Raw genomic sequence first — 461,373 nt, 5'->3', positions numbered from 1 at the left:
CGCACCTCGGCGCCGCTGCGCATTACCCGCGGGCCGACTCTGCAAAGCCTCAACACCAAAGGCCTTTACCCGGCCGGTGAAGGTGCTGGCTATGCGGGCGGGATTCTCTCGGCTGGTGTGGACGGCATTCGGGTGGCCGAAGCGCTGGTACGCGACATGCTGGGTATCGAGGGCTGACCCCGGTCTGACTATCGTTATACATAAGCCTTGTGGGAGCATTCACGCCTGGCAATAAAAAACCCCGAGCATTGCGACTCGGGGTTTTGCTGTGCGGTGTTGCAGATCAGTGGGTAACGCGGCTGGTGCCATTGACGCTCATGATGCGCACGCGCTCGCCGACCCGGAAAATCTCGTTTTCCTGAACCTGCTGCACGTAGGCACGCATGCTGCCGTCATCCTCACGCACGGTGATTTCGACACCTTGCGTACGGGTCAGGCCTTCCTCGGTCGCCGAACCCAGCAGACCACCGGCCACTGCACCGATGACCGCTGCCACGATACTGCCGCGACCGCCACCGATAGCGCTGCCGCCCACACCACCAACAACTGCACCCGCCGCGCCGCCGATCGGGGTCTTGGTGCCCTCGATCTTGACCGGACGCAAGGATTCGATCGTCCCCATGCGAACTGTCTGTACGGTCCTGGCCTCGTCACGGGAATAGGAATCACCGGTCAGATTCGAGGTACAGCCGCCCAGCGTCAGAGCCATGGCAGTGAACGAAGCAACCAGAAGAGCAGACTTGCGCATAAAAGGAATCTCCAGAGGAATCAGTGGCCATTAGACTACCCGACAAAGGTGCTGTCACGGCCCCGAGCCTGCAAATTAAATTGATTCAGGCCTCATACAGCCACAGCCCGTATAACGCTCAGACGATTGACCAAACGAATAATTCAATCAGGGTGCAAGGCGCTCGCGTTTCCATCTGTCGTCTATCAAACGATAGTTCAAACGGTCGTGAAGTCGACTGGAGCGACCCTGCCAGAACTCGATCCGCTCGGGCAAAAGACGATAGCCACCCCAGTGCTCGGGGCAGTGTGGCTGGGTGTCTGCGAAGCGTTGTTCCGTCTGTCTGATCAGGCCTTCCAGTTCGTCGCGATCCGCGATCACGCGACTCTGTGGCGAGGCCCATGCACCCAGACGGCTGCCCAGAGGGCGCACCTGGTAATAAGCGTCGGATTCTTGCGCTGAGACTTTCTCCACCCGGCCCTCGATACGCACCTGGCGCTCGAGTGTCGGCCAGAAGAAGGTCATCGCGGCAAATGGACGTGCAGCGATCTGCTGGCCCTTGGCGCTTTCGTAGTTCGTGAAAAACGTGAAGCCCTGAGTGTCCAGGCCCTTGAGCAGCAAGACGCGGCAATGTGGACGTCCTTGCTCATCAACCGTCGCCAGTGTCATGGCGTTAGCCTCGACAGGCGGCTGCTCGGTGTTCACCGCGTCGGCAAACCATGCATGAAAGAGTGCAAAGGGCTCGTCCGGCGATTGCGCTTCGGTCAACCCGTCGCGCGTGTAATCACGGCGCATGTCGGCCAGGGTCTGAGTCATGGTTTCATTCCTGCGCAGATATCATGAACGTTAGCTAACTCTCGTTACGAGGCTCGGCGCTCGCCGTTATCACACATTCGTTTTTGATTCTGGCCGAAGGCCGTGGGAGCGAACTTGTTCGCGAAGACGGTGATTCAGACGATACGTTTCGCAGACTGTACCGGCCTTTTCGCGAACAAGTTCGCTCCCACGCCCTCCGGGCAGAAGCCTGAAAGCCTTATTTTTCAGGCTATTCAGGACTTGTGCACAACGCAAAGCGCGGAGCGTGGAGACGAAAGTCGTGAGGTAACCAGGCCTCAGTTACTGGCCTGGCTGTCATCTTTCTTGGCGGGCGCCTTGGCCTTGGTCGCTGCTGGTTTTTTAGCTGCTGCGGTGGTCTTGGCAGGCGCTGCCTTTTTGGCAGTGCTGGCCTTGGCCGGCGCTTTCTTGGCAGTGTCTTTCTTCGCCACGGCGGCTTTCTTGGCAGGCGCGGCAGCAGGTGCTGGCGCTACTGGCTTGACGTCCTGGGTGGCAACCATGACCGGAGCAACCGGCGGCAGCGCATAACGGGCCATCAGCGCGCGCATGGTGTCCTGCGGCGTCATGAGGATCTCGACCCGGCGGTTGAGCGCACGGCCCTGCAGGCTGTCGTTGGCGGCACGCGGCATCACCGCCCCCATGCCACGCTGGCTCAGGCGGTTACGCTCCAGGCCACTGAGACGGAAAATCGCGGCAACCGACTGGGCGCGCTCCTGGCTGATCTTCTGGTTGGCTTCGGTAGGACCCGAAGTGTCGGCATGACCGAGGATCAGCACGGCAGTTTTCTGATCGCCTTCGACCACCTTGGCCAGACGGGTGATCGGACCCAGCGTGTTCGGCAGCAGCATGGCCGGACGATCAGGGTTGAACGAGCTGTCGACTGGCGCAGTGATTGCCAGCAGGTCTTCGCGACGCTCCAGCTGGAACGGGCTGTCCTTGATTGCAGCGCGCAGACGCGGCTCGTACTCGTCCAGCCAGGCCTGGGTCACTTTCGGATCAGGCATCGGCAGCACTTTCGGCTCGTCCTTGGCGGAATCGTTGCCAAACGGCCACCACCACTTGGTGTCGGTCTCCGATTTGGCAACCATCGCCGGCGCAGCGGGCTTGGCTGCCGGCTTGTCGGCCACGGCATCAGGTTTGGCCTGCGCATTATCGTTCGAACCGAACGGCCAGTACCACGGCGCGCTGTTTTCAGCACCTGCCGCAGGTGCCGGCGTGGCAGCAGCCTTGGCAACCGGAGCGGGCGCCGGGCTCGATGCCGGGGCCTTGGCAGCGGTGCCTGCGTCAGCGGAGTCGCTGCCGGAACCGAACTGCCACCAATGGCCTCCGGTTGCAGCAGAGTCGGATTGTGGGGTTTGGGCACAGCCGGTCACGGCGATGCACAGGGCGAGAACGAGGCTTTTATTAGACGACATGGGTAACCCGCAACGGTTTTGATCAGACAGAAGGACGTAACTACGCCGGTATAACATGCATAAAGATGCAGTTGGAAAAAGAAACCGTCGTACGGTTCCTGTTACAGCCATTTAACTGACAGTCGGTATGAAACAAGCACTTATAGCCGATACTTACTGCAAACACTCACGCAGAACCCCGACCAGTTTCTGCGCACGTGGGTCCATCAGAATGTAGGGCCCCAAGGTGTTGGTAACGAAGCCAAAGGCAACCTCGTCATCAGGATCGGCGAACCCTACCGAGCCGCCCGCCCCCGGATGGCCAAAGGCTTTGGGCCCCAGGCCGTAGGTCGCGTTGGCAACGCCCGGCTGATCGAGCATGCAGCCCAGCCCCAGACGGGTCGAGGTCAGCAATGTCTTGTCCTGACCGAGGCTGTGTTCCCGGGTCAGCTCATTGAGCATGTCGGCTTCAAGCAGGCTGCCATCGAGCAGACCGTTATAGAAACCGGCGAGACTGCGTGCATTGCCGTGGCCGTTGGCCGCCGGTTGCTGCATGCGGCGCCACTCCGGCTTGTTGGTGCTGGTCATGATCGACGGCGGGTTAGTGAACGCCTTGGCAGTGATCGAAGCCGGCTCGCGCATCGTCGCCTGCAGCACGCGTTGGGCAGCGTCGTCACCAGCATTGCCTTTGCCGCGCGCGATGTGGGCCACGCGATGAAACTGGTCATCCTGCAGCCCGACATGAAAATCCAGCCCCAGCGGGCGGGCGATACGCGCAGCAATGGATTCCCCAGGGCCTCGACCATCGGCGCGGCGCAGCATCTCGCCCACCAGCCAGCCATAGGTGATCGCCGCATAACCATGCCCCTGACCCGGTGTCCACCAGGGTTCTTCGGCTGCCAGGGCGGCGGTCATGGTGTCCCACTGGTAAAGCGCTTCGGCAGGCAATGGCTCACGCAACGCGGGCAGCCCGGCCTGATGGCAGAGCAATTGGCGAAGCGTGATGGAGGCCTTGCCCGCAGCGGCGAATTCGGGCCAAAGCCTGGCCACGGGTTCGTCCAGCTTCAACTTGCCCTCTTCGACCAGTTGCAGAACCGCCACGCTGGTGAAGGTCTTGGTGCAGGAGAACAGGTTGAGAATAGTGTCGGTGTGCCACGCATCGGCACCGTCCTTGTCGGCAGTGCCTGCCCACAGATCGATGACGGTCTGGCCACCAACCTGAATGCACAAGGCGGCGCCGCGCTCCTGAGGGTCGTCAAAGAGCGCCGCAAAAGCTTCACGTACTGCTTCGAATTGAAGTTCGTAATGACCCTGGATCTGCAACGGCTGACTCCTGACTGACAACATGAGCCTGGCGACAGGCTAAACGGGCCGTATTGTTTCAGCGATCGAGCGGTTTGGGAACAGATGTGAAACGCTCTTCATCTTTGGCTCACGTTATTTCCCGACGGAACGGTGGCAGCGCATTGAGAATCGCCTTGCCATAGCGCTGGGTGACCACGCGGCGGTCCAGCAGCGTGATGGTGCCGCGGTCCTCTTCGGTACGCAGCAAGCGACCACAGGCCTGCACCAGACGCAACGAGGCGTCGGGCACGGCGATCTCCATGAACGGGTTACCGCCACGCGCTTCGATCCACTCGGCCAGCGCAGCCTCGACCGGGTCATCCGGCACTGCGAACGGGATCTTGGCGATGACCACGTGTTCGCAGTAGGCGCCGGGCAAATCCACACCCTCGGCGAAGCTGGCCAGCCCGAACAGTACGCTGGACTCGCCGCTGTCGACGCGTGCCTTGTGCTTGTTGAGGGTCTCCTGTTTGGACAGGTTGCCCTGAATGAACACCTGCTTGCGCCAGTCACGATCCAGGCCGTCGAAGACATCCTGCATCTGCTTGCGCGACGAATACAGCACCAGCGTGCCTCGCGAACCCTCCACCAGACCGGGCAGGTCGCGGATGATCGCGGCGGTATGCGCCACCGAGTCACGCGGGTCGGCCTTGAGGTCCGGTACACGAAGCACACCGGCATCGGCGTGATGGAACGGGCTTGGTACCACGGCGGTCACCGCCCCTTTGGGCAGCCCGGCACGCATGCGATAGCGGTCGAATTTGCCCAGCGCGGTAAGCGTCGCCGAGGTGACCAGCGCGCCGTAGGCGATGTTCCACAAGTTGCGGCGCAGCATTTCCGCCGCCAGGATCGGGCTGGCATTGACCTCGATATCGAACATTGCACCGCTGTCGGCCAGGGTCAGCCAGCGCGCCATTGGCGGGCTGTCTTCCGGGTCTTCGGCGGTGAAGGCGGTCCACAATTCCCAGTTGCCATGCGCGCGGGCCAGCAGGCTGCCAAACAGCGGATACCATTCTTCGGCCTGATGACTGGCGATGCCGATGTTGACCTCACCGTCCATGCCTTCCTTGAGCAGCTCGGTCAGGCGCGTGAACAGGTCGTCGAGGCGCGCGAAGCCCTTCTTGAGCTCGATGCCCATTTCGCGGATGTGCTCGGGAATCACGCCGCCGACAAAGCGGTGACGTGGACGCTCGCGGCCCTGCATGTCTTCACCGGCGCGGAAATCCGCCAGTTGCTCGCAGGCACCGAACATGAACTGCTGATGGCCCTTGATCTCGCGGGCCAGCTCCGGCACCTGCTCGATCAGCTTGCCCAGATCGCCAGGCAGCGGATGCTGGGCCAGCAGCTTGGCGAGGTTCTTGGCAGTCTGTTCCAGCCAGTCGGCGGTCGATTTCAATCGGGTGTAGTGGGCAAAGTGGCCGATGGCCTTGTCCGGCAGGTGATGACCTTCGTCGAATACGTACAAGGTGTCACGCGGGTCCGGCAGCACCGCACCGCCACCCAGTGCCAGGTCGGCCAGCACCATGTCGTGGTTGGTGACGATCACATCGACCTTGCCCATACCTTCACGCGCCTTATAGAAGGCGCACTGCTGAAAGTTGGGGCAGTGCCGGTTGGTGCACTGGCTGTGATCGGTGGTCAGACGCGCCCAGTCCTGATCGGCGAGTTCCTGCGGCCAGCTGTCGCGATCGCCGTCCCACTTGTTGCCCGCCAGCTTCTGCAACATGCTGGTGAAAAGCTTCTGACTGGCCTCATCGACTTCGATCTTGAAGCCTTCTTCCTCGAACAGCTGCGCGGTCGCGTTGGTCGCGTCACTTTCCTGCAGCAATGCGTCGAGCTTGGACAGGCACATGTAACGCCCGCGCCCCTTGGCCAGGGCGAAGGTAAAATTCAGTCCGCTGTTGCGCATCAGGTCCGGCAGGTCCTTGTAGACGATCTGCTCCTGCAAGGCGACGGTCGCGGTGGCGATCACCAGCCGCTTGCCTGCCGCCTTGGCGGTGGGAATCGAGGCGATGGCATAGGCCACGGTCTTGCCGGTACCCGTTCCGGCTTCGACGGCCACTACCGCTGGATCGCCCGAACGACGGCCCTCTTCATCGGTGTCAATGTCCCCCAGCACCTTGGCGACTTCAGCGATCATCAATCGCTGGCCATAGCGTGGCTTGAGGCTCTTGGCTTCGAGGAAACGCGAGTAAGCGCCCTGGATCTGGGTTTTGAGTTCGGTACTGATCATTGGCTTCGGTTCGGGGGCACGGCTAAAAAGGCTGGATAAATTTTCAGTAGTTCTGAGTGGGCGCTATCATAGCGCGCTAAATCCATCCGCGCAGAACGGAGTGTCCGATGACCGCTTTTTCTACTGTCTATACATTGCATCTGCTGGCTGCCCTGGTGTGGGTTGGCGGCATGTTTTTCGCCTGGATGGTGTTGCGCCCAGCAGTCATTGCAGCACTTGAAGGCCCTTCTCGCCTGAAAGTGTGGGTCCAGGTGTTTCCGCGCTTCTTCGCCTGGGTCTGGGCTGCGGTGGTACTGCTGCCGATAACCGGCATCGGCATGATTCAGCTCAACTTCACCGGCTTTGAAACCGCGCCGCGTTATGTGCAAATCATGATGGGCCTGTACGTCGTCATGGTTGCGCTGTTTTTGCGTATCCAGTCATTGCAACTGCCGGAGCTGCGTCGTGCCGTGGAAGCCGAGCAGTGGGCCGAGGGCGCGGCGGCATTGGGCAATATCCGCCGCCTGGTCGGCATCAACCTGATTATCGGTCTGGCCGTGGTCATGCTCGCCGCTGCTCGTCCGGGCCTTTGAGGCAAAACGGAACATCACGGGGCACTGGCGGTGACACCGCGCACAGCTTGCGGGCGTTTTCCTGCCCGATCGGTCATCTTCTGTGCCTGATATCCAAGGCATTCAACATCTTGAAACAGTTTGGCATGGGCTGTGCAAACGCTTGCGATCAGCAGTACGCGCCCACGAAAAGGAGCTTCAATGCCACAGCCGCCATTCACTCGACCTGCAACGCCCTCAAGATTCCTTATGCCACTGCTGTTCGCCGCCGCCGCGGCACTGCCCTGTACCAGCGTCCTGGCACAGCCCGCCGCGGCCGAAGACTCGGCGCAAGGCGAAGCACTCAGCCCGCCCGCCTCGCCCAAGGAAGGTAAAGGCGCGTATTTTTCAGACTGGCTCAATCAGGACCTGACGCTGATCGGCAGCAAGGACATCAGCTTCGGCCCCAAGCCCAACGATGACATCTATCTGGAGTACGAATACTTCGGCCGCAAAGGGCCGTTCGAGCTGTACGGCTATGTCGACGTACCGAAGATCCTCGGCATCGGCAATGATAATGACAAAGGTGTCTGGGACCATGGCTCGCCGCTGTTCATGGAACACGAGCCACGCGTCTCGATCGACTACCTTGCCGGGCGCAGTCTGGCCATCGGCCCATTCAAAGAATGGTACGTCGCCTTCGACTGGATCTATGACCACGGCAGCAATACGGCGAACCGGGCCAACACCTTGTACAGCGGCCTGGGCACTGACATCGATACCCACTCGCGGGTCAATCTGTCGGCCAACTTCTATGGCCGCTACCAGTGGGAGAACTACGGTGCCAGCAACGAATATTCGTGGGACGGCTATCGTGCCCAGCTCAAATACATCGTACCGATCAGCACCTTCGACAACGGCGCCTCGCTGACCTACATCGGCTTCACCAACTTCGATTTCGGCTCGGACCTCAAGAACGATCCGGCACGCACCGGCAACTCCACGGTCGCCACCAATGTGCTGCTTTACGCCTTCACGCACCTGCGCTTCACCCTGGTTGGCCGCTACTTCCACAATGGCGGCAACTGGCAGGACGGCAGCGAGCTGAACTTCGGCGATGGCAACTTCCGCGCGCGCTCTGATGGCTGGGGCTACTACGCAGGCGTGGGTTACCAATTCTGAACCTTATTATGACGACAGGAATTTTCATGAAACACACCACTCGCAACACACTGTGCGCCACGCTGGCGCTGCTCAGCCCTGCTGTCTGGGCGGCTACCGCGCCGGTGGCACCGGTCACGCCCAAGGTCATGCTGATCGCCATGTTTGCGCCCGAAGCACAGAACTGGATCGACCGGCTGCATCTGACCAAGGAAATCCAGGTGCCTGGCCTTGCCGCCGAGTACCCGGCCATCCGCTGCAATGACCAGGACGTCTGCCTGCTGGTCACCGGCATGGGCCAGACCAACGCTGCGGCATCGACCCTGGCACTGGCCCTGTCGCCGCAATTCGACCTGCGCAAGACTTACTTCATTGTCGCGGGCATTGCCGGCATCAACCCGCACCGCGGCACACTCGGCACCACTGCCTGGGCGCATTATCTGGTGGAGTTCGGCACGCAGTGGGAAATCGACTCCCGCGATGTGCCCAAGGAATGGCCGACCGGTTATCTGGGCATCAACACCAAGGGCCCGAACGAGAAGCCGCCGCTGGATTACAAGACAGAAGTCTTCGAGCTCAACCCCAAGCTGCAGGCCAAGGCGTTTGCCCTGTCGCACAAGGTGACACTCAGCGAAAGCAAGGAATCCGCGGCCTGGCGCGTCAAATACCCTTATGCGCCTGCCAACCAGCCACCGCAGGTCACGCAGTGCGACACGCTGGCAGGTAATACCTGGTTTTCCGGGACGCGTCTGAGCGAGCGTGCGGAAGTCTGGACCAAGCTGCTCACCGACGGTAAGGGCGAGTATTGCACCACCCAGCAAGAGGATAACTCCACCTACGAGGCTCTGTTGCGAGCGAGCAAGGCAGGCAAGGTCGATGTCAATCGCTTGGCTGTCGTCCGCGCGGGCTCCGACTTCGATCGTCCGTATCCGGGTTACAGCGAAGTGGACAACCTGCTCAAGTACGCCGATCAGGGTGCCTTCGTCCCGGCGCTGGAAAACCTCTACCGCACCGGCAACCCGCTGGTGCAGGCGATTGTCGGCGACTGGAAGAATTGGGAAAAAGGCGTACCGCAATAACGTGATGTGAAGCGATTCGCGACTATCCGGATCATGGCCTTGCGCCTGATCCGGACAGCTCGCAGATTACAGACGTTGCAGGATCAACGCGCCTGCCGGTCCCGGAGCACCTGGCAGACCGGGCTCACCCTGTCTGCCAGACTTGCCGCCTTCAGCGCGGTAGACAACACAGCCTTTCGACGCACCGCCCTTCCCTGCCTTGCCGCCTTCGCCACCTTTGCCCGCCGCGCCGCCTGCGACATTCACCTTGATGCGTTCGGCCGGATAGCTCTGTGGCAGTTCAAGACGAACCTGCGCGCCCGCAGCGCCATCGTGGCCATTGCCGCCGCTGTCGCCGTTATAACCACGCCCGGCCTGGCCCCAGGTACAGCCCGGGGCTTCGCCCGAGCCGCCATCCAGCCCGGCATAGCCTGGGCTGCCTGCGCCACCGCGGGCATCAATCGACAGTTCTTCGGCATCCAGGCTCTGCAGGCGCAGGGTCAGGTTGCGCCCTGGCCGTGCCGGCTTCTCGAAAGTACCCGGCGCACCCCGTGCGGTGATCTGGCTGCCGGTGCCGAACTCACCGTGCAGCACGACCATGTTGAACGACTGCACACCAGGGACGATGGCAATTCGCGCTTCGTGCCCCAGTACCAGCTCGCCAATCTTCACATCATCGATACCGGCCGGAATCAGCAGAGTGCCGTAGTCGGACACTTCAAGGCGCTCGACCTGCAGAACGCTGCTGTTGCCAGGCAGACGCATCAGCGAGTGTGGAGCGACGATAATTGCCTGAGCCATGGCCAGAGGGCTGAACAACGCCGCCAGCAGAACGAGCTTACGCATGAGTGTGCCCCCTGACCGAACGGCCGATGGATTGAACATGAAAGATGCCAAACAGGATGATTTTGCCCCGGTCGCGCCACGGATGCCGGCGACCGCGCAGGCTGCCGTTGAACAGAATCAGCTCCAGCAAATGAGTCAACAACAGCACCGCGCCGGCCATGTCGATCATCACGCCAAACGGGCTGGGCGCCTCAATCGCCGCGTTGACCAGCACCACCAGCCAAAAGCCCAGCATCAATATCTTCCCCAGCCCCCAAAACACCTTCATTGCCCGCCCACCCCTTGTCATGATCCGTTACGAAATTGCAGTCTTCGCATGCTTTTCGTCGCCGCACAGTAGACGTGCTGTACGCCGAATATGCCAGCGGTGTATTGAGAAAGATCCGGAATGATCTCGACGCTGGACAATTATTGTGTGCGGCAATGCTGCAATCAAGGTTAGCGGACACCAGAAAGCCCTGTCACAAGGGTGCAGGGCTTTTTACAGGACCTCTGGTGTGTATCGAGCCTGTCAGGCCTCGCTGGGAGTCTTGGCCTGGACGACTGGACGTACCACCGGCACCGGACGCTTGTACCACCAGACACCCACCAATACCGCAGCAACGCCAAGCCATTGAACCAACGTGAGCTGCTCATCGAAAAAGAAGAACCCGATCAGAATCGCCACCACCGGACGGGCCAGTGCCGAAACAGAGGCCAGTACTACATCGACGTGCCTGAGTGCATACGCCATCAGGCCATGGCCCAGAAGCTGGCTGATCAGCGCGAGCAACGCAATGACCACCCAGCCCTGCACGGTGTCCGGCAGAATCTTCGCACTGGTGAGCAAAGCGATGGGCAGTAACAGCACTGCACAGGTAAAGCTATTCCAGATAATGATCTTGCGAGACGTGAAGCAGTCGCGCAGCGACTTGATCAGGATCAGGTAGATCGCATAGAAAAGCGCGGAGTTCAGGGCCAGCAGGTCGCCAGTCACGCTCTGGCTGGAAAACGCCACGCTGGCACTGCCGTCAAACACCAGCAGACACGCCCCGCCGATACTCAGGGTCAGCGCCAACACTTGATAGACGCCGATTTTTTCTTTCATGAACAGATAGGACAGCAGCGCCACAAACACCGGGGACAGGTTCATCAGGACCGACGTGTTGGCCATGCTGGTCAGCTTGACCGCCCAGTGATTGGACAGCAGATCCACACACGACACCACGCCCGACAGCACCAGCAGCCAGAGCATCGCCCGCCGGCTGCGCGCCGTACCGACAGCCCCGGTCTCAGTGTTTTTACCTGCTGGCCAGGCGGCCAGCGCAGAGGCCATACCGCCCGCCATGAACATTCGCAGCATCAGGGTAGACGTGGCATCCACTTCACTGAGCTTGACGAACGCAATGGCGGAGGCCACACCGATGGTACTTATGATCAGTGCCAGAACAGGCAGAAACGCCTTATTACCCACCTTCATGACGGTCCCTCGAAGTTATAGGAGTTGAGTGGCGCAATGAATGCCGCCGAACTGCTTTTGATGCTCTGTAAAGGCGATCAAACGAACATGACAGTCAAGCTCAGCCAACTGATCAAGCAGGCGCACCGGTGCGTTTTGATCGATCCAGACATGATTGCCCAATGAAAATGCATTCGCGCACCATGCCGCCATCATTTCGTCGTCCAGCCGTATCAGGCCGATACCCGCAACCTGTGCTGCCTGGCGAAACGTCAGGTCCTTGTCAGTCAATTGCCAGCCCGATGACACGCGCCGATAAACGCTGACCAGGGAGCGGTCGGCTGCGTCCGCTCTTTTCGCGTCGATCAGCAGAGTGTCACGCAGCAGGCAGGCGTAGTGATCCAGGTGAAACTGTTCGGGATTACGCCATATGTCCTGCACCGCCAGCACAACCTCGCCCTTCAGCAAGCTTGAAGCCAGCAAGAACTCGAGCACTGGGGCCTCGGTACGAAAGCCGGTGTTGATCAAGGATATGTGTTCGTTTTCCAGATAATCACCGCCCTCGAGCACTTGATCGAGTTCGACAGGAACGTGACCATGGGCAGCGACCACCTGCTTCACCACGTCAACCTCGCGCGCCCTGTCCTGACGCTTCAGCCGCCCGAAAACCGGCTGCCCGCCGACGTTCATGAAGTGGTCCTGCGGAAACAGAAGCCCGTACAGCGGTTGAATACGGTAGCTCTCGTAGGTAGCGTCCGGACTGATCCGGCCCAACTCGTCATCGTAATGCAGCCGTAGCTCGGGCTGGTTGATGATGATCTCGGCCAACTCCTGCCGACTGCAGCGGAGCAATTGCTGGTGAGCAAGCTGCTGGCGCCCATGTTCGACATTGTCGGCAAAGCGCAACGCCCGCCTTGCCAAGCGCCGCATATCCTCGATGGCCACATGCGGACCGTCTTCGCTGAACAGCGCATCGGAGAGGAAAACGGTCGGGAAACCCGCTGCATTGAAAGAGCTGGCCAGAGCCATGACATCGGCATCTGCCTGCCGAAGCGAATACGGCTGCTGCGATTCCATGAATATCGACATGGAAACAGGCTGCACGACAGAGGGAAGCTGCAGGAGCACTTTCATTCAGGGTTCCAGAAATCAGGTTGCGCGAATCGACGTCTGCAAAATATTCATGCACTGCACAATGGCCTGCTCTATCGCAGCCTGGCTGTCGGCGGCGAAGTGCAATCTGGCGGGGATATCCTCGTAGCTGAACGCATTTGAATCGCCCTGGGACTGCACGCTGCTATAGGTCAGCAGCGGATGGGAGAGCTCCATCAGCGGATCGAAGGTGAACCCGCCGGGGAACGGATTGGGCATCATCAGAAAACCGGTGATTCGGGTGTCTACCGGAGCGATAGCCACTTCCAGCGCGGCGCGGGTCCAGAGCTCATATAGGTCGATCCCCTCGCTGCGCAACGCGACAAACGGAATCTCACCGCCACCGACTCGACCGCCGATCTCCAGAAATACGAGCTCGCCACGACGTTCGATGATCTCCAGGTGAATGGCCTGGTTGTGCAGGTTGAGGCGCAGGCAGACTTCTTCGGTGAACGCACGCGCTCGCGCGATGAATGCCCGGTCATCGACCGTGACCGAGCCGAGCGGCAGGCCATTGCGAAAGTCCAGGCAGGTGTTCAGGTACTTCGACACCTTGAAGTACGGCATGCTGTCAGCCGCCAGTATCGCGTCGACATGATAGATATCGCCTTCTATGTACTCTTCGACTTCGTAGCCATTGAAATCCGGCAGGTCGGGTATATCTTCCAGGCGCTCGATCTTCACCACGCCGTCCGAGGCTGCGCCAACCTGGGGCTTGAGGATGACCGGAAAGCCGTGCTCATGACAGAAGGCTTCGACGCCGCCACGCGACGCTACATTCCGATACTGAGGATAACGAACCGAAGAACCGGTCAATGCTTCCTTCATGCTCGCCTTGTTACGGCACAGCAGGTTATCGGCGACCTTGGCACCGGGTATGTTGAATTCGGTACGCACCAGCGCAGCGGCGTCCAGATCGTATTCCGAAAAGGCGATCACGAAATCGACAGGCTGACGACGATGAATGGCCCGCGCTTCCTGAAGTATCAGATCGGCGTCCAGTGCGCTGACTTCGACTACGTTGGCGCTGACCTGCGGATCAATCAGCCGCGAATGCCCTGCCAGTGATATGTAGGAGACATCGACCTGCGAGTGATCGATGTAGTTGCGGTAGTCCGAAAGCTCGTCGTCATAGCGGTTGATGATCAGGACATGCTTCATACGATTCCAACCTCTGTGTGTACCCGCCCGACTAGGCTTCTTACAAGCGCCTCGTCGGTACCGCCGAACATGACGTAGCCGATTCTTGAGGTCCAGTCCTGATCCGAGCCAAGAGCGTCGCCGGATCGGTAATAGACCTGATGCGAAAGGTAATAAGGACTGTCGAAAATGTCGGAGAGCCCTTGCAGCTCGGTAAATTCGCTCTTATCGCCTCGGGGGATGAAAGCGATGGCACTGACGCCGTTCGCACGTGGCACGGCCCGACTGTCGATGTCCAGGTACTCACACAGTGTCTCTTTGGCAAGGTCAATGCCGCTGGCACGCCTGATCAACTCGACGATATTGTCGCCTGGAAGACGGGCCGCCAGTTCAACCGCTACCGGCTGACCTTGTGGCGTTACACGCAACTCCAGGTGGAACGGCCCGACGTTCAGCTTTATGGCCTCAAGCACCGCCAGCGAATAGTCGGTCAGTACCCTGCGAAATCCTTCTTCATAGCCTTGGCCCACGATGTGACCGACTTCGACAAAGTACGGCTCCGAGCCGAGCAGTTTCTCCGTGATGGACGCAAGGGTGACGCTGCCATCGCTGCGCACGATGCCTTCGACACTGTATTCAGTGCCGGGAATGTACGCTTCGACAATCAGCTGGCCACTGGCAGTAAAGCCGATGTCGTCGGGCAGTGATTGACGAAATGTCTCCACTGCTTCGATCAACTCTTGATGGTTGTAGAGCTTGCGCACACCGATACTGCCCGCCATATCGATCGGCTTGACCACCGCCGGAAAGCTGAAGCCCTCCGGCACAGCTACCGGCGCGTGGGCATCCAGAAGGAAAAAGCCGATCGTGCTCAGCCCCGCCTCAGTCAGCCGGCTGCGGAAATTGAATTTGTTGCGCACTTTCTCTACTGCACCGTCGTGCAGATGCGTTGTGCCTGATGCTGCCCCCAGGCGCGCGGCCATGGGCACGGCGTACTCCACACCGGGAAGAACGGCGCGGACGTCTCCCAACTCATTGATTTTCTTCAGCTGTGCCTCAAAATCACCGGTGTCGATTTTGATGACCTGACGTACCTTGGCCCGCAACTCAGCGTTGAGCTCCTGCTCGCCACCGTCACAGGAAAACACATAGACACCGACGCCCAGTTGCTGCGCCGCATTGATATAGTTAATACCGGATGAAACAGGATCAATGACAACGATGGACATGGCTCAGTCTCCGACTATCCAAAACTTTCAAGTTCACACAAGGGAAGGTTCTTTAACTTGCCGATCACCCCATCCGACCCGACGCCGATGGTGAGCGTGTCGTGCATCAAGTGTTCGCCAATGGCGAAGTCAGGGTGGGTCCATTCGGAAAAAGGAAAGTTGGTCACGTGAACGTCGCATTCAACCGTCTTGCGGAACATCTCTATACACCCTGCGTGATAATCGCTGAGGCCTGAACGATTGACGGCGTAAATGGCAACTTCACTAATACCGTACTTCGCTACCAGTTCCTGCGCACGACTCAATGCCGCGCCCATTCCACTACCACCACTCACGACATTCAAACGACTCAGGGACTGTTCATAGACCGGCAAGGCAGGGCTTGCAATTGAATATTCCAGCGGTTCGCCCACTGGCCACTGCAACAATAACCCCGAGAACAGGCCACCCTCACGCAATTTCACATGGCAGGTCAGGCTGTCGTAATCCTTGCCACCCAAGGTCACCACAGAATAACTGCGCACCGCTGAACCCTCGGGATATTTCAAACTGATGACCGACTTGGCGTTATAAAAAACCTTTTTGACCTCAAGCACGACTTCCATTATTTGCCCGGACAGCATCCGTTTGCTTTTCAGCCTGGCCTTATGAAAGGTGCTGATCGCAACACGGATATCAATATCCGTTTCAGCACGACTGACGCATGGCAGGAAGGCTTCATTCAAGGCAACGACTTTTCCCTGTTCCAGAACGCGCCCCGAAACAAGTGTGCACTTGCACACTCTGCACACCCCTTTGAGACACCCCCTTACCAACGCTTCATGAGGAAGGGCATCGGTAAGGGGTTGCTGACTCTCGGCGGTGTAAGTCTGGTCTCCAATACGCACACTGTAGATTGCCATTACACCAACCCTGAGTAAGGTGTATTAAAGCGTTGCTGCACGCAGGGCCTGGAAGTACTCACCGACCATCGGTATGAATGCCTTGATATGAACGACAGCCTTTTGCAGATCCTTCTCGTCCTTGATAACCGACGCCAGCATGTTGTTCATCATGCCGCTGTGGTCCTCGGCTTCGTCGAAAGCCACGTGAGAAGCCGCTCCGCTGACCGCTGGCTGGCCCATGCTGGCACTGGCCTTCTGGGTGATGAACGAGCTGTATTTGTCGCCGTAGTATTCGAGGAACCAGTCCCAGGTGATCGAGGACAAAGGACCGAACTTGCTCACGCAAAAGTTCAGGTAACCCATGAGTTTCCAGGTTTCCGGGAAGGCGAACTGCGCCTGAACGTCGGAGGGAGAATAGCCGTACGTGATGAGGTCCTGACCGAACATTTCGTCGTGACCGAACTCATCATACAAATAGTAAGACAATTGTTTGGCGGCGGAAATGTTGTCGACTGCCGCAACCTGTACAGCACGTGCGTCCAGTTCGTTGTTCATGTGAATGCGGATCACGCACTCCAGAATATGACGCTTGTAGTAAGACTCATTGAACCAGTCGCCTTTATGGAACTCGCCCATGACGGTGTCTTTTTTGAATTCTGCTTCCAGGCAGGTATCAACAGTGCTTTCAAGCGTCTTTAGCATCTCAGCGGTGGATATCATCGGTTGCTTCTCTCCATGTTAATCATTAATGGCTTAATGATATTTAATATTCAGCGCCCTGCTGAATCGTGTTATCCGTATCACAACAAAACAAATGACCGACGGCCAGAACCGCGAGCGAAAGCTGATCGATAGGTCAAACAACGATTGCGTAAAATAAAAAATGACGTCAAACAAGTGACCTTGCCTATTGCCAGAGGCGGCAGCTAAACAGCCGGTGTTTTTTAACAGCCGTCACTGACACGCACCCAATGGCCCGGGCAATATCATCGCTTTACGTATTCAAGGCGCACAGAAAGACGGTCCATAATAATGAACGTTGTACGTCTAATAGCCCATGGCCAGAATATTCTGCGTGTCCGCTGGACACACAGCACATACCACGCCTTTATCAAGGCATCGCAGAGAATACAAGTGAGTTACATAGTAGGTGTTTATACGTCGCGTCCATGCAGCCACTCTTGGGATCCAATTTGTGTTGCGGATCCTAATGCGTCTGAAAACAGCTTGCAAGTAACTTTATAATCTAAGTATCTGCCAAATGACTTAATAACCCGGTCGCTGCACCTGAAAGCCCGTGAACGACGCTTTCCAGACCTCGCCGGGCAGGCTAGTCTTGTCAGCTAACCAGAGGACTTTCAATGACCGTCGGCTACTCGAACCGTACGCCCCAACAAGCGCTGGCTGCCCTTCTCGATCGCTATGCGCCGCAGCGCCTGCTGTTGATCGGCGCTCAGGAGTTTCCGGCGTTGCAAGCCTTTCAGGAGGCCCACCCGCAGACCGAGGTCGCGCTGGCCGAACCCGGTGCGCTGCCTGCTCATCTGGCCGCGCAACGTTTCGATCTGGCGCTGGTGGTCGATTGTCTCGAACACATCCCCAAGCGCACCGGCCTGGAATTGTTGGGTGGCATCCGCAACCTCAACGCCAGCCGCATCGCGGTGCTCGCCGACTTGCAGGCCTGCGGTTGGCAGGAGACGGATTTTTTCTCGCTGGCGCTACAGTCCAGCGAACGCTTCGCCCGCGACGAGCAGGTGCTGAACCTGTTTACGTACGACTTGCGTGAGTACAAACAGGTGCCCGACTGGCTGAACGCGAAGTACTGGGCCAACCCGGAGAATTTTGGAAAGTATTGGTGGTGACCTATGAGTAGTGCCATTTGCCCCTGCGGCAGCGGCGATCTGTTGCTGGCCTGCTGCGGTCGCTATCACGCAGGTCAGCCTGCGCCAGGCGCGGAAAAGCTGATGCGCTCGCGTTATAGCGCCTATGTGCTGGGGCTGACTGACTATCTGGTCCAGACCACTCTGCCGGTGCAGCAAGGCGGGCTGGACCGTGAGGCTATCGCTCAGTGGAGTGCGCAGAGCACTTGGTTGGGGCTGGAGGTAGAAAGCTCGGAGGTGTTCGGCGGCAAGCCGGAGCATGCGTTCGTGACGTTTACCGCTCGCTGGCATGATGGCAATGGTGAGCACAGTCATAAGGAGCGTTCGTCGTTCGTGCAGAATCAGGGGCGCTGGTATTTTATCGATTCAACCGTGCCGTTGAAGGCTGGGCGTAATGATGCGTGTCCGTGTGGCAGTGAGCAGAAGTTCAAGAAATGCTGCTCGGCTTATGTGGACTGAGTCGCGGCTCTTTGCTTGAACGTCGAGAACTCCGCGGTTGACTATCGTTCCCATGCTCCGCGTGGGAATGCAGTTCGTGACGCTCTGCGTCACACGGCTGTTCTGTGATGTCAGGTAGATTGAGGTTCGACTCAGGTCACCTTTTCGCCCCTCGGCGAGTCACTTTGACGGGGCCAAAGTGAGCAAAGTCCCAGCTCCGTTTCCGGCCCGACTTCGTCGGGTTCCTTCGCCCTGGCACTGATCCGGGGGTCGCCGCAACGGACCATCCATGGTCCGGTGCGGCTAGCATGGCGTCCTGCCAGGCTACCCCCGGATCAGCGCCAGGACTCAGCCGTCACTTACGTCGCATTCTGCGTCGCCTGTGCCATCGTGGTTGAAAAGCGCTTTTGCGGCAGTGGCTGCGGTTTTGACTATCGTTCCTCACACCACTCCGCGTGGGAATTCAGTTCGTGACGCTCTGCGTCACACGGCGGTCTGCGTTATCAGGTGGATTGGGCTCGCCTTAAAACTCCAATTGTGCCGAGAACGCGACGGTGCGTGGGTCGCCCAGGTAGCTGCTGTTGAGCCAGTATTCCTTGTTGGTCAGGTTGCTGACGTTGACGCGCAGGGTCAGGTCGCTTTCTGCAAGACGCAGGCGGTAGCGGGCTCCGGCGTCGAAGGTGGTGAAGGACGGCAGGTCGTTTTCGTTGCTTTGATCGGTGTATTGCTTGCCGGTGTAGAACGCCCCGCCGGTCATGGCCAGGCCTCGTATAGGGTTGATGTCGTATTCGGCATAAACCTTGGCCAGTTGCTTGGCGACGTTGGTCGGTACGTTACCTTCATCAGCTGCGACGCCGGTTTTCTTGATTTTCGGGTCGAGCAAGGTAAAGCCGCCAACTACGGTCAGTTCCGGGATGACCTTGCCGGTGACGCTGAATTCCAGGCCGTTGTTCTCCTGACGTCCGTCCACAACGTAGATGTTGGAGGCAGTGGTGTAACCGTTGGGCTTCTCGATGTTGAACAGCGCCAGGGTCAACAGGGTTTCACCCAGCGTCGCCTTGGCACCGATTTCGTATTGCTCACTGATTTCAGGCGCAAACGCCTGGCCGGCATTGGCGGTCCCGCTAGGCGCGACGCCGCCCGATTGCAGGCCTTCTATATACGTGGCGTAGGTGGTCAGCCACGGCAGCGGTTTATAGACCAGCGAGATGTTCGGCGAAGTCTTGCTCTCGTTGTAGGTGGTCTCGGTTTCGGCGGAACCGAACGCCTTGGCGTAGACGAACTCGTTGGCGTAGGTTTTGATCTGCGTGTTGGTCACACCCAGGATCGCCGACCACTGCTCGTTGAAGGTGATGACGTCACCGATCAGGACATTGTTGCTTTCCGAGCTGTTGGCCAGGCGCTGGTCGCCATGCCCGATGGAGTACGCAGGCTTGCCAACCTGAGGCGTCTGGTCCAGCGGTATTGTGCCCACCGGCGAGGTGTATTGCGGGCCCGGCTGATCGGGCGTGTACGGAATGTGATCCTCGTACTGCTTCTGGCGCGAGGTATTGCCCTGATAGCCCACGGTGACCTTGTGACCGATGAAGCCGGTATCGAACGCCGCATCGAGAAACAGCGAGCCGGTCTTTTCTTCGGTTTCAATCGGGGCGAAGGCATACAGCGGCTGCGAGTAAAGGCCCGCGCTGTAGACCGTCGGCCCGGTGTAGGTGTTCTCCGAGGTGTACTGCTGGGCCGCGAAGGCCGCGCGCAAGGTGAAGGTGTCGTTCAAACGCCACTTGGCGCGCACACCGGCCTTGTCGGACTCGTAATCGGAAAACGACCACTTCTGGCTGTAGAGCCTGTCGTTGTCCAGCGATGCCGCGCTGGGGCGCAGGGACTGGTCGCCGAAATACCAGTAACTGGTCAGGCCGCGAATTTCGGTCTTCTTGTGCGAGGCGTCGAACTGTACCAGCAGGTCGTCGGACACGTTCCAGTCCAGTGCCAGGGAAATCATCTCGCGACGACGCTTGTTCAGATCGACGGCCGTTTCACCATCCTGAGTCAGCACATTAAGGCGATAGGCGAACTTGCCCTCGCTGTCGATCGGCCCGCCGAAGTCACCATGCAGGTAGTAATTCTCACCCCCGGCATTGCCCAGGGTGACGCTGTTGTAGCGTTGATAGGTCGGGCGCTTGAGCACGTAGTTGACCAGCCCGCCCGGCGAGGCTGGACCATACAGGAAGCCGGTCAGACCGGTGATGACTTCCAGTTGCTCCATCTCTTCCATGTAGTTGCTGCCGTCGGCACCGTTGGTGAACCGCAGGCCATCATTGGCGATGTTCAGGCTGCCCGCGCTGCTGAAACCACGAATATTGACGGCACTGGCGTAACCGGCGCTGGTCGGCGAGTACATCTGGGTGAACGGGTTGTGCTTGATGACATCGTCCAGCGAGGTCGCCTGGATGTTTTTTAGCAATGCCTGAGGCGTGACGCTGATGGAATAAGGCGTATCCTGCAGCCGCATGCCACCCAGCGCGCCGACGCTGCTGACGTTCTCGCTGCGATAACCTGCTGCCTCCGAACCTTCGAGGGGCGTGCTGTTGGCGTTGATGTTCACGTCCGACAGGTTCAAGGCGTTCTGTTCCATGGCCATCAGCGTGTACGTCCCGGCACTGCTCTGCACCAGTTGCAGGCCGCTGCCACGCAGGGCCTCGCGCAAGGCCGTCGCCGCGTCGAAATTGCCTTTCACCGCCGAGCTGGTTTTGCCAGCGACCAGCGCCGGGTCAAGACTCAGTGCCAGACCACCCTGGCTGGATATCTGATTCAGCGTGGTCGCCATCGGGCCTGCGGGTAGATCGTAGGCAACCAGGCTGGCCTGCTGCGCCGCCATCGACAGCGGGCTGGTCATAGGCGTGCACAGGGCGATCGCCACGGCCAACAGACTGGGACGCAGAAGGGTGTCTAACGAACGGGACATCGGGCAACTCCTGATGGAATACTTCTCAATGCCTGTTAGCCGGACGAGCGCTCGAAAGTAACAGGGCTGATTGAAAATAATTCCGTTTCAGGATTCAGCAGACTCGCAGCGCGTCACTCCGGGATGATCTTCAGGTGCGACGTATCGGGCGCCTCCTGCGACTCGAGTTTTTCGACCTGTCCCATGTCGCTGCCCACCGGGGCCAGGCTCAAATGCGAGAGATCCAGCAGCGGCGCAACAGGCTGAGGCTTGTCGGGCAGCAACTCGACGCCCGCTTCTGCGACCGAGTAATCCGGCGCATCGACGTCCACAAAAGCCGCCATATAGGCGTCGCGCGGTTTGATCTGCAAACGCCCGGGACTGACCGGGGTCTTGCGCAACCAGTTCGGTGCGTCGGGCGGCGGCGCCAGTTCGACCTCTTCCATGGGCAATGGTGTATTCATTTCCAGCACACGCACCAGAGCACCCGCGCGCTCGAGGGTGGCGCGATATTTCTCTGCCGTTGCTGCGTCGAGATTGTTTTTCAGAACCAGTCGGCGTCCCGAGAACAGGAGGTCCAGACGTTCGGCATCTGCATTGAACAGCTTGCCAAGGTTAGCCCTTACCTTCTCGGGTTGTGCTCCGGCGACCAGTTCGGCACTGAAGACAATTTCGTAGAGATTCATGGAAGAAGACACCGATATGCACGTCAGTAAAAGTATGGCGAAGCGTCAGACAGCGCAATAAGCGCGTTGCCGTTGAACGTCGAGTTGGTAGACTCAGGCGTCAAAGGGAGCACATCCATGTTTTTTCAGGCGCACATTACAAGAATCATAAGCCTTGCGTTGATCCTGTCCGGGCTCAGCGGATGCTCGCTCCTGAGTTTTGACCGCACTCAGGAACCGGAAGTGCATTTGCTGAAGGTCCAGGTGGTCAAGGCGAGGCTGACACAGCAGGATTTCAAGCTGTACTTCGAAGTCGATAACCCCAACGAAGACAGCTTGCTGGTACGTGGCCTGAAGTACAAGATCACCCTCAATGACATGGTCCTTGTCGATGACACGTTCAGCGACTGGTTTGTCGTCGACGGTAATAGCCGCAAAACCTTTGTTGTGCCGATTCGCACCAACCTCTGGCGCTACGCACGGTACATCGCTCAACTGCTGAAAAAGCCTGATGAGCCGGTTCATTATCAGCTGGACGGCAAGCTCAAGACCGGCATCGTGTTCAGGCACAACGTGCGCATCGGCACTTCAGGCGACGTGCTGCCGGAAGACCTGATCCAGCGCCGTTAATCATTCAGCCTATCCGCCCAGCTTGCCCTTGATCAGCTCAAGAAGAAACTTCCAGATGTCCGCGGCCCACAATGCCCGGTTGACGGCACTGATCAGCGCACCGCCGAACGATCCCAGCAGAAACCCAACCCCCGTAGTGTTGCGCGGATCTGCCACGCCAAGGTAATCACTGGCGATGCCGGTGAGGAATACTGCACAGGCCACGCCGGTCACCAGAAAAACCAGCCAGGCACGCCAGTCGAGCAGACCTGCCTTATGCCACCAGCCAGAAATGATCGCACCCACCAGACCGGCTACCAGCCACTCGCCTCGGTCTGCCAAACCATTCAAGATATCCATCGCTTCTGACTCCGTTCAAGAAATACAGCCGTTCACGAACACAGAAAATTCACGCACTGGGGGGGGCGTGCCGCAGATTGCTGCGGCGCAGGCACCGTTAGAAAACCGGAAAAATTAAGCATGCTTAAAAACACAAGCAAACGTATGCCACCAACCCGCCGCGCCACCGGGCGAGCATCAGAGGCTTGAGGTCAGTTGTCGATGTAGCGCTGCCAGCCAATCCTTACCGAACCGTCTGGCTGACGGTCAATCTCGATGCCTTCGGTTTCTTCGATTTCCTGCAGCACCACGTTCCAGCTGTCCTCGGGCTCATCATCACGACGGGCGACGATGACCCACTGGGTCTTTTGAACATTCGGCGCGGAGACCAGCCGTTGAATGCGCTTGCCGATCTGTTCGTAGGAAGACCTGCCTGTCGATCCAGCATCATTGCCAGCCATGATAGCCTCCGAGGTATAACTGTATATAAATACAGTATTCCAGCTGTATGAACCTCGCAAGCATTTCGTAGGACGTTTCCTGCCGAGCATCTTTGGCGAAAAAGCCTGCAAGCCTTGTCACGCGAGGCTTACAGCCTGCCAGTCATCCTCACCGCTACGCCGATAATGCGACAGTCGGCACCGCATTCGATCATTTTGTACGCCGGGTTCAGGGGCTTCAGATAGCGTGTGCCACCGTCCTCGACCAGCTTCTTGAACGTCGCCTCGTTGCTGGCGGGTAGCTTGGCGATCACCAGCTTGCCGGGCTGCACATCAGCCTCCGTGTCCACCAGAATCATCATTCCTTCCGGCACACTGACGCCGGTGGGCGCGGTCATCGAATCGCCCTTGACCTCCAGCCAGAACGCCGGCCCCTTAGAGTCGTAGTCGGAGATTTCATAGCGGTCGGAAAAGCCGTCGGGATAAGGCTGAACCGCCTCTTCCCAGGAGCCCGCCGACACCCAGCTGATCACCGGATAGCGGAAGGACATTTTCGGCTGATCGATCAGCGCAACGTTGGCGTCGAAGGCAGGCGCCTGTTCCGGCCCCTCGCCAATCGCCAGCCATTCGGCACGAAAGCCCGTGGCCCTGGCCAGTGCGTAAAGATTTTCCGGCCGCAGGCTTTTGCTTTCCCCACTGATCCATTGGGTAACGGCAGAGTTGGCCACGCCGCACTGGGCGGCAATCTCACCTTTCTTCAGGCCGCTGGCGGCGATTGCCCTGGCGATACGTTCCTGTCGGGTCATGAATCGGCTCCGCACATGGCAATAAAGAATACTGAAAAATGCTCAACTGATACTAAGCATACTTAAAAAATGGCGCTGTGCGAATCCCAATATGCCGATACTGCTTGGCCGTGATTTGCGGGATAATGCGCGCCAGATTTAATTGCGGAGTAAAACCGATGAACCAGCAAGCCCATGTGCATGGCCCCGATTGCAACCATGACCACGATCACCACGACCACCAGCACGGCCATGTACACGGTCCAGACTGCGGTCACGCTCACCAGGAACCGGTGCGCAATACCCTTAAAGATGTCGGTCGTAACGATCCTTGCCCGTGCGGCAGCGACAAGAAATTCAAGAAATGCCACGGCGCGTAAGGCGCGGAGCATTATGGACGACGGCCTGCATTGCAGGCCGTTTTCATTTGTAGGCGGCAGGTGAGCAATGTAAAACATGGGGTTTCGGTCACCCACATGGAGCGCTCAATGATCGACCTGCATTACTGGACCACGCCCAACGGGCACAAAATCACGCTGTTTCTGGAAGAGGCAGGTCTGCCCTACACGATCTTTCCGGTGAACATCGGCAAAGACGAGCAATTCAAAGCCGAATTCTTGAAAATCGCCCCCAACAACCGCATCCCGGCCATTGTCGATCACCAGCCTGCTGACGGCGGCGCACCGCTGAACCTGTTTGAGTCGGGCGCCATTCTGCTGTACCTCGCCGAGAAGACCGGGCAATTCATCCCGCAGGATCTACGTGGTCGCCAGGAAGTGTCGCAATGGCTGTTCTGGCAAATGGGCGGGCTCGGTCCGATGGCCGGTCAGAATCATCACTTCAATCGTTTCGCCAAGGAAAAGATCCCCTACGCGATCGAGCGCTACGTCAAAGAAACTGCACGACTGTATGACGTACTGAACAAGCGTCTGGCCGATCGCCAGTTTGTGGCGGGTGACGAGTACAGCATCGCCGACATGGCGATCTACCCATGGATCGTGCCGCACACCTATCAACAGCAGAATCTGGACGACTTCCCGCACCTCAAGCGCTGGTTCGACAGCATCGCCGGTCGCGAAGCGACACAACGCGCGTATGCGCTGGTCGAGAAGATCAACCCGTCGAAGCCTTGAGTCCCCTTGGACTCAAATGGCGACTCTTGTGCCTGCGCTGAGCAATGGCACAAGAGCCGTCTGGTCACTTCTGCAAAATCCTGAAATAAACTCGCCCTTCCCGCTTGCGCGCTGGCGGGCTGCTCTCTAACGTAGCGGCTTTTGTACGTTACCCCTCCAGGAGCTTGCCCATGGCCTCGCCAGCCCTTCGTCATTTTCTACCCCGATTCGGCGCTGCCGCCGCTGCGGCGAGCTTCCTGAGCCTTGCCGGCTGCCAATTGGGCGGCGGCGATCCCGAGACCGTGCTGCCTGTTTCCGGGACATTCCCGCTCAAAGGGCTGGCGCAAAATGTTTCGGTGCGCCGCAACACGATGGGCATGCCGCTGATAGAAAGCAGCAGCTACCACGATGCGCTGTTCACGCTCGGCTACGTTCATGCCGGTGATCGAATCGGTCAGATGCTCGGCATGCGTCTGCTAGCACAGGGCCGCTTGTCGGAAATGGCCGGCGCGGATGCGCTGGACGTCGACCGCCTGATGCGCTCGGTCAACCTCAAGCAGAACGCCAGCGACCTGTACAACGCAGCGTCGCCACGCTTGAAACGTTTCTTCGATGTCTATGCACGCGGTGTGAACGCCTACCTGTTCCGTTATCGCGACAAGCTGCCTGCCGAGATCGCCAGTTCGGGCTACAAGCCGGAATACTGGAAGCCGGAAGACTCGGCGCTGATCTTCAGCCTGCTCAATTTCAGCCTGTCGGTAAACCTGCAGGAAGAGCTGTCGGCGCTGGTTCTGGCGCAGAAAGTCAGCGCGGACAAACTCGCCTGGCTGTTGCCGACCTACCCTGACGAAGAATTACCATTTGCCGAAGCCGACAAGCTCAAGGGCCTGAACCTCAACAATCAGGTCACCGGCCTGAGCGATCTGAACAGGATCGCCCTGCAGCTCTCGGACCTGAACATGCTCGGCGTTGCGGCCTCCAGCAACTGGGCCATCGCGCCACAACGCAGCCGCAACGGCAAGAGTCTGCTGGCCAGTGACATGCAGCTGCCTGCCGGGCTCAATTCTGCCTGGAGCTTCGTGCAGATCCGCGCACCGAAATACCAGGTGTCCGGCGTCACCATCGCCGGTATGCCGCTGGTGCTCAGCGGTTTCAACGGCAAGCTGGCGTGGAGCATGAGCAACGTCAAGGGCGACAACCAAGACCTGTTTCTGGAGAAGATCAAGCGCGAAGGCAACCGCGTCTCTTATATGGCTGACGGCAAATGGCTGCCAGCGGCGGCGCATCAAGAAACCTTTCTGGTCAAGGGCGGCAGCTCGCTGCGTGAAACCGTGTATGAAACTCGCCACGGCGCGCTGCTCAACGCCTCTGCAACCCCGCCCGGCAACGGTTTGAGCCTGGCGCTGCAAGTCCCGAACTTCAAGGACGACAAGAGCCTGGATGCGTTCTTCGATCTGTCCCGTGCGCCCAACGTCGAGAAAGCCTTCGATACCAGCCGCGAGATTCGGGCGATCACCCTGAATATGATCTTTGCCGACGCCTCGAACATTGGCTGGCAGGTCACCGGCCGCTTCCCGAACCGGCGTGAAGGCCAGGGTCTACTGCCTTCGCCGGGTTGGGAGGGCAAGTACGACTGGGACGGTTTTGCCGACTCAATGCTCCACCCTTATGATCAGGACCCGCGCCAAGGCTGGCTCGCAGCGGCCAACCAGCGCACGATACCGAAAGGCTACGGCATGCAGCTCTCCAACTCGTGGGGCTACCCGGAGCGTGCCGAGCGGATTGCCGAACTGGCCAACGGTGGCAAGCAGGACCTGCGCAGCACCATCGCCATGCAATACGACCAGACCACGACGTTCGCCGCCAAGCTCAAGACCATGTTCCAGGCGCCAGGCATGAGCAAGCCGCTCAAACAGGCCATCGATGCCCTGCCCGAAGCCGATCGCAACAAGGCCCGCGAAGCGTTCACGCGCCTGATGGCGTTCGATGGCAAGCTCAGTGCTACCTCGGCCGATGCGGCGCTGTACGAGCTGTTTCTGCAGGAAAGCGCCAAGCAGATTTTCCTTGATGAATTGGGTCCGGAAACCAGCCCTGCCTGGCAGGCACTGGTGGCCAATGCCAGCTCATCCTACTCACCACAGGCCGACCATCTACTGGGCCGAGATGACAGTCCGTATTGGGATGACGTTAAAACCCCGCAGAAGGAAGACAAACCGGCCATCCTCGCGCGCAGTCTGGCGGCTGCCATCACCAGTGGCGACAGCCTGTTGGGCAGCGATCACAAGGCCTGGCAATGGGGCAAACTGCACCGTGACAACTGGGTCTCGACCAGCCCGCTGGCCAAGCAGTTGGGTGGCGGCGAGTTCAACCGTAGCGCCACACCAGCGGGTGGTGATCACACGACGCTGAACGTGTCCGGCTTCGAGTGGGGCAAGGGCTTCGACGCCCGCATGGCCCCCGGTCTGCGCATGATTGTCGACTTCAGCCTGGTCGAACCGATGACCGGCCTGATCAGCACCGGCCAATCCGACAACCCGGCCAGCCCGTATTACGCCAACAGCATCGAGCCGTGGCAGAAAGGCCAGTATCAGTCGATTCCGGTGCAACAACAGAACTACGAAAAGGGCTACGGCAAGCAACGCCTGACGCTGACACCGGGCAAGTAAGCGCCGAAAACCGGACGCAGCGGTTTTTCTTTGTCAGGTAGATTGGGGTTCGGCTTGAGTCATCAATGTCCGGAAGAAACACCATCGTGCATAAAAGCGCTTTTCTGTCGCGATGGCACTGACGACGCAGAGTGCGACGTAAGTGACGGCTGAGTCCTGGCGCTGATCCGGGGGTAGCCTGGCAGGACGCCAGGCTAGCCGCACCGGGCCATGGATGGCCCGTTGCGGCGCCCCCCGGATCAGTGACAGGGCGAAGGAACCCGACGAAGTCGGGCCGGAAACGGAGCCAGGGGGTTTGGTTACTTTGGCCCCATCAAAGTAACTCGCCGAGGGGCGAAAAGGTGACTTGAGCCGAACCTCAATCCACCTGACATCGCAGAACCCCTGTGTGACGCGGAGCGTCACGAACTGCATTCCCACGCGCATGGGAACGATAGTCAGAGGCAAAAAGGTGACCTTGAGTCGAGCCCTGATTCACCTGCTGTCGCACCTCACGCTCCGCAGCGCTCACGCAAACTCCCCGAACTTCCAGATCCTTCCCGGCTCATAGCTAACAAGCCCATCCATACGGTTGCCCCATGGATCTTGTCGTTGCTCGCCCCGAAGGTTTGTACTGCCCACCTGGTGATTTCTATATCGATCCATGGCGTCCTGTCGAACGCGCCGTCATCACCCATGCGCATGGCGACCATGCCCGTACCGGCAATGAGCATTACCTGTCAGCCGCCAGTGGCGAAGGCATTCTGCGTTCGCGCCTTGGGCAGGACATCAACCTGCAGACCCTGGAATACGGCGAAACCATCACCCATCACGGCGTGAAGCTGAGCCTGCATCCGGCCGGGCATGTGCTGGGGTCGGCGCAGGTGCGACTGGAGTACCAAGGCGAGGTCTGGGTAGCTTCCGGCGACTACAAAGTCGAGCCGGACGGGACTTGTGCGGCCTTCGAGCCGGTGCGCTGCCATACTTTTATCACCGAATCGACCTTCGGCCTGCCGATCTATCGCTGGGCGCCGCAGGCGCAGATCTTCGAAGGCATCAACCAGTGGTGGCGTGCCAATGCAGCCCAGGGCAAGGCCAGCGTGTTGTTCGCTTACTCGTTCGGCAAAGCCCAGCGCATTTTGCACGGCATCGACGCGCAGATCGGACCGATTCTGGTCCACGGTGCCGTCGAGCCGCTGAACCGCGTGTATCGTGAAGGCGGTATCTATATTCCGGAAACCCAATACGCCGGCGATTTCAAAAAGACCGACCCCGCGCTGCGTCAGGCGTTGATTCTGGCTCCGCCTTCGGCAGGTGGCAGCAGCTGGATGAAGCGCTTCGGCGAATACAGCGATGCGTTTGCCAGCGGCTGGATGATGCTGCGCGGCACACGACGCCGGCGCGGTGTGGATCGCGGTTTTGTGCTGTCCGATCACGCCGACTGGCCAGGCTTGCTATGGGCTGTTGAACAGACCGGCGCCGAACGCGTCATGGTGACCCACGGTTCGGTCGGCATACTGGTGCGCTACCTGCGAGAACTGGGCCTGGATGCACAGGGCTTCAGCACCGAATACGGCGATGAGGAAGACAGCAACCCGGCAGCCGGCGAACCCGAGGCGGCAGGCACGGGTGAGGCTCAGTCATGAAAGCCTTCGCTGAACTCTACGCACAGCTGGACGCGACCACGTCAAGCAACGCCAAACTCGCCGCAATGCGCGACTACTTCGAAAAGGCGGCAGCAGAGGACGCAGCCTGGGCAGTGTACTTTCTGTCAGGCGGACGCCCACGACAGTTGGTGCCTACCCGTGTACTGCGCGAACAGGCAATGACCCTGGCAAGTCTGCCGGAATGGCTGTTCGAAGAGAGCTATCAGGCAGTCGGTGACCTGGCGGAAACCCTGTCGCTGTTGCTGCCCCAGGCCGACCACAGTAATGACGAAGGCCTGGCCACCTGGATGGAAGACAAGCTGTTGCCATTGCGCGGTCTGCCGCCTGAAGAACTCGCCGAGCGGCTGCCGCTGTTCTGGTCGCAGCTGGACCGCAGCAGTCTGATGGTCTGCATCAAGCTGATCACCGGCAGCTTCCGCGTCGGCGTGTCCAAGCTGCTGGTCACCCGTGCGTTGGCGGCGTTGGCGGACATCGACAGCAAACGTGTCGCACAACGATTGGTGGGCTACACCGACCTGTCGCACCGGCCCAGCGCCGAACGCTATTTGAAGCTGATCGCGCCTGAATCCGAAGACGAGCACGCCCAACGCGGCGGCCAGCCCTACCCGTTTTTTCTCGCCCACTCGCTGCAACAGCCCGCCGATCAGTTCGAGGCGTTGCTCGGTCCGGCGCAGAACTGGCAGGTGGAATGGAAGTGGGACGGTATTCGCGCGCAACTGGTCAAACGTGACGGGCGCTTGTGGATCTGGTCGCGCGGCGAGGAGCTGGTAACCGACCGTTTTCCGGAGTTGCACAGACTGGTGCAGTGCCTGCCGGACGGTACGGTGATCGACGGCGAAATCGTGGTCTGGAAAGCCCCCGATGCGAACCCCGATGCCGATGCGGAGTTTGCCTTGAACAGCGATGCTCCTGTGGCTGCGCCTTCGGTTCAGCCGTTCGCCCTGCTGCAACAGCGCATAGGCCGAAAGACGCTGGGCAAAAAGATTCTTGCCGACGTTCCGGTCGTGGTGCTGGCCTATGACCTGCTGGAGTGGCAAGGCGATGACTGGCGCAGTCGCCCGCAACATGAGCGCCGCTCGCAACTGGAAGCTCTGATCGAAACCTGCCAGAGCGAGGTGCTGATGCCCTCCCCGGTGCTCACCGGCAAGGATTGGCTCGACCTGGCCACCCAGCGCGAAGCCTCGCGCAGCCTGGGCGTCGAGGGCATGATGCTCAAGGCTCGCGACTCGCTGTACGGCGTCGGTCGCACCAAGGACATGGGGGTGTGGTGGAAATGGAAAATCGACCCGTTCAGCGTCGACGCCGTGCTGATTTACGCGCAACGCGGTCACGGACGACGCGCCAGTCTGTACAGCGACTACACCTTTGCGGTGTGGGACGGCCCGCCCGAAGCCAGTGAGCGCACGTTGGTGCCATTCGCCAAGGCCTACTCGGGGCTGACCGATGAAGAAATGCGCAAGGTCGACGCCATCGTTCGCAAGACAACGGTGGAGAAATTCGGGCCGGTCAGCAGCGTCACTCCGACGCTGGTGTTCGAACTGGGCTTTGAAGGTATCGCCCTGTCCAAGCGTCACAAGAGCGGCATCGCGGTGCGTTTCCCGCGGATGCTGCGCTGGCGGCAGGACAAGCCGGTCGCCGAAGCCGACAGTCTGGCGACGCTGCAAGACCTGCTGAACTAGAGCACCAAAAGGGCGCATGGCAAATACCGTGCACCTTTTTGAAACACCAACAGGCAAATCATCCTGATCGTTTGTAGGAAACTTCCTGATTCGTTACCAATCTTCCGCTCTGTCTCACCTGACAAAGCTCCCTGCGTAGTACCGGGCGATGAACACCAACCCTGTAAGCGCGCATGGGCGGCCAATTGCCAGCCGTTTATACGAAATAGCGACAACGCCTTACATTTCAAACGCACGTTCGTTCCTCTGGTTCGGAAATTGCTACCCAATGCCTATCTGGCACTTGCCGGTAGCACGCTTCGCGTATTCCCAACGCCCCATTTAAGGTTTTAAGGACTGAACAATGAAAAAAGCATGGCTGACTCTTTCTGCACTGGCTCTGTGCATCGCCGCCGGTAACACCATGGCCAAGGAATACAAGGAACTGCGCTTTGGCGTCGATCCATCCTACGCACCGTTCGAATCAAAAGCGGCCGATGGCAGCCTGGTCGGCTTCGATATCGATCTGGGCAATGCGATCTGCAAAGAGCTGAAAGTCACCTGCAAATGGGTCGAAAGCGACTTCGACGGCATGATCCCCGGCCTCAAGGCACGCAAATTCGACGGCGTCATTTCCTCGATGACCGTGACCCCTGCTCGCGAAAAAGTCATCGACTTCTCCAACGAACTGTTCTCCGGCCCGACCTCGCTGGTGTTCAAGAAAGGTGCAGGCTTTACCGCCGACCCGGCCAGCCTGAAAGGCAAGACCGTGGGCTATGAGCAAGGCACCATCCAGGAAGCCTACGCCAAGGCCGTACTGGACAAGGCAGGTATTTCCACCAAGGCCTATGCCAACCAGGACCAGGTTTACTCCGACCTGACCTCCGGTCGTCTCGACGCCTCGATCCAGGACATGCTGCAGGCCGAACTGGGCTTCCTGAAATCGCCGGCCGGTGCTGACTACGAAGTCAGCAAGCCTATCGACAGCGAACTGCTGCCAGCCAAAACCGCCATCGGCATTGCCCAGGGCAACAAGGAACTCAAGGCGCTGCTGGATAAAGGCATCAAGGCGATGCACGACGACGGCACCTACGCTGAAATCCAGAAAAAACACTTTGGCGACCTGAACCTCTACAGCGGTAAATAACACCCCGACGCCCATCGATTTCGGCGATCATTCGTCGCCCGATCGGTGGGCGTTTTTGTTGGTAACAAGGCCTATCCATGCTCGATGCACTCATGCAAAACCTGGGACTCTCGGCATTCAGCCTGAAGGGCTTTGGCCCGCTGTTGCTGGAAGGCACCTGGATGACCGTCAAACTGGCTGTGCTGTCGCTTGCTCTGAGCATTTTGCTCGGACTGATCGGGGCCAGCGCCAAACTGTCGAGTTCCGCGCTACTGCGCGTGCCGGCGCAAATTTACACGACACTGATCCGTGGTGTTCCGGACCTGGTGTTGATGCTGCTGATTTTCTACAGCTTGCAAACCTGGCTCACCATGCTGACCGACGCGATGGAATGGGAATACATCGAGATCAACCCGTTCGGCGCAGGCGTTATCACGCTGGGCTTCATCTATGGTGCGTACTTCACAGAGACGTTTCGCGGCGCGATTCTGTCCGTGCCTCGCGGTCAGGTGGAGGCAGCGACGGCCTATGGACTGAAACGCGGTCAGCGCTTTCGTTACGTCGTGTTCCCGCAGATGATGCGTTACGCGCTGCCGGGGATTGGTAACAACTGGCAGGTGCTGCTCAAGGCGACTGCGCTGGTATCGATCATCGGTCTGGCTGATCTGGTCAAGGCGTCACAGGATGCGGGCAAGAGCACCTATCAGCTGTTCTACTTTCTGGTGCTGGCGGCACTGATTTACCTGCTGATCACCAGCGCCTCGAACTTCGCCCTGCGTTGGGCTGAGCGGTATTACGCCGCAGGCAGCCGGGAGGCACAGCGATGATCGAACTGCTGCAGGAATACTGGAAACCCTTCCTTTATACGGATGGCGTCAACGTGACCGGCCTGGCGATGACCATGTGGCTGCTCAGCGCCTCCATCGTCATCGGCTTCTGCGTGTCGATCCCGCTGTCGATTGCGCGGGTGTCGGGAAAACGCTGGGTGCGCTGGCCGGTGCAGTTCTACACCTACCTGTTTCGCGGTACGCCTCTCTATATACAGCTGCTGATCTGCTACACCGGCATTTACAGCCTTGCCGCGGTGCGTGAACAGCCGATGCTCGATGCGTTCTTTCGCGATGCGATGAACTGCACGATCCTGGCCTTCACCCTGAACACCTGCGCCTACACCACGGAGATCTTTGCCGGGGCGATCCGCAGCATGGCCCACGGCGAAGTCGAAGCGGCCAAGGCCTACGGCCTGACCGGCTGGAAGCTTTATGCCTACGTGATCATGCCGTCGGTGCTGCGCCGTTCACTGCCGTATTACAGCAACGAAGTGATCCTGATGCTGCACTCGACCACTGTGGCCTTTACCGCCACGGTGCCGGACATCCTGAAAGTGGCGCGGGATGCCAACTCCGCCACTTTCATGACCTTCCAGTCCTTCGGTATCGCCGCCGTCATGTACCTGACCGTGACGTTCATTCTGGTCGGGCTGTTCCGCCTTGCCGAACGCCGCTGGCTGGCCTTTCTCGGCCCGGCCCATTAATCAGGACTGAACATGCGCCATCACCCCCATGACTTGCTGTCGCCAGTGCCCGGCACTGGCCGGCAAATCCACAGCTTTCATTACGGGCCGCAAAACGGCGCCGGCAAAGTCTATATTCAGGCGTCGCTGCATGCCGACGAGCTACCGGGCATGCTGGTGGCCTGGTACCTGAAGCAGCGTCTGGCCGAACTGGAAAACGCCGGGCGACTGCTGGGCGAAATCGTTGTGGTGCCCGTCGCCAACCCGATCGGTCTGGAACAGGTGCTGATGGACACCCCGCTGGGCCGCTACGAGCTGGAAAGCGGCCAGAACTTCAATCGCGGGTTCAGCGACCTCTGCACTCAGGTCGGTGATGACATCGAAGCCCGACTGACTAACGACGCAGAGCACAACTGCGCGCTGGTAAGGGACAGCCTGCTGGCGGCGCTGAATGCCGTACCGGCGACCACACAGCTGCATTCGTTGCGCCTGACCCTGCAGCGCCTGGCCTGCGATGCCGACATGGTGCTGGACCTGCACTGTGATTTCGAGTCGGTCGAGCACCTGTACACCACGCCCGAAGCCTGGCCGAAAGTCGAACCGTTATCACGCTACCTGGGGGCGCAAGCCAGCCTGCTGGCGACCGACTCAGGCGGGCAGTCGTTCGATGAGTGCTTCACGCTGGTCTGGTGGCAATTGCAGCAACGCTTTGGCGAGCGCTTTCCGATTCCCATGGGCAGCTTTTCGGTGACCCTGGAGCTGCGCGGGCAAGGCGATGTCAACCATGCGCTGGCCAGCCGCGACTGCCAGGCGATCATTCATTACCTGATCGATGCCGGCATGATTGACGGCGATCTGCAGCCGCTGCCCGAACTGCTCTACCCCGCTACGCCACTGGCAGCGGTCGAACCGGTGGCTACGCCGGTCGGCGGCCTGCTGGTGTTCTGCGCGATGCCCGGCGAACACGTCGAGGCCGGCCAACTGATTGCCGAGGTCATCGATCCGATCAGCGACACCGTGACCTGCATCCATGCCCTCAACGCAGGCCTGCTGTATGCGCGTTCCCTGCGCCGCATGGCGACTGCCGGCATGGTCATTGCGCACATCGCCGGCACCCATGCCTATCGCAGCGGCTATCTACTTTCTCCTTGAGGACCTGTCATGTACAAACTGACCATCGATGGCCTGCACAAAAGCTATGGCGACAATCACGTGCTCAAAGGCGTATCGCTCAAGGCCAGCAGCGGTGACGTCATCTGTCTGATCGGCGCCAGTGGCTCCGGCAAGAGCACCTTTTTGCGCTGCATCAACTTTCTCGAACAGCCCAGTGACGGGGCGATGAGCCTGGATGGCAAGCAAGTACGCATGGTCAGCGACAAGGACGGTATGCGCGTTGCCGACCCGGATGAGCTGCAGCGTATCCGTACGCGGCTGGCGATGGTGTTTCAGCACTTCAACCTGTGGGCGCACATGACCGTGCTGGAAAACATCACCATGGCGCCGCGCCGGGTCCTGGGCGTGCCCAAGGCCGAAGCCGAAGCTCGCGCGCGCAAATACCTGGAAAAGGTCGGCCTGCCTGAGCGTGTCGCCGATCAGTACCCCGCGTTTCTTTCCGGTGGCCAGCAACAGCGCGTGGCCATCGCCCGTGCGCTGGCGATGGAGCCGGAAATCATGCTCTTCGACGAACCGACATCCGCGCTGGACCCGGAGCTGGTCGGTGAAGTGCTGAAGGTCATTCAGGGCCTGGCTGAAGAAGGCCGGACGATGATTCTGGTCACCCACGAAATGGGTTTCGCGCGCAAGGTGGCGAGCCAGGTGGTGTTCCTGCACCAGGGCCAGATCGAAGAATCCGGCCACCCGGACGAAGTCCTCAACAACCCGAAAAGCGAGCGTTTGCAGCAGTTCTTGAGCGGCAATCTGAAGTAGCACGGATTGCTGCGTACACACGTCTCGATCCCCCTCAAATCTCGTTCCCACGCTCAAGCGTGGAAGACGCTCTACGTCATCAAGAGGACGCAGAGCGTCCAGAACGGCATGCCGACGCGGAGCATCGGCACGATAGTCATGGTGGTATCCCTGGTATCGGCACGATAGGCAATCCAGGAACGATCAGCCACATAACCATTTAAAACTATTACCCTTTCTCTGCTGTCTCTGACTTAACGCCACTCAGAGCACACTCAAACGGATGAGCAGACCCACCGATTTCGCTCGACGATGGTTTCTCGCCCGAGGCTGGAAGCCCTTTGCGTTCCAGAAAGAGGTCTGGGCGGCGGTGAAGAATGGCGAGTCCGGTTTGCTGCATGCCAGCACCGGCTCGGGCAAGACCTACGCCGTATGGTTCGCCGCGCTCAACCGCTTCGCCAAAGCCAATACGCTCACCGCTGACAACAAACCCCGCAAACGCAAACCGCCTGCCGAACCGCTGAGTGTCCTGTGGATCACGCCCATGCGCGCCCTGGCCGCCGATACCGCCCGCGCCCTTGAGGCGCCACTGGCCGAACTGGACATCCCGTGGTCGGTCGGCTTGCGCACTGGCGATACCAGCGGCAGCGAACGCGCCCGGCAGAGTCGGCGGCTGCCCTCTGCCTTGATCACCACCCCTGAAAGCCTGACGCTGCTGCTGACCCGTGCCGACGCTCAGGTCGCCTTGTCGACACTGAAGATGGTGGTGGTGGACGAATGGCACGAGCTGATCGGCAACAAGCGCGGCGTGCAGTTGCAACTGGCCCTTGCCCGCCTGAGGCGCTGGAATCCGCAACTGATCGTGTGGGGCATTTCCGCGACGCTGGGTAATCAGCAACACGCGCAGCAGGTACTGATCGGCGACGGCGGCGTGACCGTGCAAGGCAAGATCGTCAAGGACTTGCAGGTCGATACGCTGTTGCCGCCGTCCATCGAACGCTTCCCGTGGGCCGGGCACATGGGCCTGCGCATGTTGCCGCAGGTCGTGGCCGAGGTGGAAAGCAGCGCGAGCTGTCTGGTGTTCACCAACACCCGGGCGCAGTCGGAAATCTGGTATCAGGCGTTACTGGAAGCCCGCCCCGACTGGGCCGGGCTGATTGCCCTGCACCATGGGTCGCTGGCCCGAGAGGTCCGCGACTGGGTCGAGCGCGCGTTGAAGGAAGGCGCACTCAAGGCCGTGGTATGTACCTCCAGCCTGGACCTGGGCGTGGACTTTCTGCCGGTCGAGCGCGTGTTGCAAATCGGCTCGCCCAAAGGTGTCGCACGCCTGATGCAGCGCGCCGGGCGCTCGGGCCACGCACCGGGTCGCCCTTCGCGCGTGACATTGGTGCCGACCCACAGCCTGGAGCTGGTCGAAGCCGCTGCCGCCCACGACGCCGTCGAAGCACGGATGATCGAACCCCGCGAATCACCGCACCAACCGCTGGACGTGCTGGTCCAGCACCTGGTCAGCATCGCCCTGGGCGGTGGCTTCCGTCCCGATGAGCTGCTGGCCGAAGTACGCAGCGCCTGGGCTTACCACGACCTCAGCGACGGGCAATGGCAATGGGCGCTGGCGTTTGTCCGCAACGGCGGCCACTCGCTGACCGCCTACCCTGATTACCGCCGTGCCGAACCCGACGAGGACGGCGTCTGGCGTGTCCCCGATGCGCGTCTTGCCAGACGCCACCGCATGAGCGTGGGGACCATCGTCAGCGAGGCCACCGTCAACCTGAAATACTGGAAAAAAGGCGGCGGTGGTGGCTCGCTGGGCAGCGTCGAAGAAGGCTTCATCGCCAGACTCAAACCCGGTGATGGCTTTCTGTTCGGCGGACGCTTGCTGGAGCTGGTTCGAGTGGAAAACATGACGGCCTACGTCAAGCGCGCGACCGGCAAGAAAGCCGCCGTACCACGCTGGAATGGTGGTCGAATGCCCCTGTCCAGCGAACTGGCGGATGCCGTGGTGGAGAAGTTCGATGCCGCTGCGCGGGGCGAATTCAACAGCCCGGAAATGCTCGCCATCAAACCCCTGCTGGAAGTGCAGCAGCAGTGGTCAGGGCTGCCACGACGCGACACATTGCTGGCCGAAACACTCAGGTCCCGGGAAGGCTGGCACCTGTTCCTCTACCCGTTCGCCGGCCGCCACGTGCATCTGGGGCTGGGCAGCCTGCTGGCCTGGCGCCTGAGCCGGCATCAGCCGCTGACCTTTTCCATCGCCGTCAACGACTACGGGCTGGAGCTGCTCAGCGCCAGCGAGATCGACTGGGCGCAGACATTGCAGGCTGAACTGTTCAGCGAAACGGATCTGTTAGCCGATATTATCGCCAGCCTGAACGCTGGCGAACTGGCCCTGCGGCGCTTTAGGGAAATCGCGCGCATCTCCGGACTGGTGTTTTCCGGCTACCCTGGCGCGGCCAAGAGCAATCGTCAGCTGCAGGCATCCAGCGGGCTGTTCTTCGAGGTGTTCAAGCAATACGACGCTGACAACATGCTGCTGACCCAGGCCGAACAGGAAGTCCTGCGTCAGGAACTGGACCTGCAACGTCTGGAACTGACGTTGCGCCAGATCAACAGCCGCACGCTGGACCTGCACGCAATAAAACGCGCGACCCCGCTGGCCTTTCCGTTGCTGGTCGAACGCTTTCGCGAAAGCCTCAGTTCGGAGAAACTTGCCGACCGCATCGCGCGCATGGTCCGCGACCTGGAGAAAGCCGCTGGCCCGGAGCCTGAACAATGACCCCATATCTGGCTGTCACACTGGCAGGAGAAGAGCTGTGGCTGCTGGCCGACAAGGCCATTTACTACCCCGCCGAACGATCCTTGCTGATTGCCGATGCGCACTTTGGCAAGGCGGCCGCCTATCGCAAGCTCGGCCAACCGGTGCCACACGGCACTACACAGGCGAATCTGCGCCGCCTGGACAGCCTTTTGAATGCCTATCCCTGCGATCATCTGATTTTTCTGGGCGATTTCCTGCACGCGCCGGAATCTCACGCGGTCAGCACGCTGGCGACGCTGCAACAATGGCGGGCAGAGCGTTCGACACTACGCATCACACTGATCCGCGGCAACCATGACAAACGAGCCGGCGATCCGCCCGCCTCTCTGGGCATTGATGTGGTCCCCGAGCCCTTGGCACTCGGGCCATTTGCCCTGCAGCACGAGCCCGATCCGCACCCTGACCTGCACGTACTGGCCGGGCACGTTCACCCGGTGTATCGACTACACGGGCGCGGCCGGCAAAGCTTGCGGCTGGCGTGCTTTTACCTCGGCCGGCAAGTCAGTCTGCTGCCAGCCTTCGGCGAGTTCACGGGCGGTTTTCAGATTCGCCCCGCACCGGACAGTACGATCTACGTGACCGGCGGTGATGCCGTGTGGCGAGTGGCGTAGCGTCGCCGGTCGCCACATACAAAACTGCCCGCTGCTCACGAGAACAGCAGGCAGTTTTCTGATAATCAGGCCACAGGTGCAGGTGGCGGCTCGTCAGGAACAGTAGGCCCGCCTGGCTCGGTTGGCTGAAACGGAGTATCGCGGCCTGGATCACCCGGGATCCCGCCACCGACCATGTTCAGCTCCGGGCTGAGATCGGAATGAGCCATCAACGACCAGGCGAGCAACCCGATCTCGTTAAGCGGAGATTGAACCTGTTCAGAGATTTTGAAAGTAGTCTTCATAGGGCACTCCAGATCAAAGGCTTTCGCACGTAATGAATTATGCGAAAGCATGTGAACAGATAGAGTGCGTAATAGAGTATTAATTCAATTCCACTAGTCAGCTGGAGCGCAAATCAGGTACGCGGCAGGGTGACGCCACGCTGCCCCTGGTACTTGCCACCCCGATCCTTATAGGACACTTCACACTCCTCATCGGACTCAAGGAACAGCATCTGCGCCACGCCTTCGTTGGCGTAGATCTTGGCCGGCAGTGTGGTGGTGTTGGAAAACTCCAGCGTTACATGGCCTTCCCACTCAGGCTCGAGCGGCGTGACATTGACGATGATGCCGCAGCGCGCGTAGGTGCTCTTGCCCAGGCAGATGGTCAGAACGTTACGCGGAATGCGGAAATATTCGACGGTGCGCGCCAGTGCAAACGAGTTGGGCGGGATGATGCACACGTCGCTCTTGATATCGACGAAGCTTTTTTCATCGAAGTTTTTCGGATCGACTGTGGCCGAATTGATGTTGGTGAAGACCTTGAATTCGTCGGCGCAACGCACGTCGTAGCCATAACTGGACACCCCGAAAGAGATCACCCGATCAGCGCCTTCGCCACGTACCTGGCGCTCTACGAAGGGCTCGATCATCCCGTGTTCCTGCGCCATGCGGCGAATCCACTTGTCCGATTTGATGCTCATGGCGGTGTCCTGAATAGCGAGGTGAAAAAGATATCCGGCATCTTACCGGGCTGAGGCCGAGGGTTCAAAGGCAACAGATCGCGAGTTCGCGTGACCGGCCGGGCTGTTTCGCTGCGAATGGAAATAATCATCAACAGACCATTGGCACGTTCGGAAAAAAGGGTTAAGGTGGCGTCACTGTGTTGCTTGTGTCACTGAGAATCTCTACACGATGTTGAATTTCGATCCAACCATCTCCATGAATTTTCCAGCTCTTTGCACTCAGTCTCGGCCAGGGCTCTTCCTACGCCGCAGTTAACTTTGTCCAAGGAGATATACTATGTCCAATCGCCAAACTGGTACCGTTAAGTGGTTCAACGATGAAAAAGGCTTCGGCTTCATCACTCCACAATCCGGTGATGACCTGTTCGTGCACTTCAAAGCTATCCAATCCGACGGCTTCAAAAGCCTGAAAGAAGGCCAACAGGTTTCTTTCATCGCTACCCGCGGTCAGAAAGGCATGCAAGCTGAAGAAGTTCAAGTTATCTAACTTGTACTGATTCGCTTAAAAACCCCGCCCTCAAAAGCGGGGTTTTTTATTGCCCGCTTTTTGACCTCTCGCTGGCTGAACACCCGCTGCACGCCTGACCAGAACGAGAGAAGCACAGCACCTCCCCCGCCCGATCATCACCATCCAATCAGTCGTCGCTTACCGAAATCGTCGGCATGGCTGGACTTGCAGCTTCCTGCAACACGATCCGCGCACCGACGTGACGTGCCAGCTCCTGATACACCATCGCAATCTGACTCTCCGGCTCGGCAATCGCCGTAGGCTTGCCGCCATCTGCCTGCTCGCGAATCAGCATCGACAGCGGCAGTGACGCCAGCAGCTCGACATCATACTGCGTCGCCAGCTTCGCGCCGCCACCTTCACCGAACAGATGCTCGGCATGGCCGCAGCTGGAGCAGATGTGCACCGCCATGTTTTCCACCACGCCCAGTACCGGAATGTTGACCTTGCGGAACATCTCGACACCCTTTTTCGCATCCAGCAAAGCCAGATCCTGTGGCGTGGTGACAATCACGGCCCCCGCCACCGGGACTTTCTGCGCGAGCGTCAACTGGATATCACCGGTGCCGGGCGGCATGTCGATGACCAGATAGTCCAAGTCATTCCAGGCAGTCTGCGTGACCAATTGCAGCAAAGCCCCCGACACCATCGGTCCGCGCCAGACCATCGGTGTGTTGTCGTCGGTCAAAAAAGCCATCGACATCACCTCGATGCCATGCGCCTCGACCGGCACGAACCACTTCTGGTCCTTGATCTTCGGCCGCGTGCCTTCGGGAATACCGAACATCACCCCTTGGCTCGGCCCATAGATATCGGCATCGAGGATACCGACGCGAGCGCCTTCGCGAGACAGCGCCAAGGCCAGATTGGCGGCGGTCGTGGACTTGCCGACACCGCCCTTGCCGGACGCGACGGCGACAATGTTTTTCACATTGGCAAGCCCCGGAATCTGGCTCTGGGCCTTGTGCGCGCTGATTACGCTGCTGATGGCGACGGTGGCCGAACTGACGCCGTCCAGATTCTCGATGGCGGTTTTCAGCACGTGCGCCCAGCCGTTCTTGAACAGGTCGGCGGCATAGCCCAATTCGAGTTGCACGCTGACCTGTGCCCCCTGAATATCGATGGACCGGACGCAACCGGCAGTGACCGGATCCTGATTCAGATAGGGGTCGGTGTACTGGCGAAGAATCGTCTCCACCGCTGCGCGATTGACTGCGCTCATGGGCTTACTCCGTAAAAAGACTGACTGGAACAGCCGACTATCGTACCTGTTCTGCCAGCAGCCCACATGATTTCACTAAACCGCGCCCAACCATTCAGGAGCATTCCCACAACCGCACGGGTGAAAAAAATCGTTCAGACCTTTATAGTGGCCGGTCTCCGTTTCACTTCAAGTAGCCGAGCCCCATGTCCGAGCCACGCAAGATTCTCGTTACCAGCGCCCTGCCCTATGCCAATGGTTCCATTCACCTTGGCCACATGCTCGAGTACATCCAGACCGACATGTGGGTGCGTTTTCAGAAGCACCGCGGCAATCAATGCATCTATGTCTGCGCGGACGACGCCCATGGCTCGGCAATCATGCTGCGCGCCGAAAAGGAAGGCATTACGCCAGAGCAACTGATCGCCAACGTCAAGGCCGAACACAGCGCCGACTTTGCCGACTTCCTGGTGGACTTCGATAATTTCCACTCGACGCACTCTGACGAGAACCGCGAACTGTCGAGCATGATCTACAAGCGTCTGCGCGATGCGGGTCATATCGCGACGCGCTCGGTTACCCAGTACTTCGACCCGGAAAAGAAAATGTTCCTGGCCGACCGCTTCATCAAGGGCACCTGCCCGAAATGCGCGGCCGAGGATCAGTACGGCGACAACTGTGAAAAGTGCGGCGCCACCTATGCCCCGACGGATCTGAAAGACCCCAAGTCGGCGATTTCCGGTGCCACGCCGGTGCTCAAGGACTCGAAGCACTTCTTCTTCGACCTTCCCGCATTCGACGCCATGCTCAAGAGCTGGACGCGCAGCGGCACCCTGCAGGACGCCGTTGCCAACAAGATCGCCGAATGGCTGGACAGTGGCCTGCAGCAGTGGGACATCTCCCGCGATGCGCCCTATTTCGGCTTTGAAATTCCCGACGAGCCAGGCAAATACTTCTACGTGTGGCTTGATGCGCCGATCGGCTACATGGCCAGCTTCAAGAACCTGTGTGCGCGTCGTCCAGACCTGGACTTCAATGCGTACTGGGGAAAGGGCGCGACCACCGAGCTCTATCACTTCATCGGCAAGGACATCGTCAACTTCCACGCTCTGTTCTGGCCTGCCATGCTGGAAGGCGCTGACTTGCGCACGCCGACCGGCATCAACGTCCACGGCTACCTGACCGTCAATGGCCAGAAAATGTCGAAATCGCGTGGCACCTTTATCAAGGCGCGCACCTACCTCGACCACCTGCCGCCCGAGTACCTGCGCTATTACTACGCATCCAAGCTGGGCCGTGGCGTCGACGACCTCGATCTGAACCTCGAAGACTTCGTGCAAAAGGTCAACTCCGACCTGATCGGCAAGGTTGTCAACATTGCCAGCCGTTGCGCCGGGTTCATTCACAAGGGCAACGCCGGTGTGATGGTCGAAGCCAATGCCGCGCCCGAACTGACCGACGCGTTCCTGGCGGCTGCACCCAGCATTGCCGACGCCTACGAAGCCCGCGACTTCGCCCGCGCCATGCGCGAGACCATGGCCCTGGCGGACCGCGCCAATGCCTACATCGCGGAAAAAGCGCCATGGGCGCTGGCCAAACAGGAAGGCAGGCAGGATGAAGTCCAGGCCGTCTGTGCGCTGGGCATCAACCTGTTCCGCCAACTGGTGATTTTCCTCAAGCCGGTCCTGCCCAATCTGGCCGCCGATGCAGAAAAATTCCTCAACGTCGAACCACTGACCTGGGAAGACCACAAGATCTTGCTGACCAATCATCAGCTCAACCCTTTCTCGGCGCTGATGACCCGTATCGACCCGGTCAAGGTCGAGGCCATGGCCACTGCCTCCAAGGAAGACCTGACCGCTACCGACTCGTCGGCGGACACCGCGCCTGCCGGTAATGGCGAACTCGCCAAAGACCCGCTGTCGGCGGAAATCGACTTTGACGCCTTTGCCGCCATCGACCTGCGCGTCGCGCTGATTCTCAAGGCCGAACACGTGGAGGGTGCCGACAAGCTGCTGCGCCTGACTCTGGACATCGGCGACGAGCAGCGCAATGTCTTTTCCGGCATCAAGAGCGCATACCCGAACCCGTCCGAACTCGAAGGCCGTCTGACCATGATGATCGCCAACCTCAAGCCGCGAAAAATGCGTTTCGGCATTTCGCAGGGCATGGTGATGGCGGCAGGCCCCGGCGGTGAGGAGATCTATCTGCTCAGCCCCGACAGCGGTGCCAAGCCAGGCCAGCGCATCAAGTAAAAAACGCAAGGCCCGGTATCTTGCCATCAGGCAGATACCGGGCCTTTACGCATTCGCAAGCTCCCTGATCTGTCCGATAATGCTGCTCTCCGGATAGACAGAACACCTGTTGGTCACCTGGCAAGACCATGACTGAATTGATTCGCCTGCTTCCCGACGTGGACCTCATCCGCAGTATCGACGCCCTTCTGCCGCAGACTCAGTGCGGCAAGTGCGGCCATCCCGGCTGCAAGCCCTACGCCGAAGGCATCGCTGGCGGCGAAGCCATCAACAAGTGCCCCCCGGGCGGCGACGAAACGATAGCCCAGCTGGCCGAACTGCTGTCTGTTCCGGCCCTGACACTGGATATGCAACGCGGCACTGCACCTGCACAGGTTGCCTTCATTCGCGAAGCAGAGTGCATCGGTTGTACCAAATGCATTCAGGCCTGCCCCGTGGATGCCATTCTCGGCGCATCCAGGCTGATGCACACCGTGATTATCGATGAGTGCACAGGCTGTGATCTGTGCGTTGCGCCGTGCCCGGTGGATTGTATTGAAATGCATCCGCTGCCACTGGCAACGGTCACGCCCATCGTCGGCGGTCTGGCCCCTACCCCTGAGCTGCAGGAGGCGCGGCAGCGCAAGCGTAGTCATGCCCGAATGCGTTTCGAGGCACGAAATGCACGCCTGCACCGGGAGCAGCAAAAGCGGCTGGCAGAGCGCCTTGCGCGGTCGCAGCGCGTTGAATCCGCTCGGGACGTGTTGCCTCGATCCGCCGTTGCACTCGCCCGGAACGACAAGCCTGCCGGACCGGATGAGGCCTTGAAAAAAGCCCGAATTGCGCTGGCCATGAGCCGCGCGCAACTCAACAAGTCGCTCAAGGCGTTTGGTCACCCCCCCATTGCGGAGCAGGCCGCCAGGCTTGTGGAATTGCAGCGCGAATACGAAGCTGCCGAGCAGACACTTGCAGCACTTCTGCCACCCCCCGCACAGGCTAATTCCGAGGAAAAGCTCCGCCCATGAATGCCGCAAAACGCCAGGAAATCTTTCGCAGGCTGCATGAGGACAATCCGGACCCAAAAACCGAATTGGCTTACACCACGCCTTTTGAACTGTTGATAGCCGTCATCCTTTCCGCCCAGGCCACCGACGTAAGCGTCAACAAGGCGACTGCCAGGCTTTACCCGGTAGCCAACACACCACAGGCCATTTACGAACTGGGTGTAGAGGGGCTCTCCGAGTACATCAAGACAATCGGCCTCTACAACAGCAAAGCCAAAAACGTGATTGAAACCTGCCGCATGCTGGTGGAGCTGCACAACGGTGAAGTACCGCAAACCCGGGAAGCACTCGAGGCGCTGCCGGGCGTCGGGCGCAAAACCGCCAACGTGGTGCTCAACACCGCTTTCCGCCAGATCGCGATGGCGGTAGATACGCATATCTTCCGCGTCAGCAACCGCACAGGCATCGCGCCAGGGAAAAATGTAGTGGAGGTGGAAAGGCAACTGATGAAATTTGTGCCGAAAAACTACCTGCTCGACGCTCATCACTGGCTGATTCTGCACGGGCGCTACGTTTGCCAGGCCCGTAAACCGCGGTGCGGCAGTTGCCGTATAGAAGATCTGTGCGATTACAAGGCAAAAACATCCGACGATTGAGCCATACAGATCATTGCTGCCTTGCCGATTGAAAAAATCTTTTTTACCCACCTTTGGATTGTCGATATAAGAAGCGCCAGAGAGCACAAGCCCTGGAGTCGACTTCATGAGCACTGACAACGAACAACTGGACGTAGACGACGACCTCGTCTCCGTCGACACGGACGACACAGAACCAGTGACTGTCGAGCCGGCGAAGACCAACCTGAGCAAGCGACGCACCATCGACAACCTGCTTGAAGAGCGGCGTTTGCAGAAGCAGTTGGCTGATTACGACTTCGATTTCTAGACAGCCCTGAAATCGCACTGACTTGCTCGATCAGGGCATTTGAAGCCTCTCCAGAAGAGGCTTCAATACGTGATCAATACGGAAAATGAATGTTCGATAGCCGACCTGCACGACCGGGTATCAGCCACGCCCCCTTTTAAACAGTGCCTTATTCATACCAGCCCGTTACGCTGCGCGAGCTCGATCAGATCGACCAGAGAATGTGCGTTGAGCTTGAGCAACAAACGCGTTTTATAGGTGCTGACGGTCTTGTTGCTCAAAAACATGCCGTCTGCAATTTCCTTGTTGGTCTTGCCTCGGGCCAACTGCTGCAAAACCATCATCTCCCTGCCGGAAAGTCGGTCAACCATGTCCGACTCACTCGCGTTGCCCATACTGGAGCGAACAGTGTGCAACGCCTGGTTGGGAAAGTAGCTGTACCCTGACAGTACCGCCTTGATGGCACTTAGAAGCTCGGTCAGATCCTGCTGCTTGCAGACATAGCCGGCGGCCCCGGCCTGCATGCAGCGCATGGAGAAGTGGCCCGGCGCCTGAGAGGTGAGGATCAGAACCTTGAATGGCAACGTCATGGCTGACAGACGGGCGATTACCTCCAGTCCGTCGAGCTTGGGGATACCGATATCAAGAATGACGATATCCGGGAGGTGCTCACGCGCCAGTTGCAGCGCATCCACACCGTTGTCAGTCTCCGCGATGACCTCATAGCCATGACGCTCCATCAGCATGCGTACAGCAAGGCGAATGACGGGATGATCATCCACGATCAGCACTTTATTCATGGGCAGTCCATTTTTCGCTATTCGAATTTTCAGAGCCAGCACAATAACTTAGTCGTTTACTGCTTTGCATGGCGCTCACCCTTGTGGACTGACAGCCAAAGACCATTCCTACAATTACAGCAGAAACTTCCTACAATACTTGGCAGGAACGTACATTTTTTATTAATTCTCACAGAGCCTTCCTTTTCGGAACCTGGTGAATATTGTTGCTGATCGCCGCAGCACAAGCATCGCAGCATCAGTAGATAAATGCGTACAACAGGCGGCCGCCGAACGCTTACATTCAAAAATGTGACCCTGTTGCACCTGTTAACCGTATTGCCAGAGCATTCCTGCATCAGTGTCACGAACCGACTCGATACATGGCTTATCGCCAGCTACTTAAACCAATTCCTTTTAGCTGAATCATTTAAAAAACAGGTCGATCCCCGCCCCCGGTAGCGCCCGACTGCTGTCACAGCCCATGGCCATCAGTCTGCCGCCCGGAAAGCGACACCTGCACATAACGCCCCTCTAGCAGGGCGACTGAAAGTCTCTGCATGCGGATGCCCTGCCCTGTACACACAGGTCCAAAGACCACTGGATACATCCCACACGCTACATACGTAAACAAGGTTTAAAAATTACACATTATTTACAGAATTTCGTACAAATATTTATTTAAGGAAAACCCTCACAGAATGGCAAGAAAAATCCTACAAACAAACACACAACCTCAAAGTGCCACACCTCTACAAACCTATCATTGACATGGCTATATCTAACAAGGCCCATCCTTTCAGTGTCGCAAAATCTTACATACACCATAGCATAACCCTACATCATTCAAGACCATAATTAGCTCTTTCGACAAGTAGCAAATACCATTTTTTATTTCAAAGCCAGACACGTTCTTTCGAATAGGAAATGGACTACACGATTAGCAGACGCAACTTTACAACTCGTAAGACATTATAAAAATCACTCAATCAATTCATGCACTCAACCATTTTCCTCTTGCAAAATTTATTACCAGTCGTTACTTTTTTAACAGCAACTTTTATTAATTACTGCCTTTGAATACGCGCAGCTATATGACTTCCTGCTGCTGCGTACTGCACTTGCGCACTCCCTCAACGGTGCGTTCAAGCAGGCTTCATATAGTGCGCGGCCGGATGAAATAGCGCACTGGGTATCTAGCCGATCCGGCATCGCTGCTTTCTGGAAACGCTCAGGGCTCCTGGCAACTCTTTCGAGTAGGCCCTGTGTATAACCATGTTCAAAAGGGATGTACCATGAACACTAAATACGCTCGTACGCGGTCATCAATGCCCACCGCGTCTGATCTCACTACCGCAGTGGAAGCCTTTATTGCCCGTGGTGGTGTTATTGCAGTCATTCCAGAAGGAGAGACCGCTGAATTAGCCGCCCCGTCATCACCGCGTACAAAACGTGCGGCAGAACAGAGGCTTGAAGTCGCTGGTAAAGTGCAGCAACTGAGGTATCTGGCGGGCAAGGGGGCCGGTTTTACCGCGCTACAGTATTCATTGCGGATGAATAAAAGGGATGTTCGCCGACTGGCCACAGAACATGGCGTGACCATCAACCTCAGCCAGCCCTTGATCGTCCCACGCAGCGAGGCCCTTGATGACGTTACGGACATCGATGACGTCGTTGCAGGTCACGCCATGCACTACTCGGCATTGGGCTATACCGCGTCCGAGATTGCCCGGATACTCGATCTTAGCCTTCGCCAGGTACTCAGCATCGGCAAGGCATACCGGTTTGAATTCCGGCCACGACAGGAGAGCGACTGACTCTGAATAATTACGCAAAAAAACAAACAGTGTGCGATACGTTTCAGCTGGCCGACGGAAAACGCTGTTATTCCCTGCCCTGAACTTCTACAGCTACTGTAGGAAAACACCAAAACAAATACGCATTTTACCAGTGATCACTGTAAGAAGATTTTCAAAGACTAAATACTTGATGCTTCTGGCGAAGGCTGCACGCTGAAATGCATGGTAAAACAGGCATTGCTCTCCAGGTGTACGGCTACCTTGCATAGCACATATACCCTGCCTATCAACCACGATGACTTCACTGCCTCGACGTCTTTTTACATGACGCCTGGAAAGAATGACCCTGTCGATAGTATTTGAAGTGCAGCCCTGAATGGGCTGCACTTGTCGAACAACTTGCGGTATCAGAACAGCTTGCGGCCCTTGTTGGCTGCAATCCGCATGCGCAATGCGTTGAGCTTGATGAAGCCCGCTGCATCGGCCTGATCGTAGGCACCTGCGTCATCTTCGAACGTGGCAATGTTGGCGTCGAACAGCGAATCATCCGACTTGCGACCGGTGACGATCACATTGCCCTTGTACAACTTCAGGCGCACAACGCCGTTCACGTGAGCCTGGGACGCGTCGATCATCTGCTGCAGCATCAGACGCTCAGGGCTCCACCAGTAACCTGTGTAGATCAGGCTGGCATATTTGGCCATGAGTTCGTCCTTGAGGTGGGCGACTTCGCGGTCCAGAGTGATCGATTCGATGGCGCGGTGAGCGCGCAGCATGATGGTGCCACCCGGCGTCTCGTAGCAGCCACGGGACTTCATGCCCACATAACGGTTTTCAACGATATCCAGACGGCCGATACCGTTTTCGCCGCCGATGCGGTTCAGGGTCGCCAGCACAGTGGCCGGGGTCATTTCGACGCCATCCAGCGCAACGATGTCGCCATTGCGATAGGTCAGCTCAAGGTAAGTCGCAACGTTTGGCGCGTCCTCAGGGGATTTGGTCCAGCGCCACATGTCTTCTTCGTGCTCGGTCCAGGTGTCTTCCAGCACGCCGCCTTCATAGGAGATGTGCAGCAGGTTGGCGTCCATGGAGTACGGGGATTTCTTCTTGCCGTGACGCTCGATCGGAATGTTGTGCTTCTCGGCGTAGTCCATCAGTTTTTCACGCGACAGCAGATCCCATTCGCGCCACGGAGCGATGACCTTGACGCCTGGCTTGAGCGCGTAGGCACCCAGCTCGAAACGCACCTGGTCGTTACCCTTGCCGGTTGCGCCGTGGGAAATGGCGTCAGCGCCGGTTTCGTTGGCGATCTCGATCAGACGCTTGGCGATCAACGGACGGGCGATGGAGGTGCCCAGCAGGTACTCGCCTTCATAGACGGTGTTGGCACGGAACATCGGGAAGACGAAATCGCGCACGAACTCTTCGCGCAGGTCATCGATGTAGATTTCTTTCACGCCCATGGCCTGCGCCTTGGCGCGTGCCGGCTCGACTTCTTCACCCTGACCCAGGTCAGCGGTAAAGGTCACCACTTCGCAGTTGTACGTATCTTGCAGCCACTTGAGGATTACCGAAGTATCCAGACCACCGGAATACGCGAGAACTACCTTGTTTACGTCCGCCATGCCATCACTCCACCGGGTTGTACGGAAAACCGCTGATTCTACCGTTCAAACCGGCAAATTTACAGGGGCGCGACAGCTTGTGACGACAAGGCGACGTCTGACAGATCTTTTTTACAGGCTTTAAGAAGTGTGCGCTGCGCTGGCAGACGCAACCGGCACCGGGCGCTCATCGGGCGCAACACGCTCAAGGTGCACGTTCACACGACGGTTGCGCGCACGGTTGGCTTCATTGGTGTTGGGCGCCAGCGGGTAGCGCTCGCCATGAAAGCGCAGGGTGATTTGCTGCTCGGGTATACCTTGCGCCTTGAAGTAATCCATGACCGCCAGCGCGCGACGGCGGGACAGGTCACGGTTGGTCAGACGATTTCCGCTGTTATCCGAATGACCGTCCAGTTCGATACGATTCACGGTCGGGTCGGCCTTCAAATAGGCGACCATGTTGTCCAGACGCGCCTTGGCGCGGGCATCCAGCTCGATACCGCCACCCGGGAAACCCACCTCAGCCTGTTTGATCTGATCGAAGTTCATCGGCAGCAGCTTGGCAGTGCATGCCTGGTAATCGCTGAATGCCTTGCTGAACTTGACCGGCAGCAGACGCACTTCCATCTGGCCGCCGTCCCGGGTGTAGTGGCGAATGAGCGGACTGCGCCCGTCCATCAGACCGCTGATCAGACGTCCGGCCTGGGCCTGAGAGGTATTGAAGGGAATATCGCCATTGCTGACGCGCACAGACCCCAGATTGATATCGCCGCGGCCCGCTTGCCACGGTGCAGCAGCGGCCAGCAGCGTCGCAGTGCCGTTACCGAGCATGTTGTATGAAGCCTTGAGGCGAAACGTCGCCTGCTCGCCCGCGCGGCGCACGAACTCACCGGCACCGAAGTCGGTGATCGGTTGAGTCAGGCGGCATTCGAACTGATCGCCTTCGACCTTCCACTCGATGCTCTCCAGACGCGTCTGGAAACTGATAGCCATCGCCGGGAGGCTGGCAAACATGCTGAGCAGGGCTAAATATCGCTGGCGCACGGGAGGCTCCACTGGAAATGAACGCGAAACAGAAAATTACCGACTGACAAGGGAGCTATCGGTAACTTCATGCAAAACTTGATAGCGGATGCCTGAGAGAGTCTTTTCCGGTAGCATTCCCAGCGAGTTTGACCCGCCTGGAATCCCCAATGTCTGACCGCCTGACCCTCCTGCGTCCCGACGACTGGCATATTCACCTCCGTGACGGAGCTGTCTTGCCTCATACCGTTGCTGACGTAGCGCGAACTTTTGGCCGCGCAATCATCATGCCCAACCTCGTGCCTCCGGTACGCAACGCGCAGCAAGCCGATGCCTATCGCCAGCGCATTCTGGCTGCACGCCCGGCCAGCAGCCGCTTCGAGCCGTTGATGGTGCTGTACCTCACCGACCAGACCACGCCCGACGACATCCGCACCGCCAAGGCCAGTGGCTTCGTGTACGCGGCCAAGCTGTATCCGGCCGGCGCGACCACCAACTCCGATTCCGGTGTCACCAGCATCGACAAGATCTTCCCTGCCCTCGAAGCCATGGCCGAAGTCGGCATGCTGCTGCTGGTGCACGGGGAAGTGACACGTGGCGAAATCGACGTATTCGATCGCGAGAAGGTCTTCATCGATGAGCACCTGCGTCGTGTAGTCGAGCGCTTCCCGACCCTGAAAGTGGTGTTCGAACACATCACCACCGGTGAAGCGGTGCAGTTCGTCAATGAAGCTTCCGCCAATGTCGCGGCGACCATCACCGCGCATCACCTGCTCTACAACCGTAATCACATGCTGGTCGGCGGGATTCGTCCGCACTTCTATTGCCTGCCGATCCTCAAGCGCAATACGCATCAGACGGCCCTGCTCGACGCGGCCACCAGCGGCAGCGGCAAGTTCTTCCTGGGCACCGACTCTGCGCCGCATGCCCAGCATGCCAAGGAAAACGCGTGCGGTTGCGCCGGGTGCTACACCGCCTACGCAGCCATCGAACTGTATGCAGAAGCTTTCGAGCAGCGTAACGCTCTGGACAAGCTGGAAGGCTTCGCCAGCCTTCACGGTCCGGCGTTCTACGGCTTGCCCGCCAATCAGGACACCATCACGCTGGTGCGTGACGAGTGGACCGCCCCTGCCAGCCTGCCGTTCGGCGAGTTGACTGTTATCCCGCTGCGCGCTGGTGAAACACTGCGCTGGCGTCTGGAGGAACACGCGTGAGTGAAGATAATTTTGACGACGAACACGAAGGCCACGGCGGTGGCGGCGGTTCCCGTCACCCGATGGCGGCGCGCTTTCGCGGCTACCTGCCAGTGGTCGTCGACGTAGAAACCGGCGGTTTCAATTCAGCCACCGATGCCTTGCTGGAAATCGCTGCGGTGACTATCGGCATGGATGAAAAAGGCTTCGTGTTCCCGGAACACACCTATTTCTTCCGCGTAGAACCGTTCGAAGGTGCCAATATCGAAGCGGCGGCGCTGGAGTTCACCGGCATCAAGCTCGATCACCCGCTGCGCATGGCAGTCAGCGAAGAAACCGCGATGAACGACATCTTTCGCGGCGTGCGCAAGGCCCTCAAGGCCAATGGCTGCAAACGCGCGGTGCTGGTCGGGCACAACGCCAGCTTCGACCTCGGCTTCGTCAATGCCGCCGTCGCGCGGATGGACATGAAGCGCAACCCGTTTCACCCGTTCTCCAGCTTCGACACCGCCACCCTCGCCGGCCTGGCTTATGGTCAGACGGTGCTGGCAAAAGCCTGTCAGGCTGCCGGCATCGACTTCGACGGGCGCGAGGCACACTCGGCCCGTTACGACACCGAGAAGACGGCAGAGCTGTTCTGCGGCATCGTCAATCGCTGGAAAGAAATGGGCGGTTGGGAAGATTTCGACGACTGAGGACGTTACGTCTGTGAATGGACCGGCCTTGTGCCGGTTTTTTCATGTCTGCAGCGGGATGAACCTGAGGGCATACTCATGACGCGTTTCCTGCGAAAGCAACCGCTCATCGCTCGACCTGAATACAACCCAAAACAGTTTTGACAAGCATTCTCATTAACATTAAGCTCCTCGGCACCAAGCAATAAACCAGCGACGGTCCATAGCTTATGTATGTTTGCCTCTGCCAAGGTGTCACCGACGGTCAAATCCGGGATGCAATTCTGGAAGGCTGCTGCAGTTATCGTGAAGTCCGTGAAACACTCGGCGTTGCGAGTAAATGTGGGAAATGCGCCTGCCTGGCAAAGGAAGTGGTGCGTGATACGCTGACCGAGCTGCAAACCAGCCATGCATTGCTGGCCTATCCGGCAAAATTTTCAGCTGCCTGAACCCCCTCTTTTAAAGAACCGGACACCACGTCCGGTTTTTTTATGCCTGTAATTCAAGCGCTTAGCGTCAAGATGCGGAACTCAAACATTCTTATTCCTATTTAATTTCACTTATTATTCAACAACTTAGGTTTGACAGGCGTTTAAGCGCAGCTCACACTCGGCACTTATATACACAAGCCACCGGCAGGACCTCGAACATGAAAGGCGACATTACCGTCATCCAGCATCTCAACAAGATCCTCGGGAACGAGCTGGTCGCTATCAATCAGTATTTCCTGCATGCGCGCATGTACGAAGACTGGGGTCTGAAAAAGCTGGGTGGCCACGAATATAAAGAGTCCATCCATGCGATGAAGTACGCTGACAAGCTGATCAAGCGCACATTGTTTCTGGAAGGGCTGCCCAACCTGCAGGACCTGGGCAAGATTCTCATCGGTGAGCACACCAAGGAAATGCTGGAGTGCGACCTGAAGATCGAGCAAAAAGGTCTGGCCGATCTGAAAGCCGCGATCGCTCACTTTGAGACAGTCGGTGACTTCGGCAGCCGTGAGCTGCTGGAAGACATCCTTGAGCCTAAGGAAGAGCAAATCGACTGGCTGGAGACTCAGCTGGGGCTGATCGTCAAAGTCGGTATCGAGAACTACCTGCAGTCGCAGATGGGTGACTGATTCCCCCATCGCGCCGCAATGAAAAAGCCCGCCTCAATCGAGAGCGGGCTTTTTCTTGTGCGTAAAACCATGCTGGAGCGTAGGAAGCGATAATCGCGACTATCGTGCGACGCTCTGCGCGAGGCTTTACTCGGCCTTGGCGGCGGATGCTTCCTTGACCAACGTCTGCAACGAACCGTCAGCCATCATCTCGGTGATGATGTCGCTACCACCGACCAGCTCACCGGCAACCCACAGTTGCGGGAAAGTCGGCCAGTTAGCGTACTTTGGCAGGTTGGCGCGGATTTCAGGGTTTTGCAGAATGTCGACGTAGGCAAACTTTTCGCCACACGCCATCAATGCCTGGGAAGCCTTGGCCGAAAAGCCGCATTGCGGAGCGTTCGGAGCGCCTTTCATGTAAAGCAGAATGGTGTTGTTGGCAATCTGCTCTTTGATCGTTTCGATGATATCCATGGAGCACCTCGGCTGAAATATCCGACTCAGTTGTCGGCACGGTGGCGCATTGTAACGAAATCCCGAGCATGACGCTCTGTCTTGAGGCTTAACACGCCACGACGTGCACCGGTACGCCGTTCAACGCCGCGTTGCCGGACAGCGCGTCGAGTTGCCGTTCGTCGGTCAGGTCATTGGCACTGACGCCGGGCAGGCTCTGCGCGATCGCCATTTTTACTCCTGCACGTGAATGCCCCCAACCGTGCGGCAGGCTGACCACCCCCGGCATCATGTCCAGACTGCCCAGCACCTGAACCTCGATCATCCCGACCCGGGAGCTGACCCGGACCTGCTGGCCGTCACTCAGACCACGGCACGCGAGATCGTCAGGATGCATCAACAGTTGATGCCGGGGTTTGCCCTTCACCAGCCGATGGTAGTTGTGCATCCATGAGTTGTTACTGCGCACATGCCGGCGGCCAATCAGCAGTAACTCACCGGCCTGGGGAGCAGACTCGGCTGCAAAGCGCGCCAGGTCGGCCATGATCACCTCAGGCGCGGCCTGGATGCGGCCATTGGCGGTCTTCAGACGCTGTGCAAGATTAGCCTTCAAAGCCCCCAGATCAAGACCGTGCGGATGACTGTCCAGGGTTTCCAGTGACAGCTTATGGGGTGATGCGTCGCCATAGAAGCCTGCACGCAGCCCGCGATCGATCATCTGCGCAGGCGGCAAAGTGGGTTTCAGCGCCCGCTCGGCCTTGGCGGCAAAGGCGCTGGCCAGCCCAACGAAGATCTCCCAGTCGTGCAGCGCACCTTCGGGCTTGTCGAAAATAGCCCGATTGAAGCGCGTGACGTTGCGCACAGCCAAGGTGTTGAAGGTGGTGTCGTAGTGATCATTTTCCAGTGCCGAGGTGGACGGCAGGATCAAGTCGGCGTGGCAAGTGGTCTCGTTGATGTAAAGATCGATGCTGAGCATGAACTCAAGCCCTTCGAGCGCCTGCTCCAGCTGACGGCCGTTGGGCGTCGACAGAACCGGATTACCCGCAACGGTCACCAACGCGCGAACCTGCCCCTCCCCCTCCACGAGCATTTCCTCGGCCAGCGCCGAGACCGGCAACTCCCCGCCATACTCCGGCAGGCCGGACACCCTGCTTTGCCACAGATTGAAATGACCGCCGGATGTCGAGCTGACGAGGTCGACGGCGGGCTCTGTACAGAGTGCGCCACCCACACGGTCCAGGTTGCCAGTCACCAGATTGATCAGTTGTGCCAGCCAATGGCACAGCGTGCCGAAGGTCTGAGTCGACACGCCCATTCGCCCATAACACACCGCCTTGTCAGCGGCCGCGAAATCCCGTGCCAGTTGCCGGATCTGCCCGGCAGCGATACCGCAGCGCGGGCTCATGGCCTCGGCAGTAAAACCGGCAATGGCGTGGCGAACCCGCTCCAGGCCGTCGACGGGCAAATGGCTCTCGCGGGTCAGCCCCTCCTCGAACAGCGTATTGAGCAGCCCGAACAGCAACGCCGCATCACCGCCCGGGCGTACGAACAGATGCTGGTCAGCGATGGCAGCCGTCTCACTGCGCCGCGGGTCGATGACCACCAGTTTGCCGCCGCGCTGCTGGATTGCTTTCAGACGTTTTTCAACATCCGGTACCGTCATGATGCTGCCATTGGACGCCAACGGGTTGCCGCCGAGAATCAGCATGAAGTCGGTGTGATCAATATCCGGAATCGGCAACAGCATGCCGTGGCCATACATCAGGAAACTGGTGAGGTGATGCGGCAACTGATCGACCGACGTCGCCGAAAAACGATTGCGGGTCTTGAGCAGGCCGAGAAAGTAATTGCTGTGCGTCATCAACCCGTAGTTATGCACGCTGGGGTTGCCCTGATAGACCGCCACCGCGTTTTGCCCATGGCGCTGCTGAATGGCGTAAAGCCGCTCCGCCACCAGATCGAAGGCCTGCTGCCAGGCAATCGGCTGCCATTGATCACCGCTGCGCAGCATCGGCTGCCGCAAGCGATCAGGGTCGTTCTGGATGTCCTGCAGCGCAACCGCCTTGGGGCAGATATGACCGCGGCTGAACGTGTCCAGCGGGTCGCCCTTGATCGAGGTAATACGCGGCGCAGAATCCGCCTCCACGACGGTCTCGATCACAAGACCGCAAATGGCCTCGCACAGGTGGCAGGCTCGGTAGTGTTCAGTCCGGGTCATCACAGCCTCAGATCTTGTCATGGCAATCCGGTTGATTGCCGAACACTCACTATGCTGCCTTGCCATGCCCCGCGCCACTGATGTTCGGCCCGTGAATCGAGGGGCATCAGGCGCGCGGATGAGTTGGCCGAATCAACCGCCGATAGGCGTCACGACCTTGCGCTGTTGCTGGATTTCAGCCACGGTTTCGACCTGTTCCTGCGCCAGGTGGACGCCGGTCAGATCGCCGATCAAGCGCCAGTGCTCGTCGAGGCCTGAGCTGATGGTGGCCATGCGATCAATCATGCGCCGCCCCGCGGTACGCGTGACTTCGTCCTCGCTGCGCAGCAGTTCGAAAGACATCGAGGTCATCGAGGCTGTCAGATGGGTAAGCGTGCGGGCGGTGAGCCCGAGCAACTCCGTTAATTGATGCTCTTTTGAGTCCATTCCCCCACCCCTTGATCAGTAATGTATCGGCAACGATTTATAACCCACGCCCGAGATTAAAGAAACGGTCCCTGTTTCAAGCCCGTGAGGCGCATCCCATCAGGCGACGGCCGCGCAAACGTGGACTGTTACAGGATTGGTACTAATTGCCAAGCGCTATTTGGGCAGTGTACAAATGCTGCCTTCGGAAAACGTGCAGATGGCTGTCAACCTTCACAGCGTAGCCAGTTTTGCCCCGTCAACACAGAATAACGGCGCCCCTTCTATACGGGACGCCAGTAGTAACCATGTTTCAGAAAAACGCATGCTATTGGTAAGACGCGACATTTTTTTATACTATCGCGCCTTTCTTATTCGTCGCCCCGTGCGGCTTCCGCCGCAGGTCTCGCCCGTTTTATCGATAAAAACCGGCTTTGATAACCTGCGGTCTGTTGCAGAAAAGGTAGTTAATCATGAACGCCAGGCACTTTCTCTCGATGATGGATTACACCCCGGATGAACTCTTGGGCTTGATCCGTCGTGGCGTAGAGCTTAAAGACCTGCGAAATCGCGGTGTACTTTTTGAACCGCTGAAGAACCGGGTATTGGGGATGATTTTCGAGAAATCCTCGACACGTACCCGTCTTTCTTTTGAAGCAGGGATGATTCAGCTCGGTGGCCAGGCCATCTTTTTGTCGCATCGAGACACCCAGTTGGGCCGCGGCGAGCCGATTGCCGACAGCGCGAAAGTGATGTCGCGCATGCTGGATGCAGTCATGATCCGTACTTATGCGCACAGCAATCTGACCGAATTCGCGGCCAATTCACGCGTGCCGGTCATCAACGGTCTGTCCGATGATCTGCACCCGTGCCAGTTGCTCGCCGACATGCAGACTTTCCTGGAGCATCACGGCTCGATCCAGGGCAAGACCGTTGCCTGGATAGGCGATGGCAACAACATGTGCAACAGCTATATAGAAGCGGCGATTCAATTCGACTTCCAGTTGCGTGTGGCCTGCCCTGCCGGCTACGAGCCAAACGCCGAGTTCCTGGCATTGGCTGGCGAGCGTGTCACCGTGGTCCGCGATCCGAAAGCCGCAGTTGAGGGCGCCCATCTGGTCAGCACCGACGTGTGGACCTCTATGGGTCAGGAAGAGGAAACCGCTCGGCGCAAGAAATTGTTCGCGCCGTTTCAGGTCACGCGCGCCCTGCTCGACCTGGCTGACAAGGACGTGCTGTTCATGCACTGCCTGCCAGCTCATCGCGGCGAAGAAATCAGTGTCGACCTGCTGGATGATGCACGCTCGGTCGCCTGGGATCAGGCCGAAAATCGCTTGCACGCGCAGAAAGCGCTGCTGGAGTTTCTCGTCGCGCCGTCCTGCCAGCCCGCATGAACCCGTTGCTGCTGAACCTGCGCAACCTCGCTTGCGGCTACCAGAACCAGCTCGTGGTGCAGGATTTGAACCTGCACCTCAACGCGGGTGATATAGGCTGCCTGCTGGGCTCGTCGGGCTGCGGCAAGACCACCACACTGCGCGCCATTGCCGGTTTCGAACCGATCCATGCGGGCGAGATCACTCTGGCGGGAGAAGTGATCTCCCGTCCGGGCTGGACCCTGCCGCCGGAGAAACGCCGCATCGGCATGGTGTTTCAGGATTACGCGCTGTTCCCGCACTTAAGCGTCGCCGAGAACATCGCATTCGGCATTCGCAACCACCCGCGCCTGGATCAGGTGATCGCCGAGTTGCTTGAACTGGTCAACCTCGGCGCGCTGGGCAAGCGCTATCCTCACGAGCTGTCCGGTGGGCAGCAACAGCGAGTGGCGCTGGCCAGAGCCTTGGCACCCGAGCCACATCTGCTGCTGCTCGACGAGCCGTTCTCCAATCTGGACGGCGAGTTGCGTCGGCGCCTGAGCCATGAGGTGCGCGATATTCTCAAGGCGCGTGGCACCAGCGCGATTCTGGTGACTCATGATCAGGAAGAGGCTTTTGCCGTCAGCGATCACGTAGGCGTATTCAAGGAGGGACGCCTGGAACAGTGGGACACGCCTTACAATCTCTACCACGAGCCGCGCACGCCATTCGTTGCCAGCTTCATCGGCCAAGGCTATTTCATTCGCGGGCAGATGATGGACCCGCAATCGGTGCATACCGAACTCGGCGTATTGCTCGGCAACCGGGCATACCCGGGCGTCATTGGCGCCGCTGTGGATGTCTTGTTACGCCCTGACGATATCGTCTACGCGCCGCACAGCGACCTGAAAGCACGGGTCATCGGCCGAACGTTTCAGGGCGCCTCGACCCTGTACCGCCTGCAACTGTCGACCGGCAGTCAACTGGAAGCCATTTTCCCCAGCCACGCCGACCACGGCCAGGGTGAGGAAGTCGGTATTCGTGTGGCAGCAGAGCATCTGGTGCTGTTCCCGGCACCCGGCAGCGTGGCCGTGCATACGCTCAATAGCTGAGGCGCGAATCATTCCCTGCCGATCTGGGCAAACCTGGCCTGGGTATGTTCAGCCAGCACTGCTGGCGAAAGCTCGACCTCAAGCCCCCTCCTCCCGGCACTGACATAAATGCTGTCAAAGCGCTGGGCAGTTTCGTCGATAAAGGTGCGCAGACGCTTTTTCTGGCCCAAGGGACTGATGCCACCCAACAGGTAACCCGTCGAACGTTGCGCCGCCGCAGGGTCAGCCATTTCGGTTTTTTTCGCCCCGGCAGCCTGCGCCAGCGCCTTTAGATCAAGTGTTCCGACGACTGGCACGACGGCGACCAGTAACTCGCCTTTTTCGGTACTGGCGAGCAGCGTCTTGAAAACCTGTGCAGGCTCCAGACCCAGCTTTTCCGCTGCCTCCAGCCCATATGACGGCGCTTTCGGATCATGTTCATAACTGTGAATGCGATGTTCGGCGCGGTTTTTTTTCAGCAAATCCAGTGCGGGTGTCATGCAACGCTCCAAAAGGTTCCGAATGCCCATCACTTTAAGCGAAGTAAAGTGAACATGCCTTGATTCACGCCACCTGCGACACTGATGGCCTTTTGGCAACAGCCTGAATTCCCCGGTATAAAGCGGTCTTGCCGGGTCCTTGCGGGGTGCTGGCGATTTACTGACCGTTCGGTTCCGACCTTTGACAGCGGTGTTTCTTGCCTATATTTTTTCGTTTACGAATATTATCGAAAGCGATTTTTCGGTATAACTCGCAACGGCGATCAGAAATGGGGTTTTTTCTGAGACGCACGAATAACGAGCACCCACGCCTGTCTCAGGGTGCCGAGACAAAAACAAAAAATGAGGTATCCATGTCCATCGCACTAAAACAACCGACGCTCACCGGGCAATGTGTGGCTGAATTTCTTGGCACCGCCCTGATGATTTTTTTCGGCACAGGATGTGTTGCAGCGCTCAAGGTCGCGGGCGCCACTTTCGGTCTTTGGGAAATCTGCATCATCTGGGGTATGGCCGTCAGCATGGGGATCTACCTCAGCGCCGGCATTTCAGGTGCGCATCTCAACCCGGCCGTCAGCATCGCGCTGAGTCTGTTCGCCGGTTTTGAAAAACGTAAATTGCCCTTTTATATCTCCGCGCAAATCGCAGGCGCGTTCTGCGGAGCGGGTTTGGTGTACCTGCTGTACATCAGCCTTTTTTTCGACTTCGAACATGCTCACCACATCATTCGCGGCAGCGAGCAGAGTCTTGAACTGGCGTCGGTGTTCTCGACATATCCAAATCCGGCCATTTCAGTCGGTCAGGCCTTCCTGGTCGAAGTGGTCATCACTACCATTCTGATGGGTGTGATCATGGCCTTGGGCGATGACAGCAATGGTTTGCCGCGCGGCCCGCTGGCACCCTTGCTGATCGGCCTGCTGGTAGCCGTGATCGGTAGTTCGATGGGCCCGCTGACCGGTTTCGCCATGAACCCGGCGCGCGACTTCGGTCCGAAGCTGATGACGTTCTTCGCTGGCTGGGGTGAAATGGCCTTCACCGGCGGTCGCGACATTCCTTATTTCCTGGTTCCGATTTTTGCGCCCATTCTGGGTGCCTGCCTTGGTGCTGCTGGCTACCGCGCGCTGATCGCGCGTCATCTGCCAAGTGCCGCTCCTGTTGAACATGAAAAAGAGGCTCCTGTGGTTCGCGGCAAAGTTCAGGTTTCATCTTGAATGTCACTCAATTTGAATCTCACACAACTGAATCCCACCCAATAATGCAAGGCAATCGAAATGACTGACACACAGAACAAGAACTACATCATTGCTCTTGACCAGGGCACCACCAGCTCGCGCGCCATCATCTTCGACCGCGACGCCAACGTGGTGAGCACTGCCCAAAGCGAATTCGTCCAGCATTACCCGCAGGCAGGCTGGGTCGAACATGACCCTATGGAAATCTTCGCCACCCAGACTGCCTGCATGACCAAGGCACTGGCGCAGGCCGATCTGCACCACAACCAGATTGCCGCCATCGGCATCACCAACCAGCGTGAAACCACGGTCATCTGGGAGCGCGACACCGGCCGCCCTATCTACAACGCCATCGTCTGGCAGTGCCGCCGCAGCACCGAGATCTGCCAGCAGCTCAAGCGTGACGGCCTTGAGGAGTACATCAAGGACACCACGGGTCTGGTGATTGACCCGTACTTCTCCGGCTCCAAGGTCAAGTGGATCCTGGACAACGTTGAAGGCAGCCGCGAGCGCGCACGCAAAGGCGAGCTGATGTTCGGCACCATCGATACCTGGCTGATCTGGAAATTCACCGGCGGCAAGGTTCACGTCACCGACTACACCAACGCCTCGCGGACCATGCTGTTCAACATCCATACGCTGGAATGGGATCAGCGCATGCTCGACGTGCTGGACATCCCGCGCGAGATGCTCCCTGAGGTCAAAGCCTCCTCCGAAGTTTACGGCCACAGCAAGAGCGGCATCCCGATCGCCGGTATTGCCGGCGACCAGCAGGCAGCGTTGTTCGGCCAGATGTGTGTCGAACCCGGCCAGGCCAAGAACACCTATGGCACTGGCTGCTTCCTGCTGATGAACACCGGCAAGAAAGCCGTGAAATCGGCGCACGGCATGCTCACCACTATCGGCTGTGGCCCGCGTGGTGAAGTGGCCTATGCGCTGGAAGGCGCGGTCTTCAACGGTGGTTCGACCGTGCAATGGCTGCGCGACGAACTCAAGCTCATCAACGACGCGCTGGACACCGAATACTTCGCCGGCAAGGTCAAGGACAGCAACGGCGTATACCTGGTGCCGGCGTTCACGGGTCTGGGCGCACCTTATTGGGACCCCTACGCACGAGGCGCATTGTTCGGTCTGACCCGTGGCGTGAAAGTCGATCACATCATTCGTGCAGCGCTGGAATCCATCGCCTATCAAACCCGCGACGTGCTCGATGCCATGCAGCAGGACTCCGGCGAACGCCTCAAGTCGCTGCGTGTGGACGGTGGTGCAGTGGCCAACAACTTCCTGATGCAGTTCCAGGCAGACATCCTCGGCACCCACGTCGAGCGTCCGCAGATGCGTGAAACCACGGCACTGGGTGCAGCCTTCCTGGCCGGTCTGGCAATTGGTTTCTGGAGCAGCCTGGACGAGTTGCGTAACAAGGCCGTGATCGAGCGTGTGTTCGAGCCATCGTGTGAAGAAGCGCATCGCGAAAAACTTTACGCAGGCTGGCAGAAAGCAGTCGCGCGTACTCGTGACTGGGAACCGCACGAAAACGAAGAGTGACAGTGCTGTTGTAAGGAGGGGAGCAGGATTCCGGCTGACAGGTTGCACTTTCCTGCGGCATGATGGGCGCCATTTGTAGAGGGCGCCCAAGGAAAAACAATGAACCTGCCTCCCCGCCAACAACAGATCCTCGAACTGGTCCGTGACCGTGGTTATGTCAGCATCGAGGAGATGGCGACGCTGTTCGTCGTGACCCCACAAACCATTCGCCGTGATATCAATCAATTGGCGGAAATGAACCTGTTGCGCCGCTACCACGGCGGCGCAGCCTATGACTCGAGCATCGAAAATACCGCCTACGCCATGCGTGCGGACCAGATGCGCGACGAAAAACAACGGATCGCCGAGGCCATCGCCGCGCAGATCCCGGACAACGCCTCGTTGTTCATCAATATCGGTACCACCACCGAATCCATCGCACGTGCGTTGCTCAACCACAACAACCTGAAGATCATCACCAATAACCTGCATGTGGCGTCGATCCTCAGCACCAAGGATGATTTCGAGGTGCTGATAGCAGGCGGCAATGTGCGGCGTGACGGCGGCGTTGTGGGCCAGGGCAGCATCGACTTTATCACCCAGTTCAAAGTGGACTTTGCCCTGGTGGGTATCAGTGGCATCGACGAAGACGGCAGCCTGCTGGACTTCGATTACCAGGAAGTGCGGGTGTCCCAGGCGATCATCGCCAACGCTCGCAAAGTGCTGCTGGCGGCTGATTCCAGCAAGTTCGGACGCAACGCCATGGTCCGCCTGGGGCCGATCACCCTCATCGATTGCCTGGTCACCGACCAGCCCCCCGTCCCTGCCCTTCAGCAGTTGCTGAATCAGCACAAGATTCGTCTGGAAGTGGTGTGATTGTCAGGCGCGGGCGGTGTTCGCGCGGCGGTCCGCAGTGCTCGTGAAGACGGTGCATCGAGCGCCCTATTTTCTGGCGTCTGTACCGGCCTCTTCGCGAGCAAGCTCGCTCCCACAAGACTTGTGTATGTATGGCGCAGCACGCATCTGTGACGCGGAGCGGCACACAAGGCATTGCCACGCTGGAGCGTGAGGAACGATAGATGTCCTGAAGAACACTCTCGTGCCCATGCTCCGCGTGGGTATGCCGTTCTGGACGCTCTGCGTCCCCTCCTGCTTCAGCGATGTGGCGCAAATCTGTGCGTCAGAGCAATTCAGTGCAGGCTGTGCATCCATCCTCCCGGCAAAAAATCCCGCCCTACAATGTTCATATTTGTTCTTTTACTGACTCCATCATCAGTATTTTCAATCGATACGTGCTAGCAAGGGTCATTTTATTGAGCTATTATTTTCGAAAGTGAACATTAATGTTCAGATTCGCCTTTCGAGCACTGCTCACGAATTGTCCAGGAGGCCACCAATGCCCCACACCAATGTGCCAACCCCGCCCCTCTCAGAGGTCTACGACATTGCCGTTATTGGCGGTGGCATCAACGGTGTCGGTATCGCAGCGGATGCCTCCGGTCGCGGCCTTTCGGTTTTTCTGTGCGAAAAGGACGACCTGGCCAGCCACACGTCCTCGGCCAGCAGCAAGCTGATTCATGGCGGCCTGCGCTATCTGGAGCACTACGAGTTCCGCCTGGTGCGTGAAGCCTTGGCAGAACGTGAAGTGCTGCTTGCCAAAGCACCGCACATCGTCAAGCCAATGCGCTTTGTGCTGCCTCATCGCCCGCACCTGCGTCCGGCCTGGATGATTCGTGCCGGGATGTTCCTTTATGACAACCTCGGCAAGCGCGAAAAACTGCCAGCATCCCGAACCATCCATTTCGGTGCAGACAGCTCGCTCAACTCGAGCATCACCCGCGGTTTCGAATATTCCGACTGCTGGGTCGATGACGCGCGTCTGGTCGTGCTCAACGCCATGTCCGCTCGTGAAAACGGTGCGCACATTCATACTCAAACCCGTTGTGTCAGCGCCCGTCGTATCAAGGGCCTGTGGCATCTGCATCTGGAGCGCAGCGACGGCAGCCTGTTTTCGATCCATGCCAAGGCATTGGTCAATGCGGCAGGCCCATGGGTGGCCAAGTTCATACGTGAAGACCTGAAACTCGACTCGGCTTACGGCATCCGCCTGATTCAAGGCAGCCACCTGATCGTGCCGAAACTGTACGAAGGTGAGCACGCGTTTATTCTGCAGAACGAAGACAAGCGCATCGTGTTCACGATTCCGTACCTGGAGCACTTCACCATCGTCGGCACCACCGACCGTGAGTATCAGGGTGATCCGAACAAGGTGGATATCACCGAAGGCGAGATGGATTACGTGCTGAAAGTGGCCAACGACCACTTCAAGAAACAGTTGAGTCGCGCAGACGTGCTCCACACGTTCTCGGGCGTGCGCCCGTTGTGCAATGACGAGTCCGATAATCCGTCCGCCATTACCCGTGATTACACACTTTCCTTGTCAGGCGGCGCTGACGAAGCGCCAATTCTGTCGGTGTTTGGCGGCAAGCTGACCACCTACCGCAAACTGGCCGAGTCGGCGATGGCGCAGTTGGCACCGTTCTTCAAACAGATGAAACCGAGCTGGACGGCCAAGGCTGCCCTGCCGGGTGGCGAGGACATGACCACCGCCGAAGCGCTGGCAACAGAAATGACTCGTCGCTGCAGCTGGCTGCCAGACCCTATTGCCAAGCGCTGGTCGATTACCTACGGCAGCCGCAGCTGGCGCTTGCTGGAGGGCGCGCAAAGCCTGGAAGACCTTGGTCAGCATTTGGGTGCAGGCCTGTATACCCGCGAAGTCGATTACCTGTGCGACCAGGAATGGGCCACCAGTATCGAAGACATCCTGTGGCGCCGCACCAAGCTCGGCCTGTTCACGACGCCTGAGGAACAGGCCGCCGTGAGCAGCTACCTGGAAACAGTCGTGCGCAATAAAGCCTCTTTCGAAGCGGCCTGATAATCCGCCCGCAACCTGTTCACCCATTGCGAGGTGAACAGGCTTCTCTCCTTGCTCCCCTCCTCCCGCATAACCCATTCCATTCGGTTTCCCGAACAGTCTACCCCGCCTTATTCGGTTTCCCGGACGCCTTGGTCCGCGGCACCACAGCCAACTTTAAAAAACCTTTTAAATTCAGTTGCTTGAATTACTAAAACTGCTTGGCACGACTCATGCTCTACATTCTGAACCGAGCGTTTCGACGAGGGCGTGTGTCTGGATGTGGACGCCGTTGAAGCATTCGCCAAGAAGCGGGCCGAATCTGATTACGGCCCCATCAATAAAAATGAAATCAAGGACTCAACCATGCGCATCGTTCCCCACCTGTTGGGCGCAGCCATCGCTGCCGCTCTGATCAGCACGCCGGTTTTCGCCGCCGAACTCACTGGCACCCTGAAGAAGATCAAGGAATCCGGCACCATCACGCTGGGCCATCGTGACGCCTCTATCCCGTTTTCCTACATCGCTGATGCCTCTGGCGTGCCGATGGGCTACTCCCACGATATCCAGCTGAAAATTGTCGAAGCCATCAAGAAAGACCTGGACATGCCTGACCTCAAGGTCAAGTACAACCTGGTGACTTCGCAGACCCGTATCCCGCTGGTTCAGAACGGCACCGTCGATGTGGAATGTGGCTCGACCACCAACAATATCGAGCGTCAGCAGCAGGTTGATTTCTCCATCGGCATCTTTGAGGTCGGCACGCGTCTGCTGTCGAAAAAGGATTCCAGCTACAAGGACTTCGATGACCTGAAAGGCAAGAACGTCGTGACCACGGCTGGCACCACTTCCGAGCGCATCCTCAAGGCGATGAACGCTGACAAGCAGATGGGCATGAACGTGATCTCCGCCAAAGACCACGGTGAATCCTTCCAGATGCTCGAGTCCGGCCGTGCAGTCGCCTTCATGATGGACGACGCGCTGCTGGCAGGCGAAATGGCCAAGGCCAAGAAGCCGGACGACTGGGCAGTGACCGGCACGGCACAATCCTACGAAATATACGGCTGCATGGTCCGCAAGGGCGATGCCCCGTTCAAGAAGGCAGTGGATGACGCGATTGTTGCCACCTTCAAATCCGGCGAAATCAACAACATCTACAGCAAATGGTTCATGTCTCCTGTCCCTCCGAAAGGTCTGAACCTGAATTTCCAGATGAGCGACGAGTTCAAGAAGCTCATCGGTAACCCGACCGACAAAGCTGCTGACGATAAAGCGGCTGACGACAAAGCTAACGACAAGAAAGCCTGAGTAGCCGGTCAGCCAGCCTGAACTGATCGCATCCCGAGCAGGCAAAAACTGTTCGGGACCGGCCCCTCACTCTCGGCATCCGACAGTGCGTGCATCTCGATATAAATAGAAAAAGAGGGGGAGACCCTGATGAATTACAACTGGGACTGGGGCGTATTCTTCAAGTCTACCGGCGTCGGCAGCGAGACCTATCTGGACTGGTTCATCTCCGGTCTGGGCTGGACCATCGCCATTGCTGTCATTGCCTGGATCATTGCCCTGATACTGGGTTCGGTGCTGGGCGTCATGCGCACCGTGCCAAACCGTCTGGTGTCGGGCATCGCCACGGTATACGTGGAAATCTTCCGTAACGTGCCACTGCTGGTGCAGCTGTTCATCTGGTACTTCCTGGTGCCCGACCTGCTGCCGGAAAACCTGCAGGAGTGGTACAAGCAAGACCTGAACCCGACCACCTCCGCGTTCCTCAGCGTCGTGGTCTGCCTTGGCCTGTTCACCGCTGCACGGGTCTGCGAACAGGTGCGTACCGGCATTGAAGCACTGCCGAAGGGCCAGGAATCGGCCGCCCGCGCCATGGGCTTCAAGCTGCCACAGATCTACTGGAACGTGCTGTTGCCGCAGGCTTACCGGATCATTATTCCGCCGCTCACCTCCGAATTCCTGAACGTGTTCAAGAACTCATCGGTAGCGTCACTGATCGGCCTGATGGAGCTGCTCGCACAGACCAAACAAACCGCCGAGTTCTCCGCCAACCTGTTCGAGGCCTTCACCCTCGCGACGCTCATCTACTTCACGCTGAACATGAGCCTGATGCTGCTGATGCGTGCGATCGAGAAGAAAGTCGCCGTACCGGGACTCATCTCACTGGGGGGCAAATAAATGGACTTCACTGGAATCGTTCCGGCCATTCCCGGCCTGTGGAACGGCATGGTCATGACCCTCAAGCTGATGGCGATGGGTGTCGTCGGCGGCCTGGTGCTTGGCACGCTGCTGGCGCTGATGCGCCTGTCATCGAACAAGCTGCTGGCCAATGTGGCCGGTGCCTACGTGAACTACTTTCGTTCGATCCCGCTGCTACTGGTGATCACCTGGTTCTATCTGGCCGTGCCGTTCGTGCTGCGCTGGATTACCGGTGAAGACACGCCCATCGGCGCGTTCGCCTCCTGCGTCGTGGCCTTCATGATGTTCGAAGCCGCGTACTTCTGCGAAATCGTCCGTGCCGGCGTGCAGTCGATCTCCAAAGGACAAATGGGCGCCGCGCAGGCGCTGGGCATGAACTACTCGCAGATGATGCGACTGATCATCCTGCCCCAGGCGTTTCGCAAGATGACCCCACTGCTGCTGCAACAGAGCATCATTCTGTTTCAGGACACCTCTCTGGTGTACACCGTCGGCCTCGTCGATTTTCTTAACGCATCGCGCTCCAGTGGCGACATCATCGGGCGCGCCAACGAGTTCCTGATCATTGCCGGTCTGGTGTATTTCACGATCAGCTTTGCCGCCTCGCTGCTGGTGAAGCGTCTGCAAAAAAGGTTTGCCGTATGATTTCCATCAAAAACGTCAACAAGTGGTATGGGGACTTCCAGGTACTGACCGATTGCAGCACCGAGGTCAGCAAGGGCGAAGTAGTTGTGGTGTGCGGCCCGTCCGGCTCCGGCAAGTCGACCCTGATCAAATGCGTGAACGCACTGGAACCGTTTCAGAAAGGCGATATCGTCGTCGACGGCACATCAATCTCCGATTCGAAGACCAACCTGCCCAAGCTGCGCTCGCGGGTCGGCATGGTGTTTCAGCACTTCGAACTGTTCCCGCACCTGAGCATTGTCGAAAACCTGACCATCGCGCAGATCAAGGTGCTGGGCCGCAGCAAGGCCGAAGCCACCGAGAAGGGTCTGAAGCTGCTTGAGCGCGTCGGTCTTTCCGAGCATGCGCACAAGCATCCCGGGCAGCTTTCCGGTGGGCAGCAACAGCGTGTCGCCATCGCGCGCGCGCTGGCGATGGACCCGGTGGTCATGCTGTTCGACGAGCCCACTTCCGCACTCGACCCGGAAATGGTCAATGAAGTGCTCGATGTGATGGTGCAACTGGCCCAGGAAGGCATGACCATGATGTGCGTGACCCACGAGATGGGTTTCGCCCGCAAAGTCGCCAACCGGGTGATTTTCATGGACAAGGGACAGATCGTCGAAGACTGCGCCAAGGAAGAGTTTTTCGGTGACGTCAGCGCACGCTCGGAACGCGCCCAGCAATTCCTCGCCAAGATCCTTCAGCACTAGGCAATAGCTTGACGGCTGTCCGCCTATCAGCGGGCAGCTGTTCGGTCCAGGACGACTGTGATGAAATGCGACCCCACTCTTTATCGCGCCGCGCCGCCATCACTCGCCGTGAAACCCCGCCTGATCCGTCAACTGTTTCTGCCACCGCTGATCCTCATGCTGATGATCGGGCTGGGCTATATCGCCTATCTGGTCAGTGAACATAGCGGCATCAAGAGCCTGCGCGAAACCGGCGAGCGCCAGCTCGAGCTGCACGCGCGCACGGTGGAGAGCGAAATCAGCAAATACACCTACCTGCCCAGCGTGCTGGAGCTGGAATCCAGCGTGTCGCAGTTGCTGAACGAACCGGGACCCGAGCTTCAGCAGCAGGTCAACCGCTACCTCGAAGGGCTGAATCGACGCAGCCGCAGCCGTGCCATTTACGTGATGGACACCACCGGACGCGTGCTGGCCACCAGCAACTGGCGTGATCCCGACAGTTATCAGGGTGAAGACCTGTCTTTCCGTGCCTACTTTCAGGACGCCGTGCGCGGCTTGCCCGGGCGCTTTTACGGCATCGGCACCACCACAGGTGAGTCGGGCTATTACCTGGCCCATGGGCTGGAAGACAAAGGCCGCATCATCGGCGTTGCGGTGATCAAGGTACGCCTCGAAGCACTTGAAGAACGCTGGCAGCGAGCACGGCTGGAGGCGTTTGTCAGCGACGAGAATGGCATCATCATCCTCTCCAGCGATCCGGCCCGGCGTCTGAAATCAGTGCGTCCGCTCACGGCTGAGGTCAAGGAGCGTCTGGCTCGCAGCCTGCAATATTACTGGTGGCCGCTCAACGAGCTGGTGCCACTGGAGCGGGAAACCTTGTCTGAGGGCGTCGAAACACTGGTTTTTCCCGCCAATATCAGTGTCGACCGCGAACACAAAAAGGTCAGTTATCTGGCCCAGAGCCGCCCGCTGAGTGACACCGCCTGGCACCTGACACTGCTTACCCCGCTGGAAGATCTGCGCCGTGAAGCAGCCAATCAGGGCATGCTGGTGGCCGTGGCTTGCGCGCTGGTGACCTTTCTGCTGATCGCCTGGAACGAGCGGCGCAAGGTGATCTCGACCCGGCTTGCTGCCAGGGAAGCGCTGCAGGCTGCCAACAACGAGCTGGAACGCAAGATCGCCGAACGCACCGAACACCTGCGGGCCAGCAACGAACGCCTCAAGGCGCAGATTCGTGAGCGAAGGCAGGCTGAAGACACTTTGCGCAGAGCCCAGGACGAGCTGGTACAGGCCGGAAAGCTGGCAGCCATCGGCCAGATGTCGACCAGCATCGCGCATGAGCTGAACCAGCCTCTGGCCGCACTGCGCACCTTGTCCGGCAACACTGTGCGCTTTCTGGAACGAGGCGCGCTGGACACCGCGAGTACCAACCTGCGTACCATCAATGATCTGGTCGACCGCATGGGCCGCATCACCGCCAGCCTGCGCGCATTCGCCAGACGCGGCGACGATCAGGGCCAGGCGCAACTGAGCAAGGCTGTCGATGCGGCGGCGCAGTTGCTGGGCGTGCGTCTGGAGCAGTCCGGCCTGATAGTGCATCGCGACTTCGTCGACGCCACGCTGACCATCGACCAGACCCGCCTGGAACAGATTCTGGTCAACCTGATCGGCAACGCACTGGACGCCATGTTCGACCTGCCGCAACCGGAATTATGGCTCACCGGGTCGGTTGTCGACGGCCGATACCGTCTGCGGGTACGTGATAACGGGCACGGCGTCGACGCCGAGGCGCGCAAGCATCTGTTTGAACCTTTCTTCACCACCAAACCGGGCGAACAAGGCCTGGGGCTGGGCCTGACGCTGTCGGCGAGCCTTGCCGCCGCAGCCGGGGGCAGCCTGAGCGCAGAGCATCCGCAGGACGGCGGTACGACGTTTGTCCTGAGCCTGCCGTTCATCCCCGATGCCCGCCACCCGGACAGCCCGACATGAGACGACATCCATGAGCATAAACAGCGACCTGACCGTCCTGATCGTCGAAGACGATCCGCATGTATTGCTCGGCTGCCAGCAGGCCCTCGCGCTGGAAGACATCGCCAGCGAGGGCGTTTCCAACGCTGAAGAGGCCTTGAAGCGCATCGGTGACAACTTCGCCGGTATCGTCATCAGTGACATTCGCTTGCCGGGCATCGACGGGCTGGAGTTGCTGAGCCGTCTCAAGGCACGTGACAGCAGCCTGCCGGTGGTGCTGATCACTGGCCATGGCGACATCACCATGGCCGTCAACGCAATGCGCGATGGCGCCTACGACTTCATGGAGAAACCCTTTTCTCCCGAGCGCTTGGTAGACGTCACCCGGCGCGCACTGGAACAACGCGGGCTGGCCCGTGAAGTGTGGGCGTTGCGCAAGCAGCTGGCCGAGCGCGATTCGCTGGAAGGCCGGATCATCGGCCGCTCCCCGGCCATGCAAAACCTGCGTGCGTTGATTGCCAACGTCGCCGACACCTCCGCCAACGTATTGATAGAAGGCGAAACCGGCACGGGCAAGGAGCTGGTCGCGCGCTGCCTGCACGATTTCAGTCGGCGCAAGGACAGCCAGTTCGTGGCGCTCAACTGTGGCGGGCTGGCGGAAAGCCTTTTCGAGTCGGAAATCTTCGGCCACGAAGCCAACGCCTTTACCGGCGCGGGCAAGCGGCGCATCGGCAAGATCGAACACGCGCACAACGGCACGCTGTTTCTCGATGAAGTGGAAAGCATGCCGGTCAATCTGCAGATCAAGCTGTTGCGCGTCCTGCAGGAGCGAACCCTCGAACGGCTGGGTTCCAACCAGAGCGTCGCCGTGGATTGCCGGGTCATTGCGGCGACCAAGTCCGACTTGAATGCCTTGGGCAAGACCAATCAGTTCCGCAGCGACCTGTATTACCGCCTGAACGTCGTCACGCTCGAACTGCCACCCTTGCGTGAGCGCCGCGAAGACATTCTGCAGTTGTTTGAACACTTCCTGCAGTTGTCGTCGTTACGCTTCGACCGCGAACCGCCCGTGCTGGATCGGCAAACCAGCTCGAACCTGATGAGCCACGACTGGCCGGGCAATGTACGCGAACTGCGCAACGTGGCCGAACGCTTTGCCTTGGGCCTGCCAGCATTCAAGCAGTCAGGCACGGTCAGTGAAAACCAGAGTCTTGGGTTTGCCGAAGCAGTCGAAGCCTTCGAGCGCTCATTGCTCGGCGACGCCTTGCAACGCAGCGGCGGCAACCTCAGCCAGGCCAGCCAGGAACTGGGCATGGCCAAGACCACGCTGTTTGACAAGGTCAAGAAATACGGGCTTTGAGCACTGCGCCCGATCTTGAGGGTGCGGTGTAGCGCTGATCTGTGACGCAGACAACGCTGGAGCGCGAGGAACGATAGGCGTCCGCAAGACACCTATCGTGCGAATGCTCCGCGTGCTATCCCGCACAGACAGTACGTTACTTCGATTCACCGACAATCTGGCGGATTGCGCTGACGAATACCTCGACCGGCTGACCGCCCGAGACGGCGTACTGGTCGTTGAAGACCATGGTCGGCACGGAGGTGATACCGCGAGACGTCCAGAGCTGCTCTGCCTCGCGAACCTCAGTGGTGTACTCGTCGCCATCCAGAATCGCCTGAGCACGCAGACGATCCAGGCCGACCTTCTGCGCCACATCTGCCAGAGTCTGGTGACTGGACGGGTCTTTCAGGTCGCTGAAATACGCCTCGAACAGCGCCTGCTTCAACGCATGCTGCTTGCCTTGCTGCTCGGCCCAGTGCAGCAGGCGATGGGCATCGAACGTGTTGTAGATACGCCGCTCGCCGCTGGCAAAGGTGAAGCCGAGTTCAGCACCGCGTTCACGAATGGTCTGGTGAATACCTTCGATCTGTTCCGGCGTGGAGCCGTACTTTTCGGCGATGTGTTCTTTGATGTCCTGCCCTTCGGCAGGCATGTTCGGGTTCAGCTCGAAAGGCTGAAAGTGAATGTGCGCTTGCACCTCATCACCCAATGCCTCCAGCGCCTGATCCAGCGCGCGCAGACCAATGACGCACCAGGGGCAGGAAACATCGGAGATGAAGTCGATCTTCAATGCAGTTGTCATGTCGGCCCTTTTCGGTACAGAGTGTGTAAAAACGTCACGAGCGAAGGCAAGACAAGGCAAAAACAGGCGAAAAAGCGGAGTTTAGGTGTTCTAAATGAGCATTTTTCGCCTGTTTTTAACGCAGTATTGCCAAGCGTAGTAGTTTTTACACAGTTTGGAAGCAAAGGTCACACGATACACCTCTGTCCATGCCTGACAACCGGGCCGGCTTACAACTGAGCCAGGTTGCGACCGTCTTCATGCTGGGCTTTCAGATATGGCAGCACTGCACCGAGCAACGGGGCCTTGAAGGCCTCCTGAAAACGGTGCGCCAGCCCCGGAATCAGGCGCAGCTGGCTGCCCTGAATGTGCGCGGCCACATGCACACCGTGCATGACCGGCAACAGCGGGTCAGCCGTGCCGTGAACCACCAGTACCGGCAGACGCAGACGGTTCAGCAGTTCCACGCGGCTGGGCTCGGCCAGAATCGCCATGATCTGGCGTTTCACGCCCTCAGGATTGAACGCCCGGTCATAGGAAACAGCCGCCTGATGCAGCAGCTGCTGGCGATCGTCCTTGACCTGCGGGCTGCCCAGCGCCGCTAGCAAATCGGCCTGCTGCTCGATCGCCACTTCCCGATTGGGCGCGCCGCGACGCGCCAACAGTTGCATGAGCGCGGTACTGGGCATAGGCAAACCCTGCGCACCGGAACTGGTCATGATCAGCGTCAGGCTTTCGACCCGCGACGGCGCCAGATCAGCCAGATGCTGAGCGATCATGCCGCCCATGCTCGCGCCCAATACGTGGAACTGACGAATCTGCAACGCATCCATCAGACCCAGCGCATCGTCGGCCATATCAGTCAACGAATAAGGTGCCGAGACAGGCAGTCCAAGTTTGTAACGCAGCACTTCGAACGTCAGATTGGCATCCGCTGGCTGTTGCACCCACGACGACAGACCCACATCGCGATTGTCGTAGCGAATCACCCGATAACCCTGCTGACATAACGCGACCACGACCTCATCCGGCCAGTGAATCAACTGCCCACCCAGCCCCATCACCAACAACAAGGCAGGGTCGGACTCGCTACCAATACTCTGGTAGGCAATCCGCACGTCCTTGAGGTCAGCCATCTGTACAGGAACATCGGTATCACAACGATCGGCCGCAAAAGACGGCAAGCCGCACAGAAGCGCGGCCAGAAAAATTAAAACCCGCATGAAAAACACCAAAAAACAGAACCCCAGTAGGCCGCGAGTCTGATGATGTTTTTCCAAGCGCGCTGCCACACTTGCGTGACAGTTTGATGAATGGCGCTGAGCGGTCGTTAATCGGGGTTTGCGTTAGGCAGCGACCTGATCCGCCACCATCAGGTTTTCCCCAAAACGGGCGCGCGCTTCGAGCAACGATTCCTGATGCCAGTTCGAATGCGTATCGCACTCGCCCAGGGACAGAACCTTGTAAACCGGCAGACGATCAAACACCGGAGCCAGCAGCTCCGGTTCGGTCACGCTGTCCAGATGCAACCCTGCAACCGGCAGCAAGGCCGCGACACCCAGGTTGGGCCGCAGGTCACCGTGATAGAGGCCGATAAGCTTCTTCAACGGCGAATACTGGAGAATGTGATAGGCACGCTCGAAGGCGTTGCTCCATGCCAGCGGCAGGTCGAGCGCCAGAATCGGTTCGTCGATCTGAATCCACTCGACACCGCGCGCTGCCAGCCGCCCGAAAATCTCGCCATACACCGGCAGCAGATGCTCCAGCAGGTCGAGGCGATCTACATCGTCACCCTGAACGTCACTTAGCCAGAGCAGTGTCAGAGGACCGATCAACGCGGTTTTGCGGCCTTGCTCGCCTGCTTCACCGACGCTCGCCAGCAGCGGCGCCCAATCGGGCTGAAAACGCTGGTCGCGCTTCAGGTGTGGTACCTGCTGCGGATAACGCGCCATCAACCAAGTGCGCAGTTCGGCACCCGTGGTCGTACTCCCCTGATCCTGTTTCCAGAAAGCCTGCAGAGCGTGCTGCAATTCACGGTCCGCGCCAATGTGAAAATAGTCAGGGTGTTGAGTCAGGGCCACGATGCGTCCTCCATAAAAGATGGGGTTATTGTCGACAGCTGACACAACATGAGACAAACTCATTTTTTTCGTGTTGATCACAAATACTGCTCATGGAGCACTGACCGTGCTTGAAATACGCCACCTCAAAACCCTGCATGCCCTGCGCGAGGCCGACAGCCTTGTGGAGGCAGCCGAGCGCCTGCATTTGACGCAGTCGGCACTGTCCCATCAGTTCAAGGAGCTGGAAGAGCGCATGGGTATGCCGCTGTTTGTGCGCAAGACCAAACCGGTGCGCTTTACCAGCGCAGGTTTGCGCCTGCTGCAACTGGCCGACTCCATGCTGCCGCAACTGCGCAGTGCCGAGCGCGACATCGCCCGACTGGCGGGTGGTACGGCGGGAAGGCTGCACATGGCAATTGAGTGCCACAGCTGTTTTCAGTGGCTGATGCCGACCATCGACCAGTTCCGCGATGCCTGGCCCGAGGTCGAACTCGACTTGTCTTCCGGCTTCTCGTTCGCGCCCTTGCCAGCCCTGGCGCGCGGCGATCTGGACCTGGTGGTGACCTCAGATCCGCTGGAATTGCCCGGCATCACCTATGTGCCGCTGTTTACCTATGAAGCGATGCTGGCAGTGGCCAATCAACATGCGCTGGCAACCAGGCCGTATGTCGTTCCGGAAGACTTGCTGGCTGAAACGCTGATCACTTACCCGGTGGAACGCGACCGGCTGGACATCTTCACGCGCTTTCTGGAACCCGCCGACATCGAACCGGCACAGGTACGAACATCGGAACTGACGGTGATGATGATGCAACTGGTCGCCAGCGGGCGCGGGGTCTGCGGCATGCCACACTGGGCGCTGCATGAATACAGCTCACGCGGCTATGTGAAGGCCAAGCGGCTGGGCGAGAAAGGACTGTTCGCGACGCTCTACGCCGGTATCCGCGCCGACATGCTTGACGCACCGTACATGCGCGATTTCCTGCTGACCGCCAAGGACACCTCGTTTTCGACGCTCGACGGGGTAAGTGTGGTTCGCTGACATAGGGTTTGTTGACAGTGCCGTCCTGCACCGCGATGCAGGACGACTGCGCCGTTCAGCTACGCGCTGCCTGCCGCTTCAGATACAGCGGCAGAATCAGATCGCGGGTCAACGGCGCCAGCTGCAAACCCGCATGACTGTCCGCGTCAACCCACAGCACTTCTTCAATCTCGGCGGCAGGCACTGCCTGAGCGTCGGTCCTGACCTCATACAACTGGCAGTTGACTGCGAAACCGGGCTCGTTGGCGGCGGGTGCCGTGAACTCACCGAGAAATACCGCCTGCGCCGGATCGACGATCAGCCCGAGCTCTTCTTCGAGTTCTCTGGCCAGCGCCTGCGGTGCCGGTTCACCGGGCTCGATCTTGCCGCCCGGCTGCATGAAGGCCTGAGTACCGCGCTTGCGCACCAGCAGAGTCCGGCCGTCCGCGCCGATCAGCAGCGCCGCCGCGATGCGGATGATCTTCATGCGAAGATCTCCGTTTTCAGCAGCCGCGCCTGATCAGCCCGCTCCAGCGCCAGAACGATCAGGCGATGGATCAGTTCGGCATACGACAGACCGCTGGCCTGCCAGAGCTTGGGGTACATGCTGATCGAGGTGAAGCCCGGCAGCGTGTTGACTTCGTTGATGATGATGTCGCGCCCTTCGGTGACGAAGAAATCGACCCGCGAGAGCCCTGCACAGCCCAGCACCTTGTACGCTTGCAACGCGACCTCACGCACCTGATCGCTCAGGTCGGCGGGCAGCTCGGCGGGGATGGCGATGCGTGCCTGATCGCCATTCAGGTACTTGGTGTCGTAGGCATAGAATTCATCGTTGGCAATCACTTCGCCGCAGACACTGACCTGCACATCGACGTTACCCAGTACGGCGCACTCCACTTCCCGGCCGACGATGCCCTGCTCGATCAGCAGCTTGTGATCGAACTCGAAACCCAGCGCCAGTGCCGCCGCGAAACCAGCCTCGTCAGACACCTTGCTCACGCCCACCGATGAACCCTGGTTGGCCGGCTTGATGAACATCGGCAGCCCCAATTGGTCGGCAGCCTCCGTGAAAGAAAGACTCTCTCCACGCGACAGGACCCTGAACGGCGCGACGGTAATGCCCGCATCGCGCAGCAGGCGCTTGGTCACGTCCTTGTCCATGCAAACTGCAGAGGACAGCACATCGGCGCCGACAAAGGGCACGGCCAGCATGCGCAGCAGACCCTGCAACGCACCGTCTTCACCAAACGCGCCATGGATCAGCGGGAATACTACATCGATGGCTGCCAGTGGCTGGCCTGACTCGACTTCGACAAACTGCCCGCCGACGCTGCCCGGCAGCAAGGACAACGGCTTGCCTGATGCGCTCAGTTTGATCCGTGCGGGATCAGTGGCATTGAGCAGGTAATCGGCCTCGTCGAAATGCAGCCAGCGGCCCAGCTTGTCGACGCCAATCAGGGTCAGCGCATAGCGTTCACGATCAATCGCATTGATCACGTTGCGTGCCGACTGCAACGAAACCTCATGCTCGCTGGATTGCCCACCGAAAACGATGGCGACTGACTTTTTCAAAGCGGTTACTCCTGTTTTTCAGGCCGCGAAGATAAAAGCAATGTCGGCTGTTAGTCCAGTAGATGATTAGCCGCAGGCCTGAAATTCAGACAAAAAAAACCCGGTCGTGGGCAATCCATGCGAAATGCCCACGACCGGGAGGTCAGACCGCTCATTGAGCGGCTGCGGTTTCTTTCTTGCCAGCCGAGCCAAAGGCGGCGAAACGCTTGTTGAAACCCGCGATCCGGCCTTCGGTGGTGGTTTTGCGCTGCTGCCCGGTGTACATCGGGTGCGAAGCACTGGAAACATCGAGCGCAACATAAGGATAGGTAGTGCCGTCGGTGTGCTGTTGCGTGCGGTCTGTGTCTACGGTGGAGCCGATCAGAAAGTAAGCATCGGCAGCAGTGTCGTGGAACAGCACGGTGCGGTATTGAGGATGGATATCGGGTTTCATCGTGATCTCTCCGGTGAGTTGAGTGGAATAGTTATACAGTAACATAACCGAAGATGAGAATGATTGCTATTGATTGCCATCATTGGTGAGGTTGATCGAACACGCACACGGCGCCGATGTCGGCGTGAAGCCGCCGAGCCACGTGGGCCAGAGACATTCTGTAATAGCGCGCCTTTGCAATTGCCCTCGATTAGCGGCACCCTGCCGCGCCGCCGAACGTCACTGGTCGCTGGCCTGGAACCTGAGCCTCTGTGGCCTATCTTTACTCATTAGCACTTTCAAGAGTCCACCGTTATGAATAACGGACGCGATCATCGAATCGACTTCTTTCGCGGCCTGGCGCTGATCTTCATCTTCTGGGATCACGTGCCGGACAATCCCCTGGCGCAACTGACCGTACGCAACTTCGGCTTCAGCGACGCAGCGGAAATCTTCGTTTTCTTCGCCGGTTACGCATCCATACTGGCCTACGGGCGCATCGCCCGACGTGACGGCATGCTGGTGGCTGGCGTGCGTATCCTGCGCCGGACCTGGGTGCTGTATGTGGTGCATATCTTTCTGCTGACCCTGCTGATGGGCATCGTCTTCGTCGCCAACAATCACGTCGAGACGCGCGACATGGTCCAGCAGATGGGCCTTGAATACTTCGTCGGCAACCCGCAACAGGCATTGGCCGATGAACTGCTGCTGCGCTTCAAGCCGAACCTGACCGACCCGTTGCCGCTGTATATCGTGCTGTTGCTGACCTTGCCGCTGACCTTGCCATTGATGTTGCGCAAACTCGAAGTGGCGGTGGGCCTGTCGATTGCCCTGTACCTAATGGTGCCGCTATTCGGCTGGAACCTGCGCGCCTACGAAGGCGGCGGTGTCTGGTACTTCAACCCGGTCGCCTGGCAGTTGCTGTTCGTGCTCGGCGGTGCGTGCGCGTTGCGCAGCGAAACAGCTACAACAGCTGAGCGCCCTCCGTTGCGCCAACAGCCCTTGTTCATGGTGGCTGCCGTCTACGTGCTGGTCGCAGGCATCCTGACCTTCAGCGAAAAATGGCCCGGCCTGCACGCCGCGCTGGTCTCCAGCCTGCACCTTGAAAGCCTTTACCCGATCAGCAAGACCGACCTTGCGCCCGTCCGGCTACTGCACTTCCTGGCCCTGGTCTACGTCGTCGCCCGACTGCTGCCAGCCTCAAGTACCTGGCTGGAAAACTGGCCTGCGCGCCAGACCTCCCGCATGGGGCGTTATTCACTGGAAGTCTTCTGCCTGGGCGTCCTGCTCGCGCCACTGGCAGACATGGCCAATGCACTGGCAGGCGATACATGGCCTATGCAAGTGACCACGGCGATTGTCGGGTTGGGGTTGATGATGCTGATGGCCAATGGGTTGGAGTTGAATAAACGCCTGGGAACATCGCCACACCTATTGCCAACTTGAGAACAGCGTCACGTTTGCATGCCCTCTCGGAGATTTCCTACTGGTTTGTCAGGCCAAGTTTTTCAGGAACCGGCCGCTATTCGGTATGAGACCAAAGAGAGGGCAACGCTTTGAACATTAATGGAGTTTCAAATCCGGTAAACACCCCGCAACAGATGGGGTTGGTAACCGGTGCTAAACATGTTGATCCGACAGAAGACGTCAGCCTTCAAGAGGCCATTGCATCTGAAGTCAAAACGACAGAAAAAAATGTATTTTACGAATATCAGAAAGAGCCGTGGTTGTTGGAACCGATCAACGAACACATCACAAACAGGCTTGACTACGTAGCTCACAAAAAGAGACTCGACGTACTGGAACTTGCGCTGGTAAATGTGACCTATGATAGCTTTCGAAAAGAACTGCAAGAAACCCACCCCGACATTGCACGTAAAAACTTCGGCTTCACACTGACCGAAAGTGCATCCATCAAGATAATTGACTACGATAACAGCCTGACTGAAAACGACACATCAGTTCTTACCCACGCCATCAACGGGTTCAGAGAATTCAAAGAACAACTCCAACATCACGCAAAGACCATCATGACCCTGGTAGACCACGACCATGAAACATTTGGCGGCCGATATAAACTGGATATCAGCAATTTTCAGGACGTGATCGACTATGGCAAAATCATGAACACCAGCGTACAAAAAATGCAGGACGAATGGATACAGCAAGTCCAGAGTAATGCTGAGAAACGAGATTTTTCGTATATTTCGTTGGCGGTATGAAACATCAGCCTGGCGAGACAAATGATTCGCCAGGCTGAGTTAGACGTTAACCGCGAGGAGCAACAGTTCGCAGCCAGGGTTAGTATACCCACTTGGAATTCTTATCACTCCCGGTTCGTCGAGCAGTTCATAGCTTTTTAAAACAGGATAGGAACCCAATCTGACAGTGTAGGGAAGCCTGCCACCTACCAGTGAGTTTCTTGGCTTGACCCTGATGATCACCTCAGCCCCAAGGGCCAGATCTTTAAAAACCTTGGCCTCAAGTGTCTGAGCAACCCACTCACCATTTTCGTAATACTCGGTCTTCCACTCGTTAGTGACCGGATCACCGACAGGGGTATATGGACACGATCATTTACCAGATCGAGCGCAATGCGCCGAAGCGTGAAGAGGAGCGCAAACCGTTGGTTGATCTTCACGTCTGATCAAGCCAGCGCCACAGCAGTTCATGTGTGACTGCATTGGGATTAGTGCATGACGCTCATCCCCACTGCGCGCCATCCTCCCTCGAAAACCTCCAGACAATTCCCTCCCACAATCCCATCCAGCGTCTAAGCTTGGGTCAGGTGCTTTGACAGGATGACCGGACAATCGACTATGGGCGCATTTCGGCATTCCGATAGCAAGCAAGAGACGCTATCCGCTGATCGTGAGGATGATCCTCGTACGCCCAAATATCCTCGTCGCAAGCGATACGGATGGCGGGTGTTCTGGGTCGTGGTGGTGTTGGCCGGGGTTGCCTTGGGCGCGGCGGTGGCTGTGGAGAGCAGAACCTCCAGGCTTCAGGCGCGGGAATTCAGCCGCTTTGCCGCGAGCCTGGGTTATTCAATGCAGCCTGGGCCGAGTCATGACGTGGTATATCCCGGTGACGGGCCGTTCGACAGACGCCTGGGCTATTCATCCATGGATGAATTCCTGTCGCGCCTGCTCAAGCGCGATTATGTGATTACGCGCCAGACCCGGTTTTCCCCGGAACTGCTGCGTTACGTCCGGCATGGTTTTTTCGTGCCTTACGAGGAAAAGACCCAGGCCGGGCTGTCGATCACCGATTGCCGCAGCGAGCCGCTGTACGAGTTCAGATACCCACAGCAGTTTTACCCGACCTTTGCTGCCATTCCGCCGATGCTGGTGAACAGCCTGCTGTTTATCGAAAACCGCGACCTGCTCGATCCGCAGCAGCCCATGGCCAACCCTGCGGTGGACTGGCCACGTTTTGTCAAAGCCGCCTGGTCGCAACTGGCGAAGATGTTTGCCCTCCCCGGCCAGTCGGCTGGGGGCAGCACGCTGGCTACTCAGCTGGAAAAATACCGTCATTCCCCAGACGGGCTGACGCTGTCGGGTTCGGAAAAGCTGCGGCAGATGATTTCCGCCAGCGTTCGCGCCTATCAGCCGGGGATCGAGACACTCGCCGTGCGCCAGCGAGTGGTGCGTGACTACCTGAACAGCGTGCCGCTGTCTGCGGTGCCGGGGCATGGCGAGGTGCATGGTCTGGCTGAAGGACTGAGGGTATGGTTCGGCGCAGACTTCGGCAAAACCAACGAGATACTGGCGTCGAATCCAGGCAATAAACAGGCGCTGGCCGACAAGGCGCTGGCGCTGCGTGAAGTGCTCTCACTGGTGATCGCCCAGCGTCGTCCGTCGCACTATCTTGCCAAGGGCCGCTCTGAACTCGCCGAGTTGACCGACAGCCACATCCGCCTGCTGGCCCAGGCCAACGTCATCGACCGACCGCTGGCCGAGGCGGCGCTGGCAGCCCAGGTCACCTACCGCGACTGGGCGCAGCAACCGACCCTGCAGCCCATCGAAACCAACAAGGGCATCAGTGTCGCGCGCACTCGCCTGTCGAATTTGCTCAACCGCCCGCTTTACGACCTCGACCGTCTCGACCTGTCCGCCACCAGCACCCTGCATGGCGAATTGCAGCGCAGCGTCAGCCAGTACCTGCGTGACCTGGCCAACCCTGAGTTTGCGGCAAAGACCGGTTTGATGGGCGAGCGCCTGTTGACCCCGGCCAGCACAACGCAGGTGCGCTACAGCTTCACGCTGTTTGAACGCGGCGTGGATGGCTCGCGGGTCAGGGTCCAGACCGACAGCACCGATCAGCCTTTCGACATCAACGAAGGCAGCAAGCTGGAGCTGGGCTCGACGGCGAAGATGCGCGTGCTGACGACGTATCTGGAGATCATCGCCGAGCTGCATGGGCGCTATGCGGGCTTGAGCCCTGCGCAATTGCGCAAAGTCCCGGTCGAGGAACCGGATCGGCTGACCCGCTGGGCGGTGGATTATCTGCTGATCAACAAGGACCGTGACCTGGCGAAGATGCTTTCGGCCGCACTCGACCGCACCTATTCGGCCAGCCCCGCAGAAGCGTTCTTCACCGGTGGCGGCATGCACCGTTTCAATAATTTCCGGCGCGAGGACAACGCGCGGATTCCAACCCTGCGCGAGTCGCTGCGTGAGTCGATCAACCTGCCGTTCATTCGCCTGATGCGCGATGTCGTGCGCTACAGCACCTATCAGGCGCCCAACAATAGCGCCGAGCTGCTCAAGGATGATGACAACCCGCGCCGTCAGGAATACCTGGCGCAGTTTGCCGACCGCGAAGGCACGGTATTCCTGCTGCGCTTCTGGAAACGCTACAAGGAAAAGACCACGCAGGAGCGGCTCGACACCTTCCTCGACGGCATTCACCCGACGGCTATTCGCCTGGCTGCGGTACACCGTTATCTGCTGCCTGGCGCTGATCAGGGCACCTTCAATGCGTTTATCCGCGCCCACCTGGACGAGCCCAGGGCAAGCTCGAAACTCACCGACAAACGTCTTGCCGATCTGTACCAGAGTTACGGTCCGGGCAGTTATGACCTGCCCGATCAAGGCTACATCGCCCGCGTCCATCCGCTGGAACTGTGGCTGGTGGGCTACCTGCTCAAGCACCCGGAAGCACAGTTCAAGGACGCAGTGGCCGCCAGTCGTTTCGAGCGTCAGGAAGTCTATGGCTGGCTGTTCAAGAGTCGCCACAAAGGCGCTCGCGACAGCCGGGTGCGGACCATGATGGAGGTCGAAGCGTTTCTGGACATCGAGCAACGCTGGCAGCGTGTGGGTTATCCGTTCGACCACCTGGTGCCTTCGCTGGCGACGGCTATCGGCAGTTCGGGAGACCGTCCGGCCGCGCTTGCCGAGCTGATCGGCATCATCCAGAACGATGGGATCCGCCTGCCTGCGGTGCGCATCGACAGTCTGCATTTTGCCGCCGATACGCCTTATGACACCCAACTGAGCATCAACCCGGAGCTGGGCAAGCGTGTGTTGCCATCGGAAGTCGCAGCGGCAATGCGCGAGGCCTTGTCGCAAGTGGTGGACGGCGGCACGGCCAAACGCGTGCAAGGCACATTCAAGATGCAGGACGGCAGTGTGCTGGCAATGGGTGGCAAGACCGGCACCGGGGATAACAGGATCGAAAGCGTCGGTGCGGGCGGGCGCATTCTCAGCTCAAGGGCGATAAACCGCACGGCGACTTTTGTGTTTTATATCGGCGACAACCACTTTGGCGCACTGACGGCGTTCGTGCCGGGACGCGCTGCCGAAGGCTTTCGTTTTACCTCGGCGTTGCCGGTGCAGGTGCTCAAAGGCATGGCGCCGATTCTGACGCCGTACCTGGAAAACCACGGACAAGCGATGTGCAACGCCCCGCTTGCCGATGCGCCCAAGGGTGTCTGATCGGCAATGACCGCTCGTCTGCCCGCTCTGTGATTACAATAAGATATATCTTAAGGTATATCTAACTTGTAACCAGAGAGCAAAAACATGCGTGAAGATAAACACCCACCCCATCACCGTCCGCCGCATCTTCGTGAAGCAGGTGAAGATCGCGACGGTTTTGAAAAACGCCCAGGCCGCGAACGCGGTGGGCGTGGCCCACGGGTTTTCGCCCCTGGCGATCTGAAATTGCTGTTGCTGGCGTTGATCGCCGAACAGCCTGCCCACGGCTACGACCTGATCCGCAAGATCGAAGGTCTGTTCGAGGGTGCGTACTGCCCCAGCCCCGGCGTGATCTACCCCACCCTGACGTTCCTTGAAGAAAGCGAAATGGTGGTCGGCGATGCACAGGCCGGCAAGAAGCTCTACACCGTCACCGATGCAGGTCGCCAATCCCTGGAAGATCAGGCCGTGGCACTGGAAGGTGTGCGCATGCGCATTGATGTCAGCAAGCGCTCACTGCGCGGCCATGATCGTCCGCCGGAAATCCATGAAGCGGTGCATAACCTGCGCCACGCGCTGCAGATGCACCATGGCCGCTGGAGTCCGGAAGAGATTCTGCGCGTCAGCGAACTGCTCAACAGCACAGCCAAGGCTGTCGTCGATGGGCCTCAACCTGCATCGGAGGAGTCGGTATGAATTCGCCACAGTCAATCCATCGCGTCATGCATGAAATCAAGCGACGCAAGCTGCAGGTGGTGCGGGTCACGGAACTGACCCCCCTGATGCGCCGCATTACCTTGCAGGGGCCGGAGCTGGCGGGTTTCATCAGCCTGGGCACCGACGACCACGTCAAACTGTTCTTCCCGCAAACGGCAGAAGAACAGGCCGCCTTGGAAAACCTCAACCCTGCCGGCGACAAGGACACGCCGCGCCCGCCGATGCGCGATTACACGCCGCGTCGCTACGACGAAAAAACCGGGGAACTGGATATCGATTTCGTTCTGCACGGCGAAGGCCCGGCGGCCACCTGGGCCGCTCAGGCAGCGCCTGGGCAATTTCTGCACATCGCAGGGCCGAAGGGTTCGATGGTGGTGCCGGACATGTTCGACAGCTACCTGCTGATCGGCGACGAAACAGCCATTCCCGCCATCGCCCGACGCCTTGAATCGCTGCCCGCCAATCGTGCTGCGCTGGTGGTGGTCGAAGTGGCCAACCCGCAGGAACAGCAGGTGTTCGACAGCGCTGCGCAGGTCGACGTGATCTGGATCGTACGCGGCGAACAGAATCTGCTGGACGTCACGCGGCGCCTGGAGATGCCCGAGGGCAAGCTGTACGCCTGGGTCGCGACTGAATCCGCGCTGTCACGCAAGCTACGTCGTGTGCTGCTCGACGAGTTCGGCCTGGAAGAAGACTTCGTCAAGGCCGCCGGTTACTGGAAGCTGGACAGCACTGCAGAATAAGCAGGACCGGGCTACTCACCGCGAACGACGAGACGCCCGTTTATCGACTCCCAGCAGCACCAATGCGATCAGCACGAAACCCAGCAGCACGCCCAGCGCGTTGATGAATGCCTTCGGAAAACCGAGCGTGCCGACATCGATGAACGGGTACAGGTAATCACCGAACATGTGGCCACGCAGCAGGACATAGGCGAAGTAGACAAGCGGATAGATCGCCCAGAGCGGTATATGGCTCAGACGCAGCGTGCCCCTGGGCACGTACAACCACCAATAAAGCACGAACGCCAGCGGCATTATGTCGTGCAGCAGTTCATCGGCCACCCACTGCCAGCCTTCCGGGTGCCACAAGTGGCGCAACAGGATGTTGTAGGCGATGCCCACCAGCGCAATGCTCACCGCAATGCCGCCACACACGACTGGATGGCGGAAGAACCGGTGGCCTGCCGACTGCTGTGTCGTCAGCGCGCAACTCAGCGCGACCGCTACAAGCATGTTGGTCAGTACAGTGAAGAAACTTGAGAACCGCACCAGCCCGCCCAGCAGACTGGCGTGATCGGCATAACGGCCAATCAGGATCAGGTAAAGCTGAATCACCAGTCCCGACCAGCCGAGGCAAGCGGCAACAAGGGCGTAATAGCGCTGTCCCTGCGCAGGTTGTGGATGTTCGCTGAGCATCAATCGGTATCCTTGAGTGCCGGCCTCCATGCCGAGCTATTCTGGCGAGTCTGTTACCAGCCCTTGCTGCGATGCAATTTCACATACAGCGCTTCGACCTTTTCCCGCGCCCAAGGGGTCTTGCGCAGGAAGGTCAGACTGGACTTGATGCTCGGATCGCTTTTGAAGCAGCGAATATCGACGCGCTCGGCAAGGCCGGACCATTCGTAATGTTCGACCAGCGCCCTGAGGATCTGCTCCAGCGTGACGCCGTGCAATGGGTCGGAGTTGGGTGTTGTCATGATGAGCCTTGCAACGGATGAAGAGGAGACGAACCTGAACGGATCTCTGGAGTAAGCAGGTACTTCCCGAAAGTCTGCCATTGTAAGCCCCACGCCTTGATAAAACACCGTCGACCTGCAGCACTGTTGCCGGCCTCGCAATGATCCATGTCAGGTTTTTCGCTTTTAGAAAAATTGTTAGCGCCCTATCATTGCCGGGTTAAGGATTGAAGATTCCCCCTTCTGCAGATGTTCCTTCGGACAAAAGCCTATGCACGAATTCGGGCGGTGATGGTCTACGACTCAATGACCGCGCCGACCAAACGTGCAACCGCGCTCTGCCTGACGGTTTAATTCCACCGTCGGCGATTCGTCTCAACAAGCAGCTTCAAGGAATGGCGCCAAGGCAGGCGATGCTTAAAACAAGATGTCAATTACTTACTTCTCGCGGAGATTCGCATTATGAGCACTGACGGTGCTTCAAATAGAAATCGCCTGTTACCGACCCTGCTCGGGCTGGTGATCCTGTTGATGGGGCTGGCCTTGCTGGTCGGTGGTGCCCGACTGCTGCAACTGGATGGCTCGCTGTATTACCTGCTGGCCGGTATCGGCTTCGCCGTGACTGGCGTGCTGCTGATCACGGGTCGTGCGGCTGCACTGGGCCTTTATGCACTGCTGCTGTTCGCGAGCACCGTGTGGTCGTTGTGGGAAGTCGGCCTTGATTGGTGGCAATTGGTGCCACGCCTGGCGCTGTGGTTCGCACTGGGTATCGTGTTGCTGCTGCCATGGTTCCGCAAGCCGCTGCTGCGCAACGGTCCGGCACGCATGGGCACCGGTGCATTGAGCATCGCTGTGGTGCTGGCCGGACTGACCGCACTGGCCAGCCAGTTCACTAACCCGGGCCGTATCGAAGGCCAGCTGGACCGCGAGACGGCTGGCACGACCAACACCGCACCGGCCATGCCTGACGGCGACTGGCAGTCCTACGGCCGCACCGCCTTCGGTGACCGCTACTCACCACTGGCACAGATCACGCCGGAAAACGTCAACAAGCTGGAGCCGGCCTGGACCTATCGCACCGGTGACATTCCGGGGCCGAACGACCCGGGTGAAACCACTGCCGAGAACACCCCGCTCAAGGTCAACGGCATGCTCTACGTGTGCACGCCGCACAGTCAGGTGATCGCGCTCGACCCGGATTCGGGCAAGGAAATCTGGCGCTTCGATCCGAAGCTCAGCACTCAGAACGCTGCCAACTTCAAGGGTTGGGCGCACATGACCTGCCGTGGCGTCACCTATCATGACGACGCTGCCTACGCCGCCAGTGCCCCGGCGCAAAGCCCGACGGTCCCTGCGGCTGACGGCACGGCCACTGCCAGTGCTGCCTGCCCGCGCAGAATCTTCCTGCCGACTGCCGACACCCGTCTGATTGCGCTGAACGCCGACACCGGCAAGATGTGCGAAGACTTCGGCAACAAGGGTTCGGTTGACCTGACCGCCAACATGGGCACCTTCGCTCCGGGCGGCTACTACTCGACGTCGCCACCCGCGGTCACCAAGGACCTGGTGATTATCGGTGGTCACGTTACTGACAACGTCTCCATGGACGAGCCTTCCGGCGTGATCCGCGCATACGACGTGCACACCGGCCGTCTGGTGTGGAACTGGGACAGCGGCAATCCGGAAGAGACTGCGCCGATTGCCGAAGGCAAGATCTACACGCGCAACTCGCCGAACATGTGGTCCATGTTCAGCGTCGATGAAAAGCTCGGCTTGATCTACCTGCCGATGGGCAACCAGACGCCGGACCAATGGGGCGGCGACCGTACGCCAGAGTCCGAGAAGTACAGCGCGGGCCTGGTTGCACTGGACATCGCGACCGGCCGCGTACGCTGGGACTACCAGTTCACTCACCATGACCTGTGGGACATGGACGTCGGTGGTCAGCCGACGCTGCTGGACATGAAAACCGCTGACGGCATCAAACCCGCTGTGCTGGCATCGACCAAGCAGGGCAGCATTTACGTGCTGGATCGCAGCACCGGCAAACCGATCGTGCCGATCAATGAAGTACCGGTTCCGCAAGGTGCTGTCGCTGGCGATCACACCTCGCCAACCCAGCCCAAGTCCGACCTGAACTTCATGCCGCCGCCGCTCAAGGAGCGCGACATGTGGGGCGTGACGCCGTTTGACCAGATGATGTGCCGGATCGACTTCAAGTCGCTGCGCTACGATGGTCCGTTCACGCCACCTTCGCTGCAAGGTTCGATCGTTTATCCGGGTAACTTCGGTGTGTTCGACTGGGGCGGTATTTCCGTCGACCCGGTGCGTCAGATCGCCTTCGTCAATCCTAACTACATGGCTTTCCGTTCGAAGCTGGTACCGTCTGCCGAAGTTGAAGGCGGCCCGGGTCGCAAGAGCGAAACCGAAGGCGTACAGCCGAACAAGGGCGCGCCTTATGGTGTGATCCTGGAAGCACTGCTGTCGCCGATGGGCCTGCCTTGCCAGGCGCCAGCATGGGGTTACGTGGCGGCGGTCGACCTGACCACGCAAAAAACCATCTGGATGCACAAGAACGGTACCGTGCGCGACAGCTCGCCGATCCCGCTCCCGCTGACCATGGGCGTTCCAAGCCTCGGCGGTCCTATCACCACCGCCAGCGGCCTGGCGTTCATGAGCGCTACGCTTGACCAGTACCTGCGTGCTTACGATGTGCGTAACGGCAAGCAGTTGTGGGAAGCCCGCCTGCCAGCAGGTGCGCAAACCACCCCGATGACCTACACCGGCAAGGACGGTCAGCAATACGTGCTGGTCGTCGCGGGCGGTCACGGCTCACTGGGCACCAAACAGGGTGACTACGTGGTGGCGTTCAAACTGCCGAAGTAATGCGTTGCTGAGGTCAATGAAAAGCGGCTACCGAGAGGTAGCCGCTTTTTTTTGTCGCCACTGAAGCCGGATCCCGGTTGATCTAGCTACCAGGCAGGGCTGCGGATCTGTGAGCGCTGCCAGACGATTATCGTTCCTTACGCTCCAGCGTGGGAATGCCGTTCTGGACGCTCTGCGTCCTCTCTTGAGGGCTTCTATCAGTGCGAATGACTAGCGCGCTTTGGCGCTGCTTTTGTCACTGGCGCGCAGGATGTCGTTCCAGCGGCGGACCAGGTAGTTGTGCTCGTTCATGACCGAGTTCCACACGGCAATATGGCCCATGCGTTCTTCGTAAGCGCCGCCGTCACGGACTTCCCCGGCGTCGATCAGCGGCAAGCCGTCGCTGCCGAGCAGTTGTTCGCGGGCAGGCAGGCCGGCGTACCAGTAATCCCATTCGGCAGCGCTGAGGTGATCACGGCTGCGTGCCGGATTACCGATGTAATAGCCCTGCCGCGCCATCACTGCGCCGGGCCAGCCCGACAGCCACCAGTTCAGGTACGCATAGGCCGCATCCAGCACCGGCCCCTTGGCGTGGCGTGACAGGGAAAGCCCGCCAAACCAGCCGCGATAGCCCTCTTTGGGCACCGCGACGCGATACTTCACACCGGCACGGTGCAGCCTGACCAGGGTCGGTGACCAGAGGCTCTGAATGTCGATGTCAGGGCTGAGCATCAGTTCGGCGGCTTCTTCGTCGCCTGACCAGAACGCAGCAAAATGCCCTTGCTGCTGTTTGCGCACCAGCACATCAGCGAGCCGATCGATCTCTTCGATGCTCATGTTGCCGATGTCCTTGAAGCTCGCCAGCCCTGCCCCCTGCACCGCCAGCGCGGCATCCAGTGCGCCGATGGCCGCGTCACTCTGCAAGGCGATGCGCCCGCCCCAGACAGGGTCGAGTAACCATCCCCAGCTTTCGTCCGCCGAGCTCAAGCCCTCCGGCAAGCGCTCGGGGCGATAGGCGAAGCTGTCGGCGTTATGGGTCAGCGGCAGCATGCTGATGCGCTCGGTCACCGCGCTGCCCAGGCTGCCATCGTGCTGCACGAACAAACGCTCGCTCGGCACACTGCCGCTGCCTGGTTGGTCGGTAGGCCGCAGCCGGCCCTGCTTGGGCAAGTCGTTGATTTCGTGCCACAGCGCAATGCGCCGCGTGTCGATGGGTTGAATCGCCCGGGCTGGCCAGACGAAATCAACGTTATGAAACCACTGGTCGTAGAGGTCGTAGCTGTCTGGTTGCATGACCGCGATACGTTGCGCGGTTTGCACGTCATGAATCTGGTAGACCAGTTTGATCCCCAGTTCCTGCTCGGCCCGCTCACGCAAAGACTCCAGCAGGGTCACGGAGGTGCCCAGTACGCGCAAGGTGATGGTCATGCTGCAGACTCGTTGAGCGGCGGCGCGAAACTGCTGGAGAAGACTTCGAACGAACGACGCAGCAGATCGGGATCGAGACCGCGCAGGATGAACACCAGCCGCGAGGTACGATCCTCGCCCGGCCAGGCGGCAAGGTGCACCGGCGCATGCAAGCAATGCTGCACACCATGAATCACGATGGGAGCCTGATTGTCGTTCACGTTGAGCAGCCCTTTGACGCGGAGGATTCGTTCGCCGTGGCATCTTAACAGCATCGACAGCCACACCCCGAAGCCGACCCAGTCCAGAGGCCGCTCGAACGTCAGGCAACAGACCTGCGCATCACCATGCCGTGCGGAGGTCGACAGCACCCGATGCAGTTGCCAGCGGGTCACTTCAGCGGCCGGTTCTTCGCTGCGCATACCCTCGCCCAGCAGCAACTGATCGCCGCTGTGGACATCCGCCGTATCCAGCAGTGGCGCAGAAAAATTCAGCGCTTGCAGATGCTCGCGCAGGCCATCCAGCACCGACTCGTCGACCAGATCGGTCTTGCTCAACAGCAGCCGGTCCGCCGCCGCGACCTGCGCCAGCCACTCCGGATGCAGACGCTCCTGCAGCGTCGCGTGACAGGCATCCACCAGCGTGACGATCAGACCGATATGAAAACGCCCACGAAGTTGCGGGTCATTGCTCAGCGTGGTGAGAATCGGTGCCGGATCGGCCAGGCCGGTGGTCTCCAGAATGACCCGCCGAAACGCAGGAATTTCACCTCGATTACGCCGCTCCAGAAGGCCGAGCAGCGCGTCTTTCAATTCACCGCGGACGGTGCAACAGACACAACCGCTGGGCAGCAGCACGGTATCCGGTGCGACCTCTTCAACCAGCAGATGATCGATACCCACGTCGCCGAATTCATTGATCAGCAGTGCGGTGTCGCCCATGTTTTCATCGGCCAGCAGGCGTTTGAGCAGCGTGGTCTTGCCGCTGCCGAGGAAGCCGGTAATCACGTTCAGGGCAATACTCATGATGACCTCTGCAGATGATCGAGCAGACCTGAATCAAGAGGGTCCAGCGGCCGGCCGATCAGCAACTCGGCTTTCTGCCAGAGCTGCTCCAGCCCGGTCGCAAGCTCCTGCTTGCCGGTGGCTCCGAGCAGGAGGTAGGAAACGCCTTGAAAATCTTCGACCTTCAGACGAAACGGCGCGACCACCTTGTTGATTGCAGCAATACGCCGCAAGCGCTCACGCCGCCGGGGCAGTTCTGCAGCCAGCGGATCGCTCCAGTGCACGTCTTCACCCAACAGCCCGCACAATCCACACATCAGGCGTTCTCCAGCTGTTTGCTCATGGCATGACGTCGCCGGAATTGGGGCCCAGTGTCTGACCGACGAACAGGTTGCCGCCCGGCTCGCTGGCCAGTAGCACCGCCACCGGGGCGACCTCCTCGGCCAGACCGAAGCGACCCAGCGGCAACTCGGCGGCCTTGGCGGTTTTCCAGGCGCTGCTGATCCCGGCGACCAGTGGGGTTTCGATAGGACCGGGCGCAATGGCGTTGACCAGTACGTTGTCCTTGGCGACTTCCAGCGCTAGGGACTTGCTGAAACCGATCACCCCGGCCTTGGCGGCGGCGTAATGGGTCAGTTCGGCACCGCCCTTGATACCCAGTTGCGAAGCGACATTGATGATGCGCCCCCAGCGCTGGGCAATCATGTGCGGCAATGCCCGCTGACTGGCCACGAACACGCTGGTCAGGTCAATGCGCAGCATGTCGTTCCACATGTCGAGGGTCAGGTCGACGCAACGCGCCTGGGTCAGCATGCCCGCGTTGTTGACCAGAATGTCGATGCCACCGAACTGCTCGACACAGGCATCGACGCTGGCTTGCGCGCCGTCGACGCTGCCGACATCGGCCACGCACTCCTGAACCTGGGCGCCCAGCTGGCGGCACTCTGCAGCGATCTTCGCCAGGCTGTCGGCGTCTCGGTCGCCCAGCACCAGACGCGCGCCTTCAGCCGCATAGGCGCGGGCGATGGCTGCGCCAATGCCACTGCCTGCTCCGGTGATTACTGCCCGCTTTTGTTTGAGTTGCTGCATGGGTCGGATTCCTTGGTTGATTTGGGGATCACGGCGTATTGCTCGCGAATGCTCAGTCACTGGCACGCACCTGTACTGAACGCTTCGCGAGCAGGCTCGCTCCCGATCCGAATCGATCTACTCGGGCCAGCGCACGGTCAGGCCGCCGTCGATCACGATGCTTTGTCCGGTCAGGTAACTGGCTTCATCGCTGCACAGAAAACGCACCAGCGCAGCGACTTCATCCGCTCGGCCGACCCGGCCCAGCGGGATGGCTTTGGCCGCCTGCGCCAGACCTTCGGGCCCCAGCGAGTTCTTGCTGTCCAGCGATTGCGGCGTCTCGATCAGGCCGGGAATCACCGCGTTGCAACGGATGCCCTTCGGGGCGAGCTCCACCGCCAGTGACCGACACAGCCCTGGTACGCCGGCCTTGGCCGCTGCGTAATGGGAATGGTCCTGCCAGCCATACACACCGCCGGCAATCGAGGAAATCGCCACCAGCGCGCCGCCCTCGCCCATATGCCGGACGGCGGCGCGGAAGGTGCGCATAACGCCGGTCAGGTCCACGTCGAGCATCTCGTTCCAGCGCTCGTCGGTCATTTCCAGCAACGGCGCACGGCGCAACAATCCGGCATTGGCGACCGCGTAGTCGATGCGGCCGAACAACTTGACCGCCTGCGCGGCCAGGTCATCGACCGACTCGGTGAAGGTCACGTCCAGTGGCAGCATCAGGCATTCGCCGCCCGCCTCCGCCACCAGCCTGCGGGTTTCGTCCGGATCATGCGGGTCAGCCGGATAGAACCCGCCTGCCACCGCCACACCCTGGCGGGCAAAAGCCACTGCCAGGGCCTGACCGATGCCGCTGGCGGCACCGGTTATCACTGCAACTTTACGCGTCATGTGCTGCTCCTCATTTCACCGTTTCAGGTCGCACGTGTTTAGCGGCAAACATCAGCGCACCCGACAGGAAGCAAGGCACTGCGCCGAAGTACAACGCCGAGGTCTGCCAGTCGCCGCCTGCGCTCAGTACCGATGTGGCACCGAAGCCTGCGACCACAGCACCGAGCGGGCCCATGGCATGGATGATTGCGCCGCCCGTGGCACGAATGCTGGTCGGGAAGCTTTCGCTGATGAAGAACAATGCCGCCGAGTAAGGGCCGATCAGGAAGAACAGCCCCAGGCTGTACAAGCCGACCACTGTCACCATGTTGCTTGGCCCGTACAGCATGCCGGCAAACGCCAGGCCGCCGAGCATCCAGCCAAGGCCGATGACATTGCGGCGACCGATCCGGTCACCCATCCAGCCGTGACACAGGTAGCCGCAATAGCCCACCAGGTTGGACAGCACCAGAATGATCAGCGAGTTCTCGAACGAGATGTGGTGGACGCTGACGATCACCGTCGTACCCAGCACGCTGAACACCTGAATGGCCGCCCAGTTGAGCAGGATCGCAGCACCGATCACCAGGGTCGCGCGGCGCGAGGAACCGCGAAAGGCAGCGCCGATACCGGCCTTGCTGTGTTCTTCGTAATCCACCGCGTACGTCTGCGCCACGGCCTTCGCCTGGCTGAGGTCGCCCTTCTTGCGCAACTGGGTGATGCGTTGATGGATCTGAAACTGCGGGCTCTCCTTGAGCTTGCGCGCCAGGATCGCGATGACGATGGCCGGGATGGCCGCAAACACAAAGCAACCCTGCCAGCCGATAACCGGCAACAGCACCGCCGTCAGACCAGCCGCGATCAGCGCACCAACCGGCCAGCCGCCCTGCACCAGGCTATAGATGAAGCCACGGCGCTTGGTCAGTCGCGGGTCGTCGGATGCAGCGTAGATTTCGCTCAGATAGGTCGCGTTGACCGTTTCCTCTGCATAACCCAGACCGCCCAGCGAACGAATGAGGATCAGGGGCGACTTGCCCCACGCTCCGCCGATGGCCGTGAGCGCCGAGCAGATCGCCGAGCCACTCACGGTGAAAATGATACCCACGCGCCGTCCCAGGCGATCTACCAGCGGGCCGATGGCCAGAGCCACCACCGCGGTGCCGACCGCGACCCAGGTCGCGATTTCGGCCTGTTCGACCTCACTCCAGCTGAAATGCCGACCGATTTCCGGTAACAGCGTGCCAAACAGAATGAAGTCATATACCGCAAACACCCACGCGAAAAACGCAATCCATGTGGCGAACCGTACTTGCTCCGGAGTCAGTTGCTCAGGTTTCCAGCCGGTCAGGTCGAGCTTATTGTAAATGGACATGAGTGACGCCTCGGACAGGGCAATGAATCAGCGGGTACGGGGGTTGCGACGCACGAAGTCGTCGGCAATCTCGTCGAAAGTGACGAACTTGACGCCAGCATGGCTTTGAATGTGCTCGATCAAGCGCTCCAGCATCAGTAGCACTTGCGGGCGACCAGACACGTCCGGGTGAATGGTCATGGTGAATACAGCGTGTTCGTGTTCGCGATAGACCCAGTCGAACTGGTCGCGCCACATTTCTTCCAGGTGCCGAGGGTTGACGAAACCGTGGCTGTTCGGCGCCTTCTTGATGAACATCATTGGCGGCAGATCGTCCAGATACCAGTTGGCCGGGATTTCCACCAGATCGGTTTCTTCGCCACGCACCAGAGGCTTCATCCAGGTATCCGGGTGCTGGCTGTAATCGATTTTGGTCCACTTGTCGCCCACCCGAACGTAGTAAGGGTGGAAGTCGTTGTGCATGAGGCTGTGGTCGTACTTGATGCCTTTCTTGAGCAGCAGCTCGTTGGTGACGTTGCTGAACTCCCACCATGGCGCGACATAGCCGGTCGGACGTTTGCCGGTCATTTGGGTGATCAGGTCGATGGACTTGTCGAGCACGATCTCCTCTTGCTCCGGGGTCATGGCAATCGGGTTTTCATGGCTGTAACCATGCACACCGATTTCATGCCCAGCATCTGCCACAGCCTTCATCTGCTCGGGAAAGGTCTCCATGGAGTGCCCCGGGATGAACCAGGTGGTGCGCAGACCGTAACGCTCGAACAACTTGAGCAGACGCGGCGCGCCGACTTCACCGGCGAACAGGCCGCGGGAAATGTCGTCCGGCGAATCCTCGCCACCATAGGAGCCCAGCCAGCCGGCAACGGCATCCACATCCACACCAAACGCACACAGAATTTCTTTGGCCATCGTTGTTCTCCCACGGGTTAATCAGATCGGCTTCGCGCTGTACGGCACGCGGGCCGGTTGGCACTGCAAAACGTGTTCAAGGGGCTGCGATCAGTGACTCCACAGCCAGCGCCGCACGCAGCAGCCGTGCGTCTTCGCCTGCCGGTGCACTGAGCAACAGCCCGGTGGGCAAGCCCGAGGCATCGCGGCCGCTGGGCAGTGACACGCCGGGCATGTTCAGCAGGCTGCCGGGCATGGTCAGGCGCAGCGTGGCGAGGTTGGTTTGAACGAACAGATCGTCGTCCGTCAGCAGCGGTGCGAGCGGCGGCGCCACATGGGCCACGGTCGGGGTAATCAGCAGCGCGCCGTCCAGTTCGAGGGTCAACTGCTCCTGCAAGCGCTCGCGCGCGGCATACAGATTGACCAGCAGGCTGGCCGGCATGGAACGGGCTGCCTCCAGGCGCTTGCGAACTCTGGGGTCAAGCTGGCTGGCGGCGTCGCTGTCGAGCAACGCCTGATGCAGCGCAAACGCTTCGGCGGCACCAAGCCAGCCCTGTTGCTGGATCAACAGCAAGGTGGCCTGAAATGCCTGGCATGGCTTGACCTCGATCAGCGCACCACATGCACGCAGGGCTTCGACGGCACGCAACAGGTTGTCGCGAACGGCCGGCGTGACGCGCCCGTCTTCCAGCACCGCCTGATCGAGCAGAAAACGTTGACCGGCCAGGCTGCGTGGTATCAACGATGAAGGTTTGCTGCGCGCACAGAGCAGATCGTCGATCACCAGAGCGTCACGCACGCTGCGGGTCAGTGGCCCGACGCTGTCCAGCGTCAGCGCCAGCGGGAAAACGCCATCGCGGCTATAGCGGCGGCTGGTGCTGCGAAACCCCACCAGACCGTTGAGCGCTGCCGGCACACGAATAGAACCGGCGGTATCGGTGCCCATGGCGATCGGTACGGTTCCGTTGGCCACGGCGACTGCCGAACCCGAAGACGAACCGCCAGGAATACGTGGCGAGCTGTCGCTGCTGGGGTTGATCGGCGTGCCGAAATGCGGATTCAGACCCAGCCCTGAATAAGCGAATTCACTGAGGTTGGTCTTGCCCAGACTGACCATCCCGGACCGTGCCAGCAGCCCGACAGTCGGCGCATCCAGCAGCGCCGGCGAAAGGCTGGTGCGCACCGCAGCACCAGCGGTTGTGACGCTGCCTGCCACGTCGAAGAGATCTTTCCAGGCGATAGGCACGCCGTCGAAGGGGCTCAATGGCTGCCCTTGTTGCCAGCGGGCGGCAGACGCTTCGGCTTCCCGGCGTGCCCGTTCGATACTCATGGAAATGAACACATGATCGGCGGTTTCTGCCTGTTGCAGAGCCTTGTCCAGAGCCCGCACAGGGTCGCAGCACCCCTGAGCAAAATCCTCGGCCAGTGCGCAGGCATCACGGGTAACGCTGTGACTCCCGGTATCGGTCATGGACATCACACCCTTAAAAATGTACTTATTAATAAAATGTACATTTAATAAAGGCAGGTTCCATGCCAATCTGCACGTCGCGACGCCCTGACCCGACCGGGCTGATAGCCCTTTCGCGCTGGAACCGCCGTGCTAGAAACCTTTTTGCAAAGGCATCAATCAGTTGCGACAACGCTTCGCCAGCGCACAAAATCGTCATAAAGAAATAATGTATCTTTTATAAAAGGTACATTTCGGTGCAAAAAAGTAACGGTGGCCCCATGAGCGAGCATAAGGACGTGTGCCAAGGTGACAACAACGCTTCTGTGCGAGAATCGTCCGTCAACCGCCAGAAGTGTATGAAACCGATGTCAGAAGAGGACCCGCGCACCGCGTCGCGCTACGCCATGATCCGCGAGGTGTTGCGTAACGCTATCGTCTCGGGCGCGGCCGTCAACGGACTGGTGCTGCTTGAAGCACCGCTGGCAGAACTGTTCGGCACCAGCCGGGTGCCGGTGCGCAAGGCGCTCAACCTGTTGCATGAAGAAGGCTTGATCAGCCGCTTCGACGGCCGGGGCTATCTGGTCAATCCTGACGCGCAGGAAGTCGAACCGCTGCGCCTGAGCCTGAGCCACAAGCAGTTCGGGCTGGACAGCAGTGAAGAACTGGTCGACACCCGCCCGCTCGGCGAACGCATTCATGATGAGATCGGTGCGGCACTGTCAGCCTGTATCGCGTTTGGTCACTACCGGCTGGATGAACAAAGCGCCGCGCAGCATTACGGAGTAAGCCGCGCAGTGGTTCGTGAGGCGCTGATGCGTCTGCGCGATCGCGGCCTGGTGGAAAAAGAGCCTTACTCGCAATGGCTGGCGGGGCCGCTGACGGCCCGGGAAATCACCGAAGACTACGAATTGCGCGCCTGCCTCGAGCCCGAAGCCTTGCGCCAGACGGCGCCACAGCTGAGCCGCGAAACCCTCGAAGCGATGCTGACTAGAGTCATCGAGGCGCAAAACGCCGAACAGTGCAGCCTTGAGGAAATCGAGCGCCTTGAAGATGATCTGCATCAGCAATGCCTGGGCGGCCTGCAAAACCGCAAGATCGCCATGCTGATCAGCCAGGCGCAAAGCCCGATGATCATCAACCGGATTTTCTACCGCCTGTTGAGCATTGGCGCCGATGAAGCGATGCTGGCCGAACACCGGCTGATCATCGAATTGCTGCTGCACGGCGCCTTCGACGCCGCCGCCCTGAACCTCAAGGAACACCTGCTACGCGCCCGGCAGCGCATGCTGCAACGCCTGAAAGTCCTGTCGGTATTGCCGGAGCAGGAAGTGCCGGGGTATCTGACTCGGTTGAGTTGAGGCGGGCTGGATCACTCTCGTTGCCACGCTATATAAAAGAGTCAACTCGCACTCGGTGTGAAACCCGGTTTCTGTAGGAGCGGACTTGTCCGCGAAAGGGCCTGTACATTCACAACATTTCTGCTGCCCAAACGCCCTCTTCGCGAACAAGTTCGCTCCTACACAACCGTCCGATTTCGTAGCGCCCGGCAGCGCATGCCACGCTATAAACGAGTCAACTCGCGCTCGGTGTGAAACCCGGTTTCTGTAGGAGCGGACTTGTCCGCGAAAGGGCCTGTACATTCACAACATTTTTGCTGCCCAAACGCCCTCTTCGCGAACAAGTTCGCGCCTGCACAAGCGTCCGATTTCGTAGCGCCCGGCAGCGCATGCCACGCTATAAACGAGTCAACTCGCACTCGATGTGAAACCCGGTTTCCGTAGGAGCGGGCTTGTCCGCGAAAGGGCCTGTACATTCACAACATTTCTGCTGCCCAAACGCCCTCTTCGCGAACAAGTTCGCGCCTGCACAAGCGTCCGATTTCGTAGCGCCCGGCAGCGCCGCCACGCTATAAACGAGTCAACTCGCACTCGGTGTGAAACCCGCTTTCTGTAGGAGCGGATTTGTCCGCGAAAGGGCCTGTACATTCACAACATTTCTGCTGCTCAAACGCCCTCTTCGCGAACAAGTTCGCGCCTGCACAAGCGTCCGATTTCGTAGCGCCCGGCAGCGCATGCCACGCTATAAACGAGTCAACTCGCACTCGGTGTGAAACCCGGTTTCTGTAGGAGCGGACTTGTCCGCGAAAGGGCCTGTACATTCACAACATTTCTGCTGCCCAAACGCCCTCTTCGCGAACAAGTTCGCACCTACACGAGCGTCCGATTTCGTAGCGCCCGGCAGCGCATGCCACGCTATAAACGAGTCAACTCGCAATCGGTGTGAAACCCGGTTTCTGTAGGAGCGGACTTGTCCGCGAAAGGGCCTGTACATTTACAACATTTCTGCTGCCCAAACGCCCTCTTCGCGAACAAGTTCGCGCCTGCACGAGCGTTCTATTTCTTAAGATCCAGGCTACGACTTACTTGCCGATCACTTCGCCACGCATCGGTGCCAGGCGGGCGATGAGGCGGTTTTGTACGGGGACCGGGACCTTTTCGGTGTCCATCGAGGCGATGAGGTCTTCGACCAGCGCGTTGAAATCGCTGCGGGTCAGGTTCTGCCCCTTGTGCGCCTCGGCCATGCTGTCGCCGCTATAGCGGCACGGGCCGCCGGACTCGACGCAGAGTTGTTCGACCAGCTTGTCGCGCAGACGCACGATGTCCACTTTCTTGAAGTGCTCGACGATCCGCTGATCCTTGGCCACGTTTATCAGCATGCCTTCGACGATGCGCTGGATACCGGCACGCTGGCCCAGGTCGTGGTAGAGGCTGTCATCCTTGGGTGGCTGTTGCTGCTGCGCGCAACCGGCCAGCAGCGTCAGCATCATGGTTATCAGCAAGCGCCTCATCAAAAACTCCCCTGCACAGACAGATAGGTGCCGTTCTGGTTGTCCAGGGTGGCGATTTCACCCAGGCGGGCGTAAGCCAGGACCACGGACACGTGCTTGTTGGGGAAATAGCCGAGAAACACATCGGCCCAGTCACTTTCGCCGGCAAACGAAAGATTGTCCGGCTTCTCGCGATATTCGACGCCCAGCGCCCAGCGCGGATTGAACAGCACGGCTACCGAACCCTCCTTGAGCAGGCTGCGGCTGTCGCGCCGATCGCCGCCGAACCCCAACAGTCCGGTTTCGTTGGCGCGGCTGTAACGCACGCCGCCGTTGACCACGACGTTGTAGCCGAACGCCGCGCCCATGAACAACCGACTGGCCGTCAGGTAGCCCTCGACATCAGAGTCACGCCGGGCGCCGACCAGGCTGGGAATCAGGAAATCGTTCTGATGCTTGTACTGCACCCCCAGAGAAACCTGCGGCAGGCTTTCGTAGATCAAGTCGCCGAACAGCCGCACTTTGACGCCGAATACGTCCTGACTGAGGTTATCGTCCGGCAGGCTGAGCCTGTGCTGCAGGTTGCTGATATCGAAACGCTGATGGGCGTAGGACAACTCCACGCGATTGCCATAGGCGAACGCCAGGCCTGCCACATCGAGGTTGTAGTCCGGCAGATTCACGTGCGTGGCGAAGGCGGTAGCGCCCCACTCGCCTTGCTCGCTGTACCCGGTGATCACCGCCCACGGGGTTATGCCGCCGCCGGCGCTGCCTTCAATGCTGGTCGCGCCGCCCGTGGCGATCAACCGGCCGTTGTCGCCCAGGGCGGACGTCGGAGTAGCGCCCGCCATGCCCACCAGCAAAGACCCCAACAGCAGCGATGTTTTGTGCAACATGGATTAATTCACCATAAGACCGGGTGAGGCCTGATACGTAGCAATCCATGCCTCGAACGCCGACGCGGTCAGCGGTCGACTGATCAGGTAACCCTGGGCCGTATCGCAGTGCCAACGCCGGAGCAGGTCCAGGCTGTGTTGATACTCGACACCTTCTGCCACCACCTTCAGTCCGAGGTTGTGGCTCATTTCAATGGTCGATCGCACGATCACTGCGTCTTCACTGGTTTCATCCAGGTTGCGCACGAAAGACTGATCGATTTTCAGCTCTTGTACGGGCAGACGTTTCAAGTGGGCCAATGACGAGTAACCGGTACCGAAATCGTCGATCGACAGGCTGATGCCGCAATCGCGCAGGCGATGCAGGACGATCAGTGCCTTTTCCGGTTCGCTCATGACGGCGCTTTCGGTGATCTCGAATAACAGTTGTTCGGCAGGTACGGCGTATTGCTTGAGCAGTTTCACGACATAGCCGACCAGATCATCACCCAGCAGGTCATCAGCGGAAATGTTTACCGATACCTGCAGGACCAGACCGCGCTTGCGCCATTCGGCCAGCTGGCGCATCGCCTCTTCGATCACCCAGTTGGTCAGCAGGTAAATGCTCCCGGTGCGCTCGGCGAGGACGATGAATTCAGCGGGCGAGACACTGCCGAACTGCGGATGAGCCCAGCGCAATAGCGCTTCGGCCTGACGCACATAGCCCTGGCGGATATCCAGCTTGGGCTGGTAATGCAGCATCAATTCGCCATTCTGCGCGGCCTTGCGCAGGTCACGAATGAGCGTGATCTGTCGCTGGTGAGCCAGGTCGCGGCCATCCTGATAGATCTGCAGGCGACCGGGGAGGAACGCGGCGTCCTTGCGGGCAATTACCGCACGGTTGAGCAATTCCTGGGCGGAGTCACCGTGCTCCGGGTACACCGTGATACCAATGCAGCATTCAAGCTCCAGCTCATGATTGTCGATACGCTGCGGCTCACTCAGCAGCCGCTGCACAGCGTCAGCCATGCCCACCGCGCCAGCGCTGGCCGTGTTGTCCAGCAGCAGCAGAAACTCATTGGCTCCCAGACGCGCCACGGTATCGCCTGCGCGCAGATTACCTTGCAGGCGCTGGCCCACCTGTCGCAACAACTGGTCCACGCCTTCGGCGCTCACGCTTTCGCTGACCGTAGCGAGGTTCTCGACACTCAGAGATAGCAGGGCAACTGCACGATCTGCGGCAATCGAACTGCCCAGACGCTCCATCACCAGCGCCCGGTTGGGCAGCCCGGTCAGGTTGTCGTGCAGGGCGTTGTGGGCCAATTGCCCCTCACGCACCGCAATGCCTTGCTGCATGGTGTTGATCGCGTCGGCGAGCATGCCCAGTTCATCACTGCGGACCAAGGTGACCGGGGTTTTATAGTCGCCATCACCAATACGCTTGGCCGCCGTGGCCAGGACCTGAACCGGCAGCGAGACGCTTCGCGCCAGCGCCAGGGTGCCGATCAGCGAAGCCACCAGGGCGGCCATGGAAATCCAGAAGATCTTTTGATTCAGTGGCGCGAATGCCTGATAGGCCTTGTCCAGAGGGCTCTGCAACAGCGCGATGACCTGCCCGTCGCCGCCATTGTTGGTGTTGGCGAGCATCAGCGTCTGGCTGAGAAAGTTAAGGTTCGATTGCTCGGTGAGCAGCATCTGGCCTTCCGAGGAACTGCGCATCAGCTCGATCAGGCCCGCGTGCAGGGCCTCCGGCTGGGTACTGATCAGATCACCGTTCTTGCCGTCTTCTACAGTGAGAAAAGACACTTCCAAGCCGCTGAGCGAACGCAGCTCTTCGGCAATATCGCTGTCGATGGTAAAGCCCATGACCACGCGGCCTATCGGCAACGGTGCGAGAACGGTGCTCTCCACCAGCAAATGCGGGTCTCCGCCGCCGGGCACAATGAGCACTGACTGACCGGCACGTTTGGCGTTGCGCAGGGCCTGGTCATAGACAAACCTGGAACCCTCGGGAACTTTCTGTACGGTGCTGGCAATCACTGTGCCATCCATGCCCAACAGGAACATGTCGCTGGCATTGATGCGTTTGCCATGGTTGAGCAACACCGAGCGAATGGTCGAGGAGTCGGCACTGGCCACCGCGTCGCGAAAGCCGAAATCGGCTGCAACCAATTGCACGGTGTCACGCAGACGTTTGCCGCGCAGATCGATCAGCCGTTCGAACACACGACTGCCCACCTCCAGTTGCGCCTGAGCCTGAGTGCGTACCGCCTCCTCTGTTGCAACCTTGACGGCGATGTAGACCGCACTCACGACAATCAGCAACAGGACAATCAGCACCCCGGCGATGCGCGCCTGAAAGCTGGCTTTAAATTTCATTAATGCGTGGCCTTATGGAAAGCGTCACCGAAGCCGCCAGATGCGGGCTTGCCGGGTTTGTCCTCAGCTTGCATTTCAACCGCGAGGTTAAAACGCTGGGAGAGCCCGGCGGCAGGCACCTCGAACTCGCCGCCCGATACCGGCTGCATGTCCGCGATCTGCGGGTGCCAGAGGGTGGCGTTGTAGTGCCCGGCGGGCATCTGATCGAGCTTGAGCTGGCCGTTGCTGTCGGTCACGCCGAACCATGGCTCGTCGGTGACGTAGATGTAACCGACCATCCAGTCGTGGATGTTGCAGCCCAGCACCACCACGCCGGGTTTGTCGAACAACAGCGGATCCGAGGGCGTGCCCTCGTAAAGTCGCAACTCGAAGCGCTTGGCCGGAGAAAAGGAGTAGACCTGGTGGCGAATGTTGTCGCTGTTGGGAAACTTGACCTGAGTGCCGGTGTGGATGGCCAGTACATGTGGCGCGAATTCCTGATCACGCTGGTCCATTGATGCCTTCAACGCAACGGGTGACGGATCGGGCGGCCCTTTGAGGGTGACCACCGCATCCGCAAGAGGCTTGCCCTCCTTGTCCATCACCTGCGCGGTAAAGGTGGCAGCCGATGCGCTCGCAGCCGAGGCTACGCACAGTCCGGCCAGTAATGCCGATATAAATACGTTGGTCATACCTGATTCAACCCATAACGGCAGCGCCGTAAATGAAATAAGCCCGCTCTTTTCTACCCTGACAGGCCCCACCACTCATAAATAGCGGTTTTCCAATCGCTTTACAGACTATCGACCAAGACTATTGAAACCTGAGAGCCACCGCCCCATCTAAGAGCCATGTTCAACTTCTCAGGTGCCCCATGAACGACCAGCAGACAGACTCGCCAGATTTGCCCAACGACGCAGACGAGCACGATGTGTCTCTGAGTTCCGACAGCACCTCGCTTGCCTTGCCCGGCCAGAACCTGCCCGACAAGGTTTACATCATTCCGATCCACAACCGTCCGTTCTTTCCGGCGCAGGTCCTGCCTGTCATCGTCAATGAAGAGCCGTGGGCCGAAACGCTGGAGCTGGTCAGCAAGTCCGAGCATCATTCGCTGGCGCTGTTTTTCATGGACACTCCGCAGGAAGATCCACGCCACTTCAAGACTGACGCACTCCCCGAGTATGGCACTCTGGTCAAGGTTCACCACGCCAGTCGCGAAAATGGTCGTTTACAGTTCGTCGCGCAGGGCCTCAGCCGTGTGCGCATCCGTACCTGGCTCAAGCATCATCGCCCGCCGTATCTGGTAGAAGTCGAATACCCGCAGCAGCCCAATGAGCCGACCGATGAAGTGAAGGCCTACGGCATGGCCCTGATCAACGCGATCAAGGAACTGCTGCCGCTCAACCCGCTGTACAGCGAAGAGCTGAAGAATTATCTCAACCGTTTCAGCCCCAATGACCCCTCGCCGCTCACCGATTTTGCCGCTGCCCTGACCTCCGCCACCGGCGTCGAATTGCAGGAAGTACTCGACTGTGTGCCGATGCTCAGGCGCATGGAGAAGGTCCTGCCGATGCTGCGCAAGGAAGTCGAGGTTGCACGCCTGCAGAAGGAAATCTCTGCCGAGGTGAACCGCAAGATCGGCGAGCATCAGCGGCAGTTCTTCCTCAAGGAACAGCTCAAGGTCATTCAGCAGGAACTGGGCCTGAGCAAGGACGATCGCAGCGCCGACATCGAACAGTTCGAGCAGCGTCTGGAAGGCAAGACCCTGCCGCCACAGGCGCGCAAGAAGTTCGACGAAGAAATCGGCAAGCTCAAGGTGCTGGAAACCGGCTCGCCCGAATACGCTGTGACTCGCAATTACCTGGATTGGACCAGCTCGCTGCCGTGGGGCATCTACGGTGCCGACAAGCTGGACCTCAAGCACGCGCGCAAGGTGCTCGATCAGCACCATGCCGGGCTTGACGACATCAAGGCGCGGATTCTGGAATTCCTCGCCGTCGGTGCCTACAAGGGTGAAATCAGCGGTTCGATCGTGCTGCTGGTCGGCCCGCCAGGCGTGGGCAAGACCAGCGTCGGACGCTCGATTGCCGAATCGCTGGGGCGGCCGTTCTATCGCCTGAGCGTGGGCGGCATGCGCGACGAGGCCGAAATCAAGGGCCACCGCCGCACCTACATCGGTGCGCAACCGGGCAAGCTGGTGCAGGCGCTGAAAGACGTTGAAGTCATGAACCCGGTCATCATGCTCGATGAAATCGACAAGATGGGCCAGAGCTATCAGGGCGACCCGGCATCCGCGCTGCTGGAAACCCTGGACCCGGAACAGAACGTCGAGTTTCTCGATCACTACCTGGACCTGCGTCTGGACCTCTCCAAGGTCCTGTTCGTGTGCACGGCCAACACGCTGGACTCGATCCCCGGCCCGCTGCTTGACCGGATGGAAGTGATCCGCCTGTCCGGCTACATCACCGAAGAGAAACTGGCGATTGCCAAGCGGCATTTGTGGCCCAAGCAGTTGGCGAAAGCCGGCGTTGCGAAAAACAAGCTGAGCATCAGTGACAGCGCACTGCGCGCCGTCATCGAAGGCTACGCTCGCGAAGCCGGTGTGCGGCATCTGGAGAAGCAACTTGGCAAACTGGTGCGCAAGGCGGTGGTCAAACTGCTGGATGCGCCCGATTCGGTGATCAAGATCGGACCGAAAGACCTCGAAGCGTCGTTGGGCATGCCGGTGTTCCGCAGCGAGCAGGTGCTGTCCGGCACTGGCGTGATCACCGGTCTGGCCTGGACCAGCATGGGCGGCGCCACCCTGCCGATCGAGGCGACGCGCATTCATACCCTTAATCGCGGCTTCAAGCTGACCGGCCAATTGGGCGATGTGATGAAGGAGTCGGCCGAAATTGCCTACAGCTACGTCAGCGCCAATCTGTCGAAATTTGGTGGTGACGCGAAGTTCTTCGATGAGGCGTTCGTGCACGTACACGTCCCCGAAGGTGCCACCCCGAAAGACGGCCCGAGTGCGGGTGTGACCATGGCCAGCGCCTTGCTGTCCCTGGCCCGCAACCAGCCGCCGAAAAAAGGCGTCGCCATGACCGGCGAACTGACCCTGACCGGGCACGTCCTGCCTATCGGCGGCGTTCGCGAAAAAGTCATTGCCGCGCGGCGCCAGAAAATCCACGAACTGATCCTGCCGGAGCCTAACCGTGGCAACTTCGAAGAGCTGCCGGACTATCTGAAGGAAGGCATTACCGTGCACTTCGCCAAACGCTTTGCGGACGTGGTGAAGGTGTTGTTCTAGAGCTTGATACTGCGCATGCCCCCACGCTGAATGGGCACAAGAGGTGTTCTATCGGGCGCCTCTCGTGCCGCACGCTCGAGCGTGGGGATGCAGTTCTGGACGCTCTGCGTCCGATCCAGAGCGCGACTGTCCTACTCCCCCACAAAACTCCGATCAGTTATCCTTGCGCCTCGTCTCGCAATACCGGAATTTGCCATGACCCCTGCCCGTTTCATTGCCCCGCTGAGCCTTGCGCTGCTGACGGCGTGCGCTCAGACGCCGAAAAACATTGTGTCCATCGACACGCAAAGCGACTGCCCGCTGACTCTCACGCCCGGACAGACGCTGATCCTGACCCTGCCCAGCAACCCGACCACCGGCTTTCGCTGGCTGACCCAGAACCCGGCCCAGAATATCCTGCGCAGCCTGGGGCCTGAGGTGTATGCCAACGCCGAGAGCAAGGAAATGGTCGGCAACGGCGGGCAATCGGTCTGGCGCTTCAAGGCCACCGATGCCGGGACCGGCCGGCTGATGATGGTTTATCAGCAACCCTGGGCACCCGAAGTCGCCCCGGAGCAGACCTTCGAGTGCGCCATCAGCGTGAAATGAGGCGTTGCGCACGGCTTGTCCGACTGCACGTACTGCATCATGCATCCCGGCGGCAAGTTGGCTAGAATGCCCGCTTTTCAAAGCCTTCGCCGGAACCGCCGTGAGCAAAGAAACCGACCGCATTTTCGCCCAGCCGCTGACCCAGGTGCCTGACTTCGCCTTCAACGAAGACGTGGTGCGGGTATTCCCGGACATGATCAAACGCTCGGTGCCCGGCTATCCGACGATTGTCGAAAACCTCGGTGTGCTGGCCGCGCAATTTGCACAGCCAAACACCGTGCTCTATGACCTGGGCAGCTCTCTGGGCGCCGTCACTCAGGCGCTGCGCCGCCATGTACGCGGCGAGGGTTGTGAGGTCATCGCGATAGACAACTCCAGTGCCATGGTCGAGCGTTGCCGTGAATACCTTAACGCGCAGGACTCCATGTTTCAGGAGTTGCTGCCGGTGCAGGTCCTCGAAGGCGATATTCTCGCGCTGACGTTCAAACCCGCCTCGGTGGTGGCGCTGAACTTCACCCTGCAATTCATCGCTCCCGAACAACGCCTGGCATTGCTCGGGCGCATTCGTGACGCACTGGTGCCCGGCGGCGCGCTGATCCTCTCGGAAAAGCTGCGCTTCGACGATCAGCAGGAACATGCGCTGTTGACGGACCTGCACATCGCCTTCAAACGCGCCAACGGCTACAGCGAACTGGAAATTGCCCAGAAGCGCAGCGCCATCGAAAACGTCATGAAACCCGACAGCCTCGAAGAACACCGCCAACGCTTGCTTGCCGCAGGTTTTTCCAAGGTGGTGCCGTGGTTTCAATGCCTTAACTTCACCTCGTTGATTGCCCTGCCATGATTGATCTCGCCCCCCTCGTCCGTCGTCTGGCGGGAACCCCTCTGGCCGATTGGGCCAATGGCCTGCAGGCCCAGCTCGATACCAAGATGGCCAAGGGTCACGGTGATCTGCAGCGCTGGCAAAGTGCGCTGGATGCCTTGCCCGACCTGCAGCCCGAGCGAATCGATCTGATCGACAGTTTTACCCTGGAAGCCGAGTGCAACGGCGAGACCCGCACCGTCCTGCGCAAGGCACTGCTGGGCCTGTCACCGTGGCGCAAGGGGCCGTTCAATGTGTTCGGCGTGCATATCGACACTGAATGGCGCTCGGACTGGAAGTGGTCGCGGGTTTCGCCACACCTGGACCTGAAGGGCAAACGCGTTCTGGATGTGGGTTGCGGTAACGGTTATTACCAATGGCGCATGCTTGGCGCCGGGGCCGACAGCGTGATCGGGGTCGACCCCAACTGGCTGTTCTTCTGTCAGTTCCAGGCCATGCAGCGCTATCTGCCTGATCTGCCCGCCTGGCACCTGCCCTTCGCGCTGGAAGACCTGCCCGCCAACCTGGAAGGTTTCGACACGGTGTTTTCGATGGGCGTGCTGTATCACCGCAAATCCCCCATCGACCACCTGCTGGCCTTGAAAGACTGCCTGATAAAAGGCGGCGAGCTGGTGATGGAAACCCTGGTAGTGCCGGGTGATGTCCATCAGGTGTTGGTCCCGGAAGATCGTTATGCGCAGATGCGCAATGTATGGTTCCTGCCTTCAGTGCCTGCTCTGGAGTTATGGATGCGCCGTGCCGGCTTCACCGATGTGCGTTGCGTCGACGTCAGCCACACGACGGTCGACGAACAACGCAGCACCGAATGGATGCGCTTCCAGTCCCTGAGCGACTATCTGGACCCCACCGACCACAGCAAGACAGTCGAGGGCATGCCTGCCCCCATGCGTGCGGTGATCGTGGGGCGCAAGCCCTGAGGGAAGAGTTATCTGGCCGCAGCCACGATCAACGCCTTCATCTCGGCCACTGCCGCCTTGAAGCCGACGAACAGAGCATGAGCCACCAGCGCGTGGCCGATGTTCAGTTCGTTGATGCCCTTGATCGCGGCGACCGCTTCGACGTTGTGATAATGCAGGCCATGACCGGCATTGACGATCAGCCCTTGGGCGAGACCAAACGCGACACCATCGGCGACCCGCTGCAGTTCTTCGGCAACTTCAGTCGGGGTCTGAGCATCGGCATAGCGACCGGTGTGCAGTTCGATGGCGGGTGCACCGACGCGTTTTGAAGCGGCGATCTGACGCTCGTCGGCGTCGATGAACAGTGAAACCTCGCAGCCAATCTTCGCCAGTCGCTCGACCGCCGCCTTGATCCGCGCTTCCTGCCCTGCCACATCCAGACCGCCTTCGGTGGTCAGCTCCTGCCGTGTCTCAGGCACCAGACAGATGTGCGCCGGGCGAATGCGTTCGGCGAAGGCGAGCATGTCTTCGGTCACGCCCATCTCGAAATTCATGCGGGTCTGCAAGACGTCCTTGAGCAGCAGGACATCGCGCTCCTGAATGTGTCGGCGGTCCTCACGCAGGTGAACGGTGATGCCGTCGGCGCCTGCCTCTTCGGCGTCCAGGGCAGCCTTGACCGGGTCCGGGTAACGCGTGCCACGGGCCTGACGCAAGGTGGCTACGTGGTCGATGTTCACGCCGAGAAGGATACGAGTGCTGTGGGTCACGGTGGTCTCCAGAAAAATGGGCGAGCTGGTCGAAGCAGGCTGTAGAGAATAAAGCCTGATCACGGCTTGCGAAACAGTTCACGACTGACTAAAGGGCGACCGCCCAAGTGAACCGCCAGCGCCTGACGCATCAGGCGCTTGGCAGCGGACAATGCGCCGGGGACGCTCCAGTCCGCTTCGGACATGGCCAGTAATTCCGCGCCCTGAAACAGACCGGGCTGAAGCAAGTACACACGCTCGAGCCCGGCATCGACCTGCAGACGATACATGCCATCAATGGCCAGCGGTTCGCCGTTGATGTCGGCGTCCATCGCGAAGCCATAGCCCAGTTCATCCAGCAAGCGCCATTCGAACGAACGCAGCAATGGCTCCAGTGGACGCCCCAGAGAAAGGGCCAGCAGCGTGGCAGCGTAATGTTCGAACACGGCAGGATGAGGGTCTTCGGCAGGCAACAGGCGAATCAGCAGCTCGTTGAGGTACATGCCGCTGAACAGCGCTTCGCCGGTCATCCAGGTGGCGACGCCGGCGCTTTCCATGCGACCGACATTCTTCAGCTCGCCCCGCCCTCGAAACTCGACCTCGAGGGGCACGAACGGACGTGCCAGCGAACCGGCTTTGCCCTTGGCACTGCGCAGCACGGCACGCAGACGGCCCTGAGGCGTGAGGAAGTCGACCAGCGCGCTGTTTTCGCGATACGCACGGCTGTGGAGCACATAAGCAGGTTGGCCGGTAGGCGTGCTCATCAGGCTGGCTCGAAAGGGAAGTGTTCGCCCGACCATAGCAAGGTCGGGCGAAAGGACAGCTTAGAGGTCGCCGTAGCCAAGGGAACGCAGTGCGCGCTCGTCATCGGACCAGCCACCTTTGACCTTGACCCACAGGTTGAGCATCACCTTGGAGTCGAACAGCAGTTCCATGTCACGACGCGCGTCACTGCCGATGCGCTTGATGCGATCGCCCTTGTCGCCAATGATGATCTTCTTCTGTCCGTCGCGCTCGACGAGGATCAGCGCATGGATATGCAGGGTGCGGCCCTGCTGCTTGAATTCTTCGATCTCGACGGTGATCTGATACGGAAGCTCGGCGCCCAACTGGCGCATGATCTTCTCGCGAACCAGTTCGGCAGCCAGAAAGCGGCTGCTGCGATCGGTGATCTGGTCTTCGGGGAAGAAGTGGTCGTTCTCGGGCAGGTGCGAGGCAATCAGGCTTTCCAGCGCTTCGAGGTTGTGGCCATGCTGCGCGGAGATCGGCACGATGGACGCATTCGGCAACTGGCCCTGCAGCCACTCCAGATGCGGCATCAGGTCGCTCTTGTCCTCGATGCGATCGGTCTTGTTGATCGCCAGGATGACCGGCCCCTGCACATACTGAACACGCTCCAGAACCATCTGGTCTTCGTCTGTCCAGCGGGTGCGATCGACGACGAAGATGACCACGTCGACGTCCTTCAGCGCCGCCGAAGCGGTCTTGTTCATGTAACGGTTGAGCGCTTTCTCGCCATTCTTGTGCATGCCGGGGGTATCGACATAGATCGCCTGCACGGCGCCCTCGGTCTTGATGCCCAGCATGTTGTGGCGCGTGGTCTGCGGCTTGCGCGAGGTGATCGCGAGCTTCTGACCGAGAATGTGGTTGAGCAGCGTGGACTTGCCTACGTTGGGACGGCCGACAATGGCAACATAGCCACAGCGTGTTGCGGTTGTATCATTCATGACCGTTCTCCACGCCCAGGGCGATGAGTGCTGCTGCGGCGGCTACCTGTTCGGCAATCCGGCGGCTGACACCCTGTCCTCGGCTTTTTTCATTCAATAGGTTGATCTCGCATTCGACGAAAAACGTCCGGCAATGCGGTTCGCCCTGGATATCCACCACCTCGTAACGCGGCAGTTCGCAGGCCCGCGACTGGAGAAATTCCTGCAGTCGGGTCTTGGGGTCCTTGTTGGTGTCCACCAGCGTCAGGCTGTCAAACTCGGTTGTCAGCCAGGCCAGGACGCGCTCGCGCGCCGCCTCCATGCCCGCATCCAGGTAAATCGCCCCGATCAGTGCCTCGAGCGCGTCGGCGAGAATCGACTCACGACGGAAACCACCGCTTTTCAACTCGCCCGAACCAAGGCGCAGATATTCGCCCAAGTCAAAACCACGGGCCAGCAACGCCAGAGTCTCGCCCTTCACCAGCCGCGCCCGCAAGCGGGACAACTGGCCTTCGCGAGCCTGGGGGAAACGCTCGAACAGCGCCTCGCCAGCCACGAAGTTGAGAATGGCATCACCGAGAAACTCCAGACGCTCATTGTTGCGACCGGCAAAACTGCGATGGGTCAGGGCCAGGACCATTAGCTCCTGATCCTTGAAGGTGTAGCCGAGCTGACGCTCAAGGCGGCTCAAGGATACGCTCACGGTTTACCCACGCTGAATTGCTTGTCGAACTTCAACACCAGATCGATGTTCTGGAACCACGGTTCACGCTGCTCATAGTTCAAATGAGCCTGGAACGCATTGTTCTCCACCGTCACTTTCAACGCCTTGTTCAAATCTATATCCCGAATGCTGTTGACCTGCATGTTCTTACCGACATAACCGTAAAAATCGTCGACCGTGGTGATGTCCAGGGTCTTGTTGGTGTCGACCGCTTCGATGATTTTCTTCATCGTCATGTAGTCGAGGTAGTGCGGGACCAGCTTGAAGGCCGTGCTCGTCGCAAACGCGACCAGCGCCAGCACTAACAGCCAGCCCACGAAAGAAAAGCCTTTTTGAGAAGTAGAGAACGTCATGTTCGACTTCGACCTCAAGAGTGCAACGCCTCCTGACCGGGTCGACTCATGCTTCAGAGGCGTTTCCAGTCAGCCCAAATGACATACGGCGCTGCTCAGGCAGCGCCGCATCGATTACTTGATCAGCCCTACGCGCGCAAAATTGGGGAAGTGGCTCAGTTTCGGCTCGGGCCAGCTCATCCACACCGCGAACGCCTTGCCTACGATGTTCTTGTCCGGGACCATGCCCAGCTCATCCTTGGGAATGTTGGGATCATCCCAGTAACGGCTGTCGTTGGAGTTGTCACGGTTGTCGCCCATCATGAAGTAGTGCGCGGCAGGCACGGTCCATTCACTGTCAGGCGGCGCGCGGTAGCGGCTCATTTCCTGACGGATCTGATGTTCGACTTCGCCCAGCTGCTCTTCATAGAGTTCCGCGCTGCCCAGTGTACCGGGCTCGGTGCCGATCAGCTTCTTGGCGACCAGCTCGCCATTGATGAACAGCCGCTTGTCGCTGGTGTAGCGGATACGATCACCCGGCAGACCGACGACGCGCTTGATGTAATTGACGCTCGGGTCGCTCGGATAACGGAACACCATCACGTCGCCACGCTGCGGATCACCGATCTGAATCACCTTCTGATCCAGTACCGGCAGGCGAATGCCGTACGCGAACTTGTTGACCAGAATGAAATCACCCACATCCAGTGTCGGCTTCATGGAGCCCGAAGGAATCTGGAACGGCTCGACCAGAAACGAACGAAGCACCAGCACGATGAACAACACCGGGAAGAACGATTTGCCGTACTCGACCAGCAAAGGCTCTTTGTTCAAGCGCTCCACGACAGCAATGTCAGGTTCGCCCACGCTGCCCTGATAGTTGGAAATGGCAGCCCGGCGACGAGGCGCCAGGATGACCAGATCAATCAGTGCAAGCACGCCACAGACGAAGACAGCGATGACCAACAACAGCGGGAAATTTAGTGACATAGGACCTGACTATTCCAACCTGAGCACTGCAAGGAAGGCTTCCTGTGGAATTTCCACGTTGCCGACCTGCTTCATGCGTTTCTTACCGGCCTTTTGCTTCTCCAGCAATTTACGCTTGCGGCTGACGTCGCCGCCGTAGCATTTGGCCAATACGTTCTTTCTAAGCGCCTTGACGGTTGTCCGGGCCACAATCTGACCGCCGATAGCCGCCTGAATTGCCACGTCGAACATCTGTCGAGGGATCAGCTCTTTCATCTTCTCGGTCAACGCACGCCCTTTGTAGTGTGCATTGTCGCGATGAACGATCAGGGCCAGGGCGTCGACCTTCTCGGCGTTGATCAGAACGTCGAGCTTGACCAGATTGGCCGACTGGTAACGATCAAAATGATAATCCAGCGAAGCATAACCGCGGCTGACAGACTTGAGACGATCGAAGAAGTCGAGAACCACTTCGTTCATCGGCAAATCGTAGCTCACCTGAACCTGCGTGCCGAGGAACAGCATGTCGTGCTGTACGCCACGTTTTTCGATGCACAACGTAATGACGTTGCCCAGGTGCTCCTGCGGCACAAGAATATTTGCGCGAACGATGGGCTCGCGCATGTCTTCAATGGCCGACAGGTCAGGCAGCTTGGAAGGGTTATCGACGTAAATCGTTTCGCCGGTCTTCAGCAACAGCTCGAAGATTACGGTTGGCGCGGTGGTGATCAGGTCGAGATTGTACTCACGCTCCAGGCGTTCCTGGATGATCTCCATGTGCAGCATGCCGAGGAAGCCACAGCGGAAGCCGAAGCCCAGCGCGTCGGAGCTCTCGGGCAGGTATTGCAGTGAAGAGTCGTTAAGCGTCAGCTTTTGCAGCGCTTCACGGAAGTCTTCGAAGTCGTCCGAGCTGACCGGGAACAGGCCTGCGTAGACTTGTGGCTGAATACGCTTGAAGCCGGGCAGTACGTCGACGTCGGGAGTGGTGCTCAGGGTCAGGGTGTCACCGACCGGCGCACCGTGAATGTCCTTGATGCCGGCGATGATGAAGCCTACTTCGCCCGCTTTCAGATCGACGGTCGCCGAGTGCTTGGGGTTGAACACGCCCACGCTGTCGACCAGATGCAGCTTGCCGGTCGACTTGACGAGAATCTTGTCGCCCTTCTTGACGCGGCCGTGGCGCACACGCACCAGAGACACGACGCCCAGGTAGTTGTCGAACCAGGAGTCGATGATCAACGCCTGCAGCGGATCTTCGATATTGCCGGTCGGTGCAGGAATGGTTGCGACCAAGCGCTCGAGGACCTCGTCAACGCCCATGCCGCTCTTGGCGCTGCACGCCACGGCATCGGTGGCGTCGATGCCGATGATCTTCTCGATCTCTTCCTTGACGCGGTCCGGATCGGCCTGTGGCAAGTCCATCTTGTTCAGTACCGGCATGACCTCAAGGCCCTGCTCGATGGCGGTGTAGCAGTTGGCGACCGATTGCGCCTCTACGCCCTGCCCTGCATCGACCACCAGCAACGCACCTTCGCACGCGGCCAGGGAACGGCTGACTTCGTAGGTGAAGTCGACGTGCCCCGGGGTGTCAATGAAGTTCAGCTGGTAGGTGATACCGTCTTTGGCCTTGTAATACAGGGTAACGCTATGGGCTTTGATGGTGATCCCGCGCTCGCGCTCAAGATCCATGGAGTCGAGCACCTGCGCTTCCATTTCGCGCTCGGTCAGGCCGCCGCACATTTGAATGAAGCGGTCGGCCAGCGTCGACTTGCCATGGTCAATGTGGGCGATGATGGAGAAATTGCGGATATGACTCAAATCACTCACGGATCAACACTCAAAAAGGTTGCAGGCAGATTGCCCGCCGAAAAATAGCCGGGAATTGTACCTGAACTAAGCAAGAGGCGTCACGCTTACAGGCACCCGGATCGGCGCACGGTAAACAAACGGGCACAAAAAAGGGTGGCCATGGCCACCCTTTCCGCTTAAACCGACCGGTTACTCGGACAGTTTGAAGGTGATGAACGTCGCACGACCCTGACGCAGAACACGCATCGAGACAGAGCGATCCTTGGGCAGGCTTTTCGCCACCTCGGTGAACTGCTTGCTGGACGTGATCGCCTGATTGTTCAGGTGAGTGATCACATCACCCGCCTGCAGGCCGATCAGCGAAGCCGGGCCGCCTGTGACTTCCTTGATGGCAACGCCACCTTTGAGGTCCAGGGACTTCTTCTGCTCGGCGGTCAGCTCGATCACCGATACACCCAGACGATTACTGCTGCGCTCGGCTCCCGTACCGCCAACATCGCCCATCTCCTGACCTTCATCAGGCAGTGCGCCGACGGTGACCGTCAGCTTCTGACGCTTGCCGTCGCGAATCACTTCAAGTTCGGCCTTGCTGCCGTCCTTGAGGTTGCCGATCAGGTGCGGCAGGTCGGCCGACATGACGATTGGCTGGCCGTTGGCGCTCAGAATCACGTCACCCACCTGCACACCGCCCTTGGCAGCCGGGCCGTCTTCAAGCACCTGCGCAACCAGCGCGCCGGCAGGCTTGTCCAGACCAAACGATTCGGCAAGGTCCTTGTTCACTTCCTGGATGACTACACCCAGCCAGCCGCGGCTGACTTTGCCATTGGCCTTGAGCTGGTTCGCGACATCCATGGCGACGTCGATCGGAATCGCGAAAGACAGCCCCATGAAACCACCGGAGCGGGTGAAGATCTGCGAGTTGATCCCGACGACTTCGCCAGCCATGTTGAACAGCGGGCCACCGGAGTTACCCGGGTTGATGGCCACGTCGGTCTGAATGAACGGCACATAGGTGTCGTTAGGCAGGCTGCGCCCCTTGGCACTGACGATACCCTTGGTCACGGAGTGATCGAAACCGAACGGCGAGCCGATCGCCAGAACCCATTCGCCGACCTTGAGCGTATTGGAATTGCCCAGTTTGGCGGTCGGCAGGTCCTTGCCATCGATTTTCAGCACGGCAACGTCGGTACGCGGATCGGTACCGACCAGTTTGGCCTTCAACTCGCTGCGATCAGACAGGCGTACGAGGATCTCGTCAGCGCCATCGATTACGTGGTTGTTGGTCAGAACGTAGCCATCAGGGGAGATGATGAAGCCCGAGCCAAGGGACTGAGCCTCACGCTGGCGATCACCCTTGCCTGCACCCGAGCCTGGCGGACGCGAACCCGGCGGCATGCTGCGCTCGAGAAACTCGCGAAGCATCGGCGGCAGCCCTTCCAGATCAGGCATCTGCTGATTGGCGACGGCACGGTCCGGCAATTTCTGACGCGTACTGATATTCACCACTGCGGGCGATGCCTGCTCGACCAGCCCGGTGAAGTCCGGCAGGTTTTCGGCCTGAGCCGTAGCCACCTGACCGAGCATCAGCACAGCGGCAATCAATGAAAAGTAGGATTTCATGCGTGGTATCGACATATGGCTCCCGTTTGTAACGAGGAAAAAATTAAGCAGTCCGAAGCAACCGACTCAAAGACCTCAAGCAGCGATGCTCATCTCTGGATCAGCCACATGACCTCTGGAAACGACAAAAGGCCAGAGCTGCGAGGCTGTGACCTATAGAAAAAAAACAGAGTTTTTGCAATCTGCAAACCTCACCAAACATTTCAGCGCCTTTGCTCAAGCCAGGTTGAGTGCGGCCTGGCGGCTTCTGTAACCCAGGATGAAAATTTTTACATCCCGGGAGCCGTGACTCCAAATGTTTATTTATTGGCTGAAGATTCGTCGTTACGCATCGACAATGCTATGCGCTCTGCAGTACCCATCGGGACTTCTCCGACGACCGTCACCATCATGTCGCCCTGCGGCGTTGTCAGACGACGGGAAACGGCCACTGTCGGGCCTAGCTGGGTGCGAATATCCGAAGACGCGCCACCTTTAACCGATTCGATGAACACCGAAAAACGCGCCAGACCGTCGCTGTACATGAGATGTGTCACCGGCGACTGCGTAGCGGGGTCTTTGCGTACACCGCTGCTGCTGACGTCAAAACCCGGCGGCAGCCAGTCAGAATGCCAGGCCACAGGGCTTATGGAAGCCTCAGGCTTGGTCTTCACTACAGAAACAGGCTTGCAGTCTGCACTGGTCTTGAGCATCTGCTCGGACAGCACGCTGGCGGTATCGAGATCGGTAAACTGGAAACGCTCGAGCAACTGCCCCTTCTCACTCAACAGAAGCGACTTGAGCACAAGACCGGTTTCGTTATCCAGGTGCAGTTCGAGGCCGTATCGATGCTGGTCCTTGGGGGACAGCGCAACGATAGTCGCCTGACGACCGGCCACTCTGGATTTGCCGGCAATTTTCATGTCGTACCAGGCGGACAGTCTTTTGACATCGAATGCGCGGGCAGAAGAGTCGGCCGGATTGGCTACACCCGCTTCGAGCGTGCCGCTGACGCACTGAGTAAGCCCGTCAACACGCAATACTTCCTGAGCAGAACCATCAAGCTGCAGCAAGCGCTCCTGAATATGGCCGTCCGCTATGCGGTGCCAGATCCGGTGGGTAGAAAAACTACCGTTGCGCTCGTATACGAAGGTGCCTTGATAGCTTTGCTGCTGATCAACCTTGGCAAGACGATTTATTGCGTCTTGCGCATCATCAGCCTGTACCGGGAGGGCAAGCCATCCACCAAGCAGTAGTGGCAGTAGAGGGACGGCTCGCATGATCCTCCTTAACGGTTTTCCAGACTCGCAGCACGTGCGTATGGCAACGCGCTTTCAGTGCCTTTCAACGCTGCTTCCTGGGCATGCTGACGCAGATAGCCCGGCAAACGCTGGTCACCTTGACCACCGCCCTGCAGTACACCGTTGGCCATAGGACCAGGTGCTTGCTCGGCGCTTTCAGTGTAGCCAGCCAGTACGGCAGGGCCTTTCACTTGCGGAACAGTCAGATTGGCAGGCTGTTGAGTCTGCTGTGCCAACTGTGCACCGGCAATGTCGTCCTGGTTATACAGGCGGACACCAGCCAGAACGGCTACGGTAACCGACGCTGCAACGGCCAGACGACCCAGCGTACGCCAAGGACCGCGAGCTGCCTTGAGCGGGCTGACTTCATCGGCGATCGCGGCAGATACAGCAGCCGAAATATCCAGATGAGGGATCAGCAACTCTTTGTGCATCGCTGCACGAGCAACTTGGTAACGCGACCAGGTGGCGCGGGTATCGGCATCGTCAATGGCATTCAATACCCGACGTAATTCCAGTTCGTCCGCTTCATTATCAAGTACCGCGGACAGCGATTCCTGCAGGGCTTCACGACTCATGGCGGGTTCCTCTCTTGGGCTATCGCCGCTGTCTCAGGATTCCTGCAACAACGGCTGCAGGGCTTTATCGATGGCTTCCCGAGCGCGGAAGATCCGAGAGCGCACGGTACCAACTGGACACTGCATGACGCTCGCAATGTCTTCATAACTCAGACCATCGAATTCACGTAAAGTTAGTGCCGTACGTAAATCTTCCGGGAGAAGCTGGATGGTCCGATGGACGGTGCCCTCGATCTCATCCCTCAACAATGCACGCTCCGGCGACTCGATGTCCTTGAGGCCGTGGTCGCCGTCGTAGAACTCCGCGTCTTCAGACCTTACATCGCTATCCGGTGGTCGCCGACCTCGCGAAACCAGATAGTTCTTCGCCGTGTTAATGGCGATACGGTACAGCCAGGTGTAGAAAGCACTGTCACCGCGAAAATTTCCGAGAGCACGATAAGCCTTGATAAAGGCTTCCTGTGCAACGTCTTGAGCCTCATGGGTGTCGTGCACGAATCGCACGATCAACCCTAGAATTTTGTGCTGATACTTCAGCACCAACAGATCAAATGCTCGCGTATCGCCACGCTGTACGCGCTCGACAAGCTGCTGATCCTCTTCCTGGGTTAGCATGAACACTCCTCGTTAAGCATGAAGGAGTGTTGCAACTGATAGTGTTCAGGCTTGCAAACATAGACTCGGGCTTTTCGCAAAAGTTCTCCCCCTTCAAGCAAGTTTCCTGCAAGCCATCATAAAGCGTGCACGAAAAACGCAGCTCGACACGGTCGGCTGCGCGAATAGTCTTGTCGTCAGTTTCGCAGTTGATGATCACTTATCTAACCCTGCGAAATAGACGCTGTTCCTGTGTAGGCAACCTGCTATTGAGCATGGTTCTTTACAAAAAGTTCCATTGACACAATTGCCGGCGTGAGACTCAAACTGCTTAAAGTTCCCTTAAATCAACGCACTGGAGCATTTCCAGCGACCGAACAAAAGGAAAACAATAGGCATGCCGTCCGGGACTGGAGCACAATCCAGACCCGCCGTGGTCTCACATTGCCATGTAGGCGAGGCTATTGTGCCGTTACCCCAATACTTATACTAGTGGTCGCCAAGGGCAGAATTCGCAGATGAGTCAACATTTTCAGCATGACGTACTGGTAATCGGCAGCGGCGCTGCCGGGTTGAGCCTGGCACTGACCCTGCCCGACCACCTGCGGATTGCGGTCCTGAGCAAGGGTGACCTCGCCAACGGCTCGACCTTCTGGGCGCAGGGCGGTGTTGCGGCAGTGCTGGATGACACCGACACCGTGCAGTCTCATGTTGAGGATACGCTGAACGCAGGCGGCGGCCTTTGCAACGAAGACGCTGTGCGCTTCACCGTCGAACACAGCCGCGAGGCGATTCAATGGCTGATCGATCAAGGCGTGCCTTTTACCCGCGGCGATGACGCAGGCACCGACGAAAGCGGATTTGAATTTCACCTGACGCGTGAAGGCGGCCACAGCCACCGGCGGATCATTCATGCTGCAGATGCCACGGGTGCAGCCATTTTTCGCACCCTGCTGGAACAGGCAATCAAGCGACCCAATATCGAATTGCTCGAACAGCGCGCTGCCATCGACCTGATCACCGAACGCCGTCTCGGCCTGGAAGGCCAGCGCTGCCTCGGCGCCTACGTGCTCAATCGCCACAGTGGCGAAGTGGATACTTACAGCGCGCGCTTCACAATCCTGGCGTCGGGCGGCGCCGCCAAGGTTTACCTCTACACCAGCAACCCTGACGGTGCCTGTGGCGACGGCATCGCCATGGCCTGGCGTTCCGGCTGCCGGGTAGCGAACCTTGAGTTCAACCAGTTTCACCCCACTTGCCTGTACCACCCGCAGGCCAAGAGCTTTCTGATCACCGAGGCACTGCGCGGTGAAGGGGCGTACCTCAAGCTGCCTAACGGTGAGCGCTTCATGCAACGCTTCGATGAGCGGGCAGAACTGGCGCCGCGCGATATCGTTGCCCGCGCGATAGACCATGAGATGAAGCGGCTGGGCATCGACTGCGTGTATCTGGACATCAGCCACAAACCCGAGGCCTTCATCAAGACGCACTTCCCAACCGTCTATGAACGCTGCCTGGAATTTTCCATCGACATCACTCGCGAACCGATCCCCGTAGTCCCCGCTGCGCATTACACCTGTGGTGGCGTGATGGTGGACAGCAAGGGGCATACCGATGTGCCGAACCTTTACGCCATCGGCGAAACCAGCTTCACAGGCCTGCATGGCGCCAACCGCATGGCCAGCAACTCGCTGCTGGAGTGCTTCGTCTATGCCCGATCGGCCGCCGCAAACATCGAGAAGCAACTGGCTGACGTGCAGATGCCCGCCGACCTTCCGGCCTGGGACGCCAGCCAGGTCACTGACTCGGATGAAGACGTGATCATCGCGCACAACTGGGACGAGCTGAGACGGTTCATGTGGGACTACGTCGGCATTGTGCGCACCAATAAACGCCTGCAGCGCGCTCAGCACCGCGTACGCCTGCTGCTGGATGAGATTGACGAGTTTTACAGCAACTACAAGGTCAGCCGCGACCTGATCGAGTTGCGCAACCTGGCGCAAGTGGCGGAACTGATGATCCGCTCGGCCATGCAGCGCAAGGAAAGCCGGGGGCTGCACTACACGCTGGACTATCCCGAAATGTTGCCGGAGGCGCTGGACACTATTCTGGTGCCGCCCACTTATGCCGGCTGAACTTCAAACGTACGCGCAAACGTCGGTGAATGTCCGGCGTCAGTGCGTCACGCGGAATGCAGCAGCTGTTGATCGATCGTCCGGGACGACCGGCGATAATCGGGCGAAAACGCAGAATGACCACCCACGGCAAGGCAAGACTGTCGGGGCATAACTGCACAGGCTGCCAGCCGTCACGTGCATTCCACAGCTGCCAGCCTTGATGATCGCGCTTGAGCGCGGTGAATGCCGCCGGATGCGTCAGCAGGATAGAGCGTGGTATCACCCGGAAAGCATGCGCCAGACATATCAGCGCACCCAGCGCCGCAGCCCACGCGGCGATGTCCAGCCAGTACAACGCGACCAGTGCCAGACACTGGACCGCGAGATACGCCGTCACCAGCAGACGCGAGGCCTGCCAGTGACATTCGAAGCGATCACTGGGGCTGGACACGATCCAGGATCATGCGAACCATGCGCTGCAATTCAGCATCTTCGGATTCGGCACGCTGCATGAACCAGCCGAACATATCCTGATCCTCACAGGTCAGCAGACGGCGGTACAAATCGCGGTCCACGTCATTCAAATGTGGGTAGACCTCACGGACAAACGGCACCAGCAGCACGTCCAGTTCAAGCATGCCGCGGCGGCTGTGCCAGTAAAGGCGGTTGAGTTCAACGTCTTCGACCATGGAGCGCTCCTCAAAGTAGGCGGCAAGTATACAGCCGTGAGCCGGGCGCGCGAATATCGCAATGGTCGCAGCAGTTTTCATGTACCCGTATGCATAACCTCGACTCGGCACTATGATGTGCCCCCGGACTTTTTTCCCAATCTGCGATGACCATGGCCCACACAGCTTTTTTCTGCACGCTAACCCATGAGGGCGTTCTCGCCGTTCGCGGCGTGGATGCCAGCAAGTTTCTTCAGGGTCAGCTGACGTGCAACCTCAACTATCTGAATGAAGACAAATCCAGCCTGGGTGCCCGTTGCACGCAGAAAGGCCGGATGCAGTCGAGTTTTCGCATCGTGTTCGAAGGCGACGGCTGCCTGCTGGCGATGGCTGGCGAACTGATCGAAGCGCAATTGCTCGACCTGCGCAAATACGCAGTGTTCTCCAAATCGAAACTCACGGACGAAAGCGCAGACTGGGTGCGCTTCGGCTTGCAGGATGGGGACGCCGCGCTGGTCAGCCTGGGCCTGGATCTGCCCCAGGAAACCGATAGCGTGGTGCGCGCCAATGACCTGATTGCAATCCGCGTCTCGCCAGGCCGGGCCGAGCTTTGGGTGCGCAGCGCACAGGCAGACAGCATCAAGTCGCGCCTGGCAGCGCAGTTGAGTGAAGGCCCGCTGAATGACTGGTTGCTGGGCCAGATACGTGTCGGCATCGGCCAGGTGTTCGGCAGCACCCGCGAAGAATTCATTCCGCAGATGATCAATCTGCAAGCAGTTGGCGGCGTCAGCTTCAAGAAAGGCTGTTACACCGGCCAGGAAATCGTTGCCAGAATGCAATATCTTGGCAAACTCAAGCGCAGGCTTTATCGCCTGACCCTGAGCGACGAAGAGATCCCACAACCCGGTACTGCATTGTTCTCACCGGTACATGCCAGCGCCGTGGGCAACGTCGTCATGGCCGCACAGGATGGGCAGAACATCGAACTGCTCGCGGTATTGCAGGGTGATGCGGCAGAAGACGGCCGTATCAATCTTGGCTCGCCAGAAGGCGCAGCGCTGCAAATGAGTGAACTGCCCTACACACTGGACAGCAAACTCGAAACTCAGCGCTAGCCAGACGAACACATTCAGCTTCCTAGTGTCTTTAGAGCGATCCAGTACAGCCTGGCGCTCTGAAGAGCGCGCGGATAACTCTGGACACCCCCAACAGCTGCGAGATGCAACATGAGCAAGATGGCTGACGAGGTGCAGAGAAACTTGATCAAGGCCATCGACAGAGATGCCTTGTTTCTACCCACCCTGCCGGAAGTGGCACTGAGAATTCGCCTGGCTGCCGAGGACACCGAGATCAGCATCTCGGCCCTGAGCAAGGTCATCGGTAGCGATACAGCCCTTTCCGCGCGCCTGATCAAGGTCGCGAACAGCCCCTTGCTGCGCCCGAACTTTGAAGTCAGCGACGTCAATACTGCGATTCGACGGCTGGGCGTCAACTACACCTGCAACCTGGCCATCGGCCTGGTGGTCGAGCAGATGTTCCACGCCAAGTCGCCGGTCATCGAGCAGAAGATGCGCGATATCTGGAAGCAAAGCCTGCAGGTTGCCGGTATCAGCTACACCCTGTGTCAGCGCTATACCAATCTGAAACCTGATCAGGCCACGCTCGCCGGATTAATCCACCTGATCGGGATCCTGCCGATCCTGACCTATGCCGAAGACCATTACGAGCTGCTGTCCGACCCGATCAGCCTCAACCACGTGATCGACAGCATTCATCCGGTTATCGGCGAGCGCCTGCTGCGCTCATGGGATTTCCCCGAACCACTGGCCTGCGTGCCGGGCCAGTTCCAGAACTTTGCGCGCGTCTCGAAAAGCCCTGATTACACCGATCTGGTACAGATCGCCACGGTGCATATCCACAGGAATACCGACCATCCCTTCGGCCTCATCGAAATGGTCGACCTGCCTGCCTACAGCCAGTTGGGGCTTGCCAGAGCAGAAGGCGTGCTCAGCGCCCAGATGGACGAAGCCAAGAGCATGCTCTACTAGCCTCAGTTGGTCCAGGGTGTGTAAAAACGTCACGAGCGAAGGCAAGACAAGGCAAAAACAGGCGAAAACGGCCGGGGTCGCGACCGACTCTAGGTGTTCTAAATGAGCATTTTTCGCCTGTTTTTAACGCAGTATTGGCAAGCGCAGTAGTTTTTACACAGTCTGGATCAGGTGGAGCTGAAACTGACCCTTACCTTCAGGCCGCGCTCAGCGCCCTCGTGCAACGTGATTCTGGCCAGATGTGCCCGGCAGATTTCGCCCACTATCGCCAGCCCGAGCCCGGCGCCACTGCCCTGCTGACTGCGACGGTAAAACCGCTCGAAAACGCGCTCACGCTCATCGGCCGGAATGCCGGGACCATCATCCTCGACCTCCAGAACACCCGGCGCATAGACCCGCAAGACTACGTTGCCGCCCGGTGCGGTATGGGCCAGCGCGTTGTCGATCAGATTGCTCAGTAATTCGTTCAGCAAGGTCGGTTCGCCGCGCAGCAAGACCGGCTCGTCAGCCTCCAGCGCCAGCGCGACACCCCGGGAATGAGCCAATGGCGCCATGGCCATGCCCAGCTCTCTGGCCAACTGACTGAGGTCCAGCTGTTGCGCCCCGCCCTCGGCGATGGCCCGCGCGCCGTTTTCGATGCGCGCCAGGGACAGCAGCTGGTTGGCCAGGTGCGTGAGTCGATCGGTGCCTAGCGCCGCCGACTCCAGTGTGCTGCGCCAATGCTGCGGGTCGTGTTCGCGCAGCCCCAGCTCGACCCGCGCCTTCAAGGCGGCCAGCGGGGTGCGCAGTTCATGAGCGGCATCGGCGATGAATTGCGCCTGACGCTCGAACTGCACACGCAGTCGCTCGGTAAAGTGGTTCAGCGCGCCCACTAACGGACGCAGTTCGTGCTGCACTTCAACCATCGGCAACGCGCGCAGATCATCCGGCTGGCGCTCCTCGACGGCGGTGCGCAGTCGCTCCAGCGGTCGCAATGCCGCGCTTACCGTGAACCAGACCAGCAGCAGCGCGCCTCCCCCGAGCATGCCCAGCCGCAGCAATGTGTCGGCCATCAGACTGCGCGCCATGCCCTTGCGCGCTTCCTGGGTTTCGGCAACGCGGATTTCAGCAGTGCCGTTCATGCCCGGATCGGTCACTGGTTTGAGCAGGCTGACAACCCGCACGTCCTGCCCCTGATAAATCCCGTTATAAAATTTCGCCAGGGCCGGGTAATCGTCGGTACGCAACGTACCGGGCGGCGGCGACGGCAGGTTTTCATAGCCGGAAATCAGCTTCTGATGGATGTCGTTGACCTGATAGTAGATGCGTCCTTCGCTGTCGTAGGCGAAGGTGTCCAGCGCCACGTAGGGAATGTCGGCGCTCAGCGTGCCATCGCGCTGAGTCAGGCCGGCTGCGATGGTACGTGCGGAAGCCAGCAACGTGCGGTCATAGGCGGTGTCGGCCACTTCGCGGCCATTCCAGTAAGCGCTCATGCCGCTGGCCAACATCAATACCACCAGCAGCAGGGCCAGATTCCACAACAATCGCCAGCGCAGGCTGTCGTTAATCATCACGGCTTTCCAGCAGATACCCCAGACCGCGAAAGGTCACGATGGCCACGGAATGTCCGTCGAGCTTCTTGCGCAGACGATGGACATAGATCTCGATGGCGTCGGGGCTGGCTTCTTCATCGAGCCCGAACACCTGCGCCGCCAGTTGCTCCTTGCTCATCACCCGACCCGGCCGGGCGATAAGCGCTTCCAGCACTGCCTGTTCGCGAGAAGTCAGGGTCAGCAGTTCTTCGCCGAGCGTGAAGCGTCGGGTGTCCAGATCGTAGGCCAAGACGCCGCAACGCTGTTGCCGCTCGCCACCCAGCACGCTGCGCCGCAACAGGGCCTTGACCCTGGCCTCCAGTTCGGAGAGTTCGAAAGGCTTGGCCAGGTAGTCGTCGGCGCCCAGATTCAGGCCATGGACACGGTCCTTGACGTCACTGCGCGCCGTCAACATCAGCACCGGCAGGTTTTTGCTGCGCGCTCGCAGACGCGCAAGTACTTCAAAGCCGTCCATGCGCGGCAACCCGACATCGAGAATGGCGACCGCGTATTCCTCGCTGTTCAACGCCAGGTCGGCGGCCACGCCATCATGCAGCACATCAACGGTCAAACCCGCACTTTTGAGCGCCTGCGCGACACTTTCAGCCAATTGCAGATGATCTTCCACAAGAAGAACACGCATCGCCGTCTCCTGATTGTCACTGTTGTTATTGATCGGTGTATCGAGGCTCGTGGCGGTGGAGTTTACAGGCCGGCTGCGGTCTGTGAAGGGCAGAAACGATTCGCGACTCGCCAATCGCAACGTGAAAGGCAACTGAAAGGTTTACGAAAGGTTTGTCGTTTAGCATCGCGTCACGACCCGATAAAAGGGTACGTAAAAAACAGGCGCCCGGATGCGTCTGAACAATAAAAACAATAAATCGCAAAACGGAGTCACGTCATGTCTAAGCCCGCCCAGGCTTGCCAGCCCATGGAGCACATCCCGTCGAGGGCTGTTCTGCGCACTCCTCCCGCTACACGCCTCAAAACAACACATCAGCGCAAACGCCCGCCGCTGTGACAGCGCAGGTTTCGCCGTGCGCGTGACAAAAGCGCTTGGTACACAGCTTCTCTCTTCCAAAAACAACAATATCTCTGGAGACTGAACATGAAATTTCCCCTGCGCCACATAGCCGCCACCGTTGGGTGCATGCTGATTGCCAGCCAGTTGCTTGCCGAACCCAAACGTCCGGAATGCATCGCCCCCGCCTCGCCAGGTGGCGGGTTCGACCTGACCTGCAAACTGGTACAGAGCGCGCTGATCAACGAGAAGATTCTGACCTCGCCGATGCGCGTCACCTACATGCCTGGGGGTGTCGGCGCGGTGGCCTACAACGCCGTCGTCGCACAACGTCCCGCCGATGCCGGCACACTCGTCGCGTGGTCCAGCGGTTCGCTGCTCAATCTGGCGCAGGGCAAATTCGGTCGTTTCGATGAGAACGCAGTGCGCTGGCTAGCCGCCGTGGGCACCAGCTATGGCGCCATCGCAGTGAAGAGCGACTCGCCCTACAAGAATCTCGACGACCTGGTCAAGGCGCTGAAAGCCGACCCGAGCAAAGTCGTGATCGGCTCAGGCGGCACCGTGGGTAGCCAGGACTGGATGCAGACCGCGCTGATCGCCAAGGCTGCAGGCATCAACCCGCGCGCCCTGCGCTACGTGGCACTCGAAGGCGGCGGTGAAATTGCCACCGCGTTACTCGGCGGCCACATCCAGGTGGGCAGTACCGATATTTCCGACTCCATGCCGCACATTCTGAGCGGCGACATGCGCCTGCTCGCGGTATTCGCCGAGAAGCGTATCGACGAACCCGAAATGAAAGACATCCCTACCGCCAAGGAGCAGGGCTACGACATCGTCTGGCCTGTAGTGCGTGGCTTCTACCTCGGGCCAAAGGTCAGCGACGAAGACTACAACTGGTGGAAAGCCTCGTTCGACAAGATCCTGGCCTCCGAAGACTTCGCCAAACTGCGCGACCAGCGCGAGTTATTCCCGTTCGCCATGAGCGGCACGGAACTGGACACCTACGTCAAGAAGCAGGTTGCCGACTACAAAGTGATGGCCAAGGAATTCGGCCTGATTCAGTGATTGAACTCAATTGACTGACATTCCGTTGCGCCCGCCTGAAGGGCGCGACTCAGGAGCTTCTCATGGTCATACAACGCATCTTCGCTGGCGTGCTGTTGCTGGCATGCATAGGCCTTGCCCTTATGGCCTGGCCTTATCAGGCACCTTTTTCCTATGAACCGGTCGGACCGCGCGCCTTCCCGCTGCTGATGCTCGGGCTGATGGGCGTCGCCCTGCTGTACCTGCTGATCAGACCCACGCCCATCGTGCATACCGAGGAAGACCCGGAGCTGGATCGCGAGACCCTGATCAAGATCGGCGTGTGCATCGTCCTGCTGCTGATATTCGCGGGGCTGTTCGAACCGCTGGGCTTCATCCTCAGCAGCATTCTGATCGGCATCCCCATGGCCCGCCTGTATGGCGGCCGCTGGCTGCCGAGCGTGGTGGTGGTGATTCTGATGAGCGTCGGCCTGTACCTGCTGTTCGACAAGGCCATGGACGTCCCCTTGCCTTTAGGCCTGCTCAGCGTTCTGGAGAATTAAAATGGATACTTTCGGTTATCTGGGCCAGGGCTTCGGTGTCGCCCTGACGCCTTACAACCTGATCACGGCGCTGTGCGGAACACTGATCGGTACTGTCGTCGGCCTGCTGCCGGGGCTTGGACCGATCAACGGTGTAGCGCTGCTGATCCCTATCGCCTTCGCGCTGGGCCTGCCGCCCGAGTCGGCGCTGATCTTGCTAGCCGCCGTGTACCTGGGCTGCGAATACGGCGGACGTATCAGCTCGATCCTGCTGAACATTCCGGGTGAAGCGTCCACTGTGATGACCACCCTGGACGGTTACCCGATGGCACGTCAGGGCCTGGCCGGGGTTGCACTGTCGCTGTCGGCATGGAGTTCGTTCATCGGCGCGTTCATCGCCACCTGCGGCATGGTGCTGTTCGCCCCCCTGCTCGCCAAATGGGCGATTGCCTTTGGTCCGGCGGAATACTTCGTGCTGATGGTGTTCGCGATCGTCTGTCTGGGCGGGATGGCCGGTGACCGGCCGCTGAAGACGTTCATTGCCGCGCTGATCGGGCTGTTCCTGTCTGCGGTCGGTATCGATGCCAACAGCGGGGTGTACCGTTTCACGGGCGACAACATTCACCTCACCGATGGCATTCAGTTCGTGGTGCTGGTGCTGGGCCTGTTCTCGATCAGCGAAATCCTCTTGCTCCTGGAGAAGACCCATCGTGGCCAGGAGGCCGTCAAGGCCACAGGGCGCATGATGTTCAACGTCAAGGAAGCCGCTTCGGTGTTCGTGGTGAACATTCGCTGCGGTCTGCTGGGGTTCATCCTTGGCGTATTGCCTGGTGCCGGTGCGACGCTGGCCAGCGCGGTCGCTTACATGACGGAAAAACGCATCGCCGGCGCTAGCGGCAAGTTCGGCCAAGGCGACATGCGTGGCCTGGCCGCCCCCGAGACAGCCATCGGCGCGACAGCCTGTGGCGCACTGGTGCCAATGCTCACACTCGGCGTGCCGGGTTCAGGCACCACGGCGGTGATGATCGGCGCGTTGTCGCTGTACAACATCACGCCCGGCCCGATGTTGTTTCAACAGCAACCGGATATCGTCTGGGGCCTGATCGCGTCGTTGTTCATCGCCAACATCATGCTGGTGATCCTCAACATCCCGATGATTCGCATCTTCACGCGCATCCTCGCCGTGCCGAACTGGGCGCTGGTCCCGGTGATTGCGATCATCACCGGCATCGGTGTGTATGCGGTGCACGCCACCACCTTCGACCTGTTCCTGATGGTCGGCATCGGTATCTTCGGTTATATCCTGCGCAAGCTGGACTTCCCGCTGTCGCCGATTCTACTAGGGTTCATCCTCGGGGGTCTGATGGAGCAGAACCTGCGTCGTGCCCTGTCGATCTCCAATGGCGAACTGGGGATCCTCTGGTCCAGCCCGATCACCCTCGGGGTCTGGGTGGTGACCGTGTTCATGCTGCTGTTCCCGCTGCTGCGCATCTGGCGCAAGCGCGCCAAACAGAAGGCCGCTGCGGCACATGGCTGATTCGTCTCTGCGCCAATGGTGGGCAACGCCACTGATCGGCCTGCTAGGCGGCTACCTCGCCAGCCAGGTCGGCTGGCCGTTGCCATGGATGGTGGGCTCGTTGCTGGCAATCATCCTGGTGCGCTGCCTGACACCCTGGCAGCTGGCGCAGATTCCCGGCGGGCGCAAATGCGGTCAGCTGATCATCGGGATCGGCATCGGCCTGCACTTCACCCCGGTGGTCATTGAACAGGTACTGGCGCATTTCGGGCTGATTTTCATCGGTGCCCTGGTCACCAGCCTGTCGTGTCTGGTCGGCGTGTGGCTGATGCTGCGTACCGGCGAGGATCGCCCTACGGCGTTCTTCTCCAGCATGCCGGGCGGTTCCGGGGAGATGGTCAACCTCGGCGCTCGCAACGGTGCAACGCTGAGCAGTGTCGCGGCCGCACAAAGTCTGCGGGTACTCGCCGTGGTGCTGTGCGTGCCGGCGATCTTCAAATACCTATTGGGTGATGGCGCACCAGCCTTGCATGCCAGCGTCGTGGACTGGCGCTGGCTGGCCGTTCTGCTGCCGCTCGGGGCTGCGCTGGCCTGGCTGTGGCAACGCCTCAAGCAGCCTAATCCCTGGCTGTTCGGCCCGCTGTTGCTCAGTGCCGTGGCGAGCGTGGTCTGGGATCTGAAAATCGGCCTGCCCAACGGTGCCAGCCAGCTTGGCCAGTTGCTGATTGGCAGCGGACTGGGTTGTCATTTCAATCGGGAGTTCTTTCGGCGTGCGCCATCGTTCCTGGCGCGCACGCTGCTGGGCACTGCGCTGACCATGCTGATCGCCGCACTGGCGGCACTGGCGCTGAGCGCCCTCACCCACCTGGACCTGCGTTCGCTGACGCTGGGCATGATGCCCGGCGGCATCGCAGAAATGAGCCTGACCGCCGAAGTGCTGCAACTGTCGGTGCCGCTGGTCACGGCCATGCAGGTCATGCGCCTGCTGTTCGTGCTGTTTCTCGCCGAGCCGCTATACCGACGCTGGAACAAACGGCTCGCTGACTGAACAGGTCGCTGGAATCCTCGCAAATCAAAGCGCTGGCAAGCGCCAGTCGATCGGCGCAATGCCGTTTTGCTCAAGGTACTTGTTGGCCCGCCCGAAATGCCCGTTGCCCAGAAAGCCTTTGTAGGCTGACAACGGCGACGGATGGACGGAGGTCAGCACCAGATGCTTGGTCGCATCGACCAGTTTCTGCTTGCTCTGCGCATGAGCGCCCCACAGCAGGAACACCAGATGCGGCTGGTGCTCGCTGACCACTTGAATGATCCGGTCCGTGAAGTGCTGCCAGCCTTTTCCTGCATGGGAAGCAGCGTTGGCGCGCTCGACAGTGAGCGTGGTGTTGAGCAACAGCACGCCCTGATCAGCCCAGGATTGCAGGCAACCGTGGTTCGGAATATCGATGTTCAGGTCGCGTTTCAGCTCTTTGTAGATGTTGACCAGCGATGGCGGCGTCGGCACTCCCGGCTGCACCGAGAAGCACAGGCCATGCGCCTGATTCGGACCGTGATAAGGGTCCTGGCCAAGGATGACCACTTTCACGTTATCCAGCGGCGTGGAGTTCAACGCATTGAAGATCAGTGGCCCGGGCGGATAGATTTCCTTGCCCGCCGCGTGCTCCTGTCGCAGAAACTCGCGCAATTGAGCCATGTAGGGTTGTTCGAATTCGTCACGCAGGGCGTTTTTCCAGCTCGGCTCAAGCTTGATGCGGTCGTCGCTAGTCATGGTTACATCCGGTAAAAACAATGCGCGGACACTAGGAAAGCCAGGCGGCAAAGTCAATGCCGGTTGCGCTATGCGTCTTCAAGGCAGGACGCAGAGCGTCCAGAAAAGTGTGCCGACGCGGAACGTCGGCACTATAGTCAGTTTGCAGCAGTAGTCAGTTCACAGCATTGGCATGACAGTGAGCGCACACATTTCAGCTATCGATGCCCGCCACGACCATCGCCGCGCCCGCCTCTTCCATGATCACGGCCGTCTCGTCCGCCACGCCCACCATGGTCGTCCCAGCCACGGTTACCTCGGTCGCCACGAAAGCCGTCGTTGCGGCCGAAACCGCCATTGCCGCGAAAGCCATCGTTTCTCCAGCCATAACCCGGTGGACGTCCCGGCTGGTAGTAGCGCGGCGGGGGCGGGGGCGCGTAATAACGGGGTGCCGGGGCGTAGTAGCGAGGCTGGGTGTAATAGCGCGGTTGAGGCGCCACATAGATGCGTCGCTCCTGATAGTAGGTAGAGCGGTAGCCATTGTCATACGCGTAGGCGCCGCCCACGACAGTCGGCTGCGTGTACACATCGGATTCGTAGTAACCGGGACCTGCGTAGCAACCAGAAAGGAAAAGGGTCAGCAAGGTGATAAGCAAGGGTCTTCGATACATGGCGGCCTCCTGGACCGCGATTGGGCCAAGCCAGCGACGCTGGTCGGCGTCCGTCAAAGCGGTTGGCGGACGAAATATCTGACATCGAAAAGGCCTTCTAGTGCCTTGGGTCAGCTTAGAGGGTTGGGCGCGAATGGTCAGCAACTGACTCGCAAAGGCTCTGCAACCAAGGCCTGCAGGCGTGTTTCGGCCTTCTACAAACATGCTACAAAACATTTCATCCACCTTTGCCTCATCACGGTGCGGTCTCGCACCAGCACAAGGCAGTTCCTCCGGCAGCTGGCCGTCGATGACTCGGCCAGCCCTTGAAAAACAAGGCGCAGCACGAGTTGGCACAACTCTCGCTTGATGAGCGATGTGCAGGAGTCAACACAGGTTCGCGGCACCACAATTTGCAATAGCCGACTAGGGTTCCGGCTTGCCGCCAGGCAAGTGGCTGGTCCGAGAGTTGGCGACCTCCAGTAGAGGTTACACGGCGGGACAAAAGCCCGGGAGACAGGGACACCAGTGGTGTCACGTTGCTCCTGGCCGCCTTTTTTCACTACTGGAGATTTCTCAACATGCAAAAGTCTCGTCTCTTCGGTCTGCTGACGGCAGGCCTGCTTGCTGCGTTGAGCCTCTCGGCGAATGCCGCCCAGAAAGATCACTTCAACGTCTGCTGGACCATCTACGCAGGCTGGATGCCGTGGGAATACGCAGGTAGCCAGGGCATCGTCGACAAGTGGGCGAAAAAGTACGGCATCAAGATCGATGTCACCCAGCTCAATGACTACGTCGAATCCATCAATCAGTACACCGCCGGCCAGTTCGATGGCTGCACCATGACCAACATGGACGCTCTGACCATCCCGGCCGCAGGTGGCGTGGAAAGCACGGCACTGATCGTCAGCGACTTCTCCAACGGCAACGACGGCATCGTGCTCAAGGGCGAAGGCAAGAAAGTCTCAGATCTGAAAGGCATGGACGTCAATCTGGTCGAGCTGTCGGTGTCTCACTACCTGCTGGCCCGAGCGCTGGACAGCGTCAAGCTCAGTGAAAAAGACCTCAAGGTGGTCAACACCTCGGATGCCGATATCTCGGCAGCCTTCAATACCGACGATGTACAGGCCGTCACCACCTGGAACCCGATGCTCTCGGACATCAAGGCCAAGCCCGGCGTGACCGAAGTGTTCAACTCCAGCCAGATTCCCGGCGAGATCATGGACATGATGGTCGTCAACACTCAGACCCTGAAAGACAACCCGGCCCTGGGCAAAGCCCTGACCGGCGCCTGGTTTGAAGTGGTCGAACTGATGAACGCCAAAAATGCTCAGGGCAAGGCTGCGCTGGAACACATGGCTAAAGCATCGGGCACCGATCTGGCCGGCTTCCAGGCGCAACTGGACACCACCAAGCTGTTTGCCACGCCCAAGGAAGCGCTTGAGTTCGCGACCAGCAAACAACTGCCGGATACACAGCGCAAGGTGGCTGACTTCTCGTTCGCTCACGGTTTGCTCGGCGAAGGCGCACGCGACGCCGATGCGGTCGGCATGTCGTTCGCCAATGGCGTGACGCTCGGCGACAAGGGCAATCTCAAGCTGCACTTTGACCCCGGCTACGTGCAGATGGCCGTCGACGGCAAGCTGTAAATCACGTTCAGTAGAAAGGTCATTGCCATGCGCTTGATAAACCGCCATCCGGATCGTGCCGGTCGCCTGATACTGGTGATCCTGCCGTTCGCCCTGTTGCTGTTCGCCTATTTCATGGGCTCGGCCACCCGGCTTGCGGAAAACCCCAGCGACAAACTGCTGCCCAGCGCGGTACAGATGGCCGATGCGGTCAAACGCATGGCGTTCGTTGCCGACCCGCGCAGCGGTGACTACCTGCTGTGGCAGGACAGCGCATCGAGCCTGCAACGCCTGGCCATCGGCTTGGGGATCAGCGCGCTGCTGGGCCTGTGTCTGGGCATCGCAGCGGGCATCCTGCCGCTGTGCGGCGCACCGCTGTCGCCCTTGCTGACGGTGCTGTCGATGGTGCCGCCGCTGGCCATCCTGCCGATTCTGTTCATCGTGTTCGGCCTGGGCGAGTTATCGAAGGTAATGCTGATCGTGATCGGCATCACACCGATTCTGGCCCGCGATCTGGAACAGCGCGCCCGTGAAATCCCGGTCGAACTGCTGATCAAGGCGCAAACCCTCGGTGCCTCGACCTGGACACTGATCCTGCGGGTGATCCTGCCGCAATTGCTGCCACGCCTGTTGATCGCCCTGCGCCTGGTGCTGGGTTCGGCGTGGCTGTTCCTGATCGCCGCCGAGGCGATTGCTTCGACTGACGGCCTGGGCTACCGGATCTTCCTGGTGCGGCGCTATCTGGCGATGGACGTGATTCTGCCCTATGTGGTGTGGATCACCCTGCTCGCCTGGCTAATGGACTGGGGCCTGAAAGCCCTGACCCGACGCGCCTTTCCCTGGTACGAAGGAGCACGCGCATGAGCTTTATCAGTGTGCGCAATGTCTGGCAGCAGTACGCCGATCAGGTGGTACTCGAGGGCCTGAACCTGGACGTGGCCGAAGGCGAATTCTGCACGCTGGTCGGCGCTTCGGGCTGCGGCAAGTCGACCTTTCTGCGCCTGTTGCTGGGTCAGGAATCCCCCAGTCGCGGCCTGATCACGCTGGACGGCACGCCCCTGCGCAATGAGCCGGATGCCAGCCGTGGCGTGGTGTTTCAGCGCTATTCGGTGTTCCCGCACCTGTCGGTGCTCGACAACGTGGCGCTGGGTCTGGAGCTGCCCCGCTCGCCCTGGCTCGGCCGTCTGTTCGGCCAGGCGAAAAGCGAGGCGCGCGAGCACGCTGCGCAGTTGCTCGGCAAGGTCGGCCTGGGGCATGCGCTGGACAAGTACCCGACGCAATTGTCCGGCGGCATGCAACAGCGCCTGGCCATCGCCCAGGCGCTGATCATGAAACCGCGCGTCCTGCTGCTGGACGAGCCGTTCGGCGCGCTCGACCCCGGCATCCGCAAGGACATGCACCACCTGCTGCTGGACCTGTGGCGCGAAACGAAACTGACTGTGTTCATGGTCACCCACGACCTGTCCGAAGGTTTCAACCTCGGCACCCGCCTGCTGGTTTTCGACAAGGTGCGCCACGACCCGCACGCCCCCGGCGCCTATGGCGCGCGTATCACTTACGACATCCCCCTCAACAGCGAACGCCGCGCCGAACGCGCCGTCATCGATTCGCTGCTCAACGTTTCAGAGGAGCCCGTTCAATGACCGACTCAACCACGCTGTACCCGGTTTTCGCCGAAGAGATGCTGCCCGGTGGCGGCCATCGTTCGTTTATCCTCAAGCGCGGCGAACTGCTGCGCCTGACCGACCTGCACGGCAACGCCAACGTCAGCCTGACCCTGCTCAACGCCCACGAAAAAACCGAACGGCTGAACCTGCCCGACAGCCTCAAATGCCAGCACACCGCTCGTCTGAGCAACGGTCATTGCCTGTATTCGGACATGGGCCGCGTACTGGCGGCCATCGTCACTGACACCTGCGGCTGGAGCGACAGCATCGGCGGCGTGCTCAATGCTCAGGAAGTCGCTGAAAAATACGGCCAGGGCCGTTATCAGGAATTGCGCAACGGCTTCTTTCGCAACGGCGTCGACAACCTGCTGGTCGAGCTGGGCAAATGGGGGCTGGGGCTGTCCGACCTGCTGATGACCCTCAACCTGTTCAGCCGTGTCGATGTCGACGAGGCAGGAACCCTGCACTTCGCGCCGAATAATTCCAAAGCCGGTGACTACATCGAACTCTACGCACCGATGGACACGCTGGTGGTGCTGACCGCGCTGCAACACTCGATGGACCCCAACCCCGAATACACCCCACAACCGCTGAAACTCAGCTGGATGAAAGCCGACGCAAGCGTCGCCGAGCACTGCCGCACCTCGCGTCCGGAAAACGAGCGCGGCTTCATCAATACCGACCGCCTGTTCGCCTGAGGAGCCTTGTCATGAATTCACCCACTCACCTTTGCTGCGACGCGACCATCCCGGCTGGCGAGCCGTTTCTGGCCGAGGTCAAGGCCGGGCAGACCGTGCGCATCCTCGATCTGCAAGGCAATCAGGCCGTCGACACGCTGTTTTTCAGCCTGAGCAACCCGCGTGAACGCTACGACGTACAGCGCACCCTGCGCCGCCAGAACAGCGTGTACCTGACCACCGGCAGCGTGCTGTTTTCCAACCTCGGCCAGCCGATGCTGACCATTGTCGATGACACCTGCGGTCGCCACGACACGCTCGGTGGCGCATGCGCGCAAGAGAGCAACACCGTGCGCTATGCCCTGGAAAAGCGCTACATGCACAGCTGCCGTGACAACTACCTGCGCGCCTGCATGCATGACGGTCGCCTGAGTAAGGCCGACATCGGCCCGAACATCAACTTCTTCATGAACGTACCCGTGACAGCCGAAGGCGGCCTGACCTTCGAAGACGGTATTTCCGCACCCGGAAAATACGTCGAGCTGCGCGCTGAAATGGACGTGATCGTGCTGATTTCCAACTGTCCGCAGCTCAACAACCCCTGCAACGGCTACAACCCGACGCCTGCGCAGTTATTGATTCGCGACTGACCCGGCACCTGCCCTCAGCAACGGACGACCGTTGCGTAGATTGATCAATAGCGGGACGGCCCGCTTCCCATCACGAAACCGAGCGCGACTGGGTTTCCGGGGTTATGCCATGTTCGACAAACTGCTGATCGCCAACCGTGGCGCCATTGCCTGCCGCATCCTGCGGACCCTGCGCACCTTGCAGGTCAAAGGCGTGGCGGTGTATTCCGAAGCCGACGCTGCCAGCCTGCACCTGATGCAGGCCGACGAAGCCCACAGCCTGGGCGAAGGTGGCGCAGCCGGAACGTATCTGGCGGTGGACAAGATCATCGCCATCGCCAAAGCCAGCGGCGCCAAAGCCATTCATCCCGGCTACGGGTTTCTCTCCGAAAACGCTGGGTTCGCCCAAGCCTGTGAAGACGCCGGTATCGCCTTCGTCGGCCCGACGCCCGAGCAACTGCGCGTATTCGGCCTCAAACACACCGCCCGAGCGCTGGCCAGACAGCATGGCGTGCCAATGCTCGAAGGCACTGAGCTGCTCGACAGCCTGGAGTCGGCCATCGCGGCGGCTCACACCATCGGCTACCCGGTGATGCTCAAGAGCACGGCGGGCGGTGGTGGTATCGGCATGCGTGTGTGTCGCAGCGCCGAAGAGCTGGCCGACTCGTTCGAGGCGGTAAAGCGCCTCGGTCAGAACAATTTCAGCGACGCGGGTGTGTTCATCGAGAAATACATCCAGCGCGCCCGCCACCTGGAAGTGCAGGTGTTCGGCGACGGTCAGGGCGAAGTGCTGGCGCTCGGCGTACGCGACTGCTCGGTACAGCGGCGTAATCAGAAAGTGCTGGAAGAAACCCCGGCCCCGAACCTGCCGCACGGCATGGCCGAAGAACTCTGCATAGCGGCGGTGAAACTGGCCAGGGCAGTCAATTATCGCAGCGCCGGGACGGTCGAGTTCGTCTTCGACAGTGAAGATCAGCGCTTCTATTTTCTGGAAGTGAACACACGCTTGCAGGTCGAGCACGGCGTCACCGAGCAGGTGTGGGGCGTGGATCTGGTCAGCTGGATGGTGCAACTGGCCGCCGGTGATCTGCCGCCGCTGGATCAGTTGCAGGCCGGTCTGAAACCGGTTGGCCATGCAATTCAGGCGCGGCTGTACGCGGAAGATCCAGGCCGTGACTTTCAGCCCTGCCCTGGCCTGCTGACTGCGGCTGATTTCCCGCCTGCCGATGGCCGGACGCTGCGTATCGACACCTGGGTCGAGGCCGGTTGCGAGATACCGCCGTACTTCGACCCGATGATCGCCAAGCTGATCAGTTGGGCACCGAGCCGCGAGGACGCCAGCGCCGGGCTGATCGACGCGCTGAACGAAACGCGCCTGTACGGTGTGGAAACCAATCGCGACTACCTGCGCCAGATCATTGCCGACGCGCCGTTCGCCAGTGGCCAGCCATGGACCCGCTGTCTGGAAGATCTGGTGTATCACGCTGACACCTTCGAGGTGTTGAGCGGCGGCACCCAGACCAGCGTTCAGGATTATCCGGGACGACTGGGCTACTGGGCGGTCGGCGTACCGCCATCCGGGCCGATGGACAGCCGCGCGTTGCGCCAGGGCAACGGCCTGCTGGGCAACCCTGAAGGATGCGCCGCGCTGGAAGTCACCATGAGCGGGCCGCTATTGCGTTTCAACACCGATGCGGTGGTGGCAGTGACCGGTGCGCACATCCCGATCACTCTCGATGGCCAATCCTGTGCGATGAACACCGCGCTATTCGTGAGCGCCGGTTCGACGTTGTCGCTGGGCACCATCGCAGGTGCCGGTGTGCGCAGCTATCTGTGCGTGCGCGGCGGGCTCGACGTGCCGGATTACCTGGGCAGCAAAAGTACCTTTACCCTCGGCCAGTTCGGCGGCCATGGCGGTCGCGCGCTGCGCGCCGGCGATGTGCTGCACATCGCGCCCCTGGTGGAGCGCAGTGCGGGGCAGCGGATTGCCGACGAGGCACTTGAAGCGCTGACAGACGTGCGCCGGATGAGGGTCATTTACGGCCCGCATGCCGCCCCGGAATACTTTACTGAAGCGTACATCGAGAGGTTTTTCGCGACCGACTGGGAAGTGCATTTCAACTCCAGCCGCACCGGCGTGCGCCTGATCGGCCCCAAACCCGAATGGGTGCGTGCCGATGGCGGCGAGGCGGGGTTGCACCCGTCCAACATCCACGACAACCCGTATGCGATCGGCGCGGTGGATTTCACCGGCGACATGCCGGTAATCCTGGGGCCGGACGGACCCAGCCTGGGCGGATTCGTCTGCCCGGTGACCATCATCGAAGCGGACCTGTGGCAGCTGGGGCAATTGAAGGCTGGCGACAAGGTCCGATTCACTCCGGTGAGCGTCGAGGCGTGTCATGCAGAACGATGTGGAAGCGCGCTTGCTAGCGAAGGCTATATTCCTGACGCAGAAAATCCATCGACTGCAACGCCCTCTTCGCGAGCAAGCTCGCTCCCACAAGGCACCGCAAACTTCCGTAGGAGCGAACTTGTTCGCGAAGGCTATAGTCCTGACGCAGAAAATCCATCGACTGCACCGGCCTCTTCGCGGACAAGTCCGCTCCTACAGGAAGCCGCGTATACCCGTAGGAGCGAACTTGTTCGCGAAGACTATAGTCCTGACGCAGAAAATCCATCGACTGCAACGCCCTCTTCGCGAGCAAGCCAGATCCCACAAAGCACCGCAAACTCCCGTAGGAGCGAACTTGTTCGCGAAGGCTATATTCCTGACGCAGAAAATCCATCGACCGCACCGGACTCTTCGCGGACAAGTCCGCTCCTACAGGGCACCGCAAACTTCCGTAGGAGCGAACTTGTTCGCGAAGGCTATAGTCCTGACGCAGAAAATCCATCGGCTGCAACGCCCTCTTCGCGAGCAAGCTCGCTCCCACAAGGCACCGCAAACTCCCGTAGGAGCGAACTTGTTCGCGAAAGCTATAGTCCTGACGCAGAAAATCCATCGACTGCAACGCCCTCTTCGCGAGCAAGCTCGCTCCCACAAGGCACCGCAAACTTCCGTAGGAGCGAACTTGTTCGCGAAAGCTATAGTCCTGACGCAGAAAATCCATCGACTGCATCGGACTCTTCGCGGACAAGTCCGCTCCTACAGGAAGCCGCGTATACCCGTAGGAGCGAACTTGTTCGCGAAGGCTATAGTCCTGACGCAGAAAATCCATCGACTGTAGAGGACTCTTCGCGGACAAGTCCGCTCCTACAAGGCACCGCAAACTTCCGTAGGAGCGAACTTGTTCGCGAAGGCTATAGTCCTGACGCAGAAAATCCATCGACCGCACCGGACTCTTCGCGGACAAGTCCGCTCCCACAAGGCAACGCAAACTCCCGTGGGAGCGAGCTTGTTCGCGAAAGCTATAGTCCTGACGCAGAAAATCCATCGACTGTAGAGGACTCTTCGCGGACAAGTCCGCTCCTACAGGGCACCGCAAACTCCCGTGACAGCGAAGTTGTCCGTATAGAGGATCTGCCCTCCCCAGTCATCCTCGACATCGGTCAGGACGATAAACGCCTGGTTGCGCGTCTGTCCGGGGATACCCATCTGCTGCTGGAAATCGGTGCGCCGGAGCTGGATCTGGTGCTGCGTCTGCGCGGCCACGCCTTGATGCTTGCGCTGGAGGCCAAGGCGCTGGCGGGGGTGATTGATCTGACGCCGGGCATTCGCTCTCTGCAAGTCCACTACCGCCCCGAGCAACTGCCGCTTTGGCAACTGCTCGACATCATCGCCGGAGAATGGGACGCCGTGTGCGCCGCGAAAGACCTGCAAGTGGCCTCGCGCATCGTCCATCTGCCGCTGTCCTGGGACGACCCGGCCTGCCAGCTGGCCATCGAAAAGTACATGACCACAGTACGCAAGGACGCGCCTTGGTGCCCGAGCAACCTGGAGTTCATCCGTCGTATCAATGACCTGCCCAACCTCGACGAAGTCCAGCGCACGGTGTTCGACGCCAGCTATCTGGTCATGGGGCTGGGCGACGTGTACCTCGGCGCACCGGTGGCCACGCCGCTGGATCCGCGCCACCGGCTGGTCACCACCAAGTACAACCCGGCGCGCACCTGGACCGCCGAAAACTCGGTGGGCATCGGCGGCGCGTACATGTGCGTGTACGGCATGGAAGGCCCCGGCGGGTACCAGTTCGTCGGCCGCACGTTGCAGATGTGGAATCGCTATCGCGACGTCGCTGCCTTCGAGGGTAAACCATGGCTGTTGCGCTTCTTCGATCAGATCCGTTTCTACCCGGTCAGCGCCGACGAACTGGTGCGTATCCGCCGCGACTTCCCGCTGGGTCGCTTCGCCCTGAACATCGAACACAGCACCCTGAATCTGGCTGATTACCAAGCCTTCCTGACCCGCGAAGCCGAAGGCATTGAGGCGTTCCGCGCCCAGCAGAACGCCGCTTTCAACGCAGAGCGCGAACGCTGGATCGCCAACGGGCAGGCCGATTTCCAGAGCGATGAAGGCGTGACGCCAAACACCGAAGAACAGCCTCTGCAACCCGGCCAGCAAGGCGTCGACAGCCACATCGCCGGCAATCTCTGGCAAGTCCAGGTACAACCGGGCGAACACGTGGAAGCAGGCGACGTGCTGGTGATTCTGGAATCCATGAAAATGGAAATCCCCCTGCTCGCCCCGATCGCCGGCGTGGTGCAGGACGTCAGGGTGCAACCCGGCTCGGCAGTACGCGCAGGGCAACGGGTGGTGGTGCTGAGCGCAGACTGAATCGACCCACTTTTCACTTTCAAGGGAATCCCGTCATGAACGACATAGCACTGCCCAATGACCTGCGTCTGGACACCGTACGCGCGCTCTACCAGTCCGGCAAAATATCGCCGCGCCAGCTGATCCTGGCGCTGCGCGAAAAAGCCGCAAGGCTGAACAGCGATTATCACCTGTTCATCCACTTGCTCAGCCCGGCTGAACTCGAGCCTTATCTGGCTGCACTGGATGCTCGTGATCCCAAAGACCTGCCGCTGTTCGGCATCCCCTTCGCGATCAAGGACAATATTGATTTGGCGGCCATTCCAACCACCGCGGCCTGTCCGGACTACGCCTACACACCCGAGCACTCGGCAAGCGTCGTCGCGCACCTGATCGCGCTGGGTGCCGTGCCCATGGGCAAGACCAATCTGGACCAGTTCGCCACAGGTTTGAACGGCAGCCGCTCGCCCTATGGCGCCTGCCCCAACAGCGTGTTGAACGAGTACCCGTCAGGCGGTTCGAGCGCCGGCTCGTCGCTGGCCGTGGCATTGGGCGTCAGCAGCTTCTCGCTGGGCACCGACACGGCGGGCTCGGGCAGGGTGCCCGCGGCACTGAATAACCTGGTGGGAATGAAAGCCAGCAAGGGACTGATTTCCACGGCGGGCGTGGTGCCCGCATGCCGCACGCAGGATTGCGTCTCGACCTTCACCGCCACGGCGCGGGAAGCCAGCGAGCTATTGGCACTGATCGCCGCATTTGATCCGCGCGATGAGTACAGCCGTCGCAACCCTTCGTGGAACGACGCCTCGGCTTTCGGCACACCTCGCCCGTTTCGCTTCGGTGTACCCCGTGCGGAGGACCTGCAGTTCTTCGGCTGTACCGAGGGGCCGAGACTGTTCAACGCAGCTATCGACCACCTTGCAGCGCTGGGTGGCGAAGCGGTCACAGTGGACTTGTCACCGTTTCTCGAAGCGGCGCGGTTGTTGTACGAGGGGCCGTGGGTGGCCGAACGCTATAGCGTCGCCGGACAGTTAATGGAAGAACGTCCTGACGCGGTATTGCCGGTGATCCGCGACGTGCTGGCCAAGGCTCCCCAGGTCAGCGGGGTCGATACGTTTCGCGCGCAGTACCGTTTGCAAGCACTCAAGGCGACGTGCGATCGGGCACTTGAAGGCCTGGAATGCATGGTGACGCCAAGCATCGGCCGCCCGGTGACATCGGCAGAGCTGGCGGCCGAGCCGGTGTTGCGTAACTCGGAGCTGGGTTACTACACGAATTTCGTCAACCTGCTCGACTACGCCGCCGTCGCCGTGCCCAGTGCCTTCATGGGCAACGGTCTGCCGTGGGGCGTGACGCTGTTCGGACGCGCATTCACCGATCAGTACCTGCTCAGTCTGGCCGACGCCTTGCAACGGCAAACCGCCCTGCCCTTGATTGGCGGCGAAGCACCTCGGCTGCCTGTACCGCAAACCACTGCACGCAACGATAGGGCGCGGTTGGTGGTCTGCGGTGCTCACTTGGACGGACTGGCATTGAACTGGCAGCTCAGGCAACGAGGGGCACGCCTGCTGGAAACCACGCAAAGCTCGGCCGACTATCGGCTGTATGCGCTGGCCGGTGGTCCGCCCTTCCGGCCTGGCATGGTGCGGGTGGCCGAACACGGCGTCGCCATCGACGTGGAGGTCTGGGAGCTGCCAAGTATCGAGTTGGGGTCGTTCCTGACCGGCATTCCAGCACCGCTCGGGCTGGGCAAGGTGCAATTGGCCGACGGCCGCTGGGAGACCGGTTTCATCTGCGAAGCCTATGGTCTGGAGGGCGCCCGCGACATCAGCCATCTCGGCGGCTGGCGTGCGCACGTGCAACCGCAGTGAGCGCAAGGCGGCATGCTCGGGCGTGCCGTCTCGCTCTTTCAGCGCGACGGGAAGTTGCAATACATAGTTATGACCTTCCCCATCTCGCTTGCCGAAATAATGCGCATCCATTCATTTCGACCGCACGTCATGCCCCCCATCTGGAGTCCGCTTCGTCAGGACACGCTGTTTCACCCGTCCTCTTTACTGCTGGAGCAAACCAGCGTTCTGCGTCCCGAGCACAGCAGTAGCAGGCACGACACGCTGAACGCATCAATGCCGCTCATCCTGCCGGACGGCTTTTCAGTGCCCGAACCAACACCGTTGCCTGCGGTGACCGAAGAAAGCGAGCCGAAAGACGCCGCGCCACACATCGAGCGTCAACTCAGAGCCATGCGTAACAGCGCAGGTTTCCGGCTGATTGCCGACTCGACGTTACTCCTCCAAGCCTGCCAACTGGACATGGACTTTCCGCCGACGCGACAGGATTATGTTCGCCAGCAACTGACCACGCTGCTCACGCAGACGAGCGACAAGGCACTCGACCCGGACGCCCTGCAGATCACTTTCAGCAACGATGACCGACCTGCCGTGGACGACAGTGGACACGAGCATTACAGCGTCAGCCTGTCGCTGACCGATGTGGCGCTGGCCAGCTTCGAGCCTGCGCACTTCCAGGCGCTGTCGCGTAGCACCCTTGCCGATATTTCACTGTGCGAAGACACGCCTGCGCTGACAACCGCGCGGATGTTCAAGCGGATTGGCGAGCTGCCGCTCAAACGCAATTACAACGCCGTACTGCAGACATTCAGGACCCGGCACGAGGCAACCTGGCGCACCTTGTCGCGGCTGGCGTTCCTTGACAACCTGGCTCGGCAGCTCAACCACAGACACATCAGTCGGGACGGTTATTGGTTGGCGCTGGACGCCCTGGGGCTGGACCGGTTTCCCGCCGCCACCGACACGCTGAGCATGAGCGGACGAGGTGAAAAATCCGAAGTCCGAGCCCTGATGCTGAATGGCAAACAGGTGCCGGAGATATTTCAGATCAGCTCGAAAACCACGTCGCATTGTTTCATTCACATTCTGGGTGCCAAGGGTAACGTCATCGAATACATCAGCGATGATCCACGCCAGATGAGCAGGCGGCTGTTGGCGGCCATGAACGCCTCAGGGCTCTACGGCCAGGTATTTCTTTCGCTTGAGCAGCATGCCGGCATCGTTGTCGAGGCGCCGCTGATCGAAGGCGACCTGTTCACCGCAGTGACCCAGGCTTCGTTCGCCGGGCTTCTTGCCGACAGCCATGCGCGCAGCACGCTCGACCTGCTCAGGCCCGTCGCTCGTGGCCTGGCGCTGGCAGGTGCCGCAGACCTGTGGCAGACACAGCCGAGCATTCTGGAACAGATCCCGGTTGCGTCGAAAATGGCCGGGCAAGTCATGGCGAGCTATTTACAGGAAAACCACACGCTGACGATCAACCCCGAGCATGTGTTCATCGCTTATCGACCCGGCTATTCGAGCCCCCCCCTGGGCAACCCCCGGTTGCCGCCTACGTCTGTTCACACGCCCGACCCAAGGCCAATCAGCCTGAGCGAGGCGCTGATAAGCAATTACCGAGTCGATCATCCGGCTGGCTATATCGATCACGGCGGCGGCACCGTGGTGTTCTTCGACCCCACCGGGCAGGGCGACAGTGAGCAGGGTCAGGTGCTTGATATCAGCCCGCAGGCGCTCGAGGACTACATCAGAGCCTTCGACTTTCTGACCTGGATGACTCAACGCATCCACGACTTCTGGGATCAGCAGCGAACCACCATACAACAGGCATTCAGAACCACCTTCATCAACCAGGCACTGATCAGCCTGAAGCGCGGCAGCCTCACGCGCGGCACCTTCGATCTGCTCGTGGACACCCTCGCGCACCCTGCTCCTCATAACTGGCGGTCACTCGGTTTTTTCGTTCAGGGCGCGTTGATCGACGCCATGCAACAGCAGTACACCGGCCTGCTGGTACTTGAGCAGCCGGGCTCACCGAACGTGCTTTATCAGGCGGGCCATGCCGATGCGTTCATCGAGTTTGCAGACGACACGGCGCTGAAGCTGCATCTGAGCCGGGCAACGGCCAGTCCGGAGTGGCGTGAGACGGTCATGCGTTATGTTCCGCGCCGTCATCACCAGCGCCTGGACTACCTGCTCAAATTATGGGGCGGGACACAGGCGCCCAACCCGCCCGTTTCCATCCTTCGCCCCTGGATCGATGCGCTGTACAACCCTGACACACGCCAGGCCATGAACCACTCGTTGTGTGAGAAAAGGCTGGAAGACACGCCATTCGCTTTTCTGCACCGACTGCTCAAGCAGAACGCACTGGATGACGCAGAAGATCAGATCGTCACATCAACGCAGGTAACACTGGCGGACTGGACCGACCGGCTTCAGCAATTACAGCGGCTGCTGATGCCGATATCCTTGTTGCTGACACCTGCGCTCGTTGCCTCCCTGGCCACGGAGATTGGCATCACCTCGCTGGCCATTGCCGCAACGCATCTGCCAGGCAGCCGTTACGCAGAGAAAAACCAGGCGCTGCTGGCCACGCTAACACTGGGCTTGCTGCAACTGGCTCCGCACACGCCAAGGATGCTGCGCTCACTGAGCCGAATCGTAAAACCTGCCGTGAGCAGTTCCCAAACCGTAGCGATTACGCTCGACCGGGCGTTCGGCACCCGGCCGTTGCGCAGACAATTTGTCACCCCGCGCCAGACCCGGCTGGAGAAATTCTTTCACACCGACGCCCTGCTCAAACGCTGGACAGTCAGCACTGCCGTCTCGTCAAACCTGTTGCAGGTCCATGCCTGGAAGCTGGGTAAACGGTTCCTTTTATGGACGTCCGACAGGGGTCAGGCGCGCACTCTGGTGGTCAGCAGCCATGGGTACTACACACCGTGGACCCGGACGGTGAAGATCCCCAATGGCACCGAGATTCGCACCTACGCGCCGCATGGCTACGAACTGGTGGACCCGAAGCTGCATCGGGTCGTCAACAAGAACGCCCGGCCATTCGCACTTTCCAATACGGCGGTGCATAGCGTGATGCAGCCCACACCGCTTGAACCTCTACTTCTCACCGCCAAGCTGATAGCAGGCACTTCGCTGCCCGGCAGACTGAAGAACTACAGCCTGTCCAAGTTTCAGACGACGACCAGCGAGAGCTATGACGAGATCGCAAGCGTGGTGGGCAACTCGCGGGCGTCGCCCTTGCGCGGCTGGTTGCCGCCGACGCCGATGGATGTTCTGACAGTGCGCAACCGCTTCGGCATGCCCCCGCCATCCCTGGCCGACCTGTTCGAAAGCCTGTCCATTCAAGGCATCCATTACGACAGAATATTGCTCGTGCACTGCCGGTGTGCGGCGATATCGGCGCTGATGAACCGCTCACCCGTCTATCATGCCCCGACAGCGAGCTCGGTGATTGCTAATATGGCCTGAACCGGACATCCCGATCATCCAGCACGGCGCTTACTCTCGACATGACAACGGCCTCCCCTGACACCGCGCTGTGCCCCTTGTGCGGCTTCAGCAACCAATGCAGCCTGGCCGATCCGCGCACCGTGGACCGGCCCTGCTGGTGCTTTTCGCAAAGCATCGACCCGGCATTGCTGGCAGGCCTGCCGGATAACCTTCGCGACAAGGCGTGTCTGTGCCCGCGCTGCGCCGGGATCGAGGATGCCGCGCCAGGTCCCCAGGCACGCCGGGCCACAGAGTAAGATGCACGCCCCTTCCTCCGCTCGCCGTTATCGCCATGCGCCTTGATCGTTTCCTCAGCAACCTGCCACGCTTCAATCGTCAGCAAGTGCGCCTGGCACTGGCCAGCGGACGCGTGCAGGTAGACGGCCAGGCAACCCGCGACCCGCACCACGAAGTACGCGAATTCAGTTGTGTGGCGCTCGACGAAGAGATCCTCCAGGCAGGCAAAGTCCCCCGCTACTTCATGCTGCACAAACCTGAAGGCTGCGTCAGCGCGACGAGCGATGCGCAGCATCCAACCGTGCTCGATTTGCTGGACGAGCCTGACAAGCACGAACTGCATATCGCCGGACGGCTGGACTTCAACACCACCGGCCTGATGCTGATAACCAACGATGGTCAATGGTCGCGGCGCCTGACTCAGCCACAGACCAAAATGCCCAAGGTGTATTACGTCGAGACCGAGCAACCGATCGACGAACGCTACGCCGCGAAGTTTGCCGAAGGCCTGTATTTCGCATTCGAAAACCTCACCACACAACCGGCGCAATTGACCTTGTTGGGGCCGCAAAGTGCGCGCCTGAGCATTGTCGAAGGCCGCTATCATCAGGTGAAACGAATGTTCGGCCACTTCGACAACAAAGTGTTGCGCCTGCATCGGGAAACCATCGGCGCGCTGGCGCTGGACCCTGGCCTGCGCCCAGGCAGCTATCGCGCGCTGAACGCCGGCGAAATCGGCCTGTTTTGAACGTCATGGCCTCCTGGCAGACGCTGTTCGGATCGGCACAGGCCGTTGATCGACTATCGCATGTCTGTCACGAAACGCGGGCAATGTCATAGGCACGCATACCTGTCTACGCTAGGAGTGAAACCTATGTCGCCAGAAAAAGCAGTGCTCGACATACAAGGACAGTTTCGGGTTTATACCGAACTCTATCGCACCGATGCCGCCGCCAAGACCATCATTCTGGTCAACGGCTCATTGGCCACCACCGCTTCATTTACCCAGACCGTCCGCAACCTCTACCCGACCTTCAACGTGGTGCTTTACGACCAGCCCTATTCAGGCAAATCCAAACCGCACAACCTGCATGGCGCGCCACTGACCCGGGAAGAAGAAGGCCAGCTCCTGCTGGAATTGATCGACCACTTCAATGCCGAGCACGTGCTGTCGTTCTCGTGGGGCGGCGCGGCCACGCTGGTTGCTTTGGCGCATCGGCCGAAACGCATCGAAAGCGCAGTGATCAGCTCGTTCTCCCCAGTGATCAACGAGAAGATGCATGACTACCTGTGTCACGGCATCACGCACCTGGGCGCGCATAACCGTTATGACATGGGCCACCTGATCAACAACACCGTCGGCAAGCATCTGCCTACGTTGTTCAAACGCTTCAATTTCCGTCATATCAGCAGCCTGGATGCTCACGAATATGACCAGATGCATTACCACTTCAGCCAGGTCCTGGAGCTCGACCCGGACAATTACCTGACCGCAGGCAAGAACATCACCGTCCCCATACTGTTCATCAACGGAGCCCTGGACGAATACACCTGCGCGCACGACGCCGCCCACTTCTCCAGATACCTTCGCGACTGCAGCTTCAGCACCATCGACGCCACCGGCCACTTCCTGGACATGGAACACAAGGCCGCCTGCCGCGACTCGAAACAGGTACTGATGAATTTCCTGCAACCGGCACAGGTGTCACGCGACGTCCATAACCGGGTTCAGGACTACCCGTCCCTGACCTTCTGAAAACCACACACGAAGCCGCCGTCAGTTACGGAGCATCGTCATCTGGCGGTTGGTTTTCAGGGTGAGTATCAGGGGGCAAAGCGCTGCGGGGTGAAATTAGCGCTTCAAATCAGGGCAGGGTTCTGGTACAAAGTCAGCCGCTCAGAGCAGCTATCAGAGCGGGTATAGTTTAGTGGTAAAACGAAAGCTTCCCAAGCTTTAGTTGAGGGTTCGATTCCCTCTACCCGCTCCATCTTCCAGCCAATGATCCCGGGCATTCCAGGCAATTTCGCCCTAGCGCCTAAGCTCATCAATACCTTCTCGCCGCCCCACCATCAGTTCTCCCGGAAGCCCCGAAAATTTGGTGCACCGTCGACTCCCTCGACACGGCGTCTTGTCTGACCCGCGTTTCCCCTTCGATCACTCAATAAACCCCTACCAGGATGTCTGAGTTTTGAAGCTCAACGATCGCCCGGACAGCGTCAGGGTACAACTCAATCGACGAAATCTCCTTCTCCAATGCCTCGCTCAGCTCGACGTGTTTAGAAGCGGAGAGAGAAATCCCCAAGTGGTCTGCAACCCCGGCGAACGGAAGGTTTGCAGCCATCGCGAAGTCAAACCCAATCAGCATGCCCTACCAGGTGAATGAAGCCGGCATCGCCTTGAGTCAGTGCAGCAGACTCCGCGGAGTTGGCGATATTGAATGCGACCTGTCCACGGCTTGTGCCGCCGTCCAGCGATTGGACCCAATAGGCAAGGCCGTTAGCGTCGCTGCCTCTGTCCAGGACATTGTGATACAGATGTTCGACAAAGGCTGTATTGCTGCTGCCATTGGGCAGGCTTTGAGAAAATTCGGCAGATTGCACAAAACCACCCGCAACCTGGGCACCGGTTGCGCCTGCGGCGCCGTGAGACAGCCAGAACTTCAGGCCTTCAATATCGGGAGCACGATCCAGAATGGTATACAGACGACCAATGTTTGCCTGCGCAGAGTCGAGGACGAACAGTTCGCGATCTGCGAAATCGAGCACATTGAACCCACTCAGTTCGAATTTCGCCGCCGCTCCAGTGGAACGACTGACTGATAGCGTGCCGGTATCAAGCGCGCTGATCGTGTAGGCGGATGCAGCGTCGTTGAAAATAAAGGTGTCGATACCAGCGTTGCCCGCCAGATGCGAAACCGCATTGCTGTCCAGCCTGACTTCCTGCTCACTGATCTGATCATCCCCAGCCGTGCCGGTAGCCACGCCCTTGCCTACGACCATATCCAGATTGTTCCAGGCGTTATGAGCCACGATCCTGATGAACCCCGTCTCGCCTTCCGAGAGGTCACGGCTCTCGCGCGAATTCAGGAAGCCATCAGCGACCGCTGCTCGACTCACACCCGCCTGCAGCAGCGTGTTCCAGGACGACACACCTGATTCTTCGCCTGTGCGATGCAATACGGTCTGATAGAGATCAAGGACAAAGTCCCGATCACCAAGCCCGCTGTAGTGCTGCATCCCTTCAATGGAATTCAGAAAGCCATCGCGAATCTCTGCATACGAACTGCCGATCGCCTGCTGCGTCAGCCAGTTCTTCAACCCCTGATAATCGGGCGTCCGACCGAACAGTGAATAAAGCCTGGCAATGTCAGCCTGATCCTCGGTGAGCGCGATGTGATGAAGATCGGTGCTAAAACTCAACGAAACAGTGGCGTCACTCTCGGCGTTGAAGGCGCCATAACGGCTGTGAAAAGCCATGAGCAGTTCGTCAAGACTGGCATTGCGGTCGCTGAAAGACAGCCTTTCGACGCTTGAAAGTGTGTCCACATCGGACGTTTGCGCATCATGAACGCTGAGGGTGGCATTCCTCACCAGCGCGGTATCGTACGTTGCAAAGTAGCGAGCACCTGCCTCGGTATACAAGGCGGTGTCGATGCCGTTGCCACCATTGAGCACGTCCGAGCCCGCCCCACCCATCAGCCGATCATTGCCATCGCCGCCTTGCAACTGGTCATTGCCCGCGTTGGCATTTAGAAAGTTGTCACTGGCGTTGCCTATCAGCGTATCTGCGCCTGCACCGGTGATGGCGTTCTCGATAACCGTACCGCGCGCGATTGCAATATTCGATAGACCGCCGTATAGGCTGGAAAAAGCTTCACTTCTCAGATCGACTGTCTGAGCGCCGACATAGGTGCTGACGTTGATCGTGTCGTTGCCGCCCGAATCATAGATCGTGGCCACCAGGCCGGGCACGAAGTCGGTTCCGGTGTTGATGGAAGTCTTGTTGAAACTGTAGGTATTGTCACCTGTGCGGGTAACGGCGGTGCCGTACAATGACTGGATGGCTACGATATCCGCCAGCATGGGGGTAGCGACATAGCCGAAAGAGGCGTTGGAATACGTATTCTCGTCCTGGCTGAAGTAGGACATCACCGAGTATTTCCAGCTGTCCTCTTGATAGAAGGCATTGTTGGGGAAGGTCGCGCTCCCGTTATAATTGCCCGCATGGCCCAACCCCAGCGCGTGGCCGATTTCATGAATGTAGGTTTGCTGATAATACAAACCGTATTTCACCCAATCGGAAGCGATGTTGACGCTGCTGTCCGAGATGATGCTGCCTGCATAATTGGAGTTGCTGTACGCACCGCTTTTTTGTTCGCTGAAATTGATCGCAGCGGCAGCGGTGGTTTCCACAAAGTTTAGGCCGCTGACATTGGTCCAGGTTTGCAGCGCATATCGAGCAACAACCTGAGCGCTTGCGCTCAAACTTGCCAGGTTGACAGTGAGCGACCCTCCGGCGTGCACGTCAAAATGGTGCTGGGAACCGCCATAGGCGTCGTGCCAATAGCCATTGGTAAGGTAGTTGGCTTGTTGGTCGAGCGTCAGGTGCCCAAGCGCCGCTTGGTTGGTGGCTGTCTGTTTAGCCGCACCCTGGCCAGTCGCTCCTTCGTCCCAAAGTTGGGTAAGTGCATCGCACATCGAACACATGTAGAAACTCCGGGGCAACGGATGCCTGGCCAAGTTAATTACGCAAGAATCGGGGACGGATAGGGAATGAGTTCAAGCCGCTGAGACGGGTTTGAAAGCTGGTTTCATGACCTTCACGCGCGTTTGCTCCGCCTTGATCTTGACGATCGTGTTGCTCTTCGAGAAGGTACGCCAGGACGCGGTCGAAGACCGTCAATCTCATTGCTGATGAGGTTGTCGGCATGCTTTCTTGCGACTTAAGGCGGTGTTTCCTGGAACCGATGAAATACAGCCGGGGGAGGCTGGAGGAAGCGTTCTGGCTGGGCAGGCGGGCAGGCCGCCCGACGTTCGAGCGGAATCTACGTCCTTCTCATCATCGTCCCGGCTCGCTATCGCGTTCAATCGGGTCAAGACAAATTCAAACATCCACCCGAACCACTAATCTCCGCTCAGCGAACGCTGCAGCAGGGCACACAGTGGAGCTGTGGCGTTCATGCGTAAGGCCCTTTACGGGTGTGCTTGAATATCCTGAAGCGGCAGCAGATCCATGACGTCACAGAACAACTGCCGGTGCTTCCAGTCGTTTCTGTCGCCAATCACATAGAGACGTCGCTTGGCGCGCGTCGCCGCCACGTTCAGCAGGTTAGGTTCTGAAACAGCCCAGTTGCGAGCACCCGCTCCGGCAGTGTTGCCGCCCAATACGACGATGACGATCGATGCTTCCTTGCCTTGCATCGTGTGGATCGTGCCCGACACTAGCTTGCTTCGGAGTATGCGCTTGAGGTTTTGCTGCACAGCCTTGAAAGGCGTGATGACCGAAATATCTTTCGCCTCTATGCCATCGCCATGCAGCCGCTTGAGCAGGTCGCGTAAGACCTGGCCTTCCGCAGGCACCCAATTTCCTTCGGAAGACCCACTGACATGTATCCACCCTGTCGGCAGACTGGCGAGGGTTTCTTTGTCGGCGCGCGGTGCAATCGTTCCGTACACCATTGCTCCGTCGTAGGCGATACGGTTGGCGAGTGCATACATAGGCTTGTCGCAGCGGCGATGCACGACCAGTGGCAATCCTACCCACGTCTTGCCGCCGGCAGGCCCGGCCATGCGTCCCCAAGGAGTGGCTTCGTCAGCCAGCACCTGTGCGGATTTTTGATTGGGAATCCAGTGCGCATCAACCCCGTAACGTGTACGCATGTGCTCCAGCACCGCATCGGATACGGTAACGATGGGCTTGAGTTGCAGCGGGTCCCCCACCAGCAACGCGCGTCGGGACCGCCACAGTGCGCCGACTGCCTGTTGCGGAGCGGCCTGACCTGCCTCATCCACGAGTAACCAGCCAATCTCACTGGCACCCAGCGAGCCAAACGAACGGGCGAATGATGCGAAGGTGCTGCTCAACACCGGAACGACCATGAACAAAGAAGCCCACGCCGAACGGATTGCATCGCGCGACAACCCTTGGAAACGCGAACCGGTCAGCAGACTATTGATCATGAATAAATTGGAACGCAGTCTTGACGCCTCAAGCTCGAAGAACGTCTGGTGGAGCTTCAGTGCCTGGATGAAAACCCGCGCACGTGCCTTCCGCCAGCCTTCAATGCGCCAGGGTTCGGCCAGTTCAATGGCATCCCCATCCCCGATAGCGTTGTCTTTTAACCAAGCAAGCAGATGGTCAGCCTGATGAGTGGTTGCCAGTTCCCAGGCATCGCGCGTAAGCGTTTGGTCCTGCTGCTGCGATCCCTGAAGCACTCGGCGCGCGTCAGTGATTTTTCTTTCCGCCTGGACCTTATCGATATCGAGTTGTTGAGTAAGGCGTGTGATCCGCGCGAACTCGGCCTTGGCAACGTCACGTTGGCTTTCCAGCAGTGCCCGAGCGGCATTCCAGTCGCGTCGAGCATTTCCCAGACTGAATACATTTGACCAGAAACCGGGTCTGGGTGGGAGCATCCCAAGCGCGTCAAGACACTTCTTCAGTGCCGTATTGGCGGGACCACCTTCCTCGTTATCCAGGCGCGAGAGTTCATTGGCTACCTCAATCAGCGACTGTTCGAATGACCTCAGTTTTTCGGAGTCTTCGGCAATCTTCTTCCTGGCCTCGAGGATGGCCAGGATCAACTCACGAATCCGACTGGCGTCACGGCATGCTTTGCGTTCTTGCGCCTTGACCGCCTCGTAGTCAGAGACTGCTTGCTGCCACAACGCTTGACGTTGCTCTGGTGAACGGACCGCATTCACCTCGGCACTCACATTGAGCCACCCCCAAAATCCCTTCGGGCCCTTCTCTTCCTCGGGTGGAGCATCTTCGCTCTGGCTCTCGCTGTCGTCAGCGTCTTCCATCTCGGCAGAGGAGGCCGAAAAGAGTGCTTCCACGATGTTGTCGACTTCTTCGTCAGGGTCGACCTCCGTCTCGTCTTCTACCTGCGCCGCAGCCTTGTCTTCGCTGCCAAACGGGCGCTGACCATAGAAGTAACGATCTACGAATTTGTTGCGACGCGCCTTACTCCCCAATGCACCGGAAATCAGTCCCCACGCAGGCTTATCCGAGACCAGCTCCCCCAGCTCGGCGAAATACTCTGCTTCTGGCAGCCAACTTTCATCAATCTTGTCTCGCTGCGGCAGCTCCAGCGTCACATTTTCCACGGCACCGTTGTTGGATGAAGCGACTACGATTTCGAAGCCATACAGTGCGGGGTTGAGCCTGAAACTGTATTGCTGCCTGCCACCGTCGTTGGCAGCTTCGCGCCCGTCGCTTAAGAATGCATCGGAAGCGCGGCGTAGCTTGGCGAACGCATCAGCGCGGCTGGTGATAATCGCTGCAATCAAGTCGCGCAACAGCGTCGTCTTGCCCGTTCCAGGTGGACCGTTGACGCCAAGCAATCCTTGACCATCGGCAAGGGTGGACTGGATTGTGTTGACCGCCAGCTGTTGGGAATGCACCAGGCCCAAATGGTGCTCGGTGGGCCAACAGCTACTGGCGTAGGCATCCGGCATCAGTCGCCCCATCAGTGGCAACGATGCACGCTTATCATCCACATGCAGGCGAAGCTCGGGATCGTGATAGCGCAGGTACTGGTCCAGTGGTTCACTTTTCACCCCCCTGGAGATCGCATCGGCGACATCGGCAAGATCGTCCAGCAAAAAGCTGTTCAGTGGATCGTCTTCCGACTCGGGCTTGTCGGGCTTGACGGGTTGTGAGCGAAAGCGAAAATGATGGTGGTCCATCTCACCAAAAAAGTCCCCCAGCCCCAGAAACTGGAGGGTCCAGTGAGTCAGTTCACGCAAGTCTGCGCTTGATACCTCACCTTCGAACAGGGTGTTGGCGCGCTCCCTGACGGTCTTTTGGTCGGTCTCGAACCCTCTGGTCCAGTCCTTGCCGGTCAATACCCGCCCTAGAAACCACGCTTCGCTTGAAAGCACGAGGCTGTCATCGACCAGTCGGCCCGCCATCGTGAATTTTGCTGCAAACACGGCTGACTCGCGAAACCCGGGCTCCTGGTAGCCCTGATCGGCGCCGTACATCGCATCGAGCTTCTCGGCAACGAGACGGCTGTCGTAAAGATGAGCATAGAGCGTGTGGCTCCATATGCGCTTCTTGGGCAGTTCCTGTGCACTGACGCTACTTTCCGGGGTCCACGGAAGCAGCGGGCGCTGAATTGACGTGTCATGGATAAACGCTTCGTATCGATTAGCGCGTTTTTTCAGCTTGGGTGCTGATTGTGGTTGCAACAACTCGACCGCATGCCAGTACCGGACGATGCTTTCTTGATCCATCAAAATGACTTCCCCTGACTCACTGATCGGGCCTTTTAAGGTGTTACAAGGCGCGGTGTTGCATGATAGTAAAACGACTGGGTACAGGTGAGTGCAACTCAAACTTCGAAGTCATTGCAGTAGACCGGCACTGACTTTCCCCACCCCCGCCTCTCCCGGCACCCGCGCCTTGGCTTCCTGCGCCGAAACGGGCATCACCAGATACTGCCGATACTCCCTGAACGCCTCCAGGGCAGAGGCATCCCGAGGGCGATAGTCCTCGCCACTGCTGCGCTGCTGATTCACGACACAGGTTCTGCCTATCGCGCTCATACACGCATCATTGGCGGCTTTTGAAACCGGATCGAACAAGGCGAACGCCGTGCCTGGCTGGTCCACATCGTTATACAGCGGATGAGCCACGTTCTCGAAGTCGTTTCCCTCGACCAGCAGCTGTGACGATGAGGTACGCGACATGATTGCGCCTTGATAGGTCATGCGCTGGAAAACGTTGTTGACCAGTTGGGCACGAACCTGCGCATTGTTCATGCCACCTGAATGGGGTGCTCTGCCAGAGGTATCGTGTACATAGTTTCTCGACAGCGTCAGCGTGTCCTGACTGCCGAGGAACAGCCATACCCAGTAATGATGGCCATCGCAGGTAGACGAGTAAGGCGTTCGGCCGTCGAACTCATTGCTGGAAATGGTGACGTGTGACGCAGTGCCCCAGCCCGTAACAATCATCTGTCTGCCGATCCGCGCAAATGTGTTGTGATCGATCCACACGCCATCAGCCTTGTTCAGGGTCAGCGCATCGCCGCCCCATACGACACGTGGATTGATATCCGAAAGCGTCAGGTTGCGAACGATCACGTTATGCGCGCCGTCGCCAATGAACAGCCCAGCGCCCTGAATGCCTGCCTTGTCGCCAAGCCCGATCAATGTCTTGTTGGAGCCGACTTTCAGTGGTTTCAGCCCTGCGTTGTCGTAGGTCACCATGACACGTGGCCTTGATTGGCAGAAGTTGTTGGCGCCATTCAGTGCAAGTTGCTCACCACCCTGCGGGCACGGTTTCACTACGCAGCCAGGCTCGGTGGTTGTGGTATTGCCGTTGGCAATCACGCTCGCGCGGAAGTCGAACGTGTGGTCCAGGACAATCACTCGCGGTGTGTCATCGGTACAGGCACCGTGTGAGTCATGCGACGCACAGAGTGCTGAGCGAAGTTCATCCAGCGTGGAGGGATGCACGGCAGCCGCAGAGCCTCCGCCGGTCACATCCTTGGCGAAACCTTCAGGTATGTCTGCTGCCCGCACGCATTGCGCGCCTGAAAAGAGCAGAACCAGAGTGGCGGCGATCTTCAGATAGCCGCTTTGCAAAAGAGATTGCAGGGGCGTCATCGGTTGAGCTTCCCGTCATGCTCGCGGGATTCGCGAGGACAATCTGGATGCTAAACGGACTGCGGCATGGTCTGCTCCGGTTCCATGGTGCTGGTCAGCCTCTGTTCAGGCACCCTGGCTCACGAAAACACCCGCTCCATCCTGACGCTGTCAATCCCGCGTCCACAACACTCATGATCTTCAAGGGTGTACGGCCAAAGCACGTCCATGGCGGGCCTGTTGTGCAGGAATGATTAAAGTGCCTGGCGAAATATGTCCTGAATCTGCTCGAGATCGGCAGGACGCGGATTGGTCAGGCCACAGGCATCTTTCAGGGCATTGGTGGCCAACAGTGGGAAGTCTTCCTCCTTGACGCCCAGCGCAGCAAGACCTGCCGGAATTTCCACGGCAGCCGACAATGCATGAATGGCGTCGATGGCGGCCTGCGCGCCTTCTTCTGGAGACAGCCCACGGATATTACTGCCCATGGCGTGCGCAACGTCGGTCAGGCGAGCAGCGCTGACGCTGGCGTTGAAGCGCTGCACATGGGGCAGCAGTACGGCGTTGCACACACCGTGTGGCAAATCATAAAAGCCGCCCAGTTGGTGCGCCATGGCATGCACGTAGCCCAATGAGGCGTTATTGAACGCCATGCCGGCCAGAAACTGGGCATAGGCCATGTTCTCGCGGGCGGTGATGTTTGCCCCGTTGTTGAATGCGTCGCGCAAATTGTTGGCGATCAGCGCCATAGCCTGTAACGCACAGGCGTCAGTGATCGGGTTGGCAGCCGTGGAGACATAGGCTTCGATTGCATGAGTCAAGGCGTCCATGCCGGTGGCGGCGGTCAGCGACCTGGGCATGGCGACCATCATGTCGGGATCATTCACCGACAACAGCGGTGTGACGTTGCGGTCGATGATCGCCATTTTTACGTGCCGCGCTTCATCGGTGATGATGCAGAAGCGGGTCATCTCACTCGCGGTTCCGGCGGTGGTATTGATGGCGATCAGCGGCAACTGCGGTTTAGCCGAACGGTCGACGCCCTCATAGTCACTGATGTGCCCTCCGTTGCTGGCGCACAGGGCAATACCTTTTGCACAGTCGTGGGGCGAGCCGCCGCCAAGCGATATGACGAAATCGCACTGGCGCTCCTGCAACAAGGCAAGACCGTTCTCGACATTGGCGATGGTCGGGTTGGGGCGGGCACCGTCGTACACCACCGAGTCGATGCCCTGCTCCACCAGCAGCCCGGCGACCTGACTGGCTACTCCCGCCTTGGCGAGCCCCGCATCCGTGACGATCAGCGCCTTGCGAAATCCGTATTTGCGTATGGCGAGCATGGCTTCATCAATGCAGCCAGTGCCGATGATGTTCACAGCGGGGATGAAAAAAGTGCTGATCATGACGGACCCTCGAGGGTAGCGCGGATGCTTGGGTAATGAGCCAAGCATCCGCCTTGCGCGAGGTACAACCATTGACCCAGCGCAACGAAGCAGTCAAACGCCAGACCGTTGGTCGCAGACTCTTCGGCCACTGCGCACAGGACGGCTATTTTCAGCCAATAAAGCCGTCGCTCTTGAGGAGCGTTTCCAGGCAATGCTCGCTAAGGCCGTAGAACGTCTTGAGCTCCTGAATACGCGCCAGCAACTGAGCCGGATCGACCGGCTCGGTACGCTTGACCGCGAGGATCATCTTGTTTTTGTTGGTGTGCTCCAGCGAAATGAACTCGAACACTTTGGTCTCGTAACCGCATGCCTCCAGCAACAGCGCGCGCAGGCTGTCGGTGACCATTTCTGCCTGCTGGCCCATGTGCAGACCGTATTGCAGCATCGGCTTCAACAGCGTCGGGCTCTGGATCTGCAAGCGGATCTGTTTGTGGCAGCACGGCGAGCACATGATGATCGAGGCGCCGGAGCGAATGCCCATATGAATGGCGTAGTCTGTCGCGATATCACAGGCGTGCAGCGCGATCATCACATCCAGCGCGCTGGGCGCCACCGTACGCACGTCACCCTGCGCAAAGGTCAGCCCCGGATGATCGAGCTTCGCCGCCGCCTCGTTGCACAAACTGACCATGTCTTCGCGCAGTTCGACACCGGTCACCTGCCCTTGCGCCTGCAAGGTGTTGCACAGGTAGTCGTGGATGGCGAAGGTCAGATAACCCTTGCCTGAGCCGAAGTCCGCAACCTTGATCGGCTGATCGAGCTTGAGCGGCGATGAGCTCAGTGCATGGGAAAACACTTCGATGAACTTGTTGATCTGCTTCCATTTGCGCGACATGGCCGGAATCAGCTCATGCTGGCGATTGGTCACACCCAAGTCAGTCAGGAATGGCCGGGTAAGCTCCAGGTAGCGTTTCTTCTCGCGGTCATGCCCGGCCGAAGGAGCCTGGCGCTCCTGCTGAGCCTTGCTTTTGAACAGCGTCGTCTTGCCCTTCTTGCTGAACTCCAGCTGCACCTCGTCGGTCAGCGACAAAAGGTGCGCGTTCTTGAAGGACGCCGGTATCAGGCTGGCAATGACAGCCACCGCTTCAGCAAGCGAAAAATTCTTGGTGATGTCGCGAGTCTTGTAGCGATACACGAAGCTCAGGCACGGTTGTTCCTTGACGGTCAGCGGCTTGATGATGATCCGCTGCAGATCAGCCTCGCTGCCCACGTATTTGGCCAGGACCAGCTTGATCAGCGAGTTCTGCGACAGGCTGGTCTCCAGCAGGCCGAGGAACTGCGCGAGATGATCGGTCGCAGCGATGGGTGACGTGGAGGTAATGACTGACATTGAAAATGTGCCTCAAGCGTCCCGTCCGGGACTCGAAAAATCAGGCCTGTATTTTAGGCGTGTCAGCGCGTCATGGGCACCCCTATTTTTCAGGGACTACACACACTGTTCGCACGTGCCTACATCCCCTGAAGAAACGCACATAAACGGTAAAGTAATCCTTGCCAAAAACGATGAACCGCTACTTGCGCGGCATAAAAACATCTTTATAGTCGGTTTGGCTGATTATAGATAATCAGACCAACCCTCTAGAGCTTTTTGCTCTACTGAAATAACTCGCACAAGGAACGTGCATTATGTTGACTCCCGCAGCACTTTTGGAAAACGAAGACATCGCACGGGTTACCTTGAAACCCGTCGAATACCTGAACGTTATCTTTGATGATGAAAAAAGTGGTGGCCGTAGCGCCGGCCTTGTTCTGACCAAGGAAGACATTCTTAGTCTGAAACGCTACGAACGACACGCCCTTAATATTCCCACGTCACTTTCGCGCGTCGAACAGCAATTGGGTTTTACCAAAAGTGGCATTCCCGGGCTTGAGCCTGAAGACATGCTCAAGACCTACAAGGCCATTAACAGTCACGGCAAAAGCTGGTCGGGGATCGAGGATGGCATCAAGCGTACCGGGTTCAATATTGACCTGTTTGCCGCGCAGTTCTCGGTACAGGGTCAGCAGATCATCGACCGCATTGAAAAGATGGATTTTGCCAGACAGCTGGATCTGACTGTTGCCGATTTGATCATTGAAGAGGTCCGCAACACGCCTCCGGTACCCCTGAAAAAAAACGATCAAAGGGTCTGTAGCACGCTGGCTGAATTTCTGAAGAAAACGGCGTCACAAATAAAAAACCATCAGCACGCTGCCGAAACACTGGAGCAACACATCGATACGTTCAGCTCCGTATTAAGCGTCACGCTCATTCCCGGCATCAACGACAAAGTGAAACTGGCTGCGCGCTCAGACCTGGACCAGCAAATCAAGGAGCTGGAAAAAGATATCGAACAACTGACGACGGACATCGAGCAGAAAAACAAGGAGCATAAAACCGCACTGAATAATATTGCCTGGGGTGGTTTCGGCGGCCCCATAGGGGTCGCTATCACAGGAGGTATTTTTGGCGCCAAAGCGGAGAAGATCCGAAAAGAAAAAAATCGAATGGTTGCTTCCAAGGCTCAGAAAGTTCAACTGCTCAAGGAAAAAGTTCCTTTGACAGCCGCCGTGCGCAGCCTGCAACTCATGTTTGATGATATGTATATTCGTATGTTGGACGCTCACAAAGGCGCCACCCACCTGAAGGACCTCTGGTTACTGTTAGCCACGTACATAGAACGTTCCGCACATGAACTGGCGGCCATCAAAGACGATCAGGCACTGCTGATTTTCGCCATGCAGTTTCAAGGCGTCGTCATGCCGTGGCTGGAAATAAAAGGTAAAACGACTGAGCTATTAAAGATATTTGATAGCGCGCTGGACCAGTTTAAACGCGAACAGCAACCCGCCATTGGCATAGGACGATAACCATGAGCACTGAACGCCTGGATGAGCTGTTAATCCTCACCCCCCCTGACAATGAAGTCATGGAAACAGCCCGTCAGAATATTCTTGCGCAAGTGACCGCGCTGAAGCTGGACTTTTTGCCGGTCATGAAAGAAAAAATGCTGCCGCTTCAGGCCGCATTGATGAGTGCAGACAAGGTCTATGGCCAGGAACTGGCCACTGTCACCGTACAGTTGAATAACATAGACCTGAAGCCGATCGATCAGAAACAACAACTGATTGAAGCCGACGCAAGGCTCAGCGACACACAGAAACAACAAGCGATCAGCCTGCTGAACGGGCAGCGCATTCGGCAGGTATCGAATCTCACAGACGTCGTGCGCCGCAGCGCTCAAGCCATTGCCGCACACAGCGATGATGTGGCGCAGATAAACCTGACGCTGGAAAGCAACCGTTTGCTGGAAACACTTCAGCAACAGATCGACAGCATGACCCAACGCTCAGCCACGCAGGAAAGCGCAATGGCGTTAATCGCTGCAGACCGGCGCCTGCTTGACACAACGATCAAGACATTTGAAAAGTACAACATTGCCGATCAGTTCAAGGAAATGCTGCCTACTCCAGAGGAACTCAAGCTGGTCACCATGACCTCTCCGGAACTCGCGTTGATCAACGCCGGGATTGCCAGACTCGGAAAACTGCTCGACAAGGTCAGCAGCGCCCTGAACTACCTTGACCTCATTGAAGAACGCGACAGACTGAGGTCTCGCTATAACGCTCTGCTTGACGATTCCCGCACGGCTCTCCGGGAAGCACAGGCAACCCGAGAAAAACTCGACGAGTTGACAGCGCTCGCCGGCGTTGCTCAGAGCAAAACGCTTTGGGTACAAGAGGCGAAAAAGGTTTATCAATCGCTCTACCATTTTCTGGATCAGATAACGTCGCCAGCTGATACTTCGACGTCGATCAGCCAGCAGGTCGAACACCTGCAGACTTACATAAAATCGTTTTACAACGTAAAGCGTATCGTCTGACCCGCACGGGTTTCAAGAAAGGCAGGTGTCGTTGAACTCGACGCCTGCCTTTTGGCCTTACCCCAGCACCACCAGCCGATTGGGCAGCTCATTTCTGCCGTGGGTTACCGGAACGTGATCGGCAAGCAACTCGCCGCAGGCGTGAATACACCCCAGAAATCCCTGCAGAATCTGCCCGTCTCGAACCTGTTGAGTGAACACGTCGACCATCGCTTTCCAGGTGTCGTCGTGCAGACGACTGGCGATGCCATGATCGACCAGAATTTCGACATAACGCTCGGCCTCGCTGATAAACACCAGAATGCCGGTGCCGTCATGGGTCTTGTGCAGGTTCTGTTCGAGGAACTGCCGACGCGCAAGGTTGCCGGCCCGCCAGCGCCGCACCGAAAGCGGCACCAGCAACGCTGAGACCTTCGACAGGTGGCACACCAGCGCCACAATAATGAACGTGCTCATCTGCGCCAGCATCAACTCGTCCGCGCTCAGCCATTGAAGGCAGTAATTGATCGTGCCCGGCAGCAACAGACCGATCAGCCCGGCCCAGATCAGCGGCATGTAGGCATAGTCGTCAGCACGAGCGGCCAGCACCGTGACCAGCTCGGCGTCAGTGCGCTGCTCGACGCGGTCAATCGCTTCGGCAACCTGCCGCTGTTCGTCTTTGTTCAGTAAAGCCATGGTTCCCTCATTCCGAATCAATCAACTACCAGTTGCCTGAAGCACCGCCGCCGCCGAAACGTCCGCCACTGCGATCAGCGGCTCTTTCACGGGCAGGCCGGGTGGCGCCGCCGCGTCTGACACTGATGATTACAATCCCCAGCACGATGAGGGTCAACACGATTCCGATCAGCCAGACCTGGTCGTCATTGGTCTGCTCGTCAACTTCGGACATCTGTCTTTTCGGTTCAGGATAATCGGGTATCTGCCCGCCCAATGCCGCGATAACCGCGCGCGTACCGCGCTCTATACCGACGGCAAACCGGTTGTCGTCAAACTCGGGGGTCATCAGCATGTCGATGATCAGAGAGGCCTGGGCGTCATTGAGACGATCCTTCAGCACATCGCCGACCTCCATGAACACCTTGCGCTTGTCGCGATAGACCACCAGCAGAACACTGTCATCCTTGCCATGCAGCCCCAGGCCCCAGGCGTCACCGAGTCGAGAGCCGAACTCTTCGATGCTCGTGCCCTGCAGATCAGCGAGGGTTACGACCACCACCCGCTCCCCGGTCGCCTTTTCATGGGCGCTCAGAAGTCTGGCCAGACGAACCGTAGTCTGGCTGTCGAGCATTTGTGCGGCGTCCACCACACTGCCGGTCATCGGCGGAAAAACCAGTGCTGATGGCTCTGCCTCGGCACGCAATAACCCTCCCAACAGCATCACCACGTACAACAACCACTGTGAAACAGACTTCAAAATCCAGACCTCCGGTGTTTTTTTGAATCCATTGAAACGACGCGCCTTAGCCAAAACACAAGTTCCCCGGCATAATCCATCGCCAACACCTGATGCGGTCATTATTTGATCGAACAGGGTCTGTACAAAAATCAATCAAACCGCCATTTTCGTACACACCTTGGGGAGACTTCGTACAGTGAAGCGGATGGCAACTATCCTGGCATCCCGTGCGAACCATAACGCCAAAGGTCCATAACCCAAAAACTGGCTGTCGGACATTAAACGCGAGTTACTGACAAAAGCCTTGAGAAATCATTCATGAATAAGCTGTGTTTATTAGGTTTGCTGGTCGGTATGGCCAGTCAGTCGGTGATGGCCCAGAACGCTGCCGCCACGGACAATACAACGCTTCAGGCCAAGAATGCCTTCATCGGCAAACTCATGAAACAAATGACTCTGGACGAAAAGATCGGTCAATTACGACTCATCAGTATCAGTTCGGAAATGCCACAGCCGCAAATTCTCAAGGAAATTGCCGCCGGAAGAATCGGCGGCACGTTCAACTCCATTACCCGTTCGGAAAATCGCCCGCTGCAGGAAGCCGCAGTCGCCAAGAGCCGTCTGAAAATTCCGATGTTCTTTGCCTATGACGTGGTTCACGGCCATCGCACGATTTTCCCGATCAGCCTGGGCATGGCCGCCAGCTGGGACATGGACGCCATCGCACTGATGGGCCGGGTCTCGGCCAAAGAAGCCAGTGCCGACAGTATCGACATGACCTTCGCCCCCATGGTGGATATTTCCCGCGACCCTCGCTGGGGCCGCAGTTCCGAAGGTTTCGGTGAAGACACCTACCTGGTGTCACGCATTTCCGATGTGATGGTCAGGTCCTTCCAGGGCAAGAACGTCGCAGCCAACGACAGCATCATGGCCGCCGTCAAACACTTCGCCCTGTATGGCGCGGTAGAAGGCGGACGCGACTACAACACCGTGGACATGAGCATGACGCGCATGTACCAGGACTACCTGCCGCCCTACAAGGCCGGCATCGATGCCGGCGCCGGCGGCATCATGGTCGCGCTCAACTCGATCAACGGTGTCCCGTCGACCTCCAACAAATGGTTGATGCAGGACCTGTTGCGCAAGGACTGGGGCTTCAAGGGCGTGACCATCAGCGACCACGGCGCGCTCAAGGAACTGATCGATCACGGTGTGGCCAAGGATTTCCGCGAGGCCGCCAAGCTGGCGATCAAGGCGGGCGTCGACCTGAGTATGAACGACGCGGCCTATGGCGAGCAGTTGCCCGGTCTGGTGAAAGACGGCGAGGTTTCCATGAAGGAAATCGACAACGCCGTGCGTGAAGTGCTGGGTGCCAAGTACGACATGGGCCTGTTCGCCTCGCCTTACGGTCGCATCGGTGTCGCTGCCGAAGATCCGGCCGACACCTATTCCGATGACCGCCTGCACCGTGCCGAAGCTCGAGATGTGGCGCGCAAGACGCTGGTGCTGCTGAAAAACCAGAACGAGACACTGCCGCTGAAGAAGCAAGGCACCATCGCAGTGATCGGCGGACTGGCGCAAAGTCACCTCGACATGCTCGGCAGCTGGTCGGCAGCGGGTCGTCCCAACCAGTCGGTGACGGTGTATGAAGGGCTGGCCAACGCAGTCGGCGACAAGGCCAAGCTGGTTTACGCGCGCGGTGCCAACGTCAGTGACAACGAACACGTCCTCAACTACCTGAACTTCATCGAGAAGGAAGTAGAGATCGACCCGCGTCCGGCCCAGGAAATGATCGACGAAGCGGTCAAGGTCGCCGAGCAGGCCGATGTGATCGTTGCCGTGGTCGGCGAGTCGCGTGGCATGTCGCATGAATCGGCCAGCCGCAGCAGCCTGAACATTCCGGGCAAACAGCGCGACCTGATCAAGGCGCTCAAGGCCACTGGCAAACCACTGGTGCTGGTACTGATGAACGGCCGTCCGCTGGTTCTGGTCGACGAACAGGAACAGGCCGACGCCATGCTCGAAACCTGGTTCCCGGGCACCGAAGGCGGCAACGCAGTGGCTGATGTGCTGTTCGGCGACTACAACCCGTCGGGCAAGCTAGCCATGACGTTTCCTCGCTCGATCGGTCAACTGCCGGTCTACTATGCGCACCTGAACACCGGCCGTCCGTATCACGAAGGCAAGCCAGGCAACTACACCTCGCACTATTTCGAGGAGCCCAATGGCCCGCTGTACCCGTTCGGTTATGGTCTGAGCTACACCCAGTTCGACGTCTCGGACATCACGTTGTCGGACGCCAACATGACCCGCAAAGGCAAGCTGACTGCCAGCGTGACCGTGAAAAATACCGGCAAGGTTGCCGGTGCAACTGTTGTGCAGTTGTACCTGCATGACGTAGCGGCGTCGATCAGCCGTCCGGTAAAAGAACTGAAAAACTTCGAAAAAGTGATGCTCGAGCCCGGAGAAGAAAAAGTCGTGACCTTCACCCTCAGTGAAGACGACCTGAAGTTCTACAACACCGAGCTTAAGCACGTGGCAGAACCTGGCGAATTCAAGGTCATGATCGGCCTGGACTCGCAAGCAGTGAAAGAAGCGACCTTCAATCTGTTGTAAACCCTGCGCGTGGCGCGTTCGTGAGCATTCGCTCGGGAACGCGCCAGCAGGGTTCAATCAGGCTGCGACATGACGCTCAAGCATCGCTACTGGCGCATTACCCTGTACGTGCTGCTGATTCTGGCCGGTGCAGCCCTGTGCGCCGGGCTAGCGATGCGTCAGGCGCAGCGTCACGCAATGTCGGAAGATGCCGCACGTGCCGAAGGACAGTTGGCACTGTATGCCAATACCCTGCACACCCTGATCGAGCGCTATCGCGCCCTGCCCTCCGTGCTGGCGCTGGACCCGGAAATTCGTGCCGCGCTGAGCGGCCCGGTAACCGGTGAGGTGCAGAACGCACTCAACCTCAAGCTGGAAAAAATCAACAGCGCGGCTCATTCGTCGACGCTGGAGTTGCTCGACCGGCATGGTCTGGCGATTGGCGCGAGCAACTGGCGTACGCCCAATAGCTATGTCGGCCACAACTACGCTTTTCGACCCTACTTCCTGCAAACCCGCGCCAAGGGCACCGGGCGCTTTTATGCGGTCGGTGTGACCACCGGAATTCCGGGGTACTTTCTGTCCAGCGCGGTCTTGAACGATACCGGTGGGTTCATGGGGGCAATGGTCGTCAAACTGGAGTTCCCCAGCCTTGAGCAGGAATGGGATCAGGGTGAGGACCTGCTGCTGGTCAGCGATGAGAAAGGCATCGTATTTATCGCCAATCAACCAGGCTGGCGTTATCGCGAGCTGCTGCCGATCTCGATGGAAGACCGTGCCATCCTGTTGCGCACCCGCCAGTACGACAAGCAGGTATTGTCACCGCTGCGCAGCCGGGTCATCGACAGCTTCAGCGAAAACAGCCATTTGAGCCGTGTCGACGGCCCGTACGGCACCACGGATTATCTCTGGCAGTCGCTGCCCCTTACCGACGAAAACTGGACCCTGCACCTGTTGCGCAAGCCGCCCCCCTCCAGTGAGGACGTTCGCAATGCAGGACTGGCCGCCGCAGGCATCTGGCTGGCGCTGGTATTTCTGAGCCTGTTTCTCTATCAGCGCTGGCGACTGGCGCGATTGAGGGAGCGCAACCGGGATGAACTTGAGCGCCTGGTGCAAGCGCGCACGCGTGATCTGCAAACCGCGCAGGACGGTCTGGTGCAGTCGGCCAAACTGGCGGCGCTGGGGCAGATGTCGGCAGCACTGGCCCACGAAATCAACCAGCCGCTAACCGCCCAGCGCATGCAACTGGCGACCCTGCGACTGCTGCTCGATCAGGGCCGCATCGATGAAGCCTGTAAAGCGCTGGTTCCAGTCGATCAGCAACTGACACGCATGGCCGCCTTGACCAGCCACCTGAAGACCTTCGCGCGTAAGAGCCCCAGCGGCCTGCGCGAGAGGCTGGACCTGGCCACGGTTGTCGATCAGGCTTTGCTGTTGCTTGACCCGCGCCTGCGCGAGGAACACGTCGACTGCGTCCTTCATCTGGCTCGCCCGGCATGGGTGCGCGGCGACGCCATCCGCCTGGAACAGGTAATGATAAACCTGCTGCGCAATGCACTGGACGCCATGCGCGATTGCCGCTCCAGGCATCTTGAAGTGCGTATCGACGCCGTCGACAACTATTGGCGGCTCAGCGTCAGGGATAACGGAAGCGGGATCGCCGCGGAAAATCTGCCCAGCATTTTCGATCCGTTCTTCACCACCAAACCGGTAGGCGACGGCCTGGGCCTTGGCCTGGCTGTGTCGTACGCCATCATTCATGAACTGGGCGGGCAACTGACGGCGCAAAACCATGCGGACGGTGCCGAGTTCTGGTTCAGCTTGCCCAACGACTTTCTGGAGGCCTGACCCGGCATGTTGAATTCGGTCATCGTGGTAGACGACGAGGCGCCCATTCGGCAAGCCGTCGAACAATGGCTGACGCTGTCGGGGTTCGAGGTGCAAGTCTTCGCCCGCGCCGAAGAGTGCCTGGCCCACCTGCCTGAGCACTTCCCCGGCGTCGTGCTGACCGATGTGCGCATGCCGGGCATGAGCGGCCTGGAGCTGCTGACCCGGTTGCAAGGCGCAGACCGCGACCTGCCGGTCATCCTCCTGACCGGCCATGGCGATGTGCCGATGGCCGTGGAGGCGATGCGCGAGGGGGCCTATGACTTTCTGGAAAAACCGTTCAGCCCGGAAACCTTGATCAGCAACCTGCGGCGCGCCCTCGAGAAACGCCAACTGGTGCTGGAAAACCGCCGCCTGCACGAGCAGGCCGATGCCAGAACCCGGCTGGACGCCACGCTGCTCGGCGTATCACCCGGCATGCAGACACTGCGCCGCCAGGTGCTGGAACTGGCGCAACTGCCGGTCAACGTGATCATTCGCGGGGAAACCGGCAGCGGCAAGGAACTGGTGGCGCGCTGCCTGCACGATTTCGGTCCGCGCGCCGCCAGACCTTTTGTTGCACTCAACTGCGCGGCCATCCCGGAACACCTGTTCGAAGCCGAGCTGTTCGGCCACGAAAGCGGCGCCTTCACCGGTGCGCAGGGCAAGCGCATCGGTCGCCTGGAGTATGCCGACGGCGGCACGGTGTTCCTCGATGAAATCGAGAGCATGCCGATGGCGCAACAGGTCAAGCTGCTGCGCGTTCTGCAGGACAAGCGCCTTGAGCGGCTGGGCTCGAATCAGAGTATCGACGTCGATCTGCGAATCATTGCCGCGACCAAGCCTGATCTTCTCGAAGAGGCGCGTGCCGGGCGCTTCCGCGAAGATCTGGCCTACCGCCTCAACGTTGCCGAGCTACGCTTGCCGCCGCTGCGCGAGCGCCTTGAAGACATCGCGCAACTGTTCAGCCACTTCGCCCGCGCCGCCGCCGAACGCGTGGGCAGGGAACCGCCCGCGCTGGACGCAGCTCATCTGAGCCGCCTGCTGGGCCATGACTGGCCAGGCAACGTGCGCGAGCTGGCCAATGCCGCCGAACGGCAGGCTTTGGGTCTGGAGCACGCCCTGCCGCAATCTGATACCCAATCGGCAGGGCACTCGCTGGCGGCGCGTCAGGAAGCCTTCGAAGCACAATGCCTGCGCGCTTCGCTGGCCCGTCATAAAGGCGACATCAAGGCGGTGCTCAATGAGTTGCAACTGCCGCGGCGGACGCTGAACGAGAAGATGCAGCGCCATGCTCTGGTACGCGAAACGTTCCTTGAATGAGGGCTGCGCACATTCCGTACAGCTTGTTCCGGCGATAACCGAACATTTCCCGCAGCGCCGGGTCTGCATACTGTTCACGGCTATATGAGGTCGTGATGGCTGGATACTTGTGAGGCATAATGACATCATGGCCGCCTGGTTACCCAGCTCACTTTGACAGTCCGAAAGATGGGGCATTTTCTACCGTGAATACTCCCCTCGACCTCCCCTTGGGAGGCGGCGAAATGGGTCGGTTTATCCGAGAGACGGACTGGTCGACGTCCGCGCTGGGACCCAAGCATGCATGGCCCGCAGCGCTACTGTCTTCAATGAATCTGATGCTCAGTTGCCCGGACAGCATGTACCTGCTCTGGGGACCTGACTACACCCTGTTTTTCAATGACGCTTACTCTCAGGTCCTGCCGATTGCCGCCCGACAGGCGCAGGGGCAGCCCATTGCCTCGGTCTGGGGCGATGCCTGGGAAGCCGTGCGGCCGCTCGCCGAGCAGGCGCTGGCCGGACAAAGCCGCCGGTCTGACAATATTCAGCGCACCATCGTGCGCAATGGCAAGCCCGAGCAGACCTGGTGGTCGCTGTCCTATTCGCCGCTGTATGGCGATAGCGGCCTGATCGAAGGTGTGTTCTGCCGGGTCAACGAGACCACCTTGCAGGTCATGGCCGAAGTCCGTCAGTCGGAGAACGAAGCGTTCACCGACCGTGTGCTGTCGAGCATCAACGACTGCATCAAGGTGCTAGACCTCGATTCGCGCCTGACCTTCATGAGTGAAGGCGGTCAGCGGATCATGGAGGTCAGCGATTTCAACGCGATTCGCGGCTGCCCCTGGCCTGACTTCTGGCAGGACCAGGGCAATCTGGACGCCATTGCTGCGGTTGACGCGGCACGAGCGGGCCAGAACGCCAGTTTCACCGGCTCGGCGCAGACCCTGGCGGGCACCACCAAGTGGTGGCATGTGCAGGTCAGCCCGATTTTCGGCAAGGACGGCAAACCGGAGAAGATTCTCTGTGTTTCCAGGGACATGACCCAGCTCAGAGACGCTGAAGAAGCCCTGCTGTCGCTCAACGAGACCCTTGAACAGCGCGTGGTCGAACGCACCCAGGACCGTGACCGCATCTGGCGGCTGTCGACCGACCTGATGCTGGTGGCGCAGTTCGACGGGATCATCTCGGCAGTCAATCCGGCATGGACGCAAGCCCTCGGCTGGTCGGAAGAGCAACTGCTCGACAGCCAGTTTCTGGCACTGGTGCACCCTGAAGACGTGGACAGCACGCTGGCCGCCATGAGTGGGCTGGAGAGCGGCCGCACGATTCCGCACTTCAAGAATCGCTATCGTCATCAGGACGGCTCGTACCGGACCATCTCCTGGACTGCCGTGCCGGACAAGCAATTCATCCATGCCGTCGGCCGTGACATTCAGGCCGAGGAAGAGGCCAATGAAGCGCTGCGGCTTTCGCAGGACGCCCTGCATCAGGCGCAGAAGCTGGAAGCCATCGGTCAACTCACCGGTGGCGTGGCGCATGATTTCAACAACCTGCTGACCGTGATCCGCTCCTGCAGCGACCTGCTGAGGTCATCGAACCTTGAAGAGCACCGTCGTGTGAAGTACGTCGAGGCCATCTCTAGCACGGTCGACCGGGCCGCACGCCTGACCGGACAGCTGCTGGCGTTCGCCCGCCGTCAGGCCTTGCAGCCGGAAGTGTTCGATGTGTGCAAGAGTGTGGCGCGCATCGGCGAGATGATGGACACGCTGACCGGCGCGCGTATTCAGGTCAGCATCGACCTGCCTGCCGGACCGTGCTTTATCTTCGCCGACGGCAGCCAGTTCGATACTGCGCTGGTCAACATGGTGGTCAACGCCCGCGATGCAATGTCCGGCGCGGGTAAGCTGATCATAAAGGTTGAATGCGCTGCCCACTGCACTGCAGACCAGCCGGCCTCACACAGCGCGGGTGACTATGTAAAGGTATCGCTGACCGATACCGGCGCAGGTATTGCCAAGGAAAAACTGGGCCTGATCTTCGAACCGTTCTATACCACCAAGAGTGTCGGCCAGGGCACCGGGCTGGGTTTGTCGCAGGTATTCGGGTTTGCCAAGCAGTCGGGCGGTGAAGTGCTGGTTGAAAGCGAGCTGGGCAAAGGCAGCCGCTTCACCCTGTGCCTGCCCAGCGCACAGGATCAGGAAGTCGTCCAGGAAGACCATCACCACACGCTCACCCCATTGCCCGGGCTATGCGTGCTCATGGTCGAGGACAATCAGGACATCGGTACCTACACCCGCCCCATGCTTGAGCAACTGGGCTTTCAGGTGCTCTGGGTCAGCAGTGCCGCCGAGGCGCTGAAAGAGCTTTCCGGCAACCCGGAAAACTTCCATGTGGTGTTCTCGGACATCGCTATGCCGGGCATGAGTGGCCTGGAGCTGTACGCCGAAATCGAAGCGCGCTACCCGTGGATGCCGGTGGTTCTCACCACCGGGTACAGCACTGAGTTCGCGACGATCGCTCAGGACGAAACACATCGCTTCGACCTGTTGCAGAAACCCTATTCCAGAGACGATCTGGCCGCGATTCTGCACAAGGCCGTGAGCCGTAGCGGCGAACACTAAGGGGATGGATTCGCATCAATTCATCACGCCAGCGGATTCACTGATGCCTGATACGCATGAGTGAATCCCGGCACTACCGACGCATAAAACCAAGACAACACCGGTTGCCTTGATTCAGAATCACGCAAAACATCGCAACACTCTTAGAGCAGGGAGCATTTTCGAGATGATCGTCGGTATTGATCTGGGCACCACCAACAGCCTGGTGGCCGTATGGCGCGACGGCAGCAGCGAGCTGGTGACCAACGCATTGGGAGAAACACTCACCCCCAGCGTTGTCGGGCTGGACGACGACGGGCAGATCCTGGTCGGCAAGGCAGCCCGCGAACGCCTGCAGACCCACCCGGAAAAAACCACCGCCCTGTTCAAGCGCTACATGGGCAGCGCCCAAGAAATTCGCCTGGGATCTGCTACTTACCGCCCCGAAGAGTTGTCATCGCTGGTGCTCAAAAGCCTGAAGGCTGATGTCGAGCGCGCGTTTGGCGAGCCTGTCACCGAAGCGGTGATCAGCGTCCCGGCCTATTTCAGCGACGCGCAGCGTAAAGCCACGCGTATCGCCGGGGAGCTGGCGGGGCTCAAGGTCGAGAAGCTCATCAACGAGCCAACAGCGGCGGCACTTGCGTATGGCCTTCACCAGAAGGAAGGCGAAACCTCGTTTCTGGTCTTCGACCTGGGTGGCGGTACCTTCGACATCTCGATCCTCGAACTTTTCGACGGCGTGATGGAAGTGCGTGCCAGCGCGGGCGACAACTTTCTGGGGGGTGAAGATTTCGATCAGGTCATGGTCGAGCACTTTGTGAACCTGCACCGCGATGAGCCGGACTTCCCGTCAACGGAGCTGATTGCCCCGGCCTTGCGGCGCGAAGCCGAGCGGGTGCGCAGGGCTTTGGGCCAGGACGGGAGTGCCGACTTCGTATTGCGTCACGCCGACAGGGAATGGCGAAAAACCATTACTCAAGAGCAAATGAGCGATTTTTATGCGCCCCTGCTCAACCGCCTTCGTGCGCCGGCCGAGCGTGCGCTTCGAGACGCGCGGATACGCGTCGCCGATCTGGATGAGATTCTGCTGGTGGGCGGCACCACGCGCATGCCACTGATCCGCAAGCTTGCCGCGAGCCTGTTCGGGCGCTTCCCTTCCATTGCACTCAATCCCGATGAGATCGTCGCTCAGGGCGCAGCGGTGCAGGCGGCGCTCAAGCAACGGGACGCAGCGCTGGAGGAGATCGTCCTGACCGATGTGTGCCCTTACACACTGGGGATCGAGACCATCACGCAAGTTGGCAATCGCTATGAAAGCGGTCATTACCTGCCCATTATCGAACGCAACAGTGTCGTACCGGTCAGCCGGGTAAAAACGGTCCAGACCGTCAGTGATGATCAAGAGCACGTTATGGTGCGGATCTTTCAAGGCGAAAGCCGCATGGTCAAGGACAACATCGCCCTGGGCGAGCTCATTATCCCGATCCCCAAGGCGAAGGCCGGCGAAGTGGCGCTGGATGTGCGTTTTACCTATGACAACAACGGCCTGCTGGAGGCCGACGTGATGACACAGTTGACCGGGGAACGTCACAAGCTGGTCATCGAAAACAACCCAGGCGTGATGACGCCTGATGAAATACAGGAACGCCTTCAGGTACTTGAAGCGCTCAAAGTCCATCCGCGCGAACAGCAGGCCAATACTCATCTGATCGCCAGACTTGAACGCCTGTATCAGGAATGCCTGGGCAGCGATCGAGAACTTATCGATCACTGGACCACCCAGTTCCAGCATGTGCTGGAGACGCAGGACGAGCGGCAGATCAGCGAAATTCGCAAGCAACTCAAACAGGAAGTCGACACGTTCGAGCAGGGCGCAAGATGATCGACTGTTGGTCCGTACTTGAGCTGAATAACGATGCCGACGAGCGCAGCATCAAACGCCAATATGCCCGGTTACTGAAGGTCAACCGCCCAGATGAAGACCCGGTAGCCTTCCAGAATCTGCGTGATGCCTATGAAGAGGCGCTGCAGCGGGCACGATCGCGCGCAGATGAAGACGACCAGCCTGTCATGCTGCGCCAGCCCTTGCCTGAGCCCTCGCCTGCCCCGCTTCTGACAACGACCGTTATCGAGCAGCCCGATGGCATGGACTGGCTTCAACAGGTCAGGCAAACCACAGCGCAGAATCTGCCCGAGCAACAGCAGCTCGCCATGGAGCATGGACAGGCGGAGCGCTTTCAACAACTGTTGCTGCTGGAGTGCCTGAACGACTCGGCGCGTCGCGTCGAATTGATCAAAGCTGCATTTCAGCATCTGCGCTGGCTGACGGTATGGCAAAGCATTCATATCAGCAGCTACCAGCAGCACGCCTTGGCCGAGGCGATATTGCGCGAGGCGTTCGAAGCGTTCAGCGCACTCATCGAGAGCGGGCAGCATGCGCGCTTCATTGAAGAACTTCAGACGCTGGAGCAGCAGCCCTGGCTGATAGAGCTGGAGCGTCGCGAGCATTTGCAATGCAGGTGCATGGTCTTGCTGATTGCCAGCCACCATGTGACCTCTGACCTGCTGGAACAGACACGCGCTGTATTTGGCTGGAACCTGCAGCAAAACCTTCACCCCGGTCCTGAAGACCTTTGGCAGACACTGCGCCAGCGATACGAAGAAGTGGAGTACGCCGAGCATCTGCAACGCCTGCTCGATGCCAAACCGAGTACTGCCGAAGGCAAGGCCGCGCACTTGATGTTCAAGCCGCCACGTCTGGCTGCGCGGATCCGTACCGCAGTCAAGCAAGACACTTCGGTGTGGAACGCCTGCGCGCATATTCAGGAGCAGTTGACCGTCCACTACCCCGACGTCCTCAAGCGCTACCCCGAAGCACACCTGAATGCCTGGAAACTCATGCGTGAGCAGAGCGACTTCACGCCGCTCATCTGGGTCTACATCGGCGCGTTTCTGCTGGCGTTGCTGGCGCCTCCACTAGCGCCTGAAGGCACGGAATACAATCCGGGAACGCGGGTCCTCGTGCTGTTCCTGACACCGCTCTGGACAACCGTCGGCTTCTTCATCTTTATCTGTGTATGGCGTCCGCTGATGGTTCTGGCAGAGCCTGCCGATGCCTGGCTGAGCAGCAAGTTACTGCCCAAGGTGCTGAGCTGGCCCGGGGCCCAGGCGCTGGTCTTGCGGCATGGGCTTCCGTTTTTGTTTCTGGGCCTTGTCCACGTGCTTGACGGCCCGCGCACGCTGCTGGCTTATCTGCTGCTGGTGGTGCTGTGGGTCGCCCTGTCGCCTTATCGCTACCTGTTTCAGACAGCGCCTGCACGGCAGAAGATTCGGCAGTTTTATGCAAGGCACACAGTCATGGTGATCATCAGCACGCTGAGCATCGTCATGGCGGCGCTGTTGATCTCCTCTAAAATGAGCGCTTGAGCGGTCTTCTGTCGGCAATCCATCAGAAGACCCTGCTGCGAGCGCTTCGATCGGCAAGAATCCGCTTACCCCTGCCGGGCAGATAAGCGGATTCTTGCTCATAAAAGTCGCCCGACCGCTCTAGAACAAGCCCTCATGGTCTGGCACAGCTCCTGCTATGTAACACGCAGGGCATCCAATGCCTCCTTCCAAAAATAATGAAAAACAAGGAACACCATGGAAACTTCCAATCCCGCCTCCCATGGGTCGGCTGCTACTGCCGCTGGCCAGAAAACCACCTCCAGCCGTCTCAAATCGATTTTCAGTGGTTCGGTCGGCAACATGGTCGAGTGGTACGACTGGTACGTCTACGCCGCCTTCTCGCTGTACTTCGCCAAAGCCTTCTTTCCCAAGGGCGACACCACCGCCCAGTTGCTCAACACCGCTGCGATCTTTGCCGTCGGCTTTCTGATGCGGCCTATCGGTGGCTGGCTGATGGGGCTTTACGCCGACTACAAAGGGCGCAAGGCTGCGCTGATGGCATCGGTGCTGTTGATGTGCTTCGGCTCGCTGATCATTGCCCTGACACCAGGCTATGAAAGCATCGGCGTCGGTGCTCCGATCCTGCTGGTGTTCGCCCGCTTGCTGCAGGGCCTGTCTGTCGGCGGTGAATACGGCACGTCCGCCACCTACCTCAGCGAAATGGCCACCAAGGAACGTCGAGGCTTCTTCTCCAGCTTTCAGTACGTCACGCTGATTTCCGGCCAGCTCATCGCGCTGGGCGTGCTGATCGTTCTGCAACAGACGCTGACCACGGAGCAATTGTATGCCTGGGGCTGGCGTATCCCGTTCGTCATCGGTGCACTGTGCGCAATCGTCGCGCTGTTTCTGCGTCGCGGCATGGAAGAAACCGAGTCGTTCACGCGCAAGAAGAAGGAAAAGCCCAAGGAAAGCCTGATGCGCACGCTGATGCGTCATCCCAAGGAACTGATGACCGTCGTGGGTCTGACCATGGGCGGGACGCTGGCTTTTTACACTTACACCACTTATATGCAGAAGTATCTGGTCAACACCGTCGGCATGAGCATCACCGACTCGACGTCGATATCAGCGGCGACGCTGTTTCTGTTCATGCTGTTGCAGCCGGTCGTTGGTGCGCTGTCCGACAAGATCGGGCGTCGTCCGATCCTGATTGCGTTCGGCGTGCTGGGAACGCTGTGTACCGTACCGATCCTGACCACGCTGCATACCATTCAGACATGGTGGGGTGCGTTCTTCCTGATCATGGCGGCACTGATCATTGTCAGCGGCTATACCTCGATCAACGCAGTGGTGAAGGCAGAGCTGTTTCCGACCGAGATCCGCGCGCTGGGCGTCGGCCTGCCTTACGCCCTGACAGTATCGATCTTCGGCGGCACTGCGGAATACATCGCGCTGTGGTTCAAGAGCATCGGTATGGAGACCGGTTACTACTGGTACGTCACTGCCTGTATTGCCTGCTCGCTGCTGGTGTATGTGTTCATGAAAGACACGCGCAAGCACTCGCGTATCGAAACTGACTGATAAGGATTCCGACGATTCTCGTGCCCAGGCTCCGCTCTCATCGTTATATACAAATCTCGTGGGAGCGAGCTTGCTCGCGAAGAGGCCGGTACAGTCTCCAGAAATAGAGCGTTATTACTGACTCTTCGTGAGCAATGGGGATCGCCGCCCCGTTCACTCCATTTTTCGGGCTTATCGAGACGTGTGTATAACGCTGAGGACTCCGCGCAGGCAGAAGAGTCATTCAGGCTCACTTACAACGATCAATATCATCGCCCGCATCGATACAACGGCCGCTCCAAAACAATCCATTACATGCAGCACCTGCAACAGAGTGTTACAGGGCGGTGCGCTATTTAGCCAACTTTCAGCAATAACCGCTTGAATGAACTGCACTTTTAACTTGTCAAGAGCCTTTATTACAAGACTTTTCAAGAATTGCACCACAATAATGCAACCCCCGCTGAAAGGCCCGAAATCAGAGCATCACAGCCAACTATCATTTTCAGCGATGATCGCTAGCAATCCTATTAACTTCTTAATAATCCGCTGGCGCGTAGCATTGCCTCCATACCGGGATGACAACTCACCCGACACGCATTGGAGACATCATCATGAAAATCAACACACTGATCTTTGGCCTGGCTATCTCTGTTCTGGCTTCGAGCGCATTTGCACTTCCAGCCACCCACGTTCAGAGCGACCTGTCCAGCACCACCCTCGTTGCTGAAGGCGGCACCAAACACACTAACGTCGGCTCGATCCGTGTATCTGCGGACGGCGCAGATCATGTCGGTGCCAACCGTCTCGCCGCTGATGGCGCAGACCGCGTCGGTGCCAACCGTCAGGCTGCCGATGGTGCAGACCACGTCGGTGCCAATCGTCTTGCTGCAGACGGTGCAGATCGCGTAGGCGCCAATCGTCTGGGCTGATCGCTCACGCAACACCCCCAAAGCCCGGCTGATGTCGGGCTTCTTCATGTCTGGCTCAGAATGAAACACGCACGCCCCTCTGGCATCCTCTGCAAATGCGCAGCACTATGCTGACATCCACTATTGAGCCCATCAGGAACCGAGCATGTCAGACGCTATTCACTCCTACGAGCCATCCAAGGGTCACGGCCTGCCGCACGACCCGTTCAACGCGATTGTAGGCCCACGCCCGATTGGCTGGATTTCGTCGCAGGATGCCAACGGCAAACTCAACCTGGCACCTTACAGCTTCTTCAACGCGTTCAACTACGTGCCGCCGATCATCGGCTTCTGCAGCGTGGGTCGCAAAGACAGCCTCAATAATATCGAGCAAACCGGCGAGTTCGTCTGGAACCTGGCGACCCGCTCGCTGGCCGAAGCCATGAACCAGAGCTGCGCGCCGGTGGCGCCGGACGTCAGCGAATTCGAACTGGCAAACCTGACCCCACTGGCCTCGCAGATCGTCTCGGTGCCGCGTGTACTGGAAACGCCGGTGTCGTTCGAGTGCAAGGTCACGCAGATCATTCAGTTGCAGCGTGCCGACAAGGAGTTGGTGCCCAGCTGGTTGATTCTCGGCGAAGTGGTGGCGGTGCATATCGACAAGTCGCTGCTCAAGGACGGCGTTTACGACACTGCCGCCGCCGAGCCGATTCTGCGCGGCGGCGGCCCGGCGGATTACTTCCAGCTCGGCCCGGAAGCGCTGTTCAAGATGTTCCGCCCAGGCGCCTGATCAGGCGTCAGCCCACACCGGTTCGCCCTCTGCATCGATATCGACCAGCCGCTGCAGCTCTTGCACAGCGGCCAGGTCGGCATCATCGGCGGTCTTGAATTTCTGGTCCGGCAGCAGCGCATGGAAGCGCGGTGCGCCGCCGGCGCCCAGCGCCTTTACGGCAATCGCCGCGTTATACCCCTGCTCGGACGGCATGACTGCCGAGACCACTTCAAACCCGTTGTATTCCTTGCGTGCCATGTCTCTCAACCCTGCCAATACGTCAAAGCGCGAATTCTAGCGCGTCTTTCGGCTCGTCCGACACGCGGCATGCAGCGATAAAGCCGCCGACGCAAAACCCAACCTTGTCCTACACTCTAATCAGTCCTTTCAAACTGCTCTGTAGCCGAGGTAAGGAGTGCGTCATGAAAGCAATAACAAGAAAGTGCATGGTTGTCGCAGGAGCTCTGGCGGTATTGGCTGTCTACAGCGCCGGTGCCTATCGTAACGAACTGGCGCGCCAGGCCCCCTATGTTTCCAGCTGTACGTTTGGCCATTGCGTGCCAACCGATGCAACCTTCAGCGCCTTGCGATGAGACTCGCGCCGCGTGAATCGCATTGCCATTGCACAAAGGCAGCTATCGATTAGCAAGCTATCGGATTAGACTGGCCAGACTCTCCCGCCACACTTGCGGCGGGTCAACACTGCCATCAGGTTTTGCCTTGACCAGTCTTAATCAAACGCCTCCGGCCATCCGCAGCATCCTGTTTGCGTTGATGATGGCAGTCCTGCTCAGCGCGCTGGACCAAACCATCGTCGCGGTGTCGATGCCCGCCATTTCTGCGCAATTCAGGGATATCGATCTCCTGGCCTGGGTCATATCCGCCTACATGGTGTCGCTGACCGTGGCCGTGCCGATCTACGGCAAGCTCGGCGATCTTTACGGGCGACGTAAACTGATGCTGTTCGGGCTGGGGATTTTTACCCTGGCTTCGCTGTTCTGTGGCCTGGCGCAGAGCATGGAACAACTGGTGCTGGCGCGCGTTCTTCAAGGTATCGGCGCCGGCGGGATGGTTTCGGTCAGCCAGGCGATCATCGCCGACATCGTTCCACCTCGCGAGCGCGGCCGTTATCAGGGTTACTTCAGCAGCATGTACGCCGTGGCCAGCGTCGCCGGGCCGGTACTCGGTGGCCTGATGACCGAATACCTGTCCTGGCGCTGGGTGTTCCTGATCAATCTGCCTCTGGGAGCAGCCGCGCTGATCGTCGCGTATCGGACCCTCGTCGGCCTGCCAGTCCCGCAACGCAAGCCGATTATCGATTACCTGGGTACCATGCTAATGATCATCGGCCTGACAGCGCTGCTGCTGGGGATTACCGAAATTGGCCAGGGGCATGGTCTGGGCGACACCGAGGTTCAGTTGTTACTGGGCACGGCCCTGCTGACACTGGCCATTTTCGTCTGGTACGAACGTCGCACAGCCGAACCCTTGCTGCCCATGCATCTGTTCACCAACAAGAGTGCCGTGCTGTGCTGGTGCACCGTGTTCTTCACCAGTTTTCAGGCCATTTCCCTGATTGTTCTGATGCCGCTGCGTTATCAGACCGTTACCGGGGGCGGCGCAGACAGCGCCGCCCTGCACTTGCTTCCACTGGCTATCGGCATGCCGATGGGTGCCTATTTCGCCGGGCGACGCACCGCGCATACCGGGCGTTACAAGCCACTGATCCTGACCGGTGCGCTGTTGATGCCGGTTGCGATTCTGGGCATGGCCTTCACGCCGCCGCAATCGCTGATAGTGATGAGCCTGTTCATGATCCTCACCGGTGTTGCGACCGGTATGCAGTTCCCCACCTCATTGGTCGGCACCCAGAATTCGGTTCAGCTCCGGGATATGGGCGTGGCCACCAGTACGACCAATCTGTTCCGCTCACTGGGTGGTGCAGTGGGCGTGGCACTGATGTCGGCGCTGCTGTTGGCCATGTTGCAACACACCGGAGTCGGCCAACTTGGCGCAGGAGCACTGGGTGGCGAAGGCGGCTCCGGCAATGTCCTGCTCGACAGCCTTAACGCGGCAACCGGCCCGGCGCTGGAAACTCTGCGCGCCGAACTGGCAGTGACCTTCAGAAACCTGCTGATCACCAGTGCGGCCATTTCGTTGCTCGGTCTTGCGGCAGCCGCGGTGATGCCCAATACGTTGCTGCGAGGACGGGACTGATCGGCCTTTCAGTTTCAGGAATGCATCCCGGCCCAAAACCATTGCGTTTTCTTGCTCTTTATATGGGCAAACGCAGGCATGAGTTCACCTTCGTCGAAGTGTCGACGCGAGCCGGACTGTGCACTGCTGAACCAGCTGCCTGAGCGAGGGCAGGCTTGCCCGGCATTGACCGGCGGCAGCGGCTTTTCGTCGAATCGCGCATACCACTGCGCGGTAGTTTCATCGGTAAAGCCAATCCCTGGAACCAGGTAGGGATGAAGATTGCCGGTGTCCTGCAGGCGAATCGGCTTGATCATCCTGTTGACCGTCACATAAGACTGCGGCGGCGGCAGCCCTCTCCCGCCCAGCTCGGGCACCTCACCGGCGCGGATGATCAAGCCATTGCGATAGGTGTGGAACACGATCTCGCTGTGAGCGCTCATCTCGCCGCGCATTTTGTCGCTGCCTCCCAGTTGCCTGACGAACGCATCGCCAAGCACGGTGTACCAACTGACGCCCTTTATGCGGTCCAGCAGACGCAGGCTTTCAATGTGCGGGCCGGGATCGACCATCAGCCCGCTAAAATCCTGAGCAAGCCGAAATTCCCGGGGCAAATACTGATGGCCGTCGCACGGCAAAACGCAGGCAAGACCACCAAAGCCGTGCTCGGCCTGCAGTTCGCTGCTGAGGTACCTGATCCACTCCTCGTACTGTTTCAAGCCGTCGGGCTCGGTCAGATATGACCAGGGCAGAACCATTTTCAGACATGATCGATCGTTGTCGGCCTGGCCCTCTGAAGTGTTCATCACGAACAGGCTGTAGGTGGCGACTTCAGCCTGAGTGGCGCTGGCGATAGACCAGATGAACTGCTCGTCAGGCGGGCTCTCGACAATCTGGCGCCGGGTCGAAGCGAACCCGGAGCCGCTCAGGCGACGCATGCGTTTGAAGAGCTGCCATTTGAGTCTGGTTTTGAACGCTTCGTAAAAGCGCAAAAAGCAGGCTTCGACGCGACGCTTCATCTCCACAGTGTGGCCATTGCGAAAATACAGCGTGGTGATCAACCCCAATCGTATGACCGGTGTGCCCAATACTGAATCCATGGCCACACGTTCAGATTGTTGCGTGATCCTGGCCAATAACCCCACAGCGTCAGTTGCAGTGTCCGACATGCCCTGCCCTCCCATCAGTCGCCGGGGTCAGGTTTTTGCGCGTACCTGCATGCCCTTCGCAGGTATCGGTCACGCCAGAGATGTCCCCGCTCATTGGGTAGCCATGGCCCTGCCTGCCCGAGTAGACATCAGCGTAACTGGTGATGATTTCAGGGCACATAGGCGCAAGATTCGGCAAAAACATGCAACCTTCCTCTCTTCTGATCTTTCAGGAGGCGAAGAGTGAAGGGAGTTTTCCTGCGGAGCAATACTCGGAATTTACTTTGGGAAATCAGCTACATGTATCAGGAAATGTCCTACTTGCTTCCTACAATATCTTGTCAGATCAACGCTCGCTGATGCCTGCACGGCGAGCGCAATCGGTAAATACAGGTAAACGATCGGTAAACACACTATATAAGAGGCACGGATTGGAGTTAGGCTCTGCACAGCATCGCTGGCAGGCGGAACCGGCGGGTGCCGCCGCCGCTCACGTTCTGTCAGGCGCCAACTGTCGAGCGGTTGCTGTCGATCAGCAACGTCGGGCTGAAACGCAGCATGTCCAGGCACACGTCGACCAGTTGCTCGGCCTCTGCGGGCAGCGAGAAGCTGTCCGGAACCAGCAGCCATTGGTAAATGATGCCGTTGACGTAGGCAAACAGCGCCACGGCAGCCCGGGCGGTGTCCAGCCCTTTGGGTAATTGCCCCTGGCGTACGGCGTTGTTCAGCCCCAGGGTGATACGGTCGTGGCACTGTATGGCGTTGTCCTGACGCTGACGACGGAAATCACACATCTCGTCGGTAAACTCGCACTTGTGAAAGAGGATTTCATTGATGCGACGGGTTTTCGGGTCCAGTGCGAGTTCATGAAACAGGTGAATCAACAGATTTCTCATGCAGCCCAGCGGGTCTTCCTCGTCCTCGCTCTGGCTGGCCTCGGCCATTTCGTCAAGAGGCTCCTGAAGGCTGTCGAGCATGGCCTGCACCAGATCGGCCTTATTGTTGAAGTGCCAATAGATGGCGCCTCGCGTCACACCGGCAAGGGTGGCAATGTCGGCCAGCGTCGTGCGGGCGACGCCTCGCTCATAAAAAGCCTGCTCGGCAGCCTCCAGAATCTGGCTGCGAGTGATCTGAGCTTCCTCTTTGGTGCGACGAACCATGGCAATAAGACCTCAAAAGATTCACCTCAGGCATGCGTCTTGCGTCATGCCTCGAGATATGACCGGGCGGCATTTGTCTCGCCTTGTCCCGAATTGGCTCCCGGCTCCCTGAATACTGGCCGAATGCGCACGGCAGGTGTTTACAAACAACCGCGAATGTAAGTATATTCCTTAGCATGCTACTTATCTAGCCGAAATATTTTTTAACACTTCAACGTACTGTTGAGAAAACAGGCTCCTGCCCCGAGGATCTTCATGCAATTCAAGCCAGCTGTTACCGTTCTGGTCACTGCCATCGCCCTGGCAACCCTGCTCAGTGGCTGTAGCAAGAAGGAACAGGCCGCCCCGCCTGCGCAAACCCCTCAGGTAGGCGTCGTTACCATCAAAGCACAGCCGTATACCCTGACCACCGAGCTGCCGGGCCGAACCACCGCATTCCGCGTTGCCGAGGTTCGCCCTCAGGTCAACGGCATCATTCTCAAGCGTCTGTTCACCGAAGGTGGCGATGTCAAAGCCGGTCAGCAGCTCTACCAGATCGATCCGGCTGTCTATGAAGCCAACGCCAACAGCGCCAAGGCCACCCTGCAGTCCGCCAAGTCGATGTCCGATCGCTACAAGCAACTGGTCAGCGAGCAGGCAGTGAGCCGTCAGGAGTACGACACGGCGCTGGCATCCACCCAGGAAGCTCAGGCAACCCTGCAGACCGCCCAGATCAACCTGCGCTACACCAAGGTGCTGGCTCCTATTTCCGGTCGTATCGGTCGCTCTGCGGTGACTGAAGGCGCACTGGTGAGCAGCGCGCAGACCGACGCGATGGCAACCATCCAGCAACTCGATCCGATCTATGTCGACGTGGTGCAGTCATCTGCCGACATGCTCAAGCTGCGCAGCGACCTGGATAGCGGCAAGCTGCAGAAAGCCGGTGACAACGCGGCCAAGGTCAAGCTGACCCTGGAAGACAACAGCGTCTACGCCCAGGAAGGCAAACTGGAATTCTCCGAGGTATCGGTTGACCAGACCACCGGCTCCGTAACCCTGCGTGCGGTGTTCCCGAACCCTGAACACCGTCTGCTGCCGGGCATGTTCGTTCATGCTCAATTGCAGGCTGGCGTCAATTCGAAGGCCATCCTGGCACCGCAGCAAGGCGTAACCCGTGACCTGAAAGGCACGCCGACCGCCATGGTAGTCAACCAGGACAACAAGGTTGAAATGCGCACGCTGGTGGCCAATCGCACCGTGGGCAGCGACTGGCTGATCGAAGACGGCCTGAAAGAAGGTGATCGCGTCATCACCGAAGGCTTGCAGTACGTCAAACCAGGCGCCGAAGTGAAAGTCGCCGAAGCGACCAACGTCAAAGGAGCAAACCCGGCACCTGCCCCGGCCACTGATAAAGCCGCAGGCAGCAAAGGGGAGTAACCCATGTCGAAATTTTTTATTGATCGACCCATTTTTGCCTGGGTTATTGCCCTCGTGATCATGCTGGTCGGTGCGCTGTCGATTTCCAGCCTGCCGATCAACCAGTACCCGAGCATCGCACCGCCCGCCATCGGTATCCAGGTCACCTATCCGGGCGCGTCTGCCCAGACGGTGCAGGACACTGTGGTCCAGGTGATCGAGCAACAGCTCAACGGTATCGATAACCTGCGTTATGTCAGCTCGGAAAGTAACTCCGACGGCAGCATGACCATCACGGCGACCTTCAATCAGGGCACCAACCCGGATACGGCGCAGGTCCAGGTGCAGAACAAGCTCAACCTCGCGACCCCGCTGCTGCCGCAGGAAGTGCAGCAACAGGGTATCCGCGTCACCAAGGCAGTGAAGAACTTCCTGATGGTGATCGGTCTGGTGTCGGAAGACGGCAGCATGGGCAAGGAAGACCTGGCCAACTACATTGTGTCGAACATGCAGGACCCGATCTCCCGGACCTCCGGTGTGGGTGACTTCCAGGTGTTCGGTTCGCAGTACGCCATGCGTATCTGGCTGGACCCGGCCAAGCTGAACAACTTCCAGCTGACCCCGGTAGACGTGAAAAACGCGATCACCGCGCAGAACGTTCAGGTGTCGTCCGGCCAGTTGGGCGGCCTGCCATCGATCAGCGGCCAGCAGTTGAACGCTACGATCATCGGCAAGACGCGTCTGCAGACCGCCGAGCAGTTCGGCAATATCTTCCTCAAGGTCAACACCGACGGCTCACAGGTTCGCCTGAAAGACGTCGCTACAGTCGGCCTGGGCGCAGAGAACTACAGCACCGATTCGCAGTTCGACGGCAAACCGGCTTCCGGTCTGGCGATCAAGCTCGCCACCGGCGCCAACGCACTGGACACCGCCAAGGCCATCCGCGCGACCGTTTCGTCGCTGGAGCCATTCTTCCCGCCTGGCATGAAAGTCGTGTACCCGTATGACACCACACCGGTGGTGAGCGAATCGATCAACGGCGTGGTGCACACCCTGATCGAAGCGATCGTGCTGGTGTTCCTGGTGATGTACCTGTTCCTGCAGAACTTCCGCGCAACCATCATCACCACGATGACGGTTCCGGTGGTCTTGCTGGGTACGTTCGGCATCCTCGCGGCTTTCGGTTTCACCATCAACACCCTGACCATGTTCGGTATGGTGCTGGCCATCGGCTTGCTGGTGGACGATGCGATTGTGGTGGTGGAAAACGTCGAGCGGGTCATGGAGGAGGAAAAGCTCTCCCCGCGCGACGCCACGATCAAATCCATGACACAGATTCAGGGCGCACTGGTCGGTATTGCCCTGGTGCTGTCGGCGGTTCTGTTGCCAATGGCGTTTTTCGGTGGCTCCACCGGGGTGATCTACAAGCAGTTCTCGATCACCATCGTCTCGGCCATGGCCCTGTCGGTCGTGGTTGCGCTGATCTTCACCCCGGCGCTGTGCGCCACCATGCTCAAGCCCATCGATCACGAGAAGCACGGGCAACCGAAACGTGGTTTCTTCGGCTGGTTCAACCGTACCTTCGACCGTAGCGTTCTGAGTTACGAGCGCGGCGTCGGCAACATGCTCAAGCACAAGTGGCCTGCGTACCTGGGTTACATACTGATCTGCGCGGGCATGGTGTTCATGTTCATGCGTATTCCGGCTGCGTTCCTGCCGGATGAAGACCAGGGCGTTATCTTCGCCCAGATCCAGACACCGGCCGGCTCCTCGACCGAGCGTACGCAGGAAGTCATCGATCAGATGCGTGAGTACCTGCTGACCAAGGAAAGCGGCGCAGTGAAGTCGGTGTTCTCGGTAAACGGCTTCAACTTCGCAGGCCGCGGTCAAAGCTCGGCGATTGCGTTCGTGATGCTCAAGCCGTGGGAGGAGCGTGATTCCAACAACAGCGTCTTCGAACTGGCCAAGCGGGCTCAGGGCTATTTCTTCAGCCTGCGCGACGCGATGGTGTTTGCGGTCGTCCCGCCTTCGGTACTTGAACTGGGTAACGCCACCGGCTTCGATGTTTACTTGCAGGATCAAGGCGGCGTGGGTCACGACAAGCTGATGGAAGCGCGTAACCAGTTCCTCGGTATGGCCGCACAGAGCAAGATTCTGGCGGGTGTGCGTCCCAACGGGCTGAACGACGAACCGCAGTACCAGTTGATCATCGACGACGAGCGCGCCAGCGCTTTGGGTATCACCCTGTCGGACATCAACAACACACTGTCCATCGCGTTGGGTGGCAGCTACGTCAACGACTTCATCGACCGTGGCCGTGTGAAGAAGGTGTACATCCAGGGCGATGCAGGTGCGCGTATGACGCCTGAAGACCTGAAGAAATGGTACGTGCGCAACAGCGCGGGTGAGATGGTGCCGTTCTCGGCCTTCGCCAGCGGCAAATGGTCCTACGGCTCGCCGAAACTGTCACGCTACAACGGCGTGGCGGCAGAGGAAGTGCTCGGTACTCCAGCCCCTGGTTACAGCAGCGGCGACGCGATGAACGAAGTCGAGGCGCTGGCCAAGAAGCTGCCGCAGGGCATCGGCATCTCGTGGACCGGTCTGTCTTACGAGGAACGTCTTTCCGGTTCGCAGGCCCCTGCCCTGTATGCCTTGTCGTTGCTGGTCGTGTTCCTCTGTCTGGCGGCGCTGTATGAAAGCTGGTCGATTCCGATCGCGGTCATCCTCGTGGTGCCACTGGGGGTTATCGGTGCATTGATGGCAACCAGCCTGCGCGGTCTGTCCAACGACGTGTTCTTCCAGGTAGGCCTGTTGGTGACGGTGGGTCTGGCGGCGAAAAACGCCATTCTGATCGTCGAGTTCGCCAAAGAGCTTCACGAACAGGGCAAGAGCCTGGTGGACGCGGCGATCGAGGCCTGCCGCATGCGTCTGCGCCCGATCATCATGACTTCCATGGCCTTCATCCTCGGCGTCGTACCGTTGGCGATTTCCACGGGCGCAGGTTCGGGCAGTCAGCATTCGATCGGTACTGGCGTAATTGGCGGTATGATCACCGCAGTTATTCTGGCGATCTTCTGGGTGCCCCTGTTCTTCGTAACGGTTTCAGGGCTCTTCAAGAGCAAGCAGAAACATATTTCACACGATGAGGCTGGCCAATGAGCAAGTCATTGATCTCACTTGCAGTTACCGCGTTCATTCTCGGCGGCTGCTCTTTGATCCCCGATTACAAACAGCCGGAAGCACCGGTCGCGGCACAATATCCGCAAGGGCCGGCGTACTCGCCGGTCGAAGGCGCCAAAATGGCCGCCGCGGAACAAGGCTGGCGGCACTTCTTCAATGACCCGGCGCTGCAACAGCTGATTCAGACTGCACTGCTCAACAACCGTGACCTTCGGGTTGCGGCGCTGAACATCGACGCCTACCGCGCCCAGTACCGTATCCAGCGCTCGGACCTGTTCCCTGCCGTTTCGGCCACGGGTAGCGGCTCACGTCAGCGCGTGCCAGGTGACCAGTCGCAAACCGGTCAGCCCGGCATCACCAGCAGCTACTCGGCCACCCTGGGTGTCAGCTCTTACGAACTGGACCTCTTCGGCCGGGTACGCAGCCTCAGCGAGCAGGCGCTGGAGACCTACTTCGCCAGCGAGGAAGCACGTCGCAGCACCCAGATCAGTCTGGTGGCCAGCGTCGCCAATGCCTACATGACCTGGCAGGCCGACAAGGAACTGCTCAAGCTGACGCAGGACACCCTGAAGACCTACGAAGAAAGCTTCCGTCTGACCTCGCGCGCCAGCGAAGTCGGCGTGTCTTCGGCACTGGACCTGAGCCAGTCGCGCACCGCCGTCGAAAGCGCGCGCGCCAAACTGGCCCAGTACCAGCGCCTGGTTGCCCAGGACCAGAACAGTCTGGTGCTGCTGCTCGGCACCAGCCTGCCTGACAACCTGCCTGCCAGCCACTTGCTAGATTCCGACATGCTGACCGAAATGCCGGCAGGCCTGCCGTCCGACCTGCTGCAGCGTCGTCCGGACATTCTCGAGGCCGAGCACTCGCTCAAGGCGGCCAACGCCAACATCGGCGCGGCACGTGCAGCGTTCTTCCCGAGCATCAGCCTGACGGCCAGTGCCGGGACCAGCAGCAGCGAGCTGTCCGGCCTGTTCAAGGGCGGATCGGGCGCGTGGCTGTTCCAGCCAAGCATCAACATCCCGATCTTCAACGCCGGCAACCTGCGCGCCAGCCTGGACTACTCGAAAATCCAGAAGGAAATCAGCGTCGCCAACTACGAGAAGGCGATTCAGACCGCCTTCCAGGAAGTGTCCGACGGTCTGGCTTCGCGCAAGACCTATGACGAGCAGCTCCAGGCGCAACGTGACTTCGTCGCGGCCAACCAGGATTACTACCGTCTGGCCGAGCGTCGTTACCGGATCGGCATCGACAGCAACCTGACCTTCCTCGACGCCCAGCGCTCGCTGTTCAGTGCGCAACAAACGCTGATCACCGATCGCCTGTCGCAGCTGACCAGCGAGGTCAACCTGTACAAGGCCCTCGGCGGCGGCTGGTATGAAAGAACCGGACAGACCGAAACCATCTCCAAGGAGAAGCCTTCGGTTCAGCTGTTCTGATTGACAGCGGCAGACAAAAAAACCACCTGATCAGGTGGTTTTTTTGTGGCCGGCACACACCTGCGATCAATGATCCTGATGCAGGTACTTAGGCTCTTTGGGCAAACGCAGACTGAACAGGAACGCTACCGCCATCATGGCCGTCACGTACCAGTAAAAGCTGTTTTCCATTCCGGCACTCTTGAGTTTCAGTGCAACCCACTCAGCCGAGCCGCCGAACATTGCGTTGGCCACCGCGTACGCCAGACCCACGCCCAGCGCACGAACCTGAGGCGGAAACATCTCGGCTTTGACCAGCCCGCTGATCGAGGTGTAGAAGCTGACGATCGCCAGCGCCAGGGTAATCAGCACAAAGGCAATAAACGGGTTGGTGGTGGTCTTGAGCGTCATCAGGATCGGCACTGTGAACAGCGTACCCAGCGCGCCGAACAGGAGCATCGAATTGCGACGGCCAATGCGGTCCGCGAGCATGCCGAAGAACGGCTGCATGCACATGTACAGAAACAGCGCACCGGTCATGATGTAGCTGGCGGTCTTGGCTTCCATGCCCCCGGTGTTGACCAGGTATTTCTGCATGTAGGTCGTGAAGGTATAGAAAATCAGCGAGCCACCGGCGGTGTAGCCCAGCACTGTGATGAAGGCAGCCGCATGATGCTTGAACAGTGCCGCAATACTGCCCGCGTCCTTGTCCTGCCGGCTTTCGGCCGTGGTGGTTTCATTGAGGGTGCGACGCAACAGCAAGGCGATGACCGCAGCGCCAGCACCGATCACGAAGGGGATACGCCAGCCGTAGTCACGCAGTTCTTCGGTGGTCAGGAATTGCTGGAGGATGACCACCGTCAACACCGCCAGCAATTGCCCGCCGATCAGGGTGACGTACTGAAACGAAGCATAAAAGCCGCGCTGGCCGCGCAGCGCCACTTCACTCATATAAGTGGCCGTGGTGCCGTACTCGCCACCCACCGACAGGCCTTGCAGCAGGCGCGCCATCAACAGCAAGGCCGGCGCCCAGGCGCCAATCGAGGCATAGGTCGGCAGGCAGGCGATGATCAATGATCCGGCACACATCATGGTGACCGAAATCAGCATGGAGTTCTTGCGGCCATGTTTGTCTGCAACACGACCAAACAGCCAGCCGCCAATCGGACGCATCAGAAAGCCAGCGGCAAACACACCCGCGGTGTTGAGCAACTGAACGGTCGGGTCATCGGAAGGGAAGAAAGCCGGTGCGAAATAAATCGCGCAGAAGGCGTAGATATAAAAGTCGAACCATTCGACCAGGTTGCCGGATGAGGCGCCGACAATGGCGAAAATTCTTTTGCTTCGCTCCTCGCCGGTGTAATGCGGTGCTTTTGATGTTGTAGTCATTATTTTCCCCAAGCAGAACTGTCCATAAGAAACAATCTGTAACACCGTCTTTAATCGAGCACAATCAGTCAAACCAATTCAGCCGACTGGAATAGCGGGATCGTTGAGAATCCGGGCGTCCAGACGAACAACAACCCGGATCATCGGCCTGCCTTTTCGTGGAGGCTGACAAACGATCCGGGTTGCTGGACAACAGGTTGAAGCGAGAGGGTTTACCGCTCGATGGCCAGAGCAAGCCCCTGCCCGACGCCGACGCACATGGTTGCCAGGCCTCTGCGCCCGCCGGTTTTCTCCAGATGATGCAGTGCCGTCAGCACCAGCCGCGCGCCGCTCATGCCCAGCGGATGACCGAGGGCAATTGCCCCGCCGTTGGGATTGACCTGCGGCGCATCATCCGCCAGACCCAGTTCGCGCAGCACCGCAATCCCCTGGCTGGCAAACGCTTCATTGAGTTCGATGACATCGAAATCGGTCACCGCCAGGCCCAGCCGCTCGACCAGTTTACGCACCGCTGGCACCGGGCCAATGCCCATCACCCGAGGTGCAACCGCGGCGCTGGCCATGCCGAGCACGCGGGCGCGGGGCGTCAGGCCATGCTTTTTGACTGCTTCGGCCGACGCCAGAATCAGCGCAGCAGCGCCGTCGTTGACTCCGGACGCATTACCGGCAGTCACCGTGCGGTCCGGGCCATTGACCGGCTTGAGTTTGCTCAGGGTTTCCAGACTGGTATCGCCACGCGGATGCTCATCCTTGTCGACAAGGGTCTCGCCCTTTTTGTGCGCGACTCGCACCGGCACGATCTCTTCCTCGAAAAAGCCCGCAGCCTGGGCAACGGCAGTGCGTTGCTGGCTGCGCAGGGCGAAAGCGTCCTGATCGGCTCGAGAAATCCTGAAGTCGGTTGCCACGTTGTCGCCCGTCTCGGGCATTGAGTCCACGCCGTACTGTGCTTTCATCGCCGGATTGATAAAGCGCCAGCCGATGGTGGTGTCTTCCAGCTTCATGTTCCGCGAAAACGCGGCATCGGCCTTGCCCATCACGAAGGGGGCACGGGACATCGACTCGACGCCTCCGGCGATGGCCAGCTCGATTTCACCGGAAGCGATGGCCCGGAACGCGGTGCCGATGGCGTCCATACCGGAAGCACACAAACGATTGAGGGTGACGCCCGGTACACTTTCCGGCAGCCCGGCCAACAGTGCGGCCATGCGCGCAACGTTGCGGTTGTCCTCGCCGGCCTGATTGGCGCAGCCAAGGAACACTTCGTCGATCTCTTCCCAGTTGACCGAAGGGTTGCGCTCCATCAACGCCTTGATCGGCACCGCCGCCAGGTCGTCTGCACGCACCGAAGACAACCCGCCACCAAAGCGACCGATGGGCGTACGAATCGCATCGCAAATAAATACATCACGCATCACGCTTCTCCTGCGACCTGACCATGAGCCGCGGCAGTTCGTGCTTCCAGATCACGCAGCGCCGTCAGCTCGACGTCAGTGGGCTCTTCGGACACAACAACGGTGTCGGCAAAGCGGATCGCCCAACCGGTTGCGGCGATCACCTGCTCGCGGGTCACGCCAGGGTGCAGCGTGGTCACGACGAACTCGTGGGTGCCGGCTTCCGGCTCCATGATGCACAGGTCGGTGATGATGCCCACTGGGCCGGCACCGGGCAGGCCCAGGCGTTTGCGCGAGTCGCCACCTTCGCCATGGCCGACCGAGGTGATGAAGTCCAGCTTGTCGACGAACGAGCGCGCCGACTGCTTGAGGATGATCAGCACTGACTTGGCCGACCCGGCGATCTCCGGCGCACCACCGGCGCCCGGCAGACGCACTTTTGGATGATGATAATCGCCGACCACGGTGGTGTTGATGTTGCCGAAACGGTCGACCTGCGCCGCGCCGAGAAAGCCGACATCGACGCGACCGCCCTGCAGCCAGTAACGAAATATTTCACTGGTGGAGACCACTGTGTCGGCGGTTTCAGCCAACTCGCCATCGCCGATAGACAACGGCAACACCGTGGGCTTGGCACCGATCGGGCCGGACTCGTAGATCAGCACCACGTCAGGCGCAGAGGTAAGACGTGCCAGATTCGCCGCCTTCGAAGGCAGGCCGATGCCGACGAAGCACACAGAACCATTACGCAAGCGACGGGCTGCGGCAACGGTCATCATTTCACTGGTGGAGTAAGTCATTATTTGGCCTCCGAAGCGCGAGCCAGCTTGCTCTGGAATTCACTGAAGTCTGCGGTGCCGTGGATGTATTCATCGATCCACGCCGTGAAGGTCTCCCGGTCTCGGGCGATCGGGTCCCAGGCCTGATAGAACGGGTTGTCACGCTCGTAGTAGCCATGCGCATAAGACGGATGCGCGCCGCCTGGCACCAGGCACACCGCGCTCAGCGCCCAGGTCGGCAGCACGCAGGAATTCATCGGCGCCTTGAGGTCATCGACGATTTCTTCCACCGTCACAATGCAACGCTTCGCAGCCAGTGCGGCTTCTTTCTGCGCACCGAGAATGCCCCACAACAGCACGTTGCCCTTGCGGTCGGCTTTCTGTGCATGAATCACGGTTACGTCGGGACGTACCGAAGGCACCGCTGCCAACACTTCGCCGGTGAACGGGCAGGTGACCGTCTTGATCAGCGGGTTGACCTTGGGCAGGTCGGACCCGGCGTAGGCGCGCAGCACCGCGAACGGCAGACCGGACGCGCCCGCTACATAAGCGTTGGCGAGGTCGGCATGGCTGTGCTCTTCAATTTCCATCGCGCGCGGCCACTGCTTTTCAACGGCATCGCGCAAACGGTGCAAGGAGCCAACGCCTGGGTTGCCGCCCCACGAGAAAATCAGCCGCTTCGCACAGCCGGCACCGATCAACTGGTCGTAGATCAGATCGGGCGTCATGCGCACAAGGGTCAGGTCTTTTTTACCCTGACGGATGATTTCATGCCCAGCGGCCGTGGGGATCAGATGCGTGAAGCCTTCCAGCGCAACGGTGTCGCCATCGTTGACCAGTTGCTTCACCGCATCGCGTAGAGAAAGAATGTCTGCCATGAGGTGCTCCGAACCCAACATCACGTTCAATGATCAGCGCGAAGACCTGCGCCGGAATGAAAATGAGGTTATGCCTGAGCAAGAAGGCAAACAATCCGATAATCGACTAAACGTTCGGTAATCGAACGAATTCAATCCGTCTAAAATACGGCAACGTCAGGTAAACAGCTGCGTACTCAGGTCGCGACTGGCATCGAGCATGATCGGCAGAAAGCGCTGTTCCAGCTCGCTGCGTGCCACACGTCCGGCGCTGGTACTGACATTCAGCGCAGCCAGCACCTGGCCCGACGCATCATAGACCGGTACGGCAATCGAACGCAGCCCCTGCTCCAGTTCCTGATCGACAATGCACCAGCCTTGTTGCCGAACCAGCTGCAGACATTCGAGCAAGGCCTCCGGCGTGCGAATGGTGCGGCTGGTCTTGGGCTGCAGATCGACATGGTCAAGGTATTCATGCAGCGACACGTCATCCAGTGCGGCCAGCAGAATGCGGCCCATGGATGTGCAGTACGCGGGAAGACGACCGCCCACGGAAAGGTCGACCGAGATGAGTCGCTGCGTGGTCGCAGAGCGCGCTATATAAAGAATGTCGTCGCCTTCCAGAGTCGCCATATTGCACGCCTCGTGCAGCTGGTCGCTCATACGGTCCAGATAAGGCTGCGATGACGTTGCCAGTGGCGTCGATGACAAATAGGCGTGGCCCAGCGTCAATACTTTGGGCAGTAGCGAGTAGGTACGGCCGTCAGTGGTCGCATAACCGAGCTTGATCAGGGTGTGCAGACAACGACGCACTGCCGCACGGGGGATCTCGGTGCGGTGGCTGATCTGCGCAATGGTCAGGTGTCTCTTACGCTCCTGAAAGGCATGAATCACGGCCAGCCCGCGCGCCAGCGAGGTCATGAAATCCGGGTCACCGGTCAGCGCCTGAATGCGCTTTGCGGGCGACGCCACGATGGGCGGTGCCAACGAGGCAAAAGATTTACGCAGTTCGTCGTTCATTGAAACACCTTATGCAACTGCCTTTCAGGCCCTGTAAACCATAGGTTTCAGCTCTTTTCAGGGGAGCGAAGCCCGCCCTCAGTTGTGCGATTATCGAACAGGTGGCCGATAATCGCAATTGACCCCATGTAAATATACTTATACCTTTACCTCTGCCACGAAGTGACTTCTTGGAAATACTGGTCAGGTACCCACTGAGAAGTCCAAGGCAGCGGCCTTGCTCACCAAGCAAGGCCGTTTTCATTACTCAGACGCACCCCTCGTGCCAGATGCTCGCGACACCCTCCTCTTCATCCCGCTCTCGGTCAGTGCCTGCCACGCGACTCCACACATCCTGCATATAAAAGACAGTGAATTTCTTCGCCAACATTTTGTCGTCGAACGTGAAAACTGTTTTATAAAACTTATGTCATATAAATGGCTCACTGAAACTTCGGAACAATCGTACAAAAAAACCAGACATGTGAACTCATTCAACCTCTGTTGTTGACGTAGCAGAAGTTCTTGGAGATAGTATCTGTCAGTTGGTTGGCAATACCCTCGCAACGATTGATCCATTGACCCGATTTCTGCCTCGACTGTCCTGTCGAAGCGTTGTCACGGTGCACCATCGCAGCGAGACCATCAGCAAGCCTGCCAGCGCAAGCCCTGTGCTTGAAATCAAACGTGTGTCGCTACGACAGGTATTTCTCTCTGGTGCACGTAGCCGCAGACAACAACAGGTATGTCCAGTAACCCTTTCGCGCAATCGCCCGAACAGGCCGCTGACTGTAGTTGGTATACAGCCAGACTGGAGTGAACATACTTGCAATGTTTTGCGTCATCGCCAGAGCCCATTCGACTCGATCAGGTATTAAAGTGACTAAAGATGAACTGCGCGCGGAACTTGAGCGCCAGGAACAACGCTACAAGGATGTCTACGGCGGTGAAATCACCACCTACGCCGCGCAACCTGAACCGGAACGCAAGCCTTGGCGCAAAAGAGCCAGCCTGCTGGACCAGGCGTTCAAGCAAGAACTGCAAAAAATGGAAGAAGGCCTGAAAGAAGAGCCATGACAGCGCAGGGCCGATGATCCCTGCCCGATACGTTTCTGACTTTCAGCCCCCGGAATTACACGCCTTACTGCCTCATTGAACATTCAACGGGGCGGCGCTCATGCGTCTTTTTTTTGGTTTGAGGCGACACCACGTGGTGACGACAAGTCGTTCGGTATTTTTTCTGTCATAATCGCGCCCCCTTCAGACCCGGTCAGAAAACCTACATGATCGATTTATTCAGCGGGCTTGATGCCTGGGTGCTTGTGAGCCTGTTGCTCGCCCTGGCTTTCGTCCTCACCTTCGAGTTCATCAACGGCTTTCATGACACCGCCAACGCGGTGGCGACAGTCATTTACACCAAAGCGATGCCGCCTCATCTGGCCGTGCTCTTTTCCGGTGTATTCAACTTTCTCGGCGTGTTGCTGGGCGGCGTGGGCGTTGCCTATGCCATCGTCCACCTGCTGCCGGTCGAACTGCTTATCAACGTCAACACCGGACATGGCCTGGCCATGGTGTTCTCGCTGCTGGCGGCGGCGATTACCTGGAACCTCGGCACCTGGTACTTCGGCATTCCGGCCTCCAGTTCGCACACGCTGATCGGCTCGATACTCGGTGTGGGTCTGGCCAATGCGCTGCTCAACGATATCCCGCTGGCCGATGGCGTGAACTGGCAGAAAGCGATCGATATCGGCGCTTCGCTGGTGTTCTCGCCGCTGGCCGGCTTTATCGTTGCGGGCCTGGTACTGATTGCCCTGAAATGGTGGCGTCCGCTGTCGAAGATGCACAAGACCCCTGACCAGCGCCGCAAGCTGGATGACAAGAAGCACCCGCCGTTCTGGAACCGTCTGGTGCTGGTCATCTCCGCCATGGCGGTCAGCTTCGTACACGGTTCGAATGACGGCCAGAAAGGTATTGGCCTGATCATGCTGGTACTGATCGGTATCGTGCCCAGCCAGTTCGTGCTTGACCTCACCAGCACGACCTACCAGATCGAACGCACCCGCGATGCGACCCAGCACCTGAACCAGTTCTATCAGCGCAACAGCAGCACGCTGGGCGAATACCTGGCCATGGGTAAAGCCGAAAAAGGCGACCTGCCGTCCAGCTCTGCCTGTAATCCGAAGCAGACCGAACCCACCATCGACGCGCTGCTCGACCGCCTGAAGGGCGTGTCCGACTACCACGCGCTGGCCCCTGAAAGCCGCATCGAAGTTCGTCGCTACCTGTTGTGCCTGGACGACACCGCCCGCAAGGTCGGCAAACTTCCGGACCTGTCAGCGCGTGAAAAATCCGACCTGGAGAAACTTCGCAAGGACCTGACCACCACCACCGAGTACGCACCGTTCTGGGTGATTCTGGCGGTCGCACTGGCGCTGGGCATCGGCACCATGGTCGGCTGGAAACGTGTGGTACTGACGATCGGCGAGAAAATCGGCAAGCAGGGCATGACCTACGCACAAGGCATGTCGGCGCAGATCACCACCGCCTGCGCGATTGGTCTGGCCAACGTGTTCAGTCTTCCAGTGTCCACCACGCACATTCTGTCGTCGGGTGTAGCCGGCACCATGGTCGCCAACAAGAGCGGTCTGCAAGGCGGAACCGTGCGCACCATCCTGCTGGCCTGGGTGCTGACCCTACCGGCAACGGTCGCCTTGTCCGCAGCGTTGTTCTGGCTGGCTTCCAAGGCCCTGGCCTGATCCGAAACCCTTCGGGCGGTGCATGCCTTGCACCGCTCAAGGGTCTGACTCACTCATCCTCTTGTTACCCCTCCTCCTCAAGCCCTTCACCAGGCGCTTGCGCTTGCTGCAGCTCGCGCCACAGTGCTGCGGCACCGTCGAAATCAGTGCCGTTTTCAGCAGTCAGTTCAGCAGGGTCATAGCGGCTCAGGCAGCCTTCGCCAAGTGTTGCCGGAGCGGTGGAAGTGGCTTTGTCGAGAGGATCGGTCATTGGCTGTCACCTTGCGCGTTGCACCCTTGCCGACAGCTGAGTCGGGAGCGCGACAGACGCGCTCCGGAAAAGATAGATCAGCCGAAGACGACTGTCTTGTTGTCGTGAACCAGAACGCGGTCTTCCAGGTGAGCGCGCAGGCCGCGCGCCAGCACCATTTTTTCCACGTCGCGGCCGAAACGCACCATGTTTTCGATGCTGTCACGGTGACTGACGCGCACGACGTCCTGCTCGATGATCGGACCGGCGTCGAGCTCTTCGGTCACATAGTGACAGGTCGCGCCGATCAGTTTGACGCCGCGCAACGAGGCCTGGTGATAAGGCTTGGCCCCGACGAACGATGGCAGGAAGCTGTGGTGAATATTGATGACCTGATGGGCATATTCACGGCACAACTGCGGCGGCAGGATTTGCATATAACGCGCCAGAACCACGACATCAGCCTGGTGATGACCGACCAGACGCGATACCTCGGCGAATGCAGGCTCCTTGTCTTTCGGGTCCACCGGAACATGGTAGTAAGGGATGTTGTGCCACTCGACCATGCTGCGCAGGTCTTGGTGGTTTGAAATCACACAGGCGATGTCGCAGTCGAGTTCGTCACTGTGCCAACGGTGCAGCAGGTCGGCCAGACAGTGCGATTCGCGACTTGCCATGAGCACGACGCGCTTCTTCTGCGCCGAGTCGGTAATGCGCCAGTCCATCGAAAACTCTTCGGCAATCGGCGTGAAGGCTTCACGGAAGCCGTCCAGGTCAAAAGGCAGGGTGTCGGCACGGATCTCGTGACGCATGAAAAACCAGCCGCTGAGATTGTCAGAATGATGACTCGCTTCGGTGATCCAGCCGTTATGGGACGCCAGAAAGTTACTGACTTTGGCAACGATGCCTACACGGTCCGGGCAAGCAATCACCAGACGAAAAGTGCGCATTGGGGGAAACTCCAGAACTTCGCAAAGCCGCTATTCTAGCGGCTGCGCAGCAAAACTGCAGTATCTCTGTTGCCTGAATTCAGATGCCGAAAAAGCACACCGCCAAGGCCAAAGATTGCACCTTGCCAGTATGCGTTTTCCGGGTGCCCATCGCTAAACAAAACCTGTAATAAGAAGGGCTTTATAGGGGCGATCTTTTGAAGGAAGCGTGACGCGCTCCTAGTTCAGACGTCTGTAGGACGCGTGTATATTGCTAAATAATTCAAATAAAACTTTTATTTAATGTTTACTTGCTCATTTACAGTGACTATTATTGCCGCACTGTATCCCTGCAACCCTCACAACATAAGGTCTCCTCATGTCCCTGATCAACGAATACCGCGCTACAGAAGAAGCCATCAAAGAACTGCAAGCCCGTTTGAAGAACCTGTCGCAGGACGACAAACTGCAAACCGAGCTGGAATTCGAAGGCAAACTGCGCACGCTGATGGGCGAATACCAAAAGTCGCTGCGTGACATCATTGCCCTGTTGGATCCGGATGCCAAGGTAAACAAGGCCCCCCGTGGCGGCGCTGTTAAACCTGCCGGCACCAAACGCGCGCGCAAGGTCAAGCAATACAAGAACCCGCACAACGGTGAAGTCATCGAAACCAAAGGTGGCAACCACAAGACGCTGAAAGAGTGGAAAGCCAAGTGGGGCAGCGACGACGTTGAAAGCTGGGCCACTTTGCTGGGCTAAGCTTCGCCAGATCGCGGTTCATTGCGATTGCAAAAACGCCAGCCTGCTGGCGTTTTTTATTGCCCGGTATTTTTATACGCCCAGACGGTTACTCAGCTTGTTGGCGTAATCCTGCCACTGCCGCAACACCTCTAACTGCTCTGGCGCGGCACTAAGGGAGCATTCTACCCAAGCGGCCGTAAAGTCATGCAGGGTGTTGGGAGCGCCCCATTCCGGGCTGCGCAAGCGCTGCTGACAGAAATCCCGCCAGCGTGTTTGCTCTTCGCCACTCAAGGTGTCAGGAAAGTTACGAGCGCGATACCGGAATAACAATTCAGGCAATCGGGCATCATCAAACGGCCAGGCGTCACGCGCCAGTTGTTCGGGCTCGGCCTGCCGAACTTGCTCACACAGTCGACGATCACGGTCACCTATAAAACCGTCATATAACTGCTGTTCGGGATCTTCACTTGCGACGAAGTCGTCCTTGCCGTAAACGGCCGCCAGTTTATCGTGCCAAACTTCGCGGCGTTCACTCAATTGCGCTGCGCGTGCCTGATAGCCGGCCATGTCCAGTTGCAGCCGCTGCTGATCTTCGCTGCGCAGCACCCCCAGCGGCGCGATCACCGGGCAACGGTTTATATGCAAGAGTTTGAGCGGCACGGGCAATTCGCCGTCGCCCAGCGCGTCATGCCGCGTATATAAACGCCGCTTGAGTGTTTCAGCGCCCTCGTGCAACAACGGTGAATGATCCAGGTGCAGATCACACACGATCAGCGCGTTGCGATTATGCGGGTGCCAGGCCAACGGCAGCACCACGCCCAGGTAATTGCGCGCCGCAGAAAAGCGTCCCGAAATATGCACCAGAGGCTGCATCAGGCGAACCTGTTCCTGGACTTTCTGTTTGCTGCGCAATGCAAACAGATAGTCGTAAAGCTTCGGCTGCTTTTCACGAATCAAACGTGCCAGCGCAATAGTTGCACGCACATCGGATAACGCGTCGTGCGCCTGCCCGTGATCAATACCATTGGCAGCCGTCAGCCGCTCCAGTTTCAGCGTGACCCGGCCGTCCTGTTCCGGCCAGACAATGCCATCGGGGCGCAATGCGTAGGCAGCCCGCACAACATCGATCAGATCCCAGCGACTGTTGCCCCCCTGCCATTCGCGCGCATAGGGGTCGAAGAAGTTGCGATAAAAACTGTAGCGCGTGACTTCATCATCAAAACGCAAGGTGTTGTAACCCGCGCCACAGGTTCCCGGAGCAGACAGTTCGGCATGTACGCGCGTCATGAAATCGGCCTCGCACAGGCCTTTTTCTGCCAGCGTGGCCGGAGTGATTCCGGTAATCATGCAGGCGACAGGATGAGGCAGGATGTCATCGCTGAGCTGGCAGTGCAGATTGACCGGAGGCGCTATTTCATTGAGGTCGGTATCCGTGCGAATTCCGGCCATCTGCAGCGCACGGTCATTGCGCGGGTTGATACCGGTGGTTTCGTAGTCGTACCAGAAGATGCTGGAGGTCACGGGCTGATCCTGAACAAAAGACCCACGAAGTGTAGGGCGTGACAGGTGTCATTGGCTAATCGGGTCGTATCCGGCGCACCGGGAAATGTTTTCTTACAGCCCGCGTATTGAATGGTCGGTTGCTTAGCTCCGCTGCGGTAGCTAGCATCAGTTTTGGTTTTCAGGCGCGTCCTTCCGACAATGTCATCCCGTCCCGCTTCGCCAAGGAGTGCAGCGCTGCCCACGCCGTTGGACACGCGCATTGAAATCGAGACACCAGAAGGCATCGATATGCTTCTGCGCCCTGCCGGGCTGGTTTCCCGCGCATTGGCGTTCGGCATCGACTTCGCCATTCGCGCAGCCCTCCTCGGCGTGTTCTTCGTGCTTCTTCAGCTGTTCGACAAGCTCGGCATGGGTCTGGCCGCTCTGGTGTTTTTTCTGGTGAACTGGTGGTACATGGTGCTGTTTGAAGTACTCAACCAGGGACGCACACCGGGCAAGCGCCTGCTCGGGCTGCGGGTGGTGCATGACGACGGCACGCCCATAGACTGGTCTTCTTCGCTGATCCGCAACCTGCTGCGCTTCGTCGACATGCTCCCGCTGGGCTACGGGCTTGGCGCGATCACTTGTCTGAACCATCCGCTATTCAAACGGCTGGGTGATCTCGCCGCCGGAACGCTGGTGATTTACAGCGACCGGCCGGTGGCGCGCCCTACCCTGCCGCAGGCCGAACCGGTCATGGTGCCCTTTGCCCTGCGTCTGGATGAACAGCGCGCGCTGCTCGGCCTGGCGGAGCGGCAGGCTGAACTGTCCAGCGCGCGAACCCAGGAACTGGCGGCCATCCTCGCCGAACCCTTGCGTATCCACGCCGACACGGCGGTCGCTCATGTAAACGGCATCGCCCGCAACCTGCTGGGGCCGACATGAAGCAGAGCCTGTTTGAAACCCGCCATCAGCAGGAGTGGCAACGCTTCGAGCAGCGCCTGACAGCCCTTGAACAGGGCAAGGGCGATGTCAGCGGCGGCGCGAACTTTCCCGGCGATTATCGGCGCCTTTGCCACCACTTGGCGCTGGCACAGGAGCGTGGCTACAGCAGCCATTTGGTCGACCCATTGCATCAGTTGGCCATGCGCGGTCATCAGCAACTTTACCGCCACCGCAGCACTGCCGGGGTGCGATTGCTGAGCTTCGTTCTGAGCGGCTTTCCGCGACGCGTGCGGGCCGAATGGCGCTTTGTACTGGTTGCCAGCCTGCTGCTGTTCGGCAGCCTGATCGGCATGGCGTTGCTGGTCTATGGTTTTCCACAACTGATCTACAGCGTCGTCAGCCCCGAACAACTGGCAGACATGCAGAGCATGTATGACCCGTCGGCCAGCCGGGTCGGTCAGCCCGTCGAACGGGGTTCCGATACGGACTGGATGATGTTCGGCTACTACATCATGAACAACATCGGTATCGCCTTCCAAACCTATGCAAGCGGCTTGCTGTTCGGGCTGGGCAGTCTGTTCTTCCTGCTCTTCAACGGGCTGATGACCGGCGCAATCGCCGGGCATCTGACAGACATCGGTTACGGGCAGACCTTCTGGCCCTTCGTCATCGGTCACGGCGCCTTCGAGCTGACGGCCATCGCCCTCGCCGGGGCGGCGGGCCTCAAACTGGGCTGGGCCTTGCTGGCTCCGGGAAGACTGACGCGCAGTGCCGCACTGCGCATCGCCGCGCGGGCCAGCATGCAGCTAGTCGGCGGGGTGATCCTGTTTCTGCTGATTGCAGCCTTCATCGAGGCCTACTGGTCATCGATGACCTGGCCCGGGCCCCTTCTCAAGTACCTGACAGGCGCCGTCCTGTGGGTGCTGGTGGCCGCGTATCTGACTCTGGCAGGACGTACACCTCATGCGCCTGACTGAGTCGACTGTTGCAATACGCCCTCGCTCGCCGTGGGAGGCCATCGACCTGGGCGTACTGCTCGCCGGGCGGCACCGCGGTGTGCTGATGAGCAGTTGGGCAATCGTCACCCTGCCCTTTTTCTGTGTCCTCAGTGCACTGTTCTGGGATTACCCCACGGCCGCCATCCTGCTGTTCTGGTGGCTCAAACCTGCGTTCGAGCGGTTGCCGCTGCTGATCCTTTCGCAGTCACTGTTCGGTGCCACGCCGACACTGCGACAGGCCCTCAAGGCCTGGCCGGCGACCCTGAAGGAGCAACTGCTGCCCAGCCTCTTGTGGCGACGTCTTTCCCTGAGTCGCAGCTTCCAACTGCCGGTGCAGCAACTGGAGCATCTGGCAGGCACCGAACGCGCCCTGCGCATCGGCCTTCTCAGCCAGAAAGACCTGCGTGCCGCACAGCTGCTCACCATCGTTGGCGCACACCTGGAATACGCACTGTGGATAGGCCTGCTGGTCCTGCTTTACGCCCTGATACCGCAGCAAATCCAGATCGACTGGCACTGGATGAGTCTGCTCGACGTCGAAAACCAATGGCTGTGGATCGACCACCTGACCAACCTCTTCTATGCCCTGGCGCTGATACTTTGGGAGCCTGTGTATGTCGCCTGCGGCTTCACGCTGTACTTGAATCGCCGCACGGTTCTTGAAGCCTGGGACATAGAACTGATCTTCCGGCGCCTGCGCCAGCGCCTGATCGGTACGGCCTATGCCGTGTTGATGGGCGTCGGGCTGATGCTTTCGGCAGCGCCAGCACCGGTCTGGGCCGATCAGCAAAGCTACAGCTGCCCGTTGCCGGAATCCGCCCCTGCGCAATCCGCTCCGTCCGTGGCGGCGCCCGACACGCCGCGCCTGACCCGCCAGCCCCTGACCAGCGAAGCGGCACGCAGCCAGATCCACAACGTTCTGCAACAGCCGCCCTTCCGCAACCCCCGGACCGAAACGGGCTGGCGCTTTCCTGAAAAACAGAAAGGCCAGTCTGCGGCTCGGGACACGCGTGATCAGAGCTGGCTGATGACCTGGCTCAATCGGCTTCTGCGCGCAGCGAGCGCCCTGGCCAGCCTGATTGAAGTACTGCTGTGGGCCGTGTTCATCGGGCTTGTGGGGCTGGTGATCTTTCGTTACCGGGACTGGTTCAGGACCTTCGTTGGCCGGAAGACCGGCAAGGCCAAAACCACCCGCCCGGCACCCGATCAGCTCTTTGGTCTGCAAGTGAATGCTGAAAGCCTGCCCGACGATGTTGCCGGCCGGGCCGAGCAGCTCTGGAACAGCCAGCCTCGCGAAGCGCTGGGTCTGCTGTACCGCGCCTTGCTCAGCCGCTTGCTGAGCGACTATCGATTGCCCTTGAAAAATGCTGATACCGAAAGTCAGGTACTCGAACGTATCGCCGCGCTCAACCAGCCGCTGCTGAGCGAATTCAGCCGCGCGCTGACCGCACACTGGCAAAACCTCGCCTACGGGCATCGCCTGCCACCGGCGCATGCCCGGCAGGAACTCTGCGATGGCTGGCGTCGCCTGTTCAACCAGGCACCGCAGCCATGAGCCGCCGTACCGGACTGCTGATCGGGCTGCTGGTCCTGTTGCTGCTGGCAAGTGGCGCGCTGTTTCTGAGCACTCAGCTCGAGCGCTACGAGAAAACGGTCGATCAGGGCCCCTCGCCAGAGGCGAAGGCCAATCCCTGGCTGGCGGCCGAACATTTTCTGCGTGGCCTCTCTGTCACAGTGAATACCGTCGATACGCTGGCTCAGCTTCCCGACCCGAGTCAGAGCACCCAGACCCTGCTGCTGCTCGATGACCGGGAAGACATGACGCCGGCGCAAACCCAAAAACTGCTGAACTGGGCCGAAGCAGGCGGGCACCTGCTGTTCGTCGCCGAACAACTGTGGGACGAACAAAAAGGTCGCAGCGGCGATCTGCTGTTGGACAGTCTGCAGATTCACCAGTACCTCACCAAAGACATCAATGCCAAGGAACAGCAGCTGGCCGACGCTCAGCCGCCACTGCCCATCCCGCTGATGACGCCGGCCCCCACACACAAGAAAATGCCCTGGCCAGAGCTGACCCGTCTGTACCTGGAAAACGAGAGCGCCCCGGCCTACATGAGTTTCGATCCGGCGTTTCACCTCGAAGACCCGGAAGATCACGCCCAGTCCTGGGCCAACAGCGCCGATGCCACGCACCTGCTGCAGATAAGCCGGGGCACTGGGCTGATCACGGTTATCACGGACGCCAACCTGTGGAAAACCCGCTCGATCGGCCACTATGACAATGCCTGGCTGCTCTGGTATCTGACGCAGGACAGCCAGGTGACCCTGGTGCTGCAAACCGAACACGACAACCTGCTGAGCCTGTTGCTGCGCAACTATCCTCAGGCGCTGCTGACGCTGGCACTGCTGATCGGCCTGGGCCTGTGGCATATCGGTCTGCGCGAGGGTCCGTTGCGTCGACCCGCGCCACTTGCACGCCGCCAGCTGACCGAGCACCTGCGCGCCAGTGCCGAGTTCCTGCGCAAACATACCGGGCAGCAGACGCTGATCAAACGCCTGCAACAGGACATCCTGCGTCGCGCCCGCCAGCTGCATCCCGGTTTCGAGCGGCTGGTCGTTGCCGAACAATGGCAAGTGCTTGCACGCCTGACCCGTCAGCCCACCAGCGCCATCAGCGACGCACTGCGCCCTCGCCCGCCGCAACGCCTGTCACACAGCGAATTCACCCGCCAGGTAGCCCACCTGCAAACAATCAGGAATGCTCTATGAGGCACCACGTTGCAACTGAAACCTTTCTTTGACGAGACACCGATTTTTCCTATCGTTCGTTGGACAGGCCATCACAGTGCGACCACAGGTAAATATTGCGGCCGGGCAAGCGGCACGTTTCCTAGATCAAAAGATATCCCACCAGCGGCGAGTATCGAGGCTATCTTTACGACCTCGCGATTTCCTGTAAACGTACAGGCTCAAGCGGCCCGTAAACACTGCGACAAAAACGACCAGAAACCAGAATCCGTCGACATCAATCCAACCAATCAGCTGACGGTGGAAAACCGCGAGTAGCACGAAAATCGCCGCGACTAGATACGCAAATTTTCGATTAGTCATAGCACTCTCATAGGATTTTCCTACCAAATGTCACCGGGCTTATGAAATCCCCCATCCCTTAGCTGCTGTAGGTAGTGTTCAAGGTTACTCGACACTTTCTCCAAAACGCTCGGCAAGTATGGCACCAACTCCGAAAAGTCTGATCCCACAGGACCACCATGGTAGTGCCGGCAGTGCTCTAGAACCGCGTCACGCTCAGCGGCTGGAAGCTGCTGCAACGGATCTCTGTCGTTGTAATCGTGCAAATTGGATAAATGGATGAAAGCACAACCAAATTTGTAGACGGATCGAGCCCAATTTTGGAGATGCTGTGCCAGCTCAACCATCTCATGATCCGTTACACGACCGCGCCCATTGGGTTGCCGCCAGAGCTCACCATTCACGGAAGCGATAATTAATTCATCACGCCGTGCAGGTTCCTGAGCCAATAGGTAGATGACCCTAACCATTGAGTCCAGCTCTTGACGCAGAATTGCCATCATCTGACTTGGGATATTTGCAGCCGACACGAGCTGCATAGCCCGTTTGTGATCAGTAGATCGCAAGGCAATCTGCCGAGTAAAAACAGCTACTTCTTCCATGTTGGTATCCTCGCCTTTTCCTAGCTGTTCCAAACCTTCCACACCGGTTGCGATGCCTCACAGGCAGTAATCCAGTCGCCAATTTCCTGAATCATCTGCTGGGCCCGCTCCTCGTCGATATCGCCAATGTCTAATTGATGCCACACGAAGCCAAGAAACGTACCCACTCCTTCGGGGAATTTAACGTTATCTTGATTCAGATTCATTTCCAGAAAGGGTGCACCTTCGCAGTCCGCGTCACCATTAATCGCCTGATGTGAAATGTGCCATCCAGTGTCGATCTTTTTGACTCGGAGTGAGGTGTTTGCTGACCAGCGAAGTGTTCGATAAGTAAGCTTGAATTCCATGGTTCTTCCCTTCATTGAGGTCCAGACGTTCGTGGAGCTGGTGTTGGACGGGGTGACTTGTCACCGCAGCTGGCAGTAACAGCCCAAAACATACAAAGGGTGGTTTTCCTAGATTCAGCCGTGAGCAGCTGCTTGCTGCATGAGTTCGTCAAACTTTCGCTCTGATACCCCTTGATTCCGTCTCAGTTTTTCGAGACTGAGTTCGATAAGGCGAAGGTCATCGCGGCATTTTTTCTCACTGAACTTGGTACCGTTAGCAAAAACGTTTTCTGCACACGCGGTTGCGTCGGCAATACACATCGCGAGAAATTCTTTCTGACCTTTAAGGTAGTCGGAAGCGATTGCTCGGAGTTCAGGTTGAAGGCCGCTATCAAGACTCAAGCGAAGGATCAACGTGTTGTTTTCCCGCTCCAGTGCGTACCATTCGGAGCGGGCCGCCTCGACCTTGAGTAAGACTGTCTGCTGCAGCAGAAATCGCTCCGCTGCTCTGGACCTGCCTTGTGCCCGTTCAGCGCGCCATAGCCCAAACAGGGATACTGCCAATGCCAACAGCGCTGCAACTGGAATTTCATCAAGGTTCATAGGCTCTTTTTTCCTTGAAGACCCGTCGAACTGGGGCGGGGTCGCTAGAGACTCTTGGCCGCTTCGGAAATTTCAGCGATCAGCGCTTGCAGGTCGGCGGCGTCTTCAGGCTTAAGCGCGATCTGCCAGAACAAATCGCTGCCGCTACCACCGCACACGTTGACAACTGGAATTTTGTTGACTGTCATTGTGGTGTCCTCGAAGCGCAATTGGCCCAACTTGACGGCCATCTTGGTGTATGGCTGCCCAATGCTCACATGCAAGTGAAACGGAGACACCTCGAACTTGACTGGTTGAGCACCCGATAGGGTGGCAATTGGGTAATATTCACGGGTTTGCATCAGCATTTATAGCGTCTCTTAGGGTTAATTCAAACTTGATGTAGTGGGCTGAAAACGCCCTGTTTTTACGTCCTCGGCCCAGCATGGGCTGATCTTCGTGTGCGCTTGGTACGCTTTCCTACTTACTTTTACGATCTGAACGTGCAGCACTCCATAGCTCGATTTGTTCCCTGCACTTTTCAAAATCACCCACCAGGTACGTCTTATCCTCTGGCAGTACGGCGACATTGCCTTGTTTGAAATGCTGCATCTGATGGGAAATGCTGATTTGCTGAGCGTGAGCCTGACTGATTTTTGCTTTGCTGATAACGTCGAGCAGTTCAGCAGGAACAGATGCTGGAGTTAGATAAAGCTCATCTCGGTAGGGAGTGCCCGTCAGGGTTTCAAACTCCTCAAGTGCTTCAAGATAGGTACTATTCATAGAGCCTGCTTCGTTCTTGAGGACGCGAAAACCGCATCCTGACACTGCCAAAGCCCGCAACTCGGCGGGCTTGTGAATGCAGCGACTTTTTCCATTGTTCATGGATCTGGTTGTAGACGGATTGACTTGACGTTCTTGACGGCAGCAACCAGCAAGTCCGTGGGAGAGATAGCAGCTTTTTTAGCAAACAACTCAGACGATCGACTGGTCAGTCGACGCAGACCAGTCGGGCTTGGAGATCGAGAACCAACGTTTCTATCTCAATCGTGAGTCCTTTCATACCGTCAGCTGTACTGCCCATCCCAATCAGTGAAGCCATTCTTTTAGCGTCCTGGACGTAGCTCGTATTGATATCCTCGGCGTTTTCGAGCTGGACTGAAAGCAGCGCTTGGCTACTGCGTTTTTGCAGCTCTGCGTTAGCGTATTCGCGTGCTCGCTCGGTATCAATATTGTTCATGTTGACCATAGCAATTAGGCCTTTTGCACGCATGAAGAACCTGACGATTAGTTGCGCAGTTTCAGTAGGCAGTTGCGCTAAACACGTAGGGGCAGAATCAAAAATGGGAAACGAATTTTCTCCCACAGGAAAAACGCAAAGGTAGGGCACACCGTCGGGCAGCTGCATCAGATCTGCAGCATACTCATCTCGATAGACGTTCCAAGCGGTGGTGATCTCTACCAAAATCAGCTTAGCCGTATTGGCAAGGACCAGCTGATGTTCAGCGTCAATCTGTACTTTTTCCTCGCGCCGCTCTTGTGCTGCGCGATTCAATTCTCCCTTCTGAGTAAGATGCGTAGCCCACATGGTAAACAAGCCACCGACGATCGCACCTACGAGTGCTATCCAGAGTTCTTTCAAATCAGTGAGCCAGAGCAATAAATTCACTTGCGAATTCCATTTCTGTTTGAGGGAAACTGAGGCCTTGGTCGTAGCTGAGCAACCGATTCTTGCTCGAAGATGAATCCAACCCACACTACTGATGTCGCTATGCCAGTGCAACCTCGAATGCACGTCGAATTGTCACTTGGTTACAGTCAAATAAGGCTTGCTGTGATCAAGGCAGGCGTGCCCCAAGATGGTCTGCACTGTCTCAACGTCGCCTGTAGCGGCCAACACTTTTGCTGCCAGGGAGCGCCTGCCGCTGTGCGATGCCCCCTGCTTGATACCGGCTTGCCGGTATAGCCTACTGATGGTCTGCTGGAGCGAATCACAGGCCCGGTAAACTTCTGGCCATCCGTCCAGCTCACGGTGCTTGAACGCCAGTTCAAAGGCTTGACCCTTGTGTGTGGTGACCAGTTTTGAACTTGGGCGCAGGCCTCGGTATTCAGCATCGCCAGAAAGGCCCCAGCGGCGCTGCAAGCGAACCGCTATCCAGCTTTCTAAGGCGGCAACTCATCGTGGATGGGTCAGGTACACATTGCGCGGCCGGCAGCCCTTGGTGATCTCTGCGCGAAGATAAACATCGGGCTTGATGGCCCCACTGGGATACAGCACGTCTGCGACCTCCACCAAGGCCAGCTCGGTTACGCGAACGCCAGTGGTGTGGGTGAGCCACAAAAGCATCACGTCGCGCTCTGGTAGACGGCCAGTCACGGATGCTACGCGGGTTAAGTGCTTGAATTGTCTAGGGCGAAGGGATGTTGCTCGGAGGATGGATGCAGTCATGGGGCTCTCTGTCAGGATTGGTGACGAATCGCGAGCGATCCTGAGAGAGTTAGCGAGGGGCCTCCTGAATAGCTTACATGCCCACGTGCCCTGGTGTTCACGGAAAATGACACAGCTCACACCTAGGTGGCGTTATTCCACGCCCAAGCTGTTTGTTTAAGGAACTGCTGACCTTCGAGCCACGAGGCACCCATTCAGAAAAGGCATCCTTCCGCAGATTTCTACCTTTGTTGCAGACAGCAGCTACGTCAGTGCAATTGAATGGCATGCACCAACACGCCGCATGCCCTGAGCGGTTACCATGGAAATAATGCTAGGCGAGAGAAGAAACACTCAGTCGCTGCGCACAAAAATTACGAAAAACGTTAAATCTGGTAAGTGATTGATTTATGGAAGATAAATCTAATATAACAGTTAGCAAGGCTCCGGGAGTTTTGAGCGATCAAACGCCCGCCCCATCAGGCAGCAGCACCGAGCCACTTGCCGAGCCCGCAGCCGAATCCACCACCCAGTTGCAGCAGCGTCAACGCGCCAGCCAGTTGGCTCAGGCGTTGCGCAATGAGCTGCAAAAGGCCGTGATTGGACAAAATGCGGTTATCGACGACGTGTTGACCGCGTTGATCGGTGGCGGGCATGTGTTGCTGGAAGGTGTTCCGGGGCTTGGCAAGACGCTGCTGGTTCGCGCGCTGGCCAGTTGCATCGGCTGCGAATTCGCGCGCATCCAGTTTACGCCGGACCTGATGCCCAGCGATGTCACCGGTCATGCGGTGTACGACCTGCAGACCGAGCAGTTCAAGCTGCGCAAGGGGCCGCTGTTCACCAACCTGCTGCTGGCCGACGAAATCAACAGGGCACCGGCCAAGACCCAGGCGGCTTTGCTCGAAGCGATGCAGGAGCGGCAAGTCACCCTTGAAGGGCGCGCCCTGCCGATCCCGCAGCCGTTCATGGTGCTGGCGACCCAGAACCCCATCGAACAGGAGGGCACCTATCCATTGCCTGAAGCTGAACTGGATCGCTTCATGCTCAAACTGCGCATGGATTATCCCGAAGCGCAGGAAGAGCTGAACATGGTGCGTCAGGTCACCCGCTCGTCCAGGGCTGACATGCTGGACGTGCGACCGCTCAGGGTCATCATGCAGGCCCGCGAGGTTCAGGCGCTACAACGCATTGCCAGCGAGCTGCCCATCGATGAGCAAGTGTTGGACTACGCCGTGCGACTGGCACGCAGCACGCGCACCTGGCCAGGTCTGAGTCAGGGCGCAGGCCCCCGCGCTTCGATTGCGCTGGTGCGTGGTGGGCGGGCCCGAGCCGTGTTGCGTGGCGGCGAGTTCGTGACTCCGGACGATATCAAGGGCTGTGCACTGGCGGTGCTGCGACACCGGGTCAGGCTGTCGCCTGAGCTGGACATCGAAGGGCTGTCGGTGGATCAGGTGCTCAGGCAGATCCTCGACCAGGTCTCGGCACCGCGCCTGTGAAACAGGTCCTCAAGCCGTCGATAACGCTGCTGCGCTGGCTCGGCGGACTGATGGGCGTGGCCTTGCTGCTCGGAACGCTTCATGCCTTGGGCATCGAGTATCCGGCAAAAATCGACGACCTTTACTGGGGGGCATTGCTGGCCCTCGTCGTCGTGAGCGTGCTTGATGCAATCTGGCTGCTCAGAAGTCCCTCGCCACGCGTGCAGCGCGAGCTGGCGGGCAGTCTGACGCTGGACCGCTGGAACGAAGTCCGGCTCGACGTGCAGCACGACAATCGCAGACCCGTGATCGTGCGGCTATTCGATCATGTGCCGCACGGGCTGGAACACGAAAACCTGCCTCAGTCCCTCACCCTGGCCGCACGCGGTAAAGGCAGCATCGGCTATCGCCTGCGCCCGTCAAGCCGGGGTCACTTTACGTTTGAGCAGTGCGAAATCAGCCTGCCGGGAACGTTGCGCCTGTGGACGACACGACGCTACCTGGCAGTGCCCGGCATCACGCGGGTCTATCCGGATTTCGCCCGCCTCTGCGGCGGTCAATTGATGGCGGTGGATAACTGGTTGAGCCAATTGGGCATACGCCAGCTACAACGCCGCGGGCTAGGCATGGAATTCAACCAGTTGCGTGAGTTTCGCGAGGGCGACAGCCTGCGCCAGATCGACTGGAAAGCCACCGCCCGCCAGCGAGCGCCCATCGCACGGGAATACCAGGACGAGCGGGATCAGCAAATCGTTTTCATGCTCGATTGCGGACGTCGGATGCGCAGTCAGGACGGCGACCTGTCTCACTTCGATCACGCCCTCAACGCTTGCCTGCTATTGAGTTATGTCGCGCTGCGTCAGGGTGATTCTGTCGGTATTGCGACCTTTGCCGGCGAGCAGGATCGTTATCTGGCGCCGGTGAAGGGGCCTGGGCAGTTGAATCGGGTGCTCAACACGGTCTATGACCTGCAGACCACCCGGCGCCCCGCTGACTACAGCGCCGCCGTGCGCCATCTGATGGTTCGTCATAAAAGACGTTCACTGGTGGTGTTGATGACCAACTTGCGCGATGAAGACGATGAGGAACTGCTGGCCGCTGCCAGGCAGCTCGGCAAACAGCATCGGGTACTGATCGCCAGTCTGCGCGAAGAAGTCCTCGACGGCCTGCGCCACTCGCCGGTACACACCTACGATGAAGCACTGAGTTATTGCGGGACGATCGACTTCCTCAATGCCCGCGCTTCGCTGCACGATCGTTTGAGCGCGCAAGGCATTGTGATCATGGATGCGCGGCCAGGAGAACTGGGCCCACAGCTGGTCAACCGTTACATGAGCTGGAAAAAGGCAGGTACGTTATGAACGACGCCCTGCCCGTCAGGCAGCAGCCTCAGGCAGAGGCTTCGTAGGAGGGGTAAAAACAGAAGTACTGTCGCAACAGCTGCACGAACTCCAGATACTCTGTCGAGACCTGACACAATTCAAAACCGGAGTCATAGCTGCCGGGTGTCTCGTCTTCGTGACACCAGAGGCACCTGGCGCTCACATCGATGGGCTGTCCGACATTGCCATTCGGCAGTTTCAGGCACAGATCGAATCTCGCGCCCACAAGCACCGGCAGGCTGCTGATAAGCATCAGCCCATCACCGGACACATTCCCCAGACACCCCACCAGCTTGCCGGTATGACGATTGAAAACCTGCAGATAATCCTGCAGTTGATGACGTTCGATTTTCCGCTCTTTATACATGGCAGGCTGCCTTCAGAGACCGATGCTGCGACCACGCGGCACCGTGTGTTCGTTGCGGACTTCTAATGCGCTGCACGACAGAGGCTATCCAGGCAACAGTCTCGACCCGGAGCCCTGCAGCTCGTCCGTTTTGTGACCTCAGCCTAGCTCACAATTATTCGAAATCCACCCGAACACAGCACCTTCCATTCAAACGAGGGTAATTATTTCGATACAGGAGCGTTTCGAACCGGTACAGGTATGGGTCTGGCAGGTTGAGCCCTGGGGTAAAGACCTGTTTGTGCCAGCGTGTCGAGTCTGGCACGTGCACGGAAGGCGTATTCACTTTCTGGATACTGCGCCATCAGGAATTGATAGGTCTGTGCCGCATCGACATACAATTTCTGTCGTTCCAGGCACTGGCCGCGCAACATCGACACTTCCGGCTGGACATAACGGCGCGAGCGGCTCTGGCGTTCGACCTTGGAGAGATCGAGCATCACCCGATCACAGTCACCTTCCTGATAGGCACGGTAAGCGTGATCAAGGTTGGAATTCATCGCCCAGCGGGTGCAACCGCTGAGCGCAGTCAGTAATACAACAATCGTTACAATACGCATGGGACTCTCCTGTTCTCTGCCCTGTATCGGCGTCACAGCCTGTTTCTTCAGGCCAATAGAGCGCCGGTTGTCAGCCGATTGCCCTCCCTGACCCTGACACGGTAGTGCAAAGGAACAATGACTAAAGACCCAGACAGGAGTAGCCTCTCGCTGCGCTTCAATTAAGGAGTTTGTGCATGACCGTTCGCCGCACCAAAATCGTCGCCACACTTGGCCCTGCCAGCAATTCGCCGGAAGTCATCGAACAACTGATCCTTTCGGGTCTGGACGTTGCTCGTCTGAACTTCTCCCACGGTACTCCGGACGAGCACAAGGCTCGCGCCAGGCTGATCCGCGAAATCGCCGCCAGACACGGGCGTTTTGTCGCTCTGCTGGGCGACCTGCAGGGTCCGAAGATCCGTATCGCAAAGTTCACCGACAAGCGAATAGAGCTGAAGGTCGGTGACAAGTTCACCTTCTCCACCGCTCATCCGCTGACCAGTGGCAACCAACAGATCGTGGGTATCGACTACCCGGATCTGGTCAAGGATTGCGGCGTAGGCGACGAGTTGCTGCTCGACGATGGTCGCGTGGTCATGCGCGTCGACACCCAGACCGCTAACGAACTACACTGCACCGTGCTGATCGGCGGCCCGCTGTCCGACCACAAAGGCATCAACCGTCGTGGTGGTGGCCTGACGGCGCCGGCACTGACCGAAAAAGACAAGCAGGACATCAAGCTCGCTGCCGAGATGGACCTGGACTACCTGGCCGTTTCCTTCCCGCGCGACGCCGCCGACATGGAATACGCTCGCCAGTTGCGCGACGAATCCGGTGGTACGGCCTGGCTGGTGGCCAAGATCGAACGCGCCGAAGCCGTTGCCAACGACGAAGTGCTGGATGAGCTGATCCGCGCCAGTGACGCGGTCATGGTCGCTCGTGGTGACCTGGGCGTTGAAATCGGTGATGCCGAACTGGTCGGCGTACAGAAACGCATCATCCTGCACGCTCGTCGCCACAACAAGGCAGTGATCGTTGCCACGCAGATGATGGAGTCGATGATCTCCAGCCCCATGCCGACGCGTGCCGAAGTGTCCGACGTGGCCAACGCCGTGCTCGACTACACCGACGCTGTGATGCTGTCGGCCGAAAGTGCTGCAGGCTCCTACCCGATCGAAGCGGTTCAGGCCATGGCCCGTATCTGCATCGGTGCTGAAAAGCACCCGACCGGCAAGACTTCCAGCCACCGTATCGGTCACTCCTTCACCCGTTGCGATGAAAGCATCGCGCTGGCGGCCATGTACACCGCCAACCACTTCCCGGGTGTGAAGGCGATCATCGCACTGACCGAAAGCGGCTATACCCCGCTGATCATGTCGCGCATTCGCTCTTCGGTGCCGATCTACGCGTTCTCTCCGCACCGTGGTACTCAGGCGCGTGCAGCGATGTTCCGTGGTGTCTACACCGTGCCATTCGACCCGGCAGCCCTGCCGCCAGGTCAGGTCAGCCAGGCCGCAGTCGACGAACTGCTCAAGCGTGGTCTGGTCGAGCAAGGTGACTGGGTCATCCTCACCAAGGGCGACAGCTACCACACCATCGGCGGCACCAACGGCATGAAGATTCTGCACGTTGGCGACCCATTGGTCTGATCGCAGCACACAGCAAGCCAAGGCCCCGTCTCGCAAGAGTCGGGGCCTTTTGCGTTGGGTCAGCCCTGCGAATCATGTGATTATCGTGCCGAAGAACGAGAGCTGTAACTGACGTCACTCTTAATCCCGCGCCACAAACACATCCGCCAGCAACTGATTACGCGGCAGACCTGCCAGGTAGAGGCGTTTGGCGAATATCTCCACGCTGTCGGCACTGCCACACACCAGCGCCATCGCGTGCCGCGACAACAGGCGCAGTTCAGCCAGGGTTGCCTGTAGCGTCTGCGGGGTAACCAACTGAACATGCACTTGGGGATAACGCTCAGCCAGGGCGTGCAGTTCATCGGCCAGGTAGTGCTCCTGGCTGTCGCGGGCCAGATGAATCACGCGTATGGCGCCCTGATGGTCCTGGCGCAGCGCCTCGCGCAGTACACCCCACAAGGGCCCGAGCCCGGTGCCGGCGGCCAGCAGCAACAAGGGTTTTTCCTGCCAGTCCGGGTCGTAACGCAGCGCCCCGCCACGCAACTCGCCGAGCCTCAGGGCGTCACCGACCTGCAACTGGCGGGTGACGTCACGGAAGGCCCCGGGCTGCAGGCAGTCAATGTGAAACTCCAGAAATGCATCCTCACCGGGAAGGCTCGCCAGCGAGTAAGGCCGCGCAACACCGCTCTCGGTCCACAACACCTGGTGCTGCCCGGCGCTGTAGCGCAGCGGTCGCGCTGGCTCCAGACGCAAACGCAGCACCGATGCAGAGAGCCAGTCGCAGCCTGCCACCGTGGCAGGCAGGCCATCACGCTGTGGGTCAAACACCTCGACAGCCAGATCCCCCGTCACTCGGCACTGACAGGCAAGCCGCCAACCCTGCTGGCGCTTTTCGACAGGCAGCGCGTCGGGCAAAGCATCTTCAGGCTCGCCCTTTACGACGCGCACCAGACACGCATGGCAACTGCCGGCACGACAGCTGTAAGGGACCGGAATACCGGCATGGTTCAGGGCGTCGAGCAGATTGCTGGCCGATGCCACCGACCAGCTAAGCTCACCCACATGCAATTGAGGCATCAAAACGGCCTGTGCAGAAAATAACGGCGATTGTACAGACTGGCCTGTCGGGCGGGTTATACTGCCGCGCCTTTTTGCGCCCGCTATCGCCACCCTGACAGCTCTGGTTCAAGCCGCAGTTCCAGACTGCCGCCGATAGCGTAATTGAATGTTCCCGTCCTTACAGAGGAGCGCGCCGCATGACCGTGATCAAGCAAGACGACCTGATTCAGAGCGTTGCAGACGCACTGCAGTTCATTTCCTATTACCACCCCGTGGACTTCATCCAGGCCATGCACGAGGCGTATCTGCGTGAAGAGTCGCCTGCCGCTCGTGACTCCATCGCCCAGATCCTGATCAACTCGCGCATGTGCGCGACCGGTCATCGCCCGATCTGCCAGGACACCGGCATCGTCACGGTTTTTGTGCGCGTGGGGATGGATGTTCGCTGGGACGGCGCCACCATGGGCCTGGACGACATGATCAACGAAGGCGTGCGCCGCGCGTACAACCTGCCTGAAAACGTGCTGCGTGCCTCGATCCTTGCCGATCCGGCAGGCGCTCGCAAAAACACCAAGGACAACACCCCGGCCGTCATTCACTACTCCATCGTCCCGGGTAACACCGTGGAAGTGGACGTCGCGGCAAAAGGCGGCGGCTCGGAAAACAAATCGAAGATGGCGATGCTCAACCCGTCCGACTCGATCGTCGACTGGGTTCTGAAAACCGTTCCGACCATGGGCGCAGGCTGGTGCCCGCCGGGCATGCTCGGCATCGGCATCGGCGGCACCGCAGAAAAGGCCGCGGTCATGGCCAAGGAAGTGTTGATGGAGTCCATCGACATTCACGAACTGAAAGCCCGCGGCCCGCAGAATCGTATCGAAGAGATGCGTCTGGAGCTGTTCGAGAAGGTCAACCAGCTGGGCATTGGCGCTCAGGGCCTGGGCGGCCTGACCACCGTGCTCGACGTCAAGATCATGGATTACCCGACCCACGCCGCGTCGCTGCCGGTGTGCATGATCCCCAACTGCGCCGCCACCCGCCACGCGCACTTCGTGCTCGACGGCAGCGGCCCTGCCTCGCTGGAGGCTCCATCGCTGGACGCCTACCCGGAAATCGTCTGGGAAGCCGGCCCATCGGCCCGCCGCGTCAACCTCGATACCCTGACCCCGGAAGAAGTACAAAGCTGGAAACCGGGCGAAACCGTTTTGCTCAATGGCAAGATGCTCACCGGCCGCGACGCAGCGCACAAGCGCATGGTCGAAATGCTCAACAGGGGTGAAACCCTGCCGGTAGACCTCAAGGGTCGCTTCATCTACTACGTCGGCCCGGTTGATCCGGTACGCGAAGAAGTCGTCGGCCCGGCCGGCCCGACCACGGCCACCCGGATGGACAAGTTCACCCGGCAGATCCTCGATCAGACCGGGTTGCTGGGCATGATCGGCAAGTCCGAACGCGGCCCGACCGCCATCGAAGCGATCCGTGACCACAAGGCCGTGTACCTGATGGCCGTTGGTGGTGCTGCCTATCTGGTGGCTCAGGCGATCAAGAAATCCCGCGTCGTGGCCTTCGCCGAGCTGGGCATGGAAGCGATCTACGAGTTCGAGGTCAAGGACATGCCGGTGACCGTTGCGGTAGACAGCACCGGCGAATCCGTTCACATAACCGGCCCGCAGATCTGGCAGAAGAAGATCAGCGACAGTCTGGCGGTGGAAGTGCAGTAAATACTGGATAAAACCCGTCTCATTGAGGCGGGTTTTATCGGTTATGGTCAGCGCCAGGTTTGCGCCGCGCCGCTCCGTATATAGGCGTTCAACGGCATTTTCCTCATCATTTGTTCGTCAGCTGTAAAAGGGGCGTCGTCAAAAACGTAAGCTCTAAAATGATCCAGTAAGTCTCCGTACTCTTGATCAGATCGGCCTATTACGTCTGTAAACAGACCAGGGCCTACGATGTTTGACAATACTCGCACCCTTGCGTCTGCATCATCGTTCCAAATTAAATTAAAGCCGATCCCCGACAGCCCCATAGGATCTGGATAGAGCCCGCTGTTTAAAGCACTGTTATACCGTTTGACACCTTCGTCCATCATATCGTGTAATACGCCAGCACCGGCATGAGCGGCAAACGAGCTATTGTTAACCATGAAACTGTCAACCGAATATTCAGATTCCCAAGGCACATGAACCGGGTTCAGTGTTAGAACCTCGTTCTGCTCAGCAAGCAGTGATTGATCTCCCAACGGCGTCATATCCTCGGTATCTGCGCCGGTATAAACATCATCAACGTCTGAATAAATTCCGCCCAACTCATGAACGGTATGCATCCGTAAAACGTCTACCGCGAATGCGTAATTCTGATTGTTTTTTCGGAAATCTTCATAAGCCACGTAAAGCGGCTGCTCCTTGAACCGCTGGAAAAAATCGGACCCAGCGAGCGGGACTACTTCCGATTTCAAATCTTTTTCGATTTCAGAGTAAATGTCCGGCCTGCTCGTTTCCAGATGCAACTTCACTTTATACCCCCACGCCATTTCAACGGTTCTGTTGATATTGCTGACCTGAGCCTTCAAGGCATCCCGGTTTTCACCTATCCAGATCTGGTGAATAGTTTTTGGAACAGGTTCAGGTTGCTGGCCCTTCGCATCAACGTAAACAAGCGGATTATTTCTGACCATCCTGTACAGATTCAACCCATCCACATCCCCCGCCGGGTCCGGATTGATCCACCTTTGCAACCAAGGCGTGTAATACCTGAGCCCGTAATAATAAAGCCCACTGGTGTCACGCTCTTTACCCGAGTACCTAACTGTTTTGTACTTGGCCTCCACTGCACTACGCGCCGCCCACCAGGCCGTGCCGCCAAAGGGGTAATAACTTTCCTGGCTGATCAGACCGCCTTGCTGATCAAGCTCCAGCGTGCTTGAGCCCAGATGATCACCCAGGCTGTAACGCACCTGATCGTTCGCAATAGAATCCGGTTTTCCAGCCTCCCAGTGCAACACCCGCACACTGTTGCGACCCGCCTGAGCCGTAACGACATGAAGGATTTCGCCATCGACCGTGGTACGAATTTCCAGCCCCGGCAGGTAGCGAACTTCGTTGGTCAGTGTGCGACCTGATGCCTGCGAGGTGCTGATCTTGCGACAACGTTGACCCTGGCCGTCATAGACATAGCGTTCGTCATCGTTCGGCTCGTCTTCACGTTGCACGGTGGTGATGTGCTGCAACTGATTACGCGCATCCCAGCTCATGGTCTGCCCACGCACGAGTTGCATCAGGTTGCCGTTGGCGTCGAAACTTGTGGCGAAATCCACTTCTCCTTCAGCGTCGGACAGGCTGCGATTGCTGTCGGGATCAACGTGCATGTTGCGGGTGAAGTCGTGCGCGCCCTCGTGGCGCATTTGCAGCAGGTTACCCGCAGCGTCGTAGCTGTAACGCTGTGTGTAGTTGCTGACCTGACACGGATCATCCGTCGGCAGAGATTGCAGGCCCGGCAACGCCGGGCCATGGCTGGCACCGTTTCTGACTTCACGGCCGCTGGCTTCGATCAGTTGATACAGCGTGTCGTACTCGAAGCGGCTGATCGGTTCGATAAGCTGGTTGTCACAATAGCGGTCTGGCTGGGACGCATCGTTGACCACCAGAATATTACCGACCGGGTCATAGCTGTAAATCAGCTTTTGCAACAGCGCGCCATCCGCCGCCATCGCGTTGAGCGCACCGAGCCGACTGTCCTGCGGATCATATTGGAAATGACTGACAACACCATTGCCCGCCGTTTCCTGCTCGACCTGGTCAAGCGCGTTGTAATGAATTTCACTGACCAGCGTCTGCGTCTGTGCGGCACCGGCCAATGTCAGTTCAGCAGTTTTCAACTGCCCAGCGACGGTCATGCCAAAGGCATGCGTGTTGCCCATGGCATCGGTCTGCACGAGCACTTCGCCCAGCGCATTGAAACCCCAGCGGGTTTGCAGCCCGACAGGCTCAAGCAACGCATTGCGCTCTGCTTCGGGCAGCGGCCAGTCCGGACTTTCAGGCGCTTGCAAAAAATGCCGTTTCTCACACAGCGCAGCGCCAAGCAGGCCGTAGTCATGCAGCAAACGGGACCCTGCCGTATCGTCATGGCGAATCAGTTGATTGCACTGGTTATGCTCAACGGCGTCGGCGCCACCATAGGCCAGGCGTTCGACGACAAGCCCCTGCTCTGTCACAGAGACCGGGCGCAGCGAACTGTCGTATTCCATCAAGCGCTGAGTGCCTCGCCCGTCCCGGCTTTCAAGCAACTGCCCGGCCTCGCCCATCAGGTTCAGTCGCCAACCCGAGTCGACGCTTTCGCTCAGCAAGGCCGCTCCGGACAGACTGAACCTGACCAGCCGATTTGCCGGGGTCTGCGCTTCGGTTTCCGAGCGACTGAACAGACGCGGATCACGACCGACAACCGGACGCCCTGCCCAGTCATAGCGCTGATGGGTCACCCGCGCGGCAAGAGGCTGCCCGGCCACAGTTCGACAGAACTGCACGCTACGCACGGCCAGCGCACGCGGGTCAATGACCGCCAGTATTGGCGTATTGCTGTGCACAATCGAACTCATGACCTTCATCCATGAAAGTTTGATAAAAATCCTTTTCCCGGTACGGCGATCAGATAGGGCTTGGCACGGGAATCGCAATGAAACCAATCAAGCTGTCGAGTTCAAAAAAGGCCGGTCAATCATCGATCTTTTGAACGTTCAGCCATGCGTATATTGTCCCCAGGACGTCAGCTTGGCGGTAAGGCTCTTGTGCGACACGAGCATCCCGAGAGCGGCAACAGAATCGGCATTTCGCCGGAGGATGTTCGCCCTTACAACTGGACTGCTCAAACGCTCAACCTTCATGTCCTGTGCGTCGGAAACCTCAAACAAGCTCATGAGCTCCGCTTCTTTGAGCTGACCACGTAGCGCAACGTCCTTAATACGAGAAAAGATATAGTCATTTTCCAGACCCTGAGAAAGTCGGTACGAGGCCTTTGCCAACCCATCGAAATGTGACGTCAACTGAGCCTTGCTAAGAGTCGCCCGCTTCTCCTTTACCAGCGGCGAGCTTAGATAGGCAAAATCCAACGTCCTCTCATCCATCAGGTGAGAAAGCTCATGACTAACAGCCAATGCGTTTCCCATGGTGTGTTTGTCAACCAACTCATTGGACAGAAATATTCGCTTATGAGGATCTGTAAACGTCACGTAGGCGTGTCCAATAGAACCTTTTGTAATTGCAAACTGATTATATCGCTCTCCACCTATATACTCGTTGACAATATTATCCAGCGACCTGTAAGACTTCTTAAGCGCTGGAAGATGGTGTAACGACTCTTCCCCCATGACCATCCCGACCAGCAGCTTTGAATCTGCTGTGGATGCCCCTAGCGACGATATACTGCCCTGATAGGAAAGCTTCATGAGTTCGAGCGTTTGATCCATTTTTTGCGGGTTACTTTGATTCATCTGCCTTATCTGCTCACGCCCACGAGCCAGAATTGTCTCGTTTCGAGCTTCTGACTTCTTCTCGTATTCATCCCCTTTACCTTGATAGGGTTTAGGCATCAATCCATCTGGGTCGACTTTGGAAACCGGGCTGTTATCAACCATACCGTAGCGATTATTACCGCCGATCACGCCCGCCGGGTCCGGATTGATCCACCGCTGCAACCACGGCGCGTAATACCTGAAGCCGTAATAATAAAGCCCGCTGGCATCGCGCTCTTTCCCCGAATAACGCACTGTTTTGTACTTGGCCTCCACTGCACTACGCGCCGCCCACCAGGCCGTGCCGCCAAAGGGGTAATAACTTTCCTGGCTGATCAGGCCGCCTTGCTGATCAAGCTCCAGCGTGCTCGAGCCCAGATGATCACCCAGGCTGTAACGCACCTGATCGTTCGCAATAGCGCCTGGTTTTCCGGCTTCCCAGTGCAACACCCGCACGCTGTTGCGACCCGCCTGAGCCGTAACGACATGAAGAGTTTCTCCATCGGCCGTGGTCCGAACTTCCAGTCCCGGCAGGTAGCGAACTTCATTGGTCAGTGTGCGACCTGATGCCTGCGCGGTGCTGATCTTGCGACAACGTTGACCCTGGCCGTCATAGACATAGCGTTCGTCATCGTTCGGTGCGTCTTTACGCTGCACAGTGGTGATGTGCTGCAACTGGTTACGCGCATCCCAGCCCATAACCTGCCCGCGAACCAGTTGCAGCAGGTTGCCGTTGGCATCAAAACTCGTAGCGAAATCCACATCCCCGTCATCGTCCGGCAGGCTGCGATTGCTGTCCGGGGCAACGTGCATGTTGCGGGTGAAGTTGTGTGCGCCTTCGTGGCGCATTTGCAGCAGGTTACCCGCAGCGTCGTAGCTGTAACGCTGTGTGTAGTTGCTGACCTGGCAAGGATCGAGCGTCGGCAGAGGTTGCAGACCGGGTAGCGCCGGACCATGGCTGGCCCCGTTTCTGACCTCCCGCCCCGTGGCTTCGATCAACTGATACAACGTGTCGTAACAGTAACGGTTTATCGGCTCGATACGCTGATTGCCGCAATACCGGTCTGGTTGCGAGGCATCGTTGATGAGTAGAACGTTACCTGCCGGGTCATAGCTGTAGTTCAGTTTTTGCAACACCGAGCCGTCGGCAGATAGCGCACTGAGCTCAATCAGACGACCGTCCTGTTGATCATACACATAGCGACTGACTACACCATTTCCTGCGGTCTCCTGCTCGACCTGATTGAACGCGTCGTAGTGAATGGCACTGACCAGCGTTTGCGGCTGTTCCGTATTGGCCAGGGTCAGTTCAACAGCGCGCAGTTGCCCATCCACACCGTGGCTGAAACGCTGGACGTTACTGTTGGCGTCAGTCTGCACCTGCGCTTCGCCCTGCGCGTTGAAAGCCCAGCGCGTCTGCAGGCCGACGGGCTCGAGCAGTGCATCACGATCAGGCTCGGCAAGTGGCCAGTCCGGGCTGTCGGGCGACTGCAGGAAGTACCTTTTTTCTCTCAACGCCCTACTCGACAGTCCATAGTCCAGCAGCAAGCGCGAGCCTGCCGTATCGTCATGGCGAATCAGTTGATTGCACTGGTTATGCTCAGCAGTGGCAGGCCCGCCATAAGTGAAGCGCTCGGTCATTCGGCCTGATTCGTTGATCGCCAAAGGGCGCAACAGCCTGTCGTATTCGATCTGGCGCGGGTTTTCACGTCCGTCACAGCTGTCGACTAACTGCCCCGCTTCGCCGTTCAGGCTCACCCGCCAACCTGAATCGACACTTTTCGATAACAGCAAAGCCCCGGACAAGCTGACGATTTGCATCAGGTTCACAGGCGCACAGATACCGTATTTCAAACGACTGGAAAAACGTGGATCGCGACTGGCGATCAGTCGCCCGGCCTTGTCGAAATAGTACTGCGTCACCCTCGCGTCAACAGGCTGACCATCAGCGCCACGATAGAACTGCACACTGCGTACCGGCAGACCCCGTGAATCGCTGACCGCCAATTGCGGCGTGTTGGTGTGCGTGATCGAGCTCATCCTTGAAACCTCTACCCGCCGTTAGTGACGCCCTTCAACCATAACAGCAGACAAACGGAAGCACGCGGCTTGGTCAAGAACCAATAGGCATAACCGTTGGGTAGTCAATCGCCAATGAATATACCTTCAGCGTCGGGCGCTAATACTTTGTTTTGATGAGAAATTTTTGGTGTTGTTGAGGGTTGACTGACACTTTTGTCAGCTAGACGCGAGCGCCATGGTAAACAAGGCTGGGTCATGACCACTGGAGAGCCGGACATGACCGAGCACCCCTTCTCCCTGTTACGCAACCTGGCCCGTTTTCAACTTCGACGATGAGCGCTATCTGCCGTTCGAGGGCACTGGCGCAATCTCTCGCTGGACCCTGAGCTTTTCCAACCCGGCGGCGCAGCGCGAAATGATCGACTCGATCACCGACATTATCGTGCACATGCGCTACACGGCGAAAAACCGTTAACCGACTAGGAGCAAGCTCCATGGAAGCTCAATCGCAAAATCAATCGCCGCCGTCCCTGCAACCGGCTGTAGCCACTCCGTCATTACCCAAAGGCGGTGGCGCGATTCAAAGCATCGGCAAGGGCTGGGGAGCCGTTGGCACCAACGGCGCGGCGTCACTGGAAATCGCCCTGCCGATCAGCCAGGGCCGCGGTTACGCGCCTGCCCTGTCGCTGAGTTATCAGAGCACTTCCGGCAACGGCGTATTCGGACTTGGCTGGAACCTGAACACCAGCAAAGTGGCGCGTCGTGCCAGCAAGGGCGTACCGAACTACACCGACGACGACCTCATTTTCGGCCCCGGAGGCGATGTCTGCCTGCCCGAACGCGACGACAGCGGCGCGCTGGTTTCGAGTCAGGTCAGCCGCTACAACAGTCATGATTTGAATGCGACTTATCAGGTGGTGCGTTACTTCAGCCGAGTCGAAGGGGCCTTTGCGCGCATCGAGCATTGGCGCGTAGACATTGCAGATCCCGGCTTCTGGCTGATCCACGGCGCCGACGGCAGCCTGAACCTTTATGGCAGGAGGACCTCGTCGCGCATTGCCGACCCGGCAGACATGAATCGGGTTGCCGAATGGTTGCTGGATGAAAGCATGAATGCCGTCGGCGAACACATCCTCTATGAGTACAAGCCCGAAGACCATCAGGACCTGGCGGAGGATCACCCGAGAAACTTCCGCGCCCAACGCTACCTGAGCCGGGTTCGCTACGGCAATGCCAAGGCGCACCCCGTACTTTACCTGTGGCAGGAAGATTCGCTGGACGGTTTGCTATGGCATTTCGACCTGATATTCGACTATGACCAGCGCGACACCCGCAGTGACCCGCCCCCCGAATACGATGAGCAATTTACCTGGCCGGTGCGCAGTGATCCGCATTCAAGTTTCGCCTATGGTTTTGAGCTGGGTAATCTGCGCCTGTGCCGGCAGGTTCTGATGTTCCATCACTTCCCGGATGAGCTCGGAGAAGCCCCGCTGCTGACCCGGCGACTGCTGCTGGAGCATTATCAGACAGCTCTCGGCTACAACCTGCTGAGCGCAGCGCATTCGCAGGCATGGGATGGTACGGACTGGCGGCGCGTCGATCAGCAACCTCCTGTGCAATTTCAATACACCGATTTCAGTCTCGAGTCGGGCATCTACACGCCGCTGGAGCCCATGGCCGGTTTGAATGACGGCCAGCAATACCAGTTGGTCGATCTGTATGGCGACGGCTTGCCCGGCATTCTGTATCGAGACGACAAGGCGTGGCTTTATCGCGAACCGGTCCGTGATACCGCTGGCACAGCGGACGCCGTTGCCTACGGAACCTGTCAACCGCTACCCCGCATCCCCACGGCTGATTCAGCCACACCGGTACGTCAGGCCCTCACGGATCTGACCGGCGACGGGCGGCTGGACTGGGTTGTCGCCCAGCCGGGAATGGCCGGATTCTTTACGCTCAACCCTGATCGAAGCTGGTCGAACTACGCCACGTTCTCGGCTTTTCCTACAGAGTTTTTCCACCCGCAAGGCCAGATGGCGGACCTGGTCGGCGACGGGCTGTCAGATCTGGCCTTGATTGGCCCACGTAGCGTTCGCCTGTATGCCAACCGTCGAGCCGATGGATTCGCCGCAGCAGTGGACATCCCTCACGACGAGGATCGCCTGCCATTGCTCAGCGACAGTTCCACTGAACTCGTGGCGTTTAGCGACCTGCTGGGTACGGGGCAACAACACCTGATCCGGATCCGGCACAACGAGATCCGCGTCTGGCCAAACCTGGGCCGAGGCCGGTTCGGCAAGGGCCAGTTGTTTGCCACCCTGCCCTACACCTATGAGGTCTTTGATTCGAGCCAGGTGCGGCTGGCCGACCTGGACGGTTCAGGTGCCAGTGACGTGCTGTACCTGCAAGCCGATGGCTTTCAGGTCTTCATGAACCGGGGCGGCAACGGTCTGGCCGCGCCCTTCGATCAGCCCTGGCCGGAGGGCGTGCGTTATGACCGGTTCTGCCAGTTCAGTGCGGTCGATCTGCTGGGCCTGGGTTTCTCCAGCCTGGTGCTGACCGTACCGCACATGGCGCCACGGCACTGGAGCCTTTATTACGCGGAGGACCGGGCAGGCTCGGTGCGCAAACCTTATTTGCTGAAGGCCTCGGACAACAATCTCGGTGCTGCCGGAGAAGTCAGCTATCGCAGTTCGGCGCAGGAATGGCTGGACGAAAAAAACGAGCTACGGACCGCAGGCAGCGTTGCTGTCTCGGAATTACCGTTCCCGGTTCATGTGGTCGTCAGGCAAACCATGCAGGACAAGGTCACTGGCAATACGCTGACTCAGTTGTTCCGCTATCGGCAGGGTTTCTATGACCCTCGCGAACGGGAGTTTCGAGGCTTTGGCCTGCTCCTGCAGACCGACACCGAAACATCGTCGCAGGATCAGGAAGACTTTACGGCTCCGGTATTGAACAAGACCTGGTTCCACACCGGACGCTATCCTGCCAGACCCTGCACCGACCATGACCGCAGCGACCTACTGGCACGCCTGCCCGGCGAGCATGTGTTGTCCCGACTCGACGCCGCAACCCAGACAGAGCTGCCAATAACGGACGCGGATGACGCGACCTTGCAGGAAATGGCGCGAGCGCTGAGCGGCTCGGTACTGCGCAGCGAAGTCTTTGGACTCGACGCCAGTCAACGTCCCACAGTGCTGTATTCGACGCAGTCCTGCCGCTATCTGGTTCGCCAACTGCAAGCATTGAGCGCACATCGACCCTACGCGTCGATGCTGCCGCTGAGCCTGGAAGTCATCACCTATCGTTACGAGGCCGAGGAACTGGAGGACCCGATGTGCGAACACAGCCTGAACCTGGCGTGGGACCGCTACGGCTCGACGCTCCACTCAGTCAGCGTCAACTATGCCCGGCGCAAGAAACCGGGTGACGCGCCACCCTTTGCGGACCCTCACCAGCAACAATGGTGGGAGGCGTCACACGACGACGCCCAGCAACAGTTCTACCTGAATGAAATGCATGCCGAAGCAATCCACCTGGACAGCCCGCAGAGCTGGCGTCTGGGGCTGCCTTACCGCACACGCGGCGACGCCATGCTCATTCCGGCAAGCGCCTTGACGCCTGAGCAGATCAGCTACGAACAGTTCGCCGATCCGTCCGGGCCCTTCGCAACCTTGCCACGTACGCTCACCAGTCTGTCGGTGCAACGCTACATCGGTTGCGGCGATGGCGAGGCGACCTTTCAGGCGCTGGCTGACGCCGTTGAAACGGCTGAACTGGATGATCATGCACTGAGCGCCTACGAGCGGGTCATGGACAGCGTCACTCTGGCCGAAAAACTCGTCAAGATCGGTTATCAGCAGATGCCAAGCTTTCTGCCAGCAGACAGCCTGAATCTATGGTCGGTAAAACGCGGCTTCGCCACCTACGCCGGTCAGGAGCACTTCTTTCATCCCACTCAGTTCAGGCCCACGCGCAGTCACGGCTGGAGTCTCGTCGAATACGACGCCTACCATCTGTTCGCGACTCGCATCACCGACCCGGCAGGCTGCGTCACTACCGCTGAATACGACTATCGTGTGCTGCAACCAAAACGAATCATCGACCCCAATCAGAACAGTCAGGAAGCTGATTACGACGCCTTCGGCAGAATATGGGCAACCAGCTTTTACGGCACGGAACTGGGTGAGGCAGTCGGTTTTCCTCCACTCAATCGCGCCGCGCATTATTGGGCTTCTGCCGGCGAGGTAGCGCTGCAACCCGAATACGCTCTGGACAGGCAAGCCAGCGCGCTCTATTACGACGGCAACACGGCTCTGGGGCAGGTCCATATCCCGCTGGCCACCGCTGCCCTCGCGGCAGACCGCTACCCGGAAGACCTGGACAGGCAGATCCGCATCAGCATGGCGTCGATAGACGGCTTCGGTCGCACGCTGCAAACCCGTCAAAAGGTGGAGGACGGCAACGCCTATTCAGTCGATGAATGGGGCAATCTCGAACTGGTCGGCGGTAAACCGAAAATTGTCCACGCATCACCGCGCTGGCGTGTCAGTGAACGTGTGGAATACAACAATAAAGGCTTGGCGGTGCGCGTTTACCGGCCGTATTTCGCCAACAGTCATCTGTATGTGAACGACGCATCGATACGCTCACAAAACATTGTCGACAAACAGTTCTACGACCCGCTGGGGCGTCCGACCATCACAATCACCGCCAAAGGCTGGATGCGCCGACAGACCTATCGGGTCTGGTACACCATCAGTGAGGACGAAAACGATACAGCCGAGGAAGTGCTGGCCGCGAGAAAGGCAGCCGAGCGTGGTTAATAGCGCGGTACATTCCCATACGCCGGAACTGCTCGTTTCCGAGGTTCGTGGGCTGGTCGTGCGCCAGGTCCTCTTACATCGAACCGAAGCCGCAGAAGCCGCCGCAATGCGGGTTACCAGACAGCGTTTCGACCCGGCAGGCAGAATGTTCGCCACCACTGACCCACGTCTGGCCAACGCCAACCGGAGCATTGTCTACAGCCTTGGCGGCAACGCGTTGGCCACCGAGAGTGTCGATGCCGGCTGGCGAGTTGCGCTGTTCGGCGAGGCTGGCCAGGTCTTGCACGGCTGGGATGGTCGCGGCACCGAGAGGCAGCTCGAGTACGACCTGCTGCTGCGCCCGGCAAGGATCATCGAACAGAATCGCTGCGCGGAGCTGTTCACCTATGGCCAGAAAGATGCGGCAGGACACAACCAGTGCAATCAACTGGTCCGCCATGACGATACGGCGGGCTCGCGCTTGCTGCAGGATTACAGCCTGCATGGCTCGGTACTCAGTGAAACACGACATTTCATGCTTGCCGCAGAAGCAGCGGACTGGCCATCAGCCGAGCCTGATCGTAATGAGCTGGTGGAGCCGGCCGGCCTTCAGACCTGTCGCGTTTTCAACGCACAAGGTGAAGTGCTGAAGCAGACCGATGCCAGTGGTAATAGCCAGCTTTCGACTCATAATCTGGCCGGTCAGCTGCACAGCACAGACCTGATATTGAACGGCAGCATGCATGCGCGGACGCTGGTCAGCGCGATTCGCTATAACGCCTTCAACCAGGTCGAACAGGAAACAGCGGGCAATGGCGTAGTCAGCCTTTACGCCTATGATCAGCAGGACGGCAGGCTGATCGGGCTGAGCGCGATCTCTGCTGACGGCACGCTGCTGCAGCAACTCAATTACAGCTATGACCCGGTGGGCAATATCCTGCTCGTCAACGATGCCTCGCAACCAGACCGGTATTGCGACAACCAGCTTATCGAACCGATCAGCCGTTACCGTTACGACACGCTGTATCAGTTGATCGAAGCCACGGGTCGTGAGGTCAGGAACGGCGCCAGCCAAGGTCCGGCGCTGCCCGGTCTGCAACCTCTGCCGACGGATGATCCGTGTCAGGTCAGCAACTACACACAGCGTTACAGCTACGACGCAGCGGGCAATCTGCTGCAAATGCGCCACGAAGGCGCGCACAACTTCACCCGCAACATGCACGTTGCCCCGGACAGCAATCGCAGCCTGCCCGATGATGACGACGATGTGGATTTCGCCACGAGTTTTGATGCCAACGGCAACCTGCTGCAACTGGTTCGCGGGCAGGTTATGGGCTGGGATGCGCGTAATCAGTTGCAGCACATCACCACTGTGCAACGTGAAGACGGGTCGAACGATGACGAACGCTATGTCTATGACGGCCAGGGTCAACGTTGTCGCAAGATCAGTACTGCTCAGGCATCAGGTCGCACACTGACCAATGAAGTTCGCTACCTGCCGGGGCTGGAAATTCGCACCACAGCCGATGGCGAAACCCTTCACGTCGTTACCGCTCAGGCGGGTCGCAACAGTGTGCGGGTGTTGCACTGGGAAGCTGGAAAACCAGATGCCATTGCGAACGATCAGGTGCGTTACAGCCTGGGTGATCATCTGGGCTCGAGCACGCTGGAGCTTGATCAGCAAGGCGGTCTGATCAGCCAGGAAAATTATTACCCCTTTGGCGGCACGGCTTGGTGGGCGGCGCGCAGTACAGTGGAGGCCAGGTACAAAACAGTGCGTTATTCGGGTAAAGAGCGTGACGCCAGCGGGCTTTATTATTACGGGTTCAGGTATTACGCGCCATGGCTACAGCGGTGGATCAATCCGGATATATCCGGCGAGGATACTGACCTTAATCGCTATAAAATGCTAAAAAACAACCCTCTTAATCATGTTGACCTGAAAGGTAACGTAGCCATACCCCTTAACGCACATTTTTACTGGGAAGGTGGCGACATTCCAATACCGCATCTGCAGAACATGCTGCTTTTTAAAGAAATAAATCCCGACTACCAAATCAATGTGTGGACCTCCAAGGTAAAGCACCTACTAAACCCATTAGCTGAAATGAGTGAAAGCAATGACCCTGCCGAACGCCATCTGGCATTGGCGCATGGCGATTCGTTAATACAGCGCAATCCTGAAGAGCTATTCAGCTCACTGGGCCAGGCCTACCCAAACGCAAAAAAAATCGAAGCGATCTATAGCCGCGAGACAAATGGGCCTTATAAGAATTACGCTGCAGCCAGCGATATAATAGAGCTGGCCTCAACTTACATGGAGGGAGGCCTGTACATGGACGCGGATATCGCGGTCGGACAGCCGCTCGGGAGCCTCGATGCACCCAATGGATTTCTTGTACACATTGAAGACAATTTGACGTCTAACGCCGTACTCGCCTCCGAACCCCGAGGCAAAATGGCTGGTGAAATAATGGACACCATCGTTGACCTTTACACAACAAGCCCTAGTATGATGGAGAACAATGAAAATTATGGATGGAAAACGAAACGAAGTACCCCGGGTGAAGGACTATTCAGCCGATTGAAGTTAACCATGCACATGACCGGCCCCTGGTTGATCCGCAGCTTCCTGCCGGCAACCGCGGAAGAAAATAAAGCATACGCCGTACCTCACGATAAGTTTTTCTACCGTGAGACACCCCGCACAGATAACATGCAACCGGAACAACGATCACTGTCCAACATTTTTTTTCGCGGTTTCAAGCGCGGACTAAATGGTGAAGGACGCTGGACAAATGTCCGCCCTGGCAGAAGAGCTTCAATATAATAAAACTTGAAACGTGATATTACAATGCGCTGAGCAAGGCAATAACAATAAAGCCAACACACTTAAATCTGTACTACATTTCCCACAAAAAATGGAGATATTTCAGTGCATTGCAAAGGTTGCTGACCACCGCGTTCGATAAAAATAAAGATTACGCTGCCGAAACATATGGATACCTGTATGCAACGTAAGACCGATCGAACGTGGAGTTTTAAACATGGCATTTGACGCATATATCAAAATCGAAGGCATTCCAGGCGAAGCGCTGGATGACCGCTACAAGGACTGTATCGAGATCACCGGGTATGGTTTCGGCATGCACCAAAGTACCTCCGCCACGGCGAGCTCTTCAGGAGGCGCCTCGTCGGGTCGGACGTCCTTGAGTGATTTCACGTTCACCAAATCACTGGACAAGTCGAGCTGCAAGCTCATGGAAAGTTTGTGCGCGGGCAAGCACCTGAAGGAAGTCGTCTTGTCACTGCATCGTGCAGGCGGAGACAAGGTCAAATACTTTGAAGTGCTGCTGGAAGAAGTCATCATTTCCAACTACACCCAGCATGCCAACGATGGCATCCCCAGCGAGACCATCAGCCTGAACTACGGAAAAATCAAAACCACCTACACCCAGCAGAAAAGATCTGACGGTGCCGGTGGAGGGAATGTCTCAGGTGGCTGGAACCGTATCAACAACAAGGTCTATTCCTGACTTCTTGAAAGCGCACGTATCAAACGTCACGACATGATCAAGGAAGGACTATGGCACGGCCATTTTTTACTGCTGCGTGGGCGGCTTCGCAACATATTTATGATCCGGTGGCACCGGAAAAACGAGTGGCAGAGGTGATTGGAGGGTTCGTCGCACAGAATATAAATAATCCTGATGCGCTGGCAAGATGGAAAAACACCTGCGCAGTCAGAATGAGCTACATTCTAAATTACACAGGAGCAAAAATTCCAAAAACACCAGATCAGACAGTCTCCGGAGAAGATCGAAATCAATATTTCTTCCGCATCACTGATCTCAAAAATTTCCTGATAAGAAATTGGGGCAAACCAGAGATAGTCAAATACCCGCCCTCTGATAGCGGACCATTGGCCAACAAAAAAGGCATCATAGTATTTGAAATATCAGGCTGGTCAGACGCTCGAGGACATGCAACTTTGTATGACGGGAGCATCTGCTATGACCATTGCTATTTCAACGAACCTGGCGTTAACTATCGGACAGATCAAGCAAATTTCTGGAGCCTTACGTAATGCGTTCGTTTCGTGCAGCAATTCTGATTTTCTTAACGCTCGATACGCCTAGTATTTATGCATCTGTTACGCCAACGTCACCAGAGGGAATGTACCGCACTCATGCACAAAACTATAAAGACCTTGTTCTTGCCACCTGCATCGCCAGCGCTTACAACTATAATGAAACCGTCGGGATAGATGCCGGCAGCAGTGTAACCGCGCTACGCGAATGGGCCAATTATGACTGGAAAAAAAGCCCTGAAAAGCTTAGAGAACTTGTGGACAATTATCTCGTTAGAGACTATACAAATCCACTGGTTGAGTCCGAAATAAAAGGCGTGAAATTCGATTTACTTAAGTGCCTTGATCTTTACCATAGCAAAGAGCTAGACGCATTGACAAAAAAGGTCGTAATCAACCCTACGCATACCGACATACAAGACTATAAAAAACACTAGGCAGCACAAGGAGCTAAATGCCATGAGGCTATTTCTTGCAACCACGAAACTACTTCTCTTGTTAGCAACATCCAACTGCTTTGCCTACACCCCCACCTCATCGCCCGAAGGAATGTACAGAACCTTTGAAAAAAACTACAAGGACATGGCGCTAGCCACCTGCATAACCACCGCTTATAAATATGACGTAAACGTCGGAATTGACGCGGGCAGCAGTGTCAGTGCGATGCGTGACTGGACCTACTATGACATGGAAAAAAGTCCTCTTGCCGTCAAGGCCCTGGTTGAAAAATACCTCGCCAGAGACTACACAAACCCGTTGGCCGAATCCCAGATCAAGGGTATAAAATTCGACCTGCTGAAATGCCTGGACATGTATCACAGCAAGGAGCTCGACGCGTTGACGAAGAACGTCGTGACCCACCCGAATCATACCTACATGCAGAATATCAAAAAGCCTTAACCACTCCTTCATGCAACAAGCCTGTCCGGCAAACGCTGCACAGGCTATTTTCATTACAAGCACTCTACTCCGCACATTATCTGTAGGGCGGAGACACATCATGCTGATTCACTGTGATCCGATAGCTGCTTAACGTCTCGCCCTCGGTGACGTACTGCTTGCTGAAATACTGACAAACAGCCCTCGTCACTTCCCCCCGCCTACACCGAAAACATCTTCAGAAAACCCATTTCGATAATTCTTGTAGGAATTATCAGCAGGACGCCTCTCTTCCAATTGAAGGAAATTTCCGAGAAAATCCCGGCCTCTTGCGCTTGGCTATTCAGGTCTATAGCCTTCATCGATCGCTGCCCAATCAGCGATCAGGTTTGGTAGACCTGCTTTTGCTGGCGCAATGTGCCACCTCCGCGAGGCGATCTCTTTCGTCCCGTTTTCATGGTGGCCGTGCGCATGGCATCTTCGGATGCACCGGGTGCCAGCAGCCGGTCTACCAACTTGCACACGGCCGCCACCTTATCGTTTGGTAGCGATGAGTGACGGCTCCCACAAGTTCTGCTGGAGTTGCAAACATGCCCGATAAAATCGTCCCCGACCCGCCCACCGCCCTGTTCACCGTCAACGCATCCGTCAGCCAGGAGGAAGCGCTCAACTACGCTTCGGATCTGCTGCGCTGCATCATTACGACGGCCTATGAGTCCGGCGACAGCACTCAGGGCACCAGCCGTGATCTGGCGTTTTCGGTGTTGCACATGGCCGAGATGGCCAAAGCCATGGTTGACCGCTCACTGGAATGCATCGTTTGATCAGATGACAACCCGGGGCCACGATCGGCCCCGCGCAAACCTCAATTACGCTGATCCAGCAAGTTCACCACCAGCCGGTCGATCCAGCCCCACAAGCGCTGCTTGACCCGTCGCCACAGCGGCCTGGCCTTCCAGTCTGCCAGCGTGGTTTCGGCGCTCAGGGCGAAGTCTTTTTCGAAGCTGGCGACCACGTCGCGGGTCAGTCCGGGGTCGAGGGCTTCGAGGTTGGCTTCCAGATTGAAGCGCAGGTTCCAGTGATCGAAATTGCACGAGCCGAGACTCACCCAGTCGTCGATCAGGACCATTTTCAGGTGCAGAAAGCAGGGCTGGTATTCGAACACCTTGACCCCGGCGCGTAACAGGCGCGGGTAGTAGCGTTGACCGGCATAGCGTACGGACGGGTGATCGGTGCGCGGCCCGGTCAGCAGCAAACGCACATCGACGCCACGCGCCGCCGCCCGGCGCAAGGCGCGGCGAACTTTCCAGGTGGGCAGAAAGTAAGGGGTTGCCAGCCAGATCCGCTTTTGCCCGGTGTTCAACGCACGCACCAGCGATTGCAGGATGTCGCGGTGCTGGCGGGAATCGGCATACGCCACGCGGCCCAGCCCCTCGCCGGTTGTCGGGGCCTTGGGCAGATGATCAAGGCCGAAGTTTTCTTTCGGACGCCAGGCGAAACGCCGGGCGTTGGCGTGGAACTGCCGGTTGAACAGCGCCTGCCAGTCAATCACCAGCGGCCCGGTGATTTCGACCATCACTTCGTGCCACTGGCTGGCGTCCTTGTCCGGCTCCCAGAACTCGTCGGTCACACCGGTGCCGCCCACCACGGCCAAGGCCTTGTCCACCAACAGCAGTTTGCGATGGTCGCGGTAGAAGTTGCGCACGCCGCGCCGCCAGTGGATCGGATTGTAGAAACGCAGAATCACACCGGCATCGGTCAGTTGCTTGCGCAGGCCGGCGTCGAAGGCTTTTGAACCGAAGTCATCGAACAGGCAGCGCACGATCACGCCACGCCTGCCCGCCTCGACCAGCGCGCGCACGATGGCGTCGGCGCAGGCCCCGGCTTCGACGAGGTACAACTCCAGATCGACCTGCTGCTCGGCGCGATCAATGGCTGCGATCATGCGCGGGAAGAACGCAGGGCCGTCGATCAGCAATTGAATGCGGTTGTTTTCACGCCACGGAAAAATCGCACCGTTCATATCAGCGCGCCGTGAAGATCAGGACAGCCCCGACCGGGACCGAGAGGCTCACCGCCGACAATCCTGCGGCATTGCGCAAAGCCTTGAAATCCGGGGCCATATCGAAATCCTGGGCATGGATCACCAGCGGCTCGAGCGTCACGACCTGAAAGCGCCGCTCGTCGAGACGCGTAGCCAGCAGCTCGGCGTTATAGCTGTGGGTCTTGCCGCGCAGGCTGACGGTCAGCGGTAAACGCAGTTCCAGTTGCGCACCGGGCGCGAGGTCGTTGATCGGGCGCATGTCGAGCTGCGCATTGATCTGAGCAGTCGGAAACTTGCGCACCTGAAACACCTGCTCTCGAAGGCGCTCGTCGCGCAGAGGGATGCCGGTGCTGACTGAATCGGTTTCAACTTCCACTTCAGCCAGCCCCTTGGCGTCGACTTTGCCGTGCAGCACGAGAAAGCGATGCACTTCGGCAATATCGGCATTTTTGGTCGAGGTGAACGAGAGTCGCGACGACTCGTTATCCAGATACCAGTTCGCATGGGCAGGTAACGCCACTGCGGCCAGCAGGACCAGCAGCAGGCGATTCATAGTGAGCATGCAGACTCCAGACTTACAATTGAGGGCCACCTTATCCGCCTGTCTGACCGCTGGCAAACGACTGCGTTCGGCGGCACCCCACCAAGCCCTCATGGCAGCAGGCGACAGCCCTGTCGCTCACCCTGCCACGACGCGCTGCTGGTACGTCCCAGGCCGCTGGCAATGACCCGTTTCTGACTGCTGTCGTCGACCAGAGTGCTGGGCAGATACTGCTTGATGTAGCCCTGGCAATACGCTTCGGAATTGTTCATGACGTACCTGCACGAGCAGTATTCCTTGGCGGTGTAGGCACTGATGATGGTCGGAAATGCCTGCAGGTTCACACGGTACTGCCAGGCGAGTACGGCAAGTGCTGCAACGATCAGCAACAGCAGGCTGCTGAAGGGACGGCGCAGGATGAACATTCGACGCGTGCTCATTGACCGTCCTCCTTGCCGAACGCGGCCTGTACGCGCTTGAGCATCTCATTGTGGTTGTAGGTACTGTCGCGGTCATCGGCATAGCGCACGATCACCAGCTTCTGATCGGGAATCACATACAGCGCCTGCCCCCAATGCCCCAGTGCCGCGAAGGTGTCAGGGGGAGCGTCCGGCCACGGTCCTTTGCCGCCATCGGCAGTACGGTTGAGCCACCATTGGCCTCCGGGCACTTCAACGCTGGCATCCACGCCTGCACCGGCAAACGGCATCAGCGCGAAGTCCATCCACTCCTTGTTGAGCAGTTGCCGATCCTGCCATTGCCCGCCGCGCTGCATCAGCAGGCCGATGCGGGCCAGATCGCGGGCGGTCATGTAGGCATAGGAAGAGCCTACAAATGTACCCGCGCCATCGGTTTCCCAGACGGCACTGCGAATGCCGAGCGGGTCGAACAGCGCGGTCCATGGATAACTCGGATAAGCCTTATCGCCGACCATCTTTTTCAAGGCCGCAGCCAGGACGGTGCTGTCGCCGCTGGAATAAAGGTAAGTCTTGCCGGGGGGTTGGGCAGCGCGGTGATCGGCGGTGAAGCGTGCCATGTCGTCACGCCCGCGGGTGTAGAGCATGGCGACCACCGAGGAGTTGAGCGGAGCGTATTCGTAGTCTTCCTGCCAATCCAGACCCGACGCCCAGTGCATCAGGTCTTTGATGGCGATCTCGGGGTGCGCCTTGAACGGCGTGTAGAACTTCGCCACCGGATCATTCAGTTGAAAGCGTCCTTCTGCAAACGCCACGCCCAGCACCGTCGCCATGACGCTTTTGCTGATCGACCAGGTCAGGTGCGGCGTTTGCGCAGTGGTTACACCGCCGTAGCGCTCGTACACAACTTCGCCATCACGAATCACCAGCAGCGCATCGGTGCGTATGCCCTTGCGCGTGGCGTCGTCACGGGGCGGGAAGGCGTAAGCCTCAAGCTCTTCGATGGCCGCCGATCGCGGCACAGACCGAGAAGGCCATTGCTCTCCCGGCCATGTTTGAGCAACGACGCCCTGGGCACTGAAGCCCAGAATCAGAACCAGACACAGACTGACAAATCCACGCGGCATGACAGGGCCTCTACAGAATAGTCCGCATACCGTATCAGCGTTTCATGACAGTCAGCTATTCAACCCGAGAGCAGACGCAGAGCGTCACAAATCTGCGCCGCCCTGCAACCCTCAAGACCGGACACAGGGGAAATGGCCCCAGCATCCCCCGTCACACAACCATCACCAAAGCTTCACAGGCATGACACGCCATCTCCCTAGCCTGCAAGTACGGCAAAGCGCCTGGACAAATCAGTCAACCAGCCCTCTCTGCATCTGCAAGGCTGGCTCATGGAGATTCGTATGACCCAGATCGCCCGCATTCGTGACAACACTTCTGAACGTCGTCTTCAGGCCGAGCGCCTGATTGGAGCGCGCGCCTTGCAGGAAGCACAGGCGTTGCGTTTCAGTGTGTTCAGCGAAGAGTTCAACGCCCGTCTCAACGGCGCTGAGCAAGGCCTGGACATCGACGATTACGATGTTCACTGCTCGCACATCGGGGTACGCGACCTGAACACCGGGCGTCTGGTTGCCACGACCCGGCTGCTCGACCATAAGGCCGCCAACACGCTGGGGCGCTTCTACAGCGAAGAAGAGTTCAGTCTGCACGGGCTGGTCAATCTGCAAGGGCCTATCCTCGAACTGGGCCGCACCTGCGTCGATCCAACCTATCGCAACGGCGGCACCATCGCGGTGTTGTGGAGCGAACTGGCCGAGGTGCTCAACGAAGGCGGTTACAGCTACCTGATGGGCTGCGCGAGCATCCCGATGCAGGACGGCGGTATTCAGGCCCATGCGATCATGCAACGCCTGCGCGAACGCTACCTGTGCAACGAGCACCTGCGCGCCGAGCCAAAGAACCCGCTGCCGACCCTCGACATCCCGAGCAATGTGATCTGCGAGATGCCACCGCTGCTCAAGGCCTACATGCGTCTGGGGGCCAAGATCTGCGGCGAACCGTGCTGGGACGAAGACTTCCAGGTGGCCGACGTGTTCATCCTGCTCAAGCGCGACGACCTGTGCCCGCGCTACGCCCGCCACTTCAAGGCGGCCGTGTGATGAGCCGGTTACGCGGCTACGCCCGCGTAGTCCGGGTGCTACTGGTCGTAGCGCTCGGATTGACGATTGCCAGCGCGTTCGCGATCCTGGAACGCACCAAGGTCGGAGGTTCGATGGAGCGCAGGCAGCGCTGGAGCCGCTGGTTCATGGCACGCCTGACCAACGCCCTGCCATTTCGCGTCACCGTGACAGGTCAACTGCCAACCCAGCCCATGCTGTGGGTCAGCAACCATGTGTCATGGACCGACATCGCCCTGCTCGGCATGCTCGCACCGCTGTCGTTTCTGTCGAAAGCCGAAGTACGGACCTGGCCGGTAGCGGGCTGGCTGGCGCTAAAGGCCGGTACGCTGTTCATTCGTCGCGGATCGGGCGACAGCCGTTTGATCCAGAAGCAGATGTGCAACCACCTGCAACAAGGCAACGCACTGCTGATCTTCCCCGAAGGCACCACCACGGACGGCAAAAGCCTGCGCACCTTTCACGGTCGCCTGCTGTCCAGCGCCATCGACGCTGGCGTGCCAATCCAGCCGGTGGCCATTGGTTACTCACGTGACGGCAAACCGGACCCCATAGCCCCGTTCATTGGCGACGATGACTTGCTATCGCATCTGCGCCGGCTGTTCGCCAACGAGCAGAGCGATGTGCATATCCACCTGCTGACACCAATCCCGACCGCTGACCAGGAACGTGCCGCACTGGCCTTCAAGGCCCAACAGGCCGTTCAGGTGGCGTTGTTTGGCGAGCCGCCGGCTCAGCCGAGCGAAGTGGTTTCGCGTCCGGCCAGAGCGGCCTGAGCGAAATCTTCGAGTAGCGGATAGAACTCGGCGAAATCCGCACTCAAGGGCTGGTACAGCGCCTGCAGTTCCTGCATGCCGCCGGCCAGCCCTTCGGGTTTTGACAAGCGTCGGGATATGCCGCTCAACACCTGCTCCAGCACCTCGAAATCCCGATACGACCCCAGCCAGTCCTGCGCGGCCATGCGCGGTGCGATCAGCGCCAGCCGCTCGGGCAATTGCGGCTCGGCAGCCAGCGTGCCATAGACTTTGCGGGTGAATGCGTCCAACGGCAGGTCGGCATAACGATGCCAGTCGCGCGCCAGGCAATGATCGAAGAAGACATCGAGCATGATGCCCGCATAACGCCGTCTCTGGAGCGGAAAGCGGGCAATGGAAGCCTTGATCAGCGGATGACTGTCAGTGAAGGCGTCGATGCTACGGTGCAGACGAATCGCCGCTTCGAGTTCCGCAGGAAAACGTCCCGGCAGCGGACCTTTGACGAAGTCGCCATACAGGCTGCCAAGCAATTGAGCGGGCCGGTGCCCGCCAAGATGAAGATGTGCCAAGTAGTTCATGGCTGCAAGCCTAGGCCGCTTTCGGGCCCAATGTCCATATATCGTTATAACCCGATATAGCGATTTCACTGATCCTAAGCACATAATCATATTTGTATATCGCGAAATACAGATATAAGGTTCGCTCTATCGCGATATAACGCTACACCGCCTGTGAGAACGACATGCCTATCGACCTCGACGACATAATAAAAGCCCTGGCCCACCCGGTCCGCCGAGAAATCCTGACCTGGCTGAAGAACCCCCGCGCAAGCTTTCCCGCCCAGGAATACTCGATCGAACACGGCGTGTGCGCCGGACAGATCGATCAGCGTGCGGGATTGTCACAATCCACTGTCTCGGCCCATCTGGCGACCTTGCAACGCGCTGGTCTGATCAGCAGCAAGAAGGTCGGCCAATGGCATTTCTTCAGACGCAACGAAGAAGTCATACAGGCATTCGTTCAGGCGCTGGTTGAAGAACTGAACAACCCGACCTGATTTTCCAACGTTTACCAGGAGCTGCCCCGTGCCTCTTTCGCTACTCATTCTGGCCCTGAGCGCCTTCGCCATCGGCACCACCGAATTCGTCATCATGGGCCTGCTGCCCGATGTAGCGGCCGACCTTGGCGTATCGATCCCCGGCGCAGGCTGGCTGGTGACCGGCTACGCGCTGGGTGTCGCCGTTGGTGCGCCGTTCATGGCCATGGCCACGGCAAAACTGCCGCGCAAGGCCGCGCTGGTCACGCTGATGGGGATTTTCATCATCGGCAACCTGCTCTGTGCGCTGGCCAGTGACTACAACGTCCTGATGTTCGCCCGCGTGGTGACTGCACTGTGTCACGGTGCGTTCTTCGGCATCGGCTCGGTGGTTGCCGCAGGTCTGGTGCCCGCCAACCGGCGTGCCTCAGCGGTGGCCTTGATGTTCACCGGCCTGACCCTGGCCAACGTACTGGGCGTGCCGCTGGGTACTGCACTGGGTCAATACGCAGGCTGGCGCTCGACGTTCTGGGCCGTCACGGTCATCGGCGTGATTGCGCTGATCGGCCTGATCCGCTTCCTGCCGACCAACCGCAATGAAGAAAAGCTCGACATGCGCGCTGAACTGGGCGCCCTGCGAGGGGCCGGCATCTGGTTGTCGCTGACCATGACTGCGCTGTTCTCGGCGTCCATGTTCACCCTGTTCACTTACATTGCCCCGCTGCTGGGCGAAGTCACCGGTGTATCGCCCAACGGCGTGACCTGGACCCTGCTGCTGATCGGTCTGGGCCTGACCGCCGGCAACGTGATCGGCGGCAAGATGGCCGATCGCCGCCTGTCGTCCACGCTGATTGGCGTATTCGTCTCGATGGCGGTGATCTCCACCGTACTCAGCTGGACCAGCACCGCGCTGATCCCGACTGAAATCACCCTGTTCCTCTGGGCAGTCGCAGCCTTCGCTGCCGTCCCGGCCCTGCAGATCAACGTGGTGACGTTCGGCAAAGCCGCACCGAACCTGGTTTCAACCCTGAACATCGGCGCCTTCAACGTCGGCAACGCGCTGGGCGCCTGGGTCGGTGGCAGCGTCATCGCCCACGGTCTGGGCCTGACCAGCGTACCGCTGGCCGCCGCCATCCTGGCCGTGCTGGCGCTGCTGATTACCCTGATTACCTTTCGTCAGACCGGCAACCCCGATCTGGCCCCTGCTACGCATTGATCAATTACGAGGATTAGACACATGACGACTATCTTTGACCCGATCACCCTGGGCGATCTGCAACTGCCCAACCGCATCATCATGGCCCCACTGACGCGCTGCCGTGCCGATGAAGGCCGTGTGCCGAACGCGATGATGGCCGAGTATTACGTTCAGCGCGCCTCGGCCGGCCTGATCCTGACCGAAGCCACTTCCGTCACCCCAATGGGCGTGGGCTACCCCGACACCCCGGGCATCTGGTCCAACGACCAGGTGCGTGGCTGGAGCAACATCACCAAGGCCGTGCACAACGCCGGTGGCCGCATCGCCCTGCAGTTGTGGCACGTGGGCCGTATTTCCCACCCGGCCTACCTGAACGGTGAAACGCCGGTCGCGCCGAGTGCCATCGCCGCCGAAGGCCACGTCAGCCTGATGCGCCCGATCACCCCATTGCCAACCCCGCGCGCGCTGGAACTGGCGGAAATCGGTGACATCGTCGAGGCCTATCGCGTCGGTGCGGAAAACGCCAAGGCTGCGGGCTTCGACGGCGTGGAAGTGCATGGCGCCAACGGCTATCTGCTTGAACAGTTCCTGCTGACCGGTAGCAACCAGCGCACCGACGAGTACGGCGGTTCGGTGGAAAATCGTGCGCGTCTGCTCCTCGAAGTGACCGACGCAGTCATCGATGTCTGGGGCGCTGGCCGTGTAGGTGTTCACCTCTCGCCTCGCTTCGACATGCACGACATGAGCGATGCAAATCGTACTGAAACCTTCAGCTACGTGGCCAAAGAGCTCGGCAAGCGCGGTATCGCGTTCATCTGTGCCCGTGAGCATGATGCTGAAGACAGCCTCGGCCCACAGCTGAAGAAGGATTTCGGCGGCGCCTATATCGCCAATGAAAAATTCACCAAGGACACGGCCAACGCCTGGCTGGCAGAAGGCAAGGCCGACGCCATTGCCTTTGGCGTGCCGTACATCGCCAACCCGGACCTGCCTGAGCGTCTGGCCAGCGATGCGCCTCTGAATGAAGCCCATCCGGAGACGTTCTACGCCAAAGGGCCAGTCGGCTATATCGACTACCCACGGATGTAAGCCGCTGTCGTGAAAGCAGAAACCCCGATTCGCAGGAATCGGGGTTTCTTTGTATGTGCACCTGAATTTTCTGGCCTGCGCTCCCTGGTCGACCTGCCGCACTGACGGCGGCAGATGCTGCCAGGGTCAACGGCGTGCGTTGAGCTGTTGCGACAGGTTCTGGATCTGGCTGGTCAGGGTATTGATGTTACGAGTCACCTGAGCACGAAACGCATCGAACTCGGCCGTATTGGCTTGCGCTGAAGGAGCCGGGCGGTTTTCCTGTTCACTTTTCAGCACCATCAGGTCCTGCTCCAGGCGCTCTACAGCGGCAGACGGGTTGCCCTGTTTTTTCAACGTGGCGACATCAGCTGCCACGCTTTTGATCTGCGCATCCAGCTTGCCCTGATCGGCCTGAGCGGTCTTCAGGTCAGGCAACGCCGCCTTCAGGGTGGTCAGTTCAGCAACAACGCTTTTGAGCTGCTCCTGCAACTGCGCGTTTTCACTCTGCTGCTGGGCGGTTTGCGCGGCCATCTGCTCCAGACGCTTGTCGAGACTGCCCTGCTGGCCTTCGACACCTTCACGCTGTTTGTCCTGATCTTCCAGTTGCGCTTCGAGCAACTTGATACGCTGCTTGAGCGCCTCGCCATCACTGGAAAGCGCTTCGGTCGCGACGACCTTGCCGGAAATATCCTGCAAGCGCCCGGCTGCTTCTTCGCTGATGCGCGCAAAGCTTTCCTGAGTCGCTACCAACTGCTGTTCCATCAGGGAAACCTGCTGAAAGCTCCACCAGCCCAGACCGCAGAAGGCGATGAACAACGCACCGACCAACGCCCACAAAGGCCCGGTGCTCGGCGCCTTGACCTTGACTACAGGCGCGGTGCGCGAATAGACGGTGGTGCGCTCGCGTGCGCCATTGCTCGGCGCGAAGTCGTCGTCATCGTCCTTGGCGCTCAGGCTGGGAACGTCATCGACGTCGTCGTAGGGATCGTTGCGCATGAATAACCCTTCAGGAAGCTGTTAAATCAAAGTTGGGCAGTATAACAACAGCGCAGAATCAATCTCACTGTGCTACTGCCGCATTCAGATGGCGTGCTGTGCCTGCCACCAGCCACAGAATTCATCCAGCGCCGCCCACAGGCTGACCTGGGGCTGATAATCCAGATAATGCCTGGCGCGGCTGATATCAAGCGTAAAATCCGTGTTCATGACCTGCATGCCCACTCTCGACAGGGTAGGTTCAGGTCTGCCCGGCCACAGCATACAGGCAGCCTCATTGATCGCCGCGGCGCTGTAGGCCAGCCCGTACGAACGATAACGGGTAGCCTGCGGCAAGTGCATCTGGCGCATCACGTAATTGATCGCGTCCCACAGCGGGACCGGCGTGCCATTGCTGATGTTGTAGGCCTTGCCCAGTGCCGAACCCGTTGCCAGCAAGCTGCTCAGCAGGGCTTCGTTAAGGTTCTGCATGCTGGTGAAGTCCACCACGTTCAAGCCATTGCCGACGATCGACAGGCGCCTCTTGCGCTGCATGTGCAGCAAACGCGGGAAAATGCTGTTATCGCCCGCGCCGGTGACAAAGCGTGGCCGCAGGGCAATGACTTCCAGCCCGAATTCTTCGGCACCAAAGACTTTTTGCTCGGCCAGGTATTTGGTGGCCGCGTAGTGATTGTGAAAGCGCTTGGGCACCTGCTCTTCCTTGATCCCGCGGTGCGAGTGCCCATCAAAGTAGATCGACGGCGAGGAAAGATGAACCAACCGTCGCACCCTTTGTTTCAGGCAGCCCTCGACGATGTTTTCCGTAAGCTGCACGTTGCCCTGCATGAAATCCTGGCGACGTCCCCACGTACCGACCGAGCCTGCGCAATGCACGACCGCTTCCACGTCATCGCACAATGCGCGCACCAGATAGGGATCGGCGAGGTCGCCCTGGATAAACTCGGCACCGCGCCTGACCAGGTGCTCGACACCTTCGGCACGACGGCCATTGATCCGCACGCTCATGCCCTGCTCAAGGGCAAAACGCGCAAAGCGTCCGCCGATGAAGCCGCTCGCGCCGGTGACCAGAATCTTCATTTACCGCTCCATTAACGCGTCTGCAGGAAAGGAAAACCCTGCCTGCATGGATTACACATGATCCTGTTGACGATCAGTCTTCGCTCAGCGGCACCAGCCAGTGCGCCGAATGTTGCGCAAGATGTTCGGTGAGGCGCGTCAGAAGCTGCCCACCATTGCGCCAATGATGCCAGTAGAGCGGTACATCGATGCAACGGTCCGGCAGCAATTCGAGCAGCGTGCCGTTGCGCAACTGGTCGCGCACCTGCAACTCGGGCGCCAGCCCCCAGCCCATCCCCGCCTCGATCATACGGATGAAACCCTCGGAGGACGGACACAAATGATGCTCGAAGCCGTCCTGAACACCCAGCAGTGCCAGATAACGATGCTGCAGAAGATCGTCCGGCCCGTATACCAGAGCCGCGGCTCTGGCGAGCGTTTCCGGGCTGACGCCGTCCGGAAAATGGCGGGCGATGAACGCCGGACTGGCCAGCGCCCGGTAGCGCATGGCCCCCAGTAACTGGCTGCGGGCCCCGGCCACCGGACGCTCGCTGCCACACAGGCAAGCCGCTACCTCACCGGCGCGCATGCGCTTAAGGCCTACGTCCTGATCTTCGACAACCAGATCCAGCAGCAAACGGTGTTGCGTACAAAACGCGCCAATGGCTGGCGCCCACCAGGTTGCCAGACTGTCGGCATTCAAGGCGATGCGCAAACGCTCGGGCATGCCCTCCTCGTCCAATGCTGGCACCTGACTTTGCAGGTCGCGCTCCAGCAAACGGACCTGCTGCACGTGATTGAGCAGCCGCCGGCCAATGTCGGTAGGGCTCGGCGGCGTGGCGCGCACCAGCACCGGCAGGCCAATGCGTGCCTCCAGCAATTTGATGCGTTGCGAGACCGCTGACTGGGAAAGTCCGAGCACCTGAGCGGCACGCTCGAAGCCGGCTTGCTCGATCACGGCCGCCAGCGCCGACAGCAATTTATAGTCGAACATCAGTTTTCCTAATGAGCGATGAAGATTATTGGTTTTCCTTATATCTCTCCACCCATAAGAATGACCATCTGAATCTGCTCAACGGAACATCCTTATGTGGCAAAGCTACCTCAATGGGCTGCTGATCGCGGCAGGCCTGATCATGGCTATCGGAACTCAAAACGCTTTTGTGCTGGCTCAGGGCCTGCGTCGTGAACATCATGTGGCCGTGGCGATGCTGTGCATCGTCTGCGACGCCATCCTGGTAGCGGCAGGTGTATTCGGCCTGGCCAATGTACTGGCACAGAATCCGACCCTGCTGGCGGTGGCGCGCTGGGGCGGCGTGATATTTCTCAGCTGGTACGGCCTGCAGGCATTGCGCCGCGCCTGCTCGCGGCAAAGCCTGGAGCATAGTGCAGCGGTCGGCAGAAAATCGCTGCGCACCGTGTTGCTCAGCGCACTGGCCGTCACCTTGCTGAACCCGCACGTCTATCTGGACACCGTGTTGCTGATTGGCTCGCTGGGCGCGCAACAGGGCGTACCTGGCGCGTATGTCGCCGGCGCAGCCAGCGCCTCGCTGCTGTGGTTCTCGAGCCTGGCCCTGGGCGCGGCATGGCTGGCTCCCTGGCTGGCGCGCCCTGCCACCTGGCGCATGCTGGACCTGATGATCGCGGTGATGATGTTCAGCGTGGCCTTCCAGTTGATCCGCTCAGCCTGACGGATTTCATGACCGCAGAGTCAAACGCGTGGGAACCTCTATCCCACACAGTTGTTGCGTGGTTAAGGCGCAGACCCGGTGCTATGATCCGGGGTCTGCGCCGCAAAAGAGTAAAACTCCCGGTGCATGCTGTATCTGGCCGCCCGTGATCGGCCGTGCGACTACCGCAATTGACCTGAAAGGAGATAAACCATGGCTTTTGAATTGCCGCCACTGCCCTACGCCAAAGACGCTCTGGTGCCGCACATTTCTGCGGAGACTCTGGAATATCACCACGACAAGCATCACAACACCTACGTCGTGAACCTGAACAACCTGGTGCCTGGCACCGAGTTCGAAGGCAAGACCCTGGAAGAGATCATCAAGACCTCCTCGGGCGGTATCTTTAACAACGCCGCTCAGGTCTGGAACCACACGTTCTACTGGAACTGCCTGGCCCCTAACGCTGGCGGCGAGCCTACCGGCGCTCTGGCCGAAGCCATCAACAAGGCATTCGGTTCCTTCGACAAGTTCAAGGAAGAGTTCAGCAAGACTTCCATCGGCACTTTCGGCTCCGGCTGGGGCTGGCTGGTGAAGAAGGCTGACGGTTCCCTGGCACTGGCCAGCACTATCGGTGCCGGCAATCCGCTGACCAGCGGCGACACCCCGCTGCTGACCTGCGATGTGTGGGAACACGCCTACTACATCGACTACCGCAATCTGCGTCCGAAGTACGTAGAAGCGTTCTGGAACCTGGTCAACTGGGACTTCGTGGCCAAGCAATTCGCAGCCTGAGTCCAGCGTCATCGAAAAAACCCGGCCTCGCGCCGGGTTTTTTATGTTTTGCAGCCTGTACAGGCCGCTCACCAGACGCCTGTTTTACCGACGGCGTCGAACACCGGCCTGCCCGTCAGGCGAATCGCAAATCTTTTTTCGCCTGCCGCTCGTACTTTGTGTATTGTCAGAAAACGCTAGCTGACTCGTACCCCAACGTAATTCTCTATGACGTAATTCTTTACAGTGTTCTGCTCTAGGCCTGTACGAAAAGTCGGCGAGCGAAGGTCAGGCGAGGCAAAAACAGGCGAGGAAGCGGAGTCTACGTGTTGTAAATGAGCATTCCGAGCCTGTTTTTAACGAAGCATCACCGAGCGCAGCCACTTTTCGTACAGAGCCTAATTACCTACCTGGCCACCCGACACATTGAGGTGGCTTTGTCCAGCAGGTGCAAGGAACGCGAAGATCAGCAAGGCGCACCGGTTGTGACAAGGTCACAGCGTGCGGGTCTGGTTTTTCGAGGGTCATGAGGCGATATGCCCTGCGACACGAACTAAGGAACGGCCATTGAAGCTGGAACTCAAGAACAGCCTGTCGGTAAAGTTGCTGCGCGTTGTGCTGCTTTCGGCGCTTCTGGTAGGCATCCTGCTCAGCTGTGCGCAAATCGTCTTCGACGCCTACAAGACACGTCAGGCCGTGGCGAGCGATGCCGAGCGAATTCTCGGCATGTTTCGCGATCCTTCGACGCAGGCCGTCTACAGCCTGGACCGCGAGATGGGCATGCAGGTCATCGAGGGCCTGTTCCAGGATGACTCGGTACGCATGGCGTCCATAGGGCACCCCAACGAAAGCCTGCTCGCCGAGAAAAACCGGCCACTGAAAACCTCCTCTACCCGCTGGCTGACAGACATCATCCTCGGCCAGGAGCGCAGCTTCACCACTCAACTGGTAGGCCGCAACCCCTACAGCGAGTATTACGGCGACCTGCGCATCACGCTGGACACCGCCAATTACGGCGAAAGCTTTCTGGTCAATGCCGGAATCATCTTTATCGCGGGCGTGCTGCGTGCGCTGGCAATGGGGCTGGTGTTGTATCTGGTCTATCACTGGCTGCTGACCAGACCGCTGTCAAAGATCATCGAACACCTGATCGCGATCAATCCCGACCGCCCCAGCGAACACCAGTTGCCGCTGCTCAAAGGCCACGAGAAAAACGAACTGGGAATCTGGGTCAACACCGCTAACCAGTTGCTGGCTTCCATTGAGCGCCACACTTACCTGCGCCATGAGGCCGAGAACAACCTGCAGCGCATGGCGCAGTACGACTTTCTCACCGGCCTGCCCAATCGACTTCAATTGCAGACCGGACTGGACAGGATTCTGGAAGACGCGGGACGCCAGCAACACAGAGTGGCGGTTCTTTGTGTAGGTCTGGATGACTTCAAGGGCATCAACGAACAGTTCAGCTATCAGTCCGGTGACCAATTGCTGCTCGCCCTCGCTGATCGCTTGCGCGCGCACAGCGTAAGACTCGGCGCCCTTGCGCGCTTGGGCGGCGACCAGTTCGCGCTGGTCCAGTCCAACATCGAGCAGCCTTACGAGGCGGCTGAGCTGGCGCAAAATATCCTGGATGAGCTGGAAGCACCGTTCATCGTCGGTGATCAGCAGATTCGACTGCGGGCAACCATCGGCATCACGCTGTTCCCGGAAGACGGTGACAACACCGAGAAGCTGTTGCAAAAAGCCGAGCAGACCATGACGCTGGCCAAAGCCCGCTCACGTAACCGGTATCAGTTCTACATCGCCAGCGTGGACAGCGAAATGCGTCGCCGCCGCGAACTCGAAAAAGACCTGCGCGAAGCCCTGCCACTCAATCAGTTGTACTTGGTCTATCAACCACAGATCAGCTACCGCGATCACCGTATCGTCGGTGTGGAAGCACTGATCCGCTGGCAGCATCCGGAGCATGGCCTGGTGCCGCCGGACGTTTTCATCCCGCTGGCCGAACAGAACGGCACCATCATCGCCATAGGGGAATGGGTGCTGGATCAGGCCTGCCGCCAACTGCGCGAATGGCTCGATCAAGGCTTCACCGATTTGCGCATGGCCGTCAATCTGTCGACCGTGCAACTGCATCACGCCGAACTCCCCCGCGTGGTCAACAACCTGCTGCAGATCTACCGCTTGCCACCGCGCAGCCTGGAACTGGAAGTGACCGAAACCGGGCTTATGGAAGATATCAACACCGCCGCCCAGCACTTGCTGAGCTTGCGCCGTTCCGGCGCCTTGATTGCCATCGATGACTTTGGCACCGGCTATTCATCCCTGAGCTACCTGAAAAGCCTGCCGCTGGACAAGATCAAGATTGACCGCAGCTTCGTGCAGGACCTGATCGATGACGACGATGACGCCACCATCGTGCGAGCCATTATCCAGTTGGGCAAAAGCCTGGGCATGCAAGTCATTGCCGAAGGCGTGGAGACCGTTGAGCAGGAGGCCTATGTGATGACCGAGGGCTGTCACGAAGGCCAGGGCTATCTGTACAGCAAGCCGCTGCCGGGTCGGGAGTTGCTGGCTTACCTCAAGCAGTCGCGTCAGGACCACGCCGCCAGCCTGTGAGCCGGCTTGCACGCTTCCGGCCATTCAGGTCATCTTGAAACCGACTGTTACAACCTGCCGGATGCCTGAACACGCCCACACAGGCGTTTTGCCTTTACATCGAATGCAAATCTTTCGCATTATGTCGCAGATTTTATGGGCGCACCCCCGCCATCACCTTTATCGACGCAGGATTCCGTCATGATTCGTATGCCTCTGGCAACCGCTAGTCTGTTGGCCATCGCTATCTCTCTCGCCGGTTGTGGCGAAGGCAAGGACAAGGCTGCCGCACCGGCGCCCGCGCCAGCCGCTGCTCCGGCGACGCCAGCTGTGACGCCTGCGGCCCCTGCTCCGGCAGCCGCTGCCCAGACTGACGATGCGGCGGCCAAGGCTGTGGTCGCGAACTACGCCAACATGGTGTCCGCCGTGTTCGACGATGCCGAGGCCGGAGCGAAAAAACTCAGCACTGCCGTCGACGCATTTCTGGCCAAACCCAACGATGAAACCCTGAAAGCCGCCCGTGAGGCGTGGATCGCTGCGCGTGTGCCTTACATGCAGAGCGAAGTCTTCCGCTTCGGCAACACCATCATCGACGACTGGGAAGGACAGGTTAACGCCTGGCCCCTGGACGAAGGCCTGATCGACTATGTGGCCAAGGATTACCAGCACGCGCTGGGCAACCCGGGCGCCACTGCCAACATCATCGCCAACACCGAAATTCAGGTCGGCGAAGACAAGGTCGACGTGAAGGAAATCACCTCCGAAAAACTCGCCAGCCTGAACGAGCTGGGCGGTTCCGAGGCCAACGTCGCCACCGGCTACCACGCCATCGAATTTCTGCTCTGGGGCCAGGACCTGAACGGTACCGGCCCTGGCGCCGGCGCACGTCCGGCCAGCGATTACCTGCAAGGGGCTGGCGCAACCGGCGGCCACAATGACCGTCGCCGCGCCTACCTCAAGGCCGTCACCGACCTGCTGGTCAGCGACCTTGAAGAAATGTCCGGTAACTGGAAGCCCGGCGTGCCCGACAACTACCGCGCCACGCTGGAAGCCGAATCCGGCGAAAGCGGCCTGCGCAAAATGCTCTTCGGCATGGGCAGCCTGTCGCTGGGTGAACTGGCGGGCGAGCGCATGAAAGTCGCACTGGAAGCCAACTCCAGCGAAGACGAACACGACTGCTTCAGCGACAACACGCACAACTCGCACTTCTACAACGGCAAAGGCATTCGCAATGTCTACCTGGGCGAGTACACCCGTACTGACGGCAGCAAAGTCAGCGGGCCGAGCCTTTCGTCTCTGGTCGCCAAGGCAGACCCGGCCACGGACGCCACCTTGCGCGCTGATCTGGACGACACTCAGGCCAAGTTGCAGGTCATCGTCGATCATGCGAACAAGGGCGAGCATTTCGACCAGTTGATCGCTGCCGGCAACACAGCTGGCAATCAGGTGGTGCGTGACGCCATCGCCGCGCTGGTCAAACAGACAGGCGCTATCGAGCAGGCGGCTGGCAAGCTGGGCATCACCGACCTGAACCCGGACAACGCCGATCACGAGTTCTGATCAACCGCGTTTGTTGCAGTAACGATCAATGCCGGTCAGTTCGCTGACCGGCATTTTTTGTGTCTGATTGACAGGCATCGTTTGCAACTGCCGTGCGCGTTGACCTGCGACATGGGCAGACTTCCAAGCATCAATACAACGTATCCGCAATACGTCCCGGCAACGCCTTGTCGTAGGCTTCGCCGTCGATCTGCTCCGCCGAAACCGCTTTGAGGATCTGCCCGGCAGTGGGTAGCGCACTGCGTTCGATGTGCTTCGCCGGGTCCCACAAACCGGACCTGATGGTCGCCCTGCTGCACTGGAAATACACGCTGGTCACTGAAATACGCAGGACAGACCTGGGCAGTTGGCCCTTCACTGCGAAGCGCGACAGCAACTCGGGCTCAACCGATATCTGTGCGGTTCCGTTGACGCGCAGGGTTTCACCCACGCCGGGTATAAGGAACAGCAGCGCGACGCGCGGATCGTTGACGATGTTGCGCAGCGTATCGATGCGGTTGTTGCCGCGTCGGTCCGGCAGGTAAAGCGTCTTGCTGTCCTCGATATGCACCAGGCCCGCCTGATCTCCACGTGGAGAAGCATCGAGCCCGTCAGGACCGGCAGAGGCAAGCACGGCGAACGGGGCCTGCTCGATGAAAGGCCGGTAGACCTCGTGGATGTGGTCAACTTCCTTGAGGAGCGAAGGAGGTGCGATCGGTCCATAGATCGCTTCCAGTGCCTGAATGGTGGTCACGAACGCGCTGTTGTCCGGGTTATTCATTGGATAAGCTCTGCTGGCCGTTGGTGTATGCATGCTGCCAGCGTCATGTGACTGATCGTGTGAAGCAGCCTGCGCAGCATAGGCAAAAACATCAGGACCCGACCAGCCTCAAAGATTCGTAACATCACATTGCACAACACGTCGCAAACGATAATCCCTCTTATTCAAACCGCACGAGGCTGATAAGCTTGCACGCCCCGATTTTTCGCCCCGTTGCAGGATGTTTATGAGTACGCGGCTCCGTCTATCACTTGCCTTGCTCACGACCCTGGTCCTGAGCGCATGCGATGACGCCCCGCGTTTCACGCATGCCGAGCCGGGAGAAGCCTTGTCGGGTGGCAGCGCCACCGTGAGGAAGAGCGACCAGAACGCTTTCTCGATGCCCTCGGCCAATCTGGCCCCCGTGCGGCGGTTGGACTTCAGCGTCGGCAACAGCTTCTTCCGCAGCCCGTGGGTGATTGCGCCATCGACCACCACGGCTCGCGATGGGCTTGGCCCGCTGTTCAACACCAATGCCTGCCAGAACTGCCACATCAAGGACGGTCGCGGTCACCCGCCGGAGGCTGGCGACAGCAATGCCGTGTCCATGCTGGTCAGGCTGTCGATTCCCGATGACCCGGCCTATGCCGACCTCATAAAGCGCAACGGCGTGCTGCCCGAGCCGGTTTACGGCGGGCAATTGCAGGACATGTCGAACCCCGGCGTAGCGCCCGAGGGCAAGGTGCGGGTCGAGTACGATGCGCTGACGGTCGAGTTTCGCGATGGCACGTCAGTCGAGCTGCGCCAGCCGACCCTCAGGATCACCCAGTTGGGCTATGGCCCCATGCACCCCGATACTCACATCTCGGCTCGCGTGGCCCCGCCGATGATCGGCCTAGGCTTGCTCGAGGCGATTGCCGATGACGCCATCCTTGCCAATGCCGACCCCGACGACAAGAACGCCGATGGCATCTCGGGACGTCCCAACTGGGTGTGGGACGATGCTCGGCAAAAAGTGGTGATGGGCAGGTTTGGCTGGAAAGCCGGACAGCCAAACCTCAACCAGCAGAACGTGCATGCCTTTTCCGGTGATATGGGGCTGACCACCAGCCTGCGCCCTTTCGATGACTGCACGCCGGCCCAGACCGATTGCCTGGCTGCGCCCAATGGCAATGGCCCGGATGGCGAACCGGAAGTCAGCGACAACATCCTGCGCCTGGTGGAGTTCTACACCCGCAACCTGGGTGTTCCGGCGCGTCGCAAGGTCGACGACCCTCAAGTGCTGGCAGGCAAGAACCTGTTTTTCCAGGCGGGCTGCCAGCAATGTCACACACCCGCTTTCAAAACCCGTAGCGACGCCGCCGAACCCGAGCTGGCCAATCAGGAGATTCGCCCGTACAGCGACTTGCTGCTGCACGACATGGGCGAAGGGCTGGCCGATAACCGTACCGAGTTCCAGGCCACCGGTAGTGAGTGGCGCACCCCACCCTTGTGGGGGCTTGGCCTGACCGGCACGGTAAGCGGACACACCCAACTGTTGCACGACGGTCGCGCGCGTAATGCGCTTGAGGCGATACTGTGGCACGGCGGCGAAGCCCAGGCGGCGCAGCGCCAGGTTCTGGCTTTTGACGCACAGCAACGTGAAGCGCTGCTGGCCTTCCTGAATTCGTTATGATTGCGCCCTTTGCAGAATCTTCCTGTTCACACATCTTCCTTTCAGAAATAAGGAGCCGGACATGTTCCGACCCAAGTTGTTGCTGACCAGCCTTGCGGCGCTTGCCTTGGGTGCCTGCTCGCCATCCGACCCTCAGGCGGTAACGTCCGCAGCGATTGCCAAACAGGTCATCCTGCCGACCTACAGCCGTTGGGTAGAGGCTGATCGTCAGTTGGCAGCCAGCGCCTTGGCGTTCTGCCAGGGCAAGACTGATCTGGCCACCGCCCGCGCCGACTTTCTGAAAGCACAGAAGACCTGGGCCGAGTTGCAACCGCTGTTGATCGGCCCTCTGGCCGAAGGCAATCGCGCCTGGCAAATACAGTTCTGGCCAGACAAGAAGAATCTGGTGGGCCGTCAGGTCGAGCAACTGGTGACTGCACAGCCGCAGATCACCGCCCAGGAACTGTCCAAGGCCAGTGTCGTGGTGCAGGGTTTGTCCGCCTACGAATACATCCTCTTCGACGCTGACATCGACATGGCCAATGCCGAGCAAAAAGCACGCTATTGCCCGCTACTGATGGCCATCGGTGAACGCCAGAAGCTGCTTGCCGAAGAAATCCTCAACAGCTGGAACAGCACCGACGGCATGCTCGCGCAACTGAGCAAGTTCCCCAATCAGCGCTACGCCGATTCTCATGAAGCGATTGCCGAATTGCTGCGGGTTCAGGTCACCGCCCTCGACAGTCTGAAGAAAAAGCTCGGCACGCCATTGGGTCGTCAGAGCAAGGGGCAGCCGCAGCCGTTCCAGGCAGATGCCTGGCGCAGCAAGTCGTCGCTCAGCAGCCTGGAAGCCAGCCTGATCAGCGCCGAGACGGTGTGGACCGGTGTCGACAACAAGGGCTTGCGCAGCCTGCTGCCCGCCGAGCAGAAACCGCTGGCCGACAAAATCGATGCCGCCTACGCTAACAGCTGCAAATTGCTGTCGGAACTCAAACCGCCACTGGCCGACCTGCTGGCCACGGATGCAGGACGCCAGCAACTCAATGCGTTTTACGACAGCCTGAATGCCGTACACCGCCTGCACGAAGGCGAGCTGGCCAAGGCCCTCGGCATTCAATTGGGTTTCAACGCCAACGACGGCGATTGATCAAGAGGTAGAGGTGATGTTGCGACGTCAGGCCATGGCGCTCGGCAGTCTTCTGCGCAGCGCCTGCACGCTGGGTGGTTGGACCCTGTTCAAGCAAAAGAACACACGCCCCTTGTTGCTTTCCGCTCGCGACGATGGCGACGGCAAGCACTATGCGGTGGGTTTCAAGCTCGACGGAACGCAGGTATTCGCGACCCGGGTGGGCCAGCGCTGCCACGACATCATCAATCATCCTGAGCTGCCACTCGCGGTGTTCATCGCCCGTCGTCCTGGCACGGAAAGCTACCTGATCGACCTGCGCGATGGACGTTTGCTGCAAACCATCGTTTCGCAGCCCGACCGCCACTTCTACGGCCATGCCGTGATTCATCGCGACGGCGAATGGTTGTATGCGACGGAAAACGATACTCGCGATCCAGGCCGCGGTTTATTGGGCGTCTACCGCTTCGTCGACGAGCGACTGGTGCACTCGGCCGAGATCCCCACGCATGGCATCGGCCCGCATCAGGTCTCCTGGATGCCGGACGGTGAAACGCTGGTGGTCGCCAATGGTGGCATTCGCACCGAAGCGGAAAGCCGGGTAGAGATGAACCTCGATGCCATGCAACCCAGCCTGGTCATCATGCAGCGTGACGGTACCTTGCTCAGCAAGGAAGCGCTTTCCCAGCAGATGAACAGCGTGCGCCACATGGGCATCGCCAGCGATGGCACCATCGTCGCGGGTCAACAGTTCATGGGCGACAGCCACGAGTTGGCCGAACTGCTGGCAATCAAGCGTCCAGGCCAGCCATTCCAGGCGTTTCCGGTGGCAGAAGAGCAATTGCGCGCGATGGCCCACTACACCGCCAGCGTCGCAGTGCACAGTGAACTGCGGCTGGTGGCTCTGACGGCACCCCGCGGCAACCGCTTCTTTATCTGGGATCTGGACAGTGGCGCATTGAAACTGGATGCGCCGTTGCCGGACTGTGCGGGAGTGGGGGCTGTCGCCGACGGCTTTGTCGTGACCTCAGGCCAGGGACGCTGCCGCTTCTATGACTGTCGCAAGGCGCAACTGCTGGCCCAGCCGTTGGACCTGCCAGCCGGGTTGTGGGACAACCATCTTCATCTGGCTCAGGTGGGTTAGGTAAGAGAGCCCAAGGCTTCAGTTTTTGATCCCGGTACCCTGCGCCAGGCTGTACATGAACAGCAACAGGTCGTGGTCCGGCTGCACGTTCACAAGATTCTTCGCCACGCGTGGCAGTGGGCAGTAGCCCTCGCCATGCTGCGTGATGAGTATGCGGGTAGACGGTTGTTCAAGCGCCGCCACGGCGACGGTGGCAACTGCCAGTGCACCGAAGATAAACAAACCTCTTGCCATTTCTAGCTTCATGACTCTAAACCTTTGATAGAGCTGCCAAACGCTGCCTGGTAAAAGTAGATCAACTTCTGCCAGTCTGCAGCGCTGAATGACGAATGGCGTCGTAGCTGTTTCATATCGTGCTGGGCTGCGCCTTGAGCGGTAAGGCGACGACGGCCCTTCTCGAGATCGAGCAAGGCGACTTCGACGTTGGCGTCCGCCCCTTCCCCCGTCACTCGCACGAAAATGTGCTTGATGTACAGACAGCTGTGCTGCCAGCGGCCCAGGTGCATGCGGGCCAGAGTGGCTGCCACTTCCTTGAGCACACGCTCATAGAACAGCTCGCCGTGACGCTCGCGCCCTCCGGCAGCCTGCCACTTTTCAATTTCCTCGAAGCCTTCCAGCGCTACGGTGACCAGCAATGCCCGCCAGGCGTTGTCCTCACCCCGCTCGGCACCACAAAACACCACTTCGGGGACGACGACGCCAAGCTTGCGTAGACCTTCAAGCGCCTCGCGCTCGCGCAGTACGGTGGGTCGGCCCAGCGGGTGCAGCAGGCTGCGGTAGATGTGACCTGTCTGGCGTTTGGCATAGAGGGTCTGCCCGTTGTCCATGATCAACCGCTGCACACCACTCTCTCCGCCGCGACGCACATTGGGTTCTTCAACCCATTCGCCACGCTGGCTCCAGAACTGATCAAACTCATTCTGGATCGGGTTCACAACTGGTTCTTTCACGGACTGCAAACCCATCTTTCTACCTTTTACGTAGGACATAGACTCGCCACATGGCGTACATGGGCAGGAAATCCATTCGGTTCTGAATGCGAAATCCTGCCTGCTCAAATTCGGTTTCTGCGGTAACAACGGGTAACACAAAACGATTCTGGTAACTTTCCCGCCCGTTTTTTTGCTGGCGCTTGTTCTCGAGGCGCGCACGCTTCCATGCTTTGAAATTGCCATCCACCCAGAGGGAGACGATCACGCTGTCACGGGTTACGCGTTGAAACTCGCGCAATAGAGCCATCCGGTCGCTGGACTGACCGACGTGGTGCAACAAGCGCATGCAGAAGATGCTGTCTACTGCGTTATCAGGCAGGTCGATGGCAAAGGCAGATGTCTGCAAAGGTTGTACCCTTTTTACAACGTCTGCCGGCTGCGAGGCACAGGCGGTACTGAGCATGTCTGCGGAGTTATCGGCACCGATGATCGAGCGGTTCGGCTTCTCGGCCAATAGCGGCCAGAAGCGTCCAGCACCACAAGGCAGGTCCAGCACCAGGCCCGGGTCCCCGGCCATGTGCAGCGCCTTTCTCGCCAGCTGTTCATCGCGGTGATGCGACAGCTTGCGCCAGATACCGTCCTGATGCTTTTCGAGGTACTGGCGGGCGTGTGTCTTGTCGTACTTTCGGGAAAACTCGAGTTCGATGCGATCGCTCATGAGAGCAGCTCCTGATGTTGATGGGCGCCAAACTAAAGGCACGGCCGTCACCGTCAGGTCATCTGAATGTGAAAAAAATGTTACCTTTTAACGTCAGGTGTTTCGAGATTTTACAGAGAGTTAGAGGCCGTGTGTGGCCAATCGACGAAGTGCAATCGATTGGCCGCTACACAATAAGGCCGGTCTACTCGAGAGAAAGGTCAGGGTTTGATCACGTGGAGCGTCACCTTGAACCGGCAACCATGGGGTTCCATTGGGGTGAGATCCACGCTCCATCCCTGATTGGTACAAATGCGCTGCACCAGCGACAGCCCGAGGCCCAGCCCCTCTCCGCGCTGCTCGTTGCCACGTACGAAAGGCTCGAACATCGCCTCGCGTTTTTCCTCGGGAATGCCCACTCCACTGTCTTCCACGGTGAAGCTTTCTGCGTGCAGGGTCAGCGCGATGAATCCGTGATCGGTGTAGTGCAGCGCATTGCGCAGCAAGTTGCCCATCACGGCATGCAGGAAGGTCGCGTTGTAACGAATATCGGACAGCTGGTCATCGGCAGGTGGCGTATAGCTCAACTGCAGCCCCTTGCTCTCTATCGGGTCACGCCACTGGGAAATCAATTGCTCGGCCACCCCGACCAGCGTGGCCTTGGGCGTCATGGCCGGGTCTTCGCGCTGGGTGCGAGCGAGCATCAGGAAGGTTTGCACCAGATCGCGCATTTCTTCGCAGGCACGGCCGATACGCTCGACCTGACGGCGGCCGCGCAAATCGAGCGCAGGGTTTTCCAGCAGCAGCTCACAAGAGCTGGCCAGCACCATCAACGGCGTACGCAGTTCATGGCTCACGTCGCTGGTGAACATGCGCTCACGAATCAACGCCTGCCGCAAGCGACCCAATGTTGCGTCGAAGGCCACCGCCAACTCGCCGACTTCGTCAGCGGCATAGTCGGGCGCCAGTGGCGGTGCCAGTCCAAGCAACTGGTCACGGTGACGAACCTGCCGGGCCAGACGTACTACAGGCGCCATGACCCGGCGCGCCAGCACCCAGCCCAGAAACACCGCCAGCGCCAAGGCCAGAACGAAACCGACCAGCACGACGGCGAACAGCACCCGCTCACGCTCTTCAAAATCGCTCTGATCCTGCAACAGGGCGTAATGCCGGCCATCCACCACCTCGATCATGGCGTGGTAGGACAACGGCCCACGGAACACCTCATGGAAACCTGGCTCAAGGTGACGAATATCCTTGGGCAGGTCGAAGTCGCCCGGACCATTGGTGAAATAGAACAACTGGTCGGGCTTGGGCCGGTGGCTCCAGTCGCTGACACTGTCCATCAGCATCAGACGGTTGAGGTCACCACCGAGGCCGGCGGAAATCAGCTTTTCTTCGACCAGGTGGACGGTGGAGATGATTCCGATGGCGAACGACCCGGCCACCAGTGCACTCATCAATGCGAAGGCAATGATGATCCGTTGCGCAAGACTCTGTTTAAACTCCATCCCGGCCCTCGGCCAAGCGATAGCCCACGCCATGCACGGTCTGCAACAGCGGTTTGCCAAACGGTTTGTCGATCACCTGACGCAACTGGTGCACATGGCTGCGCAGGCTGTCGCTGTCCGGGCAGTCATCGCCCCACAGCGCTTCTTCGAGAATCTCGCGACGCAGCACGTGCGGGCTTTTCTGCATCAGCACGGCGAGCAGCTTGAGGCCGACCGGGTTGAGCTTGAGCATGCGCCCCTCACGCGTGACCTCGAGGGTGTCGAGGTCATAGACCAGATCGGCCACCTGCAAGGTTCGCCGCCCGCCACCTTGAGCACGACGCAATACCGCTTCGATCCGCGCGGCCAGTTCAGACAGGGCAAACGGCTTGAGCAGGTAGTCGTCAGCACCGGAGCGGAAGCCCTGCAGACGGTCGTCCAGCTGATCGCGGGCGGTGAGCATGATGACCGGCGTGTCGCGCCGGGCATCTTCGCGCAGGCGCTTGCACAAGGTGTAGCCGTCGATACCGGGCAGCATGATGTCGAGAACGATCAGGTCGTAGTGCTCGGTGGCTGCCAGATGCAGTCCTGAGAGGCCATCCTGGGCGCAATCGACGGTATAGCCTTTCATGCCCAGGTAATCGGCCATGTTCGCCAGGATGTCGCGGTTGTCTTCAACCAGAAGAATTCGCATAAAACACTCTCATATGCAGTTTGGGCTGGCGCAGCTTAAGACGAAGTGGGCGTGAGGGCCAGCGCCGAAATGGCATGACGTTTTTTTCACCTATGATTCATAAGGCTCATGACACACTTTGAGACGAACCGTCGCACACAATAATCGCGGCATGCCCTTCAAAGATCTGGATTCGATATGTCGAAAACCGTCGCCCCACCCTACTCCCATTCGATCAACCCGTGGATTTACCTGGGTATTCCTGTCGCCGTGGCACTGATCCTCATGCTGCTTGAACTGACTTCCCTGGACATGGACATCGCCAAACTGGCCTTCGATCCCGTCAGCGGGCAGTTCATCGGCAGGCACAGTTATTTTCTCGAAGACGTTCTCCACGACCGCGCCAAACAACTGGTCATGGTATTCGGCGCGGTGGCCATGATCGGCTTTGCGGCGTCCTTCAAAGTACAGCGCCTGATCCCATGGCGCAGGGAGCTGGGTTGCCTGGTGCTGTCCATGGCGCTATCAACCGCCTTCGTTACCCCGGTGAAAGTGGTGACGTCAGTGCAATGCCCCTGGAGCCTGAAGGAATTCGGTGGGCAGGAAACCTACAGCGAACTGTTGAGCCCACGCCCTGCGACCGATAAACCGGGACGCTGCTGGCCGGGCGGGCATGCGGCGACCGGCTTTACCCTGTTCGCGCTGTTCTTCGCTTTTCGCGACCGTCGTCCACGGATGGCGAAAATGGGCCTGGCTCTGGCGTTCGGCCTTGGAACGGTGTTCTCTGTCGGGCGGATGCTGCAAGGTGCGCACTTCTTTTCCCATAACATCTGGACCGCAGTGTTCTGCTGGCTGATCTGTCTGGGGGTTTATTACTTCGTGCTTTACCGCCCCGAACCCAAGGGGCTCGAGAACAGCAAGGTACAACCGACGCAGTGATTGATCCGGCACACAAAGACCATAAAAAAACCCCGCACAAGGCGGGGTTTTTTATGGGTGTAACGCTGGGGGTAAAGCTGGCTTACATCATGCCGCCCATACCACCCATGCCGCCCATGTCCGGCATGCCGCCGCCTGCTGGCTTGTCGTCAGGCACGTCAGCGATCATCGCTTCGGTGGTGATCATCAAGCTGGCGATGGAGGACGCCGCCTGCAGAGCAGAGCGAGTCACTTTGGCCGGGTCAAGGATACCCATTTCGATCATGTCGCCGTACTCGCCGGAAGCAGCGTTGTAACCGTAGTTACCCGAACCCTGCTTGACCTTGTCGACAACAACGCTTGGCTCGTCACCGGAGTTGGCAACGATCTGGCGCAGAGGCGCTTCGACTGCACGACGCAGCAGAGCGATACCGACGTCCTGATCAGCGTTGTCGCCTTTCAGACCTTCGATAGCCTGCAGGGAGCGAACCAGTGCCACGCCACCGCCAGGTACCACGCCTTCTTCAACGGCTGCGCGGGTTGCGTGCAGGGCGTCTTCAACGCGGGCTTTCTTCTCTTTCATCTCGACTTCGGAACCGGCACCGACCTTGATCACTGCAACGCCGCCAGACAGCTTGGCCAGACGCTCTTGCAGTTTTTCCTTGTCGTAGTCCGAGCTGGTGTCGCCGATTTGCTGACGGATCTGGGAGATACGCGAGTCGATATCGGTTTTCACGCCAGCACCATCGATGATGGTGGTGTTTTCTTTGTTCAGGATGACGCGCTTGGCATTACCCAGGTGTTCCAGAGTAGTGGTTTCCAGGCTCAGGCCGATCTCTTCGGAGATAACGGTACCGCCAGTCAGAACAGCGATGTCCTGCAGCATGGCCTTGCGACGATCGCCGAAACCTGGAGCCTTGACGGCTGCAACTTTCACGATACCGCGCATGTTGTTGACCACCAGAGTCGCCAGCGCTTCGCCTTCAACGTCTTCGGCAACGATCAGCAGAGGACGGCCAGCCTTGGCGACTGCTTCCAGAACCGGCAGCATTTCGCGAATGTTGGAGATCTTCTTGTCGACCAGCAACAGCAGCGGGCTGTCCAGCTCGGCAACCATGGTGTCCGGCTTGTTGATGAAGTACGGGGACAGGTAACCACGGTCAAACTGCATGCCTTCTACAACAGACAGCTCGTTTTCCAGGCCCGAACCTTCTTCAACGGTGATAACACCGTCTTTGGTCACTTTTTCCATGGCTTCGGCAATGATGTCGCCGATGGAGTGATCAGAGTTGGCCGAGATGGTGCCGACCTGGGCGATTGCCTTGGTGTCGGTGCATGGCTTGGACAGCTTCTTCAGCTCGGCAACAATGGCGATGGTCGCCTTGTCGATGCCGCGCTTGAGGTCCATCGGGTTCATGCCGGCAGCGACAGCCTTCAGGCCTTCGTTGACGATGGCCTGAGCCAGAACGGTAGCGGTAGTGGTACCGTCGCCTGCATCATCGTTAGCACGGGAAGCAACGTCTTTGACCAGCTGCGCGCCCATGTTTTCGAAACGGTCTTTAAGCTCGATTTCCTTGGCAACCGAAACACCGTCTTTGGTGATCAGCGGAGCGCCAAAGCTTTTCTCGATGATAACGTTGCGGCCTTTAGGGCCCAGGGTCGCTTTAACTGCGTCAGCCAGGACGTTTACACCGGCGAGCATTTTTTTGCGGCCAGAATCGCCGAATTTAACTTCTTTAGCAGCCATGATCATTATTCCTTGAATACTTAGTAGTAACGGAAGTCAGCGGGAGCACTCAGCCTTCGACGACAGCAAGAATCTCGTTCTCGCTCATCACCAGCAGGTCTTCGCCGTCTACTTTCACTGTGTTGCTGCCGGAATAAGGGCCGAACACAACCTTGTCACCCACTTTCACAGCCAGCGCACGTACTTCGCCGTTGTCCAGCACGCGGCCGGTACCCACAGCAACGATCTCGCCGCGGTTAGGCTTTTCAGCAGCCGAACCTGGCAGAACGATACCGCCGGCAGTTTTCGTTTCTTCTTCACTGCGACGGATGACGACGCGGTCATGCAGAGGACGAAGCTTCATTGTCGATCTCCTGATTATGTTTGTTTGATCGTCCGGTGAGTGCACCGGCCGGTTTAAATCCGGACTTGCCGGTTACGGTTCGACGCGCGAACCGCAGAATACGGTCTGGCCTTCAGGCCAGAAACCTTGCGGTGACCCATACATAAGGGCGAGCAAAGTGATTACAAGTCTTGGGTTGAATTTTTTTACACCCGAACCGGCTGGTCAAAACGAACGCGGCACCCTGAGGTGCCGCGCTGCCGGGGGGTGTGGAAGATTACTTGTCGCGATGCTCGAACTCGCCTTCGATGACGTCGGGCTCGCGGGTAGGCTGGTGAATCGCCGTCGGGCGATGACTCGACGCGCCCTGATTGGCAGGTGTCTGCAAATCATCGGCGAAGGCTCGCTGACGCATGGCCTGATCCTGGGCGCGCTGGCGGACCTTGTTGATCAGCAGACGACGGGTGATCGGCAGCAGGCAGATCACACCCAGAATGTCGCTGATGAAACCGGGCAACAGCAGCAGACCGCCGCCCACGGCAACCATCAGGCCTTCGAGCATTTCCTGGGCAGGCAACTCGCCACGCGCCAGGCTTTCGCGTGCACGCAGCGCCGTCGCGAAACCGGCTACGCGCATCACGAACAAGCCGAGCATCGACGTCGCGACGACCAGCAGAAAGGTCCAGAGAAAGCCGATGGACATCCCGACACGAACCAGCAGAAACAGCTCAAGTACCGGGAATAATAGAAACAGCAGCAAAAAAACACGCATCAAATGAGTTCCTCAAGGGAAGAATGCCTTCCGAGTAGACCGTATGTGATGTCATAAGGTCGTTAATTCAAGCTCCCTGCATCTGGCTTACCGCTAAATTATGCGCACAAGTGAGCTGAACCAGGCCTTCACAAACGTGTATCGGTGTATTTCAGGGCCAGGCGGCCCGCCCGAGACGAACGCGTAAAAACAGCCTATAACGTGCTCTGGCTATGGCATAAGCACTCGCAACCCGCCAGTGATGCCATGGAAACGATCAACTGTGATTGGGCACGCATATGGAATTGAAAGACAAGCTGATAATCATCACCGGCGGCTGCCAGGGGCTGGGCAGAGCCATGGCCGAATACCTGGCCGGCAAAGGCGCCAACCTGGCGCTGCTGGACCTCAATCAGGAGAAACTCGATCAGGCCGTCGCCGCCTGCGAAGCACTCGGGGTCAAGGCTCGCGCCTATCTGTGCAATGTTGCCAATGAAGAACAGGTCGTCGACACGGTCAGCAAGGTCGCCGAGGATTTCGGCGCCATTCATGGCCTGGTCAACAACGCTGGCATTCTGCGTGACGGCCTGCTGGTCAAGGTCAAGGATGGCGAGATGACCAAACTGAGCCTTGCGCAATGGCAGGCGGTGATCGACGTCAACCTGACCGGCGTATTCCTCTGCACACGTGAAGTGGCGGCGAAAATGATCGAGCAGAAGAGTCAGGGCGCGATCATCAATATCTCGTCGATTTCACGTGCGGGCAATATCGGACAGACCAACTACTCGGCAGCCAAGGCCGGTGTGGCGGCTGCGACGGTTACCTGGGCAAGGGAACTGGCCCGCTACGGCATCCGTGTGGCGGGCGTGGCGCCGGGGTTCATTGAAACCGAAATGACCGGCAGCATGCGCCCCGAAGCACTGGAGAAGATGACCTCGGCGATCCCGCTCAAGCGCATGGGCAGACCGGACGAGATTGCACACTCGGTGGCTTATATTCTGGAAAACGATTATTACAGCGGACGCATCCTTGAGCTGGATGGCGCGATGCGAATCTAGTCAGCCCGTAAAAGCAGCAGGCGACGCACAGGGTGTGCGTCGCCTGCCCTTCGCTTACCAGCTTACGCCGAAGCCAGCGGTGTAGCGTGTCTTGTCGACATCGCCATTGCTCGAACCACTGATGACGTTCTTCTCGGCTTTCAGGTTAAGCGACGCCCAGTCGGTCACCTTGTAACGCAGCCCCGCTTCGACATCCAGCGAGTAGTCGGCGACGGCACTCAGCGGTTTGCCCAGCTCGCCGTTGGTGAAGAACTCGACCTTCTTGCCGATCAGGTAGCGGTTGTAATCCCAGGTGCCGGCAACGGAATAGAAGTTTTCCTTCTCGTCGTTGGAGAACTCGAAATCGGTACGGTTGAGCAGCGCACCGACCTTGAATGCACCCAGTTCGTCATCCCACAGCTGGTAACCTGGACCGGTACCGACTACGCGCTGACGAGACAGATCCTCGACCTTGTCGCGTTTGTAGCTGACGCGACCATCCCAGAAAAATTTCTCGGTCAGGAAGCGGTCCAGCGAGTACTCGGCGCTCCAGTTGTCAGTGCCGACCACGTCGTCGGTGGTCTCGCGGTTGTAATCGCCCTTGGCGTTGTGACGCCAGTCGCCATGGCGAGCCGAGGTCTTGAAGGCGACGTTGTAATCATTGGTATCGTTTTCGGCCTGCTGGAAATCCAGCGCCGCATCGATGTTGCCTTTCCAGACAAGATCCGTGATAACCGGCTTGGGCTTGATGATCTGATGGATACTTGCCAGCTCGACGGTTTTGGGTGCATCGCCATTGGCCAGCACGACCTTGCCATCATCCGCTGCCTGCAGCGAATTGGAGACTTCGCCGCCATGCTCATCCTGCTTGACCAACAACGGCTGATCGCTTTTCAGGGTCTTGACCTGCTTCCAGTCCAGCGCGATAGCGCCACCGTATTCGGTTTGCAGCAATAATTTGCCGCCGTCGAACACCTTGATTGTGCCGGTCAGGCGGTCGCCATTCTTCAACCAGACGGTATCGGCAAGCAATGGAGTGGAAACAGCGGTGATTGCAAGGCACAACAGGGTTCTGGACAACATAAGCGATAACTAGGCTCTGTAAGGCGGGAATCAGGCATTTTCCTGCGGGGAGGTGTCGGTGCGATCCATGTACCATCAAGCACGGTGGTAACTGACAGCCCGGAGAAGCAAAAGTTCAGCGAACAGCAATCAATAGCGTTTTATACAGGATTATCGCGTGGCAGACTCGGACTTGACATTACTTTACCCGGCAGGACAGTCGCCGAACGAGGCGCGACGCACCGCCCTCTACCTGACGATGGCGCAGATACCGGAAGGCAAAGTGGTCGCCTACGGGCAACTCGCCGAACTGGCAGGCCTCGGTCGCGCAGCACGCTGGGTGGGTCGTACGTTGAGCCAGTTGCCGGACGGTTCTTCGCTGCCCTGGCACCGGGTTTTGGGCGCCGGTGGGCGGCTCAGTCTGCCGCCTGGCAGCGTTTCGGGTGACGAACAACGGGCACGTTTGCGCGCCGAGGGCGTGACCATTGTGAATAATCGGGTTGATATGCAGCGCCATGGCTGGCGTCCCCTATAGCACAGCGGTTAGAGTGCGCCCTTTGTTTTCGTAACCTGAGGCAGATTCCAGCCCATGCCCCGTAAAACCTGGCGCGCCGCGCTCGCCGCATATGCCAGCCCGTCGACATTAGTGTTACTGCTGCTCGGATTCGCTGCGGGCATGCCTTATATGCTGGTCTTTTCGACATTGTCCGTGTGGTTGCGCGAAGCCGGTGTCGCGCGCGAGACCATCGGCTATGCGAGCCTGATCGGCCTTGCCTACGCCTTTAAATGGGTCTGGTCGCCATTGCTCGACCAATGGCGTCTGCCCCTGCTTGGCAAACTCGGGCGGCGTCGCTCCTGGCTGGTGCTGTCCCAGAGCCTGGTGATTCTGGGCCTGATCGGCATGGGCTTCTGCGACCCGCAAAAGCATCTCTCGTGGCTGATCGCGATTGCCGTGGTGGTCGCCTTCTCGTCCGCCACGCAAGACATCGCCATTGATGCCTATCGCCTGGAAATTGCCCAGGACACCCAACAGGCTGCCCTGGCCGCCAGCTATATGTCCGGCTACCGGGTCGCTGCACTGCTGGCGACTGCGGGTGCGCTGTATTTCGCCGAGGGCTTCGGCTCGACGGGCTTTGCCTACAAGCATTCAGCGTGGACCGGCACTTATGTGCTGTTCGGACTGCTGATGCTGCCCGCTCTGGTCACCACGCTGATCATGCGCGAGCCGCCGGTGCCGCTGCGCACCCAGCTGTCGGCAGCGCGCTATGGCTTTACGCACCAGTTGGCCTCGGTGTTCGTGCTGATTGTGCTGCTGGTCTCCGTACCGGCGATGTTTACCCAGCTTTACAATACCGACTTCGCCAGCGTGCTGTTCAACGGCACCAGCTGGATGGACCTGTTGCTGGAAGACCGGGCGTTTTTACGCGCGATTCTCTACACGCTCCTGACCATCGCCTGCCTGTCCTCGATGGGTCGCCGCGGACTGGCGCCGGTTCTCACCCCGATCAACGACTTCATCATGCGCTACCGCTGGCAGGCGCTGCTGTTGCTGGGCCTGATCGCGACCTACCGGATGTCGGACACGGTGATGGGCGTCATGGCCAACGTGTTCTACATCGACCAGGGCTTTACCAAGGACCAGATCGCCAGCGTCAGCAAAATCTTCGGCCTGATCATGACCCTGCTGGGGGCCGGTATCGGCGGGCTGCTGATTGTGCGCTTCGGCATCATGCCGATCCTGTTCATCGGTGGACTGGCCTCGGCTTCGACCAATATCCTGTTCCTGTTGCTGGCGGACATGGGCCCGAACGTGAAGATGCTGATCGTCACCATCTCGCTGGACAACCTCAGCTCGGGGCTCGCGACATCGGCGTTCGTCGCCTACCTGTCGAGCCTCACCAACCTGAAATTCTCTGCCACGCAATATGCCTTGCTCAGCTCCATCATGCTGCTGCTACCGCGCCTGCTGGGCGGCTATTCCGGTGTGGTGGTGGAAAAGTACGGCTACCACAACTTCTTCCTGATCACCGCGCTGTTGGGCATTCCGACGCTGGTGATGATCATCCTGCAATGGAACCGAGAGATACGCACGGCGAAGACCGAGCCGCCTCAAGAGGCTTCCGTTATCGACAAGCCCTGATCTCTGGCTACCTCATCAAGGAACAACATTGGACACCGAAAACAAAGCACGCGCTTTCAACCCCGTTCCCCTGATCCTTATCAGCCTGGGGATCTGGCTGCCGATCATCGGCACCCTGCTGAGCTCCTACCTGTCACAGGATCCCGCGCCCCCTTCCGGGCCAATGGCCTTCGGCGGCGCGGTGGTTCTGCTCGCACAGGTGGAGATCTTCGCCATCATCTTTCTGCTGGTTTATGCGTTCGCCGTAAAACCGTGGAGACTTTCCACAACCGTACGCACCGTGTTCTTGATCAACGCAGTCGCCGCCTTCGTCGCGGCAATCGGCATTATCGTTACGCTGGCCAATATAAGCCTGCAGTAATCGCCGACTAAAAAAGCCCTGACGCTCACGCGCCAGGGCTTTTTTCATATAGCGCGCGCCCTCCCCTTAAAGTCTTTCCTCCTGGCGTCTCTCATCACGCCGTAAGAAACGCACTACAGCTTCTTATGAATTGGCCGACGACATTGCTAGCCATTCTTCACTACCTCACTGCGGCATCAAGAGTAATGTCGCTCAGTAATGGCCCTTTGCAATTTAACTGTGTGCCCCCGGAAAGAACTCTATAGACTCACCCACCTCTCTATATCAGCACTATCGCCCGGAACGAGCGGCTGGTGTTATATAACGGAGCAACAATGTTAAAGGATCTAACGGCGCTATTTGCGCCACAAAACCGTCGCCTGATCAAGCTGACGACCGTTGCCCGTGACGAACAGGAACTCCTGCTGGAACGTTTTTCCGGTACTGAAAGCCTGTCCGAGCTGTTCAGCTTCGAGTTGTCGATGATCAGCCGCGATGCCGGCCTGGAGCTCAAATCGCAGATCGGCCAGCCTGCACAGCTGGCAATAGAGCTGGCCACCGGCGAGTCGCGCTTCATCAATGGCTATATCAGCACCTTCAGCCTGGAAGGCAGCGACGGCGGTCTGGCACGTTACAGCGCCACACTGAGCCCCTGGCTGTGGATGCTCTCGCGGCGCGTCGACTCGCGGATATTCCAGGAACAGACCATCGAAGCCGTTATCCGAACGGTATTTGCGGCCTATGGTGCGCTGCCCGATTTCGAGTTTCAACTCAGCCAGCCACTCAAGACGCACAGTTACATCACCCAGTACCGTGAAAGCGATCTGACCTTTGTATTGCGCTTGCTGGAACACGAAGGGCTATTCTTCTATTTCGATCACAATCAGGAAAAGCACACGCTGATCATTCTTGATCACTCGCGTGACCTGTCACCCCTGCCGCAACAGCCCACCATTCGTTATCACAGCGCATCCGTTACCGAGACAGCGGATTCGATTACCGAATGGCGCAGCCATCGACGTCTGCAATCGGGGCGCATGTCCATTCAGACTTTCGATTACAAGCAGCCGCGCAATTCGCTGCCGGTTGGCATGCCGAGCCTCAATGAGCAGGGCAACGTCGATTCGTATGAAGTGTATGACGTGCTCGATCACTACAGCCATGGCACCTTCAATGACGGTGAACGCCTGGTACGTCAGCGTCTGGAGGCCATTGAAGTTCAGGGCAAGACATTCACCGGCAACAGTAACTGCCGCGCAATGTACCCTGGCCACACCTTTGAGCTGACCCAGCATTTTGATCATGACCGCGGCTCCGCTGAAGATCGCAGTTTTCTGCTGATAACGGTCAAGCATGAGGGCAGCAACAATTACCTGTCGGACGAAAGCGCAGGCTACACGAACGAGTTCGTGTGCATTCGCCACAAGATTCCCTACCGTCATCCGATTACCGTCCCGCGCCCGAGCATTGCTGGCCCGCTGAGCGCCATCGTGGTCGGGCCGGAAGGTGAGGAAGTATTCACTGATGAACTGGCGCGGATACAGGTCAGGTTCCATTGGCAGCGCGGCGACAGCCTGCCACAAGGCACCACCTGGCTGAGGGTGGCGATGCCCAGTGCCGGTAGCGGCTTCGGGCATCAGTTCATGCCACGCATCGGCCAGGAAGTGCTGGTGACGTTTCTGGCAGGCGATATCGACCGGCCTCTGGTGACGTCGGTGCTCTACAACAACATTAATCTGCCGCCACGCTTCAGCAAGGCCTCGGGGCTGCCCGGCAACCGCACGCTGTCGGGGATCCGCACCCAGGAACACAAAGGCAGCGGTTTCAACGAACTGCTGTTCGATGACACGCCAGGCTCGCTGCGCGCACGCATGGGCACGACCCATCAGGCCACCGCCCTCAACCTGGGCAAACTGACCGACCCTCGCACTGACGGCACCGCCCAGCCACGCGGCAACGGCGCAGAACTGCGCACCGATGCCGCCATCGCCCTGCGTGCCGCGCAAGGCATGTTGCTGACCACCTACGCGCGTACCGACGCAAAAGGCTCACAACTGGACCGCGAAGAGCTGCTCAAACTGCTGGCCGAGTGCGGCGAGCTGTTCAAATCCCTCGGCGAAACCGCAGCCGCACGTGGCGGACAGGCGGTGGATGTCAAAGGTATAGAAGCCTTGCGCCAGTCGCTCGATCAATGGCCCGCGCCGGATAATAACGGCCTGGGCGACCCGGTACTGGCCATGACCGCAGCAGCAGGCATCGCCAGCGCCACACCACGCTCGCAGGCTCACTATGCCGGTGAAAATCACGACACCACCGCGCAGGACAACCTGCAATTGACCAGCGGCGCGGCCATGCACCTGCAAGCGGGCAAAGGGCTGTCAGCTTTCGCCCAGGACGCAGGCATCAGCGCCATTGCCAACCGCGGCAAAGTACTGGTTCAAGCGCAGGAAGACGACATCGCCCTCAATGCCCAGAAAAACCTGCACGTCTCGGCCGTCGAAGGCGAAGTGGTCATCACCGCGCCGACCATCCGCCTGGTCGCCGATGACGGCAGTTACATCAAGATTGGCGGCGGCGTCGAGATTGGCTCGCAAGGCAAAGTCACTGTGCACGCCAGCGAACACGACTGGATCGGCCCCAAGACCGACAGCGCTGCGATCCCCTCATTCGGCCGCGACCCCGCCGCCCAGCAGGTCACCTTCCACTACCCCGGCCACAGCGAACAAAGCCCGCGGGCAGCAGCGGATCACTCGTATGAAATCAAACTGGAAGATGGCAGCCTGGTGAAAGGAATGACGAACGCAGACGGACTGACCGAGCGCGTGGAACGCGAAATGATGCATCAGGCGCAAGTATCGGCACTGCGCAGCGGCACACCGAAAGGAGGTGCGCAATGAACGGCGCCGATGAATACGCCGTTGCCCAAAGCAACACACGCCTGATCCCCAACCTCAACACCACCTGCAAAATGGAAGTGCCCGGCGATTTGCCAGGCGTAGTGATCTTTCTGCACGGTGTGAATGACCCGGGGGCTTCTTATGAGTCGGTGGAGACCGGTTTGTGTCAGGGGGTGAATGAGCGGCTGGATCGGCCGGATCTGGTGGCTGGAAGGTATGGGGTAAGGTACAACGAGGCAAAAAAAGTGCCCTACGAGGAAAGGGACAGTGATCAGAAAGCCATGCTCGATGATCCTGACACCTATCTTTATCGGCGCGACGCATCTGACCCGAAAACCCATAGCCTGTTGATTCCCTTTTATTGGGGACATCGGGCAGCACCCGATCAAATCAAGCGTGATAACGCGGGCGATCCGTTCAGAATGCGTAATCAGTTTCAGGACATCAACGGCAACCGTCTGGACCGCCACTTTGCCAAGGCGGGAGGTTTTATTGCCAACGCGACCAATAACATACCGGATGTCTATGGTGAAGGTTTTAGGCCCAATCTGAAAAGCATCGCTCTGGAAACGTTTAAGCCAGACAACGCTTTATATTTTGGTCACTCGCCAGCGCGGCACTATTGCGTATTGGCGGCTCACCGTTTGGCTATGCTGATACGCGAGATCCGTCGCGTGTCGCCTGACGAGACAATAACAATCATGGGCCACAGCCAAGGCACGATAGTCACCTTGCTGGCGCAAGCGTTGCTGGTAGATGGAGGAGACCGTTGCGCAGATACTTTTATCATGGTTGATACGCCTTATTGTGTGTTGCCTGGTAACACTCCCAAAGACCAAGACACATTTTCAACGCTAGTTGGGATCGTAACTGCGATAACAAATAAGCCACACACACAACCAGCCATGTCAGAACTCAGGGACGCTAAAACCTACTGCGGCAGAAGCGGTTCGCGATGGTCACCCACTCAAGGTATCCGCAAAAATAAAGTGGGCAGCATGACAGTCTTTCCCGAGCGAGATAACCGAGGAAAGGTGTATCTGTATTTCTGCCCGGATGACACCACTGTCTCACTGGATGACGTCCAAGGCATCGGGACCTATGGAATGCCTGATGCTCTACCTGATGGACGAATGGCAATGATGGTGCTCCAGCAACTACGCTTCTATCAACGCATGTGGACTAAGCGCCATCGCTATGGTGAGCCGATCCTGATCGGCAACACGCCACAACCCGAACTCATGCGTGCCTCAGGCGAAGCTCGATACCCAGGTAGCTCATTTGGAGCCGGTATGATTGCCCGCGCGCCCATCCCAGAAAGGCAAGAACGCCTTATTAATGCCGAAGCGCTGACTCCGCCTCATGAACCAGAAATGTTCGGCGGCGAAGCGGAAACTGGCACACCAACAACTTCAGGCTTGGATAGACCAGACGACGTTGGCAAAAGCGTTGCGTTAGGGAAGGACGCCGCTACGTTCTTATGGATAGAAATGCCCACTGAATATGACGGTCCAAAAGTGACGAAGCGCCAAGCATTAGAACGCTTCAACGCGCTTTCTGATGATCCAGAAAAAAAAACCCGCCAAGTACGGGTAGGAAGACCCAGAAACTATGCCAACGTTTTGACAGGGTATATTTACCAAAGGGAAGAAACGCCAAAAGAAGCTCGAGATCGTATGGAGAAAAACCGTGATGCATGGAGCGAAAACTCCTATCACTCAGGCATACTACGTAGCCCGGAAAATCATCGCTGGGTGACTGCAATGGACATCGCTATTGGCCAAGCTAAATGCTTGGATGATCCGGCAATGCGTGATGTGCTGGTGGCGATTGCGGATTGGAAGATCGACGAGGCGCAATTTTCCACAATTAGTGAGTCACCAGGCTGGGAAAGGCTCAGTGAGGAAGCTCAGGATTTAGTCAGGGCTAGCTACCTGTACTATGAAGAAGGGGAGTTCCCTTCAACGGATCTAGTTTCACTAACTCCGCCGCAACTTACCCAGAGCGCTCCTAAATCTCGGGGTGCCCAATGATCGATCGTCCACAAAGCATGCTACTTCGCCCGAAATTGAAAAGATATTTCTGGGCAACCGTAGTTTTGCAGGTACTTTGGCTTGGATTTGTCCTGCTTGTCTACCTAAAAGCACAGGAAAACGATATGCAACTTCGTGACATAAACCCAGTAATGCGGTGGGGCATCGCAGGCATTTTAGGCTTGGTTTTGCTGGTCTATAGCGGACACTGGTGGGGGAAAGCCATCGCCCATGAGAAAGCTGAGCTGGCAGCTTATAGAACAGAGGTTACAGCTCAAAAGAACGAGCAAACGGCGACTCAGCAACGGACATATTCGCTGGAAATAAGAGGAGCGGGAATTGCCATTTTTCACGATAACCAATCAGAAATTTGGAGTTTTATAAAGAAGAAAAACAACAATTCCACCTCCATCTACTCCAATGACGCCAAGGACTATGATGCCTCGCTTGACTCACGCAAAATTAGCAGAGATATAAAAATTCGTGCAGCTTTCCAGCATTCGGCTGGCGACGCGATCGCCTATTGGCCAATACCCGTGTTCGCACTGGGGCCTCCGAATCTATTCGATAAAGCCTATAGAGCTGCAGGCTTGATCAACTCTGGCCGAAATGCAGCAACACTGGGAGTTGCGCTGTTTCTCTGGCAGGACGATGAAAGCACTACCCATGCACAGGCCATGATCGAACGACTATTTAATTTTTTCGACGACAATTCACAGGTGCCACAGGCACTCATCGCAAGCAGAGATGGGGATATTACTCGTGACGTTTATCGAAAGCCTGGGACACCGGCACTGCAAAACGCCCAAGTAGTACCGACAATATTCGAAAGTATGACCGGACTGCTGGTCGCTCGTTCGGACCGGGTGGACAGGTATATTCGCCCTTACGCGACTCAAGAACCCGAAGACAATCAAAACAAAAATACTGACCTGGGCAAACTGTGGGCTTTCTACTGGGAACAGCCGCGAAAATTTAGAAAAATATATGAGGATGCAGAAAAGGCCAAAGGGGTTAAGGCTCCACTCGCCCCTGGTACGATATCGACCGCCTACTGGCAATCCCAACTCCCCACCCTCTGGAAAACCATCAGCAACCGTGGCCCCGGCAACTTCGAGCCCTCCCCCTGGCTGCCAATCCGTTGGGGTCAGCATCAGGTCAAGGAGTTCGACGCTGCGCCGGTACTCGGCTATCTGCACCGCCCGATCAAGGCGCCTATGCAGGATGAAAACGGCAAGCGCCTGAAACCTGCATTGCAAGCCAAAGCCCTACAAGCAGGGTGGGTACAGGCGCTGGACACTCTGCCCGACGGTCAGAAACCTGTGCGGGTGTTCTACGACAGCACCAATAACCCGGAAGCGGAAATCGCCCTGAACAACGCCCTGCACGACCTGAACAAGGACGGCCATGGTCTTGAGTTGGGCAATGTTGAAGAGGGCTACGACATCGGTCGTCGTCTGGGTAATACCGGGGTCAGTGGTGCGCTGGTCGAGATCAATCTGGCGACCATCGCCAGTTACAAGGATGGCGGCGTCAGCGCCGTGGTCTACGCCGGCACCGATGGCAGCCTGACCGTACAAATGGTCCGCCCGCCCGATGAAGCCCGCAAAGCGAAGAACAGCCAGAACCGTGGCGCAGATCCGTTTACCTATGGTTCACCGTAAGTACGAGCCGTGCGAGAGGTGTGACATTTCACTATCGAAGAAAAAACCTGCACGCCAACTGGATTGAAAAACAAGGATCGAACAATGACAACAGAAGCTGAAAATCATATCGGCCACTATTTTCTTCTCACGCTCATTGGCTTGGGAATCTGGCTGCCCATTAGCGGTATAGCCCTTTGTATATACGTGCTTCAAACGGCCAGCAATTTAGGCATGGGCGCGCTGACTGTCGTCGGAACGATATTCTCACTCCTGGGCATAGAGTTTGTCGCAACTGGAATGTTGCTTATATACGCCTATTTGAAGAAACCGTGGAGACGCTCCAGAAAAATCCGAACAGTTTTTTTCTTACATGCCTTGGCGGGAGGCCTGACGGCAACGTCAGCCTTTGTGTGCTTTTTAATCATCAAGCTGCAATGAGTCCCAAAAGTCACACCCAAAAATGTCTGATCTATGTAGACGCAATATTCAAGCAGACGATGATGAGTCGGCCATAAAGGCGGTAACCGCCACAAAAGACCAGCCTTTAACGAACGCATACAAAAAAGCCCCGACTCTCACGAGCCAGGGCTTTGTCATACCGCACAAACCACTATTCCTGAACCACCCGCACAATCCGTTGCGGCAGTGGGATCTCGATGCCTGCGTCCTTCAGGCGGTCGCGCGCTTCGATGTTGAACATCGACGTCACGTCGCCCATGTCGCCACTGCTGGTCCAGACGCGCAGGGACAAGGTAATTGCGTTCTCCCCCAGCGCAGCCACCACAGCCTGGGGGGCCGGGTCCTTGAGTACGCGCGGGTCATCGGCCATGTCCAGCAGGACCTGCAAGGCCTTCTTGAGATCGGCATCGTGGCTGACGCCGATGTCGAAGGTGATCTTGCGGGTTGGTTGACGGTTGGTGTTGGTGATGATGCCGTTGGACAGGTTGCCGTTGGGAATGATCACGGTGCGGTTGTCGCCGGTGCGCAGCACGGTGTGGAAGATCTGGATGTTGTCGACGGTTCCCGACACACCCTGGGCTTCGATCCAGTCACCGATACGGAACGGGCGGAACAACAGAATCAGCACGCCACCGGCGAAGTTCGCCAGGCTGCCTTGCAGGGCCAGACCGATCGCCAGACCGGCAGCACCGATTGCCGCCACGAACGAGGTGGTTTCCACGCCGATCATCGACGCGACGCTGACCACCAGCAGGATTTTCAGAATGACGTTGGCCAGGTTGCTGACGAAGCCCTGCAAGGCCAGATCGGCGTGTCGCAAGGCCAGCAAGGCGCCCAGTTTGCCGGTCAGCCGGTTGATCAGCCACCAGCCTACGCACAGTGTGACGACTGCCAGTAGCAAGCGGCTGCCGTACTCCATGATCATCGGAATCCAGGCCTGCGACGCTTGCCACAGATGACCGACTTCTGCGTTTAAATCCATCGTTATCTCCTTACTCGTCACGAACTGCGATCAAAACCACGGCGGTCTGCCGTCATTTCAATGCTCAGGGCGATTCGGACTGGCGGGGGAACGCAGGGTTCCCCGGCTTTCAATGCAACGATCAGTCGCGGAAGTTGTTGAATTGCAACGGCATGCCCGAATCGTAGGCACGCAGCGCTGCGATGGCTTCTTGCAGGTCGTCGCGCTTCTTGCCGGTCACCCGCACCTGCTCGCCCTGAATGGCGGCCTGGACCTTGAGTTTGGCTTCCTTGATGTGGGCGACGATTTTCTTCGCCAGCTCCTTGTCGATGCCTTCACGCAGGATGACTTCCTGCTTCATCAATTTGCCGGAAGCATAAGCGTCCTTGATCTCGAGGCACTTCGCGTCGATCTTGCGTTTGACCAGCGCCAGCTTGAGGATTTCGATCATGGCCTCCAGCTGGAAGTCTGCTTCTGCAGTCAGCGTGACAGTCAGTTCCTTGAACTCGAACGTGCCTTTGCCTTTGAGGTCGTAGCGACGGTCCAGCTCTTTGATAGCGTTGTCGACGGCATTCGTGACTTCGTGTTTATCCAATTCGGACACTACGTCGAACGAGGGCATGTATGTTCTCCAGATAAACGGCGTGCGCACAATTCGGGCACGCATGACTTGACGGTGTGAAAGAACGCTCATTATAACGAGACTTTTCCGGCGTTCACTGTGAGCCTTCCATGCACATCCTTGTTTTCACCTTCTGCAGACCGCTTCAGCGCCATAACGTGCCGCTGTGATGGCGGTGACATGGCATGTTCTCGGTGCGGGCAGCCTGGGCAGTCTCTGGGCGACGCGACTGGCACGCGCGAATCTGCCGGTGCGGTTGATCCTTCGCAACGCGGATCGGCTGGCCGCCTATCAAGCCAATGGCAGCTGCGTGACGCTGGTCGAAAACGATATCGCCCATGCGTACCCGGTCGAAGCACAGACCGCCAACCATCAACAACCTATCGAACGGCTGCTGGTGGCCTGCAAGGCTTACGAGGCCGAGCAGGCTGTCGCTCAGCTGGCTCCGCGACTGACGGCGCAGGCCGACGTCATCCTGTTGCAGAACGGCCTGGGCAGCCAGGACGCTGTGGCGGCGCAAATCCCCCACGCGCGCTGCCTGTTCGCCTCCAGCACCGAAGGCGCGTTTCTGGAGTCGGACTGGCGTGTCAGGTTTGCTGGCCATGTTTTCAACTGGCTGGGTGATGTATCCGCCCCGACAGCCCCCGCGCTTCTGCAGGATTTGCACGACAGTGGCATTCCCCACGAATGGACGCCGGACATCCTGACCCGCCTGTGGCGCAAGCTGGCGATCAACTGCGCAGTCAACCCGCTGACGGTCCTGCACGACTGCCGTAATGGTGGCCTGCTCGAGCACCCCTGCGAGGTCGCCACGCTGTGCGCCGAGCTGAGCGATCTGCTGGGCCGCTGCGGCCAGCCAGCGGCTGCGCAGGAACTGCATGCGGAAGTGCTGCGGGTCATCCAGGCGACCGCCGCCAATTACTCATCCATGTATCAGGATGTGCTTCACGGGCGACGCACCGAAATCAGCTACCTGCTGGGTTACGCATGCTCAGCCGCAGCGCGTCATGGCTGTCCGGCCCCGCACCTGCAGCAGTTGCAGACGCGTCTGACCGCTCATCTGGCAAGCAAGGGTTTGCGTACCGACTAGCCCGCGCTACCCTGCTCGCATCACCCGTCACTGCGACTTGCCCAATGCCCTTGCGCCAACGCCTGGAAAACCTGCCAGTCGGCCAGAAACTGCTGGCCGCCCTGCTGGTCCTGATGACCACCGTACTGCTGGTCGCCAACCTGACCTTCATCAGCGCGGCCTACTACATCTCTCAGGAGGCGATGGCTCCACAGGCCCTGCAGACCATCGGTCGGCTGATCAGCAGCGCCAACCTCAACGAGCGGGCCTTGTACTCGCCGAACGAGGCGCGCGCGCTGCTCAAGGAGCTGAGAAGCTACGGGCCGTTGCGTGCCGCAGCCCTGTATGACAACGACGGCGAGCGGCTTGAACAGATGCATCAGGGCGAAAGTCTAGAGCTGCCCAAGCACTTCAAAGACATGGACAGCTGGCGCCTGACCGAATTTCGCAGCACGCAGGTCATTACCGTACCGAAGGGCGACGAGCCGCCAGGGCATCTGCTGCTGGTTGCCAGTAGCGAGCTGCCTCCTGCGTTCTACACCGGCACGCTGACCGCCAGCCTCGGCATTCTGGTGTTCAGCGTATTGCTGTGGCTGGTGGTGGCACGGCAGATTCGGCGCCTGATTACTGAACCCATTTACCAACTGGAAGAATTGTCCCGGCAGGTGACCCGCGAAGAGAACTACGCACTCCGCGCAGAACCCGGTAACGAGGATGAAATCGGCAGCCTGGCCGAGGCGTTCAACACCATGCTGTCGCGTATCGAAGCACGCGAACAGCAACTCAAGCGCGCGCGCGACGACTCGCAGGAAGCCTACGATCAGGCTCAGGGGCTGGCCGAGGAAACCCGCCACACCAACCGCAAGCTGGAGCTGGAAGTCCAGGTGCGCAGCAAGATCGAGAAGAAGCTCACCGGCTTCCAGAACTACCTCAACAGCATCATTGACTCGATGCCCTCGGCGATGATCGCGCTGGATGAACAGCTGTACGTCACCCAGTGGAATCAGGAGGCGACGGCATTGTCCGGGACGACCCTGGACGAAGCGCTGAACCAGCCGATCTTCCTGGCCTTCGAGCCGATGCGCTCGTTTCTGCCGCAGATCAAGCACACCGTCGAGCGCCACAGCGTGACCAAGATCGAGCGCGTGACCTGGATCAAGAATGACGAGTCCCGCCACTACGCGCTGACGTTCTACCCGTTGACCGGCGATGCCGGGCGCGGCGTGGTGATCCGGATCGATGACATCACCCAGCGCATATCGCTGGAAGAAATGATGGTGCAGTCGGAAAAAATGCTGTCCGTCGGCGGTCTGGCAGCGGGCATGGCGCATGAGATCAACAACCCGCTGGGCGCCATTCTGCACAACGTGCAGAACATCCGCCGGCGGCTGTCTCCGGAGCTGCCGAAGAACATCGAGCAGGCCGAGGCCGACGGCGTCGATCTGGCGCAGGTCAACCATTACCTGGAAAGCCGCGAAGTGCCGAAACTGCTCGACGGCATTCAGCAGGCCGGTGCCAGGGCTGCAAAAATCGTCAGCCACATGCTCAATTTCAGCCGCCTGAGCAGTCGTCAGTTAACGCCCTGTGACTTGCCGGCCTTGATCGATCAGGCCGTGGAGATCGCCAGTAACGACTTCGATCTGACCATCGGTTTCGACTTCAAGGGCCAGCACATCATCCGTCAGTTCGACCCCGAACTGGGTCCGGTGCCGTGCATTGCCAACGAGCTGGAGCAGGTGCTGCTGAACCTGCTGAAGAACGCCGCGCAGGCCATCCACCAGCGGCCGGAGAGCGAAGAGCCCGGGCGCATTACCCTGCGCACGCGCCTCAATCCGCCGTGGGCCGAGATTCAGGTCGAGGACAACGGCATCGGCATGTCGGAGAACATCCGCAAGCGTACGTTCGAGCCGTTTTTCACCACCAAGGAAATCGGCCAGGGCACCGGGCTGGGCCTGTCGGTGTCCTACTTCATTGTCACCAACAACCACAAAGGCCAGATGGAGGTACATTCCTCTCTCGGCACAGGCACCTGCTTTACGCTGCGTCTACCGCTGGTGGCCAACCAGGTGAGCGTTCAGCAGCAGGTCATTTCAAAATCCTGATCAGGAATCGCATCAATGGGCTTTCGTTTGTCGAAGATTTACACGCGTACCGGCGATGCCGGTGAAACCGGTCTGGGCGATGGCCGTCGGGTCTCCAAGGATCATCCGCGCGTCGAGGCCATCGGTGAGGTCGATACGCTCAACAGCCAGCTGGGACTGTTGCTGGCGGGGCTGATCGATGAAGCTCAGCGCGTCCCGGCGCTCAAGGAAGTGATCGAAGTACTTGCACCCTGCCAGCACCGTCTGTTCGATCTGGGCGGTGAACTGGCCATGCCGACCTACAAGGCGCTGAACGAAGCCGAGGTCGAGCGACTGGAAGCTGCAATTGATGTCTGGAATGACGAACTGGGGCCACTGGAGAATTTCATTTTGCCTGGCGGTTCATCGCTGATCGCACAAGCGCACATCTGCCGTAGCCTGGCACGCAGTGCAGAACGTCGCTGTCAGCATCTGAATGCCGTCGAGCCGCTGGAAGGCGCAGGGCTGGCGTACATCAACAGGCTGTCGGACCTACTGTTCGTCGCTGCTCGATTGATCGCCAGAAGACAGGGCATTGCCGAGATCCTTTGGCAGCCCGCACCCAAGCCGGTTTGATGGGCATATCCATTAAACGGAGCAGCACAGAAGAGATCCTCACGCCAGCGTCCTGTCGTTAGGTATAGGTCTTGTGGGAGTGAGCGAGGCTGGCTCACGAAGACGTCGGTCCAGACGCCCCATTTTTCAGGGGTTTTACTGGCCTCTTCGCGAGCAAGCTTGCTCCCACGGCCTGCGGCCAGAATCAAGAGCAGACTTGTGTATAACGCTAGTTACTCTGCGTGGGCATGCCGTTCTGGACGCTCTGCGTCCTCTTCTGAGCGTCAGACGATTTCGTCAGGCCAGAACGCGCGAATCCCGGCCACGCCCTGTGCGCCGCTCTCCCAGGCCTGTTGGCGCTCGGCAGGACCTACGCCGCCCAGCAGAAAGACCGGCCTGTTGAAATCTGCAATCAGTTGCGTTGCCTGCGGCCAGCCCAGCGGTTGCGCATCGGGGTGGGTCAGGGTTGGCTGAACGGGCGACAGGGTGACGAAATCCACGCCCATCTGCTCGGCCAGAGCCAGCTCTTCGGCGTTATGGCACGACGCCGCCAGCCAGCGGTTCTCAGGGAACGGACGCCCGCGACTGGCGTACTTGCGCAGTTGCTCCGCCGTCAGGTGCCAGCCGGCGGACGGAAAGTCGCCCAGCCACTCCAGAGGCCCTTTGAGCATGAGCTGCGCCTTGCCGGCACACAGGCCCGCCGCATCCACGGCCAGGTCACGGTACTTCGGGTCGTAACCACCCGGTGCACGTAACTGGACCAGCTTGATGCCGCCTGCGATTGCTTTCTGCATACCGCGCAACAGCTCGATATTGTCCAGCCCCTCAGGGGTGATCAGGTACTCGCCGGGCAAACGTGCCGCCGCGACGATCGGCTGATTGGCGGCCGGAAAGTCATAATTGGCCAGCTCACGCGGGCTGGCCCAGACCAGCGGCTGCCCTTCTGCACCATGCGCCTGGCCAGTGAAGGCCGAGACTTCCCAGACGTCCAGGAGCACCTGCTTGTCCGGATAGTCGTGACAGACCTTGATCAGCGGACGTGCCGCCGTCACCAGGATGCCCAGCTCTTCCTGCAATTCACGTGCGAGCGCGGCCTGGACAGTCTCGCCCTCCTCGACCTTGCCGCCAGGAAACTCCCAGAGGCCGCCTTGATGCTGAGTGTCGGCACGCCGGGCAATCAATACGCTGCCGTCAGCGCCACGAATGACGGCGGCGGCCACATGAACTCGTTTCACGATCAGGACTCCTCCAGACCGGCCTGCTGCCAGCGTCTGAAGGCAGGCCACTGGTAAATGGTTTCGATGTACTTCAGCGCTTCTTCAGGCAGCTCGACACGGTAACTGCGCAGGCGAATGGCTACCGGGGCGAAGAACGCGTCGGCAATGCTTGGCTTACCGAACAGAAACGGACCGCTTTCGGCCGCCGCAGTGCGGCATTCGGCCCACAGCTCGACGATACGGTCGATGTCGTTCTGGGTATCGACCGGAATCACTTCCAGCGCCTGATCCTGGCGCAGGTCCATCGGCATGTTCGAACGCAGGCTGACAAAGCCGCTGTGCATCTGCGCGCAGGCAGAACGTGCCTGGGCACGCGCAGCGGTATCACTCGGCCACAGGCCAGCGTCCGGAAAACGTTCGACCAGGTATTCGCAAATGGCCAGCGAATCGATGATCGTGCCGTGCTCGCACTGCAGCGCAGGGACCTTGCCGGTGGGTGAATACTTGAGAATGTTCGCGCGGGTGTCAGGCTGGTTGAGGCGGATAACCTGATCGGTGAACGGAGCACCGGTCATTTCCAGCACCAGCCAGGGACGCAGCGACCAGGAGGAGTAGCGTTTGTCGCCGATAATCAGATGCAGGCTCATGGTTCAGCTCCATTGAGCCCGGCGCGAAGACAGGATGCCGGCGCGCCGGGCATTGAATCAGGTGCGATATTCCGCGTTGATCTTCACGTACTCGTGAGAAAGATCGGTAGTCCAGATCGTTTCGCTGCAATCGCCGCGGCCCAGCTCGATACGGATGGTGATTTCTTCTTCGGCCATTACCGCCGAGCCCTGCTCTTCTGTGTAGGTAGTGGCGCGGCAACCCTGGCTGGCGATGCACACGCCCCCCAGGAATACGTCGATCTTGCTCACGTCCAGATCCGGCACACCGGCACGGCCGACAGCCGCCAGGATACGTCCCCAGTTCGGGTCGGAGGCGAACAGCGCGGTCTTGATCAGTGGCGAGTGGGCCACGGCATAACCGACATCCAGGCATTCATGATGATTGCCGCCACCGTTGACTTCCACGGTCACGAACTTGGTCGCACCTTCACCGTCACGTACGATGGCCTGAGCGACTTCCATGCACACATCGAACACGGCTTTCTTCAACGCCTCGAACAACGGACCTTTGGCCTCGGTAATTTCCGGCAGATCAGCCTGGCCGGTGGCGATCAGCATGCAGCAATCGTTGGTCGAGGTGTCGCCATCGATGGTGATGCGGTTGAACGACTTGTTGGCGCCGTCACGAATCAGGTCCTGAAGCACGCTCTGCGCCACTTTGGCGTCGGTGGCGATGTAACCGAGCATGGTCGCCATGTTCGGGCGAATCATGCCTGCACCCTTGCTGATGCCGGTCACAGTGACGGTCACGCCGTCATGGCTGAACTGACGGCTGGCGCCTTTGGGCAGAGTGTCGGTGGTCATGATGCCGGTCGCCGCTGCGGCCCAGTTATCCACAGACAGATCATCCAGCGCGGCTTGCAGAGCGCCTTCGATCTTTTCCACAGGCAACGGCTCGCCGATCACGCCCGTCGAGTACGGCAGCACCGCCGAAGCATCGACGCCGGTCAGTTGCGCCAGCTTTTCGCAGGTACGCCGCGCCGCCACAAGACCTGGTTCGCCCGTGCCCGCATTGGCATTGCCAGTGTTGGTCAGCAAATAACGCACGGTGCCCTGGACACGTTGCTTGGCCAGAATGACCGGCGCGGCGCAGAACGCATTCAAGGTGAATACGCCGGCTACGCTGGAGCCTTCGGCACAGCGCATGACCACGACATCCTTGCGCCCCGGGCGTTTGATGCCGGCAGAAGAAATGCCAAGTTCAAAGCCGGGAACCGGGTGCAACGCAGGCAAAGGACCAAGACCAACAGCCATCGGGGTGCTCCTCATGGAGTGTGGCGCCGTCCGCATCGGTACGGCGATCAATGAAAAAACGCCGCGACGGGCAAGCCGGTCGCGGCGCAGGTATTACACAGTCAAAGGCTTAGTTGATCTGGCCGTGACAGTGCTTGAATTTCTTGCCCGAACCACACCAGCACAGCTCGTTGCGGCCCAGTTTCTGGTCGTTGCGAACCGGCTCGGATGCAACGGCAACAGGCGCTTCGCCACCCTCTTCATCGAGAAGCGGCTGCTCGATGCCCGGTGCCGGCGCGTGTTCGAACTGCATGCGACTGGCCAGCTCTTCGGCATCCTGACGCAGGCGTGCTTCTTCTTCCTCTGGATCTTCGCGGCGAACCTGAACATGCGAGAGCACACGGATGGTGTCGCGCTTGATCGAATCGAGCAGTTCCTGGAACAGCGTGAAGGACTCGCGCTTGTATTCCTGCTTCGGGTTCTTCTGAGCGTAGCCGCGCAGGTGGATACCGTGACGCAGGTGGTCCATGGTCGACAGGTGATCTTTCCACAGGTCGTCCAGCACACGCAGGAGGATCTGCTTCTCGAAGGAGCGCAGGGCTTCGGCGCTGGCCTGGTCTTCCTTCTCGTTGTACGCCACCAGCAACTGCGCCATGATTTTTTCGCGCAGGCTGTCTTCGTGCAGGTTGTCGTCTTCGTCGAGCCACTGCTGGATCGGCATTTGCACCGCGAAGTCGGTATTGAGCGCCGATTCCAGGCCGGCAACGTTCCACTGCTCCGGCAGGGACTGTGGCGGAATGTGCTGGATGATCAGGTTGTTGAGCACTTCCTCGCGGAAGTCGGCAATGGTCTCGCCAATGTTCTCGGCGGCCAGCAACGTGTTACGCATGTGATAAATCACTTTACGCTGTTCGTTGGCCACGTCATCGAATTCCAGCAACTGCTTGCGGATGTCGAAGTTGCGACCTTCTACCTTGCGCTGCGCTTTTTCGATGGCGTTGGTCACCATGCGATGCTCGATGGCCTCACCGGACTGCATGCCCAGCGCCTTCATGAAGTTCTTCACCCGGTCAGAGGCAAAGATGCGCATCAGGCTGTCTTCGAGCGACAGGTAGAAACGGCTGGAGCCGGTGTCGCCCTGACGGCCGGCACGACCGCGCAGCTGGTTGTCGATACGGCGCGATTCGTGACGCTCGGAGGCGATGACGTGCAGGCCGCCCGCTTCGATCACCTGCTGATGGCGCTTCTGCCAGTCAGCCTTGATCTGTGCGATCTGCTCGGGAGTCGGGTCTTCCAGATTGGCGACCTCGACCTCCCAGTTGCCGCCCAGCAGGATGTCGGTACCACGACCGGCCATGTTGGTGGCGATGGTCAACGCACCCGGACGACCGGCCTGCGCAATGATTTCCGCTTCCTTTTCGTGGAACTTGGCGTTCAGAACCTTGTGCTCGATGCCTTCCTTGTTGAGCAGGCTGGACATGTGCTCGGACGTTTCGATGGTCGCCGTACCGACCAGCACCGGACGGTTTTCCGCGATGCAGGCCTTGATGTCGGTGACGATGGCAGCGTACTTCTCTTCCGCCGTCAGGTAGACCAGGTCGTTGAAGTCCTTACGCGCCAAAGGCTTGTTCGGCGGGATGACCATGACGGCCAGGTTGTAGATCTGGTGAAATTCGAACGCTTCGGTGTCGGCCGTACCGGTCATACCGGACAGTTTGTTGTACAGACGGAAGTAGTTCTGGAACGTGGTCGATGCCAGGGTCTGGCTTTCAGCCTGAATGTTCAGACCTTCCTTGGCTTCGATGGCCTGGTGCAGACCTTCGGACAGACGACGGCCCGGCATGGTACGGCCGGTGTGTTCGTCGACCAGCAGAACCTGACCGTCCGAAACGATGTATTCGACGTTGCGATTGAACAGCTTGTGCGCACGCAGACCGGCATAGACGTGGGTCAGCAGGCCCAGGTTATGCGCCGAGTAGAGGCTCTCGCCTTCAGCCAGCAGGCCGACTTCGGTGAGCATTTCTTCGATGAACTGGTGACCGGCTTCGTTCAGCTCGACCTGACGGGTTTTCTCGTCAACGGTGAAATGACCCGGCTTGGTGACTTCGCCTTCCACTTCCTCGATATGCTGCTCGAGCTTGGGGATCAGGCGATTGATTTCGGTGTACAGCTTGGAGCTGTCTTCAGCCTGACCGGAGATGATCAGCGGCGTACGCGCTTCGTCGATCAGAATCGAGTCGACTTCGTCGATCACGGCAAAATTGAGTTCACGCTGGAACTTGTCGTCCATGCTGAACGCCATGTTGTCGCGCAGGTAATCGAAACCGTATTCGTTGTTGGTGCCATACGTGATATCGGCAGCGTAGGCGGCGCGCTTCTCTTCTGGCGGCTGGAATGGCGTGACGATGCCTACGGTCAGGCCGAGGAATTCGTACAGCGGACGCATCCAGTTGGCATCGCGGCGCGCGAGGTAGTCGTTCACGGTAACGACGTGAACACCCTTGCCGGACAATGCATTGAGGTATACCGCCAGCGTACCGACCAGGGTTTTACCTTCACCGGTACGCATTTCCGCGATCTGACCTTCGTGCAGGGTCATGCCGCCGATCAACTGAACGTCGAAGTGGCGCATGCCCATGACGCGCTTGCCCGCTTCACGAGCGACAGCAAAGGCTTCCGGAAGCAATTGATCGAGGGTCTCGCCTTTGGCTATGCGGGCCTTGAACTCTTCGGTCTTGGCGCGCAGTTGCTCGTCCGAAAGGGCCACCATTTGCTCTTCGAAGGCATTGACGATCTGTACCGTCTTGAGCATGCGTTTTACTTCACGCTCGTTCTTGCTTCCAAAAAGTTTTTTCAACAAAGGCGCAAACATATCGACAGGATCTTCCACACATAGGAATGGAGGGCGGCCCCGTGAGTCGCCCGTGCAGCCCAGATGGCCGCATGCGAACGAGCATTCTACCCGGAAACGATGGTGAGGAAAGTGGCGTTATTCCACGATGCTGGCACAGCGCTGTGACGGGGCAGGTTTACAATGGGGCCATTTTCAAGCACTTCAACCCGTTAGCCGGGGAAGTTACTCATTGATTTGCATATGAAAGCACGGAAATGCCCTGAAAAGCAGCCGTCAGAACGCTTTCTGTTAAGATGTTCATCTTGTTACCCAGGCACCCCTCCATGGCCTTTCGTCCTCTGAACGCCCGCCCGCCCGCGGTTTTGCTGCGTGAAGCCAAGCCCTTGAAGGCTATATTTCGCCACGCCGAGCGACTCAGCCACTTGCAGCGCCTGCTCGAAAGCCAGCTGCAACCTGCGGCCCGCGAGCATTGTCACGTGGCATCGTGGCGCGAAGGTACCTTGTTGCTGATCGTGACGGATGGTCATTGGGCCACGCGCCTGCGCTACCAGCAGAAACGCCTGCACCGGCAAATGATGGCCTTCGACGAATTCATCAACCTGACCCGCATTGTGTTCAAGGTGCAGCCGCCTGAAGCGCCACGCGGAGCCGCCACGCACACGATCGACCTGTCGGCAGTGGCTGCCGAAAACATTCAGGCCACCGCTGAAGGCATCACCGATCCGCGCTTGCGCGCCGCACTGGAGCGGCTGGCCAGCCATGCGAAGGACAGGAAATAACCCTGCCTGATCGCTGCACAACCTCCGCGAGCACTGACCTTCCCTGAAAAAAACCATAAAAAAAGGCCACCCGAGGGCAGCCTTTAAAGAACAAAAGGAAAGAGAGTAAAGCTTGCTTACACCGCCGCGACAGGACGCATGTAAGAAATAGGTGCCGTACTGGCATCCTCGAAAGTCACCACTTCCCAAGCGTCTTTCTGCTCGATCAACGTACGCAGCAGACGGTTGTTCAGTGCATGCCCCGATTTGAAACCCCGGAACTCACCAATCAGGCTGTTGCCCAGCAGGTAGAGGTCACCGATGGCGTCGAGGATTTTGTGTTTGACGAATTCGTCCTCGTACCGCAGGCCGTCTTCGTTCAGTACACCGTCCTTGTCGACCACGATGGCGTTTTCCACGCTGCCGCCGAGTGCGAGGTTGTGCTTGCGCAGGTACTCGATATCACTCATGAACCCGAAGGTCCGGGCACGGCTGACTTCCTTCACGAAGGAAGTACTGGAAAAGTCCACGCTTGCACTTTGTGTGCGGTCACGGAAGACGGGGTGATCGAAATCGATCTCGAAACTGACCTTGAACCCTTCGAAAGGCACGAAGGTAGCGCGTTTACCGCCCTCCTCCACTGTGACTTCACGCAAGATACGGATGAATTTCTTCGGCTCGTCCTGTTCTTCCAGGCCTGCCGATTGAATCAGGAATACGAAAGGGCCTGCGCTGCCGTCCATGATAGGAACTTCGGAGGCAGAGAGCTCGACGTAGGCGTTATCGATGCCAAGGCCAGCCATGGCCGAGAGCAAGTGTTCTACCGTGTCGACTTTGACATCACCATTGACCAGAGTGGTCGACAGAGTGGTGTCACCGACGTTTTCCGCACGCGCAGGAATCTGCACGACGGGATCAAGGTCAGCTCGGCAAAACACAATGCCGGTATTCACAGGTGCGGGCTTGAGGGTCAGGTAAACCTTCTCCCCGGAGTGCAGGCCTACACCTGTGGCACGGATAATATTTTTCAGGGTGCGTTGTTTAATCATGGCATGGGCCGCTTCAGCGCAAGTTGCGAACTGGTATCAACAAAGGCTGGCGATGATAGCAGACCATGCCTTTGCTGAACACCAATCACCCTAATACCCCTGATACATTTCATCAATCGGCCTGACGACGCAGGAAAGCCGGGATGTCCAGGTAATCAAGATCATCGTTAGGATTCATCTTCGCCGCGGCTGTAGCGCCTGCGTGTGCCTGATTGCGCATCACGGTAGGACGATCCAGGTCACGGTAGTTGACCGACGGTGCTTCCTGGCGGGACGCCTGCTGTGCAGGAGCCTGCTGGGTGGTCTGCAGCGTGTTGTCGATGACCTTGACAGGTTTCTCGATTTTCGCGCCCAGGCCGGTGGCAACCACGGTCACGTGCAACTCGTCACGCATGTCCGGATCGATAACGGTACCGACCTTGACCATCGCGTGCTCGGAAGCGAACGCTTCGATGATGCTACCCACGTCCGAGTACTCACCCAGAGACAGGTCAGGACCGGCAGTGATGTTGACCAGGATGCCGCGAGCGCCCTGCAGGTTGACGTCTTCGAGCAACGGGTTGCGGATCGCCGCTTCGGTCGCTTCACGTGCACGGTTAGGACCGCTGGCGCAGCCAGTGCCCATCATCGCCATGCCCATTTCGCTCATCACGGTACGCACGTCGGCGAAGTCGACGTTGATCATGCCCGGACGCTTGATGATGTCGGAGATACCGCGAACGGCACCGGCCAGTACATCGTCAGCCTTGGCGAAAGCCGACAGCAGGCTGGCGTCTTTACCGAGGATGGTCAGCAGCTTCTCGTTGGGGATGGTGATCAACGAGTCGACGCTTTCGGACAGCATGCGGATGCCTTCATCGGCGATCTGCATACGCTTGCGACCTTCGAACGGGAACGGACGGGTCACGACTGCGACCGTCAGAATACCCATTTCCTTGGCCACTTCAGCAATGATCGGTGCTGCACCGGTACCGGTACCGCCGCCCATGCCAGTGGTGATGAAAACCATGTTGGTGCCCTGCAGAACTTCTGCAATGCGCTCACGATCTTCCAGTGCGGCCTGACGACCGACTTCAGGGTTGGCGCCAGCGCCAAGACCCTTGGTCACGCCGGTGCCCAGTTGCAGAATGGTCCGCGCGCCGATGTTTTTCAGCGCTTGAGCATCGGTGTTGGCGCAGATGAATTCCACGCCTTCGATGTTGCTCTTGACCATGTGATTGACAGCGTTGCCGCCACCACCGCCTACGCCGATAACCTTGATAACCGGGCTTTGCGGGACGTTGTCTACGAGTTCGAACATTTTCTCTCTCCTTCCGCTTTCTAGTTAGTTTTGCCTACTGCCTGCCGATACTGCTGGTGAAGCCCTGAATCTGAAGCTGTGAAACCGTTGAACGTTGAAACTTAGAAATTGCCCTGCACCCAACGCTTGATACGCTCAAGCACCGGTGCCTTGGTTTCGTCGCTGTAACTGCTGTTGCCGACAATCCCGGACAGCGAAATGCCATCCGATTGTTTTTGCAGCCCGTACATCAACAGGCCTACGCCGGTTGAGTAGATCGGGTTGCGCACGACATCAGCGAGCCCTTTGACGCTGTGCGGTACGCCCAGGCGGACCGGCATGTGGAAGATTTCCTCGGCCAGTTCGACCGCACCTTCCATTTTCGCTGTGCCCCCGGTCAGCACGATGCCGGCCGGGATCAGATCTTCGTAGCCGCTGCGGCGCAGTTCGGCCTGGATCAGGGTGAACAGCTCGTCGTAACGAGGCTCTACCACTTCGGCCAGGGCCTGACGCGACAACTCGCGAGGTGGACGGTCGCCCACGCTTGGCACTTTGATGGTTTCGCCTGCACCGGCCAGCTTGGCCAGCGCACAGGCATAACGAATCTTGATTTCTTCGGCGTACTGGGTCGGAGTGCGCAACGCCATGGCGATGTCGTTGGTCACCTGATCACCCGCAATCGGGATGACCGCCGTGTGGCGAATGGCGCCTTCGGTGAAGATCGCGATGTCGGTGGTGCCGCCACCGATGTCCACCAGGCACACACCCAGTTCTTTCTCGTCATCGGTCAGCACGGAATACGCCGAAGCCAGTTGCTCGAGAATGATGTCGTCGACTTCCAGACCGCAGCGACGTACGCACTTTTCGATGTTCTGCGCCGCGTTCACCGCACAGGTCACCACGTGGACCTTGGCTTCCAGACGTACGCCGGACATGCCCAGAGGCTCACGCACGCCTTCCTGGTTATCGATCACGTAATCCTGAGGCAGGGTGTGCAACACACGCTGGTCGGCAGGAATGGCCACCGCCTGAGCAGCATCGAGCACACGCTCCAGGTCCGCAGAGCTGACTTCGCGATCACGAATCGCCACGATGCCGTGCGAGTTCAGGCTGCGAATGTGGCTGCCTGCAACGCCCACGAATGCCGAGTGGATACGGCAGCCGGCCATCAGCTGCGCTTCTTCGATTGCGCGCTGGATCGACTGCACGGTCGATTCGATATTCACCACCACGCCCTTTTTAAGGCCGCGGGAGGGATGGGTACCGATACCCACGATTTCCAGCGAGCCATCGGCCGCGACTTCGCCTACCAGTGCCACCACCTTGGAGGTACCGATATCCAGCCCGACGATCATTTTGCCGCTTTGCACATTTGCCATGGTCCTGCCTCTTATCAATTCTTCGCGACGGCGGGTTTTTCCGTCGCCGGCGCTGCCTGTTCGCGCCAACCGACCGCAAGGCCGTTGGAGTAACGCAAGTCGACGCGCGCGATATTCGTTATTTGGTCTTTCAGCGTTTTGTCGTAAATCGCGATGAAGCGGCGCATTTTTTCGACAAGGTGGTCGCGTCCAAGCAACAATTCGATACCCGGGCCAGCACTACCGGCACCTGTTGTCAGGAACCAGCTGCCACGCTCGCGCAGCTCCAGGCGCACGATGGAGAAGCCCAACGGGCGCAACATCTGACTCAACACCTGATACTGCTGCATCACCTGCTGCTGGGCCCGCTGCGGGCCGAACAACTGGGGAAGATGTTCGTAATTGGACAGTTCACGCGGTGTGAAAGCCTGCCCCTGGTTATTCAACAGCGCTTCATCGCCCCAACGGGCAACCGGCAACTGCTCTTCAAGACGAATCACTACCTGATCCGGCCATACACGACGGACCTCGGCGTGCGCAATCCATGGCATCTGCTCAAGCTCGGTGCGCATGGCAGCCAGATCGATCTTGAAAAAGCTCGACGCCACATAAGGCGCAATCCGCTGCTGCACAGCCTGCTGGCTGATGTAACTCAAATCGCCCTGCACGTTGATGCGGGTAATCGGGCGGTCGGCGTACGGCAGCAGACGCTGTGCTGCCTCATAAGTACCGAAGCCCAGAACCACCAACAGCACAGGCCAGAGCAGACGCTTCAGAAAACTGAAGTTGGCCTTGGGCAGGCGCGCCGACAAGGGCTCCTTGGCCACCATACGGCTGGCGCCGCGCGGCACCGGCTTGTTGCGGCCGGGTGCAGGTGGCTGAGGACGTGTCGACGGGCCGTACATGCCTTAACCCCTCGCCTGAACGCTGTCGGCCAGAATCGCCAACACCAGCTGTTGAAAATCCAGACCTGCCGCACGGGCCGCCATAGGCACCAGACTGTGATCGGTCATGCCCGGTACAGTATTGACTTCCAGTAACCAGAACTTGCCTTGTGCGTCCTGCATGACATCCGTGCGCGCCCACCCTGCAATGCCGATGGCTTCGCAAGCACGTGCTGCAAGTTGTTTGAGTTCCTGTTCCTGCGCATCGCCAAGTCCGCACGGAATCCGATACTGAGTATCGGACGCCAGGTACTTGGCATCGTAATCATAAAAACTGTGAGGAGTGCCCAGGCCGATGGGAGGCAACACCTGGCCACGCAGAGACGCGACAGTGAACTCAGGTCCCTGAATCCATTGTTCGACTAATACTTGCGAATCGTAGGTACTGGCGGCTTTCCATGCGGCGATCAATTCATCGACGCTGTTCACCTTTGCCATACCGATACTTGAACCTTCATGGGCCGGTTTGACGATCAAAGGCAAGCCCAGTTCCGTCGCGGCGCAAATACAATCACTCTCGTTTTCAAGAACGGCATGCAGCGGTGTGGCGAGGCCGAGACTCTGCCAGACCTGCTTGGTGCGCAACTTGTCCATCGCCAGTGCAGAAGCCAGTACGCCACTGCCGGTATAAGGGATTTCCAGGCATTCCAGCAGGCCTTGCATGGTGCCGTCTTCACCACCACGTCCGTGCAGAACGATAAAGGCACGGTCGATTTTCTCGCTGACCAGTCGCTGCAGGAAATCATCGCCCACATCAATGCCGAACGCATCCACGCCTGCCTCGAGCAACGCACTGAGCACGGCTTTACCCGAGTTCAGCGAGACTGCCCGTTCGGCACTCTTGCCACCGAAGAGCACGGCGACACGGCCGAAGCTTTTCGGCTCGAGTGTCGAGCGCAGGGAGGACTGGGCGACGGCTGTCATTTCAGCTTCCCTTCGGTGGAGGCCACTTTGGCACCGGCGAACAGCGGGCTTTTCAGCAGCTGTGGCGCAAGACCGCCGATGTCGCCAGCGCCCTGGCACAGCAGGATGTCGCCCGCGCGCAGCAGCGGTTTGACCAGCGGCGCCAACTCGACACCACGCTCGATGTAGATCGGGTCCAGTTGGCCACGCTGACGAATGCTGTGGCACAGGTTACGGCTGTCCGCACCGGGAATCGGTTCTTCACCGGCCGGGTAGACTTCCATCAGCAGCAGCACATTGGCGTCCGCCAGCACCTGGACGAAATCGTCGTACAAGTCACGGGTGCGGCTGAAACGGTGTGGCTGGTAGACCATGACCAGACGACGATCAGGCCAGCCGCCTCGCACGGCGTTGATAACGGCAGCGACTTCACGCGGGTGGTGACCGTAGTCATCGACCAGCATCACGTTGCCGCCATCGACCGGCAGCTCGCCGTAGACCTGGAAGCGCCGACCGACGCCCTGGAAGCCGGAAAGTCCCTGAACGATAGCCTCGTCGCTAACGCCCTCATCGGTGGCGATGGCGATGGTCGCCAGCGAGTTGAGTACGTTGTGATTGCCGGGCATGTTCACCGACACATCCAGCGGCTCGCGGTCGCGGCGCAGTACGGTGAAGAAGGTCAGCATGCCGTCCTGACGCACATTGATTGCACGTATATCGGCAGACTCGCTGAAGCCGTAGGTCAGCGTCGGACGCTTGACCAGCGGCAGAATTTCACGCACCACCGGATCGTCGATGCACATTACCGCCAGCCCGTAGAAAGGCAGGTTGTGCAGGAACTCGACAAAGGTCTTCTTCAGTTTGTTGAAGTCGCCTTCGTAGGTCGCCATGTGATCGGCGTCGATATTGGTGACCACCGCGACCAGAGGCTGCAGGTGCAGGAAGCTGGCGTCGCTTTCATCGGCTTCGGCGATCAGGTAGCGGCTGGTGCCCAACTGCGCATTGGTGCCCGCCGCATTCAGACGGCCGCCAATCACGAAGGTCGGGTCCAGGCCGCCGGCAGCGAATACCGAAGCGATCAGGCTGGTGGTGGTGGTCTTGCCATGCGTACCGGCAACGGCGATACCGTGGCGATAACGCATCAGCTCGGCGAGCATCTCGGCACGCGGTACAACCGGGATGCGGCGCTCCAGCGCAGTGGCCACTTCCGGGTTGGAGGTGTTGACGGCACTCGACACTACCAGCACGTCGGCACCGATGGTGTTCTCGGCACGATGGCCAATGAAAATCTGTGCGCCGAACGATTCCAGGCGTTCGGTCACGGCCGAACCCTTCAGGTCGGAGCCCGAGACTTCGTAGCCCAGGTTCAGCAGCACCTCGGCAATCCCGCACATGCCGACACCGCCGATACCGACGAAGTGGATACGACGGATACGGCGCATTTCAGGTTGTGGCATGGCGCGTTGATTCTCAACCATGGGCCACCTCCACACAGATGTTGACGACGGTGCTGGTTGCATCAGGCCTGGCCAGGCTGCGTGCAGTGCGGGCCATGCTGTTCAATTGTTCGGGTTGCATCAAAACCTCTTTCAGGCGTGCTGCCATCTCGGCGGCGCCAGTTGTCGCTTGCGGCATGACGAAGGCTGCGCCTTCGCGAGCCAGATAGTCAGCGTTACGTGACTGATGGTCATCAATCGCGTGGGGCAGCGGTATCAGCAACGACGGCAGGCCGGCGGCGGCCAGTTCGCTGATGGTCAATGCACCTGCGCGGCAGACCACCAGATCGGCCCAGCCATAGGCTTGGGCCATGTTCTGGATGAACGGCGCAACCTGCGCCTCGACGCCCGCGTTGCGATAGCGCTCGGCGGTAACTGCGTCATGATTCTTGCCCGACTGATGAAAGACTTCGGGCTGGATGTCCTGAGGCAGCTGGGACAGCGCCTCGGGCAACAATTTGTTCAACGGCTCCGCGCCCAGGCTGCCACCCAGTACCAGCAGACGAGCCTTGCGTCCGGTCAGTGCCTGACGCGGTGTTTCCAGAAACAGCTCGACACGCACCGGGTTGCCGGTGGTGCGACGCTTGGACGACTCCGCAAAGGTGTTCGGGAACGCTTCGCATACCCGGCTGGCGAACGACGCCAGACTGCGGTTGGCGGTACCGGCAACGGCGTTCTGCTCGTGAATGATCAACGGTACGCCTGCCAGCTTCGCCGCCAGACCGCCGGGGCCGGTGACGTAGCCACCAAAGCCGACCACGCAGACCGGTTTCACCTGACGTACGACCTTGCGTGCCTGCATCAGGGCCTTGAGCAACATGAAAGGCGCTTTGAGCAGCGACAGGCGGCCCTTGCCGCGCAGGCCGGTGACATTGATCAGGTGCAGCGTCAGACCGGCCTGCGGTACCAGTTCGTTTTCGATACCGCGCGGCGTGCCCAGCCAATGGACCTTGTAGCCGCGTGCCTGGAACTCGCGCGCGCAGGCCAGCGCCGGGAATACATGCCCGCCGGTCCCGCCCGCCATGATCAGCACGTTAGCGTCCATTGGGCGTGTCCTCGGCGAAGTCGCTTTCCTTGAACTCGGCTTCTTCACTGCCCATGTTGTTGCGCGATTCCCACTCGATGCGCAGCAGCAGCCCGAGGCTCGCGCAGCAGATCACCAGCGAGCTGCCGCCGTAGCTGAGGAACGGCAGGGTCAGGCCCTTGGTGGGCAGCAGACCGACGTTCACACCGATGTTGATCAGGAACTGACCGATCCACAGGAACGACAGACCGTAGGCCACGTAGGCACCGAAGAACTGCTTGGCGCGCTCGGCCCACATGCCGATGTACATGCCGCGAATACTGACGAACAGGAACAACGCGACGGTGATCAGCGAACCCACGACGCCCAGCTCTTCTGCAAGGACCGAGAACACGAAGTCGGTGTGCGCTTCCGGCAGGTAGAACTGCTTCTGCACGCTGTTGCCCAGTCCGACGCCAAACCACTCGCCGCGACCGAAGGCGATCAGCGCCTGGGTCAATTGGTAGCCGGAGCCGAACTGGTCAGCCCACGGGTCAGTAAAGTTGGTCAGACGCGCCATCCGGTAAGGTTGGGCCTGAACCAGCACCACAACAGAGGCAACCGCCAGTACCACCATCAGCGAGAAACGGAACAGGCCGACACCACCGAGGAACAACATGGCCGCCGCGGCGCCCATCATTACCACGGTCGCACCGAAGTCAGGCTCCATGAGCAGCAGACCGGCCATCGGCAACAGCACAATGAACGGCTTGAAGAAGCCCATCCAGCTTTCGCGAACTTCCTGCTGCTGACGAATCAGGTAGCCGGCAAGGAAGATCACCACAAACACCTTGGCGATTTCCGACGGCTGCACGTTGAACGCGCCGAAGCCGATCCAGCGCATCGAACCGTTCACCTCGCGCCCGATCCCCGGCACCAGCACCAGCAGCAACAGACCGAACGCGCCGAGCAGCATCATCCAGCCCAGACGCTGCCAGGTGGCGACCGGGATCATCATGGTCACGCCGCAGGCACCCAGGCCGATCAGCAGATAAACCAGGTGACGGGTCATCATGTACAGCGTGTTGCCCGACTGCACTGCGGCCACTTCCGACGAGGCCGAGGTAATCATCACCAGGCCAAGGCCAAGCAGCGCCAGGCAGCCGACCAGCATCGGGAAGTCCAGGTCGATGCCGCGCCCGCTGATCAGTGGCGATGGATAAGGCTTGATCACACCGAAGATCATGACAAGCACTCCACTGCCTGCGCGAACACACGTCCGCGCTCTTCATAATTCTTGAACATGTCCAGACTGGCGCATGCAGGAGAAAGCAATACGGCGTCGCCACGCAGAGCCAGTTTTGCGCTGTGCTCGACAGCAGCCTGGACGGTGTCGACACGCACCAGCGGAACGGCGTCGCCCAATGCCTGGGCAATCAGTTCGGCATCACGTCCGAGCAAGACCGCCGCGCGGCAATACTTGGCGACTGGCGCACGCAAACCGCTGAAGTCAGCGCCTTTGCCATCGCCGCCGGCGATCAGCACCAGCTTGCCGTCGATATCCGAGCCCAGCCCTTCGATGGCCGCCAGTGCGGCGCCAACGTTGGTGGCTTTGGAATCGTTGTAGTAATGAACGCCATCGTGCTCGCGCAACCACTGGCAGCGATGCTCCAGACCGGTGAATTCACGCAGGCTGGCGAGCATGGCGTCGAACGGCAGGCCGACTGCATGCCCAAGCGCCAAGGCGGCGAGCGCGTTGGCCTGATTGTGTGCACCGCGCACTTTCAGCTCACGCACCGGCATGAGGTTTTCAAACTGGAACGCCAGGTACTTTTCGCTGTTCTCTTCACGCAGGCCGAAACCATGGAAGTCGGGCTTGTTGAGGCCGAATGTCCAGCACGGCAGGCCTTCACCAATCAGCGGACGGGACAGCGCATCCTGACGATTGACCACCACTTGCCGCGCGCCACGGAAAATCCGGTGCTTGGCCAGGTGGTAAGCAGGCAGACCGTTGTAGCGGTCCATGTGGTCTTCGCTGATATTCAGCACGGTCGCCACTTCAGCATTGAGCTGGTCGGTGGTTTCGAGCTGAAAGCTGGAAAGCTCCATCACGTACAGCTCAACATCGTCGCTGAGCAGGTCCAGCGCCGGAGTGCCGAGATTGCCGCCCACCGCCACACGCTTTCCAGCGGCAGCGGCCATCTCACCGACCAGCGTGGTCACGGTGCTTTTCGCATTCGAGCCGGTAATGGCAATCACCGGCGCCTTCGCGTAACGCGCGAACAGTTCGATGTCGCCCGACAGTTTGACGCCACGTGCGTGAGCCTGCTGCAGGGCCGGGGTCGCCAGGGCCAGACCGGGGCTGACATACAGCTCATCGGCACGGCAGAGGAAATCCACGTCCAGCTCGCCACAACGCACTTCCACCTGCGGATAGTCGCGACGCAAGGTCGCCAGCTCAGGAGGATTCTCCCGCGTGTCGGCCACGGCAAAGGACACGCCCTGGATCGCCAGGAAGCGAACCAGGGACATGCCGCTTTTGCCTAGACCCACGACAATGCGGAAGCGGTCGGAAACGATCAGGGACACTCGTTCTACCTCAGTTTCAGCGTGGCAAGGCCAATGAGCACCAGAATCACGGTGATGATCCAGAAACGGACGATCACACGTGGCTCGGGCCAGCCTTTGAGTTCAAAGTGGTGATGAATCGGCGCCATGCGGAATACGCGGCGACCGGTAAGTTTGAAAGACGCAACCTGAATGACCACTGAAAGGGTTTCCATCACGAACACGCCGCCCATGATGAACAGGACCATTTCCTGACGAACGATCACCGCCATGGTGCCCAGCGCCGCGCCGAGTGCCAGCGCACCGACGTCGCCCATGAACACCTGCGCCGGATACGTGTTGAACCACAGGAACCCGAGCCCGGCACCAATCAGCGCGCCTGAGAACACAATCAGCTCGCCCGCCCCCGGCACGTAGGGAATCAGCAGGTATTCAGCAAATTTCACGTTGCCCGACAGGTAGCAGAAGATGCCCAGGGCACCGCCCACCATCACCGTCGGCATGATCGCCAGACCGTCCAGCCCGTCAGTCAGGTTGACTGCGTTGCTGGACCCGACGATCACGAAATAGGTCAGCACGATGAAACCGATACCCAGCGGGATGCGCACATCCTTGAGCATCGGCACGATCAGCGTGGTTTCAGTCGCCGACGGCGCTGTCGTATAAAGGAAGATCGCGGCACAGAGGCCGAACACCGACTGCCAGAAATACTTCCAGCGACTCGGCAGGCCACGCGAATTCTTTTCGATCACCTTGCGGTAGTCATCGACCCAGCCGATGGCGCCGAACAGGAAGGTCACCAGCAACACAACCCACACGTAACGGTTGCTCAGGTCAGCCCACAGCAGCGTACTGATACCGATGGACGAGAGGATCAACGCGCCGCCCATGGTCGGCGTACCCGACTTGGAGAGGTGCGACTGCGGACCATCGTTACGCACGGACTGACCGATCTGACGCATCTGCAGGGTACGGATCATCCACGGCCCGAGGCACAGCGACAGCGTCAGTGCAGTGAGCACGCCAAGGATCCCGCGCAATGACAGGTACTGAAAGACCGCGAAGCCTTTGTAGAACTGTTGTAAAAACTCGGCCAACAGCAGCAGCATTAATGTTTCTCCAGGCTAGAACCGCACAAGGCAGCCACGACGTGTTCCATCGCAGCGCTACGCGAGCCCTTGATCAGTAAAGTGGTATCAGGGTCCTGCTCGGCGCCCAGCGCCGCAATCAGTTCAGCCTGACTGGCAAAGTGGTAAGCGTGCTCGCCGAAGGCGCTGACGGCGTGAGTCATCAGCGGGCCGACGGCATACAGCGCCGACACCTTGCCAGCGGCATAGGCACCGACTTCGCGATGACCCTGCTCGGCCCAGTCGCCCAGCTCGCCGATATCGCCCAGCACCAGTACGGTACGACCGGTGAAGCCGGTGAGGATGTCGACGGCCGCGTTGATCGAGGCAGGATTGGCGTTGTAGGTATCATCGATGACGCGCGTGCCATTGCTGGCGATCTGCGCCACGGCACGCCCCTTGACCGGCTGCACGCTGTTCAGTCCGGTGACGATCCCTTCCAGCGGCACACCCATTGCGCAGCTGGCAGCCGCAGCGGCCAGGGCATTGGACACATTGTGCGTGCCGAGCAGGTTCAACTGAACCCGGGCAGTGCCGAGCGGGCTGTTGAGGGTGAAAGCCGGGCAACCCCGCGCATCACGGCTAAGCTCGCTGGCGTACACATCCGCCGCAGAGTCGGTCAGTGCGAAGGTCAGGACATTGCGATTGCCAGCGCGCTTGCGCCAGATCGGGAAGGCCTTGTCTTCCAGGTTCAAGACTGCCGTACCACCCGCGTCGAGACCTTCCAGAATCTCGCCCTTGGCTTCGACAATGCGGTCCGGGCCGCCAAACTCGCCAACATGGGCGGTGCCGGCGTTGGTGATCATGGCGACGTGCGGCTTGGCGAGGCTCACGGTGTAGGCAATCTCGCCAACCCGCGACGCACCCAGTTCGATCACAGCCGACGTGTATTCAGGGGCCAGTTCCAGCAGCGTCAGTGGAACGCCCAATTCGTTGTTCAGGTTGCCTCGGGTCGCGAGCACAGGCCCGCGCGTGCGCAGGATGCTCGCGAGCATTTCCTTGACCGTGGTTTTGCCACTCGACCCGGTGACGGCAGCAACCGGCCGGTCGACGAACGCATTGCGATTCATGGCACCCAGTTGGGCAAGTGCCTTGCGGGTATCCAGCACGACCAGTTGCGGCAGGGCGGCGCCCTGCACTTCACGCTCGACCAGAGCACCGACCGCACCTTTGGCAGCCACTTGATCGAGGTATTCATGACCGTCGAAACGCGGACCGGTCAAGGCCACGAACAGCTGGCCAGGCTCGATGCCCCGGCTGTCGGTGCTGACGCCGGCAAAGCTGCAGTCGCCGCCGACCAGACGGGCGTCGAGTGGCACAACCAGTTCGCTGAAGGTCATTGGCTTAAGCATTCGCAGGCTCCCATACAGCAAGCGCGCTGGCGGCTTCTTGCAGGTCGGAGAACGGCTGCCGCTGACCGTTGATTTCCTGGTAGTCCTCGTGGCCCTTGCCGGCAAGCACCACGACGTCATCGGCATTGGCGCTGGCAATCAGTTCGGCAATGGCCTGACCGCGACCTTCGATGAAACGCACCTTGTCCGCAGCAACGAAGCCAGGGCGTATATCGTCAAAAATACTGACAGGCGATTCGGAGCGCGGATTGTCATCAGTGACCCATACGCCGTCGGCCAGACGCTCGACCACTTCAGCCATCAGCGGACGCTTGCCACGGTCACGATCACCGCCGCAGCCGAACAGGCACAACAAGCGGCCCTTGGCGTGCGGGCGCAGTGCTTCGAGTACTTTTTCCAGCGCGTCCGGGGTGTGCGCGTAATCCACGACGACCAGGGGCTTGTCGGCACCACCCAGACGCTGCATGCGTCCGACCGGGCCTTCGAGTTTCGGCAGCGCCTTGAGAATTTCGTCCAGCGCGTAATCCAGGCCCAGCAACGCACCGACCGCAGCCAGCACATTGCTCAGGTTGAAACGGCCCAGCAGGCTGCTGCGCAGGAAGTGTTCGCCCTGAGGCGTGACCAGCGTGGCACGCACGCCATCGTCATCGAACTTCGCATCGCGGCAATACAGGTAGGCCGTGCTGTCCAGCTGGCTGTAGGTGATCAGGCGCGACTCTTGTTTGACAGCGGCCAGTTCACGACCGAAATCGTCATCCAGGTTGATCACCCGGCATTTCAGATCAGGCCATGCGAACAGCTTCGCCTTGGCGGCAGCGTAGGCCTCCATGGTGCCGTGATAATCCAGATGGTCGCGGGACAGATTAGTCAGCACCGCCACATCAAAGGCCAGCGCCGCAGCGCGTCCCTGATCAAGACCGTGGGAGGAGACTTCCATCGCCACTGCGCGCGCGCCGGCCTGTCTCAGGTCGGTCAGCGTTGCCTGCACGGCAATCGGATCAGGCGTGGTGTGGCGGCCGCTTTGCAGCGAACCGTAGAAACCGGTGCCCAGTGTACCGACGATCCCGCAGCGTTGGCCGAGGGCATCTAGCGCCTGAGCCACCAACTGGGTCACGCTGGTCTTGCCGTTGGTGCCGGTAACACCCACCAGATTCAGACTGCGGCTCGAATCGCCATAGAAGCGACCAGCGATCGCGGACAACTGCGCGGCGAGCCCTTTTACCGGAATCAGCGGCACGTCAGTGATCGGCAGAACGATCGACCCTTCGACTTCATAGGCTACGGCAGCTGCGCCACGCTTGAGCGCGTCGGCGATGTGCGCGCGGCCATCGACATTGATGCCCGGCACTGCCAGAAACAGGTCGCCCGGACGCACATTGCGGCTGTCGAGAGTCAGCTCGCGAATCAGCGCATCGCGGTCGGTGTGAGCGAAAAGCTTGCTCAGATTAAAGGCCATCAACCACGCCCTCCTTTGGCTGCCGGTGCGGCGTTGACTTGTTCAGGCGGCGCAAGGTTGTCCGGCGTCACGTTCATCAGACGCAACGTGCCAGACATGACCTTGCTGAATACCGGGGCCGAAACCAGGCCACCGTAGTAACCACCCTTGCTCGGTTCGTCGATGACAACCACGATGGCGTAGCGCGGGTTACTCATCGGGCCGAAACCGGCGAACAGCGAGCGATAGGAATTTTCCGCGTAGCCCTTGGTGCCGATGGACGTCTTGCGCGCCGTACCACTCTTGCCGCCGACGTGATAGGACGGCACACGGGCGCGATAGACGCCGCGCGGGTCCTCGATAACCTGCTGCAACATGCCCTGCAGAGTCTTCGCGGTTTTCTCCGGAATGGCCTGGGTCGATTCCGGCTCTTTGTCTGTTTTGAGGATGGTCAACGGCACGATGCGGCCGTTGTTGGCCAGCGCACCGTAGGCATGCACCAGCTGCAAGGCAGTGACCGACAGACCGTAGCCATAGGACAGCGTGGCGGTTTCGGCCTTGCGCCATTCGCGGTAGTTGGGCAGGTTGCCAACGCGCTCGCCAGGGAAGCCGAGGCCGGTGTACTGACCGAACCCGACGCGCTGCATGGCACGGAAGATCGCCTCACCGCCCACATCGAACGCGACCTTGCTCATGCCGACGTTACTGGAGTTGATCAGAATGCCGGTCAGATCGAGGATCGGGCCTTCGGTCTTGGTCACATCACGAATCGTGTATTTGCCGATCTGCAGGGTGCCCGGATAAACCTCGACCTTGTCGGTCGGCTTCCAGCGGCCACTGTCCAGCGCTGCGGTCATGGAGATAGGCTTCATGGTCGAGCCGGGTTCGAACACGTCGATGATCGCCCGGTTGCGCATGGCGGCAGGCACCATGGTGCGTCGGTTGTTCGGGTTGTAGGTCGGCTGATTGACCATCGCCAGCACCTCACCGGTCTTGACGTCCATGATCACCATGCTGCCGGCCTTGGCCTCGTTCTCGACGATGGCATTGCGCAGTTCACGGGTGGCCAGGTACTGCAGGCGCAGGTCAATAGACAAAGCCAAGGTCTTTCCGGCCTTGGCATTCTTGGTGACCTGAACATCCTTGATCAGTCGGCCACGCCGGTCCTTGATGACCTGACGCTTGCCGGGCACACCGGCGAGCCAGTCGTCATACGCCAGCTCGACGCCTTCCCGGCCATGGTCGTCAAGGTCGGTAAAGCCGACCATGTGTGCAGTAACATCGCCAGCAGGATAAAAGCGGCGGAACTCTTCGATGCCGTAGACACCGGGCACTTTCAGGTCGATGACCGACTGACCCTGCTCTGGCGTCAGGCCACGCACCAGGTAGATGAATTCCTTGTTCGCCTGCGAGTCCAGGCGCTCGGTCAGTGCCTTTAGATCCTGACCCAGGGCGGCGGCCAGCATCGGCCACTTGGACTTGTCCTGCTGCATTTCACGCGGGTTGGCCCACAGCGTGGTCACCGGCGTACTGACGGCCAGCGGCTCGCCGTTACGGTCGGTGATCAGGCCACGGTGCGCCGGAATAGGAATATGCCGAAGGCTACGTGCATCGCCCTGTTCCTTGAGAAAGGTATGGTCGATGACCTGCAGGTCGACGATGCGCCAGCAAATGGCGAGCACGAGGGACACCAGCAGCCCTACGACTACGCGAAAACGCCACGGATAAAGAGCGCCATCGAGCTTCATCATGGCGCCACCATGCGTACTTCGGCAGCGCTCGGGATGCGCATCTTCAGCTGTTCGGTGGCCAGAGTCTCGATACGGCTGTGCGCAGTCCAGGTGCTCTGCTCAAGAATCAGCCGCCCCCACTCTGCCTGCGCCTTGTCGCGCACGCTCATTTCCGAATACAGCGAGTTGAGCAGTTGACGATTCCAATGTGCACTATAGGAAACGCCAATCGCCGAAATCAGGACGGCAATGAACAGCAGCAGCATAATGAAGCTGCCGCCGGGCAGAGGCTTCAGAAACAGACGGCTCACCTGAGCTTCTCCGCTACACGCATGACAGCACTGCGCGAGCGCGGATTTGCTTTGGTTTCGACATCCGAAGCGAATTGAGCCTTGCCGTGAATTTTGATTTTCGGTTCGAACGGTTTGTACTGAATCGGCAGATTGCGCGGCATGTTGTCGGCTTCGCCCTTGGCGAGCTTGCGCATGAACAGCTTGACGATGCGGTCTTCCAGCGAGTGAAAGCTTATGACGACCAGACGGCCACCCACTTCCAGCGCATCCAGTGCCGCTTCTAGGCCGGCTTCCAGATCGCCCAATTCGTTGTTTACGTGAATACGCAGGCCCTGAAAGGCACGCGTTGCAGGATTCTTGCCCTTTTCCCAGGCAGGGTTGGCGACCTTGAGCACTTCTGCCAGATCAGCTGTGCGCTCGAAAGGCTGGACTTCGCGACGCGCGACGACCGCGTTGGCCATCCGCTTGGCAAATCGCTCTTCGCCGTATTCCTTGAAGACGCGGGCAATTTCTTCAGCCGGTGCAGTCGCGATGAACTCGGCAGCGCTCACGCCACGGGCAGGGTCCATGCGCATGTCCAGAGGACCGTCATTCATGAAGCTGAAACCGCGCTCGGGATCATCCAGCTGCGGGGACGACACACCCAGATCCAGCAGAATGCCACTGACCTTGCCCGCCAAACCGCGTTCCTGGGTCTCGGATCCCAATTCGGCAAAGCTGCGCTGCACAATGACAAAGCGGCCGTCTTCGGCCGCTAGCGCTTGCCCGGTGGCAATCGCTTGAGGGTCCTTGTCGAATCCCAGAAGCCGACCGTCGGGGCCCAGCTGGCTGAGTATCAGACGACTATGCCCGCCACGTCCGAACGTGCCGTCCAGATAGCAGCCATCGGCGCGCACCGCGAGAGCCTCCACGGCTTCTTCGAGCAGCACGGTGATGTGGGTAAAGCCGCTATTCATAGTCACAGGATCAAATCACGTAATTCGTCGGGCATCGCGCCAGGTTTTTGAATGGCAGCCAGGTCAGCATCAGCAAGAGCATTCCAGGCGTCCTCGTCCCACAGTTGAAACTTGTTGAGCTGGCCCACCAGCATTACGCGCTTATCCAGCCTCGCGTACTCGCGCAGGCGCGGCGGCACCAGAAAACGCCCACTCCCGTCGAGTTCCAGATCGACAGCATTACCAATCAGAAGCCTTTGCAGACGGCGGTTCTCTTCACGAAAGGTCGCCAGATCACGAAGTTTTGCTTCTATCAGCTCCCATTCGGAAAGCGGGTAAAGGCAAAGGCATGGATCAACGGCATCGATGGTCACGATAAGTTGGCCGGCGCTACGCGAATCCAACTCGTCACGGTACCGGCTCGGCATAGCGAGACGGCCCTTGGCATCGAGATTGATCGCATTGGCACCACGGAACACAGGCGCATTCTCCGAATATTAGCTTTTTGCGCTAAAAAAACCCACTTCGTGCCACTTTCTGCCACTTGCGCACACTATAGGAACGCGGCCACCACACCGTCAAGGCACGGTCTTAAGGAAAACCCTTACATTTCGGAGATTTAGGAGAGGTATTGGGGATAAAAGGGTAATTCTGAGAAGGATCCGACGGATAAATCCCACGCAGCTCAAATCGTTGCGATTCAAAGTTAATGTGATTTATGAGCTGTAAGATTTTTTTGGTATTACGGAGGGGTTTTGCTGCTTGAAACGAAGGGGAAGAAAAAGGTGGAGAGTCGATCTGTAAGCCGGGTTCTGTCGAGAACAGTCATTCCTCTACGACGGCCATCACTGGACGCCTTTAGCAACCTACCCGGTTCCAGCGCGGGCCACGCCTAGGAACCCTATTTGGTCTTGCTCCGAGTGGGGTTTACCTTGCCACGAACTGTTACCAGACGTGCGGTGCGCTCTTACCGCACCTTTTCACCCTTACCGGCACCGAAGTGCTTAGGCGGTTATTTTCTGTGGCACTTTCCGTAGGCTCACGCCTCCCAGGCGTTACCTGGCACTCCGCCCTATGGAGCCCGGACTTTCCTCCCCCCCTTGTTGCGGAACAACAAGAGGCAGCGACTGTCCAATCGACTCTCCGCCGACAAGGTTAGCGGCACACGCCATCAAGAACAAGCTTTAATAGCATGCGTGTCCCCCTTACCCCTTTCAAAAGCAGGCCGTTACTCCTTCTGTTTCTCCAGCGCCACCTGGTACAGCAGGTTCTTGCGCACACCCGTTATTTCGGCAGCCAGCGCTGCGGCACGCTTGAGCGGCATCTCTGCAAGCAGCAGATCCAGCACCCGCCGAGCCTCCTCACCAATGACGTCCTCGTCATCCGGCGGCGTCCAGCCAGCCACCAGCACCACGCACTCGCCACGCTGCTGATTACTGTCGGATTCAACGAATGCCCGCAGCTCACCCAAAGGCAGACCCTTAAGGGTTTCGAAAGTTTTGGTTATTTCACGCGCCAGCAACGCCTGACGGTCAGCACCGAACACCAGTTCCATATCCTGCAGACACTCCAGGATGCGGTGCGGCGCTTCATAGTAGATCAGCGTGCGCGGTTCTTCTTTGACACGCTCGAGCCTGGCCTTGCGACCCGCAGACTTGGCCGGAAGAAAACCCTCGAAAATGAATCGATCCGACGGCAGCCCGGCCGCAGACAAAGCCGCAATCAAGGCGCAAGCACCCGGCACCGGTACGACCTGCACACCTGCGGCACGCGCCTGGCGCACCAGGTGATAACCGGGATCGGAGATCAGTGGCGTGCCCGCATCGGAAATCAGTGCGACGTCATCACCGGCCAGCAGACGCGTGATGAAACGACTACCCTCATCACGTTCGTTATGTTCGTGACAGGCAGCCAATGGCGTGGAGATGCCGAAGTGTTGCATCAGACGTGCGGAATGACGCGTGTCTTCAGCTGCGATCAGCGCGACGTCGCGCAACACCTTCAAGGCCCGCACACTCATGTCGTCCAGATTGCCGATAGGAGTCGCCACTACATAAAGCGAACCCGGAGTGGAATTCGAAACAACCGGAACAGTCAAAACGCAAACCTCGCAGGTTAAAACAGGTGCTTGGAAAAAATGCATTGTACAGGCTGCGGCCCGGCGGAACGGTTCGCGCGTCAGGATGCCGACAAAAAAGGAATGAAAACATGTTCAGACCCGAGCAAGAAACGCGGCGCACCTCGCCAATTGAACGATTTGGCCGCCAGATGACCTTAACGCGACTGATATCACGGCTTTAAATACCATCGACATCGCACCCCGGCCAGCGCTTGGGTACAATCCCCCGTTAATTCGCTCGAGTTTCAGGAACATACCAATGATCGCTTGTCTGCGGCTGCTCTCTGCCCTCTGCCTCGCTGCCCTCCTCGCAGCCTGTGCCAGCTCGCCCTCGTCCAGCCTTGGCGAGCTGCCTCGAACCCCTGATGCCAGCATCGAGCAATTGCTCGATCAGGCCGCCAGCGCCAAAACACCCGAGCAGGCCGCAACGCTGCGCTTGAGTGCTGCCGATCTGGCCAGCCGCCAGAATGACGCAGGACGCGCCGCGCAAATCCTCGGACAGGTGCAAATCGATCAACTCAAGCCCGGCTTGCAGGTTTTCGCCAGCACACTGTCCGCTGAGCTGGCGATGGGCCGCAATCAGCCCAAGGCAGCGCTGACCGCGCTGAATCATCCAAGCATGCAACGCTTGGGCGAACTGTCGGTCGAGCAGCAGATCCGCACTCACATGGTCAAGGCGCGCGCCCTGGAAGCCGATGGTCAGGCGCTCGCAGCCGCCAATGAACGTGTTTACGCCGGCCCGCTGCTGCAAGGCGCAGACGCAAGCGCCAACAACGACGCGATCTGGACACTGGTCTCCGCCCTGCCTGCCGAGCAACTGCAGAGCACAGCCACCGACGACATGGGCGGCTGGCTGAACCTGGCTCGCTCGATCAAGGGCGCAGGCACGCTCGAGCAGCAACAGACTGCCATCGACAACTGGAAAGCGCAGAACCCTAAACACCCTGCTGCACAGCAACTGCCAACCGCCCTCGCCCAGCTTCGCGCATTGACCAGCGAGCCGATTACCAAAATTGCCCTGCTGCTGCCGCAGGACGGTCAGTTGGCCGCAGTTGCCAAGGCGTTGCGCGAAGGCTTCATGGCCGCGCACTTCCAGGCTCAGCAAGCAGGCGAGAATCCTCCGGCCATCCAGGTCTTCGACAGCTCGCGAATCACCTCGATGGACGAGTTCTACCGTCAGGCTCAGGCCGCTGGTGTGCAACTGGTCGTCGGTCCGCTGGAAAAGAACCTCGTCAAACAGCTGAACAGCCGTCAGCAGTTGCCTATCACCACCCTGGCGCTGAACTACAGCGATACCAGCAATGAAGGCCCTGCCCAGCTGTATCAGTTCGGTCTGGCCGCAGAAGACGAAGCCCGCGAGGTTGCACGTCGCGCCTGGGCAGACGGCAAGCGCAGCGCCGTGGCGATGGTTCCGAAAGGCGAATGGGGCGACCGCGTGCTGGATGCCTTCCGCAAGAGCTGGCAGGCCAAGGGCGGCACGCTGATCGCTGCAGAGCACGTCGATCAGCCTGTAGAACTGGCACAGCAGGTCGCCGATCTGTTCCAGCTGCGCAACAGCGAAGGCCGCGCGCAACGCCTGCAAAGCACGGCCGGCACTCAAGTCGCCGCTCAGCCAAGCCGTCGCCAGGACATCGACTTCATGTTCCTCGCCGCGACCCCACAGCAAGCGCAGCAGATCAAACCCACCATGGTCTTTCAGTACGCAGGTGACGTTCCGGTCTACGCCACTTCGCACCTGTTCACCAACAGCAACGATCATGCGCAATACATGGACCTCAATGGCGTGCGCTTCTGCGAAACGCCATGGCTGCTGAACGCCGAAGACCCGCTGCGCCAGCAGGTCACCGCGCAATGGCCGCAGGCCGCAGGCAGCCTGGGTCGCCTGTATGCGATGGGTATCGACGCCTATCGCCTGGCGCCGCGCCTCGCACAGCTCAAGGCGATGCCTGACAGCCGCATTGACGGGCTGTCCGGCAGCCTCAGCCTGAACCCTGGCCGCCGTGTCGAACGTCAGTTGCCATGGGCCGAATTCGTCGACGGCAAGATCCAGCGCCTGCCGGACACCGCTCCTTGATGCAACGCAGCACCCGCCAGCAAGCAGGGCGCGAGGCCGAAGCCTTCGCCCTGCAGTTTTTGCAACAACAGGGGCTGCGCCTGATTGAACAAAACTGGGTATGCAAACGCGGCGAGCTTGATCTAGTCATGCTTGACGGCGATACAGTAGTATTCGTCGAAGTTCGCTACCGGCGCCATTCAGGCTGGGGCGGCGCCATGGAAAGCGTCGATTTTCGCAAGCAGGAGAAACTCGTCACGGCCGCACAGCTTTTTCTGCAGCACGCAACGGCCTGGGCCAATCACCCCTGCCGTTTCGACGTGGTCGCCATTGAAGGCGAGCCCGGCAAGGCTGCACCACTGAACTGGATCAAGAGCGCTTTTGACAGCTGATCTGGCGCAGTGAAGCAGCAATCCGACTTGAGTCATGACCTGCAATACACTACAGCCCTCACCGATTTCGCTATTTGTTTTGCCGGCTGCACACCTTGTGTGCCGGATAGCTCCCGGGAGAACCCGGCGCATCCGTCCCGCCGCCGTACGCTCTAATTAAGGTCACATTGATGGACATGCAATCCCGAATTCGCCGGCTGTTCCAGGCCAGCATCGAAACCAAGCAACAGGCGATGGAAGTCCTTGCACCCTTTATCGAGCAAGCCAGTCAGGTCATGGTCAATGCCCTGCTCAACGAGGGCAAAATGCTCGCGTGCGGCAACGGCGGCTCAGCTGGCGACGCACAGCACTTTTCCTCGGAACTGCTCAACCGCTTCGAACGTGAGCGGCCGAGCCTGCCGGCAATTGCACTGACCACCGACAGCTCGACGATCACCTCGATCGCCAACGATTACAGCTACAACGAAATCTTCTCCAAACAGATCCGCGCACTGGGTCAGCCAGGCGATGTATTGCTGGCCATTTCCACCAGCGGCAACTCGGCGAATATTATTCAGGCCATCCAGGCCGCACATGATCGCGAAATGATTGTCGTAGCATTGACGGGACGCGACGGTGGCGGCATGGCCTCACTGCTATTGCCTGAGGATGTGGAGATCCGCGTACCCGCCAATGTCACGGCACGCATACAAGAAGTCCATCTGCTGGCGATCCATTGCCTTTGCGATTTGATCGACAGCCAACTGTTCGGGAGTGAAGAATGACCCCTAATCGTCTCAGCCTACTGGTTCTGACACTGTGCCTCAGCATCACCGGATGCAGTTCGGTGATCACGGCCACTCGCGAAAAACCGATCGAAGATGATCGCGGCACGCGCACCTTCGGCAGCAAGATCGATGACTCGCTGATCGAGACCAAGGCAGCCGTCAACATCTCCAAGGCCAGCCCTGACCTCGCAGAGGGCTCGCACATCGTCGTGACCAGCTTCAACGGCATCGTGCTGCTGGCTGGCCAGACACCGCGTGCCGACCTCAAGGCCATGGCCGAACAGGCCGCCAGCGCCGTTCAGCGCGTCAAGAAGGTCAACAACGAACTGCAGGTGATGGCGCCCTCCTCGCTGCTGGCGCGCAACAACGATGCCTGGCTGACGACCAAGGTCAAAAGCCAGATGATCGCCGACGCATCCATCCCCGGCTCGCGTATCAAGGTGGTGACCGAGAACGGCATCGTGTTCCTGCTGGGCCTGGTAACCCAGGACGAAGCCAATCGCGCCACCAACCTGGTACAGGGCGTCTCCGGCGTACAGAAGATCGTCAAACTCTTCGAGTACATCGACTGACGGGTAACCGGCAGGCATGAAAAAGGCGATCCGAAGATCGCCTTTTTTATTGCCCGTTTTTTACTTCACGACCTTCAGACTCGGCCTGCCACTCGGACGCGGCGGTTCGCTGTCTGGCGGAGGCGTATCGTCTTCGATCTCGATCTCTATTTCCTCACCCTCTTCCATGGAAGGCTCCAGATCGAAAACCATGCCCTGACCGTTCTCGCGGGCATAAATACCCAGGATGGCAGCGACAGGTACATAAAGCGTGTGCGGCACACCGCCGAAGCGGCCTTCGAAGCTCACCGCTTCGTTATCCATATGCAGATGACGCACGGCACTCGGCGAAACATTCAGGACAATCTGCCCGTCATTGGCAAATCCTTGTGGGACCTGCACAGCCGGGTAATCCGCATTGACCAGCACATGCGGGGTGCAATCGTTATCGACGATCCACTCATAGAGAGCACGAACAAGATAAGGGCGACTGGAGTTCATTAACGGCTCCTTAAGCCTTAGCGCATTTCACGTTCGGCATCAGACAGACTCGTCTGAAAAGCCTCACGCGCAAATTGGCGCTCCATATAATCAAGCAACGGCTTGGCAGGCCGCGGCAATTCAATACCCAAAATTGGCAAACGCCAGAGTATGGGGAGTAGACAGCAGTCAACAAGACTTAGCTCGTCACTCATGAAAAAAGCTTTTTCCGCGAACAACGGGGAAACCCCGGCCAGACTCTCACGGAGCTCCTTGCGCGCCTGAACACGAGCAGGCTCTTTGCTGCGCGTATCCAGAATCAGGTCGACAAGGCCGCACCAGTCTCTCTGGATACGATGGATCAGCAAACGACTGTTGGCACGAGCAACCGGATAGACGGGCAGCAGAGGCGGATGTGGATAGCGCTCATCCAGGTACTCCATCACCACGGTCGACTCGTACAACGCCAGGTCACGATCAACGAGGGTCGGCACACTGCCGTATGGATTTACTTCAATCAGCTGCGGCGGATGACGACCTGCCACCACTTCAATGATTTCGGCGCTGACACCCTTCTCGGCGAGCACAATGCGTACGCGATGAGAATAGTGGTCGGCGGGGTCGGAGTAGCAGGCCAACCGGTTGGTCACGCCCATGGCGATCCTCCTCGCTTGTTAAAATTTATCGGACAGACGAACGAACGCGCTTGAAGGGCGCATCCGATAATGAACGCAACAGGACAGGTGTTCGTCGCGGGCCACAAGATAGCTCATTTACGCGATGTAAATTCCGTAATCTTCGTCGACAGGCGGATAAATTTCACAATATCGACGCAAAACGAGCAACGCAAAAACATCCTGACCGTAAAAATCACGCCCATAAAAAAACGCCCAGCCCCGCGAGGGGATGGACGTTCTTTCTTTGAACGAAGAGCGTATTAACGCTTCGAGTACTGCGGACGCTTACGCGCTTTACGCAGACCGACTTTCTTACGTTCAACTTCACGAGCATCGCGAGTCACGAAGCCTGCTTTACGCAGAGCGCCACGCAGCGTCTCATCGTACTGCATCAGAGCGCGAGTGATACCGTGGCGGATTGCGCCAGCCTGACCACTCACACCGCCACCGATAACGGTGACGTAGATGTCGAACTTTTCAACTGTCTCGGTCAGTTCCAGCGGCTGACGAACTACCATGCGGGCAGTTTCGCGGCCGAAGAAATTATCCAGGGAGCGGTTGTTGATCGAGATGTTACCAGTACCCGGACGCAGGAAAACGCGAGCGGTTGCGGTCTTGCGACGGCCAGTGCCGTAATTTTGAGTCGCCGACATAATGAACTATTCCGTTAAAACTTCAGTTCTTGGGGCTGCTGAGCAGTATGAGGGTGTACAGCGCCCGCATAGACTTTCAGCTTACGATACATGTCGCGACCCAGCGGGTTCTTAGGCAGCATGCCTTTGACCGCGGTCTCGATCACGCGCTCAGGAGCTTTGGCGATCAGCTTTTCGAAGTTGATCGACTTGATCCCGCCCGGAAAACCGGAGTGTGAGTAGTAGATCTTGTCGGTGGTCTTGGCACCAGTAACGCGGATCTGCTCGGCATTGATCACGACGATGTAGTCGCCAGTATCAACGTGCGGAGTGTATTCCGGTTTGTGCTTGCCACGCAGACGGCTCGCGATTTCGGTGGCCAGACGACCCAGGGTCTGACCAGCAGCGTCGACGACGAACCAGTCGCGCTTAACTGTTTCCGGTTTAGCAGTAAAAGTTTTCATTCTTTATAGCCTCAGGGGCCGCCCTGAAAATTAGACGGCGGATCTTACTGAATAGTGCGTACTTTGACAAGTCAAAGGCAGCCGGAAACAGACGCTATCGGGGGCTCGGGTCAGCGCGTCCGTTATACGGCAAGATTCTTCGGCAGACGGCGCATCACTTCCACTGCAAAGAGCTGGCGGATTATACAGACTGTAAAAATAACCTCAACCGGATTTTTTGTTCACATTCTGTTTATTGCCTGCGGGGCGTGGATTGGCGGATATTTACCCTCTTAGCACAAAGCCATCATGGGAGCCCTGCCAAGGAGCCCCACGTAACGAGGCTGGACAGTTTTGGCAAAAAATAAGACGATCCAGCCGTCGCTTGACCATTTACCCATATAAGAATAACGATTATGCCGATCCAACACGCCACTCTTCTGCGCCGCGTAAGCATCCTGACCACGGACAAGATGTTTGCCTCCACTGTCATGCAGGCCAAGGATTTCTTCCATCTGGCGAGCCTGCGCTACAGCAAGCAACTGGGCAATGGCCTGGTACCCGCTTTCGAAACGCGCCTGGTCAGCCCGGACGGGCTTTCGGTCAGCAGCTTCAGCGATGTCACCCTGCCGGTCGACGGCGCGCTCTGCCAGAGCGACATCATCGTCATCCCGGCCTTCTGGGACGATTTTGAAACCCTCTGCCAGCGTTATCCACAGATCCTGCCGTGGTTGCGCGAGCAGCACGCCAACGGTGCCGTACTCTGCGCCGAAGCCACCGGCGTCTACTGGCTTGCCGAAGCCGGCTTGCTGGACGGCAAGGAAGCGACGACCTACTGGCGCTTTTTCAGCGCATTCGCCGAGCGCTATCCCAAGGTCCTGCTCAATCAGGAAAAGCACCTGACCGACGCCGACAACGTGTATTGCGCGGGCGGCACGACCTCGGCCTGCGATCTGTACATTTATCTGATCGAGCGCTTCTGCGGCGCCAATGTAGCCCAGGCCGTCGCCCGCGACATCCTCTATGAAGTGCGTCGCACCTACTCGCCGGGGCGAATCGGTTTTGGCGGTCAGAAGCTTCATCAGGACGTGGTCATTCTGCAGATCCAGCACTGGCTGGAAGAGCACTTTGCCGACAAGTTCCGCTTTGAAGACGTGGCCCGTGAGCACGGCATGAGCATTCGCAATTTCATGCGCCGCTTTCAGACCGCCACAGGCGACAAGCCGCTGCATTACCTGCAACGGCTGCGGATCGAAACGGCAAAGGGATTGCTGTCGGGGACGCGCAAGAGCATCAAGACCATCAGCTACGAAGTGGGCTACGACGACGCCAGCTTCTTTGCCCGACTGTTCCGCCAGCACACCGAGCTGTCACCCAATCAGTATCGGCAACAGTTCGAGGGTCAGAGGGAGAAGCTATAAGCTGCAAGCTGCAAGCTGCAAGCTGCAAGAGCCTGGGCTTTTAGCTTGCGGCTTGCAGCTTGAAACTTGCCGCTGCGACTAGGGCTTGTGTGCCCGCGAGAGGAACTCGTGGGATTGCATTTCCAGCAGACGGCTGAGGGTGCGCTGAAACTCGAACATCAACCGGCCACCGGTGTACAGGTCCTTCAATTCGACCTCTGCCGAGATGATCAGCTTGACGTTGCGATCGTAGAACTCGTCGACCATGTTGATGAAGCGTCGGGCGATGTCGTCAGTGGCAACGTCCATCTGCTCGACGCCGCTGATCAGCACGGCATGGAAGATCTTGCCCAGCTCGATGTAGTCGTTCTGACTGCGCGGGCCGTCGCACAACTCACGGAAGTCGAACCACGCCACATCGTCACAGGTGCGCAGCGCACGGATCTCGCGGTTTTCGATCATCAACACATCGTTTTCGATGGTTTCCGCGCAATCCGGAGTCAGCGCCTTGAAGCTTTTACGCAGGCTCTCCTGTGCAACTTCGTTGAGCGGGAAATGGAACAGTTCAGCCTGCTCCAGGTGACGCAGACGGTAATCGACGCCACTGTCGACGTTGACGATGTCGGTGTTCTGCTTGATCAGCGCGATGGCCGGCAGGAAACGCGCCCGCTGCAGGCCGTCCTTGTACAGGCCGTCCGGAACGATGTTGGAAGTGGCCACCAGCGTCACGCCGTTCTTGAACAGCTCTTCCATCAGCGTGCCGAGGATCATGGCATCGGTGATATCGGAGACGAAAAACTCGTCGAAACAGATGACCCGCGCCTCATCGGAAAAACGCCTGGCGATGATCGTCAACGGGTTTTTCTCGCCCTTGAGAGTCTTCATCTCTTCGTGCACGCGCTTCATGAAGCGGTGGAAGTGCGTACGGACCTTGTCCTGAAACGGCAGTGCGTCGAAGAACGTATCGACCAGATACGTCTTGCCGCGGCCTACGCCACCCCAGAAGTACAGCCCCTTGACCAGCGTCTGCTCTTTCTTGCCGAACAGTTTGCCGAACAGGCCGGGCTTGCTGTCGTGAGCGGCGATCAGATCGTCGTACAGGCGCTGCAGATGACGCACAGCGTTTTCCTGCGCGGCATCGTGAAAGAAGTCCGGGCGTTTCAGATCAGCTTGATATCGTTCTAGGGGCGTCATAATTCGTTAGCAAGGCAACAAAAACGGGTCGTCACTGTAGCGACGACCCCGGGGATTGGCAATCAGTCCTGTTGAGGAGCGAGCGCCAGCTTGAGTGTTTCGATGGCACTGTCGCGCGCGGCAGCGTCGGCGAATACCGGGCTGTCCGCCACACAGGCGCCGTCCAGCCACAGCGTGAAGCGATCGTCTTCGCTGCGCAGGTCCAGTTCGCCGCCCTGCTGCAACTGCTTGCTGACCACGCCTGCAGCCTTGCCATCGGCAAAGTTGCGCGACAACAGCAACTGCTCGCCATCGGCTGCCAGCAGACGGAAGCGGAAGCTACCGTCGTCTTCACGGAAGCTGACGAAACGAGCGCCCTTGCTGGCCTTTTTCTTGCCCGTGTCAGCGTTCTGCACCACGGTACGGAACGACCGCAGGCCCACCGCCTCGCGCAATTCCTCGAGGAATGGGGTGGCGACACGTCGGGCTTTCTGCGCGCCAGCGAGCAGGATGTCTTCCAGATCGGCAGGACGCTCGATCAGCCCCAGATACTTTTCACGGGGTTCGCTCAGCTGTGCATCCAGCAACGTGAACAGACGATTCTTGGCTTCACCCCAGCCCAGGCCCTGCAACAGGTCAGAGCGGAATTCGGCGCACTGCTCGGCCGTCGAGAAGGCCTGATACAGGGTAAACAGGTGCGAGGTGTCCGGGTCTTTCGCTTCGCCCGGGGCACGCGAGTCGGTGACGATGCGCGATATCGCGCTTTTCATGTCCTTGGCACCGCTGAACAACGGGATGGTGTTGTCGTAGCTCTTGGACATCTTGCGACCGTCCAGACCTGGCAGCGTAGCCACGCTCTCTTCGATCAGTGCCTCGGGCATGACGAAGAATTCCTTGCCATTGCCGAACAGGTGATTGAAACGCTGACCGATGTCACGGGCCATTTCAACGTGCTGAATCTGGTCGCGACCTACCGGAACCTGATGCGCATTGAACATCAGGATGTCGGCAGCCATCAGCACCGGGTAGCTGTACAGTCCCATGGTGATGCCTGCATCCGGGTCTTCGCCACCTTCCACGTTCTTGTCCACCGACGCCTTGTAGGCGTGGGCGCGATTGAGCAGGCCCTTGGCCGCGACGCAGGTGAGCAGCCAGGTCAGTTCCGGGATTTCAGGAATGTCCGACTGGCGATAGAAGGTCACACGATCGACGTCCAGCCCCGCCGCCAGCCAGGTCGCGGCGATTTCCAGACGCGAGCGCTGAATGCGCAGCGGGTCATCGCATTTGATCAGCGCGTGGTAGTCGGCCAGAAAGTAGAACGAGTCGAAATCGCTCTGACGGCTGGCGACAATGGCCGGGCGAATGGCGCCCGCGTAGTTGCCCAGATGGGGAGTGCCGGTGGTCGTGATACCGGTCAGGATACGAGTGGTCATGGCAGGTCGCTTATCAATAGGATGCAATACGGGTTGCAATCAGCTGGAAAGTCGCGGCAGGAGCAGATCTTTCAGATCAGTCAGCTTGCCGTGAAAAAAGTGTCCGCATTCTGCCACTTTCAGCAGCTCATGGGGACGTTGCAACGCGGCGGACCATGCATAGACCGTCTCAGGGTCGATCACTTCGTCGTTCTCCGGCTGAATGATCGTCAGCGGGCAAGCCTTGGGCAGTACGCTTTGGTCCTCAAGGCGCGACGCCGCAGCCGCAATCAGAAACAGATGCGTGAGCTTTTCACCCTGCGCTTCCAGCCTGCCACCCAGGTTTGCAGCAACGTAGCCGCCAAAGGAAAATCCGAGCAGGGTCATCGGCATATCTGGATGTTGCGCCCGCAGCCATTGGGCGGCAGCCTGGGCATCATCGATCTCGCCCGGCCCGGCAACCGAGGTACCGGCACTGGCACCGACGCCGCGATAATTGAAGCGCAACGTGATCAAACCCTGATCGCGTGCGGTACGCTGCAACGTCGAGACGACTTTATTGAGCATCGTTCCGCCCTGTATCGGGTTAGGATGACAGATCAGTGCAACACCTCGGGCGTCGGGGACATCCTGATACAGCGCTTCGAGCTGGCCTTCAGGGCCATCGATAAATAATGGGGTTTCACGCATGAGCAAAACAGAACTCCGTGACCTCGAAATGGGTCGACTCGTCTAGCTGATTGTCTGCGGCATGCATATCAACGATACGTCGCGGGTATACAGCGCAGGTTCGAGCCGTTAACGTAAAGCAAAGCCGTTTATAGAGGAAGGACTCGTGGAACACTCGCTCTTAGTCTGGTTGTTGCCGACGCTCGCCCTGGTGGCCGGCGTCGTCATTGGTTTTCTGGTGGCACGCCTGCTGCCCAACACCGTTCCGAACAGCACCCAGCGCCAGCTGGATGACATTCAGGAGCGTTTCGACGCCTATCAGAACGAGGTAGTCACGCACTTCAACAGCACGGCCAATCTGGTACAAAAGCTTTCACAGAGCTATCAGGATGTTCAGGAACACCTTGCCGAGGGCGCCAACCGTCTGGCTCTCGACGAGCTGACCCGCCAACGCCTGCTGGCCGCCCTGCACCCTGAGGCCAATCATGCGCACCGCGATCATCGCGACCGCCTGACCCCGCCACGTGACACTGAAACACCCAAGGATTACGCGCCCAAGTCGCCCAACTCCCCGGGCATGCTGGATGAGCATTACGGCTTGAAGAAGTAAGCTTTCGCAGCCACACAAAAAGCCCGCCGCAGAGAGCATCTGCGGCGGGCTTTTTTTGTAGGATCGAAACTGTAATCCCTTGCGGAGGCAAGCCCCCTGCCAGGGGATATGAATCAGATCGCGCCGCGGCTGCGCAGCAGATCCAGCACCTGCCTGACGCTTTCTTCCACGTTGAGTGTCTGCGTGTCGATCACCAGATCGGCATTCAGCGGCACGTCATACGGGAAGGACTCGCCAGGGATATTGTCGCCATCAGCGGCATACAGGCCCTGCGGATCACGCTCGCGGCAGACCGTTGGCGACGCCTGTACATAGACGGTGAGCAGGCGATCCTTGCCGATCAGCGCCTTGGCGCGCTCACGCCCTTCGGCGTCCGGCGCAACGAATGCGGCCAGGGTCAACAGGCCGGCTTCGTTGAACTGACGCGCCACATGCGCGGCACGGCTCCAGTTCTCGGTACGACCTGCACGATCCTGTGGCAAGCCTTTGTTCAGGTCATGACGCAGGTTCTGACCGTCCAGCACATAGACCGCACGGCCCATGTCGAACAGCTTGCGCTCGACCGCATAGGCCAGCGTGCTTTTACCCGCGCCGGAAAGGCCGCTGAACAACACGGTGGCCGGTTGCTGACCGAAGCGCTGCGCGCGCTCCTCAGTGGAGACGTGGGCCAGTTCGCCATGGTGCTGCGAGCCGCCACCTGAAACCGGCTTGGCGATGATCATGCCCGCCGCAACGGTGCCATTGGTCAAACGATCGATGACGATGAACGAACCCGTGGTGCGGTTGCTGCTGTAGCCGTCCAGCGCGATGGGCGCATCGAGGCTGACCTTGACGCGGCCGATCTCGTTCAGTTGCAACGAGCTGGCAGGGCCTTCCTCCAGTGTGTTCACATCGACCCGGTGGGTGATGCTGGCAATGGAGCCTGGCACATAGCTGGTGGCGCGCTTGATGTCGTACTTCTTGCCCGGCAGCATCGGTTCTTCGGCCATCCACACCAGCATGGCATCGAACGCATCGCTGACCTGCGGAACATTGTCGGCATGCACCAGCAGGTCACCACGGGAAATGTCGATCTCGTCTTCCATGGTCAGCGTCACCGCCTGACCCGGCCCCGCCTGCTCCAGCTCGCCTTCAAAGGTGACGATGGACTTCACACGGCTGCTCTTGCCCGACGGCAGCACGACGATCTCGTCGCCCTTGTGCACGATGCCGCTGGCCAGCGTACCGGCGAAACCACGGAAGTTCAGATTCGGACGGTTGACGTACTGCACCGGGAAACGCAGGTCCGCATAGTTGCGGTCGCTGGCGATTTCGACCGTTTCGAGAATTTCCATCAGCGACTGGCCGGTGTACCACGGCGAACGCTCGCTCTTGTTCACCACGTTGTCGCCCTTGAGCGCCGACATAGGTACAAAAGCCATGGTGGTCGGCTTGAACGCGATGCCCTCGGCAAACTTCAGGTAATCGGCCTTGATCGACTCGAAAACGCTTTCATCGAAGCCGTTGAGGTCCATCTTGTTGATGGCGACGACGATATGCTTGATGCCCAGCAGCGAGGCGATATAGCTGTGACGACGGGTCTGGGTCTGCACGCCGTAGCGGGCGTCCACCAGAATGATCGCCAGGTCACAGGTCGACGCACCGGTGGCCATGTTGCGGGTGTACTGCTCGTGGCCCGGGGTGTCGGCGATGATGAATTTGCGCTTGGCCGTGGAGAAATAGCGATAAGCGACATCGATGGTGATGCCCTGCTCCCGCTCGGCCTGCAGGCCATCCACCAGCAACGCCAGATCGACGTCATCACCCGTGGTACCGGACTTCTTCGAGTCACGGGTGATGGCTTCCAGGTGATCCTCGTAGATCATCTTGGAGTCGTGCAGCAAACGCCCGATCAGCGTGCTCTTGCCGTCATCGACGTTGCCACAGGTAAGAAAGCGCAGCATTTCCTTGCGTTCGTGCTGGCCCAGGTAGGCGAGGATGTCCTCGCTGATCAAATCAGATTGATGCGACATGTGACACCCCTTAGAAATAACCCTGACGTTTCTTTTCTTCCATCGAACCAGCGCCGTCATGGTCAATGACCCGGCCCTGGCGTTCGGAAGTTCGCGTCAGCAACATTTCCTGAATGATGTCGGTCAGGCTGGTCGCTTCGGACTCGACGGCACCGGTCAGCGGGTAGCAGCCCAAGGTGCGGAAACGGACCTTTTTCTTGACGATGCGCGACTTCTCTTCATCGGTGAGATGCTCGAGGATGCGCTCGTCGTCGATCATGATCAGCGTGCCGTTCTTCTCGATAACGTCGCGCTCGGCGGCGAAATACAGCGGCACGATCGGGATGCCTTCAAGGTAGATGTACTGCCAGATATCCAGCTCGGTCCAGTTGGAGAGCGGGAACACACGGATCGACTCACCTTTGTTGACGTTGCCGTTGTAGACGTTCCACAACTCGGGACGCTGGTTTTTCGGGTCCCAGCGGTGCTTGCTGTCGCGGAACGAGTAGACGCGTTCCTTGGCCCGGGACTTCTCTTCGTCGCGTCGGGCACCGCCAAAGGCAGCGTCGAAACCATGCTTGTCGAGCGCCTGCTTCAGGCCCTCGGTCTTCATGATATCGGTGTGTTTGGCGCTGCCATGGGTGAACGGGTTGATGCCCTGCGCCACGCCATCGGGGTTGATATGGGTGATCAGGTCCAGGCCCATTTCCTCGACCATCTGGTCGCGAAAGCGATACATCTCCTGGAATTTCCAGCGGGTATCGACGTGCATGACCGGGAATGGCAGTTTACCGGGGAAGAATGCCTTGCGCGCCAGGTGCAGCATCACGGCCGAATCTTTGCCGATCGAGTACAGCATCACCGGGTTATCGAACTCGGCGGCGACCTCGCGGATGATGTGGATGCTTTCCGCCTCCAGCTGTTTCAGATGCGTCAGTTTGTCAACCATGGCTACTCACGGATTGCGTTCGTTATGGACCGGGAAACCCCGGGGCGGCCAGCGGGCCGTATTCGAGCCGGGCACTTTAACATGCGTGATATCGCTAATCAGCGATGCAACTAGATCGAAACGATCTATGCATATGCCCTGCTGTTTGATCGTTCAAATCGGGTTCGGACAGTCGATAAAGATATGCTCGAGCGCAAAGCGCCGCGCCAGGTAGTCGCCCAGTGCCTGCACGCCGTAGCGCTCGGTGGCATGATGGCCGGCGGCGATGAAGCTGATGTCGTTCTCTCGTGCGCTATGAAACGTCTGCTCCGACGCTTCGCCACTGAGGAACAGGTCGACGCCCTCAAGCACCGCCTGATCGATGTAGTTCTGCCCCCCACCCGTGCACCAGCCGACACGGCGAATCATCTGACTGCCTTCGATGAGCAATGGCTCACGCCCCAGCGCGTCCTGCACGCGACGAGCGAAATCCCGCGCAGTCATGGGTTCGGACAGCGAACCGATCAGCCCGACCACACGCGGGTTTTCAGGGTCCAGAGGGCCTTCGACCGTGATGTCCAGTTGACGCGCCAGTTGCACGTTGTTGCCCACCTCGGGGTGCACATCCAGCGGCAGGTGGTAGGCCAGCAGGCTGATGTCATGCTTGAGCAAGGTTTTCAGGCGACGCTGCTTCATGCCCACGACACACGGGTTTTCGCCCTTCCAGAAATAACCGTGGTGGACCAGAACCAGATCAGCCTGAGCGTCGACTGCCGCGTCCAGCAGGGCCTGACTGGCCGTCACGCCACTGACGATGCGCATGACTTGCGGCCGCCCTTCGACCTGCAGGCCATTGGGGCAGTAATCCTGAATCCGGGCACTGTTCAGATAGCGGTCGGCTTCTTCGACCAGGGTGCTCAGGGCAACAGCCATAAAAGACTCCTAAATATGCAGTTCAGAGCTGCGTTGTACTCGTATAATGCCCGCCATTATGGCGCACCCGTGGCAAAACTTTCTGCGCCCGCAACCATCAGGACTTGTTAAATGTTCAAGGCACTGCGTTTTTTCGGCTGGCCATTGCTGGCTGGCGTGCTTATCGCCATGCTGATTATTCAGCGCTACCCGCAGTGGGTCGGCCTGCCGAGTCTGGATGTCAATCTGCAACAGGCTCCACAGACCACCAACGTCATGCAAGGTCCGTCTTCCTATGCCGACGCGGTCATTGCCGCAGCGCCCGCGGTGGTCAACCTCTATACCACCAAGATGGTCAACAAGGGCAACAACCCGCTTTTCGAAGACCCGCAGTTCCGACGTTTCTTCGGCGATAACACGCCCAAGCAGAAGCGTATGGAATCGAGCCTGGGTTCTGGCGTCATGATGAGCCCCGAAGGCTACATACTGACCAACAACCACGTCACCACCGGCGCGGACCAGATCGTGGTCGCGCTCAAAGACGGCCGCGAAACCATTGCCCGGGTCATCGGCAATGACCCGGAAACCGACCTGGCGGTGCTCAAGATCGACCTGAAAAACCTGCCGGCGATTACCATCGCGCGCTCTGACAGCATCCGCATCGGCGATGTGGCACTGGCGATCGGCAACCCGTTCGGGGTCGGCCAGACCGTGACCATGGGCATCATCAGTGCCACCGGGCGCAATCAATTGGGCCTCAACACCTACGAAGACTTCATTCAGACCGATGCGGCCATCAACCCGGGTAACTCGGGTGGCGCGCTGGTGGACGCGAGCGGCAATCTGATCGGTATCAACACCGCGATCTTTTCCAAGTCCGGCGGCTCGCAGGGCATCGGCTTCGCCATTCCGACCAAGCTGGCTATGGATGTCATGAAGTCGATCATCGAGCATGGTCAGGTCATTCGTGGCTGGCTGGGCATCGAAGTTCAACCTCTGACTCAGGAACTGGCCGAATCCTTCGGGCTTAAGGATCGTCCAGGTATCGTCGTGGCGGGCATCTTCCGCGACGGACCGGCGCAGAAAGCCGGGCTGCAACTGGGCGACGTGATCCTGAGCATCAATGGCGAACCTGCCGGCGACGGTCGTCGCTCGATGAACCAGGTGGCGCGCACCAAACCCAAGGACAAGATTGCTATCGACGTGATGCGTAACGGCAAGGAAATGCGCCTGAGCGCCGAAGTCGGCCTGCGCCCACCGCCCGCCCCGACACCCGTCGCCGCGCCGGAGTGACGCCGCCATCTGGAAGTGCGGTACAACGCAGATCTGTGACGCCGGGAATAAAAGGTGTCCACGCTTCTGCCCGGAGGGCGTGAGAGCGAGGTGTTTTAGAGCCATGTGAAACACTCACACAGGTCCGGGGTGTTTTCAAGCCTTGTGGATTACTCACACAGGTCGGCTGTGTTTCGAGCCATGCGAATGCCCTGCGGCACTGATGACCTGGTGGGAGCGAGCTTGCTCGCGAAGACGGTGTTTCAGTCGATGCATTTTCGGCGCTTGTACAGACCCTTTCGCGAGCAAGCTCGCTCCCACAGGTACGGGGTGTTTTCGAGCCATGTGAAAAACTCCACAGGTCCGGGTTGTCTTCAAGCCATGTGGATTACTCACACAGGTCGGCTGTGTTTCGAGCCATGCGAATGCCCTGCGGCACTGATGACCTTGTGGGAGCGAGCTTGCTCGCGAAGACGGTGTTTCAGTCGATGCATTTTCGGCGCTTCTACAGACCCTTTCGCGAGCAAGCTCGCTCCCACAGGTCCGTGGTGTTTTTCAAGCCATGTGAAACACTCACTCAGGTCCGGGGTGTTTTTCAAGCCATGTGAAACACTCACTCAGGTCCGGGGTGTCTTCAAGCCATGTGAAACACTCACACAGGTCCGAGGTGTTTTCGAGCTATGTGGATTACTCACACAGGTCGGCTGTGTTTCGAGCCATGCGAATGCCCTGCGGCACTGATGACCTTGTGGGAGCGAGCTTGCTCGCGAAGACGGTGTTTCAGTCGATGCATTTTCGGCGCTTCTACAGACCCTTTCGCGAGCAAGCTCGCTCCCACAGGTACGGGGTGTTTTCGAGCCATGTGGATTACTCACACAGGTCGGCGATGAGTGACGGCGCAGAGTCAGCCCGTTTTCGGGCTGACCGATCCGCTTCTCAGATGTCGCTCAGACCTTCCAGCAATGCCTGATGCTGCTCTGGCGTGCCGATGCTGATGCGCAGGAACTGGGCGATTCGCTGCTGTTTGAAGTGACGGACGATGACGCCCTGTTCGCGCAATTTGGCTGCCAGTGCTGCGGCATCATGTTGCGGGTGGCGGGCGAAGATGAAGTTGGCTGCCGATGGCAGAACCTCAAAGCCTTTGCCCTGCAACTGCTCGACCAGTACCTCGCGGCTTTCGATGACCTTGTTGCGGGTGGTTTCGAAGTGCTCGCGATCCTCGAAGGCGGCCGCCCCGCCTACATTGGCCATGCGGTCCAACGGATAGGAGTTGAAGCTGTTCTTGATCCGCTCCAGCGCCTCGATCAGATCAGGATGACCCACCGCCAGGCCGACGCGCAGACCGGCCAGCGAACGCGACTTGGACAGGGTCTGGGTGACCAGCAGGTTCGGGTAACGATCGACCAGCGTAATAGCTGTCTCGCCACCAAAGTCGATATACGCTTCATCGACGACCACCACCGAGTCCGGGCTGGCCTTGATGATCTGCTCGACCTTGTCCAGACCGAGCAGGCAACCGGTCGGCGCATTCGGGTTGGGGAAGATGATCCCGGCATTCGGTCTGGCGTAGTCTTCGGCACGAATCTGGAACTGCTCATCCAGCGGGACCAATTCGTGATCGATGCCATACAGGCCGCAATACACCGGATAGAAGCTGTAGCTGATATCCGGGAAAAGCAGCGGAGCATCGTGCTGAAACAAGGCGTGAAAAATGTGCGCCAGCACCTCGTCCGAGCCGTTGCCCAGGAACACCTGATTGGGCTGCACCTTGTAGTAATCGGCGACAGCATGCTTGAGCAGATCGCTGTTGGGGTCCGGATAAAGGCGCAAATCGTCGGTCAGCGCGGCGCGCATGGCGTCGATGGCCTTTGGCGAAGGGCCATACGGGTTTTCATTGGTATTGAGCTTGACCAGGCGGGTCAGCTTCGGCTGTTCGCCCGGCACATAAGGCACCAGATCGCTGACAAAAGGGCTCCAGAATTTGCTCATTATTTGCCGTCCTCTGTGTTGCCTGCTTTCCAGTCAGGGTCAGTGATTCGATATTCGGCGCTGCGCGCGTGGCCGCTCAGGGACTCGCCACGAGCCAGCACGGACGCTGTCTTGCCCAGCTCGGACGCACCTTGCGGCGAGCAATAGATGATCGACGAGCGCTTCTGGAAATCGTAGACGCCCAGCGGCGAGGAAAAACGCGCCGTGCCGGAGGTCGGCAGCACATGGTTGGGACCTGCGCAGTAATCGCCCAGCGCTTCGGAGGTGTGGCGCCCCATGAAAATCGCACCCGCATGGCGGATCTGCGGCAGCCAGGCTTCCGGATCGGCGACCGACAATTCGAGGTGCTCGGGCGCGATGCGATTGGCGACTTCGATGGCCTGGGCCATGTCAGACACCTTTATCAGGGCGCCGCGACCGTTGATCGACGTTTCGACGATGGCCGCCCGCTCCATGGTCGGCAGCAGACGGGTGATGCTGGCCGCCACCTTGTCGAGAAATTCGGCATCCGGACTGACCAGAATGGCCTGGGCATCTTCGTCGTGCTCGGCCTGGGAGAACAGGTCCATGGCGATCCAGTCAGGATCGGTCTGGCCGTCACACACCACCAGAATCTCGGAAGGACCAGCGATCATATCGATCCCCACCTGACCGAAGACGTGACGCTTGGCGGTCGCCACATAGATGTTGCCAGGGCCAACAACCTTGTCGACTTTCGGCACGCTTTCAGTGCCGTAAGCCAGCGCGGCAACAGCCTGCGCCCCGCCAATGGTGAACACCCGGTCGACCCCTGCAATGCAGGCAGCAGCCAGCACCAGTTCGTTGATTTCACCACGCGGCGTCGGCACGACCATGACCACTTCGGTCACACCTGCCACCTTGGCCGGTATGGCGTTCATCAATACCGAAGACGGATAGGAAGCTTTGCCACCCGGCACGTACAGACCTGCACGGTCCAACGGCGTGACCTTCTGGCCCAGCACCGTGCCGTCGGCCTCGGTGTAGCTCCAGGAATCCTGCTTCTGCTTTTCGTGGTAACTGCGCACACGCTCGGCGGCCTTTTCCAGGGCTTCGCGCTGAACCGGGGTTATGCGCGTCAACGCCAGTTCCAGGCGCTCGCGGGGCAGAATCAGGTCGGCCATTGAGGCAACCTGCAGCCCGTCGAACTTCTGGGTGAACTCGACCAGCGCCGCGTCGCCACGCTCACGCACCGCCTTGATGATGTCGAGCACGCGCTGGTTGACCGAGTCGTCAGACACACTTTCCCAGCTCAGCAGATGATCCAGATGTCGTGCGAAATCCGGGTCAGCAGCATCGAGTCGGCGAATTGCAGTGGGAGTGGTCATAGCGGGGCCTCAATAATTGGCGGATGCTCAGGAGCCTAAAGCTACCAAGCTATCCGCGCAGGCACCTGAGAAATTTGGCTATGACACGGATAGCTGGACGCAACTCAACGTTGCGTGAAGGGATCAGCTACGGTGTCGCGACTCCACTGCCTTGCGCAGGGTGTCGATGAGAGCCTGAATACGTGCGTGCTGCATCTTCATGGAGGCCTTGTTCACCACCAGACGCGAGCTGATGGTCGCGATCAGCTCCTGGGGCTCCAGGCCGTTGGCGCGCAGGGTATTCCCGGTGTCGACCACGTCGATGATCTTGTCTGCGAGGCCAATCAGCGGTGCCAGCTCCATGGAGCCGTACAACTTGATGATATCGACCTGACGGCCCTGCTCTGCGTAGTAACGCTTGGCGACGTTGACGAACTTGGTCGCCACGCGCAGACGCCCCTTGGGCTCGACCGCACCGATGGCACCCGCGGTCATCAGCTTGCACTTGGCAATCTGCAGGTCCAGCGGCTCATACAGGCCCTGACCGGTGTATTCCATCAGCACATCCTTGCCCGCGACACCCAGGTCGGCGGCACCATGCTCGACATAGGTCGGCACGTCGGTGGCACGCACGATCAGCAGGCGCACATCGGCCTGAGTCGTGGGGATGATGAGCTTGCGGCTCTTGTCCGGATTCTCGGTCGGCACTATGCCGGCTTCAGCGAGAAGCGGCAGAGTGTCGTCAAGAATGCGGCCCTTGGACAGTGCGATGGTCAACATGGGAAACGTAAGTCCTTATCAGGAAACTTTTGTCACGACGCAAGCGGCGCATGACAACCCTCAGGCCTGTTGACCTGAAGTGAAACGAATCAGAAATTACACCCGCGACAGAACAGGCGGCCCCGATGCCAGTGGCATCAGGACCGCATGCTGCTAGCCCGGAACGCGGCGGATCTTGGCACCCAGCATTTGCAGCTTCTCTTCGATGCACTCGTAACCACGGTCTATGTGGTAGATGCGGTCGATCAGCGTGTCGCCCTGGGCAACCAGCGCCGAGATCACCAGACTGGCCGATGCACGCAGGTCGGTCGCCATGACTGGCGCGCCCTTGAGCACTTCGGTGCCGGTAACAATGGCGGTGTTGCCTTCAACCTGAATCTGAGCGCCCATGCGGTGCATTTCATACACGTGCATGAAGCGGTTTTCGAAGATGGTCTCGATGACCGCCCCCGTGCCTTCGGCAATCGCGTTGAGCGAGATGAACTGCGCCTGCATGTCGGTCGGGAACGCCGGATAAGGCGCAGTACGCACATTGACCGCCTTTGGACGCTTGCCGTGCATGTTCAGCTCGATCCAGTCTTCACCGGTCGTAATTTCCGCACCGGCTTCCTGAAGCTTGAGCAGCACAGCTTCGAGGATGGTCGGATCGGTGTCCTTGACCTTGACGCGACCGCCGGTAACGGCAGCGGCCACCAGATAGGTGCCGGTTTCGATACGGTCGGGCATGACCTTGTAGGTGGCCGGGCCCAGACGCTTGACGCCATCGATGGTGATGGTATCGGTACCTGCGCCGTGGATCTTGGCACCCATTGCAATCAGGAAGTTGGCCAGATCGACAACCTCTGGCTCGCGCGCGGCGTTCTGCAGCACGCTGCGACCGTTGGCGAGGCTGGCAGCCATCATGATGTTTTCAGTACCGGTCACGCTCACGGTATCGAAGAAGAAGTTGGCACCGCGCAAGCCACCCTCGGGTGCCTTGGCCTTGATGTAGCCACCTTCGACGTCAATGATCGCGCCCATGGCTTCAAGGCCACGGATGTGCAGGTCGACCGGACGCGAACCGATGGCACAGCCACCTGGCAGAGCCACTTCGGCCTCGCCGAAGCGAGCGACCATCGGGCCCAGCACCAGAATCGACGCACGCATGGTTTTCACCAGTTCGTACGGCGCGACCAGAGTCTTGATGGTTCGCGGGTCGATTTCGACACTGAGCTTTTCGTCGATCACAGGCTCGATGCCCATGCGACCGAACAGCTCGATCATGGTCGTGATGTCGTGCAGGTGCGGCAGGTTCTGAACAGTGACGGGTCCGTCCGCCAGCAACGTGGCGGCAAGGATCGGCAGGGCAGAGTTCTTTGCCCCGGAAATGCGAATTTCGCCATCAAGACGAACGCCGCCGGTAATAATCAGTTTATCCATTAGAGTCTCGACACCAATTGGCTCAGGAACGCTCGGCCCATGCAGCGCGGCTGAAAAATTTCATGGTCACCGCGTGGATGCTGCCATCGGCAATCCAGGGGTTCAGATGGGTATAAATCTGTTGCTGACGTTTGACCGGGCTCAGGCCGGCCAACTCGTCGCTGATGATATTCAGCTGGAAGTTGCAGCCTTCGCCTTCGACTTCCACTTTGATTTCCGGCAGCTTTCCTTCAAGGAAGCTTTTAACTTCTACGGCCTGCATGCTTAACCTCGATCGGCGCTGTACGCGCGCGGGTCTGGCATCATACAAAAAAAGCCCATGTTATGCGAAGCCCGACAAGCAGGTCCCGGATAAAGGGCTTTTTCGATAGTGCTTTTCAGTGGGCGTCCAGCAGCTCGGTCAAACCTGATACGCGAGCTATCTGGCGCATGTCTTCGGGGAGCGAGCGCAACGTCATGGACTTGCCCGCATCCCGGGCATCGCGCATGAACGCCAGCAACAAGGCCAGACCGACGCTGCTGGACTTCTCGACACCCGAGCAGTCCAGCGTGAGGTCTGCAAGATCACCGGATTTGATCAGTGCCGCACCCTGCTTGCGCAGTTGCGGCCCTGTGCGGTAATCCAGCACACCAATCAGCCTGAGCTCACCCGGCCCGACAAGGCGAACGGCAGATTCGGTCATTGCACCGGCTTCTGCGTAGCATCGACGGTAGATTTGGTCTTGGCCACTTCGCCAGCCCAGTTGTTGATGGTGGTGTCCAGGTTGTTGCCGTTGCGCTGCATCGCATCAGCGAACTGATCACGGAACAGTTTGCCGATATTGATACCGTTGATGACAACGTTACGCACTTTCCACTCGTCGTTCAGTTTGACCAGCGTGTAGGACACCGGATAAACCGCGCCGTTACTGCCCTTGACCTGCATGTCAACGCTGGTGCGGTCATTGCCTTCGTCCTTGGCAGGTGCGACGGTGATGCCCTGATTGTTGAATTCAAGCAAGGCATTGCCATAGAACTGCATCAGGCTTCGCTTGAAGTTTTCCTCGAAACGCTTCACCTGTTCGGGACTCGCCTTGCGGGAATACTTCACGGTCATGATGCTTTTGGAGATGCCATCGGCATCCACGACAGGACCGACGATGCGGTTCAGTGCATCGTAGAACGCGCTTGGGTTGGCTTTGTACTGCTCGCGATTGGTCGCCAGGTCACTCAACAGTTCCTTGGTGGTGCGCTCCACCAGGTCATGAGCCGACGGGGTGGCCGCGGCATTCGCCAGCATTGGCAGAGTGGCCAGCAATACCAGCAGGCCACGGCGCAGAATAGAGATCATTTGAAGCTCCTCACTTGGCGTCTTTACTAACAGTATTGAGCAGGAATTTTCCGATCAGGTCTTCCAGCACCAGCGACGACTGCGTGTCATGGATAGTCCCGCCATCCTTGAGCAGCTTGTCATCGCCACCGACGCTGAGACCAATGTATTTTTCACCCAGCAAACCGGCCGTCAGAATCGACGCAGTCGAGTCCGAAGGCAGGTTATCGACCTTCTTCTGAATTTCCAGTGTGACGCGACCGGTAAAGGTATCGCGATCCAGATCGATCGCCGTCACCTTGCCGATCGTGACACCAGCCATGCTTACCTTGGCTCTGACAGTCAAACCGGCAATATTGTCGAAGTAGGCATAAAGTTTATAGGTGTCGGTGCTTGCGCTCGTGCTCAGACCACTGACTCGCAGGGCCAGCAGGAGCAGAGCCAGTATCCCCGCCAGCAGGAACAGACCGACTCCGGTTTCGATGGCACGGTTTTGCATCAGAAATCTCCAAACATCAAAGCGGTCAAAATAAAGTCCAGTCCCAGCACGGCCAACGAGGCGTAAACGACGGTTCTGGTCGTCGCGCGACTGATCCCCTCGGAAGTAGGCTCGCAATCGTAACCCTGGAAAACGGCAATCCATGTCACCACGAAGGCAAATACGACGCTTTTGATCACCCCATTGAGCACATCGTTCGTGAAAGAAACGCTGTTCTGCATGTTCGACCAGAAAGAACCGTCATAGACTCCCAGCCAATCGATCGCCACCCAGGAAGCGCCCCAGATACCGACCACGCTGAAAATCATCGCCAGAATCGGCAGCGAGATGAACCCGGCCCACAGACGCGGCGCAACGATGTACTTGAGCGGGTCGACACCGATCATTTCAAGGCTCGACAGCTGCTCGGTGGATTTCATGTTGCCAATCTCGGCGGTCAATGCCGACCCTGCACGACCGGCGAACAGCAAGGCCGTCACCACAGGACCAAGCTCACGCAGCAGGGTCAGGGCAACCATCTGGCCGACCGCCTGCTCCGAACCGTATTTGGTCAGAATGCTGAAACCCTGCAGCGCCAGTACCATGCCGATAAACATGCCGGACACCACAATGATGACCAGCGACATGACACCTACCGAATACAGCTGCCTGACCAGCAATTGAAAACTGCTGCCCGCACCGCCGCGACCGAGCAAGGCATGCACCAGAAACAGACCGGAGCGCCCCAGAACAGTAACAATATCAATGGCCGACCGCCCCAGCAGGCGAACCCGGTCCATCAGTGACTTATTGCGCATCAGCGCTTCCCCAATAGATCTTCGCGAAAATCCGGCGCCGGATAGTGGAACGGTACAGGACCGTCAGGCTCGCCGGTCATGAATTGACGAATACGTGGATTGTCCGAGGACATCAGTTCCTGAGGCGTACCCTGCCCCAGCACCTGCCCGTCGCCGACAACATATAGGTAGTCGGCAATGCTCGCAGTCTCGCTGAGGTCATGCGACACCACGATGCTGGTAATACCCAGCGCGTCGTTGAGCAGGCGGATCAGACGCACCAGCACCCCCATCGCAATCGGGTCCTGCCCGACGAAGGGCTCGTCATACATGAGAATCTGCGGATCAAGAGCGATTGCGCGCGCCAGCGCGACACGACGCTTCATGCCGCCCGACAATTCGTCCGGCATCAGCTCCACCGCGCCGCGCAGGCCTACGGCCTGAAGCTTGAGCAGAACGATGTCGCGGATCATTTCTTCCGGCAGCTCGGTGTGCACGCGCAGGGGAAAGGCGACGTTTTCGAAAACATCCAGATCGGTAAACAGCGCACCGCTCTGAAACAAAACGCCCATCTGCTTGCGGGCATCGAACAGATCACTGCGCGACAGCTCCGGCAGATTCTGGCCGTTGACCCACACCTGCCCTTCGCTCGGGCGCAACTGGGCACCCATCAGGCGCAGCAGGGTCGTCTTGCCGCAGCCTGACGGCCCCATGATCCCGGTGACCTTGCCGCGCGGAATACGAATATCAACGTTATTGAAAATGCTGCGCGCACCGCGTTTGAAAGACACACCTTTCAACTCGACCGCATAGGCGTCATCAGGACTCATCTAAACTCCTTGCGATACAGCTTCCACCCCGAGCCGCCGGTTTTTGAACACCGAGAGGCCGCCCAGGCGTGCCGAACAGGCCGCGAACTATATCACCGCAGCCACCCGCCCCCAAGAAGAGAACCGAGCGGTTCAGGTATTCGCTGAATTATTCTGTACCACAATGTTATGGCCACAGGCTTGAATACAGACACGCAGGTGCGTAGGAAATTCGTTTAAAAACAACACAACGACGATCAGACGTGAGGGAATCGTTCATTACAGCTATAATCGCCGCCTTTCAGCAGGCTGATCCTCTCCAGACATGAACCAATCCAGTGACCTGATCCAATCGGCGCAACGCACCATTCGCCTTGAGATAGAAGCCATACAAGGCCTTCTTGAACGTCTTGACGGCGACTTCGTGCGCGCGTGCGAAATGATCCTCGCCAGCAAAGGGCGTGTGGTCGTGGTCGGGATGGGCAAGTCCGGACACATCGGCAACAAGATCGCTGCCACACTGGCGAGCACCGGCACCACCTCGTTTTTCGTGCATCCGGCCGAAGCCAGCCACGGCGACATGGGCATGATCACCCGCGATGACATCATCCTGGCCCTGTCGAACTCCGGCAGCACCAACGAAATCGTCACCCTGCTGCCACTGATCAAGCGCCTGGGCATAAAGATGATCAGCCTGACCGGCGACTCCGAGTCCATTCTGGCCAAGGCTGCCGACATCAACCTCAACGCGCATGTCGTGCATGAGGCCTGCCCGCTCAACCTGGCACCGACGTCCTCGACGACCGCCGCACTGGTCATGGGCGACGCTCTCGCCGTGGCGCTGCTCGACGCACGTGGTTTTACCGCCGAAGATTTCGCATTCTCCCATCCGGGCGGCGCATTGGGTCGCCGCCTGCTGCTCAAGGTCGAGAATGTGATGCACTCCGGCGAATCACTGCCCAGCGTGCAACGCGGCACTCTGCTGCGCGACGCGCTGCTTGAAATGACTCGTAAAGGTCTGGGCATGACGGCTATCGTCGAGGCCGACGGCACACTGGCCGGCATCTTCACTGACGGAGACTTGCGCCGGACATTGGACCGGCCTGTCGATATCCGCCAGACCATCATCGATGAGGTCATGACGCTTCATGGCAAGACCGCCCATGCCGAGATGCTCGCTGCCGAGGCGCTGAAGATCATGGAGGACAACAAAATCAGTGCGCTTGTTGTCGTAGATCAGAACGACCGTCCGGTTGGCGCATTCAATCTGCAGGATCTCCTGCGCGCAGGCGTCATGTAATGGAAACCGAAATAATGACCCAGGATCTCATGCAACGCGGCAAGGCCATCAAGCTGGCAATCTTCGATGTCGATGGCGTGCTGACAGATGGCCGCCTTTACTTCATGGAAGATGGCAGCGAGATCAAGACATTCAATACTCTCGACGGCCAAGGCATTAAAATGCTGATAGCCTCGGGGGTCACCACCGCGATCATCAGTGGCCGCAAGACCGCGATAGTCGAGCGCCGGGCAAAGAGCCTGGGCATTGAACACCTGTTTCAGGGACGTGAAGACAAACTGGTGGTACTGGACAAGTTGCTGGCAGAACTCAACCTGAGTTACGAACAGGTCGCCTATCTGGGTGATGATCTGCCAGACTTGCCCGTCATCAGACGCGTCGGTCTGGGCATGGCAGTGGCCAATGCTGCCGGCTTTGTACGCGAGCACGCACACGGGATAACCAGGGCGCGAGGCGGCGAAGGTGCAGCGCGCGAATTCTGCGAACTGATTCTGAGTGCGCAAGGCAACCTTGAAGCGGCTCACTCCGCCTATTTATAGAAGCCATTATGTTCACTAAAAAAATTCGCAAGTTCCTGCTTCTCGGGGTACTGGCGCTGCTGCTGGCAGCGGTCGGTTACTGGAACATCAGCCCGGAAAGCTTCATGGACCAGCCTGATGCGTCGCTTGACGACACGGCGATCGACTACTATGCGATCAATACTCGCAGCGTGCAGTACCTGCCAGACGGCACACTTCAGTACGACATGACCTCCGACAAGGTCGAGCATGTGAAGGCCACAGATGTGAGCCTGCTGACGACACCCAATCTGAACATGTACCGCGGCGGAGCATTTCCGTGGCACGTGCAAAGCAAACGAGGTGAAGTTTCGTCCGACGGCGATCAGGTCGAGCTGATGGATTCCGTTCGTGTTGAACGCACCGATGAAAAACAGCGCACGACCATTATTACCAGCAGCCGCATGACCGTATTTCCTCAGAAGGAATATGCGCAGACCGACCAAGACGTTAGAATCGACGGCGCGGGCGGTGTCACTACGGCCAAGGGAATGAAAGCGTATTTGAAAGACAGCAGGATGGACCTGCTGTCCAACGTAAGAGGACAGTATGAGGCTCGTTAAAACTCTTCCTTTATTGCTCGGCCTGGGCGCAGCACTGGGAAGCGCGAGCGCCTGGTCCCTGCCAACCGACCGAGATCAGCCTATCCACATCCAGTCTGACGATGCTCAGCTCGATGATAAGAAAGGCGTGGCTACTTACAAGGGCAATGTCATCATCACTCAGGGCTCGATGAAAATCACGGGCAACACCGTGACAATCACGCGTAATGCCCAGGGCGAAGTCGACGTCTTCACCTCCGTCGGTAACCTGGCTTACTACGAGCAGAAGCCTGCCGTAGACAAACCGATCGTGCAGGCCTATGCCGTCACCATCCAGTATTACGCTGGCCAGGACCGTATCGTCCTGATCGACAAGGCCAAGGTCATCAATGATGGCAACACCTCGGAAGGCGAGAAAATCGTCTACGACACGGTTAGACAAGTCGTCACCGCCGGTCGGGCCAATGGCGGCGCCAAGGTGACTACGCCACGTCCGCGTATCGACATGGTCATCCAGCCGAAAAAGAAAACCGATCAACCTCAGAAGGCCCAGTAAATGGCGACGCTCAAAGCCCAGCATCTGGCTAAAAGCTACAAAAGCCGGCAGGTCGTGCGCGATGTGAGCATTTCCATCGACAGCGGCCAGATCGTCGGCCTGCTGGGCCCGAACGGCGCCGGCAAGACCACCTGTTTCTACATGATAGTGGGTCTGGTCCAGGCTGATCAGGGTCGTGTGCTGATTGACGATCTGGATGTCAGCCATCAACCCATGCACGGTCGCGCCCGCGCGGGCATCGGCTATCTGCCTCAGGAAGCCTCGATTTTCCGCAAGCTGTCGGTGTCCGACAACATCATGGCGATTCTCGAGACCCGCAAGGAGCTCGATGCCGGTGCGCGCCGCAAGGAACTGGAAAGCCTCCTGCAGGAGTTCCACATCACCCATATCCGCGACAACCTGGGCATGAGCCTGTCCGGCGGTGAACGTCGCCGCGTGGAAATCGCTCGAGCCTTGGCCACCGCACCGAAATTCATCCTGCTGGATGAACCGTTCGCAGGTGTCGACCCTATTTCGGTAGGCGACATCAAGCAGATCATTCACCATCTCAAGGCCAAGGGTATCGGTGTACTGATCACTGACCACAACGTCCGGGAAACGCTGGATATCTGCGAAATGGCCTACATCGTCAACGATGGACAGCTGATTGCGGAAGGCGACTCCGAGACCATTCTGGCGAATCAGCTGGTGAAAGAGGTCTACCTCGGCCACGAGTTCCGCCTTTAATCGACTGCCCCGTTGCGCTTCGCAGCCGATTGATGCCTACGCAGTGTATTGACAACATTTTATTTGTCATACCACTCTAGGCAAACGTACAGGTTTCAGGCATATAATTTGCTTAAGTTGGCGCCACGGCGCCTGTAGTAGATGGCGCATGCGCGCCGGCGAATAAGGTGTTTAGCCCCTGCCATGAAACCATCGCTAGTCTTGAGAATGGGCCAGCAGCTGACGATGACACCGCAGCTGCAACAGGCAATCCGCTTACTTCAGCTTTCCACTCTGGATCTCCAGCAGGAGATCCAGGAAGCGCTGGAGTCAAACCCTATGCTGGAGCGGCAGGAAGAAGGCGACGACTTCGACCACTCCGACCCGCTTGCCGACAACATCGAACAAAAGCCCAACCCCGACGTTCAGGAGCCGACTTATCAGGAATCCGCGCCTACCGTGGATAACCTTGAAGAAGGCGAATGGAACGAACGCATTCCCAATGAGTTGCCCGTCGATACTGCATGGGAAGACATCTACCAGACCAGCGCCAGCAGCCTGCCAAGCAATGATGATGACGAGTGGGACTTCACCACACGCACCTCTGTGGGCGAAAGCCTGCAAAGCCACCTGCTGTGGCAACTGAATGTTGCGCCGATGTCCGACAAGGATCGCCTGGTGGCGGTCACGCTGATCGACTGCATCAACAACCAGGGCTACCTCGACGAGACGCTCGATGAGATTCTCGAGTCGTTCGACCCCGAACTGGACATAGAGCTCGACGAAATCGAAGCGGTACTGCACCGCATCCAGCAGTTTGAACCTGCCGGCATCGGCGCACGCAACCTGAGCGAATGCTTGCTGCTGCAACTGCGCCAACTGCCGGCGAAAACACCTTGGCTGACAGAAGCACAACGCCTGGTCAGCGACTACATCGACCTGCTCGGAAGCCGCGATTACGGCCAGCTGATGCGGCGCATGAAGCTCAAGGAAGACGAGCTGCGCCAGGTCATCGAGCTGGTGCAGAGCCTCAACCCGCGTCCAGGCTCGCAGATCGAATCCACCGAAGCCGAATACGTCATTCCGGACGTCATCGTGCGCAAGGACAACGAACGCTGGCTGGTCGAACTCAATCAGGAGTCGGTGCCACGCCTGCGCGTCAATCCGCAATACGCAGGCTTCGTGCGACGCGCCGACACTAGCGCAGACAACACCTTCATGCGCAATCAGTTGCAGGAAGCACGCTGGTTCATCAAGAGCCTGCAAAGCCGCAACGAAACACTGATGAAGGTCGCCACGCAGATCGTCGAACATCAGCGCGGTTTTCTCGAGTACGGCGACGAGGCCATGAAGCCGCTCGTCCTCCACGACATTGCCGAAGCAGTGGGCATGCACGAGTCGACCATCTCGCGGGTGACCACGCAGAAATTCATGCACACCCCACGTGGCATTTACGAGCTGAAATACTTCTTCTCAAGCCATGTGAGCACCTCCGAGGGCGGCGAATGCTCGTCCACGGCAATTCGCGCAATCATCAAAAAACTGGTTGCGGCGGAAAATCAGAAAAAGCCGTTGAGTGATAGCAAGATCGCTGGTTTACTGGAGGCACAAGGCATTCAAGTAGCCCGTCGCACAGTCGCCAAGTACCGTGAGTCTCTCGGGATCGCCCCTTCCAGTGAGCGTAAGCGACTGATGTGATACAGGCCGAGCCACAGCGTCCCAGTGGCAGGCGCCATGCCTGCCTCTTTATGCACTGGCAAAGGAGAAAGCTGTATGCAAGTCAACATCAGTGGACACCAACTGGAAGTGACCAAACCCCTTCGTGAATACGTTGAGCTCAAGCTCAAGAAGCTCGAGGGGCATTTTGACAAGATTACCAACGTGCAGGTCACGATGACGGTCGAAAAGCTCAAGCAGAAGATCGAAGCCACGTTGCACATCCATGGTGGAGAGGTCGTTGCCAATGCTGAACATGATGACATGTACGCTGCCATCGACCTGCTCACTGACAAGCTAGATCGACAATTGCTCAAGCATAAGGAAAAGCAGCAAAGCATCCTCAAAGGTGCGGCCGCTCGCTAACGCCCATTTAATGATCCGAATCGAAAATATCCTGACCCCCGGCCGTTCGCTCGTGGACGTGCCGGGTGACAGCAAAAAGCGTGTACTCGAAGACATCGCCAATCTGATCGCTCGTGAAGTACCGGGCATGGATTTCGAGACGGTGCTTGGAAGCCTCGTTGCCCGCGAAAAGCTGGGCTCGACCGGTTTTGGCAACGGTATTGCCATCCCTCATTGCCGCCTCCCCGGCTGTGAAGAACCCGTCAGTGCGGTCATTCACCTCACCAACCCTATCAACTTCGATGCTATCGATGGCGCACCAGTGGACCTGCTTTTCGTGTTGCTGGTCCCGCAAGCCGCCACCGATGCACACCTGGAGCTGCTGCGCCAGATCGCAAGCATGCTTGACCGCGCCGATGTGCGTGAACGCCTACGCAGTGCCAAAAGCGGTGAAGCGCTTTATCAAGTGGTGCTGGACGTGCAGAACGGCCACTGACCATGCGCATGATCATCGTCAGCGGCCGCTCCGGCTCAGGCAAGAGTACGGCGCTCGATGTGCTGGAAGACAACGGTTTCTATTGCGTCGACAACCTGCCAGCCGGCCTGCTGCCGGAACTGGCCGAACGCGCGCTGATCAACACCGAACTGGCTGAACCGCTGCTGGCAGTTTCCATTGATGCACGCAATCTGCCCAGCCACCTCACACGCTTCCCGCAGATGCTGGATGAAGTGCGTTCACGCAATATCCAATGCGACGTGCTTTACCTGGACGCCGACGAAGCCACCCTGCTCAAGCGTTTCTCAGAAACCCGACGTCGCCACCCGCTGAGCACAGCGGACCGCTCGCTGGCTGAGGCGATACGGGACGAGACCACCCTGCTCGGCCCGATCATCGACCTGGCCGATCTGAAGATCAACACCACTCACCTAAACCTGTACCAGCTGCGTGACGCACTGAAACTGCGCCTGCTGAACAAGCCCGAGCCGGGTACGGCGTTCCTGATCGAGTCGTTTGGCTTCAAGCGTGGCATGCCTGTCGATGCAGACTTGGTATTTGACGTGCGTTGCCTGCCCAACCCTTATTGGAAGCCTGAGCTGCGCGACCATTCGGGCCTGGAACAACCGGTTATCGACTATCTGTCCGCGCAGGCCGATGTAGAAGAGATGTTCCAGGATATCTTCTCCTACCTCAATAAATGGCTACCGCGCTTCGCAGCCAGCAACCGCTCTTACGTTACCATTGCCATCGGTTGCACCGGCGGGCATCACCGCTCCGTCTACCTGACCGAACGGCTTGGCCAGGTCTTGCAACAATCACTCAAGAACGTTCAGGTCCGCCACCGCGACCTCAGCTGAAGGATTTACACTGCGATGCCCGTTCGTCAAATCACCATCATCAACAAACTGGGCCTGCACGCCCGCGCCGCCGCCAAATTCGTCGGCGTCGCCGGCAAGTTCCCTTGCAAGATCAGGGTCGGCCGCACTCCGGAGAGCATGGTCGACGGCAAAAGCATCATGGCCGTGATGATGCTGGCTGCCGGCAAGGGCACCGAGATCCACCTGCACACCGAAGGTGAATTCGAACAGGAAGCACTCGACGGACTGGTTGAGCTGATTGATAACAAGTTTGATGAGGGCGAGTAAGCCCACCCGTCACCAGTGCATTCGCAGCCAGCTCACCCCATGAGCGACCAGTAACGCTATACCCGCCATCAGCAGTACGGTGCCGACTGCCTGACGCAACAACCGCACTCGGCCGATGGCGAATATCCCTGAGCGCATAAACTGCATTGGGTCAGGTTACAGAAGTCAGGCCAGGGCGGCCTGATAACGGCGAGACACCTCATCCCAATTGATCACGTTATAGAACGCATTGATGTATTCGGGACGACGGTTCTGATAGCGCAGGTAGTAAGCGTGCTCCCACACGTCCAGCCCCAGAATCGGCGTGTTGCCGTTCATCAACGGGCTGTCCTGATTACCGCTGCTTTCCACTACCAGCTTCTTGTCAGGCGTGACGCTCAGCCATGCCCAGCCACTGCCAAAACGGGTCAACGCAGCCTTGGTGAATGCCTCCTTGAAGCTTTCATAGCCGCCCAGTTGCTCATCAATGGCCGACGCAACAGCGCCTGAAGGCAAGCCTCCACCGCCCGGCACCATGACTTCCCAGAACAACGAATGATTGGCATGGCCGCCACCCTGATTGATCACCGCTGGACGCAGGTTTTCAGGCAACTGCTGGACGCTGGCGACCAGCTTCTCCACAGACCAGTCGGCGAACTCCGTGCCTTCGACTGCCGCATTGAGGTTGTTGATGTACGTCTGGTGATGCTTGGTGTAGTGGATTTCCATGGTTTGCGCATCGATATGCGGTTCAAGGGCATCGTATGCGTAAGGCAGTGCAGGCAAGGTGTATGGCATTTCAATGTGCTCCGTAGAAAAGTCCGGAAGGGGCTGCAGAATGGCGCTGCAGCGCAGAGCGCGTATGCTCGCTGCTGCTGTTCAGCAACCGGTGAGTGCGCGGGTATTCGCCATGTTCGCTGATGAAACTCAGCAGCTCGGCGTAGGTTTTGCTGCTGTGGCGCAAGGCCGCCTCGCGCAGGGCGGGCGGGAGTCGTTGATCCTGCAGGGTCCGCAACAGGTGCTGGTGGATGGCGCACAGGTACTCGGCGCTCTCCTCCGGCTGACCCAGACTCAGGTGCAGATCCGCCAGGTTATGGTGAGAAATCACACAGGCCGCGACCGCTTCGTCGACATCCGCCCACCGCTCGAACAGCACCTGCGCCAAGGCCAGCGCCTGAAGGTACAGCTCACGGGCTTCGACCCACTCACCGAGACTGAAACAGCGATTGGCCTGTTCAATGGTGCGTTTCCAATGCTGCATGACATACCTCCAGAGGCGCAGGCTGGCCGGATCAACTGATCCTGACGGCCACAGCACACCTTCAAATGATATTCATTATTAAATGAGATTTTGACTCAACACAAGCGAGTTGATGAGATTGATTCTTGAGGAGGGATGATGCAAGGCCGCAAACGCTGTCGATAGCTCTTGATCATGGGGCGAAGCGCAGTCGGGATGTGTGACACGGAATGTCGAGAACTGCGTGCCAAAGCCAATGCGGCATTGGCACGCGTTCATTCAGGTGCGGGGCTGACGAGGCAGGCTGATCAGCTACCCGCTACGGTCATTCGCTCGATGAGTACCGAGCCGGTGCGGATGTTGCTGCGCAGCTCAAGATCGCTGCCGACGGCGACGATCTGCTTGAACATGTCGCGCATGTTGCCGGCAATGGTCACTTCCTGAACCGGGAACTGAATCTCGCCATTCTCGACCCAGAACCCTGCCGCGCCGCGCGAATAGTCGCCGGTGACCATGTTCAGGCCACTGCCCATCAGTTCGGTCACCAGCAAGCCGCGTCCCATGCGCCGGATCAGCGCAGCCTGGTCGTCCGAACCGTGGGTGACGAACAGATTATGCACACCGCCCGCGTTGGCGGTGCTCGGCATGCCCAGCTTACGGCCGGAATACGTGCTCAGCACGTAGGAAACCAGATCCCCACCTGCCACGAATGGTTTGGCGAAGGTCGCCAGACCATCACTGTCGAACGCCGAACTGCCCATCGCATGCTTCAGGTGCGGGCGTTCATCAATGGTCATCCACTCGGGGAACAGGCGCTGACCCAGCGCGCCTTCGAGGAACGACGATTTGCGGTACAGGGTGCCGCCGGAAATCGCACCCAGAAAGCTGCCGAACAGGCCGCCTGCCAACTCCGCAGCAAACAGCACCGGCACTTCACAGGTCGGCACAGGGCGCGCACCCAGACGGCTCGCTGCACGCAACGCAGCCTTGCGGCCAATGCTTTGTGCATCGGCCAGCAGCTCGCCCTGGCGGTTGACGTCATACCAGTAATCGCGCTGCATCTGGCCTTCGCCCTCGGCGATCATCACACAGCTGAGGCTGTGCCGCGTTGACGCATAGCCACCGATGAAGCCATTGCTGTTGCCGTATACACGGCAGCTCTGATGGGTATTGAGCGTGGTGCCATCGGCGTTCTTGATGCGGCTGTCGGCATCGAAGGCCGCCGCTTCGCAGAGCAACGCCTTCTCGATGGCTTGCTCGGGCGTGATGTCCCAGGTGTGATAAAGGTCAAAATCCATGACCTCTTTTGCCATCAGCGCAGCGTCGGCCAGCCCGGAGCTTTCATCTTCGGAGGTGTGTTCGGCAATCGCCAGTGCAGCGGCGACCGTTTCACGAATCGCATCGGCGCCGGTTGCCGACGTGCTGGCCGAGCCCTTGCGCTGTCCGACATACAGGGTGATACCAAAGCCCTGATCGCGGTTGAACTCGACGGTTTCGACTTCACGCTGACGGACCGATGTCGACAGCCCCTGGTCCACCGACACGGCGACTTCGCAGGCGCTGGCGCCCTGACGCCGGGCTTCGGCGATGATCTGCTCGACCTGTTCCTGCAGCTCGGGCAAGGCTTGTGGGCCGACGCTTTGGGTTGCACTCATGACTTTCTCCATCAAATTCTTCTTTCAGCACAGGCCGAATACCGACCGGGCCGGACAAGCGGCCCACGACTGGTTATCATGGCGGCGTTTCTTTGCGGACTGCCCCCATGGTTGATTCTTACGACGACTCCCTCGACGGGGAGAAAAGCAAAACCCAGGTCAAACGAGAGCTGCATGCTCTGGTCGACCTCGGCGAGCGACTGACAACACTCAAAGCCGATGTGCTGGCCAAGCTGCCGCTGACCGACGCTTTGCGCAAGGCCCTGGCCGAAGCGCCCAAGCACACGGCGAACATCGCGCGAAAGCGGCATATTCTGTTCATCGGCAAGCTGATGCGCGATCAGGACCAGGAAGCCATTCTGGTGTTGCTGGACCAACTCGATGCCTCCACTCGCCAATACAATGAACGTTTCCACAATCTGGAGCGCTGGCGTGATCGCCTGATCGCGGGCGATGACGCCGACCTCGAGAAATTCGTTGTCGAATACCCCGATGCCGACCGTCAGCAGCTGCGTTCGCTGATCCGTCAGGCGCAACACGAAGTTGCACGTAACAAACCGCCGGCCACCAGCCGCAAAATCTTCAAATACATCCGTGAGCTGGACGAACTTCAACGCGGTCTGCGTTGATTTCACCCCTCGAGGCCGGCAGCAACAAGCAGCCGGCCCCGACTCACATTCAGCTACCGGTGCCACCCACAGTGATCGCGTCGATCTTCAGCGTAGGCTGACCCACACCGACCGGCAGCGACTGGCCATCTTTCCCGCACGTACCGACGCCGCTGTCCAGCGACAGATCGTTACCCACCATCGACACCCTGCTCATGGCTTCCGGCCCGTTACCGATCAAGGTAGCCCCTTTGACCGGCGCAGTAATCTTGCCGTCTTCGATCAAATAGGCCTCACTGGTCGAAAACACGAACTTGCCGCTGGTGATATCCACCTGACCGCCGCCCAGGTTGGCGCAGTAGATGCCGCGCTTCACTGAGGCGATGATTTCCTGCGGATCGCTCTGCCCGCCCAGCATGTAGGTGTTGGTCATGCGCGGCATCGGCAGGTGGGCATAGGACTCGCGACGGCCGTTGCCGGTGCGGGCCACGCCCATCAGGCGTGCATTGAGCTTGTCCTGCATGTAGCCCTTGAGCACGCCGTTCTCGATCAGCGTCGTGCATTCGGTCGGTGTGCCTTCGTCATCGACACTCAGCGAGCCACGACGCCCCGCCAGGGTGCCGTCGTCGACGATGGTGCAGAGTTTCGACGCAACCATCTCGCCCATGCGCCCGCTGTAGGCCGAACTGCCCTTGCGGTTGAAGTCGCCCTCAAGGCCGTGCCCCACCGCTTCGTGCAGCAGCACACCGGACCAGCCTGAGCCGAGCACCACCGGCAAGGTGCCTGCCGGTGCAGGAATCGCTTCCAGGTTGACCAGCGCCTGACGCAGGGCCTCACGGGCATAGCCCATGGCGCGATCGTCGGTCAGGAAATAACGGTAGTCGGTACGCCCACCGCCACCATGCCCGCCCCGCTCGCGACGGCCATTCTGCTCGACGATGACACTGACGTTGAAACGCACCAGCGGGCGCACATCGGCGGCCAGGCTGCCATCCGCGGCGGCCACCAGGATGCGCTCCCAGACACCGGCCATGCTCACCGAAACCTGCTGGATACGCGAGTCCAGCGCACGCGTCGCAACGTCGATGCGCTTGAGCAACTCGACCTTCTCGGCGCGGCTCAGCACTTCCAGCGGGTTATCCGGGGCATACAACTGCGCCACGTCCTGCGAGGTGAAAGCCTGCACGCGACCATTCTGGCCAGCGCGAGAAATGGAGCGCGCGGCCTGTGCAGCGGTGCGCAGGGCCTCGGGGGTGATCGCGTTGCTGTACGCAAAGCCGGTTTTCTCACCCGACTGGGCACGCACGCCCACACCTTGATCAAGATTGAAACTGCCTTCCTTGACGATCCCGTCTTCGAGCGACCAGGACTCGGAGATCATGCCCTGAAAATACAGATCGGCCGCGTCGATTCCTGGCCCGGCCAGATCGCCCAGCACGGACTGCAGGCTGTCGAGGCTCAGGCCGCCGGGTGCCAGAAGGTGTTCGCTGACTGAGGACAGATCACTCATATTCACTCCGAAGCAGGCCGCATGGCGTCCTGCGAAAAAAAGCGCCGGTGACTGGACACCGGCATCCGCGCCCGTATGGACGCCTGTTCTTCACTGTCGCGTGTGGCCAGCAGCACCGCTTCACCCTGCGCCTGCTCGGCCAGTACGCGGCCCCATGGATCAACGATGGCCGCGTGTCCGTAAGTCTCGCGAGGCCTCGGATGGACCCCGCCCTGTGCCGCCGCCAGCACGTAACACTGGGTTTCGATGGCACGCGCGCGGATCAGAATGTCCCAGTGCGCAGCCCCCGTTACCGCAGTGAACGCTGACGGCGCGGTAATAAGCTCAGCACCGGCTTCACGCAGCGCGGTGTACAGCTCGGGAAAGCGCAGGTCATAACAGACGGTCAGCCCCAGACGCCCCACAGGCGTATCGGCTACCACCACCCTGCTCCCATGAGCATAGTCATCCGATTCACGATAGCGCCCACGGTTGTCAGCGACATCCACATCGAACAGATGCAGTTTGTCATAACGCGCCACCTGCTCACCGTGCTCATCGATCAACAGCGAACACGCCGTCACCTTGCCATCCGGCCGCTCATCCGGCGGCAGTGGCAAGGTTCCGGCAACAATCCATAACTTGAGGTCGCGAGCGGCCAGTTTCAACCATGGCAGGATCGGTCCGTGCCCCTGAGCCTCGGCACGCCCGATATCGGCGACGTCGCGGCGCCCCATTGCGACGAAGTTTTCGGGCAGTACCGCCAGCCGCGCGCCACCTTCGGCTGCCTGTTCCAGCAGACGTCGGGCGCTGGCCAGATTGTCAAGGACATCGCTTTGGCTGACCATCTGAATCACCGCGAAGGACATGGCAACCCGCTCCTGAATGACATGGCCACCACTGTACTCCATGAGACGCTATTGGGGCTTTTCAAATGGTTTGTCGAACGTGATCTTCGGCTCTTTCCAGGGCCCTTCGACCTTGTATTGCACGCTGGCGAAACGCGCAACCCGGTCGCCCAGCAGCTTGTCGACCAGAAACAGCGCCCCGCCAATGGCGGGCGCGCCGACAATCAGTGCAGCGATAGGCAGGTTGTTGGTCACCGGCAAGGTCACCAGCAGCTTCGCATCGACACGATCGCGAACCATGTCCAGCGTACCGTTGAGTTCCAGATTACTCGACGGCCCGGTCAGGGTGATCGGGTTGCGCGTCACATAGACACCGTCGCTGGCCACCAGCAGCCCTTTGACCCGGTCGTAGCTCAGGCCTTTACCCAGCAGGTCGGAGAAGTCCAGGCGCAGACGCCGGCCGATGGAGTTGAAATTCAACAGCCCGAACACCCGCAACGCCTGAGCACCGCCCTCGACTTCGACGAACTGACCTCTGTTCAGCGTGGCATCCAGGCTGCCGGAATAGCGCTTCAGACCGACCCAGGCAGGCGAACCCGGCCAGCGTCCGTCCACGTTCATCTCGAAGCGTTCACTGGTGACAGTGGGTGCGAAGTTCCAGGCCTTGAGCACATCCGCGAGGTTCTTGCCTGCCAGACGGCCTTTGAACGAACTGCTGCTGACCCCGGGCGTGCCCTCCCAGGTAGCGTCACCCTCCAGCAGAATGCCTTTGAGCCCCAGGCTCATGTCCGACATACGCATGCCGGCAGGCGTTGGCCGGGTTTTCAATGCCCAGGCCCCGAGCAACTGATCACCCTGAAACAGCTGGGAGATCTTCACGTCCAGCGCAGGGATATTGTGCGGGTCGATATCCGCCAGAGGATCAGGCGCGTTTTCCACCACGGTCGCTGTCGGATCGGATGCAGGCAGTCGAACGTAGAGCATGTTGACGCCGATCGGTGCAGACTTGGCGTCGGGCAGCGTTGCTGTGCCCTTGGCCAGCGCGCTGTCCAGCGACAGGGCCCAGGCTGCCGCGTTGCGCTGCAACTGGACACGCACGTCATTGAGTGTGGTGCCCATCGCGGTCAGTTTGCCGATCTGCAGATCAACGCTGTTAAGCAGTTGTTTTGCGTTGCCGCCCGGATCATTCCCCGTGTAGCGAGCGGCCAGTTCCTGCCAGGGCGCGATGTCCAGTTCGGACAACTCTCCACGGATCCGCAAGCCCTTGGCGTCCGGCACGATCGCCCCTCCGCGCCCCAGATACAGCTCACCACGACCTTCGGCAAACTTGCCATTCGGTGCAGCGAACGCAAAGTTGGCCTGATCGTTATAGGCCGCGCCGAGCCTGCGCTCCGCGCCTTGCAGGGTCATGCGGAATTCGCTGGGACGCTCCTGATCGGCGGTCTTGCCAAACGGTGCGGGCAAATCGATCGCCACGCCCTTGAGGGTGGAGTTGATTACCAGCGGGCTGTCCTTGCTGTCCAGAATCAGCTGCAACTGATACGGCAGGTCACCGGAGACCGGCAACGGCTGGGTCACGTTCAGCCAGTCGGTGAGCCGCTTCACGGTGATTTGCCCGTTCGCCACAATGCGCGTCACGTTGTCGCCAGGCTTGCCCTCGGCGGCGATCTCTGCGGTGACAGGGCGATCGAATGCCTGGGCCTTGATGCCCTTGCCGCTCAGCCCGCTGGAGCTGTCAAAACGGAAGTCGCCTTTCAGGCGGGTCAGCTCCAGTACCGGGTCAGCCAGTTTCAAGCGCGCATTGTCGGTGCTGAAGTCCACCACGACCTTTGGCTCGACGCCCTTGGCCAGCGGTATATCCAGCTTCAGCTTGCCGTCCAGCGGGCCCTCGCCCTGCCAGCCGGCAAACGTACTGCCCGTACCGATGGGCGCCTGCTGGAGAATCTTCAGGCCGTCGACCAGGTTTCCGGAGAAATTACCGTCCACCAGCAGGTGACTGTCCTGACCTGACGGCACATGAGGAATATTGACCAGCACGTTGCTGACCTTGGTATCCAGCAACTGGCCTTTGCTTGCCTTGACACGTACACCGCTGTTTTCGACGTAGACCTTGCCATCCACCCCGGTCAGCGACGGCCAGCCCGGCTGGAACGCCAGTGTTGCGTTGTTGACGTCGAAGAACAGGCTGATGACACGCGCCGTATCGGGCGAGTTCTTGTTCAGCGACCCTTGATACTGGAAGAAACCCTGCTTGACCGCGCCACTCACCACGGCGGTGCGCAACCAGTGATCAAGCTCAGGACTGAGCGCGGTCGGCAGGTACTTGCTGGTGTAACGGCCGTCGCCGTCAACCATACCGACCCGAAGGTCCATGTAGTCTTCCTGATCATGATTGAGATGAATTTTGATCAGAAAGTCCGCCGCAATCTTGCCTTCGTCGCCGAGCACCTTGATGTACGGGGCGATCAGCGTGAACGCCTGGTCATCCAGTTTCCAGGTCAGACGGGCATTGGCCTTCTGGTAACGCCAGGGTTTGGCGAAGATCGGGTCCAGGTGCAGCATGAAATCATCGGTGTCGAGGCGCAGCTCGCCCTGCCCCAGATCACCGCTGATGGCACCGGTGACATTTCCGGCCGCAGGCGCCCCGCGATACGCGTTGAAACCCACCTTGTCCAGATTGGCGGCAAAGCTCAGGCGCTTGTCGCCGACTGCCTGCGGCCGGTAGTCGAGCAGCACGTTATGCAGCCCGCCTGTCACCTTGAGGCCGTCGACCACTGCCATGGCCTTGTCAGGCAGGGGCGCGAGCGAGTCGATCAGCGGCGTGACAGGCGTCAGGTCCAGACGATCCGCCTGTACATGCCAGAGCTCTTCGCTGTCAGGGGTCGCGGCGGTTTGCGTCAGTTGCACACGGCTTTCCCAACGCGTGTCGCCAAGGCTCATCGCCAGTGAATCGAGGTTCAGGTCGAAACCTTTATCAGTCCGTGCAAACCATGCGTTCAGCGCAAGGTTATCGATCGTCGACGGTTTGCGACCGGCATAAACGCCTTTGACCTGCGGTGCATTGAGGCGCGTGGTCGCGCTTTGCACGGTGCCCTTGCCCCAACTCAACCAGACCTCGCCGCCGGCCTGCAGCTTCGACAGTGTCCATTCGCGAGTGAGGCTTTTCGGCAGCCACTTGGCCCAGTCGCTTTGCGGCAGGCTGGCGTAGACGTCGGCCTCGCCGTCCTTCCACTGACTGGCCTGGATGCGCGAGCGCACGTTGAGCGCGACCGGCTGACCATCCGGCAGGGTCAGGCGTGCGTCAAGTCGCTGGGCATAGCTGCCGGTGTCCAGGCTGAGGTTTACATAGGTGAGGGTCAGCGGCGCAGCGTCAAACGGTTGCACCGTGACCTGGCTGTCGAGCAACGACACATGCGCGACCATCTGCATCTGCCTGAGCACCTGCTCGGGGTCGAACGGGCTGTCGTTGTGCACCGGCAAGCCCTGAACCGACCATGCGCCGTCCTTATCCTGCCTGAGGCTGAACTGAAGGCCGTCCACTTCAAGATGAGCGATGCGCAAGTCACGCGCCAGCAGGCTTTCCCAAAGGTCAGGAACAACCCTTACGCGATCCAGACGAAGGGCACTGGCACCCTCACCGACCATCACGTCGTGGGCCAGCAGTACCGGGGCAAAGCGGCTCCAGCTGCCCTCCAGGCTGCCGATGCTCAGCGGTATGCCCAGCGCGCTGCTGGCACGGGTTTCCACGTCGACACGGTATTCGGCAACCAGCGGCGTCAATTGACGGCCGAGGCTCACGTACAGCGCCGCAAGCACCAAAATCAGTGCGCACAGGCTCAGCCCCCAGCGGGTCAGGGTTGCGACGAGGCGAGGAAGACGTCCCATCTCAGGAGGCCCTCCACTGCGGGGTGCAAGGAGCAGAGTCGGCGAACGGATTCCGGCTCGGATGCGCAGGTGCGGTCAGGTACAGGTTTTGCTCATTCGCCACGCATCATTCTCGATAAAACGGCATACCTGCCAGAAACCCTTAGGGCACTTGTCATAGATTTCAAACGATCAGCACCCTCAGAGCAGCACCACGTCGTATTGTTCCTGCGAGTACATGGTTTCTACCTGAAAACGGATAGTGCGGCCAATAAAGCTCTCCAGTTCAGCCACGTTGCCGGACTCCTCGTCGAGCAGGCGATCCACCACGCGCTGATTGGCCAGAACACGATAGCCCACTGCCTGATAGGCCCTGGCCTCGCGCAGGATTTCCCGGAAGATTTCGTAGCAGATGGTCTCGGGGGTCTTCAGCTTGCCCCGCCCTGCGCAGCAATGACACGGTTCGCACAGCACCTGTTCGAGACTTTCGCGGGTGCGCTTGCGGGTCATCTGCACCAGACCCAGTTCGGTGATGCCGATGATGTTGGTCTTGGCGTGATCGCGTTCCAGCTGCTTCTCAAGCGTGCGCAGCACCTGACGCTGGTGTTCACCGTCTTCCATGTCGATGAAATCGATGATGATGATGCCGCCCAGATTGCGCAGGCGCAACTGCCGGGCGATGGCCGTGGCAGCTTCCAGGTTGGTCTTGAAGATGGTTTCTTCGAGGTTGCGATGCCCCACGAACGCGCCGGTGTTGACGTCGATGGTGCTCATCGCTTCGGCTGGATCGATGACCAGATAGCCGCCCGACTTGAGCGGCACCTTGCGCTCGAGGGCCTTCTGGATTTCGTCTTCGACCCCATAAAGGTCGAAGATCGGCCGCTCGCCCGGATAGTGCTCGAGCCTGTCGGCGATTTCCGGCATCAGCTCGGCCACGAACTGAGTGGTTTTCTGAAAGGTTTCCCGCGAGTCGATACGGATCTTCTCGATGCGCGGGCTGACCAGATCGCGCAAGGTGCGCAGCGCCAGGCCCAGATCTTCGTAAATCACCGTGGGTGGGCTGACCGTCTTGATCTGCTCGCCGATCTGATCCCAGAGCCTGCGCAGATAGCGGATGTCCATCAGGATTTCATCCGCCCCGGCGCCTTCGGCAGCGGTGCGCAGAATGAAACCTCCGGCTTCCTTGATACCTTCCTGAGCAACACAATCGCTGACCACTTTCTTGAGTCGTTCGCGCTCGGCTTCGTCCTCGATCTTCAGCGAGATGCCCACATGCGCGGTGCGCGGCATGTACACCAGATAACGCGACGGAATGGAGAGTTGCGTGGTCAGCCGTGCGCCCTTGCTGCCGATCGGGTCTTTGGTGACTTGCACGACAAGGCTCTGGCCATCATGTACCAGCGACGCGATGCTCTCGACCGCAGGCCCTTCACGCATGGATATTTCCGATGCATGAATGAACGCCGCGCGATCCAGACCAATGTCGATGAACGCCGCCTGCATGCCGGGAAGCACCCGCACAACCTTGCCTTTGTAGATATTGCCGACGATGCCGCGACGCTGGGTGCGCTCGACGTGCACCTCTTGCAGAACCCCGTTTTCCACTACAGCCACGCGCGATTCCATCGGCGTGATGTTGATCAGAATCTCTTCACTCATGACTTGTCACCTTCCAGGCATTGCCAGCAGGGTATGCCGAAATGGCCAAGCAGTTCTGCGGTTTCGCACAGGGGCAGACCCACCACCCCAGAATAGCTACCTTGCAGACCCTCGACGAAAATCGCTGCCAACCCCTGGATGGCATAGCCGCCAGCCTTGTCGGCGGGCTCACCACTGGTCCAGTAGGCTTGGGCTTCATGGGTTTGAATCGGGCGAAAGCGCACACGACTGGTAACAATACGGGTTTCGCTGCGTTGCCGATCACAGAGCGCCACAGCCGTCAGTACGTCATGCTCGCGCCCGGACAGGGCCATGAGCATGCCCAGCGCATCCGCTTCATCGACCGGCTTGCCGAGAATGCGTCCATCGAGCACCACCGCCGTGTCGGCCCCGATCACGCATGCCTGTTGTTCGGCTGACAGCACGGATAGCCCGGCCTGAGCCTTGCCCAGCGCAAGACGCTCGACATAGGCAGCCGGGGTTTCATGGTCGAAAGGAGTTTCGTCGATCTGAGCGCTCAGTACGGTAAAGGGCACACCGATCTGAGTCAGAAGTTCGCGGCGGCGCGGCGAGCCAGAAGCCAGATAAAGCGAGGGCATAAGGACATCTCCGTGTCTGTACGGGTGAGCGCGAACAACGCAGCGAGGCGTCGCGCTCACCTTGCGCTTAATTGATTTTCAAACGTTTGCGCAATCCACGCAGGCCATAACTGATCCAGGGCCACAACAGAGCGCTGACCAACGCGGGCAGCACCAGCGCCAGCGTAGGCTGACGGTTGCCGGTCAGCGCACTCAGCCAGAGCTGCGCAAGCTGCGCCAGACCGAATACCACCAATAGCACCAGGCACTGTTGCCACATCGGAAACATGCGCAGGCGCTGCTGCAAGGACATCACCAGAAAGGTAATCAGACTGAGGATCAGGGCATTCTGGCCAAGCAATGTGCCGTACAGCACATCCTCCATCAGGCCCAGTATCCAAGCGGTGGTCATACCGTATTTGTGCGGCAGCGCCAGAACCCAGAAGGTCAGCAGCAGAGCCAGCCACAGTGGCCGGAAGATTTCCATGAATTGCGGCAGCGGCGAAACGCTCAGCAGCAGACCGATCGCAAACGTCAGCCAGACCACCCAGCCGTTGCGCCCGGAAACATGACTAACCATCGATAGGCTCCCGGGCAGTGGAAGGTCTGGAGGCAGGCGGCTGTGACGCCGCAGGCCGGGCGGCAGGCCTTGCAGGTGTCGCGGGCGTTGCCGCCGGTGCAGGTGTCGCCGACTGCGCCGCCGGCTTGTGCGTCAGCGTGCTGCCCGGAAAGACCGGAACGAATGCCTGCGGCCACATCGGGAAAGCCGGTGTCGGCGGCGGCAGTGTTGCCATCACGGAAGGCTCGACGCCCTTGTCGAGGGATTCCTGTGCTTGCGCCGCATCGGCAGCGCGCTCTTCCGGCGAGCGGCCGTCAGAGAACACCAGCAACAGATAGCGACTGCGATTCAACGCGGCGGTTGGCACCGCACGAACGATCGCGAACGGCTGGCCGGAGTCGTGAATCACCTCCTTGACCGTCGCCACCGGGTAACCGGCCGGGAAACGCTGACCAAGGCCCGAACTGACCAGCAGATCGCCTTCCTTGATGTCTGCGGTATCCGCCACATGCCGAAGCTCCAGACGCTCCGGGTTACCGGTGCCACTGGCGATGGCACGCAGACCGTTGCGGTTGACCTGCACCGGGATGCTGTGGGTCGTGTCAGTCAGTAGTAGAACGCGTGAGGTATAGGGCATCAATTCGACCACCTGCCCCATCAGGCCGCGCGCATCGAGCACAGGCTGGCCGAGCACCACGCCGTCGCGTTCGCCCTTGTTGATGATGATGCGATGGGTGAAAGGGTTCGGGTCCATGCCGATCAACTCGGCGACCTCGACTTTTTCGTTGACCAGCGCCGAGGAGTTCAGCAGCTCACGCAGCCGAACGTTCTGCTCGGTCAGTGCCGCCAGCTTTTGCAGGCGACCTTGCAAAAGCAGGGCTTCGGTCTTGAGTTTTTCGTTTTCGGCGATCAGCTCTGTGCGGCTGCCGAACTGACTGGCGACGCCTTGATACAGACGCTGTGGCAGGTCGACGATCCAGTAGGACTGCATGAGCACCATCGACATCTGGCTGCGCACGGGCTTGAGGATCGTAAAGCGGGCGTCGACAACCATCAACGCAACCGACAGAACGGCCAGCACCAGCAGACGTACACCCAGCGACGGGCCTTTTGAGAAAAGCGGTTTAATAGGCCGCTCCTTCGGGGCATGCGATCGTTGGATCGAACTTCGATTGGCAATTATTCATGCGGTATATAACCGGCCTGGACAAATGAAAGAGATAGGCACCCTGTTTCGGCGTCAGCCTGATGCATACAGGTAGCATATCCGCCACCTGCATACAAAAGACTCCGTGAAAGGCACCCCGGCGAATTATTCGCTGGAGAGCAGATCCATGGTGTGCTTATCCATCATTTCCAGCGCACGGCCACCGCCACGCGCTACACAGGTCAGCGGGTCTTCGGCGACGATCACCGGCAGACCGGTTTCCTGCGCCAGCAACTTGTCCAGATCACGCAGCAGCGCACCACCACCGGTCAGGACCAGGCCACGCTCGGCGATGTCCGAGGCCAGTTCCGGAGGCGATTGCTCCAGAGCGCTCTTGACCGCCTGAACGATGGTCGCCAGCGACTCCTGCAGTGCCTCGAGCACTTCATTGGAGTTCAGGGTGAACGCACGTGGAACGCCTTCGGCCAGGTTGCGGCCACGGACGTCGACTTCACGCACTTCACCGCCCGGATAGGCAGTACCGATTTCCTGCTTGATGCGCTCGGCAGTCGATTCGCCGATCAGGCTGCCGTAATTGCGGCGCACGTAGGTGATGATCGCTTCGTCGAAACGGTCACCGCCGACCCGTACGGATTCGGCATACACCACACCGTTCAGGGAGATCAGTGCGATTTCGGTGGTACCGCCGCCGATGTCGACAACCATCGAACCGCGAGCTTCTTCCACCGGCAGACCGGCACCGATTGCAGCGGCCATCGGTTCTTCGATCAGGAATACTTCGCGTGCGCCTGCACCCAGGGCCGACTCGCGAATGGCGCGACGCTCAACCTGAGTGGATTTGCACGGAACGCAGATCAGCACACGAGGGCTGGGCTGCAGAAAGCTGTTTTCATGAACCTTGTTGATGAAGTACTGCAACATTTTTTCGCAGACGCTGAAGTCGGCGATAACGCCGTCTTTCATTGGACGAATGGCTGCGATGTTGCCTGGAGTACGGCCCAGCATGCGCTTGGCTTCGGTACCGACGGCCACGACACTCTTCTGGTTGCCGTGAGTACGAATGGCAACGACAGAGGGTTCATTCAGAACGATACCGCGCTCACGCACGTAAATAAGGGTGTTGGCAGTGCCCAGGTCGATGGATAGATCACTGGAAAACATGCCACGCAGTTTCTTGAACATGGGAAAGGGACCCTAGGGAACGCGTGGTAAAAAAAGTGCGGCAAACTCTAACAACGACAGGGATTTTGGGCAAGGAGCCAATATGCTAAATTGGCGGTTTTCCGAACACCACCCTCGACGTTAGCGGCTTGAGACAGTAATAACGCGATAGTGTTCCGCAATTGGCAACAAAGCAAATCCATAAGCATTCCACTGGAGATACCCCATGGCGCTTGAACGCTCCGACGTGGAAAAGATCGCTCATCTGGCCCGACTGGGCCTCAATGACGCCGATATCCCGCGTACCACCGAAGCACTTAACAGTATTCTTGGGCTGGTCGATCAGATGCAAGCGGTCGACACCATTGGCATCGAGCCGCTGGCTCACCCGCTGGAAGCCACCCAGCGCCTGCGCGAAGACGCCGTCACCGAGCGAAATCGTCGTGACACTTACCAAGCCATCGCACCAGCGGTCCAAGACGGGCTGTATCTGGTTCCGAAAGTCATCGAGTAAGGGAAAGCGCCTGCATGCATCAAATGACTCTGGCCGAGATCGCTCGCGGACTCGCCGATAAAAAGTTTTCTTCCGAAGAGCTGACTCGCGTTCTGCTGTCGCGCATCGCGACGCTCGACCCGCAGCTCAACAGCTTCATCAGCCTCACCGAAGACCTGGCCATCACCCAGGCGCAGGCGGCAGACGCGCGCCGTGCAGCCGGTGAAAACGGCCCGCTGCTCGGTGCCCCGCTGGCCCACAAGGACCTGTTCTGCACCCAGGGCATCCGCACCAGCTGCGGCTCGCTGATGCTCGACAATTTCAAGGCACCCTATGACGCCACGGTCGTTTCGCGTCTGGCATCGGCCGGTACAGTGACGCTGGGCAAGACCAACATGGACGAATTCGCCATGGGCTCGGCCAACGAATCCAGCCATTACGGCGCGGTGAAAAACCCGTGGAACCTGGAATGCGTCCCTGGCGGTTCTTCGGGCGGCTCGGCAGCTGCTGTTGCTGCACGTCTGTTGCCCGCCGCGACCGGCACCGACACCGGCGGCTCGATTCGCCAGCCTGCAGCGTTGACCAACCTCACTGGCCTCAAGCCGACCTACGGCCGCGTATCGCGCTGGGGCATGATTGCCTACGCGTCCAGCCTCGATCAGGCGGGACCGATGGCACGCACGGCCGAAGATTGCGCACTGCTGCTGCAAGGCATGGCCGGTTTCGACCCGCAGGACTCGACCAGCATCGACGAGCCGGTTCCAGACTACTCCGCCAGCCTCAATACCTCGCTCAAGGGCCTGCGTATCGGTGTGCCGAAAGAATATTTCAGCGCAGGCCTCGACCCACGCATCGCGCAGCTGGTGCATGAAAGCGTCAAGGAGCTTGAAAAGCTCGGCGCGATCGTCAAAGAAGTCAGCCTGCCGAACCTGCAGCACGCGATCCCGGCCTACTACGTCATCGCCCCAGCAGAAGCCTCGTCCAACCTGTCGCGCTTCGACGGGGTGCGTTTCGGCTACCGCTGCGAAGACCCGAAAGACCTGACTGATCTGTACAAGCGCTCTCGCGCCGAAGGCTTCGGCCCGGAAGTCCAGCGACGCATCATGGTTGGCGCCTACGCGCTGTCGGCGGGTTACTACGACGCCTACTACCTGCAGGCGCAGAAAATCCGTCGCCTGATCAAGAACGATTTCATGAGTGCGTTCGTCGATGTCGACGTGATTCTCGGCCCGACCACGCCCAACCCGGCCTGGAAAATCGGCGCCAAGACCAACGATCCGATTGCCGAATACCTGGAAGACTTCTACACCATCACCGCCAACCTGGCGGGCCTGCCTGGCTTGTCCATGCCTGCGGGCTTCGTCGACGGTCTGCCGGTCGGCGTGCAGCTGCTCGCTCCGTATTTCCAGGAAGGCCGTCTCTTGAATGTGGCGCATCAGTATCAGCAAGTCACCGACTGGCACACTCGCGCACCTGAAGGCTTCTGAGGAGAAACACATGCAATGGGAAGTCGTCATCGGGCTGGAGATTCATACCCAGCTTTCGACCCAATCAAAGATTTTTTCCGGTAGCGCGACCACGTTCGGCTCCGAGCCCAACACGCAGGCCAGCCTCGTCGACCTGGGCATGCCTGGCGTATTGCCGGTGCTGAACAAGGAAGCCGTGCGCATGGCCGTCAAGTTCGGCCTGGCAGTGAACGCCGAAATCGGCCAGCACAACGTGTTTGCCCGCAAGAACTACTTCTACCCGGACCTACCCAAGGGCTATCAGATCAGCCAGATGGAGCTGCCGATTGTCGGCAAGGGCCACCTGGACATCCCCCTTGAAGACGGCACCGTCAAGCGCATCGGCATCACCCGTGCGCACCTGGAAGAGGACGCGGGCAAGAGCCTGCACGAAGACTTCCAGGGCATGACCGGTATCGACCTGAACCGTGCCGGCACCCCGCTGCTGGAGATCGTTTCCGAGCCGGACATGCGCAACGCCAAGGAAGCCGTGGCTTACGTCAAGGCCATCCACGCGATTGTCCGCTACCTGGGCATCTGTGACGGCAACATGGCCGAAGGTTCGCTGCGCTGCGACTGCAACGTATCGATTCGTCCGAAGGGCCAGGTCGAGTTCGGCACGCGCTGCGAGATCAAGAACGTCAACTCGTTCCGCTTCATCGAAAAAGCGATCAACAGCGAGATTCAGCGCCAGATTGATCTGATCGAAGACGGTGGCAAGGTTATCCAGCAGACGCGCCTGTATGACCCGAACACCAACGAAACCCGCGCCATGCGCAGCAAGGAGGAAGCCAACGATTACCGTTACTTCCCCGACCCGGATCTGTTGCCGGTGATCATCGAGGACTCGTTCCTAGAAGAAACCCGCGCCACCTTGCCAGAGCTGCCGCCGCAGAAACGCGAACGCTTCCAGAGCCAGTTCGGTCTGTCGACCTACGACGCAAGCGTACTGGCTTCGAGCCGCGAGCAGGCTGACTACTTCGAACAGGTGGTGAGCATCAGCGGTGACGCCAAACTGGCAGCCAACTGGGTCATGGTCGAGCTGGGCAGCCTGCTCAACAAGCAGGGCCTGGAGATCGACCAGTCGCCGGTCAGTGCAGAGCAGTTGGGCGGCATGCTCAAGCGCATCACCGACAACACCATTTCCGGCAAGATCGCGAAAATGGTCTTCGAAGCAATGGCCAATGGTGAAGGCAGCGCCGATGAAGTCATCGAAAAACGCGGTCTGAAGCAGGTCACCGACAGCGGCGCCATTGAATCGATGCTCGACGAGGTGCTGGCAGCCAACGCGGAACAGGTCGAACAGTATCGTGCAGCGGACGAAGCCAAACGCGGCAAGATGTTCGGCTTCTTCGTCGGTCAGGCGATGAAAGCCTCCAAAGGCAAGGCCAACCCGCAGCAGGTCAATGAGCTGCTGAAGGCCAAGCTGGAGGGCTGATCCTCGTCACTCTCGTTCCCACGCTATGCGATCAGCGTTATACACGAGTCTTGTGGGGGCGAGCTTGCTCGCGAATAGGCCGGTACAGCCTCTAGAGACAGGGCGTTTGGACCAAGTCCTTCGTGAGCAAGCTCACTCCCACAGAGGTCTTTATTCACATCGCGATTATGGTCAAAGACCCCGCCTTCCGGGCTCTTCATGACTTGTGTATAACGATGAGCGCTCTGTGTGGAAATGCAGTTCCGGACGCTCTGCGTCCGCTGTCGAGTACGCGCTGCGACACCGGGTTATGACGCGGAGCGTCACGAAATGCATGCCGACATGGAGCCTTGGCACGAGCGTCAACCACAACTACTCCGGCACTCAGGAACCCACCCCATGCGCCGCCTTATTTTTGCCTGCAGCCTGCTGACGTTATTGGCAGGATGCGCTAATCACATCATCGACCCCCATGGTTATGACGAGACCGGCACCGCCGCTTATTACGGCGCCCGCCATCATGGCAACCGCACTGCCAGCGGTGAGCCGTTCAATCAGAATGCGCTGACCGCTGCGCATCGACAGCTGCCTTTCGGCACGCGCGTCAAAGTCACCAACCTCGACAACGACAGGTCGGTAGTCGTACGTATCAACGATCGCGGCCCTCACACGCGCGGCCGTCTGATCGATGTCTCTCGCGAAGCGGCCGAACAACTGGGTATGCTGCGCAGCGGGACAGCGCCAGTCCGCGTACAGGCCCTGGATTAACCCCGACTCTCGATCACCTCCGATAAGGACACTCGTATTCTCCAGCTATCGGCCTTGCCCGCCCCCGCGCTCATCCAGATGCTCAGTGGCTTGTTATTGCTGCTGATCGGGGCAGAACTGTCAGTGCGCGCAGCGGTGCATCTGGCGGCGATTTTCAAGGTCCGGCCACTGATCGTCGGCCTGACCGTCGTGGCAATGGGCACCAGCGCGCCGCAGATGGCAGTAAGCCTGCAAGCCGCGTTTGCCGATAACACCGACATCGCTGTGGGCAGTGTCATCGGCGGTAACATTTTCAATGTGTTGGTGATCCTTGGCCTGTGCGCGCTGATCATTCCGTTACGCGTTGCCCGCCAGGTTTTGCACGTCGACATTCCGCTGATGATTGGCGCCTGCCTGCTGGCTATCGGCCTGTCCTGGAGCGGCGAATTCAGCAAACTGGACGGCGCAGTGCTGCTTGCCGGATTGCTGTTCTGCCTGATCGTCATCATCCGCCAAGGCGGTCATGCGCCGCGTCACGGACAGGCCGAGACAACCGAAAAACCTCGTACCTTCACGCGCATCCTCATGCTTGCCAGTGGCTTGCTGCTGTTGACCGCTGGCGGACACCTGCTGGTCGACGCGTCAGTGGTGATTGCCATACACCTGGGGCTTTCCGAACGCATAGTCGGTCTGACCATCATTGCCATTGGCACCTCATTGCCGGCACTGATGACGTCGCTGATCGCAGCGTTTCGTGGTGAGCGTGATATTGCCGTAGGCAACGTGATCGGCAGCAACCTGTTCAATCTGCTGGGCGTTCTGGGGCTGACCGCACTGGTCGCCCCGGTGCCGCTGACGATCTCGCCAAATGCACTGGTGTTCGACCTGCCGATCATGCTCGGCGTGTCGTTGCTGTGCGTGCCGCTGTTCTATTCCGGATACCGGATAGACCGTCTGGAAGGCCTGTTTCTGCTGTCGTTGTACCTGACCTACGGGCTGCATATCCTGTCGATCAGCACCGGTATGGCGCTGGCCGAACGGCTTGAAAGCAAAATGCTCACGCTGGTGTTACCTGTGCTGGGCGCTGTGGTTGTCTGGGGCACAATTCGCGCCTGGCGACGCCAGCACTGACCTCCAACCCGCATTGATACAAGGAGCAAGGCCATGACAGACAAGACGATCAGCGAAGGCGAACAGATCCGTCGCCAGGTGATGGGCGATGTCTACGTCGACCGCGCGCTGGGCAATGCCACCGAGTTCAGCCAGCCGCTGCAGGATTTCGTCAACGAGCACGCCTGGGGCAGCGTCTGGAGTCGCGAGGGCCTGCCATTGAAAACCCGCAGCCTGATCACCCTGGCCACCCTCACCGCCCTGAAATGCCCGCAAGAACTGAAAGGCCACGTTCGTGGCGCACTGAACAATGGCTGCACGGTCGAGGAGATTCGCGAAGCGCTGCTGCACTGCGCGGTGTACGCCGGCGTGCCAGCGGCCATCGACGCGTTTCGTGCGGCGCAGGAAGTGATCGACAGTTACGTCAAAGCGGATTAAATCCAGCCGCCCCATTGCAGGATGAAAATCCCCACGTTGGTCGTGACTGCTGCCGCCAGCGTGGTGATGACGATGATCGCAGCGGCCAGTTCGTAATTGCCGTTGGCCGTGCGCGCCATGATGTAGCTGGCTGCCGCTGTCGGGCTGCCGAAATACAGGAACAGAATCCCCAATTCAGCGCCGCGAAAACCCGCCAGCCAGGCGGCCAGCGTGCACAGCACTGGCAGCGTGATCATCTTCATGACGCTGGCACTGATAGCCAGCTTTCCACTCTTGCGCAACGAAGCCAGCGACAACGTGCCGCCGATGCAGATCAGTGCCAGCGGCAGGGTCATCTGGGCCAGGTAGCTGCCAGAGGTTTCCAGCCATTTGGGCAGGCCGATGGCGAAGTAAGCGAAGGGTGAGGCGATGATCACGCTGATGATCAGTGGGTTGGCCAGCACGCTTTTGAAGATGCTCCAGGGATCGGACTTGATCACCGGGCTGTAAACCGCCAATACCACCGTCGATAACGTGTTGTAGAAGACGATGACCAGCGCGGCGAGAATGGCGCCCAGTGAAATGCCATCAGGCCCGTACATGCTGGCCGCCAGGGCCAGACCGATAACCCCGTTATTGCCACGAAACGCGCCCTGGACGTAGATCCCGCGCTCTTCGTGCGGGCAGCGCCAGATCGCCCAGCACCAGGCGAATGCAAAACTCAGAAGCGTGGCGATGCTGAAAAAAATCAGCAGTTTGGGCTGCAGGGCGGTGCGCAGGTCGGCGTGAATAATGCCCAGAAACAGCAGCGCAGGCATGGTGACGTTGAACACCAGCCCGGAAGCCGCAACGATGAAACCATCATTGATCGCGCCGATTCGCCTGAGGAACACGCCCAGAAACAGCATGGCAAACACCGGGGCGGTGATGTTCAGGGTTTCGAGAAAAATAGCCAGCATGCAACGCGTCCGGTCCCGTCGTTAGGTAGCTCATGATAGGCCACCGACGGCGAGCATGTTGCACGGAATTTCCGAAACCCTGATCCCCCACCGCGACTGCCGCTTCTCAGACGATGCGACTGACTTCCTTCATAGGCTGGAGCTTGCGCTCGAAGACCGAGACGCCGTCCGGATCGCGCAGTGCCACGGTCAGTTCACCGGTCTGCCCGTCGATATTCACTTCGCCAAAGAATTGAAAACCCGCAAACGGCGAGGTGTTCTGCGCAGGGGGCGCCTTCTGGAACACCAGCTCGGGACCAAAGGTCTTGTCCAGCACGTTGGGACCATAGCTACCGGCATTCAATGGCCCGGCGACGAACTCCCAGAACGGGTCGAAGTCCTGAAATACGGCCAGATCCGGCTGGTAATGATGCGCGGCGCAGTAATGCACGTCGGCCGTCAGCCAGACACAATCGCGAACCTTCTGCGCGCGCAGGTACGCCAGCAATTCGGCGACCTCCAGTTCACGCCCCAACGCCGGGCCGTCATTGCCGTTGGCGATGGCCTCCCAACGCTGTACGCCGGGGCTGACCTCGCCATCCGGCACGCCCAGGCCAATGGGCATGTCCGCCGCGATCACTTTCCACTGCGCACGCGATGCAGTGAGCTCGCGCTTGAGCCAGTCCAGTTGCTCACGGCCCATGAATGCGGTGGTCGGACCCGGCTTGTCGGCCAGGTTGGCATCGTTGCCGGCGCGGTAACTGCGCATATCGAGGACGAACACGTCGAGCATCGGACCGTAGGGAATCTTGCGATAAATGCGCCCGCCGTTGTCGGCTTCCTGCAAGCGCAGCGGCGCATATTCCAGGTAAGCCTGGCGGGCACGCGAGGACAGCAGGCCGATGTCCTTGACCTTGTAGCGATCATCGAGCTGTTTGCTGGGCGACCAGTTGTTGGTCACTTCGTGATCATCCCACTGCCAGATCTGCGGGACTTCGGCGTTGAAGCGGCGCAGGTTTTCATCCATCAGGTTGTAACGGTAGTTGCCCCGGTATTCGTCGAGGGTCTCCGCCACCTTGCTCTTCGCCTCGGTGGTAATGTTGCGCCAGACGCGCCCGCCCTCCGTGGTGAGCTGCTCCGGCACCGGGCTGTCGGCGTAGATGGTGTCGCCGCTGTGGATAAAAAAGTCCGGCAAGCGCAAACGCATGGCTTCGTAGATACGCATACCGCCGATATCGGGGTTGATGCCAAAGCCCTGCCCCACCGTGTCGCCGCTCCAGACGAAGCGGATGTCGCGGCGCTGCTGCGGCGTGCTGCGCAGATGGCCGAACCACGGCTCGCTGACGACACCGCTCTGCGCATCCTCGAAAGACACCCGGTAGAAAATCGCCTGATCGACCGGCAGCCCGCTCAACTCGACCCGCGCGGTGAAGTCGCTACGCTGATCGGCCAGCGCCGACACCACGCGGCGTGGCTGGGTGAACATGCTGCGTGTGTCCCACTCGACGACCATGCGCGAAGGCCGGTCGCTACGACTCCAGACGATCGCCTTGTCGCCGAACACATCGCCGGACTGCACGCCATCCATCATCTTCGGACGATCCTGCACCGAGGCGATGACTGCCGGCGCAACACCTGGTAACAGCAGACCGGCACCTACCGTTCCGACGGCCTGGATGACACGGCGACGCTTGAGATCGAACTGGCTCACGGTTATCCCCTCGCTGACAGGCAAAAAAGCACCGTAACAGGGGAATATTGGCGCTGTATGACAACGCAGTAGATCAAGCGCATGGCAGACTTCAAAAACTTCCGGCGCCCGGTAACTGGTAAACTCCCGCGCCTTATTCCAGCCCGAGGCGCTCAGCATGTCTTCCTTGAATCAGGCGCTCAGCGTCGCCCTCGATCATCGCCAGGCCTTGCTTGATCAATTGCATGGGCAAGGCACGGACTGCTATCGACTGTTTCACGGCAGCCAGGAGGGTGCCAGCGGGCTCACCATCGACCGCTACGGCCCGCAATTGCTGGTGCAGAGCTTTCACACCCGCCTGGATCGCGATGCCCTGCTGGCACTGCATGAACAGGTCAACACGCGCCTGGGCCTGGAAACCCTGCTGGTCTACAACGATCGCTCGCAAGGCAATTCGCGCGTGGATCGCCATGACACCGTGTACAAGGCTGAAGAAGCGGCGCTGGCCGATCATGTCGGCCACGAATGGGGGCTCAATTACCGAGTCCGCGGCCGACATGCAGGCCAGGACCCGCTGTTGTTTCTCGACCTGCGCAACACCCGCGGCTGGGTCAAGCAGCACAGCGCCGGCAAAAGCGTGCTGAACCTGTTCGCCTACACCTGCGGCGTCGGTCTGAGTGCTGCGGCCGGTGGCGCGAGTGAAGTGTGCAATCTGGACTTCGCCGAGGGCAATCTGGCGGTGGGTCGCGAGAATGGTGCGCTCAATCCGCAACTGCCACCCATGCAATTCATCCAGTCGGATTATTTTCCGGCAATCCGCCAGTTGGCCGGCCTGCCCATTGCTGCACGCCGCAGCCAGCAATTGCCCAGCTACGTGAAACTGCAACAGCGTCAATATGATCTGGTCCTGCTCGACCCACCGGCCTGGGCCAAGAGCGCATTCGGCACCGTTGATTTGCTGCGCGACTATCAAAGCCTGCTCAAACCTGCGCTGTTGACCACGGCGGACGATGGTGTGCTGATCTGCTGCAACAATCTGGCGAAAGTCAGCATGCAGGACTGGCGTGAGCAGGTACTGCGCTGCGCCACCAAGGCTGGGCGTCCGGTACGCGACTGCCAGGAGATGCGTCCCGCCGCAGACTTCCCGTCTCAGGATAATCAACCGCCGCTGAAAACGCTGATTCTGCAACTCTGATCCGGCGCTTGCTATCGTAAAGTACAACCGGAAAGTTCCTACAAGCCGCGATGGCAGTGCCTTCGGAACCGAACAGGCATGCCATACTCCAAGGGCTTCCAAAAGAGAGAGACGCCGCTGCCCATGTCCAGAGGATTGAAACGCACACTTGGCTCCCTGCTGGCTGTGATCGCGCTCTACAGTTTGCTGGGATTTTTCATTCTTCCCGGCGTCGCTCTGCGGATCGCGAACCAGCAACTGGCCAATTACGCCACGGTGCCAGCAAAGCTCGAACGCCTGGAATTCAACCCCTTCACCCTGGAGCTGACACTTTGGGGCCTGAACATCGGCACGCCGGGGAAGGAGCAGGTCGCGTTTGAAAAGCTTTATGCCAATCTGCAAATCAACAGTCTGTGGACGCGGGCTCTGCATCTGCAACGCGTCGAGCTGATCAAACCGCGCACCGAGCTGCTGTTCGACAAACAGGGCAAGCTCAATCTGGCACAACTGTTCAAGCTGCCCGCCAGCGAACCGGCAAAGGACGAACCCGCCACTAAGCCATTCCCACTGCGTATCGACGAAATCAAACTGGCGGGAGGCTACGTTCACTTCCAGGACCTGCGCCCCAGCCAGCCCATCGAGTTTCTCTACGACGCGCTGGATTTCGAGCTCAAGAACCTCAGCACTCTGCCTGAAGACAATGCCGACATGACCTTGGTCGCAGCGGGTCCGGACGGTGGGCAGATCGACTGGGTCGGCCGCATCAGTCTGATCCCGATCGCCTCCGAGGGCACGCTGAAAGTCACCGACAGCAAGATGAAGCTGTGGTGGCCTTATGTGCGTGATGCCTTGCCGCTGGCGCTCGAGGACGGCGTGCTGAATTTCAGCACGGCCTACACACTGAATCTGTCCAAGGAAACCGAGCTGAAGTTGACCAACGTGTCAGCCAGTGTCGCGCCTTTCGCGCTCAACGCTCCCGACGGTCGCCCACTGGTACGCCTGCAACGCCTGGACGTCAGCGAAACATCGGTCGACCTCGCAAAGCAGCTGGTTACCGTAGGCAAGGTGCGCAGCCAGAAGCTGGAAACCTGGGCCGCGCGTGAAGCCGACGGGCAACTGGACTGGCAAAAACTGTTCGCCAGCCAAGCGCGCAAGCCCGCAGCAGCGCACACCCCAGCCGTGGACGAAAAAGCCGCTGAGCCAGCCCCGGCCACCGAGACCACCGCCAAAGCCAGCGCTCAACCCGTGGCGCAGAGCAAACCCTGGCAAGTCCTGTTGCGTGATGTGCAGTTGCGCAACTACATGGTCCATCTGGCAGATCGCGTGCCTCAAGAGCCGGTCGCGCTGGACGTTGGCCCGCTGAATCTGGACATCCAGAACTTCGACAGCCTGAACAAGGCGCCTTTCACGCTCAAGCTGGATACCGGGCTGGGCAAACAGGGCAATCTCACTGCCGCCGGTGACGTGAACCTCAACCCGGTCAGCGCTCGCCTCAACGTAACCACCCGCGACATCGACCTGCGCCTCGCCCAGGCCTACATCAGTCCGTTCATTCGTCTGGAGCTGCGCAGCGGCATGCTCGGCAGCGATCTGGCGGTCGACCTGAAAAGCACCGAGCCACTGGCGTTCAACGTCACCGGTAAAGCGCAGGTCAATCAGTTGCACACGCTGGATACGCTCAAACAGCGCGACTTCCTGAAGTGGCAGCAACTGGCGCTGGAGGGCCTGGACTACCAGCACGGCAAGGGCCTGTCGATTGCCAAAGTGAACATGGATCAGCCTTACGCGCGCTTCATGATCAATGAGGACCGCACCACCAACATCGATGATCTGTTGATCCCGCAGCCAGCCGACGCAGCTACCGGCAAGACCGCCGCCCAGCCAAAGGCAGCCAGAACCCAAGCCGCAGGCAAGAAGGAAAACCCGCTGGCGATCTACGTGGGTGAAGTGAATATCAACAATGGCTCGGCAAACTTTGCCGACATGACCCTGACCCCCAACTTCGCCACCGCAGTGCAGCAGCTTAACGGTCGTATCGGCACCATCGACAACCGCAAGCCTACACCGGCACCGGTGGACATCGAGGGCAAGGTCGACCGCTATGCGCCGGTGACCATCAAGGGCAGCCTCAACCCGTTCGACCCGATGGCCAGCCTGGATATCACCACCAGCTTCAAGCGCGTCGAGCTGACCAACCTGACCCCTTACTCCGGCAAGTTCGCAGGCTTCCGGATCCGCAAGGGCCGGCTCAATCTCGACCTGCACTACCTGATCACCAAGGGTCAGCTAAAGGCCCAGAACAAGGTGCTGGTGGAGCAGTTGCAACTGGGTGAGCGGGTCGACAGTCCGGATGCGCTGGACTTGCCTATTCGCCTGGCGGTCGCGTTGCTCAAGGATACCAAGGGGCGCATTTCCCTCGAACTGCCCATCGAAGGCGACCTGAACAACCCGCAGTTCAGCGTCATGCCGATTGTCTGGCAGACCCTGCGCAATCTGGTGCTGCGTGCAGCGCAGGCCCCGTTCAAGATGCTCGGCGGGCTGGTTGCCGGTGGAAGCTCCGAGGACCTCGGCAGCGTAAGTTTCGCGCCAGGCTCCAGTGACTTGTCGGCAGAGGCGCAAAAGGCTCTGGACAAGCTCTCGGTAGCGCTCAAGGAGCGTCCGGACCTGAAACTGGAGATCGAAGGCACCAGCGCCGCCAGCAGTGACGGTCCATTGATCGCCCAGCAAAGGCTGGAACGCGAATACCAGTACACGTATTACAAGATCCTCCAGCGACGCGGCGACAAGGTTCCAGCCAAGGCCGGCTTGATAGAGGTCCCGGAAGAGGAAAAGACGCCTATGCTCGAAGGTATCTACAGGACACGCCTGAAACAGCAACCGCCCGCTGAATGGACCAGTCTGGGCAAGGAACAACGTGCTGCCCAGATGCGTGCCGCCGTACTCAAGTTCTGGAGCAGTAACGAGGTGCTGCTGCGCGAACTGGGCCAGAGCAGAGCCAGCAGCATCAAGGATTACCTGGTGGACAAGGGCAAGCTCGAAGACGCTCGCGTGTACTTCGTCGACGCGCAACTGGGCCAGGCCCAACCGGATGGTAAAGTCATCAGCCCCCTCCACCTCGACAGCGAATGAAGCCTTTGGCACACACCCGAATCAAACGACTGATCAACCTGACCCTCGCCGCCATGGCCGGGTCAGTTGTCGCATCAGCGTATGCCAGTTCGACCCTGCGTTGCGGCAGCCAACTGGTCAGCACCGGTGACCGGGCGTTCGAAGTCCAGCAGAAGTGCGGCGAACCGGTCAGCCAGGAAGTGCTCGGCACTCAGGAAACCTTCAATAGCAATTATCGAAGGTCCGAAGCCGTGAGGATCGAGGAGTGGATATACGGTCCTGATAACGGCATGTATCAGTACCTGCGCTTCGAAGGCGGGCGCCTGGTGGGCATTGAGAGCAAACGCCGCAACTGATCCCCCCTGCTTCCCTTGATCTGTTTAGTAGCGCCCATAGAAAAGGCCCCGACTCTTCAGTCGGGGCCTTTAATGGCTACATCCTTGTAGCCTCGCATGAACCTTCCATCAATCAATGACTGCGGCTGTTCATGAGCAGTATTCGATTACTCGGCTTTCAGGCCAGCAGCCGATACGTCTTTAACGCCTTTGATTTTCTTGGCGATAGCGACGGCAGTAGTTTTCTGAGCTTCAGTCACTTTTACCATGGAGGACAGGGAAACCACGCCTTTGTTGGTCTCAACCTTGATGTCCGAGCCTGGGATGCCTTTTTCGGTCAGCAGGTCGGCTTTGACTTTGGTGGTGATCCAGGTATCAGAAGTATCTTCTTTGACTTCTTGAGTAGTGGTGTTAGCTGCCAGAACCATTGGCGCTTGGGCCGAGGTCTGTGCGAAAGCAGCGTTGGCCATGGTCAGAGTCAGGGCAGTAGCGGTAGCAGCGGCAATAGCGAACTTCTTCATACGATAACTCCTGTTTTTCTCAAAATCTGCACCAGCATGTGGTGGCAGGGTTAACTGGTATATCGCAAGCGGTGTGCCAAAAGCAAGCTAGTAAAAATAACGTTTAAAATCAATTGCTTAGATTTTTAGTTATTTTGCTGAGTCGTGCAGATTGCCCGTTCATGCAAACCCGGGCTTGCAAGATGCATGTTTGCACCGAGCAGTTTGCATGCTCCATTGGTAAGCCTCTAATTGCGCTCATAAAAAAAGGACTCCGAAGAGTCCCTTTTTCACATACCGCTCAGATCGATCAGACGCCCGACGCTTTCGCTGCGGCTACGTCTTTGATCGACAGCTTGATACGGCCGCGGTTATCCACGTCCAGTACCAGTACTTCGACTTCCTGACCTTCCTTGAGGATGTCGGTCACTTTCTCTACGCGAGCATCGCTCAGCATCGAGATGTGAACCAGACCGTCCTTGCCCGGCAGGATGTTGACGAATGCGCCGAAATCGACGATGCGCTCAACCTTGCCGACGTAGATCTTGCCGATTTCCGCTTCTGCGGTGATGCCCAGAACGCGCTGACGTGCTGCCTCAGCCGCTTCCTTGGACTCGCCGAAGATCTTGATCGAGCCGTCGTCTTCGATGTCGATCGAAGCCTTGGTCTCTTCGCAGATGGCACGGATGGTTGCGCCACCCTTGCCGATCACGTCACGGATCTTGTCGGTGTCGATCTTCATCGCGATCATGGTCGGAGCGTTGGCCGACAGTTCGTTACGCGACTGACCGATGATCTGGTTCATCTGGCCGAGGATGTTCAGGCGAGCTTCCAGGGCCTGGCCCAGGGCGATCTCCATGATTTCTTCGGTGATGCCTTTGATCTTGATGTCCATCTGCAGCGCGGTAACACCTTTGGAGGTACCGGCTACCTTGAAGTCCATGTCACCCAGGTGGTCTTCGTCACCCAGGATGTCGGTCAGAATCGCGAACTTCTCGCCTTCCTTGACCAGACCCATGGCGATACCGGCAACCGGCGCCTTCATCGGCACACCAGCGTCCATCAGAGCCAGGGAAGCACCGCAGACCGAAGCCATGGAGCTGGAGCCGTTGGACTCGGTGATTTCCGATACGACACGGATGGTGTACGGGAACACGTCAGCGCCTGGCAGCATGGCCTGGACACTGCGACGGGCCAGACGGCCGTGACCGATTTCACGACGACCTGCACCGCCCATGCGACCACACTCGCCCACCGAGAACGGAGGGAAGTTGTAGTGCAGCATGAAGGGGTCTTTTTTCTCGCCTTCGAGGGTATCGAGCAGCTGTGCGTCACGTGCAGTACCCAGCGTGGCAACGACCAGCGCCTGAGTTTCGCCACGGGTGAACAGTGCCGAACCGTGAGTCTTTGGCAGAACGCCGACTTCGATGTTCAGAGGACGAACGGTGCGGGTGTCACGGCCATCGATACGCGGCTTGCCGTTGACGATGTTTTCGCGAACGGTGCGGTATTCGATTTCGCCGAAAGCGGCTTTGACTTCGCTGGCAGACGGGCTGCCTTCTTCCACAGCCAGTTTGGCAACGATCTGATCTTTCAGCTCGCCCAGACGCGCATAACGGTCGGCTTTGACGGTGATGGTGTAAGCCTGGGAGATCGCTTCGCCGAACTCGGAGCGGATAGCGCTCAGCAGTTCAGTCGCTTCAGGCTTAGGCTGCCAGGCCCAGGTAGGCTTGGCGGCTTCGGCAGCCAGTTCCTTGATGGCGTTGATCACGACCTGGAACTCGTCATGCGCGAACAGCACAGCGCCCAGCATCTGGTCTTCGGTCAGCTCTTTGGCTTCCGACTCAACCATCAGAACGGCTTCGGAAGTACCGGCAACGACCATGTCCAGGCTCGAAGCCTGCAACTGCTCGTAAGTAGGGTTCAACAGGTAGCCGGTGCTTTCGTGGAAAGCAACGCGGGCAGCACCGACCGGACCGTCAAACGGGATACCGGAGATGGCCAGGGCAGCCGAAGTACCGATCATCGCAGCGATGTCCGGATCGATTTTCTTGCTGGTGGAGACGACGGTGCAGACAACCTGCACTTCGTTCATGAAGCCTTCTGGAAACAACGGGCGGATCGGACGGTCGATCAGGCGCGAAGTCAGGGTTTCTTTCTCGGAAGGACGGCCTTCACGCTTGAAGAAACCGCCAGGAATCTTGCCGGCAGCGTAGGTTTTTTCCTGATAGTGCACGGACAGAGGGAAGAAGCCTTTGCCAGCGTCAGCCTGTTTGGCGCCGACCACAGTCACGAGTACGCTGACGTCGTCGTCAACGGTGACCAATACTGCACCAGAGGCTTGACGGGCGATACGGCCTGTCTCGAGGGTTACGGTCGATTGACCGAACTGAAACTTTTTGATTACCGGGTTCACGGTTTCCTACCTTTCTTTGTGGCTCTTGGGGAACTGGTTTCTTGCGAATTCTTGGGCAGCGTGGGGAATCGGCCCCTTCCACAGCCCAGATAAAACTTGAGGCTGGGAGCCTGCCAGAACCACCGGGAAAACCCGACGGATCGTGACAGACAACCAACCTCTAGCAACGTCGTTATTAGCGACGCAGACCCAGACGACCGATCAGGGCGCTGTAACGGCTAACGTCCTTACCTTTCAGGTAATCCAGCAGCTTGCGACGCTGGTTTACCATACGGATCAGACCACGACGCGAGTGGTGGTCCTTACCGTTGGCCTTGAAGTGGCCTTGCAGTTTGTTGATGTTGGCGGTCAGCAGTGCAACTTGCACTTCTGGCGAACCAGTATCACCAACAGCTTGCTGGTAGTCGGTTACGATCTGAGCTTTTTCTTCAACGCTGAGTGCCATGTGGGCAATCCTTTTGTGCAAGGAAGCGTTTCCGGAGAAACGTTTCCAACAGGCCGAGGACAGATCCTCGTATTAAAAAATGAGGTATGACCGTGCCTGTTGACAGCCATCCTCGTTCCACCCCACTCGCCGGCAAGCCGACGGCTGGACTGGTTTCGGTCACTCTGACCGAATCAGGCGACGCGGCGCAATGCGCCCGTCTTCGGCGACTTCACCGATACCGATGAAGCGACCTTCGTGATCCTGCACGCGAACCATACCGAATTTCGGTGCGTCCGGCGCGCGCACTGGCTGACCATGCAACCAGTAAAACGAACTGTGTTCCGAAAACTTCAACAGCGGCCAGTCCAGCAGACCGCTGTCCGATGGCATCAGGAAACGGTCAACCGCTTCATTGCCGCCGTCGGCATGCACCTGCTCGAGCTCTTCCAGCGTCACTGTCTGAGCCAGCGTGAAAGGCCCGGCCTGGGTACGACGCAGCTCTGCGACATAAGCACCACAACCAAGCTTCTCACCGATATCCTCGACCAGCGTGCGGATATAGGTGCCTTTGCTGCAATCGACGGACAGACGTGCCGTGTCACCTTCGCAAGCAAGTAATTCCAGGCGCGCAATAGTAACAGAACGGGGCTCGCGCTCCACTACTTCCCCTGCACGCGCCAGCTTGTAAAGTGGCTGGCCATCACGCTTGAGGGCCGAGTACATGGGAGGTATCTGACTGATTTGTCCGCGAAAATGCGGCAGAACCGCTTCAATATCGTCACGACCAACGGTCACCGGACGCGTGAGCAGAACCTCGCCTTCTGAGTCGGCAGTGGTAGTGGTTTTACCGAGTTGCGCCAGGGTCTCGTAGGACTTGTCCGAATCGAGCAGGTACTGAGAGAACTTGGTCGCTTCACCAAAGCACAACGGCAGAACGCCCGTTGCCAGAGGATCAAGGCTGCCGGTGTGCCCGGCTTTCTCGGCATTGAGCAGCCAGCGAACCTTTTGCAGAGCGGCGTTGGAAGTGAAACCCAGTGGCTTGTCGAGCAGGATGATCCCGCTGACATTGCGGCGTATACGCTTGACCTGAGCCACTCTTTATTCCTCGGTACTTTCAGGCTTTGCATCCGGCGATGCAGGGCCTTCCTGATGCTGGCCGTCTTCTGCCACGGCACGCTCGATCAGTGCCGAGAGATGCGCGCCACGCACGACGCTTTCGTCATAGTGGAAATGCAGTTGAGGCACGCTGCGCAGCTTCATCTCACGGGCCAACTGCATACGCAGGAAACCTGCAGCAGCGTTGAGCACCTTGATGGTCTGCGCGATTTCTTCCGCGCTGTCCTGGCCCATGACGGTCATGAAAATCTTCGCATGACCCACGTCACGGCTGACGTCTACGGCGGTGATGGTGACCAGACCCACGCGTGGGTCCTTGATTTCGCGACGGATCAGCTGCGCCAGTTCGCGCTGCATCTGATCGCCGATACGTTGGGTACGGCTGTATTCTTTTGCCATGCTTGTTACCTGTTACTGATCCGGGACCAAACCCTGACAGTCTGAAAGCGGCAAACGCCCGGCCTGACACTTGCCAGACCGGGCGTTGCGTTTAGAGCCCATGAGGAAAGCAGAGCATTTGCATGCAAGGCTTCCACCATGACTCCTGAAGCTCGCGATTTAGAGGCTGCGAGCCACTTGGACCTTCTCGAAGACTTCGATCTTGTCACCGACCTTGACGTCGTTGTAGCTCTTGACGCCGATACCGCATTCCATGCCTGCACGTACTTCGGCAGCGTCGTCCTTGAAGCGGCGCAGGGATTCCAGCTCGCCTTCAAAGATAACGATGTCTTCGCGCAGAACACGAATCGGACGGTTACGGTAGACAGTGCCTTCCAGAACCATACACCCTGCGATCGCGCCGAATTTCGGCGAACGGAACACATCGCGGACTTCGGCGATACCCAGGATATTCTCCCGGACGTCGCTGCCAAGCATGCCGGTAAGGGCTTTCTTGACGTCTTCGATGATGTCGTAGATCACGTTGTAGTAACGCATATCCAGACCTTCCTGCTCGACGATCTTGCGCGCGCCAGCGTCGGCACGCACGTTGAAGCCGAACAGTACAGCGTTGGAGGCCAGTGCCAGGTTGGCGTCGCTCTCGGTGATACCACCGACACCGCCACCGACCACGCGCACTTGCACTTCGTCGTTACCCAGGCCGTTCAAGGCGCCGTTCAACGCTTCGAGGGAACCGCGTACGTCAGATTTGAGGACGATGTTGAGCGTCTTCTTCTCTGCCTGACCCATGTTCTCGAAGATGTTTTCCAGCTTGCCAGCGTGAGCACGGGCCAGTTTGACTTCGCGGAACTTGCCTTGACGGAACAGAGCCACTTCACGGGCTTTCTTCTCGTCCGACAGCACGCTCATCTCGTCGCCAGCGTCCGGTGTACCGTCCAGGCCGAGGATCTCGACAGGGATGGAAGGACCTGCTTCTTTGACCGGCTTGCCGTTCTCGTCGAGCATGGCGCGGATGCGGCCGAAGTTCGAACCGACCAGAACCATGTCGCCCTGACGCAGCGTACCGTCCTGAACCAGAACAGTAGCGACCGGACCACGGCCCTTGTCCAGACGGGACTCGACAACGACACCACGACCAGGGGCCGACGGGGTTGCCTTGAGTTCCAGGACTTCGGCCTGCAGCAGAACAGCTTCCAGCAATTCGTCGACGCCAGTACCCATCTTCGCGGAGACCGAAACGAAAGGCGTATCACCGCCCCACTCTTCGGACGTCACGCCATGGACCGACAGCTCGCTGCGGATACGATCGAGGTCAGCACCAGGCTTGTCGATCTTGTTCACCGCAACAACCAGCGGAACGCCAGCCGCAACAGCATGCTGAACAGCTTCGATGGTCTGAGGCATCACGCCGTCGTCAGCTGCAACAACCAGAATCACGATATCCGTTGCCTTGGCACCGCGGGCACGCATGGCGGTAAACGCAGCGTGACCAGGGGTGTCGAGGAACGTGACCATGCCGCGTTCGGTTTCAACGTGGTAGGCACCGATATGCTGGGTGATGCCGCCGGCTTCGCCAGCTGCAACCTTGGCACGACGGATGTAGTCGAGCAGCGAGGTCTTACCGTGGTCGACGTGGCCCATTACGGTCACAACCGGTGCACGGGAGAACGACTCACCTTCGAACTTCAGCGATTCGGCCAGGGAATCTTCCAGGGCGTTGTCGCTGACCAGCGTGACCTTGTGGCCCAGCTCTTCGGCGATCAACTGGGCAGTTTCCTGATCCAGTACCTGGTTGATGGTCACCGGGGTGCCCATCTTGAACATGAACTTGATGACTTCAGCAGCCTTGACCGACATCTGTGCCGACAATTCGCCGACAGTGATGGTCTCGCCAATGGCCACGTCACGGATGACCGGGCCGGTAGGGCTCTGGAAACCATGCGCGTTACGCTTCTTCAGCTTGCCCTTGCCACGACCACCACGACGGAAGCTGTCGCTTTCTTCGTCGGTAGTGCGAGGAGCAACGCGAGGGGCCGGAGCCTTCTCCTTGACCGAAGCGCGATGCGGAGCGTTTTTACGCTCGCCGTCGCCACCACGGGCGTTGCGGTCGTCAGCACGAGGCTTGTCAGGGCGACGTTGTTCGTCACGCTTGCGAGCATCGGCAGAAGGCGCTGCGCTGGCCGGTGCCGGAGCAGCAGCTGCTGGCGATGCTTCGCGCACAGGCTCGGCGGCGGCAACAGGCTCGGCAGCAGCCGAAGCAGGCTGGCTAGCAGCAGGCTGATTGCGCGCATCTTCTTCAGCGCGACGCTTGGCTTCTTCTTCAGCCTTTTGACGAGCGGCGTTTTCTACCGCACGGCGTTCGTCCATCTCGCGCTTGCGCTCGGCTTCGATCTCTTCCGGGCTACGCTGCACAAAGACTTTCTTCTTGCGCACTTCAACGCTGATGCTCTTGCTGCCAGCAACTCGCAGGGTGCTGGTGGTTTTGCGCTGCAAGGTAATCTTGCGAGGCTCTTCCACCTTGGCCTTGTGACCGCTTTTCAAGTGCGTCAACAAGGCTTGTTTTTCGTTATCGGTCACAACTTGCTCGGCGGCGGTGTGCGGCAGACCTGCCTCACGCATCTGCTGTAACAGGCGCTCTACCGGTGTGTCGACCACTTTGGCCAGTTCTTTCACCGTGACTTGCGTCATGCACTTCTCTCCTCAGGCCGCGCCCAATTACTCGAACCAGTGGGCTCGGGCGGCCATGATCAACTTGCCGGCACGATCATCGTCAATGCCGTCGATGTCGAGCAGGTCATCTATAGACTGCTCGGCCAGGTCTTCGCGGGTAATTACGCCGCGCACCGCCAGTTCCATCGCCAAATCCTTGTCCATACCCTCAAGCGAGAGCAGGTCTTCGGCCGGATGGGCGTCTGCCAGCTTTTCCTCTGTAGCGATGGCTTTAGTCAACAAACGATCCTTGGCACGAGCGCGAAGCTCGTTGACGATGTCTTCGTCAAAGCCGTCGATGTTGAGCATTTCTTCCAACGGTACGTAGGCAATCTCTTCCAGGCTGGTGAAGCCTTCATCAACCAGCACCTGTGCCAATTCTTCATCGACTTCGAGTTCTTCGATGAAATTGCGCAGGATGTCACCGGTTTCAGCTTGCTGCTTGGCCTGGATGTCCGATTCGGTCATTACGTTCAGGGTCCAGCCAGTCAGCTGACTTGCCAGACGCACGTTCTGACCGCCACGACCAATAGCCTGGGCCAGGTTGTCCGCTCCCACTGCGATATCCATTGCATGCGCGTCTTCATCTACGATGATTGCCGCTACTTCTGCAGGGGACATTGCATTGATCACGAACTGCGCCGGGTTATCGTCCCAAAGAACGATATCCACACGCTCGCCACCCAGCTCGCCGGAAACAGCCTGAACTCGCGAACCGCGCATGCCGATACAGGCACCTTGCGGGTCGATTCGTTTATCCTTGGAGCGAACAGCGATTTTCGCACGAGAGCCCGGGTCACGGGAGGCAGCCATCACCTCGATCAGACCTTCGGCAATTTCCGGCACTTCAATGCGGAAAAGCTCGATCAGCATCTCTGGCGCAGTACGCGACAGGATCAGCTGAGGGCCACGGTTTTCGGTGCGAATTTCCTTCAGCAGAGCACGGACGCGAACACCGACCCGGAAAGTTTCCCGGGAAATGATGTCTTCACGAGCCAGCAAGGCTTCGGCATTGTTACCCAGGTCAACGATGACATTGTCACGCGTAACCTTTTTAACAGTACCAGAAATGATTTCACCCAGACGCTCGCGGTAGGCGTCGACTACCTGAGCACGCTCGGCTTCGCGAACTTTCTGCACAATGACTTGCTTGGCGGTCTGCGCAGCGATACGACCGAATTCGATGGAATCGATTTTTTCTTCGATCAGGTCGCCGGCAACAGCACCCGGCTTTTTCGCCTGGGCCTGATCCACGGCCAATTCGTAAGCAGGATCGTCCAGATCTTCGTCTTCGACAACTGTCCAGCGACGGAAAGTCTCGTAGTTGCCTGTCTGGCGATTGATCTCTACACGCAATTCTACTTCATCTTCAAAACGTTTCTTGGTAGCAGTGGCCAGAGCCAGCTCCAGCGCTTCAAAAATGACACTTGCCGGAACGCCCTTTTCATTGGACACCGACTCAACAACCAGCAGTACTTCTTTGCTCATCGTACGCCTCGCCTTTCGCAAGCCATTGGATCCGCGGGATCCGCAGTAACCGGCACGTCTCAGTCAAACGTGGGAATAATGTTGGCCTTGTCGATCATGTCGATCGGCAACAGGAACTCATGGTCTTCAACCTGCACCACGACATCCTGCTCCTCCACCCCGCGGAGAAGGCCTTGAAAGTTGCGTCGACCTTCGAAAGGTGAACGCAGCTTTATTTTCACTTGTTCCCCGGCGTACGAAGCAAACTGCTCAATAGTGAACAGCGGGCGCTCCATGCCAGGAGAAGATACTTCGAGGGTGTACTCGGTGCTGATTGGATCTTCTACGTCCAATACACCGCTGATCTGGCGACTGACGATTGCACAGTCGTCGACCAGAACGCCCCCTTCCTTGTCGATATAAATGCGCAGCACCGAATGCTTGCCCTGGGAACTGAAATCGATTCCCCAGCATTGGTAGCCAAGGGCCACGACCACTGGGGCCAACAAGTCCTGCAACTGTTCTAGCTTGCTCGACACCTGAACCCCCTCGTGCATGCTTTAGAAATAAAAAAATGGGCAAAAGCCCATCCCTGAAAACGCCGCTGAACATCGACGTCATGTACTGTCCAGCTAACAAAAAGCCCCTTAAAAGGGGCTCCGCTAAAACTGGTTGCGGGGGCTGGATTTGAACCAACGACCTTCGGGTTATGAGCCCGACGAGCTACCAAACTGCTCCACCCCGCGACAAAGCTGGGGCGGAAGTATACGACCGATCCATTGCTGGGTCAATCCAACATCCACCTACAAGAAAGCCCGCTAGTGCGGGCTCTCCTGTTAATTGGTACCGAGAAGGGGACTCGAACCCCTACACCCTATGGGCACAACCACCTCAAGGTTGCGTGTCTACCAATTCCACCACCTCGGCATTACAACTCTTTTGGCGACCTCACGAACATCGCCGAATTCTGTATTACTTCTTCTCTGGGGCTTGAGGTACGTCAGCTGGAACAGCGGCTGGCTTTTGCCCTTCGAGAACCGGCACATCATCTGCTGCCGGCTTTTGCTTCACTTCCAGTACTGCAGGGTCTGGCAAACCTACTTGAGTCAGCTGTTGAGCTTTCTCTTTAGCAAAGTAACCTAACCCCAAGCTGGTTATGAAAAAACATGCCGCAAGTATAGCAGTAAACTTACTGAGAAAGGTAGAGGTTCCTTGACCTCCGAAGACAGTATTTGATGCACCTGCTCCGAACGACGCGCCTGCGTCGGCACCTTTACCCTGCTGCAGCAATACCAGAGCGACAACGCCCAGAGCGCCCAACAGGTGAAAAACGATTACGACTGTTTCCAGCATTTTTTCAGTTTCCCGCGGCGCGACAGATCGCACCGAACTCATCTGCATTCAGGGAAGCTCCACCAATGAGCCCCCCATCGATATCCGGCATGCTGAAGAGCTCGACCGCATTGGCCGCCTTCACGCTGCCGCCATAGAGAAGTCGCACGCCTTGTGCGACTTCGGCATTCTCTTGTGCCAGTTGCGCACGGATTGCTGCGTGCACTTCCTGGGCTTCCTGAGGCGAAGCAGTCAATCCGGTGCCAATGGCCCAGACCGGCTCGTAGGCAATAACAGCGTTGACCAGTGCGTTGACGCCAAACTCGGCGATGACACTGCTCAGCTGACGCCCTACCACTTCAAGCGTTTGCCCCGCCTTGCGCTCTTCCAGCGTTTCACCTACGCAAAGCACAGGTGTCAGACCTTTCGCCTGAATCGCCGCAAACTTCTTGTTCAGAACATCATCCTGCTCGCCAATCAACTGACGACGCTCGGAGTGCCCGACAAGTACCAGTTTGCAACCTGCATCAGCCAGCTGGCTCGATGCAACTTCACCCGTCAGCGCGCCCTGCTCAGCCTGAATGGCTGCATCCTGCGCACCAACGATGATCGACGTTGCCTTGAGCCCTTCGACTACCTGACAAGTAAACAGACTGGCAGGCATTACGGCGATATCGACGCTGCCTGGCAAAGACTGCTTGCACAAACCCTCGATCAGCTCAGCGACGCTGGCGCGGGTACCGTGCATTTTCCAGTTACCAGCTACCATTGGGCGACGCATGCTACACCTCGTGGGTCAAAGTGGGCGCAGATGTTACCCAACAGTTCCGACACTGGCAAGCCGAAATCAGGCGCAAACTTCAGTAACCAGTTTTGCGAGTTCTTCGGCGTACGCCCTGACCTGCGTTTCGTCCTCGCCTTCGACCATGACGCGCACCAGCGGCTCGGTACCCGATTTGCGCAGCAGTACCCTGCCACGCCCGGCCATCTGCTCGGTGACGCGAGCGCAGGCCTCCTGGACCGACGGATGCGAGACCGGGTCAACACCCGACCCGGCGAAGCGTACGTTGATCAGGATTTGCGGACATTTGCGCAATTTCAGACGCGCTTCGGCCAGGCTCACACCACTGCGACGCAGGGCCAGTATTACCTGCAACGAGGCAATAATCGCATCACCGGTGGTGGCGTGCTGGAAACAGACGATATGACCGGAGTTTTCACCGCCTATCTGCCAGTTGCGCTCTAGCAGCTCGGCGATCACATAGCGGTCACCGACATTGGCCCGAACAAAAGGAATACCCTGCTCGGCCAGGGCCAGTTCAAGCCCGAGGTTGCTCATCAATGTGCCGACGACGCCGCCCTGCAAGCGACCCCGCTCATGCAGGTCGCGGGCGATGATGTAAAGCAATTCGTCGCCATCGACGATGGTCCCGGTGTGATCAACCATCAACACGCGGTCGCCGTCACCGTCGAAACCGATGCCCATGTCCGCATGCTCGGCAAGCACGGCCGCCTGCAGGGCTTCCATGTGCGTGGAGCCACAGTCCTTGTTGATGTTGAGCCCGTCAGGTTGCGCGGAAAGCACCACGACCTGCGCGCCCAGCTCACGAAATACGTTGGGCGCTACCTTGTAAGTCGCACCGTGAGCGCAGTCGATGACGACCTTGAGGCCGGCGAAGTCGGTGCTGGTAGGCACGCTGCTTTTGCAGAATTCGATGTAACGCCCGGCCGCATCGTTGATCCGCGAGACCTTGCCGAGGTTCTCGGACTCAGCCACGGTCATCGGTGCGTCAAGCAGCTCTTCGATCATCATTTCGATCTCGTCAGGCAGCTTGGTGCCCTGACCGGAGAAGAACTTGATGCCGTTGTCGTAGTGCGGATTATGCGAGGCGCTGATGACGATGCCAGCCTCGGCATGAAAGGTACGTGTCAGATAGGCGATGGCCGGTGTCGGCATCGGCCCCAGCAAGAGAACGTCAGCGCCCGCAGCGGAGAGGCCGGCCTCGAGGGCAGACTCGAACATGTAGCCGGAGATACGCGTGTCCTTGCCGACAAGAATCCGGCAGGCGCCCATCTTGCGGAAAGCCATGCCGGCGGCCCAACCCAGTTTCAGCATGAACTCGGGAGTGATCGGGAATTGCCCTACACGACCGCGAATGCCGTCGGTTCCGAAATATTTTCTGGTAGTCATGGATGCCCCACTGTTGTTATTCAGCTGCTTCGACAGCTGTGATCATGCGCACCACGTCAGCCGTTTCGGCGACATCATGCACACGTAGAATTCTTGCCCCTTTGGCCATCGCCAGAACCGCCAGGGCGAGCCCGCCGGACAGACGCTGGTCGACGGGACGCCCCAGCACAGCACCGATCATGCTCTTGCGCGAAACACCCACCAGCAAAGGGCGGCCGAGCGCATGCAGCGCTTCCATATGCTTGAACAGGCTCAGATTGTGCTCCAGTGTCTTGGCAAAGCCAAAGCCCGGATCAAGAATGATCTGCTGCTGACCGATTCCTGCAGCGACGCACTGCTTCATGCGCTCAGCCAGGAAGGCACAGACCTCGCCCACCAGGTCATCGTAGTGCGGGTCATTCTGCATGGTTCCGGGCTCGCCCAGCATATGCATGAGACAGACCGGCAAACCGGTGCTTGCGGCCGCCTCAAGCGCGCCTGGGCGCTGCAGCGCGCGAACGTCGTTGATAAGCCCGGCACCCAGTCCAGCCGTCGCCAGCATGACCTCAGGGGTGGAGGTATCCACAGAGATGATCACATCCAGTTCGCGCGCGATGACCTCGACCAGCGGAGCCACACGCTCGACCTCTTCCGACGCAGAGACAGGACGCGCGCCCGGACGCGTTGACTCGCCACCGACATCGATAAGCGTCGCGCCAGCCTGCACCATTGCCTCGGCGTGACGCAGCGCCGCATCGAGCTGGCTGTAGCGGCCGCCATCGGAAAATGAGTCCGGGGTTGCGTTGAGGATGCCCATCACATGCGTATGGGCCAAATCAAGAACCCGGTTGCCGCAAGGCAACCGGGTTGGGTACAGCGCAGATGTCATGTCAGACCTTAGTGCTCGGCAGCAGGGCCGCCAATCGGAGTTTCCGGACGAGGGTCAGGCGTGATCGGCGTACCGTTGGTACCCGAACCACCACCCCAGTCACGCGGCTCGCGCGGAGTACGACCGGTCATGATGTCGTCGATCTGGTCGGCATCAATGGTTTCGTACTTCATCAGCGCGTCGGCCATCGCTTCCAGCTTGTCGCGATTATCCGTCAACAGCTGCTTGGCGGTGCCATAGCAGTGGTCGATGATGCTGCGCACTTCGGAGTCGATAAGCTTGGCAGTATCGCCGGAAACACTGGAGTTCTGGCTGCCGCCGCGCCCCAGGTAACCTGCATCTTCATCTTCCGAGTACATCAGCGGGCCAAGCTTTTCAGACAGACCCCACTTGGTCACCATGTTCCGGGCAATCTGGCTGGCACGCATGATGTCATTGGAGGCACCGGTTGTGACGCCATCGAAGCCCAGAGTCATCTCTTCAGCAATACGACCACCATACAGCGAGCAGATCTGGCTGATCAACGCACGCTTGGACAGGCTGTAACGGTCTTCTTCAGGCAGGAACATCGTCACACCCAGCGCACGACCGCGCGGAATGATGGAAACCTTGTAGACCGGATCATGCTCTGGCACCAGACGACCAACGATAGCGTGACCCGCCTCGTGGTAAGCCGTGTTGCGCTTTTCCTTATCGGACATGACCATCGATTTGCGCTCGGCGCCCATCATGATCTTGTCCTTGGCCAGCTCGAACTCTTTCATCTCTACAACGCGCTTGCCGGAGCGAGCCGCGAACAGCGACGCTTCGTTGACCAGGTTGGCCAGATCCGCACCGGAGAAGCCTGGCGTACCACGAGCGATAACGCCCGGGTTGACGTCTTCACCCATTGGCACTTTGCGCATGTGAACCTTGAGAATCTGCTCACGGCCACGAATGTCCGGCAGACCTACAACGACCTGACGGTCGAACCGACCCGGACGCAGCAGAGCCGGATCCAGCACGTCAGGACGGTTGGTAGCGGCAATGACGATGATGCCGTCATTCATTTCAAAACCGTCCATCTCGACCAGCAACTGGTTGAGAGTCTGCTCACGCTCGTCATGACCACCGCCCATGCCGGCGCCACGATGGCGACCGACTGCGTCGATTTCGTCGATGAAGATGATGCATGGCGCGTGTTTCTTGGCTTGCTCGAACATGTCGCGAACGCGGCTCGCACCAACACCCACGAACATTTCGACAAAGTCGGAACCGGAAATCGTGAAGAACGGGACCTTCGCTTCGCCGGCAATGGCCTTGGCGATCAGCGTCTTACCAGTACCTGGAGGGCCGACCATCAGCACGCCGCGCGGAATACGACCGCCCAGGCGCTGGAACTTGCCCGGATCGCGAAGGAATTCGACCAGTTCGCCGACTTCTTCCTTGGCTTCGTCGCATCCGGCAACGTCAGCCAGGGTCGTCTTGACCTGATCTTCTGACAACAGACGCGCCTTGCTCTTGCCGAAGCTCATCGGGCCGCCCTTGCCGCCCGCCCCGCCCTGCATCTGGCGCATGAAGAACATGAACACAGCGATGATCACCAGTATCGGGAAGCTGGCCACCAGCAACTGGGTCCAGATGCTCTGCTGCTCAGGCTGCTTGCCTTCGATCACGACGTTGTTGCTGACCAGATCACCGATCAGGCCATTGTCCGGGATGTTCGGGCGGATGGTCTTGAAGGTGTCGCCATCGCTGCGCTTGCCCGTAATGACGTAGCCGTCAACAGAAACCTTCTCGACCTTGCCATCCTTGACCTGCTGGATGAACTCGGAATAGTTGAGGTTCTGCGGCTCGTTCGGGCTGGAGAAGTTGTTCATCACCGTCACAAGGACAGCCGCGATGATCAACCACAGGATCAAATTCTTTGCCATATCGTTCAATTAGCTACCCTCTGAAGCAAGCTCCACGCAGCAAGCGTGCCTCGCATGATATTCACCGGCCTAACTTACTACAGAACCTACAGATACGGCAGACACCGTCTGTAACCCTTTGTGAAACTTTGACAACATAATGTTCAGTCATGCTGCATCGGTAACGCCATTTGAAAAAAGCTATCGCGCCTTGTCAAAAACGTTCGATGCTGGCCGCGCCATCAATGCCGCGGAAGCCGCGAGCCAGCAGGTATTGCTCGCGGGACCTGTCGCGGGACGACGACGGCTTGCGCATCTGCACCTTGTCGAACAGCTTGCGGATATCCTTGTGGTAGACATCGAAGCCTTCACCCTGGAAGACCTTGATCAGAAAATCGCCACCGGGACGCAGTACCCGACCAGCAAGATCGAGCGCCAATTCGCAGAGAAACATTGCACGCGGCATATCTACAGCGCTCAATCCACTCATATTGGGGGCCATATCGGAAATCACAAGGTCTACCTGCGTATTACCGACTGCCTCGAGTATCTGCTCAAGAATCGCATCCTCGGTAAAATCCCCCTGAATGAAGGTCACATCGGGGATGCTGTCCATTTCAAGGATGTCGGAAGCGATCAGACGACCTTGACCGCCGATCAGACGACTGGTCACCTGCGACCAGCCTCCCGGCGCCGCGCCGAGGTCGATCACGGTCATGCCCGGACGGATGAGTTTGTCCTTTTCCTGGATCTCGAGCAGCTTGTAACTGGCACGCGAACGGTAACCGTCCTTTTGTGCCATTTTGACGTACTTGTCGTCGAAGTGTTCTTTGAGCCAGTTATGGCTTGTCTTGGAACGGGCCACGGGGCACCTCAAAAATAAACGAGTCGTGATTAACTGGGCGGTCCCGGACTCGCTCGGGTAAACTGGCCGCCGCTTTTAAAAGATCAGACGCAGAGGTCAGATTATGCCGCTCACTCCAGAGCAGAAGAAACAATACAAATCCATTGGCCACCATCTGAAACCGGTATTGATCGTGGCTGACAATGGTTTGACTGAAGGTGTACTTGCAGAGCTTGAACGCGCACTGAGCGATCATGAGCTGATCAAGATCAAGCTCAACATCCTCGACCGCGAAAGCCGTCTCGGTGCCATCGCAGAACTGTGCAAGGCCGGTTCTGCCGACCTGGTTCAGGTCATCGGCAAAATGGCGTTGATCTATCGCAAGAACCCAAAGGTAAACAAGCAACTGTCCAACGTCCACCGCGCACACGGATAAAAACAGAAGTCAGGGCCGCCAAAAGCGAGCCCTGACTCTTTTTTGCCGCTGAAAGCACCCGTAAAAACGGGCGCCAGCATCAGATATGACGCACTTCGACGATTTCGTATTCGATCACGCCACTCGGCGTTTTCACGACAACGACATCACCCTCTTCCTTGGCAATCAAGGCACGGGCAATGGGCGAGCCCACTGAAATCTTGCCTTTCTTGATATCTGCTTCGTCCTCACCCACGATCTGATAGACCACGCTTTCGTCAGTCTCGACATTGGCGATTTCGACTGTCGTGCCGAAGATCACCTTGCCGGTGTGCGGAATAGTCGTGACGTCGATGATCACAGCGTTCTGCATGCGGCCTTCGATATCACGAATACGCGCCTCGACCATCCCCTGCTGCTCGCGGGCAGCATGGTATTCGGCGTTTTCCTTGAGGTCGCCCAGTTCGCGCGCAGTACCGATGTCCTGGCTCAACTTGGGACGAATCACCTTGGTCAGGTGGGTCAGCTCTTCTTCCAGGGCGCGAGCGCCCTGGACGGTCATTGGGTATTTGATCATGCCTTCAATCCTGCATGGAGATCCTGCAAACGACGTACGGTCTTCTCCGGACCGAACTTGAGCGCTTCACAGATCGCTTCGCCTGCTGCAATGGTAGTGGTGCAGTAAATCTTGTGCTGCAGGGCGTTGCGACGGATGGAGTAGGAATCCGCGATCGACTGGCGACCTTCGGTGGTGTTGATGATCAGAGTGACTTCGTCGTTCTTGATCATGTCGACCACATGCGGACGGCCTTCGGTCACCTTGTTGACGCGACGCACTTTCAGGCCTGCCGCCTCGATCAGCTTGGCGGTGCCTGCGGTGGCAACGATCTCGAAACCAAGATTGATAAGGTCACGAGCGACCGCTTCAACCAGAGGCTTGTCATCGTCACGCACGCTGATGAACGCGGTACCGCCAGTCGGCAGCACTTCGCTCGCGCCCATCTGGGCCTTGGCAAACGCTTCGCCAAAGGTATCACCCACACCCATCACTTCACCGGTCGATTTCATTTCCGGGCCGAGGATCGGGTCAACGCCAGGGAATTTGGCAAACGGGAACACTGCCTCTTTCACGCTGTAGAAGTTCGGAATGATTTCCTTGGTGAAGTTCAGCTCTTTCAGGGTTTTGCCTGCCATCACGCGGGCAGCGATCATCGCCAGGGAAACACCGATGCACTTGGAAACGAACGGCACGGTACGCGATGCGCGCGGGTTGACTTCAATGACGTAGATGTCTTCGCCCTGAAGCGCCAGCTGCACGTTCATCAGGCCGACAACGCCCAGTTCCAGCGCCATCTTCTTGACCTGCTCGCGCATCTCGTCCTGGATGTGAGCCGGCAGCGAGTACGGCGGCAGCGAGCACGCGGAGTCACCGGAGTGAACGCCCGCCTGCTCGATGTGCTGCATAATCGCGCCGATTACCACGTCAGTACCGTCGCAGACCGCATCGACGTCCATCTCGATTGCGCAGTTCAGGAAGTGGTCCAGCAGCACCGGGCTGTCGTTGGACACCTGAACCGCTTCGCGCAGGTAACGCTTGAGTTCGTCTTCCTGGTAAACGATTTCCATCGCACGGCCACCCAGTACATAGGACGGACGCACCACCAGTGGATAACCGATCTTCGCTGCGGCACGAATCGCTTCGTCTTCGCTGCGCACAGTGGCGTTTGGCGGCTGACGCAGGTTCAGACGCTCGACCATGTGCTGGAAGCGCTCGCGGTCTTCGGCACGGTCAATGGCATCGGGACTGGTGCCGATGATCGGCACGCCGGCAGCTTCAAGAGCACGCGCCAGTTTCAGAGGCGTCTGACCACCGTACTGGACGATCACACCTTTCGGCTTCTCGACACGGACGATTTCCAGCACGTCTTCCAGGGTGACAGGCTCGAAGTACAGACGGTCCGAGGTGTCGTAGTCGGTGGAGACGGTCTCCGGGTTGCAGTTGACCATGATGGTCTCGTAACCGTCTTCACGCAGCGCCAGCGCAGCATGCACGCAGCAGTAGTCGAACTCGATACCCTGGCCGATGCGGTTCGGGCCGCCACCCAGGATCATGATCTTGTCACGCGTCGACGGGTTGGCTTCGCACTCTTCCTCGTAGGTCGAGTACAGGTACGCGGTATCGGTTGCGAACTCGGCTGCGCAGGTGTCGACGCGCTTGTAGACCGGGAACACTTCGAGCTTGTGACGATGCGTCCGCAGGTTCTTCTCGGTAACGCCCAGCAGCTTGGCCAGACGCGCGTCGGAGAAGCCCTTGCGCTTGAGACGGAACATCACGTCACGGTCGATTGCTGACAGACCCAGGGTCTTGATCTTCTCTTCGTCCTTGATCAGGTCTTCGATCTGCACCAGGAACCAAGGGTCGATCATGTTCATGGCGAAGATTTCTTCGACCGTCATGCCGGCGCGGAAGGCGTCGGCGACGTACCAGATACGCTCGGCGCCCGGCACAGTCAGCTCGCGCTTGAGCGTGCTCATGCTTTCCGGATGGCTCAGGTCCAGCTTCGGATCAAGACCACACACACCGACTTCCAGGCCGCGCAGGGCTTTCTGCAGGGATTCCTGGAAGGTACGGCCGATGGCCATGACTTCACCGACCGACTTCATCTGAGTGGTCAGACGTGCATCGGCCTTGGCGAATTTCTCGAAGGCAAAGCGCGGCAGCTTGGTGACGACGTAGTCGATCGACGGTTCGAACGACGCCGGGGTCTTGCCGCCAGTGATTTCGTTCGACAGCTCGTCAAGGGTGTAGCCCACTGCCAGCTTGGCGGCAACGCGAGCGATCGGGAAGCCGGTCGCCTTGGAAGCCAGTGCAGAGGAACGCGATACGCGCGGATTCATTTCGATCACGACCATGCGGCCGGTATTCGGGCAGATGCCGAACTGAACGTTGGAACCACCGGTTTCAACGCCGATCTCGCGCAGCACTGCCAGCGAGGCATTACGCAGGATCTGGTATTCCTTATCGGTCAGGGTCTGTGCCGGCGCTACGGTGATCGAGTCACCAGTGTGCACACCCATCGGGTCGAAGTTCTCGATCGAGCAGACGATGATGCAGTTGTCCTTTTTGTCGCGGACAACTTCCATTTCGTACTCTTTCCAGCCGATCAGCGATTCGTCGATCAGCAATTCCTTGGTTGGCGACAGGTCCAGACCACGGGCGCAGATTTCCTCGAACTCTTCACGGTTGTAAGCGATACCGCCGCCGGTGCCACCCATGGTGAACGACGGACGGATGATGCAAGGGAAGCCGAGCTTTTCAAGAACTGCGTTGGCTTCTTCCATGCTGTGCGCGATACCGGAGCGCGGGCACGCCAGGCCGATGGACTTCATCGCCTTGTCGAAGCGCGAACGGTCTTCTGCCTTGTCGATGGTGTCAGCGTTGGCGCCGATCATTTCAACACCGAACTTCTCCAGAACGCCTTCGCGCTCCAGATCCAGTGCGCAGTTCAGAGCCGTCTGGCCCCCCATGGTTGGCAGCAGCGCGTCCGGACGTTCTTTTTCGATGATCTTGGCAACGGTCTGCCACTTGATCGGCTCGATGTAGGTGGCGTCAGCCATGGCCGGGTCGGTCATGATGGTGGCAGGGTTGGAGTTCACCAGGATGACGCGGTAACCCTCCTCACGCAGAGCCTTGCAGGCCTGGGCGCCGGAGTAGTCGAATTCACAGGCCTGGCCGATCACGATGGGGCCGGCGCCGAGAATCAGGATGCTTTTAATATCTGTACGTTTTGGCATGGGTTGTCACTCAAATCCGCAGGTCAGTCGGCAAGCCGTCTTGAACATTTGTCTGAGGTGGCCTGGGCGGCAGCGACCGGACATTGAGTCCGGGGCCGCCCTGGGCACCTGCGTATTACAGTCTCAAGGCAACCGGTCAGCGGCGCTTGGCCATGGCTTCGATAAAGCGATCGAACAAAGGCGCGACGTCGTTCGGGCCCGGACTCGCTTCAGGGTGACCCTGGAAGCTGAATGCGCTCTTGTCGGTCAGTTCGATACCCTGCAGGGTGCCGTCGAACAGCGACTTGTGAATGGCGCGAACGTTGCTCGGCAGGGTTGCCTCATCCACCGCAAAACCGTGGTTCTGGCTGGTGATCATGACCACACCGGTGTCCAGATCCTGGACCGGGTGGTTGGCACCGTGGTGGCCGTGGCCCATCTTCACGGTCTTGGCACCCGCGGCCAGCGCCAGAAGCTGATGGCCGAGGCAGATGCCGAACACCGGAATGTCGGTTTCCAGCACTTCTCTGATCGCCTTGATGGCGTAGTCGCACGGCTCCGGGTCACCAGGGCCGTTGGACAGGAAAACACCGTCCGGCTTGTAGGCGAGCACTTCACTGGCAGGCGTTTGCGCCGGCACCACGGTTACACGGCAACCGCGCTCAACCAGCATGCGCAGGATGTTCACCTTGACGCCGTAATCGTAGGCGACCACGTGATAAGGCAGCTCGGAGGCGGCAATTTCAGGGTGGCTGTCGGTTTTCAGATCCCAGACGCTGGAACGCCACTCGTAGGTGTCCTTGGTGCAGACTTCCTTGGCCAGGTCCATGCCCTTGAGGCCCGGGAAGCTGCGGGCAGCGGCGATGGCCGCCTCTTCGGTGATGTTATCGCCGGCCAGGATGCAGCCGTTCTGGGCGCCTTTCTCACGCAGGATGCGGGTCAGGCGGCGCGTGTCGATGCCAGCGATGGCAACGACGTTATTGGCTTTCAGGTAATCACCGAGGGACAGCTTGTTACGCCAGTTGCTGGCGACCAGAGGCAGGTCGCGAATGACCAGGCCGGCGGACCAGACGCGATTCGACTCTGCGTCTTCAGGGGTGGTGCCGGTGTTGCCGATATGCGGGTAAGTCAGGGTAACGATCTGCTGGGCGTAGGAAGGATCGGTAAGAATTTCCTGATAGCCTGTCATTGCGGTGTTGAACACCACCTCACCAACGGTCTGACCGTCGGCTCCAATGGCTTCGCCGCGAAAAATGCTGCCATCAGCAAGGGCGAGTATGGCTGGCTTAGTCAAGAAGACCTCCCGTAAATAAAACCTGAAAGGGCGATCGCAGGCTGCAAAAAAGCGGAATGACGTAGTTACGTCACCCCGCTTTCTTATGGAATCATCTGCGCGCTTTTAGTGGACACACTAAAGCTGTAGCTTACAGAAAAGGCCCATTTTGGTCTACCACCAATGAGCCTGAAATGCGGGAAAATGCGACAGGGCCACGAATGGCCCTGTATGAAATCAATGCAGGCCCAACACATCCTGCATGTCGTAAAGCCCTGGCGCCTTGCCGTCGAGCCACATTGCAGCCCGCACAGCACCCTTGGCGAAGGTCATGCGACTGGATGCCTTGTGCGTGATCTCGACCCGCTCACCGTCCGCTGCGAACAGCACGGTGTGATCACCCACAACGTCACCGGCACGAATGGTCGCAAACCCGATGGTCTGACGATCACGCGCGCCGGTCTGGCCTTCACGACCGTAGACCGCGACCTTTTCCAGATCGCGACCCAGCGCATTGGCAACCACTTCACCCATACGCAAGGCGGTGCCGGACGGCGCATCGACCTTGTGCCGATGGTGCGCCTCGGTGATTTCGATATCGACCTCATCACCCAGAACGCGTGCAGCGGTGTCGAGCAGCTTCAGACACAGGTTCACACCGACGCTGAAATTGGCAGCAAAGACGATTGGAATGTCTTTGCCCGCCTCTTCCAGACGCAGCTTTTCTTCCGCGCTGAAACCGGTGGTACCAATGATCATCGCCTTGCCTGCCTTGCGACAGAACGCCAGATTTTTCAGCGTCACCGAAGGATGAGTAAAGTCGATCAGAACGTCGAATTCGTCCGCCACCTTTGCCAGATCACCTGACAACGGCACACCGATACGACCCAGCGCAGCCAGTTCGCCCGCATCAGCGCCCACCAGCGTGCTGTCAGGACGATCGATAGCGGCGGTCAGCCCGGCGCCCGGCGCCTGCTGAACCGCCTCGATCAAGGTCTTGCCCATACGCCCGGCGGCGCCTACTACAGCAATACGTCGCATGCCCTGCTCCCGTTGATAGCCTTACAGATCGCCGAAGAAACGCTTCACACCCTCAAACCAGCCACTGGCTTTCGGAGAATGGGACTCGTCGTTTTCAAGCGAGGTGCGGAACTCTTCAAGCAGCTCGCGCTGGCGCTTGCTCAGGTTGACCGGGGTTTCGACTGCAACACGGCACATCAAGTCACCGGCACCGCCGCCACGCACTGGAGCGACGCCCTTGCCACGCAAGCGGAACTGCTTGCCGGTCTGGGTACCTTCGGGGATTTTCAGTTTGACGCGACCGTCCAGCGTCGGCACTTCAAGCTCGCCGCCCAACGCTGCATCGGTAAAGCTGATAGGCACTTCGCAGAACAGGTGCTTGCCGTCACGCTGGAAGATCGCGTGCTCGCGCACATTGATCACGACATACAGGTCGCCGGTCGGACCACCCTGAGTACCAGCCTCGCCTTCGCCAGACAGACGAATGCGGTCACCAGTATCAACACCTGGCGGCACTTTGACGGAAAGCGTCTTGGACTCTTCGACGCGACCTTCGCCATGGCAGGAATCGCACGGGTCAGAGATGATCTTGCCGTGGCCGTGGCAGCGCGGACAGGTTTGCTGCACGGAGAAGAACCCCTGCTGCATGCGCACCTGACCAATGCCACCACACGTAGGGCATGTGACCGGCGAAGAACCTTTCTTGGCACCGCTGCCGTCGCACGGCTTGCAGTTGACCAGCGTCGGAACGCGGATATTCACGTTAGTACCGCGAACCGCCTCCTCCAGATTCAGCTCCAGCGTATAGCGCAGGTCACTGCCACGCTGAGCGCCGCCACGACCACCGCCGCCGCCGGCACGGCCGCCACCAAAGAAGTCGCTGAACACATCGCCGAAGATATCGGAGAAGTTGGCGCCACCGGCACCGCCGCCAAAACCACCGCCGCCACCCATGCTCGGATCGACACCGGCATGGCCATACTGATCGTAGGCCGCGCGCTTGCTGGCGTCGGAAAGCACTTCGTAGGCTTCGTTGGCCTCTTTGAACAGCTCTTCCGATGCTTTGTCATCAGGGTTGCGGTCAGGGTGATGCTTCATCGCCAGACGGCGATAAGCCTTCTTCAGATCCGCCTCGCTGGAGCCTCGCTCCACTCCCAACACTTCGTAATAATCACGCTTTGCCATAATTCTTCCGCACTCTTGAGGACGTTCGGCGAAGGCTCTCCTGAGCCGCACCAAACTCGTTGAGCCCCATACAGGCCCGGACCCAACTCACGTCGATTCAACGATCCTGGTCTTCGTTCAGCAGCCAGATGCATCCGGCCGAGAAAGCGGCAGAATGATTCGCCACGCAGGAGCGTCGCGATCTTGCCACGTGGCGTGCGGAGCAACTCCACACGCCGAAATTTTTGCTTGTTCCAGACACGCCAACGCGGGAGCAAGCTCCCGCGCGGCGACATCCTACCAGTCAGCGCTCGAAAGAGGTCAACCGGCTTTCAAGTGAGCCTGCGCTTACTTGTGGTCTTTTACTTCTTCAAACTCGGCGTCGACGACATCGTCAGCCTTGGCAGTTTCTTCAGCTGGCTTGGCCGCAGCGTCCGGGTTTTCAGCCTGCTCGGCGTACATCTTCTGAGCGATTGGCGCGGAAACCTTGGACAGCTCTTCGACCTTGGCTTCAATGGCAGCCTTGTCGTCGCCTTTAATAGCGGCTTCCAGAGCAACCAGTGCAGCTTCTACCGCAGTCTTCTCTTCAGCGGTGACCTTGTCGCCCGCGTCAGCGATCATCTTGCGAGTCGAGTGGACCAGCGCATCACCCTGGTTACGGGCAGAGGCCAGCTCTTCGAACTTGCGATCTTCTTCGGAGTTGACTTCAGCATCGCGAACCATCTGCTGAATTTCTTCCTCGGACAGACCGGAGTTGGCCTTGATCACGATGGACTGCTGCTTGCCGGTGGCCTTGTCTTTCGCGCCAACGTGCAGGATGCCGTTTGCGTCGATGTCGAAGGTCACTTCGATCTGTGGCACGCCACGTGGAGCAGGTGGAATCTCGGCCAGGTCGAACTTGCCCAGAGACTTGTTCTGACCGGCTTGCTTACGCTCGCCCTGCAGGACGTGGATGGTTACCGCGTTCTGGTTGTCATCGGCAGTCGAGAACACCTGGGATTTCTTGGTAGGAATCGTGGTGTTTTTCTCGATCAGCGCAGTCATCACGCCGCCCATGGTTTCGATACCCAGAGTCAGCGGGCTGACGTCCAGCAGCAGAACGTCTTTGACGTCACCGGCCAAGACTGCGCCCTGAATGGCAGCACCCATGGCAACGGCTTCGTCAGGGTTGACGTCTTTACGTGCTTCTTTGCCGAAGAACTCGGTCACCAGCTTCTGAACCAGCGGCATACGCGTCTGACCACCGACCAGAATCACGTCGTTGATCTTGCTTCTGTCGATGCCAGCATCTTTCAGCGCCATTTCGCATGGAGCGATGGTGCGCTGAACCAGGTCTTCAACCAGCGATTCCAGCTTGGAGCGGGAGATCTTCACTACCAGGTGCTTAGGACCGGTTGCGTCTGCAGTGATGTACGGCAGGTTGACTTCGGTCTGGGTGCTGGAAGACAGCTCGATCTTGGCTTTTTCGGCAGCTTCTTTCAGACGCTGCATGGCCAGCGGATCACCCTTGAGGTTCATGCCGCTTTCTTTCTTGAATTCGTCGACGAAGTAGTCGATCAGACGAATGTCGAAGTCTTCACCACCCAGGAACGTGTCACCGTTGGTGGCCAACACTTCGAACTGGTGCTCGCCATCGACTTCAGCGATCTCGATGACCGAGACGTCGAAAGTACCGCCACCCAGGTCATAAACGATGACAGTGTGGTCGCCCTTGGCCTTGTCCATACCGTACGCCAGCGCAGCTGCGGTAGGTTCGTTGATGATGCGCTTGACGTCCAGACCGGCGATACGGCCAGCGTCCTTGGTAGCCTGACGCTGACTGTCGTTGAAGTAGGCCGGAACGGTGATGACCGCTTCGGTAACCGCTTCACCGAGGTAGTCTTCGGCAGTCTTTTTCATTTTCTTCAGGATTTCAGCGGAAATCTGAGGAGGCGCCATTTTCTGGCCATTCACTTCAACCCAGGCGTCACCGTTGTCAGCCTTGACGATCTTGTAAGGGACCATCTGGATGTCTTTCTGAACGACATCCTCTTCGAACTTGCGACCGATCAGACGCTTCACCGCGTACAGGGTGTTGTGCGGGTTGGTGACCGCCTGACGCTTGGCGGACTGACCGACCAGGATCTCGCCATCATTTGCATAGGCGATGATCGAAGGTGTAGTACGAGTACCTTCAGCGTTCTCGATAACCTTGACGTTACCGTTTTCCAGAATGGAGACGCAGGAGTTGGTAGTCCCCAGGTCGATACCGATAATTCTGCCCATCTTTGACTCTCCCGAAACTTGCAAAACTTGGATTTGGTTGCCGCCAGTGCGTTGACACCGTGCGGTAGCTCTTAAACGCTTGACCTTTAAATGGGGGCCTTACAGCTGATTTCAAGCCTGCTCGTTGATTGACGGCGTTGCAGGCGATGGTGCCTTGCTGACCACGACCATGGCCGGGCGCAGCAGGCGACCATTAAGCTGATAACCCTTCTGAAATACCTTGAGCACCGTGTTGGGCTCAACGTCGGCACTTTCCTGCATGGCCATCGCCTGGTGCTGGTCGGCACTGAACGGTTGGCCGTGCGGATCGATGGCTTCCAGCTGATAACGCTTGAGGGTGTCCTGGAACATCTTCAAGGTCAGCTCGATGCCTTCACGCATCGGGCGAATGCTTTCATCGTCCGGACTGGACAGATCAAGGCCTCGCTCCAGACTGTCGATGATCGGCAACAGATCACCGGCAAATTTTTCCAGCGCAAACTTGTGCGCCTTTTCAACATCCTGTTCGGCACGGCGGCGGACATTCTGCAGATCCGCAGCCACGCGAAGGGATTGGTCCTGCGCAGCAGCCAGTTGCTCTTCGAGCACCTGCACTCGGGTTGTCAGTTCATCACCCGCGCCCGCCTCGGCAGCCTGATCCTGAGCCTGCGCATCCAGATTCTGTTCGTCAGCCATACATCTTCTCCTCTAAAAACGTCCGCGATCCCGATTCGCGCTTCTGCCCACCTATATGGGATCGGATTTTCCGGCTTCAAGGGTTTCTTGTGATCGAGATACGCATTCCCTGACAAATAATCCGGATTCCGGCCCGGCAAAAAATGGCGCATTGACACAAGAGGGACTAAAAACCACTGCAGACCGATCAAATCGAGCTAAGCAAGGGCATTGTCAGCCACAAATAAAACACTGTATAAATAACCAGACAAACAGCCCGGGAGCCGCTCAATGCTGGTGCACCTTTCCGTACACAACTACGCCATTGTCGAACACCTTGACCTTGAACTGGATCGAGGCATGAGCGTCATCACCGGCGAAACCGGCGCTGGCAAGTCGATCATGCTCGACGCCCTGGGCCTGACCCTGGGCGACCGTGCCGACAGCGGCGTGGTCAGGCCAGGCGCCGACAAGGCCGACATCCTGGCCACGTTCGACCTGGGCGATATTCCCGAGGCACAGACCTGGCTCAAAGAGCGCGACCTGGACAACGACGGCCCCTGCATACTGCGCCGGGTCATCACAGCCGAAGGTCGGTCACGCTCCTATATCAATGGCTCGCCTTGCCCTCAGGGCGACCTGAAGGCGCTGGGCGAACTGCTCATCGATATTCACAGCCAGCATGAACACCAGTCGCTGCTCAAGACCGACACCCACCGACGCCTGCTCGACGAATACGCGGGCGCGACCGATCTGGCCCGCCAGGTTCATCTCGCCGCCCAGCGCTGGCGGCAGACGCGGCAGGAGCTCGAGCGCCTCTCCAATTCGGGTGACGAGCAACGCGCACGGCATCAGTTGCTGAGCTATCAGCTCGAAGAACTGGAAAGCCTGAGCCTGGGCGAAAACGAGCTCGAACAGCTCGAACAGGAACACAAGGACCTGACCAACGCCGAAAGCCTGCTGAGCATTTGCCGACAAGTGGTCGAGCAGTGCAGCGAAAGCGATTCCGGCAACGTGCTCAATGCCCTGACCGCCAGCCTGCATCGCCTTGGCAGTGTCGACCATTCCCCGTCCGCCCTGAGCGAGGCCACAGGACTGCTGTCCAGCGCGCAGATACAGGTAGAAGAAGCGGTAGGCGAGCTGAATCGCTTTCTGGATCACTTCGATGCCGACCCTGCCCGCCTGCAACAGCTTGAAGAACGACTCGATGCTATCTATACGCTGGCGCGCAAGCACCGCATCCAGCCAGGCGAAGTGGCGACACTGCAACAAAAGCTGCTGGATGAAATAGAAACGCTGAATGCCAACGACGAATCCATCGAACGGCTGGAGCATGAAGTGCAGGCATTCGCGCGGCACTATCAGGATAAAGCCCGTGAGCTGAGCGACCTGCGTCACAATTCGGCGACGAAACTGGCCAGCGCCGTAGAACAGGAAATTCATCGTCTGGGCATGCCCGGCGGTCGTTTCCAGATCGACCTCAAAGCCAACGCCAGCGTAGAACCCTCGCCTCACGGCCTGGAGCAGGTAGAGCTATTGGTCAGCGCCAACCCCGGCCAACCATTGAAAGCGCTGGCGAAAGTCGCGTCGGGTGGTGAGCTGTCGCGCATCAGCCTGGCGATTCAGGTTATCACTGCGCAAACCTCACGGGTGCCGACGCTGGTATTCGACGAAGTGGATGTGGGGATTGGCGGACCGACCGCCGAGATCGTGGGGCAACTGCTGCGTCGCCTGGGCGAGCGCGGCCAGGTCATGACCGTCACTCACCTGCCGCAGGTCGCGGCGCAGGGCCATCAGCACCTGTTCGTGCATAAGGTGCGGGACAACGACGCAACGCGCACAGCCGTATCCAGGCTCAGCAAGACTGAACGTATAGAAGAAGTCGCCCGCATGCTGGGCGGCATCGACCTGACCAAGGAATCTCTGGCGCACGCCAAAAAGATGGTCGTTACGGCTAAAAGCTGAGCGATAGAAAGCACAAAGGCGACCGCGGTCGCCCCTGTTGCTGATTACGCCTTCTTGTTACGAACGTAGAGCACCAGATTGTGGTCCACCAGGTCAAAGCCGTGTCTTTCGACAATGGCTTTCTGAAGCTTCTCGATTTCTTCGTCGAAGAATTCGATCACCTCACCCGATTCCACGTTGACCATGTGGTCGTGGTGGCCGCCATCAGCCAGCTCGAACACAGCATGACCGCCGTCGAAATTGTGGCGCACCACCAGTCCAGCGGACTCGAACTGAGTCAGAACACGGTAAACCGTGGCCAGACCGACGTCCTCGCTGGCCTCCATGAGAGCCTTGTAGACATCCTCGGCACTCATGTGGCGTTGCTCTGCAGAATCGAGCATTTGCAGTATTTTGACCCGCGGCAAGGTTACCTTGAGTCCTACTTTACGTAGTTCGTTATTTTCAACCATGGTCAGCTTTCTCGCAGACGCTGCTTCGCAGCTTCTCTTAATGCAGGTATGATCGGAGTTTACGTTGTCCCAGCCAAGATAGTGGAAGTCGCCCACCGATGCAAAACACCAAGCTCTTGCTAACCAGTTTCACCTTCGTGGGACTGCTCGCACTCGCCGGTTGTTCATTCCCCGGGGTTTACAAAATCGACATCCAGCAGGGTAATGTCGTCACGCAGGACATGATAGACCAGTTACGCCCCGGAATGACCCGGCGGCAAGTACGGTTTATCATGGGCAACCCCCTGCTGACCGACACTTTCCACTCCGATCGGTGGGATTACCTGTACAGCCTGCAGCCAGGTGGCGGTGAACGCCAGCAGGAGCGTGTCAGCCTTATATTCAACGGCAATGACCAGCTCGTGAGCCTGTCTGGCGACTTCATGCCCGGCGTCAGCCGCGATGAAGCCATTCTCGGCAAGGGCAGCGACACCACTGTCCCGGCAGAGAACCAGCCAGTGCAGCAGCCTGAGGAACCGGCCAAGCCAGGTTCGTTGCTGGATACAATCCAGAAGGACGTGGACAGCGTCGAGACAGTACCGGTCCCGACCCAGGAGCCGCTGGACACCAACACCCGGTAGTCCAAAGCGCCCAACAAAAAGCCCGGCATGCCGGGCTTTTTTGTGTCTTCCATTCAGCGCGCGTTCAGCCCGAGCTCAGCCGAGAGGCGTTCTTTTCTCACGCGCCTTGGCCGCGCGAAGACGTCTGATCTCCATCGGGTCGGCCACCAGCGGACGATAGATCTCTATCCGCTCCCCCGCCTCCAGCACCCGCGCAGCAGGATCAGCCACCACCTTGCCGAAGATACCGACGGCGCATTGGCTCAGATCCAGCTCGGGAAACTCCTTGTCCATACCGCTGAGCGCCAGCGCCTGACGTACCGAAGAGCCGGCCGGGACATCGACCGTCTTCAATACCTGGCGCTGCACTGAGGCGTAAACCACCTCTATCTGAATCGATGCGTCAGCCATGCAGCTCTTTCGCTCGCTGGCAGAACGCATCCACCAGCGTGTTGGCTGCCTGATTGAACAGCGGCCCCAGCGTGGCGCGAACGATGGTGCCGGCATAATCGAAGGACAGATCCAGACTGATCTTGCAGGCTTTCTCGCCCAGCGGCTTGAACGTCCAGACACCGTGAAACTGTTCGAACGGCCCTTCGACCAGGTCCATCACGATCGACTCGCCGGGAACCAGCGTGTTGCGCGTCATGAATTTCTGGCTCAAACCACCCTTGGCGATCTCCAGGCTGGCGCGCATCTGCGCCTCACTGGCCTCAACCACGGTAGCGGATGAACACCACGGCAGGAACTCGGGATAACGAGCCACATCATTGACCAGGTCATAAAGGAACCTGGCCGGGTACGGCAGTAAAGCAGAGCGTTGTATATGCGTAGTCATGTGAGCGTCATTTCCAGAGCTGAGCGGCAAACACCACAAGAATGCCGAGCGGCGCCACGTAGCGCATCAAAAAGTACGTCAGGTTGAAGAGCAGCGGACTGCGAATCGACAATTCGTCGCGCACCGTCTCACGGCCCATCACCCAACCAGCGAATACTACAAAACACAACCCACCCAGCGGCAACATGATCCGCGAAGTGAAGAAATCAATAACTCCGAAGAAGTCCAGGCCAGTCGATGCGCCCCATTGATAGAGGTGGAATGCGCCTCCATCGTTCACGAAAAACTTGGCTTTTTGCCAGATATTGAACGAGAACACCGTGCCGAGGCCCACAAACCAGCAGGTAAAGGCCAGCCAGAACGTCACCCAGGCGCGGCGAATACGGGTGCGCTCGACCAGGTAGGCGACCATTGGCTCTAGCAACGAAATCGCCGAGCTCCAGGCTGCGACGGCCACCAGCACGAAGAACACGATGCCCATCAATTGGCCGAATGCGACGTTGCCGAACGCGTAAGGCAGCGTAACGAACATAAGGCCCGGCCCCTCGCTGGGGTTCAGGCCCGCAGCAAACACGATCGGGAACAGCGCAAGGCCGGCCAACAGCGAAACGAAGGTATCGAGCAACGCGATACCGACGACTGTACTGCTGATCGACGCGCCTTTGGTCATGTACGCGCCGTAAACCATGATCGAGCCGACACCGACGCTCAGGGAAAAGAACGCATGGCCCATCGCGGGCAGCAAGCCATCCAGCACCTTCTCCGGGTTGAAGTCGAACATGAAATGCACGCCTTCCATGAAATGCCCGGTGGTCAGGCTATAGCCCAACAGCGCGAGCATCAGCAGGAACAGCATCGGCATCATGATGCGCAGGCTTTTCTCCAGCCCGGCCTCGACACCCTTGCCGATCACCACCGCCGACAGCAGCATGAAAATGGTGTGCCACAGAGTCAGACGCCATGGGTCGGCAATCACCGCACCGAAATACGCACCGACCTGATCCGGCGACACACCTTGAAAGTCGCCGCGCCCCATGTCGATGATGTAATCCAGCGACCAGCCGCCCACCACACTATAAAAGGAGAGAATCAGCAGCGCCGTGATCATCCCGGCAAACGCACCCCAGGACCAGCGCGGCGAATGCCCGGCTTCCTGCGCCAGCGTCTTGAGCGCATTCGCAGGACTGAGCCGGGAACGACGGCCAATCAGCGTCTCGGCGATCATGACCGGAATACCGATCAGCGCGATGCACGCCAGAAAAACCAGTACAAATGCACCGCCGCCATAGGCACCGACCATGTACGGAAATTTCCAGATACTGCCCAGCCCCACAGCAGAGCCGGTAGCAGCCAGGATGAACACCCAGCGACTTGCCCAGCTACCGTGGACCGAAACCTTGTCCGTCGACATTATCGAAACGCCCAGCCAAAAAAGATCGCGCATTGTCCGGGATTCAACCTTTGTGCTCAAGCACGCGCTTTCCCGTAGCCGACATTGATGCAACTGCCTATAATGCGCCCCCTATGGCTAAGCTCAAGAAACACCCTACAGGGACCATCGCGCAAAATAAGAAAGCGCGTCACGATTACTTCATCGAACACAAGTTCGAGGCCGGTCTGGTCCTGTCTGGCTGGGAAGTAAAAAGCCTGCGTGCCACCAAGGTACAGCTGGTCGACAGTTATGTGCTGCTCAAGGATGGCGAGGCCTGGCTGATGGGTTGCCACATCACGCCTCTCAAGACTGCCAGCACGCACGTCATCGCTGACCCGACACGCACCCGCAAACTGCTGCTGAACAAGCGCGAGCTCGAAAAGCTCACCAGCTCGGTTCAGCAGAAAGGCTATGCCTGCGTCGCCCTTTCCGTTTACTGGAAGGAGCACCTGGTCAAGTGCGAAATTGCACTGGGTAAAGGCAAGAAGGAATACGACAAGCGTCACACCGAACGCGAACGCGATTCGGACCGTGAACTCCAGCGTGCCGTGCGCTCCAAGGGCAAGGAAGACTAGTTCCCGGCGCTGGCGTGTGCCAGATGTCCTGATCCGGACATTTGGCACTTCATATCGACCCCTTTACCCGCACACACCGCTCCACTCCCCCGCCTCAACCCGTTCGATACCTCAAAGCGAAGATCGCCTCATTTTGGTGCTTGAATGCGCAATGTGGCTATTTCGCAGTATTCCGAAAATAAAATAGAACGCCTGCGTTACACCACAGTCAATCCTTTAGGCCCAGCTACTAAACGGGCTTTCAAACCCCTCGGGCGACGGCCTCAAACACCGGCCATACCGAGTCCACAGGTTACAAGGAGAGACACATGAAGCGTACCGCCCTCACTGGATTGTTCCTCAGCGCCGCCCTGTTGGCTTCGCCGGTTTTTGCCGCCGATGATCTGTGCGCAGCGAACATCAAGACCATCGAAAACGCTAACACTTCGTCCAGCACCAACTTGAGCCCAGAAAACAAGACAATGCTTGAGACGACTGTGAAGAACGCCAAAGCGGCCCAAGCGCAGAACGACGAGAAAAAATGCGTCGAGATCACCACCAAGACGCTCACTGCCCTGAAAAACACCGGTTCGGGCAGCGAAGGCACCAAGTAAACCTTCGAGCAGGCCAGCCACCCAGGCTGGCCTGAACGATTGCAGCAGACGGGTCGACGCGTCACGCCAATTGGCGTACACTGCGCCCCAGCGATTGCGAAAGCAGTCTCGGGGCCGATTTGGATTCGACGCCGGTGATGAAACTTTAGGTGCATGCCGAGTTGGTAACAGAACTCGTAAATCCACTGTTGCAACTTTCTATAGTTGCCAATGACGAAACCTACGGGGAATACGCTCTCGCCGCGTAAGCGGTGCTAGCCTTCCTTCTGGTAGCTTCGGCTCCAGCAATCATCAGGGGATGCCTGTAAACCCGAAATGATTGTCATATAGAACAGGATCGTCGCCTAGTACGTTGTGGACGAAGCGACTAAAACTTACACAACTCGCCCAAAGCACCCTGCCCGTCGGGTCGCTGAGGGTTAACTTAATAGACACGGCTAAGCATGTAGTACCGACAGCGGAGTACTGGCGGACGGGGGTTCAAATCCCCCCGGCTCCACCAAATTGCAAATGAAGACGCCCCAGGGCGTCTTTTTTTGTGGGCGGAATTCTGTGAATACGACCAGACCCTTACGAGAAGTCGCCAAGCGCAGTTCGGGCAAGGCAAGAACAGGCGAGAAAGGTCAGAGCGTAATGGTAGTAAGAGAGCATACCTATGAGAGCCGCGCACGAGCCTGCCTTCAAGGCACCATCACCGATGCGTAGCCACTTTTCATACGGAGCATAGCTCGCGCAACGTAAGGACCTAGCTTTGCGATTTCAGGTGATCACGTCACGGGACGTCAACCCGCAACGGTAAAAGGTACCTGACTACGAGCCTCAAATGCAGGGGTTGTGCTATCGTGCAACGGCAATGAATTACATTAAGAGATGTTCCAAGGAGCTGGAATGAGTATTGATGCATATCTTTGGATTGATGGCATTAGTGGAGAGTCTACGGACTCTGACTGCAAAAACTGGATTGAGATTAATACGTTTTGCCTGTCGGCTTCTCAATCAGTGTCAAGGACTGCAAGCTCGGCAGGCGGGGCTACCGTAGCCAGGGTCTATTTAAGCGACTTCAGTATTGTAAAACTCGCTGACAGTGCGACCCCAAAAATTCTCGAGGCGTGTTGCGCTGGCCGACATATCAAGCAGATGAAGCTGTACGTACGTCGCGCGGGCGGCGACAAGCAAAAATATCTGGAATACGTATTTGACGAGGTCATAATAAGCGGCGTTGTTTCCGGCAATCTATTTGAGCGATCACCCTCGAACTTTCCCGAGGAGGTAGTCAGGTTTAATTACGCCAAGATCAGCATGCAGTATTCACAGCAAAGCCGAACCACCGGCTTGATCATTGGACAGATCTCCGGCGGCTGGGATCAAATACAAAATAGCACTTACGCATAAGGATAGTTTAAGTGGCTAGAATATATTGTTACGACGGCGACTGCGGGCTAACCGCAAATGAACTACTATTTGTTATTGCCACAGAGGTGGCAATGGATGAATTTGGATTGGACGATGTTGGGGCTGCATTAACTATCGTCTTAGGCGCCAACATAATACCAACTAGAACAAAGCCTGGCGGAGCGATCAATAACACTTCCATTATGTCTATAGTCATGCGGCGCACTCTAAACAATCGCAAGTTCCCCGGAAGCTTCAGAGCACCATCTCTTACAGGATGGTTTCCGCCGCACCTCCGATGGACACGAAGCATTGGCGGTTTCATCGCACGGGCGACGCCCGTTATCGGGTGGTCCTATACTGCATACGAATTAGGCAAAATAGGATACGTAACGGTGAACACCTACAACTCTATCGTAGATGAACAAGACCAGGTTTTTTAATATGGATAAAAATGATCTGAACCATGAAGTACTTAATTACCTCATAGAGAGAATTTACTTTTATGTTGGATTCGGAAAAAAGGCATTTGAAACGCTTAGCCTCGCCACTAGAGTCAGTTGGGACCTAGGGCTTGACGGTGAAGATGCCAGTGACTTTATGGAGAATTTTTTCGAACACTTCGGCGTTGATCCCGGCGATTACGACCACTATCGTTATTTCAAGCCAGAAGGAACCGACATTTTCGTGTTTTTCAGATCTAAAGATCGACGCGCAAAGACAGTAATGACGTTAGGCATGCTGTATGAAGCAGCCCAAATGAAAGCATGGGACTGCGACAGTCTTGAGAGAAAGACTTTTAGCACTTTGCCAATTTACAATAAAACCGAAGAAATACCTATTGATGGGTTTAGTATAAAAGCACGGTGATGTTTATATCGAAGGATAGCTGAGTGGATATCCCAGCAAACCGGTTCTTTTCGAGTGTTCAACTCATGCCCAGCCTAAAAACTTAAAACTTAGAAACCCCAAACTGATCGACCTTACCGTCGAGCCTGCATCACACCATTCGTCAAATATAGGCCCATGCGCGAGGTGATTACCGTTTCACTAAGATCAATAGTCCGCGCTGCATTTCCAATTCGCTCGAGAAGCTGACAGTCAGAGTGAGCGGTTATGAGTCCTTGTCCGTGCGACGACATCAAATCGCAGTGACCATACCGCAGGCCGAGTTGGTGATGGTCAACTCAGCCTCTTAAGACTGCATCCCCCGCGACCAACCAGCCTTTAGTGGGGGCCTGCCGCCCTCCGCGCGTTCTAAAGTCTGGGTTCGCAATGCCGATAGCCAAAGGCCGGCACTGTGTCGCACTTGCAGGCGCCCCATTTGAGCCAGCAAGGACGGTTAGATTGCTCAACATCTCATGCACAGCTGCGTATACGCCCTATCAAGAGCAAGTCTTGGTGGGGGCTTGCACGCACCGCATTAATATCACCTGCACCACCTCGAATCTCAGTCATCAACCGGTCTCGGCGATCAGTTGAACACATTTTAGTCAGACAGGAAGACACCATGACTGCAGCTGAAGATATCTCTGAAGGTCTTTATCTCAAACTTGTCGATCACGTCAGTAATTTGCTCAAAGCCTTGGCTCGGGAAGTAGACGATCCCGCCCTGGCGTCGGCTCAGGCAGAAGCACAAAGCAAACTGCAGATTATCGAACAGGCGCTGACTAAGGCAATCAAAGAGCTGAAGGACAATGCTGAACACAAGACCTTCACCGTTGCGTTCTATGGCGAAACGAATGCTGGCAAATCGACGCTAATCGAAACGCTACGCATCTTGCTAAAGGAGAACACCAAGCGCGATCAACGCCAGCGTTTTATAGCTCTTCAGCAACAGTCAGGCCTGAGTGAAGAAGCGCTGCAGGCACTGGAAGCTGAAATCGAGACGCTGGGGCACCGGTTGGCTGAGACTAAGAACGAAACAGTCGCCGCCGACACCCGCCATGAACAGCGCCTGGCTGAGCTGCAATTGCAGGAAGAGGCTCTACGTCTGCGTGTCGAAGAGCAGAAACGTAGTGCTGGTCCGATCCAGCGCATCCTAAATCTTTTACGCAAGCTACCCGAAGAGATCGCTCTGGTGCAGCTGCAGGCTGAGGGCTGCGTTTTGCCTATGCAGCGGGACACCGAACTGACAAAGCTGCGTCAGCAGGGCGAGACCCTTGAGTCCCAGCTCAGCCAAACCCATCAACGCCATGCAACGACGCTGGAAAATTTGCAGCAACTGGCGGCATTTGAAGATGGCAGCATCATCGGTGATGGCCGTGCTGACTTCACCCGACAAACCCAGGCATATGTATTTGAATCACAGGGGCAGCATTTCCAGTTGCTTGATGTACCAGGCATCGAAGGTGATGAAACTAAAGTCAGCGAACAGATCAACAAGGCGGTCAAGCGTGCCCATGCGGTGTTTTATGTAACATCTAAAGCGGCGCCGCCCCAAACCGGCGATACGGGACGTCCCGGCACGCTTGAAAAAATCAAGGCGCAACTGGGCGCGCAGACGGAAGTTTGGACGCTCTACAACAAGCGCATCACCAACCCTATGGCGTTGCAGAGGCCGACCTTGATCAGCCCTGACGAGCAGGCCAGCCTGAATGATCTGGACCAGATCATGCGCAAACAACTGGGTGAGCATTACCAACGCAGCATGACACTCTGCGCGCTACCTGCATTTTATGCAGCAGCCGACTGCCTGATGCCTCGATCCACAATTGCCAGCAGTCGCAAGAAATTCCTGGACGCCATTGAGCCAGATTTGCTGCTGGAGAAATCAGGGGTCAGGCAGTTCTACAAGCACCTCACCCAAGACCTGGTTACTGATGTAAAAGCCAAAATACGCCGTTCGAACATGAACAAGGTTCAACTCGCGATAACGGACGTTTGTTCAGAAGTAAAAACCATTCAGACAACGCAATTTGCACCTCTGGCAAAAAAACTGGATGAAGAGGCCGAGAACGCCAGCCATCAATTGCGGATTGCGTTCAAGTCCCTCAATAGCCGGCTGAGCAATGCGGGAGAACAAGCCATCGGAGAATTTGAAGACACCGTGCGAAACCGCGTGTACGAACGCATTGACGACAATATCAGCAATGATGACTTCAAAGCGGTATTGGAACGCGTATTCACGAGTGAGCAGTCCGTACTTCAAGACAAATTACCAGGCGCCCTTGATAAGCAACTCGATCTGTTTAAAAAGAATGTCAGTGAAATCGTTGAGCGTTTTGAGTCTCACGCAAAAGACTTGCTAGCCGGCTATTCGGAGATCGGCAAGGCACGTCTGGCGGGGTACTTCAGCCTGAATGTGAATATCGATAATGGTATCAACGCTGTAGGGCTGCTGGCCACTTTGGCAAGTGGAGCTGCCTTGATCTGGAGCCCTGTGGGTTGGGTGTTGATGACACTTGGCGCAGTAACGTTACTCATCGGTCTCGCAAAGGCCGTGTGGAGCTATTTTGACGACGACTACAAAAAAGGTCAGCAGCGCAAGGCCACCGATACCAATCTGGACAGCGCCTGCGAGGCAATTCGCGAAAAATTCCGCGAAACGCTGGCAAACGCGCTGCCGCCTCTCGAAGAGAAAATAGAACAGATCTGTTCCGTTCTGCAGCAACCTGCCCAGCAAGCCCGACACATCAACCAGAAACTAGACGCCGCCCATCTAGGCCTGAAAAAGATTGCCCACGATCTTAAAGCATAAGGAACTGCACAATGAATTCAACCTTGGAACTCTTCCTGAACCGGAACAACAAGGCCTTGGCGCTACTGGGAAAACTGCGAGAGTTTCTTGAGCAGGGTTCGGTGCTGGGGGTAAATATCGACCCTACGCTGTTGAGCAAACTCGAGCATGCCAGCCAAAACCTGGCCAATGAAAAACTCAAGATTGCTTTGATTGGCGGCTTCTCTGAAGGGAAGACTTCCATCGCTGCGGCGTGGATGGAGCGTCTCGACAAATCCAGCATGAATATAAGTCAGCAGGAATCGTCGAACGAAGTGAAAGTCTACGAAGTGGATGACAACTTCGTGTTGATTGATACCCCTGGCCTGTTCGGTTTCAAGGAGCAATACAACGCCGATATCGATGCGGTGGAAAAGTACAAGGACATCACGCGCAAATACGTGAGCGAAGCGCACCTGGTGCTTTACGTGATGAACTCCACCAACCCGATCAAGGACAGCCACAAAGACGACTTGAACTGGCTTTTCCGAACGCTCGACCTGCTGCCACGTACGGTCTTCGTGTTGAGTCGCTTCGATGAAGTGGCAGACGTGGAGGATGAAGCCAGCTACGCGCAGCATCTGCAGGTCAAGCGCCATAACGTCGAAAGCCGTCTGCGCGAATCCATCGGCGCCAATGATACCGAGGTAGCGGCACTGAGTATCGTTGCGGTAGCCGCGAATCCATTCGACATGGGTACCGATTACTGGCTCGAACGTCTGGGCCAGTTCAAGACGCTGTCGCACATAGGCACCTTGCAACAAGCAACTGCTGGAAAGATTCAAACCAGTGGAGGGCCAGCGGCAATCGTCGAGCAGGCACGTAAGAGCGTGATCCTCGATGTGCTGCACAAGGAACTACCCGTGGCGGTGGAAAACGACCAACGCCTAGGCGACGAAGTGGAGCGCCTGACTGGCGTGAGCCGCACGCTCACCCGACAGCTAGATGGTGCCAAAGGGCAGATTGGCGAGGTGCGCATTGGCTTGCGCGAGTTTGTGAGCCGTTATTTTTCCGGGTTGATCATGCGCACAGAAGGCTTGACTCAAGAGACCTTCAAGGAGTTTTTCGAGCGCGAAATAGGCCGCGATGGCGTAATGGTGACCACTCGTTTGCAGAATGAGTTTGATCGTCAACTAAACGGGGTTAGCCAAGAGTTGGGCCGCATGCGTCTGAGCTTCGACTCCGAAATCGATCACTTCAACACGAATGTGATCAACTTGGGCAAGCAAGGCGTTAACTACGCCATCAAGGGCAACCTGATCAACAACGGTAGTATCCTGGCAGCTCGTGACGGCATCGTCAGCGTGGCAAAAACTTTAGGAGTGGATTTGGGCAAGGTTCTCAAATTCAGCCCTTGGGGTGCGGTCAATCTGGCGAAAAACCTCAACGGGATCTTGTCGGTGGCTGGCCTGGCGCTTGAAGCCTGGGATAGCTACGAACGTAAGAAACGTGAAGAGCAGTTCAGAAAGGCCATCACCGAGATGGTCGACAACTTCAACGCCCAACGTGAAGAACTGCTGGCAATGATTCAGGATGCCTCATTCGAGAAAAACTTCTTCCCGGACTTTGCCTTGCTTGGCGCAAATGTCGCTGACGTTCAAGTTGCCATCGATACCCAAAACAAACTGCGTGAGCAATTCCGTGAATGGCGCGAAAGCGGAGAGCTGATTGAAGCCGAATTCACACGGATCGAAGGATAAAGCCCATGAACCAAATGTCCGTAAGCCGCTGGCTGATGGTGTCCCCTAACGGCCCTGTGACGTGTGCCGAAAATTCTGATCTGGTGCATTTACGCCAGGGCGATGCCGATGGCGCCTGCGGGCCCTACGCGCTCATGATGGGATTACTGACACTCGGGGTGTTAGAGCGTGACGAAATCACCGAAATGAATGCCTGGGATGGTCGCAGCCGTGAGGGCAAATTTCGCGATGCTATGGTCGCCCACGGCGTGCTGATTTCCTCCGGAACCACCGGTGAAGATCTGACACGTCTGGCTCAGCACTTTCGCGGCAGCGGTATCGAAGCAAAGCACGTGGCGGACAACAAGAAGAATCTGGTCAAGCGCATCCTGAAGGCGCTGGACTCAGATGACGTCCCCTTGATCGGCGTTAGTTGGTCGAAGCACAGTGGTCATTGGATGATGGTCGCAGGCCATCAAGGCTATGAGCATGAAGGTCAGTACCACCTGACTCACCTGCTTTGCCTAGACCCTGCTACCGAGGCTCCGCGGACTTCACTCTGGAATGCAGTGATTGAAGTCTTTACTGAGGACGGTGCTTCAGTTTCAGGCGGCCTCTACAGCAGCAACCACTGGGGAACGGATGGTCACCCCAGTGCGTGCAAGCTTGATGAGGCGATAATTCTTGAAAGCAATTAGGACCCCAATGGCGTCGCAGAGTAACTGGCTTAGGTGACACGCGATCAATGCCTCGCCCAATTGGTTGACGTGAGGCATCGACGGGGTTTCGCTGAGTTCTGCCGCAGCTCGACGAAAATAGATCATTACAAGCCTCTGTGAAAAGATGCGGAGATTGATGGCGTTCGAAAGAAATAATCATCCACTGATCCTCGCTCGAACTTGATCCTGCGACGACTTGCCTAACGCTTAGCTGTGCAGATGGGAAGGCAGCGCCTGTAGTGGCCAACTGATCCCGGACACGGCGTTAAGGTTTTTCTCGTACTGAGCGGGCGCCAGTCCATCATTGAACTGGTGTGGCCGAATCCAGTTGTAACGATGCATCAGATAATGGCTGATATCCCGCTGAGCCTCTTGGGCCGTCATGTAGCCCACGGGCGGTATCCACTCAGTTTTCAAACTGCGGAATACACGTGCCATCGGCGAGTTGTCGTGGCAATTACCCCGGCGGCTCATGCTTTGACGTATACGGTATCGCCAAAGCCGCTGACGAAACTGCCGGTTTCCATATTGGGCGCCTTGGTCGGAGTGAAACAGCAGTCCCTGAGGCTTGCCGCGTTGCTCATAGGCCATGTCTAGCGCCTTGATCACCAAGTCCGTATCCGGCTTGTTCGAAACGCCAGCCCACCACCCGACGCGCATAAAGATCCATAACCACCGCCAGGTAATGCCATTTTCCTTGTGCCCAGATGTAAGTGATGTCGCCACACCAGACTTGATTGGGCGCGGGTACATCGAACTTTTGATTCAGAATATTCTGAATATCAGGTCGCTCCACCGTTGCCTTTTTATAGGAATGCGAGCCCGGCTGCTTACTGATCAAACCCAATTCCCGCATCAGTCCACGCACCTTGAACCGACCGATTTGCTCGCCATCTCCCTGCAATATCGACACGATACTGCGGCTGCCGGCAGCGCTTCGACTTTTCGTGAACAGCTCGTTGACTCGACTGCGTAATCGAACCCGCTCAACGTCTGGAGTCCGGCGCCTGAGGCGATAGTTGTAGTAGCACGAACGAGGCACTTCAAAGGCTTCGCACAACAACTCTACCGACTCATGAGCATTCAGTTGATCAATCAGCGCATACGCTCGTGTTCTTCCGACATCAAGAGCGCGGTAGCCTTTTTTAAAATGGATTTCTCCCGCTCAAGACGAGCGATCCGAGCTTCCGGCTCCTGGATTTTCTGCTGCTCGGGCGTCAGGGCTTTGCTCTGAGGCGTGACGCCATTGCGCTCTTGCTGAAGCTGGTTGACCCAACGACGCAGCGCGGATTCGACAACCCCAAGTGAACGGCTGGCTTCGATATGGCTATAGCCTTGATCGAGCACGAGGCCTGCGGCCTCGCGTTTGAACTCAGCGGAAAAGGTACGGCGTTGTTTGGTCATCAGACACCTCTATCTGGCGAGCATTCTCGCCTAAATGGGTGTCCGGCTTCATTAGACCACTACACTTTTCCTTGCTTTTCGTGCTGATCGGCAGCTTGGGCAGTTACTTTGTCGCGGTTGCGTTGCTGGTTCTCGCGCTGCGCTTCTGGCCGGTACTGTTGGTCTTCGCCTTAGCAATAGGCCTATTCGGCTGCTTGCTAAAGTGGATCAGGTTTCGCATCACTTCGCAGCGCTGAGCTATAGCGTTCCACACTCGCCCAGCATGTATAAACCAGCATGAGCAGTCCTTGGCTGCTCATGCTGGTGTTCTCGTCTTTTTTCTTTGATTAAAAATTTTCTTGAACGCTGGTCAGACACACGCTCTGTAGGAATTTGTCAGGCGCTGCAGTAGGTCTTTGTGACGTGCCGCCAAGTCAATGAGAGTAAAGCTACTCATCGCCAATAAGCGCTGCGAATTTTGGGGGGGGGGTCAACTCGATCCTCACTTCAAATACTCCTCAATCCATTCCCAGCATTTGTCCTTGACCATCACAAAGCGACAGGTGCCTTCCGATAAGTTGGCCCACAAGCCTCCGATCAAGCGGTCGTCCTCTGCGTTGCTCCAGCGATCTGCGCCCTTGTACTCCACGATGAGAATCGGGCCCGAGCCGCCTTCAACGTCAGGTAGCTGACACAGGAAATCTGGATAGAAACGCCCATCCGCTTTCTGCAGGAAGAAAGAGCTGCCTTCACGCCTTACGAGGTTACGCACCCAAAATTTGATGCGCCCCTGCTGAGCCCAGGTGTCTAGCTTGCAGGCGCATTCGAACTCCTCCTTGCTATCAAAGTCCCCGATGCGCCCGTAGAAATGCTTTCGGAAATCGAAATGTCCGAAGCGCCAGTCATAGTCACGGCTTGGCGCATATGCCTGCGCATGGAACTCGAATGCATACTGGTCGGTTACTGCAACGCGTGCGGCTGCGTCGTCACCAAATAGCGCTTGCTGGAAAGCCTGGCCGACCGCCCGTTTACGCAGTTCGCGGATTCGAGCCTCCACCTGATTACGGATCAGAAATTTCTGCAAGTTGACACGGGCCAGGCTAAATTCATCGCGTATCATCAGCTCTTGCAGCCAAGCGGCAACGAACGCCTGCTTGCTCGAATGGGTCAGCGATGGCTCGGGCAGGTTCCGACACAGCCAGGCGGCCAGGCGCACCTCGTCCCAGTTTTCAGGCTGATAAATGAGGCCAAGATCGCGCTGCAGCTCCGGCAGAAAGCGCGATATCAGCTTGCCGCTGCCATCGATATCAATTTCTCCGCCCTCAGCCACCTGCAGTGCGGCGCCGAGCGCTGACAGGTCGCCCGCTGTAGGCGCTGCGTCGTAGGGCGAAAGCTCCCACGGATACTCCAGAACTTCGGGGTCATCGAACAGATGCAGTTCACCCTGCACGCGCAGAGCAAGCTGAGGTACCCGGAGACGCTCGCCCATTTCGGCAGGCGTTAGGAAATATTCGATGGCGGTCGTGCGGCTGACTTCAGCCGCTTGCTCAATGGCCTGAGTGGCGGACTCAGATTCGACCGAAGCCTTTAGCGCGTCGGTCTCGTCTTCCGTGAGCGGCGTAGTGATGGTCAGCGTATTGAGCTTTCCGTCCCAGCTCACCTTGTCACGCACCGGCTTCGGTACACTTTTCAGATTCGGCTTTTCTGCAAGCGTGACCACCACAGGGTGAACCACCACACGCCCGGCATGCCCCTCTAGATCCAATCGCGACTGTTCAGCCTTGGCGGCAATGACGAACTCATTTACATCGCGCCGTTCAAAGCCGGCGCCAGCCACCAAACGATCACGCAAGGCTCCCGCCGTCTCGGCAAAATTGCGCGACACCACGAAGGCATAAGACTGGTTTAGCGGCCTAGCTTGCCGATGACTGGCATTGGGCTGACGCAATACGCGGCCCAGCAGCTGCTCGACGGCGGTAGCGGAAGAAAGGGAAGCCATGCTGACCAGAATATAAGCGAAGGGGCAGTCCCAGCCCTCGGCCAACGCTTTCTGCGTAATAACGAATTTCACCGGGCAGTCCGGATCAGCGATCCCGCGCTTGTAGTCGGCGTCGATCTGCTCTAGTCCTTTTTCTTCGCCCGTCGCCACCACAATCTGTTCTTCAGGAATGCCGTGATTGGTGATCAGCTCCTGGCGCACCTTATCGAAATCCAGTGTTTCGACACCCGCACGACGAGGCTCCGACTGAATGAGTACGAGGGGTCTTAAATAGGGCGCACCGGCCCGTCGCTCATCATCGGCCAGCTTGTGCAATGCATCGCGACGGCCGATAGCATCGGCCAGGCACTGTTGCCAGTTGGGCTCGGTTTCCAGCACCACCGGCAGCTTGATCATCTCCTCCGCCTTCAATTCGGCGGCAGAAACGCTATGCAGTACATTGCTGGGCGTGCGCTCCAGATCCGGCGTTGCCGTCAGCTCAAGCACGCCGCTGGGGCGAAAGCGCGCCAACATGTCGAAGGCCAGCTCAGTGCGGCTGTTGTGCGCCTCATCGACGACAACAAAGGGGCGACGCAGGCGCAGTACGTTTGCCAGCGAATACGGTGTCGTGCGCTCCGTCCCTTCGCCATCGCTCAGCAGCTCTTCGCGCTGCGCGGGAGAAAGGTTATCGAAGTGGTGCATCAGGGCGCCGCTGCTCTGATACACCTTGCGGCATTCTTCTTCCTCTACTTGGAAGGCCTGGCGAGTGGCAACTATCACCGTGGTGGAGGTGTCCAGCGTGGCGCGGGTAACGCTCTTGGCCTCTTCCAGATCCATCACCGTGACCGGTCCGGTCTCGCGCAGTGCGACGTTGTAGGGGTGGCTCCCTTCTTTCAGCGCCTTGATCGTTTGCTCACGGATCGGCCTACTGGGCACTAGCCATAGAATCACGCTGTGCTCGCATCGAAGCAGGTGGGTGTTGACCAGCGCCACGCTCTTGGCCGCCAGCCAGGTCTTCCCACCGCCGGTGGGCACCCGCAGGCAGAAATACGGCATATCGCTAGGGAAGCCCGACAGCGGATTGTATGGGTTGCCTTTGCCCCACAATCGCTCGGTAGTTGTGAAAAAGGCCGTCGAGGGCGAGGCCAGCTCGTGACAAGCCTTAAAATAGCACTCGACACTATCGAGCACTTGCTGCTGGTAAATTTTAGGAACGAATCCGCTCATCTCTCACACCTCCAGCGCGTAAGGGGTTTGCTTGAAGGTGATGCCCTCGCGGGCAGCACGGCTACCAAGGCGATTGGCGCTGGCGTAAATCACTTTGGAACCGGCAAACTTAGGCAGTATGTCCAGCACCGGCCCGGTCAACACATTGCCGCCGGCCACCGACTTATCCTTGAGAATGCCGTTGTACAGCAGGTAAATGGCGCGGCCTTCATGTAAGCCCAGCAGTGGGCCGTCGGCCGTGCCGGTAAAACCCGTGCCGGTTTCAGCGAACCAAACGAATTCGGCCAGCTGCGCGAAGGTCACGTCGCTGCGTATTTGGCCATCGGCATTGAAGAGAGGGTGCTCACTTAGGCGGCAGTATTGAAAACCGCTGCCTAAACCTGGCATGTCCTCTTCAACATCAAGCTCGCCAGTGACAACCAACTCTCCGTCCTTTACTTCTTTTTTTATCCTAGTGAACCGCGGCTTCTCAGCTTCCTCGATCAAAGAAACTTTTTCGAGTATTTTGCTAGCATTTCGGAAGCTACTGAAAGTCACTCTCTCCCGTAGCAACTCGTCACGAGACGTACCTACAAATGAATATCCAGACACAACCTTAGACATTCTCTTTGATGTGACCTGTTCCGCTACTTGTTTCTCGACCTCGATGAGTATGAATTTTCTGGACCCTCCATCCCGGGCATTTTGCTTCAGAACAGCATGCGCCGTTGAGCCGGAGCCAGAAAACGAATCCATGACAATAGAATCCTTATCAGTCGCCACCTGAATTATTCGCTGAATAAGCTGCCAAGGCTTCGGCGTATTGAACAGCTCTAACTCTTGCTCACCAAGAATATCGCGCAACTCAGTTTTTGCGCCGGAGTTAGTCCCAGCAAAGCGGTGCTCCCACCATGTTGATGGAACAACTCCTTCTTTCGCCTCGTCAAGAAACTTCTTGATTCGCGGGCTGTTATTTTTGGATTTACCCCACCAGACTCTATTATCCCTATCTAATTCCCAAAGCTTTTCTTCGCTCATTCGCCAATATGTGCCGCGCGGCGGACCTTTTATTACGTTCCCGCCCGGGCAAGTTATGGAATACAGCCCTTTACTGTAATAATTCCTCGACTGCAGAGCATTACTGGTCCATTCACCGCGCTCGTCATTATCGGAATTAGAATAACTTTCTTCCGCAGAGGTGCTTCGAGGCGAAAGATTACGTACCCACTTATCTTTTTTCTTAGCGTACACAATGACGTAGTCGTGCATTTCAGAGAAATGCTTGGCACTATTCTTAATGGTGAAAATTTTTTGCCAGACAATAGTTGCCACAAAATTATTCGATCCAAAGATCTCATCCATGAGAACTCGAAAAGGTCCGATTTCATTGTCATCTAGCGATATGAAAATTGCGCCATCATCCCGTAGAAACTGCCTCAGCATGACGAGTCTTGGATACATCATGCTCAGCCAGCGGTCATGGCGATCTAAGGTTTCACCTTCCTTACCTACGATATCGCCTAGCCACTTGCGTATCTCGGGGCTATTAACATTATCGTTGTACATCCAGCGCTCGTTACCGGTGTTGTAAGGCGGGTCGATATAGATGCATCTCACCTGCCCGGCATAGCGTGGCAGCAGAGCCTTGAGCGCGTGAAGGTTGTCACCTTGCACGATGAGATTACCGCTGTCCTTACCGTGATTGTCGCCACAGGAAAGTTCTGTCACCGGCTCCAGCAGGCGGAAAGGGACATCCTTGTGATGCTTGACAACGGCTTCCTTGCCGATCCAATTCAATGTGGGCATTTAGCCTTCCTTTATTGCATGCGCGATAAAAGTGGCCTTTATCGCAACTAAGCCCGCCGCCATGGCATACCCATGGCGATCTAGATAGGGTTCGTGAGCAAACTGCAATTGCTCGCCGAAAGAAGCGGCAAACTAACAGATTGACGGTAGCCCGGCGAGCCTGAAAAGCCGGTCGTCGTTTACTACCGCTCGCCATGAGCCCAGCCAGGCGAGAGTAGGTGGCCCTTGCGGGCTTCGCCAAGGAGGAGAGTCAGCCAGCGTGCATAGGCCCAGTCATCCCCCTCACTGGCGCGAACAAGCTCCGAGAACTGGCGCACGGCTGCGGCTGCGCCATCGCCTGTGCCATACCTACCTAGCACCGACTCCTACCACAGCCATGCGTCCCATCCCCAATGCATTGACCAAAGCCCCGCCAGGAATGGACGGGGCTTTTTTATTCTCCGTTCACCATGGCCTCATTACAGGAGAGTAAAGATGCTACAGATCCGTCGAGCAGAACGATGCGATGCCGAGGCGGCGTTCGATATCCGCTTTCAGGCAATTCAGAACCAGTGCAGCTCCGTCTATACGAACGACCAAGTGGTGGCCTGGACCTGCGTTCCGCTCACGGATAAATACAGATCCTGGGTGGAAAAAGATTATTACCTGGCCTGCGTCGATGGAATTCCTGTGGCAACAGGGGTGATCAATATCGAGAGCGGAGAGCTGGAGGCGATCTTCGTATTGCCCTCATTCATGGGCCAGGGAATAGGTAAAAGGATGGTCGCTCATCTTGAGCATCTGGCACGAGAGGCAGGACTCAACGAAATCCATCTCGAAGCCACATTGAATGCACAGAGGTTCTATCAACGTTGTGGCTTCACCGGAAGCGCCCATACTCTCTACATCTCGCCCTCAGGGCTACGTTTGGCATGCGTACCTATGCGCAAGCAACTGTAGATCAGACCAGCCTCTGCCCTGCCTTTCATTCAAAAATCCCTGCGCGCACCGTCCACAGCAAGACCAGTGGCCATCCCCCTCATCTGACAATAAAGTATAGTGGCCATATATCATCACCCCTCTAGACCAAGGCGTGTGCCGTCGATAGCGGTTCGGCTGGCATAAGTATGGAAAACTGCACATGCCGCAAAGAAGAAACCTGAAAAATTCTATTTTCGTCCCCCTGAAGCTGTCTCAATTGATCGGTCTTTTCAGTTGGGTTATCAGCTGGTGCCTGAATCCTTCCATTGATCGATCACTGGATATATTCATCTGCTGCGCGTTGGCGGGGGCGACGCTGTCGATCATTGTCACGTCCAATAGCAGGAGCATGCTGGCGTGGCGTCTGTTCGGCATCATTTACATGGCATCCCTGACCTTTCTGTTCAGGGAACAGATCGAACGCATGGGCGTGGAAGCGTCGATGTGGGGCCTGGTTGTCACCTCCCTGCTCATCACGGGCATGAGCGTATTCTTCGTCAAGTTTATTGATTACGTCGCCGCGACTGCGCTGATCTGGTTGATCATGTGGCAAACGGACATGACGGCCATCGGCGTCGACCATACACCTCTGTTTTATGTGTTCCTGATCAGCTCGACCTTGCTGGGTGGCTGCCTGAATGCAACCTTCCTGAGTCTGATCATGCAGACCATGGCAGCCAGGGACCGCTATCAGGAACTGTCCGAAACCGACACCCTGACGCACGCCCCCAATCGCCGTGCGCTGGTTGCCAGTCTGAATACTGCGCTGGCGTCCGCTGAAAAATCGTCGTTGTGGTTTGCCATGCTTGATCTGGATCACTTTAAAAGTATCAACGACACCCATGGGCATGACGTGGGCGACCACGTCCTTGTTGGTTTTGCGACACTCCTCAAGGGCACAAAGGGGCGAATCGCCTTTGGTCGTTTGGGCGGGGAAGAGTTTGGCGTAATCTTATCGGCGGCGAACGCCCGAGACGCTGTACATGCACTGGAAGAGTTATTGATGCTCGCGCAAAAAGACGAAGCGGCTCAAGTGCCCTATTCATTCAGTGGCGGTGTTGCGAGTTTGTCGCGGGTTGAAACGGTCAATGACCTGTTGAAAGAGGCCGATGAGAACCTGTATCACGCCAAGCGCAGTGGCAGAAAATGTATTTCCTTTGAGGGCAGGATAGTTTCGTCGAGCGCTGCAAGTACGACGAAGCAGAATCAAGCGACGCAATCAGTTGACGCGCCTACGCATGCGTAGCGCCCGTCTGCCCCTTCAAACATTGCCGCCGCGCCGCACGTTCGAATACCGATCGATATCCTCCCGCAACGTCCACCCCTGCCGGTGCCAATAACGCCCGGCCGCTTCATTACTTTTCATGACGTCCAGGTGACACTTGTAAATACCCAGCGCGTCCAGACACTCGAGGCAGCGTTCGACCAACTCATGGGCGATACCGCGCTGGCGATACTCGGGCAGCACGATCAGGTGCTGCAGATAACCGCGGCGTCCGTCATGCCCGCACATCACACAGCCGCACAAGGCGCAACCTGCCTCGGCGACGAAACTCATGCCGGGGTTGCGTTCGAGGTAGCGTGCGGTGGCTTCGCGTGAATCTGCGTCGCGCAGGGAAATGCCCGGTGTGCTGCGCATCAGTTCGATGACCGTGTCGTAGTCGTCCAGGGTCATGCTGCGAATCGTGATCATGGGCTAAGCGGCCTGCCGTCTCATGGGCTGCACAGGTTAGCAGAGCCGCTTGATGCCTTGATGACAGCGCTGCCAGAGTCTGCCTATCGCCCCGTAATGTTCTTTCTATTAGAAATCTTCGTGAAGAAGGCTAATCTGCATAAGCATCGGCGAAAGTCGTGCGGTTTCACCCTGATAAGGAGATAACAATGAGCTCAAGTTTGCGACGCACGTTGTGGGCTCGGCTCGCAGCAATCTGATGATCGCTGTGCTGCGTATCTGTAGAGCTGGCCTGATCGTTGAACGAACGGCCGGCATGAACCCAGTGCTGTTGAGTTCCGTCATCACTGTCGGAGGTCCCACAAGTGGACTGGATGGCCGGATGCAAATGACAAAAAGGTGTATCAAGCATGTCAACTGAATCGAAATGCCCCTTCAACCACGCTGCCGGCGGCGGCACCACCAACCGTGACTGGTGGCCCAAGCAGCTGAATCTGAAGATCCTGCATCAGCATTCCTCGCTCTCCGACCCGATGGGCGAGAGTTTCGACTATGCCAAGGAGTTCAAGAGCCTTGACATCGAAGCGGTCAAACAGGACCTGCGCAACGTCATGACCCAGTCTCAGGACTGGTGGCCGGCAGACTTCGGCCACTACGGCCCGCTGTTCATTCGTATGGCCTGGCACAGCGCCGGTACCTACCGCACAGGCGATGGTCGTGGTGGTGCAGGTGCCGGTCAGCAACGTTTTGCGCCGCTCAACAGCTGGCCTGACAACGTCAGCCTGGACAAGGCGCGCCGCCTGATCTGGCCGATCAAGCAGAAGTACGGCCGCAAGATCTCCTGGGCTGACCTGATCGTGCTGACCGGTAACGTCGCGCTCGAATCCATGGGCTTCAAGACCTTCGGTTTCTCCGGTGGTCGCGCGGATGTCTGGGAACCGGAAGAAGACGTGTACTGGGGTTCCGAGACCACCTGGCTGGGTGGTGAAGAACGCTACGGCGTGCAGAAGAAAATGCAGCAACCGGGCGACGGCACGCTGGTGGCCGAGCCGGAGAATCACGCCAACGAAGAAAGCCGTACCGCCAGCGGCGAACGCAATCTGGAAAACCCGCTTGCCGCCGTGCAGATGGGCTTGATTTACGTGAACCCTGAAGGCCCTGAAGGTGTACCGGATCCGGTTGCTTCGGCAAGGGATATCCGTGAAACCTTCGGTCGCATGGCGATGAACGACGAAGAGACCGTGGCGCTTATTGCCGGTGGTCACGCCTTCGGCAAGACCCACGGTGCCGGCCCTGCCGACAACGTTGGTCCTGAGCCTGAAGCAGCCGGCCTTGAAGAGCAGGGTCTTGGCTGGAGGAACAAATTCGGCAGCGGTAAGGGTGGCGACACCATCACCAGCGGCCTGGAGGTGACCTGGACTTCGACGCCGACCAAATGGAGCAACGAGTACCTCGAAAACCTCTTTGGCTTCGAATGGGAACTGACCAAGAGCCCGGCAGGTGCGCATCAGTGGACGCCGAAGAACGGCGCTGGCGCCGGCAAGATCCCGGATGCCCACGATCCATCCAAGCGTCATGCACCGAGCATGCTGACCTCTGACCTGGCGCTGCGCTTCGATCCGGCTTACGAGCAGATCTCCCGTCGCTTCCTGAACAACCCCGAGCAACTGGCCGACGCGTTCGCCCGTGCCTGGTTCAAGCTGACTCACCGTGACATGGGCCCGCTTGCCCGCTACCTCGGCCCGGAAACACCGGCCGAAGAGCTGCTGTGGCAAGACCCGATTCCACACGTTGATCATGCGTTGGTGGATGATCAGGATGTGGCCGCACTCAAGGCCAGGATTCTCGCTTCGGGCCTTTCGGTCTCGCAGCTGGTATCGACGGCCTGGGCGGCAGCTTCTACCTTCCGTGGCTCGGACAAGCGCGGTGGTGCCAATGGCGGCCGTCTGCGTCTGGCTCCGCAGAAGGATTGGGCGGTCAATCAGCCTGCGCAGCTGGCGGGCGTGCTGAAGACCCTCGAGGGCATTCAGAGCGAATTCAACGCGGGTCAGTCGAACGGCAAGAAGGTTTCAATCGCCGACCTGATCGTTCTGGCGGGTAACGCAGGTGTCGAGCAGGCTGCGAAACATGCAGGTCAGCACGTCACTGTTCCGTTTGCACCGGGCCGCGCCGATGCGTCTCAAGAGCAGACCGATGTTGAGTCGTTCAGCTTCCTCGAGCCGATCGCCGATGGTTTCCGCAACTATCAGAAGGGGCATTACAAGGTCTCGGCAGAATCGTTGCTGGTCGACAAGGCGCAACTGTTGACCCTGACTGCACCGGAAATGACTGTACTGCTGGGCGGCCTGCGGGTCTTGAACATCAACGTCGGACAGAGCAAGCATGGCGTCTTCACTGATCAGCCAGGCACCCTGACCAACGACTTCTTCAAGAACCTGCTGGACATGGGCGTGGAGTGGAAAGCGACCGCGGGTGGCACTGATACCTTCGAGGCCCGTGACCGCAAGACTGGCGCAGTGAAATGGACTGGCACCCGTGTCGATCTGGTCTTCGGCTCGCATGCTCAGTTGCGTGCGATTGCCGAGGTGTATGGCAGCTCCGATGCCCACGAGAAGTTCGTCAAAGACTTCGTGGCAGTCTGGACCAAGGTGATGAACCTGGACCGCTTCGACCTGGCCTGATGTGTTTGATGTGCTGAGTTGAAAAAACGCCTCCCTTGTGGAGGCGTTTTTTTTTGCTGCGATCTAGCAAAGGGCGCTGGTTTTATCAGCGGCTCATCATGCTTGCCGCCTGCTCCGTCGCTTCGGTCGTTCTGGTCGCCAGCTTGCGGACTTCATCCGCCACCACCGCGAAGCCTCGCCCTGCTTCACCGGCGCGTGCAGCCTCGATTGCCGCATTGAGCGCCAGGAGGTTGGTCTGGCTGGCAATGCTCTGGATAGTGCCAACTATCTGGGTCAGTTGAGCGATGTTCTCTTCCAGGTTTTTCTGATGCTGTGCTTCGGTATCGCGAAGAGCGTCCTGCTCATGCTTCAAATGCACATCCACCAACGCCCCCACCACCCTCAGCGGAACACCTTCGGGATTCCGGCGAGTCTGGCCGCGCGCACGGAACCAGCGATACTCCCCGGTTTTCATCTTCAGGCGGTACTCGATATCGAACGGAGTCTTGCCAGTCCGGTCATTCAAATGCGCACCGAACGCCGTCAGGCTTCGTTCCTTGTCTTCAGGGTGCAGCCGTGACGCCCAGCTATCCAGTACGTCGGGAAACTCTTCCACCGTTTCAAAACCCAGCAGACGCCTGAACTGTGGAGACCACCAGAAAGGATTGCGCGCATTGACCGGGTCGCCGGCAATGACCTCCATGTCCCAAAGACCGTCGGAGAGCATCTCTCGAGCCAGTTCGAATCGGGTAATGATCACATCGTGTTCCAGATCACGCTCAAGCTCATCATGGATATCCCGCAGAGAACCGGCGACCCGCAACGGCGTTCCGCGTGCGTCCCTTAACGTTTCGCCTTGGGCATAGAACCAGCGATAAGTGCCGTCCTTCATCGCCAGACGATTCTTGACGCGATACGGTGTATTGCCGGAACGGTCATTCAGGTGTTTGGCAAATGCATCCAGCGTGGCTTGTTTATCCTGAGGATGAAGCCGGTCTGCCCAGCTCGCCAATACGTTGGGGAAGTCGCGCTCATCGTTGAAACCGAGAAGCTTGCGCAGTTGCTGCGACCACCAGAATCGATTGTTCGGGTTGACCGGATCGCCCGCGACCACCTCCATGTCCCAGAGGCCCTCGCTCGACGCGCGGTTGACCAGATCAAAGCGGGTTTCATAAGCGGCGGCCGAGGCAGAGGCTTCGCCCAGCAGGTGGCGGGCGGTTTCCAGTTCTTGCTCAAGCGCGGCAATACGTTGCTCGTCGAGGCGACGCTGGGCGCTCAGCGAGCTCCAGCATTCGAGTACCGCGCTTTTTTCAGCACAACCCCCTACTGAGGGCTCAGTGCCACCCTTTAGCGAGGAGATCAGTTGCTGAAGGGCTTTTTTGTCACGACGGGGGCTGAACAGGTGAAGCATGCTGTGGGCTCTCAAAGTAGGAGAAGTTGGCCGAGTCCCTGGCACGTCCCGTCTTTATCGTCCTACCGCCCGGTTTCTGTAATGCCAGATTGCGATCAGATTCACCCCCGCGGCGCAAACCTGCGCAACACAACAACACCCAACACAGCCGACAACACCGACCCGATCAGCACGCCCACCTTGACCTCGTCGACCAGTTCCGGCGCGCCCGGGAAGGCCAGTGCGCCAATGAACAGGCTCATGGTGAAGCCGATACCACACAATGCTGCGACGCCATACAGCTGGCCCCAGTTGCTGCCGTCCGGCAAGCGGGCCAGGCCTGCGCGAATCGCCAGCGCGGCCATGGCGAATATGCCGATCTGCTTGCCGACCAGTAGCCCCAGCGCAACGCCAAGCGGAACCGGGTCCACGAGCTTGTCGGCGGTAATGCCCGACAGTGATACGCCAGCGTTGGCAAAACCAAAGATCGGTACGACGACAAACGCCACCCAAGGGTGCAGCTTTTCCTCCAGATGCAGCAGTGGCGAGCGGGCCTCCTCACCAGGTTTGCCCAGCGGGATGCACAGCGCCAGCGCGACGCCCGCGAGTGTGGCGTGAATGCCGGACTGGAGCATGAAGAACCACAGCAGCGCGCCTACAACCAGGTAAGGCAGCAGTTTTTTAACGCCCAGACGATTCAGTGCAACGAGCACGGCGATGGAGCCCAGCGCTGCCAGCAGCATGGGAATGGAGAGATCGCTGGTGTAGAACAGCGCGATGATCAGCACCGCGCCGAGGTCATCGAGAATCGCCAGTGCAGACAGGAAGATCTTCAGCGACAGCGGCACGCGCTTGCCCAGCAGTGACAGCACACCCAGGGCGAATGCGATGTCGGTCGCTGCCGGAATGGCCCAGCCGCCGATGGTGTCTGGCCGCCCCCAGTTGAACGCCACGTAGATCAGCGCCGGAACCACCATGCCGCCCAGCGCCGCAAAGCCCGGCAAGGCCCTCTGGCTCCAGGAGGCGAGCTGACCGGCGAGCACTTCGCGCTTGATCTCCAGGCCAACCAGCATGAAGAAGATTGCCATCAGGCCGTCATTGATCCAGTGCGAAACCGACAACCCGGCGAACACAGCGTGCAGCGCGGCGAAGTAGCTGTCGGCCAGCGGAGAGTTGGCAACGATCAAGGCCGCCAGCGCAGCCGCCATCAACACCAGCCCGCCTGCGGATTCAGCAGCGAAGAAACGCGTGATGAACGCCAGCGCATTCGGGGATTCGATACGGGGGGTGGGTTTATGCATGACGGCTCCGCGGGGGTACAGCGCAAAAAGGCCGCAACCTTACCATCCGCAGAGCCTGTTGAAGGTCAGGTAAACCTGAGGATACAAATTAACGTTTCCCGGCCGAATACGCGCTGAAAAACGTCGTTGAACAACGCCTGTCGATCAGACAGGCGCCCTGCTCATGTCATTTCTTGACCGTTTCTTCGAGCGTAAAGCGGCCAAACGGGTTCTGGCCCAAGTGCTCGATGTTCTTGCGCGACACGTTGATGTAGGGGCTGTGGTAGAGGTCGATCCAGTTGACGCCCGCATCGTGGTTGATCAGATGATCCACGCTGACCTTGCATCTGAATTCGGCCATGCAAAAGCTGGGGGCCAAAAACCGTGTGCAGGGGGTGGTGCGTGCCGTTCACTACCGTTTACTCGACCACTGACCGGTTTATAGGCCAAAACCTATCATTTTCTATAGTTATGAGACGCAAGACGCCGCGCTATGGTGCACCCAAACTATCCAGCAGGGACCGCCGACATGGCAGATATGACGATCAAGGAAGGTTTTGCGCCCTTTGGCGACTATCAGACGTGGTATCGCATCACAGGCGACCTGCACAGTCCCGACACTCCACTGGTCATTCTGCACGGCGGTCCCGGTTGTACGCACGACTACGTCGATTCGTTCAAGGACATCGCCAGCACCGGCAGGGCCGTTATCCACTACGATCAGTTGGGTAACGGGAAGTCGACCCACCTGCGCGAGGTGAAGCGCGACTTCTGGACAGTCGATCTGTTTTTGAGCGAACTCGACAACCTGCTTGAGCACCTGGGCATCGAAAACAATTACGCATTGCTGGGCCAGTCGTGGGGCGGCATGCTGGCTTCAGAGCATGCCGTGCGTCAGCCCGAAGGGCTGAAGGCGCTGATCATCGCCAACTCCCCCGCAGACATGCACACCTGGGTAAGTGAGGCCAACCGGCTGCGCGAGGATCTGCCAGCTGAGGTCCAGGCCGCGTTGCTCAAGCACGAAAAAGCGGAAACGTTGAAAGACCCGGAATACCTGAAAGCCTCGCGAGTGTTCTATGACCGTCATGTCTGCCGCATCACACCGTGGCCGGAGGAGGTAAAACGTACCTTCGACGCGATTGACGCCGATCCGACCGTCTACCACGCCATGAATGGTCCTACCGAGTTCCACGTCATCGGCACGATGAAGGACTGGACCATCGTCAATCGCCTGAAGCTCATCAGCGTTCCTGCCTTACTGATTTCCGGGAAGTATGACGAAGCCACACCGCTCGTCGTGAAGCCCTACGTGGATAACGTCCCCGATATCAGTTGGTCTGTCTTCGAAGAGTCCAGTCACATGCCCCATGCAGAAGAACGAATGGCCTGCATGGGACGCGTCGCAGGTTTTCTGGACACGTTGGTGGAACACGTTGAAGAGTCCGCAGCTTGACGTCGAGGCCTGATGGATTCGCGCGCTGAGAATTGCAGTATTAGAGTGAATACTTTAATGACGGTCACTCAAATAATGGCTAACTTTATTCACAGTGTTACTGGAACTTTTCACACTACGCGATTGCCCGGCAGCAAATAATGGCATGAAGCCATTATGAAATAACTTTCATCCCCCTTTTGTTAAAGCTCTCTCGTTTTCAGCAGAAAAACAGTCATTGGAAGGAACGTATTTGCCTTCCGCCTGTTTTGCCGCTGGAGGCAACCATGAACCTCAGATCGTTAAGCATTTCACGCAGGGCTTCCCTGTGTTTTGGCGTCATCACCTTGCTGTTGATCGGTCTGGGCGCCTTCTCCTACGTACAGATCGGCCACCTGCGCATAGCCGAGCAGAACATAGAAGAAAACTCACTGCCCAGCATTCAAGTCGTCGACGACATTCAGATCGCCCTGCTTCACGCTCGCCTGGAAAGCATCAGGATGCTTGCCAGCAATGATCCGAGCGTACACGCCACCGCAGAAGCCAAGGTTCGGGAAGCGATCGAGGCGCTGCGTGCCAATAGTGACTTCTATCAAAAACACCTGCTGTCAGGCGAAGCCGACCGGGCGCAATTCGAAGAGGCCAATAACAAGATGGGCGTCTACATTGATGGCTTGAAACAGGTCGTCGCACTGGACAGCGCTGATCACGACAAAGCGGTCTCCCTCGCCAACGGAGAGCAGGCCCAAAAGGCCGCTGCCTATCAGGAAAAACTCACTGTGCTACGTGGGCACAATGCTGAAGAGGCGGTCGTCTCCGGGAAAGATGCCACTGCAGTCTACGACCACAGCGTCAACGTGTTGATGATTGTGCTGATCGCAGCGTTCCTGCTTACCGTGGTACTCGCGATTGCACTGACACGCAGCATTGTCGACCCGATCAGCGTCTCGCTGAAACTGGCGGAAGACATCGCCGCCGGTGACCTGACCAGGCAATTGAGCGTTAGCGGCAGCGATGAAGCCTCACGCTTGATGACGGCCCTGAATACCATGTCGGGGAATCTACGCACCACCATTCATGAAATTTCCGGTGCGTCTGCGCAACTGAGCACCGCCGCCGTCGAAATGACGTCGATCACCGAAAGTGCCGACCGCACACTGCAGCAGCAGAACAGCGAAATCGAGCAGGCAGCTACTGCGGTAAACGAAATGAGCGCTGCCGTAGAAGAGGTCGCTCGTAATGCTACCTCGACCTCGCAGGCCGCCCAACAGTCGAGCCTTTCCGCTGACCTGGGTAACCAGCGCGTTGCTGAAACCCTGACAGCCATGCACAACCTGACGGGTCTGGTCGAGGGCTCTTCTGCACAAGTCACCGCGCTGGCCGGTCAGGCTCAGAACATCAGTAAGGTGCTGGGCGTAATTCGCGGCATTGCCGAACAGACCAACCTGCTGGCACTGAACGCAGCCATCGAAGCCGCGCGTGCCGGCGAACAGGGTCGCGGCTTCGCTGTGGTAGCCGATGAAGTACGGGCTCTGGCGCACCGCACACAGACGTCCACGCAAGAAGTCGAACAGATGATTTCAGAGATTCAGGCCGGTTCTTCCGCCACGGTCGAGTCCATGCAAAGGAGCACCCAGGAAGTTCACAGCACTCGCAAGACCGCAGAAGACGCCGGGGAGTCGCTGCGCCAGATCACCGACTCGGTACTCGAGATCAATAACCGTAATTTGCAGATCGCCGCGGCCTCCGAACAACAAGCGCATGTAGCGCGCGATGTCGACAGAAGCCTGGTCAGCATTCGTGACCTTGCCGTGCAGAGCAGTGAAGGCACCCGGCAGACACTGATCGCCAGTACCGAACTGTCGCAGTTGGCGGTCAACCTGAACGATCTGGTGCTGCGCTTCAAGACGTAACCCAGACATCTACGCCGACCAGACATGACAGAGGGCAGCAGATTCGTCTACTGCCCTTCTTTTATAGAGTCAGTAGCGTTCGGCAAAAAACCTGCAATGACTCCTCCCCTCCCCAGCCTCTCCGTTCAAAACCTGTAACCCGCGCAACCCTGCTGACAGACTTTCAGGCGCATCGCTTTCCTTAGTTGAAACAGGATCCCTAAAGACCCTGTTCACGAGCCCGGACTATTTGAAAAAGCCCGTAACGTTGACAGCGGCATTAAACTCATTCGATAGTTGACGGCGAACAACAAAATATTTCATGTAAGCCACGATCAGGTATGACACGATCACTTCCTGCACGGGATCGGCAGCGTCCGGCGTACTGCCAAGGCCGCATCAGTGCTTTTTATGACCAGGGTGAGACATTTTGAACAACAACCTGACTTCCGCAGAGCTGGCAGTCATCAGTGAAATCGAGGCCACTTCCAGTCTGTTAAGGCTGGTAACCCGGCTGACCGGGCTAAGATTTGCGGCCATTGCCAAAGTCACCGAGGCCAGCTGGACCGCATGCGCTGTTTACGACGAAATTCAGTTCGGGCTGGAAGCCGGTCATCAGCTCAAGCTGGAGACCACGTTCTGCAATGAGTTGCGTCTGCACCGCCAGCCTATCGTAATCAACGAAGTCGCGACCGACCCCGTCTACGCAGAGCATCCCATTACTAAAATGTACGGTTTCCAGAGCTACTTCTCGTTGCCGATCATTTTTCCCAACGGCGATTTCTTCGGCACCCTGTGCGGCCTGGATACCAAGCCTGCGCCACTCGATGACGCCAATACCCTCGATACCCTGAAAGTATTCTGCACGCTGATAGCCAGCACCCTGTACGCGCACTATCAACTGCAGGAAATGCAGGAGATACAGGAAGTCACCGCTTAAGGCATGGAATGCCTCAAACGCGCAGTTGCCGCTCCATGATCAATGTGCGCTCTTCTCCCTCCAGATGTTCCCGCACCACGCTGAAACCCAGCGCCAGATAGAACTCCCGCGCAGTCAAGGATGACGGTACAACCATCCGCGCCGCGCCCGCCTTGCGTGCGACAACCTCCAGCTCGGCCATCAACAAACGCCCGATCCCCTGCCGATGCCTGTCAGGGTCAACAAATACCGAGCGCACGACCTCACCCTCCAGACTCGCAGTGCCTCTCACCACGTGACCCTCTGACGCCACGAACACTTGCCGCTGTTGCATGAGCTGCTCGATCGCAGCCGGGCTGAAACTCAATTGCACGCGCTCGATCACACTGGCGGGATAGTCCTTGGCATTGCTGGTTCGCAAGGCCGCCAATACCACGCGGCTGATGGCATCAGCGTCCGCCATGCCGGCGGGTCGCACCTCGATGTTCATGGTATAGCTCCTGATTACCTTGCGATGGGTGAGCTCATTTTCAGAGAGAGCAGGCAAGCAACACACGCCTTCATAAGATGAAGCCTTTGCTCACTCAGCACGTAAAAAACGTAGCCGAAGAGCCTGCATGACGGCACTCGATTTACTTATTTTCGGCCAGTCGACGAATGGTAGCACTGGCAACATACTGTAAATAAAAGGCCAACCCCTCGCCGTGTGCGGCTTGAACAACGATAGCGTTCAAAAAATCCGATCTGCGGCCGATTAATCGGTATCTCGCCGCTGTGGTCGGAATCTTTTCGTCTGTTAAAGTGAGTTTCGTGATGTCATATAGTCATCATCGAGTACCCATTGAGAATCATCATGAACGCCAGTGCCCCCATTCCCCTGAATGAAACGCAACGTCTGTTGCGCATACGGGAGCTGTGCGTACTTGAAGATACGTCCGATGACGTATTCGATGAAATCGTCGCGATGACCGCTGCATTTTTCGAGACGCCGATTGCCCTGATCTCGATCGTCGATGAGCATCGTCAGTGGTTCCGCGCCAGGGTGGGCCTGAATGCCCGTGAAACACCGCGTAACGTGTCCTTCTGCGCCTACACCATCCTTTCCGACACGCTGTTCGAGATTCCCGACGCGACGCTCGACCAACGCTTCGTGAACAACAGCCTGGTCACCGGCCACCCTGACATTCGTTACTACGCAGGCGCTCCACTGATCACCGATGACGGCATTGCCCTGGGCAGCCTGTGCGTGATCGATACTAAACCGCGCGAGCCGATGAGCGAGTACCAGACGCAGATGCTCAAGCGCTTTGCCTCACTGGTCATGAAGCGCATTGTCGGCCTCAGACTCAGTTGCTTCATTGATCAGCCCACCGGCTTGTACAACCGCTCGCGCCTGCAGGAAGACATCAGTCAGGCAGTGGCATCCAGTGTCGATTATCAGTTGGTCGTGGTGGACATGATTACCTCGGCGTTCCTCAACGACATCGTCAAGGCCCTGGGTTACAGCTTCTCGCAGGATCTGGTGACGGCGATCAAAAGCCGACTGGAGTGCCTGCTGCCGCCGACCTGTTCCCTGTACAAGGTCAGCCCTACGCGCTTCGGCTTTCTGTTGGCTGGCGATCGCACGCCCGAACACCTGTTTCGCACCATCCTCAAAGACTTCGAGACGCCCGTTGAGTGCCGGGGCATTCCGGTACAGATGCAGGTCGGCCTGGGAGTCGTGACCCTGAACCGCAATCCGGCCGAAGAACAGGACTGGATGCGCATGGTCATCAGCGCCGCCGACGATGCCCGCGACCGCGATCTCGGCTGGGCGATGTATGAACCGCACTTCGACGCCGCCCAGCAGCGTGCTTTCAAACTGCTCAGTTCGTTGACCGGGGCGGTGCACGCTGACGATCAACTGCGTCTGGTCTACCAGCCGCGCATCGACCTCGACTCCGGCCTGTGCACGTCGGTAGAGGCCCTGCTGCGCTGGAATCACCCCACGCTCGGGGCCATCGGGCCTGCCGAGTTCGTGCCGCTGGCCGAGAAGACCGCGCTGATGCGCCCGCTGAGCCTTTGGGTGCTGACCAGTGCTATCGAACAGGCCGCTCGCTGGCAGCAACAGGGCTTCGATTTCCGTATTGCGATCAACGTGACGCCCGAAGACCTCACCGGCCCTGCGTTCACTGACCGGATGATCCGTCTGCTGGGCAAGCACAAAATCGACCCTACCCGCTTCGAGCTGGAGTTCACTGAAGGCGCGTTGATGCACAACCCGGCAGAAGTACGCCACCAACTGGAGCGCATGCGTCAGATGGGCATGGATGTGGCAATCGATGACTTCGGCACGGGCTACAGCAACTGGAATTACCTGCGGCAGTTGCCTGCGACGACGGTCAAGCTCGACCAGTCGCTGATCCGCAATCTGGCGTCCGACAAAACCGATCAGCGTCTGGTCAAGGCATTGATCGGTCTGGCCAAGAAGCTCGGTTACTGGGTCGTGGCCGAGGGCATCGAAACCGATGAGATTCGTCGCCTGGTCAAGCAGTGGGGTTGCGATGAAGGCCAAGGCTACCTGATCGCCAAACCCATGGAAGCCGAGGCTCTTCTGAACTGGATCGGCCCGAACCAACGCCTGCAGAGTGCTGCCCAAGCCGCAGAAGCGGCAATCGTGCGCGACAAACGGTTATAACCTTAGAACACATCTTCATAACCGTTTACACCACAAGCCGTTATGCTGCCCGCCACTTTTTGCCTATGCGTTTGCTTGAAAAAGGTTGGATATGGAAGCGGGTGGTCTGGGTTTCGTCGTTGCAGGGCTGGTAGTCGGATTCATCGTTGGCATGACCGGAGTCGGCGGCGGCTCGCTGATGACGCCGATACTGTTGTGGTTCGGCATCAATCCGGCCACGGCGGTCGGCACCGACTTGCTGTACGCGGCGATTACCAAATCCGGCGGGGTTCTGGTCCATCGCAAGAACGACAACATCGACTGGAAAGTCACTGGGCTGCTGACCTTGGGCAGCGTGCCGGCGGTGCTCATGACGCTGTGGTTTTTGAGCACCCTGCATACCGCTCCCGAGGCGCTTAACGCGATTATCAAACAGGCCCTCGGGTTTGTGCTGCTGCTGACCGCACTCGCCGTGCTGTTCAAGAAAAAACTGCTGGCCTTTGCTCACCGACGCGGGGACGGCTACTCGTTTTTCAGCGGCACCAGCCTGACGGTACTGACCGTCATCACCGGTCTGATCCTCGGCACCATGGTCGCACTCACCTCCATCGGCGCGGGTGCGTTGGGCACGGTGGCGTTGTTCATCCTCTATCCACTGCTGCCGACCCGGCGTCTGGTGGGTACCGAGATCGCCCACGCGGTGCCTCTCACGCTGGTTGCAGGTCTGGGTCATGCGAGCATGGGCAACATGAACTGGGAATTGCTGGGCTGGCTGCTGATGGGCTCACTGCCCGGCATCTACCTGGGCAGCCACATGGCAGGCCGCGTCTCCGATGACCTGCTACGGCCCTTCCTGGCCATCATGCTGGGCACGATCGGTTTCAAGCTGGCGTTCTGATCGGCGCTTATCCATCAGCCTGTCACATTTCTGAGTCAGGCTTGCCCACGAACACAGCCTTGAAAGCTGCAGAGCCCGTTTGCTTGCAGCCCGTGCACACTCATCGGGAATTGTAATTTTTTGTAGCGAGACACCGATTTTCGGCGCAGGATTTCGGGCGTCTGCTTTAGCGCCGATGACCCGGCACAGACTTACCCTCACAGAAAGGAGATGCCAACAATGCTCATCCGAATTGAAGAAGGTGTATATGGCGACGCTTGGGTTGTAATACTGGACGACTATCCGGTCAAATGCCGGAGCTGGCAGGAAGCCAGAGAATTTGCCGACCGCATGAAATCCAGAATCGACGCGCCTCATTCGCTGCCGCATATGGCACGCCGCGCCGCCCCTGAAATAAGCGTTCAGGCGGCCGCCCGCTAGACCGACTCCCTCCCCTGCGAATCACTCGACACAGCGTTGCCAGACAATGGTCGACGCTGTTTCACCTTGTCATGACGCCGCTTGAATTATCGAACCACTTCTCGTTTCCATGACATCCGTTTCACATCCCCTTCACGTCCGGCTGCGTAAATTGACCCTACTCCTTTGATGAATCCCATTTGGCCCACCCCGTTGTGGGCCATTTTTTTGCCTGCAGAAAAGTGCCGGTGCTCTCCCGCTGATCCGGCAGGATTACTCCCCTTGCGCTGCCGGCGACGATGACACAGCCAGCACCGGGCTGCTCAATACGCCAGCATTCAGCTCTGCCAGCCGATCACTGCCGGTGCCATTGGCCACGTCATTGCTCCAGCTTGCTACCGAAACCGCCATCCAGCCCAACACAAACAACGCAGCTGCCTGTAACGCCCACTTGGTCATGATCGACATACGCTTTCTCCTTGTTCACGTCTGGATGGCAAGCATGTAAACACCTCACCATTGCAGAAGAATTGCAGAGTTTTTTATTTTTGCCAGCCGACATCTCACCTTTGTGAGCAAAGGTGCTGAAAAACAGGAGGGAACACTCTAGAAGGAAAAATACCCACGCCCGCAGGCGGGGTATTTTTGAAAAGCGGGGTCAGTACTTGGTGCTTTGCTGCTCAGGTCTGGCCGGTGTGTCCACATGACGCGGACCCGCAATCAGCAGAGCCAGCACACCAACGATTGGCACGGCAACAACGACAATGATCCACATCAGCTTGTTGCTGGATTGTGTCTTGCTCTTGCGAATACGCAGTACTGCCCAGATGTCCGAAATCACGATCAGGGCGGTCAGCGCTGCGAACAACCACAAATGATTTTCCGATATCCAACCCATTTGAAATCTCCTGCACCATCAACGAAGGCAGCCAGACCGGCTGCCCTACTGTAGAAGAGGTCAAAAAGGACCTTAAAGTTCAGAGAATATTTCGGATTGTGACCGGTTACTCAGCGCCGACGCAGAGCGTCCCGAACCTCGTACCAACGCAGAGCATGGGCACGACAGGCGTATTCCGACACAGATCGTTCCTCCCGCTCCAGCGTGGGCATGCCGTTCGTGACGCTCCGCGTTACCCTCCAGTCAGGTAATCGGTGCCGGATTGAAGAGCGTAATGTCATTGTGCAGCCGGTAATGCTCGGTCCAGGTCTTCTTCTTGCCGCTGGCCACGTCCAGGTAGAAGTGGAAAAGCTCCCAGCCCAGGTCCTCGATGCTCGCGCGTCCGGTCGCGATGCGTCCTGCGTCTATGTCGATCAGATCAGGCCAGCGCTGGGCCAGCTCGGTGCGGGTCGAGACCTTCACCACCGGCGCCATCGCCAGACCATACGGAGTACCGCGTCCGGTGGTGAATACATGCAGGTTCATGCCGGCAGCCAGTTGCAAGGTGCCGCAGACGAAGTCACTGGCCGGTGTCGCGCAGAAGATCAACCCCTTGCTGCTGACACGCTCACCTGGGCCAAGTACGCCGTTGATGGCGCTGCTGCCCGACTTGACGATCGACCCCAAGGACTTCTCGACGATGTTCGACAACCCGCCCTTCTTGTTGCCCGGCGTGGTATTGGCGCTTCGATCTGCCTCACCTTTGGCCAGATAGCGGTCGTACCAGTCCATCTCCCGCACCAGTGCCTGTGCGACGTCCTGATCCTGTGCGCGGGAGGTCAGCAGATAGATGGCATCCCGCACTTCGGTCACTTCGGAAAACATTACCGTCGCACCGGCGCGAAGCAGCAGATCGGATGCATAACCCAGCGCCGGGTTGGCGGTAATGCCGGAAAACGCATCACTGCCGCCGCACTGCATGCCCAGAATCAACTCGGACGCAGGAACCGTCTCGCGACGCCGCAGATCCAGCTTTTTCAAACGCGTCTCGGCCAGCTCCATGATCTGCTCAATCATTTCATTGAAACCGTGGCTGGAGTCCTGCAGCCGATACAGCCAAGGCTCGCTGAGGTCCACCGAGCTGTCGCCTTCATGCATGACCTGCCCGGCCTGCAATTTCTCACAGCCCAGGCTGATCACCAGCGCCTCGCCACCCAGATTCGGGTTGCGTGCCAGATTGCGCACCGTGCGGATAGGGATGTAGGCATCGGTGGCCGTAATAGCAACGCCGCAGCCATAGCTGTGGGTCAGCGCCACGACGTCATCGACGTTCGGGTACTTGGGCAACAACTCGTCACGGATACGCTTGACCGCATGGTCGAGCACACCGGTCACGCACTGCACGGTGGTGGTGATGCCGAGAATGTTGCGAGTGCCCACAGTACCGTCAGCGTTGCGATAGCCCTCGAAAGTGTAACCCTCGAGCGGCGCCTGCTTTTCCGGCACCGCATCGGACATCGGCAGGCTGTCCAGCGCCGGCGCGGAAGGCATGCGCAGCTGGTCTTCCCTGACCCAACTGCCGCGCGGTATCGGTTGCAGTGCATAGCCAATGGTGTGGCCGTAACGAATCACGGCCTCGCCCACGGCCAGGTCAACGGTACTGACCTTGTGGCTCTGCGGTACGTTATCGACAGTGACCAGGCCGTTGTCGAATTCGGTTCCGGCCGGTACACCCTGGTCGTTGACCACAACCACGACGTTATCCAGCGGATGCAGCCGGATATAACGTGGCGAATCGGCATGTTGAATCAGGTTCATCACGGTTTCCTCAGGATTTTGCTTCGGAAAGGTCGCTGACCGAGTCGTTCAGCAATGGCCCCTTGGCAGGCGGCTCTTTCAATTCCACACGCTTGATTTCACCCACGATGAAAATGTAACTGATCACCGCCAGCAGCGCGTTGGCGCCCACGAACACCAGCGCCCATTTGAACGAGCCGGTGCTGCTGATGATGTAGCCAATCACGATCGGAGTGGTGATCGATGCAATGTTACCGAAGGTGTTGAACAGGCCGCCGCTCAAACCGGCGATCTGCTTGGGCGATACGTCGGACATCACAGCCCAGCCCAGCGCACCCACGCCCTTGCCGAAGAATGCCAGGGCCATGAAGCCCACGACCACCCATTCAATATCGACATAGTTGCAAGTCACGATCGAGGTCGACAGCAGCAGACCACCGATGATCGGCGCCTTGCGCGCGAAGGTCAGCGAATGGCCCTTGCGCAGCAGGTAGTCGGAAATGATCCCGCCCAACACCCCGCCGATGAAACCGCAGATCGCTGGCAGAGACGCGATGATGCCGGCCTTGAGGATGGTCATGCCGCGTTCCTGAACCAGGTACACCGGGAACCAGGTCAGGAAGAAGTAGGTGATGCCGTTGATGCAGTATTGGCTGAGGTAGATACCCAGCATCATGCGGTTGGTCAGCAACTGGCGGATGTAATCCCACTTGGGACCGCTGCTGGCTGTTTTTTGCGTGCCTTTACCCTTGTCCTGATCCAGATCGACCAGCGCGCCATTGCTGGAAATGTGCTCCAGTTCGGCCTCGTTGATCATCGGGTGATTGCGCGGGCCGTAGATGACCTTCATCCAGATCATGGAGAACACGATACCGAACGCGCCCATCACCACGAACACGTGCTGCCAGCCGTAGGTGTAGACAATCCAGCCCATCAACGGAGCGAACAGCACGGTGGCGAAGTACTGCGCCGAGTTGAAGATCGCCGAAGCAGTGCCGCGTTCGGCGGTCGGGAACCAGGCGGCGACAATGCGCGCGTTGCCCGGGAAGGACGGCGCTTCAGCCAGACCGACCAGAAAGCGCAGCATGAACAGCGCAACGATTGCCGTGGAGACGCCGAACTCACCCACATAGCCTTGCAGCAGGGTGAACAGCGACCAGGTGAAAATGCTCATGGCGTAGACTTTCTTCGACCCGAAACGGTCGAGCAGCCAGCCACCGGGAATCTGACCGGCCACGTAGGCCCAGCCGAATGCGGAGAAGATATAGCCCAGCGTGACGGCACTGATGCCCAGGTCTTTCTGAATGCTGGAACCAGCGATAGCGATGGTGGCGCGGTCGGCATAGTTGATCGTGGTGACCAGAAACAGCATCAACAGGATCAAATAGCGGACGTGCGTCGGCTTGGACTTTTGCATGGTAGAGCTCCCACTGATTATTTTTTTACGCGGGTAAAGCTGTTTTTTGGGTGTAGCGTTACAGGCCCCTTGGCAGCGTCACGGCGACGACCTCTGCCACCTGTAAGGGTCATGCAGTGCAACGAAAAAACCGCTGATCGCTCAGCGGCTTTGTCGTGGCAGATGTTATTGCTTGCCTTGCTTGTCCATCAGTGCAGCGAGCATGTCGCACTCGTCTGGCGTCAGATCGGTCAATGGTGCGCGTACCGGACCTGCGTCATAACCGGCGATCTTCGCGCCGGCTTTGACGATGCTCACGGCATAACCAGCCTTGCGGTTGCGGATTTCCAGGTAAGGCAGGAAGAAATCGTCGATGTACTTGCCGACCGCCTGATGATCGTCGCGGGCGATGGCGTGGTAGAAGTCCATCGCCAGTTTCGGTACGAAGTTGAACACTGCGGACGAATAGACCGGCACGCCCAGCGCCTTGTAGGCAGCGGCATAGACTTCAGCGGTCGGCAGGCCGCCCAGGTACGAGAAGCGGTCACCGAGACGGCGGCGGATCGAAACCATCAGTTCGATATCACCCAGGCCATCCTTGTAACCGATCAGGTTCGGGCAACGCTCGGCCAGTTGTTCCAGCAGGGTTGGCGTCAGGCGGCAGACGTTACGGTTGTAGACCACCACACCGATCTTCACCGATTTGCACACGGCTTCGACATGAGCGGCAACGCCGTCCTGGCTGGCTTCGGTCAGGTAATGCGGCAGCAACAACAAGCCCTTGGCGCCCAGGCGCTCGGCTTCCTGCGCGTACTCGATGGCCTGACGAGTCGCACCGCCTACACCGGCCAGGATTGGCACGCTGGTGGCGCAAGTGTCGACGGCAGTCTTGATGATTTCGGAGTATTCGCTGGCAGCCAGGGAGAAAAACTCACCGGTGCCGCCCGCGGCGAACAGAGCGCTTGCGCCATAAGGGGCCAGCCACTCGAGACGTTTGATGTAGCCGGCGCGGTGGAAGTCGCCTTGGGCATTGAAATCGGTAACCGGGAAGGACAGCAGACCGGATGAGAGGATGGACTTCAGTTCTTGTGGATTCATTATTCGAACACCCTGGAGGACATAATTGTTAGAGGATCACCGGGTCAGGGCCGATGTCGTAAGTCATCGTACAACTGATAATAGAATCACTCAACAGGGATTTTCGGGTTTTTTCAGAGGGAGAGGACGAGGTCCGGTTTTGATTTTTACGCTGCCGCGCATATGTTTGACGTGGAGCGTCAAGACCGGCATTCCCACGCTGGAGCGTGCGCAACGATAGTCAACACCGCAGCCATTGCCGCAAAAGTGCTTTTCTACCACGATGGCACGGACGACGCAGAGTGCGACGTAAGTGACAGGGCGAAGGAACCCGACGAAGTCGGGCCGGAAACGGAGCCAGGGACTTTGCTCACTTTGGTCCCTCAAAGTGAGTCGCCGAGGGGCGAAAAGGTGACCTGAGTCGAACCTCGATCCACCAGACAATGAAAAACCGCCGTGTGACGCAGAGCGTCACGAACTGCATTCCCACGCGGAGCATGGGAACGATAGTCAACCGTCCAACTTTTTGGGGTCAGTTCAGAACGTTCTGCTTCCTCTTTTTAAGCATCAAGCCCGCTGCGATTCAGCCTCTTCGTGCGCATGGCGCAGGCGTTCGCGGCTGTTGGTGAGGTGCAGGCGCATGGCGGCGCGGGCCGCATCGGAGTCCTGGCGGGCGATGGCGTCGAAGATTTCTTCGTGCTCGCGGCTCAGCCGATCCATGTAGTGCTGCTGGTCATCATGCGCCAGACGCGCCGAATTCAGCCGGGTACGCGGAATGATACTGGTGCCCAGGTGGGTCATGATGTCGGTGAAGTAGCGATTGCCGGTCGACAAGGCAATCTGCAGATGGAACTGGAAGTCCGACGCCACGGCATCGGTGGCGTGTGCCGCGCTTTCATTGAGCGCGTCCAGCGCAGAACGCATGGCTGCCAGCTGTTCATCACTGCGACGCTGGGCTGCCAGGCCTGCCGACTCGACCTCAAGGCTGATGCGCAATTCGAGAATCGCCAGTACATCACGCAGGGTGACGATGGTCGCCGGGTCAATCCTGAAGCCACTGGGGCTCGGCGTGTCGAGCACGAAGGTGCCGATGCCATGACGGGTCTCGACCAGACCAGAGGCCTGCAGACGCGAAATCGCTTCACGCACGACCGTCCTGCTGACGCCCTGCTCTTCCATGATTGCGGATTCGGTGGGCAGTTTGTCGCCGCGCTTGAGCTGACCGCTGCGAATACGCTCGGACAGCTCTGTCACCAGCTCCTGCGCGAGGCTGCGGTGTTTTCTGCGGGCGCGGGGCAGAGCGCTTTGATTTTCCATCCAACATCGATCTCTGGACTGCTAAACATGGGCTAATCATAGCTCAGCGGTTGTATGATCACACCCTCAAAAGCGCCGTGTCCCCTATAGCATCAACCTCAAAACGTTGCTGATTACGCTTGCTCGATCAATTTGCCGCCCTCGACACGCACATGCCGGCCATGGAAGCGTTTCAGGCTGCTGCGGTGCCCGACACTGATCAGCGTCATGCCCGGTAGCCCGTCGATGACTGCCTGGTGCATGGCCGCTTCGTCATCTTCGTCCATGGCCGAAGTGGCCTCATCCACATACAGCCAGTTCGGCGCGACCAACAGCGCGCGAGCGAACGCCACCCGTTGCTGCTCGCCCGGTGAGAGAAAACGCTGCCAGTGATTGCTTTCGTCCAGACGCGGTATCAGGTGCGCCAGACGGCACTGCTCCAGTACCTCGGCAAAGCGCAGGGCCGGGTAATGTTCGGCGGGTTGTGGATAACTCATCGCCTCACGCAATGTGCCGATGGGCAGGTAAGGCCGTTGCGGCAGGAACAGCGCCGTGCCGGTGGGCAAGCGGATCTGCCCCGAACCCTCGGGCCAGAGACCGCCCAGCGCCCTCAATAATGAGCTTTTGCCACTGCCAGAACGACCGCTGAGCATCACCCGCTCTCCCGCGCCGACCTGCAGACTGGCGTCGCTCAGCAATTGACGCCCACCGGCGATGCTCAAGCCCAGATTGCGCAGGTCCAGCGTGTCGTTGGCGTGAATTCTTTCGATGGCCGGCTGCCGACCTTCATTGTCAGTCATGGCCTGGCGGAAGCTGAGCAGACGGTCGCTGGTGGCGCGCCATGACGCCAGCGTGCTATAGGCGCTGATGAACCAGCTGAAGTTCTCCTGCACGTTGCCGAATGCCGAGTTGATCTGCATCAAATCGCCCAGCTCGATCTTGCCGGCGAAATACCGTGGCGCGGCCACGATGAACGGAAAGATCAGCGCAATCTGCGAATAGCCCGAGGTGAAGAACGTCAGCCGTTTCTGGACCTTCATCGAGGCCCGGAAGTTATTCCAGATCATCATGAAGCGCCCGCTCAGGCGCTGGTTTTCATTGCGTTCGCCCTCGGACAAGGCAATGCTTTCGGCGTTTTCGCGTACACGCACCAGCGCGAAACGCAGGTCTGCCTCGAATCGCTCCTGCTGGTTGTTCAACGGGATCAGCCGCTTGCCGATCCAGTGTGTCAGCAGGCTGCCCACCAGTGCATAAAGCATGGCCGCCCAGAACATGTAGCCGGGAATGGTCACGCCGAACAGCTCGATACTGCCCGACACGCCCCAGAGAATTACCGAAAACGACACCAGACTGACCACCGAGCTCATCAGTCCCAGCCCCAGGCTGAGCGTGCTGGTGGTGAACTCATTGAGGTCTTCGGACAGACGCTGGTCAGGGTTATCGGTGTAACCACCCTGCTCCAGCTGGTAGTAGTTCTTGTCGGCGAGCCAGCGCGCGAAGTGTTGCTCCGTCAGCCAGCGACGCCAGCGGATGGTCAGCAACTGGGTCAGGTACAGGCGATAGACCGCAGCCAGAATGGCGATCGCGGCGATGCCGCTGAAGTACAGGATCAGGTGGGTGAACGCGGCAAGATCCTTGTTTTGCAAAGCGTTGTAGAAGTCTCGGTACCAGCTGTTGAAAAATACCGAGACCTGCACGCTGAACAGCGACAGCGCGATCACCGAGACCAGCAGCAGCCAGGCAGTGGTCTTTTCCTCACTGCGCCAGTACGGCGTTATCAGCTTCCAGACGCGGGGTAGAAATGCTCCTTGCACAGTATCGTTGACGGCAGAATATTCAGCATTGCGATTCATGTGGTTCAGGCTCGCTCTCTTTGAACGTACGATGCCTGAGCACAATGAAGCAAAAAAACGCCTACGCGATCACTATGAAAAAACCTTCATTAACGCCGCACGGGGCGCTTCTGCAACTTGCGCTGCAAGGTCCGGCGGTGCATGCCCAGCGCCCGCGCGGTCGCTGAAATATTGCCCTCGTGCTCGGTCAGCACGCGCTGGATATGCTCCCACTGCAGGCGATCCACCGACATCGGATTCTCGGGGACCAGGGTGTCGAGGTTGGCGTGCTCGGACAGCAGGGCCGCGAGTACGTCGTCAGCGTCAGCCGGTTTGCACAGGTAATTGCACGCGCCGCGCTTGATCGCTTCGACCGCCGTGGCAATGCTCGAATAACCGGTGAGAATCACCACGCGCATGTCCGGGTCCATTTCCAGCAGCTTGGGCAGCAGCACCAGACCGGAATCGCCGTCCATCTTCAGGTCCAGCGCGGCGTATTCGGGGATGTCCTGTTGCGCCAGGGCCAACCCTTCTTCAGCCGAGCCGGCGGTGCTCACGCGAAACCCACGACGGCTCATGGCCCTCGCCATCACACGGGTGAACGTCGCGTCGTCATCGACCAGCAACAGGTGCGGCAGCTCTTCGTCTTCGACCTGGATGTCATCGTCACTCATGCTTCTTCTCCTCGCGTATCTCGGGGCAGGCGCAGCTCGGTGAGCGTACCGCCTTCTTCATGACTGTAGAGCTTCACCGAGCCACCCGCACGGGTAACGCTGGCCTTGCTCAGGAACAGACCGAGGCCGAAACCTTTGCCCTTGGTAGTAAAGAACGGTTTGCCGATCTGTTCGGCAATCGCCAGCGGCACACCCGCGCCATGGTCGCGAATGCTGATGCAGATTTCCGCACTGTCCCAGTCCAGATTGACTTCGAGGCCATCGGGGCAGGCATCGGCAGCGTTGTTGAGCAGGTTGAGCAGTGCCTGGGTCAGATCCGGCGGCGGCGCCAGCATCGGCGCCTCGCCTTTGCCCAATTGATAGAAACGATAACTCACTTCCGGGCGCATCAGATGCCAGCGGTTGAGGGACTCGTCCAGCCAGCGGGTGGCGGGCTGATATTCGACAGCCATGCGCCGATTGGCTTCGGCGGCGCGCACCAGTTGCTGCAGGGTCTGCTTGCACTGCTTGACCTGCTCCTGCAGCACGGACAGGTCATCCTGCAACGCAGGGTCGCTGTGATCCTGGCGCATTTCCTTGAGCAGCACGCTCATGGTTGCCAGCGGCGTTCCCAATTCATGGGCGGCCCCTGCGGCCTGGGTCGCGACGGCGAGCAACTGCTGATCACGCAGGCCTTCTTCGCGACGCTCGGCACGCAGTTGCTCCTGGCGACGCAACTCTTCTGCCATCTTCGCAGCAAAGAAGGTAATCACCGCAGCGGCCAATGCAAAGCTCAGCCACATGCCGTAGATCTGCATGTTTTCCCGGGCGATGGAGTCGGTTTCCAGCGGATAGGAACGCACCATCAGCAAGGTGTACATGCTCAGCGCAAAGCCGGACAGAATCAGCGAGTAACGCCACGGCAGCGTGGCGGCGGCAATGGTCAGCGGCACCAGATAATAGGAAACGAACGGGTTGGCCGAGCCACCCGAGTAATACAGCAGCGCACTGTGGATCAGGAGGTCCAGCGCCAGTTGCAGTGCATATTCAAGCTCGGTGAGCGGCAGCGATGTGCGCAGGCGGATGACCGTCAGCCCGCAGAGCACCAGCGAGCACCCCAAAGTGATCGACAGCTGCAGCCACGGCAATGGTAGAAAGTCGAACAGCCAGGCCATACCGACCGAGCCAGCCTGCGCGGCGAGCACCAGAATACGGATGAATGTCAGGCGCCACAGGTTTTGCCGTGTGGCTGAAAGCATTTGAACGGGGGCGAGCATGAGCTCTCCTGATGAGTGCTCCAGGCGGATCGTAGCGAGTATAACCAAGCGGGAGGCAAAACTGGAAAAGTGCGTCAACGCACCGCACACCGAAGCACTCGGCCATCGCAGGAACCGGACCAAAGCGCTACAGTCACAACACTTTGCGCCGCCCGACCACCGTCGGAGGCCGTTTGATAACAAGGAGCTCTCATGTTCAACCTTCGCCCTGCCGCCACCCTAGTCGCGCTGGCCGCTGCTTTGTCCAGCCTGCCCGCCATGGCTGAAGAAGCCCGTTACAACCAGATTTCATTGCGCGCAGAGGTCAACCAGGAGGTGCAGCGCGACCTGATGCTCGTCACGCTGTACACCGAAGCGCAGGACAGCGATCCGGCCAAACTGGCTGCGCAGATCACCGAGACGCTGAACAAGGCGCTGGGACAGGCGCGCCAGGTCAAGGACGTGAAGATCCGCCAGGGCAGCCGCAATAGCTACCCGGTCTACGACGATAAAGGCCAGAAGATCACCGGCTGGCGTGAACGCGCCGAACTGCGCCTGGAAAGTGCAGACTTTGCCGTGCTGTCCAAGCTGACCGGCGAGTTGCTGACCGACCTGAAAATGGGCGGCATGGACTTCTCGATTTCGCCATCGACGCGCAAGACCAGCGAAGACGCCCTGCTCAAGGACGCCGTGACTGCGTTCAAGGCTCGTGCGCAACTGGTCACCGAAGCGCTGGGCGGCACAGGCTACAAGCTGGTCAACCTGAACCTGAACACCTCGGGCTACCCGCAGCCGTATCTGCGCGCGCCGGTCATGATGATGGCCAAGTCGTTGCGTGAAGACGCAGCACCGACGCCCGATGTCGAGGCGGGCACCAGCCAGGTCAGCGTCGCGGCGGATGGTGTGATCGAAGTCGCGATTCCTTGAATGACAGGGCGGTAGTGTCGACTACCGCCCTTTTCCACGCCCCACCTCCTCCTTTCTCCCTTTCTTCCTCGGCAATCTCCTACGTTTGCTGATGCGCTGCCTGATTGTCGGTGAGCTCGCGGCTCGCGAAACTTGCCGTCTCACTTTCGAACACTGTCGCCCTGGCTGAGTGACCCGGCCAAAGCGCGCATTGCCATCAAGGAATCAAGGATGAATCCCCCGCATAACGCTTCCCGCAACCCTGCGGCTGTCATTGATCAGAACATGAATACCTACCGCGAGCCGCTTCCAATCCCCTTAAGATTCGAAGCCGGTGAAGGCGACGAACACACACATACTCACGGTGCCATCGAGAGCGTTCTCGAATCTGCCGGCTTCAGACCTGAGGAAATCCGCGCGATCTATTTCGGCAACTGGCTGCGCGACTATTCGCAATTGCTCGATCCAAAAATCGTCAGGGCGACAAGCATGCCGAAAAGCTTCCCTGACCTGCTTTCGCGTGACGCACTGACGCGTATCGTGGACGTACTGGCAGTCAAGGAATTCACCGATCTGATGAAGACAGACCGCTCGCGCTTCGTGGTGACCGCAGAGCGACTCGGCGTCTATCGCCCTGCTGAACACATCGACAACCCCAGAACCCCTGACCCCAAACCGGCCAACCCAAAGGAACGCGACGCCGACTTCGACGCCTGGGTGCTGCCCGACGATCCGCTATTGAAGGTCGACCCCGACGCCTCAATGAAGCGCTACATTCAGCGCTCGGTGCAGGTGATGGCTGCGGGGCTGGCATCGGCGGTCAATGGCGGCCCAGGGTCTACCGACGGTCTACGTGACATGGGCGCGGCGCTGCACATTCTCGAAGACTTCTTCGCCCACTCCAACTTCGCCGAACTCAGCCTGATCAAACTCGGCCATGAGCGCATTCTGCCGTGGACGTCCGACGCAGACTGCAAGCACCGTTTGCCTCTGGTAACCGGTACGTTCGGCGGCAGCGATATCATCGCCAGCCTCGCTGAGCCGCTTGGCAGGATTATGTTCTCGACAGACGAAAAGCCGTTCGAAGCGATCAAGGCTGGAGAACGTTACGAACGCGACCAGATTATTCAGATCGTTCTGAGCGAGCACCCTGACCCGCGACTGCTCGCGGGTTACGAGGCTTTTCTCGAAGCGCGCGATCAGTGGGCCAGCCAGCCGTTCTCCGAACAAGTCGAACAGTTCTACGCTTTCATCGGTACGCCAGGGCGATTGCTTGGCAATGCCTTTGGCGTCGTCATGCAAAGTCTGGCCATCTGGCTCGGCAACAGCGTCGACGACCTGCAAACCCTGCTTGATGAAGACCCCAATAGCAGCGGCTCGACCGATCCGTCACATTCGCAACTGGCCAAGGATCATGCGCAGCACCCGCTGCACACACTTGCCGCAAGACTGGCAAGAACGGCCGTGCTGCAAGTAGGTCAGGCCGTTCTGGGCCAGTGGCATGGCAAGGAAGGCGCCGAACATCCGGTCCAGGTTGCAACGCGGTTCTTCACTCACCCCATGGACTGCGATTGGCAGGACTCGATTGTCCGGGAATGGGCCGAGGCCAATCCCGAACAGGTCGAGCGGGCGACGCTCAAGAGCGAGCTGGACCAGTCCAGACTTCAATTGCAGCGCAGCGCGCAAAATGACTTGCAGCGTTTCAGCCAAGACGGCAGCGATTTTCTGAGCGTGTTATTTGAAAGTGTTTCACTGGCAGACCTTTGGGCGAGGATTACCGGCAAGTAAGCGTATTGTCCGACCCCGACCAAGTACGGCACTATCCGTTGTCTATCTGATTGTCGACTTTCAAGCACGGTTACTGCCGTACCACGCGAGGGATCCATGGGACACACACTTTTCAAACCGCTGCTGTTGACCACCGCGCTGCTGGCCTGCGCACCTTTGGCCCAAGCGGCAAGCACGCTGGTGTATTGCTCTGAAGCCAGCCCGGCCGGTTTCGACCCCAGCCAGTACACCAGCGGCACCGACTTCGATGCCTCGGCCGAAACCGTTTTCAACCGTCTGACCCAGTTCAAGCGTGGCGGTACGGAAGTGGAGCCGGGCCTGGCCACGCGCTGGGACGTTTCGCCGGATGGCCTGACCTACACGTTTCACCTGCGCGACGGCGTGAAATTCCACACCACGGATTATTTCACCCCGACTCGTACGTTCAACGCCGATGACGTGCTGTTCACGTTCAATCGTCTGCTCGATGCCAACCACCCGTTCCGCAAGGCATATCCTTCCGAGTCGCCCTATTTCACCGACATGGGCCTGAATACGACGATCAAGAGCGTCGAGAAAGTCGACCCGCTGACCGTCAAGTTCACCCTGAACAACATCGATGCGGCCTTCGTGCAGAACCTGGCCATGAGCTTCGCCTCCATCCAGTCTGCCGAGTACGCAGACAAACTGCTCAAGGAAGGCAAGGCCGAGGACTTGAACCAGAAGCCCATCGGCACTGGCCCGTTCGTCTTCAAGCGCTACCAGAAGGATTCGCAGATCCGTTACGTCGGCAACACCGAGTACTGGAAGCCGGAGGATGTAAAGATCGACAACCTGATCTTCTCGATCAGCAGCGATGCCGCCGTGCGTCTGCAGAAGCTCAAGGCCAACGAATGCCAGGTCAGCGGCTACCCGCGTCCGCAGGACATCGAGGAAATGAAAAAGGACCCGAAACTCAAGGTCCTCAGTCAGCCCGGCTTCAACCTGGGCTTCGTGGCCTACAACGTCACGCATCCGCCGCTGGACCAGCTCAAGGTACGTCAGGCGCTGGACATGGCCATCGACAAACCGGCGATCATCAAAGCGGTTTATCAGAGCGCAGGCCAACTGGCTGAAAATGCCCTGCCGCCGGGTCAGTGGAGCTTCGATCCGACCATCAAGGATGCTCCGCACGACCTGACCAAAGCCAGACAACTGCTCAAGGAAGCAGGTGTGGCGCCGGGTACCAAAATCGACCTGTGGGCCATGACCGTCCAGCGCGCGTCGAACCCCAACGCACGCATGTCAGCACAGATGATCCAGTCCGACTGGGAGAAGATCGGTATCAAGGCCAACATCGTCAGCTATGAATGGGGCGAATACATCAAGCGCGCCAAGGCCGGCGAACATGACGCAATGATCTACGGCTGGACCGGTGACAACGGCGACCCCGACAACTGGCTCGGCGTGCTTTACAGCTGCGCAGCCGTCAAAGGCAGCAACTACGCCAAATGGTGCGACCCGGCTTACGACAAGCTGGTGCAGCAGGCCAAGCTGACCAGCGACCGCGATGAGCGCATCAAGCTCTATCAGCAGGCTCAGCACATTCTCAAGCAGCAGGTGCCAATCACCCCGATTGCCAACTCCAAGGTGTTTCAGCCAATGCGCCAGGAAGTGCAGGACTTCAAGATCAGTCCCTTCGGCCTGACACCCTTTTATGGTGTCAGCATGGGAACAGTGAAGTAACAACACGGCTCCAACCGGGTGCATTTTTCTCACCCGGTTGCGCCTTATTGGTGCGCGAAACAATCGAAAAAGTGTCGCGCAAACGATCAACTCTCAAGAAAGTTACACTTTCGCGACATTCCTGTACGATCGTGCCACTCTTTGTCGCTTCTTTCGCCTCACTGTCTTGCTTTGGGTATGGCCCCTGCATAAGTATCGGACGGATCGGCTCACGAGGTCGTTCCCTCTAATCAAAAATGACAACAACTGAGGCAACCATGCTCAAACACGCGGTCATTCCGTTTCTGATCGGCGCCAGCCTGCTCGCCAGCGCACCTTTCGCTCACGCTGCATCGAATCTGGTGTTCTGTTCCGAGGGCAGCCCTGCCGGCTTCGATCCAGGTCAATACACCACAGGTACTGACTTCGACGCCTCGGCAGAGACCATCTTCAACCGCCTGAGTCAGTTTGAGCGCGGCGGCACCGCCGTAGTGCCGGGCCTGGCGACCAAATGGGACATCTCCGATGATGGCCTGACGTATACCTTCCATCTTCGCGAAGGCGTCAAATTCCACACCACGCCGTACTTCAAGCCGACCCGTGAATTCAATGCCGATGACGTGCTGTTCACGTTCAATCGCATGATCGACAAGGACATGCCTTACCGCAAAGCGTATCCGACCGAATTCCCTTACTTCACCGATATGGCGATGGACACCAACATCACCAAAATCGAGAAGATCGACGACCACACCGTCAAGTTCACTCTGGGCAAGGTCGACGCCGCGTTCATCCAGAACATGGCGATGAGCTTCGCGTCCATCCAGTCCGCAGAATACGCTGCCAAGCTACTCAAGGAGGGCAAGCCGGAGCTGATCAACCAGCAGCCGATCGGCACTGGCCCGTTCGTGTTCAAGAGCTACCAGAAAGACTCCAACATCCGTTACACCGGCAACAAGGACTACTGGAAGCCTGAAGACGTCAAGGTCGACAACCTGATCTTCGCCATCACCACCGACGCCTCAGTGCGCATGCAGAAGCTCAAGAAAAACGAGTGCCAGATCACCGCTTATCCGCGCCCTGCCGACCTCGAACCGCTCAAGGCCGACACAAACCTCAAGATGCCTGATCAGGCAGGCTTCAACCTGGGTTACATCGCCTACAACGTGATGCCTGAGATCAAGGGCGAAGATCATCCAAACCCGTTGGCTCAGTTGAAAGTGCGTCAGGCACTGGACATGGCGGTCAACAAGCAGCAGATCATCGACTCGGTTTATCAGGGTGCAGGTCAATTGGCGGTCAACGCCATGCCGCCGACCCAGTGGTCCTATGACACCACCATCAAGGACGCCAAGTACGATCCCGAGAAAGCTCGCCAGTTGCTCAAGGAAGCCGGCATCAAGGAAGGCACCGAAATCACCCTGTGGGCGATGCCGGTTCAGCGTCCTTACAACCCGAACGCCAAACTGATGGCCGAGATGCTCCAGTCCGACTGGAAGAAGATCGGTATCAACGCCAAGATCGTCAGCTACGAATGGGGCGAGTACATAAAGCGTGCCAAGAATGGCGAGAACGGCGCCATGCTGATTGGCTGGAGCGGTGACAATGGTGACCCGGACAACTGGCTTGGCACCCTGTTCGGCTGCGACGCCCTGAATGGCAACAACTTTGCCAAATGGTGCGACAAGCCGTTCGACACGCTGATCCATAAGGCCAAGGAAACGTCCGATCAGGCCGAGCGCACCAAACTGTACGAACAGGCGCAACACCTCCTGAAAGACGCAGTGCCAATGACGCCTATTGCGCACTCGACGGTCTATCAACCCATGCGTACCAGCGTGCAGGACTTCAAGATCAGCCCGTTTGGCTTGAACTCCTTTTACGGTGTGAGCGTGAGCGGCAAGTAAACGCTACTGTTTGCTGCGCCGCTCACCCGGCGCAGCAAACCGCTCTACTTGAATATAAGCCCCGAGCGATGGGTTGAAAAAGTGCCGATAACGGCATTCTTCTACTATCACTAAGATATTTCCTACGAGCTTTGCAGCCTTCGAGCCTATATACCGCGGACCTCTGACGACTTACCGTCGAAGGGCAACGGCAATGGCAGGAAGCCCGTCGCTTCGTGTCCAGGTGTGCCGGGCATGTCATGCGAAGTTGCGTAGGGCGACGCCTTTGGGTCAGTTAGACATTCGAGCCTCGGCTCATCCTTCGAGGATAGGGATCATCATGCGTAAAACTCTTGCGATGACGTCGTGCCTGGGACTGTTGGCACTGGCCCCGTTTGCCCAGGCGGCAAGCAATCTGGTGTTTTGCTCCGAAGCTAGCCCGGCTGGCTTCGACGGTGCGCAATACACCTCCTCCACCGATAACGATGCATCCGAGCCGATCTACAACCGACTCACCGAATTCAAGCAAGGCGATACCACCGTGGTTCCAGCGCTGGCGACTTCCTGGGACATCTCGGAAGACGGTCTGGTCTACACGTTTCATCTGCGCGAGGGTGTGAAGTTCCACAGCAACAAGAACTTCAAGCCCAGCCGTAACTTCAACGCCGACGACGTGCTGTTCACCTTCAATCGCATGCTCAAGCCCGATCATCCGTTCCGTGTCGCTTACCCGACCGAGTTCCCCTACTTCACCAGCATGGGCCTGAACAAGAAGATCAAGTCCGTCGAGAAGACCGACCCGCTGACCGTCGTGTTCACCCTCAATACGGTCGATGCGGCATTCATCCAGAACATCGCGATGAACTTCGCCGGCATTCTCTCCGCCGAGTACGCCGAGCAACTGATGGCCAAGGGTGACGTGCGCGACATCAACCAGCAGCCTATCGGTACAGGGCCATTCGTGTTTCAGCGCTATCAGAAGGATTCGCAGATTCGCTACAAGGGCAACAAGGATTTCTGGGACCCGAGCCGGGTGAAAATCGACCAGTTGATCTTCGCCATCGTGACCGACGCCTCTGCGCGCATGCAAAAGCTCAAGGCCAACGAGTGCCAAGTCTCGGTCAACCCGCGCCCGGCGGACCTCGCCAGCCTCAAGGCAGACAAAAGCCTGCAGATCATCGAGAAACCAGGCTTCAATCTCGGCTATATCTCCTACAACGTGCGCCACGAACCTTTGGGCAAGCTGGAAGTGCGTCAGGCGCTGGACATGGCCGTCAACAAGAAGGCGATCATCAACGCGGTTTATCAGGGCGCAGGGCAACTGGCAGTCAACGCCATGCCACCGACCCAGTGGTCCTACGATGACAGCATCAAGGACGCACCTTACGACCCGGAAAAAGCCAGGACCCTGTTGCGTGCCGCTGGCGTCAAGGAAGGCACCGAGCTGACCCTGTGGGCCATGCCGGTTCAGCGCCCTTACAACCCCAACGCCAAGCTGATGGCAGAAATGCTTCAGGCCGACTGGGCCAAGGTCGGTATCAAGGTCAAGATCGTCAGTTACGAATGGGGTGAATACCTCAAACGCACCAAAAACGGCGAGCACGATATCTCGCTGATCGGCTGGACCGGCGACAACGGTGACCCGGACAACTGGCTGGGCACGCTTTACAGCTGCGCGGCGATTGGCGGCAACAACTACTCGATGTGGTGCGACGAAAAATACGACCAACTGGTCAAGGCCGCGGTTGCGACCACTGACCGCGCGAAGCGTACCGACCTGTACCAACAGGCGCAGCGCTACCTCAAGGAGCAGGTGCCGATCACACCGGTTGCCCACTCGACCGTCAATCAGCCATTGCGCGCCGAGGTCAGGGACTTCCACGTCAGCCCGTTCGGTCGCAATAACTTCTCAGGCGTCAGCATCGTCGATTGATAGAAAACCCCGCACGCCCTCGCCATCTTGTGTCGCGGCGAGAGCGGGCACTTGCGCGTCGATACCTATAACAACGCAGGACCCAAAGTCCTGCACCACCAAAAGCCAGGCTCAAAGAACTGGCATATAAAAAAGTAATAAAGGGAGCTGCACATCGTGAAAACAACTAGCACTGCGTTATTGGCATTGTCTCTCTCGTCGTTTGGCGCACTGGTTCAGGCTGAACCGGCAAGCCAGGCGTTCGTACCGACCGAGCTGAGTTCAAAGAATGCACAGGCCGACGCCAACGGCTTTATCGAAGATCAACACCTGACCGGCACGACCCGTAACTGGTACGCCAATGAACTCAAGCGCCGCGGCGAAGTGTTCCGCTACAACGACAACGGCGTTGCCGAGCAGACCTCGCGTCGCATCAACTGGCAGCAGGGCACGATCGTCAACTACACCTCCGGTTATACGCAGGGCGTTGTAGGTTTCTCCACCGAACTGGCGCTGTACAACGCCATTGCGCTGGACCGTGATACCGATGACTTTGCCGGCAACTCCAACCGTACCCTGGCACACAGCGACGGCGATGCAGTCGGTCAGTGGAGCAAGATGGGCCTGGGCAACGTCAAGGCGCGGGTTTCCAACACCGTCCTGACCATGGGTCGCCAATCGGTGAACACCCCGGTCATCGCCTTCATCGGTAACCGCGCACTGCCGTCCAGCTTCCAGGGTGTTGCCGTACAGAGCGATGAGCTGAATAACCTGTCCTTTCAAGCAGGTAGTTTCGACCGCGTGTCGCCACGTATGGAACAGAGTCTGGACAAGTTCCGCTCCGAGTACGGTGATCGCAGCCAGACCGCCGACCGTCTGGACATGTTCGGCGCTGACTACAAGCCGACCGACAGCCTGACAACCAGCTTTTATGCATCGAACCTGGAAGATTTCTGGCACCAGTACTACTTCGGCTTCACCCACGAACTGGGTGACAGCAAGGCACTGGCGCTCAGCACCAACCTGAACTACTACAAAACCAAGGACTCGGGTCAAAGCAAACAAGGCCCTATCGACAACGATACCTACAGCCTGTCCTTCACCGGTACGCATAACGCTCACAGCATCAGCCTTGCCTATCAGCAAGTGTCTGGCGATGAGTACTTCGACTATGCGCACGATACCAACGCGATCTTCCTGGCCAACTCCCTGCTCTCGGACTTCAACGGCCCGAACGAGAAGTCCCTGCAGATCGCCTATGTACTGAACATGGCCGAATACGGCGTGCCGGGCCTGAAATTCAACATCTACCAGGCACGTGGCTGGGACATCGACGGTACCAAATACAAAGGCAACGTCTATGGCGACGTCCAGACAATCAATGGTGTCCGGACAGCGAGCGGCGTAAACGCAATGGACGGCGAGACTCACTACGAATACGGTATCGGTTCATCGTACTCCGTGCAGTCCGGCCCGCTCAAGGCTACCGCTATCCGCGCCACGTACACCACTCACCGCGCCAGCGAGAATCAGGCTGATGGCAACATCAACGAATTCCGCCTGGTGACCACTGTTCCGTTCAACATTCTTTGATTCGCTGAAAACCGTTCAGGCGCAAGGCAGCAGCCTTGCGTCCGAACATCACCATCGGCGTCAACTCTATGGAGGGTTCACAATGAAACTGTTATCGCTACGCAACTCGATTGCCCTGGCCCTGCTCAGCGTCGCCGTCAGTGTTTCGGCAAAACCCCTGGTGGTCTGCACCGAAGCCAGCCCCGAAGGCTTCGACATGGTGCAATACACGACAGCAGTGACGGCCGATGCCGTGGCTGAAACCATGTTCAACCGCCTCGCGGATTTCAAACCCGGCACCACGGAAGTGATTCCTGCACTGGCTGACTCTTGGGAGATCAGCGACGACGGCCTGACGTACACCTTCCACCTGCGTAAAGGCGTCAAGTTCCACACCACCGATTACTTCAAACCGACCCGCGACATGAACGCCGACGATGTGCTCTGGAGTTTTCAGCGTCAGCTGGACCCGAAGCACCCTTGGCATGACAAATCGAGCGTCGGCTTCCCCTACTTTGAAAGCATGGGCTTCAAAGAGCTGCTGAAAAGCGTCGAGAAAACTGACGACTATACCGTCAAGTTCACCCTGACCCGCCGCGAAGCGCCATTCCTGGCCGACCTCGCGATGGCCTTCGCGTCGATCTACCCGGCTGAATACGCCGACCAGCTGTTGAAAGCCAACAAGACCGGCGACCTCAACAGCAAGCCGATCGGCACCGGCCCGTTCATCTTCCAGCGCTATGCCAAGGATGCACAGGTACGCTTCAAGGCCAACCCGGATTATTTCCGCGGCAAGCCGCCTGCCGATGCCCTGATTCTGGCTATCGCCACCGACAACAACGTGCGCCTGCAGAAGCTCAAGGCCAACGAATGTCAGATCGCGCTGTATCCGAAGCCGGACGACGTGCCAAGCATCAAGAAAGACCCGAATCTGAAAATCGATGAGCTGGAGGCAATGACCACCGGCTACATCGCTATCAACACCACGCACAAGTACCTGAGCGACGTGCGCGTCCGTAAAGCCATTGACATGACGTTCGACAAAAACGCTTATGTCAACGCAGTGTTCGGCAAGGGCAATGCGCTGGTAGCGGTCAACCCGTATCCGCCGACTCTGCTGGGTTATAACAAAGACCTGAAGAACCCACCGATCGACCTCGACAAGGCACGCGCCTTGCTGAAGGAAGCTGGCGTGCCGGAAGGCACCACGTTTACCCTGTTTACCCGCAACGGCGGTGGTCCGACCAACCCCAACCCGATGCTCGGCGCACAAATGATGCAATCCGACCTGGCGAAGATCGGCATCAAGATCGACATTCGCGTCATGGAATGGGGTGAAATGCTCAAACGTGCCAAGAATGGCGAACATGACATGGTGTCTGCAGGCTGGGCAGGCGACAATGGCGACCCTGATAACTTCCTGACTCCGATGCTGAGCTGTGAAGCGGCGAAAAACGGCGAGAACTATGCACGCTGGTGCAACGCCGATTTCCAGAAGCTGATCGATAAGGCGCGTGAAACAGTGAACCCCGACGAACGCGCAGAGCTCTATGAACAGGCCCAGGCAATATTCAACAAGGATCAGCCGTGGATCAGCATGGCTCACACCAGAATGTTCACGGCTATGCGTAAAAATGTGGAGGGCTACCAAATCAGCCCGCTCACAACCAACAACTTCGCCACTACCCAGGTGAAGTAGAAAAATAATCCGGCGAGCTCATAACCCGAGACTCGCCGGAGCACGCCTAACCGGCTGATGAGGTACACACCAAGATGTTTAGTTTTATCGCCCGCCGAGTGGGGTTGCTGATACCCACTTTCTTCGGCATCACCTTGTTGACCTTCGCCCTGATTCGTCTGATTCCGGGCGACCCGGTCGAAGTCATGATGGGTGAGCGCCGTGTCGATCCGGAAATGCACGCTCAGGCCATGGAGCGTCTGGGTCTGAACAAACCCCTCTACGCCCAGTACATCGATTACATCGGCAAGCTCGCCCAGGGTGACCTCGGTGAATCGTTGCGTACACGCACCAGTGTCTGGTCCGAATTCACTTCGCTGTTCCCGGCAACCCTGGAGTTGTCGCTGGCGGCGCTGATTTTCGCGGGTATTCTCGGCCTGCTGGCCGGGGTGATCGCCGCACTCAAGCGAGGGTCCCTGTTCGACCATGGGGTCATGGGGATTTCCCTCGCCGGTTACTCCATGCCGATCTTCTGGTGGGGCCTGATCCTCATCATGTTCTTCTCGGTAACGCTGGGCTGGACGCCGGTTTCAGGGCGAATAGACCTGCTGTACGACATTCCGCCGGTCACCGGCTTCATGCTGATCGACACGCTGCTCAGTGACGAACAGGGCGCGTTTCTCGATGCTCTGCACCACATGATTCTGCCAGCCATCGTGCTGGGCACCATCCCGCTGGCGGTGATCGCCCGGATGACCCGCTCGTCGATGCTCGAAGTGCTGCGTGAAGACTATGTGCGTACCGCTCGTGCCAAAGGCCTGTCGCCCGCCCGCGTGGTATTCGTTCACGGCCTGCGCAACGCGTTGATTCCGGTACTGACCGTGTTCGGTCTGCAAATCGGTACATTGCTGGCCGGTGCGGTACTGACCGAAACGATCTTCTCCTGGCCGGGTATCGGCAAGTGGTTGATCGAAGCCATTGGCGCCCGGGACTACCCGGTCGTGCAAAACGGCATTCTGCTGATCGCCTGTCTGGTGATCCTGGTCAATTTCGTGGTGGATATCCTCTACGGCTTTGCCAACCCACGCATTCGTCACCAGCGCTGAGATCATCGATATGAGCACCCCTACTCCTGCGGTAGCAGTCGATCAAAGCCTGCTTTACCCATCCCCGTACAAAGAATTCTGGCAAGCCTTCTCGAAAAACAAAGGCGCGGTTGCCGGCCTGCTGTTCATGATCCTGATCGTGTTCTGCGCCCTGTTCGCGCCCTGGGTTGCCCCCCATGACCCGAGCGAGCAATACCGCGACTTCCTGCTGACGCCTCCGGTGTGGCTCGAAGGCGGTCAATGGCAATTCATCCTGGGCACCGACGAACTGGGCCGCGACCTGCTGTCGCGTCTGATCCAGGGCTCGCGCCTGTCGCTGCTGATCGGTCTGGCATCGGTGGTCATGTCGCTGATCCCCGGCATTCTGCTGGGTCTGCTGGCGGGCTTCTTCCCTCGCGTGCTCGGCCCTTCGGTCATGCGCCTGATGGACATCATGCTGGCCCTGCCCTCGCTGCTGCTGGCTGTGGCCATCGTGGCGATTCTCGGCCCTGGCCTGATCAACACCGTGATCGCCATCGCCATCGTGTCGCTGCCTTCCTATGTTCGTCTGACCCGCGCTGCGGTGATGGGCGAGCTGAACCGCGACTACGTGACGGCCGCCCGTCTGGCCGGTGCCACCCTGCCGCGCCTGATGTTCATCACCGTGCTGCCCAACTGCATGGCACCGCTGATCGTTCAAGCCACCCTGAGCTTCTCGTCGGCAATCCTCGACGCCGCAGCGCTGGGCTTCCTGGGTCTGGGCGTACAGCCACCGACGCCTGAATGGGGCACCATGCTCGCCTCGGCGCGCGACTACATCGAACGTGCCTGGTGGGTGGTGAGCCTGCCAGGTCTGACTATTTTGCTCAGCGTGCTGGCAATCAACCTGATGGGCGACGGTCTGCGCGATGCGCTGGACCCGAAACTCAAGAACGCCGCCTGAGGAGATTCGCATGTCACTTCTTGAAATCAAGAATCTCAACGTCCGCTTCGGCGACACCAAGGCCGTACCTGTTGTGGACGGCCTGTCCCTGAGCGTCGAAAAGGGTGAAGTACTGGCCATCGTCGGCGAATCGGGCTCCGGTAAATCGGTGACCATGATGGCGCTGATGGGGCTGATCGATTCCCCCGGCATCATTACCGCCGACGCGCTCAACTTCGACGGCAACGACCTGCTCAAGCTCAACTCGCGGCAGCGTCGACGCATCATCGGCAAAGACCTGGCGATGGTCTTTCAGGACCCGATGACCGCTCTGAACCCCAGCTATACCGTGGGCTTCCAGATCGAGGAAGTGCTGCGCCAGCACCTGAACATGTCGGGCAAGGCCGCACGCCAGCGTGCACTGGAACTGCTGGAAAAGGTCGAGATCCCTGGCGCCGCCGCGCGCCTGAATGCCTACCCGCACCAACTGTCCGGTGGCATGAGCCAGCGTGTGGCGATTGCCATGGCGATTGCTGGCGAACCGAAACTGCTGATCGCCGACGAACCGACCACCGCCCTGGACGTGACCATTCAGGCGCAGATCATGGAACTGCTGCTGAGCCTGCAAAAAGAGCAGGACATGGCACTGGTACTGATCACTCACGACCTGGCTGTGGTGGCGGAAACCGCCCAGCGTGTCTGCGTGATGTACGCCGGTCAGGCTGTCGAAGTCGGTCAGGTGCCGGGGCTGTTCGATGTCCCTGCCCACCCGTACAGCGAAGCCTTGCTGGCCGCCATTCCCGAGCACAGCATGGGCGCTGAACGCCTCGCCACGCTGCCGGGCATGGTCCCGGGCCGCTATGACCGTCCACAGGGTTGCCTGCTGTCACCGCGCTGCCCGTACGTGCGCGACAACTGCCGAACCGAACGCCCTGCCCTTGATCCCAAGGCGCACAGCCTGGCGCGCTGCTTCTATCCCTTGAATCAGGAGGTGGCGTAATGAGCGTCGTACTGACCGCCCGCGACCTTACCCGTCACTACGAAGTCTCCCGCGGCCTGTTCAAGGGCACAGCGCTGGTGCGTGCGCTTAATGGCGTGTCCTTCGAACTGGAAGCCGGCAAGACCCTGGCTGTGGTCGGCGAGTCCGGCTGTGGCAAATCGACACTGGCACGCGCGCTGACGCTGATCGAAGAGCCGTCATCCGGCTCGCTGAAAATCGCCGGCCAGGAAGTTGCCGGGGCCAGCAAGGCCGAGCGCAAGCAGTTGCGCAAGGATGTGCAAATGGTCTTCCAGAGCCCTTATGCCTCGCTCAACCCAAGGCAGAAAGTCGGGGATCAGCTCGGCGAGCCGCTGCTGATCAACACCAACCTGTCAGCCGCCGAGCGCCGCGAGAAAGTGCAGGCAATGATGGCCCAGGTCGGTTTGCGCCCTGAGCACTATCAGCGCTACCCGCACATGTTCTCCGGCGGTCAGCGTCAGCGTATCGCGCTGGCACGGGCGATGATGCTGCAACCCAAGGTGCTGGTAGCGGACGAGCCGACTTCAGCGCTGGACGTGTCGATTCAGGCGCAGGTACTGAACCTGTTCATGGACCTGCAGCAGGAATTCAACACCGCCTATGTGTTCATCTCCCACAACCTCTCGGTGGTGCGTCATGTCGCCGATACGGTATTGGTGATGTACCTGGGCCGGCCTGCGGAAATGGGTCCCAAGGAAGAGATCTACAACCGTCCGCTGCACCCGTACACCCAGGCGCTGCTGTCGGCGACCCCGACCATCCACCCGGACCCGCTCAAGCCGAAGATCAAGATCGTCGGCGAGCTGCCCAACCCGCTCAACCCGCCAAGCGGCTGCGCTTTCCACAAGCGCTGCCCGTATGCGACCGAGCGTTGTGCAGCCGAAGTGCCAGAGCTGCGCCTGGTGGATAACCGCCAGGTGGCTTGCCATTACGCCGAGCAATTTGTAGCGGCGTAGCTACAAGCTACAAGCTACAAGCTACAAGACTATCGTGCCCACGCTCCAGCGTGGGCACGCAGTTCTGGACGCTCTGCGTCCGATCTTCGCTAGTCAATACACGTCCCGCCGATACCGCCCATCCTCGATCAGTTCGCTGACTGCCTGCTCGCCCAGCACCTCGTTCAACACCTGATCCACGCCCGCCGCCATACCCAGCAAGCTCCCGCAGATGTAAATCGCTGCCCCCTCATCGAGCCACACACGCAGTTCATCGGCCGCTTCGCGCAAGCGATCCTGCACGTAGATTTTTTCTGCCTGATCGCGGGAAAAGGCCAGGTCCAGGCGCGTCAGATGACCAGCCTGCAGCCAGTCCTGTAATTCGGCGCTGCAATAAAAGTCATGCGCCCGGTTACGTTCGCCGAACAACAACCAGTTGCGCACCTGCCCTTGAGCGATACGCGCCTTGAGCAGGCTACGCAAACCGGCCAGCCCGGTGCCATTGCCCAGCAGGATCAATGGCAGCGGCTCGGCAGGCAGATGAAAGCTGCTGTTGCGGCGCACACGCAGGCTGACGGCACCGCCAACGGCACAATGCTCGGTAAGCCATCCCGAGCCCAGCCCCAGGCTGCCGTCGGCATGCACTTCCTGACGCACGATAAGCTGCAAGCAGCCGTCCTGCGCAATTGAGGCAATCGAATATTCGCGTACAGAGACTGGCACCAGCGCATCGATCAACGCCTGCGCATGCAGCCCCACCAGATGCGAACGGCTGTGCGGTAACTGGCGGCTTTCCAAGGCCTGCGCGAGCGGCTCCTGCAAGCCATCCACGCTTACCCATGCGCCCGGATCGACACCCAGCCCGGCCAGAAACGGCTCGATGACCCGCAGCGTGTGGCGCGGCATCACCTCGACCAGATCCCCCGCCTGCCAGTGCGCAGAGGTTGGCGGCGTCAGGTCCAGCAGGTAAACCTTCGAACCACTGCTGCCAGCGTTCAATAGCACTCGCCGGGTCAGTGTCCAGTTATCGAAAACCGGTGTCTGCCAGTGTGCCGCTGGCATGCAACCGGTCAACTGCGCCAATTGCTGTTGCCAGTGTTGCAGGGCTGCCGGATCGGCGCTGTCTACTTCAACAGGCGGGAACAGGCTGCGCCCGCCCCGCTCGGTCAACCAGCCGTGCAAACGATGGGCAAAGCCGCAAAAATGTGGGTACTGCCGGTCGCCCAGCGCCAGAACGGCATAATCGAGCTGGTCCAGTGAAAGCGGACGACCCAGCAGCTTGCGCTCGAAACGTCGGGCACTGTCTGGGGCCTCTCCGTCACCAAAGGTACTGACGACGAACAAGGCATTGTGACTTCGGCATAACTCGTCTTCGCTCAGATCGCCCAGCCGCTTCACGCGCACCGACAATCCTGAGGCCTGCAACTGGCCAGCGGTCTGCCAGGCCAATTGTTCCGCGAAGCCGCTTTGACTGGCGAAACAGACCAGCCAGGATCCGTCATCGTCGTGGTCATCACCCTGAACCTCGCCGCGTGCACGCTCGATATCACGCTTCTTGCGGCATCGATCCAGGTACAGCAACCAGCCGGTAATGAAGAACAGCGGCATCAGCAACGATGCGCCGGTCATGATGACTCGACCGACGAGACCGAAGTAGCTGCCGACGTGCAGCGCGTAATTGCTGGCCAGCAGTTGCGCACCGAAACTGCGTTCGGCATAGCGTACGACCGAGCTGACCTGACCATTGGCCGGATCAAGAGTGATGGTGTTCAGCGCACGCGGGTGCGGAGAATCCTTGAGCAGGTAAAACACGGTGGCAGGTTGACCGCCCGCAGCAGGCAGGCGCAGGTTATAAGCCAGCAAGTCCGGCCCTGCAGCCTTCTGGATACTGTCCCAGACCGCCACATAATCGACCGCCAACGGTAACCTTCCCGCAGCCTTGGGTGGCGCAGCGACGCCTTCTTCGAGCGGCGAATCCCCGATCAGTTTATTCAGGCCGTTGCTCACCCAGTCATACGACCAGGTGAGTCCCGTTATGGCGAACAACAGGTAGAACAGCAGGCACCAGGTGCCGAAGATCGAATGCAGGTCCCAGTTGAAACTGCGGCCTTTCTTCGCCCAGTCAACGGTCAGCCAGACCCGCCAGTTCCGCGCTGCGCGAGGCCAGCGCAGGTACAGCCCGGACAGGCAAAAGAACACCAGAATCAGCGTACACGCCGCCGTAACCTGCTTGCCCGCCTCGCCCATGGCCAGATAACGGTGCAGCTTCAGGACAAAGTCGAAAAAACCCTCCCCTACCGCATTGCCTTTCAGCTCACCCGTGTAGGGGTCGAAATTGCGTTTGGGTCCTCGACGCTCACCCGCTTTGGGCGTGAAAAATACCTGGGCAGCACGATTGCCGGTGGTTTCGACACGCAGGATAGCGACCGTCAGGCCGGTCGCGGCCTCCAGCCTGCGCACCAGTTCAAAAGGTGGCAGCGTGGCACCGCGCGGCTCGACCAACAGCACATCCGGATTCAGCGCGTCGAGAATTTCGTCCTCGAACGAATACAGCGCACCGGTCATCCCCATGAGGGTCAACACCAGACCTGCCGTGATCCCGAAGAACCAGTGCAACTGAAACAGGACTTTCTTCAGCACGCTCGCCACTCTCACTCATATTTCGCGGCGCAATTAATGCACTGACGGCCATGACCTGTCTATCTGTAACGTGTCTTTTTCCCCCAACCAAAACCCCGCCAGGCATGGCAGGCGGGATGATGCCGGCTGATCAACTGCGCCAGCTTCTGCGCAAATCGATCAGATAGTTGTTTAGCGCATCCGCCTGACGGCTGAAGTGCTCGACGCGCTTCTCGATCACTGCGGTTTCAGGCAGGCGGCTGCTGGCCAGGACACGTTTCAACGCTTCGAGCAATTTACTCATCTCGCGAACGTAGTCGGTCTTGCAGACCTCGACCGAGGCGAGCCCCGAGAGCTGGCCGCGTTTGCTCACTTCGGTTTCCAGCGCTGCGCGAGTCGCGTCAGTCGTTTCCTGCAGTCCTGTCATCTGCGTCTGAAGTCGTTCCCTCAGAGCGATCAGATGATCATAGTCGACGGCCGCGTCCAGCAGATCCAGAATATTGGAAACTCCGGCGATACCCGCTTTAACGGAGCCGATCAACGGATTCAGGGGATCGACATCCGCCAGCCTCTCCAGAGAAGCAACCAGCGGCTTCAACTTGTCGAAAAAGCTGAGGCTTTCGACATCTCTAATGAGATTGTTGACCGCTGCGGCCTGCCGTATAACTTCCGTCAGGCGCGCATGCTCAGTTTCCAGCCTGGCCTCCAGTACAGCGATTTCCTGCTCAAGGGCAGGCGTCAGGTGCTCTACGCCATCGACCCGCACAGCCTCCAGATTGATGAGCGCCCTGTCCAGCGCCTTGGCCTGGCTGCTCAAAGAGGCCTCCCTTGTATCCAGCAGCAGGCTGATCTCCTCGTTGAAGTCAGCGATTGCGGCGCTGCTTTTAGCGTCTTCAGGATCACCTCTCAACTTTTCGACAGCCTCAAGAAAAGGCAGCATCTCTTCGCTGTTGTACATATGCGGAACAAGCGTCAGTGTATCCAGTGCTTCCTTGTCGACATGACCGACCTCACTGAGCAGGCTGTGCAAGGCCTCGTTCATGACCGGTAAATAAATATCACCCAGCCTATCGGCCTCGCGCTTGAGTTTTTCACGACTGGCAATAATGATTTCCATATCAGGTTTGGGCAGTTGAGCGGGCATAGCAAGTACATGAACATTCATAACAGCATTCTCTTTAACGTTAAGGTGGGCAACACTCACGCAACGGGTTCTTCCAGTGCATTGTTAAAAGCGGTCAACAGATCGAAGGCCTGGACCTGAATCTCCCTCCAATTGCTCATGAGGGTTTGGAAGCGGGAAACGAAACTGACCAGGTACAAGGCGTTATTGGTATTTTTAATACGATCGTAGGAGGCGTCGACCAGCTCTTCCAGCAATACCCACAGGCTCTCTATATTACTGACGCTACTGGCCGCCCCGTCGACTCTGGCTTTCAAATCCTGCAGACTGGTTTCGAAGGCCAGCAAGTCGCTCAACAACGCGTTGGATTGTTTTATCTTCTTCTCTATCTGGCGTTTTTCTTCAATCAGACGATCTTTTTCATCGAGAGCCTTCGATGCCTTCGGGCCAAAGATGGACAGGGAAACAGCTCCGCCGACAAGTCCCCACCAGAAACCGATCCACTTGTATTCGCAGTACTCTTCGTACTCGGCAAGTTTATGATTGATGCGTCCGTTGAGCTGATCGACGTCCGCAGTAAGCCGGGCAATTTCGTCATCAGCGTCGCCGGAGCCGGCCAACCTTATTTTCAACGCCACGCCGGGCGCTATCTCGTCTTTTAGACGACGCTTGAAATCGGTCACCCCGACTCGGGTTCGCGTGGTGCTGGCACTATGGTCCTTGATATGTACCTTGAGTTCATCGACCAGCGACAACAGCCCGGGCAGTCTCTTGCTGTCTTGGTCCATCAGTGCAACGGGAGGCATTGCATCAATCTGCGACGGCGTCAGGTCCCCCAATTGCAGGGTCTGGTAGGAATCGAGTCCTTTGATGAAATCCACCACATCCGTTGCGATGGCGATCAGATTGCCCGAGAAAACGTACAGGTCGCTGCCGACTTTCTGCATGGCGGTTTCAATCGCCGACCAGCTCTTGGCATGGGCTTGAATACCGAGGTACAGCTCTACGATCGCTTCTGCCCCAAGGCCGGGAATG

The 461,373-nt window shown here is 58.8% G+C and carries 404 protein-coding genes, 3 tRNA genes, 2 other RNA genes, 4 pseudogenes and 1 riboswitch (2 of these 414 cut by a window edge); of the genes and pseudogenes, 191 read left to right on the top strand and 222 right to left on the bottom strand.

The window, feature by feature from the left end; translation table 11 throughout:
• Nucleotides 1-177 carry the 3' portion of an NAD(P)/FAD-dependent oxidoreductase gene (locus tag JOE34_RS12660; protein ID WP_046271178.1) on the top strand. Its footprint begins 1,437 nt before the window's first position, so 177 of the gene's 1,614 nt are visible here — the last part of the coding sequence; the start codon falls outside the window, past its left edge; its stop codon occupies nt 175-177.
• A gap of 106 nt (nt 178-283) precedes the next feature.
• Here the strand turns inward: JOE34_RS12660 and JOE34_RS12655 are convergent, their stop codons facing one another.
• The 5 genes from JOE34_RS12655 to dinG all read right to left on the bottom strand — a co-directional run bounded on the left by JOE34_RS12655 (nt 284) and on the right by dinG (nt 6,532).
• The gene (locus JOE34_RS12655) at nt 284-748 is read right to left on the bottom strand and encodes a glycine zipper 2TM domain-containing protein (RefSeq protein WP_003314430.1); all 465 of its coding nucleotides are present in this window, start codon (nt 746-748) and stop codon (nt 284-286) included.
• A 147-nt stretch (nt 749-895) separates the two neighbouring features.
• On the bottom strand, nt 896-1,543 hold the full coding sequence (pdxH, locus tag JOE34_RS12650) for a pyridoxamine 5'-phosphate oxidase (RefSeq protein ID WP_209995854.1): 648 nt from the start codon (nt 1,541-1,543) through the stop codon (nt 896-898).
• 296 nt (nt 1,544-1,839) lie between these two features.
• Nucleotides 1,840-2,976 carry an OmpA family protein gene (locus tag JOE34_RS12645; RefSeq protein WP_046266676.1) on the bottom strand — a complete coding sequence of 379 codons (1,137 nt, stop codon included), beginning with the start codon at nt 2,974-2,976 and terminating at the stop codon, nt 1,840-1,842.
• Between the two features lie 153 nt (nt 2,977-3,129).
• The gene (locus JOE34_RS12640; protein ID WP_016568785.1) at nt 3,130-4,278 is read right to left on the bottom strand and encodes a serine hydrolase domain-containing protein; all 1,149 of its coding nucleotides are present in this window, start codon (nt 4,276-4,278) and stop codon (nt 3,130-3,132) included.
• 109 nt (nt 4,279-4,387) lie between these two features.
• Entirely contained in the window at nt 4,388-6,532 is a 2,145-nt protein-coding gene (gene dinG, locus JOE34_RS12635; protein ID WP_003402334.1) for an ATP-dependent DNA helicase DinG, read from the bottom strand.
• Nucleotides 6,533-6,639: 107 nt separating this feature from the next.
• Between dinG and JOE34_RS12630 the strand changes: the two genes are divergently transcribed.
• The 3 genes from JOE34_RS12630 (at nt 6,640) to JOE34_RS12620 (ending at nt 9,302) form a co-directional block, all read left to right on the top strand.
• Nucleotides 6,640-7,104, top strand: coding sequence for a CopD family protein (locus JOE34_RS12630; RefSeq protein ID WP_003314423.1), 465 nt, complete (start codon nt 6,640-6,642; stop codon nt 7,102-7,104).
• Nucleotides 7,105-7,284: 180 nt separating this feature from the next.
• A complete protein-coding gene (locus tag JOE34_RS12625; RefSeq protein ID WP_024665270.1) occupies nt 7,285-8,244 on the top strand; it encodes a nucleoside-specific channel-forming protein Tsx in 960 nt (319 codons plus the stop codon).
• A gap of 26 nt (nt 8,245-8,270) precedes the next feature.
• Nucleotides 8,271-9,302: a purine nucleoside permease gene (locus JOE34_RS12620; RefSeq protein WP_024661129.1), complete on the top strand. Its 1,032-nt coding sequence runs from the start codon at nt 8,271-8,273 to the stop codon at nt 9,300-9,302.
• Between the two features lie 66 nt (nt 9,303-9,368).
• Here the strand turns inward: JOE34_RS12620 and JOE34_RS12615 are convergent, their stop codons facing one another.
• The 8 genes from JOE34_RS12615 to JOE34_RS12580 all read right to left on the bottom strand — a co-directional run bounded on the left by JOE34_RS12615 (nt 9,369) and on the right by JOE34_RS12580 (nt 16,690).
• Nucleotides 9,369-10,127: a hypothetical protein gene (locus JOE34_RS12615; protein ID WP_003393380.1), complete on the bottom strand. Its 759-nt coding sequence runs from the start codon at nt 10,125-10,127 to the stop codon at nt 9,369-9,371.
• The gene (locus JOE34_RS12610; RefSeq protein WP_003363526.1) at nt 10,120-10,395 is read right to left on the bottom strand and encodes a DUF1145 domain-containing protein; all 276 of its coding nucleotides are present in this window, start codon (nt 10,393-10,395) and stop codon (nt 10,120-10,122) included. The genes JOE34_RS12615 and JOE34_RS12610 overlap by 8 nt, the downstream gene beginning before the upstream one ends.
• 243 nt (nt 10,396-10,638) lie before the next feature.
• Nucleotides 10,639-11,586: an EamA family transporter gene (locus tag JOE34_RS12605; RefSeq protein WP_024661362.1), complete on the bottom strand. Its 948-nt coding sequence runs from the start codon at nt 11,584-11,586 to the stop codon at nt 10,639-10,641.
• A gap of 15 nt (nt 11,587-11,601) precedes the next feature.
• Nucleotides 11,602-12,699 (bottom strand): arginine deiminase family protein, encoded by a 1,098-nt coding sequence (locus JOE34_RS12600; RefSeq protein ID WP_046266677.1) that lies wholly within the window; start codon nt 12,697-12,699, stop codon nt 11,602-11,604.
• A gap of 15 nt (nt 12,700-12,714) precedes the next feature.
• Nucleotides 12,715-13,878: a biotin carboxylase gene (locus JOE34_RS12595; protein WP_046266678.1), complete on the bottom strand. Its 1,164-nt coding sequence runs from the start codon at nt 13,876-13,878 to the stop codon at nt 12,715-12,717.
• Entirely contained in the window at nt 13,875-15,086 is a 1,212-nt protein-coding gene (locus tag JOE34_RS12590) for an ATP-grasp domain-containing protein (RefSeq protein WP_209995853.1), read from the bottom strand. The genes JOE34_RS12595 and JOE34_RS12590 overlap by 4 nt, the downstream gene beginning before the upstream one ends.
• A gap of 14 nt (nt 15,087-15,100) precedes the next feature.
• A complete protein-coding gene (locus JOE34_RS12585) occupies nt 15,101-15,988 on the bottom strand; it encodes a 2Fe-2S iron-sulfur cluster-binding protein (RefSeq protein ID WP_046266680.1) in 888 nt (295 codons plus the stop codon).
• Between the two features lie 24 nt (nt 15,989-16,012).
• Nucleotides 16,013-16,690, bottom strand: a complete 678-nt coding sequence (locus JOE34_RS12580) for a hypothetical protein (RefSeq protein ID WP_003314413.1) — start codon at nt 16,688-16,690, stop codon at nt 16,013-16,015.
• A 641-nt stretch (nt 16,691-17,331) separates the two neighbouring features.
• On the opposite strand from JOE34_RS12580, the gene JOE34_RS12575 reads away from it, so the two are divergent.
• Complete coding sequence (locus JOE34_RS12575; RefSeq protein ID WP_032659801.1) at nt 17,332-17,829, top strand: DUF6231 family protein; 498 nt, start codon at nt 17,332-17,334, stop codon at nt 17,827-17,829.
• A gap of 3 nt (nt 17,830-17,832) precedes the next feature.
• Nucleotides 17,833-18,306 (top strand): YchJ family protein, encoded by a 474-nt coding sequence (locus JOE34_RS12570; protein WP_003314410.1) that lies wholly within the window; start codon nt 17,833-17,835, stop codon nt 18,304-18,306.
• Between the two features lie 502 nt (nt 18,307-18,808).
• On the opposite strand, the gene JOE34_RS12565 is transcribed toward JOE34_RS12570, so the two are convergent.
• Together JOE34_RS12565 and JOE34_RS12560 are read right to left on the bottom strand one after the other, a co-directional pair.
• Nucleotides 18,809-21,244, bottom strand: a complete 2,436-nt coding sequence (locus JOE34_RS12565) for a TonB-dependent receptor (protein WP_209995844.1) — start codon at nt 21,242-21,244, stop codon at nt 18,809-18,811.
• A 113-nt stretch (nt 21,245-21,357) separates the two neighbouring features.
• Nucleotides 21,358-21,909, bottom strand: coding sequence for a hypothetical protein (locus JOE34_RS12560; protein WP_209995842.1), 552 nt, complete (start codon nt 21,907-21,909; stop codon nt 21,358-21,360).
• A gap of 117 nt (nt 21,910-22,026) precedes the next feature.
• Between JOE34_RS12560 and JOE34_RS12555 the strand changes: the two genes are divergently transcribed.
• Entirely contained in the window at nt 22,027-22,518 is a 492-nt protein-coding gene (locus tag JOE34_RS12555) for an LEA type 2 family protein (RefSeq protein WP_003314407.1), read from the top strand.
• Between the two features lie 9 nt (nt 22,519-22,527).
• Here the strand turns inward: JOE34_RS12555 and JOE34_RS12550 are convergent, their stop codons facing one another.
• The 3 genes from JOE34_RS12550 to JOE34_RS12540 all read right to left on the bottom strand — a co-directional run bounded on the left by JOE34_RS12550 (nt 22,528) and on the right by JOE34_RS12540 (nt 24,082).
• Entirely contained in the window at nt 22,528-22,857 is a 330-nt protein-coding gene (locus JOE34_RS12550; RefSeq protein WP_003314406.1) for a hypothetical protein, read from the bottom strand.
• A gap of 191 nt (nt 22,858-23,048) precedes the next feature.
• Nucleotides 23,049-23,297, bottom strand: a complete 249-nt coding sequence (locus JOE34_RS12545) for a DUF1654 domain-containing protein (protein WP_024665277.1) — start codon at nt 23,295-23,297, stop codon at nt 23,049-23,051.
• 128 nt (nt 23,298-23,425) lie between these two features.
• Entirely contained in the window at nt 23,426-24,082 is a 657-nt protein-coding gene (locus JOE34_RS12540; RefSeq protein WP_016568795.1) for an XRE family transcriptional regulator, read from the bottom strand.
• A gap of 158 nt (nt 24,083-24,240) precedes the next feature.
• Here JOE34_RS12540 and JOE34_RS12535 point away from each other — a divergent pair, with 158 nt between their 5' ends.
• The 12 genes from JOE34_RS12535 to pdeM all read left to right on the top strand — a co-directional run bounded on the left by JOE34_RS12535 (nt 24,241) and on the right by pdeM (nt 39,116).
• Nucleotides 24,241-24,441 (top strand): SEC-C metal-binding domain-containing protein, encoded by a 201-nt coding sequence (locus JOE34_RS12535; RefSeq protein ID WP_003314401.1) that lies wholly within the window; start codon nt 24,241-24,243, stop codon nt 24,439-24,441.
• A 108-nt stretch (nt 24,442-24,549) separates the two neighbouring features.
• Nucleotides 24,550-25,194, top strand: a complete 645-nt coding sequence (locus JOE34_RS12530) for a glutathione binding-like protein (protein ID WP_004416464.1) — start codon at nt 24,550-24,552, stop codon at nt 25,192-25,194.
• Between the two features lie 170 nt (nt 25,195-25,364).
• Complete coding sequence (locus JOE34_RS12525; protein ID WP_209995840.1) at nt 25,365-27,839, top strand: penicillin acylase family protein; 2,475 nt, start codon at nt 25,365-25,367, stop codon at nt 27,837-27,839.
• A 578-nt stretch (nt 27,840-28,417) separates the two neighbouring features.
• A complete protein-coding gene (locus tag JOE34_RS12520; RefSeq protein WP_003402302.1) occupies nt 28,418-29,464 on the top strand; it encodes a ligase-associated DNA damage response exonuclease in 1,047 nt (348 codons plus the stop codon).
• Complete coding sequence (locus JOE34_RS12515; RefSeq protein WP_209995837.1) at nt 29,461-31,164, top strand: ATP-dependent DNA ligase; 1,704 nt, start codon at nt 29,461-29,463, stop codon at nt 31,162-31,164. Before JOE34_RS12520 ends, JOE34_RS12515 begins: the two co-directional genes overlap by 4 nt.
• Nucleotides 31,165-31,507: 343 nt before the next feature.
• Nucleotides 31,508-32,290 carry a transporter substrate-binding domain-containing protein gene (locus tag JOE34_RS12510; protein ID WP_004404158.1) on the top strand — a complete coding sequence of 261 codons (783 nt, stop codon included), beginning with the start codon at nt 31,508-31,510 and terminating at the stop codon, nt 32,288-32,290.
• Nucleotides 32,291-32,367: 77 nt separating this feature from the next.
• Complete coding sequence (locus JOE34_RS12505; protein WP_003363567.1) at nt 32,368-33,096, top strand: ABC transporter permease; 729 nt, start codon at nt 32,368-32,370, stop codon at nt 33,094-33,096.
• On the top strand, nt 33,093-33,803 hold the full coding sequence (locus JOE34_RS12500) for an ABC transporter permease (RefSeq protein ID WP_004404160.1): 711 nt from the start codon (nt 33,093-33,095) through the stop codon (nt 33,801-33,803). Before JOE34_RS12505 ends, JOE34_RS12500 begins: the two co-directional genes overlap by 4 nt.
• Nucleotides 33,804-33,815: 12 nt before the next feature.
• Nucleotides 33,816-34,934, top strand: a complete 1,119-nt coding sequence (locus tag JOE34_RS12495; protein ID WP_209995835.1) for a succinylglutamate desuccinylase/aspartoacylase family protein — start codon at nt 33,816-33,818, stop codon at nt 34,932-34,934.
• Nucleotides 34,935-34,943: 9 nt separating this feature from the next.
• Nucleotides 34,944-35,708, top strand: a complete 765-nt coding sequence (locus tag JOE34_RS12490) for an ATP-binding cassette domain-containing protein (RefSeq protein ID WP_003412889.1) — start codon at nt 34,944-34,946, stop codon at nt 35,706-35,708.
• Between the two features lie 262 nt (nt 35,709-35,970).
• Nucleotides 35,971-38,463, top strand: coding sequence for a ligase-associated DNA damage response DEXH box helicase (locus tag JOE34_RS12485; protein ID WP_057445216.1), 2,493 nt, complete (start codon nt 35,971-35,973; stop codon nt 38,461-38,463).
• The gene (gene pdeM / locus JOE34_RS12480; RefSeq protein ID WP_209995833.1) at nt 38,460-39,116 is read left to right on the top strand and encodes a ligase-associated DNA damage response endonuclease PdeM; all 657 of its coding nucleotides are present in this window, start codon (nt 38,460-38,462) and stop codon (nt 39,114-39,116) included. The genes JOE34_RS12485 and pdeM overlap by 4 nt, the downstream gene beginning before the upstream one ends.
• Nucleotides 39,117-39,181: 65 nt before the next feature.
• Here the strand turns inward: pdeM and JOE34_RS12475 are convergent, their stop codons facing one another.
• Together JOE34_RS12475 and dcd are read right to left on the bottom strand one after the other, a co-directional pair.
• Nucleotides 39,182-39,400: a hypothetical protein gene (locus JOE34_RS12475; protein ID WP_004404179.1), complete on the bottom strand. Its 219-nt coding sequence runs from the start codon at nt 39,398-39,400 to the stop codon at nt 39,182-39,184.
• 113 nt (nt 39,401-39,513) lie between these two features.
• Nucleotides 39,514-40,080 carry a dCTP deaminase gene (dcd, locus tag JOE34_RS12470; protein ID WP_002554836.1) on the bottom strand — a complete coding sequence of 189 codons (567 nt, stop codon included), beginning with the start codon at nt 40,078-40,080 and terminating at the stop codon, nt 39,514-39,516.
• A 319-nt stretch (nt 40,081-40,399) separates the two neighbouring features.
• Between dcd and JOE34_RS12465 the strand changes: the two genes are divergently transcribed.
• The gene (locus JOE34_RS12465; protein WP_002554837.1) at nt 40,400-40,609 is read left to right on the top strand and encodes a cold-shock protein; all 210 of its coding nucleotides are present in this window, start codon (nt 40,400-40,402) and stop codon (nt 40,607-40,609) included.
• Nucleotides 40,610-40,757: 148 nt separating this feature from the next.
• Here JOE34_RS12465 and apbC read toward each other — a convergent pair whose 3' ends face one another.
• Entirely contained in the window at nt 40,758-41,852 is a 1,095-nt protein-coding gene (gene apbC / locus JOE34_RS12460; protein WP_010421084.1) for an iron-sulfur cluster carrier protein ApbC, read from the bottom strand.
• 185 nt (nt 41,853-42,037) lie between these two features.
• Here apbC and metG point away from each other — a divergent pair, with 185 nt between their 5' ends.
• The 4 genes from metG (at nt 42,038) to JOE34_RS12440 (ending at nt 46,014) form a co-directional block, all read left to right on the top strand.
• Nucleotides 42,038-44,086 (top strand): methionine--tRNA ligase, encoded by a 2,049-nt coding sequence (gene metG, locus JOE34_RS12455; RefSeq protein ID WP_010421080.1) that lies wholly within the window; start codon nt 42,038-42,040, stop codon nt 44,084-44,086.
• A gap of 128 nt (nt 44,087-44,214) precedes the next feature.
• Nucleotides 44,215-45,090: an electron transport complex subunit RsxB gene (gene rsxB / locus JOE34_RS12450; RefSeq protein WP_010421077.1), complete on the top strand. Its 876-nt coding sequence runs from the start codon at nt 44,215-44,217 to the stop codon at nt 45,088-45,090.
• Nucleotides 45,087-45,725: an endonuclease III gene (nth, locus tag JOE34_RS12445; RefSeq protein WP_003363585.1), complete on the top strand. Its 639-nt coding sequence runs from the start codon at nt 45,087-45,089 to the stop codon at nt 45,723-45,725. Before rsxB ends, nth begins: the two co-directional genes overlap by 4 nt.
• A gap of 106 nt (nt 45,726-45,831) precedes the next feature.
• On the top strand, nt 45,832-46,014 hold the full coding sequence (locus tag JOE34_RS12440; protein WP_003363588.1) for a hypothetical protein: 183 nt from the start codon (nt 45,832-45,834) through the stop codon (nt 46,012-46,014).
• A 152-nt stretch (nt 46,015-46,166) separates the two neighbouring features.
• On the opposite strand, the gene JOE34_RS12435 is transcribed toward JOE34_RS12440, so the two are convergent.
• Entirely contained in the window at nt 46,167-46,793 is a 627-nt protein-coding gene (locus JOE34_RS12435; RefSeq protein ID WP_002554843.1) for a response regulator transcription factor, read from the bottom strand.
• A gap of 1,274 nt (nt 46,794-48,067) precedes the next feature.
• Between JOE34_RS12435 and JOE34_RS12430 the strand changes: the two genes are divergently transcribed.
• Complete coding sequence (locus JOE34_RS12430; RefSeq protein ID WP_010421071.1) at nt 48,068-48,589, top strand: hypothetical protein; 522 nt, start codon at nt 48,068-48,070, stop codon at nt 48,587-48,589.
• A 389-nt stretch (nt 48,590-48,978) separates the two neighbouring features.
• On the opposite strand, the gene JOE34_RS12425 is transcribed toward JOE34_RS12430, so the two are convergent.
• Nucleotides 48,979-50,196, bottom strand: coding sequence for an argininosuccinate synthase (locus JOE34_RS12425; protein ID WP_003412906.1), 1,218 nt, complete (start codon nt 50,194-50,196; stop codon nt 48,979-48,981).
• Nucleotides 50,197-50,316: 120 nt separating this feature from the next.
• Nucleotides 50,317-51,219, bottom strand: a complete 903-nt coding sequence (locus JOE34_RS12420; RefSeq protein WP_209995832.1) for an OmpA family protein — start codon at nt 51,217-51,219, stop codon at nt 50,317-50,319.
• Nucleotides 51,220-51,368: 149 nt separating this feature from the next.
• Between JOE34_RS12420 and pyrC the strand changes: the two genes are divergently transcribed.
• The 4 genes from pyrC (at nt 51,369) to bfr (ending at nt 54,185) form a co-directional block, all read left to right on the top strand.
• On the top strand, nt 51,369-52,412 hold the full coding sequence (gene pyrC, locus JOE34_RS12415; RefSeq protein WP_003428805.1) for a dihydroorotase: 1,044 nt from the start codon (nt 51,369-51,371) through the stop codon (nt 52,410-52,412).
• Nucleotides 52,409-53,086, top strand: a complete 678-nt coding sequence (gene rnt / locus JOE34_RS12410; protein WP_003428806.1) for a ribonuclease T — start codon at nt 52,409-52,411, stop codon at nt 53,084-53,086. The genes pyrC and rnt overlap by 4 nt, the downstream gene beginning before the upstream one ends.
• A 209-nt stretch (nt 53,087-53,295) precedes the next feature.
• On the top strand, nt 53,296-53,514 hold the full coding sequence (locus JOE34_RS12405) for a bacterioferritin-associated ferredoxin (protein ID WP_003350768.1): 219 nt from the start codon (nt 53,296-53,298) through the stop codon (nt 53,512-53,514).
• 200 nt (nt 53,515-53,714) lie between these two features.
• Nucleotides 53,715-54,185, top strand: a complete 471-nt coding sequence (bfr, locus tag JOE34_RS12400; RefSeq protein ID WP_002554851.1) for a bacterioferritin — start codon at nt 53,715-53,717, stop codon at nt 54,183-54,185.
• A 126-nt stretch (nt 54,186-54,311) separates the two neighbouring features.
• Here the strand turns inward: bfr and grxD are convergent, their stop codons facing one another.
• From grxD to JOE34_RS12385, 3 genes are all read right to left on the bottom strand, one after another.
• Nucleotides 54,312-54,638 (bottom strand): Grx4 family monothiol glutaredoxin, encoded by a 327-nt coding sequence (grxD, locus tag JOE34_RS12395; RefSeq protein WP_002554852.1) that lies wholly within the window; start codon nt 54,636-54,638, stop codon nt 54,312-54,314.
• An 88-nt stretch (nt 54,639-54,726) separates the two neighbouring features.
• A complete protein-coding gene (locus JOE34_RS12390) occupies nt 54,727-56,835 on the bottom strand; it encodes a molybdopterin oxidoreductase family protein (RefSeq protein WP_024662554.1) in 2,109 nt (702 codons plus the stop codon).
• Between the two features lie 132 nt (nt 56,836-56,967).
• Complete coding sequence (locus JOE34_RS12385; protein WP_003428809.1) at nt 56,968-57,261, bottom strand: hypothetical protein; 294 nt, start codon at nt 57,259-57,261, stop codon at nt 56,968-56,970.
• A 452-nt stretch (nt 57,262-57,713) separates the two neighbouring features.
• On the opposite strand from JOE34_RS12385, the gene argF reads away from it, so the two are divergent.
• The gene (gene argF, locus JOE34_RS12380) at nt 57,714-58,634 is read left to right on the top strand and encodes an ornithine carbamoyltransferase (protein ID WP_032659833.1); all 921 of its coding nucleotides are present in this window, start codon (nt 57,714-57,716) and stop codon (nt 58,632-58,634) included.
• Nucleotides 58,631-59,704, top strand: coding sequence for an ABC transporter ATP-binding protein (locus JOE34_RS12375; protein ID WP_209995830.1), 1,074 nt, complete (start codon nt 58,631-58,633; stop codon nt 59,702-59,704). Before argF ends, JOE34_RS12375 begins: the two co-directional genes overlap by 4 nt.
• An 8-nt stretch (nt 59,705-59,712) precedes the next feature.
• Here the strand turns inward: JOE34_RS12375 and ybaK are convergent, their stop codons facing one another.
• The gene (gene ybaK, locus JOE34_RS12370) at nt 59,713-60,183 is read right to left on the bottom strand and encodes a Cys-tRNA(Pro) deacylase (RefSeq protein ID WP_004389877.1); all 471 of its coding nucleotides are present in this window, start codon (nt 60,181-60,183) and stop codon (nt 59,713-59,715) included.
• Nucleotides 60,184-60,536: 353 nt separating this feature from the next.
• Here ybaK and JOE34_RS12365 point away from each other — a divergent pair, with 353 nt between their 5' ends.
• The 10 genes from JOE34_RS12365 to JOE34_RS12320 all read left to right on the top strand — a co-directional run bounded on the left by JOE34_RS12365 (nt 60,537) and on the right by JOE34_RS12320 (nt 72,741).
• Nucleotides 60,537-61,394, top strand: coding sequence for an MIP/aquaporin family protein (locus JOE34_RS12365; RefSeq protein ID WP_004389876.1), 858 nt, complete (start codon nt 60,537-60,539; stop codon nt 61,392-61,394).
• A gap of 60 nt (nt 61,395-61,454) precedes the next feature.
• The gene (gene glpK / locus JOE34_RS12360) at nt 61,455-62,960 is read left to right on the top strand and encodes a glycerol kinase GlpK (RefSeq protein WP_003405430.1); all 1,506 of its coding nucleotides are present in this window, start codon (nt 61,455-61,457) and stop codon (nt 62,958-62,960) included.
• Between the two features lie 99 nt (nt 62,961-63,059).
• A complete protein-coding gene (locus JOE34_RS12355) occupies nt 63,060-63,815 on the top strand; it encodes a DeoR/GlpR family transcriptional regulator (protein ID WP_003363617.1) in 756 nt (251 codons plus the stop codon).
• Nucleotides 63,816-64,335: 520 nt separating this feature from the next.
• The gene (gene glpD, locus JOE34_RS12350; protein ID WP_209995828.1) at nt 64,336-65,874 is read left to right on the top strand and encodes a glycerol-3-phosphate dehydrogenase; all 1,539 of its coding nucleotides are present in this window, start codon (nt 64,336-64,338) and stop codon (nt 65,872-65,874) included.
• A 345-nt stretch (nt 65,875-66,219) separates the two neighbouring features.
• Entirely contained in the window at nt 66,220-67,161 is a 942-nt protein-coding gene (locus JOE34_RS12345) for a glutamate/aspartate ABC transporter substrate-binding protein (RefSeq protein WP_032660870.1), read from the top strand.
• Between the two features lie 129 nt (nt 67,162-67,290).
• Complete coding sequence (locus tag JOE34_RS12340; RefSeq protein ID WP_003418523.1) at nt 67,291-68,037, top strand: amino acid ABC transporter permease; 747 nt, start codon at nt 67,291-67,293, stop codon at nt 68,035-68,037.
• Nucleotides 68,038-68,703, top strand: a complete 666-nt coding sequence (locus JOE34_RS12335) for an ABC transporter permease subunit (protein ID WP_002554865.1) — start codon at nt 68,038-68,040, stop codon at nt 68,701-68,703. It abuts the gene before it with no gap.
• Nucleotides 68,700-69,434 (top strand): amino acid ABC transporter ATP-binding protein, encoded by a 735-nt coding sequence (locus JOE34_RS12330; protein ID WP_003363626.1) that lies wholly within the window; start codon nt 68,700-68,702, stop codon nt 69,432-69,434. Before JOE34_RS12335 ends, JOE34_RS12330 begins: the two co-directional genes overlap by 4 nt.
• 60 nt (nt 69,435-69,494) lie before the next feature.
• Nucleotides 69,495-71,402 carry an ATP-binding protein gene (locus tag JOE34_RS12325; protein WP_024649156.1) on the top strand — a complete coding sequence of 636 codons (1,908 nt, stop codon included), beginning with the start codon at nt 69,495-69,497 and terminating at the stop codon, nt 71,400-71,402.
• 10 nt (nt 71,403-71,412) lie between these two features.
• Complete coding sequence (locus tag JOE34_RS12320) at nt 71,413-72,741, top strand: sigma-54 dependent transcriptional regulator (RefSeq protein WP_003428833.1); 1,329 nt, start codon at nt 71,413-71,415, stop codon at nt 72,739-72,741.
• Nucleotides 72,742-72,877: 136 nt separating this feature from the next.
• On the opposite strand, the gene JOE34_RS12315 is transcribed toward JOE34_RS12320, so the two are convergent.
• The 3 genes from JOE34_RS12315 to JOE34_RS12305 form a co-directional block, all read right to left on the bottom strand.
• A complete protein-coding gene (locus JOE34_RS12315) occupies nt 72,878-73,525 on the bottom strand; it encodes a DsbA family oxidoreductase (RefSeq protein ID WP_004404250.1) in 648 nt (215 codons plus the stop codon).
• Nucleotides 73,526-73,734: 209 nt separating this feature from the next.
• Nucleotides 73,735-74,727: an alpha/beta hydrolase gene (locus JOE34_RS12310; RefSeq protein ID WP_004416438.1), complete on the bottom strand. Its 993-nt coding sequence runs from the start codon at nt 74,725-74,727 to the stop codon at nt 73,735-73,737.
• Between the two features lie 123 nt (nt 74,728-74,850).
• Complete coding sequence (locus JOE34_RS12305; protein ID WP_198713324.1) at nt 74,851-75,585, bottom strand: 5-methyltetrahydropteroyltriglutamate--homocysteine methyltransferase; 735 nt, start codon at nt 75,583-75,585, stop codon at nt 74,851-74,853.
• A gap of 106 nt (nt 75,586-75,691) precedes the next feature.
• On the opposite strand from JOE34_RS12305, the gene metR reads away from it, so the two are divergent.
• A complete protein-coding gene (metR, locus tag JOE34_RS12300; protein ID WP_003425350.1) occupies nt 75,692-76,609 on the top strand; it encodes a transcriptional regulator MetR in 918 nt (305 codons plus the stop codon).
• A 55-nt stretch (nt 76,610-76,664) separates the two neighbouring features.
• Here the strand turns inward: metR and JOE34_RS12295 are convergent, their stop codons facing one another.
• From JOE34_RS12295 to JOE34_RS12285, 3 genes are all read right to left on the bottom strand, one after another.
• Nucleotides 76,665-77,075, bottom strand: a complete 411-nt coding sequence (locus JOE34_RS12295) for an NUDIX domain-containing protein (protein WP_024649160.1) — start codon at nt 77,073-77,075, stop codon at nt 76,665-76,667.
• On the bottom strand, nt 77,072-78,163 hold the full coding sequence (gene ddlA, locus JOE34_RS12290) for a D-alanine--D-alanine ligase (RefSeq protein WP_024663844.1): 1,092 nt from the start codon (nt 78,161-78,163) through the stop codon (nt 77,072-77,074). Before ddlA ends, JOE34_RS12295 begins: the two co-directional genes overlap by 4 nt.
• Nucleotides 78,164-78,314: 151 nt before the next feature.
• On the bottom strand, nt 78,315-78,596 hold the full coding sequence (locus JOE34_RS12285; RefSeq protein ID WP_003383662.1) for a type B 50S ribosomal protein L31: 282 nt from the start codon (nt 78,594-78,596) through the stop codon (nt 78,315-78,317).
• Between the two features lie 294 nt (nt 78,597-78,890).
• Between JOE34_RS12285 and JOE34_RS12280 the strand changes: the two genes are divergently transcribed.
• Together JOE34_RS12280 and JOE34_RS12275 are read left to right on the top strand one after the other, a co-directional pair.
• Nucleotides 78,891-80,021 carry an OpgC domain-containing protein gene (locus JOE34_RS12280; protein ID WP_010420944.1) on the top strand — a complete coding sequence of 377 codons (1,131 nt, stop codon included), beginning with the start codon at nt 78,891-78,893 and terminating at the stop codon, nt 80,019-80,021.
• Nucleotides 80,022-80,176: 155 nt separating this feature from the next.
• Entirely contained in the window at nt 80,177-80,797 is a 621-nt protein-coding gene (locus tag JOE34_RS12275) for a hypothetical protein (protein WP_010420941.1), read from the top strand.
• A 75-nt stretch (nt 80,798-80,872) separates the two neighbouring features.
• Here JOE34_RS12275 and JOE34_RS12270 read toward each other — a convergent pair.
• Nucleotides 80,873-81,139, bottom strand: a pseudogene (locus JOE34_RS12270) (hypothetical protein); the annotation flags it as partial.
• Nucleotides 81,140-81,394: 255 nt separating this feature from the next.
• Between JOE34_RS12270 and JOE34_RS12265 the strand changes: the two are divergent.
• The 3 genes from JOE34_RS12265 (at nt 81,395) to JOE34_RS12255 (ending at nt 85,956) form a co-directional block, all read left to right on the top strand.
• Complete coding sequence (locus tag JOE34_RS12265; protein ID WP_209996860.1) at nt 81,395-84,514, top strand: transglycosylase domain-containing protein; 3,120 nt, start codon at nt 81,395-81,397, stop codon at nt 84,512-84,514.
• 87 nt (nt 84,515-84,601) lie between these two features.
• Nucleotides 84,602-85,192: a PadR family transcriptional regulator gene (locus JOE34_RS12260; protein ID WP_004404274.1), complete on the top strand. Its 591-nt coding sequence runs from the start codon at nt 84,602-84,604 to the stop codon at nt 85,190-85,192.
• Nucleotides 85,189-85,956 (top strand): siderophore-interacting protein, encoded by a 768-nt coding sequence (locus JOE34_RS12255; RefSeq protein ID WP_010420906.1) that lies wholly within the window; start codon nt 85,189-85,191, stop codon nt 85,954-85,956. The genes JOE34_RS12260 and JOE34_RS12255 overlap by 4 nt, the downstream gene beginning before the upstream one ends.
• 15 nt (nt 85,957-85,971) lie before the next feature.
• On the opposite strand, the gene JOE34_RS12250 is transcribed toward JOE34_RS12255, so the two are convergent.
• Nucleotides 85,972-86,631 carry a Pr6Pr family membrane protein gene (locus tag JOE34_RS12250; RefSeq protein WP_024664166.1) on the bottom strand — a complete coding sequence of 220 codons (660 nt, stop codon included), beginning with the start codon at nt 86,629-86,631 and terminating at the stop codon, nt 85,972-85,974.
• 53 nt (nt 86,632-86,684) lie between these two features.
• On the bottom strand, nt 86,685-86,912 hold the full coding sequence (locus tag JOE34_RS12245) for a VF530 family protein (protein WP_003384624.1): 228 nt from the start codon (nt 86,910-86,912) through the stop codon (nt 86,685-86,687).
• A gap of 441 nt (nt 86,913-87,353) precedes the next feature.
• Between JOE34_RS12245 and JOE34_RS12240 the strand changes: the two genes are divergently transcribed.
• Entirely contained in the window at nt 87,354-89,777 is a 2,424-nt protein-coding gene (locus JOE34_RS12240) for a glucose/quinate/shikimate family membrane-bound PQQ-dependent dehydrogenase (protein ID WP_209995826.1), read from the top strand.
• A 210-nt stretch (nt 89,778-89,987) separates the two neighbouring features.
• On the opposite strand, the gene JOE34_RS12235 is transcribed toward JOE34_RS12240, so the two are convergent.
• From JOE34_RS12235 to JOE34_RS12200, 8 genes are all read right to left on the bottom strand, one after another.
• A complete protein-coding gene (locus tag JOE34_RS12235) occupies nt 89,988-91,184 on the bottom strand; it encodes an extracellular solute-binding protein (RefSeq protein ID WP_024683868.1) in 1,197 nt (398 codons plus the stop codon).
• The gene (locus JOE34_RS12230) at nt 91,181-92,188 is read right to left on the bottom strand and encodes a GTP-binding protein (protein ID WP_003425332.1); all 1,008 of its coding nucleotides are present in this window, start codon (nt 92,186-92,188) and stop codon (nt 91,181-91,183) included. The genes JOE34_RS12235 and JOE34_RS12230 overlap by 4 nt, the downstream gene beginning before the upstream one ends.
• Complete coding sequence (locus tag JOE34_RS12225; RefSeq protein WP_003405362.1) at nt 92,185-92,484, bottom strand: hypothetical protein; 300 nt, start codon at nt 92,482-92,484, stop codon at nt 92,185-92,187. Before JOE34_RS12225 ends, JOE34_RS12230 begins: the two co-directional genes overlap by 4 nt.
• 22 nt (nt 92,485-92,506) lie before the next feature.
• On the bottom strand, nt 92,507-93,256 hold the full coding sequence (locus JOE34_RS12220) for an SDR family NAD(P)-dependent oxidoreductase (protein ID WP_003412971.1): 750 nt from the start codon (nt 93,254-93,256) through the stop codon (nt 92,507-92,509).
• A 117-nt stretch (nt 93,257-93,373) separates the two neighbouring features.
• A complete protein-coding gene (locus tag JOE34_RS12215; RefSeq protein WP_017279488.1) occupies nt 93,374-94,135 on the bottom strand; it encodes an SDR family NAD(P)-dependent oxidoreductase in 762 nt (253 codons plus the stop codon).
• A gap of 10 nt (nt 94,136-94,145) precedes the next feature.
• The gene (locus JOE34_RS12210) at nt 94,146-95,486 is read right to left on the bottom strand and encodes an MFS transporter (protein WP_096113113.1); all 1,341 of its coding nucleotides are present in this window, start codon (nt 95,484-95,486) and stop codon (nt 94,146-94,148) included.
• Nucleotides 95,487-95,513: 27 nt separating this feature from the next.
• Nucleotides 95,514-96,395 (bottom strand): polysaccharide deacetylase, encoded by an 882-nt coding sequence (locus JOE34_RS12205; protein ID WP_002554892.1) that lies wholly within the window; start codon nt 96,393-96,395, stop codon nt 95,514-95,516.
• 76 nt (nt 96,396-96,471) lie between these two features.
• Nucleotides 96,472-97,845: an amidase gene (locus JOE34_RS12200; protein ID WP_209995823.1), complete on the bottom strand. Its 1,374-nt coding sequence runs from the start codon at nt 97,843-97,845 to the stop codon at nt 96,472-96,474.
• Nucleotides 97,846-98,183: 338 nt separating this feature from the next.
• Here JOE34_RS12200 and JOE34_RS12195 point away from each other — a divergent pair, with 338 nt between their 5' ends.
• The gene (locus JOE34_RS12195; RefSeq protein ID WP_209995822.1) at nt 98,184-99,185 is read left to right on the top strand and encodes a GntR family transcriptional regulator; all 1,002 of its coding nucleotides are present in this window, start codon (nt 98,184-98,186) and stop codon (nt 99,183-99,185) included.
• A gap of 1,061 nt (nt 99,186-100,246) precedes the next feature.
• Here JOE34_RS12195 and JOE34_RS12190 read toward each other — a convergent pair.
• From JOE34_RS12190 to JOE34_RS12175, 4 genes are read right to left on the bottom strand one after another with little or no spacing between them, the layout of a single operon-like run.
• Entirely contained in the window at nt 100,247-100,675 is a 429-nt protein-coding gene (locus JOE34_RS12190; RefSeq protein ID WP_010420831.1) for a group 1 truncated hemoglobin, read from the bottom strand.
• On the bottom strand, nt 100,675-101,550 hold the full coding sequence (locus JOE34_RS12185; RefSeq protein ID WP_004404304.1) for a DUF3034 family protein: 876 nt from the start codon (nt 101,548-101,550) through the stop codon (nt 100,675-100,677). The genes JOE34_RS12190 and JOE34_RS12185 overlap by 1 nt, the downstream gene beginning before the upstream one ends.
• A gap of 3 nt (nt 101,551-101,553) precedes the next feature.
• A complete protein-coding gene (locus JOE34_RS12180; protein ID WP_209995820.1) occupies nt 101,554-103,908 on the bottom strand; it encodes an EAL domain-containing protein in 2,355 nt (784 codons plus the stop codon).
• Nucleotides 103,908-104,579, bottom strand: coding sequence for a hypothetical protein (locus JOE34_RS12175; protein ID WP_032662805.1), 672 nt, complete (start codon nt 104,577-104,579; stop codon nt 103,908-103,910). Before JOE34_RS12175 ends, JOE34_RS12180 begins: the two co-directional genes overlap by 1 nt.
• A 182-nt stretch (nt 104,580-104,761) precedes the next feature.
• Between JOE34_RS12175 and lon the strand changes: the two genes are divergently transcribed.
• The 4 genes from lon (at nt 104,762) to cmoB (ending at nt 109,567) form a co-directional block, all read left to right on the top strand.
• Nucleotides 104,762-107,179, top strand: a complete 2,418-nt coding sequence (gene lon / locus JOE34_RS12170) for an endopeptidase La (protein ID WP_003412995.1) — start codon at nt 104,762-104,764, stop codon at nt 107,177-107,179.
• Nucleotides 107,180-107,374: 195 nt separating this feature from the next.
• Nucleotides 107,375-107,767 carry a protease inhibitor I42 family protein gene (locus tag JOE34_RS12165; RefSeq protein WP_003425303.1) on the top strand — a complete coding sequence of 131 codons (393 nt, stop codon included), beginning with the start codon at nt 107,375-107,377 and terminating at the stop codon, nt 107,765-107,767.
• A gap of 100 nt (nt 107,768-107,867) precedes the next feature.
• Nucleotides 107,868-108,611 carry a carboxy-S-adenosyl-L-methionine synthase CmoA gene (gene cmoA, locus JOE34_RS12160; protein ID WP_010420804.1) on the top strand — a complete coding sequence of 248 codons (744 nt, stop codon included), beginning with the start codon at nt 107,868-107,870 and terminating at the stop codon, nt 108,609-108,611.
• On the top strand, nt 108,608-109,567 hold the full coding sequence (cmoB, locus tag JOE34_RS12155) for a tRNA 5-methoxyuridine(34)/uridine 5-oxyacetic acid(34) synthase CmoB (protein WP_209995818.1): 960 nt from the start codon (nt 108,608-108,610) through the stop codon (nt 109,565-109,567). Before cmoA ends, cmoB begins: the two co-directional genes overlap by 4 nt.
• Before the next feature lie 8 nt (nt 109,568-109,575).
• Here cmoB and pdxJ read toward each other — a convergent pair whose 3' ends face one another.
• The 11 genes from pdxJ to rpoE all read right to left on the bottom strand — a co-directional run bounded on the left by pdxJ (nt 109,576) and on the right by rpoE (nt 119,928).
• The gene (gene pdxJ / locus JOE34_RS12150) at nt 109,576-110,316 is read right to left on the bottom strand and encodes a pyridoxine 5'-phosphate synthase (RefSeq protein WP_003405348.1); all 741 of its coding nucleotides are present in this window, start codon (nt 110,314-110,316) and stop codon (nt 109,576-109,578) included.
• Between the two features lie 59 nt (nt 110,317-110,375).
• Nucleotides 110,376-111,059, bottom strand: a complete 684-nt coding sequence (gene recO, locus JOE34_RS12145) for a DNA repair protein RecO (protein WP_209995817.1) — start codon at nt 111,057-111,059, stop codon at nt 110,376-110,378.
• 60 nt (nt 111,060-111,119) lie between these two features.
• The gene (era, locus tag JOE34_RS12140; protein ID WP_003363707.1) at nt 111,120-112,022 is read right to left on the bottom strand and encodes a GTPase Era; all 903 of its coding nucleotides are present in this window, start codon (nt 112,020-112,022) and stop codon (nt 111,120-111,122) included.
• Entirely contained in the window at nt 112,015-112,704 is a 690-nt protein-coding gene (gene rnc, locus JOE34_RS12135; RefSeq protein ID WP_002554906.1) for a ribonuclease III, read from the bottom strand. The genes era and rnc overlap by 8 nt, the downstream gene beginning before the upstream one ends.
• Nucleotides 112,701-113,078 (bottom strand): DUF4845 domain-containing protein, encoded by a 378-nt coding sequence (locus JOE34_RS12130; protein ID WP_003384196.1) that lies wholly within the window; start codon nt 113,076-113,078, stop codon nt 112,701-112,703. Before JOE34_RS12130 ends, rnc begins: the two co-directional genes overlap by 4 nt.
• Nucleotides 113,079-113,192: 114 nt before the next feature.
• Nucleotides 113,193-114,047 carry a signal peptidase I gene (gene lepB, locus JOE34_RS12125; RefSeq protein ID WP_003363711.1) on the bottom strand — a complete coding sequence of 285 codons (855 nt, stop codon included), beginning with the start codon at nt 114,045-114,047 and terminating at the stop codon, nt 113,193-113,195.
• A 9-nt stretch (nt 114,048-114,056) separates the two neighbouring features.
• On the bottom strand, nt 114,057-115,853 hold the full coding sequence (gene lepA, locus JOE34_RS12120) for a translation elongation factor 4 (RefSeq protein WP_003413009.1): 1,797 nt from the start codon (nt 115,851-115,853) through the stop codon (nt 114,057-114,059).
• Between the two features lie 171 nt (nt 115,854-116,024).
• Entirely contained in the window at nt 116,025-117,455 is a 1,431-nt protein-coding gene (locus JOE34_RS12115) for a DegQ family serine endoprotease (protein WP_226487942.1), read from the bottom strand.
• Between the two features lie 299 nt (nt 117,456-117,754).
• Entirely contained in the window at nt 117,755-118,714 is a 960-nt protein-coding gene (locus tag JOE34_RS12110; protein ID WP_010420772.1) for a MucB/RseB C-terminal domain-containing protein, read from the bottom strand.
• Between the two features lie 8 nt (nt 118,715-118,722).
• Nucleotides 118,723-119,313, bottom strand: coding sequence for an anti sigma-E factor RseA C-terminal domain-containing protein (locus JOE34_RS12105; RefSeq protein ID WP_003395810.1), 591 nt, complete (start codon nt 119,311-119,313; stop codon nt 118,723-118,725).
• Nucleotides 119,314-119,346: 33 nt separating this feature from the next.
• The gene (gene rpoE, locus JOE34_RS12100; protein WP_002554912.1) at nt 119,347-119,928 is read right to left on the bottom strand and encodes an RNA polymerase sigma factor RpoE; all 582 of its coding nucleotides are present in this window, start codon (nt 119,926-119,928) and stop codon (nt 119,347-119,349) included.
• Between the two features lie 497 nt (nt 119,929-120,425).
• Here rpoE and nadB point away from each other — a divergent pair, with 497 nt between their 5' ends.
• Nucleotides 120,426-122,042, top strand: a complete 1,617-nt coding sequence (gene nadB / locus JOE34_RS12095; protein ID WP_122335322.1) for an L-aspartate oxidase — start codon at nt 120,426-120,428, stop codon at nt 122,040-122,042.
• Here nadB and JOE34_RS12090 read toward each other — a convergent pair.
• A complete protein-coding gene (locus JOE34_RS12090; protein WP_010420742.1) occupies nt 122,011-122,475 on the bottom strand; it encodes a protein YgfX in 465 nt (154 codons plus the stop codon). The two genes, nadB and JOE34_RS12090, sit on opposite strands and share 32 nt — an antisense overlap.
• A complete protein-coding gene (locus JOE34_RS12085; protein WP_003363729.1) occupies nt 122,459-122,713 on the bottom strand; it encodes a succinate dehydrogenase assembly factor 2 in 255 nt (84 codons plus the stop codon). Before JOE34_RS12085 ends, JOE34_RS12090 begins: the two co-directional genes overlap by 17 nt.
• Before the next feature lie 152 nt (nt 122,714-122,865).
• On the opposite strand from JOE34_RS12085, the gene JOE34_RS12080 reads away from it, so the two are divergent.
• Both JOE34_RS12080 and JOE34_RS12075 read left to right on the top strand, forming a co-directional pair.
• The gene (locus JOE34_RS12080; protein ID WP_032662840.1) at nt 122,866-123,807 is read left to right on the top strand and encodes a folate-binding protein YgfZ; all 942 of its coding nucleotides are present in this window, start codon (nt 122,866-122,868) and stop codon (nt 123,805-123,807) included.
• Nucleotides 123,808-123,918: 111 nt separating this feature from the next.
• Nucleotides 123,919-124,740, top strand: a complete 822-nt coding sequence (locus JOE34_RS12075; RefSeq protein ID WP_003395819.1) for an HDOD domain-containing protein — start codon at nt 123,919-123,921, stop codon at nt 124,738-124,740.
• Between the two features lie 167 nt (nt 124,741-124,907).
• Here JOE34_RS12075 and JOE34_RS12070 read toward each other — a convergent pair whose 3' ends face one another.
• On the bottom strand, nt 124,908-126,290 hold the full coding sequence (locus tag JOE34_RS12070) for a sensor histidine kinase (protein WP_096114006.1): 1,383 nt from the start codon (nt 126,288-126,290) through the stop codon (nt 124,908-124,910).
• Nucleotides 126,283-126,954: a response regulator gene (locus JOE34_RS12065; protein ID WP_003363740.1), complete on the bottom strand. Its 672-nt coding sequence runs from the start codon at nt 126,952-126,954 to the stop codon at nt 126,283-126,285. Before JOE34_RS12065 ends, JOE34_RS12070 begins: the two co-directional genes overlap by 8 nt.
• Nucleotides 126,955-127,419: 465 nt before the next feature.
• Here JOE34_RS12065 and JOE34_RS12060 point away from each other — a divergent pair, with 465 nt between their 5' ends.
• The 4 genes from JOE34_RS12060 (at nt 127,420) to JOE34_RS12045 (ending at nt 131,461) form a co-directional block, all read left to right on the top strand.
• Nucleotides 127,420-128,397 (top strand): tripartite tricarboxylate transporter substrate binding protein, encoded by a 978-nt coding sequence (locus tag JOE34_RS12060; RefSeq protein WP_010414615.1) that lies wholly within the window; start codon nt 127,420-127,422, stop codon nt 128,395-128,397.
• A gap of 62 nt (nt 128,398-128,459) precedes the next feature.
• Entirely contained in the window at nt 128,460-128,918 is a 459-nt protein-coding gene (locus JOE34_RS12055; RefSeq protein ID WP_003395824.1) for a tripartite tricarboxylate transporter TctB family protein, read from the top strand.
• Between the two features lies 1 nt (nt 128,919).
• On the top strand, nt 128,920-130,434 hold the full coding sequence (locus tag JOE34_RS12050; RefSeq protein WP_010414611.1) for a tripartite tricarboxylate transporter permease: 1,515 nt from the start codon (nt 128,920-128,922) through the stop codon (nt 130,432-130,434).
• Complete coding sequence (locus JOE34_RS12045) at nt 130,427-131,461, top strand: AbrB family transcriptional regulator (RefSeq protein WP_024665313.1); 1,035 nt, start codon at nt 130,427-130,429, stop codon at nt 131,459-131,461. Before JOE34_RS12050 ends, JOE34_RS12045 begins: the two co-directional genes overlap by 8 nt.
• Nucleotides 131,462-131,485: 24 nt before the next feature.
• Here the strand turns inward: JOE34_RS12045 and ung are convergent, their stop codons facing one another.
• Together ung and JOE34_RS12035 are read right to left on the bottom strand one after the other, a co-directional pair.
• The gene (gene ung, locus JOE34_RS12040) at nt 131,486-132,178 is read right to left on the bottom strand and encodes a uracil-DNA glycosylase (protein ID WP_003405314.1); all 693 of its coding nucleotides are present in this window, start codon (nt 132,176-132,178) and stop codon (nt 131,486-131,488) included.
• A 197-nt stretch (nt 132,179-132,375) separates the two neighbouring features.
• A complete protein-coding gene (locus JOE34_RS12035; protein ID WP_170855845.1) occupies nt 132,376-132,744 on the bottom strand; it encodes a hypothetical protein in 369 nt (122 codons plus the stop codon).
• 478 nt (nt 132,745-133,222) lie between these two features.
• Nucleotides 133,223-133,325: riboswitch (guanidine-I (ykkC/yxkD leader) on the top strand.
• Between the two features lie 63 nt (nt 133,326-133,388).
• On the opposite strand from JOE34_RS12035, the gene JOE34_RS12030 reads away from it, so the two are divergent.
• The 12 genes from JOE34_RS12030 (at nt 133,389) to JOE34_RS11975 (ending at nt 149,746) form a co-directional block, all read left to right on the top strand.
• Complete coding sequence (locus JOE34_RS12030; RefSeq protein ID WP_003395844.1) at nt 133,389-134,456, top strand: putative urea ABC transporter substrate-binding protein; 1,068 nt, start codon at nt 133,389-133,391, stop codon at nt 134,454-134,456.
• 27 nt (nt 134,457-134,483) lie between these two features.
• Nucleotides 134,484-135,299 carry an ABC transporter permease gene (locus tag JOE34_RS12025; protein WP_003413041.1) on the top strand — a complete coding sequence of 272 codons (816 nt, stop codon included), beginning with the start codon at nt 134,484-134,486 and terminating at the stop codon, nt 135,297-135,299.
• Nucleotides 135,296-136,078 carry an ABC transporter ATP-binding protein gene (locus JOE34_RS12020; protein WP_024665317.1) on the top strand — a complete coding sequence of 261 codons (783 nt, stop codon included), beginning with the start codon at nt 135,296-135,298 and terminating at the stop codon, nt 136,076-136,078. The genes JOE34_RS12025 and JOE34_RS12020 overlap by 4 nt, the downstream gene beginning before the upstream one ends.
• Nucleotides 136,075-136,800, top strand: coding sequence for an urea amidolyase associated protein UAAP1 (locus JOE34_RS12015; protein WP_032662790.1), 726 nt, complete (start codon nt 136,075-136,077; stop codon nt 136,798-136,800). The genes JOE34_RS12020 and JOE34_RS12015 overlap by 4 nt, the downstream gene beginning before the upstream one ends.
• Before the next feature lie 11 nt (nt 136,801-136,811).
• On the top strand, nt 136,812-137,429 hold the full coding sequence (locus tag JOE34_RS12010; protein WP_003395856.1) for an urea amidolyase associated protein UAAP2: 618 nt from the start codon (nt 136,812-136,814) through the stop codon (nt 137,427-137,429).
• Between the two features lie 109 nt (nt 137,430-137,538).
• Nucleotides 137,539-142,185 (top strand): 5-oxoprolinase/urea amidolyase family protein, encoded by a 4,647-nt coding sequence (locus JOE34_RS12005; protein ID WP_209995815.1) that lies wholly within the window; start codon nt 137,539-137,541, stop codon nt 142,183-142,185.
• A gap of 35 nt (nt 142,186-142,220) precedes the next feature.
• The gene (atzF, locus tag JOE34_RS12000; RefSeq protein WP_209995813.1) at nt 142,221-144,035 is read left to right on the top strand and encodes an allophanate hydrolase; all 1,815 of its coding nucleotides are present in this window, start codon (nt 142,221-142,223) and stop codon (nt 144,033-144,035) included.
• 129 nt (nt 144,036-144,164) lie between these two features.
• Nucleotides 144,165-147,500 carry a DUF6543 domain-containing protein gene (locus tag JOE34_RS11995; protein WP_209995811.1) on the top strand — a complete coding sequence of 1,112 codons (3,336 nt, stop codon included), beginning with the start codon at nt 144,165-144,167 and terminating at the stop codon, nt 147,498-147,500.
• Nucleotides 147,501-147,541: 41 nt separating this feature from the next.
• On the top strand, nt 147,542-147,778 hold the full coding sequence (locus JOE34_RS11990) for a cysteine-rich CWC family protein (RefSeq protein ID WP_010424110.1): 237 nt from the start codon (nt 147,542-147,544) through the stop codon (nt 147,776-147,778).
• Between the two features lie 35 nt (nt 147,779-147,813).
• Nucleotides 147,814-148,506 (top strand): pseudouridine synthase, encoded by a 693-nt coding sequence (locus JOE34_RS11985; RefSeq protein WP_010424107.1) that lies wholly within the window; start codon nt 147,814-147,816, stop codon nt 148,504-148,506.
• Nucleotides 148,507-148,632: 126 nt separating this feature from the next.
• A complete protein-coding gene (locus JOE34_RS11980) occupies nt 148,633-149,514 on the top strand; it encodes an alpha/beta hydrolase (RefSeq protein ID WP_004416378.1) in 882 nt (293 codons plus the stop codon).
• A 158-nt stretch (nt 149,515-149,672) separates the two neighbouring features.
• Nucleotides 149,673-149,746, top strand: a tRNA-Gly gene (locus JOE34_RS11975).
• 361 nt (nt 149,747-150,107) lie between these two features.
• Here the strand turns inward: JOE34_RS11975 and JOE34_RS11970 are convergent.
• The 5 genes from JOE34_RS11970 to JOE34_RS11950 form a co-directional block, all read right to left on the bottom strand.
• Nucleotides 150,108-152,465 carry a DUF4214 domain-containing protein gene (locus JOE34_RS11970; protein WP_024664814.1) on the bottom strand — a complete coding sequence of 786 codons (2,358 nt, stop codon included), beginning with the start codon at nt 152,463-152,465 and terminating at the stop codon, nt 150,108-150,110.
• 486 nt (nt 152,466-152,951) lie between these two features.
• On the bottom strand, nt 152,952-156,215 hold the full coding sequence (locus JOE34_RS11965) for an ATP-binding protein (protein WP_209995801.1): 3,264 nt from the start codon (nt 156,213-156,215) through the stop codon (nt 152,952-152,954).
• A 111-nt stretch (nt 156,216-156,326) separates the two neighbouring features.
• Nucleotides 156,327-157,592 carry a right-handed parallel beta-helix repeat-containing protein gene (locus JOE34_RS11960; protein ID WP_010424091.1) on the bottom strand — a complete coding sequence of 422 codons (1,266 nt, stop codon included), beginning with the start codon at nt 157,590-157,592 and terminating at the stop codon, nt 156,327-156,329.
• Nucleotides 157,593-157,825: 233 nt separating this feature from the next.
• Nucleotides 157,826-158,974 (bottom strand): L-threonine dehydrogenase, encoded by a 1,149-nt coding sequence (yiaY, locus tag JOE34_RS11955; protein ID WP_010424090.1) that lies wholly within the window; start codon nt 158,972-158,974, stop codon nt 157,826-157,828.
• Between the two features lie 151 nt (nt 158,975-159,125).
• Complete coding sequence (locus JOE34_RS11950) at nt 159,126-160,346, bottom strand: SAM-dependent methyltransferase (RefSeq protein WP_003395889.1); 1,221 nt, start codon at nt 160,344-160,346, stop codon at nt 159,126-159,128.
• A 296-nt stretch (nt 160,347-160,642) separates the two neighbouring features.
• Between JOE34_RS11950 and JOE34_RS11945 the strand changes: the two genes are divergently transcribed.
• Both JOE34_RS11945 and JOE34_RS11940 read left to right on the top strand, forming a co-directional pair.
• Nucleotides 160,643-161,866 carry an alpha-xenorhabdolysin family binary toxin subunit A gene (locus JOE34_RS11945; RefSeq protein ID WP_024663084.1) on the top strand — a complete coding sequence of 408 codons (1,224 nt, stop codon included), beginning with the start codon at nt 160,643-160,645 and terminating at the stop codon, nt 161,864-161,866.
• Nucleotides 161,863-162,879, top strand: a complete 1,017-nt coding sequence (locus JOE34_RS11940; protein WP_024648709.1) for an alpha-xenorhabdolysin family binary toxin subunit B — start codon at nt 161,863-161,865, stop codon at nt 162,877-162,879. The genes JOE34_RS11945 and JOE34_RS11940 overlap by 4 nt, the downstream gene beginning before the upstream one ends.
• Nucleotides 162,880-162,936: 57 nt before the next feature.
• Here the strand turns inward: JOE34_RS11940 and JOE34_RS11935 are convergent, their stop codons facing one another.
• Together JOE34_RS11935 and JOE34_RS11930 are read right to left on the bottom strand one after the other, a co-directional pair.
• Entirely contained in the window at nt 162,937-163,554 is a 618-nt protein-coding gene (locus JOE34_RS11935) for a TPM domain-containing protein (protein ID WP_003395896.1), read from the bottom strand.
• 25 nt (nt 163,555-163,579) lie between these two features.
• Nucleotides 163,580-164,257, bottom strand: coding sequence for a TPM domain-containing protein (locus tag JOE34_RS11930; protein WP_050511528.1), 678 nt, complete (start codon nt 164,255-164,257; stop codon nt 163,580-163,582).
• Nucleotides 164,258-164,593: 336 nt separating this feature from the next.
• Between JOE34_RS11930 and bglX the strand changes: the two genes are divergently transcribed.
• The 7 genes from bglX (at nt 164,594) to JOE34_RS11895 (ending at nt 177,606) form a co-directional block, all read left to right on the top strand.
• The gene (gene bglX, locus JOE34_RS11925; protein WP_004416359.1) at nt 164,594-166,891 is read left to right on the top strand and encodes a beta-glucosidase BglX; all 2,298 of its coding nucleotides are present in this window, start codon (nt 164,594-164,596) and stop codon (nt 166,889-166,891) included.
• 69 nt (nt 166,892-166,960) lie between these two features.
• The gene (locus JOE34_RS11920) at nt 166,961-168,718 is read left to right on the top strand and encodes an ATP-binding protein (protein WP_209995799.1); all 1,758 of its coding nucleotides are present in this window, start codon (nt 166,961-166,963) and stop codon (nt 168,716-168,718) included.
• 6 nt (nt 168,719-168,724) lie between these two features.
• Nucleotides 168,725-170,059 carry a sigma-54 dependent transcriptional regulator gene (locus JOE34_RS11915; protein WP_003395903.1) on the top strand — a complete coding sequence of 445 codons (1,335 nt, stop codon included), beginning with the start codon at nt 168,725-168,727 and terminating at the stop codon, nt 170,057-170,059.
• 224 nt (nt 170,060-170,283) lie between these two features.
• The gene (locus JOE34_RS11910; protein ID WP_209995797.1) at nt 170,284-172,659 is read left to right on the top strand and encodes a PAS domain-containing protein; all 2,376 of its coding nucleotides are present in this window, start codon (nt 170,284-170,286) and stop codon (nt 172,657-172,659) included.
• A 166-nt stretch (nt 172,660-172,825) separates the two neighbouring features.
• Nucleotides 172,826-174,520 carry a molecular chaperone HscC gene (locus JOE34_RS11905; RefSeq protein ID WP_004416350.1) on the top strand — a complete coding sequence of 565 codons (1,695 nt, stop codon included), beginning with the start codon at nt 172,826-172,828 and terminating at the stop codon, nt 174,518-174,520.
• Nucleotides 174,517-176,064 carry a J domain-containing protein gene (locus tag JOE34_RS11900; protein ID WP_209995789.1) on the top strand — a complete coding sequence of 516 codons (1,548 nt, stop codon included), beginning with the start codon at nt 174,517-174,519 and terminating at the stop codon, nt 176,062-176,064. Before JOE34_RS11905 ends, JOE34_RS11900 begins: the two co-directional genes overlap by 4 nt.
• Before the next feature lie 216 nt (nt 176,065-176,280).
• Nucleotides 176,281-177,606 (top strand): MFS transporter, encoded by a 1,326-nt coding sequence (locus JOE34_RS11895; protein ID WP_003395916.1) that lies wholly within the window; start codon nt 176,281-176,283, stop codon nt 177,604-177,606.
• A 219-nt stretch (nt 177,607-177,825) separates the two neighbouring features.
• On the opposite strand, the gene JOE34_RS11890 is transcribed toward JOE34_RS11895, so the two are convergent.
• Complete coding sequence (locus tag JOE34_RS11890) at nt 177,826-178,020, bottom strand: hypothetical protein (protein WP_161948490.1); 195 nt, start codon at nt 178,018-178,020, stop codon at nt 177,826-177,828.
• Nucleotides 178,021-178,199: 179 nt separating this feature from the next.
• Here JOE34_RS11890 and JOE34_RS11885 point away from each other — a divergent pair, with 179 nt between their 5' ends.
• Together JOE34_RS11885 and JOE34_RS11880 are read left to right on the top strand one after the other, a co-directional pair.
• Complete coding sequence (locus tag JOE34_RS11885; protein ID WP_065088273.1) at nt 178,200-178,517, top strand: hypothetical protein; 318 nt, start codon at nt 178,200-178,202, stop codon at nt 178,515-178,517.
• A 145-nt stretch (nt 178,518-178,662) separates the two neighbouring features.
• A complete protein-coding gene (locus JOE34_RS11880) occupies nt 178,663-179,286 on the top strand; it encodes a flavin reductase family protein (protein WP_003406312.1) in 624 nt (207 codons plus the stop codon).
• Here JOE34_RS11880 and JOE34_RS11875 read toward each other — a convergent pair whose 3' ends face one another.
• Nucleotides 179,287-179,526 carry a hypothetical protein gene (locus tag JOE34_RS11875; RefSeq protein ID WP_003406313.1) on the bottom strand — a complete coding sequence of 80 codons (240 nt, stop codon included), beginning with the start codon at nt 179,524-179,526 and terminating at the stop codon, nt 179,287-179,289.
• 164 nt (nt 179,527-179,690) lie between these two features.
• On the opposite strand from JOE34_RS11875, the gene JOE34_RS11870 reads away from it, so the two are divergent.
• Both JOE34_RS11870 and JOE34_RS11865 read left to right on the top strand, forming a co-directional pair.
• Nucleotides 179,691-179,861 (top strand): hypothetical protein, encoded by a 171-nt coding sequence (locus JOE34_RS11870; protein WP_004416346.1) that lies wholly within the window; start codon nt 179,691-179,693, stop codon nt 179,859-179,861.
• A gap of 127 nt (nt 179,862-179,988) precedes the next feature.
• Nucleotides 179,989-181,485 carry an MDR family MFS transporter gene (locus JOE34_RS11865; protein WP_198705820.1) on the top strand — a complete coding sequence of 499 codons (1,497 nt, stop codon included), beginning with the start codon at nt 179,989-179,991 and terminating at the stop codon, nt 181,483-181,485.
• A 14-nt stretch (nt 181,486-181,499) separates the two neighbouring features.
• On the opposite strand, the gene JOE34_RS11860 is transcribed toward JOE34_RS11865, so the two are convergent.
• The 3 genes from JOE34_RS11860 to JOE34_RS11850 all read right to left on the bottom strand — a co-directional run bounded on the left by JOE34_RS11860 (nt 181,500) and on the right by JOE34_RS11850 (nt 183,772).
• Nucleotides 181,500-182,633 carry a DUF3396 domain-containing protein gene (locus JOE34_RS11860; protein WP_024665790.1) on the bottom strand — a complete coding sequence of 378 codons (1,134 nt, stop codon included), beginning with the start codon at nt 182,631-182,633 and terminating at the stop codon, nt 181,500-181,502.
• Nucleotides 182,614-182,817, bottom strand: coding sequence for a hypothetical protein (locus tag JOE34_RS11855; RefSeq protein ID WP_080268406.1), 204 nt, complete (start codon nt 182,815-182,817; stop codon nt 182,614-182,616). Before JOE34_RS11855 ends, JOE34_RS11860 begins: the two co-directional genes overlap by 20 nt.
• A gap of 295 nt (nt 182,818-183,112) precedes the next feature.
• Nucleotides 183,113-183,772 (bottom strand): TetR family transcriptional regulator, encoded by a 660-nt coding sequence (locus JOE34_RS11850; RefSeq protein WP_003395927.1) that lies wholly within the window; start codon nt 183,770-183,772, stop codon nt 183,113-183,115.
• Between the two features lie 255 nt (nt 183,773-184,027).
• Between JOE34_RS11850 and JOE34_RS11845 the strand changes: the two genes are divergently transcribed.
• Genes JOE34_RS11845 through JOE34_RS11835 form a run of 3 tightly spaced genes read left to right on the top strand, consistent with a single transcriptional unit; the run spans nt 184,028 to nt 189,783 of the window.
• Nucleotides 184,028-185,188, top strand: coding sequence for an efflux RND transporter periplasmic adaptor subunit (locus JOE34_RS11845; protein ID WP_004389713.1), 1,161 nt, complete (start codon nt 184,028-184,030; stop codon nt 185,186-185,188).
• A gap of 3 nt (nt 185,189-185,191) precedes the next feature.
• Nucleotides 185,192-188,326: an efflux RND transporter permease subunit gene (locus tag JOE34_RS11840; protein ID WP_010424049.1), complete on the top strand. Its 3,135-nt coding sequence runs from the start codon at nt 185,192-185,194 to the stop codon at nt 188,324-188,326.
• Entirely contained in the window at nt 188,323-189,783 is a 1,461-nt protein-coding gene (locus JOE34_RS11835; RefSeq protein ID WP_010424048.1) for an AdeC/AdeK/OprM family multidrug efflux complex outer membrane factor, read from the top strand. Before JOE34_RS11840 ends, JOE34_RS11835 begins: the two co-directional genes overlap by 4 nt.
• 66 nt (nt 189,784-189,849) lie before the next feature.
• On the opposite strand, the gene JOE34_RS11830 is transcribed toward JOE34_RS11835, so the two are convergent.
• The 5 genes from JOE34_RS11830 to pcaR all read right to left on the bottom strand — a co-directional run bounded on the left by JOE34_RS11830 (nt 189,850) and on the right by pcaR (nt 195,198).
• The gene (locus tag JOE34_RS11830; RefSeq protein WP_003425192.1) at nt 189,850-191,151 is read right to left on the bottom strand and encodes an MFS family transporter; all 1,302 of its coding nucleotides are present in this window, start codon (nt 191,149-191,151) and stop codon (nt 189,850-189,852) included.
• A gap of 212 nt (nt 191,152-191,363) precedes the next feature.
• On the bottom strand, nt 191,364-192,563 hold the full coding sequence (gene pcaF / locus JOE34_RS11825) for a 3-oxoadipyl-CoA thiolase (protein ID WP_004416333.1): 1,200 nt from the start codon (nt 192,561-192,563) through the stop codon (nt 191,364-191,366).
• Nucleotides 192,563-193,345: a CoA-transferase subunit beta gene (locus JOE34_RS11820; RefSeq protein WP_170846028.1), complete on the bottom strand. Its 783-nt coding sequence runs from the start codon at nt 193,343-193,345 to the stop codon at nt 192,563-192,565. The genes pcaF and JOE34_RS11820 overlap by 1 nt, the downstream gene beginning before the upstream one ends.
• On the bottom strand, nt 193,342-194,199 hold the full coding sequence (locus JOE34_RS11815) for a CoA transferase subunit A (RefSeq protein WP_003395944.1): 858 nt from the start codon (nt 194,197-194,199) through the stop codon (nt 193,342-193,344). Before JOE34_RS11815 ends, JOE34_RS11820 begins: the two co-directional genes overlap by 4 nt.
• A gap of 156 nt (nt 194,200-194,355) precedes the next feature.
• Nucleotides 194,356-195,198: a pca regulon transcriptional regulator PcaR gene (pcaR, locus tag JOE34_RS11810; protein WP_003363842.1), complete on the bottom strand. Its 843-nt coding sequence runs from the start codon at nt 195,196-195,198 to the stop codon at nt 194,356-194,358.
• 858 nt (nt 195,199-196,056) lie between these two features.
• Between pcaR and JOE34_RS11805 the strand changes: the two genes are divergently transcribed.
• Together JOE34_RS11805 and JOE34_RS11800 are read left to right on the top strand one after the other, a co-directional pair.
• Nucleotides 196,057-196,254 carry a hypothetical protein gene (locus tag JOE34_RS11805; protein ID WP_002554967.1) on the top strand — a complete coding sequence of 66 codons (198 nt, stop codon included), beginning with the start codon at nt 196,057-196,059 and terminating at the stop codon, nt 196,252-196,254.
• A gap of 206 nt (nt 196,255-196,460) precedes the next feature.
• Nucleotides 196,461-197,933 (top strand): inorganic phosphate transporter, encoded by a 1,473-nt coding sequence (locus JOE34_RS11800; RefSeq protein ID WP_003425186.1) that lies wholly within the window; start codon nt 196,461-196,463, stop codon nt 197,931-197,933.
• 64 nt (nt 197,934-197,997) lie between these two features.
• Here the strand turns inward: JOE34_RS11800 and JOE34_RS11795 are convergent, their stop codons facing one another.
• Nucleotides 197,998-198,183, bottom strand: coding sequence for a hypothetical protein (locus JOE34_RS11795; RefSeq protein ID WP_010424031.1), 186 nt, complete (start codon nt 198,181-198,183; stop codon nt 197,998-198,000).
• Nucleotides 198,184-198,260: 77 nt separating this feature from the next.
• Nucleotides 198,261-199,112: a formyltetrahydrofolate deformylase gene (gene purU, locus JOE34_RS11790; RefSeq protein WP_003413243.1), complete on the bottom strand. Its 852-nt coding sequence runs from the start codon at nt 199,110-199,112 to the stop codon at nt 198,261-198,263.
• A gap of 358 nt (nt 199,113-199,470) precedes the next feature.
• On the opposite strand from purU, the gene mvaT reads away from it, so the two are divergent.
• The gene (gene mvaT, locus JOE34_RS11785) at nt 199,471-199,851 is read left to right on the top strand and encodes a histone-like nucleoid-structuring protein MvaT (protein WP_002554971.1); all 381 of its coding nucleotides are present in this window, start codon (nt 199,471-199,473) and stop codon (nt 199,849-199,851) included.
• 72 nt (nt 199,852-199,923) lie between these two features.
• Here mvaT and sbcB read toward each other — a convergent pair whose 3' ends face one another.
• Nucleotides 199,924-201,354, bottom strand: a complete 1,431-nt coding sequence (gene sbcB, locus JOE34_RS11780) for an exodeoxyribonuclease I (RefSeq protein ID WP_003425182.1) — start codon at nt 201,352-201,354, stop codon at nt 199,924-199,926.
• A 180-nt stretch (nt 201,355-201,534) separates the two neighbouring features.
• Here sbcB and JOE34_RS11775 point away from each other — a divergent pair, with 180 nt between their 5' ends.
• Genes JOE34_RS11775 through JOE34_RS11760 form a run of 4 tightly spaced genes read left to right on the top strand, consistent with a single transcriptional unit; the run spans nt 201,535 to nt 206,027 of the window.
• A complete protein-coding gene (locus JOE34_RS11775; protein ID WP_032662780.1) occupies nt 201,535-202,260 on the top strand; it encodes an RDD family protein in 726 nt (241 codons plus the stop codon).
• Entirely contained in the window at nt 202,257-203,237 is a 981-nt protein-coding gene (locus JOE34_RS11770) for a stage II sporulation protein M (RefSeq protein WP_003395964.1), read from the top strand. Before JOE34_RS11775 ends, JOE34_RS11770 begins: the two co-directional genes overlap by 4 nt.
• Nucleotides 203,224-204,813 (top strand): DUF4129 domain-containing protein, encoded by a 1,590-nt coding sequence (locus tag JOE34_RS11765; RefSeq protein WP_096115842.1) that lies wholly within the window; start codon nt 203,224-203,226, stop codon nt 204,811-204,813. The genes JOE34_RS11770 and JOE34_RS11765 overlap by 14 nt, the downstream gene beginning before the upstream one ends.
• On the top strand, nt 204,810-206,027 hold the full coding sequence (locus tag JOE34_RS11760) for a DUF4350 domain-containing protein (RefSeq protein WP_074907313.1): 1,218 nt from the start codon (nt 204,810-204,812) through the stop codon (nt 206,025-206,027). Before JOE34_RS11765 ends, JOE34_RS11760 begins: the two co-directional genes overlap by 4 nt.
• A 126-nt stretch (nt 206,028-206,153) precedes the next feature.
• Here JOE34_RS11760 and JOE34_RS11755 read toward each other — a convergent pair whose 3' ends face one another.
• The 9 genes from JOE34_RS11755 to JOE34_RS25855 form a co-directional block, all read right to left on the bottom strand.
• Nucleotides 206,154-206,369 (bottom strand): hypothetical protein, encoded by a 216-nt coding sequence (locus tag JOE34_RS11755; protein WP_010423992.1) that lies wholly within the window; start codon nt 206,367-206,369, stop codon nt 206,154-206,156.
• A 20-nt stretch (nt 206,370-206,389) separates the two neighbouring features.
• Nucleotides 206,390-206,950, bottom strand: coding sequence for a hypothetical protein (locus JOE34_RS11750; protein WP_010423989.1), 561 nt, complete (start codon nt 206,948-206,950; stop codon nt 206,390-206,392).
• A 20-nt stretch (nt 206,951-206,970) separates the two neighbouring features.
• Complete coding sequence (locus JOE34_RS11745; protein WP_116817492.1) at nt 206,971-207,297, bottom strand: hypothetical protein; 327 nt, start codon at nt 207,295-207,297, stop codon at nt 206,971-206,973.
• Nucleotides 207,298-207,411: 114 nt separating this feature from the next.
• Complete coding sequence (locus JOE34_RS11740) at nt 207,412-207,879, bottom strand: hypothetical protein (RefSeq protein ID WP_024665149.1); 468 nt, start codon at nt 207,877-207,879, stop codon at nt 207,412-207,414.
• 44 nt (nt 207,880-207,923) lie between these two features.
• A complete protein-coding gene (locus tag JOE34_RS11735; protein WP_010423979.1) occupies nt 207,924-208,226 on the bottom strand; it encodes a hypothetical protein in 303 nt (100 codons plus the stop codon).
• Between the two features lie 112 nt (nt 208,227-208,338).
• A complete protein-coding gene (locus JOE34_RS11730; RefSeq protein ID WP_010423977.1) occupies nt 208,339-208,641 on the bottom strand; it encodes a hypothetical protein in 303 nt (100 codons plus the stop codon).
• A 208-nt stretch (nt 208,642-208,849) separates the two neighbouring features.
• On the bottom strand, nt 208,850-209,527 hold the full coding sequence (locus tag JOE34_RS11725; protein WP_010423975.1) for a hypothetical protein: 678 nt from the start codon (nt 209,525-209,527) through the stop codon (nt 208,850-208,852).
• Between the two features lie 135 nt (nt 209,528-209,662).
• Nucleotides 209,663-210,001 carry a tyrosine-type recombinase/integrase gene (locus JOE34_RS25860; RefSeq protein ID WP_235202855.1) on the bottom strand — a complete coding sequence of 113 codons (339 nt, stop codon included), beginning with the start codon at nt 209,999-210,001 and terminating at the stop codon, nt 209,663-209,665.
• 33 nt (nt 210,002-210,034) lie between these two features.
• A complete protein-coding gene (locus JOE34_RS25855; protein ID WP_245227011.1) occupies nt 210,035-210,208 on the bottom strand; it encodes a hypothetical protein in 174 nt (57 codons plus the stop codon).
• Nucleotides 210,209-210,741: 533 nt separating this feature from the next.
• Here JOE34_RS25855 and JOE34_RS11715 point away from each other — a divergent pair.
• Both JOE34_RS11715 and JOE34_RS11710 read left to right on the top strand, forming a co-directional pair.
• Nucleotides 210,742-211,782, top strand: coding sequence for a MoxR family ATPase (locus JOE34_RS11715; protein WP_074907281.1), 1,041 nt, complete (start codon nt 210,742-210,744; stop codon nt 211,780-211,782).
• Nucleotides 211,779-213,122, top strand: a complete 1,344-nt coding sequence (locus JOE34_RS11710) for a DUF58 domain-containing protein (protein WP_209995788.1) — start codon at nt 211,779-211,781, stop codon at nt 213,120-213,122. Before JOE34_RS11715 ends, JOE34_RS11710 begins: the two co-directional genes overlap by 4 nt.
• 28 nt (nt 213,123-213,150) lie before the next feature.
• On the opposite strand, the gene JOE34_RS11705 is transcribed toward JOE34_RS11710, so the two are convergent.
• Both JOE34_RS11705 and JOE34_RS11700 read right to left on the bottom strand, forming a co-directional pair.
• Nucleotides 213,151-213,510: a PilZ domain-containing protein gene (locus JOE34_RS11705; RefSeq protein ID WP_010423964.1), complete on the bottom strand. Its 360-nt coding sequence runs from the start codon at nt 213,508-213,510 to the stop codon at nt 213,151-213,153.
• Nucleotides 213,511-213,713: 203 nt separating this feature from the next.
• Nucleotides 213,714-214,109: a lipoprotein gene (locus JOE34_RS11700; RefSeq protein ID WP_003345370.1), complete on the bottom strand. Its 396-nt coding sequence runs from the start codon at nt 214,107-214,109 to the stop codon at nt 213,714-213,716.
• Between the two features lie 176 nt (nt 214,110-214,285).
• Here JOE34_RS11700 and pyk point away from each other — a divergent pair, with 176 nt between their 5' ends.
• Nucleotides 214,286-215,737 (top strand): pyruvate kinase, encoded by a 1,452-nt coding sequence (gene pyk / locus JOE34_RS11695; protein WP_003345368.1) that lies wholly within the window; start codon nt 214,286-214,288, stop codon nt 215,735-215,737.
• A 120-nt stretch (nt 215,738-215,857) separates the two neighbouring features.
• On the opposite strand, the gene JOE34_RS11690 is transcribed toward pyk, so the two are convergent.
• A complete protein-coding gene (locus JOE34_RS11690) occupies nt 215,858-216,796 on the bottom strand; it encodes an iron-sulfur-binding ferredoxin reductase (RefSeq protein WP_209995771.1) in 939 nt (312 codons plus the stop codon).
• 179 nt (nt 216,797-216,975) lie between these two features.
• Between JOE34_RS11690 and JOE34_RS11685 the strand changes: the two genes are divergently transcribed.
• Nucleotides 216,976-218,499 (top strand): fumarate hydratase, encoded by a 1,524-nt coding sequence (locus tag JOE34_RS11685; protein ID WP_003418683.1) that lies wholly within the window; start codon nt 216,976-216,978, stop codon nt 218,497-218,499.
• A gap of 47 nt (nt 218,500-218,546) precedes the next feature.
• On the opposite strand, the gene JOE34_RS11680 is transcribed toward JOE34_RS11685, so the two are convergent.
• Together JOE34_RS11680 and JOE34_RS11675 are read right to left on the bottom strand one after the other, a co-directional pair.
• A complete protein-coding gene (locus tag JOE34_RS11680; protein ID WP_057445457.1) occupies nt 218,547-221,369 on the bottom strand; it encodes an RHS repeat-associated core domain-containing protein in 2,823 nt (940 codons plus the stop codon).
• 138 nt (nt 221,370-221,507) lie between these two features.
• Complete coding sequence (locus tag JOE34_RS11675) at nt 221,508-224,321, bottom strand: RHS repeat-associated core domain-containing protein (RefSeq protein ID WP_046266515.1); 2,814 nt, start codon at nt 224,319-224,321, stop codon at nt 221,508-221,510.
• 476 nt (nt 224,322-224,797) lie between these two features.
• On the opposite strand from JOE34_RS11675, the gene JOE34_RS11665 reads away from it, so the two are divergent.
• From JOE34_RS11665 to JOE34_RS11630, 7 genes are all read left to right on the top strand, one after another.
• Complete coding sequence (locus JOE34_RS11665; RefSeq protein WP_209995769.1) at nt 224,798-229,132, top strand: SpvB/TcaC N-terminal domain-containing protein; 4,335 nt, start codon at nt 224,798-224,800, stop codon at nt 229,130-229,132.
• A complete protein-coding gene (locus tag JOE34_RS25850) occupies nt 229,125-231,941 on the top strand; it encodes an RHS repeat-associated core domain-containing protein (RefSeq protein ID WP_251007352.1) in 2,817 nt (938 codons plus the stop codon). Before JOE34_RS11665 ends, JOE34_RS25850 begins: the two co-directional genes overlap by 8 nt.
• A gap of 217 nt (nt 231,942-232,158) precedes the next feature.
• Nucleotides 232,159-232,647, top strand: coding sequence for a type VI secretion system tube protein Hcp (locus JOE34_RS11655; RefSeq protein WP_003345343.1), 489 nt, complete (start codon nt 232,159-232,161; stop codon nt 232,645-232,647).
• 50 nt (nt 232,648-232,697) lie between these two features.
• Nucleotides 232,698-233,198: a type VI secretion system amidase effector protein Tae4 gene (locus JOE34_RS11650; protein ID WP_080337829.1), complete on the top strand. Its 501-nt coding sequence runs from the start codon at nt 232,698-232,700 to the stop codon at nt 233,196-233,198.
• Nucleotides 233,198-233,638, top strand: a complete 441-nt coding sequence (locus tag JOE34_RS11645) for a type VI secretion system amidase immunity protein Tai4 (RefSeq protein ID WP_010423927.1) — start codon at nt 233,198-233,200, stop codon at nt 233,636-233,638. Before JOE34_RS11650 ends, JOE34_RS11645 begins: the two co-directional genes overlap by 1 nt.
• A gap of 22 nt (nt 233,639-233,660) precedes the next feature.
• Entirely contained in the window at nt 233,661-234,101 is a 441-nt protein-coding gene (locus tag JOE34_RS11640; RefSeq protein WP_010423926.1) for a type VI secretion system amidase immunity protein Tai4, read from the top strand.
• A 569-nt stretch (nt 234,102-234,670) separates the two neighbouring features.
• Nucleotides 234,671-234,904 carry a DUF3077 domain-containing protein gene (locus tag JOE34_RS11630; protein WP_003313478.1) on the top strand — a complete coding sequence of 78 codons (234 nt, stop codon included), beginning with the start codon at nt 234,671-234,673 and terminating at the stop codon, nt 234,902-234,904.
• Between the two features lie 41 nt (nt 234,905-234,945).
• Here JOE34_RS11630 and JOE34_RS11625 read toward each other — a convergent pair whose 3' ends face one another.
• The 4 genes from JOE34_RS11625 to JOE34_RS11610 form a co-directional block, all read right to left on the bottom strand.
• Nucleotides 234,946-236,103 (bottom strand): phosphatidylserine/phosphatidylglycerophosphate/cardiolipin synthase family protein, encoded by a 1,158-nt coding sequence (locus JOE34_RS11625; RefSeq protein WP_209995767.1) that lies wholly within the window; start codon nt 236,101-236,103, stop codon nt 234,946-234,948.
• A gap of 1 nt (nt 236,104) precedes the next feature.
• Nucleotides 236,105-236,686, bottom strand: coding sequence for a YceI family protein (locus tag JOE34_RS11620; RefSeq protein WP_004416281.1), 582 nt, complete (start codon nt 236,684-236,686; stop codon nt 236,105-236,107).
• Between the two features lie 89 nt (nt 236,687-236,775).
• On the bottom strand, nt 236,776-237,105 hold the full coding sequence (locus JOE34_RS11615) for a hypothetical protein (protein WP_003395271.1): 330 nt from the start codon (nt 237,103-237,105) through the stop codon (nt 236,776-236,778).
• Nucleotides 237,102-238,208, bottom strand: coding sequence for a serine hydrolase (locus JOE34_RS11610; protein ID WP_209995765.1), 1,107 nt, complete (start codon nt 238,206-238,208; stop codon nt 237,102-237,104). The genes JOE34_RS11615 and JOE34_RS11610 overlap by 4 nt, the downstream gene beginning before the upstream one ends.
• A gap of 282 nt (nt 238,209-238,490) precedes the next feature.
• Between JOE34_RS11610 and olsB the strand changes: the two genes are divergently transcribed.
• Both olsB and JOE34_RS11600 read left to right on the top strand, forming a co-directional pair.
• Entirely contained in the window at nt 238,491-239,246 is a 756-nt protein-coding gene (olsB, locus tag JOE34_RS11605) for an L-ornithine N(alpha)-acyltransferase (RefSeq protein ID WP_003424385.1), read from the top strand.
• Nucleotides 239,246-240,040: a lysophospholipid acyltransferase family protein gene (locus JOE34_RS11600; protein ID WP_003313485.1), complete on the top strand. Its 795-nt coding sequence runs from the start codon at nt 239,246-239,248 to the stop codon at nt 240,038-240,040. The genes olsB and JOE34_RS11600 overlap by 1 nt, the downstream gene beginning before the upstream one ends.
• Here the strand turns inward: JOE34_RS11600 and JOE34_RS11595 are convergent.
• Nucleotides 239,998-240,597: an ACP phosphodiesterase gene (locus tag JOE34_RS11595; RefSeq protein ID WP_003313486.1), complete on the bottom strand. Its 600-nt coding sequence runs from the start codon at nt 240,595-240,597 to the stop codon at nt 239,998-240,000. The two genes, JOE34_RS11600 and JOE34_RS11595, sit on opposite strands and share 43 nt — an antisense overlap.
• Nucleotides 240,598-240,761: 164 nt before the next feature.
• On the opposite strand from JOE34_RS11595, the gene JOE34_RS11590 reads away from it, so the two are divergent.
• The 3 genes from JOE34_RS11590 to JOE34_RS11580 are packed head-to-tail and all read left to right on the top strand — an operon-like array spanning nt 240,762 to nt 243,342.
• Entirely contained in the window at nt 240,762-241,076 is a 315-nt protein-coding gene (locus JOE34_RS11590; protein ID WP_003313487.1) for a helix-turn-helix transcriptional regulator, read from the top strand.
• A gap of 28 nt (nt 241,077-241,104) precedes the next feature.
• Complete coding sequence (locus JOE34_RS11585) at nt 241,105-242,271, top strand: MFS transporter (protein ID WP_003424393.1); 1,167 nt, start codon at nt 241,105-241,107, stop codon at nt 242,269-242,271.
• Nucleotides 242,272-242,292: 21 nt separating this feature from the next.
• Complete coding sequence (locus JOE34_RS11580; protein ID WP_010423896.1) at nt 242,293-243,342, top strand: alkene reductase; 1,050 nt, start codon at nt 242,293-242,295, stop codon at nt 243,340-243,342.
• A gap of 126 nt (nt 243,343-243,468) precedes the next feature.
• Here JOE34_RS11580 and JOE34_RS11575 read toward each other — a convergent pair whose 3' ends face one another.
• The 3 genes from JOE34_RS11575 to JOE34_RS11565 form a co-directional block, all read right to left on the bottom strand.
• The gene (locus tag JOE34_RS11575) at nt 243,469-244,320 is read right to left on the bottom strand and encodes a hypothetical protein (protein ID WP_010423893.1); all 852 of its coding nucleotides are present in this window, start codon (nt 244,318-244,320) and stop codon (nt 243,469-243,471) included.
• 84 nt (nt 244,321-244,404) lie between these two features.
• Entirely contained in the window at nt 244,405-245,397 is a 993-nt protein-coding gene (locus JOE34_RS11570; RefSeq protein ID WP_003313494.1) for an NAD(P)-dependent oxidoreductase, read from the bottom strand.
• Nucleotides 245,398-245,470: 73 nt separating this feature from the next.
• Nucleotides 245,471-246,370, bottom strand: a complete 900-nt coding sequence (locus JOE34_RS11565) for a LysR family transcriptional regulator ArgP (protein ID WP_003413294.1) — start codon at nt 246,368-246,370, stop codon at nt 245,471-245,473.
• Nucleotides 246,371-246,464: 94 nt separating this feature from the next.
• Between JOE34_RS11565 and JOE34_RS11560 the strand changes: the two genes are divergently transcribed.
• The 4 genes from JOE34_RS11560 (at nt 246,465) to JOE34_RS11545 (ending at nt 251,978) form a co-directional block, all read left to right on the top strand.
• The gene (locus JOE34_RS11560) at nt 246,465-247,067 is read left to right on the top strand and encodes a LysE/ArgO family amino acid transporter (RefSeq protein ID WP_003313496.1); all 603 of its coding nucleotides are present in this window, start codon (nt 246,465-246,467) and stop codon (nt 247,065-247,067) included.
• A gap of 192 nt (nt 247,068-247,259) precedes the next feature.
• The gene (gene sodB, locus JOE34_RS11555) at nt 247,260-247,841 is read left to right on the top strand and encodes a superoxide dismutase [Fe] (protein WP_003313497.1); all 582 of its coding nucleotides are present in this window, start codon (nt 247,260-247,262) and stop codon (nt 247,839-247,841) included.
• A 546-nt stretch (nt 247,842-248,387) separates the two neighbouring features.
• A complete protein-coding gene (locus JOE34_RS11550; protein ID WP_024693116.1) occupies nt 248,388-250,439 on the top strand; it encodes a GGDEF domain-containing phosphodiesterase in 2,052 nt (683 codons plus the stop codon).
• A gap of 180 nt (nt 250,440-250,619) precedes the next feature.
• On the top strand, nt 250,620-251,978 hold the full coding sequence (locus JOE34_RS11545) for an imelysin family protein (protein WP_017278162.1): 1,359 nt from the start codon (nt 250,620-250,622) through the stop codon (nt 251,976-251,978).
• Between the two features lie 130 nt (nt 251,979-252,108).
• On the opposite strand, the gene JOE34_RS11540 is transcribed toward JOE34_RS11545, so the two are convergent.
• Entirely contained in the window at nt 252,109-252,738 is a 630-nt protein-coding gene (locus tag JOE34_RS11540) for a pyridoxamine 5'-phosphate oxidase family protein (protein ID WP_003424424.1), read from the bottom strand.
• A gap of 226 nt (nt 252,739-252,964) precedes the next feature.
• Between JOE34_RS11540 and JOE34_RS11535 the strand changes: the two genes are divergently transcribed.
• The 3 genes from JOE34_RS11535 (at nt 252,965) to JOE34_RS11525 (ending at nt 256,641) form a co-directional block, all read left to right on the top strand.
• The gene (locus tag JOE34_RS11535; RefSeq protein ID WP_017278165.1) at nt 252,965-254,392 is read left to right on the top strand and encodes a di-heme oxidoredictase family protein; all 1,428 of its coding nucleotides are present in this window, start codon (nt 252,965-252,967) and stop codon (nt 254,390-254,392) included.
• 61 nt (nt 254,393-254,453) lie between these two features.
• Complete coding sequence (locus tag JOE34_RS11530; protein WP_010423862.1) at nt 254,454-255,518, top strand: imelysin family protein; 1,065 nt, start codon at nt 254,454-254,456, stop codon at nt 255,516-255,518.
• A 16-nt stretch (nt 255,519-255,534) separates the two neighbouring features.
• Nucleotides 255,535-256,641, top strand: a complete 1,107-nt coding sequence (locus tag JOE34_RS11525; protein ID WP_046266519.1) for a DUF1513 domain-containing protein — start codon at nt 255,535-255,537, stop codon at nt 256,639-256,641.
• Between the two features lie 18 nt (nt 256,642-256,659).
• On the opposite strand, the gene JOE34_RS11520 is transcribed toward JOE34_RS11525, so the two are convergent.
• From JOE34_RS11520 to colR, 5 genes are all read right to left on the bottom strand, one after another.
• Nucleotides 256,660-256,887: a hypothetical protein gene (locus tag JOE34_RS11520; RefSeq protein WP_017278167.1), complete on the bottom strand. Its 228-nt coding sequence runs from the start codon at nt 256,885-256,887 to the stop codon at nt 256,660-256,662.
• Entirely contained in the window at nt 256,884-257,606 is a 723-nt protein-coding gene (locus tag JOE34_RS11515) for a lipopolysaccharide kinase InaA family protein (RefSeq protein WP_016568884.1), read from the bottom strand. The genes JOE34_RS11520 and JOE34_RS11515 overlap by 4 nt, the downstream gene beginning before the upstream one ends.
• Before the next feature lie 4 nt (nt 257,607-257,610).
• Nucleotides 257,611-258,291 carry a class I SAM-dependent methyltransferase gene (locus JOE34_RS11510; RefSeq protein ID WP_003313508.1) on the bottom strand — a complete coding sequence of 227 codons (681 nt, stop codon included), beginning with the start codon at nt 258,289-258,291 and terminating at the stop codon, nt 257,611-257,613.
• A 200-nt stretch (nt 258,292-258,491) separates the two neighbouring features.
• The gene (locus JOE34_RS11505; RefSeq protein WP_024649479.1) at nt 258,492-259,781 is read right to left on the bottom strand and encodes a HAMP domain-containing sensor histidine kinase; all 1,290 of its coding nucleotides are present in this window, start codon (nt 259,779-259,781) and stop codon (nt 258,492-258,494) included.
• Nucleotides 259,771-260,454, bottom strand: a complete 684-nt coding sequence (gene colR, locus JOE34_RS11500) for a two-component system response regulator ColR (protein WP_002555020.1) — start codon at nt 260,452-260,454, stop codon at nt 259,771-259,773. The genes JOE34_RS11505 and colR overlap by 11 nt, the downstream gene beginning before the upstream one ends.
• Nucleotides 260,455-260,631: 177 nt before the next feature.
• Between colR and JOE34_RS11495 the strand changes: the two genes are divergently transcribed.
• Complete coding sequence (locus tag JOE34_RS11495; protein WP_010423843.1) at nt 260,632-261,372, top strand: phosphatase PAP2 family protein; 741 nt, start codon at nt 260,632-260,634, stop codon at nt 261,370-261,372.
• 82 nt (nt 261,373-261,454) lie between these two features.
• Here the strand turns inward: JOE34_RS11495 and groL are convergent, their stop codons facing one another.
• From groL to JOE34_RS11480, 3 genes are all read right to left on the bottom strand, one after another.
• Nucleotides 261,455-263,098 (bottom strand): chaperonin GroEL, encoded by a 1,644-nt coding sequence (gene groL / locus JOE34_RS11490; RefSeq protein WP_003413326.1) that lies wholly within the window; start codon nt 263,096-263,098, stop codon nt 261,455-261,457.
• 49 nt (nt 263,099-263,147) lie between these two features.
• Nucleotides 263,148-263,441: a co-chaperone GroES gene (locus tag JOE34_RS11485; protein WP_003304675.1), complete on the bottom strand. Its 294-nt coding sequence runs from the start codon at nt 263,439-263,441 to the stop codon at nt 263,148-263,150.
• A 256-nt stretch (nt 263,442-263,697) separates the two neighbouring features.
• The gene (locus JOE34_RS11480) at nt 263,698-264,192 is read right to left on the bottom strand and encodes an FxsA family protein (protein ID WP_003363969.1); all 495 of its coding nucleotides are present in this window, start codon (nt 264,190-264,192) and stop codon (nt 263,698-263,700) included.
• Nucleotides 264,193-264,470: 278 nt separating this feature from the next.
• Between JOE34_RS11480 and JOE34_RS11475 the strand changes: the two genes are divergently transcribed.
• Complete coding sequence (locus tag JOE34_RS11475; RefSeq protein ID WP_003313516.1) at nt 264,471-265,229, top strand: SDR family oxidoreductase; 759 nt, start codon at nt 264,471-264,473, stop codon at nt 265,227-265,229.
• Between the two features lie 54 nt (nt 265,230-265,283).
• On the opposite strand, the gene JOE34_RS11470 is transcribed toward JOE34_RS11475, so the two are convergent.
• The gene (locus JOE34_RS11470) at nt 265,284-266,291 is read right to left on the bottom strand and encodes a DUF481 domain-containing protein (protein WP_003395309.1); all 1,008 of its coding nucleotides are present in this window, start codon (nt 266,289-266,291) and stop codon (nt 265,284-265,286) included.
• Between the two features lie 157 nt (nt 266,292-266,448).
• On the opposite strand from JOE34_RS11470, the gene JOE34_RS11465 reads away from it, so the two are divergent.
• The 7 genes from JOE34_RS11465 (at nt 266,449) to JOE34_RS11435 (ending at nt 275,764) form a co-directional block, all read left to right on the top strand.
• Nucleotides 266,449-266,805 (top strand): MGMT family protein, encoded by a 357-nt coding sequence (locus JOE34_RS11465; protein WP_003313518.1) that lies wholly within the window; start codon nt 266,449-266,451, stop codon nt 266,803-266,805.
• A 54-nt stretch (nt 266,806-266,859) separates the two neighbouring features.
• A complete protein-coding gene (locus JOE34_RS11460) occupies nt 266,860-268,410 on the top strand; it encodes an AmpG family muropeptide MFS transporter (RefSeq protein WP_004416219.1) in 1,551 nt (516 codons plus the stop codon).
• 28 nt (nt 268,411-268,438) lie between these two features.
• On the top strand, nt 268,439-268,771 hold the full coding sequence (locus JOE34_RS11455; protein ID WP_010423822.1) for a hypothetical protein: 333 nt from the start codon (nt 268,439-268,441) through the stop codon (nt 268,769-268,771).
• A gap of 314 nt (nt 268,772-269,085) precedes the next feature.
• Nucleotides 269,086-271,647 (top strand): type VI secretion system Vgr family protein, encoded by a 2,562-nt coding sequence (tssI, locus tag JOE34_RS11450; RefSeq protein ID WP_010423820.1) that lies wholly within the window; start codon nt 269,086-269,088, stop codon nt 271,645-271,647.
• Nucleotides 271,644-273,680 (top strand): DUF3274 domain-containing protein, encoded by a 2,037-nt coding sequence (locus tag JOE34_RS11445; protein ID WP_209995763.1) that lies wholly within the window; start codon nt 271,644-271,646, stop codon nt 273,678-273,680. The genes tssI and JOE34_RS11445 overlap by 4 nt, the downstream gene beginning before the upstream one ends.
• Nucleotides 273,677-275,344: a DUF2875 family protein gene (locus JOE34_RS11440; RefSeq protein ID WP_209995762.1), complete on the top strand. Its 1,668-nt coding sequence runs from the start codon at nt 273,677-273,679 to the stop codon at nt 275,342-275,344. Before JOE34_RS11445 ends, JOE34_RS11440 begins: the two co-directional genes overlap by 4 nt.
• 84 nt (nt 275,345-275,428) lie before the next feature.
• Nucleotides 275,429-275,764 (top strand): hypothetical protein, encoded by a 336-nt coding sequence (locus JOE34_RS11435; RefSeq protein ID WP_010423807.1) that lies wholly within the window; start codon nt 275,429-275,431, stop codon nt 275,762-275,764.
• Between the two features lie 172 nt (nt 275,765-275,936).
• On the opposite strand, the gene JOE34_RS11430 is transcribed toward JOE34_RS11435, so the two are convergent.
• Nucleotides 275,937-276,767: a mechanosensitive ion channel family protein gene (locus tag JOE34_RS11430; RefSeq protein WP_003395337.1), complete on the bottom strand. Its 831-nt coding sequence runs from the start codon at nt 276,765-276,767 to the stop codon at nt 275,937-275,939.
• Between the two features lie 121 nt (nt 276,768-276,888).
• Complete coding sequence (locus tag JOE34_RS11425) at nt 276,889-277,368, bottom strand: YajQ family cyclic di-GMP-binding protein (protein ID WP_003304827.1); 480 nt, start codon at nt 277,366-277,368, stop codon at nt 276,889-276,891.
• A gap of 169 nt (nt 277,369-277,537) precedes the next feature.
• On the opposite strand from JOE34_RS11425, the gene JOE34_RS11420 reads away from it, so the two are divergent.
• The 3 genes from JOE34_RS11420 to JOE34_RS11410 are packed head-to-tail and all read left to right on the top strand — an operon-like array spanning nt 277,538 to nt 281,133.
• On the top strand, nt 277,538-278,458 hold the full coding sequence (locus JOE34_RS11420) for a putative 2-dehydropantoate 2-reductase (protein WP_209995760.1): 921 nt from the start codon (nt 277,538-277,540) through the stop codon (nt 278,456-278,458).
• A 44-nt stretch (nt 278,459-278,502) separates the two neighbouring features.
• Nucleotides 278,503-280,539: an ATP-binding protein gene (locus JOE34_RS11415; RefSeq protein WP_046266524.1), complete on the top strand. Its 2,037-nt coding sequence runs from the start codon at nt 278,503-278,505 to the stop codon at nt 280,537-280,539.
• Nucleotides 280,540-280,554: 15 nt separating this feature from the next.
• A complete protein-coding gene (locus tag JOE34_RS11410; RefSeq protein ID WP_003363999.1) occupies nt 280,555-281,133 on the top strand; it encodes a cob(I)yrinic acid a,c-diamide adenosyltransferase in 579 nt (192 codons plus the stop codon).
• Nucleotides 281,134-281,396: 263 nt separating this feature from the next.
• Here the strand turns inward: JOE34_RS11410 and JOE34_RS11405 are convergent, their stop codons facing one another.
• The 4 genes from JOE34_RS11405 to secA form a co-directional block, all read right to left on the bottom strand.
• A complete protein-coding gene (locus tag JOE34_RS11405; protein ID WP_003424479.1) occupies nt 281,397-282,347 on the bottom strand; it encodes a Nudix family hydrolase in 951 nt (316 codons plus the stop codon).
• A gap of 2 nt (nt 282,348-282,349) precedes the next feature.
• On the bottom strand, nt 282,350-282,976 hold the full coding sequence (locus JOE34_RS11400) for a glutathione S-transferase family protein (RefSeq protein ID WP_046266525.1): 627 nt from the start codon (nt 282,974-282,976) through the stop codon (nt 282,350-282,352).
• Nucleotides 282,977-283,033: 57 nt separating this feature from the next.
• Nucleotides 283,034-284,251, bottom strand: coding sequence for a bifunctional glutamate N-acetyltransferase/amino-acid acetyltransferase ArgJ (gene argJ, locus JOE34_RS11395; protein ID WP_046266526.1), 1,218 nt, complete (start codon nt 284,249-284,251; stop codon nt 283,034-283,036).
• Between the two features lie 109 nt (nt 284,252-284,360).
• Nucleotides 284,361-287,102: a preprotein translocase subunit SecA gene (gene secA, locus JOE34_RS11390; protein WP_003418776.1), complete on the bottom strand. Its 2,742-nt coding sequence runs from the start codon at nt 287,100-287,102 to the stop codon at nt 284,361-284,363.
• Between the two features lie 305 nt (nt 287,103-287,407).
• Between secA and JOE34_RS11385 the strand changes: the two genes are divergently transcribed.
• Nucleotides 287,408-287,863 (top strand): DciA family protein, encoded by a 456-nt coding sequence (locus JOE34_RS11385; protein ID WP_003395359.1) that lies wholly within the window; start codon nt 287,408-287,410, stop codon nt 287,861-287,863.
• A gap of 116 nt (nt 287,864-287,979) precedes the next feature.
• Here the strand turns inward: JOE34_RS11385 and lpxC are convergent, their stop codons facing one another.
• The 18 genes from lpxC to rsmI all read right to left on the bottom strand — a co-directional run bounded on the left by lpxC (nt 287,980) and on the right by rsmI (nt 307,412).
• Nucleotides 287,980-288,891 carry a UDP-3-O-acyl-N-acetylglucosamine deacetylase gene (gene lpxC / locus JOE34_RS11380; protein ID WP_003364012.1) on the bottom strand — a complete coding sequence of 304 codons (912 nt, stop codon included), beginning with the start codon at nt 288,889-288,891 and terminating at the stop codon, nt 287,980-287,982.
• A 112-nt stretch (nt 288,892-289,003) separates the two neighbouring features.
• Complete coding sequence (gene ftsZ / locus JOE34_RS11375) at nt 289,004-290,191, bottom strand: cell division protein FtsZ (RefSeq protein ID WP_002555041.1); 1,188 nt, start codon at nt 290,189-290,191, stop codon at nt 289,004-289,006.
• Nucleotides 290,192-290,292: 101 nt separating this feature from the next.
• The gene (gene ftsA / locus JOE34_RS11370) at nt 290,293-291,549 is read right to left on the bottom strand and encodes a cell division protein FtsA (protein WP_003364017.1); all 1,257 of its coding nucleotides are present in this window, start codon (nt 291,547-291,549) and stop codon (nt 290,293-290,295) included.
• Nucleotides 291,550-291,563: 14 nt separating this feature from the next.
• Complete coding sequence (locus JOE34_RS11365; RefSeq protein WP_003395370.1) at nt 291,564-292,433, bottom strand: cell division protein FtsQ/DivIB; 870 nt, start codon at nt 292,431-292,433, stop codon at nt 291,564-291,566.
• Between the two features lie 3 nt (nt 292,434-292,436).
• Nucleotides 292,437-293,396: a D-alanine--D-alanine ligase gene (locus tag JOE34_RS11360; protein WP_046266527.1), complete on the bottom strand. Its 960-nt coding sequence runs from the start codon at nt 293,394-293,396 to the stop codon at nt 292,437-292,439.
• Complete coding sequence (gene murC, locus JOE34_RS11355; RefSeq protein WP_003424493.1) at nt 293,393-294,853, bottom strand: UDP-N-acetylmuramate--L-alanine ligase; 1,461 nt, start codon at nt 294,851-294,853, stop codon at nt 293,393-293,395. Before murC ends, JOE34_RS11360 begins: the two co-directional genes overlap by 4 nt.
• A complete protein-coding gene (murG, locus tag JOE34_RS11350) occupies nt 294,846-295,916 on the bottom strand; it encodes an undecaprenyldiphospho-muramoylpentapeptide beta-N-acetylglucosaminyltransferase (RefSeq protein ID WP_046266528.1) in 1,071 nt (356 codons plus the stop codon). The genes murC and murG overlap by 8 nt, the downstream gene beginning before the upstream one ends.
• Nucleotides 295,906-297,117, bottom strand: coding sequence for a putative lipid II flippase FtsW (gene ftsW / locus JOE34_RS11345; protein ID WP_162832611.1), 1,212 nt, complete (start codon nt 297,115-297,117; stop codon nt 295,906-295,908). The genes murG and ftsW overlap by 11 nt, the downstream gene beginning before the upstream one ends.
• Nucleotides 297,117-298,463 carry a UDP-N-acetylmuramoyl-L-alanine--D-glutamate ligase gene (gene murD, locus JOE34_RS11340; protein WP_010423735.1) on the bottom strand — a complete coding sequence of 449 codons (1,347 nt, stop codon included), beginning with the start codon at nt 298,461-298,463 and terminating at the stop codon, nt 297,117-297,119. Before murD ends, ftsW begins: the two co-directional genes overlap by 1 nt.
• 5 nt (nt 298,464-298,468) lie before the next feature.
• The gene (gene mraY, locus JOE34_RS11335) at nt 298,469-299,551 is read right to left on the bottom strand and encodes a phospho-N-acetylmuramoyl-pentapeptide-transferase (protein WP_003313553.1); all 1,083 of its coding nucleotides are present in this window, start codon (nt 299,549-299,551) and stop codon (nt 298,469-298,471) included.
• Complete coding sequence (gene murF, locus JOE34_RS11330) at nt 299,551-300,921, bottom strand: UDP-N-acetylmuramoyl-tripeptide--D-alanyl-D-alanine ligase (RefSeq protein ID WP_046266529.1); 1,371 nt, start codon at nt 300,919-300,921, stop codon at nt 299,551-299,553. The genes mraY and murF overlap by 1 nt, the downstream gene beginning before the upstream one ends.
• Nucleotides 300,914-302,377, bottom strand: coding sequence for a UDP-N-acetylmuramoyl-L-alanyl-D-glutamate--2,6-diaminopimelate ligase (locus JOE34_RS11325; protein ID WP_003424508.1), 1,464 nt, complete (start codon nt 302,375-302,377; stop codon nt 300,914-300,916). Before JOE34_RS11325 ends, murF begins: the two co-directional genes overlap by 8 nt.
• Nucleotides 302,377-304,104, bottom strand: a complete 1,728-nt coding sequence (locus JOE34_RS11320; protein ID WP_010427469.1) for a penicillin-binding protein 2 — start codon at nt 304,102-304,104, stop codon at nt 302,377-302,379. Before JOE34_RS11320 ends, JOE34_RS11325 begins: the two co-directional genes overlap by 1 nt.
• On the bottom strand, nt 304,104-304,397 hold the full coding sequence (gene ftsL / locus JOE34_RS11315; RefSeq protein WP_003340690.1) for a cell division protein FtsL: 294 nt from the start codon (nt 304,395-304,397) through the stop codon (nt 304,104-304,106). Before ftsL ends, JOE34_RS11320 begins: the two co-directional genes overlap by 1 nt.
• On the bottom strand, nt 304,394-305,335 hold the full coding sequence (gene rsmH / locus JOE34_RS11310) for a 16S rRNA (cytosine(1402)-N(4))-methyltransferase RsmH (RefSeq protein ID WP_010423714.1): 942 nt from the start codon (nt 305,333-305,335) through the stop codon (nt 304,394-304,396). Before rsmH ends, ftsL begins: the two co-directional genes overlap by 4 nt.
• 2 nt (nt 305,336-305,337) lie before the next feature.
• On the bottom strand, nt 305,338-305,793 hold the full coding sequence (mraZ, locus tag JOE34_RS11305) for a division/cell wall cluster transcriptional repressor MraZ (protein ID WP_002555055.1): 456 nt from the start codon (nt 305,791-305,793) through the stop codon (nt 305,338-305,340).
• A gap of 306 nt (nt 305,794-306,099) precedes the next feature.
• Nucleotides 306,100-306,457: RNase P RNA component class A (gene rnpB, locus JOE34_RS11300), an RNA gene on the bottom strand.
• A gap of 85 nt (nt 306,458-306,542) precedes the next feature.
• Entirely contained in the window at nt 306,543-307,412 is an 870-nt protein-coding gene (gene rsmI, locus JOE34_RS11295) for a 16S rRNA (cytidine(1402)-2'-O)-methyltransferase (protein WP_016568902.1), read from the bottom strand.
• Nucleotides 307,413-307,692: 280 nt separating this feature from the next.
• Between rsmI and JOE34_RS11290 the strand changes: the two genes are divergently transcribed.
• The 4 genes from JOE34_RS11290 to JOE34_RS11275 all read left to right on the top strand — a co-directional run bounded on the left by JOE34_RS11290 (nt 307,693) and on the right by JOE34_RS11275 (nt 311,217).
• Nucleotides 307,693-309,507, top strand: a complete 1,815-nt coding sequence (locus tag JOE34_RS11290; protein WP_209995758.1) for a penicillin-binding protein activator — start codon at nt 307,693-307,695, stop codon at nt 309,505-309,507.
• The gene (locus JOE34_RS11285; protein WP_198699207.1) at nt 309,504-309,878 is read left to right on the top strand and encodes a YraN family protein; all 375 of its coding nucleotides are present in this window, start codon (nt 309,504-309,506) and stop codon (nt 309,876-309,878) included. The genes JOE34_RS11290 and JOE34_RS11285 overlap by 4 nt, the downstream gene beginning before the upstream one ends.
• Nucleotides 309,879-310,048: 170 nt before the next feature.
• Nucleotides 310,049-310,642 carry a phosphoheptose isomerase gene (locus JOE34_RS11280; protein WP_003418801.1) on the top strand — a complete coding sequence of 198 codons (594 nt, stop codon included), beginning with the start codon at nt 310,049-310,051 and terminating at the stop codon, nt 310,640-310,642.
• Nucleotides 310,639-311,217, top strand: a complete 579-nt coding sequence (locus JOE34_RS11275; protein WP_003313570.1) for a BON domain-containing protein — start codon at nt 310,639-310,641, stop codon at nt 311,215-311,217. The genes JOE34_RS11280 and JOE34_RS11275 overlap by 4 nt, the downstream gene beginning before the upstream one ends.
• A 60-nt stretch (nt 311,218-311,277) precedes the next feature.
• Here the strand turns inward: JOE34_RS11275 and JOE34_RS11270 are convergent, their stop codons facing one another.
• The 4 genes from JOE34_RS11270 to rplM form a co-directional block, all read right to left on the bottom strand.
• Nucleotides 311,278-311,697, bottom strand: a complete 420-nt coding sequence (locus JOE34_RS11270) for a ClpXP protease specificity-enhancing factor (RefSeq protein WP_003418802.1) — start codon at nt 311,695-311,697, stop codon at nt 311,278-311,280.
• 17 nt (nt 311,698-311,714) lie between these two features.
• Nucleotides 311,715-312,332: a glutathione S-transferase N-terminal domain-containing protein gene (locus JOE34_RS11265; protein ID WP_003424513.1), complete on the bottom strand. Its 618-nt coding sequence runs from the start codon at nt 312,330-312,332 to the stop codon at nt 311,715-311,717.
• Nucleotides 312,333-312,613: 281 nt separating this feature from the next.
• Entirely contained in the window at nt 312,614-313,006 is a 393-nt protein-coding gene (rpsI, locus tag JOE34_RS11260) for a 30S ribosomal protein S9 (protein WP_002555064.1), read from the bottom strand.
• A gap of 14 nt (nt 313,007-313,020) precedes the next feature.
• Nucleotides 313,021-313,449: a 50S ribosomal protein L13 gene (gene rplM, locus JOE34_RS11255; protein WP_002555065.1), complete on the bottom strand. Its 429-nt coding sequence runs from the start codon at nt 313,447-313,449 to the stop codon at nt 313,021-313,023.
• A gap of 494 nt (nt 313,450-313,943) precedes the next feature.
• Here rplM and JOE34_RS11250 point away from each other — a divergent pair, with 494 nt between their 5' ends.
• On the top strand, nt 313,944-314,849 hold the full coding sequence (locus tag JOE34_RS11250; protein WP_161633437.1) for a GlxA family transcriptional regulator: 906 nt from the start codon (nt 313,944-313,946) through the stop codon (nt 314,847-314,849).
• A 78-nt stretch (nt 314,850-314,927) separates the two neighbouring features.
• Here the strand turns inward: JOE34_RS11250 and zapE are convergent, their stop codons facing one another.
• From zapE to JOE34_RS11235, 3 genes are all read right to left on the bottom strand, one after another.
• The gene (gene zapE, locus JOE34_RS11245) at nt 314,928-316,022 is read right to left on the bottom strand and encodes a cell division protein ZapE (RefSeq protein ID WP_003340671.1); all 1,095 of its coding nucleotides are present in this window, start codon (nt 316,020-316,022) and stop codon (nt 314,928-314,930) included.
• A 62-nt stretch (nt 316,023-316,084) separates the two neighbouring features.
• Nucleotides 316,085-317,434 carry a tryptophan--tRNA ligase gene (locus JOE34_RS11240; protein WP_010423673.1) on the bottom strand — a complete coding sequence of 450 codons (1,350 nt, stop codon included), beginning with the start codon at nt 317,432-317,434 and terminating at the stop codon, nt 316,085-316,087.
• Between the two features lie 39 nt (nt 317,435-317,473).
• A complete protein-coding gene (locus tag JOE34_RS11235; RefSeq protein ID WP_010423671.1) occupies nt 317,474-318,103 on the bottom strand; it encodes an alpha/beta fold hydrolase in 630 nt (209 codons plus the stop codon).
• A gap of 145 nt (nt 318,104-318,248) precedes the next feature.
• Here JOE34_RS11235 and JOE34_RS11230 point away from each other — a divergent pair, with 145 nt between their 5' ends.
• On the top strand, nt 318,249-318,692 hold the full coding sequence (locus tag JOE34_RS11230; RefSeq protein WP_003340664.1) for a DUF1043 family protein: 444 nt from the start codon (nt 318,249-318,251) through the stop codon (nt 318,690-318,692).
• 113 nt (nt 318,693-318,805) lie between these two features.
• Here JOE34_RS11230 and cysN read toward each other — a convergent pair whose 3' ends face one another.
• The 3 genes from cysN to JOE34_RS11215 form a co-directional block, all read right to left on the bottom strand.
• Nucleotides 318,806-320,704 carry a sulfate adenylyltransferase subunit CysN gene (gene cysN, locus JOE34_RS11225; protein WP_003418808.1) on the bottom strand — a complete coding sequence of 633 codons (1,899 nt, stop codon included), beginning with the start codon at nt 320,702-320,704 and terminating at the stop codon, nt 318,806-318,808.
• Nucleotides 320,705-320,714: 10 nt separating this feature from the next.
• Complete coding sequence (gene cysD / locus JOE34_RS11220) at nt 320,715-321,632, bottom strand: sulfate adenylyltransferase subunit CysD (RefSeq protein WP_003313577.1); 918 nt, start codon at nt 321,630-321,632, stop codon at nt 320,715-320,717.
• Between the two features lie 153 nt (nt 321,633-321,785).
• Nucleotides 321,786-322,544, bottom strand: coding sequence for a Nif3-like dinuclear metal center hexameric protein (locus JOE34_RS11215; RefSeq protein ID WP_003364071.1), 759 nt, complete (start codon nt 322,542-322,544; stop codon nt 321,786-321,788).
• 111 nt (nt 322,545-322,655) lie between these two features.
• Between JOE34_RS11215 and algW the strand changes: the two genes are divergently transcribed.
• Nucleotides 322,656-323,816, top strand: coding sequence for a Do family serine endopeptidase AlgW (gene algW, locus JOE34_RS11210; protein WP_003340656.1), 1,161 nt, complete (start codon nt 322,656-322,658; stop codon nt 323,814-323,816).
• Nucleotides 323,817-324,731: 915 nt separating this feature from the next.
• Here algW and hisC read toward each other — a convergent pair.
• The 10 genes from hisC to JOE34_RS11160 form a co-directional block, all read right to left on the bottom strand.
• Nucleotides 324,732-325,784 (bottom strand): histidinol-phosphate transaminase, encoded by a 1,053-nt coding sequence (hisC, locus tag JOE34_RS11205; protein ID WP_010419160.1) that lies wholly within the window; start codon nt 325,782-325,784, stop codon nt 324,732-324,734.
• Entirely contained in the window at nt 325,784-327,130 is a 1,347-nt protein-coding gene (hisD, locus tag JOE34_RS11200) for a histidinol dehydrogenase (RefSeq protein WP_003424521.1), read from the bottom strand. Before hisD ends, hisC begins: the two co-directional genes overlap by 1 nt.
• Nucleotides 327,131-327,253: 123 nt before the next feature.
• Nucleotides 327,254-327,889, bottom strand: a complete 636-nt coding sequence (gene hisG / locus JOE34_RS11195) for an ATP phosphoribosyltransferase (protein ID WP_002555077.1) — start codon at nt 327,887-327,889, stop codon at nt 327,254-327,256.
• A 153-nt stretch (nt 327,890-328,042) separates the two neighbouring features.
• Nucleotides 328,043-329,308 (bottom strand): UDP-N-acetylglucosamine 1-carboxyvinyltransferase, encoded by a 1,266-nt coding sequence (gene murA / locus JOE34_RS11190; protein WP_003395244.1) that lies wholly within the window; start codon nt 329,306-329,308, stop codon nt 328,043-328,045.
• A 22-nt stretch (nt 329,309-329,330) separates the two neighbouring features.
• On the bottom strand, nt 329,331-329,570 hold the full coding sequence (locus JOE34_RS11185) for a BolA family protein (protein WP_002555079.1): 240 nt from the start codon (nt 329,568-329,570) through the stop codon (nt 329,331-329,333).
• 115 nt (nt 329,571-329,685) lie between these two features.
• Complete coding sequence (locus JOE34_RS11180; protein ID WP_003313585.1) at nt 329,686-329,991, bottom strand: STAS domain-containing protein; 306 nt, start codon at nt 329,989-329,991, stop codon at nt 329,686-329,688.
• The gene (locus JOE34_RS11175) at nt 329,988-330,638 is read right to left on the bottom strand and encodes an ABC transporter substrate-binding protein (protein WP_003395243.1); all 651 of its coding nucleotides are present in this window, start codon (nt 330,636-330,638) and stop codon (nt 329,988-329,990) included. The genes JOE34_RS11180 and JOE34_RS11175 overlap by 4 nt, the downstream gene beginning before the upstream one ends.
• Before the next feature lie 10 nt (nt 330,639-330,648).
• A complete protein-coding gene (mlaD, locus tag JOE34_RS11170; protein ID WP_003313587.1) occupies nt 330,649-331,116 on the bottom strand; it encodes an outer membrane lipid asymmetry maintenance protein MlaD in 468 nt (155 codons plus the stop codon).
• Nucleotides 331,116-331,913, bottom strand: a complete 798-nt coding sequence (gene mlaE, locus JOE34_RS11165; RefSeq protein ID WP_003313588.1) for a lipid asymmetry maintenance ABC transporter permease subunit MlaE — start codon at nt 331,911-331,913, stop codon at nt 331,116-331,118. Before mlaE ends, mlaD begins: the two co-directional genes overlap by 1 nt.
• A complete protein-coding gene (locus JOE34_RS11160; protein ID WP_003313589.1) occupies nt 331,913-332,722 on the bottom strand; it encodes an ATP-binding cassette domain-containing protein in 810 nt (269 codons plus the stop codon). Before JOE34_RS11160 ends, mlaE begins: the two co-directional genes overlap by 1 nt.
• 304 nt (nt 332,723-333,026) lie before the next feature.
• Here JOE34_RS11160 and JOE34_RS11155 point away from each other — a divergent pair, with 304 nt between their 5' ends.
• The 10 genes from JOE34_RS11155 (at nt 333,027) to JOE34_RS11110 (ending at nt 340,066) form a co-directional block, all read left to right on the top strand.
• Entirely contained in the window at nt 333,027-334,001 is a 975-nt protein-coding gene (locus JOE34_RS11155; RefSeq protein WP_003313590.1) for a KpsF/GutQ family sugar-phosphate isomerase, read from the top strand.
• Nucleotides 334,001-334,540: an HAD family hydrolase gene (locus JOE34_RS11150; protein WP_004416184.1), complete on the top strand. Its 540-nt coding sequence runs from the start codon at nt 334,001-334,003 to the stop codon at nt 334,538-334,540. The genes JOE34_RS11155 and JOE34_RS11150 overlap by 1 nt, the downstream gene beginning before the upstream one ends.
• Before the next feature lie 8 nt (nt 334,541-334,548).
• Nucleotides 334,549-335,121, top strand: a complete 573-nt coding sequence (gene lptC / locus JOE34_RS11145) for an LPS export ABC transporter periplasmic protein LptC (RefSeq protein WP_003400249.1) — start codon at nt 334,549-334,551, stop codon at nt 335,119-335,121.
• On the top strand, nt 335,108-335,656 hold the full coding sequence (gene lptA, locus JOE34_RS11140; RefSeq protein ID WP_003424523.1) for a lipopolysaccharide transport periplasmic protein LptA: 549 nt from the start codon (nt 335,108-335,110) through the stop codon (nt 335,654-335,656). The genes lptC and lptA overlap by 14 nt, the downstream gene beginning before the upstream one ends.
• Nucleotides 335,657-336,382, top strand: a complete 726-nt coding sequence (gene lptB / locus JOE34_RS11135) for an LPS export ABC transporter ATP-binding protein (RefSeq protein WP_003313594.1) — start codon at nt 335,657-335,659, stop codon at nt 336,380-336,382.
• A gap of 183 nt (nt 336,383-336,565) precedes the next feature.
• Nucleotides 336,566-338,059, top strand: a complete 1,494-nt coding sequence (locus JOE34_RS11130; RefSeq protein WP_003340639.1) for an RNA polymerase factor sigma-54 — start codon at nt 336,566-336,568, stop codon at nt 338,057-338,059.
• A 75-nt stretch (nt 338,060-338,134) separates the two neighbouring features.
• Entirely contained in the window at nt 338,135-338,443 is a 309-nt protein-coding gene (raiA, locus tag JOE34_RS11125; protein ID WP_002555091.1) for a ribosome-associated translation inhibitor RaiA, read from the top strand.
• Between the two features lie 10 nt (nt 338,444-338,453).
• A complete protein-coding gene (gene ptsN, locus JOE34_RS11120) occupies nt 338,454-338,918 on the top strand; it encodes a PTS IIA-like nitrogen regulatory protein PtsN (protein ID WP_003313596.1) in 465 nt (154 codons plus the stop codon).
• Nucleotides 338,919-338,920: 2 nt separating this feature from the next.
• Complete coding sequence (gene rapZ, locus JOE34_RS11115) at nt 338,921-339,778, top strand: RNase adapter RapZ (RefSeq protein WP_003377550.1); 858 nt, start codon at nt 338,921-338,923, stop codon at nt 339,776-339,778.
• Nucleotides 339,779-339,793: 15 nt separating this feature from the next.
• Nucleotides 339,794-340,066: an HPr family phosphocarrier protein gene (locus JOE34_RS11110; protein ID WP_003395235.1), complete on the top strand. Its 273-nt coding sequence runs from the start codon at nt 339,794-339,796 to the stop codon at nt 340,064-340,066.
• A gap of 165 nt (nt 340,067-340,231) precedes the next feature.
• Here the strand turns inward: JOE34_RS11110 and JOE34_RS11105 are convergent, their stop codons facing one another.
• The 3 genes from JOE34_RS11105 to pmbA all read right to left on the bottom strand — a co-directional run bounded on the left by JOE34_RS11105 (nt 340,232) and on the right by pmbA (nt 342,940).
• On the bottom strand, nt 340,232-340,843 hold the full coding sequence (locus tag JOE34_RS11105; protein WP_003395233.1) for a superoxide dismutase: 612 nt from the start codon (nt 340,841-340,843) through the stop codon (nt 340,232-340,234).
• 1 nt (nt 340,844) lies between these two features.
• Nucleotides 340,845-341,306 carry a tetratricopeptide repeat protein gene (locus JOE34_RS11100; protein WP_024693379.1) on the bottom strand — a complete coding sequence of 154 codons (462 nt, stop codon included), beginning with the start codon at nt 341,304-341,306 and terminating at the stop codon, nt 340,845-340,847.
• Between the two features lie 287 nt (nt 341,307-341,593).
• Nucleotides 341,594-342,940, bottom strand: coding sequence for a metalloprotease PmbA (gene pmbA / locus JOE34_RS11095; protein ID WP_209995757.1), 1,347 nt, complete (start codon nt 342,938-342,940; stop codon nt 341,594-341,596).
• Nucleotides 342,941-343,047: 107 nt separating this feature from the next.
• On the opposite strand from pmbA, the gene yjgA reads away from it, so the two are divergent.
• On the top strand, nt 343,048-343,569 hold the full coding sequence (yjgA, locus tag JOE34_RS11090; RefSeq protein ID WP_003364101.1) for a ribosome biogenesis factor YjgA: 522 nt from the start codon (nt 343,048-343,050) through the stop codon (nt 343,567-343,569).
• Nucleotides 343,570-343,618: 49 nt separating this feature from the next.
• Here yjgA and tldD read toward each other — a convergent pair whose 3' ends face one another.
• The 8 genes from tldD to mreB form a co-directional block, all read right to left on the bottom strand.
• Complete coding sequence (gene tldD / locus JOE34_RS11085) at nt 343,619-345,058, bottom strand: metalloprotease TldD (protein WP_003413412.1); 1,440 nt, start codon at nt 345,056-345,058, stop codon at nt 343,619-343,621.
• A 2-nt stretch (nt 345,059-345,060) separates the two neighbouring features.
• Entirely contained in the window at nt 345,061-345,906 is an 846-nt protein-coding gene (locus JOE34_RS11080; RefSeq protein ID WP_209995741.1) for a carbon-nitrogen hydrolase family protein, read from the bottom strand.
• A 48-nt stretch (nt 345,907-345,954) separates the two neighbouring features.
• Nucleotides 345,955-349,770 (bottom strand): YhdP family protein, encoded by a 3,816-nt coding sequence (locus JOE34_RS11075; RefSeq protein WP_209995739.1) that lies wholly within the window; start codon nt 349,768-349,770, stop codon nt 345,955-345,957.
• Between the two features lie 180 nt (nt 349,771-349,950).
• Nucleotides 349,951-351,408, bottom strand: a complete 1,458-nt coding sequence (gene rng / locus JOE34_RS11070) for a ribonuclease G (protein WP_003364105.1) — start codon at nt 351,406-351,408, stop codon at nt 349,951-349,953.
• Entirely contained in the window at nt 351,405-352,007 is a 603-nt protein-coding gene (locus tag JOE34_RS11065) for a Maf family protein (protein ID WP_046266842.1), read from the bottom strand. Before JOE34_RS11065 ends, rng begins: the two co-directional genes overlap by 4 nt.
• Before the next feature lie 67 nt (nt 352,008-352,074).
• Nucleotides 352,075-352,566: a rod shape-determining protein MreD gene (gene mreD, locus JOE34_RS11060; protein ID WP_003364106.1), complete on the bottom strand. Its 492-nt coding sequence runs from the start codon at nt 352,564-352,566 to the stop codon at nt 352,075-352,077.
• Nucleotides 352,559-353,674: a rod shape-determining protein MreC gene (gene mreC / locus JOE34_RS11055; protein ID WP_074907226.1), complete on the bottom strand. Its 1,116-nt coding sequence runs from the start codon at nt 353,672-353,674 to the stop codon at nt 352,559-352,561. Before mreC ends, mreD begins: the two co-directional genes overlap by 8 nt.
• Nucleotides 353,675-353,857: 183 nt before the next feature.
• Nucleotides 353,858-354,895 carry a rod shape-determining protein MreB gene (mreB, locus tag JOE34_RS11050; RefSeq protein WP_002555108.1) on the bottom strand — a complete coding sequence of 346 codons (1,038 nt, stop codon included), beginning with the start codon at nt 354,893-354,895 and terminating at the stop codon, nt 353,858-353,860.
• A gap of 205 nt (nt 354,896-355,100) precedes the next feature.
• Between mreB and gatC the strand changes: the two genes are divergently transcribed.
• The 6 genes from gatC (at nt 355,101) to JOE34_RS11020 (ending at nt 360,584) form a co-directional block, all read left to right on the top strand.
• Nucleotides 355,101-355,388: an Asp-tRNA(Asn)/Glu-tRNA(Gln) amidotransferase subunit GatC gene (gatC, locus tag JOE34_RS11045; protein ID WP_003340609.1), complete on the top strand. Its 288-nt coding sequence runs from the start codon at nt 355,101-355,103 to the stop codon at nt 355,386-355,388.
• Nucleotides 355,389-355,402: 14 nt separating this feature from the next.
• Entirely contained in the window at nt 355,403-356,854 is a 1,452-nt protein-coding gene (gene gatA / locus JOE34_RS11040; protein WP_024648079.1) for an Asp-tRNA(Asn)/Glu-tRNA(Gln) amidotransferase subunit GatA, read from the top strand.
• A gap of 10 nt (nt 356,855-356,864) precedes the next feature.
• Entirely contained in the window at nt 356,865-358,310 is a 1,446-nt protein-coding gene (gatB, locus tag JOE34_RS11035) for an Asp-tRNA(Asn)/Glu-tRNA(Gln) amidotransferase subunit GatB (protein WP_003313612.1), read from the top strand.
• Nucleotides 358,311-358,688: 378 nt separating this feature from the next.
• Nucleotides 358,689-359,057, top strand: a complete 369-nt coding sequence (locus JOE34_RS11030) for a septal ring lytic transglycosylase RlpA family protein (protein WP_002555111.1) — start codon at nt 358,689-358,691, stop codon at nt 359,055-359,057.
• A 78-nt stretch (nt 359,058-359,135) separates the two neighbouring features.
• Nucleotides 359,136-360,167 (top strand): calcium/sodium antiporter, encoded by a 1,032-nt coding sequence (locus tag JOE34_RS11025; protein WP_003340605.1) that lies wholly within the window; start codon nt 359,136-359,138, stop codon nt 360,165-360,167.
• Nucleotides 360,168-360,200: 33 nt separating this feature from the next.
• Nucleotides 360,201-360,584: a carboxymuconolactone decarboxylase family protein gene (locus JOE34_RS11020; protein WP_003340604.1), complete on the top strand. Its 384-nt coding sequence runs from the start codon at nt 360,201-360,203 to the stop codon at nt 360,582-360,584.
• Here JOE34_RS11020 and JOE34_RS11015 read toward each other — a convergent pair.
• On the bottom strand, nt 360,581-361,522 hold the full coding sequence (locus JOE34_RS11015; protein WP_003395218.1) for an AEC family transporter: 942 nt from the start codon (nt 361,520-361,522) through the stop codon (nt 360,581-360,583). The two genes, JOE34_RS11020 and JOE34_RS11015, sit on opposite strands and share 4 nt — an antisense overlap.
• A gap of 106 nt (nt 361,523-361,628) precedes the next feature.
• Nucleotides 361,629-363,212: an alkaline phosphatase D family protein gene (locus tag JOE34_RS11010; RefSeq protein ID WP_209995736.1), complete on the bottom strand. Its 1,584-nt coding sequence runs from the start codon at nt 363,210-363,212 to the stop codon at nt 361,629-361,631.
• A 157-nt stretch (nt 363,213-363,369) separates the two neighbouring features.
• Here JOE34_RS11010 and JOE34_RS11005 point away from each other — a divergent pair, with 157 nt between their 5' ends.
• From JOE34_RS11005 to JOE34_RS10995, 3 genes are all read left to right on the top strand, one after another.
• Entirely contained in the window at nt 363,370-364,386 is a 1,017-nt protein-coding gene (locus JOE34_RS11005) for a class I SAM-dependent methyltransferase (protein ID WP_209995728.1), read from the top strand.
• Between the two features lie 123 nt (nt 364,387-364,509).
• Nucleotides 364,510-367,494, top strand: a complete 2,985-nt coding sequence (locus tag JOE34_RS11000; protein ID WP_209996855.1) for a DUF748 domain-containing protein — start codon at nt 364,510-364,512, stop codon at nt 367,492-367,494.
• Nucleotides 367,491-367,829 carry a DUF2845 domain-containing protein gene (locus tag JOE34_RS10995; RefSeq protein WP_003340594.1) on the top strand — a complete coding sequence of 113 codons (339 nt, stop codon included), beginning with the start codon at nt 367,491-367,493 and terminating at the stop codon, nt 367,827-367,829. Before JOE34_RS11000 ends, JOE34_RS10995 begins: the two co-directional genes overlap by 4 nt.
• Nucleotides 367,830-367,975: 146 nt before the next feature.
• On the opposite strand, the gene JOE34_RS10990 is transcribed toward JOE34_RS10995, so the two are convergent.
• The 16 genes from JOE34_RS10990 to rlmE form a co-directional block, all read right to left on the bottom strand.
• The gene (locus JOE34_RS10990; protein ID WP_003313621.1) at nt 367,976-368,329 is read right to left on the bottom strand and encodes a BON domain-containing protein; all 354 of its coding nucleotides are present in this window, start codon (nt 368,327-368,329) and stop codon (nt 367,976-367,978) included.
• 289 nt (nt 368,330-368,618) lie between these two features.
• Nucleotides 368,619-370,724, bottom strand: coding sequence for a polyribonucleotide nucleotidyltransferase (gene pnp, locus JOE34_RS10985; RefSeq protein ID WP_003340592.1), 2,106 nt, complete (start codon nt 370,722-370,724; stop codon nt 368,619-368,621).
• Nucleotides 370,725-370,899: 175 nt separating this feature from the next.
• Complete coding sequence (rpsO, locus tag JOE34_RS10980) at nt 370,900-371,169, bottom strand: 30S ribosomal protein S15 (protein WP_002555121.1); 270 nt, start codon at nt 371,167-371,169, stop codon at nt 370,900-370,902.
• 159 nt (nt 371,170-371,328) lie between these two features.
• Nucleotides 371,329-372,246: a tRNA pseudouridine(55) synthase TruB gene (gene truB / locus JOE34_RS10975; protein ID WP_004416157.1), complete on the bottom strand. Its 918-nt coding sequence runs from the start codon at nt 372,244-372,246 to the stop codon at nt 371,329-371,331.
• Nucleotides 372,247-372,249: 3 nt separating this feature from the next.
• Nucleotides 372,250-372,666: a 30S ribosome-binding factor RbfA gene (gene rbfA / locus JOE34_RS10970; RefSeq protein WP_003424544.1), complete on the bottom strand. Its 417-nt coding sequence runs from the start codon at nt 372,664-372,666 to the stop codon at nt 372,250-372,252.
• 159 nt (nt 372,667-372,825) lie between these two features.
• Nucleotides 372,826-375,354 (bottom strand): translation initiation factor IF-2, encoded by a 2,529-nt coding sequence (gene infB, locus JOE34_RS10965; protein WP_024664112.1) that lies wholly within the window; start codon nt 375,352-375,354, stop codon nt 372,826-372,828.
• Nucleotides 375,355-375,381: 27 nt separating this feature from the next.
• Nucleotides 375,382-376,863: a transcription termination factor NusA gene (gene nusA / locus JOE34_RS10960; protein WP_003340582.1), complete on the bottom strand. Its 1,482-nt coding sequence runs from the start codon at nt 376,861-376,863 to the stop codon at nt 375,382-375,384.
• Nucleotides 376,864-376,922: 59 nt separating this feature from the next.
• The gene (gene rimP / locus JOE34_RS10955; protein WP_002555126.1) at nt 376,923-377,381 is read right to left on the bottom strand and encodes a ribosome maturation factor RimP; all 459 of its coding nucleotides are present in this window, start codon (nt 377,379-377,381) and stop codon (nt 376,923-376,925) included.
• A gap of 130 nt (nt 377,382-377,511) precedes the next feature.
• Nucleotides 377,512-377,588, bottom strand: a tRNA-Met gene (locus JOE34_RS10950).
• Nucleotides 377,589-377,683: 95 nt separating this feature from the next.
• A tRNA-Leu gene (locus JOE34_RS10945) sits at nt 377,684-377,769 on the bottom strand.
• A 45-nt stretch (nt 377,770-377,814) separates the two neighbouring features.
• A complete protein-coding gene (gene secG, locus JOE34_RS10940) occupies nt 377,815-378,195 on the bottom strand; it encodes a preprotein translocase subunit SecG (RefSeq protein WP_003313628.1) in 381 nt (126 codons plus the stop codon).
• A 4-nt stretch (nt 378,196-378,199) separates the two neighbouring features.
• Nucleotides 378,200-378,955, bottom strand: coding sequence for a triose-phosphate isomerase (gene tpiA / locus JOE34_RS10935; RefSeq protein ID WP_010418808.1), 756 nt, complete (start codon nt 378,953-378,955; stop codon nt 378,200-378,202).
• Nucleotides 378,956-379,021: 66 nt separating this feature from the next.
• A complete protein-coding gene (gene glmM, locus JOE34_RS10930; RefSeq protein WP_003395197.1) occupies nt 379,022-380,365 on the bottom strand; it encodes a phosphoglucosamine mutase in 1,344 nt (447 codons plus the stop codon).
• A gap of 16 nt (nt 380,366-380,381) precedes the next feature.
• Nucleotides 380,382-381,233, bottom strand: coding sequence for a dihydropteroate synthase (gene folP, locus JOE34_RS10925; RefSeq protein ID WP_024959665.1), 852 nt, complete (start codon nt 381,231-381,233; stop codon nt 380,382-380,384).
• Between the two features lie 8 nt (nt 381,234-381,241).
• On the bottom strand, nt 381,242-383,146 hold the full coding sequence (ftsH, locus tag JOE34_RS10920; protein WP_003313633.1) for an ATP-dependent zinc metalloprotease FtsH: 1,905 nt from the start codon (nt 383,144-383,146) through the stop codon (nt 381,242-381,244).
• A 193-nt stretch (nt 383,147-383,339) separates the two neighbouring features.
• A complete protein-coding gene (gene rlmE / locus JOE34_RS10915) occupies nt 383,340-383,990 on the bottom strand; it encodes a 23S rRNA (uridine(2552)-2'-O)-methyltransferase RlmE (RefSeq protein WP_003313635.1) in 651 nt (216 codons plus the stop codon).
• Between the two features lie 103 nt (nt 383,991-384,093).
• Between rlmE and JOE34_RS10910 the strand changes: the two genes are divergently transcribed.
• On the top strand, nt 384,094-384,405 hold the full coding sequence (locus JOE34_RS10910) for a YhbY family RNA-binding protein (RefSeq protein ID WP_003340569.1): 312 nt from the start codon (nt 384,094-384,096) through the stop codon (nt 384,403-384,405).
• 79 nt (nt 384,406-384,484) lie between these two features.
• On the opposite strand, the gene greA is transcribed toward JOE34_RS10910, so the two are convergent.
• The 7 genes from greA to grpE form a co-directional block, all read right to left on the bottom strand.
• Nucleotides 384,485-384,961 (bottom strand): transcription elongation factor GreA, encoded by a 477-nt coding sequence (gene greA, locus JOE34_RS10905; RefSeq protein WP_003340567.1) that lies wholly within the window; start codon nt 384,959-384,961, stop codon nt 384,485-384,487.
• On the bottom strand, nt 384,958-388,179 hold the full coding sequence (gene carB / locus JOE34_RS10900) for a carbamoyl-phosphate synthase large subunit (protein WP_003340565.1): 3,222 nt from the start codon (nt 388,177-388,179) through the stop codon (nt 384,958-384,960). Before carB ends, greA begins: the two co-directional genes overlap by 4 nt.
• Before the next feature lie 136 nt (nt 388,180-388,315).
• A complete protein-coding gene (gene carA / locus JOE34_RS10895) occupies nt 388,316-389,452 on the bottom strand; it encodes a glutamine-hydrolyzing carbamoyl-phosphate synthase small subunit (protein ID WP_003395184.1) in 1,137 nt (378 codons plus the stop codon).
• A 216-nt stretch (nt 389,453-389,668) separates the two neighbouring features.
• Nucleotides 389,669-390,472, bottom strand: a complete 804-nt coding sequence (gene dapB / locus JOE34_RS10890) for a 4-hydroxy-tetrahydrodipicolinate reductase (protein ID WP_003431540.1) — start codon at nt 390,470-390,472, stop codon at nt 389,669-389,671.
• Nucleotides 390,473-390,493: 21 nt separating this feature from the next.
• Nucleotides 390,494-391,636, bottom strand: coding sequence for a molecular chaperone DnaJ (gene dnaJ, locus JOE34_RS10885; RefSeq protein WP_003395180.1), 1,143 nt, complete (start codon nt 391,634-391,636; stop codon nt 390,494-390,496).
• Nucleotides 391,637-391,963: 327 nt separating this feature from the next.
• A complete protein-coding gene (gene dnaK, locus JOE34_RS10880) occupies nt 391,964-393,880 on the bottom strand; it encodes a molecular chaperone DnaK (RefSeq protein ID WP_003313641.1) in 1,917 nt (638 codons plus the stop codon).
• Between the two features lie 111 nt (nt 393,881-393,991).
• Entirely contained in the window at nt 393,992-394,555 is a 564-nt protein-coding gene (grpE, locus tag JOE34_RS10875; protein WP_003313642.1) for a nucleotide exchange factor GrpE, read from the bottom strand.
• A gap of 270 nt (nt 394,556-394,825) precedes the next feature.
• Here grpE and recN point away from each other — a divergent pair, with 270 nt between their 5' ends.
• Nucleotides 394,826-396,499, top strand: a complete 1,674-nt coding sequence (recN, locus tag JOE34_RS10870) for a DNA repair protein RecN (RefSeq protein ID WP_003418848.1) — start codon at nt 394,826-394,828, stop codon at nt 396,497-396,499.
• 44 nt (nt 396,500-396,543) lie between these two features.
• Here the strand turns inward: recN and fur are convergent, their stop codons facing one another.
• Nucleotides 396,544-396,951, bottom strand: a complete 408-nt coding sequence (gene fur / locus JOE34_RS10865; protein ID WP_003313643.1) for a ferric iron uptake transcriptional regulator — start codon at nt 396,949-396,951, stop codon at nt 396,544-396,546.
• Nucleotides 396,952-397,049: 98 nt separating this feature from the next.
• On the opposite strand from fur, the gene JOE34_RS10860 reads away from it, so the two are divergent.
• Nucleotides 397,050-397,571, top strand: a complete 522-nt coding sequence (locus JOE34_RS10860; protein WP_003431549.1) for an outer membrane protein assembly factor BamE — start codon at nt 397,050-397,052, stop codon at nt 397,569-397,571.
• 75 nt (nt 397,572-397,646) lie between these two features.
• On the opposite strand, the gene JOE34_RS10855 is transcribed toward JOE34_RS10860, so the two are convergent.
• The 3 genes from JOE34_RS10855 to JOE34_RS10845 are packed head-to-tail and all read right to left on the bottom strand — an operon-like array spanning nt 397,647 to nt 399,799.
• On the bottom strand, nt 397,647-397,961 hold the full coding sequence (locus JOE34_RS10855) for an RnfH family protein (protein ID WP_024664111.1): 315 nt from the start codon (nt 397,959-397,961) through the stop codon (nt 397,647-397,649).
• The gene (locus JOE34_RS10850) at nt 397,954-398,388 is read right to left on the bottom strand and encodes a type II toxin-antitoxin system RatA family toxin (RefSeq protein WP_003340547.1); all 435 of its coding nucleotides are present in this window, start codon (nt 398,386-398,388) and stop codon (nt 397,954-397,956) included. The genes JOE34_RS10855 and JOE34_RS10850 overlap by 8 nt, the downstream gene beginning before the upstream one ends.
• 7 nt (nt 398,389-398,395) lie before the next feature.
• On the bottom strand, nt 398,396-399,799 hold the full coding sequence (locus tag JOE34_RS10845) for a sodium-dependent transporter (RefSeq protein WP_054992786.1): 1,404 nt from the start codon (nt 399,797-399,799) through the stop codon (nt 398,396-398,398).
• 113 nt (nt 399,800-399,912) lie between these two features.
• Between JOE34_RS10845 and smpB the strand changes: the two genes are divergently transcribed.
• From smpB to JOE34_RS10805, 9 genes are all read left to right on the top strand, one after another.
• Nucleotides 399,913-400,395: an SsrA-binding protein SmpB gene (smpB, locus tag JOE34_RS10840; protein ID WP_003313649.1), complete on the top strand. Its 483-nt coding sequence runs from the start codon at nt 399,913-399,915 to the stop codon at nt 400,393-400,395.
• Nucleotides 400,396-400,703: 308 nt separating this feature from the next.
• The gene (locus JOE34_RS10835; protein WP_003313650.1) at nt 400,704-400,988 is read left to right on the top strand and encodes a hypothetical protein; all 285 of its coding nucleotides are present in this window, start codon (nt 400,704-400,706) and stop codon (nt 400,986-400,988) included.
• Between the two features lie 110 nt (nt 400,989-401,098).
• Nucleotides 401,099-401,490: a transfer-messenger RNA gene (ssrA, locus tag JOE34_RS10830) on the top strand.
• Between the two features lie 386 nt (nt 401,491-401,876).
• Complete coding sequence (locus JOE34_RS10825; protein ID WP_096113353.1) at nt 401,877-402,380, top strand: type VI secretion system tube protein Hcp; 504 nt, start codon at nt 401,877-401,879, stop codon at nt 402,378-402,380.
• Between the two features lie 11 nt (nt 402,381-402,391).
• Nucleotides 402,392-402,823, top strand: a complete 432-nt coding sequence (locus JOE34_RS26125; protein WP_348635366.1) for an STM2901 family protein — start codon at nt 402,392-402,394, stop codon at nt 402,821-402,823.
• Nucleotides 402,801-403,250: a DUF1493 family protein gene (locus JOE34_RS10820; protein WP_192875615.1), complete on the top strand. Its 450-nt coding sequence runs from the start codon at nt 402,801-402,803 to the stop codon at nt 403,248-403,250. Before JOE34_RS26125 ends, JOE34_RS10820 begins: the two co-directional genes overlap by 23 nt.
• Before the next feature lie 640 nt (nt 403,251-403,890).
• The gene (locus JOE34_RS10815) at nt 403,891-406,080 is read left to right on the top strand and encodes a hypothetical protein (protein WP_209995724.1); all 2,190 of its coding nucleotides are present in this window, start codon (nt 403,891-403,893) and stop codon (nt 406,078-406,080) included.
• An 11-nt stretch (nt 406,081-406,091) separates the two neighbouring features.
• Nucleotides 406,092-407,798 (top strand): LeoA/HP0731 family dynamin-like GTPase, encoded by a 1,707-nt coding sequence (locus tag JOE34_RS10810; RefSeq protein WP_096113350.1) that lies wholly within the window; start codon nt 406,092-406,094, stop codon nt 407,796-407,798.
• Between the two features lie 5 nt (nt 407,799-407,803).
• The gene (locus tag JOE34_RS10805) at nt 407,804-408,475 is read left to right on the top strand and encodes a hypothetical protein (protein WP_096113349.1); all 672 of its coding nucleotides are present in this window, start codon (nt 407,804-407,806) and stop codon (nt 408,473-408,475) included.
• 228 nt (nt 408,476-408,703) lie between these two features.
• Here the strand turns inward: JOE34_RS10805 and JOE34_RS10800 are convergent.
• From JOE34_RS10800 to JOE34_RS10790, 3 genes and pseudogenes are all read right to left on the bottom strand, one after another.
• A pseudogene (locus JOE34_RS10800) lies at nt 408,704-409,900 on the bottom strand (IS3 family transposase).
• 481 nt (nt 409,901-410,381) lie between these two features.
• Nucleotides 410,382-413,084, bottom strand: a complete 2,703-nt coding sequence (locus JOE34_RS10795) for a DEAD/DEAH box helicase family protein (RefSeq protein ID WP_096113348.1) — start codon at nt 413,082-413,084, stop codon at nt 410,382-410,384.
• 3 nt (nt 413,085-413,087) lie between these two features.
• Nucleotides 413,088-414,869, bottom strand: a complete 1,782-nt coding sequence (locus tag JOE34_RS10790) for a site-specific DNA-methyltransferase (protein WP_096113347.1) — start codon at nt 414,867-414,869, stop codon at nt 413,088-413,090.
• A gap of 474 nt (nt 414,870-415,343) precedes the next feature.
• On the opposite strand from JOE34_RS10790, the gene JOE34_RS10785 reads away from it, so the two are divergent.
• Together JOE34_RS10785 and JOE34_RS10780 are read left to right on the top strand one after the other, a co-directional pair.
• Complete coding sequence (locus tag JOE34_RS10785) at nt 415,344-415,808, top strand: GNAT family N-acetyltransferase (RefSeq protein WP_096113346.1); 465 nt, start codon at nt 415,344-415,346, stop codon at nt 415,806-415,808.
• Nucleotides 415,809-415,989: 181 nt separating this feature from the next.
• Nucleotides 415,990-417,075 carry a GGDEF domain-containing protein gene (locus JOE34_RS10780; protein WP_004411749.1) on the top strand — a complete coding sequence of 362 codons (1,086 nt, stop codon included), beginning with the start codon at nt 415,990-415,992 and terminating at the stop codon, nt 417,073-417,075.
• Nucleotides 417,076-417,090: 15 nt separating this feature from the next.
• On the opposite strand, the gene JOE34_RS10775 is transcribed toward JOE34_RS10780, so the two are convergent.
• Nucleotides 417,091-417,522, bottom strand: a complete 432-nt coding sequence (locus JOE34_RS10775) for a GNAT family N-acetyltransferase (protein ID WP_096113345.1) — start codon at nt 417,520-417,522, stop codon at nt 417,091-417,093.
• A 389-nt stretch (nt 417,523-417,911) separates the two neighbouring features.
• Between JOE34_RS10775 and katG the strand changes: the two genes are divergently transcribed.
• Nucleotides 417,912-420,182, top strand: coding sequence for a catalase/peroxidase HPI (katG, locus tag JOE34_RS10770; RefSeq protein WP_016568988.1), 2,271 nt, complete (start codon nt 417,912-417,914; stop codon nt 420,180-420,182).
• Between the two features lie 85 nt (nt 420,183-420,267).
• Here katG and JOE34_RS26050 read toward each other — a convergent pair whose 3' ends face one another.
• From JOE34_RS26050 to JOE34_RS10755, 3 genes and pseudogenes are all read right to left on the bottom strand, one after another.
• Complete coding sequence (locus JOE34_RS26050) at nt 420,268-421,572, bottom strand: PAS domain-containing protein (RefSeq protein ID WP_004416121.1); 1,305 nt, start codon at nt 421,570-421,572, stop codon at nt 420,268-420,270.
• Between the two features lie 101 nt (nt 421,573-421,673).
• A complete protein-coding gene (gene nhaA, locus JOE34_RS10760; RefSeq protein ID WP_161421134.1) occupies nt 421,674-422,852 on the bottom strand; it encodes a Na+/H+ antiporter NhaA in 1,179 nt (392 codons plus the stop codon).
• A gap of 166 nt (nt 422,853-423,018) precedes the next feature.
• A pseudogene (locus JOE34_RS10755) lies at nt 423,019-423,141 on the bottom strand (ABC transporter substrate-binding protein); the annotation flags it as partial.
• A 19-nt stretch (nt 423,142-423,160) separates the two neighbouring features.
• On the opposite strand from JOE34_RS10755, the pseudogene JOE34_RS10750 reads away from it, so the two are divergent.
• The 4 genes and pseudogenes from JOE34_RS10750 to JOE34_RS10735 all read left to right on the top strand — a co-directional run.
• Nucleotides 423,161-423,265 (top strand): annotated as a pseudogene (locus JOE34_RS10750) (LuxR family transcriptional regulator); the annotation flags it as partial.
• A 95-nt stretch (nt 423,266-423,360) separates the two neighbouring features.
• A complete protein-coding gene (locus JOE34_RS10745) occupies nt 423,361-424,284 on the top strand; it encodes a proline iminopeptidase-family hydrolase (protein WP_003424608.1) in 924 nt (307 codons plus the stop codon).
• 266 nt (nt 424,285-424,550) lie between these two features.
• Nucleotides 424,551-426,176 (top strand): methyl-accepting chemotaxis protein, encoded by a 1,626-nt coding sequence (locus JOE34_RS10740; protein WP_161421135.1) that lies wholly within the window; start codon nt 424,551-424,553, stop codon nt 426,174-426,176.
• 409 nt (nt 426,177-426,585) lie between these two features.
• Complete coding sequence (locus JOE34_RS10735; protein ID WP_003340514.1) at nt 426,586-427,095, top strand: GAF domain-containing protein; 510 nt, start codon at nt 426,586-426,588, stop codon at nt 427,093-427,095.
• Between the two features lie 13 nt (nt 427,096-427,108).
• Here the strand turns inward: JOE34_RS10735 and JOE34_RS10730 are convergent, their stop codons facing one another.
• Complete coding sequence (locus JOE34_RS10730) at nt 427,109-427,564, bottom strand: GNAT family N-acetyltransferase (RefSeq protein WP_032662673.1); 456 nt, start codon at nt 427,562-427,564, stop codon at nt 427,109-427,111.
• Between the two features lie 363 nt (nt 427,565-427,927).
• Between JOE34_RS10730 and JOE34_RS10725 the strand changes: the two genes are divergently transcribed.
• The 3 genes from JOE34_RS10725 to JOE34_RS10715 all read left to right on the top strand — a co-directional run bounded on the left by JOE34_RS10725 (nt 427,928) and on the right by JOE34_RS10715 (nt 431,048).
• Nucleotides 427,928-429,751: an EAL domain-containing protein gene (locus JOE34_RS10725; protein WP_003395119.1), complete on the top strand. Its 1,824-nt coding sequence runs from the start codon at nt 427,928-427,930 to the stop codon at nt 429,749-429,751.
• A 91-nt stretch (nt 429,752-429,842) separates the two neighbouring features.
• On the top strand, nt 429,843-430,628 hold the full coding sequence (locus JOE34_RS10720; protein ID WP_003400068.1) for a sulfite exporter TauE/SafE family protein: 786 nt from the start codon (nt 429,843-429,845) through the stop codon (nt 430,626-430,628).
• A gap of 219 nt (nt 430,629-430,847) precedes the next feature.
• Nucleotides 430,848-431,048 (top strand): hypothetical protein, encoded by a 201-nt coding sequence (locus JOE34_RS10715; protein WP_016568993.1) that lies wholly within the window; start codon nt 430,848-430,850, stop codon nt 431,046-431,048.
• A gap of 252 nt (nt 431,049-431,300) precedes the next feature.
• Here the strand turns inward: JOE34_RS10715 and JOE34_RS10710 are convergent, their stop codons facing one another.
• The 9 genes from JOE34_RS10710 to JOE34_RS10670 all read right to left on the bottom strand — a co-directional run bounded on the left by JOE34_RS10710 (nt 431,301) and on the right by JOE34_RS10670 (nt 441,232).
• The gene (locus JOE34_RS10710) at nt 431,301-431,495 is read right to left on the bottom strand and encodes a hypothetical protein (protein WP_003313744.1); all 195 of its coding nucleotides are present in this window, start codon (nt 431,493-431,495) and stop codon (nt 431,301-431,303) included.
• 190 nt (nt 431,496-431,685) lie between these two features.
• A complete protein-coding gene (locus JOE34_RS10705; protein WP_003340505.1) occupies nt 431,686-431,925 on the bottom strand; it encodes a PLDc N-terminal domain-containing protein in 240 nt (79 codons plus the stop codon).
• 243 nt (nt 431,926-432,168) lie between these two features.
• Nucleotides 432,169-433,722: a galactarate dehydratase gene (gene garD / locus JOE34_RS10700; RefSeq protein ID WP_003395112.1), complete on the bottom strand. Its 1,554-nt coding sequence runs from the start codon at nt 433,720-433,722 to the stop codon at nt 432,169-432,171.
• Between the two features lie 10 nt (nt 433,723-433,732).
• Complete coding sequence (locus JOE34_RS10695) at nt 433,733-435,118, bottom strand: MFS transporter (protein WP_003395109.1); 1,386 nt, start codon at nt 435,116-435,118, stop codon at nt 433,733-433,735.
• 165 nt (nt 435,119-435,283) lie between these two features.
• Nucleotides 435,284-436,195, bottom strand: coding sequence for a 5-dehydro-4-deoxyglucarate dehydratase (gene kdgD, locus JOE34_RS10690; protein ID WP_003313748.1), 912 nt, complete (start codon nt 436,193-436,195; stop codon nt 435,284-435,286).
• 546 nt (nt 436,196-436,741) lie between these two features.
• On the bottom strand, nt 436,742-437,491 hold the full coding sequence (locus JOE34_RS10685) for a FadR/GntR family transcriptional regulator (RefSeq protein ID WP_003313750.1): 750 nt from the start codon (nt 437,489-437,491) through the stop codon (nt 436,742-436,744).
• A 113-nt stretch (nt 437,492-437,604) separates the two neighbouring features.
• The gene (locus JOE34_RS10680; protein ID WP_016568994.1) at nt 437,605-439,323 is read right to left on the bottom strand and encodes an ABC transporter ATP-binding protein/permease; all 1,719 of its coding nucleotides are present in this window, start codon (nt 439,321-439,323) and stop codon (nt 437,605-437,607) included.
• An 89-nt stretch (nt 439,324-439,412) separates the two neighbouring features.
• On the bottom strand, nt 439,413-439,976 hold the full coding sequence (locus JOE34_RS10675) for a response regulator transcription factor (RefSeq protein WP_209995721.1): 564 nt from the start codon (nt 439,974-439,976) through the stop codon (nt 439,413-439,415).
• Nucleotides 439,973-441,232: an ATP-binding protein gene (locus tag JOE34_RS10670; RefSeq protein ID WP_004416095.1), complete on the bottom strand. Its 1,260-nt coding sequence runs from the start codon at nt 441,230-441,232 to the stop codon at nt 439,973-439,975. The genes JOE34_RS10675 and JOE34_RS10670 overlap by 4 nt, the downstream gene beginning before the upstream one ends.
• 192 nt (nt 441,233-441,424) lie before the next feature.
• Between JOE34_RS10670 and JOE34_RS10665 the strand changes: the two genes are divergently transcribed.
• From JOE34_RS10665 to JOE34_RS10615, 11 genes are all read left to right on the top strand, one after another.
• The gene (locus tag JOE34_RS10665) at nt 441,425-442,138 is read left to right on the top strand and encodes an SIMPL domain-containing protein (RefSeq protein WP_003395099.1); all 714 of its coding nucleotides are present in this window, start codon (nt 441,425-441,427) and stop codon (nt 442,136-442,138) included.
• A 210-nt stretch (nt 442,139-442,348) separates the two neighbouring features.
• Complete coding sequence (locus JOE34_RS10660; RefSeq protein WP_209995719.1) at nt 442,349-443,905, top strand: HET-C-related protein; 1,557 nt, start codon at nt 442,349-442,351, stop codon at nt 443,903-443,905.
• Between the two features lie 96 nt (nt 443,906-444,001).
• The gene (locus tag JOE34_RS10655; protein ID WP_209995717.1) at nt 444,002-445,609 is read left to right on the top strand and encodes an ABC transporter substrate-binding protein; all 1,608 of its coding nucleotides are present in this window, start codon (nt 444,002-444,004) and stop codon (nt 445,607-445,609) included.
• 257 nt (nt 445,610-445,866) lie between these two features.
• Complete coding sequence (locus tag JOE34_RS10650) at nt 445,867-447,495, top strand: ABC transporter substrate-binding protein (protein WP_024684388.1); 1,629 nt, start codon at nt 445,867-445,869, stop codon at nt 447,493-447,495.
• A 319-nt stretch (nt 447,496-447,814) separates the two neighbouring features.
• Nucleotides 447,815-449,407 carry an ABC transporter substrate-binding protein gene (locus JOE34_RS10645; protein ID WP_209995716.1) on the top strand — a complete coding sequence of 531 codons (1,593 nt, stop codon included), beginning with the start codon at nt 447,815-447,817 and terminating at the stop codon, nt 449,405-449,407.
• A gap of 156 nt (nt 449,408-449,563) precedes the next feature.
• On the top strand, nt 449,564-450,979 hold the full coding sequence (locus JOE34_RS10640; protein ID WP_003313762.1) for an OprD family porin: 1,416 nt from the start codon (nt 449,564-449,566) through the stop codon (nt 450,977-450,979).
• A gap of 82 nt (nt 450,980-451,061) precedes the next feature.
• Entirely contained in the window at nt 451,062-452,657 is a 1,596-nt protein-coding gene (locus JOE34_RS10635; protein WP_003396291.1) for an ABC transporter substrate-binding protein, read from the top strand.
• Nucleotides 452,658-452,731: 74 nt separating this feature from the next.
• The gene (locus tag JOE34_RS10630; protein WP_003313766.1) at nt 452,732-453,742 is read left to right on the top strand and encodes an ABC transporter permease subunit; all 1,011 of its coding nucleotides are present in this window, start codon (nt 452,732-452,734) and stop codon (nt 453,740-453,742) included.
• A 10-nt stretch (nt 453,743-453,752) separates the two neighbouring features.
• Nucleotides 453,753-454,664, top strand: coding sequence for an ABC transporter permease subunit (locus JOE34_RS10625; protein ID WP_002555194.1), 912 nt, complete (start codon nt 453,753-453,755; stop codon nt 454,662-454,664).
• Between the two features lie 10 nt (nt 454,665-454,674).
• Nucleotides 454,675-455,643, top strand: a complete 969-nt coding sequence (locus tag JOE34_RS10620) for an ABC transporter ATP-binding protein (protein ID WP_003424625.1) — start codon at nt 454,675-454,677, stop codon at nt 455,641-455,643.
• A complete protein-coding gene (locus JOE34_RS10615; RefSeq protein ID WP_017278997.1) occupies nt 455,643-456,617 on the top strand; it encodes a peptide ABC transporter ATP-binding protein in 975 nt (324 codons plus the stop codon). Before JOE34_RS10620 ends, JOE34_RS10615 begins: the two co-directional genes overlap by 1 nt.
• A gap of 93 nt (nt 456,618-456,710) precedes the next feature.
• On the opposite strand, the gene JOE34_RS10610 is transcribed toward JOE34_RS10615, so the two are convergent.
• The 3 genes from JOE34_RS10610 to JOE34_RS10600 form a co-directional block, all read right to left on the bottom strand.
• Complete coding sequence (locus JOE34_RS10610) at nt 456,711-459,233, bottom strand: sulfite reductase flavoprotein subunit alpha (protein WP_209996853.1); 2,523 nt, start codon at nt 459,231-459,233, stop codon at nt 456,711-456,713.
• Between the two features lie 133 nt (nt 459,234-459,366).
• Entirely contained in the window at nt 459,367-460,380 is a 1,014-nt protein-coding gene (locus tag JOE34_RS10605; protein WP_096116921.1) for an alpha-xenorhabdolysin family binary toxin subunit B, read from the bottom strand.
• Nucleotides 460,381-460,415: 35 nt separating this feature from the next.
• Nucleotides 460,416-461,373: the 3' portion of an alpha-xenorhabdolysin family binary toxin subunit A gene (locus tag JOE34_RS10600; protein WP_161421138.1), read on the bottom strand. Its footprint extends 242 nt past the window's final position; only the last 958 of its 1,200 coding nucleotides appear in the window; its start codon lies off the right edge, out of view; the stop codon is at nt 460,416-460,418.

The sequence above is a fragment of the Pseudomonas sp. PvP028 genome, from assembly GCF_017832255.1.
In the GTDB taxonomy this organism is placed as follows: domain Bacteria; phylum Pseudomonadota; class Gammaproteobacteria; order Pseudomonadales; family Pseudomonadaceae; genus Aquipseudomonas; species Aquipseudomonas syringae.
This window is presented reverse-complemented; position numbering and strand designations above follow the sequence as displayed.

What these genes read in the sequence shown, in the direction of transcription:
- JOE34_RS12655 (WP_003314430.1), bottom strand. Translation starts at nt 748, where the DNA reads ATGCGCAAGTCTGCTCTTCTGGTTGCTTCGTTCACTGCCATGGCTCTG.
- pdxH (WP_209995854.1), bottom strand. Translation starts at nt 1,543, where the DNA reads ATGACTCAGACCCTGGCCGACATGCGCCGTGATTACACGCGCGACGGG.
- JOE34_RS12645 (WP_046266676.1), bottom strand. Translation starts at nt 2,976, where the DNA reads ATGTCGTCTAATAAAAGCCTCGTTCTCGCCCTGTGCATCGCCGTGACC.
- dinG (WP_003402334.1), bottom strand. Translation starts at nt 6,532, where the DNA reads ATGATCAGTACCGAACTCAAAACCCAGATCCAGGGCGCTTACTCGCGT.
- JOE34_RS12630 (WP_003314423.1), top strand. Translation starts at nt 6,640, where the DNA reads ATGACCGCTTTTTCTACTGTCTATACATTGCATCTGCTGGCTGCCCTG.
- JOE34_RS12625 (WP_024665270.1), top strand. Translation starts at nt 7,285, where the DNA reads ATGCCACAGCCGCCATTCACTCGACCTGCAACGCCCTCAAGATTCCTT.
- JOE34_RS12620 (WP_024661129.1), top strand. Translation starts at nt 8,271, where the DNA reads ATGAAACACACCACTCGCAACACACTGTGCGCCACGCTGGCGCTGCTC.
- JOE34_RS12615 (WP_003393380.1), bottom strand. Translation starts at nt 10,127, where the DNA reads ATGCGTAAGCTCGTTCTGCTGGCGGCGTTGTTCAGCCCTCTGGCCATG.
- JOE34_RS12610 (WP_003363526.1), bottom strand. Translation starts at nt 10,395, where the DNA reads ATGAAGGTGTTTTGGGGGCTGGGGAAGATATTGATGCTGGGCTTTTGG.
- JOE34_RS12605 (WP_024661362.1), bottom strand. Translation starts at nt 11,586, where the DNA reads ATGAAGGTGGGTAATAAGGCGTTTCTGCCTGTTCTGGCACTGATCATA.
- JOE34_RS12600 (WP_046266677.1), bottom strand. Translation starts at nt 12,699, where the DNA reads ATGAAAGTGCTCCTGCAGCTTCCCTCTGTCGTGCAGCCTGTTTCCATG.
- JOE34_RS12595 (WP_046266678.1), bottom strand. Translation starts at nt 13,878, where the DNA reads ATGAAGCATGTCCTGATCATCAACCGCTATGACGACGAGCTTTCGGAC.
- JOE34_RS12590 (WP_209995853.1), bottom strand. Translation starts at nt 15,086, where the DNA reads ATGTCCATCGTTGTCATTGATCCTGTTTCATCCGGTATTAACTATATC.
- JOE34_RS12585 (WP_046266680.1), bottom strand. Translation starts at nt 15,988, where the DNA reads ATGGCAATCTACAGTGTGCGTATTGGAGACCAGACTTACACCGCCGAG.
- JOE34_RS12580 (WP_003314413.1), bottom strand. Translation starts at nt 16,690, where the DNA reads ATGATATCCACCGCTGAGATGCTAAAGACGCTTGAAAGCACTGTTGAT.
- JOE34_RS12575 (WP_032659801.1), top strand. Translation starts at nt 17,332, where the DNA reads ATGACCGTCGGCTACTCGAACCGTACGCCCCAACAAGCGCTGGCTGCC.
- JOE34_RS12570 (WP_003314410.1), top strand. Translation starts at nt 17,833, where the DNA reads ATGAGTAGTGCCATTTGCCCCTGCGGCAGCGGCGATCTGTTGCTGGCC.
- JOE34_RS12565 (WP_209995844.1), bottom strand. Translation starts at nt 21,244, where the DNA reads ATGTCCCGTTCGTTAGACACCCTTCTGCGTCCCAGTCTGTTGGCCGTG.
- JOE34_RS12560 (WP_209995842.1), bottom strand. Translation starts at nt 21,909, where the DNA reads ATGAATCTCTACGAAATTGTCTTCAGTGCCGAACTGGTCGCCGGAGCA.
- JOE34_RS12555 (WP_003314407.1), top strand. Translation starts at nt 22,027, where the DNA reads ATGTTTTTTCAGGCGCACATTACAAGAATCATAAGCCTTGCGTTGATC.
- JOE34_RS12550 (WP_003314406.1), bottom strand. Translation starts at nt 22,857, where the DNA reads ATGGATATCTTGAATGGTTTGGCAGACCGAGGCGAGTGGCTGGTAGCC.
- JOE34_RS12545 (WP_024665277.1), bottom strand. Translation starts at nt 23,297, where the DNA reads ATGGCTGGCAATGATGCTGGATCGACAGGCAGGTCTTCCTACGAACAG.
- JOE34_RS12540 (WP_016568795.1), bottom strand. Translation starts at nt 24,082, where the DNA reads ATGACCCGACAGGAACGTATCGCCAGGGCAATCGCCGCCAGCGGCCTG.
- JOE34_RS12535 (WP_003314401.1), top strand. Translation starts at nt 24,241, where the DNA reads ATGAACCAGCAAGCCCATGTGCATGGCCCCGATTGCAACCATGACCAC.
- JOE34_RS12530 (WP_004416464.1), top strand. Translation starts at nt 24,550, where the DNA reads ATGATCGACCTGCATTACTGGACCACGCCCAACGGGCACAAAATCACG.
- JOE34_RS12525 (WP_209995840.1), top strand. Translation starts at nt 25,365, where the DNA reads ATGGCCTCGCCAGCCCTTCGTCATTTTCTACCCCGATTCGGCGCTGCC.
- JOE34_RS12520 (WP_003402302.1), top strand. Translation starts at nt 28,418, where the DNA reads ATGGATCTTGTCGTTGCTCGCCCCGAAGGTTTGTACTGCCCACCTGGT.
- JOE34_RS12515 (WP_209995837.1), top strand. Translation starts at nt 29,461, where the DNA reads ATGAAAGCCTTCGCTGAACTCTACGCACAGCTGGACGCGACCACGTCA.
- JOE34_RS12510 (WP_004404158.1), top strand. Translation starts at nt 31,508, where the DNA reads ATGAAAAAAGCATGGCTGACTCTTTCTGCACTGGCTCTGTGCATCGCC.
- JOE34_RS12505 (WP_003363567.1), top strand. Translation starts at nt 32,368, where the DNA reads ATGCTCGATGCACTCATGCAAAACCTGGGACTCTCGGCATTCAGCCTG.
- JOE34_RS12500 (WP_004404160.1), top strand. Translation starts at nt 33,093, where the DNA reads ATGATCGAACTGCTGCAGGAATACTGGAAACCCTTCCTTTATACGGAT.
- JOE34_RS12495 (WP_209995835.1), top strand. Translation starts at nt 33,816, where the DNA reads ATGCGCCATCACCCCCATGACTTGCTGTCGCCAGTGCCCGGCACTGGC.
- JOE34_RS12490 (WP_003412889.1), top strand. Translation starts at nt 34,944, where the DNA reads ATGTACAAACTGACCATCGATGGCCTGCACAAAAGCTATGGCGACAAT.
- JOE34_RS12485 (WP_057445216.1), top strand. Translation starts at nt 35,971, where the DNA reads ATGAGCAGACCCACCGATTTCGCTCGACGATGGTTTCTCGCCCGAGGC.
- pdeM (WP_209995833.1), top strand. Translation starts at nt 38,460, where the DNA reads ATGACCCCATATCTGGCTGTCACACTGGCAGGAGAAGAGCTGTGGCTG.
- JOE34_RS12475 (WP_004404179.1), bottom strand. Translation starts at nt 39,400, where the DNA reads ATGAAGACTACTTTCAAAATCTCTGAACAGGTTCAATCTCCGCTTAAC.
- dcd (WP_002554836.1), bottom strand. Translation starts at nt 40,080, where the DNA reads ATGAGCATCAAATCGGACAAGTGGATTCGCCGCATGGCGCAGGAACAC.
- JOE34_RS12465 (WP_002554837.1), top strand. Translation starts at nt 40,400, where the DNA reads ATGTCCAATCGCCAAACTGGTACCGTTAAGTGGTTCAACGATGAAAAA.
- apbC (WP_010421084.1), bottom strand. Translation starts at nt 41,852, where the DNA reads ATGAGCGCAGTCAATCGCGCAGCGGTGGAGACGATTCTTCGCCAGTAC.
- metG (WP_010421080.1), top strand. Translation starts at nt 42,038, where the DNA reads ATGTCCGAGCCACGCAAGATTCTCGTTACCAGCGCCCTGCCCTATGCC.
- rsxB (WP_010421077.1), top strand. Translation starts at nt 44,215, where the DNA reads ATGACTGAATTGATTCGCCTGCTTCCCGACGTGGACCTCATCCGCAGT.
- nth (WP_003363585.1), top strand. Translation starts at nt 45,087, where the DNA reads ATGAATGCCGCAAAACGCCAGGAAATCTTTCGCAGGCTGCATGAGGAC.
- JOE34_RS12440 (WP_003363588.1), top strand. Translation starts at nt 45,832, where the DNA reads ATGAGCACTGACAACGAACAACTGGACGTAGACGACGACCTCGTCTCC.
- JOE34_RS12435 (WP_002554843.1), bottom strand. Translation starts at nt 46,793, where the DNA reads ATGAATAAAGTGCTGATCGTGGATGATCATCCCGTCATTCGCCTTGCT.
- JOE34_RS12430 (WP_010421071.1), top strand. Translation starts at nt 48,068, where the DNA reads ATGAACACTAAATACGCTCGTACGCGGTCATCAATGCCCACCGCGTCT.
- JOE34_RS12425 (WP_003412906.1), bottom strand. Translation starts at nt 50,196, where the DNA reads ATGGCGGACGTAAACAAGGTAGTTCTCGCGTATTCCGGTGGTCTGGAT.
- pyrC (WP_003428805.1), top strand. Translation starts at nt 51,369, where the DNA reads ATGTCTGACCGCCTGACCCTCCTGCGTCCCGACGACTGGCATATTCAC.
- JOE34_RS12405 (WP_003350768.1), top strand. Translation starts at nt 53,296, where the DNA reads ATGTATGTTTGCCTCTGCCAAGGTGTCACCGACGGTCAAATCCGGGAT.
- bfr (WP_002554851.1), top strand. Translation starts at nt 53,715, where the DNA reads ATGAAAGGCGACATTACCGTCATCCAGCATCTCAACAAGATCCTCGGG.
- grxD (WP_002554852.1), bottom strand. Translation starts at nt 54,638, where the DNA reads ATGGATATCATCGAAACGATCAAAGAGCAGATTGCCAACAACACCATT.
- JOE34_RS12390 (WP_024662554.1), bottom strand. Translation starts at nt 56,835, where the DNA reads ATGACCCGGACTGAACACTACCGAGCCTGCCACCTGTGCGAGGCCATT.
- JOE34_RS12385 (WP_003428809.1), bottom strand. Translation starts at nt 57,261, where the DNA reads ATGGACTCAAAAGAGCATCAATTAACGGAGTTGCTCGGGCTCACCGCC.
- argF (WP_032659833.1), top strand. Translation starts at nt 57,714, where the DNA reads ATGAACGCCAGGCACTTTCTCTCGATGATGGATTACACCCCGGATGAA.
- JOE34_RS12375 (WP_209995830.1), top strand. Translation starts at nt 58,631, where the DNA reads ATGAACCCGTTGCTGCTGAACCTGCGCAACCTCGCTTGCGGCTACCAG.
- ybaK (WP_004389877.1), bottom strand. Translation starts at nt 60,183, where the DNA reads ATGACACCCGCACTGGATTTGCTGAAAAAAAACCGCGCCGAACATCGC.
- JOE34_RS12365 (WP_004389876.1), top strand. Translation starts at nt 60,537, where the DNA reads ATGTCCATCGCACTAAAACAACCGACGCTCACCGGGCAATGTGTGGCT.
- glpK (WP_003405430.1), top strand. Translation starts at nt 61,455, where the DNA reads ATGACTGACACACAGAACAAGAACTACATCATTGCTCTTGACCAGGGC.
- JOE34_RS12355 (WP_003363617.1), top strand. Translation starts at nt 63,060, where the DNA reads ATGAACCTGCCTCCCCGCCAACAACAGATCCTCGAACTGGTCCGTGAC.
- glpD (WP_209995828.1), top strand. Translation starts at nt 64,336, where the DNA reads ATGCCCCACACCAATGTGCCAACCCCGCCCCTCTCAGAGGTCTACGAC.
- JOE34_RS12345 (WP_032660870.1), top strand. Translation starts at nt 66,220, where the DNA reads ATGCGCATCGTTCCCCACCTGTTGGGCGCAGCCATCGCTGCCGCTCTG.
- JOE34_RS12340 (WP_003418523.1), top strand. Translation starts at nt 67,291, where the DNA reads ATGAATTACAACTGGGACTGGGGCGTATTCTTCAAGTCTACCGGCGTC.
- JOE34_RS12335 (WP_002554865.1), top strand. Translation starts at nt 68,038, where the DNA reads ATGGACTTCACTGGAATCGTTCCGGCCATTCCCGGCCTGTGGAACGGC.
- JOE34_RS12330 (WP_003363626.1), top strand. Translation starts at nt 68,700, where the DNA reads ATGATTTCCATCAAAAACGTCAACAAGTGGTATGGGGACTTCCAGGTA.
- JOE34_RS12325 (WP_024649156.1), top strand. Translation starts at nt 69,495, where the DNA reads ATGAAATGCGACCCCACTCTTTATCGCGCCGCGCCGCCATCACTCGCC.
- JOE34_RS12320 (WP_003428833.1), top strand. Translation starts at nt 71,413, where the DNA reads ATGAGCATAAACAGCGACCTGACCGTCCTGATCGTCGAAGACGATCCG.
- JOE34_RS12315 (WP_004404250.1), bottom strand. Translation starts at nt 73,525, where the DNA reads ATGACAACTGCATTGAAGATCGACTTCATCTCCGATGTTTCCTGCCCC.
- JOE34_RS12310 (WP_004416438.1), bottom strand. Translation starts at nt 74,727, where the DNA reads ATGCGGGTTTTAATTTTTCTGGCCGCGCTTCTGTGCGGCTTGCCGTCT.
- JOE34_RS12295 (WP_024649160.1), bottom strand. Translation starts at nt 77,075, where the DNA reads ATGAAGATCATCCGCATCGCGGCGGCGCTGCTGATCGGCGCGGACGGC.
- JOE34_RS12285 (WP_003383662.1), bottom strand. Translation starts at nt 78,596, where the DNA reads ATGAAACCCGATATCCATCCTCAATACCGCACCGTGCTGTTCCACGAC.
- JOE34_RS12280 (WP_010420944.1), top strand. Translation starts at nt 78,891, where the DNA reads ATGAATAACGGACGCGATCATCGAATCGACTTCTTTCGCGGCCTGGCG.
- JOE34_RS12275 (WP_010420941.1), top strand. Translation starts at nt 80,177, where the DNA reads ATGGGGTTGGTAACCGGTGCTAAACATGTTGATCCGACAGAAGACGTC.
- JOE34_RS12265 (WP_209996860.1), top strand. Translation starts at nt 81,395, where the DNA reads ATGGGCGCATTTCGGCATTCCGATAGCAAGCAAGAGACGCTATCCGCT.
- JOE34_RS12260 (WP_004404274.1), top strand. Translation starts at nt 84,602, where the DNA reads ATGCGTGAAGATAAACACCCACCCCATCACCGTCCGCCGCATCTTCGT.
- JOE34_RS12255 (WP_010420906.1), top strand. Translation starts at nt 85,189, where the DNA reads ATGAATTCGCCACAGTCAATCCATCGCGTCATGCATGAAATCAAGCGA.
- JOE34_RS12250 (WP_024664166.1), bottom strand. Translation starts at nt 86,631, where the DNA reads ATGCTCAGCGAACATCCACAACCTGCGCAGGGACAGCGCTATTACGCC.
- JOE34_RS12245 (WP_003384624.1), bottom strand. Translation starts at nt 86,912, where the DNA reads ATGACAACACCCAACTCCGACCCATTGCACGGCGTCACGCTGGAGCAG.
- JOE34_RS12240 (WP_209995826.1), top strand. Translation starts at nt 87,354, where the DNA reads ATGAGCACTGACGGTGCTTCAAATAGAAATCGCCTGTTACCGACCCTG.
- JOE34_RS12235 (WP_024683868.1), bottom strand. Translation starts at nt 91,184, where the DNA reads ATGACCATCACCTTGCGCGTACTGGGCACCTCCGTGACCCTGCTGGAG.
- JOE34_RS12230 (WP_003425332.1), bottom strand. Translation starts at nt 92,188, where the DNA reads ATGAGTATTGCCCTGAACGTGATTACCGGCTTCCTCGGCAGCGGCAAG.
- JOE34_RS12225 (WP_003405362.1), bottom strand. Translation starts at nt 92,484, where the DNA reads ATGTGTGGATTGTGCGGGCTGTTGGGTGAAGACGTGCACTGGAGCGAT.
- JOE34_RS12220 (WP_003412971.1), bottom strand. Translation starts at nt 93,256, where the DNA reads ATGCAGCAACTCAAACAAAAGCGGGCAGTAATCACCGGAGCAGGCAGT.
- JOE34_RS12215 (WP_017279488.1), bottom strand. Translation starts at nt 94,135, where the DNA reads ATGACGCGTAAAGTTGCAGTGATAACCGGTGCCGCCAGCGGCATCGGT.
- JOE34_RS12210 (WP_096113113.1), bottom strand. Translation starts at nt 95,486, where the DNA reads ATGTCCATTTACAATAAGCTCGACCTGACCGGCTGGAAACCTGAGCAA.
- JOE34_RS12205 (WP_002554892.1), bottom strand. Translation starts at nt 96,395, where the DNA reads ATGGCCAAAGAAATTCTGTGTGCGTTTGGTGTGGATGTGGATGCCGTT.
- JOE34_RS12200 (WP_209995823.1), bottom strand. Translation starts at nt 97,845, where the DNA reads ATGACCGATACCGGGAGTCACAGCGTTACCCGTGATGCCTGCGCACTG.
- JOE34_RS12195 (WP_209995822.1), top strand. Translation starts at nt 98,184, where the DNA reads ATGAAACCGATGTCAGAAGAGGACCCGCGCACCGCGTCGCGCTACGCC.
- JOE34_RS12190 (WP_010420831.1), bottom strand. Translation starts at nt 100,675, where the DNA reads ATGAGGCGCTTGCTGATAACCATGATGCTGACGCTGCTGGCCGGTTGC.
- JOE34_RS12185 (WP_004404304.1), bottom strand. Translation starts at nt 101,550, where the DNA reads ATGTTGCACAAAACATCGCTGCTGTTGGGGTCTTTGCTGGTGGGCATG.
- JOE34_RS12180 (WP_209995820.1), bottom strand. Translation starts at nt 103,908, where the DNA reads ATGAAATTTAAAGCCAGCTTTCAGGCGCGCATCGCCGGGGTGCTGATT.
- JOE34_RS12175 (WP_032662805.1), bottom strand. Translation starts at nt 104,579, where the DNA reads ATGACCAACGTATTTATATCGGCATTACTGGCCGGACTGTGCGTAGCC.
- lon (WP_003412995.1), top strand. Translation starts at nt 104,762, where the DNA reads ATGAACGACCAGCAGACAGACTCGCCAGATTTGCCCAACGACGCAGAC.
- JOE34_RS12165 (WP_003425303.1), top strand. Translation starts at nt 107,375, where the DNA reads ATGACCCCTGCCCGTTTCATTGCCCCGCTGAGCCTTGCGCTGCTGACG.
- cmoB (WP_209995818.1), top strand. Translation starts at nt 108,608, where the DNA reads ATGATTGATCTCGCCCCCCTCGTCCGTCGTCTGGCGGGAACCCCTCTG.
- recO (WP_209995817.1), bottom strand. Translation starts at nt 111,059, where the DNA reads ATGAGCACGCCTACCGGCCAACCTGCTTATGTGCTCCACAGCCGTGCG.
- era (WP_003363707.1), bottom strand. Translation starts at nt 112,022, where the DNA reads ATGAATGATACAACCGCAACACGCTGTGGCTATGTTGCCATTGTCGGC.
- JOE34_RS12130 (WP_003384196.1), bottom strand. Translation starts at nt 113,078, where the DNA reads ATGACGTTCTCTACTTCTCAAAAAGGCTTTTCTTTCGTGGGCTGGCTG.
- lepB (WP_003363711.1), bottom strand. Translation starts at nt 114,047, where the DNA reads ATGTCACTAAATTTCCCGCTGTTGTTGGTCATCGCTGTCTTCGTCTGT.
- JOE34_RS12115 (WP_226487942.1), bottom strand. Translation starts at nt 117,455, where the DNA reads ATGAAATCCTACTTTTCATTGATTGCCGCTGTGCTGATGCTCGGTCAG.
- JOE34_RS12110 (WP_010420772.1), bottom strand. Translation starts at nt 118,714, where the DNA reads ATGCGAGCCGTCCCTCTACTGCCACTACTGCTTGGTGGATGGCTTGCC.
- JOE34_RS12105 (WP_003395810.1), bottom strand. Translation starts at nt 119,313, where the DNA reads ATGAGTCGTGAAGCCCTGCAGGAATCGCTGTCCGCGGTACTTGATAAT.
- rpoE (WP_002554912.1), bottom strand. Translation starts at nt 119,928, where the DNA reads ATGCTAACCCAGGAAGAGGATCAGCAGCTTGTCGAGCGCGTACAGCGT.
- nadB (WP_122335322.1), top strand. Translation starts at nt 120,426, where the DNA reads ATGAGTCAACATTTTCAGCATGACGTACTGGTAATCGGCAGCGGCGCT.
- JOE34_RS12085 (WP_003363729.1), bottom strand. Translation starts at nt 122,713, where the DNA reads ATGGTCGAAGACGTTGAACTCAACCGCCTTTACTGGCACAGCCGCCGC.
- JOE34_RS12080 (WP_032662840.1), top strand. Translation starts at nt 122,866, where the DNA reads ATGGCCCACACAGCTTTTTTCTGCACGCTAACCCATGAGGGCGTTCTC.
- JOE34_RS12075 (WP_003395819.1), top strand. Translation starts at nt 123,919, where the DNA reads ATGAGCAAGATGGCTGACGAGGTGCAGAGAAACTTGATCAAGGCCATC.
- JOE34_RS12070 (WP_096114006.1), bottom strand. Translation starts at nt 126,290, where the DNA reads ATGATTAACGACAGCCTGCGCTGGCGATTGTTGTGGAATCTGGCCCTG.
- JOE34_RS12065 (WP_003363740.1), bottom strand. Translation starts at nt 126,954, where the DNA reads ATGCGTGTTCTTCTTGTGGAAGATCATCTGCAATTGGCTGAAAGTGTC.
- JOE34_RS12060 (WP_010414615.1), top strand. Translation starts at nt 127,420, where the DNA reads ATGAAATTTCCCCTGCGCCACATAGCCGCCACCGTTGGGTGCATGCTG.
- JOE34_RS12055 (WP_003395824.1), top strand. Translation starts at nt 128,460, where the DNA reads ATGGTCATACAACGCATCTTCGCTGGCGTGCTGTTGCTGGCATGCATA.
- JOE34_RS12050 (WP_010414611.1), top strand. Translation starts at nt 128,920, where the DNA reads ATGGATACTTTCGGTTATCTGGGCCAGGGCTTCGGTGTCGCCCTGACG.
- JOE34_RS12045 (WP_024665313.1), top strand. Translation starts at nt 130,427, where the DNA reads ATGGCTGATTCGTCTCTGCGCCAATGGTGGGCAACGCCACTGATCGGC.
- ung (WP_003405314.1), bottom strand. Translation starts at nt 132,178, where the DNA reads ATGACTAGCGACGACCGCATCAAGCTTGAGCCGAGCTGGAAAAACGCC.
- JOE34_RS12030 (WP_003395844.1), top strand. Translation starts at nt 133,389, where the DNA reads ATGCAAAAGTCTCGTCTCTTCGGTCTGCTGACGGCAGGCCTGCTTGCT.
- JOE34_RS12025 (WP_003413041.1), top strand. Translation starts at nt 134,484, where the DNA reads ATGCGCTTGATAAACCGCCATCCGGATCGTGCCGGTCGCCTGATACTG.
- JOE34_RS12020 (WP_024665317.1), top strand. Translation starts at nt 135,296, where the DNA reads ATGAGCTTTATCAGTGTGCGCAATGTCTGGCAGCAGTACGCCGATCAG.
- JOE34_RS12015 (WP_032662790.1), top strand. Translation starts at nt 136,075, where the DNA reads ATGACCGACTCAACCACGCTGTACCCGGTTTTCGCCGAAGAGATGCTG.
- JOE34_RS12010 (WP_003395856.1), top strand. Translation starts at nt 136,812, where the DNA reads ATGAATTCACCCACTCACCTTTGCTGCGACGCGACCATCCCGGCTGGC.
- JOE34_RS12005 (WP_209995815.1), top strand. Translation starts at nt 137,539, where the DNA reads ATGTTCGACAAACTGCTGATCGCCAACCGTGGCGCCATTGCCTGCCGC.
- atzF (WP_209995813.1), top strand. Translation starts at nt 142,221, where the DNA reads ATGAACGACATAGCACTGCCCAATGACCTGCGTCTGGACACCGTACGC.
- JOE34_RS11995 (WP_209995811.1), top strand. Translation starts at nt 144,165, where the DNA reads ATGCCCCCCATCTGGAGTCCGCTTCGTCAGGACACGCTGTTTCACCCG.
- JOE34_RS11990 (WP_010424110.1), top strand. Translation starts at nt 147,542, where the DNA reads ATGACAACGGCCTCCCCTGACACCGCGCTGTGCCCCTTGTGCGGCTTC.
- JOE34_RS11985 (WP_010424107.1), top strand. Translation starts at nt 147,814, where the DNA reads ATGCGCCTTGATCGTTTCCTCAGCAACCTGCCACGCTTCAATCGTCAG.
- JOE34_RS11980 (WP_004416378.1), top strand. Translation starts at nt 148,633, where the DNA reads ATGTCGCCAGAAAAAGCAGTGCTCGACATACAAGGACAGTTTCGGGTT.
- JOE34_RS11970 (WP_024664814.1), bottom strand. Translation starts at nt 152,465, where the DNA reads ATGTGTTCGATGTGCGATGCACTTACCCAACTTTGGGACGAAGGAGCG.
- JOE34_RS11965 (WP_209995801.1), bottom strand. Translation starts at nt 156,215, where the DNA reads ATGGATCAAGAAAGCATCGTCCGGTACTGGCATGCGGTCGAGTTGTTG.
- JOE34_RS11960 (WP_010424091.1), bottom strand. Translation starts at nt 157,592, where the DNA reads ATGACGCCCCTGCAATCTCTTTTGCAAAGCGGCTATCTGAAGATCGCC.
- yiaY (WP_010424090.1), bottom strand. Translation starts at nt 158,974, where the DNA reads ATGATCAGCACTTTTTTCATCCCCGCTGTGAACATCATCGGCACTGGC.
- JOE34_RS11950 (WP_003395889.1), bottom strand. Translation starts at nt 160,346, where the DNA reads ATGTCAGTCATTACCTCCACGTCACCCATCGCTGCGACCGATCATCTC.
- JOE34_RS11945 (WP_024663084.1), top strand. Translation starts at nt 160,643, where the DNA reads ATGTTGACTCCCGCAGCACTTTTGGAAAACGAAGACATCGCACGGGTT.
- JOE34_RS11935 (WP_003395896.1), bottom strand. Translation starts at nt 163,554, where the DNA reads ATGGCTTTACTGAACAAAGACGAACAGCGGCAGGTTGCCGAAGCGATT.
- JOE34_RS11930 (WP_050511528.1), bottom strand. Translation starts at nt 164,257, where the DNA reads ATGCTGTTGGGAGGGTTATTGCGTGCCGAGGCAGAGCCATCAGCACTG.
- bglX (WP_004416359.1), top strand. Translation starts at nt 164,594, where the DNA reads ATGAATAAGCTGTGTTTATTAGGTTTGCTGGTCGGTATGGCCAGTCAG.
- JOE34_RS11920 (WP_209995799.1), top strand. Translation starts at nt 166,961, where the DNA reads ATGACGCTCAAGCATCGCTACTGGCGCATTACCCTGTACGTGCTGCTG.
- JOE34_RS11915 (WP_003395903.1), top strand. Translation starts at nt 168,725, where the DNA reads ATGTTGAATTCGGTCATCGTGGTAGACGACGAGGCGCCCATTCGGCAA.
- JOE34_RS11910 (WP_209995797.1), top strand. Translation starts at nt 170,284, where the DNA reads ATGGGTCGGTTTATCCGAGAGACGGACTGGTCGACGTCCGCGCTGGGA.
- JOE34_RS11905 (WP_004416350.1), top strand. Translation starts at nt 172,826, where the DNA reads ATGATCGTCGGTATTGATCTGGGCACCACCAACAGCCTGGTGGCCGTA.
- JOE34_RS11900 (WP_209995789.1), top strand. Translation starts at nt 174,517, where the DNA reads ATGATCGACTGTTGGTCCGTACTTGAGCTGAATAACGATGCCGACGAG.
- JOE34_RS11895 (WP_003395916.1), top strand. Translation starts at nt 176,281, where the DNA reads ATGGAAACTTCCAATCCCGCCTCCCATGGGTCGGCTGCTACTGCCGCT.
- JOE34_RS11885 (WP_065088273.1), top strand. Translation starts at nt 178,200, where the DNA reads ATGAAAATCAACACACTGATCTTTGGCCTGGCTATCTCTGTTCTGGCT.
- JOE34_RS11880 (WP_003406312.1), top strand. Translation starts at nt 178,663, where the DNA reads ATGTCAGACGCTATTCACTCCTACGAGCCATCCAAGGGTCACGGCCTG.
- JOE34_RS11875 (WP_003406313.1), bottom strand. Translation starts at nt 179,526, where the DNA reads ATGGCACGCAAGGAATACAACGGGTTTGAAGTGGTCTCGGCAGTCATG.
- JOE34_RS11870 (WP_004416346.1), top strand. Translation starts at nt 179,691, where the DNA reads ATGAAAGCAATAACAAGAAAGTGCATGGTTGTCGCAGGAGCTCTGGCG.
- JOE34_RS11860 (WP_024665790.1), bottom strand. Translation starts at nt 182,633, where the DNA reads ATGTCGGACACTGCAACTGACGCTGTGGGGTTATTGGCCAGGATCACG.
- JOE34_RS11855 (WP_080268406.1), bottom strand. Translation starts at nt 182,817, where the DNA reads ATGTTTTTGCCGAATCTTGCGCCTATGTGCCCTGAAATCATCACCAGT.
- JOE34_RS11850 (WP_003395927.1), bottom strand. Translation starts at nt 183,772, where the DNA reads ATGGTTCGTCGCACCAAAGAGGAAGCTCAGATCACTCGCAGCCAGATT.
- JOE34_RS11845 (WP_004389713.1), top strand. Translation starts at nt 184,028, where the DNA reads ATGCAATTCAAGCCAGCTGTTACCGTTCTGGTCACTGCCATCGCCCTG.
- JOE34_RS11840 (WP_010424049.1), top strand. Translation starts at nt 185,192, where the DNA reads ATGTCGAAATTTTTTATTGATCGACCCATTTTTGCCTGGGTTATTGCC.
- JOE34_RS11835 (WP_010424048.1), top strand. Translation starts at nt 188,323, where the DNA reads ATGAGCAAGTCATTGATCTCACTTGCAGTTACCGCGTTCATTCTCGGC.
- JOE34_RS11830 (WP_003425192.1), bottom strand. Translation starts at nt 191,151, where the DNA reads ATGACTACAACATCAAAAGCACCGCATTACACCGGCGAGGAGCGAAGC.
- pcaF (WP_004416333.1), bottom strand. Translation starts at nt 192,563, where the DNA reads ATGCGTGATGTATTTATTTGCGATGCGATTCGTACGCCCATCGGTCGC.
- JOE34_RS11815 (WP_003395944.1), bottom strand. Translation starts at nt 194,199, where the DNA reads ATGGCAGACATTCTTTCTCTACGCGATGCGGTGAAGCAACTGGTCAAC.
- pcaR (WP_003363842.1), bottom strand. Translation starts at nt 195,198, where the DNA reads ATGAACGACGAACTGCGTAAATCTTTTGCCTCGTTGGCACCGCCCATC.
- JOE34_RS11800 (WP_003425186.1), top strand. Translation starts at nt 196,461, where the DNA reads ATGATCGATTTATTCAGCGGGCTTGATGCCTGGGTGCTTGTGAGCCTG.
- JOE34_RS11795 (WP_010424031.1), bottom strand. Translation starts at nt 198,183, where the DNA reads ATGACCGATCCTCTCGACAAAGCCACTTCCACCGCTCCGGCAACACTT.
- purU (WP_003413243.1), bottom strand. Translation starts at nt 199,112, where the DNA reads ATGCGCACTTTTCGTCTGGTGATTGCTTGCCCGGACCGTGTAGGCATC.
- mvaT (WP_002554971.1), top strand. Translation starts at nt 199,471, where the DNA reads ATGTCCCTGATCAACGAATACCGCGCTACAGAAGAAGCCATCAAAGAA.
- JOE34_RS11775 (WP_032662780.1), top strand. Translation starts at nt 201,535, where the DNA reads ATGTCATCCCGTCCCGCTTCGCCAAGGAGTGCAGCGCTGCCCACGCCG.
- JOE34_RS11770 (WP_003395964.1), top strand. Translation starts at nt 202,257, where the DNA reads ATGAAGCAGAGCCTGTTTGAAACCCGCCATCAGCAGGAGTGGCAACGC.
- JOE34_RS11765 (WP_096115842.1), top strand. Translation starts at nt 203,224, where the DNA reads ATGCGCCTGACTGAGTCGACTGTTGCAATACGCCCTCGCTCGCCGTGG.
- JOE34_RS11760 (WP_074907313.1), top strand. Translation starts at nt 204,810, where the DNA reads ATGAGCCGCCGTACCGGACTGCTGATCGGGCTGCTGGTCCTGTTGCTG.
- JOE34_RS11755 (WP_010423992.1), bottom strand. Translation starts at nt 206,369, where the DNA reads ATGACTAATCGAAAATTTGCGTATCTAGTCGCGGCGATTTTCGTGCTA.
- JOE34_RS11750 (WP_010423989.1), bottom strand. Translation starts at nt 206,950, where the DNA reads ATGGAAGAAGTAGCTGTTTTTACTCGGCAGATTGCCTTGCGATCTACT.
- JOE34_RS11745 (WP_116817492.1), bottom strand. Translation starts at nt 207,297, where the DNA reads ATGGAATTCAAGCTTACTTATCGAACACTTCGCTGGTCAGCAAACACC.
- JOE34_RS11740 (WP_024665149.1), bottom strand. Translation starts at nt 207,879, where the DNA reads ATGAACCTTGATGAAATTCCAGTTGCAGCGCTGTTGGCATTGGCAGTA.
- JOE34_RS11735 (WP_010423979.1), bottom strand. Translation starts at nt 208,226, where the DNA reads ATGCTGATGCAAACCCGTGAATATTACCCAATTGCCACCCTATCGGGT.
- JOE34_RS11730 (WP_010423977.1), bottom strand. Translation starts at nt 208,641, where the DNA reads ATGAATAGTACCTATCTTGAAGCACTTGAGGAGTTTGAAACCCTGACG.
- JOE34_RS11705 (WP_010423964.1), bottom strand. Translation starts at nt 213,510, where the DNA reads ATGTATAAAGAGCGGAAAATCGAACGTCATCAACTGCAGGATTATCTG.
- JOE34_RS11700 (WP_003345370.1), bottom strand. Translation starts at nt 214,109, where the DNA reads ATGCGTATTGTAACGATTGTTGTATTACTGACTGCGCTCAGCGGTTGC.
- pyk (WP_003345368.1), top strand. Translation starts at nt 214,286, where the DNA reads ATGACCGTTCGCCGCACCAAAATCGTCGCCACACTTGGCCCTGCCAGC.
- JOE34_RS11690 (WP_209995771.1), bottom strand. Translation starts at nt 216,796, where the DNA reads ATGCCTCAATTGCATGTGGGTGAGCTTAGCTGGTCGGTGGCATCGGCC.
- JOE34_RS11685 (WP_003418683.1), top strand. Translation starts at nt 216,976, where the DNA reads ATGACCGTGATCAAGCAAGACGACCTGATTCAGAGCGTTGCAGACGCA.
- JOE34_RS11680 (WP_057445457.1), bottom strand. Translation starts at nt 221,369, where the DNA reads ATGAGTTCGATTGTGCACAGCAATACGCCAATACTGGCGGTCATTGAC.
- JOE34_RS11675 (WP_046266515.1), bottom strand. Translation starts at nt 224,321, where the DNA reads ATGAGCTCGATCACGCACACCAACACGCCGCAATTGGCGGTCAGCGAT.
- JOE34_RS11665 (WP_209995769.1), top strand. Translation starts at nt 224,798, where the DNA reads ATGGAAGCTCAATCGCAAAATCAATCGCCGCCGTCCCTGCAACCGGCT.
- JOE34_RS11655 (WP_003345343.1), top strand. Translation starts at nt 232,159, where the DNA reads ATGGCATTTGACGCATATATCAAAATCGAAGGCATTCCAGGCGAAGCG.
- JOE34_RS11650 (WP_080337829.1), top strand. Translation starts at nt 232,698, where the DNA reads ATGGCACGGCCATTTTTTACTGCTGCGTGGGCGGCTTCGCAACATATT.
- JOE34_RS11645 (WP_010423927.1), top strand. Translation starts at nt 233,198, where the DNA reads ATGCGTTCGTTTCGTGCAGCAATTCTGATTTTCTTAACGCTCGATACG.
- JOE34_RS11640 (WP_010423926.1), top strand. Translation starts at nt 233,661, where the DNA reads ATGAGGCTATTTCTTGCAACCACGAAACTACTTCTCTTGTTAGCAACA.
- JOE34_RS11630 (WP_003313478.1), top strand. Translation starts at nt 234,671, where the DNA reads ATGCCCGATAAAATCGTCCCCGACCCGCCCACCGCCCTGTTCACCGTC.
- JOE34_RS11625 (WP_209995767.1), bottom strand. Translation starts at nt 236,103, where the DNA reads ATGAACGGTGCGATTTTTCCGTGGCGTGAAAACAACCGCATTCAATTG.
- JOE34_RS11620 (WP_004416281.1), bottom strand. Translation starts at nt 236,686, where the DNA reads ATGCTCACTATGAATCGCCTGCTGCTGGTCCTGCTGGCCGCAGTGGCG.
- JOE34_RS11615 (WP_003395271.1), bottom strand. Translation starts at nt 237,105, where the DNA reads ATGAGCACGCGTCGAATGTTCATCCTGCGCCGTCCCTTCAGCAGCCTG.
- JOE34_RS11610 (WP_209995765.1), bottom strand. Translation starts at nt 238,208, where the DNA reads ATGCCGCGTGGATTTGTCAGTCTGTGTCTGGTTCTGATTCTGGGCTTC.
- olsB (WP_003424385.1), top strand. Translation starts at nt 238,491, where the DNA reads ATGACCCAGATCGCCCGCATTCGTGACAACACTTCTGAACGTCGTCTT.
- JOE34_RS11600 (WP_003313485.1), top strand. Translation starts at nt 239,246, where the DNA reads ATGAGCCGGTTACGCGGCTACGCCCGCGTAGTCCGGGTGCTACTGGTC.
- JOE34_RS11595 (WP_003313486.1), bottom strand. Translation starts at nt 240,597, where the DNA reads ATGAACTACTTGGCACATCTTCATCTTGGCGGGCACCGGCCCGCTCAA.
- JOE34_RS11590 (WP_003313487.1), top strand. Translation starts at nt 240,762, where the DNA reads ATGCCTATCGACCTCGACGACATAATAAAAGCCCTGGCCCACCCGGTC.
- JOE34_RS11580 (WP_010423896.1), top strand. Translation starts at nt 242,293, where the DNA reads ATGACGACTATCTTTGACCCGATCACCCTGGGCGATCTGCAACTGCCC.
- JOE34_RS11575 (WP_010423893.1), bottom strand. Translation starts at nt 244,320, where the DNA reads ATGCGCAACGATCCCTACGACGACGTCGATGACGTTCCCAGCCTGAGC.
- JOE34_RS11570 (WP_003313494.1), bottom strand. Translation starts at nt 245,397, where the DNA reads ATGAAGATTCTGGTCACCGGCGCGAGCGGCTTCATCGGCGGACGCTTT.
- JOE34_RS11565 (WP_003413294.1), bottom strand. Translation starts at nt 246,370, where the DNA reads ATGTTCGACTATAAATTGCTGTCGGCGCTGGCGGCCGTGATCGAGCAA.
- JOE34_RS11560 (WP_003313496.1), top strand. Translation starts at nt 246,465, where the DNA reads ATGTGGCAAAGCTACCTCAATGGGCTGCTGATCGCGGCAGGCCTGATC.
- sodB (WP_003313497.1), top strand. Translation starts at nt 247,260, where the DNA reads ATGGCTTTTGAATTGCCGCCACTGCCCTACGCCAAAGACGCTCTGGTG.
- JOE34_RS11545 (WP_017278162.1), top strand. Translation starts at nt 250,620, where the DNA reads ATGATTCGTATGCCTCTGGCAACCGCTAGTCTGTTGGCCATCGCTATC.
- JOE34_RS11540 (WP_003424424.1), bottom strand. Translation starts at nt 252,738, where the DNA reads ATGAATAACCCGGACAACAGCGCGTTCGTGACCACCATTCAGGCACTG.
- JOE34_RS11535 (WP_017278165.1), top strand. Translation starts at nt 252,965, where the DNA reads ATGAGTACGCGGCTCCGTCTATCACTTGCCTTGCTCACGACCCTGGTC.
- JOE34_RS11530 (WP_010423862.1), top strand. Translation starts at nt 254,454, where the DNA reads ATGTTCCGACCCAAGTTGTTGCTGACCAGCCTTGCGGCGCTTGCCTTG.
- JOE34_RS11525 (WP_046266519.1), top strand. Translation starts at nt 255,535, where the DNA reads ATGTTGCGACGTCAGGCCATGGCGCTCGGCAGTCTTCTGCGCAGCGCC.
- JOE34_RS11520 (WP_017278167.1), bottom strand. Translation starts at nt 256,887, where the DNA reads ATGAAGCTAGAAATGGCAAGAGGTTTGTTTATCTTCGGTGCACTGGCA.
- JOE34_RS11515 (WP_016568884.1), bottom strand. Translation starts at nt 257,606, where the DNA reads ATGGGTTTGCAGTCCGTGAAAGAACCAGTTGTGAACCCGATCCAGAAT.
- JOE34_RS11510 (WP_003313508.1), bottom strand. Translation starts at nt 258,291, where the DNA reads ATGAGCGATCGCATCGAACTCGAGTTTTCCCGAAAGTACGACAAGACA.
- JOE34_RS11505 (WP_024649479.1), bottom strand. Translation starts at nt 259,781, where the DNA reads ATGGAGTTTAAACAGAGTCTTGCGCAACGGATCATCATTGCCTTCGCA.
- colR (WP_002555020.1), bottom strand. Translation starts at nt 260,454, where the DNA reads ATGCGAATTCTTCTGGTTGAAGACAACCGCGACATCCTGGCGAACATG.
- JOE34_RS11495 (WP_010423843.1), top strand. Translation starts at nt 260,632, where the DNA reads ATGTCGAAAACCGTCGCCCCACCCTACTCCCATTCGATCAACCCGTGG.
- groL (WP_003413326.1), bottom strand. Translation starts at nt 263,098, where the DNA reads ATGGCTGCTAAAGAAGTTAAATTCGGCGATTCTGGCCGCAAAAAAATG.
- JOE34_RS11485 (WP_003304675.1), bottom strand. Translation starts at nt 263,441, where the DNA reads ATGAAGCTTCGTCCTCTGCATGACCGCGTCGTCATCCGTCGCAGTGAA.
- JOE34_RS11480 (WP_003363969.1), bottom strand. Translation starts at nt 264,192, where the DNA reads ATGCGTGTTTTTTTGCTGCTGTTTCTATTATTCCCGGTACTTGAGCTG.
- JOE34_RS11475 (WP_003313516.1), top strand. Translation starts at nt 264,471, where the DNA reads ATGGAATTGAAAGACAAGCTGATAATCATCACCGGCGGCTGCCAGGGG.
- JOE34_RS11470 (WP_003395309.1), bottom strand. Translation starts at nt 266,291, where the DNA reads ATGTTGTCCAGAACCCTGTTGTGCCTTGCAATCACCGCTGTTTCCACT.
- JOE34_RS11460 (WP_004416219.1), top strand. Translation starts at nt 266,860, where the DNA reads ATGCCCCGTAAAACCTGGCGCGCCGCGCTCGCCGCATATGCCAGCCCG.
- tssI (WP_010423820.1), top strand. Translation starts at nt 269,086, where the DNA reads ATGTTAAAGGATCTAACGGCGCTATTTGCGCCACAAAACCGTCGCCTG.
- JOE34_RS11445 (WP_209995763.1), top strand. Translation starts at nt 271,644, where the DNA reads ATGAACGGCGCCGATGAATACGCCGTTGCCCAAAGCAACACACGCCTG.
- JOE34_RS11440 (WP_209995762.1), top strand. Translation starts at nt 273,677, where the DNA reads ATGATCGATCGTCCACAAAGCATGCTACTTCGCCCGAAATTGAAAAGA.
- JOE34_RS11435 (WP_010423807.1), top strand. Translation starts at nt 275,429, where the DNA reads ATGACAACAGAAGCTGAAAATCATATCGGCCACTATTTTCTTCTCACG.
- JOE34_RS11430 (WP_003395337.1), bottom strand. Translation starts at nt 276,767, where the DNA reads ATGGATTTAAACGCAGAAGTCGGTCATCTGTGGCAAGCGTCGCAGGCC.
- JOE34_RS11425 (WP_003304827.1), bottom strand. Translation starts at nt 277,368, where the DNA reads ATGCCCTCGTTCGACGTAGTGTCCGAATTGGATAAACACGAAGTCACG.
- JOE34_RS11420 (WP_209995760.1), top strand. Translation starts at nt 277,538, where the DNA reads ATGGCGGTGACATGGCATGTTCTCGGTGCGGGCAGCCTGGGCAGTCTC.
- JOE34_RS11415 (WP_046266524.1), top strand. Translation starts at nt 278,503, where the DNA reads ATGCCCTTGCGCCAACGCCTGGAAAACCTGCCAGTCGGCCAGAAACTG.
- JOE34_RS11410 (WP_003363999.1), top strand. Translation starts at nt 280,555, where the DNA reads ATGGGCTTTCGTTTGTCGAAGATTTACACGCGTACCGGCGATGCCGGT.
- JOE34_RS11400 (WP_046266525.1), bottom strand. Translation starts at nt 282,976, where the DNA reads ATGAGCCTGCATCTGATTATCGGCGACAAACGCTACTCCTCCTGGTCG.
- argJ (WP_046266526.1), bottom strand. Translation starts at nt 284,251, where the DNA reads ATGGCTGTTGGTCTTGGTCCTTTGCCTGCGTTGCACCCGGTTCCCGGC.
- secA (WP_003418776.1), bottom strand. Translation starts at nt 287,102, where the DNA reads ATGTTTGCGCCTTTGTTGAAAAAACTTTTTGGAAGCAAGAACGAGCGT.
- JOE34_RS11385 (WP_003395359.1), top strand. Translation starts at nt 287,408, where the DNA reads ATGGCCTTTCGTCCTCTGAACGCCCGCCCGCCCGCGGTTTTGCTGCGT.
- lpxC (WP_003364012.1), bottom strand. Translation starts at nt 288,891, where the DNA reads ATGATTAAACAACGCACCCTGAAAAATATTATCCGTGCCACAGGTGTA.
- ftsZ (WP_002555041.1), bottom strand. Translation starts at nt 290,191, where the DNA reads ATGTTCGAACTCGTAGACAACGTCCCGCAAAGCCCGGTTATCAAGGTT.
- ftsA (WP_003364017.1), bottom strand. Translation starts at nt 291,549, where the DNA reads ATGGCAAATGTGCAAAGCGGCAAAATGATCGTCGGGCTGGATATCGGT.
- JOE34_RS11365 (WP_003395370.1), bottom strand. Translation starts at nt 292,433, where the DNA reads ATGTACGGCCCGTCGACACGTCCTCAGCCACCTGCACCCGGCCGCAAC.
- JOE34_RS11360 (WP_046266527.1), bottom strand. Translation starts at nt 293,396, where the DNA reads ATGACAGCCGTCGCCCAGTCCTCCCTGCGCTCGACACTCGAGCCGAAA.
- murC (WP_003424493.1), bottom strand. Translation starts at nt 294,853, where the DNA reads ATGGTTGAGAATCAACGCGCCATGCCACAACCTGAAATGCGCCGTATC.
- murG (WP_046266528.1), bottom strand. Translation starts at nt 295,916, where the DNA reads ATGGACGCTAACGTGCTGATCATGGCGGGCGGGACCGGCGGGCATGTA.
- mraY (WP_003313553.1), bottom strand. Translation starts at nt 299,551, where the DNA reads ATGCTGCTGCTGTTGGCCGAGTTTTTACAACAGTTCTACAAAGGCTTC.
- murF (WP_046266529.1), bottom strand. Translation starts at nt 300,921, where the DNA reads ATGCTTAAGCCAATGACCTTCAGCGAACTGGTTGTGCCACTCGACGCC.
- JOE34_RS11325 (WP_003424508.1), bottom strand. Translation starts at nt 302,377, where the DNA reads ATGGCCTTTAATCTGAGCAAGCTTTTCGCTCACACCGACCGCGATGCG.
- JOE34_RS11320 (WP_010427469.1), bottom strand. Translation starts at nt 304,104, where the DNA reads ATGAAGCTCGATGGCGCTCTTTATCCGTGGCGTTTTCGCGTAGTCGTA.
- rsmH (WP_010423714.1), bottom strand. Translation starts at nt 305,335, where the DNA reads ATGAATAGCGGCTTTACCCACATCACCGTGCTGCTCGAAGAAGCCGTG.
- JOE34_RS11290 (WP_209995758.1), top strand. Translation starts at nt 307,693, where the DNA reads ATGATCGCTTGTCTGCGGCTGCTCTCTGCCCTCTGCCTCGCTGCCCTC.
- JOE34_RS11280 (WP_003418801.1), top strand. Translation starts at nt 310,049, where the DNA reads ATGGACATGCAATCCCGAATTCGCCGGCTGTTCCAGGCCAGCATCGAA.
- JOE34_RS11275 (WP_003313570.1), top strand. Translation starts at nt 310,639, where the DNA reads ATGACCCCTAATCGTCTCAGCCTACTGGTTCTGACACTGTGCCTCAGC.
- JOE34_RS11270 (WP_003418802.1), bottom strand. Translation starts at nt 311,697, where the DNA reads ATGAACTCCAGTCGCCCTTATCTTGTTCGTGCTCTCTATGAGTGGATC.
- JOE34_RS11265 (WP_003424513.1), bottom strand. Translation starts at nt 312,332, where the DNA reads ATGGGCGTGACCAACCGGTTGGCCTGCTACTCCGACCCCGCCGACCAC.
- rpsI (WP_002555064.1), bottom strand. Translation starts at nt 313,006, where the DNA reads ATGTCGGCGACTCAAAATTACGGCACTGGCCGTCGCAAGACCGCAACC.
- rplM (WP_002555065.1), bottom strand. Translation starts at nt 313,449, where the DNA reads ATGAAAACTTTTACTGCTAAACCGGAAACAGTTAAGCGCGACTGGTTC.
- zapE (WP_003340671.1), bottom strand. Translation starts at nt 316,022, where the DNA reads ATGACGCCCCTAGAACGATATCAAGCTGATCTGAAACGCCCGGACTTC.
- JOE34_RS11240 (WP_010423673.1), bottom strand. Translation starts at nt 317,434, where the DNA reads ATGACCACTCGTATCCTGACCGGTATCACGACCACCGGCACTCCCCAT.
- JOE34_RS11235 (WP_010423671.1), bottom strand. Translation starts at nt 318,103, where the DNA reads ATGCGTGAAACCCCATTATTTATCGATGGCCCTGAAGGCCAGCTCGAA.
- cysN (WP_003418808.1), bottom strand. Translation starts at nt 320,704, where the DNA reads ATGTCGCATCAATCTGATTTGATCAGCGAGGACATCCTCGCCTACCTG.
- cysD (WP_003313577.1), bottom strand. Translation starts at nt 321,632, where the DNA reads ATGGTTGACAAACTGACGCATCTGAAACAGCTGGAGGCGGAAAGCATC.
- JOE34_RS11215 (WP_003364071.1), bottom strand. Translation starts at nt 322,544, where the DNA reads ATGGCTGTTGCCCTGAGCACCCTGGTCGAAGAAGCCGACCGCTATCTG.
- algW (WP_003340656.1), top strand. Translation starts at nt 322,656, where the DNA reads ATGTTCAAGGCACTGCGTTTTTTCGGCTGGCCATTGCTGGCTGGCGTG.
- hisC (WP_010419160.1), bottom strand. Translation starts at nt 325,784, where the DNA reads ATGAGCAAATTCTGGAGCCCTTTTGTCAGCGATCTGGTGCCTTATGTG.
- hisD (WP_003424521.1), bottom strand. Translation starts at nt 327,130, where the DNA reads ATGACCACTCCCACTGCAATTCGCCGACTCGATGCTGCTGACCCGGAT.
- hisG (WP_002555077.1), bottom strand. Translation starts at nt 327,889, where the DNA reads ATGTTGACCATCGCACTGTCCAAGGGCCGCATTCTTGACGACACTCTG.
- murA (WP_003395244.1), bottom strand. Translation starts at nt 329,308, where the DNA reads ATGGATAAACTGATTATTACCGGCGGCGTTCGTCTTGATGGCGAAATT.
- JOE34_RS11185 (WP_002555079.1), bottom strand. Translation starts at nt 329,570, where the DNA reads ATGCAGGCCGTAGAAGTTAAAAGCTTCCTTGAAGGAAAGCTGCCGGAA.
- JOE34_RS11180 (WP_003313585.1), bottom strand. Translation starts at nt 329,991, where the DNA reads ATGACCGAATCTGCCGTTCGCCTTGTCGGGCCGGGTGAGCTCAGGCTG.
- JOE34_RS11175 (WP_003395243.1), bottom strand. Translation starts at nt 330,638, where the DNA reads ATGATCTCTATTCTGCGCCGTGGCCTGCTGGTATTGCTGGCCACTCTG.
- mlaD (WP_003313587.1), bottom strand. Translation starts at nt 331,116, where the DNA reads ATGCAAAACCGTGCCATCGAAACCGGAGTCGGTCTGTTCCTGCTGGCG.
- mlaE (WP_003313588.1), bottom strand. Translation starts at nt 331,913, where the DNA reads ATGCGCAATAAGTCACTGATGGACCGGGTTCGCCTGCTGGGGCGGTCG.
- JOE34_RS11160 (WP_003313589.1), bottom strand. Translation starts at nt 332,722, where the DNA reads ATGAGTCCTGATGACGCCTATGCGGTCGAGTTGAAAGGTGTGTCTTTC.
- JOE34_RS11155 (WP_003313590.1), top strand. Translation starts at nt 333,027, where the DNA reads ATGAACCAATCCAGTGACCTGATCCAATCGGCGCAACGCACCATTCGC.
- JOE34_RS11150 (WP_004416184.1), top strand. Translation starts at nt 334,001, where the DNA reads ATGGAAACCGAAATAATGACCCAGGATCTCATGCAACGCGGCAAGGCC.
- lptC (WP_003400249.1), top strand. Translation starts at nt 334,549, where the DNA reads ATGTTCACTAAAAAAATTCGCAAGTTCCTGCTTCTCGGGGTACTGGCG.
- lptA (WP_003424523.1), top strand. Translation starts at nt 335,108, where the DNA reads ATGAGGCTCGTTAAAACTCTTCCTTTATTGCTCGGCCTGGGCGCAGCA.
- lptB (WP_003313594.1), top strand. Translation starts at nt 335,657, where the DNA reads ATGGCGACGCTCAAAGCCCAGCATCTGGCTAAAAGCTACAAAAGCCGG.
- JOE34_RS11130 (WP_003340639.1), top strand. Translation starts at nt 336,566, where the DNA reads ATGAAACCATCGCTAGTCTTGAGAATGGGCCAGCAGCTGACGATGACA.
- raiA (WP_002555091.1), top strand. Translation starts at nt 338,135, where the DNA reads ATGCAAGTCAACATCAGTGGACACCAACTGGAAGTGACCAAACCCCTT.
- ptsN (WP_003313596.1), top strand. Translation starts at nt 338,454, where the DNA reads ATGATCCGAATCGAAAATATCCTGACCCCCGGCCGTTCGCTCGTGGAC.
- rapZ (WP_003377550.1), top strand. Translation starts at nt 338,921, where the DNA reads ATGCGCATGATCATCGTCAGCGGCCGCTCCGGCTCAGGCAAGAGTACG.
- JOE34_RS11110 (WP_003395235.1), top strand. Translation starts at nt 339,794, where the DNA reads ATGCCCGTTCGTCAAATCACCATCATCAACAAACTGGGCCTGCACGCC.
- JOE34_RS11105 (WP_003395233.1), bottom strand. Translation starts at nt 340,843, where the DNA reads ATGCCATACACCTTGCCTGCACTGCCTTACGCATACGATGCCCTTGAA.
- JOE34_RS11100 (WP_024693379.1), bottom strand. Translation starts at nt 341,306, where the DNA reads ATGCAGCATTGGAAACGCACCATTGAACAGGCCAATCGCTGTTTCAGT.
- pmbA (WP_209995757.1), bottom strand. Translation starts at nt 342,940, where the DNA reads ATGAGTGCAACCCAAAGCGTCGGCCCACAAGCCTTGCCCGAGCTGCAG.
- yjgA (WP_003364101.1), top strand. Translation starts at nt 343,048, where the DNA reads ATGGTTGATTCTTACGACGACTCCCTCGACGGGGAGAAAAGCAAAACC.
- tldD (WP_003413412.1), bottom strand. Translation starts at nt 345,058, where the DNA reads ATGAGTGATCTGTCCTCAGTCAGCGAACACCTTCTGGCACCCGGCGGC.
- JOE34_RS11080 (WP_209995741.1), bottom strand. Translation starts at nt 345,906, where the DNA reads ATGTCCTTCGCGGTGATTCAGATGGTCAGCCAAAGCGATGTCCTTGAC.
- JOE34_RS11075 (WP_209995739.1), bottom strand. Translation starts at nt 349,770, where the DNA reads ATGGGACGTCTTCCTCGCCTCGTCGCAACCCTGACCCGCTGGGGGCTG.
- rng (WP_003364105.1), bottom strand. Translation starts at nt 351,408, where the DNA reads ATGAGTGAAGAGATTCTGATCAACATCACGCCGATGGAATCGCGCGTG.
- JOE34_RS11065 (WP_046266842.1), bottom strand. Translation starts at nt 352,007, where the DNA reads ATGCCCTCGCTTTATCTGGCTTCTGGCTCGCCGCGCCGCCGCGAACTT.
- mreD (WP_003364106.1), bottom strand. Translation starts at nt 352,566, where the DNA reads ATGGTTAGTCATGTTTCCGGGCGCAACGGCTGGGTGGTCTGGCTGACG.
- mreB (WP_002555108.1), bottom strand. Translation starts at nt 354,895, where the DNA reads ATGTTCAAGAAACTGCGTGGCATGTTTTCCAGTGATCTATCCATCGAC.
- gatC (WP_003340609.1), top strand. Translation starts at nt 355,101, where the DNA reads ATGGCGCTTGAACGCTCCGACGTGGAAAAGATCGCTCATCTGGCCCGA.
- gatA (WP_024648079.1), top strand. Translation starts at nt 355,403, where the DNA reads ATGCATCAAATGACTCTGGCCGAGATCGCTCGCGGACTCGCCGATAAA.
- gatB (WP_003313612.1), top strand. Translation starts at nt 356,865, where the DNA reads ATGCAATGGGAAGTCGTCATCGGGCTGGAGATTCATACCCAGCTTTCG.
- JOE34_RS11030 (WP_002555111.1), top strand. Translation starts at nt 358,689, where the DNA reads ATGCGCCGCCTTATTTTTGCCTGCAGCCTGCTGACGTTATTGGCAGGA.
- JOE34_RS11025 (WP_003340605.1), top strand. Translation starts at nt 359,136, where the DNA reads ATGCTCAGTGGCTTGTTATTGCTGCTGATCGGGGCAGAACTGTCAGTG.
- JOE34_RS11020 (WP_003340604.1), top strand. Translation starts at nt 360,201, where the DNA reads ATGACAGACAAGACGATCAGCGAAGGCGAACAGATCCGTCGCCAGGTG.
- JOE34_RS11015 (WP_003395218.1), bottom strand. Translation starts at nt 361,522, where the DNA reads ATGCTGGCTATTTTTCTCGAAACCCTGAACATCACCGCCCCGGTGTTT.
- JOE34_RS11005 (WP_209995728.1), top strand. Translation starts at nt 363,370, where the DNA reads ATGTCTTCCTTGAATCAGGCGCTCAGCGTCGCCCTCGATCATCGCCAG.
- JOE34_RS11000 (WP_209996855.1), top strand. Translation starts at nt 364,510, where the DNA reads ATGTCCAGAGGATTGAAACGCACACTTGGCTCCCTGCTGGCTGTGATC.
- JOE34_RS10995 (WP_003340594.1), top strand. Translation starts at nt 367,491, where the DNA reads ATGAAGCCTTTGGCACACACCCGAATCAAACGACTGATCAACCTGACC.
- JOE34_RS10990 (WP_003313621.1), bottom strand. Translation starts at nt 368,329, where the DNA reads ATGAAGAAGTTCGCTATTGCCGCTGCTACCGCTACTGCCCTGACTCTG.
- rpsO (WP_002555121.1), bottom strand. Translation starts at nt 371,169, where the DNA reads ATGGCACTCAGCGTTGAAGAAAAAGCTCAGATCGTAACCGACTACCAG.
- rbfA (WP_003424544.1), bottom strand. Translation starts at nt 372,666, where the DNA reads ATGGCAAAAGAATACAGCCGTACCCAACGTATCGGCGATCAGATGCAG.
- infB (WP_024664112.1), bottom strand. Translation starts at nt 375,354, where the DNA reads ATGACGCAAGTCACGGTGAAAGAACTGGCCAAAGTGGTCGACACACCG.
- nusA (WP_003340582.1), bottom strand. Translation starts at nt 376,863, where the DNA reads ATGAGCAAAGAAGTACTGCTGGTTGTTGAGTCGGTGTCCAATGAAAAG.
- secG (WP_003313628.1), bottom strand. Translation starts at nt 378,195, where the DNA reads ATGCTGGAAACAGTCGTAATCGTTTTTCACCTGTTGGGCGCTCTGGGC.
- tpiA (WP_010418808.1), bottom strand. Translation starts at nt 378,955, where the DNA reads ATGCGTCGCCCAATGGTAGCTGGTAACTGGAAAATGCACGGTACCCGC.
- glmM (WP_003395197.1), bottom strand. Translation starts at nt 380,365, where the DNA reads ATGACTACCAGAAAATATTTCGGAACCGACGGCATTCGCGGTCGTGTA.
- folP (WP_024959665.1), bottom strand. Translation starts at nt 381,233, where the DNA reads ATGACATCTGCGCTGTACCCAACCCGGTTGCCTTGCGGCAACCGGGTT.
- ftsH (WP_003313633.1), bottom strand. Translation starts at nt 383,146, where the DNA reads ATGGCAAAGAATTTGATCCTGTGGTTGATCATCGCGGCTGTCCTTGTG.
- JOE34_RS10910 (WP_003340569.1), top strand. Translation starts at nt 384,094, where the DNA reads ATGCCGCTCACTCCAGAGCAGAAGAAACAATACAAATCCATTGGCCAC.
- greA (WP_003340567.1), bottom strand. Translation starts at nt 384,961, where the DNA reads ATGATCAAATACCCAATGACCGTCCAGGGCGCTCGCGCCCTGGAAGAA.
- carB (WP_003340565.1), bottom strand. Translation starts at nt 388,179, where the DNA reads ATGCCAAAACGTACAGATATTAAAAGCATCCTGATTCTCGGCGCCGGC.
- dapB (WP_003431540.1), bottom strand. Translation starts at nt 390,472, where the DNA reads ATGCGACGTATTGCTGTAGTAGGCGCCGCCGGGCGTATGGGCAAGACC.
- dnaJ (WP_003395180.1), bottom strand. Translation starts at nt 391,636, where the DNA reads ATGGCAAAGCGTGATTATTACGAAGTGTTGGGAGTGGAGCGAGGCTCC.
- dnaK (WP_003313641.1), bottom strand. Translation starts at nt 393,880, where the DNA reads ATGGGCAGAATTATCGGTATCGACCTGGGGACTACCAACTCCTGCGTC.
- grpE (WP_003313642.1), bottom strand. Translation starts at nt 394,555, where the DNA reads ATGGCTGACGAACAGAATCTGGATGCGCAGGCTCAGGATCAGGCTGCC.
- recN (WP_003418848.1), top strand. Translation starts at nt 394,826, where the DNA reads ATGCTGGTGCACCTTTCCGTACACAACTACGCCATTGTCGAACACCTT.
- fur (WP_003313643.1), bottom strand. Translation starts at nt 396,951, where the DNA reads ATGGTTGAAAATAACGAACTACGTAAAGTAGGACTCAAGGTAACCTTG.
- JOE34_RS10860 (WP_003431549.1), top strand. Translation starts at nt 397,050, where the DNA reads ATGCAAAACACCAAGCTCTTGCTAACCAGTTTCACCTTCGTGGGACTG.
- JOE34_RS10855 (WP_024664111.1), bottom strand. Translation starts at nt 397,961, where the DNA reads ATGGCTGACGCATCGATTCAGATAGAGGTGGTTTACGCCTCAGTGCAG.
- JOE34_RS10850 (WP_003340547.1), bottom strand. Translation starts at nt 398,388, where the DNA reads ATGACTACGCATATACAACGCTCTGCTTTACTGCCGTACCCGGCCAGG.
- JOE34_RS10845 (WP_054992786.1), bottom strand. Translation starts at nt 399,799, where the DNA reads ATGTCGACGGACAAGGTTTCGGTCCACGGTAGCTGGGCAAGTCGCTGG.
- smpB (WP_003313649.1), top strand. Translation starts at nt 399,913, where the DNA reads ATGGCTAAGCTCAAGAAACACCCTACAGGGACCATCGCGCAAAATAAG.
- JOE34_RS10835 (WP_003313650.1), top strand. Translation starts at nt 400,704, where the DNA reads ATGAAGCGTACCGCCCTCACTGGATTGTTCCTCAGCGCCGCCCTGTTG.
- JOE34_RS10825 (WP_096113353.1), top strand. Translation starts at nt 401,877, where the DNA reads ATGAGTATTGATGCATATCTTTGGATTGATGGCATTAGTGGAGAGTCT.
- JOE34_RS10820 (WP_192875615.1), top strand. Translation starts at nt 402,801, where the DNA reads ATGAACAAGACCAGGTTTTTTAATATGGATAAAAATGATCTGAACCAT.
- JOE34_RS10815 (WP_209995724.1), top strand. Translation starts at nt 403,891, where the DNA reads ATGACTGCAGCTGAAGATATCTCTGAAGGTCTTTATCTCAAACTTGTC.
- JOE34_RS10810 (WP_096113350.1), top strand. Translation starts at nt 406,092, where the DNA reads ATGAATTCAACCTTGGAACTCTTCCTGAACCGGAACAACAAGGCCTTG.
- JOE34_RS10805 (WP_096113349.1), top strand. Translation starts at nt 407,804, where the DNA reads ATGAACCAAATGTCCGTAAGCCGCTGGCTGATGGTGTCCCCTAACGGC.
- JOE34_RS10795 (WP_096113348.1), bottom strand. Translation starts at nt 413,084, where the DNA reads ATGAGCGGATTCGTTCCTAAAATTTACCAGCAGCAAGTGCTCGATAGT.
- JOE34_RS10790 (WP_096113347.1), bottom strand. Translation starts at nt 414,869, where the DNA reads ATGCCCACATTGAATTGGATCGGCAAGGAAGCCGTTGTCAAGCATCAC.
- JOE34_RS10785 (WP_096113346.1), top strand. Translation starts at nt 415,344, where the DNA reads ATGCTACAGATCCGTCGAGCAGAACGATGCGATGCCGAGGCGGCGTTC.
- JOE34_RS10780 (WP_004411749.1), top strand. Translation starts at nt 415,990, where the DNA reads ATGCCGCAAAGAAGAAACCTGAAAAATTCTATTTTCGTCCCCCTGAAG.
- JOE34_RS10775 (WP_096113345.1), bottom strand. Translation starts at nt 417,522, where the DNA reads ATGATCACGATTCGCAGCATGACCCTGGACGACTACGACACGGTCATC.
- katG (WP_016568988.1), top strand. Translation starts at nt 417,912, where the DNA reads ATGTCAACTGAATCGAAATGCCCCTTCAACCACGCTGCCGGCGGCGGC.
- JOE34_RS26050 (WP_004416121.1), bottom strand. Translation starts at nt 421,572, where the DNA reads ATGCTTCACCTGTTCAGCCCCCGTCGTGACAAAAAAGCCCTTCAGCAA.
- nhaA (WP_161421134.1), bottom strand. Translation starts at nt 422,852, where the DNA reads ATGCATAAACCCACCCCCCGTATCGAATCCCCGAATGCGCTGGCGTTC.
- JOE34_RS10745 (WP_003424608.1), top strand. Translation starts at nt 423,361, where the DNA reads ATGGCAGATATGACGATCAAGGAAGGTTTTGCGCCCTTTGGCGACTAT.
- JOE34_RS10740 (WP_161421135.1), top strand. Translation starts at nt 424,551, where the DNA reads ATGAACCTCAGATCGTTAAGCATTTCACGCAGGGCTTCCCTGTGTTTT.
- JOE34_RS10730 (WP_032662673.1), bottom strand. Translation starts at nt 427,564, where the DNA reads ATGAACATCGAGGTGCGACCCGCCGGCATGGCGGACGCTGATGCCATC.
- JOE34_RS10725 (WP_003395119.1), top strand. Translation starts at nt 427,928, where the DNA reads ATGAACGCCAGTGCCCCCATTCCCCTGAATGAAACGCAACGTCTGTTG.
- JOE34_RS10720 (WP_003400068.1), top strand. Translation starts at nt 429,843, where the DNA reads ATGGAAGCGGGTGGTCTGGGTTTCGTCGTTGCAGGGCTGGTAGTCGGA.
- JOE34_RS10715 (WP_016568993.1), top strand. Translation starts at nt 430,848, where the DNA reads ATGCTCATCCGAATTGAAGAAGGTGTATATGGCGACGCTTGGGTTGTA.
- JOE34_RS10710 (WP_003313744.1), bottom strand. Translation starts at nt 431,495, where the DNA reads ATGTCGATCATGACCAAGTGGGCGTTACAGGCAGCTGCGTTGTTTGTG.
- JOE34_RS10705 (WP_003340505.1), bottom strand. Translation starts at nt 431,925, where the DNA reads ATGGGTTGGATATCGGAAAATCATTTGTGGTTGTTCGCAGCGCTGACC.
- garD (WP_003395112.1), bottom strand. Translation starts at nt 433,722, where the DNA reads ATGAACCTGATTCAACATGCCGATTCGCCACGTTATATCCGGCTGCAT.
- JOE34_RS10695 (WP_003395109.1), bottom strand. Translation starts at nt 435,118, where the DNA reads ATGCAAAAGTCCAAGCCGACGCACGTCCGCTATTTGATCCTGTTGATG.
- kdgD (WP_003313748.1), bottom strand. Translation starts at nt 436,195, where the DNA reads ATGAATCCACAAGAACTGAAGTCCATCCTCTCATCCGGTCTGCTGTCC.
- JOE34_RS10685 (WP_003313750.1), bottom strand. Translation starts at nt 437,491, where the DNA reads ATGGAAAATCAAAGCGCTCTGCCCCGCGCCCGCAGAAAACACCGCAGC.
- JOE34_RS10680 (WP_016568994.1), bottom strand. Translation starts at nt 439,323, where the DNA reads ATGAATCGCAATGCTGAATATTCTGCCGTCAACGATACTGTGCAAGGA.
- JOE34_RS10675 (WP_209995721.1), bottom strand. Translation starts at nt 439,976, where the DNA reads ATGAGTGACGATGACATCCAGGTCGAAGACGAAGAGCTGCCGCACCTG.
- JOE34_RS10670 (WP_004416095.1), bottom strand. Translation starts at nt 441,232, where the DNA reads ATGCTCGCCCCCGTTCAAATGCTTTCAGCCACACGGCAAAACCTGTGG.
- JOE34_RS10665 (WP_003395099.1), top strand. Translation starts at nt 441,425, where the DNA reads ATGTTCAACCTTCGCCCTGCCGCCACCCTAGTCGCGCTGGCCGCTGCT.
- JOE34_RS10660 (WP_209995719.1), top strand. Translation starts at nt 442,349, where the DNA reads ATGAATCCCCCGCATAACGCTTCCCGCAACCCTGCGGCTGTCATTGAT.
- JOE34_RS10655 (WP_209995717.1), top strand. Translation starts at nt 444,002, where the DNA reads ATGGGACACACACTTTTCAAACCGCTGCTGTTGACCACCGCGCTGCTG.
- JOE34_RS10650 (WP_024684388.1), top strand. Translation starts at nt 445,867, where the DNA reads ATGCTCAAACACGCGGTCATTCCGTTTCTGATCGGCGCCAGCCTGCTC.
- JOE34_RS10645 (WP_209995716.1), top strand. Translation starts at nt 447,815, where the DNA reads ATGCGTAAAACTCTTGCGATGACGTCGTGCCTGGGACTGTTGGCACTG.
- JOE34_RS10635 (WP_003396291.1), top strand. Translation starts at nt 451,062, where the DNA reads ATGAAACTGTTATCGCTACGCAACTCGATTGCCCTGGCCCTGCTCAGC.
- JOE34_RS10630 (WP_003313766.1), top strand. Translation starts at nt 452,732, where the DNA reads ATGTTTAGTTTTATCGCCCGCCGAGTGGGGTTGCTGATACCCACTTTC.
- JOE34_RS10625 (WP_002555194.1), top strand. Translation starts at nt 453,753, where the DNA reads ATGAGCACCCCTACTCCTGCGGTAGCAGTCGATCAAAGCCTGCTTTAC.
- JOE34_RS10620 (WP_003424625.1), top strand. Translation starts at nt 454,675, where the DNA reads ATGTCACTTCTTGAAATCAAGAATCTCAACGTCCGCTTCGGCGACACC.
- JOE34_RS10615 (WP_017278997.1), top strand. Translation starts at nt 455,643, where the DNA reads ATGAGCGTCGTACTGACCGCCCGCGACCTTACCCGTCACTACGAAGTC.
- JOE34_RS10605 (WP_096116921.1), bottom strand. Translation starts at nt 460,380, where the DNA reads ATGAATGTTCATGTACTTGCTATGCCCGCTCAACTGCCCAAACCTGAT.